This window comes from Amycolatopsis sp. NPDC021455 (assembly GCF_040640995.1).
Taxonomy (GTDB): domain Bacteria; phylum Actinomycetota; class Actinomycetes; order Mycobacteriales; family Pseudonocardiaceae; genus Amycolatopsis.
Genome location: NZ_JBFACT010000001.1, coordinates 108,561 through 554,933, shown reverse-complemented (window position 1 = coordinate 554,933; position 446,373 = coordinate 108,561). Strand labels below are relative to the sequence as shown.

At 70.9% G+C, this 446,373-nt stretch carries 461 protein-coding genes, 7 tRNA genes and 2 pseudogenes (2 of these 470 running past the window's edge); 157 read left to right on the top strand and 313 right to left on the bottom strand.

Annotated features, from left to right (window positions below; translation table 11 throughout):
* From AB0G28_RS02965 to AB0G28_RS02940, 6 genes are all read right to left on the bottom strand, one after another.
* A protein-coding gene (locus AB0G28_RS02965) for an acyl-CoA dehydrogenase family protein (RefSeq protein ID WP_361082305.1) crosses the window boundary here: on the bottom strand, positions 1 to 656 show its 5' portion. Its footprint begins 454 nt before the window's first position; the window shows 656 of its 1,110 coding nt (coding positions 1-656); its start codon is at positions 654 to 656; its stop codon lies off the left edge, out of view.
* A 31-nt stretch (positions 657 to 687) separates the two neighbouring features.
* Positions 688 to 1,698 (bottom strand): inner membrane protein YhjD, encoded by a 1,011-nt coding sequence (yhjD, locus tag AB0G28_RS02960; RefSeq protein WP_361082303.1) that lies wholly within the window; start codon positions 1,696 to 1,698, stop codon positions 688 to 690.
* Between the two features lie 45 nt (positions 1,699 to 1,743).
* Complete coding sequence (locus AB0G28_RS02955) at positions 1,744 to 2,253, bottom strand: ATP-binding protein (RefSeq protein WP_361082301.1); 510 nt, start codon at positions 2,251 to 2,253, stop codon at positions 1,744 to 1,746.
* On the bottom strand, positions 2,250 to 3,284 hold the full coding sequence (trpS, locus tag AB0G28_RS02950) for a tryptophan--tRNA ligase (RefSeq protein WP_361082299.1): 1,035 nt from the start codon (positions 3,282 to 3,284) through the stop codon (positions 2,250 to 2,252). The genes AB0G28_RS02955 and trpS overlap by 4 nt, the downstream gene beginning before the upstream one ends.
* A 46-nt stretch (positions 3,285 to 3,330) precedes the next feature.
* Positions 3,331 to 3,693 carry a hypothetical protein gene (locus tag AB0G28_RS02945; RefSeq protein ID WP_361082373.1) on the bottom strand — a complete coding sequence of 121 codons (363 nt, stop codon included), beginning with the start codon at positions 3,691 to 3,693 and terminating at the stop codon, positions 3,331 to 3,333.
* Between the two features lie 214 nt (positions 3,694 to 3,907).
* Complete coding sequence (locus AB0G28_RS02940) at positions 3,908 to 4,408, bottom strand: MarR family transcriptional regulator (protein WP_361082297.1); 501 nt, start codon at positions 4,406 to 4,408, stop codon at positions 3,908 to 3,910.
* 81 nt (positions 4,409 to 4,489) lie between these two features.
* Here AB0G28_RS02940 and AB0G28_RS02935 point away from each other — a divergent pair, with 81 nt between their 5' ends.
* Positions 4,490 to 4,975, top strand: a complete 486-nt coding sequence (locus AB0G28_RS02935) for a cupin domain-containing protein (RefSeq protein ID WP_361082295.1) — start codon at positions 4,490 to 4,492, stop codon at positions 4,973 to 4,975.
* On the opposite strand, the gene AB0G28_RS02930 is transcribed toward AB0G28_RS02935, so the two are convergent.
* Positions 4,972 to 5,790: an exodeoxyribonuclease III gene (locus tag AB0G28_RS02930; RefSeq protein ID WP_361082293.1), complete on the bottom strand. Its 819-nt coding sequence runs from the start codon at positions 5,788 to 5,790 to the stop codon at positions 4,972 to 4,974. The genes AB0G28_RS02935 and AB0G28_RS02930 overlap by 4 nt on opposite strands.
* 81 nt (positions 5,791 to 5,871) lie before the next feature.
* On the opposite strand from AB0G28_RS02930, the gene AB0G28_RS02925 reads away from it, so the two are divergent.
* The 3 genes from AB0G28_RS02925 (at position 5,872) to AB0G28_RS02915 (ending at position 8,385) form a co-directional block, all read left to right on the top strand.
* Positions 5,872 to 6,663, top strand: coding sequence for an MBL fold metallo-hydrolase (locus AB0G28_RS02925; protein ID WP_361082291.1), 792 nt, complete (start codon positions 5,872 to 5,874; stop codon positions 6,661 to 6,663).
* Between the two features lie 512 nt (positions 6,664 to 7,175).
* Positions 7,176 to 7,757: a WHG domain-containing protein gene (locus AB0G28_RS02920; protein ID WP_361082289.1), complete on the top strand. Its 582-nt coding sequence runs from the start codon at positions 7,176 to 7,178 to the stop codon at positions 7,755 to 7,757.
* Positions 7,758 to 7,836: 79 nt separating this feature from the next.
* Positions 7,837 to 8,385 (top strand): permease, encoded by a 549-nt coding sequence (locus AB0G28_RS02915; RefSeq protein WP_361082287.1) that lies wholly within the window; start codon positions 7,837 to 7,839, stop codon positions 8,383 to 8,385.
* Positions 8,386 to 8,406: 21 nt separating this feature from the next.
* Here the strand turns inward: AB0G28_RS02915 and AB0G28_RS02910 are convergent, their stop codons facing one another.
* Positions 8,407 to 8,706 (bottom strand): SH3 domain-containing protein, encoded by a 300-nt coding sequence (locus AB0G28_RS02910; RefSeq protein ID WP_361082285.1) that lies wholly within the window; start codon positions 8,704 to 8,706, stop codon positions 8,407 to 8,409.
* Positions 8,707 to 8,900: 194 nt separating this feature from the next.
* Complete coding sequence (locus tag AB0G28_RS02905; RefSeq protein WP_361082283.1) at positions 8,901 to 10,124, bottom strand: NADP-dependent isocitrate dehydrogenase; 1,224 nt, start codon at positions 10,122 to 10,124, stop codon at positions 8,901 to 8,903.
* A 253-nt stretch (positions 10,125 to 10,377) separates the two neighbouring features.
* On the opposite strand from AB0G28_RS02905, the gene AB0G28_RS02900 reads away from it, so the two are divergent.
* Genes AB0G28_RS02900 through AB0G28_RS02890 form a run of 3 tightly spaced genes read left to right on the top strand, consistent with a single transcriptional unit; the run spans position 10,378 to position 11,915 of the window.
* Positions 10,378 to 10,887: a hypothetical protein gene (locus AB0G28_RS02900; RefSeq protein WP_361082282.1), complete on the top strand. Its 510-nt coding sequence runs from the start codon at positions 10,378 to 10,380 to the stop codon at positions 10,885 to 10,887.
* 26 nt (positions 10,888 to 10,913) lie between these two features.
* A complete protein-coding gene (locus tag AB0G28_RS02895) occupies positions 10,914 to 11,294 on the top strand; it encodes a DUF2203 domain-containing protein (protein WP_361082280.1) in 381 nt (126 codons plus the stop codon).
* 9 nt (positions 11,295 to 11,303) lie between these two features.
* Positions 11,304 to 11,915, top strand: coding sequence for a class I SAM-dependent methyltransferase (locus tag AB0G28_RS02890; protein WP_361082279.1), 612 nt, complete (start codon positions 11,304 to 11,306; stop codon positions 11,913 to 11,915).
* Between the two features lie 3 nt (positions 11,916 to 11,918).
* Here the strand turns inward: AB0G28_RS02890 and AB0G28_RS02885 are convergent, their stop codons facing one another.
* Both AB0G28_RS02885 and AB0G28_RS02880 read right to left on the bottom strand, forming a co-directional pair.
* Positions 11,919 to 12,407 carry a hypothetical protein gene (locus AB0G28_RS02885; RefSeq protein ID WP_361082277.1) on the bottom strand — a complete coding sequence of 163 codons (489 nt, stop codon included), beginning with the start codon at positions 12,405 to 12,407 and terminating at the stop codon, positions 11,919 to 11,921.
* 84 nt (positions 12,408 to 12,491) lie between these two features.
* Complete coding sequence (locus tag AB0G28_RS02880; RefSeq protein ID WP_361082275.1) at positions 12,492 to 12,905, bottom strand: DUF2000 domain-containing protein; 414 nt, start codon at positions 12,903 to 12,905, stop codon at positions 12,492 to 12,494.
* A gap of 49 nt (positions 12,906 to 12,954) precedes the next feature.
* On the opposite strand from AB0G28_RS02880, the gene AB0G28_RS02875 reads away from it, so the two are divergent.
* Genes AB0G28_RS02875 through AB0G28_RS02865 form a run of 3 tightly spaced genes read left to right on the top strand, consistent with a single transcriptional unit; the run spans position 12,955 to position 14,842 of the window.
* Positions 12,955 to 13,731, top strand: coding sequence for an AraC family transcriptional regulator (locus tag AB0G28_RS02875; protein WP_361082273.1), 777 nt, complete (start codon positions 12,955 to 12,957; stop codon positions 13,729 to 13,731).
* Between the two features lie 21 nt (positions 13,732 to 13,752).
* Positions 13,753 to 14,256 carry a DUF2165 domain-containing protein gene (locus AB0G28_RS02870; protein WP_361082271.1) on the top strand — a complete coding sequence of 168 codons (504 nt, stop codon included), beginning with the start codon at positions 13,753 to 13,755 and terminating at the stop codon, positions 14,254 to 14,256.
* Between the two features lie 4 nt (positions 14,257 to 14,260).
* Complete coding sequence (locus AB0G28_RS02865; protein WP_361082269.1) at positions 14,261 to 14,842, top strand: HhH-GPD-type base excision DNA repair protein; 582 nt, start codon at positions 14,261 to 14,263, stop codon at positions 14,840 to 14,842.
* Here AB0G28_RS02865 and AB0G28_RS02860 read toward each other — a convergent pair.
* On the bottom strand, positions 14,839 to 15,417 hold the full coding sequence (locus AB0G28_RS02860) for a hypothetical protein (protein ID WP_361082267.1): 579 nt from the start codon (positions 15,415 to 15,417) through the stop codon (positions 14,839 to 14,841). The two genes, AB0G28_RS02865 and AB0G28_RS02860, sit on opposite strands and share 4 nt — an antisense overlap.
* A 95-nt stretch (positions 15,418 to 15,512) precedes the next feature.
* Here AB0G28_RS02860 and AB0G28_RS02855 point away from each other — a divergent pair, with 95 nt between their 5' ends.
* The gene (locus tag AB0G28_RS02855) at positions 15,513 to 15,701 is read left to right on the top strand and encodes a DUF1918 domain-containing protein (protein WP_033261422.1); all 189 of its coding nucleotides are present in this window, start codon (positions 15,513 to 15,515) and stop codon (positions 15,699 to 15,701) included.
* Here AB0G28_RS02855 and AB0G28_RS02850 read toward each other — a convergent pair.
* Positions 15,698 to 16,873 carry an MFS transporter gene (locus tag AB0G28_RS02850; protein WP_361082265.1) on the bottom strand — a complete coding sequence of 392 codons (1,176 nt, stop codon included), beginning with the start codon at positions 16,871 to 16,873 and terminating at the stop codon, positions 15,698 to 15,700. The two genes, AB0G28_RS02855 and AB0G28_RS02850, sit on opposite strands and share 4 nt — an antisense overlap.
* Before the next feature lie 110 nt (positions 16,874 to 16,983).
* Here AB0G28_RS02850 and AB0G28_RS02845 point away from each other — a divergent pair, with 110 nt between their 5' ends.
* Entirely contained in the window at positions 16,984 to 17,307 is a 324-nt protein-coding gene (locus AB0G28_RS02845; RefSeq protein WP_361082263.1) for a metalloregulator ArsR/SmtB family transcription factor, read from the top strand.
* 182 nt (positions 17,308 to 17,489) lie between these two features.
* A complete protein-coding gene (locus AB0G28_RS02840) occupies positions 17,490 to 18,671 on the top strand; it encodes an MFS transporter (protein ID WP_361082261.1) in 1,182 nt (393 codons plus the stop codon).
* On the opposite strand, the gene AB0G28_RS02835 is transcribed toward AB0G28_RS02840, so the two are convergent.
* Both AB0G28_RS02835 and AB0G28_RS02830 read right to left on the bottom strand, forming a co-directional pair.
* Entirely contained in the window at positions 18,668 to 18,985 is a 318-nt protein-coding gene (locus AB0G28_RS02835) for a DUF3017 domain-containing protein (protein WP_361082259.1), read from the bottom strand. The two genes, AB0G28_RS02840 and AB0G28_RS02835, sit on opposite strands and share 4 nt — an antisense overlap.
* A gap of 5 nt (positions 18,986 to 18,990) precedes the next feature.
* The gene (locus AB0G28_RS02830; protein ID WP_361082257.1) at positions 18,991 to 19,845 is read right to left on the bottom strand and encodes a bifunctional methylenetetrahydrofolate dehydrogenase/methenyltetrahydrofolate cyclohydrolase; all 855 of its coding nucleotides are present in this window, start codon (positions 19,843 to 19,845) and stop codon (positions 18,991 to 18,993) included.
* Between the two features lie 223 nt (positions 19,846 to 20,068).
* Between AB0G28_RS02830 and AB0G28_RS02825 the strand changes: the two genes are divergently transcribed.
* Positions 20,069 to 23,110 carry a glycohydrolase toxin TNT-related protein gene (locus AB0G28_RS02825; RefSeq protein WP_361082255.1) on the top strand — a complete coding sequence of 1,014 codons (3,042 nt, stop codon included), beginning with the start codon at positions 20,069 to 20,071 and terminating at the stop codon, positions 23,108 to 23,110.
* A 45-nt stretch (positions 23,111 to 23,155) separates the two neighbouring features.
* Here the strand turns inward: AB0G28_RS02825 and AB0G28_RS02820 are convergent, their stop codons facing one another.
* Together AB0G28_RS02820 and AB0G28_RS02815 are read right to left on the bottom strand one after the other, a co-directional pair.
* Positions 23,156 to 23,743, bottom strand: a complete 588-nt coding sequence (locus tag AB0G28_RS02820) for a pentapeptide repeat-containing protein (protein WP_361082253.1) — start codon at positions 23,741 to 23,743, stop codon at positions 23,156 to 23,158.
* Between the two features lie 24 nt (positions 23,744 to 23,767).
* Positions 23,768 to 24,235, bottom strand: coding sequence for a VOC family protein (locus tag AB0G28_RS02815; RefSeq protein WP_361082251.1), 468 nt, complete (start codon positions 24,233 to 24,235; stop codon positions 23,768 to 23,770).
* Positions 24,236 to 24,342: 107 nt separating this feature from the next.
* Here AB0G28_RS02815 and AB0G28_RS02810 point away from each other — a divergent pair, with 107 nt between their 5' ends.
* Positions 24,343 to 25,065, top strand: coding sequence for a class I SAM-dependent methyltransferase (locus tag AB0G28_RS02810; protein ID WP_361082249.1), 723 nt, complete (start codon positions 24,343 to 24,345; stop codon positions 25,063 to 25,065).
* A gap of 1 nt (position 25,066) precedes the next feature.
* Here AB0G28_RS02810 and AB0G28_RS02805 read toward each other — a convergent pair whose 3' ends face one another.
* The 4 genes from AB0G28_RS02805 to AB0G28_RS02790 all read right to left on the bottom strand — a co-directional run bounded on the left by AB0G28_RS02805 (position 25,067) and on the right by AB0G28_RS02790 (position 31,534).
* Complete coding sequence (locus AB0G28_RS02805; RefSeq protein WP_361082247.1) at positions 25,067 to 28,375, bottom strand: error-prone DNA polymerase; 3,309 nt, start codon at positions 28,373 to 28,375, stop codon at positions 25,067 to 25,069.
* A complete protein-coding gene (locus AB0G28_RS02800) occupies positions 28,376 to 28,876 on the bottom strand; it encodes a hypothetical protein (protein ID WP_361082245.1) in 501 nt (166 codons plus the stop codon). It lies immediately after the preceding gene.
* Between the two features lie 2 nt (positions 28,877 to 28,878).
* Positions 28,879 to 30,441 (bottom strand): DNA polymerase Y family protein, encoded by a 1,563-nt coding sequence (locus AB0G28_RS02795; protein ID WP_361082371.1) that lies wholly within the window; start codon positions 30,439 to 30,441, stop codon positions 28,879 to 28,881.
* Positions 30,442 to 30,691: 250 nt separating this feature from the next.
* Positions 30,692 to 31,534: a hypothetical protein gene (locus AB0G28_RS02790; protein ID WP_361082370.1), complete on the bottom strand. Its 843-nt coding sequence runs from the start codon at positions 31,532 to 31,534 to the stop codon at positions 30,692 to 30,694.
* Positions 31,535 to 31,874: 340 nt separating this feature from the next.
* Here AB0G28_RS02790 and AB0G28_RS02785 point away from each other — a divergent pair, with 340 nt between their 5' ends.
* Positions 31,875 to 32,363, top strand: a complete 489-nt coding sequence (locus AB0G28_RS02785) for a GNAT family N-acetyltransferase (RefSeq protein WP_361082243.1) — start codon at positions 31,875 to 31,877, stop codon at positions 32,361 to 32,363.
* A 44-nt stretch (positions 32,364 to 32,407) separates the two neighbouring features.
* Entirely contained in the window at positions 32,408 to 33,166 is a 759-nt protein-coding gene (locus AB0G28_RS02780; protein WP_361082241.1) for a hypothetical protein, read from the top strand.
* On the opposite strand, the gene AB0G28_RS02775 is transcribed toward AB0G28_RS02780, so the two are convergent.
* From AB0G28_RS02775 to AB0G28_RS02735, 9 genes are all read right to left on the bottom strand, one after another.
* Positions 33,163 to 33,924, bottom strand: a complete 762-nt coding sequence (locus tag AB0G28_RS02775) for a hypothetical protein (protein ID WP_361082239.1) — start codon at positions 33,922 to 33,924, stop codon at positions 33,163 to 33,165. The genes AB0G28_RS02780 and AB0G28_RS02775 overlap by 4 nt on opposite strands.
* Positions 33,925 to 33,950: 26 nt before the next feature.
* The gene (purH, locus tag AB0G28_RS02770) at positions 33,951 to 35,510 is read right to left on the bottom strand and encodes a bifunctional phosphoribosylaminoimidazolecarboxamide formyltransferase/IMP cyclohydrolase (RefSeq protein WP_361082237.1); all 1,560 of its coding nucleotides are present in this window, start codon (positions 35,508 to 35,510) and stop codon (positions 33,951 to 33,953) included.
* Positions 35,500 to 36,117 (bottom strand): phosphoribosylglycinamide formyltransferase, encoded by a 618-nt coding sequence (gene purN / locus AB0G28_RS02765; protein WP_361082235.1) that lies wholly within the window; start codon positions 36,115 to 36,117, stop codon positions 35,500 to 35,502. Before purN ends, purH begins: the two co-directional genes overlap by 11 nt.
* Before the next feature lie 77 nt (positions 36,118 to 36,194).
* A complete protein-coding gene (locus AB0G28_RS02760; RefSeq protein WP_361082233.1) occupies positions 36,195 to 37,652 on the bottom strand; it encodes a DUF6350 family protein in 1,458 nt (485 codons plus the stop codon).
* Positions 37,653 to 37,798: 146 nt separating this feature from the next.
* Positions 37,799 to 38,575 carry a DUF5336 domain-containing protein gene (locus AB0G28_RS02755; protein WP_361082231.1) on the bottom strand — a complete coding sequence of 259 codons (777 nt, stop codon included), beginning with the start codon at positions 38,573 to 38,575 and terminating at the stop codon, positions 37,799 to 37,801.
* Positions 38,576 to 38,780: 205 nt separating this feature from the next.
* Positions 38,781 to 39,671 (bottom strand): succinate--CoA ligase subunit alpha, encoded by an 891-nt coding sequence (sucD, locus tag AB0G28_RS02750; protein WP_361082230.1) that lies wholly within the window; start codon positions 39,669 to 39,671, stop codon positions 38,781 to 38,783.
* 1 nt (position 39,672) lies between these two features.
* Complete coding sequence (gene sucC, locus AB0G28_RS02745; RefSeq protein WP_361082228.1) at positions 39,673 to 40,842, bottom strand: ADP-forming succinate--CoA ligase subunit beta; 1,170 nt, start codon at positions 40,840 to 40,842, stop codon at positions 39,673 to 39,675.
* Between the two features lie 117 nt (positions 40,843 to 40,959).
* Positions 40,960 to 41,262, bottom strand: coding sequence for a hypothetical protein (locus AB0G28_RS02740; protein ID WP_361082227.1), 303 nt, complete (start codon positions 41,260 to 41,262; stop codon positions 40,960 to 40,962).
* Entirely contained in the window at positions 41,252 to 43,261 is a 2,010-nt protein-coding gene (locus AB0G28_RS02735; protein ID WP_361082225.1) for a hypothetical protein, read from the bottom strand. Before AB0G28_RS02735 ends, AB0G28_RS02740 begins: the two co-directional genes overlap by 11 nt.
* Positions 43,262 to 43,807: 546 nt before the next feature.
* Between AB0G28_RS02735 and AB0G28_RS02730 the strand changes: the two genes are divergently transcribed.
* Positions 43,808 to 44,488 (top strand): M23 family metallopeptidase, encoded by a 681-nt coding sequence (locus AB0G28_RS02730; RefSeq protein WP_361082224.1) that lies wholly within the window; start codon positions 43,808 to 43,810, stop codon positions 44,486 to 44,488.
* A gap of 863 nt (positions 44,489 to 45,351) precedes the next feature.
* Here AB0G28_RS02730 and pcrA read toward each other — a convergent pair.
* Positions 45,352 to 47,766, bottom strand: coding sequence for a DNA helicase PcrA (gene pcrA, locus AB0G28_RS02725; RefSeq protein WP_361082222.1), 2,415 nt, complete (start codon positions 47,764 to 47,766; stop codon positions 45,352 to 45,354).
* A 381-nt stretch (positions 47,767 to 48,147) separates the two neighbouring features.
* On the opposite strand from pcrA, the gene AB0G28_RS02720 reads away from it, so the two are divergent.
* The 7 genes from AB0G28_RS02720 to AB0G28_RS02690 all read left to right on the top strand — a co-directional run bounded on the left by AB0G28_RS02720 (position 48,148) and on the right by AB0G28_RS02690 (position 55,123).
* Complete coding sequence (locus AB0G28_RS02720) at positions 48,148 to 48,573, top strand: DUF1707 domain-containing protein (protein WP_361082220.1); 426 nt, start codon at positions 48,148 to 48,150, stop codon at positions 48,571 to 48,573.
* Between the two features lie 161 nt (positions 48,574 to 48,734).
* Positions 48,735 to 49,031 (top strand): chorismate mutase, encoded by a 297-nt coding sequence (locus tag AB0G28_RS02715; RefSeq protein WP_361082218.1) that lies wholly within the window; start codon positions 48,735 to 48,737, stop codon positions 49,029 to 49,031.
* Between the two features lie 64 nt (positions 49,032 to 49,095).
* A complete protein-coding gene (locus tag AB0G28_RS02710) occupies positions 49,096 to 49,410 on the top strand; it encodes a hypothetical protein (RefSeq protein WP_361082216.1) in 315 nt (104 codons plus the stop codon).
* A 338-nt stretch (positions 49,411 to 49,748) separates the two neighbouring features.
* Entirely contained in the window at positions 49,749 to 51,020 is a 1,272-nt protein-coding gene (locus AB0G28_RS02705; protein WP_361082215.1) for a hypothetical protein, read from the top strand.
* 260 nt (positions 51,021 to 51,280) lie between these two features.
* Positions 51,281 to 52,135 (top strand): hypothetical protein, encoded by an 855-nt coding sequence (locus AB0G28_RS02700; protein WP_361082214.1) that lies wholly within the window; start codon positions 51,281 to 51,283, stop codon positions 52,133 to 52,135.
* Between the two features lie 215 nt (positions 52,136 to 52,350).
* Positions 52,351 to 53,982 carry a serine/threonine-protein kinase gene (locus AB0G28_RS02695; RefSeq protein WP_361082213.1) on the top strand — a complete coding sequence of 544 codons (1,632 nt, stop codon included), beginning with the start codon at positions 52,351 to 52,353 and terminating at the stop codon, positions 53,980 to 53,982.
* Positions 53,983 to 53,998: 16 nt separating this feature from the next.
* Complete coding sequence (locus AB0G28_RS02690) at positions 53,999 to 55,123, top strand: serine/threonine-protein kinase (RefSeq protein ID WP_361082211.1); 1,125 nt, start codon at positions 53,999 to 54,001, stop codon at positions 55,121 to 55,123.
* 70 nt (positions 55,124 to 55,193) lie between these two features.
* Here AB0G28_RS02690 and AB0G28_RS02685 read toward each other — a convergent pair whose 3' ends face one another.
* The gene (locus AB0G28_RS02685; protein WP_361082209.1) at positions 55,194 to 56,792 is read right to left on the bottom strand and encodes a prealbumin-like fold domain-containing protein; all 1,599 of its coding nucleotides are present in this window, start codon (positions 56,790 to 56,792) and stop codon (positions 55,194 to 55,196) included.
* Between the two features lie 284 nt (positions 56,793 to 57,076).
* The gene (locus AB0G28_RS02680; RefSeq protein WP_361082207.1) at positions 57,077 to 57,979 is read right to left on the bottom strand and encodes a LysR family transcriptional regulator; all 903 of its coding nucleotides are present in this window, start codon (positions 57,977 to 57,979) and stop codon (positions 57,077 to 57,079) included.
* Positions 57,980 to 58,083: 104 nt separating this feature from the next.
* On the opposite strand from AB0G28_RS02680, the gene AB0G28_RS02675 reads away from it, so the two are divergent.
* Positions 58,084 to 58,995 (top strand): DMT family transporter, encoded by a 912-nt coding sequence (locus AB0G28_RS02675; RefSeq protein WP_361082205.1) that lies wholly within the window; start codon positions 58,084 to 58,086, stop codon positions 58,993 to 58,995.
* Here AB0G28_RS02675 and AB0G28_RS02670 read toward each other — a convergent pair.
* Together AB0G28_RS02670 and AB0G28_RS02665 are read right to left on the bottom strand one after the other, a co-directional pair.
* Positions 58,992 to 59,672, bottom strand: a complete 681-nt coding sequence (locus tag AB0G28_RS02670; RefSeq protein WP_103342484.1) for a response regulator transcription factor — start codon at positions 59,670 to 59,672, stop codon at positions 58,992 to 58,994. The two genes, AB0G28_RS02675 and AB0G28_RS02670, sit on opposite strands and share 4 nt — an antisense overlap.
* A 7-nt stretch (positions 59,673 to 59,679) precedes the next feature.
* A complete protein-coding gene (locus tag AB0G28_RS02665) occupies positions 59,680 to 60,981 on the bottom strand; it encodes a PspC domain-containing protein (protein WP_361082368.1) in 1,302 nt (433 codons plus the stop codon).
* Between the two features lie 125 nt (positions 60,982 to 61,106).
* Here AB0G28_RS02665 and AB0G28_RS02660 point away from each other — a divergent pair, with 125 nt between their 5' ends.
* Together AB0G28_RS02660 and AB0G28_RS02655 are read left to right on the top strand one after the other, a co-directional pair.
* Positions 61,107 to 62,387 carry a PspC domain-containing protein gene (locus tag AB0G28_RS02660; protein WP_361082203.1) on the top strand — a complete coding sequence of 427 codons (1,281 nt, stop codon included), beginning with the start codon at positions 61,107 to 61,109 and terminating at the stop codon, positions 62,385 to 62,387.
* Entirely contained in the window at positions 62,380 to 62,619 is a 240-nt protein-coding gene (locus AB0G28_RS02655) for a hypothetical protein (protein WP_361082201.1), read from the top strand. The genes AB0G28_RS02660 and AB0G28_RS02655 overlap by 8 nt, the downstream gene beginning before the upstream one ends.
* Before the next feature lie 61 nt (positions 62,620 to 62,680).
* Here the strand turns inward: AB0G28_RS02655 and guaA are convergent, their stop codons facing one another.
* On the bottom strand, positions 62,681 to 64,237 hold the full coding sequence (gene guaA / locus AB0G28_RS02650) for a glutamine-hydrolyzing GMP synthase (protein ID WP_361082200.1): 1,557 nt from the start codon (positions 64,235 to 64,237) through the stop codon (positions 62,681 to 62,683).
* Between the two features lie 107 nt (positions 64,238 to 64,344).
* Here guaA and AB0G28_RS02645 point away from each other — a divergent pair, with 107 nt between their 5' ends.
* The gene (locus tag AB0G28_RS02645) at positions 64,345 to 64,890 is read left to right on the top strand and encodes a DinB family protein (protein ID WP_361082198.1); all 546 of its coding nucleotides are present in this window, start codon (positions 64,345 to 64,347) and stop codon (positions 64,888 to 64,890) included.
* On the opposite strand, the gene AB0G28_RS02640 is transcribed toward AB0G28_RS02645, so the two are convergent.
* Complete coding sequence (locus AB0G28_RS02640; RefSeq protein WP_361082196.1) at positions 64,858 to 65,463, bottom strand: rhomboid family intramembrane serine protease; 606 nt, start codon at positions 65,461 to 65,463, stop codon at positions 64,858 to 64,860. The two genes, AB0G28_RS02645 and AB0G28_RS02640, sit on opposite strands and share 33 nt — an antisense overlap.
* Positions 65,464 to 65,537: 74 nt before the next feature.
* Between AB0G28_RS02640 and AB0G28_RS02635 the strand changes: the two genes are divergently transcribed.
* Positions 65,538 to 66,572, top strand: a complete 1,035-nt coding sequence (locus AB0G28_RS02635; RefSeq protein ID WP_361082194.1) for a zinc-dependent alcohol dehydrogenase family protein — start codon at positions 65,538 to 65,540, stop codon at positions 66,570 to 66,572.
* 55 nt (positions 66,573 to 66,627) lie between these two features.
* A complete protein-coding gene (locus AB0G28_RS02630) occupies positions 66,628 to 68,073 on the top strand; it encodes an aldehyde dehydrogenase family protein (protein ID WP_361082192.1) in 1,446 nt (481 codons plus the stop codon).
* On the opposite strand, the gene AB0G28_RS02625 is transcribed toward AB0G28_RS02630, so the two are convergent.
* The 3 genes from AB0G28_RS02625 to AB0G28_RS02615 form a co-directional block, all read right to left on the bottom strand.
* Complete coding sequence (locus AB0G28_RS02625) at positions 68,070 to 69,548, bottom strand: FAD-dependent oxidoreductase (protein ID WP_361082366.1); 1,479 nt, start codon at positions 69,546 to 69,548, stop codon at positions 68,070 to 68,072. The genes AB0G28_RS02630 and AB0G28_RS02625 overlap by 4 nt on opposite strands.
* 135 nt (positions 69,549 to 69,683) lie before the next feature.
* Entirely contained in the window at positions 69,684 to 70,391 is a 708-nt protein-coding gene (locus AB0G28_RS02620) for a maleylpyruvate isomerase family mycothiol-dependent enzyme (RefSeq protein ID WP_361082190.1), read from the bottom strand.
* 200 nt (positions 70,392 to 70,591) lie between these two features.
* The gene (locus AB0G28_RS02615) at positions 70,592 to 72,301 is read right to left on the bottom strand and encodes a GMC family oxidoreductase (RefSeq protein WP_361082188.1); all 1,710 of its coding nucleotides are present in this window, start codon (positions 72,299 to 72,301) and stop codon (positions 70,592 to 70,594) included.
* 165 nt (positions 72,302 to 72,466) lie between these two features.
* Here AB0G28_RS02615 and AB0G28_RS02610 point away from each other — a divergent pair, with 165 nt between their 5' ends.
* Complete coding sequence (locus tag AB0G28_RS02610; RefSeq protein WP_361082186.1) at positions 72,467 to 72,661, top strand: DUF397 domain-containing protein; 195 nt, start codon at positions 72,467 to 72,469, stop codon at positions 72,659 to 72,661.
* Here AB0G28_RS02610 and AB0G28_RS02605 read toward each other — a convergent pair.
* The 5 genes from AB0G28_RS02605 to guaB all read right to left on the bottom strand — a co-directional run bounded on the left by AB0G28_RS02605 (position 72,645) and on the right by guaB (position 76,971).
* Entirely contained in the window at positions 72,645 to 73,778 is a 1,134-nt protein-coding gene (locus tag AB0G28_RS02605) for a GuaB3 family IMP dehydrogenase-related protein (RefSeq protein WP_361082184.1), read from the bottom strand. The two genes, AB0G28_RS02610 and AB0G28_RS02605, sit on opposite strands and share 17 nt — an antisense overlap.
* A 76-nt stretch (positions 73,779 to 73,854) precedes the next feature.
* Positions 73,855 to 74,340 carry a hypothetical protein gene (locus tag AB0G28_RS02600; RefSeq protein WP_361082182.1) on the bottom strand — a complete coding sequence of 162 codons (486 nt, stop codon included), beginning with the start codon at positions 74,338 to 74,340 and terminating at the stop codon, positions 73,855 to 73,857.
* A 2-nt stretch (positions 74,341 to 74,342) separates the two neighbouring features.
* Entirely contained in the window at positions 74,343 to 74,870 is a 528-nt protein-coding gene (locus tag AB0G28_RS02595; protein WP_361082180.1) for a hypothetical protein, read from the bottom strand.
* A gap of 73 nt (positions 74,871 to 74,943) precedes the next feature.
* Positions 74,944 to 75,408 (bottom strand): DUF3574 domain-containing protein, encoded by a 465-nt coding sequence (locus AB0G28_RS02590; protein ID WP_361082178.1) that lies wholly within the window; start codon positions 75,406 to 75,408, stop codon positions 74,944 to 74,946.
* 51 nt (positions 75,409 to 75,459) lie between these two features.
* Positions 75,460 to 76,971 carry an IMP dehydrogenase gene (gene guaB / locus AB0G28_RS02585; protein WP_361082176.1) on the bottom strand — a complete coding sequence of 504 codons (1,512 nt, stop codon included), beginning with the start codon at positions 76,969 to 76,971 and terminating at the stop codon, positions 75,460 to 75,462.
* Between the two features lie 128 nt (positions 76,972 to 77,099).
* Here guaB and AB0G28_RS02580 point away from each other — a divergent pair, with 128 nt between their 5' ends.
* On the top strand, positions 77,100 to 77,495 hold the full coding sequence (locus AB0G28_RS02580; RefSeq protein WP_003073549.1) for a DUF5319 domain-containing protein: 396 nt from the start codon (positions 77,100 to 77,102) through the stop codon (positions 77,493 to 77,495).
* A 73-nt stretch (positions 77,496 to 77,568) separates the two neighbouring features.
* On the opposite strand, the gene AB0G28_RS02575 is transcribed toward AB0G28_RS02580, so the two are convergent.
* The 4 genes and pseudogenes from AB0G28_RS02575 to AB0G28_RS02560 form a co-directional block, all read right to left on the bottom strand.
* The gene (locus tag AB0G28_RS02575; protein WP_361082174.1) at positions 77,569 to 78,507 is read right to left on the bottom strand and encodes an anti-sigma-D factor RsdA; all 939 of its coding nucleotides are present in this window, start codon (positions 78,505 to 78,507) and stop codon (positions 77,569 to 77,571) included.
* A pseudogene (locus AB0G28_RS02570) lies at positions 78,507 to 78,818 on the bottom strand (sigma-70 family RNA polymerase sigma factor); the annotation flags it as partial. The pseudogene AB0G28_RS02570 and the gene AB0G28_RS02575, both read right to left, overlap by 1 nt.
* 98 nt (positions 78,819 to 78,916) lie before the next feature.
* Positions 78,917 to 79,771, bottom strand: a complete 855-nt coding sequence (locus tag AB0G28_RS02565; RefSeq protein WP_361082172.1) for a hypothetical protein — start codon at positions 79,769 to 79,771, stop codon at positions 78,917 to 78,919.
* 515 nt (positions 79,772 to 80,286) lie between these two features.
* On the bottom strand, positions 80,287 to 81,231 hold the full coding sequence (locus AB0G28_RS02560; protein WP_361082171.1) for a MerR family transcriptional regulator: 945 nt from the start codon (positions 81,229 to 81,231) through the stop codon (positions 80,287 to 80,289).
* A 209-nt stretch (positions 81,232 to 81,440) separates the two neighbouring features.
* Between AB0G28_RS02560 and AB0G28_RS02555 the strand changes: the two genes are divergently transcribed.
* A complete protein-coding gene (locus AB0G28_RS02555; protein ID WP_033261506.1) occupies positions 81,441 to 81,743 on the top strand; it encodes a WhiB family transcriptional regulator in 303 nt (100 codons plus the stop codon).
* A 113-nt stretch (positions 81,744 to 81,856) separates the two neighbouring features.
* Here the strand turns inward: AB0G28_RS02555 and groL are convergent, their stop codons facing one another.
* Positions 81,857 to 83,470 carry a chaperonin GroEL gene (groL, locus tag AB0G28_RS02550; RefSeq protein WP_361082168.1) on the bottom strand — a complete coding sequence of 538 codons (1,614 nt, stop codon included), beginning with the start codon at positions 83,468 to 83,470 and terminating at the stop codon, positions 81,857 to 81,859.
* A gap of 92 nt (positions 83,471 to 83,562) precedes the next feature.
* Positions 83,563 to 83,856 (bottom strand): co-chaperone GroES, encoded by a 294-nt coding sequence (groES, locus tag AB0G28_RS02545; RefSeq protein ID WP_004559922.1) that lies wholly within the window; start codon positions 83,854 to 83,856, stop codon positions 83,563 to 83,565.
* Positions 83,857 to 84,080: 224 nt separating this feature from the next.
* Between groES and AB0G28_RS02540 the strand changes: the two genes are divergently transcribed.
* Together AB0G28_RS02540 and AB0G28_RS02535 are read left to right on the top strand one after the other, a co-directional pair.
* A complete protein-coding gene (locus tag AB0G28_RS02540; RefSeq protein WP_361082166.1) occupies positions 84,081 to 84,494 on the top strand; it encodes a hypothetical protein in 414 nt (137 codons plus the stop codon).
* An 86-nt stretch (positions 84,495 to 84,580) separates the two neighbouring features.
* Positions 84,581 to 86,443, top strand: a complete 1,863-nt coding sequence (locus AB0G28_RS02535) for a peptidoglycan recognition family protein (RefSeq protein ID WP_361082164.1) — start codon at positions 84,581 to 84,583, stop codon at positions 86,441 to 86,443.
* Between the two features lie 63 nt (positions 86,444 to 86,506).
* Here the strand turns inward: AB0G28_RS02535 and AB0G28_RS02530 are convergent, their stop codons facing one another.
* A complete protein-coding gene (locus tag AB0G28_RS02530; protein ID WP_361082162.1) occupies positions 86,507 to 87,883 on the bottom strand; it encodes a glycosyltransferase family 2 protein in 1,377 nt (458 codons plus the stop codon).
* Complete coding sequence (gene xrtP, locus AB0G28_RS02525; RefSeq protein WP_361082364.1) at positions 87,880 to 88,389, bottom strand: exosortase P; 510 nt, start codon at positions 88,387 to 88,389, stop codon at positions 87,880 to 87,882. The genes AB0G28_RS02530 and xrtP overlap by 4 nt, the downstream gene beginning before the upstream one ends.
* A gap of 364 nt (positions 88,390 to 88,753) precedes the next feature.
* On the opposite strand from xrtP, the gene AB0G28_RS02520 reads away from it, so the two are divergent.
* The 4 genes from AB0G28_RS02520 to AB0G28_RS02505 all read left to right on the top strand — a co-directional run bounded on the left by AB0G28_RS02520 (position 88,754) and on the right by AB0G28_RS02505 (position 91,372).
* Entirely contained in the window at positions 88,754 to 89,521 is a 768-nt protein-coding gene (locus AB0G28_RS02520; RefSeq protein ID WP_361082160.1) for a choice-of-anchor P family protein, read from the top strand.
* Positions 89,522 to 89,532: 11 nt separating this feature from the next.
* Positions 89,533 to 89,712, top strand: coding sequence for an LPXTG cell wall anchor domain-containing protein (locus AB0G28_RS02515; RefSeq protein WP_093948949.1), 180 nt, complete (start codon positions 89,533 to 89,535; stop codon positions 89,710 to 89,712).
* A 95-nt stretch (positions 89,713 to 89,807) separates the two neighbouring features.
* Positions 89,808 to 90,959: a UDP-N-acetylglucosamine 2-epimerase (non-hydrolyzing) gene (gene wecB / locus AB0G28_RS02510; protein ID WP_361082362.1), complete on the top strand. Its 1,152-nt coding sequence runs from the start codon at positions 89,808 to 89,810 to the stop codon at positions 90,957 to 90,959.
* A 32-nt stretch (positions 90,960 to 90,991) separates the two neighbouring features.
* The gene (locus AB0G28_RS02505; protein WP_361082158.1) at positions 90,992 to 91,372 is read left to right on the top strand and encodes a pyridoxamine 5'-phosphate oxidase family protein; all 381 of its coding nucleotides are present in this window, start codon (positions 90,992 to 90,994) and stop codon (positions 91,370 to 91,372) included.
* Here AB0G28_RS02505 and tsaD read toward each other — a convergent pair whose 3' ends face one another.
* Genes tsaD through tsaB form a run of 3 tightly spaced genes read right to left on the bottom strand, consistent with a single transcriptional unit; the run spans position 91,373 to position 93,560 of the window.
* Positions 91,373 to 92,419 carry a tRNA (adenosine(37)-N6)-threonylcarbamoyltransferase complex transferase subunit TsaD gene (gene tsaD / locus AB0G28_RS02500; protein ID WP_361082156.1) on the bottom strand — a complete coding sequence of 349 codons (1,047 nt, stop codon included), beginning with the start codon at positions 92,417 to 92,419 and terminating at the stop codon, positions 91,373 to 91,375.
* Complete coding sequence (gene rimI / locus AB0G28_RS02495) at positions 92,419 to 92,898, bottom strand: ribosomal protein S18-alanine N-acetyltransferase (RefSeq protein ID WP_361082155.1); 480 nt, start codon at positions 92,896 to 92,898, stop codon at positions 92,419 to 92,421. The genes tsaD and rimI overlap by 1 nt, the downstream gene beginning before the upstream one ends.
* Positions 92,895 to 93,560, bottom strand: coding sequence for a tRNA (adenosine(37)-N6)-threonylcarbamoyltransferase complex dimerization subunit type 1 TsaB (tsaB, locus tag AB0G28_RS02490; protein ID WP_361082153.1), 666 nt, complete (start codon positions 93,558 to 93,560; stop codon positions 92,895 to 92,897). The genes rimI and tsaB overlap by 4 nt, the downstream gene beginning before the upstream one ends.
* A 99-nt stretch (positions 93,561 to 93,659) precedes the next feature.
* Here tsaB and AB0G28_RS02485 point away from each other — a divergent pair, with 99 nt between their 5' ends.
* Positions 93,660 to 95,084 carry an acyl-CoA synthetase gene (locus AB0G28_RS02485; RefSeq protein ID WP_361082151.1) on the top strand — a complete coding sequence of 475 codons (1,425 nt, stop codon included), beginning with the start codon at positions 93,660 to 93,662 and terminating at the stop codon, positions 95,082 to 95,084.
* Positions 95,077 to 96,402: a carboxyl transferase domain-containing protein gene (locus tag AB0G28_RS02480; RefSeq protein WP_361082150.1), complete on the top strand. Its 1,326-nt coding sequence runs from the start codon at positions 95,077 to 95,079 to the stop codon at positions 96,400 to 96,402. The genes AB0G28_RS02485 and AB0G28_RS02480 overlap by 8 nt, the downstream gene beginning before the upstream one ends.
* On the opposite strand, the gene tsaE is transcribed toward AB0G28_RS02480, so the two are convergent.
* The 8 genes from tsaE to glmS form a co-directional block, all read right to left on the bottom strand.
* Positions 96,389 to 96,850, bottom strand: a complete 462-nt coding sequence (tsaE, locus tag AB0G28_RS02475) for a tRNA (adenosine(37)-N6)-threonylcarbamoyltransferase complex ATPase subunit type 1 TsaE (protein ID WP_361082148.1) — start codon at positions 96,848 to 96,850, stop codon at positions 96,389 to 96,391. The two genes, AB0G28_RS02480 and tsaE, sit on opposite strands and share 14 nt — an antisense overlap.
* Positions 96,847 to 97,944, bottom strand: a complete 1,098-nt coding sequence (locus AB0G28_RS02470) for an alpha/beta hydrolase (RefSeq protein ID WP_361082146.1) — start codon at positions 97,942 to 97,944, stop codon at positions 96,847 to 96,849. Before AB0G28_RS02470 ends, tsaE begins: the two co-directional genes overlap by 4 nt.
* Positions 97,941 to 99,056, bottom strand: a complete 1,116-nt coding sequence (gene alr, locus AB0G28_RS02465) for an alanine racemase (protein ID WP_361082144.1) — start codon at positions 99,054 to 99,056, stop codon at positions 97,941 to 97,943. Before alr ends, AB0G28_RS02470 begins: the two co-directional genes overlap by 4 nt.
* A 241-nt stretch (positions 99,057 to 99,297) precedes the next feature.
* On the bottom strand, positions 99,298 to 100,389 hold the full coding sequence (gene ugpC, locus AB0G28_RS02460; RefSeq protein WP_361082142.1) for a sn-glycerol-3-phosphate ABC transporter ATP-binding protein UgpC: 1,092 nt from the start codon (positions 100,387 to 100,389) through the stop codon (positions 99,298 to 99,300).
* Positions 100,390 to 100,392: 3 nt separating this feature from the next.
* Entirely contained in the window at positions 100,393 to 101,838 is a 1,446-nt protein-coding gene (gene xylB, locus AB0G28_RS02455; RefSeq protein ID WP_361082140.1) for a xylulokinase, read from the bottom strand.
* Positions 101,828 to 102,661, bottom strand: coding sequence for a DeoR/GlpR family DNA-binding transcription regulator (locus AB0G28_RS02450; RefSeq protein WP_361082138.1), 834 nt, complete (start codon positions 102,659 to 102,661; stop codon positions 101,828 to 101,830). The genes xylB and AB0G28_RS02450 overlap by 11 nt, the downstream gene beginning before the upstream one ends.
* 56 nt (positions 102,662 to 102,717) lie before the next feature.
* Entirely contained in the window at positions 102,718 to 104,163 is a 1,446-nt protein-coding gene (locus AB0G28_RS02445; protein WP_361082136.1) for an NAD(P)H-hydrate dehydratase, read from the bottom strand.
* 18 nt (positions 104,164 to 104,181) lie between these two features.
* Positions 104,182 to 106,044 carry a glutamine--fructose-6-phosphate transaminase (isomerizing) gene (glmS, locus tag AB0G28_RS02440; RefSeq protein ID WP_361082134.1) on the bottom strand — a complete coding sequence of 621 codons (1,863 nt, stop codon included), beginning with the start codon at positions 106,042 to 106,044 and terminating at the stop codon, positions 104,182 to 104,184.
* A gap of 273 nt (positions 106,045 to 106,317) precedes the next feature.
* On the opposite strand from glmS, the gene AB0G28_RS02435 reads away from it, so the two are divergent.
* Positions 106,318 to 107,142 (top strand): alpha/beta hydrolase, encoded by an 825-nt coding sequence (locus tag AB0G28_RS02435; protein ID WP_361082132.1) that lies wholly within the window; start codon positions 106,318 to 106,320, stop codon positions 107,140 to 107,142.
* 13 nt (positions 107,143 to 107,155) lie between these two features.
* On the opposite strand, the gene AB0G28_RS02430 is transcribed toward AB0G28_RS02435, so the two are convergent.
* From AB0G28_RS02430 to AB0G28_RS02410, 5 genes are all read right to left on the bottom strand, one after another.
* Entirely contained in the window at positions 107,156 to 107,683 is a 528-nt protein-coding gene (locus AB0G28_RS02430) for a hypothetical protein (protein WP_361082130.1), read from the bottom strand.
* 14 nt (positions 107,684 to 107,697) lie between these two features.
* On the bottom strand, positions 107,698 to 110,139 hold the full coding sequence (locus tag AB0G28_RS02425; RefSeq protein WP_361082128.1) for a hypothetical protein: 2,442 nt from the start codon (positions 110,137 to 110,139) through the stop codon (positions 107,698 to 107,700).
* On the bottom strand, positions 110,139 to 110,495 hold the full coding sequence (locus AB0G28_RS02420) for a hypothetical protein (RefSeq protein WP_361082126.1): 357 nt from the start codon (positions 110,493 to 110,495) through the stop codon (positions 110,139 to 110,141). Before AB0G28_RS02420 ends, AB0G28_RS02425 begins: the two co-directional genes overlap by 1 nt.
* Before the next feature lie 90 nt (positions 110,496 to 110,585).
* Positions 110,586 to 110,864, bottom strand: a complete 279-nt coding sequence (locus tag AB0G28_RS02415) for an acyl carrier protein (RefSeq protein ID WP_361082124.1) — start codon at positions 110,862 to 110,864, stop codon at positions 110,586 to 110,588.
* Positions 110,865 to 110,890: 26 nt separating this feature from the next.
* Positions 110,891 to 112,528, bottom strand: coding sequence for a fatty acyl-AMP ligase (locus AB0G28_RS02410; RefSeq protein ID WP_361082122.1), 1,638 nt, complete (start codon positions 112,526 to 112,528; stop codon positions 110,891 to 110,893).
* A gap of 14 nt (positions 112,529 to 112,542) precedes the next feature.
* Between AB0G28_RS02410 and AB0G28_RS02405 the strand changes: the two genes are divergently transcribed.
* Entirely contained in the window at positions 112,543 to 113,466 is a 924-nt protein-coding gene (locus AB0G28_RS02405) for a cytochrome P450 (protein ID WP_361082120.1), read from the top strand.
* A gap of 3 nt (positions 113,467 to 113,469) precedes the next feature.
* On the opposite strand, the gene glmM is transcribed toward AB0G28_RS02405, so the two are convergent.
* From glmM to rplM, 3 genes are all read right to left on the bottom strand, one after another.
* The gene (glmM, locus tag AB0G28_RS02400) at positions 113,470 to 114,804 is read right to left on the bottom strand and encodes a phosphoglucosamine mutase (protein WP_361082118.1); all 1,335 of its coding nucleotides are present in this window, start codon (positions 114,802 to 114,804) and stop codon (positions 113,470 to 113,472) included.
* A gap of 172 nt (positions 114,805 to 114,976) precedes the next feature.
* The gene (gene rpsI / locus AB0G28_RS02395) at positions 114,977 to 115,477 is read right to left on the bottom strand and encodes a 30S ribosomal protein S9 (RefSeq protein WP_004560139.1); all 501 of its coding nucleotides are present in this window, start codon (positions 115,475 to 115,477) and stop codon (positions 114,977 to 114,979) included.
* A gap of 14 nt (positions 115,478 to 115,491) precedes the next feature.
* Entirely contained in the window at positions 115,492 to 115,944 is a 453-nt protein-coding gene (rplM, locus tag AB0G28_RS02390) for a 50S ribosomal protein L13 (RefSeq protein WP_004560141.1), read from the bottom strand.
* A 259-nt stretch (positions 115,945 to 116,203) separates the two neighbouring features.
* On the opposite strand from rplM, the gene AB0G28_RS02385 reads away from it, so the two are divergent.
* Together AB0G28_RS02385 and AB0G28_RS02380 are read left to right on the top strand one after the other, a co-directional pair.
* Positions 116,204 to 117,097: a hypothetical protein gene (locus tag AB0G28_RS02385; protein WP_361082116.1), complete on the top strand. Its 894-nt coding sequence runs from the start codon at positions 116,204 to 116,206 to the stop codon at positions 117,095 to 117,097.
* Positions 117,098 to 117,126: 29 nt separating this feature from the next.
* Positions 117,127 to 117,816 carry a DUF4333 domain-containing protein gene (locus AB0G28_RS02380; RefSeq protein WP_361082114.1) on the top strand — a complete coding sequence of 230 codons (690 nt, stop codon included), beginning with the start codon at positions 117,127 to 117,129 and terminating at the stop codon, positions 117,814 to 117,816.
* A 93-nt stretch (positions 117,817 to 117,909) separates the two neighbouring features.
* On the opposite strand, the gene AB0G28_RS02375 is transcribed toward AB0G28_RS02380, so the two are convergent.
* The 5 genes from AB0G28_RS02375 to eccCa form a co-directional block, all read right to left on the bottom strand.
* Positions 117,910 to 118,197, bottom strand: coding sequence for a WXG100 family type VII secretion target (locus AB0G28_RS02375; RefSeq protein WP_361082112.1), 288 nt, complete (start codon positions 118,195 to 118,197; stop codon positions 117,910 to 117,912).
* Between the two features lie 57 nt (positions 118,198 to 118,254).
* On the bottom strand, positions 118,255 to 118,575 hold the full coding sequence (locus AB0G28_RS02370) for a WXG100 family type VII secretion target (protein ID WP_361082110.1): 321 nt from the start codon (positions 118,573 to 118,575) through the stop codon (positions 118,255 to 118,257).
* Positions 118,576 to 118,827: 252 nt separating this feature from the next.
* Positions 118,828 to 119,175 carry a hypothetical protein gene (locus AB0G28_RS02365; protein WP_361082108.1) on the bottom strand — a complete coding sequence of 116 codons (348 nt, stop codon included), beginning with the start codon at positions 119,173 to 119,175 and terminating at the stop codon, positions 118,828 to 118,830.
* 14 nt (positions 119,176 to 119,189) lie between these two features.
* Positions 119,190 to 121,196: a type VII secretion-associated protein gene (locus tag AB0G28_RS02360; protein ID WP_361082106.1), complete on the bottom strand. Its 2,007-nt coding sequence runs from the start codon at positions 121,194 to 121,196 to the stop codon at positions 119,190 to 119,192.
* A gap of 125 nt (positions 121,197 to 121,321) precedes the next feature.
* Entirely contained in the window at positions 121,322 to 125,332 is a 4,011-nt protein-coding gene (eccCa, locus tag AB0G28_RS02355) for a type VII secretion protein EccCa (protein ID WP_361082104.1), read from the bottom strand.
* Between the two features lie 459 nt (positions 125,333 to 125,791).
* Here eccCa and eccD point away from each other — a divergent pair, with 459 nt between their 5' ends.
* Together eccD and mycP are read left to right on the top strand one after the other, a co-directional pair.
* Positions 125,792 to 127,156, top strand: coding sequence for a type VII secretion integral membrane protein EccD (eccD, locus tag AB0G28_RS02350; protein ID WP_361082102.1), 1,365 nt, complete (start codon positions 125,792 to 125,794; stop codon positions 127,154 to 127,156).
* 20 nt (positions 127,157 to 127,176) lie between these two features.
* A complete protein-coding gene (mycP, locus tag AB0G28_RS02345) occupies positions 127,177 to 128,787 on the top strand; it encodes a type VII secretion-associated serine protease mycosin (protein ID WP_361082100.1) in 1,611 nt (536 codons plus the stop codon).
* A 4-nt stretch (positions 128,788 to 128,791) separates the two neighbouring features.
* Here mycP and AB0G28_RS02340 read toward each other — a convergent pair whose 3' ends face one another.
* The 3 genes from AB0G28_RS02340 to eccB all read right to left on the bottom strand — a co-directional run bounded on the left by AB0G28_RS02340 (position 128,792) and on the right by eccB (position 131,880).
* The gene (locus tag AB0G28_RS02340) at positions 128,792 to 129,859 is read right to left on the bottom strand and encodes an endo-1,4-beta-glucanase (RefSeq protein ID WP_361082098.1); all 1,068 of its coding nucleotides are present in this window, start codon (positions 129,857 to 129,859) and stop codon (positions 128,792 to 128,794) included.
* Positions 129,856 to 130,176, bottom strand: a complete 321-nt coding sequence (locus AB0G28_RS02335) for a hypothetical protein (RefSeq protein WP_361082096.1) — start codon at positions 130,174 to 130,176, stop codon at positions 129,856 to 129,858. Before AB0G28_RS02335 ends, AB0G28_RS02340 begins: the two co-directional genes overlap by 4 nt.
* Positions 130,177 to 130,239: 63 nt before the next feature.
* Positions 130,240 to 131,880, bottom strand: coding sequence for a type VII secretion protein EccB (gene eccB, locus AB0G28_RS02330; RefSeq protein ID WP_361082095.1), 1,641 nt, complete (start codon positions 131,878 to 131,880; stop codon positions 130,240 to 130,242).
* A gap of 519 nt (positions 131,881 to 132,399) precedes the next feature.
* On the opposite strand from eccB, the gene eccE reads away from it, so the two are divergent.
* Together eccE and AB0G28_RS02320 are read left to right on the top strand one after the other, a co-directional pair.
* Complete coding sequence (gene eccE, locus AB0G28_RS02325; protein WP_361082360.1) at positions 132,400 to 133,635, top strand: type VII secretion protein EccE; 1,236 nt, start codon at positions 132,400 to 132,402, stop codon at positions 133,633 to 133,635.
* Positions 133,632 to 134,351 carry a hypothetical protein gene (locus AB0G28_RS02320; RefSeq protein ID WP_361082093.1) on the top strand — a complete coding sequence of 240 codons (720 nt, stop codon included), beginning with the start codon at positions 133,632 to 133,634 and terminating at the stop codon, positions 134,349 to 134,351. The genes eccE and AB0G28_RS02320 overlap by 4 nt, the downstream gene beginning before the upstream one ends.
* Before the next feature lie 74 nt (positions 134,352 to 134,425).
* Here AB0G28_RS02320 and truA read toward each other — a convergent pair whose 3' ends face one another.
* The 42 genes from truA to AB0G28_RS02110 all read right to left on the bottom strand — a co-directional run bounded on the left by truA (position 134,426) and on the right by AB0G28_RS02110 (position 161,166).
* Positions 134,426 to 135,253 (bottom strand): tRNA pseudouridine(38-40) synthase TruA, encoded by an 828-nt coding sequence (gene truA / locus AB0G28_RS02315; RefSeq protein WP_361082358.1) that lies wholly within the window; start codon positions 135,251 to 135,253, stop codon positions 134,426 to 134,428.
* A gap of 73 nt (positions 135,254 to 135,326) precedes the next feature.
* Positions 135,327 to 135,881, bottom strand: coding sequence for a 50S ribosomal protein L17 (gene rplQ, locus AB0G28_RS02310; RefSeq protein WP_361082091.1), 555 nt, complete (start codon positions 135,879 to 135,881; stop codon positions 135,327 to 135,329).
* 41 nt (positions 135,882 to 135,922) lie between these two features.
* A complete protein-coding gene (locus tag AB0G28_RS02305) occupies positions 135,923 to 137,014 on the bottom strand; it encodes a DNA-directed RNA polymerase subunit alpha (protein WP_361082356.1) in 1,092 nt (363 codons plus the stop codon).
* An 85-nt stretch (positions 137,015 to 137,099) separates the two neighbouring features.
* The gene (gene rpsD / locus AB0G28_RS02300; protein WP_361082089.1) at positions 137,100 to 137,705 is read right to left on the bottom strand and encodes a 30S ribosomal protein S4; all 606 of its coding nucleotides are present in this window, start codon (positions 137,703 to 137,705) and stop codon (positions 137,100 to 137,102) included.
* 23 nt (positions 137,706 to 137,728) lie between these two features.
* The gene (gene rpsK / locus AB0G28_RS02295; protein WP_004558885.1) at positions 137,729 to 138,136 is read right to left on the bottom strand and encodes a 30S ribosomal protein S11; all 408 of its coding nucleotides are present in this window, start codon (positions 138,134 to 138,136) and stop codon (positions 137,729 to 137,731) included.
* Positions 138,137 to 138,154: 18 nt separating this feature from the next.
* Complete coding sequence (locus AB0G28_RS02290) at positions 138,155 to 138,340, bottom strand: hypothetical protein (RefSeq protein ID WP_004558884.1); 186 nt, start codon at positions 138,338 to 138,340, stop codon at positions 138,155 to 138,157.
* Complete coding sequence (rpsM, locus tag AB0G28_RS02285) at positions 138,337 to 138,717, bottom strand: 30S ribosomal protein S13 (RefSeq protein WP_176173264.1); 381 nt, start codon at positions 138,715 to 138,717, stop codon at positions 138,337 to 138,339. Before rpsM ends, AB0G28_RS02290 begins: the two co-directional genes overlap by 4 nt.
* A 206-nt stretch (positions 138,718 to 138,923) precedes the next feature.
* Positions 138,924 to 139,037, bottom strand: coding sequence for a 50S ribosomal protein L36 (rpmJ, locus tag AB0G28_RS02280; protein ID WP_004558882.1), 114 nt, complete (start codon positions 139,035 to 139,037; stop codon positions 138,924 to 138,926).
* Positions 139,038 to 139,074: 37 nt separating this feature from the next.
* Positions 139,075 to 139,296 (bottom strand): translation initiation factor IF-1, encoded by a 222-nt coding sequence (gene infA, locus AB0G28_RS02275; protein WP_004558881.1) that lies wholly within the window; start codon positions 139,294 to 139,296, stop codon positions 139,075 to 139,077.
* A gap of 265 nt (positions 139,297 to 139,561) precedes the next feature.
* Positions 139,562 to 140,338, bottom strand: a complete 777-nt coding sequence (gene map, locus AB0G28_RS02270) for a type I methionyl aminopeptidase (RefSeq protein WP_361082087.1) — start codon at positions 140,336 to 140,338, stop codon at positions 139,562 to 139,564.
* Positions 140,339 to 140,382: 44 nt separating this feature from the next.
* Positions 140,383 to 140,937, bottom strand: coding sequence for an adenylate kinase (locus AB0G28_RS02265; RefSeq protein ID WP_093949023.1), 555 nt, complete (start codon positions 140,935 to 140,937; stop codon positions 140,383 to 140,385).
* Complete coding sequence (gene secY, locus AB0G28_RS02260; protein ID WP_361082085.1) at positions 140,934 to 142,241, bottom strand: preprotein translocase subunit SecY; 1,308 nt, start codon at positions 142,239 to 142,241, stop codon at positions 140,934 to 140,936. Before secY ends, AB0G28_RS02265 begins: the two co-directional genes overlap by 4 nt.
* A 335-nt stretch (positions 142,242 to 142,576) precedes the next feature.
* Positions 142,577 to 143,404 (bottom strand): hypothetical protein, encoded by an 828-nt coding sequence (locus AB0G28_RS02255; RefSeq protein ID WP_361082083.1) that lies wholly within the window; start codon positions 143,402 to 143,404, stop codon positions 142,577 to 142,579.
* A 487-nt stretch (positions 143,405 to 143,891) separates the two neighbouring features.
* A complete protein-coding gene (gene rplO, locus AB0G28_RS02250) occupies positions 143,892 to 144,338 on the bottom strand; it encodes a 50S ribosomal protein L15 (protein ID WP_361082081.1) in 447 nt (148 codons plus the stop codon).
* Entirely contained in the window at positions 144,335 to 144,520 is a 186-nt protein-coding gene (gene rpmD / locus AB0G28_RS02245; RefSeq protein WP_004558875.1) for a 50S ribosomal protein L30, read from the bottom strand. Before rpmD ends, rplO begins: the two co-directional genes overlap by 4 nt.
* A 4-nt stretch (positions 144,521 to 144,524) precedes the next feature.
* The gene (gene rpsE, locus AB0G28_RS02240; RefSeq protein ID WP_204091695.1) at positions 144,525 to 145,169 is read right to left on the bottom strand and encodes a 30S ribosomal protein S5; all 645 of its coding nucleotides are present in this window, start codon (positions 145,167 to 145,169) and stop codon (positions 144,525 to 144,527) included.
* Between the two features lie 34 nt (positions 145,170 to 145,203).
* On the bottom strand, positions 145,204 to 145,602 hold the full coding sequence (rplR, locus tag AB0G28_RS02235) for a 50S ribosomal protein L18 (protein WP_361082078.1): 399 nt from the start codon (positions 145,600 to 145,602) through the stop codon (positions 145,204 to 145,206).
* Positions 145,603 to 145,604: 2 nt separating this feature from the next.
* Positions 145,605 to 146,144 (bottom strand): 50S ribosomal protein L6, encoded by a 540-nt coding sequence (rplF, locus tag AB0G28_RS02230; protein ID WP_361082076.1) that lies wholly within the window; start codon positions 146,142 to 146,144, stop codon positions 145,605 to 145,607.
* 16 nt (positions 146,145 to 146,160) lie between these two features.
* Positions 146,161 to 146,559 carry a 30S ribosomal protein S8 gene (gene rpsH, locus AB0G28_RS02225; RefSeq protein WP_004558871.1) on the bottom strand — a complete coding sequence of 133 codons (399 nt, stop codon included), beginning with the start codon at positions 146,557 to 146,559 and terminating at the stop codon, positions 146,161 to 146,163.
* A gap of 84 nt (positions 146,560 to 146,643) precedes the next feature.
* Positions 146,644 to 146,829: a type Z 30S ribosomal protein S14 gene (locus AB0G28_RS02220; protein ID WP_004558870.1), complete on the bottom strand. Its 186-nt coding sequence runs from the start codon at positions 146,827 to 146,829 to the stop codon at positions 146,644 to 146,646.
* 4 nt (positions 146,830 to 146,833) lie between these two features.
* Positions 146,834 to 147,397: a 50S ribosomal protein L5 gene (rplE, locus tag AB0G28_RS02215; RefSeq protein WP_072474758.1), complete on the bottom strand. Its 564-nt coding sequence runs from the start codon at positions 147,395 to 147,397 to the stop codon at positions 146,834 to 146,836.
* Positions 147,397 to 147,711, bottom strand: coding sequence for a 50S ribosomal protein L24 (gene rplX / locus AB0G28_RS02210; protein WP_361082073.1), 315 nt, complete (start codon positions 147,709 to 147,711; stop codon positions 147,397 to 147,399). The genes rplE and rplX overlap by 1 nt, the downstream gene beginning before the upstream one ends.
* The gene (rplN, locus tag AB0G28_RS02205) at positions 147,711 to 148,079 is read right to left on the bottom strand and encodes a 50S ribosomal protein L14 (protein ID WP_004558867.1); all 369 of its coding nucleotides are present in this window, start codon (positions 148,077 to 148,079) and stop codon (positions 147,711 to 147,713) included. The genes rplX and rplN overlap by 1 nt, the downstream gene beginning before the upstream one ends.
* Positions 148,080 to 148,174: 95 nt before the next feature.
* Positions 148,175 to 148,453 (bottom strand): 30S ribosomal protein S17, encoded by a 279-nt coding sequence (gene rpsQ, locus AB0G28_RS02200; RefSeq protein WP_004558866.1) that lies wholly within the window; start codon positions 148,451 to 148,453, stop codon positions 148,175 to 148,177.
* Positions 148,450 to 148,698, bottom strand: coding sequence for a 50S ribosomal protein L29 (rpmC, locus tag AB0G28_RS02195; protein ID WP_013222608.1), 249 nt, complete (start codon positions 148,696 to 148,698; stop codon positions 148,450 to 148,452). Before rpmC ends, rpsQ begins: the two co-directional genes overlap by 4 nt.
* The gene (rplP, locus tag AB0G28_RS02190; RefSeq protein WP_004558864.1) at positions 148,698 to 149,117 is read right to left on the bottom strand and encodes a 50S ribosomal protein L16; all 420 of its coding nucleotides are present in this window, start codon (positions 149,115 to 149,117) and stop codon (positions 148,698 to 148,700) included. Before rplP ends, rpmC begins: the two co-directional genes overlap by 1 nt.
* A 3-nt stretch (positions 149,118 to 149,120) precedes the next feature.
* The gene (gene rpsC / locus AB0G28_RS02185; RefSeq protein WP_323329520.1) at positions 149,121 to 149,942 is read right to left on the bottom strand and encodes a 30S ribosomal protein S3; all 822 of its coding nucleotides are present in this window, start codon (positions 149,940 to 149,942) and stop codon (positions 149,121 to 149,123) included.
* Positions 149,942 to 150,358: a 50S ribosomal protein L22 gene (gene rplV / locus AB0G28_RS02180; RefSeq protein ID WP_003102079.1), complete on the bottom strand. Its 417-nt coding sequence runs from the start codon at positions 150,356 to 150,358 to the stop codon at positions 149,942 to 149,944. The genes rpsC and rplV overlap by 1 nt, the downstream gene beginning before the upstream one ends.
* Positions 150,359 to 150,389: 31 nt before the next feature.
* Positions 150,390 to 150,671, bottom strand: a complete 282-nt coding sequence (rpsS, locus tag AB0G28_RS02175; protein ID WP_003102083.1) for a 30S ribosomal protein S19 — start codon at positions 150,669 to 150,671, stop codon at positions 150,390 to 150,392.
* A gap of 18 nt (positions 150,672 to 150,689) precedes the next feature.
* Positions 150,690 to 151,523 (bottom strand): 50S ribosomal protein L2, encoded by an 834-nt coding sequence (gene rplB / locus AB0G28_RS02170; RefSeq protein WP_361082070.1) that lies wholly within the window; start codon positions 151,521 to 151,523, stop codon positions 150,690 to 150,692.
* 15 nt (positions 151,524 to 151,538) lie between these two features.
* Positions 151,539 to 151,850 carry a 50S ribosomal protein L23 gene (gene rplW, locus AB0G28_RS02165; protein ID WP_003102087.1) on the bottom strand — a complete coding sequence of 104 codons (312 nt, stop codon included), beginning with the start codon at positions 151,848 to 151,850 and terminating at the stop codon, positions 151,539 to 151,541.
* Complete coding sequence (gene rplD / locus AB0G28_RS02160; RefSeq protein ID WP_361082068.1) at positions 151,847 to 152,536, bottom strand: 50S ribosomal protein L4; 690 nt, start codon at positions 152,534 to 152,536, stop codon at positions 151,847 to 151,849. The genes rplW and rplD overlap by 4 nt, the downstream gene beginning before the upstream one ends.
* Positions 152,533 to 153,189: a 50S ribosomal protein L3 gene (rplC, locus tag AB0G28_RS02155; protein WP_361082066.1), complete on the bottom strand. Its 657-nt coding sequence runs from the start codon at positions 153,187 to 153,189 to the stop codon at positions 152,533 to 152,535. The genes rplD and rplC overlap by 4 nt, the downstream gene beginning before the upstream one ends.
* 33 nt (positions 153,190 to 153,222) lie before the next feature.
* Positions 153,223 to 153,528: a 30S ribosomal protein S10 gene (gene rpsJ, locus AB0G28_RS02150; RefSeq protein ID WP_003102098.1), complete on the bottom strand. Its 306-nt coding sequence runs from the start codon at positions 153,526 to 153,528 to the stop codon at positions 153,223 to 153,225.
* A gap of 410 nt (positions 153,529 to 153,938) precedes the next feature.
* Positions 153,939 to 155,132 (bottom strand): elongation factor Tu, encoded by a 1,194-nt coding sequence (tuf, locus tag AB0G28_RS02145; RefSeq protein ID WP_091304691.1) that lies wholly within the window; start codon positions 155,130 to 155,132, stop codon positions 153,939 to 153,941.
* 129 nt (positions 155,133 to 155,261) lie between these two features.
* On the bottom strand, positions 155,262 to 157,361 hold the full coding sequence (fusA, locus tag AB0G28_RS02140) for an elongation factor G (protein ID WP_361082063.1): 2,100 nt from the start codon (positions 157,359 to 157,361) through the stop codon (positions 155,262 to 155,264).
* 63 nt (positions 157,362 to 157,424) lie between these two features.
* On the bottom strand, positions 157,425 to 157,895 hold the full coding sequence (gene rpsG / locus AB0G28_RS02135; RefSeq protein ID WP_003102106.1) for a 30S ribosomal protein S7: 471 nt from the start codon (positions 157,893 to 157,895) through the stop codon (positions 157,425 to 157,427).
* Complete coding sequence (gene rpsL, locus AB0G28_RS02130) at positions 157,895 to 158,269, bottom strand: 30S ribosomal protein S12 (protein WP_003102113.1); 375 nt, start codon at positions 158,267 to 158,269, stop codon at positions 157,895 to 157,897. Before rpsL ends, rpsG begins: the two co-directional genes overlap by 1 nt.
* A gap of 427 nt (positions 158,270 to 158,696) precedes the next feature.
* Positions 158,697 to 158,852 carry a hypothetical protein gene (locus tag AB0G28_RS02125; protein WP_086857727.1) on the bottom strand — a complete coding sequence of 52 codons (156 nt, stop codon included), beginning with the start codon at positions 158,850 to 158,852 and terminating at the stop codon, positions 158,697 to 158,699.
* A gap of 136 nt (positions 158,853 to 158,988) precedes the next feature.
* On the bottom strand, positions 158,989 to 159,213 hold the full coding sequence (locus tag AB0G28_RS02120) for a hypothetical protein (RefSeq protein WP_361082061.1): 225 nt from the start codon (positions 159,211 to 159,213) through the stop codon (positions 158,989 to 158,991).
* Between the two features lie 37 nt (positions 159,214 to 159,250).
* A complete protein-coding gene (locus AB0G28_RS02115; protein WP_361082059.1) occupies positions 159,251 to 159,892 on the bottom strand; it encodes a zinc ribbon domain-containing protein in 642 nt (213 codons plus the stop codon).
* A 95-nt stretch (positions 159,893 to 159,987) separates the two neighbouring features.
* Positions 159,988 to 161,166 (bottom strand): MFS transporter, encoded by a 1,179-nt coding sequence (locus tag AB0G28_RS02110; protein WP_361082057.1) that lies wholly within the window; start codon positions 161,164 to 161,166, stop codon positions 159,988 to 159,990.
* Between the two features lie 95 nt (positions 161,167 to 161,261).
* Here AB0G28_RS02110 and AB0G28_RS02105 point away from each other — a divergent pair, with 95 nt between their 5' ends.
* On the top strand, positions 161,262 to 161,762 hold the full coding sequence (locus AB0G28_RS02105) for an Lrp/AsnC family transcriptional regulator (protein ID WP_361082055.1): 501 nt from the start codon (positions 161,262 to 161,264) through the stop codon (positions 161,760 to 161,762).
* A 58-nt stretch (positions 161,763 to 161,820) separates the two neighbouring features.
* Here AB0G28_RS02105 and AB0G28_RS02100 read toward each other — a convergent pair whose 3' ends face one another.
* Positions 161,821 to 165,732, bottom strand: coding sequence for a DNA-directed RNA polymerase subunit beta' (locus tag AB0G28_RS02100; RefSeq protein WP_361082053.1), 3,912 nt, complete (start codon positions 165,730 to 165,732; stop codon positions 161,821 to 161,823).
* A gap of 88 nt (positions 165,733 to 165,820) precedes the next feature.
* Positions 165,821 to 169,324, bottom strand: a complete 3,504-nt coding sequence (locus AB0G28_RS02095; RefSeq protein ID WP_361082051.1) for a DNA-directed RNA polymerase subunit beta — start codon at positions 169,322 to 169,324, stop codon at positions 165,821 to 165,823.
* Positions 169,325 to 169,936: 612 nt separating this feature from the next.
* Between AB0G28_RS02095 and AB0G28_RS02090 the strand changes: the two genes are divergently transcribed.
* Genes AB0G28_RS02090 through AB0G28_RS02070 form a run of 5 tightly spaced genes read left to right on the top strand, consistent with a single transcriptional unit; the run spans position 169,937 to position 174,067 of the window.
* On the top strand, positions 169,937 to 170,299 hold the full coding sequence (locus AB0G28_RS02090) for an SseB family protein (RefSeq protein ID WP_361082049.1): 363 nt from the start codon (positions 169,937 to 169,939) through the stop codon (positions 170,297 to 170,299).
* Entirely contained in the window at positions 170,299 to 170,892 is a 594-nt protein-coding gene (locus AB0G28_RS02085; RefSeq protein ID WP_361082047.1) for a hypothetical protein, read from the top strand. The genes AB0G28_RS02090 and AB0G28_RS02085 overlap by 1 nt, the downstream gene beginning before the upstream one ends.
* Positions 170,892 to 172,982 (top strand): putative T7SS-secreted protein, encoded by a 2,091-nt coding sequence (locus tag AB0G28_RS02080; protein ID WP_361082045.1) that lies wholly within the window; start codon positions 170,892 to 170,894, stop codon positions 172,980 to 172,982. Before AB0G28_RS02085 ends, AB0G28_RS02080 begins: the two co-directional genes overlap by 1 nt.
* A gap of 9 nt (positions 172,983 to 172,991) precedes the next feature.
* Entirely contained in the window at positions 172,992 to 173,336 is a 345-nt protein-coding gene (locus AB0G28_RS02075) for a hypothetical protein (RefSeq protein ID WP_361082043.1), read from the top strand.
* Positions 173,333 to 174,067: an ankyrin repeat domain-containing protein gene (locus tag AB0G28_RS02070; RefSeq protein ID WP_361082041.1), complete on the top strand. Its 735-nt coding sequence runs from the start codon at positions 173,333 to 173,335 to the stop codon at positions 174,065 to 174,067. The genes AB0G28_RS02075 and AB0G28_RS02070 overlap by 4 nt, the downstream gene beginning before the upstream one ends.
* On the opposite strand, the gene AB0G28_RS02065 is transcribed toward AB0G28_RS02070, so the two are convergent.
* From AB0G28_RS02065 to AB0G28_RS02030, 8 genes are all read right to left on the bottom strand, one after another.
* Positions 174,047 to 174,310 carry an ADP-ribosylglycohydrolase family protein gene (locus AB0G28_RS02065; RefSeq protein ID WP_361082039.1) on the bottom strand — a complete coding sequence of 88 codons (264 nt, stop codon included), beginning with the start codon at positions 174,308 to 174,310 and terminating at the stop codon, positions 174,047 to 174,049. The two genes, AB0G28_RS02070 and AB0G28_RS02065, sit on opposite strands and share 21 nt — an antisense overlap.
* A complete protein-coding gene (locus AB0G28_RS02060; protein WP_361082037.1) occupies positions 174,307 to 174,765 on the bottom strand; it encodes an ADP-ribosylglycohydrolase family protein in 459 nt (152 codons plus the stop codon). The genes AB0G28_RS02065 and AB0G28_RS02060 overlap by 4 nt, the downstream gene beginning before the upstream one ends.
* A gap of 3 nt (positions 174,766 to 174,768) precedes the next feature.
* Positions 174,769 to 175,158, bottom strand: a complete 390-nt coding sequence (locus tag AB0G28_RS02055; protein ID WP_361082035.1) for a PPOX class F420-dependent oxidoreductase — start codon at positions 175,156 to 175,158, stop codon at positions 174,769 to 174,771.
* A 41-nt stretch (positions 175,159 to 175,199) separates the two neighbouring features.
* Complete coding sequence (locus AB0G28_RS02050) at positions 175,200 to 175,910, bottom strand: ESX secretion-associated protein EspG (protein ID WP_361082033.1); 711 nt, start codon at positions 175,908 to 175,910, stop codon at positions 175,200 to 175,202.
* Entirely contained in the window at positions 175,910 to 177,133 is a 1,224-nt protein-coding gene (locus AB0G28_RS02045; RefSeq protein WP_361082031.1) for a hypothetical protein, read from the bottom strand. Before AB0G28_RS02045 ends, AB0G28_RS02050 begins: the two co-directional genes overlap by 1 nt.
* Positions 177,133 to 177,741: a DUF3558 domain-containing protein gene (locus AB0G28_RS02040; RefSeq protein ID WP_361082029.1), complete on the bottom strand. Its 609-nt coding sequence runs from the start codon at positions 177,739 to 177,741 to the stop codon at positions 177,133 to 177,135. The genes AB0G28_RS02045 and AB0G28_RS02040 overlap by 1 nt, the downstream gene beginning before the upstream one ends.
* Entirely contained in the window at positions 177,738 to 178,190 is a 453-nt protein-coding gene (locus tag AB0G28_RS02035; RefSeq protein WP_361082027.1) for a hypothetical protein, read from the bottom strand. The genes AB0G28_RS02040 and AB0G28_RS02035 overlap by 4 nt, the downstream gene beginning before the upstream one ends.
* A 99-nt stretch (positions 178,191 to 178,289) precedes the next feature.
* Positions 178,290 to 178,730: a hypothetical protein gene (locus AB0G28_RS02030; RefSeq protein WP_361082025.1), complete on the bottom strand. Its 441-nt coding sequence runs from the start codon at positions 178,728 to 178,730 to the stop codon at positions 178,290 to 178,292.
* Between the two features lie 173 nt (positions 178,731 to 178,903).
* Here AB0G28_RS02030 and AB0G28_RS02025 point away from each other — a divergent pair, with 173 nt between their 5' ends.
* Positions 178,904 to 179,164: a hypothetical protein gene (locus tag AB0G28_RS02025; RefSeq protein WP_361082023.1), complete on the top strand. Its 261-nt coding sequence runs from the start codon at positions 178,904 to 178,906 to the stop codon at positions 179,162 to 179,164.
* On the opposite strand, the gene AB0G28_RS02020 is transcribed toward AB0G28_RS02025, so the two are convergent.
* The 14 genes from AB0G28_RS02020 to rplJ all read right to left on the bottom strand — a co-directional run bounded on the left by AB0G28_RS02020 (position 179,125) and on the right by rplJ (position 191,973).
* Positions 179,125 to 180,006: a hypothetical protein gene (locus AB0G28_RS02020; protein WP_361082354.1), complete on the bottom strand. Its 882-nt coding sequence runs from the start codon at positions 180,004 to 180,006 to the stop codon at positions 179,125 to 179,127. The genes AB0G28_RS02025 and AB0G28_RS02020 overlap by 40 nt on opposite strands.
* Before the next feature lie 74 nt (positions 180,007 to 180,080).
* Positions 180,081 to 180,662: a hypothetical protein gene (locus tag AB0G28_RS02015; RefSeq protein ID WP_361082021.1), complete on the bottom strand. Its 582-nt coding sequence runs from the start codon at positions 180,660 to 180,662 to the stop codon at positions 180,081 to 180,083.
* 36 nt (positions 180,663 to 180,698) lie between these two features.
* A complete protein-coding gene (locus tag AB0G28_RS02010) occupies positions 180,699 to 181,964 on the bottom strand; it encodes an MlaD family protein (protein WP_361082019.1) in 1,266 nt (421 codons plus the stop codon).
* Complete coding sequence (locus AB0G28_RS02005) at positions 181,964 to 183,142, bottom strand: MCE family protein (RefSeq protein ID WP_361082018.1); 1,179 nt, start codon at positions 183,140 to 183,142, stop codon at positions 181,964 to 181,966. The genes AB0G28_RS02010 and AB0G28_RS02005 overlap by 1 nt, the downstream gene beginning before the upstream one ends.
* Positions 183,139 to 184,323, bottom strand: a complete 1,185-nt coding sequence (locus AB0G28_RS02000; protein ID WP_361082016.1) for an MCE family protein — start codon at positions 184,321 to 184,323, stop codon at positions 183,139 to 183,141. The genes AB0G28_RS02005 and AB0G28_RS02000 overlap by 4 nt, the downstream gene beginning before the upstream one ends.
* On the bottom strand, positions 184,320 to 185,306 hold the full coding sequence (locus AB0G28_RS01995) for an MCE family protein (protein ID WP_361082014.1): 987 nt from the start codon (positions 185,304 to 185,306) through the stop codon (positions 184,320 to 184,322). The genes AB0G28_RS02000 and AB0G28_RS01995 overlap by 4 nt, the downstream gene beginning before the upstream one ends.
* The gene (locus AB0G28_RS01990; protein ID WP_361082012.1) at positions 185,303 to 186,331 is read right to left on the bottom strand and encodes an MCE family protein; all 1,029 of its coding nucleotides are present in this window, start codon (positions 186,329 to 186,331) and stop codon (positions 185,303 to 185,305) included. The genes AB0G28_RS01995 and AB0G28_RS01990 overlap by 4 nt, the downstream gene beginning before the upstream one ends.
* Positions 186,328 to 187,653, bottom strand: a complete 1,326-nt coding sequence (locus AB0G28_RS01985; RefSeq protein WP_361082010.1) for an MCE family protein — start codon at positions 187,651 to 187,653, stop codon at positions 186,328 to 186,330. Before AB0G28_RS01985 ends, AB0G28_RS01990 begins: the two co-directional genes overlap by 4 nt.
* Positions 187,650 to 188,486 carry an ABC transporter permease gene (locus AB0G28_RS01980; protein WP_003060266.1) on the bottom strand — a complete coding sequence of 279 codons (837 nt, stop codon included), beginning with the start codon at positions 188,484 to 188,486 and terminating at the stop codon, positions 187,650 to 187,652. The genes AB0G28_RS01985 and AB0G28_RS01980 overlap by 4 nt, the downstream gene beginning before the upstream one ends.
* Positions 188,487 to 188,491: 5 nt before the next feature.
* Positions 188,492 to 189,244 carry an ABC transporter permease gene (locus AB0G28_RS01975; RefSeq protein ID WP_003060268.1) on the bottom strand — a complete coding sequence of 251 codons (753 nt, stop codon included), beginning with the start codon at positions 189,242 to 189,244 and terminating at the stop codon, positions 188,492 to 188,494.
* Between the two features lie 38 nt (positions 189,245 to 189,282).
* Positions 189,283 to 190,458 carry an ABC transporter ATP-binding protein gene (locus AB0G28_RS01970; RefSeq protein ID WP_361082008.1) on the bottom strand — a complete coding sequence of 392 codons (1,176 nt, stop codon included), beginning with the start codon at positions 190,456 to 190,458 and terminating at the stop codon, positions 189,283 to 189,285.
* 287 nt (positions 190,459 to 190,745) lie between these two features.
* Positions 190,746 to 190,889 carry a hypothetical protein gene (locus AB0G28_RS01965; RefSeq protein ID WP_361082006.1) on the bottom strand — a complete coding sequence of 48 codons (144 nt, stop codon included), beginning with the start codon at positions 190,887 to 190,889 and terminating at the stop codon, positions 190,746 to 190,748.
* 93 nt (positions 190,890 to 190,982) lie between these two features.
* Complete coding sequence (gene rplL / locus AB0G28_RS01960; RefSeq protein WP_361082004.1) at positions 190,983 to 191,369, bottom strand: 50S ribosomal protein L7/L12; 387 nt, start codon at positions 191,367 to 191,369, stop codon at positions 190,983 to 190,985.
* 49 nt (positions 191,370 to 191,418) lie between these two features.
* Positions 191,419 to 191,973, bottom strand: coding sequence for a 50S ribosomal protein L10 (gene rplJ, locus AB0G28_RS01955; RefSeq protein ID WP_361082002.1), 555 nt, complete (start codon positions 191,971 to 191,973; stop codon positions 191,419 to 191,421).
* A gap of 306 nt (positions 191,974 to 192,279) precedes the next feature.
* Between rplJ and AB0G28_RS01950 the strand changes: the two genes are divergently transcribed.
* Positions 192,280 to 193,143: a hypothetical protein gene (locus AB0G28_RS01950; protein WP_361082000.1), complete on the top strand. Its 864-nt coding sequence runs from the start codon at positions 192,280 to 192,282 to the stop codon at positions 193,141 to 193,143.
* Here AB0G28_RS01950 and AB0G28_RS01945 read toward each other — a convergent pair.
* The 6 genes from AB0G28_RS01945 to AB0G28_RS01920 form a co-directional block, all read right to left on the bottom strand.
* Positions 193,140 to 193,913 carry an alpha/beta hydrolase gene (locus tag AB0G28_RS01945; protein WP_361081998.1) on the bottom strand — a complete coding sequence of 258 codons (774 nt, stop codon included), beginning with the start codon at positions 193,911 to 193,913 and terminating at the stop codon, positions 193,140 to 193,142. The genes AB0G28_RS01950 and AB0G28_RS01945 overlap by 4 nt on opposite strands.
* A gap of 161 nt (positions 193,914 to 194,074) precedes the next feature.
* Entirely contained in the window at positions 194,075 to 194,794 is a 720-nt protein-coding gene (gene rplA, locus AB0G28_RS01940; RefSeq protein ID WP_361081996.1) for a 50S ribosomal protein L1, read from the bottom strand.
* Between the two features lie 76 nt (positions 194,795 to 194,870).
* On the bottom strand, positions 194,871 to 195,308 hold the full coding sequence (gene rplK, locus AB0G28_RS01935; RefSeq protein WP_043781763.1) for a 50S ribosomal protein L11: 438 nt from the start codon (positions 195,306 to 195,308) through the stop codon (positions 194,871 to 194,873).
* Positions 195,309 to 195,383: 75 nt separating this feature from the next.
* Complete coding sequence (gene nusG, locus AB0G28_RS01930) at positions 195,384 to 196,205, bottom strand: transcription termination/antitermination protein NusG (protein ID WP_361081993.1); 822 nt, start codon at positions 196,203 to 196,205, stop codon at positions 195,384 to 195,386.
* Between the two features lie 76 nt (positions 196,206 to 196,281).
* Positions 196,282 to 196,722: a preprotein translocase subunit SecE gene (secE, locus tag AB0G28_RS01925; protein ID WP_361081991.1), complete on the bottom strand. Its 441-nt coding sequence runs from the start codon at positions 196,720 to 196,722 to the stop codon at positions 196,282 to 196,284.
* Positions 196,723 to 196,748: 26 nt separating this feature from the next.
* Positions 196,749 to 196,821 (bottom strand) — tRNA-Trp (locus tag AB0G28_RS01920).
* A 206-nt stretch (positions 196,822 to 197,027) separates the two neighbouring features.
* On the opposite strand from AB0G28_RS01920, the gene AB0G28_RS01915 reads away from it, so the two are divergent.
* Both AB0G28_RS01915 and AB0G28_RS01910 read left to right on the top strand, forming a co-directional pair.
* Entirely contained in the window at positions 197,028 to 197,951 is a 924-nt protein-coding gene (locus AB0G28_RS01915) for a TIGR03619 family F420-dependent LLM class oxidoreductase (RefSeq protein WP_361081989.1), read from the top strand.
* An 82-nt stretch (positions 197,952 to 198,033) separates the two neighbouring features.
* Positions 198,034 to 198,936: an SGNH/GDSL hydrolase family protein gene (locus tag AB0G28_RS01910; protein ID WP_361081987.1), complete on the top strand. Its 903-nt coding sequence runs from the start codon at positions 198,034 to 198,036 to the stop codon at positions 198,934 to 198,936.
* Positions 198,937 to 198,988: 52 nt separating this feature from the next.
* Here AB0G28_RS01910 and AB0G28_RS01905 read toward each other — a convergent pair whose 3' ends face one another.
* The 6 genes from AB0G28_RS01905 to AB0G28_RS01880 all read right to left on the bottom strand — a co-directional run bounded on the left by AB0G28_RS01905 (position 198,989) and on the right by AB0G28_RS01880 (position 203,048).
* Positions 198,989 to 199,387, bottom strand: coding sequence for a MaoC family dehydratase (locus tag AB0G28_RS01905; RefSeq protein WP_361081985.1), 399 nt, complete (start codon positions 199,385 to 199,387; stop codon positions 198,989 to 198,991).
* Positions 199,384 to 199,833: a MaoC family dehydratase N-terminal domain-containing protein gene (locus AB0G28_RS01900; protein ID WP_361081983.1), complete on the bottom strand. Its 450-nt coding sequence runs from the start codon at positions 199,831 to 199,833 to the stop codon at positions 199,384 to 199,386. Before AB0G28_RS01900 ends, AB0G28_RS01905 begins: the two co-directional genes overlap by 4 nt.
* Positions 199,834 to 199,912: 79 nt before the next feature.
* Complete coding sequence (gene rpmG / locus AB0G28_RS01895) at positions 199,913 to 200,077, bottom strand: 50S ribosomal protein L33 (RefSeq protein ID WP_005152047.1); 165 nt, start codon at positions 200,075 to 200,077, stop codon at positions 199,913 to 199,915.
* Between the two features lie 50 nt (positions 200,078 to 200,127).
* A tRNA-Met gene (locus AB0G28_RS01890) sits at positions 200,128 to 200,200 on the bottom strand.
* A 50-nt stretch (positions 200,201 to 200,250) separates the two neighbouring features.
* Positions 200,251 to 200,323, bottom strand: a tRNA-Thr gene (locus AB0G28_RS01885).
* 79 nt (positions 200,324 to 200,402) lie between these two features.
* Complete coding sequence (locus tag AB0G28_RS01880; RefSeq protein WP_361081981.1) at positions 200,403 to 203,048, bottom strand: EAL domain-containing protein; 2,646 nt, start codon at positions 203,046 to 203,048, stop codon at positions 200,403 to 200,405.
* A gap of 226 nt (positions 203,049 to 203,274) precedes the next feature.
* On the opposite strand from AB0G28_RS01880, the gene AB0G28_RS01875 reads away from it, so the two are divergent.
* The 4 genes from AB0G28_RS01875 (at position 203,275) to lon (ending at position 208,484) form a co-directional block, all read left to right on the top strand.
* Complete coding sequence (locus AB0G28_RS01875; protein ID WP_361081979.1) at positions 203,275 to 204,213, top strand: GNAT family N-acetyltransferase; 939 nt, start codon at positions 203,275 to 203,277, stop codon at positions 204,211 to 204,213.
* Between the two features lie 74 nt (positions 204,214 to 204,287).
* Complete coding sequence (locus tag AB0G28_RS01870) at positions 204,288 to 205,136, top strand: SAM-dependent methyltransferase (protein WP_361081977.1); 849 nt, start codon at positions 204,288 to 204,290, stop codon at positions 205,134 to 205,136.
* Complete coding sequence (locus tag AB0G28_RS01865; RefSeq protein WP_361081975.1) at positions 205,133 to 205,981, top strand: SAM-dependent methyltransferase; 849 nt, start codon at positions 205,133 to 205,135, stop codon at positions 205,979 to 205,981. The genes AB0G28_RS01870 and AB0G28_RS01865 overlap by 4 nt, the downstream gene beginning before the upstream one ends.
* 100 nt (positions 205,982 to 206,081) lie before the next feature.
* On the top strand, positions 206,082 to 208,484 hold the full coding sequence (gene lon / locus AB0G28_RS01860) for an endopeptidase La (protein WP_361081973.1): 2,403 nt from the start codon (positions 206,082 to 206,084) through the stop codon (positions 208,482 to 208,484).
* Positions 208,485 to 208,555: 71 nt separating this feature from the next.
* Here the strand turns inward: lon and AB0G28_RS01855 are convergent, their stop codons facing one another.
* Entirely contained in the window at positions 208,556 to 209,380 is an 825-nt protein-coding gene (locus AB0G28_RS01855; RefSeq protein ID WP_361081971.1) for a class I SAM-dependent methyltransferase, read from the bottom strand.
* 722 nt (positions 209,381 to 210,102) lie between these two features.
* A tRNA-Tyr gene (locus AB0G28_RS01850) sits at positions 210,103 to 210,184 on the bottom strand.
* A gap of 129 nt (positions 210,185 to 210,313) precedes the next feature.
* Here AB0G28_RS01850 and AB0G28_RS01845 point away from each other — a divergent pair.
* On the top strand, positions 210,314 to 210,805 hold the full coding sequence (locus AB0G28_RS01845) for a YajQ family cyclic di-GMP-binding protein (protein WP_361081969.1): 492 nt from the start codon (positions 210,314 to 210,316) through the stop codon (positions 210,803 to 210,805).
* Here the strand turns inward: AB0G28_RS01845 and AB0G28_RS01840 are convergent.
* From AB0G28_RS01840 to AB0G28_RS01830, 3 genes are read right to left on the bottom strand one after another with little or no spacing between them, the layout of a single operon-like run.
* Positions 210,789 to 211,187 (bottom strand): toll/interleukin-1 receptor domain-containing protein, encoded by a 399-nt coding sequence (locus tag AB0G28_RS01840; RefSeq protein WP_361081967.1) that lies wholly within the window; start codon positions 211,185 to 211,187, stop codon positions 210,789 to 210,791. The two genes, AB0G28_RS01845 and AB0G28_RS01840, sit on opposite strands and share 17 nt — an antisense overlap.
* Entirely contained in the window at positions 211,184 to 211,756 is a 573-nt protein-coding gene (locus tag AB0G28_RS01835; protein WP_361081965.1) for a hypothetical protein, read from the bottom strand. The genes AB0G28_RS01840 and AB0G28_RS01835 overlap by 4 nt, the downstream gene beginning before the upstream one ends.
* A 59-nt stretch (positions 211,757 to 211,815) precedes the next feature.
* A complete protein-coding gene (locus tag AB0G28_RS01830) occupies positions 211,816 to 212,484 on the bottom strand; it encodes a hypothetical protein (protein WP_361081963.1) in 669 nt (222 codons plus the stop codon).
* A 155-nt stretch (positions 212,485 to 212,639) separates the two neighbouring features.
* On the opposite strand from AB0G28_RS01830, the gene AB0G28_RS01825 reads away from it, so the two are divergent.
* Both AB0G28_RS01825 and rfbA read left to right on the top strand, forming a co-directional pair.
* The gene (locus AB0G28_RS01825; RefSeq protein WP_361081962.1) at positions 212,640 to 213,776 is read left to right on the top strand and encodes a sialidase family protein; all 1,137 of its coding nucleotides are present in this window, start codon (positions 212,640 to 212,642) and stop codon (positions 213,774 to 213,776) included.
* Positions 213,777 to 213,851: 75 nt separating this feature from the next.
* A complete protein-coding gene (gene rfbA / locus AB0G28_RS01820) occupies positions 213,852 to 214,733 on the top strand; it encodes a glucose-1-phosphate thymidylyltransferase RfbA (protein WP_361081960.1) in 882 nt (293 codons plus the stop codon).
* Here rfbA and htpX read toward each other — a convergent pair.
* Positions 214,730 to 215,581, bottom strand: coding sequence for a zinc metalloprotease HtpX (gene htpX, locus AB0G28_RS01815; RefSeq protein WP_361081958.1), 852 nt, complete (start codon positions 215,579 to 215,581; stop codon positions 214,730 to 214,732). The two genes, rfbA and htpX, sit on opposite strands and share 4 nt — an antisense overlap.
* 155 nt (positions 215,582 to 215,736) lie before the next feature.
* On the opposite strand from htpX, the gene AB0G28_RS01810 reads away from it, so the two are divergent.
* A complete protein-coding gene (locus tag AB0G28_RS01810) occupies positions 215,737 to 216,705 on the top strand; it encodes a YncE family protein (RefSeq protein WP_361081956.1) in 969 nt (322 codons plus the stop codon).
* A gap of 33 nt (positions 216,706 to 216,738) precedes the next feature.
* Here the strand turns inward: AB0G28_RS01810 and AB0G28_RS01805 are convergent, their stop codons facing one another.
* Positions 216,739 to 217,107 (bottom strand): YrdB family protein, encoded by a 369-nt coding sequence (locus AB0G28_RS01805; RefSeq protein ID WP_361081954.1) that lies wholly within the window; start codon positions 217,105 to 217,107, stop codon positions 216,739 to 216,741.
* 197 nt (positions 217,108 to 217,304) lie between these two features.
* On the opposite strand from AB0G28_RS01805, the gene AB0G28_RS01800 reads away from it, so the two are divergent.
* The 12 genes from AB0G28_RS01800 to AB0G28_RS01745 all read left to right on the top strand — a co-directional run bounded on the left by AB0G28_RS01800 (position 217,305) and on the right by AB0G28_RS01745 (position 229,972).
* On the top strand, positions 217,305 to 218,537 hold the full coding sequence (locus tag AB0G28_RS01800) for a class I SAM-dependent methyltransferase (RefSeq protein ID WP_361081952.1): 1,233 nt from the start codon (positions 217,305 to 217,307) through the stop codon (positions 218,535 to 218,537).
* 1 nt (position 218,538) lies between these two features.
* On the top strand, positions 218,539 to 219,333 hold the full coding sequence (locus AB0G28_RS01795) for a sugar phosphate nucleotidyltransferase (protein ID WP_361081950.1): 795 nt from the start codon (positions 218,539 to 218,541) through the stop codon (positions 219,331 to 219,333).
* Positions 219,330 to 219,977: a PIG-L deacetylase family protein gene (locus tag AB0G28_RS01790; RefSeq protein WP_361081948.1), complete on the top strand. Its 648-nt coding sequence runs from the start codon at positions 219,330 to 219,332 to the stop codon at positions 219,975 to 219,977. The genes AB0G28_RS01795 and AB0G28_RS01790 overlap by 4 nt, the downstream gene beginning before the upstream one ends.
* Positions 219,978 to 219,982: 5 nt before the next feature.
* On the top strand, positions 219,983 to 221,002 hold the full coding sequence (locus tag AB0G28_RS01785) for an SDR family oxidoreductase (RefSeq protein ID WP_361081946.1): 1,020 nt from the start codon (positions 219,983 to 219,985) through the stop codon (positions 221,000 to 221,002).
* Complete coding sequence (locus tag AB0G28_RS01780) at positions 221,002 to 222,282, top strand: DUF4910 domain-containing protein (protein WP_361081944.1); 1,281 nt, start codon at positions 221,002 to 221,004, stop codon at positions 222,280 to 222,282. Before AB0G28_RS01785 ends, AB0G28_RS01780 begins: the two co-directional genes overlap by 1 nt.
* Before the next feature lie 5 nt (positions 222,283 to 222,287).
* On the top strand, positions 222,288 to 223,613 hold the full coding sequence (locus tag AB0G28_RS01775; RefSeq protein ID WP_361081942.1) for a hypothetical protein: 1,326 nt from the start codon (positions 222,288 to 222,290) through the stop codon (positions 223,611 to 223,613).
* A 7-nt stretch (positions 223,614 to 223,620) separates the two neighbouring features.
* Entirely contained in the window at positions 223,621 to 224,565 is a 945-nt protein-coding gene (locus AB0G28_RS01770; protein ID WP_361081940.1) for a glycosyltransferase family 2 protein, read from the top strand.
* Positions 224,562 to 225,746: a polysaccharide pyruvyl transferase family protein gene (locus tag AB0G28_RS01765; protein WP_361081938.1), complete on the top strand. Its 1,185-nt coding sequence runs from the start codon at positions 224,562 to 224,564 to the stop codon at positions 225,744 to 225,746. Before AB0G28_RS01770 ends, AB0G28_RS01765 begins: the two co-directional genes overlap by 4 nt.
* Positions 225,743 to 226,291 carry a dTDP-4-dehydrorhamnose 3,5-epimerase gene (rfbC, locus tag AB0G28_RS01760; RefSeq protein ID WP_361081936.1) on the top strand — a complete coding sequence of 183 codons (549 nt, stop codon included), beginning with the start codon at positions 225,743 to 225,745 and terminating at the stop codon, positions 226,289 to 226,291. Before AB0G28_RS01765 ends, rfbC begins: the two co-directional genes overlap by 4 nt.
* Before the next feature lie 8 nt (positions 226,292 to 226,299).
* Positions 226,300 to 227,616 (top strand): glutamate-1-semialdehyde 2,1-aminomutase, encoded by a 1,317-nt coding sequence (locus AB0G28_RS01755; RefSeq protein WP_361081934.1) that lies wholly within the window; start codon positions 226,300 to 226,302, stop codon positions 227,614 to 227,616.
* Between the two features lie 93 nt (positions 227,617 to 227,709).
* On the top strand, positions 227,710 to 229,191 hold the full coding sequence (locus AB0G28_RS01750; RefSeq protein WP_361081932.1) for a right-handed parallel beta-helix repeat-containing protein: 1,482 nt from the start codon (positions 227,710 to 227,712) through the stop codon (positions 229,189 to 229,191).
* A gap of 166 nt (positions 229,192 to 229,357) precedes the next feature.
* Complete coding sequence (locus tag AB0G28_RS01745; protein WP_361081930.1) at positions 229,358 to 229,972, top strand: HAD-IA family hydrolase; 615 nt, start codon at positions 229,358 to 229,360, stop codon at positions 229,970 to 229,972.
* Here the strand turns inward: AB0G28_RS01745 and AB0G28_RS01740 are convergent.
* The 15 genes from AB0G28_RS01740 to ddaH form a co-directional block, all read right to left on the bottom strand.
* Positions 229,959 to 230,573 carry a maleylpyruvate isomerase family mycothiol-dependent enzyme gene (locus AB0G28_RS01740; RefSeq protein WP_361081928.1) on the bottom strand — a complete coding sequence of 205 codons (615 nt, stop codon included), beginning with the start codon at positions 230,571 to 230,573 and terminating at the stop codon, positions 229,959 to 229,961. The genes AB0G28_RS01745 and AB0G28_RS01740 overlap by 14 nt on opposite strands.
* Before the next feature lie 103 nt (positions 230,574 to 230,676).
* Positions 230,677 to 231,324, bottom strand: a complete 648-nt coding sequence (locus AB0G28_RS01735) for a phosphatase PAP2 family protein (protein WP_361081926.1) — start codon at positions 231,322 to 231,324, stop codon at positions 230,677 to 230,679.
* A complete protein-coding gene (locus tag AB0G28_RS01730) occupies positions 231,321 to 232,496 on the bottom strand; it encodes a glycosyltransferase family 4 protein (RefSeq protein ID WP_361081924.1) in 1,176 nt (391 codons plus the stop codon). The genes AB0G28_RS01735 and AB0G28_RS01730 overlap by 4 nt, the downstream gene beginning before the upstream one ends.
* Positions 232,493 to 233,680 (bottom strand): O-antigen ligase domain-containing protein, encoded by a 1,188-nt coding sequence (locus tag AB0G28_RS01725; RefSeq protein WP_361082351.1) that lies wholly within the window; start codon positions 233,678 to 233,680, stop codon positions 232,493 to 232,495. Before AB0G28_RS01725 ends, AB0G28_RS01730 begins: the two co-directional genes overlap by 4 nt.
* A gap of 85 nt (positions 233,681 to 233,765) precedes the next feature.
* Complete coding sequence (locus tag AB0G28_RS01720) at positions 233,766 to 235,292, bottom strand: right-handed parallel beta-helix repeat-containing protein (RefSeq protein ID WP_361081922.1); 1,527 nt, start codon at positions 235,290 to 235,292, stop codon at positions 233,766 to 233,768.
* Positions 235,293 to 235,301: 9 nt separating this feature from the next.
* Positions 235,302 to 237,350 (bottom strand): alginate lyase family protein, encoded by a 2,049-nt coding sequence (locus AB0G28_RS01715; RefSeq protein WP_361081920.1) that lies wholly within the window; start codon positions 237,348 to 237,350, stop codon positions 235,302 to 235,304.
* A gap of 103 nt (positions 237,351 to 237,453) precedes the next feature.
* Positions 237,454 to 239,631 carry a bi-domain-containing oxidoreductase gene (locus tag AB0G28_RS01710; RefSeq protein WP_361081918.1) on the bottom strand — a complete coding sequence of 726 codons (2,178 nt, stop codon included), beginning with the start codon at positions 239,629 to 239,631 and terminating at the stop codon, positions 237,454 to 237,456.
* Positions 239,628 to 241,538 carry an asparagine synthase (glutamine-hydrolyzing) gene (asnB, locus tag AB0G28_RS01705; protein ID WP_361081916.1) on the bottom strand — a complete coding sequence of 637 codons (1,911 nt, stop codon included), beginning with the start codon at positions 241,536 to 241,538 and terminating at the stop codon, positions 239,628 to 239,630. Before asnB ends, AB0G28_RS01710 begins: the two co-directional genes overlap by 4 nt.
* 42 nt (positions 241,539 to 241,580) lie before the next feature.
* A complete protein-coding gene (locus tag AB0G28_RS01700) occupies positions 241,581 to 243,470 on the bottom strand; it encodes a Wzz/FepE/Etk N-terminal domain-containing protein (RefSeq protein ID WP_361081914.1) in 1,890 nt (629 codons plus the stop codon).
* Positions 243,467 to 244,822 (bottom strand): exopolysaccharide biosynthesis protein, encoded by a 1,356-nt coding sequence (locus AB0G28_RS01695; protein WP_361081912.1) that lies wholly within the window; start codon positions 244,820 to 244,822, stop codon positions 243,467 to 243,469. The genes AB0G28_RS01700 and AB0G28_RS01695 overlap by 4 nt, the downstream gene beginning before the upstream one ends.
* A gap of 109 nt (positions 244,823 to 244,931) precedes the next feature.
* A complete protein-coding gene (locus tag AB0G28_RS01690) occupies positions 244,932 to 246,092 on the bottom strand; it encodes a glycosyltransferase family 4 protein (protein ID WP_361081910.1) in 1,161 nt (386 codons plus the stop codon).
* Between the two features lie 25 nt (positions 246,093 to 246,117).
* Positions 246,118 to 247,428, bottom strand: coding sequence for a nucleotide sugar dehydrogenase (locus AB0G28_RS01685; RefSeq protein ID WP_361081908.1), 1,311 nt, complete (start codon positions 247,426 to 247,428; stop codon positions 246,118 to 246,120).
* Between the two features lie 210 nt (positions 247,429 to 247,638).
* Positions 247,639 to 248,322: a glycoside hydrolase family 75 protein gene (locus AB0G28_RS01680; RefSeq protein WP_361081906.1), complete on the bottom strand. Its 684-nt coding sequence runs from the start codon at positions 248,320 to 248,322 to the stop codon at positions 247,639 to 247,641.
* A 272-nt stretch (positions 248,323 to 248,594) separates the two neighbouring features.
* Positions 248,595 to 249,254 (bottom strand): polysaccharide deacetylase family protein, encoded by a 660-nt coding sequence (locus tag AB0G28_RS01675; RefSeq protein ID WP_361081904.1) that lies wholly within the window; start codon positions 249,252 to 249,254, stop codon positions 248,595 to 248,597.
* A gap of 81 nt (positions 249,255 to 249,335) precedes the next feature.
* Positions 249,336 to 250,181: a dimethylargininase gene (ddaH, locus tag AB0G28_RS01670; RefSeq protein WP_361081902.1), complete on the bottom strand. Its 846-nt coding sequence runs from the start codon at positions 250,179 to 250,181 to the stop codon at positions 249,336 to 249,338.
* A gap of 74 nt (positions 250,182 to 250,255) precedes the next feature.
* Between ddaH and AB0G28_RS01665 the strand changes: the two genes are divergently transcribed.
* The 5 genes from AB0G28_RS01665 to AB0G28_RS01645 all read left to right on the top strand — a co-directional run bounded on the left by AB0G28_RS01665 (position 250,256) and on the right by AB0G28_RS01645 (position 255,204).
* The gene (locus AB0G28_RS01665; RefSeq protein ID WP_026468878.1) at positions 250,256 to 250,702 is read left to right on the top strand and encodes an Lrp/AsnC family transcriptional regulator; all 447 of its coding nucleotides are present in this window, start codon (positions 250,256 to 250,258) and stop codon (positions 250,700 to 250,702) included.
* Positions 250,703 to 250,769: 67 nt separating this feature from the next.
* A complete protein-coding gene (locus AB0G28_RS01660; protein WP_361081900.1) occupies positions 250,770 to 251,525 on the top strand; it encodes an enoyl-CoA hydratase in 756 nt (251 codons plus the stop codon).
* 264 nt (positions 251,526 to 251,789) lie between these two features.
* Positions 251,790 to 253,715 (top strand): 2-oxoacid:acceptor oxidoreductase subunit alpha, encoded by a 1,926-nt coding sequence (locus tag AB0G28_RS01655; RefSeq protein ID WP_361081898.1) that lies wholly within the window; start codon positions 251,790 to 251,792, stop codon positions 253,713 to 253,715.
* Complete coding sequence (locus tag AB0G28_RS01650) at positions 253,712 to 254,776, top strand: 2-oxoacid:ferredoxin oxidoreductase subunit beta (protein ID WP_361081897.1); 1,065 nt, start codon at positions 253,712 to 253,714, stop codon at positions 254,774 to 254,776. The genes AB0G28_RS01655 and AB0G28_RS01650 overlap by 4 nt, the downstream gene beginning before the upstream one ends.
* Before the next feature lie 89 nt (positions 254,777 to 254,865).
* Positions 254,866 to 255,204 (top strand): VOC family protein, encoded by a 339-nt coding sequence (locus tag AB0G28_RS01645; protein ID WP_361081895.1) that lies wholly within the window; start codon positions 254,866 to 254,868, stop codon positions 255,202 to 255,204.
* A 63-nt stretch (positions 255,205 to 255,267) separates the two neighbouring features.
* On the opposite strand, the gene AB0G28_RS01640 is transcribed toward AB0G28_RS01645, so the two are convergent.
* Positions 255,268 to 256,464, bottom strand: coding sequence for a hypothetical protein (locus AB0G28_RS01640; RefSeq protein WP_361081893.1), 1,197 nt, complete (start codon positions 256,462 to 256,464; stop codon positions 255,268 to 255,270).
* 23 nt (positions 256,465 to 256,487) lie between these two features.
* Positions 256,488 to 257,540, bottom strand: a complete 1,053-nt coding sequence (locus tag AB0G28_RS01635; protein WP_361082349.1) for a polyprenyl synthetase family protein — start codon at positions 257,538 to 257,540, stop codon at positions 256,488 to 256,490.
* A 263-nt stretch (positions 257,541 to 257,803) separates the two neighbouring features.
* Here AB0G28_RS01635 and AB0G28_RS01630 point away from each other — a divergent pair, with 263 nt between their 5' ends.
* Positions 257,804 to 258,436 carry a hypothetical protein gene (locus AB0G28_RS01630; RefSeq protein WP_361081891.1) on the top strand — a complete coding sequence of 211 codons (633 nt, stop codon included), beginning with the start codon at positions 257,804 to 257,806 and terminating at the stop codon, positions 258,434 to 258,436.
* A gap of 55 nt (positions 258,437 to 258,491) precedes the next feature.
* Here AB0G28_RS01630 and AB0G28_RS01625 read toward each other — a convergent pair whose 3' ends face one another.
* Positions 258,492 to 259,634, bottom strand: a complete 1,143-nt coding sequence (locus AB0G28_RS01625) for a hypothetical protein (RefSeq protein ID WP_361081889.1) — start codon at positions 259,632 to 259,634, stop codon at positions 258,492 to 258,494.
* A 319-nt stretch (positions 259,635 to 259,953) separates the two neighbouring features.
* Here AB0G28_RS01625 and AB0G28_RS01620 point away from each other — a divergent pair, with 319 nt between their 5' ends.
* Genes AB0G28_RS01620 through AB0G28_RS01605 form a run of 4 tightly spaced genes read left to right on the top strand, consistent with a single transcriptional unit; the run spans position 259,954 to position 263,060 of the window.
* Positions 259,954 to 260,379, top strand: coding sequence for a hypothetical protein (locus tag AB0G28_RS01620; protein WP_361081887.1), 426 nt, complete (start codon positions 259,954 to 259,956; stop codon positions 260,377 to 260,379).
* Entirely contained in the window at positions 260,379 to 261,008 is a 630-nt protein-coding gene (locus tag AB0G28_RS01615) for a DUF3558 domain-containing protein (protein WP_361081885.1), read from the top strand. The genes AB0G28_RS01620 and AB0G28_RS01615 overlap by 1 nt, the downstream gene beginning before the upstream one ends.
* Complete coding sequence (locus AB0G28_RS01610) at positions 261,008 to 262,291, top strand: hypothetical protein (protein WP_361082347.1); 1,284 nt, start codon at positions 261,008 to 261,010, stop codon at positions 262,289 to 262,291. Before AB0G28_RS01615 ends, AB0G28_RS01610 begins: the two co-directional genes overlap by 1 nt.
* A 25-nt stretch (positions 262,292 to 262,316) precedes the next feature.
* Positions 262,317 to 263,060: an ESX secretion-associated protein EspG gene (locus AB0G28_RS01605; protein WP_361081884.1), complete on the top strand. Its 744-nt coding sequence runs from the start codon at positions 262,317 to 262,319 to the stop codon at positions 263,058 to 263,060.
* An 11-nt stretch (positions 263,061 to 263,071) separates the two neighbouring features.
* Here AB0G28_RS01605 and nuoN read toward each other — a convergent pair whose 3' ends face one another.
* The 17 genes from nuoN to AB0G28_RS01520 form a co-directional block, all read right to left on the bottom strand.
* On the bottom strand, positions 263,072 to 264,640 hold the full coding sequence (nuoN, locus tag AB0G28_RS01600; protein ID WP_361081882.1) for an NADH-quinone oxidoreductase subunit NuoN: 1,569 nt from the start codon (positions 264,638 to 264,640) through the stop codon (positions 263,072 to 263,074).
* A 2-nt stretch (positions 264,641 to 264,642) separates the two neighbouring features.
* Entirely contained in the window at positions 264,643 to 266,193 is a 1,551-nt protein-coding gene (locus tag AB0G28_RS01595; RefSeq protein ID WP_361081880.1) for an NADH-quinone oxidoreductase subunit M, read from the bottom strand.
* On the bottom strand, positions 266,193 to 268,091 hold the full coding sequence (gene nuoL / locus AB0G28_RS01590) for an NADH-quinone oxidoreductase subunit L (protein WP_361081878.1): 1,899 nt from the start codon (positions 268,089 to 268,091) through the stop codon (positions 266,193 to 266,195). Before nuoL ends, AB0G28_RS01595 begins: the two co-directional genes overlap by 1 nt.
* Positions 268,092 to 268,101: 10 nt before the next feature.
* On the bottom strand, positions 268,102 to 268,401 hold the full coding sequence (gene nuoK / locus AB0G28_RS01585) for an NADH-quinone oxidoreductase subunit NuoK (RefSeq protein ID WP_091303926.1): 300 nt from the start codon (positions 268,399 to 268,401) through the stop codon (positions 268,102 to 268,104).
* Entirely contained in the window at positions 268,398 to 269,258 is an 861-nt protein-coding gene (locus tag AB0G28_RS01580; protein WP_361081876.1) for an NADH-quinone oxidoreductase subunit J, read from the bottom strand. The genes nuoK and AB0G28_RS01580 overlap by 4 nt, the downstream gene beginning before the upstream one ends.
* Positions 269,255 to 269,779: an NADH-quinone oxidoreductase subunit NuoI gene (gene nuoI, locus AB0G28_RS01575; RefSeq protein ID WP_361081874.1), complete on the bottom strand. Its 525-nt coding sequence runs from the start codon at positions 269,777 to 269,779 to the stop codon at positions 269,255 to 269,257. Before nuoI ends, AB0G28_RS01580 begins: the two co-directional genes overlap by 4 nt.
* A complete protein-coding gene (gene nuoH, locus AB0G28_RS01570; RefSeq protein WP_361081872.1) occupies positions 269,766 to 271,115 on the bottom strand; it encodes an NADH-quinone oxidoreductase subunit NuoH in 1,350 nt (449 codons plus the stop codon). Before nuoH ends, nuoI begins: the two co-directional genes overlap by 14 nt.
* A complete protein-coding gene (locus AB0G28_RS01565; RefSeq protein WP_361081870.1) occupies positions 271,112 to 273,583 on the bottom strand; it encodes an NADH-quinone oxidoreductase subunit G in 2,472 nt (823 codons plus the stop codon). The genes nuoH and AB0G28_RS01565 overlap by 4 nt, the downstream gene beginning before the upstream one ends.
* The gene (nuoF, locus tag AB0G28_RS01560; RefSeq protein WP_091303921.1) at positions 273,580 to 274,860 is read right to left on the bottom strand and encodes an NADH-quinone oxidoreductase subunit NuoF; all 1,281 of its coding nucleotides are present in this window, start codon (positions 274,858 to 274,860) and stop codon (positions 273,580 to 273,582) included. Before nuoF ends, AB0G28_RS01565 begins: the two co-directional genes overlap by 4 nt.
* Complete coding sequence (gene nuoE, locus AB0G28_RS01555) at positions 274,860 to 275,717, bottom strand: NADH-quinone oxidoreductase subunit NuoE (RefSeq protein ID WP_361081868.1); 858 nt, start codon at positions 275,715 to 275,717, stop codon at positions 274,860 to 274,862. The genes nuoF and nuoE overlap by 1 nt, the downstream gene beginning before the upstream one ends.
* The gene (locus AB0G28_RS01550) at positions 275,714 to 277,093 is read right to left on the bottom strand and encodes an NADH-quinone oxidoreductase subunit D (RefSeq protein ID WP_361081866.1); all 1,380 of its coding nucleotides are present in this window, start codon (positions 277,091 to 277,093) and stop codon (positions 275,714 to 275,716) included. The genes nuoE and AB0G28_RS01550 overlap by 4 nt, the downstream gene beginning before the upstream one ends.
* Positions 277,094 to 277,237: 144 nt before the next feature.
* Complete coding sequence (locus tag AB0G28_RS01545; RefSeq protein ID WP_361081864.1) at positions 277,238 to 277,987, bottom strand: NADH-quinone oxidoreductase subunit C; 750 nt, start codon at positions 277,985 to 277,987, stop codon at positions 277,238 to 277,240.
* Positions 277,988 to 277,991: 4 nt separating this feature from the next.
* Complete coding sequence (locus AB0G28_RS01540; RefSeq protein WP_361081862.1) at positions 277,992 to 278,540, bottom strand: NADH-quinone oxidoreductase subunit B family protein; 549 nt, start codon at positions 278,538 to 278,540, stop codon at positions 277,992 to 277,994.
* Positions 278,541 to 278,544: 4 nt separating this feature from the next.
* A complete protein-coding gene (locus AB0G28_RS01535) occupies positions 278,545 to 278,964 on the bottom strand; it encodes an NADH-quinone oxidoreductase subunit A (RefSeq protein ID WP_176173391.1) in 420 nt (139 codons plus the stop codon).
* Positions 278,965 to 279,430: 466 nt separating this feature from the next.
* Positions 279,431 to 280,717 carry a geranylgeranyl reductase family protein gene (locus AB0G28_RS01530; RefSeq protein ID WP_361081860.1) on the bottom strand — a complete coding sequence of 429 codons (1,287 nt, stop codon included), beginning with the start codon at positions 280,715 to 280,717 and terminating at the stop codon, positions 279,431 to 279,433.
* A gap of 10 nt (positions 280,718 to 280,727) precedes the next feature.
* The gene (locus tag AB0G28_RS01525) at positions 280,728 to 281,417 is read right to left on the bottom strand and encodes a class I SAM-dependent methyltransferase (RefSeq protein ID WP_361081858.1); all 690 of its coding nucleotides are present in this window, start codon (positions 281,415 to 281,417) and stop codon (positions 280,728 to 280,730) included.
* A gap of 9 nt (positions 281,418 to 281,426) precedes the next feature.
* Complete coding sequence (locus tag AB0G28_RS01520) at positions 281,427 to 281,978, bottom strand: DUF4386 domain-containing protein (protein WP_361081856.1); 552 nt, start codon at positions 281,976 to 281,978, stop codon at positions 281,427 to 281,429.
* A 53-nt stretch (positions 281,979 to 282,031) separates the two neighbouring features.
* Between AB0G28_RS01520 and AB0G28_RS01515 the strand changes: the two genes are divergently transcribed.
* Positions 282,032 to 282,493 (top strand): MarR family transcriptional regulator, encoded by a 462-nt coding sequence (locus AB0G28_RS01515; protein WP_361081854.1) that lies wholly within the window; start codon positions 282,032 to 282,034, stop codon positions 282,491 to 282,493.
* 4 nt (positions 282,494 to 282,497) lie between these two features.
* On the opposite strand, the gene AB0G28_RS01510 is transcribed toward AB0G28_RS01515, so the two are convergent.
* Together AB0G28_RS01510 and AB0G28_RS01505 are read right to left on the bottom strand one after the other, a co-directional pair.
* Entirely contained in the window at positions 282,498 to 283,601 is a 1,104-nt protein-coding gene (locus AB0G28_RS01510; protein WP_361081852.1) for a glycosyltransferase family 1 protein, read from the bottom strand.
* A 3-nt stretch (positions 283,602 to 283,604) separates the two neighbouring features.
* The gene (locus AB0G28_RS01505) at positions 283,605 to 284,675 is read right to left on the bottom strand and encodes a glycosyltransferase family 1 protein (protein ID WP_361081850.1); all 1,071 of its coding nucleotides are present in this window, start codon (positions 284,673 to 284,675) and stop codon (positions 283,605 to 283,607) included.
* A gap of 177 nt (positions 284,676 to 284,852) precedes the next feature.
* Here AB0G28_RS01505 and AB0G28_RS01500 point away from each other — a divergent pair, with 177 nt between their 5' ends.
* Together AB0G28_RS01500 and AB0G28_RS01495 are read left to right on the top strand one after the other, a co-directional pair.
* Positions 284,853 to 285,683 (top strand): inositol monophosphatase, encoded by an 831-nt coding sequence (locus tag AB0G28_RS01500; protein WP_361081848.1) that lies wholly within the window; start codon positions 284,853 to 284,855, stop codon positions 285,681 to 285,683.
* A 30-nt stretch (positions 285,684 to 285,713) separates the two neighbouring features.
* A complete protein-coding gene (locus tag AB0G28_RS01495) occupies positions 285,714 to 286,271 on the top strand; it encodes a GNAT family N-acetyltransferase (RefSeq protein ID WP_361081846.1) in 558 nt (185 codons plus the stop codon).
* 258 nt (positions 286,272 to 286,529) lie between these two features.
* On the opposite strand, the gene AB0G28_RS01490 is transcribed toward AB0G28_RS01495, so the two are convergent.
* The 3 genes from AB0G28_RS01490 to menD form a co-directional block, all read right to left on the bottom strand.
* Positions 286,530 to 286,973 (bottom strand): DUF3592 domain-containing protein, encoded by a 444-nt coding sequence (locus AB0G28_RS01490; RefSeq protein WP_361081844.1) that lies wholly within the window; start codon positions 286,971 to 286,973, stop codon positions 286,530 to 286,532.
* Positions 286,974 to 286,995: 22 nt separating this feature from the next.
* Positions 286,996 to 288,519 (bottom strand): M1 family metallopeptidase, encoded by a 1,524-nt coding sequence (locus tag AB0G28_RS01485; protein ID WP_361081842.1) that lies wholly within the window; start codon positions 288,517 to 288,519, stop codon positions 286,996 to 286,998.
* Positions 288,520 to 288,640: 121 nt separating this feature from the next.
* On the bottom strand, positions 288,641 to 290,317 hold the full coding sequence (menD, locus tag AB0G28_RS01480) for a 2-succinyl-5-enolpyruvyl-6-hydroxy-3-cyclohexene-1-carboxylic-acid synthase (protein ID WP_361081840.1): 1,677 nt from the start codon (positions 290,315 to 290,317) through the stop codon (positions 288,641 to 288,643).
* Positions 290,318 to 290,371: 54 nt separating this feature from the next.
* Here menD and AB0G28_RS01475 point away from each other — a divergent pair, with 54 nt between their 5' ends.
* From AB0G28_RS01475 to AB0G28_RS01460, 4 genes are all read left to right on the top strand, one after another.
* Positions 290,372 to 291,295 carry a 1,4-dihydroxy-2-naphthoyl-CoA synthase gene (locus tag AB0G28_RS01475; protein WP_348954232.1) on the top strand — a complete coding sequence of 308 codons (924 nt, stop codon included), beginning with the start codon at positions 290,372 to 290,374 and terminating at the stop codon, positions 291,293 to 291,295.
* A 1-nt stretch (position 291,296) separates the two neighbouring features.
* Positions 291,297 to 292,421: an o-succinylbenzoate--CoA ligase gene (gene menE, locus AB0G28_RS01470; protein ID WP_361082346.1), complete on the top strand. Its 1,125-nt coding sequence runs from the start codon at positions 291,297 to 291,299 to the stop codon at positions 292,419 to 292,421.
* 51 nt (positions 292,422 to 292,472) lie between these two features.
* Positions 292,473 to 292,616, top strand: coding sequence for a hypothetical protein (locus AB0G28_RS01465; RefSeq protein ID WP_361081837.1), 144 nt, complete (start codon positions 292,473 to 292,475; stop codon positions 292,614 to 292,616).
* A 61-nt stretch (positions 292,617 to 292,677) separates the two neighbouring features.
* Positions 292,678 to 293,547 carry a 1,4-dihydroxy-2-naphthoate polyprenyltransferase gene (locus AB0G28_RS01460; protein WP_361081835.1) on the top strand — a complete coding sequence of 290 codons (870 nt, stop codon included), beginning with the start codon at positions 292,678 to 292,680 and terminating at the stop codon, positions 293,545 to 293,547.
* Here AB0G28_RS01460 and AB0G28_RS01455 read toward each other — a convergent pair.
* The 3 genes from AB0G28_RS01455 to AB0G28_RS01445 are packed head-to-tail and all read right to left on the bottom strand — an operon-like array spanning position 293,544 to position 295,395.
* Positions 293,544 to 294,626 carry a PLP-dependent cysteine synthase family protein gene (locus AB0G28_RS01455; RefSeq protein WP_361081833.1) on the bottom strand — a complete coding sequence of 361 codons (1,083 nt, stop codon included), beginning with the start codon at positions 294,624 to 294,626 and terminating at the stop codon, positions 293,544 to 293,546. The genes AB0G28_RS01460 and AB0G28_RS01455 overlap by 4 nt on opposite strands.
* Complete coding sequence (locus tag AB0G28_RS01450) at positions 294,623 to 294,910, bottom strand: DUF4229 domain-containing protein (RefSeq protein ID WP_361081831.1); 288 nt, start codon at positions 294,908 to 294,910, stop codon at positions 294,623 to 294,625. Before AB0G28_RS01450 ends, AB0G28_RS01455 begins: the two co-directional genes overlap by 4 nt.
* An 11-nt stretch (positions 294,911 to 294,921) precedes the next feature.
* The gene (locus tag AB0G28_RS01445; protein WP_361081829.1) at positions 294,922 to 295,395 is read right to left on the bottom strand and encodes an Lrp/AsnC family transcriptional regulator; all 474 of its coding nucleotides are present in this window, start codon (positions 295,393 to 295,395) and stop codon (positions 294,922 to 294,924) included.
* A gap of 278 nt (positions 295,396 to 295,673) precedes the next feature.
* On the opposite strand from AB0G28_RS01445, the gene AB0G28_RS01440 reads away from it, so the two are divergent.
* Positions 295,674 to 295,886, top strand: coding sequence for a BldC family transcriptional regulator (locus AB0G28_RS01440; RefSeq protein WP_003081896.1), 213 nt, complete (start codon positions 295,674 to 295,676; stop codon positions 295,884 to 295,886).
* A gap of 146 nt (positions 295,887 to 296,032) precedes the next feature.
* Positions 296,033 to 296,218 carry a hypothetical protein gene (locus AB0G28_RS01435; RefSeq protein WP_361081827.1) on the top strand — a complete coding sequence of 62 codons (186 nt, stop codon included), beginning with the start codon at positions 296,033 to 296,035 and terminating at the stop codon, positions 296,216 to 296,218.
* 75 nt (positions 296,219 to 296,293) lie between these two features.
* On the opposite strand, the gene AB0G28_RS01430 is transcribed toward AB0G28_RS01435, so the two are convergent.
* The 8 genes from AB0G28_RS01430 to hemL form a co-directional block, all read right to left on the bottom strand.
* A complete protein-coding gene (locus AB0G28_RS01430; protein ID WP_361081825.1) occupies positions 296,294 to 297,598 on the bottom strand; it encodes a MinD/ParA family protein in 1,305 nt (434 codons plus the stop codon).
* Positions 297,599 to 297,675: 77 nt separating this feature from the next.
* Positions 297,676 to 298,644: a c-type cytochrome biogenesis protein CcsB gene (gene ccsB, locus AB0G28_RS01425; RefSeq protein ID WP_361081824.1), complete on the bottom strand. Its 969-nt coding sequence runs from the start codon at positions 298,642 to 298,644 to the stop codon at positions 297,676 to 297,678.
* Positions 298,645 to 298,647: 3 nt separating this feature from the next.
* Complete coding sequence (locus AB0G28_RS01420; protein WP_361081822.1) at positions 298,648 to 300,249, bottom strand: cytochrome c biogenesis protein ResB; 1,602 nt, start codon at positions 300,247 to 300,249, stop codon at positions 298,648 to 298,650.
* Positions 300,246 to 301,019: a cytochrome c biogenesis CcdA family protein gene (locus tag AB0G28_RS01415; RefSeq protein WP_361081820.1), complete on the bottom strand. Its 774-nt coding sequence runs from the start codon at positions 301,017 to 301,019 to the stop codon at positions 300,246 to 300,248. The genes AB0G28_RS01420 and AB0G28_RS01415 overlap by 4 nt, the downstream gene beginning before the upstream one ends.
* 98 nt (positions 301,020 to 301,117) lie before the next feature.
* On the bottom strand, positions 301,118 to 301,483 hold the full coding sequence (locus AB0G28_RS01410; RefSeq protein ID WP_361081818.1) for a hypothetical protein: 366 nt from the start codon (positions 301,481 to 301,483) through the stop codon (positions 301,118 to 301,120).
* Between the two features lie 82 nt (positions 301,484 to 301,565).
* The gene (locus tag AB0G28_RS01405) at positions 301,566 to 302,129 is read right to left on the bottom strand and encodes a TlpA disulfide reductase family protein (RefSeq protein WP_361081816.1); all 564 of its coding nucleotides are present in this window, start codon (positions 302,127 to 302,129) and stop codon (positions 301,566 to 301,568) included.
* On the bottom strand, positions 302,126 to 302,752 hold the full coding sequence (locus tag AB0G28_RS01400; protein ID WP_361081814.1) for a histidine phosphatase family protein: 627 nt from the start codon (positions 302,750 to 302,752) through the stop codon (positions 302,126 to 302,128). The genes AB0G28_RS01405 and AB0G28_RS01400 overlap by 4 nt, the downstream gene beginning before the upstream one ends.
* Entirely contained in the window at positions 302,749 to 304,050 is a 1,302-nt protein-coding gene (gene hemL / locus AB0G28_RS01395; protein ID WP_361081812.1) for a glutamate-1-semialdehyde 2,1-aminomutase, read from the bottom strand. The genes AB0G28_RS01400 and hemL overlap by 4 nt, the downstream gene beginning before the upstream one ends.
* Before the next feature lie 60 nt (positions 304,051 to 304,110).
* Here hemL and AB0G28_RS01390 point away from each other — a divergent pair, with 60 nt between their 5' ends.
* A complete protein-coding gene (locus AB0G28_RS01390) occupies positions 304,111 to 304,587 on the top strand; it encodes a TspO/MBR family protein (protein ID WP_361081810.1) in 477 nt (158 codons plus the stop codon).
* On the opposite strand, the gene AB0G28_RS01385 is transcribed toward AB0G28_RS01390, so the two are convergent.
* The 16 genes from AB0G28_RS01385 to AB0G28_RS01310 all read right to left on the bottom strand — a co-directional run bounded on the left by AB0G28_RS01385 (position 304,584) and on the right by AB0G28_RS01310 (position 319,653).
* The gene (locus AB0G28_RS01385) at positions 304,584 to 305,162 is read right to left on the bottom strand and encodes a hypothetical protein (protein WP_361081808.1); all 579 of its coding nucleotides are present in this window, start codon (positions 305,160 to 305,162) and stop codon (positions 304,584 to 304,586) included. The two genes, AB0G28_RS01390 and AB0G28_RS01385, sit on opposite strands and share 4 nt — an antisense overlap.
* A gap of 11 nt (positions 305,163 to 305,173) precedes the next feature.
* Positions 305,174 to 306,376, bottom strand: a complete 1,203-nt coding sequence (locus tag AB0G28_RS01380) for an ABC transporter permease (RefSeq protein WP_361081806.1) — start codon at positions 306,374 to 306,376, stop codon at positions 305,174 to 305,176.
* Complete coding sequence (locus tag AB0G28_RS01375) at positions 306,373 to 307,077, bottom strand: ABC transporter ATP-binding protein (RefSeq protein ID WP_361081804.1); 705 nt, start codon at positions 307,075 to 307,077, stop codon at positions 306,373 to 306,375. The genes AB0G28_RS01380 and AB0G28_RS01375 overlap by 4 nt, the downstream gene beginning before the upstream one ends.
* Complete coding sequence (locus AB0G28_RS01370) at positions 307,074 to 308,372, bottom strand: HlyD family efflux transporter periplasmic adaptor subunit (protein ID WP_361081803.1); 1,299 nt, start codon at positions 308,370 to 308,372, stop codon at positions 307,074 to 307,076. Before AB0G28_RS01370 ends, AB0G28_RS01375 begins: the two co-directional genes overlap by 4 nt.
* A 62-nt stretch (positions 308,373 to 308,434) precedes the next feature.
* Positions 308,435 to 308,773 carry a hypothetical protein gene (locus AB0G28_RS01365; protein ID WP_361081801.1) on the bottom strand — a complete coding sequence of 113 codons (339 nt, stop codon included), beginning with the start codon at positions 308,771 to 308,773 and terminating at the stop codon, positions 308,435 to 308,437.
* Between the two features lie 13 nt (positions 308,774 to 308,786).
* Positions 308,787 to 309,233, bottom strand: a complete 447-nt coding sequence (locus tag AB0G28_RS01360; RefSeq protein ID WP_361081800.1) for a hypothetical protein — start codon at positions 309,231 to 309,233, stop codon at positions 308,787 to 308,789.
* Entirely contained in the window at positions 309,230 to 309,772 is a 543-nt protein-coding gene (locus AB0G28_RS01355) for a hypothetical protein (protein ID WP_361081798.1), read from the bottom strand. Before AB0G28_RS01355 ends, AB0G28_RS01360 begins: the two co-directional genes overlap by 4 nt.
* 17 nt (positions 309,773 to 309,789) lie before the next feature.
* Positions 309,790 to 310,761 carry a porphobilinogen synthase gene (hemB, locus tag AB0G28_RS01350; protein ID WP_361081796.1) on the bottom strand — a complete coding sequence of 324 codons (972 nt, stop codon included), beginning with the start codon at positions 310,759 to 310,761 and terminating at the stop codon, positions 309,790 to 309,792.
* Positions 310,762 to 310,958: 197 nt separating this feature from the next.
* Positions 310,959 to 312,491 (bottom strand): bifunctional uroporphyrinogen-III C-methyltransferase/uroporphyrinogen-III synthase, encoded by a 1,533-nt coding sequence (locus AB0G28_RS01345; RefSeq protein ID WP_361081794.1) that lies wholly within the window; start codon positions 312,489 to 312,491, stop codon positions 310,959 to 310,961.
* An 84-nt stretch (positions 312,492 to 312,575) separates the two neighbouring features.
* Positions 312,576 to 313,523, bottom strand: a complete 948-nt coding sequence (gene hemC, locus AB0G28_RS01340) for a hydroxymethylbilane synthase (protein WP_361081792.1) — start codon at positions 313,521 to 313,523, stop codon at positions 312,576 to 312,578.
* Between the two features lie 2 nt (positions 313,524 to 313,525).
* Positions 313,526 to 314,833, bottom strand: coding sequence for a glutamyl-tRNA reductase (locus tag AB0G28_RS01335; RefSeq protein WP_361081790.1), 1,308 nt, complete (start codon positions 314,831 to 314,833; stop codon positions 313,526 to 313,528).
* Complete coding sequence (locus tag AB0G28_RS01330; protein ID WP_361081788.1) at positions 314,830 to 315,744, bottom strand: redox-sensing transcriptional repressor Rex; 915 nt, start codon at positions 315,742 to 315,744, stop codon at positions 314,830 to 314,832. The genes AB0G28_RS01335 and AB0G28_RS01330 overlap by 4 nt, the downstream gene beginning before the upstream one ends.
* Before the next feature lie 334 nt (positions 315,745 to 316,078).
* The gene (locus AB0G28_RS01325; RefSeq protein ID WP_361081786.1) at positions 316,079 to 316,216 is read right to left on the bottom strand and encodes a hypothetical protein; all 138 of its coding nucleotides are present in this window, start codon (positions 316,214 to 316,216) and stop codon (positions 316,079 to 316,081) included.
* Positions 316,217 to 316,234: 18 nt separating this feature from the next.
* Positions 316,235 to 317,821, bottom strand: a complete 1,587-nt coding sequence (locus AB0G28_RS01320; RefSeq protein ID WP_361081785.1) for a molybdopterin-dependent oxidoreductase — start codon at positions 317,819 to 317,821, stop codon at positions 316,235 to 316,237.
* Positions 317,822 to 317,885: 64 nt separating this feature from the next.
* Complete coding sequence (locus AB0G28_RS01315; RefSeq protein ID WP_361081783.1) at positions 317,886 to 318,122, bottom strand: glutaredoxin family protein; 237 nt, start codon at positions 318,120 to 318,122, stop codon at positions 317,886 to 317,888.
* Between the two features lie 19 nt (positions 318,123 to 318,141).
* Positions 318,142 to 319,653, bottom strand: coding sequence for an AMP-binding protein (locus AB0G28_RS01310; protein ID WP_361081781.1), 1,512 nt, complete (start codon positions 319,651 to 319,653; stop codon positions 318,142 to 318,144).
* A gap of 313 nt (positions 319,654 to 319,966) precedes the next feature.
* On the opposite strand from AB0G28_RS01310, the gene AB0G28_RS01305 reads away from it, so the two are divergent.
* The 4 genes from AB0G28_RS01305 to AB0G28_RS01290 all read left to right on the top strand — a co-directional run bounded on the left by AB0G28_RS01305 (position 319,967) and on the right by AB0G28_RS01290 (position 324,065).
* Complete coding sequence (locus AB0G28_RS01305) at positions 319,967 to 320,659, top strand: sigma-70 family RNA polymerase sigma factor (RefSeq protein ID WP_361081779.1); 693 nt, start codon at positions 319,967 to 319,969, stop codon at positions 320,657 to 320,659.
* Positions 320,660 to 320,772: 113 nt separating this feature from the next.
* The gene (locus tag AB0G28_RS01300) at positions 320,773 to 321,843 is read left to right on the top strand and encodes a DUF5667 domain-containing protein (RefSeq protein ID WP_361081777.1); all 1,071 of its coding nucleotides are present in this window, start codon (positions 320,773 to 320,775) and stop codon (positions 321,841 to 321,843) included.
* 95 nt (positions 321,844 to 321,938) lie between these two features.
* Positions 321,939 to 322,856, top strand: coding sequence for an HAD-IB family hydrolase (locus AB0G28_RS01295; protein ID WP_361081776.1), 918 nt, complete (start codon positions 321,939 to 321,941; stop codon positions 322,854 to 322,856).
* A 303-nt stretch (positions 322,857 to 323,159) separates the two neighbouring features.
* Positions 323,160 to 324,065 (top strand): type II CAAX endopeptidase family protein, encoded by a 906-nt coding sequence (locus tag AB0G28_RS01290; RefSeq protein ID WP_361081774.1) that lies wholly within the window; start codon positions 323,160 to 323,162, stop codon positions 324,063 to 324,065.
* A gap of 16 nt (positions 324,066 to 324,081) precedes the next feature.
* Here the strand turns inward: AB0G28_RS01290 and AB0G28_RS01285 are convergent, their stop codons facing one another.
* From AB0G28_RS01285 to AB0G28_RS01230, 12 genes are all read right to left on the bottom strand, one after another.
* The gene (locus AB0G28_RS01285) at positions 324,082 to 325,125 is read right to left on the bottom strand and encodes a lysophospholipid acyltransferase family protein (RefSeq protein ID WP_361081772.1); all 1,044 of its coding nucleotides are present in this window, start codon (positions 325,123 to 325,125) and stop codon (positions 324,082 to 324,084) included.
* Positions 325,122 to 326,168: an NAD-dependent epimerase/dehydratase family protein gene (locus AB0G28_RS01280; RefSeq protein ID WP_361081770.1), complete on the bottom strand. Its 1,047-nt coding sequence runs from the start codon at positions 326,166 to 326,168 to the stop codon at positions 325,122 to 325,124. Before AB0G28_RS01280 ends, AB0G28_RS01285 begins: the two co-directional genes overlap by 4 nt.
* Before the next feature lie 256 nt (positions 326,169 to 326,424).
* On the bottom strand, positions 326,425 to 326,526 hold the full coding sequence (locus AB0G28_RS01275) for an AURKAIP1/COX24 domain-containing protein (RefSeq protein WP_007030867.1): 102 nt from the start codon (positions 326,524 to 326,526) through the stop codon (positions 326,425 to 326,427).
* Between the two features lie 155 nt (positions 326,527 to 326,681).
* Positions 326,682 to 326,897: a helix-turn-helix domain-containing protein gene (locus tag AB0G28_RS01270; protein ID WP_013222402.1), complete on the bottom strand. Its 216-nt coding sequence runs from the start codon at positions 326,895 to 326,897 to the stop codon at positions 326,682 to 326,684.
* Positions 326,898 to 327,090: 193 nt separating this feature from the next.
* Positions 327,091 to 327,903, bottom strand: coding sequence for a pyrroline-5-carboxylate reductase (proC, locus tag AB0G28_RS01265; RefSeq protein ID WP_361081768.1), 813 nt, complete (start codon positions 327,901 to 327,903; stop codon positions 327,091 to 327,093).
* 232 nt (positions 327,904 to 328,135) lie between these two features.
* Positions 328,136 to 328,954: a thioesterase family protein gene (locus AB0G28_RS01260; protein WP_361081766.1), complete on the bottom strand. Its 819-nt coding sequence runs from the start codon at positions 328,952 to 328,954 to the stop codon at positions 328,136 to 328,138.
* A gap of 144 nt (positions 328,955 to 329,098) precedes the next feature.
* A complete protein-coding gene (locus AB0G28_RS01255; protein ID WP_361081764.1) occupies positions 329,099 to 329,911 on the bottom strand; it encodes a sugar phosphate isomerase/epimerase family protein in 813 nt (270 codons plus the stop codon).
* Positions 329,912 to 330,041: 130 nt separating this feature from the next.
* Positions 330,042 to 331,757, bottom strand: coding sequence for a hypothetical protein (locus AB0G28_RS01250; protein ID WP_361081762.1), 1,716 nt, complete (start codon positions 331,755 to 331,757; stop codon positions 330,042 to 330,044).
* A gap of 157 nt (positions 331,758 to 331,914) precedes the next feature.
* Complete coding sequence (locus AB0G28_RS01245) at positions 331,915 to 332,898, bottom strand: Ppx/GppA phosphatase family protein (protein WP_361081760.1); 984 nt, start codon at positions 332,896 to 332,898, stop codon at positions 331,915 to 331,917.
* Positions 332,899 to 333,070: 172 nt separating this feature from the next.
* Positions 333,071 to 333,760, bottom strand: coding sequence for a response regulator transcription factor (locus AB0G28_RS01240; protein WP_091303839.1), 690 nt, complete (start codon positions 333,758 to 333,760; stop codon positions 333,071 to 333,073).
* Positions 333,757 to 334,998 carry an ATP-binding protein gene (locus AB0G28_RS01235; protein ID WP_361081758.1) on the bottom strand — a complete coding sequence of 414 codons (1,242 nt, stop codon included), beginning with the start codon at positions 334,996 to 334,998 and terminating at the stop codon, positions 333,757 to 333,759. Before AB0G28_RS01235 ends, AB0G28_RS01240 begins: the two co-directional genes overlap by 4 nt.
* 145 nt (positions 334,999 to 335,143) lie before the next feature.
* Complete coding sequence (locus tag AB0G28_RS01230) at positions 335,144 to 336,013, bottom strand: oxidoreductase (RefSeq protein ID WP_361081756.1); 870 nt, start codon at positions 336,011 to 336,013, stop codon at positions 335,144 to 335,146.
* A gap of 67 nt (positions 336,014 to 336,080) precedes the next feature.
* Between AB0G28_RS01230 and AB0G28_RS01225 the strand changes: the two genes are divergently transcribed.
* Positions 336,081 to 336,719 carry a DNA-binding response regulator gene (locus tag AB0G28_RS01225; protein ID WP_361081755.1) on the top strand — a complete coding sequence of 213 codons (639 nt, stop codon included), beginning with the start codon at positions 336,081 to 336,083 and terminating at the stop codon, positions 336,717 to 336,719.
* Positions 336,716 to 337,588: a hypothetical protein gene (locus tag AB0G28_RS01220; protein ID WP_361081753.1), complete on the top strand. Its 873-nt coding sequence runs from the start codon at positions 336,716 to 336,718 to the stop codon at positions 337,586 to 337,588. Before AB0G28_RS01225 ends, AB0G28_RS01220 begins: the two co-directional genes overlap by 4 nt.
* 64 nt (positions 337,589 to 337,652) lie before the next feature.
* On the opposite strand, the gene AB0G28_RS01215 is transcribed toward AB0G28_RS01220, so the two are convergent.
* The 7 genes from AB0G28_RS01215 to AB0G28_RS01185 all read right to left on the bottom strand — a co-directional run bounded on the left by AB0G28_RS01215 (position 337,653) and on the right by AB0G28_RS01185 (position 344,818).
* On the bottom strand, positions 337,653 to 338,402 hold the full coding sequence (locus AB0G28_RS01215; RefSeq protein WP_361081751.1) for a phosphoglyceromutase: 750 nt from the start codon (positions 338,400 to 338,402) through the stop codon (positions 337,653 to 337,655).
* 432 nt (positions 338,403 to 338,834) lie between these two features.
* A complete protein-coding gene (locus tag AB0G28_RS01210) occupies positions 338,835 to 339,704 on the bottom strand; it encodes a DUF4349 domain-containing protein (RefSeq protein WP_361081749.1) in 870 nt (289 codons plus the stop codon).
* A 70-nt stretch (positions 339,705 to 339,774) separates the two neighbouring features.
* Positions 339,775 to 340,287 carry a YbjN domain-containing protein gene (locus AB0G28_RS01205; RefSeq protein WP_361081747.1) on the bottom strand — a complete coding sequence of 171 codons (513 nt, stop codon included), beginning with the start codon at positions 340,285 to 340,287 and terminating at the stop codon, positions 339,775 to 339,777.
* Positions 340,284 to 341,588: a D-inositol-3-phosphate glycosyltransferase gene (gene mshA, locus AB0G28_RS01200; RefSeq protein WP_361081746.1), complete on the bottom strand. Its 1,305-nt coding sequence runs from the start codon at positions 341,586 to 341,588 to the stop codon at positions 340,284 to 340,286. Before mshA ends, AB0G28_RS01205 begins: the two co-directional genes overlap by 4 nt.
* A 22-nt stretch (positions 341,589 to 341,610) precedes the next feature.
* Positions 341,611 to 342,426, bottom strand: coding sequence for an alpha/beta hydrolase (locus AB0G28_RS01195; RefSeq protein ID WP_361081745.1), 816 nt, complete (start codon positions 342,424 to 342,426; stop codon positions 341,611 to 341,613).
* Positions 342,427 to 342,429: 3 nt separating this feature from the next.
* Complete coding sequence (locus AB0G28_RS01190) at positions 342,430 to 343,605, bottom strand: Ig-like domain-containing protein (RefSeq protein WP_361081743.1); 1,176 nt, start codon at positions 343,603 to 343,605, stop codon at positions 342,430 to 342,432.
* A 148-nt stretch (positions 343,606 to 343,753) separates the two neighbouring features.
* On the bottom strand, positions 343,754 to 344,818 hold the full coding sequence (locus AB0G28_RS01185; RefSeq protein ID WP_361081742.1) for a UDP-N-acetylmuramate dehydrogenase: 1,065 nt from the start codon (positions 344,816 to 344,818) through the stop codon (positions 343,754 to 343,756).
* A 24-nt stretch (positions 344,819 to 344,842) separates the two neighbouring features.
* Between AB0G28_RS01185 and AB0G28_RS01180 the strand changes: the two genes are divergently transcribed.
* The 5 genes from AB0G28_RS01180 to purU all read left to right on the top strand — a co-directional run bounded on the left by AB0G28_RS01180 (position 344,843) and on the right by purU (position 348,314).
* Entirely contained in the window at positions 344,843 to 345,349 is a 507-nt protein-coding gene (locus AB0G28_RS01180) for a DUF2505 domain-containing protein (protein ID WP_361081740.1), read from the top strand.
* Positions 345,328 to 346,128, top strand: a complete 801-nt coding sequence (locus tag AB0G28_RS01175) for a class I SAM-dependent methyltransferase (protein ID WP_361081738.1) — start codon at positions 345,328 to 345,330, stop codon at positions 346,126 to 346,128. The genes AB0G28_RS01180 and AB0G28_RS01175 overlap by 22 nt, the downstream gene beginning before the upstream one ends.
* A 128-nt stretch (positions 346,129 to 346,256) precedes the next feature.
* The gene (locus AB0G28_RS01170) at positions 346,257 to 346,958 is read left to right on the top strand and encodes a VTT domain-containing protein (RefSeq protein ID WP_361081736.1); all 702 of its coding nucleotides are present in this window, start codon (positions 346,257 to 346,259) and stop codon (positions 346,956 to 346,958) included.
* Positions 346,855 to 347,424 (top strand): maleylpyruvate isomerase family mycothiol-dependent enzyme, encoded by a 570-nt coding sequence (locus AB0G28_RS01165; protein ID WP_361081734.1) that lies wholly within the window; start codon positions 346,855 to 346,857, stop codon positions 347,422 to 347,424. Before AB0G28_RS01170 ends, AB0G28_RS01165 begins: the two co-directional genes overlap by 104 nt.
* A gap of 23 nt (positions 347,425 to 347,447) precedes the next feature.
* Positions 347,448 to 348,314, top strand: coding sequence for a formyltetrahydrofolate deformylase (purU, locus tag AB0G28_RS01160; protein WP_361081732.1), 867 nt, complete (start codon positions 347,448 to 347,450; stop codon positions 348,312 to 348,314).
* Positions 348,315 to 348,336: 22 nt separating this feature from the next.
* On the opposite strand, the gene AB0G28_RS01155 is transcribed toward purU, so the two are convergent.
* Positions 348,337 to 349,386: an NAD(P)-dependent alcohol dehydrogenase gene (locus tag AB0G28_RS01155; protein WP_361081728.1), complete on the bottom strand. Its 1,050-nt coding sequence runs from the start codon at positions 349,384 to 349,386 to the stop codon at positions 348,337 to 348,339.
* A gap of 101 nt (positions 349,387 to 349,487) precedes the next feature.
* On the opposite strand from AB0G28_RS01155, the gene AB0G28_RS01150 reads away from it, so the two are divergent.
* From AB0G28_RS01150 to AB0G28_RS01140, 3 genes are read left to right on the top strand one after another with little or no spacing between them, the layout of a single operon-like run.
* Positions 349,488 to 350,087: a TetR/AcrR family transcriptional regulator gene (locus AB0G28_RS01150; protein WP_361081726.1), complete on the top strand. Its 600-nt coding sequence runs from the start codon at positions 349,488 to 349,490 to the stop codon at positions 350,085 to 350,087.
* Between the two features lie 9 nt (positions 350,088 to 350,096).
* Positions 350,097 to 350,711 carry a pyridoxamine 5'-phosphate oxidase family protein gene (locus AB0G28_RS01145; RefSeq protein ID WP_361081724.1) on the top strand — a complete coding sequence of 205 codons (615 nt, stop codon included), beginning with the start codon at positions 350,097 to 350,099 and terminating at the stop codon, positions 350,709 to 350,711.
* Positions 350,712 to 350,715: 4 nt separating this feature from the next.
* The gene (locus AB0G28_RS01140; protein WP_361081722.1) at positions 350,716 to 351,339 is read left to right on the top strand and encodes an HAD family hydrolase; all 624 of its coding nucleotides are present in this window, start codon (positions 350,716 to 350,718) and stop codon (positions 351,337 to 351,339) included.
* Here AB0G28_RS01140 and AB0G28_RS01135 read toward each other — a convergent pair.
* Both AB0G28_RS01135 and AB0G28_RS01130 read right to left on the bottom strand, forming a co-directional pair.
* Positions 351,336 to 352,343, bottom strand: a complete 1,008-nt coding sequence (locus tag AB0G28_RS01135; RefSeq protein ID WP_361081721.1) for an NADP-dependent oxidoreductase — start codon at positions 352,341 to 352,343, stop codon at positions 351,336 to 351,338. The two genes, AB0G28_RS01140 and AB0G28_RS01135, sit on opposite strands and share 4 nt — an antisense overlap.
* Positions 352,344 to 352,494: 151 nt before the next feature.
* Positions 352,495 to 352,929 (bottom strand): SRPBCC family protein, encoded by a 435-nt coding sequence (locus tag AB0G28_RS01130; RefSeq protein WP_361081719.1) that lies wholly within the window; start codon positions 352,927 to 352,929, stop codon positions 352,495 to 352,497.
* Between the two features lie 198 nt (positions 352,930 to 353,127).
* Here AB0G28_RS01130 and AB0G28_RS01125 point away from each other — a divergent pair, with 198 nt between their 5' ends.
* From AB0G28_RS01125 to AB0G28_RS01080, 10 genes are all read left to right on the top strand, one after another.
* Positions 353,128 to 353,844 (top strand): GntR family transcriptional regulator, encoded by a 717-nt coding sequence (locus AB0G28_RS01125; RefSeq protein ID WP_361081717.1) that lies wholly within the window; start codon positions 353,128 to 353,130, stop codon positions 353,842 to 353,844.
* 11 nt (positions 353,845 to 353,855) lie between these two features.
* On the top strand, positions 353,856 to 354,083 hold the full coding sequence (locus AB0G28_RS01120; RefSeq protein WP_086842460.1) for a ferredoxin family protein: 228 nt from the start codon (positions 353,856 to 353,858) through the stop codon (positions 354,081 to 354,083).
* Complete coding sequence (locus AB0G28_RS01115) at positions 354,080 to 355,468, top strand: ABC transporter substrate-binding protein (RefSeq protein ID WP_361081715.1); 1,389 nt, start codon at positions 354,080 to 354,082, stop codon at positions 355,466 to 355,468. The genes AB0G28_RS01120 and AB0G28_RS01115 overlap by 4 nt, the downstream gene beginning before the upstream one ends.
* Complete coding sequence (locus AB0G28_RS01110) at positions 355,465 to 356,298, top strand: ABC transporter permease (RefSeq protein ID WP_361081713.1); 834 nt, start codon at positions 355,465 to 355,467, stop codon at positions 356,296 to 356,298. The genes AB0G28_RS01115 and AB0G28_RS01110 overlap by 4 nt, the downstream gene beginning before the upstream one ends.
* On the top strand, positions 356,295 to 357,014 hold the full coding sequence (locus AB0G28_RS01105; RefSeq protein ID WP_361081711.1) for an ABC transporter ATP-binding protein: 720 nt from the start codon (positions 356,295 to 356,297) through the stop codon (positions 357,012 to 357,014). The genes AB0G28_RS01110 and AB0G28_RS01105 overlap by 4 nt, the downstream gene beginning before the upstream one ends.
* Positions 357,011 to 359,683, top strand: a complete 2,673-nt coding sequence (locus AB0G28_RS01100) for a fumarate reductase/succinate dehydrogenase flavoprotein subunit (protein ID WP_361081709.1) — start codon at positions 357,011 to 357,013, stop codon at positions 359,681 to 359,683. The genes AB0G28_RS01105 and AB0G28_RS01100 overlap by 4 nt, the downstream gene beginning before the upstream one ends.
* Positions 359,684 to 359,692: 9 nt before the next feature.
* Positions 359,693 to 360,163, top strand: a complete 471-nt coding sequence (locus AB0G28_RS01095) for a MarR family transcriptional regulator (RefSeq protein WP_361081707.1) — start codon at positions 359,693 to 359,695, stop codon at positions 360,161 to 360,163.
* Positions 360,164 to 360,225: 62 nt separating this feature from the next.
* Positions 360,226 to 360,969 carry a class I SAM-dependent methyltransferase gene (locus tag AB0G28_RS01090; protein WP_361081705.1) on the top strand — a complete coding sequence of 248 codons (744 nt, stop codon included), beginning with the start codon at positions 360,226 to 360,228 and terminating at the stop codon, positions 360,967 to 360,969.
* Between the two features lie 77 nt (positions 360,970 to 361,046).
* A complete protein-coding gene (locus AB0G28_RS01085) occupies positions 361,047 to 361,610 on the top strand; it encodes a helix-turn-helix domain-containing protein (RefSeq protein ID WP_361081703.1) in 564 nt (187 codons plus the stop codon).
* The gene (locus tag AB0G28_RS01080; RefSeq protein WP_361081701.1) at positions 361,597 to 362,481 is read left to right on the top strand and encodes an SRPBCC domain-containing protein; all 885 of its coding nucleotides are present in this window, start codon (positions 361,597 to 361,599) and stop codon (positions 362,479 to 362,481) included. Before AB0G28_RS01085 ends, AB0G28_RS01080 begins: the two co-directional genes overlap by 14 nt.
* Before the next feature lie 43 nt (positions 362,482 to 362,524).
* On the opposite strand, the gene AB0G28_RS01075 is transcribed toward AB0G28_RS01080, so the two are convergent.
* Positions 362,525 to 363,424 (bottom strand): ABC transporter substrate-binding protein, encoded by a 900-nt coding sequence (locus AB0G28_RS01075; protein WP_361082344.1) that lies wholly within the window; start codon positions 363,422 to 363,424, stop codon positions 362,525 to 362,527.
* A gap of 162 nt (positions 363,425 to 363,586) precedes the next feature.
* Between AB0G28_RS01075 and AB0G28_RS01070 the strand changes: the two genes are divergently transcribed.
* On the top strand, positions 363,587 to 364,276 hold the full coding sequence (locus AB0G28_RS01070) for an ABC transporter permease (protein ID WP_361081699.1): 690 nt from the start codon (positions 363,587 to 363,589) through the stop codon (positions 364,274 to 364,276).
* Positions 364,273 to 364,983, top strand: coding sequence for an ABC transporter permease (locus AB0G28_RS01065; RefSeq protein ID WP_361081697.1), 711 nt, complete (start codon positions 364,273 to 364,275; stop codon positions 364,981 to 364,983). The genes AB0G28_RS01070 and AB0G28_RS01065 overlap by 4 nt, the downstream gene beginning before the upstream one ends.
* 269 nt (positions 364,984 to 365,252) lie before the next feature.
* On the opposite strand, the gene AB0G28_RS01060 is transcribed toward AB0G28_RS01065, so the two are convergent.
* Positions 365,253 to 365,816 carry a cadmium resistance transporter gene (locus AB0G28_RS01060; RefSeq protein ID WP_361081695.1) on the bottom strand — a complete coding sequence of 188 codons (564 nt, stop codon included), beginning with the start codon at positions 365,814 to 365,816 and terminating at the stop codon, positions 365,253 to 365,255.
* A 59-nt stretch (positions 365,817 to 365,875) separates the two neighbouring features.
* Between AB0G28_RS01060 and AB0G28_RS01055 the strand changes: the two genes are divergently transcribed.
* Positions 365,876 to 366,811 (top strand): GNAT family N-acetyltransferase, encoded by a 936-nt coding sequence (locus tag AB0G28_RS01055; protein WP_361081693.1) that lies wholly within the window; start codon positions 365,876 to 365,878, stop codon positions 366,809 to 366,811.
* Between the two features lie 406 nt (positions 366,812 to 367,217).
* Here AB0G28_RS01055 and AB0G28_RS01050 read toward each other — a convergent pair whose 3' ends face one another.
* The 6 genes from AB0G28_RS01050 to AB0G28_RS01025 all read right to left on the bottom strand — a co-directional run bounded on the left by AB0G28_RS01050 (position 367,218) and on the right by AB0G28_RS01025 (position 371,844).
* The gene (locus AB0G28_RS01050) at positions 367,218 to 368,663 is read right to left on the bottom strand and encodes an aromatic amino acid lyase (protein ID WP_361081691.1); all 1,446 of its coding nucleotides are present in this window, start codon (positions 368,661 to 368,663) and stop codon (positions 367,218 to 367,220) included.
* A complete protein-coding gene (locus tag AB0G28_RS01045; RefSeq protein WP_361081689.1) occupies positions 368,660 to 369,667 on the bottom strand; it encodes an ornithine cyclodeaminase family protein in 1,008 nt (335 codons plus the stop codon). Before AB0G28_RS01045 ends, AB0G28_RS01050 begins: the two co-directional genes overlap by 4 nt.
* Positions 369,664 to 370,206 carry a YbaK/EbsC family protein gene (locus AB0G28_RS01040; protein ID WP_361081687.1) on the bottom strand — a complete coding sequence of 181 codons (543 nt, stop codon included), beginning with the start codon at positions 370,204 to 370,206 and terminating at the stop codon, positions 369,664 to 369,666. Before AB0G28_RS01040 ends, AB0G28_RS01045 begins: the two co-directional genes overlap by 4 nt.
* A 169-nt stretch (positions 370,207 to 370,375) precedes the next feature.
* On the bottom strand, positions 370,376 to 370,669 hold the full coding sequence (locus tag AB0G28_RS01035; RefSeq protein WP_013222364.1) for a DUF2516 family protein: 294 nt from the start codon (positions 370,667 to 370,669) through the stop codon (positions 370,376 to 370,378).
* An 84-nt stretch (positions 370,670 to 370,753) separates the two neighbouring features.
* Complete coding sequence (locus tag AB0G28_RS01030; RefSeq protein ID WP_361081685.1) at positions 370,754 to 371,431, bottom strand: hypothetical protein; 678 nt, start codon at positions 371,429 to 371,431, stop codon at positions 370,754 to 370,756.
* Positions 371,428 to 371,844, bottom strand: coding sequence for a helix-turn-helix transcriptional regulator (locus AB0G28_RS01025; protein WP_361082343.1), 417 nt, complete (start codon positions 371,842 to 371,844; stop codon positions 371,428 to 371,430). The genes AB0G28_RS01030 and AB0G28_RS01025 overlap by 4 nt, the downstream gene beginning before the upstream one ends.
* A 148-nt stretch (positions 371,845 to 371,992) precedes the next feature.
* Here AB0G28_RS01025 and AB0G28_RS01020 point away from each other — a divergent pair, with 148 nt between their 5' ends.
* Positions 371,993 to 373,168, top strand: coding sequence for a methyltransferase domain-containing protein (locus tag AB0G28_RS01020; RefSeq protein ID WP_361081683.1), 1,176 nt, complete (start codon positions 371,993 to 371,995; stop codon positions 373,166 to 373,168).
* Here the strand turns inward: AB0G28_RS01020 and AB0G28_RS01015 are convergent.
* The 3 genes from AB0G28_RS01015 to AB0G28_RS01005 are packed head-to-tail and all read right to left on the bottom strand — an operon-like array spanning position 373,165 to position 374,518.
* Complete coding sequence (locus AB0G28_RS01015; protein ID WP_361081681.1) at positions 373,165 to 373,776, bottom strand: AAA family ATPase; 612 nt, start codon at positions 373,774 to 373,776, stop codon at positions 373,165 to 373,167. The two genes, AB0G28_RS01020 and AB0G28_RS01015, sit on opposite strands and share 4 nt — an antisense overlap.
* Position 373,777: 1 nt before the next feature.
* Positions 373,778 to 374,122: a zf-TFIIB domain-containing protein gene (locus tag AB0G28_RS01010; protein WP_361082341.1), complete on the bottom strand. Its 345-nt coding sequence runs from the start codon at positions 374,120 to 374,122 to the stop codon at positions 373,778 to 373,780.
* 27 nt (positions 374,123 to 374,149) lie between these two features.
* Positions 374,150 to 374,518 (bottom strand): VOC family protein, encoded by a 369-nt coding sequence (locus AB0G28_RS01005; protein WP_361081679.1) that lies wholly within the window; start codon positions 374,516 to 374,518, stop codon positions 374,150 to 374,152.
* Between the two features lie 84 nt (positions 374,519 to 374,602).
* Here AB0G28_RS01005 and AB0G28_RS01000 point away from each other — a divergent pair, with 84 nt between their 5' ends.
* A complete protein-coding gene (locus AB0G28_RS01000) occupies positions 374,603 to 375,067 on the top strand; it encodes a CGNR zinc finger domain-containing protein (protein ID WP_361081678.1) in 465 nt (154 codons plus the stop codon).
* Between the two features lie 211 nt (positions 375,068 to 375,278).
* Here AB0G28_RS01000 and AB0G28_RS00995 read toward each other — a convergent pair whose 3' ends face one another.
* Positions 375,279 to 376,577, bottom strand: coding sequence for a DUF445 family protein (locus AB0G28_RS00995; RefSeq protein WP_361081676.1), 1,299 nt, complete (start codon positions 376,575 to 376,577; stop codon positions 375,279 to 375,281).
* 29 nt (positions 376,578 to 376,606) lie between these two features.
* Between AB0G28_RS00995 and AB0G28_RS00990 the strand changes: the two genes are divergently transcribed.
* Both AB0G28_RS00990 and AB0G28_RS00985 read left to right on the top strand, forming a co-directional pair.
* Positions 376,607 to 377,773: a pyridoxal phosphate-dependent aminotransferase gene (locus tag AB0G28_RS00990; protein ID WP_361081674.1), complete on the top strand. Its 1,167-nt coding sequence runs from the start codon at positions 376,607 to 376,609 to the stop codon at positions 377,771 to 377,773.
* 617 nt (positions 377,774 to 378,390) lie between these two features.
* Positions 378,391 to 379,521, top strand: a complete 1,131-nt coding sequence (locus AB0G28_RS00985; protein WP_361081672.1) for a hypothetical protein — start codon at positions 378,391 to 378,393, stop codon at positions 379,519 to 379,521.
* A gap of 512 nt (positions 379,522 to 380,033) precedes the next feature.
* Here the strand turns inward: AB0G28_RS00985 and AB0G28_RS00980 are convergent.
* Positions 380,034 to 381,488, bottom strand: coding sequence for a PLP-dependent aminotransferase family protein (locus AB0G28_RS00980; protein WP_361081670.1), 1,455 nt, complete (start codon positions 381,486 to 381,488; stop codon positions 380,034 to 380,036).
* Between the two features lie 61 nt (positions 381,489 to 381,549).
* Between AB0G28_RS00980 and AB0G28_RS00975 the strand changes: the two genes are divergently transcribed.
* Positions 381,550 to 382,191: a hypothetical protein gene (locus AB0G28_RS00975; RefSeq protein WP_361081668.1), complete on the top strand. Its 642-nt coding sequence runs from the start codon at positions 381,550 to 381,552 to the stop codon at positions 382,189 to 382,191.
* On the opposite strand, the gene AB0G28_RS00970 is transcribed toward AB0G28_RS00975, so the two are convergent.
* On the bottom strand, positions 382,188 to 382,715 hold the full coding sequence (locus AB0G28_RS00970; protein WP_361081666.1) for a Clp protease N-terminal domain-containing protein: 528 nt from the start codon (positions 382,713 to 382,715) through the stop codon (positions 382,188 to 382,190). The genes AB0G28_RS00975 and AB0G28_RS00970 overlap by 4 nt on opposite strands.
* Positions 382,715 to 382,924, bottom strand: coding sequence for a sigma factor-like helix-turn-helix DNA-binding protein (locus AB0G28_RS00965; RefSeq protein WP_014154112.1), 210 nt, complete (start codon positions 382,922 to 382,924; stop codon positions 382,715 to 382,717). Before AB0G28_RS00965 ends, AB0G28_RS00970 begins: the two co-directional genes overlap by 1 nt.
* Before the next feature lie 92 nt (positions 382,925 to 383,016).
* Between AB0G28_RS00965 and AB0G28_RS00960 the strand changes: the two genes are divergently transcribed.
* Both AB0G28_RS00960 and AB0G28_RS00955 read left to right on the top strand, forming a co-directional pair.
* The gene (locus tag AB0G28_RS00960) at positions 383,017 to 383,802 is read left to right on the top strand and encodes a protein phosphatase 2C domain-containing protein (RefSeq protein WP_361081664.1); all 786 of its coding nucleotides are present in this window, start codon (positions 383,017 to 383,019) and stop codon (positions 383,800 to 383,802) included.
* Positions 383,803 to 383,838: 36 nt separating this feature from the next.
* Positions 383,839 to 384,405: pseudogene (locus AB0G28_RS00955) on the top strand (DUF998 domain-containing protein); the annotation flags it as partial.
* 78 nt (positions 384,406 to 384,483) lie between these two features.
* Here the strand turns inward: AB0G28_RS00955 and AB0G28_RS00950 are convergent.
* Positions 384,484 to 385,512, bottom strand: a complete 1,029-nt coding sequence (locus tag AB0G28_RS00950; protein WP_361081662.1) for a D-cysteine desulfhydrase family protein — start codon at positions 385,510 to 385,512, stop codon at positions 384,484 to 384,486.
* 28 nt (positions 385,513 to 385,540) lie between these two features.
* Positions 385,541 to 386,089 (bottom strand): dihydrofolate reductase family protein, encoded by a 549-nt coding sequence (locus tag AB0G28_RS00945; RefSeq protein ID WP_361081660.1) that lies wholly within the window; start codon positions 386,087 to 386,089, stop codon positions 385,541 to 385,543.
* Between the two features lie 130 nt (positions 386,090 to 386,219).
* On the opposite strand from AB0G28_RS00945, the gene AB0G28_RS00940 reads away from it, so the two are divergent.
* Genes AB0G28_RS00940 through AB0G28_RS00930 form a run of 3 tightly spaced genes read left to right on the top strand, consistent with a single transcriptional unit; the run spans position 386,220 to position 388,983 of the window.
* A complete protein-coding gene (locus tag AB0G28_RS00940; RefSeq protein ID WP_361081659.1) occupies positions 386,220 to 387,596 on the top strand; it encodes an amidase in 1,377 nt (458 codons plus the stop codon).
* Positions 387,563 to 388,138 (top strand): TetR family transcriptional regulator, encoded by a 576-nt coding sequence (locus AB0G28_RS00935; protein ID WP_361081657.1) that lies wholly within the window; start codon positions 387,563 to 387,565, stop codon positions 388,136 to 388,138. The genes AB0G28_RS00940 and AB0G28_RS00935 overlap by 34 nt, the downstream gene beginning before the upstream one ends.
* Positions 388,138 to 388,983, top strand: a complete 846-nt coding sequence (locus tag AB0G28_RS00930) for an oxygenase MpaB family protein (protein ID WP_361081655.1) — start codon at positions 388,138 to 388,140, stop codon at positions 388,981 to 388,983. Before AB0G28_RS00935 ends, AB0G28_RS00930 begins: the two co-directional genes overlap by 1 nt.
* A gap of 24 nt (positions 388,984 to 389,007) precedes the next feature.
* Here the strand turns inward: AB0G28_RS00930 and AB0G28_RS00925 are convergent, their stop codons facing one another.
* The gene (locus tag AB0G28_RS00925) at positions 389,008 to 389,559 is read right to left on the bottom strand and encodes a CGNR zinc finger domain-containing protein (RefSeq protein ID WP_361081653.1); all 552 of its coding nucleotides are present in this window, start codon (positions 389,557 to 389,559) and stop codon (positions 389,008 to 389,010) included.
* A gap of 53 nt (positions 389,560 to 389,612) precedes the next feature.
* On the opposite strand from AB0G28_RS00925, the gene AB0G28_RS00920 reads away from it, so the two are divergent.
* The 5 genes from AB0G28_RS00920 to AB0G28_RS00900 all read left to right on the top strand — a co-directional run bounded on the left by AB0G28_RS00920 (position 389,613) and on the right by AB0G28_RS00900 (position 394,105).
* Positions 389,613 to 390,467 (top strand): alpha/beta hydrolase, encoded by an 855-nt coding sequence (locus AB0G28_RS00920; protein WP_361081651.1) that lies wholly within the window; start codon positions 389,613 to 389,615, stop codon positions 390,465 to 390,467.
* A 96-nt stretch (positions 390,468 to 390,563) separates the two neighbouring features.
* A complete protein-coding gene (locus AB0G28_RS00915; RefSeq protein WP_361081650.1) occupies positions 390,564 to 391,961 on the top strand; it encodes a hypothetical protein in 1,398 nt (465 codons plus the stop codon).
* A complete protein-coding gene (locus AB0G28_RS00910) occupies positions 391,958 to 392,350 on the top strand; it encodes a FixH family protein (protein ID WP_361081648.1) in 393 nt (130 codons plus the stop codon). The genes AB0G28_RS00915 and AB0G28_RS00910 overlap by 4 nt, the downstream gene beginning before the upstream one ends.
* Before the next feature lie 11 nt (positions 392,351 to 392,361).
* Positions 392,362 to 393,504 carry a hypothetical protein gene (locus tag AB0G28_RS00905; RefSeq protein WP_361081646.1) on the top strand — a complete coding sequence of 381 codons (1,143 nt, stop codon included), beginning with the start codon at positions 392,362 to 392,364 and terminating at the stop codon, positions 393,502 to 393,504.
* Between the two features lie 55 nt (positions 393,505 to 393,559).
* Positions 393,560 to 394,105 (top strand): hypothetical protein, encoded by a 546-nt coding sequence (locus tag AB0G28_RS00900; protein ID WP_361082339.1) that lies wholly within the window; start codon positions 393,560 to 393,562, stop codon positions 394,103 to 394,105.
* Positions 394,106 to 394,222: 117 nt separating this feature from the next.
* Here AB0G28_RS00900 and AB0G28_RS00895 read toward each other — a convergent pair whose 3' ends face one another.
* Positions 394,223 to 394,477 carry a DUF397 domain-containing protein gene (locus AB0G28_RS00895; protein ID WP_361081644.1) on the bottom strand — a complete coding sequence of 85 codons (255 nt, stop codon included), beginning with the start codon at positions 394,475 to 394,477 and terminating at the stop codon, positions 394,223 to 394,225.
* Between the two features lie 407 nt (positions 394,478 to 394,884).
* On the opposite strand from AB0G28_RS00895, the gene AB0G28_RS00890 reads away from it, so the two are divergent.
* Positions 394,885 to 395,139, top strand: coding sequence for a hypothetical protein (locus tag AB0G28_RS00890; RefSeq protein WP_361081642.1), 255 nt, complete (start codon positions 394,885 to 394,887; stop codon positions 395,137 to 395,139).
* 71 nt (positions 395,140 to 395,210) lie between these two features.
* Here AB0G28_RS00890 and AB0G28_RS00885 read toward each other — a convergent pair whose 3' ends face one another.
* From AB0G28_RS00885 to AB0G28_RS00870, 4 genes are all read right to left on the bottom strand, one after another.
* A complete protein-coding gene (locus AB0G28_RS00885; RefSeq protein WP_361081640.1) occupies positions 395,211 to 395,816 on the bottom strand; it encodes a class I SAM-dependent methyltransferase in 606 nt (201 codons plus the stop codon).
* Positions 395,813 to 396,658 (bottom strand): SAM-dependent methyltransferase, encoded by an 846-nt coding sequence (locus AB0G28_RS00880; RefSeq protein ID WP_361081638.1) that lies wholly within the window; start codon positions 396,656 to 396,658, stop codon positions 395,813 to 395,815. The genes AB0G28_RS00885 and AB0G28_RS00880 overlap by 4 nt, the downstream gene beginning before the upstream one ends.
* Entirely contained in the window at positions 396,633 to 397,481 is an 849-nt protein-coding gene (locus AB0G28_RS00875) for an SAM-dependent methyltransferase (protein ID WP_361081636.1), read from the bottom strand. Before AB0G28_RS00875 ends, AB0G28_RS00880 begins: the two co-directional genes overlap by 26 nt.
* A 113-nt stretch (positions 397,482 to 397,594) precedes the next feature.
* Positions 397,595 to 398,458, bottom strand: coding sequence for a helix-turn-helix transcriptional regulator (locus tag AB0G28_RS00870; RefSeq protein ID WP_086860877.1), 864 nt, complete (start codon positions 398,456 to 398,458; stop codon positions 397,595 to 397,597).
* A 235-nt stretch (positions 398,459 to 398,693) separates the two neighbouring features.
* Between AB0G28_RS00870 and AB0G28_RS00865 the strand changes: the two genes are divergently transcribed.
* Positions 398,694 to 399,614, top strand: coding sequence for an MBL fold metallo-hydrolase (locus AB0G28_RS00865; RefSeq protein WP_361081635.1), 921 nt, complete (start codon positions 398,694 to 398,696; stop codon positions 399,612 to 399,614).
* Between the two features lie 85 nt (positions 399,615 to 399,699).
* Positions 399,700 to 401,139: an NADP-dependent phosphogluconate dehydrogenase gene (gndA, locus tag AB0G28_RS00860; RefSeq protein WP_361081633.1), complete on the top strand. Its 1,440-nt coding sequence runs from the start codon at positions 399,700 to 399,702 to the stop codon at positions 401,137 to 401,139.
* A gap of 159 nt (positions 401,140 to 401,298) precedes the next feature.
* On the opposite strand, the gene AB0G28_RS00855 is transcribed toward gndA, so the two are convergent.
* The 6 genes from AB0G28_RS00855 to AB0G28_RS00830 are packed head-to-tail and all read right to left on the bottom strand — an operon-like array spanning position 401,299 to position 406,753.
* Entirely contained in the window at positions 401,299 to 402,036 is a 738-nt protein-coding gene (locus AB0G28_RS00855) for a Clp protease N-terminal domain-containing protein (RefSeq protein ID WP_361081631.1), read from the bottom strand.
* Between the two features lie 52 nt (positions 402,037 to 402,088).
* Entirely contained in the window at positions 402,089 to 403,264 is a 1,176-nt protein-coding gene (locus tag AB0G28_RS00850) for a 4-hydroxybenzoate 3-monooxygenase (RefSeq protein WP_361081629.1), read from the bottom strand.
* On the bottom strand, positions 403,261 to 404,484 hold the full coding sequence (locus tag AB0G28_RS00845; RefSeq protein WP_361081627.1) for an FAD-dependent oxidoreductase: 1,224 nt from the start codon (positions 404,482 to 404,484) through the stop codon (positions 403,261 to 403,263). The genes AB0G28_RS00850 and AB0G28_RS00845 overlap by 4 nt, the downstream gene beginning before the upstream one ends.
* Positions 404,485 to 404,508: 24 nt before the next feature.
* Positions 404,509 to 405,300, bottom strand: coding sequence for an IclR family transcriptional regulator (locus AB0G28_RS00840; protein WP_361081625.1), 792 nt, complete (start codon positions 405,298 to 405,300; stop codon positions 404,509 to 404,511).
* Complete coding sequence (locus AB0G28_RS00835) at positions 405,297 to 405,617, bottom strand: NIPSNAP family protein (protein WP_361081623.1); 321 nt, start codon at positions 405,615 to 405,617, stop codon at positions 405,297 to 405,299. Before AB0G28_RS00835 ends, AB0G28_RS00840 begins: the two co-directional genes overlap by 4 nt.
* Positions 405,614 to 406,753: a 5-methyltetrahydropteroyltriglutamate--homocysteine S-methyltransferase gene (locus AB0G28_RS00830; protein ID WP_361081622.1), complete on the bottom strand. Its 1,140-nt coding sequence runs from the start codon at positions 406,751 to 406,753 to the stop codon at positions 405,614 to 405,616. Before AB0G28_RS00830 ends, AB0G28_RS00835 begins: the two co-directional genes overlap by 4 nt.
* An 82-nt stretch (positions 406,754 to 406,835) precedes the next feature.
* Here AB0G28_RS00830 and AB0G28_RS00825 point away from each other — a divergent pair, with 82 nt between their 5' ends.
* Positions 406,836 to 408,158, top strand: a complete 1,323-nt coding sequence (locus tag AB0G28_RS00825) for a nucleobase:cation symporter-2 family protein (RefSeq protein WP_361081620.1) — start codon at positions 406,836 to 406,838, stop codon at positions 408,156 to 408,158.
* Here the strand turns inward: AB0G28_RS00825 and AB0G28_RS00820 are convergent.
* Positions 408,145 to 408,687: a hypothetical protein gene (locus AB0G28_RS00820; protein ID WP_361081618.1), complete on the bottom strand. Its 543-nt coding sequence runs from the start codon at positions 408,685 to 408,687 to the stop codon at positions 408,145 to 408,147. The genes AB0G28_RS00825 and AB0G28_RS00820 overlap by 14 nt on opposite strands.
* A gap of 168 nt (positions 408,688 to 408,855) precedes the next feature.
* On the opposite strand from AB0G28_RS00820, the gene AB0G28_RS00815 reads away from it, so the two are divergent.
* Positions 408,856 to 409,596 carry a rhomboid-like protein gene (locus tag AB0G28_RS00815; RefSeq protein ID WP_361081617.1) on the top strand — a complete coding sequence of 247 codons (741 nt, stop codon included), beginning with the start codon at positions 408,856 to 408,858 and terminating at the stop codon, positions 409,594 to 409,596.
* A 41-nt stretch (positions 409,597 to 409,637) separates the two neighbouring features.
* Entirely contained in the window at positions 409,638 to 411,998 is a 2,361-nt protein-coding gene (locus AB0G28_RS00810; RefSeq protein WP_361081615.1) for an EAL domain-containing protein, read from the top strand.
* Here the strand turns inward: AB0G28_RS00810 and AB0G28_RS00805 are convergent.
* The 7 genes from AB0G28_RS00805 to AB0G28_RS00775 form a co-directional block, all read right to left on the bottom strand.
* A complete protein-coding gene (locus AB0G28_RS00805; RefSeq protein ID WP_361081613.1) occupies positions 411,992 to 412,783 on the bottom strand; it encodes an arylamine N-acetyltransferase in 792 nt (263 codons plus the stop codon). The two genes, AB0G28_RS00810 and AB0G28_RS00805, sit on opposite strands and share 7 nt — an antisense overlap.
* A 33-nt stretch (positions 412,784 to 412,816) precedes the next feature.
* On the bottom strand, positions 412,817 to 413,167 hold the full coding sequence (locus AB0G28_RS00800; protein WP_361081611.1) for a YciI family protein: 351 nt from the start codon (positions 413,165 to 413,167) through the stop codon (positions 412,817 to 412,819).
* A 107-nt stretch (positions 413,168 to 413,274) separates the two neighbouring features.
* Positions 413,275 to 413,736 carry a hypothetical protein gene (locus tag AB0G28_RS00795; protein ID WP_361081609.1) on the bottom strand — a complete coding sequence of 154 codons (462 nt, stop codon included), beginning with the start codon at positions 413,734 to 413,736 and terminating at the stop codon, positions 413,275 to 413,277.
* Between the two features lie 12 nt (positions 413,737 to 413,748).
* Positions 413,749 to 414,333, bottom strand: a complete 585-nt coding sequence (locus AB0G28_RS00790; RefSeq protein ID WP_361081607.1) for a class I SAM-dependent methyltransferase — start codon at positions 414,331 to 414,333, stop codon at positions 413,749 to 413,751.
* 330 nt (positions 414,334 to 414,663) lie between these two features.
* Complete coding sequence (locus tag AB0G28_RS00785) at positions 414,664 to 415,329, bottom strand: NAD(P)H-binding protein (protein WP_361081606.1); 666 nt, start codon at positions 415,327 to 415,329, stop codon at positions 414,664 to 414,666.
* Positions 415,330 to 415,440: 111 nt separating this feature from the next.
* Complete coding sequence (locus tag AB0G28_RS00780; RefSeq protein ID WP_361082337.1) at positions 415,441 to 415,899, bottom strand: DsbA family protein; 459 nt, start codon at positions 415,897 to 415,899, stop codon at positions 415,441 to 415,443.
* Entirely contained in the window at positions 415,899 to 416,168 is a 270-nt protein-coding gene (locus tag AB0G28_RS00775; protein ID WP_361081604.1) for a DsbA family protein, read from the bottom strand. The genes AB0G28_RS00780 and AB0G28_RS00775 overlap by 1 nt, the downstream gene beginning before the upstream one ends.
* 105 nt (positions 416,169 to 416,273) lie before the next feature.
* On the opposite strand from AB0G28_RS00775, the gene AB0G28_RS00770 reads away from it, so the two are divergent.
* A complete protein-coding gene (locus tag AB0G28_RS00770; protein ID WP_361081602.1) occupies positions 416,274 to 416,687 on the top strand; it encodes a helix-turn-helix domain-containing protein in 414 nt (137 codons plus the stop codon).
* A 217-nt stretch (positions 416,688 to 416,904) separates the two neighbouring features.
* Here the strand turns inward: AB0G28_RS00770 and AB0G28_RS00765 are convergent.
* The 5 genes from AB0G28_RS00765 to AB0G28_RS00745 form a co-directional block, all read right to left on the bottom strand.
* Positions 416,905 to 416,978: transfer RNA gene (locus AB0G28_RS00765), tRNA-Phe, on the bottom strand.
* 31 nt (positions 416,979 to 417,009) lie between these two features.
* A tRNA-Asp gene (locus AB0G28_RS00760) sits at positions 417,010 to 417,083 on the bottom strand.
* 38 nt (positions 417,084 to 417,121) lie between these two features.
* Positions 417,122 to 417,194: transfer RNA gene (locus AB0G28_RS00755), tRNA-Glu, on the bottom strand.
* Between the two features lie 108 nt (positions 417,195 to 417,302).
* On the bottom strand, positions 417,303 to 418,088 hold the full coding sequence (locus AB0G28_RS00750; protein ID WP_361081600.1) for a hypothetical protein: 786 nt from the start codon (positions 418,086 to 418,088) through the stop codon (positions 417,303 to 417,305).
* A 148-nt stretch (positions 418,089 to 418,236) separates the two neighbouring features.
* Positions 418,237 to 418,491, bottom strand: a complete 255-nt coding sequence (locus AB0G28_RS00745) for a hypothetical protein (RefSeq protein WP_003097372.1) — start codon at positions 418,489 to 418,491, stop codon at positions 418,237 to 418,239.
* Positions 418,492 to 419,207: 716 nt separating this feature from the next.
* Here AB0G28_RS00745 and AB0G28_RS00740 point away from each other — a divergent pair.
* Complete coding sequence (locus AB0G28_RS00740; RefSeq protein ID WP_361081597.1) at positions 419,208 to 419,672, top strand: hypothetical protein; 465 nt, start codon at positions 419,208 to 419,210, stop codon at positions 419,670 to 419,672.
* 105 nt (positions 419,673 to 419,777) lie between these two features.
* Here the strand turns inward: AB0G28_RS00740 and AB0G28_RS00735 are convergent, their stop codons facing one another.
* Complete coding sequence (locus AB0G28_RS00735; protein ID WP_003097368.1) at positions 419,778 to 419,981, bottom strand: cold-shock protein; 204 nt, start codon at positions 419,979 to 419,981, stop codon at positions 419,778 to 419,780.
* Positions 419,982 to 420,449: 468 nt separating this feature from the next.
* On the opposite strand from AB0G28_RS00735, the gene AB0G28_RS00730 reads away from it, so the two are divergent.
* From AB0G28_RS00730 to AB0G28_RS00715, 4 genes are all read left to right on the top strand, one after another.
* Entirely contained in the window at positions 420,450 to 421,649 is a 1,200-nt protein-coding gene (locus AB0G28_RS00730) for an Ig-like domain-containing protein (protein ID WP_361081595.1), read from the top strand.
* Positions 421,650 to 421,835: 186 nt separating this feature from the next.
* Entirely contained in the window at positions 421,836 to 422,141 is a 306-nt protein-coding gene (locus tag AB0G28_RS00725; RefSeq protein ID WP_361081592.1) for a hypothetical protein, read from the top strand.
* Positions 422,142 to 422,145: 4 nt separating this feature from the next.
* A complete protein-coding gene (locus AB0G28_RS00720; RefSeq protein WP_361081589.1) occupies positions 422,146 to 422,700 on the top strand; it encodes a SigE family RNA polymerase sigma factor in 555 nt (184 codons plus the stop codon).
* Positions 422,701 to 422,705: 5 nt separating this feature from the next.
* Entirely contained in the window at positions 422,706 to 423,185 is a 480-nt protein-coding gene (locus AB0G28_RS00715) for a hypothetical protein (RefSeq protein ID WP_361081586.1), read from the top strand.
* Between the two features lie 62 nt (positions 423,186 to 423,247).
* On the opposite strand, the gene AB0G28_RS00710 is transcribed toward AB0G28_RS00715, so the two are convergent.
* Positions 423,248 to 424,582, bottom strand: a complete 1,335-nt coding sequence (locus AB0G28_RS00710) for an MFS transporter (RefSeq protein ID WP_361082335.1) — start codon at positions 424,580 to 424,582, stop codon at positions 423,248 to 423,250.
* Positions 424,583 to 424,819: 237 nt separating this feature from the next.
* Here AB0G28_RS00710 and AB0G28_RS00705 point away from each other — a divergent pair, with 237 nt between their 5' ends.
* Entirely contained in the window at positions 424,820 to 425,404 is a 585-nt protein-coding gene (locus AB0G28_RS00705) for a PaaI family thioesterase (protein WP_361081584.1), read from the top strand.
* Here AB0G28_RS00705 and AB0G28_RS00700 read toward each other — a convergent pair whose 3' ends face one another.
* The 11 genes from AB0G28_RS00700 to AB0G28_RS00650 all read right to left on the bottom strand — a co-directional run bounded on the left by AB0G28_RS00700 (position 425,405) and on the right by AB0G28_RS00650 (position 438,982).
* On the bottom strand, positions 425,405 to 428,050 hold the full coding sequence (locus AB0G28_RS00700; RefSeq protein WP_361081582.1) for a tetratricopeptide repeat protein: 2,646 nt from the start codon (positions 428,048 to 428,050) through the stop codon (positions 425,405 to 425,407).
* A 55-nt stretch (positions 428,051 to 428,105) separates the two neighbouring features.
* A complete protein-coding gene (locus AB0G28_RS00695) occupies positions 428,106 to 429,080 on the bottom strand; it encodes a glutamate ABC transporter substrate-binding protein (RefSeq protein ID WP_361081579.1) in 975 nt (324 codons plus the stop codon).
* A complete protein-coding gene (locus AB0G28_RS00690) occupies positions 429,077 to 430,495 on the bottom strand; it encodes a hypothetical protein (protein ID WP_361081576.1) in 1,419 nt (472 codons plus the stop codon). Before AB0G28_RS00690 ends, AB0G28_RS00695 begins: the two co-directional genes overlap by 4 nt.
* A gap of 210 nt (positions 430,496 to 430,705) precedes the next feature.
* Positions 430,706 to 431,968, bottom strand: coding sequence for a GAF domain-containing protein (locus AB0G28_RS00685; protein ID WP_361081573.1), 1,263 nt, complete (start codon positions 431,966 to 431,968; stop codon positions 430,706 to 430,708).
* Between the two features lie 119 nt (positions 431,969 to 432,087).
* On the bottom strand, positions 432,088 to 433,185 hold the full coding sequence (locus AB0G28_RS00680) for an acetoin dehydrogenase dihydrolipoyllysine-residue acetyltransferase subunit (RefSeq protein ID WP_361081571.1): 1,098 nt from the start codon (positions 433,183 to 433,185) through the stop codon (positions 432,088 to 432,090).
* Positions 433,182 to 434,195, bottom strand: coding sequence for an alpha-ketoacid dehydrogenase subunit beta (locus tag AB0G28_RS00675; protein WP_361081568.1), 1,014 nt, complete (start codon positions 434,193 to 434,195; stop codon positions 433,182 to 433,184). Before AB0G28_RS00675 ends, AB0G28_RS00680 begins: the two co-directional genes overlap by 4 nt.
* Before the next feature lie 14 nt (positions 434,196 to 434,209).
* On the bottom strand, positions 434,210 to 435,166 hold the full coding sequence (locus AB0G28_RS00670) for a thiamine pyrophosphate-dependent dehydrogenase E1 component subunit alpha (protein WP_361081565.1): 957 nt from the start codon (positions 435,164 to 435,166) through the stop codon (positions 434,210 to 434,212).
* Positions 435,163 to 436,197: an NAD(+)/NADH kinase gene (locus AB0G28_RS00665; RefSeq protein WP_361081562.1), complete on the bottom strand. Its 1,035-nt coding sequence runs from the start codon at positions 436,195 to 436,197 to the stop codon at positions 435,163 to 435,165. Before AB0G28_RS00665 ends, AB0G28_RS00670 begins: the two co-directional genes overlap by 4 nt.
* Positions 436,198 to 436,525: 328 nt before the next feature.
* On the bottom strand, positions 436,526 to 436,729 hold the full coding sequence (locus AB0G28_RS00660; protein ID WP_004563013.1) for a cold-shock protein: 204 nt from the start codon (positions 436,727 to 436,729) through the stop codon (positions 436,526 to 436,528).
* A gap of 206 nt (positions 436,730 to 436,935) precedes the next feature.
* Positions 436,936 to 437,109 (bottom strand): hypothetical protein, encoded by a 174-nt coding sequence (locus AB0G28_RS00655; protein WP_361081557.1) that lies wholly within the window; start codon positions 437,107 to 437,109, stop codon positions 436,936 to 436,938.
* Between the two features lie 214 nt (positions 437,110 to 437,323).
* Complete coding sequence (locus AB0G28_RS00650) at positions 437,324 to 438,982, bottom strand: thiamine pyrophosphate-dependent enzyme (protein WP_361082333.1); 1,659 nt, start codon at positions 438,980 to 438,982, stop codon at positions 437,324 to 437,326.
* A gap of 135 nt (positions 438,983 to 439,117) precedes the next feature.
* Between AB0G28_RS00650 and AB0G28_RS00645 the strand changes: the two genes are divergently transcribed.
* Both AB0G28_RS00645 and AB0G28_RS00640 read left to right on the top strand, forming a co-directional pair.
* The gene (locus AB0G28_RS00645; RefSeq protein WP_361081554.1) at positions 439,118 to 440,398 is read left to right on the top strand and encodes a hydroxyacid-oxoacid transhydrogenase; all 1,281 of its coding nucleotides are present in this window, start codon (positions 439,118 to 439,120) and stop codon (positions 440,396 to 440,398) included.
* The gene (locus AB0G28_RS00640) at positions 440,392 to 440,805 is read left to right on the top strand and encodes a thioesterase family protein (protein WP_361081551.1); all 414 of its coding nucleotides are present in this window, start codon (positions 440,392 to 440,394) and stop codon (positions 440,803 to 440,805) included. The genes AB0G28_RS00645 and AB0G28_RS00640 overlap by 7 nt, the downstream gene beginning before the upstream one ends.
* 233 nt (positions 440,806 to 441,038) lie before the next feature.
* On the opposite strand, the gene AB0G28_RS00635 is transcribed toward AB0G28_RS00640, so the two are convergent.
* The 4 genes from AB0G28_RS00635 to lanKC all read right to left on the bottom strand — a co-directional run.
* The gene (locus AB0G28_RS00635) at positions 441,039 to 443,096 is read right to left on the bottom strand and encodes an ABC transporter ATP-binding protein (RefSeq protein ID WP_361081549.1); all 2,058 of its coding nucleotides are present in this window, start codon (positions 443,094 to 443,096) and stop codon (positions 441,039 to 441,041) included.
* Positions 443,093 to 444,760, bottom strand: coding sequence for an ABC transporter ATP-binding protein (locus tag AB0G28_RS00630; RefSeq protein WP_361081546.1), 1,668 nt, complete (start codon positions 444,758 to 444,760; stop codon positions 443,093 to 443,095). The genes AB0G28_RS00635 and AB0G28_RS00630 overlap by 4 nt, the downstream gene beginning before the upstream one ends.
* Before the next feature lie 127 nt (positions 444,761 to 444,887).
* Positions 444,888 to 445,031, bottom strand: coding sequence for a SapB/AmfS family lanthipeptide (locus AB0G28_RS00625; RefSeq protein ID WP_361081543.1), 144 nt, complete (start codon positions 445,029 to 445,031; stop codon positions 444,888 to 444,890).
* 36 nt (positions 445,032 to 445,067) lie between these two features.
* Positions 445,068 to 446,373 carry the 3' portion of a class III lanthionine synthetase LanKC gene (gene lanKC, locus AB0G28_RS00620; protein ID WP_361081540.1) on the bottom strand. 1,259 nt of this gene lie beyond the right edge of the window, so the window shows 1,306 of its 2,565 coding nt (coding positions 1,260-2,565); the start codon falls outside the window, past its right edge; its stop codon occupies positions 445,068 to 445,070.

Below are 446,373 nucleotides of genomic sequence, written 5' to 3'. Positions count from 1 at the left end.
GCGACCGACAGCGCGAAGAACCCGAAGAGCGGAAACCGGTGCAGGGCAACGGCTTCCGCGGGTGGCCCGCCCATCACCGAGAAGACGCGGTGGTCCGGGACGAACAGCTCGCCGGCGACGCAGTCGTGGCTGCCGGTGCCGCGCAGGCCATTGGTGTGCCAGGTGTCGAGCACGTCGATCTCGGCCTTCGGCAGCGCCGCGACGTAGTGCGTGGTTTCGTCCATGAACCCGGCGAAGAGCCAGTCCGCGTGCGGGATTCCGCTGCAGAACGCCCAGCGGCCGGTCACGACGTACCCGCCGGCCACCCGGTGGCCGGTGCCCCGCGGCGCCCAGACGCCGGCGGCGACCGTGCGCGGGTCGCCGAAGACCTCTTCGGCGCACTTCCGCGGGGCGTAGGCCGACAGCAGGCTGCTCGTCACGGCTATCGAGACGCACCAGCCGGCGGACGCGTCCCCGCGCGCGATCCTCTCGGCGGTTTCGAGGCTGACGGCGGGCGGCGCTTCGGGACCGCCGAGGTAGCCGGGGACGCCGGTGCGGAAGAGCTGCGCGTCGGTGATCTTCTCGACCAGCTCCGGCGGCAGAGCGCGGTTTTGCTCGGTGACCGGGGCGAGCGTCTTGGCGAGGTCGGCACACTCGCGGGCGGCGTCCAGCAGCACCAGTTCAGTTTCTTTACCGCCGATCCGGGTGTCAAGGCCGGCGGCGGCCACCCAGCCACGCCAGCAGGGCACCGGCGCTGAAGGCCCCCGCGACGGCGCCGAGGCCGGGCCCGCGCTGCAGGGTGACGTTCTGCTCGAGCCGGACCGGCGGTGGCGGCGCGACGACCTTGCGCTGGTTCTCCTTCGCCGTCGCGGTCCACGCCGTGACGAGCAGGAGGAAGCGGGAGACGAGGTTGGCGAACACGAGCAGGCCGATGACCGGCCCGAACAGCGCGAAAGCGGGTGACTTCGTGACGCTGGCCAGGTAGACGGTGGCGGCCTGCTGCAGGATGACGAACCCGACGGCAGCGAACACGGCCCCCTTGACAGCACTGCGCAGCGCGACGTGCTCGCGGGGCAGGCGGGCGATCACCCAGAGGAAGACGAGGGTGTTGGCGAGCAGGCCGAGGATGATGGTCGCGCCCCGCAGGAGGACGATCGCCCAGGTGGCGTGTTCGAGCCCGACGAGCTCGAGCAGGAACTGCCCGACCCCGCCGCCGACGGCGGTCAGCGCGAACGAGACGACGAGCGCGACGCCGAGCCCGATCAGCGCGACGAGGTCCTTGAGCGTCTGCTTGACGATCGGCTGCGACAGCTTTTCCTGGCCCCACTGCGCGGTCAGCGCGTCGCGGAGGTTCGACATCCAGCCGACGCCGGAGTACAGGGCGATGAGCAGACCGAAGATCCCGAGCCCGCTGCCGGACTTGAGCGCGGCGTCGACGATGCCGGTCACCAGCGGCTGCAGGCCGCCGGGCACCGACTGCTTGATGCTGTCGGAGATCTGCTTGATGATCGCCGGATCGTTGTTGACGACCAGCCCGACCACGGCGAAGGCGACCATCAGGATCGGGATGACGGACAGCACGCTGAAGTAGGTGATGGCGGCGGCGTAGTGGTTGCCGTACCGCTCGGTGAAGGCGTCGTTGGCCCGGATGAGGTGATCGAGCCACGGGTACTTCCGCCGCAGCCGCGGCAGGAGCTTTTCCTTCTCTTCTTTCGCCACCGTGAAACGCTAACCACGCGCAGTGAACACCGCAACGCGAGCACGTCACGTGAGGGAGGTCAACAAGGCGCGGTAGGTCTCTTCCGGTGAGCCCGCCGGGATGACCGAGGCAGACCGTTCCGCGGCGTAGGCCGCGACCCGCTCGTACGCCTGCCGGAGCTGGGTTTCGGTGAGCGGCCCGGCCGTCTCGATCTCCGACTCTCCCCGCGCGGCGAAACGGCGGAACGTCTCTTCAGGCCCCGGCAGGAGCACGACCTCGTGGAAGCTCGCGCCGCATTCGCGGGCCAGCGCCGCCAGCCGTTCGGGCAAGCCCGGCCGGGCCACCAGCTGGGGCACCACCACGTCGTGCCCCGCGGCCAGGTGCGTCCGGGCCGCCGCCAGCGCGATCTCTCGCGCCAGCGACCCCGCCTCACCCGGCGCCGCCCGCCAGCCGCCGAGCATCGCGCGGATGCGGTCCACGTCGAGCGCCAGCGCCGGTGGGTGGTCGTCGGCGTAGCGCCGGGCGAGCGTCGACTTGCCGCTGCCGGGCGGGCCGTTCAGGAAGATCAGCTTCACCGCACCGGCGGCAGGAACCCGATCCGCTGGTAGGTCTTCGCCAGCGTCTTCGAAGCCACTTCGCGGGCCCGCTCGGCTCCCGCGGCCAGGATCTTGTCCAGCTCCGCGACATCGTCCAAATAGGACTTCACGCGGTCCTGGATCGGGGTCACCCAGTCGACGAACACCTCGCCGAGGTCCTTCTTCAGGTCGCCGTAGCCCTTGCCTTCGTACGCCGCCTCGAGGTCGGGGATCGTCCGCTCGGTCAGGGCCGAGTAGATGGTCAGCAGGTTCGACACGCCCGCCTTGTGCTCGGCGTCGAACACCACCTCGCGGCCGGTGTCGGTGACCGCCGAGCGGATCTTCTTCGCCGACCGCTTCGGGTCTTCGAGCAGCTCGATCAGGCCGTTGCCGGTGGCCGCCGACTTGCTCATCTTGCTCGTCGGGTCCTGCAGGTCGTAGATCTTCGCCGTGTCCTTGATGATGTACGGCTCGGGCACGACGAACGTCTTGCCCAGCCGGTTGTTGAAGCGCTGCGCGAGGTCGCGCGTCAGCTCCAGGTGCTGGCGCTGGTCCTCGCCGACCGGGACCGCGTCGGCCTGGTAGAGCAGGATGTCCGCCGCCTGCAGGATCGGGTACGTGAAGAGGCCGACGCTCGAGCGGTCGGAGCCCTGCTTCGCGGACTTGTCCTTGAACTGCGTCATCCGGCCGGCCTCGCCGAAGCCGGTCTGGCACTCCAGCACCCAGCTCAGCTGGGCGTGCTCCGGCACGTGGCTCTGCACGAACAGGGCGCTGCGCTGCGGGTCGATGCCGATCGCGAGCAGCTGCGCGGCCGAGACGCGGGTGCGCTGCCGCAGCACCTTCGGGTCCTGCTCGACGGTGATCGCGTGCAGGTCGACGACGCTGTAGAACGGCTCGTGCGTGTCCTGCAGCCGCACCCACTGGCGCAGCGCGCCGAGGTAGTTGCCGAGGTGGAACGAGTCGGCGGTGGGCTGGATCCCGGACAGGACCCGCGGGCGGCGCTCTGCTGCGACGGTCTGCTCTTCGGACACGTCAGGATTCTTCCAGGCCGGGACGCGCGGCGGGCGCCGAGGGCCCTCAGGCGTGCGGACGCTGCGCGAGGAACGGGCGCGTCGGCGCGGTGTCGGGGTCGGCGAGGACGGCTTCGGCCATCGCGGTGACCGCGCCCGGAACCTCCACCGCGACGGTGGTGGCCGCGGCGAGCGCCGCGGCGGCGCGGGTCTTCCGGCGCTGGCGCAGCACACCCAGCGTCATGCCGACGATGCCGAGTGCGACCGCGACCAGCCCCACGGGGCCCAGCACGCCGAAGCTCTCCGCGTTGGTGTCGGCCCGCACGGTCGTGGCGTCGGCGAACGCGCTTCCGCCGCCGGCCAGGAGCAGCCCGGCCGGGACGAGCGCGACCACCGCCGCCGCGCGGAAGCCGCGCAGCGTGGACCGCAACAGGGTTTGACCTGGGTTGCGCACCGGAGTGCCTCCCGCGAGTGACGAGCGCTGTGTCTCACCCATCCGAGTGAGACGCTGCATGCTACCGGTCAAAAAACTACCGAGCGTGTCAAGACCTCTCGGCAGTGATCGATTCGGGAGCCGAGACTATCGCCCAACCGGGAATACGGTCCGGGCACCCCCCGGGGTTCACTTCGATCATCGCGCCGCACTACTCCTGGGGATCGAGCCCGCGGAGGAGCTTGCGCAGGACGTCGTCGAGCAGCCCGAGCTCCTGCCCGGAGAGGCCGGACAGCAGCTCCGACACGTTCGCGGTGTGCTCGGTCATCGCGGCGTCGACTATTTCGAAACCCTGGTCGGTCAGGCGGACGCGGAAGCTGCGCCGGTCGTTCGGGTCGAGCGCGCGCTCGACGAACCCGGCCTTCTCCAGGCGGTCGAGGCGGCTGGTCATGCCGGCCCGGGACAGCATCAGCGTCTTCGACAGCTCGGACGGGATGAGCGTGTAGGGCGGCCCGGACCGGCGGAGCGCGGCCAGGACGTCGAACTCGCCGCGCTGCAGGCCGAACTTGCCGAACACCCGCTCCTGGGCCGGGCCGAGGACGAGCGCCAGCCTGCCCATGCGGCCGGCGACGCCGATCGCCGTCAGGTCCAGGTCGGGGCGTTCGCGGTGCCACGCCGACACGACGGCGTCGACAGCGTCTTCGTCAGTCACCCGCGCAGCTTATTCGATGCCAGCACTATTCGACAGAAGATAGTTTGACAGCGAACTATCAGCCGTGGAATCATCTCCGGCATGACGACGACACTCGAAACCCTGCTGGTCCGCCACGACGAAGCCGAGCAGCTCGGCTCGACGCCGGACACGATGACGCTGCTCGCCGACGTCTCCCAGACCGGCGGCCACCTCAGCACGTCCCGCGCCACCCTGAGCCGGGGACGCGACGGCGCGACGCCGCACTTCCACACGTCGTCGGCGGAGATGTTCTTCATCGTCGACGGCGAGCTGCAGATCCTCAGCGACGAGAAGGTCGTGACGGTCGGCACGGGCGACATGCTCTTCGTGCCGCCGCACACGACGCACGCCTTCGGCGCGACCGAGCGTTCGGGCGCGGACGTGCTGATCGTGTTCACGCCCGGCGTCGAGCGTTTCGAGTACTTCCGGATGATCGACCGGATCCGGCGGGGCGAGGCCGCGCCGGAGGAGATCCTGGCTTCGCAGGACCGGTTCGACAACCACTTCGTGGACAGCGCGACCTGGCGCGCCGCCCGCGCGGCCTAGCCGGGGAAGTCGATGTCGTAGGTGGCGGTGACCGGCGCGTGGTCGGACCAGCGCTGGTCGTAGGCGGCCGCGCGCTCGACGACGACTTCGACGACCTTCTCGGCGAGACCGGGCGTCGCGAGCTGGCAGTCGATGCGCCAGCCGGAGTCGTTGTCGAACGCCTGGCCGCGGTAGGACCACCAGGTGTAGGGGCCGGGGCCCTCGGGGTCGAGCCGGCGCTGGACGTCGATGTAGCCGGCTTCGGTGTAGACCCGGCCGAGCCAGGCGCGTTCCTCCGGCAGGAAGCCGGAGTTCTTGCGGTTGCCGCGCCAGTTCTTGAGGTCGACGGTGTCGTAGGCGATGTTCCAGTCCCCGACGACCACGACCTCCCGCCCGGCCGCGGCGGCCTTCGCCCGCAGCTCGACGAGGTAGGGCAGGAACGCGGCCATGAAGCGTTCCTTCTCGTCCTGGCGTTCGGTACCGACGTCCCCACTGGGCAGGTAGAGGCTCGCGACGACGACGTTCGGCAGGTGGACCTCGAGGTAGCGCCCGCTGTCCTCGAATTCGGGCTCCCCGAAGCCGACGCGCACCTCTTCGGGCTCGACGCGGCTGTACACGGCGACGCCGTTGCGTCCCTTCACGGCCGACGGCGCGTGCACCGAGAACCACCCCGCGGGCTCGACGACCTCCGCGGGCAGCTGGCTCGCTTCGGCGCGCACCTCCTGGCAGGCGACCACGTCGGCCTTCGTGGCGGCGAGCCACTCGACGAAGCCCTTCTTGGCGGCGGCGCGGAGGCCGTTGACGTTCACGGTGGAGACGGTCAGCACGCCGTGCACGCTACCGGCCGGGCCGGCGCTCGCGGGGCATCGGGTGGCGGGGACCGAAACCCGCTTGCCCGCTCTGCCAGACTGCGGCTCATGAGCCGCCTGACCGTGCTGGGCAGTTGTGGCGCGTGGCCGGAGCCCGGCCGCGCGTGCGCCGGATTTCTGCTGGAGCACAACGGTTTCCGCGTCGTCCTCGACCTCGGGTACGGAGCCGCATCGCGGTTGTTCGCGCACTGCCCGGGCGGGCTGCCGGACGCGGTGGTCGTGACGCACGAGCATCCCGACCACTGCGCCGACGTGAGCGCGCTCGGGCGGGCGTGGCACTACACGGTCCAGTCCGCCACCCCCTCGGCGCGGCTGCCGCTGCACTGCACGCCCGGCACGATCCGCCGGCTGGAGGCGATGGAGCCGCGTCCGCACCCGACGGAGCTGTTCGAGGTACACGACCTCGCCGAACCGGCCGACTCCGACCCGACCGGCGTGGGGCCGACCGACTCCGACCCGGCCGGCGTGGGGCCGTTCGGGTTGACGTCGTACCCGCTGCCGCACCACCAGCCGAACTTCGGGGTGCGCCTCAGCGCGCCCGGGTTGACGGTGGCCTACACGGGCGACACCGGACCGTCGCCGGCACTGGCCGAGCTGGGCCGCGACGCGGACCTGTTCATCTGCGACGCCACCCTCCGCACCCCACCGCCGGAGGGAGAGCCCCGCTACCTGATGACGGCCGCGGAGGCGGGCCACTGGGCCGCCGAGGCCGGAGCCCGCAGGCTCATGCTGACCCACTTCTGGCCGGGAGCCGACCGCACCACGGCGGCCGAGGAGGCCCGCGCCCGGTTCGGCGGCGAGGTGCTGGTGGCGGAGGAGGACGTGACGGTCGCGCTCTGACCCCCGTCCGAACGCATCCCGGGAAGATTCCCGGCCCTGGCCCGCCTGGAACCCGGCTCCGACCCCCGTCAGACCCCGGCCTCCACCACGCCGATCCTCGGCTCCGGCCCCCGTCAGAGCCCCGCCTCCACCACGCCGACCCTGGGCCCCGACCCCCGTCAGAGCCCCGCACCGCCACGCCGTTCCCCGGCTCCGACCCCCGTCGGACCCCCGGCCCGCAGCGCCGATCCCCCGGCACCACCGCCCAGCCGACCGGCCCGCGGAACTCCCCCTGGAGACCCCGCGGACACCACCGCCGAACCCGTGCCGCATTCAGTTGTCGCCCGTCCCCGGACGTCTCCTCCTCTCCCGCAACCAAGCGACCAAGCGGCCAAGCGACCAAACGGCCAAGCCGCCGACCTGCGCTTTCGGACGTGATCAGTTCTAGCACCCACCACCGACAAAAAACGGCGCCTTGACTCCCGAAGCTACTGTCATTAGCTTTAAAGCTATGACCAGTAGCCACCAAGCCGATGTCCCCTAGAGCCGGCCTGACCACCGACGCCGTGGTCGATCTCGCCCTTGCTGTCGTCGATGAAGGCGGGCCCGACGCCCTGACCCTCTCCAAGGTCGCCGAACGCGCCGGGGTGGCCGCGCCCTCGCTCTACAAGCACGTCAAGAACCTCGCCGATCTCCGGCGGCTGATCGACCTCAAAGTCGTCAAGGAGATGGCCGAAACGCTCCGCACCTCGGCCACCGGGCGCGAGGGCGGGGACGCGGTCGCCGCCCTCGCCGACGCCTACCGCGACTACCTGCGACGGCACCCGAACCGCAGCCACGCACTCGTCACCGCGCCCGACGAAAGCGACGTCGAGCTCAGCCGGGCCGCCCACGCCGTCGCGGAAGTCGTCTTCGCCGTGCTGCGGCCGTTCGGCTTCGACCACGCCCAGGCCGTGCACGGCACCCGGTGCCTCCGCGCCGCCGTCCAGGGGTTCGCCGGGCTCGAAGCCTCCGGCGGGTTCGGCCGGCCCGAAGACGTCGACAAGAGCTTCGAAGTCCTCAAGACCATGCTCGTCCAGGGCCTCACGGCCTACTCAGGGAAAGCAGAAAGATGACCTTCATCCTCGCCGTACTCCTCTTCACCGTCGTGCTGGGCGTGCTCGACGCCCGCTTCCCCTGGACGGAGGCGAACCGATGATCGCCGGACACTTCGGACTCGCGGCCGCGGTCAAGGCGGGCCGGCCGGCGATTCCCGTGTGGACGCTCATGCTCGCCACGGCCTGGCTCGACGTCGTCTTCGTGCCGCTCTACCTGAGCGGTGTCGAAACCATCGACGGCGAAGGCTACGGCGGTGGCGTGATCCACGCCGACTACACGCACTCCCTGGTCGGCGCGCTCGTGCTCGCCGCGCTCTTCGGCGCCGTCGCGAGCCGGTGGCTCGGTCGCGAAGCCGGCCTGGTCCTCGGCGGCGTCGTGTTCTCGCACTGGGTGCTCGACCTCGTCGTGCACCGCGCCGACCTGCCGATCCTGCCCGGCAACGCGGGCGACCTGCCCACGTTCGGCTTCGGGCTCTGGCGGCTGCCGGCCGTGTCGGCCGTCGTCGAGCTGCTGATGCTGGCCGTCGGGATCGGCCTCTACTGGCGCGCGGCGGCGAAACGCGACCCGAAGAAGGCACGCACGCTCGGGCTGTCGGCCGCGACGTTCGGGGTGATCACCCTCGCGGCCGACCTGCTCGGCGTCTGACTCACCAGTCGAGACAGGGACTCAACAGGCGGAACCGGCGACCGGCTGGGTGAACTCGGCGGCCACCCACTTGGCGTCGGCCACCTTCCGGAAGCCGTTCTGCACGCCGGGCAGGGCGTCGAACTGGGCGTCACGCAGGTACTTGCCGACGACCTTGGCGTTGCCGTCCGCCGCTTCGCGGGCGTTCAGGACGTCCGCGGTCACCGTCACCTTGCAGCCGGTGGCCGAAGCCCCGGAGGCCTGCTGCTTCCCGTTGTTCAACGCGTAGATGACGACGATCGCGATGATGGCGCCGACGATGAGCGCCGTCTTCTTCGACATACCGAGGATCACGTCTGCCTCCAACCGCGCATCCCGTCCCCTTGTCAGGGTAGGCAATCCTTTACCCGGACGGACAGCGCCGAACGCCGCAACCACCCGGAGGCGCCAGCGAAGTCACCCGCCGGTGACGCGCTGTGCCCAGAAGGAAAGGGCCCCTTCCCGATGACCGGGAAGGGGCCTTTCACCACCGGGACTCAGCCCTGGGCGATCTTCTTCGCCAGGTTGTCGTCCAGCGTCGCGAGGAACTCCTCGGTCGTCTGCCACGGCTGGTCCTTGCTGATGAGCAGCGCGAGGTCCTTCGTCATCTGACCGCTCTCGACGGTCTCGACGACGACCTGCTCCAGCTTGTTCGCGAAGCCGATCAGCTCCTGGTTGCCGTCCAGCTTGCCGCGGTGCTCGAGGCCGCGCGTCCAGGCGTAGATCGACGCGATCGGGTTCGTCGAGGTCGGCTTGCCCTGCTGGTGCTGGCGGTAGTGCCGGGTGACCGTGCCGTGCGCGGCCTCGGCCTCGACGGTCCGGCCGTCCGGCGTGCGCAGCACCGACGTCATCAGGCCGAGCGAGCCGAAGCCCTGCGCGACCGTGTCGGACTGGACGTCACCGTCGTAGTTCTTGCACGCCCAGACGTAGCCGCCCTCCCACTTCATCGCCGCGGCGACCATGTCGTCGATCAGGCGGTGCTCGTAGGAGATGCCCTTGGCGTCGAAGTCGGCCTTGAACTCGGCGTCGAAGATCTCCTGGAACACGTCCTTGAACATGCCGTCGTAGGCCTTGAGGATCGTGTTCTTGGTCGACATGTAGACCGGCAGGCCGCGGTCGAGGCCGTACTGCAGCGACGCGCGCGCGAAGTCCTCGATCGACTTGCGGTAGTTGTACATCCCCATCGCGACGCCGCCGCCCTCGGGGAACTTCGCGACCTGGAACTCCATCGGCTCCGACCCGTCCTCCGGGGTGAAGCTGATGGTCAGCGTGCCGGGGCCGGGCACCTTGAAGTTGGTGGCCTTGTACTGGTCGCCGTGGGCGTGGCGGCCGATGATGATCGGCTTCGTCCACGTCGGCACCAGCCGCGGGATGTTCTGGATGACGATCGGCTCGCGGAAGATCACGCCGCCGAGGATGTTGCGGATGGTCCCGTTCGGGGACAGCCACATCTTCTTGAGGCCGAACTCTTCGACGCGCGCTTCGTCCGGGGTGATCGTGGCGCACTTGACCCCGACGCCGTGCTTCTTGATGGCGTTCGCGGAGTCGATGGTGACCTGGTCCTCGGTGCGGTCCCGCTCCTCGATGCCCAGGTCGTAGTAGTCCAGGTTCACGTCCAGGTACGGGTGGATCAGCTTGTCCTTGATGAACTGCCAGATGATGCGGGTCATCTCATCGCCGTCGAGTTCGACGACGGTGCCCTGGACCTTGATCTTGGCCATGAGCAGCGGTGCTCCTTCCGCGGATCTTCGCGTTGCTTCATACGTCTCGCCGGTAGCGGTACAAGCGTACTGCTTGACGGAGCTTGATGGTTCCAGTAGTGGTCGGCATCAAGTCTCCACCCGCACTTTGTGGCACGGCTCACCGGGCGCCGCCCGGTGAGCCGAGACGACCGCTCGCCGAACGGGCGTCGCACCGGGGAGTGAACCGAGGCACGATGCCTCCCGTGAATCCAGCATGCGGGAGGTGACGGCCATGTCGACCCATCGGTACGGCGAGTACGAAGACGACTACGAAGAGTACGAAGAGACGCCCGACGTGCTCGACGAGCGGCCGCGCCGCGGCGTCGCGCACTTCGTCAGCGCGCTGGGCGGGCTCCTGCTCACCCCGGTGGCGCTCGGCCTGCTGAGCTGGGGCGGGCTGCGCCAGCAGCAGCTGATCCAGGCGACGCTGAGCACCAACCGCGACCCGCTCGGCATCGCGCTGCTGGCCGGCGGGGCGATCCTGCTGCTGATCGTCGCCGCGCTCGGGGCGCTGTCGGCGGCCGGCCCGATCCTCGGCGGGCTCGTCTACGGCGTGCTGCCCGGCGTCGCCGCGATGGCCGTGCCGGAGTGGGGGTTCAAGCTGGTCAACCTGATGCCGAAGAGCGACATCGCGTACGGCGTCATGGACTTCCTCTTCATCGGCGGCCTGCTCGGCGTGGGCTTCCTCCTGGTCGGCAGCGGGCTGGCCAACGCGCTGGTCCGGCGGCGGCGCGAGGCCTGACTCCCCGCCGGTGGCATCATCGGCGGATGGGACTGTTCACCGTCGCGGAGGCAAAGGACGAACTGGCGCGGCTGCGGCCGGTCCTCGACGAACTGGTGCGCGTCCGCGCCGACGCGGCCGAGCTCGCGGCGTCGCTGCGGCCCGGCGGCCGCGGCACCGAGCTGGGCGGGCTGCCGGAGTGGAAGGCCGCCCAAGCCCGCCTCGACGACCTGATGACGACCGTCCAGCGCACCGGCGCCGAGCTCAAGGGGTTCGCGCCGCTGCTGGTCGACTTCCCGGCCGAGCTGGACGGCACCGACGTGCTGCTGTGCTGGCTCGAAGGCGACCACGAGCTGGGCTGGTACCACCGCGCGGACCTGGGCTTCGCGGGCCGCCGTCCGCTGAAAATCGCTGGTCGGCCCGGCTAGGTTGAGGTCGTGGACCACGACTCGAGAGCAGCGCTGTTCGACAGCACGGCCGAGCACTACGACGAAGACACCTTCCACGCGGCGGTAGCGGAAGCGCTGGTCGAGCCACTGCCCTCCGGCCCGGAACTCGTGGTGGACGTCGCCACGGGGACGGGCTTCGCGGCGTACGCGGCGTTGCGGCTGAAGCCGGCTCGCGTACTGGCCGTCGATCTGTCGCCGGCGATGGTCGCGCGGGCCGAAGCGAAGGCGCCGGCCCAGGACCCGGACGGGCGGATCGAGTGGCGCGTCGGGCCGGCGGTGCCGATGCCGGCCGAGGACCACTCGGCCGACATCGTGCTGTGCGCGTCTTCGCTGCACTTCCTGGGTGCCGTCGCGTTCACGGACTGGCTGCGCGTGCTGAAGCCGGGCGGGCGGCTGGCGTTCTCGGTGGTGTCCGGGACGCGGTTCCGGCCGTCCGGGCCGTTCGCCGAGTTCGTGCCGAAGGACCTCACGTTCCCGACCGACGAAGCCGAAGCGGCGGCGCTGGCGCACGGCTTCGTCGATGTGTCGGCACGGACGTTCACCGTCGACGGCGGGGACCGGATCCGGAGCGTTTTCCTGGTGCACGCGACGGCCCCGTGAGGGTCAGCGCGTGAAGTGGACCTCGCCGCGGGTCGCCGGCCCGTCCGGGGTGCCGCAGCGCTGGACGAACGTCAGGTCCACGCCCGAGGCGTCGAGCCGGTCGATCGTGAAGTCCGCGTACGCCTCACTGCAGACGTCGCCGTGGGTGTAGACGAAGACACCGGGCGTGGTCAGCGCCGGGTCGCTCTGGCCGCGGAACCGCGCGCCGGTGTACGTGCCGGTGTGCAGGGTCTCCCCGGCCGGCGCGCTCAGCTCGACGCGCAGGTCCTTCAGCCCCGACTGGACGTCGATCTTCAGCACGCCGTCGTACTCCCAGACGGCGATCTCGTCCGCCGGACCCGCGTAGTGGGCGCTGCCCCGCAGCGGCCAAGCGCCCTCTTCCGAGGTGTAATCGACCGTCTGCGGTGAGTCCGCCGAAGCGACCGGCGCGACCGCCAAGCCCAGCCCGGCCGCCATCGACAGGACCACGCACGCACGACGAAGTGAATTCACGAAACCTCCCCATTTCGGGCCGCTCTCCGCGGCACTGCCGATCACGCTGGCAGCCCACCCGGCCGGGGGACAGAGGGTTTCTACTCAGCGGTGCAGCGACGCGCCCTTGAGGATCTTGTCCACGGCGTTCTTCGGCCCGTGCACCGCCATTCCCGCGAGCGCCAGCTTCTCCCCCGGCACCGCGCGGACCGCCGCCCGGTTGTCGGCGTCGTTGCCGGTGTGGAACAGCTCGTCGGTGAAGATCGAAAACCGCAGGCCGCGGCCGAGGGCCCGCGCGTGGGCCGCGGTCAAGACGGCCGCGTCGCCGGAGAAGACCATGGTCGGCTGGCCGAACATCGGCAGGTACTCCGTGCCGTCGGCGTCGAGGTACGGCTCGCCCATCAGCTCGGGCGTCACGTGGGCGATCCCGCTCACCAGGAACGCGGTGACGTTCAGCCGCTGCCAGGACGCCAGGTCGTCGCGGAGCAGGACGGCGATCTTCGTGTCGAAGGAACTCATGCCGCAAGACTCGCCCGGCCCCGGCGCGCGCGTCTTGTACGTTCTTGACATGGCCCACGTGGAAGCTTGGCGGCCGGCGGTCCCGGGGATCGCCGAGGTCTTCCACGCGCGCTTCACCACGCACGCCTACCCGCTCCACACGCACGACACGTGGACGCTGCTGATCGTCGACGACGGCGTCATCCGCTACGACCTCGACCGCCACCACCACGGCGCGCTCGGCCCGGCCGTGACGCTGCTGCCGCCGAACGTCGCCCACGACGGGCGGGCCGCCACCAGCCACGGCTTCCGCAAGCGCGTGCTGTACCTGGACACGTCCGTGCTGGGCGAAGACCTCGTCGGCGCCGCGGTCGACCAGCCGAGCGTCGCCGACGGGCTGCTGCGCACCCGGATCCACCAGCTCCACGAGTCCCTGGTCCACCCCGGCGACGCGCTGGAGGCCGAGAGCCGCCTGGTCCTGGTCGCCGACCGGCTGCGCACCCACCTGGGAAAGCCGTCGTCGCACGAACCGAAGCGCGGCCTCGCCGACGACCTCCGGGATCTGCTGGACGAGCGCCTGCCGGTCGGGCTGACGCTGGCCGAAGCCGGTGAGAAGCTCGGCGCGCACCCCGCGTACCTCGTCCGCTGCTTCGGGGCGCGGTTCGGCCTGCCGCCGCACCGCTACCTGACCGGCCGCCGCGTCGATCGCGCCCGCCGCCTGCTGCTCGACGGCGCCCCGGCGGCCGAGGTCGCCGCCACGGCCGGGTTCACCGACCAAGCCCACCTGACCCGGCACTTCAAGCGGTACCTCGGCACGACGCCGTCCCGGTACGCGAAAACCCGGTGACGACGTCGTTACGATCCGGATATGGGGTTCCTCGCCAGGATCGGCGGCCCGCGGTTCGCGGTCGTCGTCCTCACCGCCATGACCGCACTCCAGATGACGCTCATCGCGTTCGGCAACATCACCGACTTCGGCACCAACCAGGCGTTCGTCCAGCACGTGCTCGCGATGGACACGACGTTCCGCTCGCCGGACATGATGTGGCGCGCGATCACCAGCCCGGGTCTGCAGGACACCGCGTACGTGGTGATCATCGCGTGGGAGACGCTGACCGCGCTGGTGCTGATCGCGGCGCTGGTCCAGTGGATCCGGGCGAAGGACGCGACGGCCCGGCGCCTCTCGACACTCGGCTGGGTGATGTGGGTCCTGCTGTTCGGCGTCGGCTTCCTCGCCATCGGCGGCGAGTGGTTCCAGATGTGGCAGTCGGAGAAGTGGAACGGCCTGCAGCCGGCGCTGCAGAACTTCCTCATCGCGACCGTCGCGCTGGTCGTCGCCCACCTGCCGGAACGGGAAGCTGTGTCAAGATGACGGCATGCTGCGCGAACTGCACCTGACCGGCGACCCGGCGGCCGACCGGCTGCTGAACGACGACCCGTTCGCCCTGCTCGTCGGGATGCTCCTGGACCAGCAGTTCCCCATGGAGCACGCGTTCGCCGGCCCGCGGAAGATCGCCGACCGGATGGACGGCTTCTCCCTCGCGAAGATCGCCGCGACCGACGTCGAGGCGTTCGTCGAGATGTGCGTGGTGCCGCCGGCGATCCACCGCTACGGCGGTTCGATGGCCCGCCGCGTCCACGCGCTCGCGCAGCACATCATCGAGAACTACGACGGCCGCACGGAAGGCATCTGGCTCGACGGGCGCCCGAAACCCGACGGCCCGGAAGTCCTGAAGCGGCTGCGGGCGCTGCCCGGGTTCGGCGAGCAGAAGGCCAAGATCTTCCTGGCCCTGCTGGGAAAGCAGCGCGGCATCCAGCCGAAGGGCTGGCGCGAGGCGGCCGGCGCGTACGGCGACCGCGGCTCGCGCCGGTCGATCGCCGACGTCACGAGCGCCGAAACCCTCGCCGAGGTGCGCGCCTTCAAGAAGGCCGCCAAGGCCGCGGCCAAGTCGGGCTAACGCACCCAGACGCGCAGCGGGCCCAGCGACCGCGCGCCGTGGTCCAGCGCGACCCGCAGCGCGTCGCCGTGTTCGTAGCCGACCACCGGGACGCCCGGGAACGCCGAGGCCACTGCCGCCACCGCGCCGGGCCAGGCCGCGTCCGGCCCCGAGAAGTTGGACAGCCCCACCACGCCGTCGCCGCGGTGGGCGACGACCGTCGCCGGGCCGCGGGACAGCACCGCTACCGAGTCGTCGGCCGGGAAGCCGTGGCCGGCCACCCGCCGCCAGCCCGGCTCGGGGACGCCCGGGCCGCACTCGATCCACGTCGCTTCGAACAGGACCGAGAACCCCGGCAGGTCCAGGGTCGCGAAGCTGTCCTTCACCGAGCACCCTGCGGCGTCATCGACGAACGGGAGGATGTCGGCGGCGGTGGCGTCCGGGGTCAGCGTCACCGCGTCCGGGTAGTACTCCGGGGTGCGGCGCGGGCTCGTCCACGCCCGCGGGCCGAACTCCCCGCCGCACACCAGATCGCACCATGACGCGTTCTCCGTGACGGCACGGCCGACCGTCCGCCCGGGCCTCGTTTCCCCCATGAAACGACCTTCTTACCGGAGACCGGAAGTCCAACCCGTTCGCGGGGTCCACGGACCCGGTTCCCGCTCCTACCCTGGACACGGAGGTGAAGCCCATGCACGCAGGAGTAGGAGACGAGATCCAGGTGCACGGCCGGACGGTCGGCTCGGCCGAGCAGCGCGGCGAGATCCTCGAGGTCCGCGGGCCCGACGGCGCGCCGCCCTACCTGGTGCGGTTCGCCGACGGGCACGAAGGACTCGTCTATCCCGGGCCCGACTGCGAGGTCCAGACCCACGCCGACTAGACCGCGACCTGTTCCCGGGGCTCGCGGACGCGCCCCCACGCCACGCCCACCAGCAGCAGGGCGACGAGGGTCAGCGCGGCCGCGACCTCGGGCAGCAGCAGCGGCCCGCCACCCGACAGCACCGCGCCGCCGACCACGCCGGACAGGCCGACGCCGAGGTAGATCGCGGACGCGTTGAGGGAGAGCACCAGGCCGGCGTGGCCCGGCGACAGCTCGATCAGGCGGTGCTGCACCGGCGGGTTGAACGACCACGTCGCCAGGCCCCACACGAACAGCGAGATCCCGGCCGCGACCGGCGTCACCGTCGTCAGCGGCAGCAACGCCATCACGGCGGTGATCGCCACGGTGACCACCAGCAGCGGCGCCCGCGAGCCCCAGCGGTCGGTCGCCCGGCCGCCCGCGAAGTTGCCGACCGCGCCGCCGACGCCGTAGCAGAAGAGCAGCACCGTCACGGTCGTTCCGTGCACGCCCGCGGTCGCGGCCAGCAGCGGTGAGACGAACGTGTAGACCATGAACGCGGCCAGGCAGGCGAGCACCGTCGTGGCCAGCATGACGAGCACCCGGGGGTCGCGGCCCGCGGCGAACCGCTCGGCCAGCCCCACCCGCGGCGGTGCGGCGACCGCGGGCAACGCGAGCCGCACGGCCAGCGCGCTCGCCAGCGAGAACGCGGCGACCAGCGCGAACGCCGTCCGGTAGCCGAGGTGCTGCGAGATGAGGCTGCCGAGCGGGACGCCGAAGATGAGCGCGACCGTCAGGCCGCCGAACACCAGCGCGACGGCGCGGCCCCGGCGTTCGGGGACGGTCAGCTCGGCCGCCACGGCGCTCGCCGCCGGGGTGAACACCGCGGCGCCGACCGCGGTCATCACCCGGGCCACCAGCAACGAGCCGTAGCCGGGCGCGAGCGCGGCGAACAGGTTGCCGGCGCCGGTGACGGCGAGCGCGGCGACCAGCAGCGTCCGGCGTTCCCAGGTGCCGGTGGCGGCGGCGAACACCGGCGAGCCGATGGCGTACGCGATGGCGAAGGCGGTCACGAGCTGGGCCGCGGCGGTGGCCGAGACGTGCAGCTCACCGGTCAGCGCGGGCAGCAGCCCGGCGACGATGTAACCGCTGGTCCCGACGCCGAAGGCGCCGAAGGCGAGGACCGAGATCCTCGACGGAGCAGGTGCGGACATGGGCTGGGCCCCCAAGCGAAGCAGGCGGTTGGTTCGATGAACGTCGTAGTTCGACAGCCACCGTACTACGGCCCGCCCCACAATTTCGACCGCCGTCGTACAATCACCATATGGCCAAGTCCGACACCGTGCCCCCGCTCGCCTACCCGGAGCGCGACGAGATCACCGTCGAAGGGGTGCTGCGCGCACTGGCCGACCCGGTGCGGCTGGCGATCGTCCGGCAGCTCGCGTCCTCGGACCTCGAAATCGCCTGCAGCGCACTGGCCGTGCCGGTGACGAAATCCACACTCACCCACCACCTCGCGATCCTGCGCCAGGCCGGGGTCGTCGCCGGCCGCCAGCAGGGCACGACCCGGTTCAACTCGTTGCGCCGCAAGGATCTCGACGCGCTCTTCCCGGGGCTGCTGGACGGCGTCCTGGCCGCTCCGCGCTGATCACCGCGTTACGGTGTGGATCGTCACCCGATATCGGGATGACAACGGGCCCCCTCGCTTGTTGGACTGTGCGTAGGCAGCTCACGGCGCTGGGGCCGATCGGCTGTCTTTATTTATGCCCTCCCACTGAACCGATCCAGAGATCGGCTCGGTAATCGTTTACCCACCCTGGAAGGAGTGCCGTGCCCGTCGCGCTGCTCGCGCTCGCCATCGGAGCTTTCGGCATCGGGACCACCGAGTTCGTCATGATGGGCGTGCTGCCCCAGGCGGCCGCCGACTTCGGCGTCGACATCCCGACCGCCGGCCACCTCATCTCCGCCTACGCCCTCGGCGTCGTCGTCGGCGCCCCCCTGCTCACCGCGGTCGCCGTCCGGCTGCCGCGCAAGACCATGCTGCTGGCCATGATGGGCCTGTTCACGCTGGGCAACGCCCTCTTCGCGCTCTCGCCGAACCAGGAGTTCGGCGTCGCGTTCCGCTTCCTGGCCGGCCTGCCCCACGGCGCGTTCTTCGGCGCCGGCGCGGTCGTCGCCTCCAGCCTCGTCGGCCAGGGCGAACGCGCCAAGGCCGTGTCGCTGATGTTCCTCGGCCTGACCCTGGCGAACGTCATCGGCGTGCCGCTGGGCACGCTGCTCGGCCAGCAGGTCGGCTGGCGCGCCACCTTCGGCGTCGTCGCCCTGATCGGCCTGGTGGCCATCGCGGCCATCGCGAAGCTCGTCCCGCACCAGGGCCGGCCCGCCGAAGCGTCGCTGCGCACCGAGCTCGGCGCGTTCAAGCGGCCGCAGGTGCACCTGGCGCTGGCGATCGTCACCTTCGGGCTCGGCGGCGTGTTCGCTTGCCTGTCCTACATCACGCCGATGCTGACGGACGTCGCCGGCTACTCGCCGTCGAACGTCACGCTGCTGCTGTCGCTGGCCGGCGTCGGCATGACGATCGGCAACCTGCTCGGCGGCCGGCTGGCCGACCGCGCGCTGATGCCGAGCCTCTACATCGCCCTGCTGGCGCTGGCGTCCGTGCTGGGCATCTTCACGATCACCGCGCAGGGCAAGATCGGTGCGGCGATCACGATCTTCTTCGTCGGCGTCGCCGGGTTCATGATCGGCCCGATGATGCAGGCGCGGATCATGGAGAAGGCGGGCGGCACTCCGTCCCTGGTGTCGGCCGCCGTCCAGTCCGCGTTCAACATCGCCAACTCGATCGGCGCGTACCTCGGCGGCCTGGTGATCGCCGGCGGCCTCGGCCTGCTCGCCCCCAACTGGGTCGGCGCCCTCCTCGCCGTCTTCGGCCTGACGCTGGCCGTCGTTTCGGGCACTTTGGACCGCCGCGAAGCCCGCGCCGAACGGCGTGAGCTGGCGATGGCGTCCTAAGAGGAGCTGAGCGGGCCGCCGATGATCGTCAGGGCCACGTAGAGCACCGCCGCCGCGAGGCCGGCGTACGTCACGATGTCCACGACCTTGCCGCGGATCGCGAGCAAGCCCGCCCTGGCCGTCGGCAGCACCGCCCGCAGCACCGCGGCGAGGAGGAGCGCGGCGCCGATCAGCGCCGCGCCCTCCCGCCAGTGGTACTGGAAGATCCGCAGCGCCGCGACGGCCACCACCAGCAGCACCACCGCGAACGGCAGCTGGGTGAACCGGCCCTGCCTGCTCCGGCGGTCGCCGATGTCCCGCCGGTCCTCGGTCATGGTCATCAGCCTTGAACCGAGCGTTCCGCCGCCTCGACGACGTTGCTGACGAGCATCGCCCGCGTCATCGGACCGACTCCGCCCGGGTTCGGCGAGATCCAGCCGGCCACGTCGGACACTCCCGGGTGGACGTCGCCGGTCAGCTTGCCGTCCACGTGGGACACGCCGACGTCGAGCACCGCCGCGCCCGGGGCGACCATGTCCGGCGTGATGATCCCGGGCACCCCGGCCGCGGCGACCACGATGTCGGCGCGGCGGACCTCGGCGGCGAGGTCGCGGGTGCCGGTGTGGCACAGCGTCACGGTGGCGTTCTCGCTGCGGCGGGTCAGCAGCAGGCCGAGCGTCCGGCCGACGGTGATGCCGCGGCCGACCACGGTGACGCGCGCGCCGTTCAGCTCCACGCCGTGGCGCTTGAGCAGCTCGATGATCCCGTACGGCGTGCAGGGCAGCGCGCCCTGCCTGCCGAGCACGAGCCGGCCGAGGCTGACCGGCGCGAGGCCGTCGGCGTCCTTCTCCGGGTCGATCCGCTCCAGCACGCGGTTCGCGTCCAGGTGCTTCGGCAGCGGCAGCTGCACGAGGTAGCCGTGGCACGCCGGGTCGGCGTTCAGCTCGTCGATGACGGCTTCGAGCTTCTCCTGGCTGATGTCGGCCGGCAGGTCGCGGCGGATCGAGTTGATCCCGATCTTCGCGCTGTCGGCGTGCTTCATCCGCACGTACGAGTGCGAGCCCGGGTCGTCGCCGACCAGGACCGTGCCCAGGCCCGGCGTCACCCCCTTCGCGGCCAGTGCCGCGACGCGGGGCTCGAGCTCCGCGAAAATGGCGTTCTTGGTGGCTTTGCCGTCGAGAATCTTCGCCGTCACGGGCCCCATTCTGGCAAAGCGACCCCCGCGCGTCGCTTCCAGGCGTGACCGGTCGCAGCGCGTAGAGTGCTCACTACCCCAGACGGTCCATTCGCGACACCGGCCGCGATCAAGCTGTGATCTATGACATGTCGCATCGCGCGAGGTCAGACCGTGTGCCGCCGGGTAACCGGGCGGCAAAACCCACATGCGGGGTGCACTCGCGCGCGCGAGCAGTCAAAATGTGCGGGTGGCACAACCGACGACGCAGCTGAACGCGACCGAGCAGGACACCCTGGTCAAGCAGATCGGACTTGCCCTGCTCCGTGCCGCCCCGCGCGACTGGCGCAAGGTCACCGCGGAGTACCGAGCCGTCGGCAGGTACCACGAGCTGACCGGCGAGATCGTCACCGAGGACGGCACGGTGCACGAGTGGCTCGCCACCCACGACATCGCCACCCTCTTCGGCAGGCTGCGCGGGGGCATGTACCGCGACGGCCGCGGCACCTGGTTCAACGCGCGGTACCAGCTGGACCACCCGTCCAGCTACAACCTCGAGTACAACCGGGACGAACCGGTGTGGAACCTCGCGCCGCCGCCGCAGGCCTACTCCGACGAGCTGCGGATGTTCCCGCGCACCGAGGAGAACGTCCCCGAATGGCTGATCCGCCGGATGTCCGGGCTCGGCCCGGAGCAGCCGGGCCCGCACTTCCGGATCGCCCGGATCTTCGACACCGTCGGCCCGGCCGGCCGTCCGGTGATCAACCGGCCCGACCTCGAGGTCGACGAGCAGGACCGCCTGCTGGAGTACCTGGAGCACGCGCCGCTGGTGGTGCCCGAGCGCGGCTACGACATCGACCGCCTCGCCGCGGCGCCGGAGGCCACCGTCCCGGTCGCCTTCCACAGCGACGGCCAGTGGATCTGGCCCGCCGCCGTCAACTTCTACCTGCACAAGTACGGCGTTTCGCCCGAACCGGACCTCGTCGAGCACGTCCGCGCGGTCGGCTTCAAGCTGCCGGCGGTCGACGAGCCGACGCTGCAGGCCGCCGCCGCGTACCTGACGCGGGGCAGCCAGCCGCCGCCTCAGCAGCGCCCGGCCGGGCCGCCGCCTCAGGGTCCCCCGCCGCAGGGCATGCCGCCCCAGGGGCCGCCGCCGGGCATGCCCCCGCAGCAGCAGGCCCCCGCGGGCCCGCCGCCCGTCATGGCCGCCCCGGTCCCGCCCGCCGCGCCGCCGCAGCAACCGCCGCAAGCGCCGCCGCCGCACCTGCCGCAGAAGGAGGAGCCACCCGCCCCGGCGGAGCCGCCGCACGCGGCGCACGCCCCCGAGCCGGAAGCCGCGGCCGAAGAGCACGAATACGCCGAAGAGCGCTACGACGACCAGGAGTTCGACGACCGCTTCGCCGAGGAGGACTCCTACGGCGAGCAGTACGAGCACCCCGAGCACGCCGCAGGCTCGAACGGCACGTCGCCGGAGCCGGGCCGGGTGCCCGACCTCGACGAGACCGCGGAGTACGTGCCCGACCAGCCGATCGGGCACGAGGAGGAGGCGCCGCGCGACGGCGAGTCCTTCGCGGCCCGGCCGGACGACGAGCACGCGGCGTTCCAGCCGCCCCGGGACGACACCCCGTCCCACGGCTTCCAGGCGGCCGAGCCGGCGCAGGCCGGGTTCGAGTCCCGGCACGAGGAAGAAGCGGACGAGCCGGCGGCGTTCGACGCCGATCCGCGCGACGAGGAGGCGGCGCACGCCGCGTTCGACTCCGGTCAGCCGCTCGAAGACGACCGAGCCTTCCAGCCACCCCGGCACGAAGAACAGCCCCCGTTCGACCCCGGCCAGCGACACGAAGACGACCACGCCTTCCAGCCACCCCGGCACGAAGAACAGCCCCCGTTCGACCCCGGCCAGCGACACGAAGACGACCACGCCTTCCAGCCACCCCGGCACGAGGAACAGCCGTCGTTCGACTCCGGCCAGCGACACGACGACCACGCCTTCCAACCCCCGCGGCGCGAAGAACAACCTCCGTTCGACCCGGGGCAGCGGCACGACGACGAGCACGCCTTCCAGCCGCCCCGGCGGGAGGAGCAGCCCGCGTTCGACCCGGGCCCGCCGACCATGATCACCCAGCCCGAGGTGCCCGGTGTGCTGCCGGTGCCCGAGCCGGTCGTCCCGCAGCCCGCCGCCCAGGCGGAGCCGCCCGCGCCGCCGCAGCAGGCTCCGCGGTCCGGCCGCCGGGCGCTGCGCCGCGAAACCCCGGACCACCCGGTGCTCGCCGGGCTCCAGGCCAAGCTGGACGAGCTCGACGTGCCCGAAAGCGGCTACAAGCTGGGCGAACCCGCCGAGCACGGGTGGAGCGTCGAGCAGGTCGAGGACGGCTGGCGCGTCGGCTGGTACGACGGCAAGCTCAGCAACCCCGCCGTGTTCGGCGACGCCGAAGACGCGGCCGCGTTCATGCTCGGCAAGCTGCTGCTGCACCCGGACGGCCACGTGCCCGCCGAGGAGCCGCCCGCGCCGGAGCCGGAACCCGAGCCCGAGCCCGAGCCGGAACCGGTGCCGCAGCGGGTCGTCGCGACGGTGTCGCCCGAGATCGCGACCGGGTCGTACCCGGTCCGCAAGCCCGACCCGGTGCCCGCCCAGGAGCAGACGGCGTTCACCAGCGCCGAGGAGCTGTTCGGCGACCTCGAGGACGACGAGCCGCCGGCCCCGCCGCGCCAGCCCGCCCCGGTCCCGGCCGGGCCGCTGCCGGTCGACCGGCAGCAGGCCGGACCGCCGCCCGCCCCGCCGGCCCCGCCACGGCGTGAGCCGCCGCAGGCCGCCCCGACCGTCCTGGCCCCGGTGCCGCCGCAGGCTCCTCCGCCGGCTCCGCCCGTGCCGCCGCGCCGGGAGGAACCGGTTCGCCCGGCCGTCAACGGCGGGGGTGGCGGTGGCCAGCAGCAGTGGCCGATCGCGCCGATGGCCGGAGAGCCGCCGCTGACGCTGTTCCGCGGCAAGGAGCTGCGCGAGCTGCCCGCGGGCAGCGAGCTGGACCGCTTCGGCGGTCCGAGCGGCAACCTGACGTACGCGGCGGGCACGCCGTTCGCCGAGCGGTCCCTGGTGCCCGAGTGGGTGAACCGCCCGTACCACGTCTACCGGGTGCAACGGCCCCTGGAGGCGCTGGCCGGGGTCGCGATCCCGTGGTTCAACCAGCCGGGCGGCGGGTCGGCGTACCTGCTGCCGGCGTCGATCGAGGAGCTGCTCGCCGAGGGCGACCTGATCGAACTCGACCCGGGCGAGCCCCCGGTCGACTGACGCGCTCGCGGAAAACCGGTGGCTGCGGCCGCCGGTTTTCCGTTTTCAGCGGACGACGAGGCCGTGGGCGGCGGCGAAGGCGATCGCCGTCTCGACGTCGACCTCGGCACCCCGCAGGTCGGCCTGGACCAGGGCGTTCGCGTCGAGGCGCGCGCCACGCAGGTCGGCGCCCTCGAACTTCGCGCCCTGCAGGCGGGCGCCGGTCAGGTCGCTGCCGCGCAGGTCGGCGCCGGTGAGGTCGGCTTCGGTCAGGTTGGCTTCCCGCAGCCGCAAGCCGGACAGCCCGAGCCGGCGCAGCCGCGCCTTCGCCAGCGACGCCAGGGAAAGATCGCACTCGGTGAGCGCGATCCCGCCGAACCCGCTGTCACCGAACGACGAGCCCAGCAGCGAACACGCCGTCCAGCGGCTTTCCACCAGCACCGTCCGGTCGAAGGTGCAGGAACGGAACGCCGACGCGTCGTGCCGCGAGCGCGACAGGTCGGCCCGGCTGAACACGCAGTCGTCGAAGGTGCAGCCGCGCGTCCGCAGCCCGCTCAGGTCCGCCCCGGTGAAGTCGCAGCCGGTGAACCGGCGTTTTTCCCACCACTGCCCGGACAACACCGCTTCGCGGTAGTCCTCCCCGGTCTCCAGCACGGCCCCAGGGTGCCACACCCGCGACTAGGGCTTCGCGCCCTGGACGTAGTTCATCGCCTGGACGTACTCGGGCAACTGCGCGCGACGCGTCATCTCGGCTTCGTCCAGGTCCTCCAGCCGCGTCTGGATCCACCAGAGGTTGCCGAAGGGATCGCGCACCCGGCCGACGCGGTCGCCGAAGAACAGCACCGTCTGCCGCGTCACCTCGGTGGCGCCCGCCTCGATCGCGCGGCGCTGGGTCTCCTCGCTGTCCGGCACGTAAAGCCGCAGGAAGGCCGGGGTTTCGGCCCAGCCGTCCGGAGAGTCGAACGCCATCACGACCGCGTCGCCGACGCGCACCTCCGCGTGACCGATCTTCCCGTCTTCCCCGACCACCCGGCCGAGTTCTTCGGCGTCGAAGGCGCGCTTCAGGAAGTCGATCAGGCCGGCGGTGTCGCGGCCGATGATCCACGGGGTGACCGTCGTGTAGCCGTCGGGAACGGGGTTGACCATGGTTCCTCCTGGGTTCGTCGCGCCCGACGCTATGGCCGAAATAGGCCAGTCCCTGACCGCTGCGAAAACCGGATGAGGCTTCGCGTGGAGATCATTACGGTGACGGGATGCCCGACCACGCCTATGCCGACCACGAACTCGCCTCGCTGTACGACGCCTTCAACCCGCGGGAGAGCAGCGGCGACTACGAGTTCTACTTCCCCATGATCATGGCGGCCGAGTCGGTGCTGGACGTCGGCTGCGGCACCGGGTCGCTGCTGCACTGGGCGCGGGAATCCGGCCACACCGGACGGCTCGTCGGCCTCGACCCGGCCGAAGGCATGCTCACCCAGGCACGCCGCCGCGACGACGTCGAGTGGGTCCTCGGGGATTTGTCGACCGCGGCCTGGGACAGCGAGTTCGACTTCGCCGTGATGACCGGGCACGCGTTCCAAACGTTGCTGACCGACGACGAGCTGCGGACGGCGTTCGCGGCGATCCGGCGCGCGTTGCGTCCCGGCGGCCGGTTCGGCTTCGACACGCGCAACCCCGCAGCGCGCGCCTGGGAGCGCTGGACACCTTCGAACGTCTGGGAAGCCGGAGAGGTCCGGTCGTGGAACGACGCGGGGCCGTTCGAGGACGGGTACGTCACCTTCAAGACGACGTTCGAAAGCCCGGGCTGGGACGCGCCGCGGTTCAGCGAAAGCACCTTGCGGTTCCTCGACGTCCCGTCGCTGAACGAGTTCGTCGCGGAAGCCGGGCTGGTGGTCGACGAGCAGTACGGCTACTGGGACCGCACCCCGGTGATGGAGACCAGCCCGGAGATCGTCACGATCGTCCGGCGGCCCTGAGTCACCGGAAGTCCCGCGACTTCGCCTTGATCCGCGTCGGCAGCGCCTCGACGCGGTCGGCGAGCACGCTGACCACGCCGTCGGCCTTCTCCACCACCCCGCGGACCAGCAACGCCGGGCTGGCGCGCGCGACGCGATGGTAGCGCTGCCACAGGCCGAGCGTGCAGATCACGTTCACCATCCCCGTCTCGTCCTCGATGTTGAGGAAGGTGACCCCGCCGGCGGTGGCGGGGCGCTGCCGGTGCGTGACGGCGCCGCCGATCAGCACGCGCGCGCCGTCGTCGAGGTCGCCCAGGCGGCTCGCCGGGACGACACCCAGCTCGTCGAGGCGGTCTCGGATGAACTCGGTCGGGTAGCTGCCCGGCGACACGCCCGTCGCCCAGACGTCCGCGGCCGCGACGTCGAGGCCGTCCATCCCGGGCAGCACCGGCGCCGGCCCGCCGACCAGGCCGGGCAGCTTCTCCGCGCGTTCCCCGGCGACCGCGCCGGCGGTCCACAGCGCCTGGCGGCGGTCGCCGCCGAAGCCGGCGAACGCACCGGCGGTGGCCAGCGCTTCGATCTGCGGGGTGGTCAGCCGCACGCGGCGGGCGACGTCGGCCATGTCGGTGTAGTCGCCGTGTTCGTCCCGCTCGGCCACGATCCGCTTCGCGACGTCTTCGCCGATTCTCCGCACGGTGCTCAGCCCGGTGCGCACGTCGTGGTACTTCCCGGTGCCCGGTTCCAGGGTGGCGTGCGGCAGGCTGTGGTTGATGTCCGGGCCGTGCACGGTGACGCCGTGGCGCCGCGCGTCGGCGACCAGCGACTGCGGTGAGTAGAACCCCATCGGCTGCGCGCGCAGCAGGCCCGCCAGGAACGCGTCCGGGTGGTAGAACTTGAAGTAGGCACTGGAAAAGACCAGGTGCGCGAAGCTCAGCGCGTGGCTCTCGGGGAAGCCGAAATTCGCGAAAGCCTTGAGTTTCAGGAAGATCTTCTGCGCGAGTTCCTCGCCGACGCCGTTCGCGACGGCGCCATCGAGGAACCGCTGCCGCAGCCGGTCCATCCTGCGGTCGGACCGCTTGGAGCCCATCGCGTGCCGCAGCTGGTCGGCTTCGGCGGCGGTGAAGTTCGCGACGTCCAAGGCGATCTGCATCATCTGCTCCTGGAACAGCGGCACGCCGAGGGTCTTTTCCAGGGCCGTCGCCAGCAGCGGGTGGTCGTAGTCCCACTCCTCGATCCCCTGCTTGCGGCGGATGTACGGGTGCACCGAGCCGCCCTGGATCGGCCCGGGCCGGATCAAGGCGACTTCGACGGCGAGGTCGTAGAACTTCTGGGGCTTGAGGCGCGGCAGGGTCGCCAGCTGCGCCCGGCTCTCCACTTGGAACACGCCGATCGCGTCGGCGCGGCACAGCATGTCGTAGATGTTCTCGTCGGCGAGGTCCAGCTCGGCCAAGTCGACGCTCTCGCCCTTGTGGTCCCGGACGAGGTCGAGCATGTAGTGCAGCGCCGAAAGCATGCCGAGGCCCAGCAGGTCGAACTTGACGAGCCCGGCGGCGGCGCAGTCCTCCTTCTCCCACTGGATCACACTGCGATCGGCCATGCGCGCCCACTCGACCGGCACGACCTGGCTCACCGGCTCGTGGCACATGACCATGCCGCCGGAATGGATGCCCAGGTGCCGCGGGAAGTCCTCCAGCGCGAACGCGAGGTGCACGACCTCGTCCGGGATGTCGTGGTCGTGGTCCTTTTCGGTGCTGCGCAACGAACCCCAGCGGTCGATCTGCTTGCTCCAGGCGTCCTGCTGGCCCGGTGAGTAGCCCAGTGCTCTCGCGGCGTCGCGGACGGCGGACCGGGCGCGGTAGGTGATCACGTTCGCCACCTGGGCGGTGCGCAGACGTCCGTGTTTCTCGAAGACGTACTGGATGGCCTCCTCGCGGCGATCGGATTCGATGTCGAGGTCGATGTCGGGATAGCCGTCGCGATCGGGGGCGAGGAAGCGTTCGAAGAGCAGCTTGTTGGCCACCGAGTCGACCTTCGTGATGCCGAGCGCGTAGCAGACGGCCGAGTTCGCGGCCGAGCCGCGGCCCTGGCAGAGGATGTTGTGCTCGTTGCAGAACCGCACGATGTCCCAGACGATCAGGAAGTACCCGGGGAAGCCGAGCTCCTCGATGATCGCCAGTTCGTGCTTGATCTGCGCCCTGGCTTTCTCCTCGTGGTCCTTGCCGCCGAAGCGTTCCTCTGCGCCCTCCCAGGTCAACTTTCGCAGGTAGGTCGTCTCGGTGTCGCCCGCGGGGACGTCGAACGGGGGCAGCTTCGGCGCGATCAGCTTGAGCGGGAACGCGCATTCCATGCCGAGGAGGGCGGCGCGGCGGACCGCGCCGGGATACCGCCGGAACAGGACGTCCATTTCGGCGCCGCTGCGCAGGAACGCCGTCCCGGCGGCGGGGAGCCAGCCTTCGAGCTCGTCGATCCCGCGGCGCGCGCGGATGGCGGCGAGCGCGTCGGCCAGCGGGGCACGTTCGGGCCGGGCGTAGTGCGCGGCGGTGGTGGCGACGGTCGGCAGGTTCAGGTCTTCGGCGACCCGCGTGAGGAGGTCGTTGTGGGTGCTGTCGAGCGGCTGCCGGTGGTCGGTGAGCTCGACGTAGACGTGGTCGTGGCCGAACAGGCCGACGAGTTCTGCCAGCTTTTCGGCGGCGGCCGCCGGGCCGTGCGTGACGAGCGCCGAGCGCACCGCGCCTTTGCGGCACCCGGTCAGCACCACGCACTGCCCGGCGACCTCCTCGGCGACCGCACCGAGGTCGTAGATCGGCTTGCCCTTCTCGGCCTGTTCGTGGATCTGGCCGGCGGTGATGGCGCGGCAGAGGGCCCGGTAGCCCTGGTCGCCGCGGGCCAGCAGGAGAAGGTGTTCGCCTTCGGGGTCGGCGACGCCGTTTTGCGGGTTCTTCAGGCCGAAGCTGAGTTCGGTGCCGAACACGGTGTTGACGCCGAGTTCCCGGGCGGCCTCGGCGAAGCGCACGACGCCGTACATGCCGTCGTGGTCGGTGAGAGCGATGGCGTCCAGCTTGAGGCGCGCGGCCTCTTCGACGAGTTCTTCGGGATGGCTGGCACCGTCGAGGAAGCTGAAGTTGGAGTGGCAGTGCAGCTCGGCGTAGGGCACGCGGACGGCTTCGCCGCCGTCGTCGGTGCCGCGCGCGGGGAGGTCTTCGGGCCGCCGGTAGCCCTCGCGGTGACGGCCCCAGGCGGGACTGTCACCGTGGTCGCCGGGCGGCAGGTCGCCGCCCGCGAGGGTGCGGGCGAGGTCCTTCCACCGGACAGGCGGGTTGTTCCAGCCCATTCACCGGCTCCCGGGCTGGTCTCGCCGCTGCCGGCCGGCTTCGGGTTGGCCGGCTTCGCGGCGGCGCCGGTGCCAGTTCGTCGGGTGGTTCCAGCGGCTGCGGGCCTCGGCTTCGCTCATGCTGTGCTCGCCCACCGGCTCGGCGCGGCGGTCCCGGTTGGACGGGTGGTTCCACCGGCTGCGGGCCTCGGCTTCGCTCATGCGGCAGCCGTTTTCCCGGGAGGGGCGTGGGACCGGGAGGGCGATCACCGGGCAGATCCACTCGTCGTCGGCGGTGGCGGGGTGTGCGGCAGGGAGTTGCCCGCGGACCGACCAGGTTTCCTCCGGGGCGGGCTCGGGTGCCGGGAGCCGCTCCCCCGGCGGCCGTCCCCGTTCATCCCCGGCGGAACCGGGCTGTGGAATCTCCCGCAGCCACTCGCGCTCCTCCGCGGCCTGGCGAGGGGTTGCCCCCGGTTCCGCGCGCAGCCATTCTCGCAGCCTTCGTGCGTAGTCCTCGTCCATGCTCAGTCGTACACTCCCTCGACCGTCCACAGTGGATTTTCCGTGCCCGCGCAGTACGCGAGGACCGCCTCGGGCGGCTCGTCTCCCTCGGCCGCCAGCACCAGCTGCAGCCGGGCCCGCCGGGGGCCCGGGTGCCGTCGGTCGGCTGCCGTCGGCCAGGGGCCCGCCCACGCGACGATGTCCCGGTGCGGCCCGCCGGCGATGCTCAGCCGGTGCGGGGCCGCCGTGACCTGGTCGCGGCCGGTGATGCCGACGGTCCGGCCCTCGGCGTCGAAGACCTGGGCGGGCACCGGCCGGTCGAGGACCGTCGCCGGGGAGGGGGCCGGCAGCCGTCCCGGCCAGGTCGCTTCCGGGGGCGTCGTCCGCTCGCGCGGGTCGCCCCAGGTCACCAGCCGGACGCGGCTCGCCGGGTCGCGGCCGCCGTCGAGCACCGGTGTCACCACTCCTTCGGGCCCGAGCAGGCCCTGGACCCGGGCGAACGCGCGCGCCGCGCGCTCGTCGGCTTCGTCGGAACCGCCGTTCCGCCACAGGTCGAGCTGCAGCGACCGGCCTTCGACCAGCTCCTCGGGCTCCAGCCGCAGCCGCGCCACGCCGGACGTCGGGCGCTGCCCCGGCGCGGCGCGCAGCCAGCCTTCGAACTGCCAGCGCACGCGGTCGGCGACGCCCGCCGGGGTCAGCGGTTCCGCGCACCGCCACACCCGGCCGAGGTGTTCTCCTTCTTCCGTGACCGCGTAGATGCCCAACCGGGTGCAGGCCAGGCCGTGCCCGGCGAGACCGGCGCAAAACCGCGTCGCGAGGCCCTTGGCGAGGAACGCCGCGACGTCGACCCGCTCCACGACCGGGTCGAACTCCTCGGCCAGGGCCAGCTCGGGCGGCGGGCGGCGACGCAGCGGCGGCCGTTCGGAGCGGCCACGTGCCAGCCGGTGGGCGAGCACCCCGGCCGCGCCGAACCGGTTGGCGACGTCGCGCTCCGAGAGGGCGGCGAACGCGCCGAGCGTCTTCAACCCGAGGCGGCGCAACAGGTCGACCAGCTCCGCGCGGTCGGCGCCGGGCTGGTCGAGCTCGGTGACGGGCAACGGCGCGAGGAACTCGGCAACGCACCCGGGTTCGACGAACGCACCCCGCCGGGCGGCGAGCGTCGCGGCGAACAGCCCCTCGGCGACGCCCGCCTGGCTCTCGACGCCGGCCGCGGCGGACACCTCGTCGACGAGCCGCTCGACGAGCGCGTGTTCACCACCGAAGTAACCCGCGGCGCCCGCGACCGGCACGGCCACCAGGCCCGGCCGGACGACCTCGACGCCGACGACGAGCGCCTCGACGGCCCGCGCGACGGTCTCGAACAGCCGCGCGTCCCGGCCGTCGTCCGCGCCGAAGACGGCCAGTTCCGGACAGTTCGACTGTGCCTCCCGCCGCCGCATCCCCCGCCGGACACCACTCCGCCGCGCGACGGCGTTCGAAGCGACAACGCGGTTGGCGCTGAAGACGGCAGCGGGCTGCGTGGCGGGAACCCCACCGACGGCCGCGGCGGCGACCACAGGCCAGTCCGGGCACCACAGGACCAGCATTCGGGTGGGGGTCTCGGAGGCGCCGCGTTGAGCCGGGACGGTCATGTGGCCTCCCCAAGCCGGCCACGAACACAGCCGGTGCTGTGGTGACGGAGCGGGCTGCGGCCGCGCACGAACGGTCGGCTCGCGTACCCGGAGGGTCGGCTCGCGTACCTGGACGGTCGACTCACGTACCTGGAGGGTCGGCTCACGTACCTGGACGGTCGGCTCGTCGTGAACCGGCCTCGGTGGAGAGCTGGGGAGGTGGGCGTCATGCCGTGGCCTCCACGCGGAGCTGGACGCTCGGGACCGCGAGGGTTACCTCGCCGCCCGCACCGGGCAGGCAGAGCTCCGCCGAGACCGGGCGGGCCGCCGCGCCGCGGCCGCGGGCCCGGACGAGTGCCCGGCGCTCGCGGAGGTGGCCATAGCCGCCCTGCTGACAGCCGCCCTGCTGACAGGCGCCTAGGGAACAGCGGTCTTGGGAACAGTCGCCTTGGGGAGGGCCATCTTCGGAACAGCCGCCTTCGGGACAGCTCCCGATACCCGACCAGGACTCGCGGCGGCAGGACAGCTCGACGTCCGCGCCCGGCCACGCCCCGAACGCCAGCAGCACCGCGCCGCGGTGACGGGCCCGTGCCGAAAGCCGCCGCGCCACCGTCGCCGAGACCGTCTCCGAGTGGACCGCCACCAGGTCCACGCCGTCGAGCAACGCCGCGACCACCGCCGGGAGCTCCGCCCCCGGCCGCGGCACCAGCGCCACCCTGGCGAGGTCCACGCCGTACTCGGCAGCCGCCGCCAGCCCCAGCGACGGCATGCCGACCACGGCCGCCCAGGATCCAGCACCCGCACCCGCACCCGCCGCCGACCCCGCACCCGTCCCCGCGGCGGTGGCTTGAGCGAGCAGCGCGAGCAGCAGTGACGTCCCCCCGTGCACCGCCACCGTGCTCCCGCGCCGGAGCCCGCCGTCGGGCAACAGCCCGGCCAGCGCCGGGGCGACCGGGAGCACCCGTCCCGTCGCCCGGGCCCGCTCGGCCTGGGCCGCCACCCGGCTCGCCGTGCTGACCCCGGGCAGGGCCGCCAGCCGGGCCACCGGCGGCTCTGCCACAGCGGCCATCACACCGGCCATCACAGCGGTCACCGCACGCACCTCCCCACCGCGGACTAGGCCGGCGGTCGAGCCTCTCCCAAAAACGCGACCGACGGCGCTGGTTCGCCGCGGGGAAGGCGGCGGTTCCTTGTCGAACACGTGTTCGACAAGGAACAGTCAACCGTGAACGGCCCGGAGTGTCAAGTCACCCGGTAGTGGGGCATGCGGCCCGGAACGCCGCCGCGATGCGCCCGCCTCGTGCCCCCGGGGCTGCTGGAATCGCCCCGGCTGGGCGTACCGCAGCAAGCCGGCCCCCGTCACCGTAATGAAGTTGCCGCCGGCCGGGCCGGTCGTTAGACACACCCGCGTGGAGCTCACCGAAGCCTGCCCCGGCGACTGCCCGGAACTGCTGGTCCTGCAACGCTGTTGCTGGGTCGAGGAGGCCGTCCTCAACGACACCCTCGACGTTCCCGCGCTGCACGAAACGCTCGAGGACGTGCGCGACTGGGTGAAGACGTGGTCGGTGTGGGTCCTGCGGGACGGCCACCGGCTCGTCGGCGCGGTGCGTGCCCGGCCGGCCGGTGACAGCTGGGAGCTCGGCAGGCTGATGGTCGCGCCCGATCTCGCCGGACGCGGGCTGGGGCGGCGGCTGCTCGCGCACGCCGAAGCGCAGGCACCGGCCGAAGCCCGCCGGTTCACCCTGTTCACCGGCTCCCGCAGCGCCCGCAACATCGCGCTGTACCAGCGGGCCGGCTACCGGCTCACGCCCGCTCCCGGAACCGGCGGCCACATCCGCGGCGCGGTGCACCTGGAGAAGGACGTCACGCTGCGCGAGAAATCCGGGCCGCCCGGCTGACGCTGCGGCGTCGGCTAGATTGCCCCGTGGACTTGGGGGTGACGATGACCGAACAGCGGAGCCGGCCGATCTTGTGGATCGCCGGCGCCCTCGTCGCGGCGGGCGCGGTGCTCACCGTCGTGCTGACCGCCGGCGGTGGCGTGCCCGGCGCCACGGCCGCCGCCCCGCCGCCGACGACCATGGGCGCCGAGTGGCGCTCGTTCCGCGCCGACGTCACCGGGATCCGTCCCGGCCCGGACCCGAACAGCCTCTTCGTGCAGATCGCCCTGCCCGGCAAGGACCCCGGCTGCGTCCGGGAGCCGCGCATCGAGCAGCTCGTGGAGGCGAAGACCGACATCCGCGCCGACGTCGTCTACTCGACCCGGCCCGCCGCGGGCGGCTGCCAGGACAAGGTGCCCGCGGAGCTGCGGCTGAGCACGTCGGACCCGGTCGCGGACCGGACCGTGATCCTCAACGCCGACGCCGCGAACGCCTGGCACAAGCTCGGCGCCGGCTGGGGCCACTGCACCCCCCAGGGCCCCTGCGCCCCGCCCGCCGACCACTGCGACCCCGCGTGGATCGGCGCCGCGGTGTCCGCCGTGGGCGCCGAAAGCACGGGCACCACCCGCGTCTGCGACCCCGGCTGGCTGGTCCTCGACCTGCTGATGCGCCAGACCGAACCGCCGTCCCGTTCCGTCTTCCGCTGGAGCGACGGCGGCTGGACGGCGTTCGCGCAGGTCAAGTCGGCCGGGTGCGCCGAGATCCAGGCGGCCGAACCGAAGTTCCCGGCCGTGCTCTGCAAAGCGCTGCCCGCGCCGGCTTAACGCGGCAGCTTCTTGACGACCTCGGCGGCGACCGCCTTCACGGCGTCGTCCGACTCCTGCTGCGGGATCGGCGAGTTCGAGAAGAACCCCTTGTCCCAGCCGTTCACTTCGACCGTGACGACGTTCGTCCCCTTGAGCACGTGCAGCTCGGCGCCGCTGAACGCGCTCTTCGTGACCAGGTGGACCAGCGCCGCCTTGTCGCCGAGGCCGCGCACCTCGGTCGGCGCCACCTCCGGCTTCGTCGGCATGAAGTTGTCCTTGGCCTGCCGCAGCGCGTCTTCTCCGGAGTACTCGACGATCCGGACGCTCAGAGTGGCGTCGCGGACGTTCTCGTCGGGCCCCGGCTTGAACCCGCAGCCGATCTGCTTCAGCCCCGGCAGGTCGCCGGACGTCGAGACCGGACTGCTGCCGGCGTAGCTCGGGAAGCCGGCCTTCTCCAGCACCTGCGCCGGAACCTGGCACTCGGCGGGCACCGGCGACGACGACGGCTGCGCGCCGGTGCTCGCGAAGTAGTCGCTCGCGAAAATCCCCAGCGGGATGCCCGCGCCGAGCAGCACGACGACGCCGCCGACGATGCCGAGGATCAGCCCGGTGCGCTTCTTCTTCGGCGGCTGCACAGGCGCGCCGTAGCCGGGTGGTGGGTAGCCCGGCGGCGGATACCCCGGCTGTTGCGGATAACCCTGCTGCGGTGGGTACCCGGGCTGCTGCGGATAGCCCGGGTACCCCTGCTGACCTTGGCCGTACGGCGGTTGCTGCATCGAGCCCTCCCTCTCGAAGCGCGGGGTCAGTGCGCGAAGTGGCGTGTCCCCGTCAGGTACATGCTGACGCCCGCCTTTTCCGCCGCCGCGATGACCTCGGGGTCGTGGACCGAGCCGCCGGGCTGCACGATCGCGCGCACGCCCGCCTCGGTCAGCACCTCCAGGCCGTCCGGGAACGGGAAGAACGCGTCCGACGCGCCGACCGAGCCCTTGGCCCGGTCACCCGCCCGGGAGACCGCCAGCCGCGACGAGTCGACGCGGTTGACCTGGCCCATGCCGACGCCGACCGTCGCGCCGCCGGTGGCCAGCAGGATCGCGTTCGACTTGACCGCGCGCAGGGAGCGCCACGCGAACTCGAGGTCGCGCAGGGTCTGCTCGTCGGCCGGGGCGCCGGTGGCCAGCGTCCAGTTCGCCGGGTCGTCACCGGAGGCGTCGATCGCGTCCGCAGTCTGCAGCAGGACGCCACCGGAGATCGGGCGGAACTCGATCGGCGACGCCGGGGCCGCGGGCAGCTTCAGCAGGCGGATGTTCTTCCTGCGCTGCAGGATTTCCAGCGCTTCGGCGTCGAAGTCCGGCGCCAGGACGACCTCGGTGAAGACCTCGGCGATCTGCTCGGCGGCCTCGCGGCTGACCGGCCGGTTCGTCGCGATGACGCCGCCGTAGGCCGAAACCGGGTCGCACGCGTGCGCCTTGCGGTGCGCTTCGGCGACGTCGACGCCGATCGCGAGACCGCACGGGTTGGCGTGCTTGATGATCGCGACAGCGGGCTCGTCGAAGTCGTACGCGGCGCGGCGCGCGGCGTCGGTGTCGACGTAGTTGTTGTAGGACATGGCCTTGCCGTGCAGCTGCTCGGCGTGCGCCAGGCCGGGCCGGTCGCTCTTGTAGAGCGCGGCCTTCTGGTGCGGGTTCTCGCCGTAGCGCAAGACGTCGGCGCGTTCCCAGGTGGCGCCGAGGAAGTCCGGGAAGCCGGCGTCATCCGCGGGCGCGTACGCGCTCGCGAACCACGACGCGACAGCCGTGTCATACGCCGCCGTGTGCGCGTACGCCTGCGCGGCGAGGCGCTTGCGGTCCTCGAAGTCGAAGCCGCCGTCCGCGACGCGCTCGAGCACCCAGCCGTAGCGGGCCGGGTCGACGACGACCGCGACGCTGCCGTGGTTCTTCGCCGCCGCGCGGACCATGGCCGGGCCGCCGATGTCGATGTTCTCGACGCAGTCCTCGGGGCTCGCGCCGGAGGCGACGGTCTGCGCGAACGGGTAGAGGTTGACCACGAGCAGGTCGAACGCCGCGATCTCCAGCTTGCGCAGCTGCTCGACGTGGTCGGGGTTGCCCTGGTCGGCCAGCAGCCCGGCGTGCACGCGCGGGTGGAGCGTCTTGACGCGGCCGTCCAGCGACTCCGGGAAGCCGGTGACCTGCTCGACCGGCGTGACCGGGACACCGGCGTCGGCGATGACCTTCGCCGTGCCGCCGGTGGAGACGATCTCGACGCCGGCCGCGTGCAGGCCGGTCGCGAGGTCCAGGAGGCCCGCCTTGTCCGAGACGCCGATCAGCGCCCGGCGGACCGGGCGCCGTCCCAGGTCAGTGCTCACGAAATGTCACCTTTCGTCCGTCCACGGTGCAGCCACCGCGGCCGAGTCGCTCGATCGTTTCCACCAGCAGCCTGCGTTCGACGGCCTTGATCCGTTCGTGCAGGACGTCTTCGTCGTCGTCGCTCTCCACGACGACCGCCTCCTGGGCGATGATCGGCCCGGTGTCGACCCCGGCGTCCGCGAAGTGCACGGTCGAGCCGGTGACCTTGACGCCGGCTTCGAGCGCGTCGCGGACCGCGTGCATCCCGGGGAAGGACGGGAGCAGCGCCGGGTGCGTGTTGATCACCGTGAACCGGCCGAGGAACTGCTCGCCGAGGATCTTCATGAACCCCGCGGAGACGACCAGGTCGGGCCGGTACGCCGCGACCGCCTCGGTCAGCGCCTTGTCCCAGGCCGCGCGGTCGGGGTGGTCGGCGACGCGGACGGTGAACGACGGGATGCTCAGGCGCTCGGCGCGGGTCAGGGCTTCGATGCCGGTGCGGTCGGCGCCGACGGCGACGACCTTGGCCGGGAAACCGGACCGCCCGGTGGCGTCCAGCACCGCCTGCAGGAGGGTGCCGGAGCCCGACGCGAGCACGACGAGCTTCACCGGGGTGGGCAGCTCCAACCGTTGAGACAGAGCGGGCTCCTTGCCGCGGGCGGTGCGCAGCCGGGCGCACGGCGCTTCACCAGGTCGCGTCAACCCTAACGGTCGGCCTCGTCCGGCTCGACGTCGCCGCAGGTCTCGGTGCCTCCGGTCACAGCCTCGCCGGGCTCGGGGGCGGAGCTTTCACGTGAAAGCTCCGGGTCTTCGAGGCCGAGTTCGGCGTCGGCCTCGGCTTCGAACTCGGCGTCTTCGTCGGAGGCTTCGGCTTCTTCGTCCTCTTCGGACGCTTCGAGTTCCTCGACCGCTTCGGACGCTTCTTCGGCGTCGACCTCTTCGGCGTCTTCGAAAGCCTGGTTGTCCTCGAGTGCTTCCGGTGGCGCGGGCGGCTCGTGCTCGCCGGCGAAGAACGCGACGAAGGAGCCCGGGATGACGATCCAGCAGAAGGCGACGACCGAAGCGACGCCGACCGGGACGCTCACCGGGTCGAACGGGCCGTCCCCGAGCCGTCCGCCGGACAGCGTGCCGAGCACGACGCAGCCGAGCGCGACGACCGCACCGGCCACCGCGACCGCGCGGATGCGCTGGGCCGGATCGGCGTCGGCCTTGCGCAGCGACCAGCCGACCAGCGCGCCGGCCGCCGCGGGCAGCACCAGCAGCGCGGGCCACCACGCGGCGTGGTGGTCGGGCAAGCCGCCGAGCACCGGGACGCCGGGCACGGGGCCGCCGCGGTAGCCGAACATGCCGACGTTCACCGAGCCGACCGAGAACCCGGGCCCGGTGACGAAGGACAGCGTGGCCGTCACGGCGTTCGGCAGGTACAGCACGGAGAGCAGGAAAAGCCCGAAGCTGGTGCCGAAGGCGGGCTCGTAGATGTCGGACACCGTCGCCCACGACACGGCGGTCGCGACGGTGAACACGGCGGCACCGCAGGCCAGCAGCACCGCGAGCCCCAGCGCACCGGCCCGCAGCCCGCGCACGGCGAGCGGGTCGAGACGTTCGGCGACGACGTCCGGCAGCCCGCACGACCAGGTGATCCCGGCGACCGAGGCGGCCACGGCGAGCAGCCCCGGCACGACGAACGCGGCCAGGGGGTTCGCCGTCACCGGCGAGCCTTGCGCCGCCACGGCGATGACCAGCCCGAACACCGCGTGCGCGGCGGAGACCGTGCCGAGGACGGGCAGCGCTTCGCGGAACGCCCGGCAGCCGAGCCGCTGGGTGGCGCCGGACACCGTCCGCGCGGCCAGGGCGAACGCGCCGAGCGTCGGCAGCAGCGGCAGCACGCCGAGCGGGTGGCCGCCGAGACCGAGGCGCACCTGGAGGGTGGCGAGCCAGCCGGGGCCGGCGGCCAGCAGCACCCCGGTCGCGGAGAAGACGGTGCGTTCGGCGGTCAGGGCGACCAGGGCCAGCACCGTCGCGACGGCGGCGTAGCCGGTGACCAGCGGGCCCAGGGCGGCGGCGAGCAGCACCCGCACCCGGGCCGCCCGGGAGAGCCCGGCGCCGCCCACGACGTCACCCGGTGGGCGGGGGTCGTCGGTGAGCACTTCCATGATCCGCACCCTGACATCCGGGCTGGTCCGTCCGGGTGAGGCTCGCCGCCGCGCGGGAACGTGGGAAAGCTAACCCACCCGGTCGGGTAACCCCCGGAGTGCGGAACACCCGCCGTGCCACGGAGGGTCACAGCGGGTGTTCCGGTGAGAAAGCGTCAGCCCTGCTGGTGGGTTCCGCCGGGCGGGGTGCCCGGGTTCTCCGGCGGCGGCTGCTGGAAGAACTGCCCCTGCTGCGGGGCGTACAACGTGGCCTGCGGCCCCGGCGGCGGCGTGGTCGACGGCGGGTTCGGCGAACCGTACTGGCCCTGCGAGAACGGCGCCGACGGCTCCCCGGCCGAGGCGACCGGCCCCGGGCCGTGACCCGGCTGGCCGAACTGCTGGCCGGGCTGGCCGTACTGCTGCTGACCGGGCTGGCCGTGCTGGCCGCCGTAGGACGGCGCGGCGGGCTTCGGCGCCGGCGGCTTGATGACGTCGTGCTCGATCAGCAGCGCGCCGACCGCGACGATCATCTGCAGGATCCCCAGGATCAGGATGACGGTGACGATGCCGGGCGAAGTCTGCATCCCGACCAGCGAGTCCAGGACCTCGAGCGCGCCGAGGACGCTGAACAGGGCCGCGAACGGCAGCGTCTTCGGGCCCTTCGGCAGCGCGTGCATCGCGGCGAGCAGGCCACCACCCAGCAGGAACGTCCCGCCGATGCCGACGTCGCCGTTGTCGGAGAAGCCGAGGAAGTACTGCACGACGGCGAAGACGGCGACGACCAGGGCGAGCAGCAGCGGCAGGTTCTGCGGCAAGCCCGCGGCACCGCCACCCGAGGGCGCCTGGTGCGAGTGCGGCGGCTGCTGGGCCGGGAAGCCACTGGACGGCGGTCCGGGGGGCTGCTGGCCGCCACCCTGCTGGGGGTAGCCAGGCCCGCCGCTGGGGAAGGTCATCGGATGCACTCCTGTCGGTTCGACCGGCACTTCGGACGCGCGGGCGCCCGAGGAAGACGAGGCGGCTTGTGTGCGCAGAACGCTAGCGCACTCGAACGCCACCAGCCCACCAGACGCGTGAATACCTCGGCTGGTTTCACCCCGAAACGCGGAAGAGCCGGGCACCTCGTCGGTGCCCGGCTCTACCTGCGGTTACGCGCTGTGGTCAGCCGAGGCTGTTGTACAGCTCACGCGCGAGCACGGCGGTCTCGCTCGGGGTCTTGCCGACCTTGACGCCGGCGGCCTCGAGGGCCTCCTTCTTCGCGGCGGCCGTGCCGGAGGAGCCCGACACGATGGCGCCCGCGTGGCCCATGGTCTTGCCCTCGGGCGCGGTGAAGCCCGCGACGTAGCCGACGACCGGCTTGGTCACGTTCTCCTTGATGTAGGCCGCGGCGCGCTCTTCGGCGTCGCCGCCGATCTCGCCGATCATCACGATGACCTTGGTCTCGGGGTCGGCCTCGAACGCCTCGAGGGCGTCGATGTGCGTGGTGCCGATGATGGGGTCACCGCCGATGCCGACCGCGGTCGAGAAGCCGATGTCCCGCAGCTCGTACATCATCTGGTAGGTCAGCGTGCCGGACTTCGACACGAGGCCGATGTTGCCGGGGCCGGTGATGTCGGCCGGGATGATGCCGGCGTTCGACTTGCCGGGGCTGATCACGCCGGGGCAGTTCGGGCCGATGATCCGGGTCTTGTTGCCCTTCGCGACGGCGTGGGCCCAGAAGTAGGCCGAGTCGTGCACCGGGATGCCCTCGGTGATCACCACGGCGAGCGGGATCTCGGCGTCGATGGCCTCGATGACCGCGTCCTTGGCGAACTTCGGCGGCACGAAGATGACCGAGACGTCGGCGCCGGTCTCCTTGATGGCCTCCTCGACCGTGCCGAACACGGTGAGGTCCTTGCCCTCGATGGTGACGGTCTGGCCGGCCTTGCGGGCGTTGACGCCGCCCACGATGTTCGTGCCGGACTTCAGCATCTTGGTGGCGTGCTTCATGCCCTCGGAGCCGGTGAGGCCCTGGACGATGACCTTGCTGTTCTCGTTGAGGAAGATCGACATCTCACGCACCTGCCGCGGCGAGCTCGGCAGCCTTGTCGGCCGCGTTGTCCATTGTGTCCACCACGGTGACCAGCGGGTGGTTCGCGTCGGCCAGGATCTTCCGGCCTTCGACGACGTTGTTGCCGTCCAGGCGGACGACCAGCGGCTTGCTGGCCTCGTCGCCCAGGATCTTCAGGGCCTCGACGATGCCGTTCGCCACCGCGTCGCAGGCGGTGATGCCGCCGAAGACGTTGACGAACACGCTCTTCACGTCGGTGTCGTTGAGGATGACGTCCAGCCCGGCCGCCATGACCTCGGCCGAGGCGCCGCCGCCGATGTCGAGGAAGTTGGCCGGCTTCACGCCGCCGTGCTTCTCGCCCGCGTACGCCACGACGTCCAAAGTGGACATGACCAGCCCGGCGCCGTTGCCGATGATGCCGACCTCGCCGTCGAGCTTGACGTAGTTGAGGTCCTTGGCCTTGGCCTTGGCTTCGAGGGGGTTCTCGGCTTCCTTGTCCACCAGGGCCTCGTGGCCCGGCTGGCGGAAGGAGGCGTTCTCGTCGAGGGTGACCTTGCCGTCGAGGGCGATGATCTTGTCCTGCGGGTCGCGGACCAGCGGGTTGACCTCGACCAGGGTGGCGTCCTCGGAGACGAAGGTCTCCCAGAGCTTCACGACGACGTCGGCGGCCTCGTCGATGATCTCGGCCGGGAAGTTGCCGGCCTTGAGGATCTCGAGCGCCTTCGCCTTGTCCACGCCGGCGATCGCGTCGACGGGGATCTTCGCGAGCGCTTCGGGGCGCTCGACGGCGAGCTGCTCGATCTCCATGCCGCCCTCGGAGGACGCCATCGCGAGGAACGTGCGGTTCGCGCGGTCCAGCAGGAAGGAGAAGTAGTACTCGGACGCGATGTCCGAGGCTTCCGCCACGAGCACGCGGCGCGTGATGTGGCCCTTGATGTCGAGGCCGAGGATGGCTTCCGCCTTCTCCTTCGCCTCGTCCGGCGTCTGGGCCAGCTTGACGCCGCCCGCCTTGCCACGCCCGCCGACCTTCACCTGCGCCTTGACGACGACCTGGGTGCCGATCTGCTCCGCGGCGGTCTTGGCTTCTTCGGGGTTGCTAGCCACCGAGCCCGGCAGAACCGGTACTCCGTGGGCGGCGAAGAGATCCCTCGCCTGGTACTCGTAGAGGTCCACTACTCCAGTCTCCTGACGACACGCCACTGTGGTGGTCCGTTGCCGGACCGCGCTGTCGGACCAGTCGAGGTTAGCGACCTGCGCAGACGCAGGGGACTCCGCACCTGGTGAAGTCGGTCACCGTACGCGGTCAGACGGTGCGCCGGCGGTGTGAGACCGCCCACCGCGCAGCCATTTCACGGCTTCTTCCGGGTCTGTCATGACCCGGAGACCGGGCAGGTCCGGCGGCTCGGCGCCGAGGACGACGACCGCGTCCGGGTCCTCTTGTTCGGCGGTGCGGAGGATCTGCTCGGCGGTGTCGAGGGGGCCGGCGTGGATGACCTCGACGCCGTCGTCGCGCAGGACGCGCCCCAGCGCGACGGCCGCCGGGTCGGGCCGGGTGAACTCGACGAGGAGCACCCGGGGGCGCTCACGGCTCACGACGTCCGCCGGCGGCCGACATACCCGCCGCGACGAGCAATGCGGCCACGGCCGCGAGGGCGACCCAGAACCCGGTCGACGGGCTCGCGTCGCCGAGCGCGCCGCCGACCAGCGGCAGCTCCGCGGCGTGCAGCGCGACGAGCAGGGCGCCGCCGGACAGCAGGGCCGCCGCCGGCTTCGGCCGGGACCGCAGCGCCAGCAGGGCGGCGCCGACGACGACCGCGGCAGCGGTCAGCAGGCCCCACGACGGGGTGTCGAAGTTCGACCAGAGGCCCGGCGCGACGTAGCCGGGAACGCTGAAGACGGGCAACCCGAACGCGGCGACCGCGAGCACCCCGCCGGCCACGACGGGGGTGAGCACGTTCTTGTCCGGCTCGGCGGCGTCGCCGGTGTCCTCGCGTTCGACGACGCCGGTCCCGGCGGCGGCGAGCGCGGTGAGAGCGGCGAGCACGAGCGCGGCGAACGTCCAGGCCGCGCCGGCGCCGAGGTCGTAGGTGAAGGCCGGGGCGGTGCCGGTTCCCCCGAAGCCGGCGAGGTTGCCGGCCTGGGTGGCGGTCAGCGCGGTGTTGAGGACGGCCGTCCCGGCCAGGACGATCCCGGCCCAGGCGAGCCCGAGCAGCGGCCGCGCGCCGGGTGCGGTCTTCGGGACCAGCGTGCCGGCGGCGAGCACGGCGAGCACGAGCGCGGCGGTGAGCAGGAACCAGCGCGCGGGGCTCGCGGCGGCGGCGCTGACCGGGGTGGTGGCGCCGGGGTTCAGCGCGGTGACGGCGACCTGCGGCGCGACACTGCCGACGACGGCGGCGATCGCGGTGACCAGGCCCAGCAGCCCGGTGGTGAGCCGCCACCAGAAGAGCCCGGGCAGCTTCGCGGCTCCGGCGATGTCGGTTTCGGCGTTCTTTTCGGTCTTTTCGGTGAGCGGGGCGAACGCGAGGCCGCCGATGACCGCGGTGGCTCCGAGCGCGAGGACGGGTCCCCAGGTGACGTGCAGGTCGGAGCGGTGGAGACCGGCCAGCACCGGGGGTGAGGCGACGGCGAAGGCACCGGCGGTCAGCCCGGCGAGCGCCCCGCGCGCGGTGCTTTCGGACGGGGCGGCGAGGGCGAGCGCGGAGGCGAGCGGCAACGCGGCGGCGAGCAGGAGGTAGCCGCCGAGAGCGGGCCAGGGTCCTTCGAAGGCCGCGCGGGCGAGGAGGAAGCCGTTGTCGGAGTGGACGGGAGCGGTCAGCAGCCCGACCCCGGCGACGACGGCGAGCAGCGGCGCGAGCAGGCGCCAGCGGCGGCGTTCGGGTTCCTCGTGGCTCCGGTGCGCCCGCCAGGCGAGCACCCCGGCGGCGCAGGTGAGGAGGTGCCCGGCGACGAGCAGCCAGAACCCGGCGCCGACGGCGGAGCCGCCGAGGAACCGGTCGGGCAGGTACAGCTCGGGCCGGATGGTGAGCGGCCCGTTGACGACGAACTGCAGGTCGAGCACCAGCCGACCGGGCGCCAGGGCGGCGAGGCCGAGGACGATCCCGCCGGCGAGCCGGGGGTGTTTGGTGACGGTGGCCCAGACGGCGGCGCCCGCGGGGACGAGCGCGAGCACGGCCAGCCACGGCCAGGCGGCGAACCCGGGAGCGGCCGAGGGCGAGACGGGGACCATCCCGGCGACGGCGAGCGCGACCGCACCGAGCGCGGTGAGCCCGAGAGCCGCGGTCAGGAGGGGCGAGGGGCTGGTGTTGTCGGTGTCCTCGGCGGTCCAGGCCGAGTTCGGCGCGGTTCGGCGGGTCGCGGCGGATCGCGGGGTGGGACCGGCAGGGTTGCCGGACCCCCGATCGGCGCCGGCTTCCGCGCTTCCGGCGCTGTCCGGCCGCGGTGGCTCGACCGAACCCCGCGTGTCCTCGGTCGCGTCGGCAAGCGCATTTCCCGCCGGCTTGGTCGCGTCCGGATCCGGCCGCTCGCCGGTGGGGTCTTCGGCCGCGGGGTCGTGCGGGGTGCTGCCGGTGGGGGGCTCTGCGCGTGGGGGCATATTGCCCGCGACGCTAGCAAGTCCGGGCGGGCGAGAGCCGTCGCCGGGGGTGCGAGTCGTCGAAAGGCGCTCAACGTCCTTTCGCAAACCGTTATTCCGGGCCGTGATGGCCTCGGAGGCCTTTCCGGCGGCTTCGCCACCCCCTTTCGCCTGTAAGCGACGTCACATCGAACGCAGTAAACCCCCTCTAACTTTGGGTGATTCCCACAGGTGAGCGTTTCGTGAACGCCACCCGAACGGCCGACGCGGGAGGCACGTCTTGCCGACAGCGGTACCCCTTCGTTACTGTCCCGGGGTCCCCATTACAGTCAGGTCACGAAGTAGGACGCCGAGCGAACCACCCCCGAGGTCCGCTCACCGGGTTCCCCCGCCCGCAGTCCTCGACCCGGCTCCCCGACGATGGAAGGCCCTGTCTTGGCTTCACACCGCTCCCCCGGCGGCCAAGCTCCTTCCCCGGCACTGAAGGACGCGCTCGAAGGCGCGGTCGTCCGTGTCCGGGGTGCGCACCGCATCGCCCCGCCCTCTTCGGCCCTTCGCGGCCGTGTCGTGGTTGCCGCTGTCGCGGCTGGTGCGTTCGCCGCCGCCGCTGCGGGCTCGACTCTCAAGACGGTCACCGATTCCGACACCGCCGTCACCCCCCTGGCCAACAGCCAGGACGCCAGCGCTTCGCTGACCGCGGGAGGTGCGGGCTCCGGGGGTGCCCCGGAGCTCCTGCCCACCGGCCACACCGTCGACGCCTCCGCCGAGGCCGCGAAGCTCGCCGACAGCGCCTCGATCACGCAGGCCCGCGAGCAGCGCGAAGCCGACGCCGCCAAGAAGGCCGCCGAAGAAGCCTCCCGCCCCAAGACCTGCCTGCCCGCGCACGGCACCTTCACCTCGGGCTTCGGTGCCCGGTGGGGCACGAGCCACCTCGGCATCGACATCGCCAACTCGATCGGCACCCCGATCTACGCCGCCTCCGACGGCACCGTGATCGAGGCCGGCCCGGCCAGCGGTTTCGGCCTGTGGGTCCGGATCCAGCTCGACGACGGCACCATCCAGGTCTACGGCCACATGAACAGCTTCTCCGTCAAGGAGGGGCAGAAGGTCAAGTGCGGCCAGCAGATCGCCGAGATCGGCAACCGTGGTCAGAGCACCGGCCCGCACCTGCACTTCGAGGTCTGGCAGAACGGCACCAAGAAGATCGACCCGCGGCCCTGGCTGGCCGCCCGCGGCATCGTCGTCTGAAAACCTGTCGCCTGAAAACCTGCCGTTCGTTCCCCACCCGGAAGCGTCAGACTTCCGCACCACCGCAGGAAACCCGGCCGTAGAGCCATGATTCGCCGCCGAGGACCGAAGCCGCTCCTCGGCCGCGCGAACACCCGCTCCGGCCGGCACCGCACCCCACGGTCGGCCGCCGGAGCGCCACCAAGACGTGGGCCAGGACAACACCTGGAAACGGCACGCGGCGAAAACGCCTCCGAGGCGAGCCAAGACTTCCCGGACGGCCAGGACCACTCCCAGGCCGGGAAAAACCGTCCACGGGCCCCTCAGCGCCCGCAATCGCCTACCGTTGCCCGCCCGGCAACCGGCGAATGAAGTAGGCCACCGCGATCTGCCACACCGGGCACAGCCCGGCGGGCCGCTGCACCGGCAACCGGGCCCAAGGCGCAGCTCCCCCTGCGCCCCCCGCGGAGCGGACACGCGCGGCACTCCGGACTCTGGTCGTCCAGCGGCGTCCCCGGCCGCAGGTGACACAGCGCCGACAGGTACAGCGCCAGCAGGTGACGCATTGCCCGTCCGCACCGAGCTCGTGCTGCCTGAGCAGCGCTCGCCAGGCGGCGGCCAGCCGGCACGCCTCCGCTCCCGCACGCGAAGCAGTTCCTGAAGCCCCCGAAGGCTCCCGACCCCGATCCGGAACCGTCGTCTCCAGGACTCCTCGCAGGTATTTCTGTACCCCTTCGGCCAGAAGCCCAAACAGCACCGCGTCCACACCGCACTACCCCCTCGTCGAACTCGTGTTCGATTACGGGATCAGTTGTAGCGGGTGGGTACGACGATTCCGGCGGCGATCGCGGGGATCGCCGCCGGATTCACCCGTCCGAGTGGGGCTAGAGCTTCACCATCGGCACACTGCCGATGAGCATCAGGCGGACCTTGCCGGCCGCGCCGAAGTCGATCGTCGCCGTCGCGCGCGGGCCGACGCCGTCGCAGGAGATCACCGTGCCCAGGCCGTACTTGTCGTGGCTGACGCGGTCGCCGACGTCCAGCTTCAGCGCCACCGTGTCCTTCCAGCCCTTGCCGAACGACGGCGTGCCCGAAGAAGACGGCGAAGACGACCGGCGGCCGCCCCAGGTGGTCGCCGCCCGCGGCGTCCCCCGCGAGCCGGAGCCGAAGGAGCCGAAGCCGCTGCTGGACGGCTCCAGCCGCCGCCAGTCGACGAGGTCCGCCGGCAGCTCGTCGAGGAACCGGGAAGCCGGGTTCATCGACGGCTGGCCCCACGCCGAGCGCGTGATCGCCCGCGAGACGTACAGGCGCTTCCTGGCCCGCGTGATCGCGACGTACGCCAGACGCCGTTCCTCGGCCAGCTCCGTCGGGTCGCCCAGCGCGCGCATGTGCGGGAAGACGCCGTCCTCCCAGCCGGTGCAGAACACCACCGGGTATTCCAGGCCCTTCGCGGTGTGCACGGTCATCAGCGTGACCACGCCCGCGCCGCCGTCGCCTTCCTCGCCGCCGTCGGGCGAGGGCACCGAGTCGGCGTCCGCCACCAGCGAGACGCGCTCGAGGAACGCCGGCAGCGAGCCCGGCGCCGGGACGCCCTCCTCCACGACCAGCTCGGCGTTCTCGTCCGCGACGACCTCGGCGGTGATCTCGGTGAACTCGCGCGCCACGGTGACGAGCTCGTCCAGGTTCTCCACGCGCGTGTGGTCCTGCGGGTCTTCGGATTCCTCGAGCTCGACGCGGTAGCCGGTCTTCTCCAGCACCGCTTCGAGGACGTCGTGCACCTCGGCGCCGCCGGACACCAGGTCACCCAGCTCGTCCAGCAGCGCCACGAACCCGCCGATCGCCTTGACCGAGCGCGGGTTCAGCAGCGGCACCTTGCCTTCGACGGCGTCCCGCAGCGCCTGCGCGAACGAAATCCGCTCGCGCTCGGCGTGCGTCGCGACGACGGCTTCCGCGCGGTCGCCGATGCCCCGCTTCGGCACGTTCAGCACGCGCCGCAGGCTGACCGTGTCCTCCGGGTTCGCCAGCACGCGCAGGTACGCGATCATGTCGCGGACCTCGCGGCGCTCGTAGAACCGCACACCGCCGACGACCTTGTACGGCAGGCCGAGCCGGATGAAGATCTCTTCGAAGACACGGGACTGGTTGTTGGTGCGGTAGAAGACGGCGACGTCGGAGTAGTCGGCTTCGCCCTTCTCCGCCAGCGCGTCGATCTCGCCCGCGACGAACGCGGCTTCGTCGTGGTCGTTGTCCGCGACGTAGCCGACGATCTTCTCGCCGTCGCCCGAGTCGGTCCACAGCCGCTTCGCCCGCCGGTTCGGGTTCCGCTCGATGACGGCGTTGGCCGCGGACAGGATCGTCTGCGTGGAGCGGTAGTTCTGCTCCAGCAGGATGGTGTGCGCGTTCGGGAAGTCCCGCTCGAACTCCTCGATGTTGCGGATCGTCGCGCCGCGGAAGGCGTAGATCGACTGGTCCGCGTCACCCACGACGACCAGCTCGGCCGGCTCGACGCCCGCCTCGTTCGGCGCGGTCCCGGCCAGCTCGCGGACCAGCGTGTACTGCGCGTGGTTCGTGTCCTGGTACTCGTCGACCAGCACGTGGCGGAAGCGCCGCCGGTAGTACTCGGCGACGTCCGGGAACGCCTGCAGCAGCGAGACCGTCCGCATGATCAGGTCGTCGAAGTCGAAGGCGTTGGCCTGGTTGAGCCGCCGCTGGTACTCGCCGTAGACCTCGGCGACGCGGCGCTCGAGGTCGTTGCCCGCGTTCGCCGCCGCGGTCTCCGGGTCGGTGAGCTCGTTCTTCAGGTTCGAGATGTGCACGGCGAGCGTGCGGGCGGCGTAGCGCTTCGGGTCGATGTCGAGGTCCCGCGCCACCAACGTGATCAGCCGCTTGGTGTCGTCGGAGTCGTAGATGGAGAAGCTCGACGACATGTCGAGTGTTTTGGCTTCGCGGCGCAGGATCCGGACGCACATCGAGTGGAACGTCGACACCCACATCGCGTTCGCCCGGCGGCCGACGAGCGCGGCGACGCGCTCGCGCATCTCGGCGGCGGCCTTGTTGGTGAACGTGATCGCCATGATTTCGCCGGGGTGCACCCGGCGTTGCCCGAGCAGGTAGGCGATCCGGCGGGTCAGCACCCGGGTCTTGCCCGATCCCGCGCCCGCCACCACCAGCAGCGGCCCACCGGCGTGGGTGACGGCTTCGCGCTGGGCGGGGTTGAGGTCGTCGAGCAGCTCGGCCTGCCCGCCGGCGGCGGGCTTGCGCACAGGGTTCGCGGCGGGGAGATCGAAGAGGGTGTCCATCGTGGCGTCCACGCTACCCCGGGCGGGCCGGGACCCGGCACAGTCATCGGTCCCGCGGCCCGGCCGGTCATGAGGGGCGCCCTCGTGGCCGGGAAGTCCATGGGGCGCCCTCATGGACTTCCGAAGGCCTGCGGCGCCCCGGGTACCGCACCAGGGTTCCGGCAAAGTCGCTTCAGCTGCCTCCCCCTCGTGAACGGCAACGCTGAGGCATGACTGGCACACCACCCAGACCTCCCCCACCGCCCCGCGCAGCTCAGGCGCGCTGCGCCTCGCAGCGTGACACGACTTGGCCGGAACCCTGGAATACCGCGCCGGGCGTAGCGGAAGGTGTCGCCTGGCACCCGACGCGCGGCGCGGCGAGCGCGCGGAGCATCGGCGGACATGGAAGACACCCACCCCGCCCGCGTCCGGGCCGCCGACGCCGACCGCGAACGCGTCGCCACCGTTGTCCAGACCGCCGGTTCCGAAGGCCGGCTCACCCTCGACGAGGTCGAAGAGCGCCTCACCCACGTCTACGCCGCCCGGTTCACCGACGAGCTGACGGCGCTCACCGCCGATCTGCCACGGCCCGCGCCGCCGCGGCCCGGTTTCCCGCTCACCCGCGAAGCCCTGCGGCGGCATCCCGCGCTACGCGTCCACCTCGCCGTGGCGGTCGCGATCGCCGTGCTGGTGATCGTCCGCTGGGCGGTGCTGGGCGCGGGGTTCTTCTGGCCGGCGTTCCCGCTGTTCTGGCTCGCCGTGAGCCTCGTGGTCCACGCCCGGGCGCGTTCGTTCCGGGAGGGCACCCGCGCCGCTGTGCCATACTGATCGTGTGCGGCACCACGCGGGACGATTTTTTTACGGGATCCGGACTCCGGCTCCCGTGATCGCGTAGTGCCCGAACCGCCATCACGTCAGCCCCGGAGTCCACGGACCCGGGGCTTTCGCCGTCCCTGGGGCCGGGTCCGCGATTCGAGGAGAAGATCCCGATGAACGCGCAAACGACCAACGCCGACGGCCAGCCCGCCGAGCACACCCCCGCCGGTGACGACATCGCGTCGCTCCGGCAGGAGATCGACTGGCTGGACAAGGAGATCCTCCGGCTGGTGAAACGCCGGGTCGAGGTGTCCAAGACGATCGGCGCCGCGCGGATGGCCGCCGGCGGCACGCGCATCGTCTACAACCGGGAGATGGACGTGCTCGCGCGCTACCGCGAGCTCGGCCCGGAAGGCCGTCAGCTGGCGATGGCGCTGCTGAACCTCGGCCGCGGGCGGCTCGGCCGGTAACGGTCGCGGGAATTCGGGGACTTCCCCGAGGCACCCGGGGCCCGGCTGCGGGCAGACTGGGGACATGGACTGGCTCGTGAACCTCATCGCCGTCATCGTCGCGCTCGCGAGCGTGCTGGCCGCGCTGGGCCATGTGGGGTATCTGGCGTTGCTGAACAACGCCGCGGGTAAGCGTGCCGGGGGCGCCCCGGTCGCGCAGTACGTCCGCAGCCGGTGGGCCATTGCCGGCGGTACCACCGCGGCCTCCCTGTTCGCCTGGTTGCTCACGGCCGGGGGAACCGGGCTCGACATCGTGGCGATCATCGTCGCGGCCGGTAGCGGTGCCGTGGCGACGAAGGCGCTGCAGTCCACACGCGACCGTTACCGTACGGGCGGTTGAGGGCGCTGAACTGCGCCGATGCCGCTGCGTGAAACCTCGCGGCGCCCGCGTTCGCCCGTTCGGTCGCGCCCGACCGAGTGAAACCGCTGCAACTTGCAGGTTTGGGGGCGACTTTCCCCGGCGGATGCTCTTACTGTTGACGCCGTGAGGACCCTTGCGTCTGGGTCGGGTGATGCCCGCCTGAGGACGCGCGGGGGCACCGGCCCCGCGCGTCCGCTGTCGCGTGCGCGTGCATTTGCGCAGGATTCCGAACAGTATTCCGCGCGTGAGGATGCTCCGATCGGGTCGTTCCCGGTCCGGACGGCGTCAGGACCCCGGGGCCGGATGGTCGAGCCGGCATGAGCAATGGCACGGAGTTCCCCGGACGCGCCGCGGCGCCCGCGCATCCCGGACGGCACCGGCGCGGCGGCGCGGAGAGCTGGACACCCCCGCTGCCGCAGCACCGTCCCGTGCGGCACCGCGCGGGCGGCCCCCCGCCGGCCGACCCGCCGGTGTCGGGCTCGCTCCCGCTCCCCCAGCCGTCGCTGCCGCAGCCCCGTGACCGGCGGCCCGCGCCGCCGCTGTTCCCGGCCGTGCGCGGCAGCCTCCCGCTCGGCGACTTCGAAACCGACTTCGACAACGGCTTCGAAAACGACCCCGAGACCGACGACCTCGAGGCCGACGGCTTCGAGGACGACGGCTTCGAGGACGACGGCCCCGAAGCGCCGCTCACCGAGTCCCACGCCGACCAGGCGGCCCGCCGCACCCGCGTCACGCTGGCCACGCCGCCCCCGCGCCGCACGGACCTCGACGACGAGGACGTCCGCATCTACCCGGCCCCGGCGATCGACGGGCTGGGCGGCTTCACCATCGGTTCGGTGCCCGCGTCGGTGACGCCGCCGAAGACGTGGCGGAAGGCGGCCTGGTTCGCCACCGGCGCGTCCGGCGCCGTGGTCGTCGGGCTGCTGTGCGCCGGGTCGTTCCTGGTCGGCAAGCCGCCGATGGACCAGGCCGTACAGGGCGCGTGGCCCGGCTACCAGGGCGCGCCGGCGATCGCCGACCCGACCGGCGAGCACCATTCCCCCACCGAAGGCGGGTCCGCGGCGGGGCCGGAAACCGCGGCCCGGCCGGCGAACGCCGCCGGGAAGACCAGCGGCGGCGGTGGGGCCGGGCCGGTCGACGGCGTGGTGCCCCCGCCCGACAGCGGCGACGACAGCGCGGCCGGGCCGGCGGCGACGACCGACGCGGCCGCGCCCAGCGCCCTCCCGCAGAAGCCGCCGGTCACGCCCGCCCAGCGGGAAACCCCGGTCAAGCCGCCGTGGTGGTACTCCTTCCCGCCGGACGCCCAGACCATGGGGGACAACTCGGAGAAGTTCTTCAACACCGTCACGACCGACCCGGGCGCGGCTTCGTCGGTGACCACCGGCGAGCTCCACGACCAGGGACCGCGGGCCCTCGCCCAGCGGTACGCCGGCATCGCGTACTTCGAGGTCAAGAAGATCAGCATCGACCAGCAGCGCGGGGTCACGGTGAACACCCTCGAGGTGACCCACACCGACGGGACCAAGACGACCGAAGTGCGCACGCTGACCTTCGGCGACGGCGACAAGATCACCGCTGACGGTCAGTAGCCGGTCCTGCACGTGCGGTTTGCCCGTTCTGATGCACGTGCGATGCGCCGAGCGGTTATGCCTGGTCCGGGTGGGTGACATAAGCTGCCGCTCGTCGTATCGCGACGGCATTCCGGCGACAGAGCCTGGTGGTCGCCGTCCGCACAGGGTTACCTGACGACAGCGGATCCGGAACCGGCCACGAACCGGCCAACCGGACCAACGGACATCCGGCCGAACGGCCGAGTGGCCGTCCCCGGAACCCCAGAGCGAGGACTTTCGTGCTTGATCGGCAGCGCACACGGCGGGAATCAGCCCACGCCGTCCGCGTCGAGGACGTCATCCCGGCCGAGATTCTCGACGGCGTCGGCGACGCCGACCGCGACTATCTCGAGCAGGTCTTCCGCGACCCGCAGAAGTTCCTGCCGCCGCGGCCCGAGCCGGTCCGCGAGCCGGAGCAGGCCGAGGACGACGGCGAGCCGGAGAGCAAGGGGTCCCGCCGCGCCAAGCTGGCCGGGCTCGTCACCGCCGGCGCGCTCGTCGCCGGTGCGGTGATCGCCGCGCCGATGCTGACCAGCTCGCACCGCGCCGCCGCTCCGAGCGGCCAGTCCACGCCCGCCGGCTTCACCGGAGCCGCGGAGCTCGGCGGCCTCGCCGTGCCGCAGCACCAGGCCGGCGGCGGCTCGCCGGAGCAGCACGAGCCCGTGACGCCGCACACCCAGAGCAGCACGCCGGCCACGACGCCGGCCCCGGACCGTCCGCAGGCGCACACGGCGCCGGACCCGGCCGAGGCCGTGCCGGACAAGGCGGCCGACGCGCGCAGCGCGAGCCGGAAGATCCAGGCGGTCAAGGACTTCTACGCCGCCGTCGCGCGGGATTCGGCGGGCGCGCTGGCGCTGCTGAGCCCGGCCTTGGCCGGCGGCGCGGCCGGTGAGCTGGTCCGCACCTGGAGCGCGATGGACGCCATCGACGTCCAAGAGGCCGACACGCAGATCAACCCGGACGGCTCGATCCTCGCGGTCGCCACGCTGCACCGGCCGGACGGCGCGCTGGTGCGCGTCACCCAGCTGTTCCGCGTCGCCGACACCGGCGGGTTGATCACCGAAGCCGAGCTCGTCTCGGCCCAGTACATGTAGCCCTCGGCGATCATCCCTTCACCCGTGGTTCAAGTGCCCGTACCGGATTCGTGTGCGCAGAGTGAGCGCCTAGCCTTGTCACGGGCCGGTCTCGGAAAAACCGGCACGCAGCCCACGACACGTGCATACGCTCCAGCGAAGCGGCGTACGCGTGGCCGCGTCACCAGGCACCTATCCTCACGCCCTGGTGAAGTCGGAGCCCAAAGGGAGGTCGCGTGAGCGACGAGGGTCGTCTGGTCGCCGGTCGATATCGCATCGTCGGCCGGATCGGCACGGGCGCGATGGGTGCCGTGTGGCAGGCGCACGACGAGGTCCTGGGCCGCACCGTCGCCATCAAGCAGCTCCTGCTCCAGCCGCACCTGGACGAGCACGACAAAGAGGACGCCCGGCAGCGGACGATGCGCGAGGGCCGGATCGCGGCCCGGCTGCACCACCCGAACGCGATCTCGGTCTTCGACGTCGTCACCGACGACAACGGCCAGCCCTGCCTGATCATGGAGTACCTGAACTCCACCAGCCTGGCCACCGTGCTGCAGGAACGCCGCACGCTGCCGCCGACCGAGGTGGCGCGCATCGGCGCCCAGGTCGCCGCGGCGCTGCGCGAGGCGCACGCGGTCGGCATCGTGCACCGCGACATCAAGCCGGGCAACATCCTGCTCGGCGGCAACGGTGTCGTGAAGATCACCGACTTCGGCATCTCGCGGGCCAAGGACGACGTCACGGTCACCAAGACCGGGATGATCGCCGGCACGCCCGCCTACCTGGCCCCCGAGGTCGCGATCGGCGGCGAGCCCGGGCCCGAGTCCGACGTCTTCTCCCTCGGCTCGACGCTGTACGCCGCGTGTGAGGGCCAGCCGCCGTTCGGGCTGTCCGAGAACACGCTCAGCCTGCTGCACGCGGTCGCGGCCGGGCAGATCAACCCGCCGCGCCAGTCCGGGCCGCTGGCCAGCGTGCTGGCCGTGCTGCTGCACCCGGACATCGAGCACCGGCCGACCGCCGAGGAGTGCGAAGAGCTCCTCGCCGCCGTCGCCCGTGGAGAGACGCCGCTCGGCGGCCCGGCGGAGGACACCATGCTGGCGCCGTCGGCCGGCGTCCTCGGTGCCGCGGCGGTCGCCGACCCGAACGCGACCCAGATGTTCGACGAGATCCCGGCCGGCCACTCGGGCACGCTGCTCGGCGACGCGGCCCCGACCCAGGCCGTGCCGTACTACGACGAGGACGACTACCCGGAAGCCACCGGCTACCCGGAGGACGACTACGACCGGTACGACCGCTACCCGGCGGACAACCAGCACGGGGGCGTGCCGCCCGGCCTGGCGGCGACCCGCGCCGTCCCGGTGCCGCCGCACGAGCAGGGCCCGTACGCGGACCAGTACGACGACTACGACGATTACGACGACGAGCCCGCCCCGCCGCCTCCGCCCCGGCAGCGCCCGCAGACCGGCCCGGCCGACGAGGACGACGAGAAGCCCGGCGCGTGGAAGCGCCCGGCAATCCTCGGCGGCATCGTCGTCGTGGGCCTGGTCGCGCTGGTCGTCTGGCTGCTGAGCCCGAACAACCCGGAGGCGCCGGCGGCGCCGGTGTCGAGCAGCAAGCCGTCGCCCGCCGCGACGTCGGAGACGCTCCCGACGACGACGGATCTGCCCACCAGCACGGTGGACCTGCCGACGACGACCGACCAGCCGACCACGACGCCGAAGAAGACGACCACACCGCGGAGCACGGAAAACACGACGACGCCCACCAAGCCCAGCACGAAGGCGACGACGTCGACTTCCGAAGCGCCCCCGCCGACCTCCGAGACTCCCACCACAACACCGACCACCACGGGTGGGACCAACCCCTGATGCCCCGAGGTACGTCTTGAGTTCTGAAGGCACCATCGTCGGCGGCCGGTTCCGGCTGGACCAGCCGATCGGCCGCGGCCGCGCGGGCATCGTCTGGCTGGCGTTCGACACGCGGCTGTTCCGCACGGTCGCGATGAAGCGGATGTACCTGCCGGTCGGGGCCGGGGAGCGCGCCGAGCAGGCACGCGCGGCCGCCATGCAGGAGGGCAAGGACGCGGCGCGGATCGAGCACCCGTGCGCGATCAAGGTCTTCGACGTGCTGCCGGACGGCCAGGACGTCTGGCTGGTGATGGAGTACATCCCGTCGCGCAGCATGGCGACGTTCCTCGCCGAGCACGGCAGGCTCACCCCCGACCAGGCGGCGCAGCTGGGCATCCAGCTCGGGAACGCCCTCGCCGCGATCCACGCGGCCGGCTTCGTGCACCGCACCCTCGAGCCGGGCACGGTGCTCCTGGCCGACGACGGCGGCGTGAAGCTCACCGACATCGGCATCAGCGGCGGCGGCCCGAGCCCGGCGTACGTGGCCCCTGAGGTCGCGCGCGGGCTGCCCGGCACGCCGGCCGCGGACGTCTTCTCCCTCGGCGCGACGCTCTACACCTCGGTGGAGGGCGTGCCGCCGTTCGGGGACGACGGCCAGTCGTCCGAGCGCCCGCCGCAGAACGCGGGTGTCCTCACCGAGGCGCTGCGCAAGATGCTGCGCGCGGACCCGACGACCCGGCCGACGATGGCGGACACCGTCCGTTCGCTGAAGGCGATCACCGAGGGCCGCGAAACGGCGTTCATCCCGCCGACCGCGCCCGGGCTGCCGCCACCCCCGCCCCCGCCGGCGCCGCCGTTCAACCCGGGGCTGGCCGCCGCGGGGCCGCCGGTTCCGCCGTCGGGCCCGCAGTTCCAGCAGCAGATCCCGGTCGCCCCACCCGGCTACTCCTCGGCCGAGGAGACCCAGCGGATGCAGCCGGTGGCGCCGCCGCAGGCGACTCCGCCGTACCAAGCAACGCAGTATGCGCCGCCGCCCGCGGCCCCGGCCCGGCCCGCCGAGTCGTGGAACCTGCCGGTGTCGAAGAAGGCGCTGGTCACCGTGGCCGCGATCCTCGCGGCGGTGCTGGTCGGGATCCTCGTCTCGGAGCTCTTCTTCGTCTGAGTCCGCACCGGACACGGGCGTGCCGGGTGCGGACGTCCGCACCCGGCACGCGTCTTCAGGGCCCGTCAGCTCACGGATCGACCACGATCACGCAGGTGTAGGTGCCCGGTTCCAGGTTCGACGCGGTGACGGAACCGTCGCCACCCGCTCCGGTCGAACCGCTCGCGACAGTGCAGTCGATCGTCGACGCCGTACCGCCGTCGACCTGGGAGTTGACGCCGACCGTGAGGTCGGTGAGCGGCGTGTTGTGGAACGACACGTTCTCACCGGCGTACGGAGTGGCACCGCAGGTGGCGGTGTTGTCGACCGTCACGGACTTGTCGTTGGCATCGACGTGGTAGCCCGCCGGCACCGCCTCGTGGACGGTGTAGCTGCCGAAGACCAGGCCGTCGAAGCAGGCGACGCCGGCGCTGTCGGTGGCCTTGGTGACGCCGTTGACGGTGAAGTTCACCCCGGCGTGCGGGTGGTCGCCCGCGCCGTCGGCGGCGTGCTTGCGCGTCTTCGTCACCTTGATCGCCCCGAGCTGCAGGGTGTTGGTGAAGGTGCAGGTGACCGTTTCGTCGGCGCTGACGTCGATGTTGGTCACCGGGCTGCCGTCGTCGCACGTGGCGCTCGTGAGCGACCAGTTCGCGGGCACCGTCTCGGCGGCGCTGTAGCCCGAGCCGGCCAGGACGTTGCTCGTCGTGTCGGATTCGCCGTTCTTGAGGGAGAACGACTTGTTCAACGTGGACGGTCCGCCGGTCAGGGTGAACGGGAACGCCGTGTTCGTCGGGTCCGGTGAAGGCACGGTCACCTTCCGGATGACGATCTTGCCGCAGTTGGAGACGTTCACCGGGATCGGCGCGATGAAGTCCTTCACCGCCGCGGTGAAGGAGTCCGACGCCCGGCTCTTGAGGTAGGCGGCACCGAAGCTCTTGCACGTGCCCGGGGGCAGGATGCCGGAGTCGGTCAGGTTGACCGCGGCTTCGCCGAAGGTGCGCGGGGACAGCGTCCGCGGCGCGTTCGGCGCGATCGGGTCGGTGACGGACGGCGTGTTGATCGAGCCTTCGAAGTTCCCGCTCAGGGACTGCACCTTGCCCCAGCACGGAACGCTGTTGCTGGCTTCGCAGACCGTCGCGGCGTTGCCCGAGGTGACCCACAGGTGGTAGCCGAGCACCGGGTTGACGCCACCCTGGGACAGGTCGTACTTGATCAGGACGTCACCGGCGGTGCGCACCGGGGTCACGCCGTTGGCGCTCGGCGTGGCCGACTGGTTGAACTCGAAGTCCATGTTGGTCGTGCCGGTCGGCTCCTGGACCCGCTCCCACGCCAGGTACAGGAACTCCTTCCCGCCGACCCGCTGGTTCGCGACGTACAGCCGGGTGAGGTCGCTCTTGTTGTTCGGGATCGAGCCGTCGACGACGGTCGGGACCGTGGTGTCCTCCTTGGTGCCCTGGCCGAAGGAGTCGTCGGTCTGGCCGGTCGGTTTGTCGAGGCCCTTCGCGAGGTTGGGCGCGTTGACCCAGTCCTGGGTCTCGTCGTTGAGGACGAGGTTGCCGTCGGCCGCGTCGAACGGGCTGCCGGCGAGGTTCGCTTCGGCGGAGGTCAGCGTGCCGAAGGTGAGACAGATGGCGCCCAGCAAGGTGATGCCGGCACGGCGCCGTACCCGTCTTGTCGCTCGATTGCTCATGGTGGTTGCTCTCTGCAGGGAGGGATGAGAGAAAGCGGCAGGTCCGCTCGTCGCATTTCTCCGCGGCGGCATCGGACGTCACGGAGATCACTGATCGCGCGACCACCGTAAGCGACGAACGAGCGGACACCCAGGGCCGGACGGCCCTATAAGCGCAGGTAAAAGCCCTCAACTGGAACCACTCTGAGTGACCAGGGAACGATCAAGCAGACCTGCCCGGCGGGAATTCACGCATTCTTTTATCGAACCGATAACATGCGGAAAAGGGACCGGGACTTTTTCAGTCAGGCCACTTTGGCGCTCGCCGTGCGCATGGCCGCCAGCAGCGTGCGGACGGCCGGATGGCTCGCGGCCCGCGAGGCGACCGCGGCGTGGATCACGCGGACCGGCTCCGGGTGGCGGATCCGGCGGACGACCACGCCGGGGTGCTGGGCGCCGAGCCCGAGTTCCGGGATGAGGCCGACACCGATGCCGGCGGCCACGAACCCCTGCGCCGTCTGGTAGTCCTCGGATTCGACGACGATGTTCGGCGCGAACCCGGCGGAGGCGCAGGCGCTGTCCAGGATTTCGCGGCAGATGCCGGGCAGGCCGTCGACGCCGACCCAGGGTTCCTCGGCGAAGTCCGTCAGGTCCAGCACGCGCTTGCGGGTCAGCGGGTGGGTCTTCGGCAGCACCGCCCGGTACGGGTCGTCGAGCAGGTGCACCAGCTCGACGCCCTTGGCGGGCGGGGTCTTGCGCGGGAAGACGGTGATCGCGACGTCGGCGACGCCCGCTTCGACGTCGACCATCGGGTCGTCGGGTTCGACGAGCTTGAGGTCGAGGTGCACGCCGGGGTGCTCGCGGCGGACCGCGGCGATGGCGGGCGGGACCAGCGACGCGCCGGCGGTCGCGAAGTAGCGGATGGAGACGCGGCCGATGCGACCCTCCTTGAGCTCGGTCAGCGCGGCTTCGGCCCGGGCGAGCTCGGCGCTCAGCGTCTCGGCGTGCTCGGACAGCAGCGCCCCCGCCGGGGTCGCCCGGACCCCGCGCCCGACGCGTTCGAGCAGCTCGGTGCCGGCCTCGCGTTCCAGCGCCGACAGCTGCTGGCTGATCGCGGACGGCGTGTAGCCCAGGTTGCGGGCCGCGGCGGTGATCGACCCGCTGGTGATCACCGCGCGGAGAACCTGCATGCGGCGGACGTCGAGCATGCTCGCGATCGTACAGCTGAGCTTAAAGGTTCGTGCAGTTAATTTCGCTTGTCCTTACTTCTGAACTGGGTGAAAGCTGGCTCTGATCGGCGAAGGAGGACTGGGTGGGCGAGACGAAGACCCTGCTGAGGATCGGTGCGCTGGCGCTGATGTGGGGCTCGAGTTTCTTCTGGATCAAGCTGGGACTGGGGATGTTCTCGCCGGTGCAGCTGGTGCTGGCGCGGCTCGTGCTCGGCGCGGCCATGCTGCTCGTGCTGTGCCGGCTGCGGCGGGCACGGCTGCCCCGCGGACGGCGGATGTGGGGACACCTGGCCGTCGCGGCGTTCTTCCACAACGCGCTGCCGTTCCTGCTGTTCGCGATCGGCGAGACGACCGTCGACTCCGGGATCACCGGGGTGCTCAACTCGACGACGCCGCTGTGGGTGCTCCTGGCCGCGCCGCTGATGGGGACGTCGTCGCGGATGACCGGCACCCGGCTGGCCGGACTGCTCGTCGGGCTCGGCGGAATCCTGCTGATCTTCGCGCCGTGGCAGGCGTCGGGCCTGCTGAGCTGGGGTGCGCTGGCCTGCCTGGCCGCGGCGGCGAGCTACGGCTTCGCGTTCGTCTACGAGGGCAAGTACCTGTCGGACCCGGCGTTGTCGCCGTACGGGACTTCGGCCGGGCAGATGCTGCTGGCCAGCGGGTTCCTCATGCTGGCGCTGCCCGTGGGCGGGCTCACGCCGGTGCACGTCTCCGCGGGGCCGCTGCTCGCGGTGCTGGTGCTCGGCGTCGGGTCGACGGGCATCGCGTTCGCGCTGAACTACCAGCTGCTGGCGAGCGAAGGCGCGGTCGCCGCGTCCGTCGTCGGCTACCTGCTGCCGGTGGTGTCGGTGCTGCTGGGCGCGGTGTTCCTGGGCGAGCAGCTCAACCTGCGGGTGATCGCGGGCATGGTGGTCGTCTTGGGCGGCGTCGCGCTGACGCGGATCCAGAAGCCCGTCGCGGCGCCGGTGCCGGTGCCGGCGGAAGAGCGCGTCTAGACGAGGCGGCGGTCGGAGGCCCAGCGGGAGAGCTCGTAGCGGTTCGACAGCTGGGTCTTCCGGAGCACGCTCGAGACGTGCGTCTCCACCGTCTTCACCGAGATGAACAGCTCCGACGCGATCTCCTTGTACGCGTAGCCGCGGGCCAGCAGCCGCAGGACGTCACGCTCGCGCGGGGTCAGCAGGTCCAGCTCGGGGTCGTTGATCGGCGCCGAGCCCGGCCGGTCGGCGAACGCGTCCAGGACGAACCCGGCCAGCCGTGGCGAGAACACCGCGTCGCCGTCCGCGACCCGGACCACCGCGCGGACCAGCTCCTTCGACGAGATCGTCTTCGTGACGTACCCGCGCGCGCCGGCGCGGATGACCGCGATGACGTCCTCGGCCGCGTCGGAGACCGAGAGGGCCAGGAAGACGACGTCCGGCAGCTCCGGGCGGACCCGGCGCAGCACCTCCGCGCCGCCACCGTCGGGCATGTGGACGTCGAGCAGCACGACCTGCGGCTTCGTCCGGGCGATCCCGGCGACGGCCTCGGCGACCGAACCGGCCTCGCCGACCACGCGGACCTCATCGGTGATCGAGTCGAGCTCGGTGCGCACCCCCGCGCGGAACAGCGCGTGGTCGTCGACGAGGAACACCTTGACCGGTTCACGCTGGTTGTCCGTCACGTCGTCGAGCATAGCCGCCTCACGCCGCTCCCTTGCCCGCTTTGACCGGCATGGCGAGCTGCACTTCGGTGCCCTCCCCCGGCGCGGTGCGGACCTTGCACGTGCCGCCGTGGCGGGTCATCCGGCCGCGGATCGAGTCGGCGAGCCCGTGGCGGTCGTCCGGGACGAGCTCGGGGTCGAAGCCCTTGCCGCGGTCGCGCACGAACACGGTGACCGACGTCGGCTCGACCTCGGCGTAGACGCTGACTTCGTCGACACCGGCGTGCTTGGCGGCGTTGACGATCGCCTCGCGGGCGGCCTGGACGAGCGCGACCAGCGACTCGTCCAGCTCGGCGTCGCCGACGACGACCTGGCCGACGGAGATCGCGAAGGTGTCCTCGACCTCGCCGCACGCCGTGGCGAGTGCTTCGGACAGCTGGCCGGTGGCTTCCTCGACGTTCTCGGCCGGCTTGCCGTAGCCGTTGGGGCCGTAGAGCCAGCCGCGCAGCTCGCGTTCCTGGCTGCGGGCCAGCCGGGCGACCTCGCGCGGCGACTCGCTCTGCTTCTGGATGAGCGCGAGGGTCTGCAGCACGGAGTCGTGCAGGTGGGCGGCGATCTCGGCGCGTTCGTCGGTGCGGATGCGCGCCTTGCGCTCGTCGGAAAGGTCCCGGACCAGCCGCAGCCAGAACGGCACGGTCAGCACGGCGACGCCGATCAGGGTGGCGATGACGGCGATGAGCGCGAACTGGACCTGGTCGAGGCTGCCGCTGCGGAGCACGACGACCCCGATGCCGGTGATCACCAGCGCGACGCCGGCGACGATCCGGATCACCGCCGACCAGCCGCCACCGCCGAGGAAGGCCCCGGCGAAGCCGTCCTTCGCGCCGACCTTCCAGCGGCGGCGCTGCGACTCGTCGGCCTCCCGCCAGACGACGGCGGCACCGATCATGGCGACGGCGAGCGGCACGGCGACCCAGCCGCTGATGAACCCGGTGAGCGTGCCACTGGCGACGGCGAGACCGACGCCGAGCGCGACCAGCCCGAAAGCCTGCTGCCGTTCCTTCGGCGTCGGGGCGTCGGCGGCTTCTTCGGACTGCTGCTGGACGAAGACCCAGAGGAGGCCGTAGGCGAGCAGCCCGGCGCCGTTGAGCGCGGCCAGCAGCGCGAAGGCCGTCCGCACCCAGACGACCGGCACCCCGAGGTGATCGGCGAGGCCACCGGCGACACCGGCGATCGCCCGCCCGGACCGCCGCCGGAACATCTTGGGCGGGGACGGGTCCGTGGTGACGACCTGCTCGGAGGTCACGTGGTCGAGGGACTCCTGCACGCCGTCCATGGTCACACGCGGCGGCACGGGGTTCCATCGGGGAAACCCCTGATCCGCAACCACCTCCGGGTCGAGCCCCGGGGAAACCTCAGGGACCATCCCGGATGTCGCGCCGCGGCTGGTGGCGCATGCTTTTCCCCATGAGTGGTGCGAGCGAGTCACGGGCTCCGAAGCCGAGTCCCCTGAACGGCTTCGAGGAGACCGTCAAGGACTTCTGGGTCAGCCGGCCCCGGCGGCCGCACGCCGGGCGGAAGGTGGCCGGTGTCGCCGCCGCGATCGGGTACCGGTACGGGATCGATCCCGTCGTCGTGCGGATCGCGCTGGTCGTCACGACGATCTTCGGCGGCTTCGGGGTGCCCTTCTACCTGCTGGGGTGGCTGTTCCTGCCCGGCGAGAGCGACGAGGTGTCCGGCTTCGAAGGCCTGATCGGGCGCGGCCGGTCGTCGGTTTCGCCCGCCTTCGCGGTCGTGCTGCTCGTGCTCACCGTCGTCAGCGTCGGGGGCTCGTTCACCGGCGCCTGGTTCGACGGGGGCGGGCTCATCAGCTTCGCGCTCATCGCCGCCGCGCTCTACCTGCTGCACCGCAACCGCGGCCACGAGAACCGCCCCGCGCCGGTCGTCGCGCGGACGTCGTACCCGGCCTTCACCGGAAACGGAGCCTTCACCATGACCGACACCGCCGAGGCGCCGTCGCCGGCGCGGGGCTGGGATCCCCTCGCCGCCGACCCGGCCGGCTGGGATCTGCCCGACGCGCCGCCCGTCCAGGAGCCGCGGCCCACGCCGCCGCCGTACCGGGCGCCGCAACGGCGGCACCGGTCGAAGGTGGGCTCGGCGATCTTCGCGATCGCCGTGGTGACCGCCGGCGCCGGCGTGCTGGCGAACCTCAACGGCGCCGGCTGGTTCTCCGCGCAGCACATCATCGGCCTGGTCCTCGGCGTGGTCGGGATCGGCCTGGTCACCGGCGCGTTCACCGGCGGCGGGCGCGGCCTGATCGGGCTGGCGGTGCCGCTGGCGATCGCCGGGATGGTGCTGACCACCGCGCCGTTCCAGGACCTCGACTTCCGCGGCGGCGTCGGCGACCTCACGCCCAACCCCCGGACAGTGGCCGACGTGCAGCCGCTCTACCAGCACGCGGCGGGCGACATCGACCTCGACCTGAGCAAGCTGCCCGCCGGGGCGCCGTACTCGACGACCGTGAACAACGGCGCGGGCAACACCACGGTCATCGTGCCGGAGACCGCGGACGTCACCTTCGACTGCCACACCGGCGCCGGCGACGTTTCGTGCTTCGACCGGTCCACGAACGGCGTCAGCCAGGACGCGCTGACCGGGACGGACAACGGCACCGACGGCGTCGGCGGCCAGAAGATCACCCTGCACGTGTCGAACAGTGTGGGCAACGTGGAGGTGCGACGTGCCTGACCAGAACCCCTACGCCTACGACAACCCGGCGGAAACCCAACCCGTCAAGCACGGCGTGGACGTCTTCACCCTGATCATGGGCGTGGCGACGCTGCTGGTGTCGGCCTACGTCCTTTCGGACGGCGCGAGCTGGCTCCCGCGGTTCGACTTCCGCTGGGTGGTCGCCGGCGGCGCGGTGTTCGTGGGGCTGATGCTCCTCGGCGCGTCGTTCGGCGGGAAACGCCGCCGCTGACAGGAAAGCCCTCGAGGCCCCGGATCCCACGCCGGGGCCTCGAGCCCTGTCTAACGCGGGTTCACTCCCATTCGATGGTGCCCGGCGGCTTGGACGTGACGTCCAGGACCACCCGGTTGACCTCCGGGACCTCGTTCGTGATGCGCGTGGAGATCCGCTCCAGGACGTCGTACGGCAGGCGCGTCCAGTCCGCGGTCATCGCGTCCTCCGACGACACCGGCCGCAGCACCACCGGGTGCCCGTACGTCCGGCCGTCGCCCTGGACACCGACGCTGCGGACGTCGGCCAGCAGCACCACCGGACACTGCCAGATGCTGCGGTCCAGCCCGGCCGCGGTCAGCTCCTCGCGGGCGATCAGGTCCGCCGCACGCAGGGTGTCGAGGCGCTCCTGGTCGACCGCGCCGATGATGCGGATGCCCAGGCCGGGGCCGGGGAACGGCTGGCGCTGCACGATCGTCTCGGGCAGCCCCAGCTCCAGGCCGACGCGGCGGACCTCGTCCTTGAACAGCAGCCGCAGCGGCTCGACCAGCTCGAACTGCAGGTCGTCCGGCAGGCCGCCGACGTTGTGGTGGCTCTTGATGTTGGCCGTGCCCTCGCCGCCGCCGGACTCGACGACGTCCGGGTACAGCGTGCCCTGGACGAGGAAGCGGTAGTCGCCCTCGGCCTTGAGGTCGCGCTCGGCCTGCTCGAAGACGCGGATGAACTCGCGGCCGATGATCTTGCGCTTCTGCTCCGGGTCGGTGACGCCGGCGAGCGCGTCGAGGAACCGCTCGCGCGCGTCGATGGTCACCAGGTTGACGCCGGTGGCGGCGACGAAGTCGCGCTCGACCTGGGTCCGCTCGCCCGCGCGCAGCAGGCCGTGGTCGACGAACACGCAGGTCAGCCGGTCGCCGATGGCGCGCTGGACCAACGCGGCCGCGACGGCGGAGTCGACGCCGCCGGAGAGGCCGCAGATCGCGCGGCCGTCGCCGATCTGCTCGCTGATCCGCTTGACCTGGTCTTCGACGATCGACGACGTCGTCCACTGCGGCTTGATGCCCGCGATGTCGTGCAGGAACCGGCGCAGCACCTCCTGGCCGTGCGGCGAGTGCGCGACCTCCGGGTGGTACTGGACGCCGGCGAACCGGCGCTCGACGTCTTCGAAGCCGGCCACCTCGGCGCCGTCCGAAGAGGCGGTGACGACCGAGCCCTCCGGCGCCTTGGTGACGCTGTCGTTGTGGCTCATCCAGGCGGGCTGGTGCGCGGGCAGGCCGGCGTGCAGGACGCCGCCGTCACCGGTGACGCGGACCTCGGTGCGGCCGAACTCGCGGACGCCGGTCGGCTCGACGACCCCGCCGAGCGCGCTGGCCAGGAGCTGGTGGCCGTAGCAGATGCCGAAGATCGGGACGCCGGCTTCGGTGAGCTTCGGGTCCATGCCCGGCGCGCCTTCGGCGTACACGCTCGAAGGGCCGCCGGAGAGGATGATCGCCGCGGGGTTCTTCGCGAGGATCTCTTCGGTGGACGCGCTGTGCGGGACGACCTCCGAGTAGATCTGTGCCTCGCGGACGCGCCGGGCGATCAGCTGCGCGTACTGCGCCCCGAAGTCCACGACGAGAACCGGACCGGTGGGACTGGGCACCTGGCGACCTCCTGCGACGGTGGGATAGGCCTCCATCGTCCCAGGTGGGCCGGGTCACCTGGGATTCAGGGCCGGTGCTGTCCTCGATCCGGCCTACGGTGCGCGGTATGGCTGTGAACTGGACGAAGGAACTGACCGACCAGCTCGACTTCCACTGGCGGGTGCACACGCGCCCGAAGCTCGAGGGGCTCACCGACGACGAGTACTTCTGGGAGCCGGTGGCGGGCTGCTGGACCGTACGCCCGCGGAAGTCGGACGACGAACCCGGCACGGGCCCGTTCACCATCGACTTCGCGTTCCCCGAGCCGACGCCACCGCCGGTGACGACGATCGCCTGGCGGCTCGGCCACATCCTGGTCGGCGTCCTGGGCATGCGCACGGCTTCGCACTTCGGCGGCCCGGCGATGACGTACGACGACTACCCGTACGCCGGGACGGCCGCCGAGGCGCTGTCCCGGCTCGACGAGTACTGCACACGGTGGATCGAGGGCGTCCGGTCACTCGACGACGAGGGTCTCGCGCGGCCGTGCGGCCCGGCCGAGGGGCCGTACGCGGAGTACCCGATGGCGACGCTGGTGCTGCACATCCACCGCGAGATGATCCACCACTGCGCCGAGGTCCTACTCCTGCGCGACCTTTACCGGAGCCGGTAGCAGCAGGAAGCCCAGGGCCAGGCCGAGCAGCGCGGGCAGGCCGTGGTTGTCGTGCGCCACCGTGTCGACGACGGCCAGCACCGGCACCGCGAACGCGATGACCCGGAACTGCACCGGCAGCACCACGCCGTAGCGCCGCGAAGCGACCATGACCACCGCCGCCAAGGCGCCGACCAGGCCGGCGACGCACATCGAGTTGCCCGCGCCGACCGGGTTGAGCCAGAGGTAGCTCATGACCTGGCCGAACAGGCCACAGCCGAAGTACAGGACGAGCCACCTCGCGCGGCCGAAGACGCGCTCGGCGAGCGTGCCGAACACCGCCAGCCAGACCAAGTTCGACGTGAGGCCGAACGCCCACCCGTCCTGGAAGAACATGCCCGTCACCAGGCGGTACCACTCCCCCGCGTCGATGCGCGCGGCGTCGCGGCGCATCGCGTCGTACAGCGGCGGGTGCGCCAGCTGCGCGATCCCGCACGCCAGCGTCACCGCGAAGACCGCGGCCGTGAGGTAAGGGCGGCGGGTCGCCCCGGCGAGGGCCCCGAACGGGTTGCGGACTGCGGACGGGCTGGTCATGACGGAGAATCTAGGCGCGCCAAGGCCGCCGCACCCCCGACGTTTGTCATGTTCAGCCCAGGGAAGGCCCCAGTATGCGAGCGACAGTCATCTACGGTGCCGGCGATGTCCGGGTCGAGACCGTTCCGGACCCGAAGCTGGCCGAGCCCACCGACGTCGTCCTGCGGGTCGTCCGATCCTGCATCTGCGGCAGCGACCTGTGGCCGTACGCCGACATGAAGCCGAGCGAGCGTGGCCGCCGGATCGGCCACGAATTCCTCGGGATCGTCGAGGAGACCGGCGCCGACGTCACCACCGTCAAGAAGGGCGACCTCGCCGTCGCGCCGTTCGTCTGGTCCGACAACACCTGCGAGTTCTGCCGCGAAGGGCTCCAGACCTCCTGCCTGCACGGCGGCGGCTGGGGTGCCAAGGGGGTCGACGGCGGCCAGGGCGAGGCGGTCCGCGTGCCGCAGGCCGACGGCACGCTGGTCAAGCTGCCGCACACCGAAGACGAAGACCTGCTCGCGTCGATGCTGACGCTGTCGGACGTCTTCTCCACCGGCCACCACGCCGCCGTGAAAGCTGGCGTGCGAGCGGGCCGGAACGTCACCGTGATCGGCGATGGCGCTGTCGGTCTCTGCGCCGTCCTGGCGGCGAAGCGCCTGGGTGCCGACCGGGTCGTCCTGATGGGACGTCATCAGGCGCGCACCGACCTCGGCCGCGAGTTCGGCGCGACCGACGTCGTCGCCGAGCGCGGCCAGGAAGGCATCGAGAAGGTGCTCGAGCTGACGGGCGGCCGGGGTACGCACGCGGTCCTCGAGTGCGTCGGCACGAAGGGCGCGTTCGAAATGGGCATCGGGGTCGTCCGCGCGGGCGGCGCGGTCAGCCGGGTCGGGCTGCCCCAGTACGAAGAGGGACCGATCGGGGTGGGCGTGTTCCGGCGCAACGTCACCGTCACCGGCGGCGTCGCCCCGGCCCGGCACTACATCCCGGAGCTGCTGCCGGACGTCCTCGACGGCGAGTACCGGCCCGGCAAGGTCTTCGACCGGACCATCGGCGTCGAAGAAGTCCCCGGCGGCTACCGCGCGATGGCGGACCGCGAAGCGCTGAAGGTGCTCATCAAGCCGTGACCCGTCCGGGTGGGGGTCCGCCGGTCGTGCCACCACCCGGATTACGTTGGTACGCATGGACATGATCACCCCCGAGCCGCGGCCCGCCTGGATCGCCGGCCGCCCCGAGCCGGGCGCCACCACCCTCGTCGTGCACCACCCGTACGACGGCAGCGAGGTCGCCACGGTCGCGGTGCCCGGGCCGGAGCAGGTCGAACGCGCGGTCGCCGCCGCCGCGGCCGTCGCCAAGGAGTTCCGGCGCACTCCCGCGCACGTCCGCGCGGGCGCGCTCGAGCAGGTCTCCCGCGGGCTCGCCGCGCGGGCCGAGGAGATCGCCGAGGTGATCACCGCCGAGAACGGCAAACCGCTCAAATGGGCCGAAGCCGAGGTGAAGCGCGCGGTTTCGGTGTTCCGGATCGCCGCCGAAGAGGCCCGCCGCTTCACCGGCGACGTCCAGCGCCTCGACACCGACCCCGCGGGCGAAGCGCGGCTGGCGCTGACCCGCCGCGTCCCGCGCGGACCGGTGCTCGGCATCGCGCCGTTCAACTTCCCGCTCAACCTGGTGGCGCACAAGGTCGCGCCGTCGCTGGCGATCGGCGCGCCGATCGTCGTCAAGCCCGCGCCGCGGACGCCGCTGTCGGCGCTGATCCTGGGTGAGCTCCTGGCCGGGACGGACTTGCCGGAGGGCGTGTTTTCCGTGCTGCCGCTGGGAAACGAGGAGACGCAGAAGCTCGTCGCCGACCCGCGGCTGCCCGTCGTGTCGTTCACCGGCTCCGGCCCGGTCGGCTGGTCGCTCAAGGACGCCGCCCCGCGCAAGCACGTCGTGCTCGAGCTCGGCGGCAACGCGGCGGCCGTCGTGCTGCGCGACTGGCCCGACCCCGAAGGCGCCGCGCACCGCATCGCCACTTTCGGCAACTACCAGGCCGGCCAGTCCTGCATCGCGGTGCAGCGGGTGATCGTGGACGCCGCCGTGGCCGAGGAGTTCGTGCCCGCGCTACTGGAGGCCGTCGAAGCGCAGCGCACCGGCGACCCGTACGACCGCAACACCGACGTCGGCCCGGTGGTCGACGAAGCCGCCGCCGAGCGGATCGTCGCGTGGATCGACGAGGCGGTCGAGGCGGGCGCGAAGGTGCTCACCGGCGGCACCCGCGAGGGCGCGACCGTCGCGCCGACGCTGCTCACCGACGTCCCGCCGGACACCAAGGCGTGGAACGAGGAGATCTTCGGCCCGGTGCTCGCGGTGTCCGTTGTGGACGGTGTCGACGAAGCGTTCCGCTCGGTCAACGAATCCGCCTACGGGTTGCAGGCCGGCGTCTTCACCACCGACGTCCAGCTGGCCTTCCACGCCTCGGCGGAACTGGAGGTCGGCGGCGTGATCATCGGCGACGTCCCGTCCTACCGCGCCGACCAGATGCCCTACGGCGGCGTCAAGGGCTCCGGCGTCGGCCGCGAAGGCGTCCTGGCCGCGATGCACGACCTGACGGAGGAGCGCGTCACCGTCTTCACCGGCATCGACCTCTAACTGACCACGCCCTGCCCGAACCGGAAGACGTTCTGCGGGTCGTACTTCTTCGCGACGTCCTGCAGCCGCTGCGCGTTGTCGCCGTAGTAGGCGGTCTTCCAGTCGGGCAGGGCCGGGTCGATGTAGTTGACGTACCCGCCGCCCGCGCCGGCCGCGGCGAGGCCCGCGACGACCTCGGAGACCGAATCCGCGGCCTTGTCCCGGGTCTTCGTCGTCGTCTGGGTGTAGACCTGCACGCTCGCCAGCGCGTCGCGGTGCCAGAACGCCGTCGCGTCCTTCGCCGGCTCGGCGACCTTGCCGCCGAGGCCGTCGATCAGCAGGTCGGTGCCGTCGCGGCCCTCGGCGAGGGCGACGACCTTCGCCGCGTCCACCGGCGTCGTGATGATCCGCGACGACCCCACGAACGTCTGCCGGTCCGAACCGCCCTCGAAGAACTTCATCGCGCCGAGGAAGTCCACGCTGCGCACGGTGCGCTGCGACGGCCGCGCGCCCGAGTTCGTGGTCAGGTTGTTGAGCAGCGTGTTCAGCCCGGCGGTCCCGCCGACGTAGCACCCGCTGACGCGGCACTGCACCGGCGACCCGCCCGAGAGCACCACGTTCGCCCACAGCTCCCGCGGCATCGCGGCGATCCACTGCTGCCACGTGCCGAGCACGTCGGCCGCGGACCCGGCCGGGAAGCGCAGCGTGAACACCGTCAGGTCCGGCGCCGGATCGGTGTCGAAGGTGAACTCGGTGACGATGCCGAAGTTGCCGCCGCCCCCACCGCGCAGGGCCCAGTACAGGTCCGGCTCGGAGTCCGCGGACGCGGTGAGCGTCCGGCCGTCGGCCGTGACGACCTGCGCGGAGCTGAGGTGGTCGCAGGTCAGGCCGTAGTTGCGGGCGAGCACGCCGATGCCGCCGCCGAGGGTCAGCCCGGCGATGCCGACCGTCGGGCACGACCCGGCGGGCAGCGCGCGCCCGGCCCGCCCGAGCGCGGCGTAGACGTCCTTCAGCTTCGCGCCGGCGCCGATCACGGCCTTGCCGCCCGAGACCTCGATCTTGTTCAGCGCGGCGACGTCGATCACCAGGCCGCTCTGCGGCACCGAGTAGCCGGCGTAGCTGTGACCGCCGCTGCGCGCGGCGAGGGTCACCCGCCCGGCGGCGGCCCGGACGCAGGCCTGGACGTCCTGGACCGTGGACGCCGTCGCGATGGCGACGGGGTTGTTGGTGTCGAAGAGCGGGTTGAACGCGAGCTTGGCGGTGTCGTAGCCGTCGGTGCCCGGGCGCAGCAGGCTACCGGCCAGCTGGCTGCGCAGGTCGTCCCAGTTCGGCGGCCCGGTGGGCAGGCGGCCGGCGGGCGGGGCGGACGTCGGCGGCGCGGCCGGGCCGCTCGACGCGGCCGGCGCCGGGGAGCCGCCCGGCGCGCACGCGGCGGCGACGGCACCGGCCGCCGAAACGCCGGCGAGCCGCAGGAACGTCCGCCTGTCCACATCCACATGGTGGTGGACGTGCGGCCGTTCGGCGGGTTGTGTGCGTTCCTCCACAGTTCAGTCCAGCCTGCTCATGCTGTCCAAATGGGACTCCTCGCGCCGGGGACGCCCAGTCTAGAGCGGACGCGGCACGCGTGCCCTTCACGACCAGGCGGGGATCCTCGGCACGTCGCCGTCGAGGGCCGAGCCGTCGGACCGCCCGCTGAGCCAGGCCAGCAGCTCACCGGGCGTGCCCGTCACCGTCACGCCCGGGGCGGCGCCCATCGTCCACTCGAACTCCCCGGCGACCAGGCGGAGGGCCGGGAGGTGCGCACTCCGGCTCGTGATGGCGTGCTGGACGACGTCCTCGGCGAGCGGGCCGAGCAGCCCGAGCACGCGGTCGAGGTCCTGGCCGCGGTCGAGGTCGGCGAGGTGGATGGCCAGCTCGGACAGCCGCATCCGCACCACGACGGCCCCGGTGACCGGCGCGCCCTGCCGGTTGCGGGCCTCCCGCGCCCAGGCGTCGTCCGGCATGGCTTCGGCGTACTCGGCGAAGCGCGCGGCCGACGCGACGACGTCGGCCAAGAGGTCGGCGGCCGGGTGCCGCGCGCCGGCTTCGATGTCGGCTTCGCGGGCCTCCGCGCTGGGGTACATCGGGGTCTCGACGCCGGTGTTCGCCCAGATCAGCAGGTTGCGCAGGCCGTCGGCGTTGCGGGCGACGTGCGCGAGGACGTGCGCACGCGACCAGCCGGGCAACGCGCTGGGGGCGCGCAGTTCCGGCTCGCCGAGGCCGCCGATGACCCGAGCCCATTCGTCGTCGAGCTTCCTGATCCCGCCGAGCCGCGCGTGTGCCTTCTCGGATGCCGTCACGGCCCCGAGTCTAGTGACGCGCGGCGCACGTCGTTTCAGGTTCGGGCCATGCGCCCCAATGTGGCGTTCGGTGCGTCCAGCGCACCCAATGTGGCGTTGGTTGCGTCCAACGCACCCAATGTGGCGTTCGGTGCATCCAGCGCACCCAATGTGGCGCGCTTTGAGCCGGGCCGCTGTCAACGAACCTCGGACGCGCGCCGCTAGGACCGCCGCAGCGCGGCGGGCGCGTCCGCGGGAACGGCCGGGTTCTTCGGCGCCACCGGCTCCACCCGGCTGTAGGGCGCGTCCTGCGGTGGCCGCGGGTCCGCCTCCCCCTTGTTGGGCCAGAAGGAGAACGCGCGTTCGGCCTGGGCGGTGATGGTCAGCGACGGGTTGACACCCAGGTTGGCGGTGATCGCCGCGCCGTCGACGACGGACAGTCCCGGGTAGCCGAACACGCGGTGGTACGGGTCGATGACGCCTTCACCGGCGGTGGCGCCGATCGGGACGCCGCCGATGAAGTGCGCGGTCAGCGGGATGTCGAAGATCTCGCCCCAGGTGCCGCCGGCGATGCCGCCGATGTGCTCGGCGGCGCGGACGTTGGCCTCGTGCCCGGCCGGGATGAAACTCGGGTTCGGCTCGCCGTGGCCCTGCTTCGACGTGTACTTGCGCCGGCCGAAGAGGCCGCGCCGCGTGAACGTGGTGATCGAGTTGTCGAGGCTCTGCATCACCAGCAGGATCACCGTGCGCTCGCTCCAGCGGTAGCCGTTGAGCATCCGCGCCGAGCGGATCGGGTGCTTCAGCAGGAACCGCACCAGCTGCTGCCAGCGCGGCACCGGCGACGAACCGTCGGTGGCGATGGTCTGCAGCAGGCTCATGGCGTTGCTGCCCTTGCCGTAGCGGACCGGCTCGATGTGGGTGTGCTCGTCCGGGTGGATCGACGAGGTGATCGCGACGCCGCGGCTGAAGTTGCGGCTCTCGTCGACGTCGGTGCGGGCGGCGCCGATGATGGCCTCGGAGTTGGTGCGCGTCAGCTCGCCGAGCCGGCGCGACAGCTTCGGCAGCCGTCCGGTGTCCTTCATCCGGTGCAGCAGGTTCTGGGTGCCCCAGGTCCCGGCGGCGAAGACGACCTTTTCGGCGGTGATGGTGGTCCGGAACTTCTTCGACGTCGTCCCGGTCTTCTTCAGGCTGACCTCGTAACCGCCGTCGACGGGCGTCACCGCGGTCACCGTGGTGAGCGGGATGACCTTCGCGCCGTCCTGCTCGGCGAGGTACAGATAGTTCTTGACCAGCGTGTTCTTTGCCCCGACGCGGCAGCCGGTCATGCAGGAGCCGCATTCGGTGCAGCCGGTGCGCTCGGGCCCGGCGCCGCCGAAGTACGGGTCCTTCGCGCGCTCGCCCGGCTTGCCGAAGTAGACGCCGACCGGCGTCGGGTGGAAGGAATCGGCGACACCCATGTCCTTCGCGACGTCGCGCATCACGACGTCCGACGGGGTCACGGTCGGGTTCGTGACGACGCCGAGCATGCGGCTCGCCTGGTCGTAGTGGGGGGCGAGCTCGGCCTCCCAGTCGGTGATGTGCGCCCATTGCCGGTCGGTGTAGAACGGCTTGAGCGGCCGGTAGAGCGTGTTCGCGTAGACGAGCGAACCGCCGCCGACACCGGCACCCGCCAGCACCATGACGTCGTTGAGCATGTGGATGCGCTGGATCCCGAAGCAGCCGACCTGCGGCGCCCAGAGGTAGCGCTTGACGTCCCACGACGTCTTCGCGAACTCGTCGTCGGCGAACCGGCGGCCCGCCTCGACGACGGCTACCCGGTAGCCCTTTTCGGTGAGCCGCAGCGCCGCGACGCTGCCACCGAACCCCGACCCCACCACGACGACGTCGTAGTCGGGGCCACCCGCACTGGTGGTGGTGTTACTGGCAGTCACACGTGGGAGCGTAACTCCGGCTCCGCGTTCTGACCAGAGGTAAGTTACCGGCCGGTCACCCTTACGGACGCTTCACCGGCCGTGATCGTGGGTAGCAAACTGAATGCTCGATGTTCACGTCGGCGAGACCCGTCGGGCGGGACACGATATCCGGGAGGGACCACGATGGGCCCCGAGCAGCTCACCGGTTGGCGCAAGTCGAGCCACAGCCACTTCGAGGAGAACGCCTGCGTCGAGATCGGCGCCGGCCCCGGCGTCGTCGGGGTGCGGGACACCAAGCAACAGGTGCCCCGCCCGGTCCTCGTCTACTCCGCCGGCGCGTTCGCGGCGTTCCTCGCCCACCTCACCGGCGAACGGTGAGCCCGACCCGCTGGAACTCCTTGAGGTCCGAGTAACCCGTCTTCGCCATCGCCCGGCGCAGCGCCCCGAAGAGGTTCACGACGCCTTCCGCGTCGGACGACGGCCCGAACAGCAGGGTCTTCAGGTCGACGGCGTAGTCCGGGCCGGCCGCCACGCGCGAGCGCGGCAGTGACGGGTGCGCGGCCGCCGCCGTCCAGTACAGGCCCTGCCCGGGCGCGTCGGACGCGGCGGCCAGCGGGGAACCGAGCATGACGGCGTCCGCGCCGCACGCGATGGCCTTCGCGATGTCGCCCGACGTCGTCATGCCGCCGTCGGCGAGGACGTGGACGTACCGGCCGCCGGTCTCGTCGAGGTAGTCGCGGCGGGCGGCCGCGGCGTCGATGATCGCCGTGGCCATCGGGACGCCGATGCCGAGGACGCGGTCGGTGCTCGTCACGCCCGGCGTGTAGCCGTGGCCGACGATGACCCCCGCGGCGCCGGTGCGCATCAGGTGCATCGCGGTGCGGTAGTCGCTGACGCCGCCGGCGATCACCGGCACGTCGAGGCGGCCGATGAACTCCTTGAGGTTCAGCGGCTCGGCGTCGCGCTGCACGTGCTCGGCGGAGATGATCGTGCCCTGCACGACGAGGATCTCGACGCCGGCCGCGATCAGGTCCGGGGTCAGCTCGGCGGCGTGCTGCGGGCTGACGCGCGCGGCCACCGTGACGCCGGACTCGCGGACGGTCTTGATGGCCTCGGTCAGCAGGTCGAGCCGGATCGGCGCGGCGTGCAGCTCCTGCAGCACCCGGCCGACCGCGGTCGGGTCCTCCAGGTCCTCGGCCGCGCGGACCAGCTGGAAGATGGCGTCTTCGACGTTCGCGTGGCGCGCCCAGAGCCCTTCGGCGTTGAGCACGCCCAGGCCGCCGAGCTCGCCGACGGCGACCGCGGTGCCGGGCGAGACGATCGCGTCGGTCGGGTGCGTGACGAGCGGCAGGTCGAAGCGGTAGGCGTCGATCTGCCATGAGGTGGACACCACCGAGGACGACCGGGTCCGCCGCGACGGCACGATCTCGACGTCGTCGAGGTCATACGCCCGCCGCGCGGTGCGGCCCATCCCGATCTCGACCAGGTCCCGCACGTGAAGCCTCCTCCGACGACGACAATCTGCCGTGCCCCATTGTCGCTAGTCCGCGTGGGTGACCCGCGCACGGGGGTTAGAACAGCAGCAACACGGGCAGTGCGCCCGCCGCGAATCCGGCCGTCATGCTCACCGCGGCCGCACCGAACCGTCTCGAGTCCACGGCGATGACCAGCGCCCACCCCAGCAAGAAGGCCGCGTACAGCCCCGTCATGACACCGACGGCGACCGCCGAGTTCCCGGTCGAGACCCGGTGGCCGCCGGCCTCGACGGCTTGTACCGACCGCCCGACCTCGGAGATCTCCAGGGTGACCGGCAATCCCGGCTCCAGGTCGAGACCGGCGTCGGACGAGTGAACTTCGAACCGCTCGCCGGACGCCGTGCGGACAGCCAGGTCGTACAGGTGGCCGGCCTGGCTGTCCATGTGCTGGCCCCGCGTCTCGACAGTGGCTTCTTCCCGCTTGGCCGGTCCACCGGCATCGAGGACCCCGTACGTCCCGAAGGCCAGAATGGCCCCGGCGAAGGCCGCCAGCACGGCGGGTGCGATCACTCCCCTGCGCACGGCTACACCCGCACGAACACGGCGACCGGCGCCAGGAGCGCACCCAGCGCCAGGGCCAGCCAGGTCGCCACCGGCGGGTAGACGTTGAGCCGGACGGCGCCGAAGTAGACCGCGCCCAGGGCGAGCAGCGCCGCGGTGATGAGCAGGACCGGCCGGACCACGCCCGGGCGCAGGTCGACGACGCCGCCGCCGGCCCGCAGGTAGGCGATGCTGCCGTCCGCCGTCGACACGTCGAGCGTCACCGGCTGGCCGGGCGGCAGGTCGAGGCCGGAGTCCACCGCGGTGACGCGGTAGTGCCGGTCGTCGGCGTCCACCTCGATGGTGTGGCTCACCGCCTGCTCGTCCCCGCCGACCGGCAGGGCCCCCTGTTCGTGGGAGGTCACGTGCCCGTCGACGCGGTAGGTCGGCGCGTCCCGGCCGGCCAGCACCTGGCACATCAGGCAGACCACGCCACCGAGGGCCAGCGAGAGCAGGGCGATGGCCGCGAAGAACACCGTGCGCAGCACCCGCGTGAACCGGCCGACCGTCATGCCGTTCAGTGCACACCACGACTGCCACGCAAGGCGATAGACCGATTACCGTAAGCACGCTAGGTCACGAAACTCAGAAGGAGACCTTCTCCACGGAGTCCGAACGCAGTACCGACTCCTGCTGGAACTGCTTTTCGTAGCCGGCGCGGAGCCCTTCGATCCGCCGTTCGGCGTCGTGGTCGGCGAACGGGTAGAGCAGCACGATCACGTGCGTGTGCTCCCGCACGATCGTCCCGGTGCCGCCGCGCCACTGGCCGCTGCCGTCGAGCCGGGTGAAGCCGTCGGGGAAGGCCGGGGTGATCTCCCGCTCGGAGAAGGCGGCGAACTCCTTGTCGGTCACCTCGGTGCCGTCGGGCTTGCCGGTGCCGAAGAAGAGTTCGGTGCGCTTCCAGATCTCGCCGGGCGACTGCGCCTGCGCCGGTGCCGCCGGGGTGCCGGCGGCCGACGCGGCGGCCCCGCCGCCGAGCCCGAGTACTGCTGCCACGGCCACCGCGGTGACCGTCCGCCGGGATACCGGCATGCGTCCCTCCCTGGTCATGGGCCGATCTTGGCGGCCCATGACCGAGGGCGGAACGATCGAAAGGGCGACCTAACGGGTCGTGTAGTTGGGGGCCTCGACCGTCATCGTGATGTCGTGCGGGTGGCTCTCCTTGAGGCCGGCCGCGGTGATCCGGACCAGCTGGGCCTCCTGCAGCTGCGCGATCGTCTCCGCGCCCGCGTAGCCCATGCCCGCGCGCAGGCCGCCGACCAGCTGGTGCACGACGTTGGCCAGCGGGCCGCGGAACGGGATGCGGCCCTCGATGCCCTCCGGGACCAGCTTGTCCTCGTTGAGCACGTCGTCCTGGGCGTAGCGGTCCTTCGAGTACGACTTGCCCTGGCCGCGGGACTGCATCGCGCCCAGCGAGCCCATGCCGCGGTAGACCTTGAACTGCTTGCCGTTGACCAGGATCAGGTCGCCCGGGGACTCGGCCGTGCCCGCCAGCAGGCTGCCCAGCATCACCGTCGACGCGCCGGCCGCGATGGCCTTCGCGATGTCGCCCGAGTACTGGATGCCGCCGTCGCCGATCACCGGGATGCCCGCCGGGCGCGCCGCCTGGTCGGCCTCGTAGATCGCCGAGATCTGCGGGACGCCGACGCCCGCCACGATCCGGGTGGTGCAGATCGAACCCGGGCCGACGCCGACCTTGATGCCGTCCGCGCCCGCGTCGACCAGCGCCTGCGCCCCGGCCCGCGTCGCGACGTTGCCGCCGACGATGTCGACCGAGTCGCCCAGCTCCTTCTTCAGCAGCGAGACCGTGTCGACCACCGCGCGCGAGTGGCCGTGCGCGGTGTCCACCATCAGGACGTCGACGCCCGCGTCGGCCAGGGCCATCGCGCGCTGGTGCCCGTCCGGGCCGACGCCGACCGCGGCGCCGACGATCAGCCGGCCGTCCGGGTCCTTCGTCGCCTTCGGGTACTGCTCGGTCTTCACGAAGTCCTTGACCGTGATCAGCCCGCGCAGCTTGCCCGCGCCGTCGACGATCGGCAGCTTCTCGATCTTGTGCCGGCGCAGCAGGCCGAGCGCCGCGTCCGCCGACACCCCGACCTGGGCGGTGACCAGCGGCGCCTTCGTCATGACCTCGGACACCGGGCGGCTGTGGTCCACCTCGAACCGCATGTCGCGGTTGGTGATGATGCCCACCAGCGTCCCGGCCGCGTCGGTCACCGGCACGCCGGAGATGCGGAACTTCGCGCACAGCGCGTCGACCTCGGCCAGCGTCGCGTCCGGCGAGCAGGTGACCGGGTCGGTGACCATGCCGGCCTCGGACCGCTTGACGACCTCGACCGCGGCGGCCTGCTCGTCGATCGGCAAGTTGCGCTGGAGCACGCCGATGCCGCCCTGGCGGGCCATGGCGATGGCCATCCGCGCCTCGGTGACGGTGTCCATCGCCGCGGACACCAGCGGGACGCCGAGGGTGATGTTCCGGGTCAGCCGGGAGCTCGTGTCGACGGCACTCGGCACGACGTCCGATTCGGCCGGCAGCAGCAGCACGTCGTCGAAGGTCAGGCCGAGCATCGCGAACTTGGCCGGAACGGGGGCGGTGGTGCCGTCGCTGGTCATGCGGGTGAAGGGCCTTCCTGGCGCGGGATGAGCGTGTCGCTGTGGCGACTCGGAGCCTTCCCCTCATGATATCCACCGCCCGCGGCCCGCCCCGGGCGGTGGGCGAGCCGCCGGGGCCGCCCGGTACCGTGCAGGCCGTGGCGCATGATGTCCTGCCCCCTGACCCGTTCGCGGACGACCCGGACGACCCGGCCCGCGCATTCGGAGACCCCGAGGACCGGCTGGACGAGCCGATCAGCGACTCCGAACGCACCGAACTGCTGGCCGACCTCTCGGATCTGGCCGTCTACCAGGCCCTGCTCGAGCCCCGCGGGGTTCGCGGGATCGTCGTCGACTGCGGTGAGTGCGACGAACCGCACTACCACGACTGGCACCTGCTGCGGGCCAGCCTCGAGCAGCTGCTGGCCGACGGCCGGATGCGGCCGCACGAGCCGGCCTACGACCCGAACCCCGGCGACTACGTGAGCTGGGACTACTGCCGAGGCTTCGCCGACGGCGTGACGGCCAACGAAAGCGCCTACTGAGCGCACCGACCCCCGTATTCGTGAAAAAGGCCTGGTGAGCAAGCTCACCAGGGCTTTTTCACGGGCTGATCGCTTACGGCGTCTCGGTGACGCCCTGCGGCTGACCGCCGGCGGACTCGCTGCGCGGCGTCCCCGGCTCGTTCCCGCTGGCGACCGTGGTGGTCGGCGGGGTGGGCGTCGGGGTCGGCGACTCGGTGGTCGGCGGGGGCGGCGGAGGCGTGGGGGTCGGCGTCCCGCTGCCCGGCAGGCTCGTGGTGCCGCTGCCGCTGCCGGGGATGGACGTCGCCGAGCCGGCCGGCGGCACCTGCGAGGTCGGCGCGCCGGGCGAGACCGGCGGCACGGAGGTCTGGATCGGGCCCTGGACCGGCGCGTCGGGGTTCTGCAGCTGCGCGGCGAGCTGCCGGTGCTGCTCCATCAGCTGGTCGCGGTTCTCCTCGTCGGTGACCTGCGACAGCGCGGCCTGGGCGTCCCGGAGGGCCTGGCGGGCGGCGTCGAGGTTGCCGCCGGCGATGGCCAGGTTGGCCTTCTCGAGGTCGAGCTTGGCCGTCGCGGCCGCCTCGACCGAGCGGGTGTGGTCGGAGTAGAGGACCTTGGCGAGGCCCCACAGGGTGTCGCCGGGTTCGGCGGAGCGCGCGGCCAGCCCCGTGCCGGTGAACGCGATCGCCAGCACGGCGGCGGCGACGGCGACCGGGACGAGCAGCCTGCGGCGGCGTCCGCCCGAGGCGTGCCGCTTCGCGAGGGCGGCGGTGCTGACGGTCCGCACGGCGGTGTCGACGTCGACCAGCTCGGCCAGCGGCTCGCTGTCGATGTCTCTTCGCCACGCCACCAGCAACGCGTTGAGCTCCTGGTCGCCGAGACCGTCGGCAAGCGCCGGGTCGGACCCGCCGAGCGCGTCGAGCAGCGCGTCGTCGGCTTGTACCGCCGACAGGTCGGCGGCGAACTCCGCCTCCGAGGCCGTCAGGCCACTGCCGAAGACGTCGTCCGGCTCGAAACCTCTCTCGTGACCGGTCACTAGATCACCTCCTCCGCGGCCAGGACCTTTCTCAGCCGCGCGAGGGCGCGGTGCTGGGCGACGCGGACGGCGCCGGGGGTGGAACCGACCGCGTCCGCGGTCTCCTCCGCCGACAGGCCGACGACCACGCGCAGCACCACGATCTCCCGCTGCTTGTCCGGCAGCACCTGCAACAACTGGGACATCCGCTCGTTCAGTTCGCCTTGCAGCGCCCGCTGCTCGGGGCCGACCCCGCCTTCGATCTCGTCGGGGATTTCGGCCACCGGCTCGGCCCGGTTGCGCGCCGCCGCGCGATGCGCGTCGGCCACCCTCTTCCCCTATCGGACGCTTTAGCCCGAACCTTGACACGATCCGGTGGCTTTTTTTGAAGTTTCTTAGCCCGGATGCCGGAACACCCCATTCCGACGGCTCAACCACCCGGGGCGGGCACCCATGGCGATTCCCCCGCGATCCTCCTCCCGCAAGGATCTGCGCTCCGTAACACTGCGTGCAACACCTCGGTCGTTCTGAATCGATACTCCTCGGCGTGTCCTGGGCGCAGGTCGGCCGCGACGAGGGTCGCCGGCCACAAAAGTGAAAGCAGTTCGCATTCCTCGGCGGTCGCCATTGCATTTCCGACAAGGTCGTCCGAAATCTCCCGGTGATCGGGACGGCCGGCCGCCCGCAGGGCCACGGCCAGCACAATCCCGGATTTCACGACGTGCCGCCGCGCACCGCGCTCTCGCGCGGTTTCGAATGCGCGCTCGGCGTACGGCACGGCAGCGGCACCCTGACCTGCGGCGAGCTCGATTTCGGCCCCGACCCAGCCGCCGCGGACCCGCGCCCGCCACCCGGCGTGCTGGTCCTCGGCCCGCTCGGCGAGCCTCCTCGCGGCGTTCAGGCGGCCCAGGGCGAGGTTGTCGGCGGCCAGGCCGAGGAGGGCGTCGGCCCGGGCACCCGCGGCGTCGAGGCCGTCCGGGTCGGAACCGGTTTCGAGGCCTGCGGCCTTGGCGAAGGCCTCGCCGTCGAGGGCGCGGGCCTGCCGGTGCCCGCCCAGCTGCCGCCGGTGGGCACCGAGCGTGCTGGCGGCCAGGGAAGCGTGGAGGAGGTCGTTCTCGCGCCGGAGCACGTCCAGGAGGCCGGCCGCGGCCGCGTACCGGCCCTGGGCGCCGAGCACGATGGCGGAGAGCAGCCGCTCCCGCGGACGGCCGGCACCGCGCACGACGGCGGGATCGGGCAGCGGGTCGCTCCCGAACGCGGCGGCCCTCAGGGCGGGTTCGTGCACCCGTCCTTTCTAGCGGCTTGGACCGACAAAAACATGATCGAGACCGGTGTGCTCCGCCACGCGCGCGCTACCGGATGGGCCGCGATGCGGCTGTCCTGCAGCTCAGTGCCCACCACCCCGAAGCCGGATTGTGACCACAGCGGGGAGGCCTGGGTGATCCCGGGGCAAGTCATGCCTCAGCGTGCGGTTCACGACGGTTCGGCACCTGAAAGGGGCGCTGCGACGCCGCCCCCGCCCCACAGAACAGGCCCCACCCGTCCCTGGGGGCTGACCCCGGTCCAGTTTATCGGCGAGGTCCGACGAAACCGGTGGATCGCGGCTCTCCTGCCGAAGTTGTCCACATCGGGAGCGAGGCTGTGGACAACTCGGACCATGCCGTCCTGGCCTGGGAAAACCCAGCGCGGCGATGGTCGCGAATGACTCATTCGGGACGCCGGAGGTCCGGAATGAGTCATTCGCGACCACCCGGGGGCGACCACCCGGAGGCAACCACCGCGTGCGCGAAAATCCGGCGGCTACCGGCGGGCGCCGACCAGGACGTGCTCGATGCGGTCCGCCGCGCTCGGCAGGTCCGTCAGCAGCTCCACCTTGTCCGGCAGCCCCGCCGGGTCCCAGCCCGGGCCGCACGCGAACAGCCGGCTGCGCTGCCGGCCCCGCGAGACCCGTGCGAACAGCCGCGTGTCCGCGACGCCACGCCGGTGCGCCCAGAGCACCACCGCGGCCGGCGCGCTCCGGCGGACCGCGACCGCCAGGACCTCCGCCGGCAGCGGCACGCCGAACAGCTGCGCGCCGATCCGCCGTCCGGCCAGGGACGCGGCCAGCGCGTACATCGGCATCGTGTCGCGCTCCTCCGGGACGCAGCCGAGCAGCACCGGGCGGGTGTTGCGGGGCTCGTCGAGCACCGGGGTCGCCCGGACCAGCGCCGCGAACACGCACTCCGCCAGCAGGTACTCGACCTCGGCGCCCGCGCTCGCCCCGCGCCAGCGGGCCCCGAGGGCCGACAGCACCGGCTCGATCACGCCCGTCCACGCGGGGAGCACGCCGAGTTCGGCGATCGTGTCCGCCAGCATGCGCTGGACCGCGCCGACGTCCATCGCGAGCGCGGCGGTGCTCAGCCGCCGGGCCAGGCGGGAGCGGACCTCGAGGCCGTCGTCGGCCACGGCCGTGCCGGCGGGCTCGGAAAGCTCCTCCGGCTGGGGCGGCCCGGAGCGCGGCATCTGCTCGAGGGCGTAGCGCGCGGCCTCCGCCGTCGACGCGCCGCTCAGCAACGCGCGCTGCATCAGTTCGAGCCTGCCGATGTCGGAGCTGCCGTAGCGGCGGTGACGGCCGTCGGTGTGGCGGCTGGGACCCAGCCCGTAGCGGCGGTCCCAGGTTCGGAGGGTGGACGGCGCGACCCCGAGCCGGCGGGCGACCGAGGCCACCGGCAGGGTGGGTTCTTCGGTGCCCGACCCAGCTCCCACGAGCCTCAATATCCAGGCACCCAGCGCAGTCGGCAACCGGAGGCGAAAGCCCTGCTCACACATCCGGGGGATGCCTAACGGCTGAATCGCGTCGGATCGCTTGAACAACTATTGGCGCGCTTCTAACGTTACCGCCGTTGCACCGAATGGAGTATCGGCACCACAGCAGAGCAGCTAGCGGCATCGACCGGATGACGGAGGCGGTCAGGATGGCAGACACGCGCAGGCTCCCAGGACCCAACGCCGACATGTGGGACTGGCAGCTCGAAGGGTCGTGCCGGGGGATGGACAGCGCGTCCTTCTTTCACCCGGACGGCGAGCGCGGCCCGGCGCGGGCACGGCGGGAGGCCAGGGCGAAGGCCGTCTGCCTGAGCTGCCCGGTCTTGGAGATGTGCCGCAGCCACGCGCTGGCGGTGCACGAGCCGTACGGCATCTGGGGCGGGCTCTCGGAGTCCGAACGGGAACACATCATCAAGTCCGACAAACGCGCGCTCAGCATGTCCGGCGGCTGAGCGCCCCACAGACATCGGAGGGCGGCACCGGGTGGGGTGCCGCCCTCCGTGCCATCCGGGCACGAGAACGGGGCGGCACCTCCGAGAGGTGCCGCCCCGTTTTCGGTGAAGCGTCAGTGCGAGTGGCCGTGGCCCGCCGCGGCGGGCTCTTCCTCGGCCGGCTTCTCGACGACCGACGACTCCGTCGTCAGCACGAGACGCGCGATCGAGGCGGCGTTCGCCACCGCGGACCGGGTCACCTTGACCGGGTCGACGATGCCGGCGGCCAGCAGGTCGGTCAGCTCGCCGGTGGCGGCGTTGAAGCCCTGGCCCCAGCCCTGCTCCTGCACCTTGTTGACGATGACCGCGCCCTCGTGGCCCGCGTTGGTCGCGATCCAGAACAGCGGGGCCGTCAGCGCGTCCTTGACGATCCGCACGCCGGTGGCCTCGTCGCCCTCCAGGCCCAGGCCGCCCTCGAGCTCCTTGACCGCGTGGACCAGCGCCGAACCACCGCCGGGCAGGATGCCCTCCTCGACGGCCGCCTTGGTCGACGCCACGGCGTCCTCGATGCGGTGCTTGCGCTCGTTCAGCTCGGTCTCGGTGGCCGCGCCGACCTTGATGACCGCCACGCCGCCGCCGAGCTTCGCGAGCCGCTCCTGCAGCTTCTCGCGGTCCCAGTCGGAGTCGGTCGTCTCGATCTCCTTGCGGATCTGCGCGACCCGCCCGGCGATGGCGTCCTTCGAGCCGGCACCGTCGACGATCGTGGTGTCGTCCTTGGTGACGACGATCCGGCGCGCCTTGCCCAGCGAGCCGAGGTCGACGTCGGACAGCTTGCGGCCGATCTCCGCGGAGATGACCTCGCCGCCGGTGACGACCGCGAGGTCGTCCAGGAACGCCTTGCGGCGGTCGCCGAAGAACGGCGCCTTGACCGCGACGGCGGTGATCGTCTTGCGCAGCGAGTTCACCACGAGGGTGGACAGCGCCTCGCCGTCGACGTCCTCGGCGATGATGAGCAGCGGCTTCTTGGCCTCGACGACCTTCTCCAGCACCGGCAGCAGGTCGGCCAGCGCCGAGATCTTCTCGCGGTGCAGCAGGACGTAGGCGTCCTCGAGGATCGCCTTCTGCTCCTCCGGGTTGGTCGCGAAGTGCGCCGAGAGGAAGCCCTTGTCGAACTGGACACCCTCGGTGATCACCAGCTCGGTCGCCAGGGTCGACGACTCCTCGATGGTGATGACGCCGTCCTCGCCGACCTTCTCGACGGCTTCGCCGAGCAGGGCGCCGATGTTGGCGTCGCGGGACGTCACGGTGCCGACCTGGGCGATGTTCTCGCGGCCCTTGACCGGGGTGGCCTTGGCCTTGAGGACCTCGATGACCTTCTCCGCGGCGGCCTCGATGCCGCGGCCGATCGAAGTCGGGTTGGCGCCGGCCGCGACGTTGCGCAGGCCGACCTTCACCAGCGACTGCGCGAGCACGGTCGCGGTGGTGGTGCCGTCGCCGGCGACGTCGTTGGTCTTGGTGGCGACGCTCTTGGCGAGCTGCGCGCCGAGGTTCTCGAACGGGTCGTCGAGCTCGACCTCACGGGCGACGGTCACGCCGTCGAGGGTGATGGTCGGGCCACCGAACTTCTTGTCGAGCACGACGTGGCGGCCGCGCGGGCCGAGGGTGACCTTGACCGCGTCGGCGAGCTTGTTCACCCCGCGCTCCAGCGCGCGACGAGCGTCCTCGTCGAAGTTGATCTGCTTGGGCATAGCGTGTTCCGCTTACCTTTCTCTGGACGCAAGAACGCCCCGCTCCCCGGCGTTCTGCAGGGGCCCGGGGCGTCATGCGCTGCGAGCGGACGTCAGTTGATGACGGCCAGCACGTCGCGGGCGGACAGGATCAGGTAGTCCTCACCGTTGTACTTGACCTCGGTGCCGCCGTACTTCGAGTAGATGACGACGTCGCCGACGTTCACGTCGAGCGGGACGCGGTTGCCCTTGTCGTCGATCCGGCCCGGGCCCACGGCCAGAACCTTGCCCTCCTGGGGCTTCTCCTTGGCGGTGTCGGGGATGACGAGGCCGGAAGCGGTCGTCTCCTCGGCCTCGCTCGTCTGGACAACGATCTTGTCCTCGAGCGGCTTGATGTTCACGCTCACCGGGTTGACCTCCACGGTCGTCGAAAGCGTTGGCAGGATGTGGTTACGGCTCTACCACCCCCGCCGTCGCGGGTGCCGGGGCTGTCGGGCCGTGCGATTAGCACTCTAGCCACGTGAGTGCCAGTCGTGCAAGGAGGGTGCACCCGGGCGTGTGAGGCGCCCTCGTGGACGGGCTGACCGGCCGTTTCCGTAACGGTGCCGGGCAGCTGGGCGACCTTCGCCACGTGGGTGCACCGACCGGCGGGAAGAGCACACCTCGACCCAAGCGGAAGACGAAGCGGGCCGAAGCGATCGCTGCCGGCCTCGATGCGGCCGTGGCGCGGCACGTGGCGTGCTACGGCACCGCGCGCCGCCGGAAGGCGGACGTCCCGCCCGAAGCTCGGCGGCGCGAGCGCGAACTCGAAGCATGCCTCCGCGCTGTCCTCCGGAGCTTCGAGAACCGGCCGGCACACTCGGGTCGGCAGAACGCCGCCCGCGAGCGGGCCTGGAAAGCACTCCACCACCTGCGCGGCACGAAGCCGAAACCGTTCACGCCCGACGGGGGCAAGTCGCGGAACCGCGTCGCAGGGCCGCTCTATCCGGTGCACGGCGGGCACGCCGTCAGCGGCGGTCTTCCGGGTTCCGGAAAACGCGCCTAGCCACGGTTCCGCGAGCCCCTTACCCCCGGGGTGAGTTTCTGGTTAGGTGCTCACGTCTGGCACCTGAACCCTGGGGGTTTATGCCCATGTCCCGTCCTGTCCCGAGAACGGCGGCCGTCGCCGCCGCTGTTGCTCTTCTCACCGGTCTTGCCGCTCCGGCGCATGCCGACACCACCGGTCAGCGGCAACGCGACTTCGCCGCCGCCGCCGCTGAGTTCGGCGTTCCGGAGAACGTGCTGCTCGGGGTCTCCTACCTCGAGTCCCGGTGGGACTCCAACGCCGGCACGCCCAGCACCGCCGCCGGCTACGGTCCCATGCACCTCACCGACCTGCGCGCGGCCGGGGTCGCGACCAGCCACCACGACGAAGGCAGCGAGGACCCGCGCGGCGACGATGCCCGCCCCGCGCTGCACCCGCAGGCCGCGCCCGCCGCGCCGCCTCAGCAGCTGCAGACCGTCGACGAGGCCGCCCAGCTGCTCCACACCGATGCCGCGACCCTGCGCTCCGACCCCACCCAGAACATCCGCGGCGGGGCCGCCCTCCTGGCGAAGTACCACACCGGCGACAACTGGTACGACGCCGTCGCGAAGTACAGCGGGTCCACCGGTGACGCCGCGCAGACCTTCGCCGACGAGGTCTTCGACACCATCAAGACCGGCACCGCCCGGACGACCGACGACGGCCAGCAGGTCACGCTGAGCCCGGCGCCGGACCTGGTCGTCCCGCAGCACGCCGACAAGACACCGGCCGGCGTCGAATGCCCCCGGCGCGTCGCCTGCGAGTCCGTTCCCGCGCCCTACCAGCAGCTGCCGAAGGACGACTACGGCAACCACGACCTCGCGAACCGGCCCGAGAGCCAGAAGATCGACCACATCGTCATCCACGACACCGAGGGCTACTGGGACAGCGTCCTCAAGCTCGCCCAGGACCCGACGTACGTGAGCTGGCACTACACCATCCGCTCGAACGACGGCCTGATCGCGCAGCACGTGCCGACCAAGGACGTCGCCTGGCACGCCGGCAACTGGTACGTCAACGCCAAGTCCATCGGCATCGAGCACGAGGGCTTCGCCGCCAAGGGCACCTGGTACACCGAGGCCATGTACCGCTCGAGCGCCAAGCTCGTCGGCTACCTCGCGCGCAAGTTCGGCATCCCGCTCGACCGCGCGCACATCATCGGCCACGACAACGTGCCCGGCACCACCCCGGCCACGATCAAGGGCATGCACTGGGATCCGGGCCCCTACTGGGACTGGTCGCACTACTTCGACCTGCTCGGCGCCCCGCTCGGCGGGTTCGGCCTGCCCGGCTCGTCGCTGGTCACCATCGACCCCGACTTCGCGAAGAACCAGCCCGCCTTCACCGGCTGCGACAGCCCGGGCACGACCTGCGCGCCACGCGGTTCCGAGGCCGTCGTGCTGCACTCGGAGCCCAGTGAGACCTCGCCGCTGCTGAAGGACGCCGGCCTCCACCCCGACGGCTCGGTGTCCACAATGGACGTCTCCGACGTCGGCAGCCGGGTCGCGACCGGGCAGCAGTACAGCGTCGCCGAGGTCCGTGGCGACTGGACGGCGATCTGGTACCTCGGGCAGAAGGGCTGGTTCCACAACCCGCGCCACGCCCGCGTCGCGAAGCCCGCGATCGGCTGGGTCGTGACGCCGAAACCCGGCCTCGCGTCGGTGCCGGTGTACGGGCGGGCCTACCCCGAACCCGAGGCCTACCCGGCGAACGTGCCGGTGCAGGCGATCACGCCGCTGCCGTACACCCTCTCCGCCGGCCAGAAGTACTCGTCGGCCGGCACCGTCGGGTCGGAGTACTACTACGCGACGACGTTCGACGTCGCCGACCACGTCGTCGTCAAGGGCAAGCTCAAGTACGTCCAGATCCAGTTCGGGCACCGGATCGCGTTCGTCAAGGCGGCTGACGTCCGGATCCTGCCCGCGTTCTGACCGAATGTCCGTGAAGGCCTCCTTCCCGGCTCTTATGGCCGGGAAGGAGGCCTTCACGGCTTTTCAGGCGTCCAGGGCGACCTTCGCCCCGGCCGCCTGTTCGGTGTTGCGGCGCGTCTTCGCCCAGCCGTTGCGGCCGCGCACCAGGCGGAACAGCGCGCGCCACGACGTCACGTAGAACGTGTAGATGTACGCCGCGTACGCCAGCCCCATGCCCAGCCCGCGCAGGATGTTCTTGCTGCGCAAGCACTTCAGCTGGTAGATCGGGCCCCAGACGAGGAACGGCAGGAGCCCGAACGAGCCGTAGATGGCGAACAGGATCCAGGCGCCGCCGGTGAACCACGTCCACATCCGCGCCGGGTCGCCCGCGGTGCCGATCACCAGCAGCACGAACGGGATCGGGTACAGCAGCGAGCCGAGCAGCTGCAGCCACGGCTGGGCCAGGTAGTACATCATCTCCGCCGCGCCGAGCGTGCTGACGTGCGGGGAATCCCAGATCCGCCGGAGGTACCGGGCGCACTGCATGGTGCCCTGGCCCCACCGCGTGCGCTGCACGAGGAACCGCCGCAGGCTGTACAGACCTTCCTGCGACACATGGGAATCCGGCGTGAACCCGGTGCGCCAGCCCGCCGTGAGCAGGTGGACGCCCAGTTCGAAGTCCTCCAGCAGCGAGCCGCGCCACGGCTGCTCGTCCTCGCCCGCGATGGAGTCCAGCGCGGTGAGGCGGGTGAACTGGCCGTTGCCGCCCATGGAGATCGTGCCGGTGAACCCGCGGGACGTCTGGATCGCCGCGATCGCCGTCCGGAACTCCAGGTCCTGCAGCTGGGCCAGCTTCAGGCCGAACCAGCGGCCGACCGGGTTGCGCGATGGCGGTGGTGTTCCGGCATTGCCCATCCAGACGTCGAGCTGCACCGCCCCGACCGCCGGGTCGCCGAAGAGGTGGTCCGCCGCGCAGACCTCCAGGCAGTTCGGCGCCGGACGGCCGTCGGCGTCGACGACCACCACCACGACGTCGTCGCGCGACGCGTCCGGGCCCATCCAGTCGTTCAGGGCCCGGTACGCCGCGTTGAGCGCGTCCCCCTTGCCGGTCCTGGCCTCGGGCCGCGTGCGCGGCACCAGGTGCAGGTACGGGTCGTAGCCGCCGTGGCGCCGCCACAGCATCCGGACGACGCGGGCGGTCCGGTCCTCCGAGTCGTCGTCGACGACCCAGACGTGCGCCCTGCGGAACGTCGTGCGCAGGTAGCGGATCGTCTCGCGGATGACCGTCTGCTCGTCACGGCACGGCACGAAGAAGTGCCAGGTGAAGTCCGCCGGGTCGCCGACCGGAGCGGGTTTGCGGCGCAGGTAGGGCACCACGATCACGACCACGTAGACGAGGAACGCCACGCTCATCGTGAGCGCGAACGCCTGCGTGATCGCCAGCAGGACCTTGACGCTCATGCGTTCTTCTTCCGGGTGGCGAGCCAGACGAACAGGACGATCGAGACGGCGCCGCCGAACACGCTCACCATCGAGCCGAGCAGCGTGTGACCCCAGTAGTAGCCCTCGTCGGTGCCGAACCCGTGCACGAGGCCGACGATCGTCAGAATGCGCAGCTGGTTCACCAGTACGACGACGACAGCGGAAATGCCGAGCGAAAAGAAGAGCCGCCGGGCATTCGAAGGCCGGAAGTACACCATGACCATCGTCACAACGAGCAAGGGAAGCAAAAGGAACGCCGAAGAACATTCCGGCGTCATTCTCAACCCGAATGGAGCAGCACCCGTCAACCCAAAGTAAACGGACTCCCGATCGGGGGCGACATAGACACCCGATGTAGTGAACAGATCGAGGATCGCCCCCGCCAGCCGTACTTCCAGTTCGCGGTAGAACCGCTCGGCCAGCACCACGACGACACCCGCGGCGGCCAGCGCGCTCAGCGCGATGACCAGCGGAAACTTTGCCATTCCTGAGTTCGGAGCGCTCGCTGCGGCCACGACGTTCCTCTCGGATTCGATTCTTCGACCAAGGTGCGGACCTCGGGCGAGCGTAGGACATGCGTGCCACGCGTTTCCACTCGGAGGGGTGGAAACGCCGCCCCAATCGGTTGGAGCTTCGGCGAACTTGTTACGCCGTTCGAGTGACATCGAAAGCGACCTGCGAAAACGCCGCCGGGCAATACCCGATCCGGTGATTCGGGAAATATCGAGTGCTATTCGCGCCGCTCTTCGCGATAGTCGATCCGCGTGCCGAGTCGAGGCAAAGCCGGTTCGATCGGCGCCGCCGTCACGCACCCCCGAGATCAATCCAGCGAATTCGGAGGATCAGTTGATGAAGAGCTCCCTCGTGCGCCGTGGCGGCCTGCTCGCCGCGGTCGTGGCGAGCGTCGTGCTCGCCGGCGCGGCCCCCGCTTCGGCGGCCCCCGGCGACGGGTCCGCGTACGGCGTCAAGGTCGACGTCAAGCTGCTCGGCCAGGAAGCGGTGAAGGCCGGCCCGTTCGCCGCCGCGAACACCGCGGGCCCGACCAGCAGCAGCCTGGCGAAGGTCGACTTGACCGGCATCCTCAAGACCGGCGTGATCAACGCCGAAGCCAAGCGCGACGAGAACTCCGGTGCGGTGACGGCGAAGGCGAGCACCGCCGACGTCGTGCTGCCGCTGCTCAAGCCGGCGCTCGGCGACGTCGGCATCAAGCTCGTCGAGGCCGTCTGCACCGCGACGCAGAAGGGCGTCGAGGGCAGCACGAAACTGGTCGGCGCGAACCTCGGCAGCGTCGGGGCCGTCGACGCCGCCCCGGCGCCGAACACGCTGGTCAAGGTGGGCCTCGGCCCGGTCAACGTCGCGACGATCATCCTGAACGAGCAGATCCCGAACAAGGACGGCAGCCTCACGGTCAACGCCGTCCACGTGAAGCTGCTCGGCGAAGGGCTCAAGGCGCTCGGCTCGGGTGACGTGATCGTGTCGTCGGCGACCTGCGGCCCGGCCGCGCCGCCGATGCCGCTGGCGTCCGGCGCGGGCCTGTGGATCGGGCTCGGCCTGCTCGGCGCCGTCGCGGTTCCGGCCGGCACCCGCATCCTCCGCCGCCGCGCGGCCCAGGCCTGAGCGAGGTCCGGATGTACAAGATGCCGGGCGCCGGAGTCGGCGTGGCCGGTGGCGGGGTGGGCACCCTCGCCGCCACCGGCGCCGACATCGGGTGGTGGCTGGCCGTCGGCGTGCTCCTGGTCCTGCTCGGGACCGGCGCGCTGATCGCCGTCCACCGCCGCAACCGCCGTCTCTCCCAGGCGCGGGATTGAGACACCGGCCGCCGGCGTGTGCCCCTCGCACGCCGGCGGCCCCCTGGGGGAAATTTTCCTGGAGACTGGATCACGTGGACAAGGAGCACCGCACGGTGGATGTGATGGTGCTGGCCGGGACCCGGCCGGAAGCGCTCAAGCTCGCGCCACTCGCGCTGGCGCTGGACAGGCACCCGGTGCTGCGGCCGGTCCTGGTGCACAGCGGCCAGCACGCGGGCATGGTCGAGCAGGCCCTGGAACCGTTCGGCCTGACGGTGCACGCATGGCTGGACGTGCCGCCGCGGGTCACCGGCAGTCAGGCGGAGCTCGTGGCCGGCCTGCTGCCCGCACTCGACGACGTGCTGCGCCGGCACACCCCGGCCGCGCTGGTCGTCCAGGGCGACACGACGACGACGCTCGCCGGTGCGCTGGCCGCGTTCTGGCTGGGCGTGCCGGTGGTGCACCTGGAAGCCGGGCTGCGCACGCACGACCTCGCGGCGCCGTTCCCGGAGGAGGGCGCGCGGCAGATGGTGTCGCGGATCGCCGCGCTGCACCTGGCGCCGACGCTCGGCGCGGCGGCGGCCCTGCGCACGGAAGGCGTTGCGCGGCAACGGATCGCCGTCACCGGCAACACGATCGTCGACGCGGTGCTGGACATCGCGGCCCGTGACCTCCCGGCGCGGGACACGGCGCTGGCGCTGCTGGAGATGGAGATCGCGGAGGCGGGTGAACGGCTGGTGCTCGTGACGTCGCACCGCCGCGAATCCTGGGGTGAGCCGCTCGAGCGGACCCTCGCCGCGGTGCAGCTGATCGTGGCCGAGCACCCGGACGTGCAGGTGCTGTTCCCGGCCCACCCGAACCCGCTCGTCCGCGGCCAGGTCGAGGCGGCGCTGAGCGGGCTGCCGCGCGTGACGGTCACGGATCCGCTGGAGTACCCCGACCTGGTCCGCGCGCTGCGGCTGGCGTCGCTGGTGCTGACGGACTCGGGCGGCATCCAGGAGGAGGCCCCGACGTTCGGCACCCCGGTGCTGGTGCTGCGGGACGTGACCGAGCGGGCGGAGGTCGTCGACGCGGGGTGTGCGTGGCTGGTGGGCACGGACACCGCCCGCATCGCCGACACGGCGGCGCGGATCCTGAGCGGCGAGCTGCGTCCCGCGCAGGTCGGAAACCCTTACGGCGAAGGCAATGCGGCCGTCCTGGCGGTCGCGGCGATCGAGGAGCTGCTCGGGGTGGCCTCCGCGGCCCGGCGCGAGGTCGCGGCCTCCTGACGCACGCGAAGCCGGCCGGGCAAACTGGCGACATGGAGATCGCCGACCGGCTCGGGCAGGACCGCAATGTCTGGCTGTGCACCCTGCGCGGGGACGGCTCGCCGCACGTCACCCCGGTCTGGTTCGCCTACCTCGGCGACGCGTTCTGGATCGGCAGCGGCGAGCGGAACGTCAAGGTGCGCAACGTCGTGAACGACCCGCGGGTCAGCCTCGCCCTCGAGGACGGGGACAAGCCGGTCGTCGCCGAGGGCCGCGCGCGGGTGCATCGCGGCGCGCTGCGGGAGGACGTGCTGGCCGCGCTCTCCGCGAAGTACGACGGCTGGGACGCCGGGGCGGAGATCGCCCCGTTCGGCCCCCGGGTCCTGCTCGAAGTGCCGGTCGGCCGGTGGCTGCTGAAGGGGACCGCCCAGTAGCTAGAGCGAGACCACCTCGACCGGCAACGCCGGGTTCGCGCTGAAGTCCAACGCCGCCGTCGGGCGCTTCGCCGCCACGACGTGCGCCCCCAGGGCCGCGATCATCGCGCCGTTGTCCGTGCACAGGCGCGGGCGCGGGACGCGCAGCTCGATCCCCGCCGCCGCGCAGCGCTCGGCCGCCAGCTCCTTCAGCCGCGAATTCGCCGCCACGCCACCGGAAACCACGATCGTGCCGATTCCCTGTTCCTTCGCCGCGCGGACCGCCTTCGCGGTCAGCACGTCCGCGACGGCTTCCTGGAAGGACGCCGCGACGTCGTCCACCGGGATCTCCTCGCCGCGCCGCGAAGCCCCCTCGACCCAGCGGGCCACCGCCGTCTTCAAGCCGGAGAAGGAAAAGTCGAACTTCGCGTCGCGCGGGCCCGTCATGCCGCGGGGGAACGCGATCGCCGCCGGGTCGCCGTTCTTGGCCGCCTTGTCGATCGGCGGGCCACCCGGGTAGGGCAGGCCGAGGACGCGCGCGACCTTGTCGTAAGCCTCGCCCGCCGCGTCGTCCACAGTGGACCCCAGCTCGACGATCGACGACGCGATGTCGTCGACGCGCAGCAGCTGCGTGTGCCCGCCCGAAACCAGCAGCGCGAGGCACGGCGTGGGCAACGGCCCGTGCTGCAGCGTGTCGACGGCGATGTGCCCGGCCAGGTGGTTGACGCCGTACAGCGGCACGTCCAGCGCCGTCGCGTACGCCTTCGCCGCCGAGACGCCGACGAGCAGCGCGCCCGCCAGGCCCGGCCCGGCGGTCACCGCGATGGCGTCCACATCGGACAGCGAAAGCCCCGCCTTCTCGAAGGCGCGTTCGGTGGTCGGGACCATCGCCTCCAGGTGCGCGCGGCTGGCGACCTCGGGCACCACGCCGCCGAAGCGGGCGTGCTGCTCCACGCTGGAGGCGACCTCGTCGGCCAGCAGCTCGACCGCACCGTCGTCGTGCAGGCGGACCAGGCCGACGCCGGTCTCGTCGCACGAGCTCTCGATGCCCATGATGATGCGTGACATCAGCCTGCTACCTCGTCTCGCGCCCGCGCCGGGCGGACCATCGTGTACGCGTCGGCGCCGGAAGGCTGGTAGTAGCGCTTCCGGATGCCGAGCCGTTCGAAGCCGTGGCTCTCGTACAGCGCGAGAGCCGTCGTGTTGTCCGTGCGGACCTCGAGGAACACCGGTGCCTCGAACTCGTCGGCCCGCTCCAGCAGCGCCCGCAGCAGCGCCTTGCCGATGCCCTGGCCCTGGTACTCGGGCGCGACACCGATGGTGTGCACGGTCGCCTCGTACTCGCCGCGGCGGCGCCCGACGACGGCCAGCCCGGCGTAGCCGAGCAGCTCGTCGCCCTCGTCCGGGCGCGCGGCGAGGTAGAAGTTGCCCGCGTCCAGTTCGGAGTGGAACGCGCGGGAGCTCCACGGGTCGTCGCCCGGGAAGAGGATCTGCTCGATCTCCACGCACCGGGCGATGTCCCTGCGGCGCAGCGGCTCGAGTCTCACGGGGCGGTCACCCGTTTCGGCGCCGCGGGCTCGGCGGCGTCGGGACGGCGCAGGTACAGCGGGGTCAACGGCCCCGGCGACTCCGAAGCGAGCAAAGCACTCCGAGCGGCCTTCACGAGCCCCGCGGGTGACGGGAAGCGCGGCTCGACCACCTCGACGTCGAGCACGTCGGCGTAGAGGAGAGCGCCGTCCCCGGCCGCCGCCTTGACGTCGGTCTCGACGTCGGCGGGGCGCTGGACGTGCGGCCCGTCGGTGCGCCGCCCGGCGGCGTCGTAGGCGGCCCAGTAGACCTCGCGGCGGCGCGCGTCGGTCATGACGAGGAAAGCGCCATCGCCAGAGGTGACGTCGGCGGCCAGTGCGTCGAGGCTGCAGACCGGGTACACCGGGATGCCGAGGGCGTGCCCGAGCGCGGCGGCGGTGGCCATCCCGGCACGCAGGCCGGTGAAGGGCCCGGGACCGACACCGGCGACGATCGCGTCGAGGTCCTTCAGGGACACCCCGGCGGCTTCGGCGGCGGCCAGCGCGTGCGGGGTGATCAGCTCGCCGTGGGCGCGGGGATCGACCGTGACGCGTTCACCCCGTGTCTCGACCCGGTCGCCGTCCAGCGCGACGACGCCCGCGGTCACCGCCGGGGTCGAGGTATCGATCGCCAGTACCAACACGGTGTCCCAGCCTACGACCAGCGCCTTCGGCCGCTTGCTGCAGGGGACGGATCAGCACGGTAACGTGCGGTTCGAGTCCGACACTGGGAGGTCCCCGCGGTGCCCGACCCCATGTTCCCCGAACTCGGCAACGGCGCCGCCAAGGAAGCTCTGCGGTTCGGCGAAGACACGCTGACCTATGCCGGCCTCGCCGCCGTCGCCGGAAGTCTCGCTCGCGAGCTGCCGCGCGGCCGCGTCGCGGTGTGGGCGACCCCGACCATCCGCACGAGCGTCGCGGTCGTCGCCGCGTTGCTCGCCGGGGTGCCGGCGGTGCCGCTCAACCCGAAGATCGGCGAACGCGAGCTGGCGCACATCCTGTCCGACTGCGAACCGGCCCTCGTGCTGGCCGAGCCGGGCGCCGAGCTGCCCGAAGGCCTCGCCGCGCTCCCCCGCCGCGACATCCCGCTGACCGGCGGCGACGCGCCGACGTGGGAAGAACCGGACCCCGAGACGCCCGCCCTGATCGTCTACACCTCGGGCACCACCGGCCCGCCGAAGGGCGTGGTCCTCCCCCGCCGCGCGCTCGCGACCACCTTGGACGCCCTCGAGGACGCCTGGGGCTGGACCGACGGCGACGTCCTGGTGCACGCGCTGCCGCTGTTCCACGTGCACGGGCTGATCCTCGGCATCCTGGGGCCGCTGCGCCGCGGTGGCTCGGTGCGTCACCTCGGCCGGTTCTCGACCGACGGCGTCGCCCGGGAACTGACGGCCGGCGCGACCATGCTCTTCGGCGTACCGACGATGTACCACCGCATCGCGGGCGAAGTCGGTGAAAACCCCGAGCTGGCCTCGGCGCTGAGGGGTGCGCGCCTGCTCGTCTCCGGGTCCGCGGCGCTGCCGGTGCACGACCACCAGCGCATCACCGCGGCGACCGGCCAGCAGGTCGTCGAGCGCTACGGCATGACCGAGACGCTGATGAACACGAGCGTCCGCGCGGACGGCGAGCGCAAACCCGGCACGGTCGGCGTGCCGCTGCGCGGAGTGGACCTCCGGCTCGTCGGCGAGGCCGGCGAGGTGATCGACGACGTCGACGCGGTCGGCGAGATCCAGGTGCGCGGCCCGAACCTGTTCACCGAGTACCTCAACCGTCCGGACGCGACCGCGGCCGCGTTCGACGGCGGCTGGTTCCGCACCGGCGACATGGCGACCCGCGACGCCGACGGATACGTCCGGATCGTCGGGCGCAAGGCCACCGACCTGATCAAGAGCGGCGGCTACAAGATCGGCGCGGGCGAGATCGAGAACGCGCTGCTCGAACACCCGCGCGTCGCCGAAGCAGCCGTCACCGGCGAGCCGGACGACGACCTCGGCGAGCGGATCGTGGCGTGGATCGTGCCGTCCGGGGAGCCGCCGAGTGCCGAAGAGCTCGCCGACCACGTCGCGAAGCTCCTCGCGCCGCACAAGCGCCCGCGGGTCGTCCGGTACCTGGACGCGTTGCCGCGCAACGACATGGGCAAGGTCATGAAGCGGGCGCTCGGTGTCTAGGCAGCCGGCGCGCGAGGTCCTCGGCGCGATTTCGACCGGCTTCGCGGAGTTCCCCACGCCGTTGCGCGACGAACCGGCCGACGGCCCGATCGGCTGGCCGGGCTACCGCTCCGCGCGTGCCGCGGCGGAAGAGCGCACCGGCGAGAAGGAATCGGCCGTCTGCGGGACGGCGAAGATCGGCGACGTCGAAGCCGTGCTGATCGCCTTCGAGTTCGGGTTCCTCGGCGGGTCGCTCGGGCAGCGCACCGGCGACCGGATCGAGGCGGCGTTCGCGCACGCCCGTGACGCGCGGCTGCCGGTGGTGTCACTGATCTCGACCGGCGGCAGCCGCATGCAGCAGGGCATGCGGGCGTTGATGCAGCTACAGCGGGTGGCGCGGGCGTCGGCGCTGACGCGGGCGTCGGGCATCCCGCGGATCTCGGTGCTGCGCGACCCGACGACCGGCGGCGGCTGGGCGACGCTCGGCGCGGGCGCCGATGTCATCCTCGCGCTGCCTGAGGCGCAGGTCGGGTTCGCCGGGTCGCGCGTGCGGCCGCCGGAGACGCCGGAGGCCTACACCGCCGAAGCGAAGCTCGAGTGGGGTCAGGTCGACGCCGTCGTCTCCCCCGGCGAGCTCGGGCCTGCCCTGGAACGGTGGCTCCGGCTGCTGACGGCGCATTCGTCGGCGGCCGCGCCGCCGCCTTCCGCGCTGCGTCCGGCTTCGCTGCCCTCGACCGGCTGGGAGGCGGTCCAGGCGGCGCGGTCGCCATCGCGAGCCCGGGCGGCGGAGTACCTCGACGCGTACTTCGACTGGCGGGAGGACATCAGCGGAGACCGCGTCGGCGGGGTCGATCCCGGGGTCGCGTGCGGCTTCGGCTGGCGTGACGGGCGGACGATCGCCTACGCGGCCCAGTGCGGCACGCCGACGCAGCCGTCGGGGTTCCGCACGGCCGCGCGGCTGGTCAAGCTGGCGTCCCGGCTGGGAATCCCGGTGCTGACGCTGGTCGACACCCCGGGCGCGGCGAACGACGCGGCCGCCGAGCAGGCGGGCGCGGGCGGGGCCATCGCGGAGATGTTCGAGGCGGTCGCGACGGCTTCGGTCCCGGTGACGACGCTGGTGATCGGCGAAGGCGGCTCGGGCGGGGCGCTGGCGTTCGCCGCGGCGGAGTCGACGTGGGTCGCGCCGGACGCGTACTTCTCGGTGACCTCCCCGGAAGCCGCGGCGGCGATCCTCAAGCGCCCGGCATCGGAGGTGCCGGACATCGCCAACCAGCTGCACCTGCGGCCCCAGGACCTGGTGGACCTGGGGGTCGCCCGGGCGGTGCTCAAGCCGTCGTGAGCTCCGGAACCCGGTCGGCCCAGGTGCCGTGCGGTTCGAGGGTGATCTCGCGGACGTCGTCCTCGCGGCGGTCCAGCCGGACCACGAGGTAGTCGTCCGACAGGCGCTCCGCCGAACCCTCGCCCCACTCGACCACGATCGCCGAGCGCTCCAGGTCCGTGTCGAGGTCGAGATCGTCCAATTGGGACAGATCGCCGCCGAGGCGGTACGCGTCCACGTGCACCAGCGGCACTCCGGCAGCGCCCGCCGGGTGGACCCGGGCCAGGACGAACGTCGGCGAGCTGACGCGGCCGCCGACGCCGAGACCGTCGGCGATGCCGCGCGTCAGCGTCGTCTTGCCCGCGCCGAGCGGTCCGGCCAGCAGGACCAGGTCACCCGCCCGCAGGACGCGGCCGAGGGCCCGCCCGAAGTCCATGGTCTCTTCGGGCGTGGGAAACACCATGCTCAACGTTGCCACCACCAGGTTCGCCGGGACGAGGATTCGCCGTCCACACCGGAACAGCGTTGCAGGAGATCGATCAGATGGCTGTTCACCAGCTCGGGCTGCTCGAGCTGAACCATGTGGCCGGCGCCGCGGACGCGCACCAGCTCCGCGTCGGGCAGCTCGGCCGCGATCCGCTCGGCGTGCGCGAACGGCGTGAACCGGTCCGAATCACCGCCGACGACGAGGACTTCCGCGTGCTTCAGCCCGGCCAGCGCGGCGTAGCGGTTGTGGCTGCCGAGCGTGTCGACGAAGTTGACGAGGCCGCGCACCGGCGTCACTTCCAGCATCTCGAGCATGAAGTCGACGAGCCGCGGCGCGACGTCCCGGCTGCCGAACGCGAGCCGCCGCACGGCCTGCCGCGTCAGCTGCCCGCCCGCCGCGCGCACGAACTCCACCAGCCCGGGCTGCCAGCCGGCGAGACCGCCGGCGGCGCGCGTCAGCGGGTTGTACTTCGAGAGCAGCGAACGCGGCAACCCGCGTGCGCCGACTTCGCCCGCGGCCGTCGCGATGAAGGCAACCCCGCGTACGCGGTCTTCGAAGATTTCCGGGAACTCGGCGGCCAGCTCCATGATCACCATGCCGCCCATCGAGTGCCCCACCAGCACGATGGGTCCGTCCGGCACCACGGACCGCAGCACGCAGTCGAGGTCCCGCGCCAGCTGTTCGATGGTCGACGTCTCGGCCGAAGCGGCGCCGGACAGGCCGTGGCCGCGGTGGTCGTAGTAGACCTGACGCACGCGCGGCAGCCTCAGGGAGGCCAGGTCGCGGCGCTGGAAATGCCAGCAGCGCCGCGAAAGCGCGAAGCCGTGTACCCCCACGACGGTCAGTTCCGGTTTCCCGCCGTCCTCCGGGTCGATTTCCTCGACCGAAAGCGGCGTGCCGTCCTCGGCCGCGACCGTCGAAGTGCGGTCCGGCTTCAGTTCCCCCAGCGGCTCGTCCACGTACGGATCCTCACTGTGCCGCCGCTGCTGCGCGGCGACGGCGATGGCGGCGGCGGTCCCGGTGGCCACGGCCCCGACCCCGCCGGCGATGGCCAGCAGTCGACGTGAAGGTGTCACGGGCGTTCCCCCAGATACCGGCGCCGGACGCGCGGGCGGTACATCGAGGTGACGATTTCGTAGTCGATCGTGCCCAGCTTGTCGGCCCATTCCCGGGCGGTCGGCTCGCCGTGTGTCCCCGCACCGAAGAGGACGACCTCGTCGCCGACGGCCGGTTCGTCGTCACCGCAGTCGACGACGAGCTGGTCCATGCAGACGCGCCCGGCGACCGGCCGCCGCTGCCCGCCGAGCCAGACGTCCATGCGCCCGGACAAGCCGCGGGGCACCCCGTCGGCGTACCCGGCCGGGACGAGCGCGAGGGTGGTGTCGCGCGGCGCGGTCCAGGTGTGCCCGTAGGACACCGATTCGCCCGCCCGGATCCGTTTGACCAGCGCGACGGCCGACCGGAACGTCATGGCCGGGCGGAGGTCTTCGGGCTGCGGCACGGGGTTGAGGCCGTACATCGCGATACCCGGCCGCACGATGTCGAAGTGCAGGTCCGGCCGGGTGAGTAGGGCCGCGGAGTTGGCCAGGTGCCGCATCGGGTCGAGCCCGGCTGCGCGGGCGGCGTCGTAAGCGTCGGCGAAGCGCTTGGCCTGCAGGTCGATCGAGGGGTGACCGGGTTCGTCGGCGCACGCGAGGTGGGACCAGATCGCGACGACCTCGACCCGCGGTTCGGCGGCCGCCGCTTCGACGAGTTCGGCCCACTCGGCGGGCGGGCAGCCGTTGCGCGAGAGCCCGGTGTCGATTTTGAGGTGCACACGGGCCCGAGTACCCGCTTTCACCGCGGCGGCGATGCGGCGAAGCTCACCCAGGGAGCTGACGCCGAGGTCGATGTCCTTTTCGACGCCCGGGGCGAAGTCGATGTCCGGGGTGTCCAGCCAGCTGAACAGCCGGGTCGTGATCCCGGCCTCGCGCAAGGCGAGGGCTTCGCCGAGTGAGCAGGTGCCCAGCCAGGACGCACCAGCCTCGACCGCGGCGCGCGCCACCGGCAGCGCGCCGTGACCGTAGGCGTCGGCCTTCACCACCGCCATCACCTCGGCGCCGGGCGCGCGGGCGCCCAGCAAGGCGAGGTTGTGGCGGGTCGCGTCGAGGTCGATGTCGACCTGCGCGCGCGGGAAACTGGAGGTCATGGCGCCCTCCAGTTTCCCATGACCCGAGGTCGTGCCCTGCGTGAGCATGCCCACCCGGGAGCGCGAACCGCACGCTGAGGCATGACTCGCACCCCACCCAGACCCCTCCCTGCACCCCGATACGAAGCCAGAACACGGCCGGTAGTGCCGGGTCAAGGCACGCTTTCCCGCCTTGACGCGGTGCTACCGGCCGTAGTCACAATCCGGCTTCGGGGTGGTGGGGGTTATCGACCGCTGCCGGTCAGGGCAGGCGCGCACCCGATGTGGCGGAGAACACGTGCAGCTCGTCCGGGCGGATGCGCAGGTGCAGCGTGTCGCCCATGGCGGGCGGCGTGCGGGGGTCCACGCGGGCGACGATGTTGGACTTCGTGCCCTCGGCGTCCGTCTCGGCCAGCTTGCCGTAGACGTACGCGTCCGAGCCGAGCTCCTCGACCAGGTCGACCTTGATCGGCACCGAGTCGGGGCCCTCGGTGGTCACTTCCAGGGACTCCGGCCGGAAGCCGAGGGTCACCGTGTCGCCGTCCGCGGCCGCGATGACCTCGCGGGTCAGGGCCACGCTGCCGCCGCCCAGCTCCGCGCCGTCCGCCGTCAGCTTCGCGGTCACCAGGTTCATCGCCGGGGAGCCGATGAAGCCCGCGACGAAAGCGTTTGCGGGCTTGTCGTACAGCGCGCGCGGGGTGTCGCACTGCTGCAGCAGGCCGTCCGACAGCACCGCGACGCGGTCACCCATCGTCATGGCCTCGACCTGGTCGTGCGTGACGTACACCGTCGTGACGCCTAGGCGGCGCTGCAGCGCGGCGATCTGCGTACGCGTCGACACACGCAGCTTGGCGTCGAGGTTCGACAGCGGCTCGTCCATGAGGAAGACCTGCGGCTCGCGGACGATCGCGCGGCCCATCGCGACGCGCTGGCGCTGACCACCGGAGAGCGCTTTCGGCTTGCGGTCGAGGTACTGCTCGATGTCCAGCAGCTTCGCCGCCTCGAGGACCTTCTGCTTGATCTCGGACGCGGGCCGCCCGGCGATCTTCAGCGCGAAGCCCATGTTCTGCGCGACCGTCATGTGCGGGTACAGCGCGTAGTTCTGGAACACCATCGCGATGTCGCGCGAACGCGGCGGCAGCTGGGTGACGTCGCGGTCGCCGATCCAGACGGCGCCCTCGTCGATGTCCTCGAGCCCGGCGAGCATGCGCAGGCTGGTCGACTTGCCGCAGCCGGACGGGCCGACCAGCACGAGGAACTCGCCGTCGGCGATCTCCAGGTCCAGCGCGTCGACCGCGGGCCGCTCGGCGCCGGGGTAGCGGCGGGTCGCCTTGTCGTAGGTGATGGAAGCCATCGGTCAGTCCTCTCCGAGATTCCGCCGGACCCCGTACGCCGCTTCGCGGGCTTCGAGGTGGCGCTGCTGGATCCGGTGGCCCTCGGCGCGCTGCGCCTCGGTCGGCTCGTCCAGCTCGAGCCGAAGTTTCCGGTTCTCCTGCCAGGACGGGGGTTCCGCGCTGGAAGACTGCGTCGACGAAGCCAGGGCCCACGCCGCCTGCCGCGCCGCGCCCAGCGCGACGTACTCGGCGACTTCGGGCAGCTGCACGGGTACGCCGAAGACGATCGGCGCGACCGCGCGGACGGCGGCCGACTGCGCGCCACCGCCGATCAGCAGCACTCGCTGGACGTCGAGGCCGTGCGCGCGCACCGCGTCGAGACCGGCGGCGAGGCCGCAGAGCATGCCTTCGACGGCGCTGCGCGCGAGGTTCTGCGGCGTCATGTTGTCCCTGGTCAAACCCCCCAGGGAGCCGGTGGCGCCCGGCAGATTCGGGGTGCGCTCGCCGTCCAGGTAGGGCAGGAAGGTCAGGCCCCCGGAGCCCGGTTCGGCGGTCAGGGCGAGCCGATCGAACTCGCCCAGGGTCGCGCCGAGCATCGACGCCGTCGCGGTGAGGACGCGGGCGGCGTTGAGCGTGCAGGCCAGCGGGAGGAAGCGGCCGGTGGCGTCGGCGAACCCGGCGACCTCGCCGGACGCGTCGGCCGCGCCGGTCTCGGCGACGCCGAACACGGTGCCGCTGGTGCCGAGCGACACGACGACGTCGCCGGGCCGCAGTTCCAGCCCGAGCGCGGCGGCCATGTTGTCGCCCGTGCCCGCCGAAACGAGCACGCCGTCCGAGGTGTGGCCGGCCGCGTCGGCCGGGCCGAGCACGGTCGGCAGCTCCGGCGTCCGGCCGCCGAAGGCGTGGCTCAGGACGTCGGGGCGGTAGGCGTTGTCGGACGGCGAGAAGTAGCCGGTGCCGGACGCGTCGCCGCGGTCGGTGACCGGGTCGCCGCCGGTGAGCTTCCAGGTCAGCCAGTCGTGCGGCAGCAGCACGCGGGCGACGCGGTCGGCGAGCTTCGGCTCGTTCTCGGCCAGCCAGCGCAGCTTCGTCACGGTGAAGCTGGCGACCGGCACCGAGCCGACGGACTTCGCCCAGACCGACGGGCCGCCCAGCTCGTCGACGAGGTCGAGGGCCGCCTGCGCCGAGCGCGTGTCGTTCCAGAGCAGCGCCGGCCGGACGACCTCTCCTTGGTCGTCGAGGGTGACCATGCCGTGCTGCTGACCGCCGACGCCGATGGCCTTGACGTCGTCGAGCAGGCCGTTGGACGCCTCGCCGAACGCCTCCCACCAGGCGTCGGGGTGCACCTCGGTGCCCTCGGGGTGCGGCGCGCGGCCGGTGCGGACGATCTCGCCGGTGGCGGCGTCGCACACGACGACCTTGGTCGACTGGGTGGACGAGTCGATGCCGGCGACCAGTTCAGCTGTCATAGGGCTGCCCCTCTGCGACGTGTTCGACGATCTCGATCGCGGTGCCCGCGTTGAGCGCGGCCTCGATCTCCTCGGTGGGCGTGGCCTGGCCCGTGATCAGCAGGTCGTAGTCGCCGACGTCGCCGTGCGCGTAGGTCGCGGTGCGGCCGAACTTCGAGTGGTCGACGACGAGGACGTTGTGGTTCGCGACCTTGAGGGCCGCCTTCTTCAGCTCGGCGTAGTCGCGGTCCGGGTGGAAGAGCCGTCCGACGGCGACGGCGGTGACCGAGACGAACGAGACGTCGGCGCGGATGGAGTCCAGCAGGCCGAGCACCTCGGGACCGGCGCAGGAGTCGTACTCGTGGCTGTAGCGGCCACCGGCGAGGACGACGTCGACCTTGGGCCCGAGCAGGCGGGCGGCGTGCAGCGAGTTGGTGACGACGGTGAGGGCGTCGATCTCGGCCAGGCGCTTGACCAGCGGCAGGAGGGTCGTTGAGTCGTCGACGAAGACGGTCTGGCCGGGCTGGACGTGCTTGGCCGCGGCTTCGCCGAGCGCGTCCTTCTCGCCGTGGTGGAGGGTGTCGCGGAAGCGGGCGGCGGTCTCGATGGTGAGCGCCGGGTAGGCCTCGACCTTGCCGCGGAGCTTGCGCAGGAGCCGGCGTTCGGCCAGGTCGTCGAGGTCGCGGTGCATGGTCATCAGGCTGACCTTGAACTTCGACGTCAGGTCGTCGATGCGGGCTTCACCCTGCTCGATGACGTGGTCGAGGATGTCCTGCCGCCGCTGTTCGACGACGGCATCGGACGGCCGGGTCTTCCGGTCTCCGGGTGCTGTGCCGCCGCTCACACAGACTTCTTACCAGATTTATCCCGCGAAGTTAACAGAGAACTCGATAACTCTTCTCAGGGTGTCAGCGAGCGGATCGAGCGGATGGCCTCCGGGATGGCGTGGACCAGGCCGGACGCCGAAGTCGGGGCGTTCTGGGCCGCGATCGCGCCCGCCAGCGAGTGCACGTGGGCGGCCATCGACGCCGCCAGCCACGGGTCGAGGCCGGCCGCCAGCAGCGCGCCGACCAGGCCCGACAGCACGTCGCCCGAGCCCGCCGTCGCCAGCCACGCGCCGCGCGGGGTGTTCACCGCGGTCCGGCCGTCCGGGGCCGCGATCACCGTGCAGTGGCCTTTCAGCAGCACCACCGCGTCGTACTTCTTCGCCGCTTCGCGCGCCGCCGTCACGCGGTCCGGGCCCGGTGCCCGGCCCATCAGGCGCTCGTACTCGCCCGCGTGCGGAGTCAGGACCAGCGGCGTGTCCGGGTCGCGCGCGTCGAGGACGTCCGGGGACTTCGCGATGATCGTCGTCGCGTCGGCGTCCGCGCACACCGGGACGCCCTGGCCGAGGACGTACCGAAGCACGTCACGGCCTTCGGAGCCGGTGCCGATGCCGGGGCCGACCGCCCACGCCTGGACGCGTCCGGCGTCCGCGACCGTGCCCGTCGCGATGATCTCCGGCCACTGCCCGCGGACGACGTCCGCCGCGTGGCCCGCATACCGCACGAGACCCGAAGTCGCGCGGACCGCCGAACCCGCGGCCAGCACCGCCGCGCCCGGGTAGGTCGCCGAGCCCGCCGCGACGCCGACGACGCCCTGGCTGTACTTGTCGTCCTCCGGGCCGGGTACCGGCCAGGCCGCGGCGACGTCCACTATGTCGAGCCGCTCGAGCGACGGCTCGCCCAGCTCCGGGCCCAGGCCGATGTCGACCAGCACCACTTCACCGCACCACGACGGCGCCAGCGCGTGCACCGGCTTGAGGCCGCCGAACGTCACCGTGCGGGTCGCCTTGACCGCCGGGCCGTCGACCGCGCCGGTGTCCGGGTCGACGCCGCTGGGCAGGTCGACCGCCACGATCGGCGCCTCGACCAGCTCGACGAGCCGTGCGGCGTCCGGCCGCAGCGAGCCGCTGGCGGAGATGCCGACGATCCCGTCGACCACGACGTCGGCCCGGGCGATCCACTGTGGACCGTCCTCGGCGGACACCGCCCGGCCGCCGGCGCGCTTCAGCGCTTTCAGCCCGGCGGCGTGCGCCTTCTCGGGCTTGAGCAGGATCGCCGTGACGGCGACTCCGCGGCGGCGCAGGAACGCCCCGGCCCACAGCGCGTCACCGCCGTTGTCGCCGGAGCCGACCAGCAGCACGACCCGGCGGCCGGAAACGCCGCCGGTGTGGTCTTCGAGCAGGTCCGCGATCTGCACCGAGAGCCCGAACGACGCCCGCCGCATCAGCTCGCCCTCGGGCGTGACGGCGAAGAGCCGCCCCTCCGCCTCGCGAATCCGTTCCGTGGTCCAGATTCCCTGCACGGCGGGGCCTCCCGCGGGTTACTCGACAGTGACCGACTTGGCCAGGTTACGCGGCTTGTCGACGTCGTACCCGCGGGCGCGGGCGATCTCCGCGGCCAGCACCTGCAGCGGCACGGTGGACACCAGCGGCTGCAGCAGCGTCGGCACCGCGGGGACCTCGATGAGCTCGTCGGCGAACGGCCGGACGGTCTCGTCGCCCTCTTCGGCGATGACGATCGTGCGGGCGCCGCGGGCCTGGATCTCGCTGATGTTCGACACGAGCTTCGAGTGCAGCACCGCGCGACCCTTGGGCGAGGGCATCACGACGACGACCGGCAGGCCCTCTTCGATCAGCGCGATCGGGCCGTGCTTCAGCTCGCCGGCCGCGAAACCCTCGGCGTGCATGTACGCGAGTTCCTTGAGCTTCAGCGCGCCTTCGAGGGCGACCGGGAAGCCGACGTGCCGGCCGAGGAACAGGATCGCCTTCGAGTCGGCGATCCGGCGGCCGAGGTCCCGCACCTGCTCCACAGTGGACAGTACCTTCTGGACGGCCGCGGGCATGGCCTCCAGCTCGGCGAACTCGCGCGCGACCTCGTCCGGGTACTTCGTGCCGCGGGCCTGCGCCAGCGCCAGGCCGACCAGGTAGTTGGCCGCGATCTGGGCGAGGAACGCCTTGGTCGAGGCGACGCCGATCTCGGGCCCGGCGTGGGTGTAGAGGACGGCGTCGGACTCGCGCGGGATCTGCGCGCCGTTGGTGTTGCAGACGGCCAGGACGCGCGCCTTCTGCTCGCGCGCGTGCCGGACGGCTTCGAGCGTGTCCGCCGTCTCGCCGGACTGAGAGACGGCGACGACGAGCGTGTCGCGGTCGAGGACCGGGTCGCGGTAGCGGAACTCGCTCGCCAGCTCGACCTCGACCGGCAGCCGCGTCCAGTGCTCGATCGCGTACTTGGCGACCAGGCCGGAGTGGTAGGCCGACCCGCAGGCGACGACGAAGACCTTGTCGACGTCGCGGAGGTCCTGGTCGGAGATGCGCTGCTCGTCGAGGATGATCCGGCCGGACTCGAAGTGCCCGCGCAGCGTGTTGGCCAGCGCCTCGGGCTGCTCTTCGATCTCCTTGAGCATGAAGTACTCGTGGCCGCCCTTCTCGGCGGCGCTCAGGTCCCAGTCGACGGTGAACGGCTTGGCCTGGGCGGCGTCGCCGTGGAAGTCCAGGACGTCGTAGCCCTCGCGCGTGATGACGACGAGCTGGTCCTGGCCCAGCTCGACGGCCTCGCGGGTGTGCTCGATGAAGGCGGCGACGTCGGAGGCGACGAAGTGCTCGCCGTCGCCGACCCCGACGACCAGCGGCGACGACCGCCGCGCGGCCACGATCGTGTCCGGGTGGTCGGCGTGCGTCACGACCAGGGTGAACGCGCCTTCGAGCCGGCGGCAGACGGCGGCGACGCTGGCCGTGAGGTCGCCCTTGGTGTCGCCTTCGGTGTACGCGCGGGCCACGAGGTGCGCGGCGGTCTCGGTGTCGGTGTCGCTGGCCATCTCGACGCCGTCGGCTTCCAGCTCGGCGCGGAGGGTGGCGAAGTTTTCGATGATGCCGTTGTGCACGACGGCGACGCGCTGCGAGGCGTCCCGGTGCGGGTGCGAGTTGCGGTCGATCGGCGCGCCGTGGGTGGCCCAGCGCGTGTGCCCCATGCCGGCGGTGCCGCCGAAGTGCTCGCGGCCGACCTCGTCGAGCCGGGCTTCGAGGTTGGCCAGCCGGCCGGCCTTGCGCTCGACGGTCAGCGCACCGGCGCCGTCGAGGACCGCGACACCGGCCGAGTCGTAACCGCGGTACTCCATGCGCCGGAGCCCGCCGAGGACGACGTCCAGAGCCGGGCGGTGCCCGACATATCCCACGATTCCACACACGCGCACCAGCCTAACGAGGGACATTCAGCGGGCCGATGGGGTCCGGAAACGCCCCTTGACCTGCACAGACGCGTGCCATGGTGGTCCGGACCAATGCCCGGTCACCCACACGAGTGCCACGCCCCGAGCGCCCCAATGTGGCGTTGGTTGCGTCCAACGCACCGAACGCCACATTGGGTGCGTCCAACGCACCCAACGCCACATTGGGGCGTTTGAGACCTGCGGCGGGGCGGCGGCGAGCCGGGGGTGGGCAGGCACAGTAGGGTTCCCGCCATGGCCAGCAAGCCCAAGCAGCTGCTCGCGGAGTTGACGCACCCGGGTCCGCACGAGGTCCTGCGGGGCAACCTCGCCCTGGTCGGACTGCCCGGCGTGGTGTTCACGCCGCGCGCCGGCCTCGGCCTGCCCGCCGTCGCCTTCGGGCACGGCTGGCTGCAGCCGCCCGATCGGTACCGGCAGCTGCTGCGCCACCTCGCCAGCTGGGGCATCGTCGCCGCCGCGCCGGCGACGCAGCGGGGGCCGCTGCCGTCGCACCGGCTGCTCGCCGCCGACCTGCTGACCACCCTCGACGTCGTCACGACCGTCCGGCTCGGGCCGGACGGCATCAGCGTCGACCCGGCCAAGCTCGGCCTCGCCGGGCACTCCTCCGGCGGCGGCTCCGCCGTGCTCGCCGCCGCGCAGGACGCTCAGAGCGAAAACCCGCGGATCAAGGCCGTCGCCACGATCACCGCGGCCCAGACGCTGCCGCCGGCCACCGAGTTCGCGAAGCACATCACCGTGCCCGGCCTGCACCTCGCCGCGGAAGGCGACCTGGTCGCGCCGCCCGTCGCGCACGCCGAAGCGATCGCCGGCGCCTGGGGCGGCGACGACGTCCAGCTGCGCTTCCTCGGCAAGGCCTCCCACCTGGGCGTCACCGAAGGCAGGCACTGGTCCCAGGTGATCATGCACGGCAAGCCACACCGCGGGACCCAGAAACTCACCCGCGCGCTGTTCACGGCGTTCTTCCTGACGCACCTGACCGGCACGGACAAGTACCGGCCCCTGCTCGAAGCGGACGTCAAGCACGCGGCCATCGAACGCGAAGAAGAGCCCGCTCACTGAGCGGGCTCTTCCCTCAGTCGACCAGCCAGGAGTTGTTCGAGAAGTCGTCGTCGTCGAAGGACTCGGTACGGGCGTGCCGGGGACGGCGAGCCGGTGCGGACTGCGCCGGTGGCGGCTCGGGTGTGGGCGCCGGTGCGGCGTGCGCCGCCGGCGCCGGGTCGGGCACGCCGGGCACGGACGGCGCGATCGGTGGAGGCGGAGGCGCGACGGCTTCGTGCCGCGGCTCCGGCCGCGCATAGCGCGCGAACTCGTCGTCCGGGGCCGCCGCTTCGTCGTCTTCGGGGCCGAACGACATCGTGTGGTCGCGGTCGGCCACAGCCTTCTCGGTCAGCCAGCCGCCGGACTGCTGCTGCCGCTTGTTCAGCTCCTGCATGCGCTCGATGTAGCGCGCGTGCACCGCCGCGTCGCGCTTCATCGTCTCCAGCGCCGCGGCCTTGCCCTCTTCGACGTGCCGTTCGCGCAGCCCCCGCTGCTCCTGCTGTTCCCGGGTGGCCGTGGCCAGCGCGTTCATCGCGGCCGCCAACCTGTCCGCAGCGCTCATCGGTGCCTACCCCCTCATCGCTCGTAGCTGATCGAACGGTCGCCTTCGTCGTCCAGCGACCCGCTGATCCGCCCGCCGGACCCGCTGGTCTCGAAGACCGCGCCTTCGACGCGGTACTGGCTCGGGCCGCGCTGCTGGTCGCCCCCGCCGCCACCACCGGGTGCCCCGCCCATCATGCCGCCCATTCCGCCCATCATGCCCATGCCGGGCATCGAGCCGGACGACGAGGCGCCGCCCATCGGCGCCGACGCCATCGCGTGGTCCATCCCGGTGGGGGCCACGCCGAGCCCGACGTCCGCCGAGGCCACCGGCGTGGTGGCGCCGGTGGTGGCGCCCGCTTCGAGCGCGGTGCCCTCGCCGGTGATCGCGTTCCCGAAGCCCGCCGTCGTGGTCGCGTCGGCCGCGGCGCCACCACCGACGTCCGCGGTGCCGCCGGCCGATCCGCCGCCGCCCACCGCGCCGCCGCCGTCGCCGCCCGCACTCGCGTCGGCGGTCACAGCACCGGCGTCGACGCCGCCGGGAGCGCTGAAGCCGCCGGCCACGGCCGGGGTCGTCGGAGCTCCGGACGGGACCGGCTGGCCGTCCGCGGTCGCCGGCATCGTGGTGACCTTCTCCGGCTTGCCGTCCGCGCCGACCGGACCGGTGGCCTTGTCGCCGCCGGCGCCCTTGTCCTGCCCGTCGGTCTTCCCGTCGGCCTTCCCATCGGCCTTGGCGTCGCCGCTCTTGTCGTCGTCCAGGGTGTAGGTGGTCGGCTCGCCCTTGCCGTCGTCGACCGTCACCACGGTCGGCCCGTTCGGGCCGTCCGGCTGCTCGGCGGTGATCTTGAGGTTGCCGTCCTGGATGTGGATCTTGCCGTCCGGGCCCGGGTGGTACGCGCCATCGGGCCCCGGTTTGCCGTCCTTCGTGCCCTGCGGCCCGAAGTCGCCGGGCTTGCCGTCCTTGCCGTCGGCCCCGGCGGCGCCGTCCTTGGCCTCGCCGTCCTTCGGGGTGTCGAAGTCGAGCTTGTAGTCCTTCGGGTGACCCTTGCCGTCGTCGACCTTGACGTCCATCTTGCCGTCCTGGTCGGGCTCGGTCATCGAGATCTTGTTGTCGCCCTTCTGGACCGTGACGCTGTCGTGGTCGACGTCCTTGATCGTCTCCCCGGTCTTGGGGTCGATCGGGTAGGGCTGCCCGGTGTCCGGGTTGATCTCCAGCGGCTTGCCGGTGACGGGGTTCGTGCCGTCGCCGGGCTTGTGCTCCGGTTCGGCCGTGGGCGGCGGGGACGCCGACGGCGTCGTCGAGCCGCCACCGCCGGTCCCGCTGCCGCCACCCGTGCCACCCCCGGTGCCCGTCCCGGTTCCAGTCCCAGTCCCGGTGCCGGTCCCCGTCCCGGTGCCGTTTCCGTTGCCCTCACTGGGCTTCGGCGCACTGGCCGGGTCGGGGAACGGGTTCGTGTAGTCGGCCATGAACCGCGTCAGGGTGTGGAAGTGCTGGTTGATCGTGTCGGTGGTGTTCTTGCACAACGCCTTGAAAGCGTCGTAGCGCTTCCCGAAATCGGCCGCGAAGCTGCCCTTGAGCCACTGCTTCGCCGCGCCGATCGCGTAATCCTTGTTCTCGTCGTTCAGGCCCTTGTCGTCGTCGCGCAGCCGCTGCTCGAGGTTGTTGCCCGGGCACTCCGAATCCAGCCAGTGCGCGATGTCGAGCAGCTTCTCCTTCGAGTCGACCTTGCCGTTCGCGACCTCGATGACCTGCTTCGCGATGTACAGCGGCGCGGTGGCGACTTTGTCCGAACGCAGCTTCAGCACCTCGTCGACCTTCGTCTTCAACGAGGTGTAGATGTGCGTCATGGTCTCGGGCACGAGCTTCCCGACACCCTCCATCTGCGTCAGCAGTTCCTGCGCGTCGGGCTGGATGCGCTGCTCGTACTTGACCTTGGCCGCCTTGGCGCCGTCGCCCTTCCAATCGTGGAACAGCGTGTTCAGCGAGTTCGTGGCGTCGGTGCGGGTCTGGTCGACGACCTGGTGTGCCTTGGTCATGTCCTCGACCTCGTCGAGGAACTTCTGGAAGTCGATCTCCCGGTTCTCGTGGAACTTGTCCCAGACGTCCTTCTTGGAGTCGATGGCGCCCGGGCAGTCCGGCATCTTGTTCCAGACCTCGCCCGACCACTGCGAGAAGAAGTCGAGCGCGGGGTTGCCGAGGTCGAGCACCTCGTCGGACTTCGTGACGCCGACGCCGCCCACCGCGGGCGGCGTCTGGGCCTGCAGGTCCTGCTCCGCGTTCTTGGCGGCGTCGTTCTGCGCCTTGTCGGCCTGGGCATTCGAGTCGTGCTCGGCCTTGGCCTTGGCGTAGGCCTGCTCCACGTCTCCGCCGCTGAAGCTGCCGAGGTAGAACGCGCTCTGGAGGGCGTCCTTGGTGCCCGCGGTGACGTACGGGTCGTCGAGCATGGCCTGGACCTCGGCCTGGGTGGGCTTGGCCATCAGTTCGCCCCCGCCTTCTTCGCGGCCGCCGCCTGCTGCTCCTCGTTCGCGGAGTACGAGGTCGCGGCCGTGCCGACGCCGCCGCCGAGCTGGGTCAGCTGGCCCGCGTACCCCTTCATGGCCGCGCCGATGCTGTCGATCCCGGCCTTGTAGTCGTTGAAGTACTGGCCGTGGACGCGGCCGAAGGACTGCTGGGCCAGCGGAGTCGGCGCCACCTTGCCCGCCTGGCTGGTGGTCTTCTCGGCGGCGCGTTCGAGCGCGGTCTGCGCCGTGAGCATCGCATCTGAACTCGCCTGGTAGCCGCCGTCCGGCATGACCAGCGCCCCCTCCTCGTAGGTGAAACCTTCGCCCCGCACTGTCCCGACTACGACGCACGCCGACGGCCTGCGGTTTCATCGCACAGGCACACAGAATGTACCGAGCGGCCGTCCGGGCCGCCCGGGCCTTCACCCGGTCCGTTGCGCCAAGTGGACCACGGGCCGGTCGCCTTCGATCGTGTCCGCGAGCACCTCGGCGGCGTTGCGGATGTCGACCAGCCGGTCGAGCTCGTCGAGGTCGATTTCGAGACCGAACTCGACCTCGACCTCCACGAGCAGCCTGACCCGCTGCCGCGAGTCGACACCCATTTCGGCGAACGGGGTGTCCACGTCGACCGTCGCGGGATCGACGTCGAACACCCGGCACACCAGGGCGGTGATCCGGTCGAAGTAGTCCGCGGCGGGCATGCACCGATTGTGACTCATGCCCGCACTCAGCGGGGCCGTTTGGCCCAAAAGCGGGTCCTGGCCGCCGACCGGGACACCTTCCCGCTCGAGGTCCGCGGCAACGAGCCGGGCTTGACCAGCAGGAACTCGTGCACCCGGAGGTCGTGGCCGGTGACGACGGCCCGCTTGGCCGCCCGCGCCACCTCGTCTTCGGACACGCCCGCGGCGCCGCGAGCGCGTTCGGCGACGACCACCAGCTTCTCCCCCGCCGGGTCGTCCACGCCGAACGCGGCGATCGGGCCCAGCGCGGGGTGGGCCGCGGCGACGGTCTCCTCGATGTCCTGGGGGTAGTGGTTGCGGCCGTCCACGATCACCAGGTCGCGGATCCGCCCGGTGACGTAGAGCCGCTCGCCGTCCCAGCGGCCGAGGTCGCCGGTGCACAGCCAGCCGTCCTCGCCGTCGAGCCGTCCGCCGAAGACCTCCGCGGTCAGCTCGGGACGGCGCCAGTAGCCGTCGGCGACGTTGGGCCCGTGCACCCAGATTTCGCCGGTCTCGCCGTCCGGCACGACGATGGCGCGGCCGGGGTCGACGATGCGCAGCCGCTGACCGCGCGGCCGTCCGGCGGAGACCAGCTCACGGCCGTCGACCTCCGTCACGAACGGGCCCTTGGCATCGCCGCCGGCGACGAAAACGGTCCCCTCGGCCAGCCCGTACGACGGCCGGTACGCCCCGCGCGGGAACCCGTGGGGCTCGTACGCGTCGAGGAACGCCTCGACGGTCTTCGCGCGCACGGGCTCGCTGCCGTTGAGGGCGACGTGCACCCCGGACAGGTCGAACTCGCGGCGCCGCGCCTCGGGCACGGCGTCCACCAGCAGGTCGTAGGCGAAGTTCGGCGCCGCGGTGAGCGTCTTCGGGTACGCCGACATCATCGTCAGCCAGCGCGCCGGGCGGCGGATGAACTCCAACGGCGCCAGGAACACCGACCGGCCCCCGCTGTGCACCGGCCCGCAGACCAGCTGGATCAGCCCCATGTCGTGGAAGAAGGGGATCCAGCCGACGCAGGTGACCGCGGAGTCGACGGCGTAGGCGGCGCACACCTGCCAGCAGGCGGCGGCGAGCGCGCGGTGGCTGATCACGACACCGGCCGGGGACCGGGTGGTGCCGGAGGTGTACTGCAGGTAGGCCGGGTCCTCCGGGCGAACCGGGGCCGGCGGGAACTCGCCCGCCCCGGCCAGGGCGTCGACCGCGACGATCGCACGCGGAGGCGGCACGTCGGGCAGCTCGCGAACCTTCTCCAGCAGCGGCTCGGAAGTCAGCCAGACAGCGGCGTCGCAGTCGTTCAGCGCGCCGACGAGCCGCTCACGCTGCGCTCGCAGGTCCGGCGCCGACAGCGGGACGGCCACGGCACCGGCGTAGAGCGCACCGAAGAACGCCACGACGTACGACAGGTCCTGCCGCGCGATGATCGCGACGCGCTCGCCGGGCTCCACCAGTCCGCGCAGCGCCGCGGCGACGGCGCGGACCCGCACCAGCAGCTCGGCCCAGGTCAGCGTGCGCTCGGCGAGTTCGGCGCCGCGGGAGCAGTCGAGGTGGGTGTAGGCCGGGCGCGGGTCGGCGGTGCGGCCGGCCAGCCGGAGCGTCAGCGGGGTCACCAGCACGTCTTCGGGAACCTCGTCCGGCACCACGGCATCATACGAAGGTGGACGACTTCCTCGTACTGGACGCGCGAGCGGACCGGGCCGCCGTGCTCCGCGACCCGCGGCTGAGTTCGAGCCCGGACACGTCGGTCCCGGCGAACCTGCTGTTCATGGACGGCGAGGAGCACCGGCGGCTGCGGGAGGTCGTCAAGGAGGTCATCGCGCTGACCGAGCCGCTGCCCGCCGAGGTCGGGGCCGGCATCGAAGAGATCGTGACGACGCTGGCGGACCAGACCGAGTTCGACCTGGTGGCCGACTTCGGCCGGCCGGTGGCCGCGCTGGTCGCCGCCGCGGTGCTGGGCGCGGGCCCGTTCGACGACCGGTTTCTGGCGGCGCTCTCGAAGACCACGGCGAACCTGAACGTGTGGTCGGGCGAAGCGTCGCCCGCCGGCGACGTCGCGGCGCTGCGCGTGGCGATGTTCTTCCTGAAGGCACCGGCGTCCGAAGGCGGCGGGCTGGCCCTGCTGCGCCGCGCGTGCGCGGAGGGGCGGATCAGCGAGGACGAGCTGATGGTGACGCCGGTGATGCTCGCGCACGCGGCGTACGAGAACTCGATGAACTTCCTCGCGGTGGCCGGACTGGGCCTGGTGACGAGCCCGGGAACGTGCCCGGCCGAGGTGCGCGGGCTGGTCCAGGAAATCGCCCCGACCCGGTACGCGGCCCGGCGGGCGACGGCCGGATGCGCGGTCGCGGGCCGGACGCTGGCCCCGGGCGACAAGGTGGCGATCCCGCTCGGCGACGGCCTGGCCTTCGGCCTGGGCCGCCACGCCTGCCCGGGAGCGCGGGTGGCCGTGGCCGAGGGCGAGATCGCGCTGCGAGCGTTGTCGAAGGTCCTCGACGGCGGCTGCCGGGTGGGCGAGGTGAGCTGGAAGGAACACCCGGTGTTCCACGGCCTGGCGAAGGCCGTGGTCACCCGGACGAGCTAGGGGTCAGGAGACCGCGGAGACCACGCCGGCCAGCCGATCGGCCGCGGCCTGGGCCGTCGCCTGGGCCGGGGCCTCCACCATCACGCGCACCAGCTGCTCGGTCCCGGACGGACGCAGCAGCACCCGGCCTTCCTCGCCCAGCTCGGCTTCGACCTCGCCGACGGCGTCGCGGACCTCGGACGAGCCGGCCACCGCCGCCTTGTCCGCGACCGGGACGTTCACCAGCACCTGCGGCAGCCGGTTCATCACCGCCGCCAGATCGGCCAGGGACTTGCCCGTGGCGGCCATGCGGCTCATCAGGCGCAGCGCCGTCAGCAGGCCGTCGCCGGTGGTCGCGAAGGCCGGCAGCACGACGTGGCCGGACTGCTCGCCGCCGAGGGCGTACCCGCCCGCGCGCAGCTCCTCGAGCACGTACCGGTCACCCACCGCCGTCGTGACGACGGTGACGCCGTGGGCCTTCATCGCCAGGTGCAGACCGAGGTTGCTCATCACGGTCGCGACCAGCGTGTCCTTCGTCAGCTCGCCGGTCTCGGCCAGCGCGAGCGCCAGCACCGCCATGATCTGGTCGCCGTCCACCAGCTCGCCGGCGGAGTCGACGGCCACGCAGCGGTCCGCGTCGCCGTCGTGGGCGATCCCGAGGTCCGCGCCGTGGGCGACGACCGCCTCGCGGAGCTTCTCCGGGTGGTTGGACCCGCAGTGCTGGTTGATGTTGATGCCGTCCGGCTCGGCGTGCAGGGCGACGACCTCGGCGCCGGCCCGGCGGTAGATCTCGGGCGCGGCCGCGGCGGAGGCGCCGTTGGCGCAGTCGACGACCACCTTGAGCCCGGCGAGCGGGTGCGGGGTGGCGTCGAGCAGATGGGCGGCGTAGCGGTCGAGAGCGTCTTCGACGTCCGTGACGCGCCCCACGCCCGCACCGGTCGGGCGCACGGCGTCGGCGGACAGGCCGGCTTCGATCTCGTCCTCGATGCCGTCGGGGAGCTTGTGCCCGCCCGCGGCGAAGAGCTTGATGCCGTTGTCGGGCATCGGGTTGTGCGACGCGGAGATCATCACGCCCAGGTCGGCGTCGAGCGCGCCGACCAGGTAGGCGACGGCCGGCGTCGGCAGGACACCGACGCGGCGCACGTCGGCCCCGGCGGACGTGAGGCCGGCCACGACGGCGGCTTCCAGCATCTCGCCGCTGGCGCGCGGGTCACGGCCGACGACCGCGACCGGCCGGTGCGAACGGTCGTGCGCGGCGAGCACGCGGGCGGCGCTGGCCGCCAGCGCCATCGCCAGCTCCGGCGTCAGCTCGGCGTTGGCCAGGCCACGCACCCCGTCGGTCCCGAACAGGCGAGCCATCTGTCGACCTCCTTGTGCAACCACCACGACAACCTAGCGATCCTGACGGACCGCGATCCCCCGCCCCCGGATATCGCTCCGGCCGGTGAAAACGACACGGAACCCCGGAAACACCGGAGCGCCCATCCGATGGACGGATGGGCGCTCCGGTGAAGTGCGCCGGAAGGCGCGATCAGCGCTTGCTGTACTGCGGGGCCTTGCGGGCCTTCTTGAGGCCGTACTTCTTCCGCTCCGTGGCGCGCGCGTCACGGGTCAGGAAGCCGGCCTTCTTGAGGGCCGGGCGGTCGTCGGCGTCGACCTCGACGAGCGCGCGGGCGATCGCCAGGCGCAGCGCGCCGGCCTGACCCGAGACGCCGCCGCCCTTGAGGTTGGCGAAGATGTCGAAGGAGTCCGGCTTCTCGACCGTGACCAGCGGCTCGCGGATGAGCTGCTGGTGCACCTTGTTCGGGAAGTACTCCTCGAGGGTGCGGCCGTTGAGCTTGAACTCACCGGTGCCCGGGACGACCCGCACGCGGACGACGGCTTCCTTGCGGCGGCCGACGGTCTGGGCGTTGCCGCCGGCGGCACGCGACGGACGCGGCGCGGCGGGGGTCTCACTGGTCGCGACGGCGCCGGTCTCGGTCGCCTCGGTGGCCTCGACGACCTCGGGGGTCTCGGTCTCGGTGCTGGTCACAGACTGTTCCTCACTCACTGCGCGACCTGCGCGATCTTGGTGATCTCGCGCGCCTGCGGCTGCTGCGCGGCGTGCGGGTGCTGCGGGCCGGCGTACACCTTCAGCTTCTTCGCCTGGGCGCGGCCGAGCTTGTTCTTCGGCAGCATGCCCTTGACGACCTTCTCGACAAGGTGCTCGGGCTTGGTGTCCAGCAGCTCGCCGAACGAGCGCTTCCGCAGACCGCCCGGGTAACCGCTGTGCCGGTAGGCGAACTTCTGCTCGCGCTTGTTACCGGTGAGCGCGACCTTCTCGGCGTTGACGATGATGACGAAGTCACCGGTGTCCACGTGCGGGGCGTAGGTCGGCTTGTGCTTGCCGCGCAGCAGCGTGGCGACCTCGGTCGCCAGCCTTCCGAGCACGACATCCTCGGCGTCGATCACGTGCCAGGCACGAGTGACGTCGCCGGGCTTGGGGCTGTACGTGGGCAAGGGTCTACCTCGTCGTCAACATTGCGTGTGGGTTCTGTGCGGGCCTAGCGCTTACGCGCCGCAGCGCACAACGACATATGAAGATACCCCCACGGTCACCGCACCCGCGCATCGGGGGTGGTGGAAGCGCCCATACTAGGCTCCGGGCGGCCCGGGCGCAGCGGGCACTCTACCCGGTTTTCCCCGCGAAGTGCCTGCACGCACCGGCGCGACACGCGAGGATGGGACGATCCGGGGCACAGTCGAGCAGGGGACGGCGATGCGGAAACGACCGAAGGCGATCTTCGTCCTGGCTGCCCTCCTGGTCCTGGCCAGTGCCTGCGGCCAGGCGAGAGCGGGCACCGCGCTGCCGAAGGGCGACGACGCGGCGGACTACGTCGGCGCCAAGTTCGAGCAGGTGATCGGCAAGCTCTCCGACGCCATCACCGACACGCGCGACGTCACCAACTCGCTGGACGCCTACTTCAAGTTCGACGACAAGTGGATCCACAGCGTCGTCACGTCGGCCCGCACCGGAAGCCCGGAGAGCCGGGCGGTGCGGCACCGCTCGCTGAAGAACCCCGACGAGATCATCGACACGTACACCCCGGCCGACGGCGCGGTCGAGTACACCTACCTCGGCCCGGTCTACGTGCAGAAGGGCGTCTCCCCGACGGCGTGGGTTTCGATGCCGAAGCCCGAAGCGGGCACGCTCCTGCCGTGCGCCTGGGGCGGCGTGCTGACCCCGTGCAAGATGGCGGCCTCGGCCCTCGACGCCTACAAGGCCGACAAGCGCGCCGTGCGCGGGGCGAAGAGCCTCGGCGACGGCAAGACCGCGCTGACGGTGAACGTGCCGTTCGGGACCTTCGTCCAGAACCGGGTCGAGATCCTGCCGCAGAGCCTCCTCGACCAGGTCGGGCCGGAGCTGAAGAAGGCCGCAGTCCCGGCCACGATCACGCTGAACCCGGACGGCAGCCTGGTCTCCTTCGTCATGGACGCCAAGTTCGAGGGCGACGGCCACCGGCTCGAGCTCAAGTACGACTTCAAGTTCACCGGCCCGGCGAGCCTGCAGGACATGCCGAAGCTGCCGGACGCCGCCCAGATCACGGTGCTGCCGGACCGGGCGGCGATGAACGACTTCTACCGGCGGCTCGGCGAAGCGCAGGGCAGCTGAGGCGTGACCACGACCCGAGGTGATCTCCGATGACACCACCGTCCCAGCCGCCCGGCCCGCAGCAGCCGCAGTGGTGGCAGCCCCCGGCCGACCCGCGGGGCGCGCCGCCGCAGCCGGGCGTGTGGCAGCCCGAGCAGCAGGCGACCGGCCCGCACTCCGGCCAGTGGCAGCCGAACCCGGATCCGGGGTCGGTCACCGGCTCCGCCGGCGGTCCATGGCCGCCGGGAACGGGCTCGTTTTCGGGGCCGTGGCAGCCGGGGCAGCCGCCGAGCGGTCCGTGGCAGCCACCGTCCCAGCCCGTCCCGCCGCAGCCGCCGGTTCCGCAACCCGGTCAGTACGGCGGCGGGTTCCAGCCGACGCAGTACGGCGGCCTCGGCGCGTTCGCCACCGAGCCGGCGAAGAAACCGAAGTCGAAGAAACCGTTGCTGCTCGGCGGAATCGCCGTCCTGGTACTCGTCGCGGGTGGCGGCGCGGCGTGGTTGCTCGGCGCGTTCCGCGGGGACGTCCTGGAGCAACAGTCCCTTCAGGACGGTGTGGTGAAGGTCCTGAACGAGAACTACGGCGAGCCCGACGTGAAGAACGCCCAGTGCCCCGCGGACGAAGCCGCCGTGAACGGGACGACCTTCGACTGCACGGTCGCCATCGGCGGGCAGCAGAAGAAGGTCACCGTGCGCGTGCTCAACGACCGGCCGGAGTACGAGGTCGGCGCACCGCACTGATTTCCCTTCCCCGCGAACGGCTCTGTGGCCGAAAGGAAAACGGCGGGCCCCGCACCGGAGTGCGGGCCCGCCGTGGTTTCCGGGGCTACCGGCTCAGAACAGGCCTTCGACGGCCTTGTCGGTGGCCTGGTAGCCGTCGGCGATCTGCGGCAGGGCGGCGGCGATCTGCGCCAGGACCTGCTTCAGGTCCTCGAACCGCTGGTCCCAGTTGCGCTGGGCCTGGTCGTACTGCTCCTTCGCGGCACCGGACCAGGTGGTGATCAGCGGCTTGAGGTCGTCCTTCAGCTGGTCGAAAGCCTGCTGCAGCTCGCCACCGGTCGACTTGCAGTCATCGGCGGCCGCGTGGATCGTGGCATAACTGACCTTGATGCCCTCGGGCATGGCTCACTCCTCTTAAGCGTGAAAGTTCGGTGTTGACAGGGAAGTCGTGGCGAAGGCTCAGCCGAGCCGGTCGAAGCCCGCGTTGACCGCGCGCAGGATCTCCTGCTGCTCCTGCTCCGACTTCTCGTACTTCGAGCCGGCTTCCTTGAGCAGTTCGGCGATCTTCTGCAGCGCCTGGTTGATGCCGCGGGCGTCCTCGTCGAAGCGGGTCATGACGTTGTCGAACGCCTTCTGCGCCGCGCCCTCCCAGCCGGCGCGGGTGGCCTCGATGCGGTCGCGCAGCGTCGCCAGGTTGGTGTCCATCCCGGCGCGAACCTCGGTCACGCGCTGCTCGGCGTGGGTGAACTGTTCGACTGTCCCTGTGAATCCGCCAGCCATGCTGAAACCCCCTTCATGAGAGTGGTCGTCCGTACCAAGCTTGTTCGTCGTACGGCCCTTACGACGCAGACACTGCCATGTCCGGTTCCCCCTTGTCGTGGTTTGCCCGCAAGTAGTTGCTTGCGTGAACGCACCTGCCGGGAACCGATCGCCGCGGGTATTCCGGGCAGTCCCCGATTCAGCGACGCGTCACCCGGAAAAACGTTCCCCACCAGCGGAATTAACACACGCACAGCGAGCGCCGAGACGACGTCAGCGATCTCGTTTCATGATTCGCATCTGGGAAAAGTCTTCGTCGTCGTCACCCGGTCGAGGGGCATTGCCGGGAAGTTGCGAACGCGAAGGAACCGGATCGGGAACAGTCGGGACCGTCAGCCCGCGGGCCCGGCGGAACCGTTCGGCGGCCGCGCGCAACGAGCCGGGCGTCGGATCGGCCGATTTCGCCCCGCGCCCGCCGCTCTTGAGGAGCTCCGCGTTCTCGCTGTGCCGGCGTTGGCTGCGTGCTTTCGCGTTTCCGGCGACGCGGCGCGCGTGCGTCACCGCGTCCTGCCCGATCCGCTGGAAGGACGCCGCGGCGCTTTCGAATTCCCGGGACGGCACCGCGGGCCCCTCTCTCAGCTGACGATCTCGACCGTGCGCACGGCCTGCGCGCAGGCGGCGGCGACGCGGTCCCGGAGCGGGGCCGTGGCGTACTGGCACCCGACGTGGACCCGGATGCGGCCCTTCGCGACGACGTACCAGTCGACCTGCAGATCGGGCCGGTCCGGCTTGCTCTCGTGGTAGGAGATCACGGTCTTGCCGGCGTAGGCCAGGTTCGGGTTGAACGCGCTCCAGCGCGTGGGGTCGGCGTCGGCGCTGCGCTTGAGCTCGTCGGCGAGCTTCCCCGGGTCGGCGGTCGCGTCGTAGTCCATGACGTACTCCTGCGCGACCACGAGGTCGTTGCCGTCGCGCGCCTCCTGCGGGTGGATCACGACCTGCTTCTTGGCGACCTGGTCGTCGGTCTGGACCCAGTCCTCCGGGGCGACGAACTTGAAGTCGTACTGCGAGAGCGTCCGGCCGCTCTCGGCCTGGCTGCCGGCGCCGGACTTGCCGTAGACGAGGATGCCGCCGACGACGAGCGCGGCCACGACGACCACCGCGGCGACGACGATCCACCACAGCCGGCCCCGCGGCTTCGCGGTCGCTTCGGTCGCCCCGACGGGCCGGACGCCCGGCGCGGGCTGCCCGGCCGGCGGTGCGGGCGGGGTCCAGGGGCGGGCCACCGGCTGCCCGTGCGGTGGTGACGGCGGCGGGGGCGCCGGCCGGTTCGCGTTCGGCGGGAACCCGCCCGGCGCGGGTGGGGTGCGCGGCGGGTTCGGGCGCGGGGCGACGTCGCCGGGCCGGACGACCTCCGTGCGCTGCGCCGCCGGGCCGAGGGCGCCGCCGGGCACCGCGGCGAGCCGCGCCATCGCTTCGCCCGGGAGCGCGCCGGTGCGGTCCGGGTCCACCAGCACCGCCCGCAGCGCGCCGCGCGCGACGACCGTCTCGGGCTGGTCGAGGCTCGTCGGCACGATGCCGGTGCGTTCGTGCACCAGCCGCGAGATCATCGGGATCCGGCTGGACCCACCCACCAGGAAGATGGCCGTGAGCTGTTTCGGCCGCAGGCCGGCGTCGCCGATCGCCGCGACCGTCAGCTCCACCGCGCGGCCCAGCGGCGCCGCGATCAGCCGTTCGAGGTCCTCGCGGGTGACGTGCGCGTCGGCGAACGGCGGCGGCATCGGCACGTCGGTGTAGGCGTGCCGCGACAACGTCTCCTTCGCGCCCCGCACGTCCTGCCGCAGCACCCGGCGGCGGCGCCGGTCGGTCAGCTCCCGCCCTTCGACGAGCTGGCGCCACGCGTCCGGATCGGCCGCGGACACCAGCGAACCGACGTGCTCCAGCAGCGCCTGGTCGATGTCCGCGCCGCCGAACCCGGGGTCGCCCCGGGTGGCGAGGACCTGGAACCCGCCGCGCTGCGGACGCCCGGCGCGGTCCCGCGCGGTGTCCGGCGGCAGCCGCCGCACCACGCTGACGTCGACGGTGCCGCCGCCGAGGTCCAGCACCGCCAGTGCGTCACCGGGACGGCCGCTGAACTCCACGGTGCGGTCGTTCGTCACGTCCTGCGGCGCGAACGTCGCCGCGTGGTAGACCGCCGCCGCGACCGGCTCCGGGACCAGCGCGACCTCGCGCGCCAGCCCGCCGGCGGCCTGCCGCAGCAGCCGGGTGCGGATCGCACCCCAGTCCGCGGGGTGGGTCAGCACCAGCAGGTCCGCCTCGGCGTCCCCGGCCAGGCGGCGTGCTTCGGAAACCGCGCGCCCCAGCACGGCGTGCACGACGTCGGTCACCCGCAGGACGCTGTCGCCCAGCAGCAGCTCGCCTTCGTCGATCCGCCGCTTCGGGTTCGGCTCGTACCGCGACGGGTCGACGGCCGCCTGCCGCTCGGCCTCCTGGCCGACGAACAGCGTGCCGTCCGCGGCCGCGTACACGGCCGAGGACATCAGCGGCTGGCCGTCGATCACCACGACCTGCGGCTCGCGCCCGTTCACCGAGGCGACGACACAGGTGCTCGATGTCCCGAAGTCCACCGCAACCCGGACCGTCACCAGCAGCTCCCGCAGTATTCATTTCCCGCGCCCGCCAGGCGGGGCGCGCCCTCGGGAAGGAACCTACCCCCTGCCCGCGGGCGCCCCGCCGTCGTACTCAGTCGGGACAACTCAGTCGGGACAACTCAGTCGGGCTGGATCCACGAGACCTGCATCAGCTGCTTGCCGTTCTTCCGGGTCAGCAGGTTGCCCCGGCCGGGCGGCATCGCGCTCGGCTTGATGTTGCCGATCAGCGCGCCTTCGTCGCGGGAACCGTTCATGACCATGCCCGGCGCCGCGATCTCCTTGAGCTTGCCGATGATCGGGTCGTACATCGCCTTGCTCGCGCCACCGGTGCGCCGCACGACCACCAGGTGCAGGCCGACGTCCTTGGCCTGGGCCAGGAAGTCGGAGAGCTTCCGCAGCGGGTTGTTCGACGACGTCGCCACCAGGTCGTAGTCGTCGACGAGGATGAACAGCTCCGGCCCCTTCCACCAGGACCGGGTCTTCAGCTGCTCCTGCGTGACGTCCGGGCCCGGCAGGCGCCGCGTCATCGAGTTGAAGACGTCGCCGACCATGCTCTCCAGCTGGTTCGCCGACACCGCGTACCCGAGCAGCGAGTCGCCCTGGACGAAGCCGAGCATCGTGCGCCGGTAGTCGACGAGCAGGATCAGCGCTTCCTGGGCGGTGTAGCGCTCCGAGATGCCCCGGGCGATCTGCCGCAGCAGGTTGGTCTTCCCCGACTCGCCGTCCGCGAACGCGTAGAAGTGCGGCTCGGCGTTGAAGTCGAGGTAGATCGGCTGCAGGTCCTCCTCGTTGACCCCGATCGGGATCAGCTTGGAGTCCCGGGCGCTGTCGATCTTGAGCACCTCTTCGTAGGTGATCAGCTCCGGCAGCAGGCGGACCTGCGGCGCGACGCGGCCACGCCACGCGCCCCGGATCTTCGCCACGGCGTCGGCCACGCCGGCGGCGATCGTCTCCGGGTCGCTCGACCCGTCGATCCGCGGCAGGCCGCCGAGCATGTGCAGCTTTTCGCGGGTCAGGCCCCGGCCCGGCCGCCCGGCCGGGATGTTGACCGCGACCCGGCGGTCGATGTCCGACTCGGTCGGGTCACCGAGGCGCAGCTCGAACCGGGTGCCCAGCATGTCCTTGATCGCCGGGCGGATGTCCGCCCACCGGTTGGCGGCGATGATCACGTGCACGCCGTAGGACAGACCCTGCGTGGCGAGCCGGGTGATCGTCGTCTCGAGCTCTTCGAAGTCGTCGCGCAGGGCCCGCCAGTTGTCGACGACGAGGAACGCGTCGCCGAACGGGTCCTGGTCCGGCCGGATCTCGCCGCGGCGCTTGCGGTTGCGGAACTCGGTCATCGAGTCGATCCCCATCGCCCCGAACCGGCCTTCCCGCTCGCTGAGCAGGGTGGTCAGCTCGGCCACGATCCGGCGGGCCTTGTCCGGCTCGCGCCGCGCGACCGCGACGCCGCCGACGTGCGGCAGGTCCGCGAGACCGGCCAGCGTGCCACCACCGAGGTCGAGGCAGTAGAACTGCGCCTCTTCCGGCGTGTGCGTCAGCGCCATCGACATGATCAGCGTCCGCAGCATCGTCGACTTGCCCGACTGCGGGCCGCCGACGATCACGCCGTGGCCGGCCGCGCCGGAGAAGTCGGCCCACAGCGGGTCGCGCCGCTGCTCGTACGGGCGGTCGATGATGCCCAGCGGCACCTGCAGCCGCCCGTTGCCGAAGAAGCCGACCGGGGACAGGCCGCGGTCGTCGGTCGGGTTCAGGTTCGGCAGCAGCGTGTCGAGCGAGTTCGGGTCCTTCAGCGGCGGCAGCCACACCTCGTGCGCCGGCGGGCCCTGCCCGATCAGCCGCGACACGATGACGTCGAGCTCGCTCGGTTCGACCGCCTCTTCGGACTGCGGCTGCTGCTGCACCGGGGCTTCGATCTGCTGCGGCTCGGGCTCCTTCGGCAGCTCGACGAAGTCCGGGACGAACAGCTGCGGCCGCTTGTCCGCGCGGACCACGGTCGCCGCCGGGCCCGCCGCCTTGATGCCGGCCGGCCGGTAGGGACCCGAGACGTAGGACGCCTTGAACCGCACCAGCGTCGACGTGTCGTACTTCAAGTAGCCACCACCGGGGACCGACGGCAGCTCGAACGCGTCCGGCACGCCGATCGCGGCGCGGGACTCCGCCGCCGAGAACGTCTTGAGGCCGATCCGGTACGACAGGTGCGAGTCGAGACCGCGCAGCTTGCCCTCTTCGAGGCGCTGCGAGGCGAGCAGCATGTGCATCTGCAGCGACCGGCCCAGCCGGCCGATGGCGACGAACAGGTCGATGAAGTCCGGCTTCGCGCTCAGCAGTTCGGAGAACTCGTCGCAGACGATGAACAGCGCGGGCAGCGGGTCGAGATCGGCGCCGTTTTCGCGCGCCTTCTCGTATTCCCAGACGTTCTTGAAGTTGCCGCCGTTCTTCAGCGCTTCCTGGCGCCGGTTCATCTCGCCGGCCAGCGCGTCCTTCATGCGGTCGACCAGCGTGACCTCGTCCGCGAGGTTGGTGATGACCGCGGATACGTGCGGGGCCTTGTCGAGGCCCAGGAACGTCGCGCCACCCTTGAAGTCGACGAGGACGAAGTTCAACGTCGAAGACGAGTGCGTCGCCAGCAGGCCCAGCACCAGGGTGCGGAGGAACTCGGACTTACCGGAACCGGTGGCGCCGATGCAGAGGCCGTGCGGGCCCATGCCTTCGGCGGCGGCTTCCTTGATGTCCAGCTCGACCGGCTGGCCGTACTCGCCGACGCCGAACGGGACGCGGTAGCGGTCGCGGATCGGGCGCGGCCGCCACGCCTGCTGGACGTCGAAGGTCATCGGGTCGCCGGGGATGCCCAGCAGCTCCAGCAGCGACGGGTTGGACAGCAGCGGCTCTTCGTCGCCGACGTCCTGGCCCGCGGCGCCGCCGACGCGGTACGGCGAGATCAGGCGGGCCAGCGACTCGGTCTCGACCAGGCTGAGGGTGTCCGGCCGGCCGAACCACTCGACGCCGCCGGCGCTGCGCGCACCCAGCCTGTCGGGCTCGACGACCAGGCGGAGGCCGCGGCGGGCGGCGAGGTTGCCCAGGGAGTCGGACAGGTCGATCAGCGTGACGCCGACCAGGCCCTCCTCGAGCACGATCTGCTCTTCCCGGGTGACTTCGGCGTCGTCGATGATGATCACGACGTGCGGCTGGTCCGGCGCCGGGGTGGCGTTGCGGGAGAAGCGCTGGCGGTCACGCAGCTCTTCGTCGAGCCAGTCTTCGATCTGGGCCAGCGAGCCGGCCATCATGCGGAGCTGGCCGATGCCGTCGGCCAGCGTGGGGTGCTGGACGTGCGGCAGCCACTTCGCCCACTCCCACTCCTCCTTCGCGCGGCCCGCGGTGGCGACCGCGATCAGCACGTCGTCGGGGCTGTGGAAGGAAACCAGCTGCGCGAGCATCGCGCGGGTGAGGCCGCGGGTCAGGGCGCGGTCGCCCTGCATGCTCACCGCGGCGAACCCGCGGAGGGTGATCTGGGTCGGCAGATCGGGGACGATCGAGTGCGCGCGCACGAACCGGCGCAGCGCGAGGGTGGCGATCGGCTCCAGCTCGTCGACCGGCCCGGTCTGCGGCGGGACCAGCCGCGTCGCGAGGCGGTGCGAGCTGCGCCCGACGCGCAGGTGCAGGAAGTCCTGGTCGTTCTGGCGGCGTTCCCACATCCGGCGGCTGGCGGCCAGCGACCAGAGGGACTGCGGGTCGGGGTGCACCCACTCCAGGGCGGCGCGCTGGTCGACCATCGCCTCGCGGGCGCGGTCGCGCATCTGGCCCAGGTAGCGCAGGTAGTCCTTGCGGTCCTCGTCCATCTCGGCGCGCTTGGCGCCGCCGCCCTTGCCACCGCCGCCGGCCATCATCCCGAGCGTCCCGACGACCATCATGCCGCCCATGGCCATCATCATCGGGTTCCGGTTGCTGGCCTGGAACATGAAGACCATCATCCCGAGCGACGCGACGATCATCACGACCGGAAGCGCCTTCATGACGATGTTGCCGGGGATGACCCGGGGCACCTCGGGCGGCGGCTCGAGGTGCACCTCGCCACCCGGCGGCCGCGGTGCCGCCAGCCGCGGCGACTTCTTGAACTGCAGCGTGCTCATCGAAGGACCCCTCATTCAAACTCGACGATGGCGGCCACCGCTTGGTGCGAACAACCTATCGAACGCTTCGTGGGAATTCCGCCGGATGCCCGATCCCCTCGTGAACGCTGCCCTGCCGTCGCCGCCCGAGTGTACGTCCCGCCACCGACAGTGATGCCGCGTTCGGCGGCGGCCTGCCTCGGAAGCGGGTCGGTGAGCTGCCGGCCAGTGTCGCGAATGACTCATTCGGGACGTGCGAGGCCGCCAATGACCCATTCGCGACCACCCCAGCCCCGGCGACCGGCAGGCCCACCACCCGCCACCGGCAGTGATGCCGCGTTCGTGGCCCTGACCTGGTATTGCCGGTGATTTTCAGACGTTCGATGATGCCGGAGCGGGGGTTCGGTATAAGTTCCCCGGGAGACGTCTCATCAGAGCGGGGGCAGTGCGGTGGCTACGGGCACGACAGTTTTCAGCAGGGTGACGGTCGTCGCGCCCTCCACCCGGATCGACGTGGCCCTGCCCGCCGACGTCGCGGTGGCCGACCTCCTGCCGATGCTCCTGGACATGGCCAAGGAGTCGTCGCCGGACGGCGGCGCCCGCCACGGTGGCTGGGCGCTGGCGAAGCTCGGCGACGCCCCGCTCGACCCGAGCCGCACGCTGGCCTCGCTCGGCGTCGTCGACGGTGAGCTGCTGCAGCTGCGCAAGCGCAACGAAAACCCGCCGCCGCCGCTGTACGACGACGTCGTCGACGCGATCGCGGAGTCGACCCCGGACAGCTTCCGCCCGTGGACCAAGGAGACGGCGAACCGCTTCGGGCACGTCGCGGGCGGGCTGGCGCTGGTCGCCGCCGCCATCGCCCTGTTCATGAGCGGGTCGTTCTACGGCGGCAGCGCGCTCGGCGCGGCCATCGCCGGCGGCATCGGCGCGATCGCGTGCGTCGCGGTCGGCGCCACGCTGGCCAAGGCGTACCAGGCGGAGGCGACCGGCGTGCTGATCGCCGCGGCCGGCGGCCTGCCGCTGGCGTTCGTCAGCGGCTTCTACATCGTGCCGGGGCTGTCCCTGCGGGCGAACCTGCTGCTCGGCGCGGTCCTGGTGATCATCGTCGCCTCGGTCTGCATCATGGTCATCGGCGCCGGCATCACGACGTTCATCGCGGCGGCCACCGCGGGCACCTTCGGCGGGCTGGCCTTCCTGTTCGGCACGCTCGTCGCGCACCCCGCGGCCGGCATCGCGGCCGGCACGGTCGCCGTCGCCCTCGCCTGCATCTCGATCCTGCCGCGCGCGACGATCTGGCTCGCGAAGCTGCCGCTGCCGCACGTGCCGAGCAACGCCGAAGAGCTGAAGGAAGACTCCGGCTTCCCCGACTACCGGGCGATCGAGCGCCGCACGGCGGTCGCGCACAACTACATGACCGGCCTGATGGTCGGCTGCGGGGCCACGGTCGCGGTCGCCGCGGTCATCGCCGCCACCGCGCCGGGCGCGTTCGGGATCATCCTCGGCGTCGTCGCGACGCTCGTCCTGCTCCTGCGCGCCCGCGCGTACGCCAACGGCAGCCAGGCGATCGCCCTGCTCACCACGGGCCTGGTCTCGGCTACCGGGATCGCCGCCGGCTGGCTGGTCTCGGCGAGCGCGCAGAACCGCCTGCTCTACGTCTTCGGCGCGCTGGTCCTGCTCGCGGCGGGCGCGCTCGTCGTCGGCGTGATCTTCCCGAACCAGCGGTTCTCGCCGCCGCTGCGGCGCACGGTGGAGATCGTCGAAGCGATCTGCATCGCCTCCGTGCTCCCGCTCGCCCTGGGTGTGATGGACCTCTACACCACCCTGCGGCACCTGAACTTCAAGTGACCGGATCGGGTGAATCTCGGATGGCAGTGGCACGGCGTTTCGGCACCACCCGGCGGACGACGACGGCTCTGCTGGCCGGCACGATCGGCCTGCTGTCCCCGCTGGCCCTGACCGTCCCGGCGGAGGCGCAGGAGGCGCCCGCCGACGGTTACTACGGGGCGCCGCCACCGGTCGACATGGACAAGCTGATCCCGGACTCGGGCCAGCCGGACAAGAAGTACAAGCTGTCGAAGGCGTGCGTGCAGCGCAGCACCCTCGGCCAGAACATCGTGCTCAAGAACCGGCCGTGGGGCCAGGAGTACCTGCAGATCTCGAAGGCGCAGGAGATCGTCAAGGCGGCCACCGGCAGCGTCGGCGGCGGGGTCCGGGTGGCCGTGATCGACACCGGCGTCACGCGGCACCCGTGGTTCCAGAACCGGCTCGAGTCCGGTGGCGAGTACGTCGCGACACCGTCCCAGGGACAGCGACCCGGGCTCGAGGACTGCGACGGCCACGGCACCGAGGTCGCCGGGATCATCGGGGCGAAGCCGGACGACCCCGAGGTCGGGTTCGTCGGCGTCGCGCCGGACGTGACGATCCGGTCCTACCGGCAGCTGAGCGAGAACTACGAGCCCGACACCTCGACTTCGACGCCGCCGCCGAACAGCTCCACCGGCGGCGCGCCACCGTCGTCGAGCGGGTCGAGCACGGCGCCGCCACCCGGCGGCGGCGGTGGCGGCAGTGAAGGCGACGGGACGTCGCCCGGGCAGTCCAACGGCGGCCGCCAGCTCGAGAAGGCGGGCACCGCGGGCACGCTGAAGACGCTCGCCGAGATCATCCGGGGCATCGCCGACCGCAACGAGGCCGACGTCATCAACATGTCGGTCGACAACTGCCGGCCCGCCAACGGCTCGATCACCACCGGCGAACAGCAGGTCCAGGCGGCGGTCCACTACGCGGCGTCGAAGAACATCGTGATCGTCGCGGCCGCCGGGAACGCCACCGACACGTGTCCCCAGAACGACCAGCCGGACGCCCGCAAGCCCAAGACGATCGTGACGCCGCCGTGGTTCGCGGACGACGTGCTGTCGGTGGGCGCGATCGACGAAACCGGCGGCGTGGCGCCGTTCAGCGTGCACGGCCCGTGGGTCGGCGTCGCGGCACCGGGGACGAAGATCATCTCGCTCGACCCGGCCGAGGGCTCGAACAGCCTCGCGAACCTGACGTTCGAAAACGGCGACAAGGCCAGCGAAATCCAGGGCACGAGCTTCGCGGCGCCGTACGTCGCGGGCCTGGCGGCGCTGGTCAAGGCGAAGTACGGGCAGCTCGACGCCAAGGGCATCATCAACCGCATCAAGGAAACGGCCCAGCACCCGGCCGCCCCGGGCGGCCGCGACAACTTCGTCGGCTACGGCGTCATCGACCCGGTGGCGGCGCTGACGCAGGTGCTGCCGTCGGAGGTGGGCAACCAGGCCCCGATGCCGGCCCCGCAGCTGGCCCAGCTCCCGCCGGCGAACGACCGCAGCTCCACCCCGGTGATCGTCGCGCTGGCCGGCACCGCGGGCGGCGTGCTCGCGCTGCTGATCACGTTGTTCGTGATGCACACGATCCGCCGCAACCGCCCGGCCGGAGACACCCCGCCCCGCCGCTGAGCCGTTACTTCGCCGGGGGCTTCTTCTGCTTCGGCGGGGTTTCGTCCTCGCCGATCACCGGGGGTGCCACCAGGCCGGGCTCGCCCAGCAGCTCCGACGGCTTCGTGACCGGCCTCGTCTTCGACTGGCGGCGGGCCTGGCCGCCGCCCATGCCGAACGCGCCGAAGCCCATCATCGGCATCATCGGGACGCCGCCCGACGTCGCCTGGTGGTCCGGGGCGGGCGGGGACGGCGGGGCGGGGGTCTGCTCGCTCTCGGGAGTGCCCGCGCCCGTGTGACGGCCCTCCGCCGGGTCGCTCGCCGCCGACGGCGTCATGACCTCGTCGGCCGGGGCGTCGGCCGGGCCGGACGCCGCAGCCGCGGCCGTGGCCTGCTCGCCCGCTTCGTTCAGGGCGTCGTCGTGCAGCTTGAACCGCTCCTGCGGGTACCGGTGCCGGATCTCGATGGTCCGGGACGCCGCGTCGGGGTCGTCGACGCCGTCGCACAGCCGGTCGAACGCCTCCATGACGTCGCGCGCGGTTTCGTGCAGCGCCTTCGCCGAGTCCTGCGTCTCCTGCAGCTGCGCCCGCGCCCGCTTGGTGCCGCCGCTCGGGAGCAGCATCGTCTCCGACGTCAGCTCCGCCGCGTCCACCAGCACCTCGACGAGGTCGACGACGACGTGGCGCAGTGTCGTCACCATCTCGTCCAGTGCGCCGGCGAGGGTGTCGAGTGCTTCACGGAGGTCGCCGCCCGCCGCGCCGACCTGGCGGATGTACGCGATGAACGAGTCCGCGTCACGCCCTTCCCAGCCCGCGTCGAGCCGGCCGAGCCCGCCGTCCAGGCGCGCCGAGACCCCGGCCGCGACCGACGCGGCCTGGCGGAGGCGGTCCGCCTCCGCGCCGAGATCGGCCCAGCGGCCGACCAGCGGGCGGAAGTACGTCTCGACGGGGTCGATCACGCCCAGCTGCCGCGAGAGGTCCGTGAGGTACGCCAGGTACGGCTCGGCCGCCGCCGTGATGTCCTCGCCCGCGGGCACGGGCACCGGGGTCGTCGGCGGGTGCGGGATGGACTCGGTGGAGCTCTCGGCGATCATCCGTCGAGCCTCCCGGCCCGCTCGATCAGCTCCGCGGCTTCGTCGTCCTGCGCGCCGTGCCGGACCGTCACCTGCCGGAGCGCCTCCGCGGCCGAGCGCAGCGCCTCCGCGCCGTCGGTCAGCTGACGCCGCAACGCGCCCGCCGCGCGGCCGTACGACTCACCGAGCCCCAGCCGGGCCCCCAGTTCGCCGTACGACTCCGCGGTGACGCCCTCACCCCCGACGTCGGCCGCCGCCGCGTCCAAGTCGTCAGCGGCCGCTTCGGCCGTCTTGGCGTACTCGCCGACGACGACGCCGTCCATCCTCAAGCCGGACACGGCACCTCCGCTCACCCGGAACCCCTCGAGCATGTGACGCTCGCGGAGGACCGGTGGTTCCCGTCAGTTACCCGGCTGGCGGGAAGGCGTCGCGTACGTGCCGGCGTTCGGGTCGATCGGCACCGAGTCGAACTGCCGCAGGACGTCCTGCGTGTTCAGCGACGCCCCGGTCGGCAGCAGCCCGATGATCGACTCCGGCGCGGGCTGCCGGTTGTTCATGCCGATCGCGTCCGCGGTCTGGGCGTCCGGGACGCTGTAGCGGATGCCCCGGTCGGAGATCAGCTGGATCTGGCCCTTGCCGAAGCTGGCCTTGCCGGTGGCGGACTGGACCACCGCGGCGAACCCGGGCTTGAGGTAGAAGCCGTTGATCGGCACCCGGTTCGGGCCGGGCGTGGTCATCGTCATCGTGGCGAACTTGTCCCCGGTGCTCTTCTGCCCGGGCAGCTGCGTGTCGACGTACACCGAGGTGTGGGCGTCCTGGTCGGGCCCCGAGCCGGTCAGCGACCAGCCCAGGCACGCGACCGACGAGTTCTTCGTGGCGTCGAGGACCGTCGGGACCGAGCGCGGGAAGTCGTCGACCTGGATGTAGTCGGGGTCGGTGGGCTGCAGGACGTGCGCGCCGGCGAGCCGGTCGAGGCCGAGCGTCTGGATGCTGCCGGAGCTGCCGTTCTTCGCGACGCGGATGATGTCGGCGACCGCGTTCGACACCTGCTGGATGCCGGACCGGGTGATCGCGTAGAAGTTCGCCGGCGCGCCGGCCGGCTGGGTGGCGAAGACGTCACCCGCGGTCAGGCCGTCGAAGTTGCCGGGGGCCGAGCCGCTCGCGATCTTCGGCGGGGTCAGCCTGGCGACCTCGGGGATCGCGTTCAGCAGCCCCTGGCTGATCTTCCGCTGTGTCGAGGGCAGCCGCAGCGCCGTCCGGACGGCGTCGTTGGGGTTGTCGACGTCGATCTCGGCCCGCACGGTGTTCGCGTTCGGCCGGTTGCGCGAGCTCGGCAGCCGGTAGATCAGGTACGTCTTGTTGTTGTCGGCCTTCGCCAGCAACGCGTCGTTCTCGCCCAGCTCGCCGCCGAGGCTGCTCGGCGCGACGCCGCCGAAAACGTAGGTGTTGGTCTTGCCGGTGTCGGGGTTGGGCAGCGAAGGATCGAGCTGAACCTGGTCGCAGACCGCCCAATTGGGGGAAATTCGCTGGGAATCCGACGGGATCAGCTGCGGACCGTCCGGAATTCCGGTCAGTTTGTCGCGCGGAATGGACTCCAGCTGCGCGTCGGAAACGACCGTGGGATTCTTCACACTCTGCGCGCTCGCCGCGGCGGGCGCGGCCGGTGCCGCGGTCGCGCCACCGGTGCCGCCGCTCGACTGCTTCTGCTGGGCCAGCAGGAGGAGCCGGGCCGACGCGAGGTTGAACGTCGGGATCAGCTTCTTCGGGTTCCCCGCCGCCACGACGTAGACCGTGCCGGACTGCTCGCCGATCACGATGTTCCCGGCGTCGGGCACCGACGGCGCCGGGCTGAGCAGCCCCCAGACGACGAAGACGATCATGCCGAGCGCCCCCAGCACGACCCCGACGATGGTGGCCCGCGTGTGGGTGCGCATCGGGTCGTGCAACATCACGGCGTCCCGCCGGACCAGCGCCGACTGCATCCGCCGGAGGACGAACTGATACGCCTGGACCTGAGACTTAGTCGTCGGTGTTGATGGCATTCTCGACCTACAGCTCTCCCCGTCGCGGTACGGTTCCGCAGGATAGCCGTACGGGGACCGTCTGGTGTGGGGTTTCTACCAACTCAAGCTAGTGTCGGACACCCCGGGACCCGGCTTCCGGGTACGCAGCAAGCACGAGGGGAAGAGAAAGCGCGGATGTCCGTCACCAACCCTCCACGTCCGCCCGGGCCCCCGCCGCCCGGCCGCCAGCCGGGCCCGCCGCCGCGGCCGATGAGACCCGGCGGACCCGGTGCGGTTCCCGGCGGACCCGGCCCCGGTGGCGGCCCCGGCGGTCCCGGACGGCCCGCTGTCCCCCCGCGCGGCCCCGGCGGCCCTGTCGGACGTCCCGGCGGCCCTGGAGGGCCTGGTGGCCCCGGGGGTCCGGGCGGTCCCGGTGGCCCGGGTGGTCCCGGCGGACCTGGCGGCCCGGGTGGTCCCGGCGGTGGCGGGCCTGGTGGCCCGAGCGGCCCCCAGGGACCCGACGACAGCGACACGCCCGCTTCCCCGCCCCCGGTGCGGATGGCCCCGCCGGCCCGGCGGCGCTCCTCCGGCGTGAACCTCGGCCCGCTGCCCGTGGCGAACCTCGTCGTGCTGGAGGTCGGCCTCGCGATCGGCCTGGTCCTCCTCGCGATCGACATGTCGCTGAAGTACGTCGGGATCGGCATCCTCGGCTTCGCCCTCATCGTCGCGCTGCTGCGCCGGCGCGGCCGCTGGTTCACCCAGTGGGTCGGGCTGACGCTGCGCTACTCCTTCCGCTCCCACGACCGGGTCGCGAACCCGCTGCCGCCGAGCACCGTCGAGGAGCTGGCCGCCGAGGAGACCACGGTCACCGGGCCCGAAGACGCCCGCGTGAACCTGCTCCGCATCGCCGTGCCGGACCTCGTCGTGGCGCACGGCGTCGACCACGAAGTCCAGCAGGTCGGGCTCGCGTGGAACGACGGCACCTGGACGGCGGTGCTGCTCGTCGAGCCGACGCCGGCGTTGATCACCCAGGCCGACGGTGCCCCGAGCCTGCCGCTGTCGGCGCTCGCGCCGTGCCTCGAAGACCGCGGTGTGGTCCTCGACTCGATCCAGACGATCTGGCACTGCTACCCCGGCAGCGCGGCCCTGCCGTCGGATTCGCCGGCGCTGAGCTCCTACATGGAGGTGCTCGGGCCGCTGCCCGCGGCGGCGCGGCGGACGACGTGGGTCGCCATCCGGCTGGACCCGAAGCGCTGCCCGGCGGCGATCCGCGAGCGCGGCGGCGGCGTCGTCGGCGCCCACCGCGCGCTGATCGGCGCGCTTTCGCGGGTCCGCAACGCGCTGGAGTCCCAGGGCGTGCCGACGCGGCCGCTGGACCCGGACGAGCTGCTGCGCGCGAGCATCTCCGCCGCGGAGCTGACCGCGGTCGCCGGCTCGCCGAACAAGGTGACGTTGCAGGAGCGCTGGTCCGGCGTGACCGCGGCCGGCATCGGGCACGCGAGCTACGCGATCACCGGCTGGCCGAAGGGCAAGATCACCGGCAGCCTGAACGCGCTGACGAGCGTCCGGGCACTGTCGGCGACGCTCGCGATGTCGATCTCCCCGGCGTCCGACGAAGGCAAGATCGGGCTGCGCGGCGTGGTCCGGCTGAGCGCGCGGAACCCGCGTGAGCTCGACGCCGCGGACCAGCGGCTGCAGGGGCTGGCCGAGCGGCTGGACGTCACCCTGACGCCGTTGCGCGGCCTGCAGGTCTCCGCGTTCGCCGCGACGTTGCCGATCGGAGGTACGGCATGACTTCCCGCGTCCGTGACGCCGGGCAGAACACCGGCGTGGCGCCGGAGTTCACCGTCGACCCCGCGATGCTCGACGCGGTCAGCCCGTCGGGCGACCGCGGCGGCATCGTGCTCGGCTCGGGGCTGAAGGGCGAGCCGCTGACGATCTCGGCGCTGCGCTCGACCCCGACCCGCATCGTGCTGGTGGGCGGGCTGTACCTGGCCCGCCAGGTGGCCATGCGCGCGATGGCGGTCGGCGCGTGGGTCGTCGTGGCGACCGGCCGTCCGACCGAGTGGCAGGTGCTCTCCCGGGCGGCGGGCAGCCGCGACGGGCGGCCGTCGCCGCTGGTGCAGATCCGCCGGCTGTCGCCGGTCGAGCTGCCGCGGCCGTCGGAGGACGCGCCGCTGCTGGTGGTCACCGACGGCGGCCCGACGCCACAGGACCTGTTCCCGCCCCGGTCGCCGTGGCAGACGACGATCTACGTGCTCCCGTACCTGCACCCGCAGGCGGGCGCGACGGCCAACGCGGCGGACCTGGTGCTGATGCAGCGTCTCCCGGCCGGCCAGGCCGAGCTGGCGGCCCGGATCTGGCGCCTGCCGCCGCAGATGATGCGCCAGCTGACGACGTTGAACGACGACCAGGTCGTGGCCCTGGGCCGCAACCTCTGGCGCCCGCTGCGCCTGGTGACGACGAGCAAGGAGCAGCAGCTCCTGGGCCCGGTCCGCCGCGGCGACTGAGCGGGGCCCCCTCGGCAAAGGCCGTGAAGGCCTCCTTACCGGCTCTTATAGCCGGGAAGGAGGCCTTCACGGCATCACGGCGAGGTGCGGACGTTGCGGGTCTGCTCCGCGCGGGCGGCGAGTTCGGCGTCGGGCGGGTAGTCCACGCCCAAGAGCGTCAAGCCGTGGGCCGGGGCCACCGCGCTGTCGCGGATTCCGCTCTCCAGGACCTTCGCGGGCCACGCGTCGGTGCGGCGGCCGTCGCCCACCAGCAGGAGCACTCCGACCAGGCTGCGGACCATCGAGTGGCAGAACGCGTCCGCCGAGACGCGGACCTCCAGCAGGTGCTCGTCCACCCGCTCCCACTCCAGGCGCTGCAGCTCGCGGATCGTCGTGCCCGTGTCGCGCTGCTTGCAGTACGCCGCGAAGTCGTGGAGCCCCAGCAGGTCCGCCGCCGCCGCGTTCATCGCGTCCGTCGACAGTGGACGGTTCCACGCCAGGGTGTCGTGGCGGCGCAATGGATCCGCGCCCCACGGCGCGTCCGAAACCCGGTAGCGGTAGTGACGGCGGATCGCCGAGAACCGCGCGTCGAACCCCTCGGGAGCGATCCGGGCTCCCAGCACCCGCACGTCGCCCGGCAGCAGGCGGTTCCAGCGGCCCGTCATGCGCGTCAGGTCCGGGATGCCTTCCGGGGAAACGGGAATCCGGCCTGAGGGCTCGGAAAGGGGCACCACGTCGACGTGCACCACCTGGCCGGTCGCGTGGACGCCGGCGTCCGTGCGGCCCGCCACGACCACGGACTTCGGCACCGCGGCTCCCGGTGGCTGCTTCTGCAGCGCCTCTTCCAGGAGCCCCTGGACCGTCCGGCGGCCCGGCTGACGAGCCCAGCCCGAGAAGTCCGTGCCGTCGTAGGAGACGTCCAGGCGCAGACGAACGAGCCCGCCCTCCCCAGCGGGAGTGGCGGGCTCGTCCGGTGTCGAATCGGCCGTCAGGACGTCAGTCCTTCTTGGCGTCCGCGTCTTCCGAAGCCGGGGCCTCGGTCTCGGCGGCGGTGTCCTCGGCCTTGGCCTCCTCGGCAGCCGGAGCCTCCTCGGCGGCGGGCGCCTCGGTGGTCTCCTCAGCCGGGGCGGCGGCCTTCGGCTCGTCCTTGGCGAACTTCGTCTTGCGAGCCCGCTCGGCCTCCGACGTCACCGTCTTCTCGGCCACCAGCTCGATGACGGCCATGGCGGCGTTGTCGCCCTTGCGCGGCATCGTCTTGGTGATCCGGGTGTAGCCACCCGGCCGCTCCGCGAAGTGCGGGCCGATCTCGGCGAACAGCTTGTGCAGGACGTCCTTGTCACGGACGACCTTCTGCACCTGACGGCGGTTGTGCAGGTCGCCCCGCTTCGCCTTGGTGATCAGCTTCTCGGCCAGCGGGCGGACCCGGCGGGCCTTCGCCTCGGTGGTCGTGATCTTGCCGTGCTCGAACAGCTGCGTGGCCAAGTTGGCCAGGATCAGCCGCTCGTGCGCGGACGACCCGCCGAGCCGGGCTCCCTTGGTAGGGGTGGGCATTGGTTCTCCTAGTTCAGCTCACAGCGTCCAGGCACACAGCCTCAGAGCTGCTCGGTCTCTGCGTAGTCCTGGCCATCGTCGTGGCCGTCCGAAATCCCGTCGGCGATGCTGCCGACACCCTCCGACCAGCCTTCACCGTCGTAGCTGGCGGCCGCCGCGGTCGGGTCGAACCCGGGCGGGCTGTCCTTCAGCGCGAGGCCGAGGCCGACGAGCTTGAGCTTGACCTCGTCGATCGACTTGGCGCCGAAGTTGCGGATGTCGAGCAGGTCCGCCTCGCTGCGCGAGACGAGCTCGCCCACCGTGTGGATGCCCTCGCGCTTGAGGCAGTTGTACGACCGGACGGTGAGGTCCAGGTCCTCGATCGGCATCGCGTAGGCGGCGATGGTGTCCGCCTCCTGCGGCGACGGGCCGATCTCGATGCCCTCGGCGTCGACGTTCAGCTCGCGGGCGAGACCGAACAGCTCCACCAGCGTCTTGCCGGCCGACGCGACCGCGTCGCGCGGCGTGATCGACGGCTTGGTCTCGACGTCCAGGATCAGCTTGTCGAAGTCGGTGCGCTGCTCGACACGGGTGGCCTCGACCTTGTAGGTCACCTTGAGCACCGGCGAGTAGATCGAGTCGACCGGGATCCGGCCGATCTCCGCGCCCGCCTGCTTGTTCTGCAGGGCCGGAACGTAACCGCGGCCGCGCTCGACGACGAGCTCGATCTCGAGCTTGCCCTTGCCGTTCAGCGACGCGATGTGCAGATCCGGGTTGTGCACGGTGACACCCGCCGGCGGCACGATGTCGGCCGCCGTGACCTCACCCGGGCCCTGCTTGCGCAGGTACATGGTGACCGGCTCGTCCTCTTCCGAGGACACCACGAGCTCCTTGAGGTTCAGGATGATGTCGGTGACGTCTTCCTTCACCCCGGGAACGGTGGTGAACTCGTGCAGCACGCCGTCGATGCGGATGCTCGTCACGGCCGCGCCCGGGATGGACGACAGCAGCGTACGACGCAGCGAGTTGCCGAGCGTGTAGCCGAAGCCGGGCTCCAGCGGTTCGATGGTGAACCGGGAGCGGGTCTCGTTGACCGTCTCTTCGCCGAGAGCCGGCCGCTGGGAAATCAGCATTTCTTCCTTGTTCCTTTCCAGACGACGCCCGCCATATGACGTCGAAGGGATGGCGCGGCGGCGGCGCACCTGTTGCGCCGCCGCCCGTACTCCAGCCGGGGCCGGACTACTTCGAGTAGAGCTCGACGATCAGCTGTTCCTGGACCGGAACGTCGATCTGCGCGCGCTCCGGGAGCTGGTGGACCAGCACGCGGAGGTTGGACGGGACGACCTGCAGCCACGCCGGGACCGGACGCTCGCCGAAGGACTCCTTCGCCACGACGAAGGGCAGCATCGCGAACGACTTCGGCCGCACGTCGATGATGTCCCACTTCGAGACCTGGAACGACGGGACGTTGACCTTCTGGCCGTTGACCAGGAAGTGGCCGTGGCTCACCAGCTGACGCGCCTGACGGCGGGTGCGGGCGATGCCGGCGCGGTAGATCACGTTGTCCAGGCGGGACTCGAGGATCTGCAGCAGGTTCTCACCGGTCTTGCCGGGACGCCGGACGGCTTCCTTGTAGTACCGGACGAACTGACGCTCGAGAACGCCGTAGGTGTAGCGAGCCTTCTGCTTCTCCTGCGACTGCAGGAGGTACTCGGACTCCTTGATGCGCCCGCGGCCGTGCTGGCCCGGCGGGTAGGGGCGACGCTCGAAAGCCTGGTCGCCGCCGATGAGGTCAACCTTGAGGCGACGCGAAATACGCGTCGCGGGGCCGGTGTAACGAGCCATTTCTTCTTACTCCTCCCCGTTCCTCAGACCCGGCGCCGCTTGGGCGGGCGGCAGCCGTTGTGAGGCTGCGGGGTCACGTCCTGGATGGTGCCGACCTCGAGGCCGGCCGCCTGCAGCGAGCGGATCGCCGTCTCGCGGCCCGAACCCGGGCCCTTCACGAAGACGTCGACCTTCTTCATGCCGTGCTCGGCGGCCTTGCGGGCAGCGTTTTCGGCGGCCATCTGCGCGGCGAACGGGGTGGACTTGCGGGAGCCCTTGAAGCCCACGTGCCCACTCGACGCCCACGCGATCACGGCACCGGTCGGGTCCGTGATCGAGACGATGGTGTTGTTGAAGGTGCTCTTGATGTGCGCGTGACCGTGCGCGACATTCTTCTTTTCCTTGCGGCGGACCTTCTTGGCCCCGGCCGCGGTACGAGACTTCGGTGGCATGTTCTGAGGGTTCTCCTGTTAGCGCGCGTTCTCTTGGTGAGCGGCGACCGCTTCGGCCTGGCCGCGCCGGATGATCGAACCGGCGTCGGTGTACAGGTTGCGGAGCGCCATCGGGCGGGCGTAGAGCGCCTTGGGCGAGACACAAGCCGAGCCGCGGCGGTGCACGCCACCCATCTGCACGACCTTCTTGCCCTGGACGCTCACTTCTTGCCAGCCTTCTTCTTGCCGGCGACCGTCTTCTTCGGACCCTTGCGGGTACGGGCGTTCGTCTTGGTGCGCTGACCACGGACGGGAAGTCCGCGGCGCCAGCGAAGACCCTCGTAGCACCCGATCTCGATCTTCCGACGGATGTCGGCGTTCACCTCGCGGCGAAGGTCACCCTCGACCTTGAAGTTCTCTTCGATGTACGTACGCAGCTTGGCGAGGTCGTCATCGCTGAGGTCTTTGACGCGGGTGTCCGCGTTGATCTCGGCAGCCGCGATGAGCTGCTTCGAGCGGGTACGGCCGATGCCGTAGATGTAGGTAAGCGCGATCTCCACCCGCTTCTCGCGGGGAAGGTCTACGCCAGCGAGTCGTGCCATTGGCGCTGATGCTCCTTCTTCGGTTTCGTCTTCAGGTCTGCTCCCCGTCCGGTTCCGGGACCGACTCGCCTGTCGTGCCCTCGGCTTGCGCTTCGGGTGTCCCGGCCCCGGCCTGAAGCCCGGGGGTGAACCGGACCACTCGCGTGATCCGGCAGGTGCGGGGAGGTTGTAAAGCCGTCAATCCACTCTGCTCGAGTGCTTGGCGATCAGCCCTGCCGCTGCTTGTGCCGCAGGTTCTCGCAGATCACCATGATCCGGCCGTGACGGCGGATCACCTTGCACTTGTCGCAGATCTTCTTGACGCTCGGCTGGACCTTCACGTCTTCTGCTCTCCTGCTTCTGAGCCGCTCTTCGTGATCACTTGTAGCGGTAGACGATGCGACCACGAGAGAGGTCGTAGGGCGAAAGCTCCACGACAACCCTGTCTTCCGGCAGGATGCGGATGTAGTGCTGCCGCATCTTGCCGCTGATGTGAGCCAGGACCTTGTGGCCGTTCTCCAACTCGACGCGGAACATCGCGTTGGGGAGCGGCTCGACTACGCGGCCTTCGACCTCGATGGCCCCGTCTTTCTTCGCCATGTCCTCCGCTTTTCCTTGTCAGCAGCGTCTGTCGCCACACCTTGATCAACTCGAGCACTAGTGCCGGGTTGGGGTGTTGCGTGGCACACTGGTGCCCGGCTCCCTAGACCGTGAGTTCACGAGCGCGCAGGATCCGGGCGCGATAAGTGCGCCGACTTGACAGTGTACGCATGTCGTGTCGCGACCCCCAAACCGGGGGTGACCATGCTAAAGGGCCGTGCAGGTGGACGTGATGGCGATCACCGCTTGTGGGTGAATGACCAGGTCAGGCGTCTTCGGGTGCAGTCAGCACCCAGGGGCCGTCTTCGGTGATCGCGACGGTGTGCTCCCAGTGGGCCGCGCGGGAGCCGTCGGCCGTGACGACCGTCCAGCCGTCGTCCAGCTCGCGGGTCTCGCCGCCGCCGCCGGTGAGCATCGGCTCGATCGCCAGGGCCATGCCCGGCTTCAGCCGCGGGCCCTTGCCGGGCTTGCCGACGTTCGGCAGGAACGGGTCCATGTGCATCTGGCGGCCGATGCCGTGGCCGCCGTACTCGACGATCATCCCGTACTCGACGCCGTCGTCGCGGCCCGCGCGTTCGGCGGCCGACTGGACGGCGTAGGAGATGTCGGTCAACCGGCCGCCGGCGCTGACCGCCTCGATGCCGGCCCACATCGCCGCCTCGGTCGCCGCGGACAGCGCGAGGTCGGCGTCGGAGACCTTGCCGATGGCCAGCGTGACGGCGGAGTCGCCGTGCCAGCCGTCGAGGATGGCGCCGCAGTCGACGGAGATGATGTCGCCGTCGGCCAGCACCTGGGTCTTCGCCGGGATGCCGTGGACGATCTGCTCGTTCACCGACGCGCAGATCGACGCCGGGAAGCCGTGGTAGCCCTTGAACGACGGCACCGCGCCGGCGTCCCGGATCGTCTGCTCGGCCAGCTCGTCGAGCTCGGCGGTGCTGACGCCGGGCTTCGCCGCGGCGCGGACCGCCGCGAGCGTGCGGGCGACGACGAGGCCGGCGGCCCGCATCGCCTGCAGCTCGTCCGGGGTCTTGACTTCGATCATGCGCCCACGGCGGAGCACTTGCAGAACACGCAATCCTCCGAGGTTCACGTGCGGTCGCGCAGTGCTTTCAGCACCCGGCCCGAGATCTCCTCGACGCTGCCGACACCGTCGACGGTCACCAGGATGTCGGCGTAGTACTCCAGCAGCGGCGCGGTGTCCGACACGTAGATCTGCTGACGGCGGCGGATGACCTCTTCGGTGTCGTCCGCGCGGCCGCGGGACATGAGCCGCGCGACGACGACGTCCTCGGGCACCTGCAGCTGGATCACCGCGTCGAGCGCGACGTCCGCGTCGCCCAGGATCTCGCCGAGGACCTCGGCCTGCTTGGTGTTGCGGGGGAAGCCGTCGAGCAGGAAGCCGACCTTGGCGTCCGGCTCGGCGAGCCGCTCGCGGACCATCTCGTTGGTCACCGAGTCGGGCACGAGCTCGCCCGAGTCCAGGTAGCGCTTCGCCTCCTGGCCGAGCGGGGTCTCCTGGCCGACGTGCGCGCGGAACAGGTCGCCGGTGGAGATGTGCGGGACGCGCAGCTGCTCGGACAGGGCCACCGCCTGCGTGCCCTTGCCCGCACCGGGCGGGCCGACGAGAACCAGGCGCGTCACTTCAAGAACCCTTCGTAGTTGCGCTGCATCAGCTGGCTTTCGATCTGCTTCACGGTGTCGAGGCCGACACCGACCATGATCAGCACAGCCGTGCCACCGAACGGGAAGTTCTGGTTGTTCCCGCTACCGGTCAGAGACAGGAAGAAGTTCGGGAGGATCGCGATGATGCCCAGGTACAGCGAGCCCGGCAGGGTGATCCGGCCGAGGACGAAGCTCAGGTACTCGGCGGTCGGGCGGCCGGGGCGGATGCCCGGGATGAAGCCACCGAACTTCTTCATCTCTTCCGCACGTTCGTCCACGTTGAACGTGATCGTGATGTAGAAGTACGTGAAGAAGATGATCAGGGCGAAGTACAGGACGATGTGCACCCAGCTGGACTGGTTCACGATGTAGTTCCGGATGAACACCTGCCAGCCGGAGTTGGCGTTCTGGTCGCCGACGAGGCGGCTGATCAGGTCCGGCAGGTACAGCAGGGACGACGCGAAGATGACCGGGATGACGCCGGCCTGGTTCACCTTGATCGGCAGGTAGGTCGACGTGCCGCCGTACATCCGGCGGCCGATCATGCGCTTGGCGTACTGCACCGGGATCCGGCGCTGCCCCTGCTCGACGAAGATGACGCTCGCGATGATCACGAGGCCGAAGGCGCAGACGACCGCCAGGCCGAGACCACCCGCGTTGCTGAGGATGTTGCCGCCCTCGACCGGGATGCGCGCCGCGATGTTCAGGAAGATCAGGACGGACATGCCGTTGCCGACGCCGCGCTCGGTGATCAGCTCGCCCAGCCACATCATGACGGCGGTGCCCGCGGTCATGGTGATGACGATGATCGCCAGCGAGTAGACGCTGTTGTCCGGGATGATCGGCGACTGGCAGTCGGGGAAGAGCTGCTTGCGGTCCGCGAGCGCGACCACGCCGGTGGCCTGCAGGATCGCCAGCGCGATCGTCAGGTACCGGGTGTACTGGGTCAGCTTGCCCTGGCCGGACTGGCCTTCCTTCTTCAGCTCCTCGAACCGCGGGATGACCACGGTGAGCAGCTGGATGATGATGCTCGCCGTGATGTACGGCATGATGCCGGTCGAGAAGAGCGACAGCTGCAGCAGCGCACCACCGCTGAACAGGTTCAGCAGCTGGTAGACGCCCTCCTGCTGCGCCTGGGAGCTGCAGGCCTGTACGGCACCGTACGAGATGCCGGGCGCCGGAATGGTCGCACCGATTCGGTAAACCGCGACGATGGCTAGCGTGAACAGGATCTTCTTGCGTAGATCCGGCGTCGCGAGAGCCGAGCGGAAGGCGCTGAGCACGCGGGGGACCTCCTCGGCGTCGTCGGCTGTCCTAACCGACGATCGGCTTGGCCGGTACGGGACCGGCGGGAACACACAGCACTACTGGCACGCAAGCCAGGAACGCTTCGGGGCACACTCGTCCCGAAGCGTGTCGCCGACTCTAACAGCTTCACAGGGCGTGTCCGCAGTCCGTGTGGGTTTTCCGTACCAAGGTTGCTCCGGCGGGTTGATCCACATCGCCGGGTTGGCGGATTCCCTTGACAGATGTGGATCAGACGTCCGGCGTCGTCCGCAGTTCGGCCGGGCGCGTCGACGCTCCGGTCAACACGCCTGTGACCTGCGCCGATGGGCGCTCAGGGACGGTCGTCGTCCGGCGGGAGCACGGTGATGGCGACGCCGGAGGGCGGCGTCGGGGTGTCGGCGTAGGCGACGGCGGGATCGGCCCAGCCGGCCGTCCCGCCGGCTTGCCGCACGGCGAGGTGGGCCACGACGGCCGCGACCACCGCCACCAGGGTGGCGCCGATGAGTAGCCACAGGCCTGGCGCGACGACGACGTCCAGCTCTATTTGGTCGCCCATGGCCGACCAGCCGACACCGTTCATGGAGACGGTGGCGACGGCACCGGCCGTGAAGGCCGCCCCGGCGACGATCAGCGCACGGGCGAGAGCGCGCACGGGCCGCGCCGCGGCGACGTAGGCCGCGGCGGTCAGCAGGACGACGGCGGCGAGGAGCGGAATGCCCACGGGCGAGCCCGCGGCGTCGGTCGCCTCCTGGCCGGGGAACTGGTAGCTGGTGCCCCAGGCCGACTGGACGACGGTCACGTCGGCGCCTTCGACCAGCCTGCCCGCCCCGATGTGCTGCTGGACCAGGAAGAGCGGCAGGAACGCCCCGAGGGCGGCCAGCACGGCGGCCACGGCGACGAGGGCGGCCGGGAGGAAGCGCAGGGCGCCCATGGGCGGGTCGGCCGGCTGCGGCGCTCCCGGGACGGGCTGAGACGGCCATACGGCCTGCTGAGGCGGTTCGGTGGGGGTTTGGGGCGGCCAAGCGGCCTGCTGCGGCGTTCCGGCCGGCTGCTGGGGCGCCCCCGGGATCTGCGCGACCGGGAACGGCAGCGAAGCCGGCGGCGGTTCCGCGGGCTGAGGCGGTTGCGCGGGCCGCGGAGCCTCCACCGGAAAACTCAACGGCGACTCCCCGGCAGCAGCCTCGGGCGCCGCGGCATCCGGAGGCCGGGGTGCCTCCACTGGGAAGCTCAGCGGCGACTCCGCCGAGCCACCCTCGGGCGCCGCCGCATCCGAAGGCCGCGGAGCCTCGACCGGAAAGCTCAACGGCGACTCCCCCGAGCCACCCTCGGGCGCCGCCGCATCCGAAAGCCGGGGTGCCTCCACCGGAAAACTCAGCGGCGACTCCCCCGAGCCACCATCTCCCGGTTTCGAAGCCCGGAAAGTCTCCACCGGCGCCTCCACGTCCGGAGGCGGCGAAGCCTCCACCGGGAAGCTCAGCGGCGAGTCCGCGGCCGCGGTCGGCGGGTCCGGTCGCTCCGGCGGCTCCTGCGCAGGTCTGTCCACCTCATGATCCTCCGCCCGGATTCCCGCCGCAGCAAGGAGCGGCCCGGAACGCCGAAAGGCCCGCCTGGCCGAAGCCAGACGGGCCTTTCGAAACCGGAACCGCTCAGTTGGTGGTGGCGGAGCCACCGGCCGCTTCGAGCTTCTCCTTGGCGGAGCCGGAGAACGCGTCGGCGGTGACGTCCAGCTTGACGCCGTTCACGTCGCCGTTGCCGAGGACCTTCACCAGCTTGCCCTTGCGGACCAGACCGCCCTTGACCAGCTCGTCGGCACCGATGGTGCCGCCGTCCGGGAAGACGCGGGCGATGTCGCCCACGTTCACCGGCTGGTACTCGGTGCGGAAGCGGTTCTTGAAGCCGCGCAGCTTCGGGAGCCGCATCTGGATGGGCATCTGCCCACCCTCGAACCGGGCCGGCACGTTCTTCCGGGCCTTGGTGCCCTTCGTACCGCGGCCGGCCGTCTTGCCCTTCGAACCCTCACCACGGCCCACGCGGATCTTGTCGCGCTTGGCGCCCGGAGCCGGACGCAGGTGGTGGATCTTGATGGCCGTCATGCCTGAACCTCCTCGACCTCCACCAGGTGGCGGACGGTGTGGATCAGGCCGCGCACCTGGGGGGTGTCTTCACGCACGACGCTCTGGCGGATCTTGCGCAGCCCGAGGGTGCGCAGCGACTCGCGGTGAGCGTGCTTCGTGCCGATCTTGCTCTTGACCTGGGTGACCTTGAGCTGAGCCATGAGATCAGACCCCCTGGCCGGCACGCTGGCGCAGCATCCGGGCCGGAGCGACGTCCTCGAGCGGCAGGCCACGGCGGGCCGCCACCTCCTCCGGACGCTGCAGACCCTTCAGGGCCGCCACGGTCGCGTGCACGATGTTGATCGCGTTGTCGGAGCCGAGCGACTTCGACAGCACGTCGTGGACACCCGCGCACTCCAGCACCGCGCGGACCGGGCCACCGGCGATGACACCGGTACCGGCCGACGCCGGGCGGAGCAGCACCACACCGGCGGCCTCCTCACCCTGGACCGGGTGGGGGATGGTGCCGGCGACGCGGGGAACGCGGAAGAAGTTCTTCTTCGCTTCCTCGACGCCCTTGGCGATGGCCGCGGGAACTTCCTTGGCCTTGCCGTAGCCGACGCCGACCTGACCGTCGCCGTCGCCGACGACCACCAGGGCGGTGAAGCTGAAGCGACGACCACCCTTGACGACCTTGGCGACGCGGTTGATCGTCACGACCTTCTCGAGGTGCGGGGTCTTGTCCTGGGCCGCCCCGCCACGGCCGCTGTCGCGCCGGTCCCGGCGGTCGCGACGGTCACCGCGGTCGTTGCCGCCCTGCCCGCCGGGTCCACCCTGGCCGCCGCCGAATTGCCGTGTACGTCCCGGCATCAGGCTTTCCTTCCGTTAACAAGCTTCTGCATCGTCAGAACTCCAACCCCGCCTCACGGGCGGCGTCGGCGAGCGCGGCGATGCGGCCGTGGTAGGCGTTGCCCCCACGGTCGAACACCACGGCCGAGATCCCGGCGTTCTTGGCACGCGCGGCGACGAGCTCCCCGACCTTGGCGGCCTTGGCCTTCTTGTCGCCGTCGACCGCCCGGACGTCCGCCTCGAGGGTGGACGCCGACACCAGCGTGTGGCCGGCGAGGTCGTCGATCACCTGCACGGCGATGTGCCGCGAGGACCGCTTGACGACCAGGCGCGGACGCTGCTCGGTGCCGGAGACCTTCTTGCGGAGCCGGAAGTGCCGACGGGCCTTCGCGACGCGGCGGCGGGTCGAGATGTCCTTGCCCACCGGCTTGCGCTTCGTAGTCGTGTCGCTCATGATCACTTACCCGTCTTTCCGACCTTGCGGCGGATCTTCTCACCCTCGTAGCGCAGGCCCTTGCCCTTGTACGGGTCCGGGCGACGCAGCTTGCGGATGACGGCCGAGATCTGGCCGACCTTCTGCTTGTCGATGCCCGAGACCGAGAACCGGGTCGGGGTCTCCACCTTGAAGGTGATGCCCTCCGGGGCCTCGATCTTGACCGGGTGCGAGTAGCCGAGGGCGAACTCGAGGTCCGAGCCCTTGGCCTGCACGCGGTAACCCACGCCGTGGATTTCCATCTTCTTCTCGTAGCCGGCGGTGACGCCGACGACGAGGTTGTTCACCAGCGTGCGGGTGAGCCCGTGCAGCGCCTTGGAGTTGCGCTCGTCGTCCGGGCGCTTCACCAGCAGCGTGCCGTCCTCGTCGCGCTCGACGGTGATCGGCTCGGCGATGGTGTGCTCGAGGGTGCCCTTGGGCCCCTTGACCTTGATGTGCTGACCGTCGATGGTCACCTCGACCCCGGAAGGGACGGCGACCGGCAGCTTTCCGATGCGTGACATGCCTGTACCCCTTCCCTTACCAGACGTAGGCGAGGACTTCGCCGCCCACGCTGTTGCGCTTGGCCTGCCGGTCCGTCTGCAGGCCACCGGACGTCGAGATGATCGCGATGCCCAGGCCGCCGAGCACGGACGGCAGTTCGGTCGATTTTGCGTAGACCCGCAGACCGGGCTTGGAGACGCGCCGCAGGCCGGCGATGCTCCGCTCACGGTTGGGGCCGTACTTGAGCTCGACGACGAGGTTCTTGTGCTTCTCGCCCGGCTCGTCGTGGTAACCCGCGATGTACCCCTCACGCTTGAGGATCTCGGCGATGTTCGCCTTGAGCTTCGAGTGCGGGAGCTTGACCTCGTCGTGGTACGCCGAGTTCGCGTTGCGCAGACGCGTCAAGAAGTCTGCGATGGGGTCGGTCATCGTCATGGTGACCTGTCAACCTTTCTCGCCTGGTTCCCCGCCCCTCGAAGGGGGCGGGGCCTGTGGCGAAGTGGAGTTAAATAGAAGCTCTTACCAGCTGGACTTGCGGACGCCGGGCAGCTCGCCCGCGTGCGCCATCTCGCGAAGGCAGATCCGGCAGAGCCCGAACTTGCGGAACACGGCGTGCGGGCGGCCGCACCGCTGGCAGCGGGTGTAGGCGCGCACGGCGAACTTCGGCTTCTTCGCGGCCTTGTGGACCAGTGCTTTCTTGGCCATCGGCTCAGTTCTCCTTGAACGGGAAGCCGAGCTTGCGCAGCAGCGCCCGGCCCTCGTCGTCGTTCGTGGCGGTCGTGACGACGGTGACGTCCATGCCGCGGGGGCGGTCGATGGAGTCGGGGTCGATCTCGTGGAACATCGACTGCTCGTTGAGACCGAAGGTGTAGTTGCCGTGGCCGTCGAACTGCTTCGGCGAAAGCCCGCGGAAGTCGCGGATACGCGGCAGCGCGATGGTCAGCAGCCGGTCGAGGAACTCCCACATCCGGTCGCCGCGCAGCGTGACGCGCGCGCCGATCGGCTGGCCCTCGCGCAGCTTGAACTGCGCGATGGACTTGCGGGCCTTGCGGACCTCGGGCTTCTGGCCGGTGATCGCGGCGAGGTCGCGGACCGCGCCCTCGATCAGCTTGCTGTCGCGGGCGGCGTCGCCGACGCCCATGTTCACGACGACCTTCACCACGCCCGGGATCTGGTGGACGTTGGCGAAGGAGAACTCCGCCTGCAGCTGGCCCTTGATCTCGTCGCGGTAGCGCACCTTGAGGCGCGGCGCGACCTTCTCTGCGGTGGTCATCAGATGTCCTTACCGTTCCGGCGCGAGATCCGGACCTTCTTGCCGTCCTCGCCGATGCGGTAACCCACCCGGGCCGGCTTGCCGTCCGAGTCGACGACCATCACGTTCGAGACGTGGATGGGCGCCTCCTGTGTGACGATGCCGCCGGACTGCGCGCCGCGCTGGGTCTGGCTGATCCGCGTGTGCTTCTTGATCCGGTTCACGCCCTCGACCAGCACGCGCTCGCGGTCGGGGTAGGCCTGGATGACCTTGCCCTTGGCGCCCTTGTCCTTGCCGGCGATGACGACGACCGTGTCGCCCTTCTTCACCTTCATCACAGCACCTCCGGCGCGAGCGAAATGATCTTCATGAACTTTCGGTCGCGCAGCTCGCGGCCCACCGGGCCGAAGATGCGGGTGCCGCGGGGCTCGTTGTCGTTCTTGATGAGCACAGCGGCGTTCTCGTCGAACCGGATGTAGGAACCGTCCGGACGACGGCGCTCCTTGACCGTGCGGACGATGACGGCCTTGACGACGTCGCCCTTCTTCACCCCGGCGGCCGGGATGGCGTCCTTCACGGTGGCGACGATGATGTCGCCGATGCCGGCGTAGCGCCGCCCGGAGCCACCGAGAACGCGGATGCAGAGGATTTCCTTCGCACCCGTGTTGTCGGCTACCCGAAGCCGCGACTCCTGCTGGATCACGTCTACTCCTGTATGTCGCGCCGGTTCTCGCTCTGCTTTGAGAAAGCACTGTGAGCGAGCCTTGCGGAACTAAGAACTCTCGAAAAGAGCCCTGCTTACTTGGCCTTCTCCACGATCTGCACCAGGCGCCAGCGCTTCGATGCCGACAGCGGGCGGGTCTCCATCAGGGTGACCCGGTCGCCCACGCCCGCCTCGTTGTTCTCGTCGTGCACCTTCACCTTGGAGGTGGTGCGGACGACCTTCGAGTAACGGGGGTGCTTCTTGCGGTCCTCGAGCTCGACCACGATCGTCTTGTTCATCTTGTCCGAGACGACGTAGCCCTCGCGGACCTTGCGGTCGTTCCGGGCCGGCGTCTCGGTGGTGGGCTCGCTCATGCGGCACCTTCACTCTCGGCGTCGGGGGCAACGGACAGGCCGAGTTCGCGCTCGCGCATGACCGTGTAGATCCGCGCGATGTCCGTGCGGACGGTGCGCAGACGGCGGTTGTTGTCGAGCTGCCCGGTCGCCATCTGGAAGCGGAGGTTGAACAGCTCCTCCTTGTATTCCTTCAGACGGAGGACGAGCTCTTCCGCGGTGAGCTCACGCAGCTCCGATGCCTGAGCGGCACCTGCGTTAGCCATCAGAACTCACCACCTTCACGGGTCACGATGCGGCACTTCATGGGCAGCTTGTGGATCGCGCGGCGCAGCGCCTCGCGAGCCGTCTCCTCGTTCGGGAACGAGATCTCGAACATCACGCGGCCCGGCTTCACGTTGGCGATCCACCACTCGGGCGAACCCTTACCGGAACCCATCCGGGTCTCGGCCGGCTTCTTGGTCAGCGGGCGGTCCGGGTAGATGGTCGTCCACACCTTGCCACCACGCTTGATGTGACGGGTCATGGCGATACGAGCGGACTCGATCTGCCGGTTCGTCACGTAGCTGTGCTCAAGCGCCTGGATGCCGTACTCGCCGAAGCTGACCTTCGTGCCACCCTTGGCGGCGCCGTGGCGCTTCGGGGAGTGCTGCTTCCGGTGCTTGACCCTGCGCGGGATGAGCACGTCTCAGCCCTCCGTCTTTTCTGCGGTCTCGGTGGCCGGGGCCGCCTCAGTGGTGGCGGCAGCGGCGGCGCGACCGGCTTCGGTCGAGGTGGCGGTCGTGCCCGACGCGCCGGAACGACGCGGGCGGGACGGCCGGTCGCTGCGCTCGCGACGCGGCGCGCGCTCGGCGGCGTCACGGGCTTCGCGGGCCTTCAGGCCACCGACGAGCTCACCCTTGTAGATCCACACCTTGACGCCGATGCGACCGAACGTCGTCTTGGCCTCGAAGAAGCCGTAGTCGATGTCGGCGCGCAGCGTGTGCAGCGGGACGCGGCCGTCGCGGTAGTGCTCGGAGCGGGACATCTCGGCACCGCCGAGACGACCGCCGCACTGCACGCGGATGCCCTTGACCTGCGGCGAGCGCATGGAGGTCTGGATCGCCTTCCGCATCGCGCGGCGGAACGCCACGCGGTTGGACAGCTGCTCCGCGACCGCCTGGGCGACCAGCTGGGCGTCGGCCTCGGGGTTCTTGACCTCGAGGATGTTCAGCTGGACCTGCTTCTTGGTCAGCTTCTCCAGCGCGCCGCGGATCCGGTCGGCCTCCGCGCCGCGGCGGCCGATGACGATGCCCGGCCGGGCGGTGTGGATGTCCACGCGGACGCGGTCACGGGTGCGCTCGATCTCGACCTTGGAGATGCCCGCGCGCTCCATGCCGGTGGCGAGGAGCTTGCGGATCTTGACGTCCTCGGCCACGTACTCGGCGTACTGCTTGTCGGCGTACCAGCGCGACTTCCAGTCCGTGGTGATACCCAGGCGGAAACCGTGCGGGTTGATCTTCTGGCCCACTACCGGCCACCTGCCTTCTTCTTGCTCTGAGCCTTCTGCGCGACGGCCGGACGCGACTCCACCTCGACGGTGATGTGGCTGGTCCGCTTGCGGATCCGGTACGCGCGGCCCTGGGCCCGCGGGCGGATCCGCTTGAGGGTGGGGCCCTCGTCGGCGTACGCGTTCTTGACCCAGAGCGTCTCCGGGTCCAGCTGAAGGTTGTTCTCGGCGTTGGCCACGGCGCTGGCGAGCACCTTCGCGACCGGCTCGCTGGCCGCCTGGGGGGCGAACCGGAGCACGGCCAAGGCGTCGGCGGCGCTACGTCCCTTGATGAGCTCGATCACCCGGCGCACCTTGGTCGGCGAGTCCCGGACGAAGCGAGCCCGCGCGTACGCCGTAGGCAGAGCCTCGGTCGTCGCGTCGTTCTGGGCGTTCATCGCTACTTCCCTTGTTCTCTCTCGTGCCCGCTCAGCGGCGGCGCGACTTGCGGTCGTCCTTGATGTGGCCCTTGAAGGTCCGCGTCGGGGCGAACTCGCCCAGCTTGTGACCCACCATCGCCTCGGTGACGAACACCGGGACGTGCTTGCGGCCGTCGTGCACCGCGATCGTGTGTCCCAGGAAGTCCGGGATGATCGTCGAGCGGCGCGACCAGGTCTTGATGACCGTCTTCTTGCCCGATTCGTTCAGCGCGTCCACCTTCTTGAGCAGGTGGTCGTCCACGAACGGGCCCTTCTTAAGGCTGCGTGGCATGTGCTTCTACCTCCCTGCTCAGCGCTTCTTGCCGGTACGCCGGCGGCGGACGATGAGGGCGTCGGACGCCTTGCGGCGACGCGTGCGGCCCTCGGGCTTACCGTTCGGGTTGACCGGGTGGCGACCACCGGAGGTCTTGCCCTCACCACCACCGTGCGGGTGGTCGACCGGGTTCATGACGACACCACGGACCGTGGGGCGCTTGCCGCGCCAGCGGTTGCGGCCCGCCTTGCCCCAGTTGATGTTGGCGTGCTCGGAGTTGCCGACCTCGCCGACCGTCGCGCGGTTGCGCACGTCCACGTTGCGGATCTCGCCCGAGGGGAGACGCAGCTGGGCGTACGGCCCGTCCTTGGCGACGAGCTGCACCTTCGCGCCGGCGGAGCGCGCCATCTTCGCGCCGCCACCCGGGCGGAGCTCGATCGCGTGCACCACGGTGCCGACCGGGATGTTGCGCAGCGGCAGGTTGTTGCCCGGCTTGATGTCGGCCCGCGGGCCGTTCTCGACGGTGTCGCCCTGCTTCAGCTTGTCCGGCGCGATGATGTAGCGCTTCTCGCCGTCGGCGTAGTGCAGCAGCGCGATGCGCGCGGTGCGGTTGGGGTCGTACTCGATGTGCGCGACCTTGGCCGGGATGCCGTCCTTGTCGTGGCGACGGAAGTCGATGACGCGGTAAGCACGCTTGTGGCCGCCACCCTTGTGCCGGGTGGTGATCTTGCCGGACGAGTTGCGACCGCCCGACCCGCTCAGCGGACGCAGCAGCGACTTCTCCGGAGTGGAGCGGGTGATCTCGGCGAAGTCCGAGACGCTCGAACCGCGACGACCCGGGGTCGTCGGCTTGTACTTGCGGATGCCCATTGTCAGCTCAGTCCTTTACGCGGTGGGTCCGCCGAAGATCTCGATCGCCTTGCTCTCGGGCGAAAGAGTCACGATGGCGCGCTTGGTGTCCTTGCGCTTGCCGAAGCCGGCGCGAGTCCGCTTCCGCTTGCCCTGGCGGTTGGCCGTGTTGACGCTGACCACCTTGACGCCGAACACCTTCTCGACCGCGATCTTGATCTGGGTCTTGTTGGCGTCCGGGCGGACGATGAACGTGTACTTGTGGTCCTCGAGCAGCCCGTAGGACTTCTCGGAGATGACCGGCGCGAGCAGGATGTCGCGGGGGTCCGGAATGGCGACCGAACTCACTTCTCGTCACTCCCTTCCGTGACCTCGCCCGACCGCGCGGAAGCCTTGACGGCCTTGCCGCGGACGGGGCCGGCGACGAACGCGTCGTACGCGGCCTTGGTGAACACGACGTCGTCGTTGACCAGCACGTCGTAGGTGTTGAGCTGGTCGGCCCAGAGCAGGTGCACCTCGGGCAGGTTGCGCAGCGAAACCCAGCTCAGCTCGTCCGCCCGGTCCAGCACCACGAGCACGCGCTTCGCCTGCGTCACGGCGGCGAGCACGGTCTTGGCGGCCTTGGTGGACGGCTTCTCGCCGGTCACCAGCTCGGTGACGACGTGCAGCTGGCCGGCGCGGGCCCGGTCGGAGAGGGCGCCACGCAGGGCGGCGGCCTTCATCTTCTTCGGGGTGCGCTGGGTGTAGTCACGCGGCGTGGGGCCGTGGACGACGCCACCGCCGGCGAACTGCGGCGCGCGGGTCGAACCCTGGCGGGCACGGCCGGTGCCCTTCTGGCGGTACGGCTTCTTGCCGCCACCGCGAACCTCACCACGGGTCTTCGTGTCGTGCGTGCCCTGGCGCGCGGCGGCCTGCTGGGCCACCACGACCTGGTGCATCAGCGCGACGTTGGCCTGCACGTCGAAGATCTCCGCGGGGAGATCGACCGTGCCGTCGGCTTTACCGGCCGGGGTCTTCAGCTCGACGCTTGTCATTCGGAGTTACCACCCTTCGCGGCGCTGCGAACGAACAGCACGCCGCCCTTGGGACCGGGCACGGCGCCCTTGATCAGCAGCAGGCCGTCCTCGGCACGCACCGCGTGCACGGTCAGGTTCTGCGTGGTGACCCGGTCGTTGCCCATCCGGCCCGCCATGCGCAGGCCCTTGAAGACGCGGCCGGGGGTGGCGCAGCCACCGATGGAACCCGGCTTGCGGTGCACGGCCTGGGCACCGTGGCTCGCGCCCTGGCCCTTGAAGCCGTGGCGCTTCATGACACCCGCGTAGCCCTTGCCCTTGCTGGTCCCGGTCACGTCGACCTCGGTGCCGGCGGCGAACACCTCGGCGGTGATCTCCTGGCCGACCTCGTAGGTCTCGGCGTCGGTGGTGCGCAGCTCGGCGAGGAACCGGCGCGGCGTCACGCCCGCCTTGTCGAAGTGGCCGGTGCGCGGCTTGTTCACCTTGCGCGGGTCGACCGCGCCGAACGCCAGCTGCACGGCCTTGTAGCCGTCCTTCTCCTGGGTCCGAACCTGGGTGACCACGTTCGGACCGGCCTTGACGACAGTGACCGGGACGACCCGGTTCTGCTCGTCGAAGACCTGGGTCATGCCGAGCTTGGTGCCCAGGATGCCCTTCATCTGCCTGTCAGACATGAGTCTCTTATCTCCGCCGCTCGCCCGCCGCTACTACTGGATGTTGACGTCGACGCTCGCCGGCAGGTCGATGCGCATGAGCGCGTCGACCGTCTTCGGCGTCGGGTCGAGGATGTCGATCAGACGCTTGTGCGTGCGCATCTCGAAGTGCTCGCGCGAGTCCTTGTACTTGTGCGGCGAGCGGATGACGCAGTAAACGTTCTTCTCGGTGGGCAGCGGCACCGGCCCGACAACCCGGGCGCCGGTGCGCGTGACCGTCTCCACGATCTTGCGCGCCGAGGTGTCGATCGCCTCGTGGTCGTAGGCCTTGAGCCGGATGCGGATCTTCTGTCCCGCCATGGTGGCTGCTCGTTCCTTGTCGTCTCGTGCCGCTATCTCACAAACCCGGCCCGGTATCTCTACCCTGGCGTGGGTTTCCGCAGTTCAACGGCCCTGTCCCCGGTCCACGCGGTCGGGCGTGTCGCGCCCGACGCACAGACGGATCCCGCGGGATCGTCGTCTTGCCTGGTCTTCCTCAACGTGAGGAGGCGATGAGCCGGCTGGGCCTTTACCAGCGTGACCGTCTCACTGCCCTTGCCCGCTCGCCTGCAACCCGAAGGAAGAGCTCGGCGGACCGTGGCCACTCGCACCAGGGCGGCCGGACCCCTGACAGGGATCGGCCGCCCCAGGACGAGCAACCTGAATAGTGTCGCACACGTGATTTGACGCCCCGAACCCGGGGGTGTATTGCCCCCGGGCGGGGCGCCGAATCACTTGATGATCTTGGTGACCTGGCCCGCGCCGACGGTCCGGCCACCCTCGCGGATGGCGAAGCGCAGACCCTCGTCCATCGCGACCGGCTGGATCAGCTGGACCGAGATGTCGGTGTTGTCGCCCGGCATGACCATCTCGGTGCCCTCGGGGAGGGTCACGACGCCGGTCACGTCGGTGGTGCGGAAGTAGAACTGCGGGCGGTAGTTGTTGAAGAACGGGGTGTGACGGCCACCCTCGTCCTTCGACAGGATGTAGACCCGGCCCTCGAAGTCGGTGTGCGGGGTGGTGGTGCCCGGCTTCACGACGACCTGGCCGCGCTCGACGTCCTCGCGCTTGATACCGCGGACCAGCAGGCCGACGTTGTCGCCCGCCTGGCCCGAGTCGAGCAGCTTGCGGAACATCTCGACACCGGTGACGGTGGTCTTGGTCGACTTCTCGCGGATACCCACGATCTCGACCTCTTCGTTGACGTTGATCTGGCCGCGCTCGACGCGACCGGTCACCACGGTGCCACGACCGGTGATGGTGAAGACGTCCTCGATCGGCATCAGGAACGGCTTGTCGAGCTCACGCACCGGGTCCGGCACGTTGTCGTCGACGGCGGTCATCAGCTCGAGAACGGCCTCGGACCACTTCTCGTCGCCCTCGAGGGCCTTGAGGCCGGAGACGCGCACGACCGGCGCGTCGTCGCCCGGGAACTCCTGCGAGGACAGCAGCTCGCGGACCTCCAGCTCGACGAGCTCGAGGATCTCCTCGTCGTCGACCATGTCGGCCTTGTTCAGCGCGACCACGATGTAGGGCACGCCGACCTGGCGGGCGAGCAGCACGTGCTCACGGGTCTGCGGCATCGGGCCGTCGGTGGCGGCCACGACCAGGATCGCGCCGTCCATCTGGGCGGCACCGGTGATCATGTTCTTGATGTAGTCCGCGTGACCGGGGGCGTCCACGTGCGCGTAGTGACGCTTCTCGGTCTGGTACTCGACGTGCGAGATGTTGATCGTGATGCCGCGCTGCTTCTCTTCCGGCGCGTTGTCGATCTGGTCGAACGCCCGCGACTCGTTCAGCTCCGGGTACTTGTCGTGCAGCACCTTGGTGATGGCCGCGGTCAGAGTCGTCTTGCCGTGGTCAACGTGACCGATGGTGCCGATGTTGACGTGCGGCTTGGTCCGCTCGAATTTCGCCTTCGCCACTGGAATGTCCTCCTGGACTGATTTCGCTTTGTGCTCGTGGGGCGGCGTGGCTGCCGCCCCACGATTGTTCCTTCGTCGGTGCTGCGGACGTTCAGGAGAGTCCCTTAATGCCCGCGAGCGCTGGGGGAACTATTCCCCCGTCGCCTTCGCGATGATTTCCTTCGCGACGTTCGCGGGAACCTCGGCGTAGGAGTCGAACACCATGGAGTAGTTCGCCCGGCCCTGGGTGCGGGACCGCAGGTCGCCGACGTAGCCGAACATCTCCGACAGCGGGACCAGCGCCTTCACGACACGGGTACCGGAGCGCTCCTCCATGGCCTGGATCTGACCACGGCGGGAGTTGAGGTCACCGATGACGTCGCCCATGTAGTCCTCGGGCGTGGTCACCTCGACCGCCATCATCGGCTCCAGGATCACCGGGCCGGCCTTCTTCGCGGCTTCCTTCATCGCCATGGAACCGGCGATCTTGAACGCCATCTCCGAAGAGTCGACCTCGTGGTACGCACCATCCAACAGGGTGAACTTCAACCCGACGAGCGGGTAGCCGGCCAGGACGCCGTACTGCATCGCGTCCTGCGCGCCCGCGTCCACCGACGGGATGTACTCCCGCGGCACGCGACCACCGGTCACCTTGTTGTCGAACTCGTAGAGCGCGCCGTCGGTGCGCTCGAGCGGCTCCAGCTTCACGATGACCTTCGCGAACTGGCCGGAACCACCGGTCTGCTTCTTGTGGACGTAGTCGAGCTTCTCGACCGTCTTCTTGATCGTCTCACGGTAGGCGACCTGCGGCTTGCCGATGTTCGCCTCGACCTTGTAGTCGGACTTCATCCGGTTCACCAGCACCTCGAGGTGCAGCTCGCCCATGCCCGCGATGATCGTCTGGCCGGTGTCCTCGTCCAGCTTGACCTGGAACGTCGGGTCCTCTTCGGCCAGCTTCTGGATCGCCAGGGACAGCTTCTCCTGGTCGGCCTTCGTCTTCGGCTCGATCGCGACCCGGATGACCGGCTCGGGGAACGTCATCGACTCCAGCACGATCGGGTTCTGCGGGTCCGCCAGGGTGTCACCCGTGGTGGTGTCCTTCAGCCCGATGACCGCGTAGATGTGGCCGACCTGGGCGTCGTCCACCGGGTTCTCCTTGTTGGAGTGCATCTGGAAGATCTTCCCGATGCGCTCCTTGCGCTCCTTGGTCGCGTTGATGACCTGCGCGCCGGAAGCGACCTTGCCCGAGTACACCCGGATGTAGGTCAGCTTGCCGAAGAACGGGTGCGCGGCGATCTTGAACGCGAGCGCGGCGAACGGCTCGTCGACCGACGCCTTGCGGGTCGCCACGGTCTCGCCGTCGGGCAGCAGGCCCTCGACGGCCGGGACGTCCAGCGGCGACGGCAGGTAGTCGATGACCGCGTCGAGCATGGGCTGCACGCCCTTGTTCTTGAACGCGGAACCGGCCAGGACCGGGAAGGCCGCCCGGGTGATGACGAGCTTGCGGATGCCGAACTTGATCTCGGCCTCGGACAGCTCTTCGCCCTCGAGGAACTTCTCCATCAGGGAGTCGTCGGTCTCGGCGACGGTCTCGACCAGCTTCTCGCGGTACTCCGCGGCCCGGTCGGCCAGGTCGGCCGGGATCTCCTCGACGGTGTAGTCCTCGCCCTTCTGCACCTCGCCGCGCCAGACCAGGGCCTTCATGCGGACCAGGTCGACGACGCCTTCGAAGTCGTTCTCGGCGCCGATGGGCAGCTGGATCGCCAGCGGCTTGACGCCGAGGCGCTCCTCGATGGTGCGCAGGGTGTAGTAGAAGTCCGCACCCAGCTTGTCCATCTTGTTGACGAAGCAGATGCGCGGGACGTCGTACTTGTCCGCCTGCCGCCAGACCTGCTCGGACTGCGGCTCGACACCTTCCTTGCCGTCGAAGACGGCGACCGCGCCGTCGAGCACCCGCAGGTTGCGCTCCACCTCGACGGTGAAGTCGACGTGCCCGGGGGTGTCGATCAGGTTGATCTGGTGGTCGTCCCAGAAGGTGGTGGTGGCAGCCGAGGTGATGGTGATACCCCGCTTCTGCTCCTCCTCCATCCAGTCCATGGTGGCGGCGCCGTCGTGGACTTCACCGATCTTGTAGTTGACCCCGGTGTAGAACAGGATCCGCTCGGTGGTGGTCGTCTTGCCGGCGTCGATGTGGGCCATGATGCCGATGTTGCGGACCTTGTTCAGGTCGGTCAGCACTTCACGTGCCACGAGAGTGTTCCCCTGTTCTCAAGCTTGGGGCCCGGCATGGCTTGGTCGACAGCCGGGCGGTGATCACCAGCGGTAGTGCGCGAAGGCCCGGTTGGACTCGGCCATCTTGTGCGTGTCCTCGCGACGCTTCACCGAGGCACCGAGGCCGTTGGACGCGTCCAGGAGCTCGTTCTGCAGGCGCTCGATCATCGTCTTCTCGCGGCGGGCCTGCGAGAAGGAGACCAGCCAGCGCAGCGCCAGGGTCGTGGAGCGACCCGGCTTGACCTCGATCGGCACCTGGTAGGTGGCGCCACCTACGCGGCGGCTCTTCACCTCGATGGTGGGCTTCACGTTGTCGAGAGCGCGCTTCAGCGTGACGACCGGGTCGGTGCCCGTCTTCTCGCGAGCGCCTTCGAGCGCGCCGTACACGATGCGCTCGGCCAGGGACCGCTTCCCGTCCTTCAGCACCTTGTTCACCAGCTGGGTGACCAGCGGGGAGGCGTAGACGGGGTCGGAGATCAGCGGCCGCTTGGGGGCCGGACCCTTGCGGGGCATTAGCTCTTCTCCTTCTTCGCGCCGTACCGGCTGCGCGCCTGCTTGCGGTTCTTGACACCCTGCGTGTCGAGCGAACCGCGGATGATCTTGTAACGGACACCCGGAAGGTCCTTCACACGACCACCACGCACGAGCACCATCGAGTGCTCCTGCAGGTTGTGGCCCTCACCGGGGATGTAGGCGGTGACCTCGATGCCGCTGGTCAGCTTCACACGCGCGACCTTGCGCAGCGCCGAGTTCGGCTTCTTCGGGGTGGTGGTGTACACGCGGGTGCACACGCCGCGCCGCTGCGGGCTCCCCTTGAGGGCCGCGGTCTTCTGCTTGGCAGCCTTGTCCTGGCGGCCCTTGCGGACCAGCTGCTGGATCGTGGGCAATGGACCAGCTTCCTGTCGTGATCTGCTTCTTCGTGTCTTCACCGGCCCCCGCGGTCGGGCGTGTCGGCCCGCGTCACGGTCTGACGACCGGTAACTTCCCGGAGGGATTTCCGTCGGAACCCCGACCTGCCGAAGCCGGTGACCGGGTGCTGATCGCACCCCGCCCATGCGCACGGCACGCGGAGCGGCCCGACGCATGCCGGGCACGGTCTCCAAAGATACCCGCCCGGGTCCGGAGGGGACGCGGCGGGGGGTCTGTAGGTCGGCGAACCTTCAGCCTACCTCTCAACACCGCCGGACCGCGGAATGTTCCGGCCCGTGGGCCGGTTACCCCGGTCCGCCGCCGCCCACACCCGGAAAGCGGCGACGCGGGGACGCCGACGGGGCCGCGCCTGGCGGCACGGCCCGTCAGGTCACGCCGGTGAGCTCAGTCTTCGTCCGGCTTCGCGTGGTCCGGCTTCCCGGGGTTCGGGTCCCGGGACAGGTCGATGAGCGGGTGCACGCCAGCTCCCTCGGGGGCCGCGTGGCTCCCCGTCGACTTCGGTTCTTCGTCGGGCCGTCCGGCCCCTTCGGTGCTGGTCATCACACACTCCTAGCGCTTCGTCCCTGCTTCCCCTTGCGCCGAAACCTACCCATTACCCGGTCGGGTGACGCAGTGGGACCGGATCGGCCGTTCCGTGCGTCACACTCTTCCGGGGGATCTCACGAGCGGTGGCGGATCAGCGACGGCGCGTCGTGAGGTGGGTCAAGGCCGCCGACAGCGCGAACACGAGACCGAGGCCGACGACGTACGGCCCGGCGATGAGGGCGAACCCGGCGCCGATGTTGGCGTCGGGCCGGTCGGACGTCGCCTGGAAGCCGATCGAGCCCACCGACAGCAGGACCGCGCCCGCCGTGATCAGCAGGACGGCCACCACCGTGAGGCGCTTCGTGACGGGCGTCATGCCCCCATGGTGCCCGGGGCGCGACGTCCTCGCTGGCTCAGAGCTTGGCGCCGCAGTCCGAGCAGAACATCGCCCCCGGCTTGTTGCTCTCGCTGCCGCAGCCGCCGCAGCTGACCTTCAGGGCCAGCGACGTGCCGCACGACGAGCAGAACTTGCCGCCGTCGGCCTTGAGGCCGCAGCCCGGGCAGGTGACCTTCGCGCGGGTGTCGATGTCGAGGTCGGACGTCCAGTCCTTCTCGCGGGCCTTGTCCCAGATCTGGTCGCGCTGCGCGGACGCCTGGGCGCGGGAGATCTCCTCCGCGACGCTCGGGGAGCACCGCAGGCACTGGCCGATCTCCTCGTTCCAGCACTGGTCGTGGCACATCCAGTCGCCGCAGCCGCGGCACTGGCGGAAGCTCGGGGTGATCTCTTTGACCGCCGCGGCCAGGGCGCGGTCCTTGGCCGGCGAGTTCGTCGCGCGGTCGTAGCGCCACTGGTCGGCCGAGTTGCTCAGGTCCCGCAGCGTCCCGCCGAAGAACGAGCCGACGGCGCGAAGCACGCTTCGCCCGGTCTCGACGTTGTCGCGCTGGAAGGCCGACCGATAGCCGTTGCCGCAGCGTTCGCACCGGAACTCGAACTGGTACCCCTGCAGGTTCGAGAGGTCCGAGAAGTTGTCCGTGAAGGGCACAGAGTCAGCCACGGCCCATCTTCGCCGGCCTTCGGCGACGCCGGCGAGGAGAGTTTTGCCGACAACGGCCCCGCTACTTTCCGTCGACCTGGGAAGATCACCGGCTGTCACGGCCGGCGGGGAGCGAGCAACACGAGCGGGAGCACGGCCAGGATCCCGCCGACGACGGCGACGAGCGCGTACCCGCCGCCGGCGAACAGCTGCCCCGAACCCAGGGCCGCGAGCGCGGAGGCGGACCACACGACCGCGTCGACCGTGCCCTGCACCCGGCTGCGCGTTTCGGGCGCGAGGTCGCGGCTCAGCTGCGAGCTCCCGCCGACGAACACGAGGTTCCAGCCGTACCCCAGCAGGAACAGGGCCACCGGCAGGCCCGAGGTGTGCGCCGCCGGCGCCGCGAGCGCGGTCGCCGCCGAGACCGCCAGGACGCCGAGTCCCGCGTTGACCGTGACGCGCGGCCCCCAGCGGTCGGCGATCCGCCCGGACAGCGGGGCCAGCGCGAACATGCCGAACACGTGCGCGCCCAGGACCCAGCCGACGACGTCGAGACCGTGCCCGTGGTCCCGCAGCTGCACCGGCGTCATCGTCATCACCGCGACCATCGTGAGCTGCGCGGCGACCATCGCGACCAGCGGCCGCACGACGGTGGCCGTCCACACCGGTCCCCCGGTCCCGGCGACGGCGGGTTCCCGCGGCGGCGGGACGTGCCGGGGCAGGAACACCGTGGCCAGCGCCGCTCCCGCCGTGGCCAGGACCGAAACCGCGACCGGGCCCGACAGCGAAGGCCACCCGAAGCCCGACACGACGTGCGCCGCCGGGGACATGAGCGCCGGGCCGGCGAGCGCGCCGGCCGTCCCGGCCCAGACGACGTTCGAGAGCGCGCGGCCGCGGTGTTCGTCCGGGTACAGGTCGGCGGCGAGGTAGCGGGACAGCTGCGCACCGCCGTTGCCGAGGCCCACGAGCAGGATGCCTGCGAGCAACGGCGGCATCGACGTCGTCAGCGCGCCCGCGAACGCGACCAGCGCGCCGGCCGCCGCGACGCCGTATCCCCCGGCCAGCACGCGACGGCGGCCGTGGCGGGACAGCAGCAGACCGGCGCCGAGCGCCCCGGCGGCCGTGCCGAGCACGTTCGCGACGCTCGGCAGGCCACTCCAGCCGGGGCCACGACCCGCGGCGACGATCAGGGTGCCCGCGGTGCCCAGGCCGACCGTGGCCGTGTTGAGCAACGCGACACCGACGAACAACGCCCCCATGGACCGGGTCCGGCCGGCCACCGTCGAAGTCCCCATGACCAGCAACTTTAGGAATTCCGGGCGGCCGTCCGAAGGGCCCGCGCACGGAATTTCGGTCGCCCGGGCACGGCTTCGGAAGGAAAATGGGCCCCATGACCTTCCGTTCGGAAAAGCCCCTGGACGAGGTCGACTGGCGGCTCCTCGACCTCCTTCAGGCCGACGGGAGGCTGTCGTTCAAGGAGCTCGGCCGGCGGATCAACCTGTCGGCCCCGGCGGTGGCCGACCGCGTGCGGCGGCTGGAGGAGACCGGGGTGATCACCGGCTACCGCGCCCAGGTCGACGCGCGGCGGGCGGGCCAGCCGCTGCAGGCGTTCGTCGAGATGCGGTGCGCGCTGAGCAGCTGCCTGCTGAAGACGTCGAAGGCCGAGGACTACCCGGAGGTCGTGGAGATCCACCGCCTCAGCGGCGACCACTGCACGATGCTGAAGATCCGGGCGGCTTCGCTGGAGCACTTCGAGGGCCTGCTGGAGCGGCTGGGCAAGCACGGCGAGCTGCGGTCCTCGGTGGTGCTGTCGACGCAGTACGAAGGACGCCCGGTGCAACCGCCGTCGGACGACTTCCTCCGGGCGACCAAGGCCGAAGGCTGGTCGTGACCGCAACGGGAAAGGCCCCCGCCGGAAACCCGGCAGGGGCCTTTCCCGTCGTTCAACCTCAGCGGAAGTCGCGGCCGAAGTCGTAGTCGTCCAGCGGGACCGCGGCACCGGTGCCCGTACCGAACACGTCCGGGGTGTAGTAGCCGTCGTCGTAGGACGGGATCGCGTACGCCGCGACCCGGGCCTCCTCGGTCGGCTGCACCTGGATGTTGCGGTACTTGTTGATGCCCGTACCGGCCGGGATCAGCTTACCGATGATCACGTTCTCCTTGAGGCCCACGAGCTTGTCCGAGCGGCCGTTGATCGCCGCGTCGGTCAGGACTCGCGTGGTCTCCTGGAACGACGCCGCCGACAGCCACGAGTCCGTGGTCAGCGACGCCTTCGTGATGCCCATCAGCACCGGGCGGCCCGAAGCCGGCTCGCCACCCTCGGCGACCGCGGCCCGGTTCGTCGCCTCGAACTTGGTCCGCTCGGGCAGCTCGCCCGGCAGGAAGTCCGTGGCCCCGGAGTCGATGATCGTCACCCGGCGCAGCATCTGCCGGACGATGACCTCGATGTGCTTGTCGTGGATCGACACACCCTGCGCCCGGTACACCTTCTGGACCTCGTCCACCAGGTGCATCTGCGCCTCGCGCGGCCCCATGACCCGCAGGACCTCGTGCGGGTCCGGCGTGCCCTCGAGCAGCTGCTGACCGACGTTGACGTGGTCGCCGTCGCCCAGCGGGCCGTTCGGGGTGTTCGCGAGCCGCTGCCGCTTGGACAGCTTGTCGAAGACGATCTCTTCGCCGCCGTCGTCCGGGATCAGCGTGATCTTCCAGAACCGCTCGCTCTCCTCGATGCGCACGCGGCCATCGACGTCGGCGATCGGCGCCTTGCCCTTCGGGACACGGGCCTCGAACAGCTCCTGGACACGCGGCAGACCGGTCGTGATGTCGTCACCGGCCACACCACCCTGGTGGAACGTACGCATCGTCAGCTGCGTACCCGGCTCACCGATCGACTGGGCGGCGACGATACCCACCGCCTCGCCGACGTCGACGAGCTGACCGGTCGCCATCGAGCGGCCGTAGCAGGTCGCGCAGATACCGACGGCCGACTCGCACGTCAGCACCGAGCGGACCTTGACCTTCGAGATGCCGCTGCCGAGCAGCTTCTCGATGGCCGGGTCGCCCAGGTCGTCGCCGGCGTTCAGCACGACGTTGCCCTTGGCGTCCACCGCGTCCGTCGCGAGGTTCCGCGCGTACACGCTGGTCTCGACGTGCTGGTCGCGCAGGACCTTGCCGTCGCCGATGTCCTCGCCGATCGGCATCATGATGCCGCGGGTGGTGCCGCAGTCGATCTCGCGGACGATGACGTCCTGCGAGACGTCCACCAGACGCCGGGTCAGGTAACCCGAGTCGGCGGTCCGGAGCGCCGTGTCCGCCAGGCCCTTCCGGGCACCGTGCGTCGCGATGAAGTACTCCGCCACCGACAGGCCCTCACGGAAGTTGGCCTTGATCGGACGCGGGATGTACTCACCCTTCGGGTTCGACACCAGGCCACGCATCCCGGCCAGCGACCGGACCTGCGTCATGTTGCCCGCCGCGCCCGACTTCACGATCATGGCGATCGGGTTGTCGTCCGGCAGCGCCGTCTCCATGATCTTGTGGACCTCTTCGGTGGCCTGCGTCCACACCTTGACGAGCTCGTTGTTGCGCTCGGTGTGCGACAGCTGACCGCGCTGGTAGCGCTTCTCCACCTGGGAGGCCTTGCCCTCGTACTCGTCGAGGATGGCGGCCTTGCCCACCGGGGTGAGCACGTCCGAGATGGCGACGGTGACGCCCGAGCGGGTCGCCCAGTAGAACCCGGCGTCCTTCAGGCGGTCCAGGGTCTGCGCGACCTGGGTCATCGAGTACCGCTCGGCGAGGTCGTTCACGATCGCGGCCTGCCGCTTCTTCGGCATCGGCTCGTTGATGAACGGGTAGTCCGCCGGCAGCAGCTCGTTGAACAGCACGCGGCCCAGGGTCGTCTCGGCCAGCCACGGCTTGCCCGGCTCCCAGCCCTTCTCCGCGAGCGCCGGCTCGTCGGCCTTCGCCGGCTGACGGTCGGTGATGCGGATCTTGATCGGGGCGTGCAGGCCCAGCGCCTTGCGGTCGAAGGCCATGATCGCCTCGGCGGGCGACGAGTACGCGTTGCCCGCGCCCTCGGCGTCCTCGTTGAGGCGGGTCAGGTGGAACAGGCCCGTGACCATGTCCAGCCGCGGCATGGCGAGCGGACGGCCCGACGCCGGCGACAGGATGTTGTTCGCCGACAGCATCAGGATCCGGGCCTCGGCCTGCGCCTCGGCCGACAGCGGCAGGTGCACCGCCATCTGGTCACCGTCGAAGTCCGCGTTGAACGCCTCGCAGACCAGCGGGTGCAGCTGGATGGCCTTGCCCTCGACCAGCTGCGGCTCGAAGGCCTGGATGCCGAGGCGGTGCAGCGTCGGCGCGCGGTTCAGCATCACCGGGTGGCCCGTGATGACCTCTTCCAGCACGTCCCACACCTGCGGCCGCGAGCGCTCCACCATCCGCTTGGCGGACTTGATGTTCTGCGCGTGGTTCAGGTCGACCAGCCGCTTCATGACGAACGGCTTGAACAGCTCGAGCGCCATGTCCTTCGGCAGGCCGCACTGGTGCAGCTTCAGCTGCGGACCCACGATGATGACCGAACGGCCCGAGTAGTCGACGCGCTTGCCGAGCAGGTTCTGGCGGAACCGGCCCTGCTTGCCCTTGAGCAGGTCGGACAGCGACTTCAGCGGCCGGTTGCCCGGGCCGGTGACCGGACGGCCGCGGCGGCCGTTGTCGAACAGCGCGTCGACGGCCTCCTGCAGCATCCGCTTCTCGTTGTTGACGATGATCTCGGGCGCGCCGAGGTCGATCAGCCGCTTGAGGCGGTTGTTCCGGTTGATGACCCGGCGGTACAGGTCGTTCAGGTCGGAGGTCGCGAAGCGGCCACCGTCCAGCTGCACCATCGGGCGCAGGTCCGGCGGGATGACCGGGACGGCGTCGAGCACCATGCCGCGCGGGTCGTTGCCGGTGGCCTGGAAGGCCGCGACGACCTTGAGCCGCTTCAGCGCGCGGAGCTTCTTCTGCCCCTTGCCGTTGCGGATGGTGTCGCGCAGGCTCTCGGCCTCGGCGTTGACGTCGAACTCGGTGGCCAGCTTCTGGATGGCCTCCGCGCCCATGCCGCCGGTGAAGTACTCGCCGTAGCGGTCGACCAGCTCGCGGTAGAGCAGCTCGTCGGCGATCAGCTGGCGGGTGTCGAGCTTGGTGAAGGTCGTCCAGACCTCCTCGAGACGGTCCAGTTCGCGACCGGCGCGGTCACGGATCTGGCGCATCTCGCGCTCGCCGCCCTCCTTGACCTTGCGGCGGACGTCGGACTTGGCGCCCTCCGCCTCCAGCTCGGCCAGGTCGGCTTCCAGCTTCTGCGCGCGCGCCTCGATGTCCGCGTCACGCTTGGTCTCGAGGTTCTTGCGCTCGACGCCGATCTCGTTCTCGAGGGTCGGCAGGTCGTTGTGGCGCAGCTCCGTGTTCACGCCGGTGATGACGTAAGCCGCGAAGTAGATGATCTTCTCGAGGTCCTTCGGCGCCAGGTCCAGCAGGTAGCCGAGGCGCGAGGGAACACCCTTGAAGTACCAGATGTGGGTGACCGGGGCGGCCAGCTCGATGTGGCCCATCCGCTCGCGGCGCACCTTCGCGCGGGTCACCTCGACGCCGCAGCGCTCACAGATGATGCCCTTGAAGCGGACGCGCTTGTACTTGCCGCAGTAGCACTCCCAGTCCCGGGTCGGGCCGAAGATCTTCTCGCAGAAGAGGCCGTCCTTCTCGGGCTTGAGCGTCCGGTAGTTGATGGTCTCCGGCTTCTTGACCTCGCCGTACGACCACTGACGGATGTCGTCGGCCGTGGCGAGACCAATGCGGAGCTCATCGAAGAAGTTGACGTCCAGCACGTCTAAGTCCCCTTGGGGTTGTATCGGCTAGAGAGGGGTCGGCGGGCGAGGCGGGGCCCACGGGAGGCAGGCCCCGCCTCAGCTCCGGTCAGTGCACGACGTCGTCCACCGAGGGCGACTCGTTGCGGGACAGGTTGATGCCGAGGTTCGCCGCGGCGCGCTCGAGGTCCTCGTCGTCGGAGTCGCGCATCTCGATCGCCGCGCCGTCGCTGGAGAGCACCTCGACGTTGAGGCACAGCGACTGGAGCTCCTTGAGGAGCACCTTGAACGACTCCGGGATGCCCGGCTCGGGGATGTTCTCCCCCTTGACGATCGCCTCGTACACCTTGACGCGGCCGACCACGTCGTCCGACTTGATCGTCAGCAGCTCCTGCAGCGTGTAGGCGGCGCCGTACGCCTGCATCGCCCAGCACTCCATCTCACCGAAGCGCTGGCCACCGAACTGCGCCTTACCACCCAGCGGCTGCTGCGTGATCATCGAGTACGGGCCGGTGGAGCGGGCGTGGATCTTGTCGTCGACCAGGTGGTGCAGCTTCAGGATGTACATGTAGCCGACCGACACCGGGTACGGGTACGGCTCGCCGGAGCGGCCGTCGAACAGCGTGGCCTTGCCGTTCTCCTTGACCATGCGCTCGCCGTCGCGGTTCGGCTTGGTCGCCCCGAGCAGCCCGGTGAGCTCCTCTTCCTTCGCGCCGTCGAACACCGGGGTCGCGGTGTTCGTGCCGGGCGCGACGTCGTAGAGCTCCGGCGACAGGTTCTTCGCCCAGTCCGGGTTGCCCTCGATCGTCCAGCCCTGCGACGCCAGCCAGCCCAGGTGCAGCTCGAGGATCTGGCCGATGTTCATCCGTCGCGGCACACCGTGGGTGTTCAGGATGATGTCGACCGGGGTGCCGTCCTCCATGAACGGCATGTCCTCGACCGGCAGGATCTTGCCGATGACACCCTTGTTCCCGTGCCGGCCGGCGAGCTTGTCGCCCGGCTGGATCTTGCGCTTCTGGGCCACGTAGACGCGGACCAGCTCGTTGACGCCCGGGGGCAGCTCGTCGTCGTCCTCGCGCGAGAACACGCGGATGCCGATGACCTTGCCGGTCTCGCCGTGCGGCACCTTCAGGGAGGTGTCGCGGACCTCGCGGGCCTTCTCGCCGAAGATCGCGCGGAGCAGGCGCTCCTCCGGGGTCAGCTCGGTCTCGCCCTTCGGCGTGACCTTGCCGACCAGGATGTCGCCGTCGCGGACCTCGGCACCGATCCGGATGATGCCGCGCTCGTCGAGGTCGGCCAGGACCTCCTCGGAGACGTTCGGGATGTCCCGGGTGATCTCCTCGGCGCCCAGCTTGGTGTCGCGGGCGTCGATCTCGTGCTCCTCGATGTGGATCGACGTCAGCACGTCGTCCTGCACCAGGCGCTCGGAGAGGATGATCGCGTCCTCGTAGTTGTGGCCCTCCCACGGCATGACCGCGACGAGCAGGTTCTTGCCGAGCGCCATCTCACCGTTCTCGGTGGACGGGCCGTCGGCGATGACCTGACCCTGCTCGACCCGGTCGCCCTCGTTCACGATCGGGCGGTGGTTGAAGCAGGTCCCGTGGTTGGAGCGGCGGAACTTGTACAGCCCGTAGCTCTTCCGGGTGCCGTCGTCGTGCATGATCGTGATCAGGTCGGCCGAGAGCTCCTCGACGACACCGGCCTGCTCGGCGACGAGCACGTCACCGGCGTCGACCGCGGCGCGCAGCTCCACACCCGTGCCCACGTACGGGGCCTGGTTGCGCAGCAGCGGCACGGCCTGGCGCTGCATGTTCGCGCCCATCAGCGCGCGGTTCGCGTCGTCGTGCTCGAGGAACGGGATCATCGCCGTCGCGACCGAGACCATCTGCCGCGGCGAGACGTCCATGTAGTCGATGTCGAGCGGGTCGATCAGCTCGACCTCGCCACCCTTGCGGCGGGCCATGACCCGGTCTTCGACGAAGGTGCCGTCGTCCGAGATCGGCGCGTTGGCCTGGGCCTTGACGTACCGGTCCTCTTCGTCCGCGGTCAGGTAGTCGACCTGGTCGGTGACCCGGCCCTCGACGACCTTGCGGTACGGCGTCTCGATGAAGCCGAACGGGTTGACCCGCGCGTAGGAGCAGAGCGAGCCGATCAGGCCGATGTTCGGGCCTTCCGGCGTCTCGATCGGGCACATCCGGCCGTAGTGCGACGGGTGGACGTCCCGGACCTCCATGCCGGCGCGCTCACGGGACAGACCACCCGGGCCGAGGGCCGACAGACGCCGCTTGTGCGTCAGGCCCGACAGCGGGTTGTTCTGGTCCATGAACTGCGACAGCTGCGAGGTGCCGAAGAACTCCTTGATCGCCGCGCCGATCGGGCGGATGTTGATCAGGGTCTGCGGGGTGATCGCCTCGACGTCCTGCGTCGTCATGCGCTCGCGCACGACGCGCTCGGTGCGGGAGAGGCCGACCCGGATCTGGTTCTGGATCAGCTCGCCGACCGTGCGCAGGCGCCGGTTGCCGAAGTGGTCGATGTCGTCGGTCTCGACCGGGATCTCGGTGCCGTTCGCCGCGGTCATCTTGTCCTCGCCGGCGTGCAGCCGGACCAGGTACTCGATGGTCGTGACGATGTCCTCTTCGGTCAGCGTCCCGGTGTCGTACGGCGTCTCGAGGCCCAGCTTCTTGTTGACCTTGTACCGGCCGACCTTGGCCAAGTCGTAGCGCTTCGCCTTGAAGAACAGGTTCTCCAGCAGGGTCTGCGCGCTCTCCTTCGTCGGCGGCTCGCCCGGGCGCAGCTTGCGGTAGATGTCGAGCAGCGCCTCGTCGGTGCCCGCGGTGTGGTCCTTCTCGAGGGTGGCCAGCAGCGTCTCCGAGAAGGAGAAGCGCTCGCGGATCGCCTCGGTGGTCCAGCCGAGCGCCTTCAGCAGCACGGTGACCGGCTGGCGGCGCTTGCGGTCGATGCGGACGCCGACGGTGTCGCGCTTGTCGACGTCGAACTCGAGCCAGGCGCCCCGGCTCGGGATGACGCGGACGCTGAAGACGTCCTTGTCCGTCGTCTTGTCGACGTCCTTGGAGTAGTAGACGCCCGGCGAGCGGACCAGCTGGGACACGACGACACGCTCGGTGCCGTTGATGATGAACGTGCCCTTGTCGGTCATGACCGGGAAGTCGCCCAGGAAGACCGTCTGGCTCTTGATCTCGCCCGTGTTGTTGTTGACGAACTCGGCCGTCACGAACAGCGGGGCGGCGTACGTCATGTCCTTGTCCTTGCACTCCTCGATCGAGGCCTTGACCTCGTCGAAGCGCGGGGCGGAGAAGGACAGGGACATCGAACCGGAGAAGTCCTCGATCGGGGAGATCTCGTTCAGGACCTCTTCGAGGCCGCCGACCGGGTTTTCTTCACCTTCTTCGACACGGCGTTCGAACCACGCTTCGTCCCCGGTGAACCACTGGAACGACTGGATCTGGACGTCGAGCAGGTTGGGGGTGTTCAGGGGTTCGCGAATCTTTGCGAAGGAAACCCGCTTGGGCGCGCCGGGGATTCCCGTGGACTCCGAGCGAGATTCAGCCGAGGTGGTCGCAGCAGTGGCCTGGTTCGCGGGAGAGACTGCCAAGATGCGTCCTTCCGGGGACAATGAGCGGTGGCAGCCGCCATAGCAACAGCTATGAGTGACTGTCAAGGGTGCCGTGTGCCCACTATCCTAACTACCGGCTCCGGGCAGCCTGAAAGAGGGCAGCGCAAAGAGGCAGTCTAGCCCGAACGGCGCGGTCTGTCCAGGGGGCGCTCCCGATGGGGCCCAGCCTGCCTCGCGACGTCTTCAGGTATGCCTCCAGGCTGACCGGTTGTCCCTCCCGCAAGGGCCGCCGGTTTCGCCGTCGGGAGTAAGCGTGAACCCACCGGGCGCCGGAGTCAAGATGCCACACGGGGGTCGGCCCGGTTGGCGCAGCGTCGGAGAGGTTCAGCGGAGCGTAAGCGGCCGAATATCATTCCGGTTACCGGCCAGTAGCGCCAGCAATGCGGCCCGACCTGCGGATTTGTCGCCCCTCCCGACCCCGTGACCACGATCTCCGCGGACCGGCGCGCGGAGATCCGCCTTCCCGTGCCGGGCCGGATCGGAACTTCCGTCATCACCCCGGGTGCCACACACGTCACACCAGTCCTGCCCGCGGCCGCGACTGGTTACTGTGCACGGAGGGAGATCATTCGTGATCGAGGGGTAACCGAAATGTCCGATCTGACCGACCTGATCGAGCGCGTCCGCGCCGGTGCGGGTGACGGCGAGGCCATGGTCGAGGCCTTCCGCACGACCGTCGTCCTCGTCCCGCTCGAGCCGGGCGGCCTGCTGACCGCGGCCGACGCGGGCGGGATCCGCTGGGTCTTCGCCTTCACTTCGCCCGCCGAGCTGGCCGCGTGGACGCTGGCCCGCGGCGGTGACGGCGACGCCGAGCAGCCCTACCTGACCACCCTGGGCCGGCGGCTGCTGAACGTGGCCCCGGTGGGCGTCGCCCTCGACGTCGCGGGCGACCGGCCGATGCTGCTGCCGCCGATGCGCGGCATCGTGCCCGACGAGTTCGCGCTGGACGCGTGATGGCCGGCGAAGGGTATGGCCTCGAACCGGCCGCGCTGCGGGAGACCGCCGACGGGATCACCGAGGCGATCACCGAGCTCAAGGCCCTCGGGTTCGCCGAAGGCGCCGAGGCCGGGCGCGGGTTCTCCGAACTGGAGCTGTCGGGCCTCGAAGCGGGGCACGCCGGGCTGCGGGACGCGTTCGAGCAGTTCTGCGAGCGCTGGGAGTGGGGCGTGCGGACGCTGGTCCAGGACGGGAACCAGATCGCCGAGCGCCTCGGCCTCGCCGCGGGCCGCTACCACGACATGGAGCAGTACGCGGTCGGCCTGCTCAAGGACCTGGCCGTCGACGCCGGCGGCAACCCGCACCTGAGCGACGAACAGGTGGAGCAGCAGTCCTGGCAGCAGCTGGCCGACGGGGAGCGCCCGGACTACAGCGCCGAGTCGTGGGACAAGGCCGGGGAGCAGATGGCGGCGCAGTGGAAGGCCGAGGGCCGTGACCTCGCCGAAGGGCCGCTGGGCCTGGGCAAGACGGCCGCCGGGCTGGCCGGCGCGGGTGACGAGTTCGCCCAGGCCGAGGATGACGTCTTCGGCCCGGCCCCCGAGGAGCGGTGATGGGGATCTGGGAGTTCCTCGACGAGATCGAAGAGGGCGCCGAGGAGGGGATCGAAGCCGTCGGCCGCGGCGTGGGCGCCGTCGCGGACAAGGCCGCGCACGTCGTCGGCGACGGCTTGGACGCGGTCGGCCTGCACTCCGCGGCCGAGGCCGTCGAAGGCTTCGGCGACGACGTCGCGGACACGCTGGGCGCCGAGGTCGGCGAGGCACGGCTCGGGCAGACGGACGACCCGGCGAAGCTCGTCCACGGCGACCCCGGAGCGTTGCGGGCGGCAGCCGGGCACCTGGCGAAGTTCGGCGCGGCGTTCGGCAAGACGGCCGACGGGCTCCGGCGGATCGACACCGCCCACTGGACCGGCGAAGCCGCGGACAAGTTCCGTGCCGGGTACCACCAGCACCCGACGCAGTGGTCCGACGCCGCGGAGGCGTGCACGCGGGCGTCGGCCGCGTTGACGGCCTTCGCCGACGTCGTGCAGTGGGCACAACAGCAGGCTGGAGAGGCCGCACGGCTCTTCGCCGCGGCTCAGCGGCAGTCCGCCGAGTACAACCAGCAGGTGATCCTGGGCGGGCAGCCCGCCGCGTCGACCGACCCGGGCGCGGCGGGACGCGGCCGGGCCCAGCAGCTGCTGAACGACGCCCGCACCCGCCGCAACGCCGAGGGCGACCGCGCGAAAGCGGCGTTGGAGCAGGCCACGGCGAAGGCGCCCGCGGAGCCGCGCTTCACCGACCGGCTGCTCGCCGAAGGCGCCGACCTCCTCCAGGAAGGAGAGGACGGCGTCGTCCACTTCTACGGCGGCATCATCAAGGGCGCCGGCGGCATCCTGAAGTTCGGCCGGTCCCTCAACCCCTTGGACCCGTACAACCTGACGCACCCGGCGGAGTACCTCGCGGGCCTGTCGGGCACGGCGGCCGGCCTGCTGCACACGGCGAACCACCCCCTGGACATGCTGAAGGGCATGCTCGGCGACGGCTGGGGCAGCGACCCGTTCGAGGCGATGGGCAAGCTGGTCCCGAACGTCGCCCTGGCGGTGGCCACGGACGGCGCGGGAGCGGCGGGCGAGCGCGTCGCCGCGGTCGGCGAGGAAGCGGCGGAGTCGGCAGCGGTGACGGCGGGCCGCGAGGCCGCTGTCGGTGCCGAGCGACCCGCGGGGTTCGCCGAGCGCCCAGCTCCCGTCGAGGACTTCGGCCCCCTCGGAGAAGACCTCGGTCCGACAGGTCACGACTTCGGCCCGGCGGGCCACGGTGACGACATCGCAGTTGCCGGGCAGCCTGCTGAACACCCGGGCATCCCCCGGCACCACCACGAGGACTGGGACTCGTTCGAGCACGAAGACCCACTCGCGAACCCGCCGGACCACGGCACCATCAGCAGCAAGCTCGACGGCGAACAGGTGGTCGCGCACGAGCCGGGCGACATCGGAAGCAAGCTGGACGGCCATCACTCCCCGCATCACGACAGCGGTGCACCGTCGCCCGCCGACCATCCACCTCCACCCGACTACGCGGATCCCCAGTTCCGAACGACCGATTCGGACCACGCGACGTATCGTGAGAACTACGAGTACTACGAGCGGGACGCCGAAGAGGTACGCAGGATACTCGAAGATCACCCCGAGTTCGGGCACATTCCCGAAGAGGATCTCGTCGGCATCCGAGGTTACACGACCGATCACTACTACCATGAAATGAACGAGGGACTACGAACCGGAGACCAAGGACTGATCGACAGGTATGACGCCCACGCGAAATCGGCGATGTCCGGCCTCAACCAGCTACCCGCCTACGAGGGATCGGTTTTCCGAGGCATCACGCGCTCAGGCGACGACTTGGCAAGCTTGCTCGACAAGTATTCACCAGGGAAAGTGATCGAAGAGCCGGCATTCTTCAGCACGGATACCGTGAAGCCATTTCCCGGCAACGTCCAGTTCGACATATATTCCACGAGCGGACGCCTCATCAAGGACTTGTCCGAGAAGGCGCTCAGCGAGTCCGAAGTACTCTTCCCGCCGGGAACCAAGTTCTTCGTCGAACGTGCCGCCTATGACGCGGCGGCGAAGCAATGGCGAATCAAACTCACCGACGTAAGCTAGGAGCCGAGGATGGAAAACGAGAACCCCAGGCGCCACCCAAGCCTCGAAGAGATAGAGGCCATCAAGGAAGCCGAGCATGCCCGCAGCATGGAACTGGCCAAGAAATATGCGGAGCGGGACAAGGACTATGTTCCGTCGGAACGAAGCCGCGAGATTCTGGAGATATTGGATGAAGCAGTAGAGGAGCAGAAGAAACTTCCTGTTGAAATGCCGGCACGGCCGGAGAGGTACGACTTCGCCCCTGGGATCGCTCCTGACGGGACTCCGTACCCCGTTCATGAGCGCAAGTCACGGCGGCAGTCATCGGGCGGAGATGCCGGAGAAACCGAAGGCAAAGAAGGCTCTGATTCTTGACCGCACGCGAGCACGAGGACCGCCGCCCGGCGCAGTGGTTCGACCGCAGCTGGGACGGACGGGTCTCACGGACCGGCGCCAGTGATTCCGAGGCCGAGGAGCGCGACAAGATCGCCGACGCGGCGCGGGATGGCCGGTGGACAGAACTGTTCGGGCTACTGGAGCCCCACGGCACGCTGGTCAACCGGACCAGGCTCGGCGGCACCCGAGGTTTCGCGCCACTGCATCAAGTCGCCTGGCATGGCGCGCCGGTCGACACGGCGCGGCGGTTGATCACACTCGGCGCTTGGCGAACGCTCCGGACGGCGGCAGGCAAAACTCCGCTGGACATCGCGCGGGATCGGGGCCACACGCATCTCCTCGACATCCTGCGGCCGGTCGTCCGGCATCCGCTCCCCGAAGACGTCCTCCGCGGCCTCGAAGAGCACCTCACCATGCTCATCCGCGGCGGCCGTTACGCCGATTTCGTGCTGCGGCAGCAACTCCGGCTCCCGCAGCTGGCGCCCATCACCGAGCTGGCCGTCCCGAAGCTGTGGTTCCCGGTGCCGGGTCAGTACGGCGGCATCGAGATCGAACTCCAGGGCACCGAGCTGATGGTGACGAACTTCAGCCGCGCCGGCGGCTGGTCACTGCGCTACCGGGTCACCAGCTCCAGCGTCCATTTCGTCGAGGAGCGGATCGATGCTCCCGGTGTTCCGCCGATCGTCCGGTCACCCGAGCCAGGACGGTAAGGGTTCGCAGGCAGCGAGCCAGTCCGGGGGCACCGGCGTCCCGCCCGCGGCGAGGATCCCGCCGACGATCGCGCCCACCGTGTCGACGTCCTCGGCGAGCTGGGCCACTGTCCAGAGGGCGTCGACGTAGCTCGCCGGGTGCCGGGCCGCGATCCACAGGGCGAGCGGCACCGTGTCGTGCGCGGCGATCTCCCGGCCCGTGCCCAGCGTGTCCGCGGCTTCGCCCGCGTCGGCGATCTTCACTGCCAGCGTGAGGCCGTCGCGGACCCGGCCGGGCGGGACGAGCGGAATGACCTGGTGCAGCAGCTCCGGACCGGCGAGTCCCGGGGACGCGGCGCCACGCGCATCGCGGCGCCGTTGCCCCAGGAGCCGCGGCCGTTGGGGACGTTGACCGTCTGCCACGGCTGCCCCGCGCGGATCTGGTTGAGCCGCCACTCGGCGCCCGAGCCGTAACCGCGGTCCGGGTCGAAGTGGGCGGCGAACGACCGGGCCAGCGCGTCCTGGTCGATGACACCGTGACGCTTCAAGACGGCGAAGATCGAGCAGGCCATCTCCGTGTCGTCGGTCCAGCCCCACGGCGTCGGCGGCAGCCGCCGCGCCCGCACGTCGGGGTGGTCGCCGGGCAGGAGAATCTGCGCGCCGAACGCGTCCCCGACCGCCAGGCCGACCAGGGTCGCGTAGGCCTGCTCGACTCCCACCGGCTACTGCTTGCTGACCGACGTCGGCTTCACGACGTAGACGACGCGGTGCTGGACGTCTCCGGGCGGGCCGTCCAGCTTCAGGCCGTAGCGGTCGGCCAGCTCGGCGAAGAACTCGCCCTTCGAGTCGTCGTCGATGCGCTCGACCGTGCCGCGGACCTCGAGGTACCGGTAGGGCTGCTCGGGGTCGTTGATCGACAACGCGACCTCGGGGTGGGCGGTCACGTTCTTGTACTTCTGCCGGACCGTGGTGTTCGTGAAGCGGACGTACTCGCCGTCCCAGGCGAACCACATGGGGTTGACCTGCGGTTTCCCGTCCGGCCGGACTGTGGCGAGGTGGGCGTACAGCGGCCGCTCCAGCAGGTCGCGGTGGCTGTCCGGGATGACGCTCATCGATGCCCCTTTCTTTACCGGCCGACCTTATCGGCGTGGCCTCAGGCCAGTTCGTGCCTCAGCTCGTCGAGCTTGGCGGTCAGAGCGGCGTCGGAGCCGCCGACGGTGATCACGAACCGGCCGTCCGCGGAGAGGTGGCTGAGCCAGCGCCCCTGGTCGGTGTCGACGAAGGTGACGGGTTCGCTGCGGCGATGCCCCCGGTGGTCCCGGACGGCGGCGAAGACCTGCCCGCCGGCGTACCGCGGCTGTGTGAAGATCGCCGCCACGCGGGCGGCGTCGCCGTGGGGTTCGGGGACGGTCAGCTCGGTGAGCGGCACCGAGTAGGAGACGGACCGCGCGGGCGGGTGATCGGGCAGCTCGCGGACGACCACCCTGGCCAGCGCCTCGAGCCGGGCGGGCCGAAGCAGGATCCGGCGTTCGTGGGGCAGGTAGCAGGCGAAGGCCCCGGACCGCCGCCCGGCGGCGGCGTGCAGCCGGTAGGTCAGCTCCTCGCTCTGCACGTAGGCCGACACCTCGGCCGGAGCGCGGCAGAGAAGCCGCAGGCTGTCCTCGAGGTCCTCACCGGGCTCGCCCTGATCGAGAAAACCTTCGGCGGCCAGCTCTTCCCGCGCGGCTTCGACCCGTTGTGCCTCCGCATCGGGACTCCGCCACACGGGCTCCGGAGCGAGCACGGCCGGGAGCGTGAGCCCCAGCCGTTCGGCCGCCCAGTGCACGCTCCCCGCGTCCAGGACGGTTTCCTGCCGAACGACCATCAGGTGCCGATGGTCGGCGGAACCGGCTTCATGCCGTCGGGGAAGCCGCCGAACAGCTCGTCGGGGTCGGGTTCCTGGAGGATGTCGAGCCGCTTGTGCTCTTTGTCCTCCTCTTTGTCGCCGCCGCGTGCGAGGGGGCCGCCCATGGCGCCGGCGCCGGGTTTCCCGGCCGCGCCGGCGGCGCCTGGCCGTGCGACAGCGGGTTCGCCGAACCGTCCGGTGCCGCTGCGGCCGCCGGGTTCGCTTCCGATGGCGCCGCGTCCACTGCGTCCTGGCTCGCTGCCGGTGCGGGCGCCGCCGGGTTCGTTGCCGGTGCCGGTGCCGGGTGTCCCGAAGCGGCCCGTCCCGCCTGGGCCGTCGATCACGGGCACGCCCGGACCGAGGCGGGCGTTGATGTCGCCGGATCCACCGTCGCGGCCGAAGCCGGGGTTGATCGGGTTGGGCCGGATCGCGGCATCGCCGGGGCCGGTGTGCGCGACCGGGGTGAGACCGGTGGTCCGGGTGGTGTCGTCCTGACCGGCGGCGGGGCGTTGCTGGCCAGGCACGGTGGTGTTCGTGTCCGTGTTCGGACGCTGCTGCCTTTCCTGCCCGTCCTGTTTGGACGGATCGGTGCCGCGATGCTCGACCTGAGTGGTGCGGCTGGTGGGCGTCTGACGGTCGTCACGCCCGGCGGGAGGGGTGACGGCAGTCGGCTTCTCGGCGTGTTCGATGTCGGCACCACCGGCGGGGAGAGTCAGTTCGCCATAGTCCTGAGGCAGACCGGCGGCATTCTCCCCGCTCTGCCCGGCATAGGTGCCGTAGTGCTGGACGACTTCCTGGGCTTTGGCATTCCACCCGGCGATCTGCTCGTCCTTGTCGGTGAGCATCGGGAAGGTCCGGCTGAGAAAGTCCTCCTGAGGCTGGGGCCCAGGCCCGTCACCGACCTTGTTCCGCAGGTCGGCGTAGTCGGCACCTTGGGTCATGAGCGAGTTTTGAGCAGCGGCGAGGTGAACGGCACTGACCTCGGAGGCGGCAAGCAGTGGCCCGGCTCCGGCCAGCGCCTGGGCGGCGGCATCGCCGGACCAGGCTTCGCTCATGGCGGATTGGAGACGGGTCATCATGTCCCGCGCTTCAACGTGCTTGGCGGCCAGCTGCTGCGCAAGCTGGCTCGATTCGAACAGGCTGTCCGGACCGTCGCCGGCTTTGAGGAAGTCGACGATCTGTTGCGCGGTGTACTCGGTCATCACGCACCGGCCTTCATGGTCGACACCGCCATCTCGGCAGCCTTCTGGACAATCGAGCATGGGTTGGCGTAGTCCGTTGAGTCGGGATCCAAGTCGCCCTGCACGCTGTAGACGAGATCGTCGCGCACGGCGACAACCAGCTGACACTTACCTTTGGGCTGCGCGTCCAGGGAGTCCAGCAGAACACCTGGATACCCCGAAACATCGGCAACGGGCTTGAAGAACGGCCACTGGCCTTGGTCGTGCTGCTTGTAGACCTTGGCGAGACTGCTGCCGACGGTCAAAAGTGTCGCACCGATCGTAAACCCGGCTTGATCGAAAGCATTCCATTCACAGCTCGGGCCCAACTTGTTCGCCAAGTCCGGCTTGGGCTGGGTTGTGATACCCAGCTGCGAAAGCTGCCCTGCGGTGAGCGCCGCGCATGGCTGCTTCTCGTAGCGAGCTGTGTCGATGGGTTGCGCAACCTTCGGCACACCCAAACCGTCTCCCCCAGGATTCGCTGAAGTCGCCGCATCTGTCGATGGTGTGGCATGACCGGTGACGTCGGTCGAGCATCCGGCCACCAGAATGGCCGCCGCCAACACCATTGCAAGCTTGCAGCGCTTCACAGCTCAGTCCCCATGACGTTGAACGAACGCGTCGCCGAATCATCGGCATGCTGATACTTTTCGATCATCTTCTCGATCGATTTCACATACTCGATCGCATAGTCTCGCTGCTGTTCAATACTGCGCTGATACAGCTCCGCATGGGTAAGCACAGCGTTGTTGTTCGCCATACTCGACTCGTCGGCTGCGGGCGAGGCCACCACCTTGAGGTTGTTCCCCAACCTCCGAAGGTCGACGAGCGTGTCGCGGAGGTCCTTCCACTGGGGCAGCAGCGTCTGCATCTGCTCCACGTCCAGCTTGAACCCACCCATACCACCACCGGCCGTCGCCCGGTTGAGGCGTTCCTGGAGAGCTTGGATCTCCGCTGCATAGACGCCCTTGAACGACGGGTCGTCGGCTGGTACCCGGTACCCCGCCGAACCCGTCAAGCTTCGCGCGAAATCAGGCATCGGAACTTCCTCCCCGAAGCTCTCGTGAGCGCCCGAACACACTCGGTCAGCAAATCACGCTATCAGACGACGGGGAGTGAGTCAGTCGTTCCACCCGGTTCAGCGCATCACCCGGACGGAGGTCAGGATCCGGGCGCGGATCTCCGCCCGGATCGTGCCCACCAGGAACACCACCGCGACGCCGGCGGGGTCGTGAGTCGGGTATCCGCGCAGGTCCAGGACCACCGGGGCGGCCATCGGGTCCACCGGGACGCACCCCTCCTCGATCACGATGGTCGTCGCGCCGCGGCCGGACGAGGTGCTGCCGACTGCCATCGAGCGCGGGCCGAACAGCCTCGGCAACAGCCCTTCGCGCAGGACCCTCGTCAACGCCGTGTCGACCTCCTGGACGCCCGGGACCCAGCCAGTTCCCAACAAGCCTTCGGGCCGCTCCGTGTTCACGCAGCGGCTCCGGCCGTAGCTCTCCACCTCGAAGACCGCCGGGCCGAGTCGCAGGGCGTCCGCGCTGCGGGTCCAGCCCGGGCCCGCGTCGTACGTCACCAGCGGACCGGTTCCGCACGCCGACGTCAGGAACGCGCTGACACAAAGCAGCTGGCAAAGGCGGCGGCGACACCTCGATGCGACATTCCGGGGGACCATCTCCCCTGGATCGGCTGTCACCTCGGCGGAACGGAGACCACCATCGTGCAGTTCTCCGTCGTGAAGTTCGGCCCATGACCTTCGACTGGCGGCCGAGCCGCCCGGATCCACCGGCCGACGGACGCGGCCGCTGCGGTGCGCCGATCGGGCCGGCCTTCACCCGGTGCGCCGGGTGCGTCCTGCCGGCGGAGGACGCCGCGGCGGTCCGGGTGAAGCACGAGCACGACGATCTCGTCCGCCGCCGGCTCCTGGAAGCGCTGCAGGCGAGCGCCGCCCAAGCCGGCGAAACGCTGACCTACTTGGACGGCGCCGGAGCCGACGAGGACGGTGCCTGAGCCGCCGGGACCTTCGGGGCGTTGTACGTGTCCATGTCCGTGATCTTCCACTTGTCGCCCTGCAACTGGGCGTTCAGGTGGAGCTGGGCCGTTCCCGCCGTCGTCTTCTTCGTGTCCGTGCGGGTCGATGTCTGGTCCACGAAGACCATCACCTTGGCCAGGTCGCCGTTCAGCATGATCACCGCCGCGCGGGTCACCTTGCACGTCACGATCATCTTCTGGGCCGGCGCCAGCCGCTTCACCTCGCCCATCAGCGAGTTGTACTTGTTCCGGACGTCGTCGTTGGCCAGCAGGTCGTTCGCCGCGTCCTCGGTCTTCTTGATGTTGTTGAAGTCGTACGAGAACAGTGCCTCGGCCGCCTTCGACACCGCGTCCTTGACCTGTGCCGTCTTCGCGACGTCCAGCAGTGCCGTGTTGCTCGTCGCCGACGAGACCTTGACCTCTTCGGACCGGAACCAGTACGCCAAGCCGCCCAGGATCAGCGCCACCAGCACCAATGCGCCCGCCACCACGTACGGCTTCTGCGCTCCCGCCGCGGGCCGCGACGGCTCGTCGGCCATCGGGACCTCGGAGACGTCCGTCGGCTTCGCGGTCCCCTCGTCCCGCTTCTTCCGCCGGGGCGCCGGTCGCTCCGGGGCCTCTTCAGCGGGTGCGTCGACCTGGTCGACGGCCGCGATCACCGCCGTGTCCTCAGTGGACTCGGACGACGAAACCGGACGCGGCGAAGGAGCCGGACGCGGCCGCGGCTTCCGCTCCGCAGGCGAGGCGGACGGCACCGCGGGCAGCTGCCCGGCCCGCTCGGCGGCGGTCTCGTCCACCGAGGGCTTGCGCAGACCGGCCACGCGGGGGCGGCGCGACGGCGAAGGGGGCGGCTGGCGGCGGGAGGGGGGCACTACGAGCTCCTTAAGAGGTGACGCTACTGGCCGGCCGCGACGAGCGGGACGCTGTCGATGCCGGACAGCTTCCACTCCCCGCCCACGCGGGTCATCGACACCTCGAGGCGCAGCGGCTTCGCGCTGCTCTTGTCGCCCTGGGTGACGGTCGTGGCGATGGCGGCGAGGAAGCTGGCCTTGCCTTCGTGGTCGTCGAGCTCCTCGACGGCGATGTCCTGGACGTCCGTGGTGACCTTCGTCTTGGCGTCGGTCAGCGCCTTGCGGAACGTCGGCGCCGACTGGTCGATCTGCTGGCTCATCTTGTCGTCCGACACGGCCTTCTGCCGGGCGAAGAAGCCGTCGAGATCGGTGTAGTCGACCTCGGTGTACGCCTTGAGCGCGTTGGTGCCCGCCTTGACCACGGCCTCGCGCGAAGCCGCCAGGTCGGCGTTGTCGTCGGATGCGGCCGCCCACCACATGATCCCGAAGATCGCCGCCGCGATCAGGGCGGCCAGGGCCAGCGCCGCGGCCCCGAGCACCAGGATCCGCGAGGGATCCTTCGCGGGTGCCGGGGCCGGGTCCTCGGCCTCCAGCACCGCCGTGGCGGCCGGCTCGTCCGAACTCATAGCTCTCCAGGGTAGGTAACGGTCATCAAATCCACGTCAGGTCAGGCCGAGCAGCGAGCCCAGGCTGTTCAGGCTCACGCCGGGACTGCCGACGATGCCCGGCACACCCCGGGTGTTCCGCTCCTCGGCCAGCTCCTCCGCCGGCCGGTTCGCGTTGGCCGCGACGTCCGCGTCGGACGGCGCGACGGGCACCCCGCCGTACGGCGCGTTCTGCGCCCCGCGGACGTTGATCGGGCTGCCCTTCGGTTCGGCACAGTACGCCTTGTCGTCCGCGGGCCGCGGCGTGAGGTTGTTGCCGGTGCGGTACTGCGAGTACGGCATGTACCCCTTCGTGCAGGACGGCGGGTTGAACAGGTTGAGCACCAGCCCGAGGTGCGCCGTGCCGTCGCCGGGGGCGACGCTGCTGGCGGCGCCGGCCAGCGCCGGGTACGTCACCAAGCCCTGCTCGATTCCGTCCAAGCGCGTCACGGTCAGGTTGGCCGTCGTGAGCAGGTTCGCCGTCAGCGCGCCCAGGCCCGGCCCCGACTCCTGCAGCACCTGGCTGATCTGCGTCGCCACCTGCGGCGTGATGCCGATCAGCTTGCGCAGGTCGCCGTCGGAGTTCTTCAGCGTGCCGGTGAGCTCGTTGAGGCTCTTGCTGAACGACGCGAAGTTCTTCGCCTCGTCGTTCTGCGTGTCGAGCACCTGGCCGCCGGCGTCGAGGAGCTGGATCGTCTGCGGCAGGTACTGCTGCGCGGTCGTGGTGAAGCTGCGCGCGGTGTCGAGCAGCTTCTGCAGGTCGCCGCCGGTGCCGCGGAACGCGTCGTAGGACTCGTCGACGACCGTGCGCAGCGAGTCGACCGGGACCGACGCCGCGAGCGAGTCGAGGTCGCCGATCAGCCGGTCGGTGCTGACCGGGGTGGTCGTCTTCGACGCCGGGATGACCGAGCCCGCCCGGAGATACGGGCCCTTGTCGGCCTTGGGCTTGAGGTCGACGTACTGCTCGCCGACCGCCGACCGGTTGGCGACGACGGCGTCGAGGTCCGCGGGCACCTGCGGCGCCGACGGGTCGATGTTCAGGTCGGCTTCGAGCCCGGTCTGGGTCAGGCGCATCTCCCCGACCCGGCCGATGTTGTAGCCGCGGTAGGTGACCTCGGCGTTGGTGAAGATCCCGCCCGACTCGTCGAGCTGGAGCTTCACCGTGTAACCGTCGTTGCCGAACACGCTGCCGAGCCCGGCGAACCGGACCAGCGCGTACACGATCGCGACGATCGAAATGACCGCGAAGGCGACCAGCTGGAGTTTTGTCCTGCGCAGCAACATCAGCTGCCACCTCCCAGGAGCCCGAAGAGGTTGCCGAGGCCCGGCTGCTGCGCCGTCCCGGACTGCTGGCCGGCACCCGGGATGGGCAGCGGTGGCGGCTGGTTGGCCGGCGTGCCTTCGACCCCGCCGGTCAGGCCCGCCAGCGGCAGCTGCCCGTTGAGCGCGTTCTGCCTGCTGTTGCCCAGGTTCTCGACGATCGTCTTCAGGTTCAGGTCCACCTTCGCGAACAGGTTGAAGTAGTCGCCCTTGACGTCGTTGACCGCCTGGTCGCTGAACGGGAACGTCAGCAGGATCTGCAGCGCCTTCGGCAGGTCGTTGCCCGCCTCGCCGAGCTTCTGCAACGTCGGCGTCAGCGCCTTCAGGTCGGCGACGAGGTCCTTCTGCGACTTGTTCACCGTGTCGGTCGCGACGCCGGAGAGGTTGTCGAGCGCCTGCAGCATCGTAACGAGCTGGCCGCGCTGCTGCTCCAGCACACCGAGCCCGGGACCGAGGTTGTCGACCGCGCCGACCAGCTTGTCCTTCTGGTCGTTCAGGGTCGAGGACAACCGGTTGAGCCCGTCGATGGCCCGGGTGATGTTCCGCGACTGCTTGTCGAGGTTCGTGACGAGCTGGTTCGCGTTGTCCAGCAAGGCCTTGATGTCCGGCTCGCGGCCGGACGTGGCCTTGTTGAGCTCCTTGGTGATCGTGTTCAGCTGGTCGATCCCGCCGCCGTTGAGCAGCAGCGACAGCGCGCCGAGCAGCTCTTCGACCTCGACGCTGCGGTTGGTGCGGGCCAGCGGGATGGTCGCGTTGTCGGCGAGCTTGCCCTGGGCCTGGTCGGCGCCGGGCGAAGCCAGCTCGACGTACTTCTCACCCAGCAGGCTCGACTGCTTGACGTTGGCGATCGCGTTGGCCGGCAGCTTGATGTCGCCGTTCACCTTCAGCGTCACCAGCGCGTGCCAGCCGTCCTTGGTGAGGCCGACGTTCTCGACCCGGCCGACCGGCACCTCGTCGACCTTCACCCCGGCTTGCGGGGTCAGGTCGAGCACGTCCCGGAACTCGACGTTCACCGTGTACGGGTGGTCGCCGAGGTCGGCCCCACCGGGCAGCGGCAGGTCGTAGATGCCGTTGAACGCGCAGCCGGACAGCACGAGCGCGGACACCGTGGTCAGTGCGCCCACGGTCAGGAGCTTCCTCACTGGCCACCTCCCGAGCCGTAGACCTGCCCGGCGATGGGCAGGGGCAGCGGCGGCAGCTTGCCCGACTGCAGCGCCTGGACGGTCTGCGCCACCGACGGCAGCGGGATCAGCCCGTCGACCACGCCGGCGATGCCCTGGCAGATGTTGCCGAGCGCGTCGAGCGCGTCCGGGGTCTGCTTGAGCAGCCGGCAGATCATCACCAGCGGCGGCTGGGTCAGCTCGTTGAGGTTCGGCCGGGCGTCGAGCGTGCCGGAGGAGCCGTTGTAGGTGTTGACCAGGTTGCTCAGGCCGACCGGGGCGACGTCGAGGATCTCGGCCAGCGAGCTGCGCTGGTCGACGAGCACCTTCGTGACGCCGGCCAACTTGTCCACATTGGACTTGAGCCGGTCGTGGTTCTGGTCGATGAACGCCTGCACCGCGGTCAGCGTCGTGCCCAGTTGCTGCACGGTCGCCGCCAGATTGTCCTTTTCGGACGCCAGGTAGCCGCTGACGTCGGCGAGCCGGCTCTCGAAAGTGCGGACCTGGTTGTCGGAGTCGGCCAGTGTCTGGGAGAACTTGCCGAGGTTCTCCACGGTGGAGAACAGGTCGTCCTTGTTGCCCGCGAGGGTTCCGGCCGCCTGGCCGAGCTTGGTGATCGTGTCGTGCAGGGCTTGGCCGTTGCCGTCCACGTTGGCCGCGGCGGTGTTCAGCAGGTTCGACAGCGAACCCTGCTTGTTGACGCCGTTGGGGCCGAGGGTCTCGCTGACCCGGGCCAGGCTCGACGCCAGCTGGTCGACCTCGAGGGGCACCTCGGTGCGGTCGAGGCCGATGACCGCACCGTCGGAGATCCGCGGGCCGCCGGTGTAGGCCGGGGCGAGCTGGACGTACCGGTCGGACACCAGCGACGGCGCCACGATGAGCGCCTTCGCGTCGGCCGGGACGGCGACCTTGCGGTCGTACTCGAAGTCGACCTTCACCTGGTTGCCCATCGGCGTGATCTTGGTGACCGTGCCCATGTCGACGCCGAGCATCCGGACGCTGTTGCCCTCGTACAGGCCGACTGCGCCGGCGAAGTACGCGGTCAGGTGGTTGCGGCCGGCGTCCTTGAGGGTCCACCAGATCCCGCCGGCGACGACGAGCGCCAGGACGATCGCGATGGTGAAGCCCCGGGTCAGGGCTTGCCCGAAGCGGGTGTCACTCATTTCGTGTAGCACCCCTCTTCGTTGATCGGGCCGAACGACGGCAGCAGCAGGCCGCAGATGTAGTTGTCGAACCAGCGGCCGTTGCCGATGGTGTTGGTGAAGACGCGGATGAACGGGGCGAACTTCTTGATGCCCTCGGCCAGGGAGTCCTGGTTGCGCTGCAGCATCGACGTCAGCTGGTCGAGCTGGGTCAGCACCGGGTCGAGCTGCTTCGAGTTGTCGTCGATCAGGCCCTGCAGCTGCGTCGCCAGCTCGCGGGAGCCGTTCAGCAGCGCCGTGATGGCGTCCTCGCGCTTGGCCAGCTCGGCGAGCAGGTCGTTGCCGTCGTTCAGCAGCTTCTGCACTTCCGCGTCGCGGTCGACCAGGGTCTGCGACACCTCGCGGGTGTTGGCCAGCAGGTTCGACAGCTGCTGGTCGCGCGAGGCGATCGTGTCCGACAGCTTCGACAGCCCCGACAGCGCGCCCTTCACGTCCTGCGGAGTGTTGGCGAAGGTCTGCGAGATGGTGTCGAAGCTCTGCGCCAGCTGCTTGGTGTCGATGTTGTCGACCGTCTGCGAGAGCCCGCGGAACGCGTCGAGCACGTCGTAGGGCGCCATCGTGCGGTCGCGCGGGATCCCGGTGCCCGGGTTCAGCGCGTTCTCGCCCTGTGGGTCCAGCGAGAGGTACTTCTGCCCGAGCAAAGTCTTGATCTTGATCGCGGCGCTCGTCCGGTCGCCCAGCCAGGCGTCCTTGACCTTGAACGACACCTTGACCGACGTGCCGTCGAGCTCGATGTCGCTGACCTTGCCGACCTTGACCCCGGCGATCCGGACGTCGTTGTCCTTCTGCAGCCCGGAAGCCTCGCTGAACTCGGCGCTGTAGGTGGTGCCGCCGCCGACCACCGGCAGGTCGTCGGAGTTGAGCGCGGCGATGAAACCGAGCGCCAGGACGACGATCCCGACCAGCGCGATCGGCACCGGGTTGCGGCTCTGGAACGACTTCATCCCTTGCACCTCTCCCGGTTCGCCGGCAGCAGGGGCAGCGGGACGTCGTTGATCAGTGGCGGCAAGCTCACGCTCCCGGAGAACTCACAGGCGTAGAAGTTGAACCAGGAGCCGTAGTCCGCGGTGCGGGTCAGCGTGCTCACCTTGGTCGGCAGGAACTGGATGAAGTGCTCCAGCTCCGGCTCGTTCTTGTTCAGCTGCTGGGTCAGGCCGCCGAGCGCGCTGATGTCGTTCTTCAGCGGCTCGCGGACCTCGCCGAGCAGCCCGGACGTCGTCTCGGCCAGATTTCCGAGGCTCTCGATCGCGTCGCCGATCGGCTTGCGGTCGGCGGCCAGGCCGGAAGTCAGCTGCTGCAGCTTGATGATCAGGTCGTTCAGCTGCGGCGTGTGCGCGTTGACCGTGTCGAGCACCGAGTTGAGGTTGTCGATGACCTCGCCGATCACCTGGTCCTTGTTCGCGATCGTGGTGGCCAGCGACGCCGTGTGCGACAGCAGGCTCTCCACGGTGCCGCCCTCGCCCTGCAGGACCTGGATGACCTCGTAGGACAGCTTGTTGACGTCGTCCGGGTTGAGCGCGGTGAATAACGGCTTGAAACCGTTGAACAGCTCGGTCAGGTCCAGCGCCGGCGTGGTCCGCTCCAGCGGGATCGTGCCGCCGGGCGCCAGCGTCTTGCCGGAGGTGTCGTCGCCTTCGCCGAGCGAGACGTACCGCTGGCCGACCAGGTTGCGGAACTTGATCTGGGCGGTCACCCCGGCCGGCAGCGTCCGCCCGGAGTCCACTTCGAACTCGACCTCGGCCTGGCGCTTGTCGACGATCTTGACGTCCTTGACCTGCCCGACCCGGACGCCCGCGATGCGGACGTCGTCGTTGGGCAGCAGCAGCGTCGCGTCGGTGAAGCGCGCCTTGTAGGCGTTGGTGCTGGTGGTGTTGATGTTGGCGATACTGATCCCGAGGATCGTCGTGAACAGCACGGTGACGACCACGAAGATGCCGAGCTTGATCAGCGGTGCGAGCAGGCCCCTCACTTGACCGTCACCTCCGCGCCCCGGTACAGCGGGCCGACGAGCAACGCGCTCCAGCCCGGGACGTCGGCGGCGTTCATGCCCAGCTGCGGGCCCAGCAGGTCGGCGAGGAAGCCCTGCTCCGCCGTCGAGTACGCCAGGTCGCCACCGCCGTCGTTACCACCGGCCGCGTCCGCCTTGAACTTCGCCGGGTTCAGGCCCTCGCCGACGGTCTTCGGCGCGGCCTGGTGCTTCGTGCCGTCCTTGAACGCGCCGTCCGGCGGCTCCGACGGGAACGGCTTCGGGATGTCCTTCATGTCGTAGCAGCGCGGGCCGCGCTTGTCCTCGAACCGCGGCTCTTCCTTGCCCGCCTCGTACGGCGCGCGCGGCACGATGATCTCGATCGTCGCGTGCAGGCCGGGCTGGTCGGTGCCCTTGCCCAGTGCCTGGTCGATCAGCGGCACGTTCTGGGCCATCTGGGAGATCACGCAGGGGTACTCCGGCGCGTACTTCGCCAGCAGCTCGGCCGTCGGCCGCGCGGTGTCGACGAGGGAGATGATGTTGTCCTTGTTGTTCTGCAGGAACGTCTGCAGGTCCACCGAAGCCTGGGTCAGGCTGCCGTAGAGGTTCGCCAGGTTCTGCCGCTCGTCGACCACGGTCCGGGTCGTCGTGCTCAGGTTGTCCAGGCTCTGCACCAGGTCCGGCGCCGCGTCCTTGAGGTGGTCGGAGAACTCCGCGAGCGCTTTCAGGTTGTGCTGCAGCTCGGGCTCGTGCGGGTTCAGCTCGCCGATGTAGGTGCCCAGCTGCGACAGCGTGTCGCCGAGCTGGTCGCCGCGGCCCGACAGCGCCGTCGAGATCGCCGTCAGGGTCGCCGACAGCTTCTGCGGCTGCACCGCCTGCAGCACCGGCATCAGGTGGGCGAACGCCTGCTCCAGCTCGACCGCGCTGGACGTGCGGTCCTGCGGGATGACGTCCCCGCTGGCCAGGGTCTTCGCCGACGGGTCCTTCGGGATCTCGAGCGAGACGAACCGCTCACCGAAGAGCGTCTTCGGCAGGAAGCGCGCCGAGACGTTCTCCGGGATCAGCTTCGCCGACTCCGGCTTCAGCGCGAGCGTCAGCTCCGCGCCGTGGTCGGTGGCGATGATGTCCTGCACCGAGCCGACGATCAGCCCGCGCACCTTGACGTCGGACTGCTTGATCAGCTGGTTGCCGATCTTGTCGGCCTCCAGCTTGACCGTGACGACCGGCGTGAACGCCTTGTCGTAGAGCGCGATGGACAGCGCCACCCCGCCGACCATCACGGCGATGAGCAGCAGGCCGAGCAGCCTGCGCCGGAGCACCCTCATCCCGCGATCCTTACCGTGACGTCGGTTCCCCAGATGGCGAACCCGATGAAGAAGTTCATGATCGACACCGTGACGATGGACAGCCGCACGGCCTTGCCGACCGCGACGCCGACGCCGGCCGGGCCACCGGTCGCCCGGTACCCGAAGTAGCAGTGCGACAGGATGATCAGGACGCTGAACAACAGCACCTTGATGAACGAATAGAGCACGTCCTGCGGTGGCAGGAACAGGTCGAAGTAGTGGTCGTAGGTGCCCGCCGACTGGTTGTAGATGTAGATGACGACCAGTCTCGACGCGAGGTACGAGCTGAGCAGGCCGATGATGTAGAGCGGGATGACCGCGACGAACCCGGCGATGATCCGCGTCGTGACCAGGTACGGCAGGCTCGGCACGCCCATGACCTCGAGCGCGTCGATCTCCTCGGAGATCCGCATCGCGCCCAGCTGGGCGGTGAACCCGGCGCCGACCGTGGCGCTCAGGGCCAGCCCGGCGACCAGCGGCGCGATCTCGCGGGTGTTGAAGAACGCCGTCAGGAAGCCGGTGAAGGCCGACGTCCCGATCGAGTTCAGCGCCGAGTAGCCCTGGAGGCCGACGAGGACACCGGTGAACAGCGTCAGGCCGACCATCACGCCGACCGTGCCGCCGATGACCGCGAGCGAGCCGGAGCCGAAGCTCACCTCGGCCAGCAGCCGGAGGACTTCCTTCGTGTACCGGCGCAGCGTCCGCGGTGTCCACAACAGAGCGCGGCCGTAGAACGACATCTGGTCACCGAGGGTGTCCAGCGTCTGCAAAGGACGGTTGGCGACGCGCTTGGCGCCCTGGAGGAACGTCATGGCCGCTAGTCCAGCTTTCCGGGCACGATCTGCAGGTAGATCAGGGTGATCACGAAGTTCACGACGAACAGCAGCAGGAACGTGATGACCACCGACTGGTTCACCGCGTCCCCGACGCCCTTCGGGCCGCCGGAGGGGTTGAGACCCCGGTAGGAGGCGACGACGGCGGCGATGAACCCGAAGATCAGCGCCTTGATCTCACCGACCCACAGGTCGGGAAGCTGCGCGAGGGCCGAGAAGCTCGCCAGGTACGCACCCGGCGTCCCGCCCTGGAGGACGACGTTGAAGAAGTAGCCGCCCAGGACGCCGATGACGCTGACCATGCCGTTGAGCAGGAGCGCGACCAGCATCATCGCGAGGGTGCGCGGCACGATCAGCCGCTGGACCGCGGAGACGCCGAGCACCTCCATCGCGGCGATCTCTTCGCGGATGGTCCGGGCGCCGATGTCGGCGCAGACGGCGGAGCCGCCCGCGCCCGCCACCAGCAGCGCGGTGACCAGCGGACTGGCCTGCTGCACGGTGGCGAGCACGGAGCCCGCGCCGGTGTAGGACTGCGCGCCCAGCTGGCGGGCGAGCGAACCGAACTGCAGCGAGATGACCGCGCCGAACGGGATGGCCACCAGGGCCGTCGGCAGGATGGTCACGCTCGCGATGAACCAGGACTGCTGGATGAACTCCCGCAGCTGGAACGGGCGCTGGAACAGGCCGCGGACGATGTCCAGGCCGAGAGCGAACAGGTTCCCGGTCTCGCGGAGCATGCCGATCCCGGGGATCTTCGCCTGTGTTGCGGGAGAGCTCACCTGCCACCTGGCCCGTTGTCTCGTGGTGGCATCCGGTGCGTGCCGGGTCTCGGCGGCTGGCCGCCGGGGATCCGCGCCACCTGGTCGGCGGGCAGCTGCCCGTGGTGCTGGTTCGGGACGCCGTCACCCTGCGGGCGGGCGCCGACCTGCTGCGGCTGCCCGCGGTGCGGCCGCACGCCGTAGTGGCGCTGCTCCTCCGGGCTCAGCGACTCGATGATGCTCTCCTGCGCGGCCGGCGGCAGCCGGTGCATGATCTCCATGACCCGGTCCTTGCGGCGGACGGCACCCATCCGGGTCGGCACGCCCGGCGTCGGCTGCATCTGCGGCGGCACGCCGGAGACGTCCTCGACCCCGCCCGCGTGGTGGCCGGCGTCGAACATCGCCTGCTCGGCGGCCATCTGGGCGCTGTCCTTCTCCTCGGACATGCCGATCGGGCCCTGCATCTTGCCGTTGAGGAACTGCTTGACGACCGGCTCTTCGCTGGTCAGCAGCACCTCGCGCGGGCCGAACATGACCAGTTCCTTGCGGAAGAGCATGCCCAGGTTGTCCGGCACCGTGCGGGCCAGGTTGATGTTGTGGGTGACGATCAGGAACGTCGCGTCGATCTGCGCGTTGACGTCGAGGAACAGCTGCGAGATGTAGGTCGTGCGGACCGGGTCGAGGCCCGAGTCCGGCTCGTCGACCAGGATGATCTCCGGGTCCAGCACCAGGGCGCGGGCCAGGCCGGCGCGCTTGCGCATACCGCCGGAGATCTCGCCGGGGAGCTTCTTGTCGGCGCCGTTCAGACCGGTCATGTCCAGCTTTTCGAGGACGATCCGGCGGATTTCCGTCTCGGACTTCTTCGTGTGCTCGCGCAGCGGGAAGGCGACGTTGTCGTAGAGGTTCATCGAGCCGAACAGCGCACCGTCCTGGAAGAGGACGCCGAAGAGCTTCCGGATCTCGTACAGCTTGTGCTCGGAGCAGGTGACGATGTCGACACCGTTGATCACGCAGCGGCCGCGGTCGGGCTTCAGCAGCCCGATCATCGACTTGAGGAAGACCGACTTGCCGGTCCCCGACGGGCCGAGCATCGCCGACACTTCGCCCGGGGGGAGCGTCAACGTGACGTCCCGCCAGATGGCCTGCTTACCGAAGGACTTCGTCAGACCTTCGATGACCACCTCGGCACCCATCGCACCTCCAGGAGCTGTTCCGCGTCATTGCGCCCGCTGCCACACCCTGCCACCCACGCCGGCGGCGGATGTGGGCCTGTGGCGCCCACGAACCCGCGTCAACCAGGTGCAACGAGCTGAGTGCGAACAGGTTACTCACCAGTTTTCTTTTCTGGCCAGCCCCGGGCTCATCGTCACCCCGCCGTGATCGCCATCTCGCAGCACGGTAGTCCAATCGGGGCAACGACGCAGAGCCGAAGAGCCCCGAAACCACGATTTAGGGACCCGGGGCTATTCGGACAGCGCTCCTAGGGGATCACGGTGAGCGCGGCGAAGAGCAGGAGGAAGAGGACGGGTACGACCACGGCCGCCGGCGAGAGCGTGAGCAGGGGTTTACGGTCGGTCAGCTGCTGGGCGAGGAGCTCGAGGTGCTCGGGGTCGGTCATGGTCATCGAGTCGCTGCCGGGCGCTCCGATGCAACAAACGGAACGGGCGGGCACCCGATGGGTGCCCGCCCGTTCGCGGTGGCGCTTGCGCGCCGGAAATCACTTGATGGAGATCTTGGCGCCCGCGGCCTCGAGCTTCTCCTTGGCGGCCTCGGCGGCCTCCTTGTCGACCTTCTCCAGGAGGGCCTTGGGAGCGGCCTCGACCAGCTCCTTGGCCTCCTTCAGGCCCAGGCCCGAGACGACCTCGCGGACGACCTTGATGACCTGGATCTTCTTGTCGCCGGCGCCCTCGAGGATGACGTCGAACTCGTCCTGCTCCTCGGCGGCGGCGGCCGGGGCGGCACCCGGAGCGGCAGCGGCGACGGCGACCGGCGCGGCGGCGGTCACGTCGAAGACCTCTTCGAACTCCTTCACGAACTCGGACAGCTCGAGGAGGGTCAGCTCCTTGAAGGCGTCGATCAGCTCGGCGGTGCTCAGCTTCGCCATGATGGCTTCCTCTCAGAAAAACGAACTAGACGTTCGGGGTGGGGGTGGTTCAGCTCTCGGCGGGTGCTTCGGCTGCTTCGGTACCGGCGGCGTTGCGCTGCTTCTCCTCCAGCGCGGCAGCCAGGCGGGCGACCTGGGACGCCGGCGCCTGGAACAGCGCGGCGGCCTGGGACAGCTTCGCCTTGAACGCGCCCGCCGCCTTGGCGAGCAGGACCTCACGGCTGTCGAGATCGGCGATCCGGTTGATCTCGTCCACGGACAGCGGCTTGCCGTCCATGTAGCCGCCCTTGATCACAAGCGCGTTGTTGTCCTTCGCGAAGTCGCGAAGCGCCTTGGCGGCGTCGACCGCTTCACCCTCGACGAAGGCGATGGCGGTCGCGCCGACGAACAGGTCCTCGAGCCCCTTGACGCCGGCGTCCTCGGCGGCACGCTTGACGAGGGTGTTCTTCGCGACCCGGTACTTGGCACTGGTGCCGAGAGCGCGGCGCAGCTGGGACAGCTGGGACACGGAGAGGCCGGTGTACTGGGTAACGACGGTGGCCGAGCTGGTGCGGAAGCTCTCCGCGATCTCGGCGACGGCCGCCACCTTGTCGGGCTTCGCCATGGTCGCCTCCTCTCTTGGCTAGTGTTTCCACTGGCTGTTCGAGGAGCCCCCAAACGACGAAACGCCCTCGCGCAGACAGGCGCGGGGCGTCATCGGGCACCTGGGTGCCCGGCCTCGTTCCTCCTGCGCGGGCCGCCCGGCGAGTGCGGGACCTTCGTTCCCCTTGCGGGGAAAACCAGCGGTCTTCGGTAGAACCGTCGTCAAGTGTACGCGACGAGTTTCGGCGGCCGTCGTCACCCCCCGCCCTGACCTGCGTTTAGGGCGGCTGGGGGTTCCGCGCGGAGGCGCGGAGGGCATCATGGTGACGTGGCGGAGCAGCGCGATGACGGAAAGCCGGGCTCGGAGATCGAACCGGCGGGCTCCGGCACGCCTGCGGCCGGGAACCCACCGCAGCCGCCGGTCGACCCGGCGGAGCTGGAGCAGTTCCGCCAGTTCCAGCAGTTCCAGGACTACCTGCGCTTCACCCAGGCCCAGCAGGGCAACCAACCCGCGCCGCCTCCGGATGCGGGACTCGTCCAGGCCCCGCCGTCGCAACCCACCCCCCAGCAGGGTGGCGCGCAGCCGCCGATGATCCCGCCGGGCTACCAGCTGGTACCGACCGAAGGCCGTCGCGCACCGAGGTGGCTGGCGTGGCTGGGCAAGAAGGTCATCGCCTGGGTTCTGGCGATCGTCATCCTCGGCGTGGCCGGCACTTGGCTGTACAACCACTTCTTCCCCAACGACTCCGGCAAGACCTCCGCCCAGCTCGCCCAGGAGGGCGGCGGGACGTACCACACGAACCACATCCTCTCGACCAGCCCGTACGAGGCGGTCCGGTCGGTCTACGACGCTGTCGCGCAGAACCTGGTCCCGCAGGCGTGCGGGCGGATGCGCGAAGACGTGCAGCAGAAGTTCGCCCAGGATCTCGGCTACGCGGACTGCCAGGTCGCGGTCCACGAGTTGAACCGGCAGGTCAAGAGCAAGAACGACTACGCGGAGTCGATGCCGTCGTACGTCTCCGAACCGATCCCGGGCGACAGCTTCATGATCAGCTCGTGCCAGTTCGGGATCCGCGGAGGTCCCGCGCTCGGCGCCTTCACCGTGCAGAAGGTCGAGAAGGGGCAGTGGCTCATCACGGGGCACACCAACGAGCCCACGCCCTGCCCGCTGCCGACACCGACCAGCCGTTAGCGGGGGTGCGGAGCCGACAGGAACGACACCAGGGCCTCCGCGAACGCCGGTGACATCACCGCCGTCATGTGGTCGCCCGGGATGCGGACCAGCCTTGCCCCCGCGATGGCCGCTGCCAGGCGCTCCGGCTCTGCCGCCAGCTGGTCCTGGTCGCCCGCCAGTACCAGCGTCGGGACGCCGATCGCCGACAGGTCCAGGTGGCCTTCCCGGGATGCCAGCGCCACCGCGGCCAACGCGCGGCGATCGCCGCCCACCGCGTCGGCCAGCAGGCGGAACGGGACTCCCGACGGCGGTACCAAGGCAGGATCCTCCGCCAGCAACGCCGCGGCGATGTCAGCCGGCTTCAAAACACGCAGGTCCACCCCTCCGAAGTCGACGATTCCCGAGCCCACGCCGCCCGTCGCCAGGCAGCGGATGCGCTTGTCCGTCGCCGTCACCGTCAGGGCGATGATCGCGCCCATCGAGTAGCCGACCATCGAGACCTCGTCGAGGCCCAGCTCGTCGAGCAGCGCCGAGACATCCTGCGCCATGTTGTCCGACGCGTAGCGGGACTCGTCGTGGGGCTTCTCCGAACGGCCGTGGCCGCGCGCGTCCAGGGAGATCACCGTGAAGCCCGCCGACCTCAGGGCCGCGACGACGCCCGTGGAGATCCAGTTCGCGTTCGTGTCCGCGGCGAAGCCGTGCTGCAGGAGTACCGGGCGGTGGGCGTCGTCGCCCTCCCACACCGTGTAGTTCAACCGGAGCCCGTCGAACGACGCGAAAGTCGGCATGACCTCCATGAGACACGAAGAAAGGGCGCCCCCGCAGCAAGCGGGGACGCCCTTTCTGGTGATCTCAGACTCAGAACCTTATTCAGCCGTCGGCCGGCGCGAAGCTCGCCTCATGCGGGCGGGTCGCGTTCCGTGGCGCCAGCCTAACCAGAATAAGGTTCTCAGACCGCGGCTTCCTCGGAGAGGAGGTTGCGGGTCCGCAGCGGGTCGACCGGGATGCCCGGGCCCATCGTCGTGGTGAAGGTGACCTTCTTCAGGTAGCGGCCCTTCGCCGACGACGGCTTGGCGCGGAGGATCTCGTCCAGCGCCGCCGCGTAGTTCTCGACCAGCTTCTCCGTGTCGAAGGAAGCCTTGCCGATCACCAGGTGCAGGTTGGCCTGCTTGTCGACGCGGAAGTTGATCTTACCGCCCTTGATGTCCTGCACGGCCTTCGCGACCGCGGGGGTCACCGTGCCGGTCTTCGGGTTCGGCATCAGGCCACGCGGGCCGAGGATGCGGGCGATGCGGCCCACCTTGGCCATCTGGTCCGGCGTCGCGATCGCGGCGTCGAAGTCGAGCCAGCCACCCTGGATGCGCTCGATCAGTTCGTCGGTGCCGACCGCGTCCGCGCCGGCGGCTTCGGCCTCGGCGGCCTTGTCGCCGACGGCGAAGACGATGACGCGGGCGGTCTTACCGGTGCCGTGCGGCAGGTTCACGGTGCCGCGGACCATCTGGTCGGCCTTGCGGGGGTCCACACCGAGACGCATCGCGACCTCGACGGTCGCGTCCATCTTGGTCTTGGAGGTCTCCTTCGCCAGCTTCGCGGCCTCGAGCGGCGCGTACAGGCGCGTCTTGTCGACCATCTCCGCAGCCTGGCGGTAAGCCTTGCTGTGCTTGGGCATTTCTTCTGTCCTTAACTACGAGTGGATCAGTGTGGTGACGAGCCAGCCCTGGCTCTCCCACGGGTACTTCAGAGACTCAGGCGTCGACGACCGTGATGCCCATCGAACGAGCAGTGCCGGCGATGATCTTCGCGGCCTGGTCGATGTCGTGCGCGTTGAGGTCGGTCTCCTTGGTCTTGGCGATCTCGCGGACCTGGTCCCAGGTGACCTTGGCGACCTTGGTCTTGTGCGGCTCGCCGGAGCCCTTCTCCACGCCCGCGGCCTTCAGCAGCAGCTTCGCGGCCGGCGGCGTCTTCAGCTTGAAGTCGAACGACCGGTCCTCGTACACGGAGATCTCGACCGGGACGACGTCCCCGCGCTGCGACTCGGTCGCGGCGTTGTAGGCCTTGCAGAACTCCATGATGTTGACGCCGTGCTGACCCAGCGCCGGGCCGACCGGCGGCGCGGGGTTGGCCGCACCCGCCTTGATCTGCAGCTTGATGATCGCCGCAAGCTTCTTCTTCTTGGGTGGCATTTCTTTTCCTGTCCTGTACTACGTTCCCCGCGTACCTGCCGTGGACGTGGGGACTGCGGCCGGGGAGGCCGGCCGTCAGATCTTGGAGACCTGGTTGAACGACAGCTCGACCGGGGTCTCCCGGCCGAAGATCGACACCAGGACCTTCAGCTTCTGCCCGTCGACGTTGACCTCGGAGATCGTCGCCGGCAGCGTCGCGAACGGGCCGTCCATGACCGTGACCGACTCGCCGACCTCGAAGTCGACCTCGACGGCCGGGCCGCCGAGCGGCGCGGCCGCGGCGGCCTCGCCCTTGCTGGCCTTGGCCGGGGCTTCCTTCTCGACCTGCGGCGCGAGGAACTTCAGCACCTCGTCCACGGTCAGCGGCGACGGCCGCGAGGTGGCGCCGACGAACCCGGTGACACCCGGCGTGTTGCGCACCGCGCTCCACGAGGCGTCGTTCAGGTCCATCCGGACCAGGATGTAGCCGGGCAGCACCTTGCGCTGCACCTGCTTGCGCTGGCCGTTCTTGATCTCGGTGACCTCTTCGGTCGGGACCTCGATCTGGAAGATGTAGTCCTCGACGTCCAGGGTCTGGGTCCGGGTCTCGAGGTTGGTCTTCACCTTGTTCTCGTACCCGGCGTACGAGTGCACGACGTACCACTCGCCGGGCGCGGCGAGCAGCTCGGCGCGCAGCTTGGCGACCGGGTCCTCGTCGTCCGCGGCCGGCTCGTCTTCCGCGGCGGTCTCGTCGTCGGCGGAAACAGCGTCGACGGAAGCGTCGTCGTCGACCTCGGAGTCCGACACCTCGACGGGCTCGAGGTGCGCGGACTCCTCGTCACCGAGTGCCACGTGCACCTGCTCGTCGGAAAGCTCGGTCAGGTCGTGACCGGCTGATGTGCCGTTGTCGGAGGTCACGTTCCGTCCTCTCAGTTGATCATTGCCGGGGCCAGGCCGGGACCTGAGCCCCATCGGCGCCGCGCCGCTAAGCGCGTCAGCCGAAGATCTTGCCGATGCCCCACTTGAACAGGAGGTCCAGGCCACTCACCAGAGCCACCATGAACACCACGAAGACCAGCACGACCGCGGTGTAGGTGACCATCTGCTTGCGGTTCGGCCAGATGACCTTCCGCAGCTCGGCCCAGACCTCACGGATGAAGCGCACCAGCCTCGCGAACACCGAAGCCTTCTTCGGCTTCTGGTCGCGCTTCGGAGTCGGAGCGCCCTTCGCGTCGGGGGCGGTCTTCTCCCCCGACTTCCCGGCCGGGCGGGTCTTGTCGTCCGCACGTGCCGCGGACTTCCCCGCCGGACGAGCGGTCGCACGGCGCTCACGCCGGGCAGCGGCTGTGACGGGACGGGACGGGCTCTCGGGCTTCTGCCCGGTGCCGTCCTGCTCCTGCTCGCCGCCGCTGGCGTCGCTGTCGCTCACGACCACTCCTCCGCTCCACCAGTTCCGTTACGCAGGGGTGACAGGACTTGAACCTGCAACCTGCGGTTTTGGAGACCGCTGCTCTGCCAATTGAGCTACACCCCTGTGGAGCCCCGATCGCTCGGAGCCCCGGAGGACGCATTCCATCATCCCCACCATCCAGGCGGGGATGACCGTAGTGCGTTCCAAGTCCCGAAGTCTACGGCAAGCCTCGCGAGAGCTCGCAACCGCGCCCCCCGATCGACCGCCGTACCCCGGCCGGCCTGCGGAAAACTCCCCGCCGGCCACCTGATCATGCCAGGATGTCCGCCATGACGACCACCCCCCGTCCGGCGGGGGCTCCGACCCGGCTCGGCCTCGCGCTCCCCCAGTACGGCGCCCTCGCCGATCCCGCCGCCGTGGCGCGCTTCGCGGCGGCCGCGGAGGACCTCGGCTACAGCTCGCTCTGGGTGGGCGACCGGATCCTCGCGCCGCACGAGCCGTCGGACCTCTACCCGGGCGGCGGGACGCCGGAGCACCCGTACCCGAAGGAGTTCGAGGCCTTCGCCGACCCGTTCACGACGCTGGCGGCCGCGGCCGCGGTGACCCGCACGGCCCGCCTGGGCATGAGCGCGCTGACCGGTCCGGTCTATTCCCCGGTGCTGCTCGCCAGGGCGCTGACCTCGCTCGATCTCGCCAGCGCGGGACGGCTGGACGTCGGGTTCGGCCTCGGCTGGCTGCGCGAGGAGTACTTCGCCACCGGCGTGCCGTGGGAGGGGCGGGGCAAGCGGCTCGAGGAGTTGCTCGACGCGCTCGACGCGCTGTGGACCGGCGACCCGGCCGAGCACGAGGGCCCGCAGTGGCGGATCGCGCCGTCGACGGTGGGCCTGCGCCCGGCGCAGGAGCCGCGGCCGCCGGTGCTGCTCGGCGGGTTCTCACCGCCGGCACTGGCCCGGGTGGGGCGCCGCGCGGACGGCTGGCTGGCGGGCTGGATGCCACGGCAGTACCTCGCCGCGCTCTGGTCGGTCGCGGTGGACGCGGCCGAGCAGGCCGGGCGCGACCCGGGTGCGCTGCGCCGGGTCCTGCGGATCAACCCACGTCAGGGCACGGGTGTCGAGACGGCCGCCGACGTCCTGCCGTGCCTCGACGTCGCCCGCGAAGAGGGCATCACCGAGGTGCTCGTCGACCTCCACTACGTCGCCAAGGACGTCGATCACGCCCTCGAACTCGCCGGCGAGCTGATCGCCGCAATGTGACGCAACTCTCGTTCGACCGGAGGCCGCGGATCACCCGGATTGACGAGACCACCGGGGCACGCGGTTCGGTAGAAACGAAGAAGTGGCGAAGAAGAGCGGTGGCGGCTGCCTGGTGGTCGTGCTCGTGGTGGGGGTACTGGCCTTCGGGTACTACAAGTGGCAGCACGGCTCGTCGTCGGCGCCACCGGGCGGCGAGGACACCGGCGGCGGCAGTGGCCGCTACGTCGCGCTCGGCGACTCGTACACGTCGTCGCCACGGACCGGGCGGCAGGCGGGCACGCCCGCGGGCTGCGAGCGCTCGGACGACAACTACCCGCACCTCGTCTCGGCGAAGCTGAAGCCGGCCCAGTTCGCCGACGTCAGCTGCAGTGGCGCGACCACCGCGCACCTGACCGCCGCGCAGCAGACCCCGAACGGCACGAACCCGCCGCAGCTGGACGCCGTCACGGCGGAGACGACGCTGGTGACGGTCGGCATCGGCGGCAACGACGTCGGCTTCTTCTCGTACGCGTCGGGCTGCGCGACGGCGCACCAGGAAGCGTCGCCGTGCAAGGACCGGCTCACCGCCGGCGGGCACGACCAGCTGGCCGAGCGGATCGACGCGACGGCCCCGAAGGTCGGCGCGGTCCTGGACCGCATCCACAAGAAGGCCCCGAAGGCGAAGGTGGTCGTGGTCGGCTACCCGACGGTGCTCCCCGACGGCGACGGCTGCTGGCCCTCGCTGCCGTTCGGTGCCGGCGACATCGCGTACTTCCGCGAGGCGCTCGGCAAGCTGAACAAGATGCTGGAGGACCAGGCGGACAGCCACCGCGCGGGCTACGCCGACACGGCGACACCCGGCAAGGGCCACGACGTGTGCTCGGCGTCCGACAAGCGCTGGGTGGAGGGCGTGCTCCCCGCCTCGCCGGCCGCCCCGCTGCACCCGAACGCCCGGGGTGAGCGGGGCATGGCCGACGCCGTACTGGCGATCCTGAAGCTGCCCTAGCCGCGGCCTCGACCGGAAAGCCGTGAATGGCAACGAGGCGTGGGCGGGCGGGTCAGCTGCGGACCAGGGCCTGCGGCTTGCCGAGGACCGTCTTGCCGTCGAACTTCACCACGAGGTCGATCCGGGCGATGCCGTCGTCCTTGACGTCGGCGACCTTGCCGGTGATCTCCACCAGGGCGCCCTCGGGCGTGTTCGGCACCACCACCGGGCGCGTGAAGCGGGCGCTGAAGTCGACCAGGCGTCCCGGGTCGCCGAGCCAGTCGGTGACCACGCGGCCGGCCACCGCCATCGTCAGCATGCCGTGCGCGATGACGTCCGGCAGGCCGACGTCCTTCGCGAACGCCTCGTTCCAGTGGATCGGGTTGAAGTCCAGCGCCGCCCCGGCGTAGCGGACCAGCTGCTCGCGCGTGATCCGGACCTCGAGGGCGGGCAGTTCGTCGCCGGGGTTCACGCGTTCTCCCCTCGGACCACCAGCTGCGCGCGGGTGGTGCACACCTTCTGGCCGGCGGCGTCGGTGATGTCCGCACGCAGGTTGATGAAGTCGTTGCCGGCGCGGGCCATGATGTTGTCGATGTGGGTGGTCACCTCGAGCACGTCGCCGGCGAACACCGGGCGCGTGTAGGTGAAGCCCTGGTCGCCGTGCACCATCCGCGAGTAGTCGAGGCCGAGCTCGGGGTCGGTGACGATCGCGTTGATCGACGCCAGGTTGATGATCGTGAGGAAGGTCGGCGGGGCGATCACGTCCGGGTGGCCGGCCTCGCGGGCCGCCTCCGGGTCGCGGTAGAGCGGGTTCGCGTCGCCGATCGCGTCGGCGAACTCCCGGATCTTCTCCCGGCTCACTTCGTAGCTGGTCTGCGGCGGATAGCTCCGCCCGGTGAACGACTGGTCCAAGGGCACGGCGACGAGGCTACCAACAGCAAAAAGCCGCCCTGGGTGATCCCTGGGCGGCTTCTCGAGCTGGTGTGAACGCGCTACGTCAGCGGGTTTCCTTGTGCGTCCGGTGCGTACCGCAGTTCGGGCAGAACTTCTTCATCTCCAGGCGATCCGGGTTGTTGCGCCGGTTCTTCTTGGTGATGTAGTTGCGGTGCTTGCACTCTTCGCACGCCAGCGTGATCTTGGGTCGCACGTCGGTGGCAGCCACAGCGTTTCCTTCTCTCTCAGGTCCCGGGGGCCAGCCCCGTCGTTACCGCGTAGCGGTGGCCGGACTTGAACCGGCGACACAGCGATTATGAGCCGCTTGCTCTGCCAACTGAGCTACACCGCCCTTACATGACCCAAGCCGCGACACGCAGGCGTGACGCGGCTGAGGTCGAGAGCCCCTTTACGGAATCGAACCGTAGACCTTCTCCTTACCATGGAGACGCTCTGCCGACTGAGCTAAAGGGGCCTGCCTCTCGCGAGGACTTGGAAAGATTAGCAACCCCCGTCACCCGCCCGTGCAACCGGGGTCCCCAAACCGCAAAACCTCAGGTCAGCAGGGTCAGCACGGTCTCCGAGTGCCGTCCCGGCGAGCGCGCGGTGCGGGCCTGCAGCCACGCCTCCAGGCGGTCCTCCGGCAGCGGCCGCGAGATCAGGTAGCCCTGGGCGACGTCACAGCCCATCGCCTCGAGCTGGTCGCGGGCCACGTCCTCCTCGACGCCCTCGGCGACCACCGTCAGGCCGAGCGAGTGCCCGAGCTCGACGATCGACCGGACCACCGCGAGGTCACCCAGGTCCGTGCCCATGCCGAGGACGAAGCTCTTGTCGATCTTGACCTGGTCGACCGGCAGCTGCCGCAGGTACGCGAGCGACGAATAGCCCGTCCCGAAGTCGTCCACCGCGAGGGTGATGCCCAGCGAGTGCAGCTCGCGCAGGATCGGCAGCGCCTTCTGCGGGTCGGACATCACGCCGGACTCGGTCAGCTCGAACGTCAGCAGCTCCGGCGGGATGCCGAAGTGCTCCAGCTCGCGGGCGACCTTGTTCGGGAAGTCCTCGTCGGCGAGGTTGCGCACCGAGAGGTTGACCGCCACCGAGATCCGCAGGCCCTCGTCGAGCCACTTGCGGCAGCGCTTCAACGCCTCGCCGAGCACGAACGACGTCAGGACGCCGATCAGGCCCGCCGCTTCGATGGCCGGGACGAACTCGTCCGGGCCGAGCCTGCCGAACTCCGGGTGCACCCAGCGGACCAGCGCCTCGACGCCCTGCACCTGCCGGTTCGGCAGGGTGATCTTCGGCTGGTAGTGCACGCTGACCTGGCCGTCCTCGAGGGACTGCCGGAACTGCGTCACCATCTGGAAGCGGCGCAGGAAGATCTGCCCCATGCTCGGGACGTAGCCGCGGACCTCTTCGCCGCCCTTCGTCGCGCGGACCGCGACGTCGGCGCGTTGCAGCAGGCCTTCGACGTCGACGACGTCGCCGGGTTCGTCCGTGGACGTCGTCGCGTAGCCGATCATCGCGTTCGCCTCGACCGAAAGCCGGTCGACCGGGTACGGCGCGGAGAGCTCCTGGCGCAGCCGTTCGGCCGCGTGGTGGGCGTCCTCCGGCGGGCAGCCGACGAGCAGTGCCGCGAAGGACGCGCCTTCGAGGCGGGCGAGCGGGACGTCGGGGCCGAGCGCGTCGCGGATGCGGCGGCCGGCGGCGACGACCATCCGGTCGGCCCAGGCGTAGCCCAGCGCGTCGCTGACCGTGGAGAAGACGTCGAGGTCGATCCTCAGCACCACGGCGTTGGCGAAGTCCCGCAGCGGCTCCTTCGCCACCTGGCGGAAGCCCTGCCGGTTGAGGTGGCCGGTGAGCGGGTCGTGGTAGGCGTCGTGGCGCAGTGTCGCCACCAGGCGCCGGTTGTCCAGCGACGTCGCGAGGTGGCTGGCCATCGTGCCGAGCAGCTGGACGTCGTACTTGCCGAAGCCACGCCAGCGGGACAGCCGGTCGTGCGCCTCGACGACGCCGAGCAGCCGGTTCGCGCTGCGCAGCGGGACGACGAGCGCCTCCTGCGCGCCGCGGTCGAGCAGCGCCGCGCGGACGTCCGGGTTGGCCTCGGTGATCCGGAAGTGCCGGACGTGCGCGCCGGGCAGCCGCAGCAGCGGGTCGTCGGCGGCGGGGTCGGCCGGTGGCAGGTCGTCGCCCGCGACGACGACCCGCATGGTGTCCTTCTGCTCCAGCCGCAGCCGCAGCACGACGCGGCCCGCGGCGAGCTGGTCCTTGATGCGCTCGGCGATCGTCGCCCACTCGCGGACGTCGACGCCGCCGACGAGCTCGTCGGCACCGCTGGCCGGGCGCGCCGCGGCCTGCTGGCCGGAGCGGGCCACCATCAGGCTGACGTCCGAGAGCGCCTCCATGTCCCGCTGCTCGCGCAGCAGGTCGGAGTACGCCCAGTACAGCGCGGTGAGACCGAGGAAGACGGCGAGCACCAGCGGCCACGCCTTGGGCGTGGTCGAGATGACGAGGTAGCCGGAGAGGCCGACGGACGCGTTGACGAAGCCGACGACGAGGATCCGCCCGGTCAGCCGGACGGCGGTGCTCACGCGCATCCGGCGCCGCAGCACGCGGACCGCGGCCAGCGCGAGCAGGGTGCTCACCAGCGGCGCGGTCAGGGTGCCCGCGAGCGCCGCGAGCCACGGGATCCGGTCACCGCTGCCGGCGAGGTACTTCACCAGCCCCGCGACCGCGAACGCGCCGGTGATCTCGAGCAGGAACGCGCCCGCGTTGTAGAGGACGCGGCCGGCGACCTTCCGCGCCAGCAGCGTGCCGATGCCGGCGATCAGGTGCGCGGCCAGCACGACCTCGAACGGCGCGATGAAGAACCCGATGACGAGCGGGATCTCGGTGAAGGAGATCGTCCAGGAGATGCCGCTGCGGACGTCGACGTTGATGCCGAGCTGCTCGGCGAGCAGGAAGGCGACCGCGAGCACCGGCCCGATCCACAGCAGCCGGTTGTCCCAGTGGAACGGCAGCCACGAGCCGACGGCGAACGCCGCGACGAGCCCGATGCTCAGGACGGTGAAGGTGTAGACGCGGAACCGGCGTTCGTCGGTGCGGGCTTCGGCGGAGGCGGGCTGCGGTGGTGTCCCGGAAGCGGCTCCCGGCCCGGGCTGCGCCTGCGCGACGGCGTCGCCGTGGGCGTTGGTGTCCGGCATCCGACCTTCCCTCCCGGCTTGTCCACCGGTGCTGATCCGTGACTTCGGGTGTGGACAAGGGCCATACCGTACCCCGGAGGGCGTACCCGTGTCCCTTTCGAGACAGTAAGAGATCACCCCAGGGTTAACAATGCCTCGAACGCGCTGACCTGCGTGGACCAGAGGGTGAAACGGAGCTTGAGCGGTCCTCTGTGCTCGCAGGACCCGGTAGCGCTTCAATGGCCCCATGCACAGCGATGTGATTGCCACCGAACACGCGGCGCGGCTCGCGGCGGTGGATCCCCTGCTCCCCGGTTCTTCCCCGTTCGAAGCGGCCGACAACGCCGTGGTGCTGGAGGTGGCGACCGGCGACTCGGCCGCGTCCGGCCTCGCCTCGCGCATCCAGGTCGACCAGGACGCCCCGAACGCGCCGTGGCGGGCGCTGACCGAGCACCGGCTCGACCTCCAGCTGGCCGGCCCGCACCCGGCGGGCGCCCTCGACGCGCTCCTCACACGATGGGATGAACATCTGCGCGCGGTCGCCGAACGCGGCGACACGGAGACCGCGGCGATCGTCCCGCGTGCCAGCCGGGACGCCGCCGGCGCGCGCGAAATGCTGCACCACGGCTTCGCGCCGCTGCGGGTGATCGCGGTGCGCCCGGCCGAGCGGATGATCCCGGCGGGCCCCCGCGGGACGCCGGGGGTCAAGATCCGCCGGGCCGAGCCCGGCGACCTCGAAACCGCCGTGGCGCTCGGCATGGAGCTGCACTCCTACGACGCCCAGTACGGCACGGTGAACTGGCGCACCGGCGTCGAGGACATCATGGCGAAGGACCTCGCCGAGCAGCTGAACCGGCCCGAGCCGCCGCTGTGGATCGCCGAGCTGTACGGCCGTCCGCTCGGCATGGTGAACGTCCAGCACCCCGGTGAGACCGGCTGGATCAGCGACCGCGTCGCCGCGACCCGCGTCGGCTACCTGTCGTCACTGGCCGTCGCCGAGGCCGCGCGGTCGTCCGGTGTCGGCACGGCGCTGGCCGCGCACGCGCACCACGTCCTGGACGAGGAAGGCGCCGACGTCGTCCTGCTGCACCACGCGGCGGCGAACCCGCTGTCGACGCCGTTCTGGTACGCGCAGGGCTACCGCCCGCTGTGGACGTACTGGCAGCGTCGACCAGCCGTTCGGTGAACCTCTGGAGGATTACCCTCGGTGCCCGGTCCTCATAGACTGGCTCCCGAACCGCGAGGGATGGGGAGCCAGCCGTGACCGAGCAGCGGGACGCCGCGCCGAGAGCGCCCGAAGGCGTCGACACCGAGAAGCCGTCCGCGGCCCGGATCTACGACTGGTACCTGGGCGGTACCCAGAACTGGGCCGTGGACCGCGAGTTCGGCCGGCGCATGGAGCAGCAGTGGCCGCTCGTGCGTCCCGGGTCGAAGCAGAACCGCGAGTTCATGAACCGCGCGGTGCGGGCGGCGCTGCGGGCCGGGATCCGGCAGTTCATCGACCTGGGCTCGGGGGTCCCGACGGCCGGGAACGTGCACGAGGTCGTCGAGGCCGAGCTCCCCGAAGACCACGACGCGAAGGTCGTCTACGTCGACTACGAGCCCGTCGCCGTCGCCCACGCGACGCTCATCCTCGAAGAAGGCATGGCGACCGACTGGGCCGGCATCGTCCAGGCCGACATGCGGGACGCGAAAGCCGTGCTGCGTGCCGAAGAGACTCGGCGGCTCATCGACTTCTCGAAGCCGGTCTGCCTGATCATGGCGGCGGTGCTGCACTTCGTCGGACCGGACGACGACCCCGAGGGGCTGCTCAAGGCGTACCGGGACAAGCTCGCGCCGGGCAGCTGGCTGGCGATCTCGCAGATGAGCGAGGGCGACGGCGCCGGCAAGCACCTGGACGGCCTGCGCTGGTTCGTCGAGCAGTACCGCAAGACGAGCAACCCGGTCTGGTTGCGCGACCGGGAGGAGATCGAGCCGCTGTTCGGCGACTGGACCATCCTCGAACCGGGCGTCGTGCACCTGCCGGACTGGCGGCCGGACCGGAAGATCAACGCCCTGGAGGCCGAGGCCCGCCCGTTCGCGTGGTGCGCCGTCGCGGAGAAACCGTGAGTGAAACCGCGCCGATCGCGCCCGCCGGGGTCGACACGGAGAAGCCGTCCGCGGCGCGCGTGTACGACTGGTACCTCGGCGGGAACCACCACTGGGCGGTCGACCGCGAGTTCGGCCGCCGCGTCGAGAAGCTGTGGCCGCTGATCCGGCCGATCTCGCGGCAGAACCGGGCGTTCATGAACCGGGTCGTCTCGGCGGCGGTGGACGCCGGCATCCGGCAGTTCGTCGACCTCGGCTCCGGCGTCCCGACGGCCGGGAACGTGCACGAAATCGTCCGTGACCGGCTGCCCGGCGGCGAACGGGCTTCGGTCGTCTACGTCGACTACGAGCCGGTGGCGGCGGCGCACTCGCGGCTGATCCTGGAACGCGAAGGCGCGTCGGACTGGGCCGGGCTCGTCGAGCGGGACATCCGCCGCCCGAAGGCGATCTTCGACGACGACGTCACGCGGGAGCTGATCGACTGGTCGCGGCCGGTGTGCCTGCTGATGATCACGGTCATGCACTTCATCGGGCCGTCCGACGAACCGGACGAGCTGATGGCGACGTACCGCTCCCGCCTGGCGCCGGGCAGCTGGCTCGCGCTGACGCACGGCACGTGCCGCGACGACGCCCCGCCGGCCCGCGCGGCGGAGGTCCGCCGGTTCATCGAGGCGTACCAGGACACGTCGAACCCGGCGTGGCTGCGCTCGGCCGAGGAGCTGCTCCCCTGGTTCGGCGGCTGGCCGCTGCTCCCGCCGGGGATGACGTCGCTGCCGGACTGGCGCCCCGAGACCCCGCCGACGCCGATCGACACCGAGACGCGTCCCTTCGCCTGGTGCGCCGTGGCGCGTCGACCAGGGCTCTGACCTGCACTTTTCTTGATCGCTGTGGGCGAACGCACTCTGGGAAACAAACATGCCCATCGGAGAGTTGAGCTAGGCAGACTCAACTACACGAGGAGTGCACATGTCCGACACCCGCCTCCTGCCCGTGCTCCCGCTCGATGACGACGTCGTGCTGCCGGGCATGGTCGTCCCGCTCGACCTCACCGACACCGAGACGCGGGCAGCGGTGGAGTCCGCCCAGGCCAAGACGCCGAACCAGGCGTCCTTCCCCGGCATCCGCTCTTCCGCGGCCAGCAAGGCCGAAGTCCTGATCGTCCCGCGCGTCCACGGCGAGTACGCCGAATTCGGCACCGTCGCGACGGTCGAGCGCATCGGCCGCGTCCCCGGTGGCAAGGCCGCCGTCCTGCTGCGCGGCACGGGCCGCGCGCTCGTCGGCCGGATCGCCGACGGCCCCGGCGCCGCCCGCTGGGTGCACGCCGAGGACGCCACCGAGACCACGGACGACCGGACCGCCAAGCTCGCGGCCGAATACAAGGCCGTCGTCATCTCGATCCTCCAGCAGCGCGGCGGCTGGCAGCTGATCGACGCCGTCCAGCAGGTCGAGGACGCTTCCGCGATCGCCGACCTGTCCGGCAACGCGCCGTACCTCGACACCGACCAGAAGCTCACCCTGCTGTCCACTTTGGACGTCAGCGCCCGGCTCGAGAAGGCCCTCGAGTGGAGCAAGGAGCACCTCGCGGAACTCGAGGTGACCGACACCATCCGCAAGGACGTCGCCGAGGGCATGGAGAAGCAGCAGAAGGAGTTCCTGCTGCGCCGCCAGCTCGAAGCCATCCGCAAGGAGCTCGGCGAGCTCGACGGCACCGCGCAGGACGACGACTACCGCGCCCGCGTCGAAGCCGCCGACCTGCCCGAGCACGTCAAGAAGGCCGCGTTGTCCGAAGTGGACAAGCTGGACCGCACGTCCGAGCAGTCCCCGGAAGGCGGCTGGATCCGCACCTGGCTGGACACCGTCCTGGAGCTGCCCTGGAACGAGCGCACCGAGGACGTCTACGACATCGCGGCGGCACGGGCCATTTTGGACGCCGACCACGCGGGTCTGGACGACGTCAAGGAACGCATCATCGAGTACCTGGCCGTGCGCAAGCGCCGTGCTGAATCGGGTCTCGGCCCGGTCGGCGGCCGTCGTTCCGGCGCTGTGCTCGCCCTCGCCGGTCCTCCCGGGGTCGGCAAGACGTCGCTGGGTGAGTCCGTCGCGAAGGCCATGGGCCGCAAGTTCGTCCGCGTCGCCCTCGGCGGCATCCGCGACGAGGCGGAGATCCGCGGTCACCGCCGCACCTACGTCGGCGCGCTGCCCGGCCGGATCGTCCGCGCCATCAAGGAAGCCGGCTCGATGAACCCGGTCGTGCTGCTCGACGAGATCGACAAGGTCGGCGCCGACTACCGCGGCGACCCGACCGCGGCGCTGCTCGAAGTGCTGGACCCGGAACAGAACCACACCTTCCGCGACCACTACCTCGAGGTCGAGCTGGACCTGTCCGACGTCGTGTTCCTGGCCACGGCCAACGCGTTGGAGACCATCCCCGGCCCACTGCTGGACCGCATGGAGCTCGTCACGCTGGACGGCTACACCGAACACGAGAAGGTCACCATCGCCCGCGACCACCTGCTCCCCCGCGAGCTGGAGCGAGCCGGGCTGGGCACGTCCGACGTCACACTGACCGACGCCGCGTTCAGCCGGATCGCCGCCGAGTACACCCGCGAGGCGGGCGTGCGCGACGCGAACCGGACGATCGCGAAGGTGCTGCGGAAGATCGCGACCAAGGTGGCACTGGACGAGGTTTCGCTGCCGCTTTCGGTCGATGCTTCGGACCTGGAGACGTACCTGGGCCGTCCGCGGCACATCCCGGAGTCGTCGCTGCCGGCGTCGACGCAGCGCACGGCGACCCCGGGCGTGGCGACGGGCCTCGCGGTGACCGGTGCCGGCGGTGACGTCCTCTACATCGAGGCGTCGCTGGCGGACCAGGAGTCCGGCGCGTCCGGGCTGCAGCTGACCGGCCAGCTCGGCGACGTGATGAAGGAGTCGGTGCAGATCGCGCTGTCCTACCTGCGGTCGCACGGCGCGGAGCTGGAGCTGCCGGTGGGCGACCTGCGCAACCGCGGCATCCACGTCCACGTCCCGGCGGGCGCGGTCCCGAAGGACGGGCCGTCGGCGGGTATCACGATGACGACGGCGCTGGCGTCGCTGCTCTCCGGCCGCGTGGTCCGCGCGGACGTCGCGATGACCGGCGAGGTGTCGCTGACCGGGCGTGTGCTGCCGATCGGCGGCGTCAAGCAGAAGCTGCTGGCCGCGCACCGGGCGGGGATGAAGACGGTGATCATCCCGCAGCGCAACGAGCCGGACCTCGACGACGTCCCGGCCGAGGTGCTGGCCGAGCTGGACGTCCACGCGGTGGCGAACGTCCGCGAGGTCCTCGACCTCGCCCTGACCCCGGCTTCGACGCCGGTTTCCCAGGCGGCGTAACCCCGAGCGCCGCCCCTCGAAGAACGGCCGGTTTCCCTCTCCCCCCAAGGGAAACCGGCCGTTCTCACGTTTCAGAGCCGCCGGGCGGCGATCAGGTACCCGGTGCCGAGCCAGCGCTTCGCGCCGCGGGCGATGGTCGTCTCGGGGTGGGCGCGCCAGGAACGGTCCCAACGGCGGGCCAGGCGGTCGAACGGCGGCACCGACGCGGTGACGTCGTAGGCGATGACGTCTTCCGGCTGCAGGCCCGCGCGCCACAGGAGTTCCCGCAGGCGCCGCGGGGTGAGGGCGACGATCCCGGTGCGGCGGGCCCCGTGCCGTCTCGACGGCGGGACACCGACGGCGCGTTCCAGGGCGCCGAGGGTGCGGCGGGCGGGCCAGAAGACGCCCCATTCGAAGAGCCGGTACGGGCTCTTGGGGTTCAGCATGGTCGCGACGACGAGCCCGCCGGGCCGGGTGACCCGCGCGACTTCGTGCAGGGCGAGTGCCGCGTCGGTGTACTCGAGGACGCCCATGGCGAGGACGACGTCGAAGGAGCGGTCGGCGAACGGCATCTCCTGGATGTCGCCGACGGACAGCCGCACCTCGGTACCGGTACGCGCGGCCACGGCGTCGATCATCGCGGGGGACTGGTCGCAGGCGGTGATGCGGAAGTCGCCGGGCCGGGTGTCGAGCAGGTGGCGCACCATCATCCCCGGCCCGCAGCCGACGTCGAGCAGGTCTCCGCCGGGGCAGTGGCCGAGGATCTGGTCGATCGCGTGGCGTCGCGAATGGTGGTAGCGAGCGGTGGGTCCCCATCCGGCGTGGTCGTTCGCGTAGCCGGCGACGAGCGCGGGCTCGGCGTACTGCACCCGGACGCGTTCTTCCCGGATGGGTCGCATGGTCGCGGTAGTGGACATGTGCTCCTCCAACGGCTCGGTGAAATCCCCGGAAGCCCTGCACCCCAGCCTGGGGTCGAGTCGCTCAAGAAGCCTGTTACGCCGGATCCGGTACGTTTCAGAAATCAGGTCGAAAGGCGGAACGAACCTTCCCCCGAATCGTCCATCGAAGTCATCCGAATCGTCGGCCCACCGGACACCCCCGGATCACCGGAAGATATTCCCCAAATAACGCATAGCCGACGAACAGCCCCGATGCGTCCGGCTTGCGCCAGGAAAGGCGCCACACAACGCGCCACGAACGAGCAATGAATCGAACCTCGCGACTCACTGGAAATACGGGATCGTCACCGTAGGAGCAAATAGCTGAGTTGACCGCACCCAACCGCGAAATACCTACGCCAATCGAGCGACAGCAGCGGACATCCGCCACACCGAGACAAGGAGTGTCAGGCCACCCGACGAAGAGAGCCCTGCCTGCGACTTCCGACGCGGGTAGCGATGTGGGCCGGACACAGCCTGTCCGTCCTGCTGCGGGTGTACGCGAAGTGTCTGGACGGCGGTGAACAGGCCACGCGAGACCGGGTCGAGTGAGCCCTCACCGGTCGGTAGTCCCTCCGGAAAGCGTGGGCACATGTGGGGCGAACAGCCGCCGAAGCCTGCATACGGTCGCACACAGCCACACAACGCAGTACGACCCCATGACCATGTTCATGCTGGTCATGGGGTCGTATCTGGTGGTGTGGCGGGTGAGGGATTCGAACCCCCGTAGGCAATGCCAACTGGTTTACAGCCAGTCCCCTTTGGCCACTCGGGTAACCCGCCCAGGCCGGTCGTACCGGCCGGGGAGAAGCTTACCCAAGGCCCCTGGGCGGGGGTCAACCGGGATACCCCTGCCCCGGTGGGGGCTAGGCTGGGTGGCCCCTGACTAGCGAGTACGAGGTGTGAGGACACGTGGCGGATCCCTCTTTCGACGTCGTGAGCAAGGTCGACCGCCAGGAGGTGGACAACGCGCTGAACCAGGCGAGCAAGGAGCTCGGGACGCGGTTCGACTTCCGCGGTACCGGCACGGCGATCAGCTGGGCCGGTGAGGAGGCGATCGCGATCGAGTCGGAGACCGAGGAGCGTGCGCTGGCCGCGGTGGAGGTGTTCAAGGAGAAGCTGATCAAGCGCAGCATCTCGCTGAAGGCCTTCGAAGCGGGCGAGCCGGCGCTGTCGGGCAAGATCTACAAGATCTCGGGCAAGATCCTGCAGGGCATCGCCTCGGACAAGGCGAAGCAGATCGCGAAGTTCATCCGCGACGAAGGCCCCAAGGGCGTGCAGGCCCAGATCCAGGGCGACCAGCTGCGCGTCTCGGGCAAGAAGAAGGACCAGCTGCAGGAGGTCATCGCCCTGCTGAAGGGCAAGGACTTCGAGATCGCGCTGCAGTTCACCAACTACCGGTGACGCCGCCGCGGGCACCCGGTTCCCGGGTGCCCGCACCCGCGTGACATGGGCCATAGGCCGGCCGATCGAACGGCCAGTCGGCCGAGTCTTCGGCGACGAGCCGCCCGGTGGGCAGGTACGCGAGCTTCGGTATCTCACGCAAGGTCGCCTGGCCGAATTCCCACGCTGTCCAGGGCGTCTTGCGGTAGTTCTCACTCACCACAGCCACGAACACCGAAGCGCCGAACAACCCTCGGCGAACCGATTCGAGCCTGCCGAGGCCGGACGCCGGCCAGTCCAGGTCGTCCACGTAGACCTCGCAGAACCCGGAAAGGTCCTTGCGCAGCCGAACGAGGTCATCCAGCGTGTTGTCCGCCCGCGCGTAGCTGACGAAGACGCTCACCCGGACCCCGCGCTCACGATCTGGAGCAAGTCGAGCGAGTAGGCCGCCGACGCCACGCCGACCACCAACGCAAGCAGGAGGTAATAGATCATCGAAGTGTTGAACGCCGCCCGGAACCACCCCACCGGAGCGACTTCTTGGATGTGGCGGTACCCCTCCGCGCACCGTGCCGCGCGCCGAATCCAGATGTCCTTCATCAGAACACGAAGACGACGCTGGTAGTAGAAGCTGAACGCGTCGGCGACCCAGAAGGCGAAGATGATCACGAAACCCGTCACGAAGACGGCCGGATTCAGCTTCTTGTCACTGAAGGTGGCCACCAGCACACCGGCTGGGACGAGGACGGTCGCACACAGCTTCTTCAACTCGAAGCACGAGTCGGCTGCCTTCAGCGTGGCAGCGTGCAGCTGGTCCAGTTGCTCTTTGTCCAACGCGTCGGGAGACGGTCCGTCCGGAACCTCGGCCAGCCGGGCCTTCGGGTGCGTCGGCTTCCGGAGTTCACGCACGACCCAGGCGGATACTCCGAGAACAGCGATCATCGTCGCGGCGCGCCTGCCCGAGCTGTCCACCGCGTCAGTCTGCCCGAATACCGCTTTGCAGTTCCACCGAGCGGGACCCGCCACTCCGCTCAGGACGGTGTCAGCGTCCAGCTCGCGTCGTAGCCTTCCACCATCAGGTACGCCGGGCCGCGGACGTCGCGTTCGGCCTGCAGGTCGCCGATCTGGTTGACCAGGAGGTCGCGTTTCCGCGGGGAGTTCACCCACAACGCCGTGGCGCCGTGGGTCTTCACCGTGAACCGGACGTGCGTCACGCCGTCCGGGAGTTTCAGGACCGCGTCGCCCTTGCCCTTCGCCGGTTTGCCCGGCTCCGCCGTCGGCAGGCTGCGGTAGTCCGTGATCGTCGCCGTCCACGCCGCGTTCGCGTGGACCGTCACCCTCGTCGTCGGCCGGCCCTCGTACGTGTTCAGCCACGTCGTGCCCTTGTACGCGCCGATCGCGTTGACCAGGCCGTGCTCGCCGCCGTCCGTGTCGACCATCACGTTGGCCGAGCACTTCGGGCACTCGAACGTGAAGAAGCCCAGCTGGTCCGCCGGCCAGCTGGTGGCGAACTCGCCGCTGCCCTTGCCCGTGTGCGTTTCGGTCGGCACTTCGTGCGGGACGGGCGGGGTCGGCAGCGTGGAGGTGGCCGTCGGCGGCGGGGCGCCGGTCGGGTCCTCCACGATCTCGCCCAAGCCGGTGCCGGGCGCGCACGCCGAGGCCAGCACCACCAGCGACAGGCAGGACAGCCTGAGTTTCATCGTTCCCCCTCGAGGCCGCCACCGGCCCCTCCCGTGATCTTTCGACGGCCCTCACCGCGGCGTTACCGTCACCCGAACGCGCGAATGCGCGGCGTGACCATCGCCCCACCCGGCGTGTTGTAATCGCGCCGTCACCGCGTGGAGAGGGGTCGAGGATGCGCCGCTTGCTCGTCTTCGTGCTGACGCTCACGTCCGTCGCGGCGATGCTGACGCCGGCGGGCGCCGCCGAGCGCAAGCAGCTCGTGCCCGGCTTCGGCGCCTACGCGCGGCTGATCCGGCTCGAGCACTCCGTCGTCGGCCGCGGGTCCATCGTCGCCACGCTGACCAGCGAAGACGGCGGTGGCAAGTTCACCCCCGTCCTGGAGAGCACCGACGAGGGCGAGTCGTTCCACGAGATCGGTGAGATCCACGACGGCGAGGGCCGGTCCGGCATGTGCTGCGGCACCGTCTACGAGCTGCCGCAGCGCGTCGGCAAGCTCCGGGCCGGGACGCTGCTGTGGGCCGCGTCCTACCGGCAGGACGCCGGGCCGCAGCGCCGTGTCGGGATCCGCGTCTGGGCCAGCCGGGACGGCGGTCGTTCGTGGACCTTCCTGTCCGAGGCCGCGCGGTCGCACAACATCGACGGCATCTGGGAGCCGGAGTTCACCGTCGACGCCGGCGGCACGCTGTGGCTCCACTTCGCCGACGAGACGCAGGCGCCGAGGTACGCGCAGGTGCTCAACCGGGTCGCCTCGACCGACGGCGTGACCTGGGGCACCAAGCAGCTCACCATGGCGATCCCGCCGGACCGCGTCCGCCCCGGCATGCCGATCATCCGGCGGCTGCCGGACGGCCGGTACTACTTCGCCTACGAGATCTGCAACTTCCGCGACCGCTACTGCGACCCGTACTTCAAGATCTCGCCCGACGGCGCCAACTGGGGCGATCCGGCCGACCCCGGCACCCGGGTCGAAACCGCCAACGGCAACTACTTCCAGCACGCGCAGACGATCACGCTGTTCCCCGGCGGCCCGAACGGTGTGCGGATCGTCATGGTCGGGCAGATCTACACCGATGCCAAGGGCGAGCCGCAGCCGCGGAACGGCCAGGTGCTGCTGGCGAACGACGACTTCGGCAGCGGCCACTGGTACGAGCTGCCCGCTCCCGTGCACATCACCCGCATCTGGAACAACTTCTGCCCCAACTACTCCTCGACGCTGCTGCCGGTCGACGACGGCAGGAACGTGCTGGAGATCGCCACCGAGGACAACGGCGGCTGCCGGGCCTACTTCGGCAAGGGACCGGCCTTCTAGGCTTTCTTCACTTGGACACGAACCCCGGCCCGTAGGGTGGGGCGGTCGGAGCCGCCGAGGAGAGGGAGACAGTCCATGAAGGGCATCGTGCTGGCCGGAGGCAGCGGGACCCGCCTGCACCCGATCACCCAGGCGGTGTCGAAGCAGCTGCTCCCGGTCTACGACAAGCCGATGGTGTACTACCCGATCTCGGTGCTGATGCTGGCCGGGATCCGCGAGATCCTCGTCATCTCCACCCCCACCGACCTGCCGATGTTCCGCAGGCTGCTGGGCAACGGCGACCAGTTCGGCGTCTCGTTCTCCTACGCCGAGCAGCCCATCCCGAACGGCCTGGCCGAGGCCTTCGTGATCGGCGCGGACTTCATCGGCGACGACGACGTGGCGCTCGTGCTCGGCGACAACATCTTCTACGGCCAGGGCTTCTCCAGCCGCCTGCAGCAGGCCGTGCGCGAGCTCGACGGCTGCGTCCTGTTCGGCTACCCGGTCAAGGACCCCGAGCGCTACGGCGTCGGCGAGGTCGGCCCGGACGGCAAGCTGCTCACGATCGAGGAAAAGCCGGCGAAGCCGCGGTCGAACAAGGCGATCACCGGGCTGTACTTCTACGACAACCAGGTCGTCGACATCGCCCGCTCGCTGACGCCGTCGGCGCGCGGTGAGCTCGAAATCACCGACGTCAACCTCACCTACGTGCGCCAGGACCGCGCCACGCTGGTCGAGCTCAGCCGCGGGTTCGCCTGGCTCGACACCGGCACGCACGACTCGCTGCTGGAGGCGGGCCAGTTCGTGCAGGTGCTGGAGCACCGCACCGGCGTGCGCATCGCGTGCCTCGAAGAGATCGCGCTGCGCATGGGCTTCATCGACGCCGACGAGTGCTACGCGCTGGGCGAGAAGCTGGCGAAGTCCGGCTACGGCGACTACGTGAAGGCCGTCGCCGTCGCGGCGGGGGCCTCCGCTTAGAACCCGCGGCGGGCCATCTCTTCGAGCCGGCGGATCCGGTCGGAGATCGGCGGGTGGGTCGAGAACAGCTTGCTGAGGCCTTCGCCGGGGCGGAACGGGTTCGCGATCATCAGGTGCGACTGCGAGACCAGCTGCGGCTCCGCCACCAGCGGACGCGCCCGCGTCCCGGCCTCCAGCTTCCGCAGCGCCGAGGCCAGGCCCAGCGGGTCGCCGGTCAGCTCCGCGCCGGACGCGTCGGCCTGGTACTCCCGCGACCGGCTGACGCCCATCCGGATGACCGCGGCCGCGATCGGCCCGACGAAGATCAGCAGCAGGCTGAGCAGGGGGTTCCCGTCGCGGTTGTTGCCGCCGAAGAACAGGGCGATGTTCGCGAGCACGCTGATCACGCTGGCCAGCGCGCCGGCCACGCACGAGATCAGGATGTCGCGGTTGTAGACGTGGGACAGCTCGTGGCCGAGCACCGCGCGCAGCTCACGCTCGTCCAGCAGCTCGAGGATGCCGGTCGTGCAGCACACCGCGGCGTGGCGCGGGCTGCGGCCGGTCGCGAACGCGTTGGGCGCGACGGTCGGGCTGATGTAGAGCTGCGGCATCGGCTGGCGGGCGACCTGCGCGAGCTCGCGCACGATCCGGTACATCGCGGGCTGCTCGACCTCGGACACCGGCCGCGCCCGCATCGCGCGCAACGCCAGCTTGTCCGAGTTGAAGTAGGCGAACGCGTTCATCCCCAGGGCGATGACCAGGCCGATGACCAGGGCACCCCGGCCGAAGAGCCCGCTGATCGCGACGATGATCGCCGACAGCAGGCCGAGCAGCAATGCCGTCTTGAGTCCGTTCTGGTGCCCGTGCACGCGCGCTCGCCTCCGTCCGCTCTTCAAGTGGGTTACCCAGTGGAAACAACGCGATCGGGGGACGCGAAGTTCCTTCACGTGATGATGGCGCGGGTTACGCTCCGGAGACCAGTTGATCACGAGCGGAGGCGGCTGGAGCACGAGAGGAAGCGGCGATGCCAGGTGGCCTGCTACGCCGGAGAACCCTGTTCACGCTGGTCACGGCGGGTGCCGGGGTCCTCGCGCTGCCCGGGGCCGCCCAGGCGGAGGACGTCCGGTCGATCGACGTCGGCGGGGCGCCGGACCGCGTCGCGGTGAACCCCGTCACCGGCTTCGGCTACGTCACCGATCCCCAGGCCGGGACGGTGTCGGTCGTGGATCCCCGCAGCGCGTCGGTCGACGAGGTGATCCACGTCGGCGGCGAACCCCGCGACGTCGCGGTCGACGCGGAGGCCGGCCGGATCTACGTCGCGAACCCGCCGGCGGGCACCGTGGTGGTGCTGGACGGCCGGACCCACGACCTGGTGAGCGTGGTCGGCGCGGGCGCCGGCGCGTCGGCGCTCGCCGTCGACGAGCGGGCCGACCGCGTCTACGCGGCCAGCGGCAGCACCGGCACGCTGGCCGTGCTCGACGGCGTCAGCTGCACGCTGGCGGCCCTCGTGCCGGGCCCGAAGCCGGGTCTCGCCGGGATCGGCGTCGACCCCGGCCGCAAGCTCGCCTACTGCGCCAGCACCACCACGGATTCGGTCGAGGTCTTCTCGATCGACACCGGGAAGTTCGTCGCTTCGGTGAAGGTGGGGCGGAATCCGACGGGTGTCGCGGTGCACCACGAGAGCGGCACGGTGTACGTCGCGAACTCCGGCATCCACCACATGTCCATTGTGGACGCCGGGACGCGGACCGAGCGCAAGACCGTGCTGCTGCGCAGTGAATCGTCCGCGCTGGCCGTGCACCAGGGCACGAACACGGTGTACACCAACGGCGGGCAGAACGGGCTGAGCCGGGTCGACGGCGCGGCCGGCACGTTGAGCGGCGAGCTGTCGCTGGGCATCAACCCCGGCGCCGTCGCCGTCGACCAGCGCACGCGCACGGTGTGGGTCACGGACCCGTTGCACGGCAGGGTCTTCCTCGTCAGCGACTTCTGAACGGCAGCTCTTCGCCGGAGCCGGTTCCGCCGTTCAGCCGTCCTTGGCGACCACGCGGGTCAGCGCCGCGATGCCGATGCCGGCGACCGCCACCACGATGCCGGTGACCAGCCAGCCCAGCAGCGCCAGCACCACGCCGGTGACCGCGAAGAGGGCGAATTCCAGCAGGAACCGGGCCGGTTCCGGGAGGCGTCGGCGCGCCCGCGGCGCGATGAACAGGCCCCAGAGCGCGGCGGCCGCCACCGGCAGCAGGACCGCGTCGACGATCGCCAGCGCCAGTCCGCTGCCGAGCTGGGTGCCTGCCAGGGCCAGACCGCCCAGGAGCGCCAGCTCGGTGAGGAAGCGGACCGTCAGCACCACGCCCCTGAACCCGCTGAGGCGGGGGCCCGTCTCCGATGTCATCCGGCCAGCCTAGGGGTGGTCCACTGTGGACGTTACGGGTCCGGACGGGTACCCTGGGTGATCTCTGCCACAGTTTGCCGTCCCAAGTTGCGGTTCCGAATCGGTCCACCACGGCGCCGCGCCTCGGTGTAACGGCGATCCGCTCCTGCTCGACGTGTCTAACGCACATCGCGACCGCGAGCCAAGGAGCCTGGTAGATGACCACATGTCGACTCTGCGGTTCGACAAACACGGCCAGTGTCGTCGACCTCGGCGCGACTCCCCCGTGTGAGCGATTTTTGACGGCGGAGCAGCTCGACGAGCCGGAAGCCACCTTCCCGCTCCACCTGAAGGTGTGCACCGACTGCTGGCTGGCCCAGATCCCGCCGCTGATCGACCCCGACGACACCTTCACCGAGTACGCGTACTTCTCGTCCTTCTCGACGTCGTGGGTCGAGCACGCGAAGCGCTTCGTCGACGGCGCGGCCGAGCGGCTCGGGCTCGGCGAGAAGTCCTTCGTCGTCGAGGTCGCCAGCAACGACGGATACCTGCTCAAGCACGTCGTCGAACGCGGGATCCGGTGTCTGGGCGTCGAACCTTCGGTGAACGTCGGGCAGGCGGCGCGCGACGCCGGCGTGCCCACCCTGACGGCCTTCCTCTCCGAGGAGACCGGCCTCAAGGTGCGCGAAGAGCACGGCCCGGCGGACCTCGTGGCCGCGAACAACGTCTACGCGCACATCCCCGACGTCCTCGGCTTCACCAAGGGCCTGCGCGCCCTGGTCGCCGACGACGGCTGGGTCTCCATCGAGGTCCAGCACCTGCTCACGCTGATCGAGAAGAACCAGTACGACACGATCTACCACGAGCACTTCCAGTACTACACGGTCGAATCCGCGCGCCGGGCACTGGCGACCGGCGGCCTGACCGTGGTCGACGTCGAGCTCCTGCCGACGCACGGCGGGTCGATCCGGCTCTGGGCGCGGCCTGCCGAGGTGGCCGGCGAGCCCAGCGAGCGGATGACCGACGTGCTGGAGCGGGAGAAGTCCGCCGGGCTGCACGAGCTGTCCGGGTACACCGAGTTCGCCGAGCGCGTCACCCGTGTGCGGCTGGACCTGCTGAAGTTCCTCATCGAGGCGCGCAACGACGGGAAGACCGTCGTCGGCTACGGCGCCCCGGGCAAGGGCAACACCCTGCTGAACCACTGCGGCATCCGGACGGACCTGCTGCAGTACACGGTCGACCGCAACCCGTACAAGCACGGCCGGTTCACCCCGGGCACCCGGATCCCGGTGCTGCCCCCGGAGCGCATCGAAGCCGACCGGCCCGACTACGTGCTCGTCCTCCCGTGGAACCTCCGGGAGGAACTGACCGAACAACTCTCCTACATCGGGGCTTGGGGCGGAAAGCTCGTGTTCCCGATCCCCCACCTGGAAATCGTCGAGGTGCAGTGACGTGAAGGTCGTTCTCTTCTGCGGTGGCTACGGGATGCGGATGCGCAACGGCGCGGCCGACGACGTCCCGAAGCCGATGGCGATGGTCGGTCCGAGACCGCTCATCTGGCACGTGATGCGCTACTACGCGCATTTCGGCCACACCGAATTCATCCTGTGCCTCGGCTACGGCGCGGCGCACATCAAGAACTTCTTCCTGTCGTACGAAGAGACGATTTCGAACGACTTCGTCCTCCGCAACGGCAAGGCCGAGCTGCTCTCGACCGACATCGCCGACTGGACGATCACCTTCGTGCAGACCGGGATCGAGTCGCCGATCGGCGAGCGCCTCCGGCGCGTCCGCGAGCACCTCGACGGCGACGAGATGTTCCTCGCGAACTACGCCGACGTCCTTTCCGACGTGCCGCTCCCGGAAATGATCGAGCGTTTCGAGAAGTCGGACGCCGGCGCGTCGATGATGGTCGTCCCGCCGCAGTCGTCGTTCCACTGCGTCGAAATGGACGAAGGCGGCATGGTCGGCTCGATCACCGCGGTGAGCGAAATGCCGCTGTGGGAGAACGGCGGCTACTTCGTGCTGCGGCAGGAAGTGTTCGACCACATTCCCGAGAACGGCGACCTGGTCGCCGACGGCTGCGCCGAGCTGGCCAAGCAGGGCCGGTTGCTCGCCTACCCGTACCGCGGGTTCTGGAAGCCGACCGACACGGTCAAGGAGCGGGCGGCGCTGGACTACGCCTACAGCCACGGCGACCGGCCGTGGGCGTTGTGGGAGCGGCAGCCCGCGGCGAGCACCGCGTGATCGGGCTGCGGCCGGGACGGCTCGGCGGCGTCGTCGCCCTCGGCGCGCACTGCGACGACATCGCGATCGGCGCCGGCGGCACGCTGCTGACGCTGTGCGGTTCGCGGCCGGGGCTGAAGGTCGACGCGCTGATCCTGTCCGGCGGCGGCACGCCGCGCGAGGACGAGGAGCGCGCGGCGCTGGCGGCGTTCTGCCCGGGCGCGGAGGTCGACGTCACGGTGCTCAAGCTGCCGGACGGGCGCTTCCCGGCGCACTGGGAAGAGGCCAAGAACGCGCTGGAGGAGCTGCGGCGGCGGACCGACCCCGACGTCATCCTGGCGCCGCGCACCGACGACGCGCACCAGGACCACCGCGGCCTCGCCAAGCTCGTCCCGACGGCGTTCCGCGACCACCTGGCGCTGGGCTACGAGATCGTCAAGTGGGACGGCGACCTCGGCAGCCCGTCGGTCTACCAGCCCCTGGAAGACGACGTCGCCGAAGAGAAGGTCCGGCTGCTGCAGACGCACTACGCGTCCCAGCGGCACCGGCCCTGGTACGACCGCGAGGCGTTCCTCGGGCTGGCCCGCATCCGCGGGATCGAAGCGGCCGCGAAGTACGCCGAAGCGTTTTTCGTCAAGAAACTCACTCTCGACCTGAAGGGTTGATTTCGATGCGGGTGTTGCTGACGGGGCACAAGGGCTACCTGGGGACGGTGATGGCCCCGGTGCTCGCCGCCGCCGGCCACGAGGTCGTCGGCCTCGACTCCGGGCTGTTCGAGGACTGCCTGCTCGGGCCCGCTCCCACCGACCCGGCCGGGCACGTCGTCGACCTGCGGGACGTCACGCTCGAGCACGTCACCGGGTTCGACGCGGTCATCCACCTGGCCGCGCTGTCGAACGACCCGCTGGGCTCGCTCGCGCCGGAGCTGACCTACGACATCAACCACCACGCGTCGGTGAAACTCGCGAAGCTGGCGAAGGACGCCGGCGTCAAGCGGTACATCTACGCGTCGACCTGCTCGGTGTACGGCGCGGGCGGCGACAACCTCGTCGACGAGGACGCGCCGCTGCGGCCGGTGACGCCGTACGCGGAGTCGAAGGTGCGCGTCGAAGCCGACGTCCACGAGCTCGCCGACGACGACTTCACGCCGGTGTACATGCGCAACGCGACCGCGTTCGGCTACTCGCCCCGCCTGCGCGGCGACATCGTGCTGAACAACCTGACCGCGCACGCGCACCTGTCCGGCGAGGTGCTGGTGCTCTCCGACGGCACGCCGTGGCGGCCGCTGGTGCACGCCCAGGACATCGCGCGCGCGTTCACGGCGGCGTTGACGGCGCCGAAGGAGGCCGTGCACAACAAGGCCTTCAACATCGGCACCGAGGAGAACAACGTCACGGTCGCCGAGATCGCCCAGGAGGTCGTCGAGGCCGTGCCGGGCTCGACGCTGAACATCACCGGCGAAGCGGGCGCCGACCCGCGCTCCTACCGGGTCGACTTCTCCCGCTTCCGCGCCGCCATCCCGGGCTTCGCCTGCGAGTGGTCGGTCAAGGACGGCGCGGTCGAGCTCATCGAGGCCTACCGCAAGTTCGGGCTGACGCGGGAGTCGTTCGAGCAGCTGTTCACGCGCCTGGCCTGGCTCAAGAGCGAGGGCGAAGCCGGCCGCGTCGACGACACCCTCCGGCGGCAGTAGTGGCGGCCCCGCAGCTGCGGACCGGGGCGGAGCTGCACGCCCTGGTCGAGCGGCTGTACCCGATCTGCCGCAGCATCACCGGCGACGGCGTGCGGCAGACCCTGGACATCATCGGCGAGCACGTCGCGCTGGAGCGGCACGAGGTTCCGACCGGCACGGCCGTGCTGGACTGGACGATCCCGCAGGAGTGGAACATCCGCGACGCGTACGTCGCCTCGCCTTCGGGTGAGCGGGTGATCGACTTCCAGGAGCTGAACCTGCACGTCGTCGGGTACAGCGTCCCGGTGTCGCGGCGGATGCCGCTGAGCGAGCTGCGGGAGCACCTGCACACGTTGCCGGACCAGCCGTCGTGGGTGCCCTACCGGACCAGCTACTACGCCCCGGCCTGGGGGTTCTGCCTCGCGCAGGAGAAGCTGGACGCGCTGCCCGACGGCGACTACGACGTCGTCATCGACTCGACCCTGTCCGACGGCTCACTGACCTACGGTGAGCACGTCGTGCCCGGCCGTGTCACCGACGAAGTCATCGTGTCGTGCCACGTGTGCCACCCGTCGCTGGCGAACGACAACCTCGCCGGCATCGCGGTGGCCGTTTCGCTGGCCCAGCAGCTGGCTTCGGCGCAGCCGCACTACACCTACCGGTTCCTGTTCATGCCGGGCACGATCGGCTCGATCACCTGGCTGGCGCGCAACGCTTCCCGGATCGACAAGGTGCGCCACGGGCTGGTGCTGGCGTGCGCGGGCGACCCGGGACCGTTGACGTACAAGAAGTCCCGCCGCGACGACGCCGAGATCGACCGCGTCATGCAGCACGTGCTGCGGTCGCGTGAGCATCGAGTTGTCGACTTCTCGCCGTATGGCTACGACGAGCGCCAGTTCTGCTCACCGGGCTTCAACCTCGGCGTCGGTTCGCTGACGCGCACGCCGTACGCGGGCTACCCCGAGTACCACACCTCCGCGGACAACCCGGGCTTCGTGTCGCCCGCGGCCATGGAGGACACGCTGGGCGCGCTTCTCGACGCGTTCGGCGTGCTCGACCGCAACCGCCGGTACGTCAACCTCAGCCCGTACGGCGAGCCCCAGCTCGGCAAGCGCGGGCTGTACGACTCGCTCGGCGGCCGCAGCGACGCCAAGCAGGCCCAGATGGCGATGCTGTGGGTGCTCAACCTCTCCGACGGTTCGCACAGCCTGCTCGACATCGCTGAGCGAGCAGGCCTGCCCTTCGACATCGTCGACGTCGCGGCCCGTGCCCTGCACGACGCCGGCCTGGTCAAGGAGTGAGCGACGTGGCCAACCACCGCCGTGCACCGCGCTCGATCTTCCGGTCGGGCGCGGTGCGCGCGATGGCGGGACGGCTGAGCTGGGGCCTCGGCGACCAGGCGGTCTCCAGCCTGACCAACTTCGCCGTCGGCCTGTACGTGGCCCGCTCGCTCGGCACGTTCGCGTTCGGCATCTTCAGCCTCGCCTGGGTCACCTACGGCGTGGTGCTCAACATCTCGCGCGGCCTGGCGACCGACCCCCTGATGGTGCGGTTCAGCGCGGTCTCGGAACAACGCTGGCGCCTGGGGGTCGCCAGTGCGTCCGGCACCGCCATCGGGGTCGGCTGCGCGACCGGGCTGGTCAGCCTGGTCGCCGGGCTGGCCGCGGGCGGGCCGCTCGGCAACGCGTTCGTCGCGCTCGCCGTCGTGCTGCCGGGCCTGCTCCTGCAGGACGCCTGGCGGTTCGCGTTCTTCGCGAAGGGCGAGGGCAAGAAAGCGTTCGTCAACGACTGCGTCTGGGGCGTGGCCCTGCTCCCGGCGCTGTACGTCGCCGCGCAGATCCACACCGTGGTCGCCTTCGTGCTCGCGTGGGGACTGTCGGGCGCGGCCGCGGCCCTCTACGGCTGGTTCCAGACCAGGATCCTCCCGCACCCGCGGGAGCTGCTGGGCTGGCTCCGGGCGCAGCGCGACCTCAGCGTGCGCTACCTGGTCGAAAACGTCAGCAACAGCGGCGCGTCCCAGCTGCGCGCGTACGGCCTCGGCGCCATCGCCGGGATCACCGCCGTCGGCGCGGTCCGCGGCGCCGAACAGCTCCTCGGCCCGTTCCTGGCGCTGCTCATGGGGCTGTCCCTGGTCACCGTCGCCGAGGGCGCGCGGGTGCTTCAGCGGGCGCCGCACCGGCTGAAGCACTTCTGCATGGTCCTCGGCGGCGGTCAGGCGGGTGCCGCGCTGTGCTGGGGCCTCGGCCTGCTCATCCTGGTGCCCGACCGCGCCGGCCGGTGGGTGATGGGCTCGGTGTGGGACTCGGCGTCCCCGCTGATCCTCCCGGTCACCCTCGCCGTGGTCGGCGCCAGCTTCGCGACCGGCGCCGCCGCCGGCCTGCGCGCACTGGGCGCGGCGCCCCGCAGTTTGCGGTCGCAGCTGATCGCGTCGCTGTTCTACGTCACGTTCGGCATCGCCGGCGCGTTCCTCGGCGGCGCGGCCGGGTCCGCGTGGGGCGTCGCGACGGCCACGCTCAGCGGGTCCGTCGTCTGGTGGCTGCAGCTGAGGCTCGGGCTGCGCGAGTACGTGCCGCCGGGCTCCGACGAGCCCACCGTGGTGTTCGAGCCGATCAAACAGCCGATCAAGGAATGAGGACTCCATGACCACCGTCCCGCGGCTGAGCCTCGGCCTCCCGGTGTACAACGGCGAGGAGTACCTCGCCGAGTCGCTGGACGCCCTGCTCGGCCAGACCTTCGAGGACTTCGAGCTGATCATCTCGGACAACGCTTCCACGGACGGCACCGACGAGATCTGCCGCCAGTACGCCGACAAGGACTCGCGGATCCGCTACGTCCGCCAGCCGAAGAACATCGGTGCGACGCCGAACCACAACTTCGTGTTCGACGTCTCCCGCACCGAGCTGTTCAAGTGGGTCTCCCACGACGACCTCTACGCCCGCGACCTGCTCAAGCGGTGTGTCGAAGCCCTCGACGAGCGCCCGGACGTCATCCTCGCCCACTGCGACCAGGCGATCATCGACGGCGACGGCCGCATCGTCCAGCCGCTCGAGTACACCTTGGACACCGGCTCCCGGCACGCGCCGGACCGCTTCCGCAGCATCCTGTTCGAGCCGGGCGGCGACGACTTCTACGGCGTCATCCGCGCCGACGTCCTCCGCCGCGTCAAGCCGCTCGACAGCTACCACCACGCCGACCGCACCTACTCGGCCGAGATGGCCCTGCACGGCCCGTTCTACCAGGTGCCCGAGCTGCTCTACTTCCGCCGCGACCACCCGGGCCGCGCGGAACGGGCCAACCCGACCATCCGGAGCCGGTGCGCGAACCTGGACCCGCGGCGCGCGAACCGGCTCCGGAACCCCACCGTCCGCCTGCTCGGCGAGTACGTCTACGGGTTCGCGGACCTGATCCGCCGCGCACCGATCTCGGCCGCCGACAAGCGCGAGTGCTTCGGCCACCTCGGCGCCTGGCTGACCAACCGGGCCCGCTCCGGCCACGGCGAACGCGTCGAAGACCGCGCGCCCACCGCCTCGGACGTCGCCACGGTCAACGAGATCGTGGCCGGCCGGGAAGGCAGGCTCGCGTGAAGCGTGCGCCACGCGTCGGCGTCTTCGGCCTCCTCGGCTCGGGGAACCTCGGCAACGACGGTTCCCTCGAAGCCGTGCTCGGCTACCTGCGTGCCGAGTACCCGGACGCGGTGCTGGGCGCCCTGGTCGGCGGCCCGGAGATCGTCCGCGAGCGGTACGGCCTCGACGCCACGCCCCTGCACTGGAACCAGTCCGAGTACGAGACGGCGTCCGGCCTCCGCTCGATCGCCCTCAAGGGCTTCGGCAAGCTGGTCGACATCGCGCGCACCGCGGCCTGGGTCCGCAAGCAGGACGTCGTCATCGTGCCCGGCATGGGCGTGCTCGAGGCGACGCTTCCGTTGCGTCCGTGGGGTTTCCCGTATTCGCTCTTCCTCCTTTCCGCCACCGGGCGCCTCTTCGGCACGAAGGTGGCGCTCGTGTGCGTCGGCGCGAACCACATCAGCGCCCGGGCGACGCGGACGCTGGTCCGCTGGTCCGGCCGGCTCGCCGCCTACCGCTCGTACCGCGACGACCTCTCGCGCGACGCCATGCGCGCCATGGGCGTCGACACCAGTGCCGACCAGGTCTATCCCGACCTCGCGTTCTCCCTCCCCACGCCGGCCGCCGAGGGCAAGCCCGGCACCGTCGGCGTCGGCGTGATGGCCTACTACGGCGGCAACGACGACCGAGCCGAGGCCGACCGCATCTACCGCCACTACGTCGACACCATGAACCGTTTCGTCGCGTGGCTCGTTGACCAGGGCAGAGGAGTCCGGCTGTTCATCGGCGACCGGATCGACCGGCAGGTCGTCGACGAGATCCTCGAGAAGACCGCTTCCCCGCTGGTGACGGCGGCTTCGGCGGAGACCCTGGACGAGCTGATGCACGAGATGGCGGCGGTGGAGAGCGTGGTGGCCACGCGCTACCACAACGTGCTCTGCGCCCTGAAGGTCGCGAAACCGACCGTGGCGATCGGGTACGCACCGAAGAACGACGTCCTCATGGCGGAGATGGGTCTCGAAGGCTTCACCCAGCGGGCGAAGACCGTCGACTTCGACAAGCTCGTCGAGCAGTTCACCGAACTGGAGAACCGCTCGGCGGAACTGCGCCAGACGCTCCTGGAACGGAACGAGATGAACGCGCAACGGCTCAAGGACCAGTTCGCCGCCCTTTCGGCGGCCCTCTTCGGGGGTGGGCGATGAAGGCCATTCCGGTGCCGGAGATCGACGGGGCGTACCTGTTCGAACCCACCCCGCACGCGGACGGGCGCGGCTTCTTCAGCCGGACGTTCGACCGCGACGTCGTCGCGTCGGTGGGCATCGACCCGGACGGCTTCGTCCAGGACAGCCTTTCCCGCTCCCGCAAGGGAGTCGTCCGCGGGATGCACCTGCGCGGCGGAGCCGGCGAAGCGAAGCTGGTGCGGTGTTCGCACGGCGCGATCTTCGACGTCGTGGTGGATCTCCGACCGGGTTCGCCGACATTCCGGAACATCAAAACGTTCGAACTTTCCGGTGAGACCCAGGTTTCCGTGTACATCCCGGCGGGGTGCGCCCACGGCTTCCAGTCACTCACCGATCCCTCCGACGTTTCGTACCGTATCGATCGGGCGCACGATCCTGAAGAAGACATTACGATTTCGTACAAAGACCCTGAATTGGACATTTCGTGGCCACTGTCGGTCACAATGGTCAGCGACCGGGACGAACGGGCGCCGTCTCTCCGAGAGGCGTTGAAACCAACGAGGTGAGCCACGACATGGGAACGAACCTGCCCCGCTCCACGCAGGCGGACGAGCGGCTGCACCGGGTCATCCCGGGCGGCGCGCACACCTACGCCAAGGGCTCGGACCAGTATCCCGAAGGGATGGCCCCGGTCATCTCCCGCGGCCTCGGGGGCCACGTGTGGGACGTCGACGGCAACGAATACATCGAGTACGGCGCGGGCCTGAGAGCGGTCAGCCTCGGCCACGCCCACCCGCGGGTGATCGAAGCGGTCCGGGGCGAGCTGGAAAAGGGCAGCAACTTCATCCGGCCGTCGATCATCGAGGCCGAAGCCGCCGAGCGGTTCCTCGAGAACATCCCGACGGCGGACATGGTGAAGTTCACCAAGAACGGCTCGGACGCGACCACGGCCGCGGTCCGGCTGGCCCGCGCCGCCACCGGCCGCAAGCTCGTCGCCAAGTGCGCCGACCACGCCTTCTTCTCCACCGACGACTGGTTCATCGGCACCACGCCGATGAACGCGGGCATCCCGGACGAGACGACCGAAGCGACGGTGTCCTTCCCGTACGGCGACCTGCAGGCCGCGGAGGAGCTGCTGCAGCGCCACGACGGCGAGATCGCGTGCATGATCCTCGAGGCGGCCGCGGCGGTGGAACCGCCGCCGGGGTACCTGCAGGGCCTGCGCGAGCTGACCACCCGGTACGGCGTCGTCCTGATCTTCGACGAGATGATCACCGGCTTCCGCTGGTCCGCCCACGGCGCACAGGGCCTCTACGGCGTCACGCCCGACCTCTCGACGTTCGGCAAGGCGCTCGGCAACGGCTTCGCCGTCTCCGCGCTGGCCGGCAAGCGGGAACTGATGGAGATCGGCGGCCTGCGCACCGATCGCGAACGGGTGTTCCTGCTCTCCACCACCCACGGCGCCGAGACCCACTCCCTGGCCGCCGCGATGGCGGTCATGGACGTCTACCGCGACGAGGACGTCATCGGCCGCATGCACAGCCTCGGCGACCGGCTCGCCGCCGGCGTCCGCGAGGTGGCGGCCGGGATCGGCGTCGAGGACCACGTGGTCGTCCGCGGCCGGGCCAGCAACCTCGTCTTCGGCACGCTCGACGAGCAGGGCAAGCCGTCGCAGCCGTACCGGACCCTCTTCCTGCGCGAGCTGATCAGCGGCGGGGTGCTCGGACCGTCCTTCGTGGTCAGTGCCGCCCTCACCGAGGCGGACATCGACAAGACCATCGACGTCGTCGCCCAGGCCTGCACGGTGTACCGGAAAGCGCTCGACGCCCAGGACCCGGCGCCGTGGATGGGCGGGCGCCCGGTGCAGCCCGTGTTCCGCAAGTACGCCTGATCCTCCCGCGGTCGGGCCGGATTCACCCCATGGGTCCGATGAGGACACTTGAGGGTGACTGTTTTCCGGCCCGATCGTGCGTAACTTCCTGCCATGGGCAGATCTCGTGCGGTTCTCGTCGCTGCTTGCTCGCTCCTGATCGCCGTGGTGTGCCCGGCGACCGCGCGCGCCGCCGACGGGCCCGCCCCGGTGTGCGGCCACCAACCCGCGGAGTACGAAGACCCGCCGTCCGGAGCCGTCGCCGTCGATCCGGGCGTCGACGGCGACCTCGCGGCCAAGACGGCGGCGCAGCCGGCCGGAACGACATTCTGGCTCCGGCCCGGCACCCACACGCTCGGGAACGACGAGTTCGGCCAGGTCAGCCCGAAGGACGGCGACGTGTACCTCGGCGCGCCGGGCGCGGTCGTCGACGGCCGCGGCGTCAACCGCGCGGCCTTCACGCAGCGGGCCCGCGACGTCCGGATCATCGGCCTCACCATCCGCGGGTTCGCCGCGCTGCAGAACCAGGGCGTGGTCAACCACGACTCCGGCGACGGCTGGCTCATCGAGAACACCACCATCGAGGACAACGCCGGCGCGGGGCTGATGGCCGGCGCGGGCCAGGTCGTGCGGCACAGCTGCCTGCGGAACAACGGCCAGTACGGCCTCAACGCCTACCAGGCGGGCGACGGCATCACCGGGCTCGTGCTGGAAGGCAACGAGATCACCGGCAACAACACCGGGGACTGGGAAGCCAAGGTGCCGGGCTGCGGGTGCAGCGGCGGCGCCAAGTTCTGGGCCGTGAACGGGGCCGACATCCGCGGCAACTGGGTCCACGGCAACCACGGCGCCGGCCTGTGGGCCGACACGAACAACAACGACTTCCTCGTCGAGGACAACCTGTTCGAGGCCAACGACTCCGAGGCGCTGTTCTACGAAACCAGCTACAACCTCGTGCTGCGCGGCAACACCTTCCGCGGCAACACGCTGGTGCAGGGCCGCGCGTTCGCCTCGCGCGGCGACAACTTCCCGGTGGCGACGGTGTACCTGTCGGAATCGGGCGGCGAACCGCGCGTGCCGGCGCGGACGTCGGCCGTCGACATCACCGGCAACACCTTCGAGGACAACTGGGCCGGGATCACCTTGTGGGAGAACGCCGACCGCTTCTGCAGCAGCCCGGCGAACACGTCTTCGGGCTACTGCACCAAGGTGGCCGCGAAGTCTTCGTGCGCGGCGGGCACCATCCAGCAGCACCCGGCGTACGACGACTGCCGCTGGAAGACGCAGCGGGTGGAGATTCACGGGAACACCTTCCGGTTCGACCCTGGTCGGGTGGGCTGCACGAGCCTGTGCGGGCGGATGGCGCTGCTGTCGAACTACGGGACCTTCCCGGACTGGTCCCCGTACAAGGGAACCGTGGTCGAGGAGGCGATCACCTTCCGCCAGGACAACCGGTGGCACGGCAACTCCTACACCGGGCCGTGGACCTTCGTCGTGCATGACACCTCCAGGACGGTCGACGCTGCGGGCTGGCAGGCGATGCCCTACTCGCAGGACGAGTGCTCTTCGTTCACCGGCGGGGTCGCCGGCTGCTGATCAAGAGCTTGCCGACGGGGTCCGACAGTTTTCACCGCGACCCGTCTCGGCGGCCGACTTTTCCCTTGCCGCACAAGGGAAAAGTCGCGAAAGGAGAATTCCGGACACTCCGGTTTCACCCTTTTCAGCGATGGCGTTCGCACGGGTGTTCGGTACCGTCGGAGACATGTCCCACGTTTCCACCGCCCTCCACCGCGACGCGATCGACGTCGTCGCGTTCGACGCCATGGGCGTCCTGTACTCGAGCGCCGACGACGTCGGCGAGCTGCTCGTCCCGTACCTCCGCAGCCACGGCTGCGCGTGGCCCCGCGGCGAGATAGCCCAGCTGTACGAGGAATGCAGCCTCGGCAAGATGACGTCCGCGGACTTCTGGACGACCGCGGGCGCTTCCGGGGCGTCGGACGAGGAGTACTGCCGCGCCCACCGCCTCACCGAGGGCGTGGTCGCCCTCCTCGCCGAACTCGACACGACCGGAGTGCGGCTCGCCTGCCTGAGCAACGACGTCAGCGAGTGGTCCAGGCTGCTGCGCGAGCGCTTCGGGCTCGGCGAGTACGTCACCGACTGGTTCATCAGCGGGGACACCGGGGTACGCAAGCCCGACCCCGAGGCCTTCACCACGCTGTGCCGGCGGCTCGACGTCGTCCCCGAACGGATCCTGCTCATCGACGACCGGGAGGAGAACGTCGCCGCGGCTCGCGGCGCCGGTCTTCAGGCGTTGCGGTTCGACGCTCCTCGCATGTCCACAATGGACGCGCTGCGGAAGGAGCTCAGACCGTGGTGAAGCGTGCGCTCAGCTCCCCTCGAAGACGGCCGGCGGGCAGCCGCCGTCCGCACAAGACGAGCAAGAGATCCTGGGCCGCGCCGGTGATCGGCGTGCCGGTGCCGTACGACCAGTCGAGGTCGTCGGCGCGCAGGGCGACGCCGGTCAGATCGGTGCCGAAGTACTTGATCTGCTTCGGCTTCATCGCCGAGAAGATCACCTCCAGGCGGTCCAAGGGCACCCGGCGGTCCAGTCCCAGGGCGGTCGTGATGTCCAGACCGTGGATCACGTCGTGGCTCAGGGCGCCCTCCGCGCCGCCGCCCGGCGGCCGCCACGGGTGGTTCGCGTTGTCGCGCAGTGACGCGACCAGCGCCTCGCGGGAAAGCTCGGCCGCTTCGCGACGGGCCACCCGGTCGGCCATGGCGTTGAAGCGGCCACCGGACTTCAGCAGTTCCCGCACGAACCGGCCGGTGGAGAACCGGAAGGGCATCGTCATGTGGGCGACCACCTCGGGCACGCGCCAGCCGGCGCACAAGGTCGGCGTCGCCCAGGCGGACGGCGGCAGTTCGTCGAGCAGCGCGGCCAGCTCCCGCCGTTCGGCGGCGATCAGATCCTGGATCATCGGGGTCTCCTTCGCACGTCGGTCACCCCACCGACGAACGCGGACCGCCGAGACCGACAGGCCTTCCGCGCGGACCCAGGACCGGGAACCCGGCCACCGGGGATCAGAGCCGGTCGGCGATCCGATCCACCAGCCAGGCCGTTGCCGGGACCGCCGCCAGGGCGGCACAGAAACCGCCGAGGGCATCCGTCGGGTAATGCGCGCCGAGGGCCACCTCGGCCCAGCCCATGGCCACCCCGGCGACCAGCGCCAGCCCGAGAACGAGCGCCATCGCGGCCGCGCGGCCGAGCCCCAGCCGGTCGGTCAGCAGCAGGGCGACGATCAGCGCGAGCGCCGTCGCCAAGGCCGTGTGCCCGCTCGGGTAGGACAGGAAGTGGCCGTGGATGGTGCGTCCGACGATCGGCTTCAGCGCCGTCGTCACCGCGACCGTGGCCAGGACACCGAGCACGGTCAGCACGACCGTCCGGACGCGGTGGACGAGATAGCAGACCGTCGCGATCAGACCGACCAGGATCACCGACCCCACCGGCTCACCACCGAAGTCGAAGACCAGGGCGACATATCGCCACGGCGGCTCGACGCCGTCGATCGACGGGAGGAGCGCCGCGTCGATGCCGGTGAGGCCGGAGTCGCGGAAGTGCAGGATGCCGAGGGCGACGAGCACCGCCGTCGCCAGTGCGCCCGACATCGCCAGGGGAGCACGCAACGCGACCGGCAGGGCCGCGGGTGCCGTCCGGACGAGCTGCCTCACCCGTGCGCCTCGATCGCCGCCTCGTACCCGGCGATCAGCCGGTCCAGCCCGACCGCGGGGGTGAAGTCCTTCTCGTACCGGACGCGGGCCGCGTCGCCCATCTCGCGATTGCGGTCGCCGGCCACCGCGCGGAGGCGGTCCGCGAGCGAGGCAGCGTCGTTCGGCACGTGGAGGAGGCCGGTGACGCCGTCGTCGACGAGCTCGGGGAAGGCGCCATGCGCCGCCGCGACCGTCGGGACGCCGGCGGCCATCGCCTCGACGACCACCAGGCCGAAGGCCTCCAGCCACGTCGACGGCGCGACCACCGCGACCGCGTCGGCGGTCAGGGCGCGGCATTCCGCCTTGTTCCGGAGGCCGGCATACGTGACGTCGGAGCGTCCGGCCGCCCAGGCCGCGACCTCGTCCTGCATCGGGCCGGTCCCGGCGATGACCAACGGCACGCCCAGGGCGCCGCCGAGGCGGTCCCAAGCCCGCATCAGCAGTCCGACGCCTTTCTCCTCGGTGATGCGGCCGAGGAACAGCACGTGGGACCCGTCGCCGGTGCGGCGGACACCGGGGTCGGTGACGAAGTTGTGCTTCACCGCCATCCGCTCGCCGGGCATCCCGGCCGACACCAGGAGGTCACGTTGGGCCGCCGAAATGCAGAAGAACCGCGAAACGCCCGTCCACCACCGGCGCCGGTTCGCGACCATGCTCGCCGCCATCGGCACCGTGGCCGCGCTCGAACCGCGGTAGCAGCCGTGCTTCACGGCGGGCAGCGGTGAGCCGCCGACGCACTCGGTGCAGATGCGACCGTCGCGGTGGAGCGTGCCGGGTGGGCAGACCATCGTGTAGTTGTGCAGGGTCGCGACCGCGGGGACCCCCGCGTCCGCGCAGGCGGCGACCACCGATGGCGACAGCAGCGGGAACGTGTTGTGGATGTGCACGACGTCCGGGCGCGACGCCCGCAGCCGGGCGGCGAGCTCCTTCCGCACCGCCGGGTTCCACGGCACCATCAGCGGCACCGCGGCCTTCCGGGGCAACGGCATCGCGGCGATGTCGTCGCTGCGGCGTTCGAACAGCGACACCTTGTGGCCGCCCTCGGCGAGCAACGTCACCTCGGCGTCGACGACGTTGTTCTCCCCGCTCGGTTGCTCGGACCGGTACCGGTTGTGGACCACGAGAACCTTCACGCGCCCGCACCTCGCACGCCTGCCCCCTTCGCCGGGATGAATGCTTGTTCGTCGGACTGCGGCACCCCGCGGACCAGCAGCGACGCGGCCACCGCCAGGTGCAGGAGGTACGGCGACGCGTCGCCGAGACCAGCTTCGGTGTAGGAGGCCGAAACGCAATAGGTGATCAGGAAGATCGCACACGCCCTCGCCAGCGAAGGAGGCCGCAGCATCGCGACGACGATCAGCGTCAGCAGGAACGCGGCGACCAGCCCGATGCCGACGAACCCCTGCTCGTGGTAGATCGCGAGCCAGCTGTTGTCGATCGGGAGGCCGTCGTAGGACTTGTCCGTCAGCCCGACGCCGAAGATGTACTCCGCTGTGGTCCGCGGGGCCTCGAGCAGCGCGTCCCACACCTTCGCGCGGCCGGTCAGGCTGGAGAAGTTGTCGGCGCTCTGCCCACGGAGGAACCACGTCTGCAGCGCACCCGCGAGCACCACGCCGGCGACCCCGCCGACGCCGACCGTCCACGCGAACACCTTCCGCGCGCGGGCGCTGGTCAGCAGCATCGACAGGAAGGCCACCGCGAGACCGACGATCAGGCCGAGCGTCGCCGTGCGGGTGTGCGTGAGCATCAGCAGCGCCAGCACCGGGACCACGATGGCCAATGCGCTGCGCCACGTCGTGCGGCGGCCGAACCAGAGGAGGAGGGTGAGCCCGGAGATGACGGCCGCGTACTGGCCGATCTGCGGCGGGGTGAGCGGCCAGATCGCGCCCGAGAGCCGGCCGCCGTAGATGTCCGGCATCGCGTTGCCCGGGGCGATCACCAGGCCGATCGCCACGGACGCGAGCACGATCGCGTACGTGCGGATGTGGTAGCGGACGAAGCTGAAGCCGCCGTCCCACCAGCGGGTCAGCAGCCAGAGCGTCGAGACGAACACGGTGAGCCGGAAGCACCGGAACAACGCGCCGGCGCCCTCCTGCAGGTCGGCGCTGGACAGGATGCTCGTGAACAACAGCAGCGTGAGCAGGAGGAGGTACGCGCTCGGCCGGATCCGCAGGTGCTTGTTCAGCACCAGCGCGATCACGAACGCGGTCATCAGCGAACCCATGGTGACGAGCTGGCTGACCGACCGCGGCAGCGGGATGACCGTCTTCGCGCCGGTCGACCCGAGGGTGTTGAGGATCAGCAGCGCCCAGGCCAGGCCCGCCCACTTCGGCGTGGCCGACACGGGCTCGGGCGCGCCGTCGCCGCGGATGCCCGCCGGCGTTCCGATGTGCGAGGTCATGTCAGCCCCCGCCCTGCGCGGTGTACGTGCTGCCGGTGTCCTGCGAGTACGGCGAGCCTTCCCACTCGCCGATCTCGAGGACGCGGTCGGCCGTGTAGGTGATGAACGTCCACGGGCCGGCGTAGCTGTTGTCGTGCCAGCGGTTGTCCTGCTTGAACGTGATCGCTTGCTGGACCGAGTCGCCCTTGTACGGCGACCAGTCCGGGTAGGTCCCGAAGTTCGACAGCAGGCCCATCCGGCCGCACGAGGCCTGGCAGCCGACGACCGCCGGGTCGAGGACGAACTTGTTGTCGTGGATGTCGACGTTCTGGGTCTTCCAACGGCAGTCCGACAGGAGCGGGCCGTTCGTGATCGCCGGGGCCGAGCACTCCTTCACGTTGCGGACCAACCGGGTGCAGTCGCCGGAAGAGGTGTTGGCCGGGCTGTTGCAGAACCGGTCGGCGTTCTCCCACAGCGTGATCCCGGACCAGTTGTTCTCCAGGTAGTTGCGGGAGATGTCGATCTTCGCGGTGCGGGCCTTGACGCGCGGCTCGCCGCCGGACTCGGAGATGTAGATCGCCGACGTCGGGAAGTTGTCGCCCTTGTCGGCGTACCTGCGGCCGTCGGCCCAGTTGTTCTTGCGGATGGTGTTGTCGCGGATGATCGCGTTGTAGCTGATTTCGTAGATCAGCGCGGCGCTGTCGTTGTTCTCGATGAGGTTGCCCTCGATGAGGAAGTCGTTGTTGTTCGTGTCGGCCCACAGCCCGGTGCCGTGGTTGTCGTGCACCCAGTTGCCGCGCACGTCGGCGCCGTCGACCTGCCAGAACTTGATGCCGCCGCTGCAGCCGCAGCCGTCGATCTTCGCTTCCCAGTCGCCGGTGTTGTTGCCGGCGATCTCGTTGCCCTCCACCACCAGCGCGGTGAGCGGGGTGCTGCCGGAGTAGGCGTTCATCCCGTACTGGCCGTTGCGGCGCAGGCAGTTGCCGCGGACCTGCTGGCGCGCGCCCGCCATCAGCCCGGCACCGTCGTTGTCCTGGATGGTCGCGTGCTCGATCACCCAGCCGTCGCCGGAGTCGTGGTTGACGACACCCTCGTCGTGGGGCGCGACGAAGCCCTGCACGGTCAGGTAGGTGATCTTGACGTTGGCCGCGTGTCCGGTGAAGGCGTACTGGTTGATCTTGCGGCCGTCGACGACCGCGCCCGGGGCGCCGATGTAGACGTCGCCGTCCTTCGGCGACACCTGGTCGTACTTGTCATTGCCGAGGATGTGCTTGCCCGGCTTGAGCCAGAAGGTCGTGCCCGGCCCGGCCGAACGCGTCTTCGCCGCCAGGTCGCCCGGGACGGCCGGGTCGACGACGACCGCTCCCGCCGGCGCGGCCGCCGGGCCGGCCGGTTCCTTGTCGCACACCGCCGCGACCGACCCGCTCGGGGCCGGGGTGGCCTGCGCGGGGCCGCTGTCGGTTTCCGGGCTGCCCGAGCACGCCGCGACCGTGAGCAGGACGCCGAGCAGCGGAGCGGCACGGCTGAGTCGGAAGCGGCGGGCTGTCACGGGCGGGTCCTAACTGAAGCGGAGCAAGGTGGTGAGGTGTCCGGGAGTCCCGGAGCCGACGAGGGTGGTCGAGGGTTCCTTCCTGCCGAAGCCGGCGGAGTACCAGCCGAGCGGCGGCTCAGTTTCGCCGCGGTGCGCGATCCACGACAACTCGGGCGGCAGTTCCATGACGGCGCTGCGCACCCCTCCCCCGCCGGCGGCGAGGGAACCGGACACGCGGCCGACGAGAGGATCGGACACACCGGCGGAGGCAGAACCGGACGCGGCAGCCCCGAACGCACCGGAGGCCGTGCCGGTCGCACCGAGCGGGGCCGGCCAGCTGAGCCGGGCCGTGGTGCCGTCGAGCGTGACCGTCACCGAAGGGCCGAAGTGGAACGCCAGGCGGCCCGCCGCCCCTCCCTCACCGAGGACCTCGTCGATGATCTTCAGCACGGTGCCGTCGAGTTCCACCGTGCGGCGGTGGGCGGCCGGGGCGTAGCCGTCGTGGGCTGCCGTCCAGCGGGATGCTCCCGTGGGCGGGGTCTCGACCGTCAGCACCTTGGTCACCGCGTGGCGGGTCCACAGGAACGGGCCGCCCGACACCGACTGGTCGCGGCCGCCCAGCTCGAGGGTGTTGTGGCCGAGCGTCGACCGGAAGTACGACCGCCACTGGGGCTCGCCGTGGTAGCAGAACGTGCCCGGGTCGGCCAGGATGTCCACGCCGTCGTGGCGGACCTCCACCGACAGCGCGTCCGCGTGGGCGTGCGCGGCGATCGACAGGAACCCGTGCGGGCCTCCGTCGCAGCGCGCCCAGATGCGACCCGACCGCAGGATCGTCATGCCCGCGTCGCGCAGGTGTGCCGGGCGCTGGGCAGGACGAGCGCCCGAGGCACGCGGAGTCCGGGACGCGAGCGAGGCCAGCAGCGCCGTGCGGACGTCGTCGCCCGGGACCGGCGGCCACCAGGCCGGCCGGCCGAACAGGACCTCGCCGGTGGCCAGCAACGAGGCCCAACGGTCGGTCTCGGTGCCGTCGACGATCAGGCCGAAGCCGTCGTCGGCGTCGCCCTGGCGGGGTGGCCGGAGCCGGTTGTCCACAATAGACGCGAGGGCGTCGGTCATCCGGAGCAGGACGTCCCAGGTGGTGTCCGGCACCGGCGTGCCCGCGGCGTCGGCCTCCACCGCCGCCGCCAGGCCCAGCTCCAGCACCAGGCCGTGGTACTCCGACGCCAGTTCCGCGTTCAGTCCCGACGGGAACGTGTTGCGGCCGAGCTGGAGGTCCAGCGAGCGCATCGCCGAAGCCCGCCAGCCCGCCGACTCCGGGAACCAGCCGAACGCGCACGCCGCGGCCAGCAGGCCGGCGTCCTCGGCGATGACGTGGTTGTTCGCCGACGAGCCGTGGCTGCGCAGCGTCGCGAGCCAGTTCTGGTGGTGCCACAGCTGGAGCTGGAAGTCCGGGTTGTCCTCGAACAGCTCTCCGGCGCCGTCCCAGCCGTCCAGCAGGCGACGCGTCCAGACCCACGACAGCAGCCGGATGCCCAGCTCGATGCCGCTCACCCAGTGCGGACCGCGCAACGGCGGGTTCTCCGCCCACCACGACCGCAGGTGCGAGGCCACCCGCGCGGCGTACGCCGGGGTACCGGTCAGGGCGTACGCCGCGGCCAGCACGGTCAGGTGCTGGTGCCGCGAGGGCTCCCAGATCTGCTTGATGTCGCCGACCGTGTCCTCCGACCGGTACGGCACGTCGAACGCGTACAGCTCGGAAGGCGCGCGACGGCCCGTCTTCGGGTCGAGGAACCAGTCCGGCGCCGCGAAATCCGACCGGACCACGCCGAAGAACTCGGCGCGGCCGGCCATCAGCTCGTCGGCCGTGGCCAGCAGCCGCGAAGCCGCCTCACCGGACACCTTGCCCACCACCCCGGCAGGCAGCACGGCCGTGAACCGCGGGTGCGCGGGCCAAAGAGGCGGCGTGGGCAGCTCCGAACGCCACTGCCGCTGGACAACGGCATGCCGAGCGCGGCCGACGACCTCCGCCGGCCCCATCCGGGACAGCCGGCGCAGGTACCAGCCGGGCCCCATCATGACCGGGCACCTTCCGGCAGCAGTGCCGGCCGGACCGGCGCAATGCTCGGCCTGCCCGAACCCGCCGTCCCCAGCAGCTCCGGCCCGACCGGCGCGACGCTCGTCATGCTGGCGCACCCGTCTTGCTCGGCAGCTCGATCCGGACCGGCGCCGCGTTCGCGACGCTCGTCTGCGCCGCCAGCGTCGCCAGGGTCGTCGCGGCCATCGACGCGATCGAAATCGGCATCGGGCCGCCCGTCCGCACCGCCGTCAGGAAGGCGTCGACCTCGGCGGCCTGGCCCTTGTCGCGGCCCTTCGGGATCCGGGAACTGGCCCACTTCTTGCGGGAGTACACCGACGCGCGGACGAAGTCGTCGAACTTCAGCACCTTGCCGTCGGCCGTGAGGTCGAGGGTTTCCTTCGGGAAGCCGGACGAGCCCGTCTCCGCGTACGTGATGACCGCCGTCGAGCCGTCCGCGTAGCCGAGGGTCACCTGGAGGTCGCCCGTGGCGTACACCGAAACCGGGTCCGCGTCGAGCAGCCAGCTCACCGTGTCGATGAAGTGGCCGCCCTCGCCCGCGAAGCGGGAGCCCTCGGTGTCGGTCTGGTTGTACCAGCTGCCGTGGTCGAGGCGGCCGGCGTTGACGAGGTACCGCACCGTCGCCGGGCCGACGCGCGGGCCGAACTGGTCGCGGGCCTCGTGCAGCAGCGGTGCGAACCGCCGGTTGAAGCCGACCTGGAGCCGGTCGTTGCCGGACTCCTCGATCGCGTCCAGGACCTTCTGCAGCTCTTCGGGTGAGAGTGCCAGCGGCTTCTCGACGAACACCGTCTTGCCCGCCAGCAGCGCTCGCCGGGTCAGCTCGGCGTGCGAGCTGTGGCGCGTCACGACGAACACCGCGTCGATCGAGTCGTCGCCGAGGACGTTGTCGATGTCGGTCGACGCCTCAGCGAAGCCGAACTTGCGCCGGGCGTTGGCGCCGGACAGCGCCGACGTCGTCGCGACGTGCTTGAGCTCCACGTCCGCGCGCTCGACGAGGTGCGGCAGCAGCATCGACGACGCGTAGTTGCCCGCCCCGATGAAGCCCAGGCGCACCGGCTGCCCGGCCGGCAGCGGCGCGGCCTTGTGCTCCACCAGCCCGACGCGCGCGGACGTCACGACCGGCTCCGTCCGGGCGACCGCGTCCGGGTAGCGGAACAGCACCGCGACGGCCTTCAAAGCACCCTCGTTCAGCGATTGATACGTCGAAACCGCGTCCGAGAAGTCCGAGACGTGCGTGATCAGCGGCTCGACGTCCAACCGATCACGCGCGATCAAGTCCAGCACGCACTCGAGGTTGCGGCGCTCGGTCCAGCGGACCTGGCCGATCGGGTAGTCACGCCCCTCCAGCTCGTACGACGGGTCGTAGCGGCCCGGCCCGTACGACCGCGAGAACCGGACGTCCAGTTCCTTCTCGTAGTAGGCGTTCCACGGCAGGTCGAGCTTGCACTTGCCGATGTCGATCACGCGGCCGCGGTCGCGCGACAGCTTCGCGGCCAGCTCCACCGGGTCGTTCGTGTTGCCGCCGGCCGCCAGGTAGGTCTGGTCGACGCCCGCGCCGTGCGTCAGCTCGGCCACGGCCGTGTCCACGATGCCGGACGCGGGGTGCGCGCAGGTCAGCGCGCCGAGGCTCTCGGCGAGCTTGCACCGCTCCGGGTCGGGGTCGACGCCGACGACGCGCACGCCGGACGACGCCAGCAGCTGCACGACGAGCTGGCCGATCAGGCCGAGGCCGATGACCAGGGCGACGTCGCCGATCTGCGGCTCGCCGCGGCGGACGCCCTGCATGGCGATCGACCCGACGGTGCCGAACGCCGCGTGCCGCGGGTCGACGCCGGCCGGGACGCGCGAGTAGAGGTTCTTCGGCACCCAGTTCAGCTCCGAGTGCAGGGCGTGCTCGTTGCCCGCGCAAGCCACCAGGTCGCCGACCGCGACGTCGGTGATGCCGTCGCCGACCTGCTCGACGATGCCGCACAGCGAGTAGCCGAGCGGGGTGTAGGAGTCCAGTTTGGACGTCACCTTGCGGTAGGTCGCCGAAAGGCCGTTGGTGGCGACGCTCTGCATCACCTTGGCGACCTGGTCCGGCCGGGCCTTGGCCTTGCCCACCAGGGACATGCTGGCCTCGGACACCTTCATCATCTCGGTGCCGGTGGAGATCAGCGAGTACACCGTCCGCACCAGCACGCCACCCGGCTTGCAGGCCGGCTCCGGGACGTCGAGGAGCGCCAGCTCACCGCTCTTGTAGTTCTGGACTACCTGCTTCACTTCGCTTCCGCTCCAGACATCGCGTTCCGGTACCAGTATTCGAGGGTCAGGACGTGCCAGAGGTGCTTGCCGCGGTCCTCCTGGCCGGCGGCGTCCTCGGCGACCATGCGCTGCAGCGCCTCACGCCGCAGGAAGCCGGACGAAACGAGCACGCCGTCGTTGACGACTTCGCGCACCAGCGGCGCCAGGTCGCGGCTCATCCAGGCCCGCAGCGGCGCGCTGAACAGGCCCTTCGGCCGGTGCACGATCTCGCTCGGCAGGATGTTCAGCGCCGCGTTCTTCAGCGCGACCTTGCCGGCGCGGCCGACGATCTTCTTGTTCCCCGGGATCTTGAACGCCGCACGCACGACTTCGACGTCGACGAACGGCGTCCGCACCTCGGTCGAGGCCGCCATGGTCGAACGGTCGGTGTAGGTCAGGTTCAGGCCGGGCAGGAACAGCCGCGAGTCGGCCAGGCACATCCGGTTGACGAAGTCGTCGAGCGCCTGGTCGTTGTACGTGTCCGCGTGCTCGGTCAGGACGGAGTCGACGTCCGCCGCGAGGTCCGGGTTGACCAGGTCGAGCAGCTCGGCGCGGTCGTACATCGTGTAGCTGCGCCGGAACGCCGTCTCCTCGGGCAGGCCCGCGAACGACAGGAACCGCTTGGCGAACCGCACGGACCGGTAGCCGCGCTTGGCCGACGCCACCGGCAGTCTGTCCACAACGGACTCGACCGGGCGCCGGACCGCGCTCGGCACCTTGTGGTAGCGCAGGGCGATCAGGTTCGCGAGGTGCTTGCGGTAGCCGGCGAACAGCTCGTCGGCGCCCATCCCGGACAGCATCACCTTGACGCCGGCCTCGCGCGCGGCCGAGCAGATCAGGAAGGAGTTGATCGCCGCCGGGTCGCCGATCGGCTCGTCGAGGTGGTAGGTCATCTTCGGCAGCAGGTCCAGGACCTGCGGCGCGATCTCGATCTCGTGCAGGTCGACGCCGAACTGCTGGGCGACGATCCGGGCGTACTTGAGGTCGTCCGGCATCGCCTCGAACTTGGCGTCTTCGGCGCGGAACCCGATGGTGTAGGCCGAAATCCCGGGCTGCGAACGCGCGGCCAGCGCCGTCAGGTAGCTGGAGTCGAGCCCACCGGAGAGGAACGTCGCGACCGGGACGTCCGAGAGCAGGTGCTTGGCCGTCGACTCCGCGATCACCTCGTGGAGGTCGACCTCGCCTTCGAACGCCGCACCCTCCTCGGCGACCTCCCGCAGCGACCAGAACCGGCCGCGGTCGACCCGCCCGTCGGGACGGCACCGCAGCCACGTGCCCGGCGGCAGCTTCTCCGCGCCCTGGTAGGCGCACCGGCTGTCCGGCACCCAGTAGTAGAGCAGCGACGCGATCAGCGCCGCGTTGTCGACCTGCAGCGACCCGCCGAGCTCACCCGCGAGGGCCTTCAGCTCGGACGCGAAGGCGACCCCGCCGTTGCGCTGGACGAAGAACAGCGGCTTGATGCCCAGCTGGTCGCGGACCAGGAACAGCTCGCCGGTGCCCTCCTCGAACAGCGCGAAGGCGAACATGCCGCGCAGCTTGGGCAGGCAGTCCGTGCCCCAGCGCCGCCACGCCTGCAGCAGCACCTCGGTGTCGGACGTCCCGCGGAAGCGGACGCCGGCCGCGGAAAGCTCGGCCCGCAGCTCCGGCGCGTTGTACAGCTCGCCGTTGTAGCTCAGCGCGAGGCCGTCGAGGGCCATCGGCTGGGCGCCGGTTTCCGACAGGTCGATGATCGACAGCCGCCGATGGCCCAGGTGGACTTCGCCGGGGCCGGCGCGGTGCTCGTAGCGGCCGGAGCCGTCGGGGCCGCGGTGGGCCAGCGTCTTGGTCAGCCGGTCGGTGAGCGGCCCGCCGTCCGGCCAGAGGTAGGTGCCTGCGATGCCGCACATCTCGGCGGTTCCCCTTCGGGTCGTGGCGCGGGTCCGGGAGACCTACGCGGTCTTTTCGGGGGCCTGGGTGGCGGAGCCCCCGGCCAGGGGCGAAGCCCCGCTTGTCACAGCGCTCTTTTCGGGGGCCTGGGTGGCGGAGCCCCCAGCCCGGGGCGAAGCCCCGCTTGTCACAGCGCTCTGTTCCGGCTCGGGATCGGCGTTCAGTTCGCCTTTGTGCGTCGGCTCGGCGTGGTCGCGCTTGAACGGCGCCGACCGCTTCGGCGGCTTCACCGGGGCGAATCTCTTCGTCGGCGCGTTCAGGTGGTCGGGGATGCCCACCGTGCCGGGCGGCGGCAGCGGCGCGGCGGGCGGTCTCGGGGTGGCGAGGGCGGGCGGGACCACCGGCCGGATCGGGGTGAACCGCCGGGTCGGCGGGTCCGTCGCGGCGACGCGCTCGGCGATCCGGGCCGCCAGCTCGTCCATCCGGCCCTCGAGCGGGTCCGGGGCGGGCTGCACGGCAGGTGCTTGCTCGGCCCGGCCGCGCAATGCCGTGTGCAGGGCGTCCCACAGCGTGCCGTCGGACTTGTCGCGCGGGTCCGGGTCGACGAGGACGATGCCGATGACCGGGATGCGCTGGTCGGCGAGCTGCCGGGCGACCGTGTGCAGCCACAGCGTGTTCGCGTGCCCGGCCTTGACGACCAGCACGGTTTCCGAGCCGAGGTGTTCCAGATCGGTCCACGCCGTGCCCGGGGAGACCGTGCCGACGCCGATGCGGTGTTCCCCGGGTTCGGCCCCGGGGTCGGCGGCGCCGACCACGACGACCTCGCTCTTCGTCGTGGCCGCCAGCTTGCGGACGTCTTCGCCGGGCAGGTCGTCGACGACGCTCGCGCGGCCGTCCGCGGCCAGCTCCCCGGCGATGTCGAGGGCCAGCGCGGCGGCGACCTTCGGCGCCCCGAGCTCGAGCAGCGACACCTCGCGCGAGTCCTTCTTGATCGCGCGGACCAGGGTCGTCGCGACGCGTTCGCGTTCGGACACCACTCGCTTGCGCCGCCACACCCTGGCCAGTCCCCGGCGCTTCGACGGCAGCTGCGCGATCACGGACGCGCCGAGGTGGGTGGAGATTTCGCGGCGCAGCACCGGCCGGTCGCGCGACACGGCACCGACGGCGACGAGCGCGATCCCGAGGGCCAGGCCCAGGGCGAACCCGACGCCGGCGTCGGTCGCGGTCGTCTTGAGGAACGCCTTCGGCAGGAGCCGGGCGGCGTCGACGACCTGCGTGCCCGCGGCGACCTGCGGGCTGCCGATGCCGGCCTGCTGGGCGCGGGCGTCGAAGTCGGAGATCTGCGAGGCGAGGGCGGCGCGGCGGCCGTAGAGGCCTTCGAGGGTGCTGGCGTTGGCGTTGCGGCCCTTGCCGGTCTCGTCGGCGATCTGCTGGTCGACCTTGGCCAGCTCGTCCTGGGCGTTCTTGCGCTGGTCGAGGATGGCCTTGGACTGCGCGGCCGCGGCGGCCTGGCTGCGCTGCACGTGGTCGGCGATGAACACCTCGGCGAGCGCCTTGGCCTGCGCCACGGCGTCGTCGCCGTTCTTGGCCTTGACGGTGATCTGCAGGACGTTGTTCGTCAGGCCGAGCCCCGCGTAGTTCTTCATGAACTCTTCGGGCGACTGGGTACTGCCCAGCTTCTTCAGCGCGCCTTCGGCGATCTGGGTCGTCTGCAGCACCGCGACGTCGGTGCGCATGAGCGTGCCGCTGTCGGTCGGCGAGTCGTCCTGGTGGACGACGATCACCTTGGTGACCGCGGTCGGCGGCGCGGGCAGCACGATCGCCACGGCCGCGCCCGCGATCAGCCCGAGCAGCGCGGTGGCCAGCCAGAAGCGCTTGCGGCGGCGGATCGCCACGAACAGGCGCTGGAGGTCGAAGAGGGGTGCCGCCGGGGTTTCCGAAGGAGTCGTCACGCCGAACCTGCCAGGGCTTTCTCGGGGGCTTCCGCCGCGGGTTCGGTGACCGGCTCGGCCGGCCGGACGGGGTGGGTGAGGACGGCGCCGACGATTTCCTGGCCCGCGTCGGTGCAGGCTTCGGCGAGCCGGACGAGCTGCCACGCGGTGCGGGTGCCGGTGCCGAGGACCACCAGGACCCCGGAGTCGCGTCCGGCGTCCGGCACGGTCGGCCGCTCGGGTGAGAACTCGAAGACCCGCAGCGGCAGGGACATCCGGTCGGCCAGCTCGGCGAGCTGGGCGGCGGCCAGGCGGCCCGTCTCGTCGTCGTCGGCCACGAGCAGCAGGACGTCGGCGGGGCCGGTGGCCAGCCGGGCCAGCACGCGGCGGTAGCGGATGTCGCGGTTGACCTCGTCGGCCGAGGTCTCGACCGGCGGGAGCAGCCACGGCCGGTCGCCGCCGAGCAGCCGCCGGACCTTGCCGAGCAGGCCGGTGGCCGGGAGGCGGTCGCCCTGCGGGGTCGTGACGTCGACACCGGCGAGGATCGGCGACCCGAGCGCGGACGCGATCTCGGGCTCGCCCCGCAGGCGCCGGTCGGCGCGGGCGGCGAACAGGTGGCCGAACACGCCGACGAGGAAGAACAGCACCGCGCCGCCGGCGACCAGCTGGACCATCGTCGGGGCGGCCGGCCCGGTCGGGCGCTCGGAGCTGCCCAGCACGACGGTGTTGCCGATGCCGGTCGCGAGGTCGGCCTGGTTGAGGTCGTTGATGGCCTGCTCCAGCGACGTCCGCAGGCCCTCGAGCTGGGTGCGAACCTGGACGCTCTCCACGGTCAGGTCCCCGCCCACGTTCTTGGCGAGCTCGCTGATCTTGTCCGTGGTCAGCTTGACCTGGTTGCGCAGCGACTCGCGCTGCTCCTGGGCCAGCTGCACCGACGCGTCGGCGGAGTTGCTGGCCAGCTGCCCGGAGTACTTGACGAACTGCTGCGCGACCTGGTCGGCGAGCTGCTGGGCGTGCTCGGCGGTGTCGGCGGAGACGGTCAGCGTCACGACGTTGCCGTTCGACACCGACGCGGTGACCTTCTTCTGCAGGTCGGCGCCGCTCGGGTGCCACGGCAGGACGGCGGCCGCGCGGTCGAGGACGACCGAGCTGGTCGCGACCTGGGCCTGGGTGAGCAGTTCGTCGGCCTGGCGCGGTCCTTGGAGGAGCACGCTCGAGGTCGTCTTGTAGCCGGGCGAAAGCAGGATCGACGCCACGGCGCCGACGGCCGCGCCCAGGACGGCGAGGGCGGCCAGCAGCCGCCATCGTCGTCGCAGGACCTGCCCGACCATGGCCAGGCGCACCGTGTCGTCAGTCAACGGCGGGGTCTCCATTCCTGAGCCGGGTACGCCGAACGGGGTGTGTTGATCGGCCGGTTACCGGAACCGTCGCCGGACCGGGAGCATTGGTTACACGTCCGGAAATTTCTTGACCGAACGGCGATCAGGACTTCACAGCGTGCTCATACGCGGCGAGCAGGGCCTTCGCCGAGTTCTCCCAGGAGAGCGGACCCGCCACCCTGGCCTGACCGAGCTTACCCATCCGGACCCGCTCCTCGGGGTCGTCGAGCAGCTGGGCGACGAGCTTCGCGAACGCCGACTCGTCGTTCGCCGGGGCGTAGACGGCCGCTTCACCGGCGGACACCCGGGCTTCCCGCAGCTCGAACGAGACGATCGGCTTGCTCATCGCCATGTACTCCATGACCTTGTTCATCGTGGAGACGTCGTTGAGCGGGTTCAGCGGGTCCGGCGACAGGCAGACGTCGGCGGTGGAGAGGTAGCGGACGAGGTCCTCGTCCGGGATCCGGCCGGTGAACTCGACCTGGTTGCCCAGCCCGAGCTTCGCCGAGAGCGCCACCATGTCGTCGAAGGCGTCGCCGGAGCCGACGAACACCGCGTGCCAGTCGGTGCGGCCGACCTCGTCCCGCAGCTTCGCGAGCGCGCGCAGGGCGTAGTCGACGCCGTCCTGCGGGCCCATCACGCCGAGGTAGGCCAGCATGAAGGGCTTGCCCTTCTTCAGCTCGGGCTCGGCCGGCACCTCCTTGAACCGCTCGACGACCGGGGCGCTGCGCACCACGAAGACGTCCTCGGGCCGCTTGCCGCCGCGGATCCGGGCGACCTGCTTGTAGCTCTCGTTCGTCGAGATCACGACGTCGGCGGCGCGGTAGGTGGCGCGCTCGAGGGCGCAGACCCCGCGGTAGAGGAGGTCCTGCCCGCGGTCGAACCGCGAGAGGTACAGCTCGGGGCACAGGTCGTGCTGGTCGAAGATGAACTTCGCGCCCTGGCGCTTCAGGTACTTCGCGACCAGGTAGAGCAGGTCCGGCGGGTTGCAGGCGTGGACGACGTCGACCGGCCCGACCTTCCGGGCCAGCCGCAGCGTGTGCCACAGCGCGCTGCCGTACTCCTGCAGGTAGCCGGCGGGCCCGCCGGTCGCCGCCGTGAGCGGGTAGCGGTGGATGTGGACGCCGTCGACGACGGCTTCGGCCTCGGTGTCGCGTTTCGTGCCCTGCGGGCAGATCACGTGGACTTCCCACCCGGCGTCGCGCAGGGTCGTGGACTCCTGCCAAACCCGCCGGTCGAAGGGAACGGACAGGTTTTCGACCAAGATGAGCGCTTTACCAGGCTGTGTTTTACCAAGCAAGGCCGGCGTATCCCTCTTCAAGGCGACGCTCCGCGGCGTCGGGCAGGCGGACGAGGTCGACGATCTCCCGGCCGTGCGGCAGCGCCGCCAGCACGTCCGGGTCTTTGGTGCCCACGAGCAGGACGTCGGCGTGGTTCACGACTTCTTCGACGGTCCCGGCGAGTAGCTGGCCGAGGTGCGGCAGCCGGCTCTCGATGTACTCGCGGTTGGCGCCCATCAGCCGCGAGAGGCTGACGTTGGCGTCGTAGATCTTCAGGTCGTAGCCCTTGCCGAGCAGCTTTTCGGCCAGCTCGACCAGCGGCGACTCGCGCAGGTCGTCGGTGCCCGGCTTGAACGACAGCCCGAACAGCCCGACCTTGCGCTTGCCGGTGCGCGCGACCAGGTCGAACGCCCGCTGCAGGTGTTCGTCGTTCGACGCGAGCACGTGCGACAGGATCGGCACGCTGACGTCGGCCCGGTGCGCGGCGTAGACGAGCCCGCGCAGGTCCTTCGGCAGGCACGAGCCGCCGAAGGCGAACCCGGGCTTGAGGTAGGCGGGGCTGATGTTGAGCTTGGTGTCGGCGAGGAAGACGTCGATCACCTGGTGCGAGTCGAGGCCGAGCGCCCGGCAGATCGCGCCGAGCTCGTTGGCGAACCCGATCTTCAGGCCGTGGAAGGAGTTGTCGGCGTACTTCGTCATTTCCGCGACGGGGATCGGCACCCGGAAAACCGGGCCGGGCAGGCCCTCGTACAACGCCGCGACGGCGTCGCCGCTGGCTTCGTCGATCTCACCGATGACCGTCTTCGGCGGGTCGAAGAAGTCGCGGACGCTGGTGCCCTCGCGCAGGAACTCGGGGTTCACCGCGACACCGAAGTCGACCCCGGCGGTGCGGCCCGAGGCCTTCTCCAGGATCGGGACCAGCAGGTCGAGGCAGGTGCCCGGCAGCATGGTGCTGCGGAAGACGACGGTGTGCCGCTCGCTCTTCTTCGCGAGGGCTTCGCCGATTTCCTCGGCGACGCGCTCGAGGTAGACCGTGGAGAGGCTGCCGTTCGGCGCCGACGGCGTCCCGACGCAGACCAGCGAGATCTCGCTGTCGGCGACGGCTTCGGCGACGTCGGTCGTGGCTCTCAGCGCCCCGCTCGCGACGACCTCGGCGGTCAGCTCGCCGATCCGTTCCTCGACCACCGGGGCGTTGCCCTGGGTGATGAGGTCGATCTTCACCGGGTTGACGTCCACGCCGACCACCCGGTGTCCCTGCCCCGCCAGGCACGCGGCGGAGACACAGCCGACGTAACCGAGCCCGAAGACACTGATCTTCACGCCAAAACCTCCGCTATTCCGCGCGACCCTCAAGTTGGTCGCCGCGCTCCCCTGGATCGTTACCGCCGGGGCGGCGAACGGGGGAATGCGTGAAACGGCGGTGAGGCGCAAGGGTTTCAGGTGAGAATCGCGTCTCGATTCACCCGCGATCCGGCGGCGAACCGTGGAAAAGAACCACGGTTCGCCGCCGGATCGTCAACAGGTCGCGCGTCAGTTGTTGTTCACGAAGGTGGTGGCGAGGCTCTGCCCCTTGCTCACCGCGTTGGAGTGGTTCTCGATCGGCGAGACCGTCGAGTTCTTGAAGCAGATGTACGTGACGCCCGAGTCGGTGCCGCCGTTGGACGGGTCGGGGTTGATGCCGAGGTCCTTCGCCGTCGCGTAGGAGGCTTCGCCGATGATCTGCGTCGGGCCGGTGTCGCCGATGACCGCGTACTCGACCTTGCCGTTGTAGATCACCGCGCACGAGCCGCCGCCCTTGAGGCCGGACGAGGAGTACTTCCAGATGCTGCTCGAGCTCGGCACGACGATGTAGGGCAGCTTCGCGGCGTTGAGCGGCTTGCCGTCGGACTGGTGGAACGCCGTGTCGTCCTGGTAGCAGCAGTCGGTGTTCTCGTTGCACTGCGAGGTGCGCTGGCCGTCGCAGTCGATGTCCATGTCGGCTTTCCAGAAGACCGCGCCATTCGCGTCGCAGACGGCGACCGTCTTGCCCGAGGCGTCTTCGTCGGTCTTGTACTTGCCGTTCGAGATCTGCTTGCAGCTGGTGGTTTTCGCGAGCAGCTGGGCGGCGGTCGGGGCGGCCGCCACGGTGGCCGGGGCCGGTGACGCCGAGGCGAGGGCCGACGGCATCACGGCGGCGGTCAGCGCCAGCGTCGCGAGCAGGATCAGTTTCCGCATTTCCTGGTTGCTCCCTTAGTTAGGAAACTTTCCTTACAGCGGCGGGGCACCAGGATGCACTCCGGCGAGACCGGGTTCAAGACCCGAAGGTCGGGGAATTTCCCATCGTGCGGCCGGACTTGACGAAAACGCTGCTCATGAGACCGGGCGTGCGGGCCACCGGTTCGGCCGGTGTCCCGTTCCCCGGGACATGCCGCCAACGGGCGGCGCGGCGGCTCGTCGAGGTTCGGCCGGTCCATCGGCCACGGCGAGGTCCCGTCGGGGCGACCGCCCTACCGGGCAGCGCGCCGGAACAGGCGGCTCACCCAGCGCCCGGCCCGCCGGGGCCCCGGGGCGAGCACGCCGTCGAGCCAGTCGCCGTCGAGGTCGTGCCGCAGTTCGGTGCGCGCCTGCAGCCAGCCGTCGCGGCGCGCGGCCCCGCCGTCGCTCGTGTAGACGCGGGTGGCGCCGGCCTGCCGCAGCCGCGCCAGCACGCGCCGGTCGTAGGCGCCGAACGGCAGCGAATACCGCCGGACCGGCTGTCCGCACAGGTCGCCGAGCAGCTTCGGCGCGTCGGTCAGCTCGCGGCGGGCGTGGCGGTCGTCGAGCCGCCGCCAGTCGCGCGGCTCCCAGCCGTGCGAGCCGACCTCCATCCCGGCGCGCACGAGTTCGCGCAGGCCGTCGCGGTCGAGGTAGCCGCGCTGCCCGAGCCGGCCCGCCAGGGGGAAGAACTCCGCCGCCAGCCCGCGCTCGGCGAGCCGCGGCAGCGCGATCTCGACGTCGGAGTCGTTGCCGTCGTCGAAGGTGAGGCGGACGTCTTCGCGGTCCGCGGCGAAGTCGAGCACGCGCTCGAACTGCGCGACGGTCAGCCAGCGCTCGTCCTCGCCCGGGTCCAGCTGACGAGCCGGCCGGCCGATCCCGTGCACGGCGAGGATCACTGCCACCACTTCCACCGCCTGCCACCGCGAGTAGCCGATTCGTTACTTCGATTAATCGCCGTGGCAAACGGGTGAGTTACACGTTTTTGCCAGTAATTAGCCTTTGCGGATTTCGAGCGTGCAGCACTTCGGGCCGCCGCCGGCTTTCCGCAGCTCAGAGATGTCGACGTAGACCGGCTCGTACCCACGGGCAGCCAGAATTTCACCCAGACGGGTGGCCTCGACGGGCAGGACGACGTTGCGTCCGTCGGACACGCCGTTGAGGCCGAAGCACTCGGCGTCTTCCTTCGTCGCGAGGACGGCGTCCGGGAACAGCCGCTCCAGCACGCGGCGCGAGCCCGCGGAGAACGCCTCGGGGTAGTAGACGATCTGCGCCCGCGTGGTGTCCGTCGCCTCGGCGAGCACGAACAACGCCGTGTCGAGGTGGTAGTAGCGCGGGTCGACCAGGTGCAGCGAGACGACCGGGACGCCGAGGACCTCCTGCGCCTCGGCGTGCGCGGCCGGGTCGGTGCGGAAGCCGGTGCCGGCGAGCAGCAGGGTGCCGGTCCAGGCGAAGTCGCCCTCGGCCTCGTTGACCTTCTCGGGCATGGTGACGTCGCGGTAGCCGTGCTCGACGAACCAGCGGCGGAAGTGCTCGGCCTCGGCGGCGCGCTGCGGCGCGCGGAACCGCGAGCCGAGGACGCGGCCGTCGACGACGGTGCCGGAGTTGGCGGCGAAGACCATGTCGGGCAGGCCGGGCTGCGGGTCGATCTCTTCGACGGTGTGGCCGAGGCGGCGGTAGGTGTCGCGCAGCTGCGCCCACTGCGCCATGGCGACGTCGGCGCTGACCGGCTGGGTGGGGTCCATCCAGGGGTTGATCACGTAGTCCACCGCGAAGAAGCGCGGCGGGCACATGAGGTATCGACGGGTGGTCGGTACGCGGGTGGCCAGTGATCCCTGCATGAGTGCAGGGTAAGGGCTGCCTAATATCGCAATCAATCGCTGTTCGCTGCGCGTATCTGTGCTAAATGTTGCGTGTGAACACCATCGACCAGCGAATCGTTTCGTGTCTCGTGGCGAACGCGCGCAGCAGCTACGCGGAGATCGGCAAGGTCGTCGGCCTGTCCGCCCCGGCGGTGAAGCGGCGGGTCGACCGGCTCCTCGAAACGGGCATCCTCCGCGGCTTCACGGCGGTGGTCGACCCGGAGGCACTGGGCTGGGGCACGGAGGCGTTCGTCGAGGTCACGTGCCAGGGCAACATCACACCGGCCCGGATCCGCGCACGGCTGGAACCGCTACCGGAGGTGGTGGCGGCGTACACGGTCTCGGGCGCGGCGGACGCGATCGTCCACTTGCGGGCCGCGGATATCCACCACCTGGAGACGGCCCTGGAGCGGCTGCGCGGGCTGGAGATCGTGGACCGCACGGTGTCGACGGTGGTGCTCTCCCGCCTGCTCGAAAGGCCGCCGACGCCGGAGGAGTGAGCGGACGCGCCGCCGGCTTTCAGCCATACCGCAGCCGCGTGCGAGCGGCGCGTGCCACCCTGGCCGCATGACCGACAGCATCGTCAGCGAGCACGCCGACGGCGTCGCCGTGCTGACCGTCGACGCGCCGGGCAGCCGCAACGCGCTGACTCTCGACCTCTCCGCGCAGCTCGCGGCCGCCGTCGAAGCGGCGGAACGGGACGAGTCCGTGCACGCCGTCGTCGTCACCGGCACGCCGCCGGCCTTCTGCGCCGGCGCCGACCTGTCCGCCCTGACCCACGCCGACGAGCAGGGCCTGCGCGCCATCTACGAAGGCTTCCTCGCCGTGGCCCGGTGCTCGCTGCCGACGATCGCGGCGGTCGGCGGCGCGGCCGTCGGCGCCGGGCTGAACCTCGCGCTCGCCGCGGACGTCCGGCTGGCCGGGCCGCGGGCGAAGTTCGTCGCCCGGTTCCTCGAGCTCGGGCTGCACCCCGGCGGCGGCATGACGTGGATGACGCAGCGGCTCGCCGGTCCGCAGGTGGCCGCCGCGATGACCTTGTTCGGGCAGCCGCTCGACGCCGAAGCCGCCGTGCGCGCCGGGCTGGCCCTGCGCGTGGTGGACGGAGACCTCGTCGCCGCCGCGCGGGAGCTCGCCGCACCCGCGGTCGCCGCGCCGCGCGAGGCCCTCCTGGCCACCAAGCGCAGCCTCCGGACGACCGCCTCGCTGGCCGCGCACGCCGACGCCGTCGACGTCGAAATCGAGCCGCAACTGACGTCGCTGGCCTCGCCGGAGTTCGCCGAACGAGTGGCGGTGATGCGGGCACGGATCCGGTCCCACCGCTGAATCCCAGCAGTTGGACACCCCGCCGGGAGACACGCGTCACAGCGTGGACACGTCGGTAACCGTTACCATCGGTTACAGGTATTTCCCGGACCAGCACAGAGGACTTGCACAGCAGGACAGAGGTCGCCCGCCAGGCGGGACGCGCGGAAACATGGACACCGAGCGCGAGCTAACCTCGTGGTAGGGCCTGGTGATCCGCCTGTCACGCGCACCGGGCAGGCGAACCGAAGGCCGCAACGTCGGGAGAGAGGGAATCCCTGACCCATGAGCACGAGTGCGAACGGCAACGGCGCTGGTCACGGCTCGCTCGCCGCAACCAGGCCGACCGAGGTCAGCAAGCTGGACCGGGTGGTCATCCGGTTCGCGGGCGACTCGGGTGACGGCATGCAGCTGACCGGCGACCGGTTCACCTCCGAAGCCGCCGCGTTCGGCAACGACCTGTCGACGATGCCGAACTTCCCCGCCGAGATCCGCGCGCCACAGGGCACCATCCCCGGCGTCTCGAGCTTCCAGGTCCACTTCGCCGACTACGACATCCTCACCCCCGGCGACCGCCCCGACGTGCTCGTGGCGATGAACCCGGCCGCCCTCAAGGCGAACCTCGGCGATGTCCCGCAGGGTGGGACGATCATCCTCAACACCGACGAGTTCATCAAGCGGAACCTGACCAAGGTCGGCTACGCCACCGACCCGCTCGACGACGACACCCTCGCCGCCTACCAGGTGCACCGGGTCGCCATGTCGACCCTGACCCAGGGCGCGCTCGCCGAGACCGGCCTCGGCAAGAAGGACGCCGAGCGCTGCAAGAACATGTTCGCCCTCGGCCTGCTGTCCTGGATGTACCACCGGCCCACCGAAGGCACCGAGCGGTTCCTGCGCGAGAAGTTCGCCAAGAAACCGGACATCGCCGAGGCCAACATCCTCGCCTTCCGCGCGGGCTGGAACTACGGCGAGACCACCGAGTCGTTCGCCACGACGTTCCAGGTCGCCCCGGCGAAGCTGGCTCAGGGCACCTACCGGCAGATCACCGGCAACACCGCGCTCGCCTACGGGATCGTGGCCGCCGGCCAGCGCTCCGGCCTGCAGATCCTGCTCGGGACGTACCCGATCACCCCGGCGTCGGACATCCTCCACGAGCTGTCGAAGCACAAGAACTTCGGCATCATCACCTTCCAGGCCGAGGACGAGATCGCCGGCATCGGCGCCGCCTTGGGCGCCTCCTACGGCGGCGCGCTCGGCGTCACCTCGACGTCCGGCCCGGGTGTCGCGCTGAAGTCCGAGACCATCGGCCTCGGCGTGATGGTCGAGCTGCCGCTGGTCGTCATCGACGTCCAGCGCGGCGGCCCGTCCACCGGCCTGCCGACCAAGACCGAGCAGGCCGACCTGCTGCAGGCGATGTTCGGGCGCAACGGCGAGTCCCCGGTCCCGATCGTCGCGCCGCTCTCGCCCGCCGACTGCTTCGACGCGGCCATCGAGGCCACCCGGATCGCGCTGAAGTACCGCACCCCGGTGCTGCTGCTGTCCGACGGCGCGATCGCCAACGGTTCCGAGCCGTGGCTGATCCCGGATGTCGGGACGCTGCCGGACCTGAGCGTCGAGTTCGCGACCGAACCCAACGCCGACAACGGCTCCGGCGAGTTCTGGCCGTACGTCCGCGACCCCGAGACCCTCGCCCGCGCCTGGGCCGTCCCCGGCACGCCCGGCCTGCAGCACCGCATCGGCGGGCTGGAGAAGGCCGATCGGACCGGCCACATCTCCTACGACCCGGCCAACCACGACAAGATGGTCCGGCTGCGGCAGGCGAAGATCGACGGCATCGACGTCCCCGACCTGGTCGTCGACGACCCGAGCGGCGGCAAGGCCCGCGTGCTCGCGCTCGGCTGGGGCAGCTCGTTCGGCCCGATCGGCGCGGCCTGCCGCCGCGTGCGCAAGCTCGGCCTGCCGATCGCGCAGGCGCACCTGCGCCACCTCAACCCGTTCCCGGCCAACCTCGGCGACATCCTGCGCAGCTACGACAAGGTCGTGGTGCCGGAGATGAACCTCGGCCAGCTCGCGCTGCTGCTGCGGGCCAAGTACCTGGTGGACGTCCACTCGCACACCAAGGTCGCCGGGATGGCGTTCAAGGCCGAAGAGCTGCAGGACCTGTTCTCGGAGATCATCACCGGCGTTACTACGGAGGCGGCGAAGTGACCGCGATCGATCTGGGGATACCCAACCTCGGCGGCCTGGACCTTGTGCCCACCACCGACGAGCCGCAGAAGGCCAAGGACTACAAGTCGGACCAGGAGGTCCGCTGGTGCCCCGGCTGCGGCGACTACGTCGTGCTGAACGCCGTCCAGTCGTTCCTGCCGACGCTCGGCCTCAAGCGCGAGAACATCGTGTTCGTCTCGGGCATCGGCTGCTCGTCGCGCTTCCCGTACTACCTCAACACCTACGGCATGCACTCGATCCACGGCCGCGCGCCGTCGATCGCGACCGGCCTGGCCACGACGCGGCCGGACCTGTCGGTGTGGGTCGTCACCGGCGACGGCGACGCGCTGTCCATCGGCGGCAACCACCTGATCCACGCGCTGCGCCGCAACGTGAACATCAAGATCCTGCTGTTCAACAACCGGATCTACGGGCTCACCAAGGGCCAGTACTCCCCGACGTCCGGGCAGGGCATGGTCACGAAGTCGACGCCGATGGGTTCGGTGGACACCCCGTTCAACCCGCTGTCGCTGGCGATCGGCGCGGAGGCGTCGTTCGTGGGCCGCGCGCTGGACTCCGACCGCAAGGGCCTCACCGAGGTCCTGCAGGCGGCGGCGCAGCACCGCGGCTCGGCGCTGGTCGAGATCTACCAGAACTGCCCGATCTTCAACGACGGCGCGTTCGACGTCCTCAAGGACGCCGACGAGGCCGCCACCCGCCTGATCCCGCTGCGCGCCGGCGAGCCGATCCGCTTCGGCCCGAACCAGGAGTTCGGGGTCAAGCGCGGCGACTGGGGCGGCCTGGATGTCGCCAAGGTCGCGGACATCGGCGAGGACAACGTGGTGGTGCACGACCCGTCGATCACCGACACGTCGTACGCGTTCGCGTTGTCGCGCCTCGGCGACCAGAACCTCAACCACGTCCCGACCGGGATCCTGCGAAGCGTCGAGCGCCCGACGTACGACGACGACGCCCGCGCCCAGGTCGAGCAGGCCCGCACGGCCCGCACGCCGGACCTGCAGGCCCTGCTGCGTGGCAAGGACACCTGGACGGTCGCGTAACCCGCTCTCTTCGAAGGCCGCCATGCCCCGGGGTGTGGCGGCCTTTTTGGGCTTGCCTGTAGTGGGACAAGTGTCCTAAGTTTCAGGTCATGCGACCTGAACGTCCTTTTGTCTTCTTCGACGTCCGCACTTCCGACGCGGACGGCAGCAAGCGGTTCTTCTCGGAACTGCTGGGCTGGCAAGCGAACGACACCCTGCTGACGGCCGACGGCGTGCCGTGGGGCGGGTTGACCCCGCTGGCTCCCGACGACGACCGGGCACCCCAATGGCTGCCCTACGCCCCGGTGTCCGATGTGGACGCTGCCGCGGCGAAGGCGGTCGAGCTGGGCGGGACGCTCGTGCGTGAGCGCACCGACCTGCCGTTCGGCTCCCTGGTGGTGGTCACCGACCCCGGCGGCGCCGCGCTGGTCCTGTTCCAGGCCGCCTGAAAAGCCGTGAAGGCCTCCTTACCGGCCATAAGAGCCGGTAAGGAGGCCTTCACGGACCAAACCTCAGCTGAGCGGGCGGAACCCGACGCGTTCGGCGTCCTCGGCGGTGCGGAACCAGACCTCGGCGACCATCTTCGGGAACTGCGCCGATTCCTCCGTGCAGTACCGCAACGCCGTGACACTCGCCTTCACCGCGAAGCTGTCGCTGGGCGCCCCGCCACCCGGGCGCGGCATCGCCGAGCCGGGGCCGAACGGGCCGTGCGGGACGGCGTCGCCCGCCGCCTGGCGTGCGGGCGGCGGCTCGGGCGCCGACGCCCCGGCGGCGGCCACCTGGTTGGGCTGCACCGACGGCTCGAACAGCGAGCCGCTGTGCGCGCCGGCCACGTCGGGCTCGCGCCGCTCCACCGTGCGCATCGACGGCTGGATCGGCTGCGGCGCGTCGAACCCGCCGCGCACCGTCGTCTCGCGCGGCTGGCGCTTCGGCAGCACCTGCGTCGCCTCGGCCGGGGTCTCCTCGGGCACGTCCAGCTCCCCCGCGACGTCGTCGCCGCCGAAGGCGTACTGCGGCACTTCCTCGTCTTCGGGCTCGACCTTCCGCACGGAACCGGGGTGCTGGCCGATGATCCGGGTGCGCTCGACCGGCTCCTCGAACGCCGACCGCTCGCTCGGTGGCTCGTGGTCGAACCAGTCCGGCGCGGCCGCGTCGGCCGGGGTCTGGAACAGCGAGCCGGCGGAGTCCGGTTCAAGCCGCGAAAGCGCCGGCGAAACGGGCTCGTCTTCGACCGAATCCCCGGCCGGGGCCAGGTATTCCGTCGCGGTGGCGCGGTAGGGGTCCTCCGGCTCCTCGTCGGGGACCGGGGTGAGGAACTGGGTGGCCGCGGTCCGGTACGGGTCGTCTTCCTCGGGCTCCGGCGGCACCCGCGACGGCACCTGGGCGTCCAGCTCGGCGAAGTCCTCGTCGATGTCGTCGTGGACGTCGTCGCGGTGGATCGGCGGCGCCGCGACCAGCGTGCCGGGGTAGGACGTCTCCTGGCGGGACGGCTCCGGCTCGGGGCGCGGTTCCGGCCGCGAGAACGCTTCGTGGCCGACCGCCGCCGCGTTCGCGGGAGTGCGCGCGGCGTCGGCGTGGGACTGCGCCAGCGCGCTCTCCAGCTTGCGGACGCTCTTGCGGAGCGGCAGCACCAGCACCAGCCAGGTGAGGAGAACCCCGACGAAGAACGCGGCGAGGCTCCACAGCCAGACCTGTCCGAATATGGACATCTTTTCCTGCCCCTGTTTAGTGCTTAATGCGTGCGCGCGACCAGGTAGTCGGCGACCGACTCGCACGCGTCCCTGGCGGGTGACGCCGGCAGCGCGCTGAGCTCGGCTCGCGCGCGCTGAGCGTAGTCGGAAAGAGTGACGCGTGCTCGATCGAGTCCGCTACTGACCCGCAGCAGCTCCAGCGCCTCCCGGACGAGGGCGTCGTCGGCGATCGGGCCGGACAGCAGCTCGATGAGCCGCGGGTCGGTGTCCGGGTCGGCAAGCGCGTACAGCATGGGCAGCGTCCGGACGCCTTCGCGCAGGTCGGTGCCCTGCGCCTTGCCGAGCTCGTCGGACGGCGAGGCGATGTCGATGATGTCGTCGGAGATCTGGAACGCGGTGCCGATGATGTCGCCGAAGCGGCGAAGCGCCTCGATGTGCTCGTCGGCGGCGCCGGACATCATCCCGCCGAACCGGCCGGACGTGGCGATCAGCGAGCCGGTCTTCTGCGCGATCACGGTGAGGTAGTGCGCGACGGCGTCGTCACCCGGTCCGGGGCCGACGGTCTCGCGCATCTGCCCGGTGACCAGCTCGCCGAAGGTCTCGGCGATGATCCGCGCGGCGTCCGTGCCGAGGTCGGCGACCAGGCGCGACGCGTGCGCGAAGAGGAAGTCGCCGGTGAGGATGGCGATGGTGTTGTCCCAGCGGGCGTTGACGCTCTCGGCGCCGCGCCGCATGTCGGCCTCGTCCATGACGTCGTCGTGGTAGAGCGTGGCGAGGTGCACGAGCTCGACCGCGGCGGCGGCGATGATGACGTGGTCGTCCTGCTTCGGCCCGAACTGCGCGGACAGCAGGGTGAACAGCGGACGGAAGCGTTTGCCCCCGGCCTCGACCAGGTGCAACGCGGCGTCGTTGACGGCCTGGACGTCGCTGCGGACGACGTCGCGCAGCAGCTTCTCGACCTCGGCCAGCCCGTCGGCGATGGCGCGCAGCAGGGTTTCGTCGGCGATCTGCAGGCCGACCGACGCCCGCAGGTCGTCGAGGGCGCCACCCGGCGCAGCGGGGAGGGATCCCGCCCCGGGGGCTGGGGAAGGCACAGACACGTCGGCTCCGCTCTACTCGTGCACCGGTCGGGTTGCCCCTTGAGCGTAGTGGCTACCGCGCGCGGTCGTTTACCCGCTGTCCAGCGGAAACGGTGACGAACATGACACCCCGGCGACGCCCCGGCGCCGTCACCCACCCGGTGCTTCGTGATCCACGAAAGGGTGGTCGGAGATTCCGGACGCAACGGACGCCGGGGACGGGCGGATATTCAGGGGGTGAAGACCGGCGGTCGCCCGGTCGGCGAGGAGGAACGCAAATGCGCGGCACCGTCGTGACGCTGGCGGCCGGGCTGGCCTTGATCGCCACGCCGGCACAGGCGGCCCCGCAGCCGGGCGTGGCGGACATCGGCTCGGCGGAGTTCACGAAGGCGGGCTCGACGATCAAGGTCCCGGCGCAGGGCCACTGTTCGATCGACGGCCCGACGAGCGCAACGGCCCAGACGGTGTCGAAACCGGGCATCACGCTCGGCGGCGGCACGTCGTCCTGCACGACAACGGTGACGGACCCGAACACGAGCACCAAGACGACGACGTCCACGGCGACGGGCAAGAACTTCGAGCTGTCGGCACTGCTGAGCGCGGGCGGGCCGCGCATCAAGCTGTCGACGTTCACGGTGACCTGCGCGGCAACCCGGACGCAGACGAACGCGAACTGGACATTCGGCGGCATGTCAGGCCTGACGAACCCCCCGAACCCGGTCCCGCCGAGCTACGTGTCACCGATCCGGAAGGCGGACGGAACAGCGCTGGCGAACGCGGTGTTCAACATCCAGAACCTCCCGGGCGACGGCAGCATCGGCCTGACGATGCTGCGCATCGACTTCCTCCCGGCGTCGGGCATCAGCGGCCAGGTGACCCTGGGCCGCACAAGCTGTTCCCCGACCCCGTAGCGGCCCGGGTGCCGCGGCCTGGGACCAGCCGAGAGGATGGCCGCGGCACCCCGGCTCAGCGACCTGGCCCGAAGTAGTGCTCCAGCACCGACGCGACAACGGCCTCGGCCTTCAGCGCTGCCTCCGCCGGCAAAGCCGGAAGGCCGCTCACGTCAAGGCCACGCTCTCGCTGGGCGCTGATCCGCAGGCGCACCTGCCCTCGGACGTCGAGGTTCGCGTACGGCGACGCGTAGACGGAATTTTCGTCGCCGCTCAGACTGCGAAAGACGACCGGCGGTTTCTTGCCGAGCGTGATGATCTGCCGGTCGGTCCACAGATCCGGATCAGAACCGAAAATCCCGGGAGGATCGCCCGATGCGGTGGCACCCACCTCGATCTGCAGACGATGCCGCGGTTCGACGAACCAGCAAGCCCCTGGTGTCGCCACTGGTTCGAACTCGCTCCCGAAGGCCGTCGCCACAGCTGGCCGGAACACCGCACATTCGATGTTCGGATCGCGTGCTCCGGCGGCCAGCAGCAGATCGGCACCGCCGGCCGGCACCTTGACGTCGCCCGCGGGATCACAGTCGCTTCCGTCGGTGTTGACGACCATGTTCGCGCATGCGCCGACCCTGCCGGAGTCCTGACCGCCGACCGGGTACGCGAGCCCCTTCGGAAGCGAGCCGGCTCCGGCAGCGGCGAAGTCGCGCACGATTTCACAGTGGGCGTCGTCCTCGCGGGTGCCATAGGCCAGCTCGAAGCGCACAGCCCGGACGAAACTGAGTGGGACGAGCACGCTGCAGCCCACGATCCGCTCCTGCTTGTGGCGCTCCACCTGGTAACCCTTCACGCCCGACAGATCGACGATGGCCCCGTCGTTCCGCAGCGGAGCACTCTCCGGCGGCTCGTCACGGACGGTGATCAACGGGATCGGGTTGCCGTCTCGCACGAGATCGCATTCGCGCCGGCCATCGAAGACCCTCGCCTGCCGGGTGACGGACGCGGCACCTGGCACCTTGCGGCGGTCGTAGACGCCGAGATCGATCAGCGTGCACAAGTCGAGTGCGGCGAGTGCGGCGTCGACCGCGTTCTCGTCCCGATCTGCCGGACGAGGTTGTTTCGGGTGCCACGGAAGTGGCAACAACGACGTTGCGGAACGCTGTCCCACGGCGGTCTCGGCGGCACAACCTGAGGCGGTCAGGAAACACGCCAGCAGCACACAAGCGAGCCTCATTACGGAGAGTTTGCACGGTGATTACCGCCTTGAACAGGGGAATCTGGCTCTCCGAACAAGATTCAGCCGAATTGGTTATCACCCATCGTCACCGAGTTCCCGCCCGTCATTCCGGGCGGAACGGATCTTACTGCAAGGGGAACGGGCGGTCGGGAACCCTGGTAACCTCCGACTCGTCGAACTACGCAGGGTGCCGAGCTAGGAGCACCCTGCAGCTAAGGGGAGAGCACAGTGACGACGACGGCTTCGGGGCGCCTCAGTCCTGTCAAGCCCTGCCGGCCCAGGACAGCAGGGGCGCAACGCGATGCCTGACGGACAGCCTCCGGTCTACGACCCGAACACGCGCCGGGCTCCGCTGACGCCCATCACCCCGCAGGCGGGCACCTACGGCGCCCCCGCGGGCACCGGCGCGAGCGGCCCAGGCTTCAAGTACGACAGGGCGACACTGCAGGAGCTCGCGGACGACTGGAAGAGCCTTGCCGACGAATTCCGCAGCGATCTGGCCAAGGCGAACGTCATAGCGGGTGCCCGCGGCCCCGGCAAGGAATACGCCAGCGGCGGCAACGCCGAGATGGTACGCACATCGGGCTCCGCCCTGGTCACGACCTTGTTCGAGCGCCAGCAATATTGCCGGGAAATGGCGAACAGGTTCGTCACGGCCTTGGGCAAGTACGCCAGAGCCGAAGACACTCACAGCACCGAAATCAAGCAGACCGGAGGAAGTCTCTGATGCGCCGCGCCATCGTCCTCCTGAGCATGTCGTTGCTGACACTGACTGCCTGCACGCCCAAGAACGACGGGTCCCCGTCCGCCTCCTCCAGCACACCCATCCAGTCCCCCTCATCCGGTTCTTCGGACGAAGTGCCCGGGCCAGGAGTTCCCAAGGTCGAGCACCCGATCGATATCGCACACTTCAAGCAGGCGCCGTGTGACGCGCTTACAGCGACTCAAGTCACGCAGCTTCTCGGCTCCGGAGTTACACCCAAGCCCGAGGTCAAGGGCGAAGCCGGACCTCAGTGCAGGTGGGATTCGCCCCATGTTTCGCAAGCCGGCGTGGGCGTGATCTTCACCGGTGTCGACAATCGCGGCATAACCCGCGTCTATAACGGCCAAGGCAAGGAATACCCATTCTTCAAGGCTCTGGAGCCGATCGACGGCTATCCCGTCGCAGCATATGATGCGTCAGGGGATCAGTCGAGCCACGGCAATTGCACGGTAGCTCTCGGAACCAGCGATCAGCAGACCGTCGATATCGACGTAACATTGTCAGAAGAGAACGTTACGAAAAAGAAGGATCCTTGCGTCGCCGCGCGCGATGTGGCCGGGAAGGTCCTGGCAAACTTGAAGGCGGGAAAGTGATGGTCACCGAAGGGCCATTGACCGCGACTCAGATTTACGAGCAAATCACTGGCGGCGAAGGCACCCAGTCGTTGGCCGACGCTCAGGACAGCGCGAGTCAGCTGACCCAGCGGATGATCGACCGGGCCTCGCGGATCAACGCCCTCCGGGCCAAGACCATGAGCGGCTGGCAGGGCGGCGCCGGGGATACCGCCGCGGACGCGACCGCACCACTGATCCAAGCCGCCATGGACGATGCGATCCATCTCCAGAACGCGCAAAGCGCCGTCGGCGCGCAGATGGGGGCCTTCGGGACCGCGAAGAACTCTGTGAAGCCCGTCGCGGCGCAGCCTCCCCAGATCACTGCCGATGACCTGTACAACGCCCTCACCGGCGACGGCAAGTCGTACCAGACCAAAGTCGCCGGCTGGCAGGCCGACAGTCAGGCCAACATCGATGCCTTTCGTGCCTACCACTCCGCCAGCACCACCAATGGTGGGCAGATGCCCGCGCAGTACGCGCAGCTGACCGATTCCGGGGCGCCCATCTCGCTCGACACCGGGACGCCGCCTCCGGCCAAGACGACCGGCACGACCACCGGCACCGATACCGGACGCCGCGGACAAGATCGGCAGCGGACCCAACAACCCGGCCAGACTCAGTACCGGCCCAGCACCCAAGCCGGGCAAAACCAGACCGGCCGGAATCAGACCGGGCAGAACCAGGTCGGGCAGGACCAGGTCGGGCAGGACCAGGTCGGGCAGGACCAGGTCGGGCAGGACCAGGTCGGCAGCCGTCGGCCCGGAGGTGTTGCGCCGGATGGGACGCACGCCGACAGCTTTGTACCCAAGCCCGTCATGCCGCCCGCGGCGAGCAGCGGGTATCAGTTCGGGCCGACCGGGCAGCCGATCAGCTCCCTCGGGCCTGGCGGGTTCGGGCCGTACGGCGGCAGCGGCGAGTTCGGGCCCGGGACCGGATACCCGACCGCCGGTTACGGGCCGGGTTCAGGCACCGGTGGCTACCGCGGAACGGGTAGTGGCGCTGTGAACGGGCCCGGCTCCGGCGCCGGGCGGGGGATGCTCGGTGAGAACGTCGCAGGAGGACGGCCCGGGGCGGCCGGTGCCGCCGGTGGGCGTGGTGCCAACGGGATGCCGATGGGGCACGGGCCCGGTGGCGGCAAAAAAGAAGAGGACAAAGAAAAGAAGGCCGCCGCCTACCTTCGGAATCCCGACCCCGATGGCACCTTCGGTGGCGACATCGAGAAACCGGTGCCACCGGTGATCGGCGAGAAACCGCAGCACTAGCACCACGCGAAAGGGGAGGAAACACGTGGTGCTCAAACAGGTCGAACTTTCGCTGGACACCCTGCTCACCGCGATGCGCCAAGTCGGCTGCGGCGAACCGCACCAAATCTTCGCCGGTGGACTGCGGTACATTCCGCCGTCCTCCATCAACCATGTGAACCGTGAGGCGTTCGAGGAACTGAGCCAATACAGCCTCACCCAGGGAAACCGGTTCACGCCCGAATTCGAGGAAGTCCTGCACCTGCTCGACCGTCCGGCGACCGAGTACTTCGCCTACGCCCGCGACATGGACGAACAGATCGGCGTGCTCGTCGCCGTCCGGGGGCGGTTCGCTGTCACCGCCCTGTGCCAGGGTGAACGCGTCTGGCTTAAGACCGTCTCACCGGACAACGACCCGGTCGACGCGCTGGTCGCCAACCTGCCGGAGTACGCCGCGGCGCAGTTCACGCCCTTCTCGATACCCCAGAACGAATTCCGGCGCGAAGAAGAAGCCCACGATCTTTACGACACGGGCCCCACCCGAAGCCGGGAAGCTCAGCAGCTCGACGAAATCTTCGGCCAGCCCTACTTCGGCGTCGGCCAGTTCTACGCGGCGAAACGGTCGAACGGCGGGCCGCGGACGCTCACCCGGGATTCGCTCAGCTACCTCGACGTCGAGGCCGGGCGGGTCGCCGTTCTGCTCTCCGGCGCGCCGGGCAACCGGTATATCACCGTGCTGCCCGGCGAGCCGGGGTTACTCGGCCAGAAGGTCGCGTCGCTGCGGCCCTGACCCCACCGACCTCAGAAAGCGAAACCACCCGCGCCGGCCCAGCCGAGGGCGAAGGCCGGAACCAGGCCCAGCACCAGCGTCACGGCCGTGCCGAGGAAGATCGCCGTTCCCGTGCCGAAGCCCGGGACCGAGACCGAAGGGCCGTCCGCCGCCGGCTCCGAGAAGTACATCAACACGATCACCCGCAGGTAGAAGAACGCCGCCACCGCGCTGAAGACCAGCGCGACCACGACCAAGGGCGCCATTCCGTCCGACAACGCCGCCGAGAAGACCACGAACTTCCCGACGAAGCCCGAAGTCAGCGGAATCCCCGCGAGGGCCAGCAGCAGGAACGTGAACACGCCCGCCACCAGCGGTGACCGCTTCGCCAGCCCCGCCCACGCCGAGAGGTGCGTCGCCTCGCCCGACGAGTCGCGGACCAGGCTGATCACGCCGAACGCCGCCAGCGTCGTGAAGCCGTACGCCAGCAGGTAGAACAGCGTGCTCGAGAGCCCGTCGCGCGTCATCGCGATCGCGCCGACCAGCAGGAAGCCCGCGTGCGCGATCGACGAATACGCCACCATGCGCTTGACGTCCGTCTGCGTCAGGCCCAGCACCGCGCCGATCACCATCGAGATGATCGCCACCGCCCACAGGACCCCGCGCCACTCCCACGAAGTCGACGAGAACGCCACCGACAGCACCCGCAGGATCCCGCCGAACGCCGCCACCTTCGTGCACGCCGCCATGAACGCCGTCACCGGCGTCGGCGCTCCCTGGTACACGTCCGGGGTCCACGTGTGGAACGGGCCGACCGAGCCCTTGAACAGCAGGCCGACCACCAGCAGACCCAGGCCGGCGAACAACAGCGTGTCCGACCGGTCCGACCCGGCCGCCGCGTTCGCGATGTCGCCCAGCTTCACCGAGTTCGCGTAGCCGTACAGCAGCGCCAGCCCGTACAGGAAGAACGCCGACGAGAACGCTCCGAGCAGGAAGTACTTGACCGCCGCTTCCTGCGACAGCAGCCGGCGACGACGCGCGAGGCCGCACATCAGGTACAGCGGCAGCGACAGGACCTCCAGCGCGATGAACATCGTCAGCAGGTCGTTCGCCGCACAGAACGCCATCATGCCGCCGAGCGCGAACAGCGTCAGCGGGAACACCTCGGTCTGCATGACCGTCGCCGTCTGCGCGCGGTCCTGGACCGTGCCCGGGCGGATGCCGGCCTGCGCCACCAACGCGCCGCCCGGCTCGACCACCCGGTCCGAGATGAGCAGCACCGCGCCGAGCGCCAGCGCCAGCAGCGTGCCCCAGAGGAACAGCGCCGGCCGGTCGATCGAGATCGACTTGCTGAACGTCGTGACGCCGCCCGCGGGCGCGTCACCGGTCGCGTACACGATCAGGGCGACGCCCGCGGCGACGATCGCGAGCAGGCTGAGCCCGACCTGGATACCGAACCGCGACCGCTTCGCGGCGAACGCCTCGACCAGCACGCTCACGCACGCCGCGCCGAAGACGATCAGCACCGGCAGCACCGCCGGGTAGTCGACCGACGGCGTCGCGATCGGCGGTTGTGCCTGGGTCAGGAGGATGTCGAGCACTTTTACTTGCCTCCCTGAACCGCGGTCAGCGTCTGCTGCACCGTCGGGGTGACTGTGTCGAGCACCGGCTTCGGGTAGAAGCCGAGGACGAGGATCAGCACGACCAGCGGCGCCAGGATCGCGATCTCACGGCCGTTCAGGTCCGTGATGGCCTTCTTGGCGCCCAGTTCCGGCGCGATCGCCGTGCCCGGGCCCCCGCCGACACCCACGAGCGCGTCCCCGCGGACCGGGCCCTGGAAGACCCGCTGGTAGAGCCACAGGACGTACGCCGCGGCCAGGACCATGCCCACCGTGGCGAGGATCGTGTACACCGGCTGGTCCACAAAGGACCCGATGAGCACCAGGAACTCGGAGACGAACGAGTTCGTACCCGGCAGGGACAAAGTGGACAGACCGGCGAGCAGGAACAGACCGGCCAGCAGCGGGGTCACCTTGGCCATGCCGCCGTAGTCCGAAATGCGAGACGACCCGCCGCGCGCGATCACCAGGCCGATCACCACGATCAGCATGCCGGTGGCGAGGCTGTGGTTGAGCATGTACGTCGCCGAGCCGACCATCGCCTGCTCGTTGAACGCGAAGATGCCCAGCGAGATGAAGCCGAAGTGCGCGATCGAGACGTAGGCGATGAACCGCTTCATGTCTCGCTGGCCCGCGGCGAGGATCGATCCATAAAGGACGCCGATCACCGAGAGCACCAGCACCAGCGGCGCCAGGGTCTTGCTCGCGTCCGGGAACATCGGCAGGCAGTAGCGCAGGAACCCGAACGTGCCGACCTTGTCCAGCACGCCGACCAGCAGGACGGCGACGCCGATCGGCGCCTCCCCCGCCGCGTCCGGCAGCCACGTGTGGAACGGCACCAGCGGCGCCTTGATCGCGAAGGCCAGGAAGAACCCGAGGAACAGCCAGATCTGCGTCGACAGCGGCGCGTCGCGCACGACCGTGACCAGCGTGGCCCAGTCGAACGTGCCCTTGCCGAGCTTGTCCGACGCCAGCGAGTACGCCCCGATCGCCGAGGCCAGCATGATCAGGCCGCCGAGGAACGAGTACAGGAAGAACTTGACCGCCGCGTACTGCCGGTTCGCGCCGCCGTAGCCGCCGATGAGGAAGTACATCGGGATCAGCATGATCTCGAACAGCACGTAGAACAGGAAGACGTCGGTCGCGGCGAACACGCCGATCGTGAGCGCTTCCTGCAGCAGGATGAGCGACAGGAAGCCGCCCGCGCTGCGGCCCGGCGGCAGCTTGTCCAGGGTGCCGAGCCCGCCGACGACGATCGGCACCAGCAGCGCGATCACCGCGATCATGATCAGCGCGATGCCGTCGGTGCCGAACGCGATGTGCACGCCGAAGCTGGGAATCCAGTCGAAGCTCGACGTCATCTGCAGCCGGGGACCGGACGCGGAGTAGCTGAGCCAGAACGGGATCACCAGCAGGAACTCGAGGATCGAGAACCCGAGCGCGGCCAGCACCGCGGCGCGGTCGTTCCCCTTGAGGAACGCCAGCACCAGGGAGCCGGCCAGCGGCACCAGGATGAGGATGAGCAACCAGGTCATCAGGAGAACCTCACCAGCAGGAGAGCCGCCAGAAGCAGGAACGTGCCGCCCAGCATCGACAGCGCGTACGACCGGACGAACCCGGTCTGCAGCCGCCGCAGCCGGCCGGACCCGCCGCCGAGGCCGGCGGCCAGGCCGTTGACCGCGCCGTCGACGCCGCGGTTGTCGACGAACACCAGCGCCCGCGAGAGCCAGGTGCCCGGGCGGGCGACCAGCGTCTCGTTGAGGGCGTTGCCGTACAGGTCCTTGCGCGCGGCCCGGGTGACGAACGAGACCCGCTGGGGCTGCTCGACCGGGACGTCACGACGGAAGATCAGCCACGCGATCAGCACGCCCAGCAGCGAAACCGCGACCACGATGCCGGACATCAGCCACTTGTTGATGCCGAAGTGCTCTTCCGGCGCTTCGCCGACCGCCGGGGCCAACCAGGTCACGAAGGACTTGTTGAGCGTGAAGAGACCACCGGCGAACACCGAGCCGACCGCCAGGACCGCCATCGGCACCCACATCACCGGCTTCGACTCGTGCGGGTGGAACTCGTGGCCGTCCGCGGACTTGAGTTCGCGCCAGCGTTCCTTGCCGTGGAAGGTCATGATCATCAGGCGGGTCATGTAGAACGCCGTCAGCCCGGCACCCAGCAGCGCCGCACCGCCCATGACCCAGCCGCGCCAGCCTTCCTGGCCGAATGCCGCCTCGATGATCGAGTCCTTGGTCCAGAAGCCCGACAGCGGCGGGAAACCGATCAGCGCGAGGTAGCCGAGGCCGAAGGTGACGTAGGTGATCTTCATGTGCTTGGCGAGGCCGCCGAACTTGCGCATGTCGACTTCGTCGTTCATGGCGTGCATGACCGACCCGGCCCCGAGGAACAGCCCGGCCTTGAAGAAGCCGTGCGCGACCAGGTGCATGATGCCCAGCGCGTACGCGACGGGCCCGAGGCCGACCGCCAGCATCATGTAGCCGATCTGGCTGACCGTCGAGTACGCGAGGACCTTCTTGATGTCGTCGTACGCGCAGCCGATGATGCATCCGATCAGCAGCGTCACCGTGCCGACCAGGGTGACGATCAGGCGGCCGTCCTCGGTGGCGTTGAAGATGTCCTTGGACCGCGCCACCAGGTAGACACCGGCCGTGACCATCGTCGCCGCGTGGATCAGGGCCGACACCGGGGTCGGGCCCTCCATCGCGTCCGGGAGCCACGCCTGCAGCGGGAACTGGCCGGACTTACCGCAGGCGCCCAGCAGGAGCAGGACCGCCATCGCGGTGATCGCGCCCGTCGAGAACTTGCCGTCGCCGACCGCCTTGAAGACCTCGGCGTAGCCGGTCGAGCCCGCGTACTTGAACATGATGAAGATGGCCAGCGCGAGCCCGACGTCACCGACGCGGTTCATCAGGAACGCCTTCTTCGCCGCGGTCGCGGCGGACGGGCGGCCCTGGTACCAGCCGATGAGCAGGTAGGACGCGAGACCCACGCCCTCCCAGCCGAGGTAGAGCGTCACGAAGCTGTTGCCCAGCACCAGGATCAGCATCGACGCGACGAAGAGGTTGAGGTACGCGAAGAAGCGGTACCGGCCCTCGTCGTCGGCCATGTAGCCGATCGAGTAGTAGTGGATCAGCATGCCGACGCCGGTGATGAGCAGCACGAACGTCAGCGACAGCGCGTCGATCCGCAGCCCGAAGTCGATCTGCAGCGCGCCGACCGGGATCCACGAGTAGACCTTCGTGTCCACAGTGGCCTTGCCGTCGGCCGTGAAGAAGAGGATCAGCCCGTAGACGAAGGCGAGCGTGACGGTGGCACAGCCGAGCAGATGCCCCCACGCCTTGGCGCGCTTCCCCGCCAGCAGCAGGATCAGGGCGCCGAGAGCCGGAAGGGCCACCAGCAGCCACGATGATGCGGTCACTCGGTGTCTCCTAGTACTTCAGCAGGTTGGTGTCGTCGACCGAGGCCGAGCGCCGGGTGCGGAAGATGGCCATGATGATCGCCAGGCCGACCACGACCTCGGCGGCCGCGACGACCATGACGAAGAACGCCATGACCTGGCCGTCGAGCCCGCCGTTGATCCGGGCGAAGGTGACCAGCGACAGGTTCACGGCGTTGAGCATCAGCTCGATGCACATGAACACGACGATCGCGTTGCGCCGCACCAGCACGCCGACCGCGCCGAGCGCGAACAGCAGCGCCGACAGCAGCAGGTAGTACGTCGGGGTCACTTCTTCTCCCCCTCGGATTCGGAACTTTCGGAACCGACCAGCGCGTGCGCGTCCGGCTTCGGGCCCTCGTCCGCGATGAGCTTGCGTTCCTTCGCCAGCTCGATCGCCGAGGTGGACTCGATGATCGCCGACAGGGACTCCGGCGCGACCGAGCCGTCCGGCAGCAGGGCCGGGGTGGCCACGGAGTTGGCCGTGGCGAAGACACCCGGACCGGGCAGCGGCGACGGCCGGTCGTGCTCGCCGCGGAAGCGCAGCAGCACGAGCTCCTTCTGCGAGAGCTTGCCGCCCTTGGCGTGCCGGTCGGTGAAGGCCAGCACCATCGCGCCGATGGCGGCGGTGATGAGCAGCGCCGACGTCAGCTCGAACGGGAACAGGTAGTCGGTGAAGATCAGCTTGCCGAGCCCCTTCGGCCCGCCACCCGCCGGCGTCGCCGAGTCCAGCGGGATCGCCGGGGTGACGTTCTCCAGCGCCCGGTAGATGCCGGTGGCCAGCAGCGCGGCGAGCCCGATGCCGAGCACCGTCGCGGCCAGCCGCTGTCCACGGAGGACTTCGACGACCGAGTCCGAGCTTTCGCGGCCGACCAGCATCAGCACGAACAGGAACAGCATCATGATCGCGCCGGTGTAGACGATGATCTGCGTGAAGCCGAGGAACGGCGCCGACTGGATCATGTACAGCGCGCCCAGGCTCAGCATGGTCAGCACCAGCCACAACGCCGAGTGGACGGCGTTGCGGGAGAAGATCATGCCGAGCGCGCCGAGCAGCGAGACCGGGCCGAGCACCCAGAACGCGATGGCCTCGCCGGTGGAAACCCCGGCCGACGCGTTCGGCGCCGCCGCCAAAACCGCGGAGATCACTTCGAGACCTCCCCGCGTGCCAGCTCGGGGCCGTTCACGTAGTAGTCCTGCTCGTTTTCGCCGAGCCGCATCGGGTGCGGCGGCTGCTCCATGCCGGGCAGCAGCGGGGCGAGCAGGTCCTCCTTCGTGTAGATCAGCCGCTGGCGGTCGTCGTCGGCCAGCTCGTAGAAGTTGATCATCGTCAGCGACCGCGTCGGGCACGCCTCGATGCAGAGACCGCAGCCGATGCAGCGCAGGTAGTTGATCTGGTAGTCCTTGCCGTACCGCTCACCCGGCGAGTACCGCGCCTCTTCGGTGTTGTCACCGCCCTCGACGAAGATCGCGTCCGCCGGGCACGCCCACGCGCACAGTTCGCAGCCGACGCACTTCTCGAGGCCGTCCGGGTGGCGGTTCAGCTGGTGCCGACCGTGGTACCGCGGCGCGGCCGGCGCGCCGGCCTCCGGGTACTCCTCGGTGGCGACCTTCTTGAACATCATCCCGAAGGTGACGCCGAAGCCCTTGACGGGATCAAGAAACCCCATCTTGCGCTCCTTCCTTTGCGGTACCGACGGCCGCCGGCTTGCGGCGGGCCGCCTTCGCCTCGGCCTTGGCCAAAGCCTTCTGACGCGGGGTGGTCTGCGGGACCTTGAGGTCCAGCGGCGGGACCGGGAAACCGCCGCCGGTCACCGGAATGGACTCGCTCTCTTCTTCGCGACCCGCGGCGCGGACGTAGAAGAACAGCGCGACGACGATGAAGATCGCGACCGCGGCGATGATGATGGTCGCGGTGTTCCAGGTGATGACCTTCGCGAAGGTCACCATGACGATCCACACCAGGTTCAGCGGGACCAGGACCTTCCAGCCCAGCCGCATGAACTGGTCGTAGCGCAGGCGGGGCAGCGTGCCGCGCAGCCAGATGAACCCGAACAGCAGGATGAACATCTTCGCGAAGAACCACAGCACCGGCCACCAGCCGGTGTTGAGGACGTTGTTCCCGATCAGCGACAGCGGCCACGGGGCCATCCAGCCGCCGAGGAACAACGTCGTCGCGAACGCCGAGACGATCACCATGTTGACGTACTCGGCGAGGAAGAACATCGCGAACTTCATCGAGCTGTACTCGGTGTGGAAGCCGCCGACCAGCTCCGACTCGGCCTCCGGGAGGTCGAACGGGGCGCGGTTGGTCTCGCCGACCATCGAGATCAGGTAGATCACGAAGCTCGGGACCAGGTAGAGGAACCACACCTTGTGCTGCGCGCCGACGATGTCGGCCAGGTTCAGCGACCCGGCCTGCAGGATCACCGCGACGATGGACAAGCCCATCGCGATCTCGTAGGAGATCACCTGCGCCGCGCTGCGCATGCCGCCGAGCAGCGGGTACGGCGAGCCGGACGACCAGCCGGCGAGCACGATGCCGTAGACGCCGATGGAGGAGCAGGCCAGGATCACCAGCGCGCTGACCGGGAGGTCGAGCAGCTGCAGCACGGTCCGCTCGCCGAAGATCGACACGACCGGCCCGAACGGGATGGCCGACAGCGCGATCAGGGCGGGCACCGCCGAGAGCACCGGCGCGAGGAAGTACACCTTGCGGTCGGCGGTGTCCGGGATGATCTGTTCCTTGAACGGCAGCTTGATCGCGTCCGCCAGGGACTGCAGGTAGCCGCCCGGGCCGACCCGGTTGGGGCCGGGCCGGTTCTGCATCCGGCCGACCGCCTTGCGCTCCCAGACGATCAGGAAGATCGTCAGGATCGGCCCGATCAGCAGGATGACCACGGACTTCAGCAGGATCAGCCACAACGGGTCGTCCGCCAGCAGCGCCGCCCGCGTCGCCGCGTCGGGGACGCTGCCGACGGCGGCTTCGGTCAGCAGCGGGGTCATTGCCCACCTCCAGCGAGGTTCACGACGGCGCCGTGCCCGGCGCCGAGCGTCTTGGCCACGGCGGAGCCGTCGGAGTTGCCCGGCAGCCACACGACGCCGTCGGGCAGGTCGGCGATCTCCACCGGCAGCGTGATCGCGCCGCGTTCGGTGCTCACCTTCACGGTGGTGCCCAGCCCTTCGGCGGTCTTCGCGGACAGCCGCGCGACCGGCGTGCGCTGGGTGCCCTTGAGGTGCGGCTCACCGTCCTGCAGGGATCCGTTGTCGATGAGCTGGCGCCAGGTCGACAGGATCGCCTGGCCGGCACCCGGGGTCGCGGGCGACGCGACTTCGGCCGCGACGTGCGTCCAGCGCAGCGCCGAAGCCGGGCCGAGCTTCTCGAAGTCGCCCCGCGCGGCGGCCGGCGTCTGCGTGAACAGGTCCGCGTCCATCTCGACGGCGAGGGTGTCGAGCACCCGGCAGTCCGGCAGGGCGCCGGTGCCTTCGAGGGTGACGTCGAACGGGCGGGTGCGGCCCTCCCAGTTGAGGTAGCTGCCCGCCTTCTCGTCCGACGCGGCCACCGGGAGCACGACGTCCGCGCGTTCGGTCACCGCGCTGTGGCGCAGTTCGAGGCTGACGACGAACCCGGCGGCGTCCAGCGCGCGCAGCGCGAGGTCCGGGTCCGGCAGGTCGTACGGGTCGACACCGCCGACGACCAGGCCACCCAGCTCGCGGGCCGAGGCGGCCAGCAGGATGTCGGTCGTGTCGCGGCCCGGGGTCGCCGGGATCGGGACGCCCCAAGCGTTTTCGACGGCGACGCGCGCCGCGTCGTCACCCACGCGCCGCCCACCGGGCAGCAGCGACGGCACGCAGCCGACTTCCAGGGCACCCCGGTCGCCGGCGCGGCGGGGGATCCACGCGAGCCGGACGCCGGTGCGCTCCACCAGGTCGTGCAGGGCCGAGAAGAGGCCGGGGATCGCGGCGGCGCGCTCGCCGACCAGGACGACGGCGCCTTCGCCGCGCAGGGCCTCGTCGAGGTCCGGCGCGTGCTTGGCGATGCCCTCGACGGCGGCGGCTTCCTGGCCGGGGACGCAGGCGAGGAGCTCGCCGAACGTCTTGCGCACCGACGACGTCGTCCACTGTCCCAAGTGGACGACGCGGGTCTTGTTCCGGCGGGCCGCCTTGCGCAGCCGCAGGAACACGATCGGCGCCTCGTCCTCGGGCTCGACGGCGACGCACAGGACCGTGCGGGCCCGCTCGATCTCGCCGAAGGTGACACCGGAGTCCGGCGTGACACCCACGACGTGCGAGGTGAGGAACGCGAGTTCCTCGGCCGAGTGCGGGCGGGCGCGGAAGTCGACGTCGTTGGTCTGCAGGGCGACGCGGGCGAACTTCGAGTACGCGTAGGCGTCCTCGACGGTCAGCCGGCCGCCGGGCAGGACGCCGACACCGCCGTTCGACCGGGCCTCGGTGAGACCCGCCGCGGCGATGCGCAGCGCGTCGGTCCAGGAGGCTTCTTCCAGCTCACCGGTCTCGGCGTTGCGGACCAGCGGACGCCGGATGCGGTCCTCGGCCGTCGTGTAGCGGAAGGCGAACCGGCCCTTGTCGCAGATCCACTCCTCGTTGACCTCCGGGTCGTCGCCGGCCAGCTTGCGCTGGACCTTGCCACGCCGGAAGTCGGTGCGCTCGGCGCAGCCGGACGAGCAGTGCTCGCACACGCTCGGCGAGGACACCAGGTCGAACGGCCGCGACCGGAAGCGGTAGGCCGCGCTGGTGAGCGCCCCGACCGGGCAGATCTGGATGACGTTGCCGGAGAAGTAGCTCTGGAACGGCTGGCCGGACGTCGTCCGCGACGCCATGTCCAGGACGTCCGCCGTCTCCGCGGTGCCGATCTGCTGGTGGGCACCGCGTTCGAGGAGCTCGATGAACGGGTCGCCGGCGATCTCGCGGGAGAACCGGGTGCAGCGCTGGCAGAGCACGCAACGTTCGCGGTCCAGCAGCACCTGCGTCGAGATCGGCAGCGGCTTCGGGAACGTCCGCTTGGTGTCGACGAACCGGGAGTCCGTGCGGCCGTGCGCCAGCGCCTGGTTCTGCAGCGGGCACTCGCCGCCCTTGTCGCAGATCGGGCAGTCCAGGGGGTGGTTGATGAGCAGCAGCTCCATCACACCCTGCTGGGCCTTGTCCGCGACCGGCGACGTCAGCTGCGTCTTGACGACCATGCCGTCGGCGACGGTCATCGTGCAGGACGCCTGCGGCTTCGGCATCGGCCGGCCGCCCATCTCGACCTCGACCAGGCACTGGCGGCAGGCGCCCGCCGGGTCGAGGAGCGGGTGGTCGCAGAACCGCGGGATGACCGTGCCGAGGCGTTCGGCCGTGCGGATGAGGAGCTCGCCCTTGGGGGCGATGACCTCTTCGCCGTCGATGACCAGCTTGACGTGGCCCTCGGGGACCGGCGTCTCGGTGGTCTCGGGCTTGTCGGGCGCGATCGTCATGCCTGCGCTCCCACCAGTTCGCGCTTGTTCGACTCACACAGAGCCAGGAATTCTTCGCGGAAGTACTTGATGCCGCTCTGGATCGGCGACACCGCGCCGTCGCCGAGGGCGCAGAACGACCGGCCGAGGATGTTGTCGCAGACGTCGAGGAGGGTGTCGATGTCCTCCTCGGTGCCGTGGCCCTCGACCATCCGCTCGAGGATCTGCGCCAGCCAGTACGTGCCTTCGCGGCACGGCGTGCACTTGCCGCAGGACTCGTGCTCGTAGAACTGGGTCCACTTCATCACGGCCCACGGCACCGACACGGTCTCGTTGAAGACCTGGACGGCGGTGGTGCCCAGCATCGACCCGGCTTCCGCCGCGCCTTCGAAGTCCAGGGGAACGTCGAGGTGCTCGGCGGTGAACATCGGGGTGGACGAGCCGCCCGGGGTCCAGAACTTGAGCGGGATGCCGTCCTTCATGCCGCCCGCCATGTCGAGCAGCTCGCGCAGCGTGGTGCCGAGCGGGCACTCGTACTGGCCGGGCTTCTCGACGTGGCCGGAGATCGAGTAGATCTTCGGGCCGGGCGACTTCTCGCGGCCCATCTCGCGGAACCAGCTGGAGCCGGCGTTGACGATGTAGGGCGCGCTGGCGATGGTCTCGACGTTGTTCACCGTGGTCGGCGCGGCGTAGAGACCGGCGGCCGCGGGGAACGGCGGCTTGAGCCGGGGCTGGCCACGACGTCCCTCGAGCGAGTCGAGCAGCGCCGTCTCCTCGCCGCAGATGTACGCGCCCGCTCCCGCGTGGACGGTGATCTTGAGGTCGAAGCCGGAGCCGAGGATGTTCTCGCCGAGGTAGCCCGCCGCTTCGGCTTCGCGCACGGCCGCGTTGAGGCGGCGGATGCAGTGGAGCGCTTCCCCGCGGACGTAGATGAAGCAGTGGTTGGACCGCATGGCGTACGAGGCGATGATGCAGCCCTCGATGAGCGAGTGCGGGTCCGCCATCATCAGCGGGATGTCCTTGCAGGTACCGGGTTCGCCTTCGTCGGCGTTGATCACCAGGTAGTGCGGCTTGTCGAAGTTCGGCGGCATGAACGACCACTTGATGCCGGCCGGGAAGCCCGCACCGCCGCGGCCGCGCAGGCCGGAGTCCTTGATCAGCTGGACGAGCTGCTCCGGCGTCCCCGCGAGGGCCTTGCGGATCGCGGTGTAGCCCTCGAGGGCCTCGTACTGGCCGATCGTCCAGGAGTTCGGCGACAGCCAGCGCTTCGTCAGAACCGGAGTGATGGGGTCAGCCATTACTTCTTCTCCACTTCTGGCAGCGGGACGTCCTGCGCGGCGGGCGCGACCCAGCCGCGGTCCTGCGCGAGCTTCGCGCCCCGCAGCGTCTCGATGGCCTGCGACGGGCCGTCGACGTCCCGGCGGTAGGTGCGCTCGTCCTCCGGGAAGAACCCGGCGAGCTGCAGCTCGGCGCCCTTGAAGTTCGTCAGCGGGGCACCGCGCGTCGGGGCCGGCTTCTTGCCCGCCTGCAGCGCGTCGACCAGCGCGACGGCCTTCTCCTCGGTCTGGTTGTCGAAGTACTCGTAGTTGACCTGGATGACCGGCGCGAGGTCGCAGGCCGCGAGGCATTCGGCGTGCTCGAGGGTGATCGAGCCCGGCTCGTTCGGCGTGCCCGCGGTCTCGTTGTGCCCCAGCGGCTTCTCCTCGGACCCGAGGTGCGTCTGGAGCTTCTTGTAGATCGCGTCGCCGCCCATGGCCGCGCACAGCGTGTTGGTGCAGACGCTCACGAGGTGCTCGCCGCAGGGGCGGCGCTTGTACATCGTGTAGAACGTCGCGACCGCGCTGACCTCGGCGTCGGACAGGTCGAGCTGCTTCGCGCAGAACGCGATGCCCTCCTGGCTGACGTAGCCCTGCACCGACTGCACGAGGTGCAGCATCGGCAGCAGCGCCGAGCGGGACATCGGGTAGCGCGCGATCAGGTCCTGCGCCTTGGCGTGGATGTCCGCGTCGAAGATGTCTTCCAGCGGCGTCTCGGTGATGATGCCGGCGGCCACTTCCGGGTCCGGCGCGATGGCGACGACGTCGGTGTCGGCCGAAGCCGCCGCGTGCGTCGTCGCGGCGTAGTCCGGGCCGGGCTCGGGAACTGCTGTGGTCATCGGTCCACTCCCCCCATGACGGGGTCGATCGAGGCGATGGCGGCGATCACGTCGGCGACCAGGCCGCCTTCGGCCATGGCGGGCATCGACTGCAGGTTCACGAAGCTCGGTTCGCGCACGTGGACCCGCAGCGGCCGGGTGCCGCCGTCGGAGACCAGGTGCGCGCCCAGCTCGCCGCGGGGCGACTCGACCGCCGCGTAGACCTGGCCCGGCGGGACCTTGAAGCCCTCGGTGACCAGCTTGAAGTGGTGGATCAGGGACTCCATGGACTGGCCCATGATCTTCTTGACGTGTTCCAGGGAGTTGCCCATGCCGTCGCTGCCGATGGACAGCTGAGCCGGCCACGCGATCTTCTTGTCCTCGACCATGACCGGGCCCGGCTCGAGCTTCTCGAGGCACTGCTCGATGATCTTGAGGCTCTCGTGCATCTCGTGCACCCGGATCAGGTAGCGCGACCAGCAGTCGGCGCCGTTGTCGACCGGGACGTCGAACTCGAACTCGTCGTAGCAGGAGTACGGCTCGGTCTTGCGCAGGTCCCACGGCAGGCCGGCCGACCGCAGCACCGGGCCGGTGACGCCGAGCGCGAGGCACGCGTCGACCGGCAGGTACCCGACGCCCTTGAGCCGGTTGCGCCAGATCGGCTGGCCGGTGAAGAGCTTGTCGTACAGCGGAAGGCGCTTCTTCATCGTCTTGATGAACTCGCTGACCTTCTCGTGGTAGTCGGCCGGCATGTCCTGCGCGAGGCCGCCGGGGCGGATGAACGCGTGGTTCATCCGCAAGCCGGTCAGGTGCTCCAGCAGGTGCAGCACCTCTTCGCGCTCGCGGAAGCCGAGCGTCATCGCGGTGGTGGCGCCGAGCTCCATGCCGCCGGTGGCGATGTAGACCAGGTGCGAGCCGATCCGGTTGATCTCCAGCAGCATCACGCGCAGCAGCTGCGCGCGGCGCGGGGCCTCGATCTGCAGCAGCTTCTCGACGCCGAGGCAGTACGCCATCTCCGTCGACAGCGGGGCCAGGTAGTCCATGCGCGTCACGAAGGTGACGCCCTGGGTCCAGGTCCGGTACTCGCAGTTCTTCTCGATGCCGGTGTGCAGGTAGCCGATGACCGACCGCAGCTGCGTGACGGTCTCGCCCTCCATCTCCAGCACGAGCCGGAGCACGCCGTGCGTCGACGGGTGCTGCGGGCCCATGTTGATGACCATGCGCTCGTCGTGCGCCGCGTCGGAGATGACGTCGTCCCAGTCGCCGCCGGAGACCGTGTAGACGCGGCCTTCGGTGGTGTCGCGGGAATCGGCGTAGCTGACGTCGTCGGTGCTGTCGCTGCCAGTCTCGGTGGTCGAAGTACCGGTCGTGACGTCGGAAAGGTTCTCGGTGCTCACGAGTACGACCTCCGCTGGTGCTGACACTGTCGGGATCTCCGCGCCCTTCGAGCCAAGGCGTTCTCGGTGCTCACGAGTACGACCTCCGCTGGTGCTGACACTGTCGGGATCTCCGCGCCCTTCGAGCTAAGGCGTTCTCGGTGCTCACGAGTACGACCTCCGCTGGTCCGGCGGCGGGATCTCCGCGCCCTTGTATTCGACCGGGATCCCGCCGAGCGGGTAGTCCTTGCGCTGGGGGTGGCCGTCCCAGTCGTCCGGCATGAGGATCCGGGTCAGCGCCGGGTGGCCGTCGAAGACGATGCCGAACATGTCCCAGGCCTCCCGCTCCTGCCAGTCGGCGGTCGGGTAGATCTCCACCAGCGACGGCACGTGCGCGTCCTCGACGTCGAGGGTGACCTCGAGGCGGATCCGGCGCCGGTAGGTCAGCGACGTGAAGTGGTAGACCGCGTGCAGCCGCTGCGGGACGTCGACGCCGTAGTCCACACCGGACACCGACGACAGCAGCTCGAAGCGGAGGCCACCGTCGTCGCGGAGCGTCTTCGCGATGGCGGGCAGGTGCTCGCGGGCGACGTAGAAGGTGATCTCGCCGCGGTCGACCGTCGTCTGCAGGATCGCCTCGGCGGGGATCTTGCGCTCGGCCAGCGCGGCGTAGAACTCGTCGGCGAACTGGTCGAACCAGCCGCCGTACGGGCGCTCGGCCGGCGCCGGGCTGTACGCCGGGAGCCGGACGCCGCCGTAGCCGGAGGTGTCACCAGTGCCGTGGACACCGAACATGCCCTGGCGTTCGCGGCCGGTGACGACGGCTTCCGCCGAGCCCGGTCCCTTCGCCGTCAGGCCGGTTTCGGCTCGCTCGGCGCTGGACTGCTCTTCGCCGGGTTGGGGGTTCTCAGTCATCGCTCTACTTCTTCGCGTACTTGATCGACGACGCGACGAGCTCGGTGCGCGCCCCGCTGGCCGCGCGGAGGGCGGCGCGGCGGGCGTTGATCGGCTCGTCCTGGATCTTGGCGTGCAGCTTGAGGATCGCGTCCAGCAGCATCTCCGGCCGCGGCGGGCAGCCGGGCAGGTACATGTCGACCGGCACGATGTGGTCGACGCCCTGGACCACGGCGTAGTTGTTGAACATGCCGCCGGAGGAGGCGCAGACGCCCATCGCGAGGACCCAGCGCGGCTCGGCCATCTGGTCGTAGATCTGGCGCAGGACCGGGGCCATCTTCTGGGTGACGCGGCCGGCGACGATCATCAGGTCGGCCTGCCGCGGCGTCGCGCTGAAGCGCTCCATGCCGAAGCGGGCGATGTCGTAGCGGGAACCGCCGACCGTCATCATCTCGATCGCGCAGCAGGCGAGACCGAAGGTGGCGGGCCACAGCGAGTTCTTGCGCGCCCAGTTGACGAGGCCTTCGAGGCTGGCCAGCAGGATGCCGTTGGGGAGTTTCTCTTCGAGGCCCATGGGTCTAGTTCCAATCCAGGCCGCCGCGCCGCCACACGTAGGCGTACGCGAAGCCGACCGTCGCGATGAACAGCAGGATCTCCACCAGGCCGAACGTGCCCAGCGCGTCCGCCTGCACGGCGAACGGGTAGAGGAAGACCATCTCGATGTCGAACAGGATGAACAGCATCGCGGTGATGTAGTAGGCCACCGGCATCCGCCCGGCGCCGACGAGCGGCTGCGGGGACGGCTCGATGCCGCACTCGTAGGCGGCCAGCTTGGCCTTGTTGTACCGGCTGGGGCCGACGAGCGGCCCGAGCAGGACCGACAGCACGGCGAAACCGAGAGCCAGGACGAACAAGATCACGATGGGCAGGTAGGGCTTAAGGCTCGGGGCCTCTTGCGCCAGCTGCACCGTGTCGGTCCGGGTCAGCAACGTCAGCACGGGGTCTTCGCCATCCTTTCCGCGCCGCTGCGGTTGTGCTTGTGGTGGGAACCGCTTGGCCTCGTCGGCACCCTAAGGGAGCTGGGTCACACCGCCGAGGGTCAGGGTCTCCTTACGGCCCGTGGCTGGACCGAACTCTGCTTGTGAAATAGTTCACAAGCCACTCGTCGCGGATGTGAAGCGATTCACAAAGCATGGGGGGAGTCTAGGACGCGACTCACACTCTTGTCCCTAGGCCCCCGTGTTATAAGGGTCGCCTAACTTCGGCCGCCATCGTTGTCACGGGTCGGCAACGCCGCGCGCGCGACCTGCGCGAAGGCACTTCAAGATCGTTCCTCGCCGGGACAATCCGGACTTCGGCGTGTGAGCTATCCCACTGACCGCACGGCCAACTTGTTAGGCCACTCGTGTGTCCGCGCGCGAGAAGAGCGGCACTTTCACGGGAAAGTGCCGTCCTCGGGAAGCGTCAGCGCGGGCTGGGGGTCACCTTGGCCAGCGCGGCGATGAGGCGGTCGACGCCGTCGCCGCCCTTGGCGTCGTAGCAGCCCGACAAGCCCTTGTAGACCAACGGAAGGATCTTGTTGATGCGCAGCCCGTACTTGGTGCAAGCGTGCATGATCTTCGGCTTGCCGATGATCTTCGCGAAGACGTTGCCGAGCGCGTAGTAGCCGCCCATCAGCTCGCCCACGGCCCGCGGGTACGCCTCCAGCGCCCGTTCCCGCGAAGGCCCTTCCCGCCGCGCGAGCGCTTGCACGACGACCTCCGCGGCGATCTGCGCGGACTCCATCGCGGCCGAGATGCCTTCGCCGTTGAACGGGCTGACCATGCCGCCGGCGTCGCCGAGCAGCAGGAGGCCGTCGCGGTAGTGCGGGGTGCGGTTGAAGCCCATCGGGAGGCCGGCGCCGCCGACCTTGCCGATCGCGTTCTCCTCGCGGTAGCCCCACTCCTCCGGCGTCCCGTCGAGCCACTGGCGCAGCAGCGCGCGGTAGTCGGTGTTCCGGAACGACGCCGACGTCGAGAGCATGCCGAGGCCGACGTTGACCGTGCCGTCGCCGAGCGGAAACGCCCAGCCGTAGCCCGGGAGCAGCTTGGGGTTCCGCGGGTCGGAGCGGTCCCACAGCTCGAGGTGACCCTCGATGAACGGGTCGTCGTGGCGCGGGCTCTTGTAGTACTGGCGCACGGCCACGCCCATCGGGCGCTTCTCGTTCTTCTGGATGCCGACGCTCAGCGCGAGCCGCGCGGAGACGCCGTCGCAGGCCAGGACGAGCGGCGCGCGGTAGTGCACCGGCGTCTTCTCCGGCCCGACCTTCGCCTCGACGCCGACCACGCGCCCGCTCGCGTCGGTGATCGCGCTGGTGACGGTGGTGCGCTCGTACAGCCGCGCGCCGGCCTTCACCGCGAGCTTCGCGAGCAGGTCGTCGAAGTCGTGGCGGGTGCGGGAAACGCCGTACGGCGGGTAGCTCGTCAGGTCGGGCCAGTCGAGTTCCAGCGTCAGGTCGCCGGTGAGGATCCGCAGGCCGCGGCTGTGCACCCAGCCCGCGTCTTCGCTGGTGTCGATGCCCAGGTCGATCAGCTGCTTGACGCCACGCGGGGTCAGGCCGTCGCCGCAGACCTTCTCGCGGGGGAACTCGGTCTTCTCCAGGAGCAGCACGTCGACGCCCGCGCGGGCCAGGTAGGTGGCCACGGTGGCCCCAGCGGGTCCGGCGCCGACGACGATGACCTCGGCGTCTTGATCTGCGGTGCGTCGCGTCATACGCGCGAGTTTAGGCAGGCTTTCGCGCGCGGTGGATCGCCACGACCCCGAATGTGAGGTTCAACCACTCGACGTCGGTCCAGCCCGCGCTCGCGATGATCTCGCCGAGCGCGCGCTGGTCGGGCCAGGTGAGCATCGATTCGGCCAGGTACTTGTACGCCTCGGGGTTCGACGACGTCCGGCTGCCGACCCAGGTCAGCAGCTTGAGGACGAACCGCCGGTGGACGAACCGGATGGGCGCGAACGGCGGCGTCGAGACCTCGCAGATCACCAGCCGGCCGCCCGGCTTGACCACGCGGGCGATCTCGGTGAGCGCGGCCTTCGGGTCGACGAAGTTGCGCAGCGCCAGCGAGATCGTCACGGCGTCGAAGCTCTCGTCGGCGAACGGGAGGTTCAGCGCGTCCGCGGCGACCATCGGCACCTTGCGGTGCAGCCCGGCGCGGAGCATGCCGAAGGAGAAGTCCGCGGCCAGGCACCAGGCGCCACCGCGGGCGTACTCGACGGTGGACACCCCGGTGCCGGCGGCGAGGTCCAGGACCTTTTCGCCGCGGCGGGCGTCGAGCACGCGGGCGGTGGTGGTGCGCCAGCGCCGGTCGAAGCCGAAGGTCATGAACGAGTTCGCCCGGTCGTACCCGGACGCGACGCCGTCGAACATCGCGGCGACTTCGTGCGGGTCCTTGTCCAGGCTTGCGCGTGACATGGCTTGAGGTTAGTCCCGGGGTTTTGTGAAGGTTGCCAGCACCAGCCAGATGAGGCCGCCGAAGCGTCCCACCGGGATCAACAGGTACAGCACGTCGGTCAGCATGCCGAACGCCGAGAGAGCGGCCAGCGCGGCGATCACGTAACCGGTGATGGCCAGCCACCTGACCTGGAGCCGGGCGACGGCCGCGATCAGCAGCGCCAGCGGCACCGCGAACCCGAAGGCTCCCGCAGCGAACGACAACGAAGTGAAGGCGCGGGCGACGGCAGGGTCGGCGTTCTGCGCGGCCGTCCACATGGCCAGGCCGCTCAGGAGCAGCGAGCCCGAGGCGAGCAGGCCGCCCGCGAAGCCGAGCGCCGGTGGTCTCTCGGCCGCCGTCCAGGCCGCGAGGGACAGCCCGGCGCCGAAGACCACCAGGGCCAGCAGCTGGACCAGGAACTGGTGGCTCTGGTTGTAGGCCGCGACTTCGGCGGCGGACGAGCCGGGACGCATCCCGGCGGCACCGAGGACTCCCCCGGCGACGGTGAACAGGCCGTAGGCGACGACTGCGATTCGTTTCATACCATAAACGATTACACTGGTGTAATCGATTGTCAACGACTACGGTTTCGCTCATGCACGGTTTCGGCAGCGCGTTCCTGCTCGCCCAGGTCGGCGCCCACGCGGCGCAGCGGTACGCCGAGCGGATCGCGGAGCTGGACCTGACCCCGGCGCAGGTCGGGCTCCTGCGGCTGGTGGCGACGCGGCCGGGCCAGAGCCAGCAGGCGATCGCGGCCCAGCTCGGCACCCAGCCGACGCGCCTGGTGGCGCTGGTCGACGGCCTGGAGAAGCGCGGCCTGATCGAGCGACGTCGCAACCCCGGGGACCGGCGGCTCTACGCCCTCGAACTGAGCGAAGACGGCCGGGCCTTGATGAGCCGCATCGCCCTGACGTCGATGGCCCACGAGCGCGCGCTGACCGCCGCGCTCACCGAAGACGAACGCGCGAACCTGCACGCGCTGCTGACCAAGATCGCCGACGAGCAGGAGCTCACCCCGGGCGTCCACCCGGGCTATCTCCGCCTCAAGAGCCCCTGACGGCTCAGCGGAAGGTGGCCAGCATCCCGGCCACTGCGGCGGGCCAGGTGAACTCCTCGGCGCGGGCCCGCGCCGCCGCCCGGCGCACGTCTTCCGGGCGCTCCAGGAGGTTCGTCACCGCCGAGGCGAACGCCGGCGCGTGGTCGTCGACCGCTTCGCCGCACCCCGGCCGCACGATCTCCCGCAGCGCCGACGACGCCGACACCACCACCGGCGTCCCGGACGCCAGTGCTTCCAAGGCGGCGAGCCCGAAGGTCTCGTGCGGGCCCGGCGCGAGCGACACGTCGGCGCTGGCCAGCAGCCGCGCGACGTCGTCGCGGCCCGACAGGAACCCCAGGAACGTCACCGGCAGGCCGCGTGCCCGCCGTTCCAGAGCACGCCGTCGCGGCCCGTCGCCCGCCACGACCAGCCGCACCTTCGCGCCGGCCTCGGTCAGCGAAGCGATGGTGTCCACACTGCGTTCGACGTGCTTCTCCGGCGACAACCGTCCACAGTGGACGAGCAGCGTGTCCGCGCCGTCGGCGAGGTCGGCGCGCCAGCCGTCGTCGCGCCGGGCGGGCCGGAACGTCGCGAGGTCGACGCCGAGCGGCACGCGGCGGACGTTCGGCGCGGCGATCCGGTCGAACTCCGCGCGGGCGAACGCCGTCGTGCAGACGACCGTGTCGTAGCTCGCGGCCATCCGCCGGTTCGCGACGTCGGCGACGCGGCGCGCCACCGGCTCGGGCAGCAGGAACTGCTCCAGCAGGCGGTCGAGGCGCTCGTGGGAGATGACCGTGCTGGGGACGCCGTGGCGGCGCGCCCAGCCACCCATCCCCCGCAGGGTCAGCCGGTCCGACACCTCCAGGCGGTCCGGTTCGAGTCTTCGCAGCACCGCGCGGACGCGCTGCGGGTCGACGGCGCGGTAGCCACCGGTGCCGGGAATCTTGGGCGCGGGCAAGGAGAACCGGCGGACACCGGTCGGCAGGACTTCGTCGGCGTAGCGGGTGCCCGGCACCACGAGCGTCACCTGGTGGCCGCTCGCGACGTACCCGGCGCCGAGGTGGTGCAACGCCGTGCGCAGGCCGCCCGAACGCGGCCCGTAGAAGTTCGCGAGCTGGACGATGTGCACGTCTCAGGCCGCGCGGGCGGCCCGGACCCGCACGGCTTCGTAGTGCCCCATCAGTTCCCGGCAGACGGCGGGCCAGGTGCGGCCCAGCACGACCTTGCGTGCCTTCTCGCCGAGCCGGGCCCGCAGCGCCGCGTCCCGCAGATCGTCGACCTTCGCGACCAGCGCCGGGCCGAACTGCTCGCGGTCCGCGGGCAGCAGGTAGCCGGTGCGGCCCGGCAGGACGAGGTCCTTCGGGCCACCCGCGTCCGGCGCGAGCACGGGCAAGCCGGAGGCCATCGCTTCCTGCACCGCCTGGCAGAACGTCTCGTGCGGGCCGGTGTGGACGAAGACGTCGAGGCTCGCGTACGCCGTGGAGAGCTCTTCGCCGTACTTCGCGCCGAGGAAAGCGGCGTCCGGCAGCTGCTCCTTGAGCGCGGGCAACTCGGGCCCGTCGCCGACGACGACCACGCGGATGCCGGGCACCCCGGCCAGCGCGGCGAGCCGGTCGACCTCCTTCTCGGGCGCCAGCCTGCCGACGAACCCGACGAGCAGCTCGCCGTCCGGCGCCAGCTCGGCCCGCAGTGCCGGGTCGGCGTGCGCCGGGGAGAACCGCTCGATGTCGACGCCGCGGGCCCACCGGTGCACCCGCGGCACGCCGTGCAGCTTCAGCTGCTCGACCGAGTCGCTGGACGGGGCGAGGGTCCGGTCGGCGCGCGAGTGCAGCCGCCGCACCCACCGCCACGCGGCGCGCGCGGCGATGCCGAAGCCGTATGCGGCGGCGAACCCGGCGATGTCGGTCTGGTAGACGGCGATCGACGGCACTCTCAGCCGCCGGGCGGCGGCGAGCCCGCGCGCACCGACGACGAACGGCGACGCCAGGTGCACGACGTCCGGGCCGAACGCGGTGAGCGCGTTGAGCACCGTGCGCGTCGGCAGGCCGATCGGCAGGGAGCTGACCCCGGGGACGTCGAGCGCGGGGATCCGGACGACCGGCGCGCCGCGGTAGGAGTCCGGGCCGGGACCAGGGGCGATGATCAGCACGTCGTGCGCGCGTTCGCGCAGGTGCTCGACGACCCGCAGGACGGAGTTGGTCACGCCGTTCACCTGGGGCAGGAAACTTTCGGTGACTATGGCGACTCGCACACCTTGGACGATCGCACCCGATCCTGGCGCACGTGTGACATGAGAGCCAACGCTGCCGGAACAGATCGGCTACGACATGTCATCTCAAGGTCGTGTCCCGGAAACCAGCGGGGCCCAGACTAAGCAGGCATGACCCTCTTGTCCTCCCGGCCGCCGCGGCCCGTCGAGCCCGGCCTGCTGTCGAGGGCGCTCGAAGTGGCCGGGCGGCTGGCCAACGACGCCACCGACGTGATCACCGCGACCGCCGGCCGCGGCGCCCACCCTTCGACACTGGACTCGCCGTTCGACTGGGTCACCGACACCGACCGGATCCTGGAGCGGCACACCCGGCGCGTGCTGACCGCGGAGTTCCCGGGCATCCCGGTGGTGGGCCACGAGTTCGGCGCCGACCACGGCGCGGACGTCGCCGAGTACCGCTGGGTGGTCGACTCGGTGGACGGCACGGCGAACTACGTCGCGGGGGTGCCGTGGTGCGCCTACAGCCTGGCGCTGGTCGACGCGGCGGGCCCGGTGGTCGGGGTGGTCGCGGACCCGTACCGCGCCCAGATCTACGCCGCGGCGCGCGGCCGGGGGGCCCGCGCGAACGGCAAGCCGATCAAGCTGGCGGACCGCTGCGTGACGGCGGGGGCGCTGGTCTGCACGGAACTGGCCCGCACCGGGCCGTGGCCGGGTATGGGCGGGTTCATCGAGCGGGCGGCGGCGGCGCACGCGGGGGTCCGGGTGCTGGGGTCGGCGGCGTTGTCGATCGCCCAGGTGGCGCTGGGCCACGCGGCGGCGGCGGTGCTGCACAGCTACCACGAGTGGGACGTGGCCGGATCGGTCGCGATGGCCATCGAGGCGGGGGCGGTGGTGCTGGACAAGCACGGGGAGGACGCGGCGTTGCCGACGGACGGGTTGCTGGTCGCGGCACCGGGCGTGGCGGACGAGGTGCTGGGCTGGTGGCAGGAGACGGCGGGCTAATCGAGTTGCGCGCGCTGTGAAGATCGGGACATGCCGACGCTTCGCACCCCGCGGCTCACGCTCGTGCCGCTGGCCGACGAGCACCTCGAGCTGGAGTACGAGCTGGACTCCGACCCGGCGGTGATGCGCTACCTGACCGGCCGGGCCGCGACCCGGGAGGAGGTCACGCGGGCGCATGCCCGCCGGATGGCGACCACGCAGGGGTTCGGCTTCTGGGTGGGTTTCGCGGGCGAGGACTTCGTCGGCTGGTGGCTCCTGCGCCCACCGAACGGCCCGGACCAGCCTTACGCCGAAGGCGAAGCGGAGCTGGGGTACCGCCTGCTGCGTCGCCACTGGCGTCAGGGGTACGCCCGGGAAGGCTCACTGGAGATCATCCGGTACGGCTTCGAGGAACTGGGGCTGGATCGCATCTTCGCCCAGACGATGGCGGTGAACACCCCATCCCGCGCGACGATGGCCTCGGCCGGGCTGACGTTCGCCCGGGCGTTCGTTTCGGCCGCAGAGTACGACGACCCGGTAGAAGGCGCGGACCAGGGCGAGGTTGAGTACGAGATCACGCGACACCGGTGGCTGGCGGGTCGCGAATGACTCATTCGAGACGCGGGAGGTCCCCAATGACTCATTCGCGACCTCAGGACCCGGCCGCACCCAGCAACCGGCGCAGCCGAACCACCGCGAACCGCACGCTGAAGCACAACTTGCGCTCCACCCAGTCCCCTCCCGCAACCCCGATACGAAGCCAGAACACGGACGGCGGTGCCGGGTCAAGGCACGCTTTCCCGCCTTGACGCGGTACCGCCGTCCGTAGTCACAATTGCGGCTTCGGGGTGGTGGGCGCTCAGCTGGTCAGGCCGCTACTTCAGCCCGCGCACGCTTGTTCTGCCGCCGAATCCACCACAACGCGGGCCCAGCCACCAGCCAGGTGAAGAACACGAAACTCCCCAGCGGCAACAACGTATTCGTCGCCGACCGCCCGGCCACCCGAGCCAGCTCCGGATCCGAAGCGTCGTACTCGATGCGAACCAGCTGACCAGCCGCCAACCCATCCGGGTACAGCACACCGTTGGCCGGGCTGTGGACGATCCCGTCCGGGGTCTCGAAGTGGATGATCGTGCGGTCGAACGCCACCGAGTCCACCGTCGCCGTCGCCGTGCCGAGCTGGGCCGAGATCGCTCCGTCGTTGCGGATCGCCGCGAAGAGCAGGCATACGCACATCACGGTGAGAAGCGAGGCGACACCGAGGGTGATCCACCACCCGGCGCGCCTCGCCCGCTCACCTTTCGTGCTCACGCCGCGAGCGTAGCGGTCCCGCTCAGCCCGCGTGTGCCGCGGCGAGGAACCGGTGGTTCGCCTGGATCTGGTCGTACGACTTCGGCTTCACCGAAGCCGAGGCCGAGGCCGCACGGGCCGCAAGAGCAGCGGCGCCGTTCGGGCCCACCGCGGGCTTGCCCGCCGTGTACAGCCACGTCTGGAACAGGTCGTGCAGCGGCTTGCCCGAGATCTTCTCCGCCAGCGCGATGAACTCCAGGATCCGCCCGTCCTTCCCGGCCTTCGTAGCCTGCCACGTCTTCAAGATGGCGAAGAACGCCTGGTCACCGACAGCGGTCCGCAGCGCCTGGAGCGTCAGCGCGCCCCGGTCGTACACCGCGTTGTCGAACTGGTTGTCCGCGCCCGGGTCGGCCGGGACGAGCTTCCACAGCGGCGCGTCCGCCGCGTTCGAGTCGTACGTGTACTGCGCCAGCTCCGCGACCGTGCCTTCGCCTTCGTGCTCCGACCACAGCCACTCCGCGTAGGACGCGAAGCCCTCGTTCAGCCAGATGTCGCTCCAGCGACCCAGCGAGACGTTGTCGCCGAACCACTGGTGGGCGTTCTCGTGCGCGATCAACGTCGTGTTCGAACCCGCGCGAAAGTTGCGCGCGCCGTACGTCGGGCGCGTCTGGTTCTCCAGGGAGAAGCCGATGCCGCTGGTCACGACGCCGCCCTCGGCCTCGAACGGGTACGGCCCGAACTGCGTCGCCAGGAACTCGTCGATCTCCGGCGTGCGCTCGACGCTGGCCTTCGCCGCGCCAAGCGAGTCGCCGAGGTCGGCGCCGTACGCCGTGATGAACGGCTTGCCGTCGGGGGTCGTCGACTCGATGACCTCGTACTTGCCGACGATGAACGACGTCAGGTACGTGGCCTGCGGTTTCGTGCTGCGCCACTGCCAGCGCGTCCAGCCCGCGCGCTGCTTCGTCTTGCGGACCAGCGTCCCATTGGAAATCGCCGCGTTGTCGTCCGGCGCCTCGATGGAGACGTCGTAGGTGGCCTTGTCGGTCGGGTGGTCGTTGGCCGGGAACCACCACGCCGAGCTCTGCGGCTCGTCGATGCCGAGCGCGCCGAAGGAGCCCTTCTTCCACGCGTTGAGGCCGTCCACCGTCTCGGTCGACGGCGTGTCCGAGTAGGCGACGACGACCGTCGCGGTCTGGCCCTTGAGCAGCGGCTGCGCCGGCGTGATGACGAGCTCGCCGTTGCCGGTCTGGTTCGTGAACTGAGCCGGCCGGTTGTTCACGCGCACGCTCGACGCCTTCAGCGCGAAGTCGAGGTCGAACCGCGAGAGGTCCTGCGTGGCGGTGAGCAGCAGCGTCGTCGTGCCCGACAGGAGGTCGGTCGCGGGCTGGTAGGTCAGCCGGATGTCGTAGTGCAGCACGTCCGTGCCGCCGTTGCCGGCGTTCGGGTAGTACGGGTCGCCGACGCCGGGGGCGCCGGGCGAGGGCGCCGCGCTCGCGGTGCCGGCGAGCAGCACCGAGACGACGCCGGCCGCGAGCGCACCGAGGCCGGTGCGCGTTCTTGCACGCATTCGAATTCCTCCTGAAGGAGTGAGAAGCAGCGCGCTCGAACGTAGCCAGGGCAGGCGGAGGCAGGAACAGCCGAAGGGAGGTTTCTTGCCTACTGGGATACCACTCGGAAAGCGGTTGACGTCAGGCCGCGGAGACGGCGGCGGACACCGCCGCACGCAGCCGGGCGTGCAGGTCGCGGTGCCGCGACCGGTCCACTCGCACCTCGACGACCCGCAGTCCCGGCGCGGGCGCCAGGGCCGCCCTGAACTCCGTCAGCGTCTCCGCGACGACGTGCGGGACGCGGTAGCCGGCGCACAACGCGCCCAGGTCGGCGCCGTGCGGGGTGCCGAAGACGCGTTCGAAGCTCGCCGCGTGCTCCGGCGCACCCTGCTCGAGCAGCGAAAAAATGCCCCCGCCGTCGTCGTTGAGCACCACGATCGTCAGGTCGGGACGCTGCTCGGCGGGCCCGGTGAGCAGGCCCGACGCGTCGTGCAGGAACGTCAGGTCGCCCAGCAGCGCGTAGGACGGGCCCCGGTGCACGTACGCGGCGCCGATGGCGGTCGAGACCGTGCCGTCGATGCCCGCGACGCCGCGGTTGCGGTGCACGAGCACGTCCGGGCGCAGCCGTCCGGCCAGCGCGACGTCCCGGGTCGGGTTGGACGAGCCGACCACCAGCAGCGAGTCCGGCGGCAGGGCGTCCACCAGCTCGGTCGCCACCCGCAGCCCGCTCGGCCACGACTCCCCGGCCAGCAGCTCCGAGACCGCCGACGACGCCGCCGCGTCGGCCCGGCGCCAGCTGGCCAGCCACTCCGGGTCGGCGGGCTTGGTCGGCTCGTCGAACCACTGCCCGACCTGCCGGACGTTGTGCGCGGGCGCCGGCCAGTCCGAGTCCGGGCGCACCAGCAGCACCTCGACCGAGGCGTCCGAAAGCACCTTCTGGATCTGCCGGAACACCGTCGGGCGGCCGAGGCAGAGCACCTGCTCGGGCATGTGCTTCCCGATGAACTCCTCGACGCCGAGCAGCCACGCCCCGGACGAGATCGCCGTGCCGCCGGACAGCCCGAGACCGCCGGTCTCCGACACCACCGGCCAGCCGTGCTGCTCGGCCCACTCACTGGCCGCCTGGACGCCGGTGTCGCACGCGATGACCAGGCCGTGACGCGCCGAAGGCACCACGAACGACGGCAGCGCGCCGAAGTCGGGCAGCTCGGTCCAGCGGGAGCCGTCGGCGCGGCCGTCGAGCGATTCGTACCACTCGCCGTCGTCGTCGAGATCCGGGACGAGCGGCTCGCGGAACGGGATGTTCAGGTGCACCGGCCCGCAGCGCCACTCGCCGTAGGCGGCGTTCCAGGCCCGGCAGATCTGGCTGCGCCAGTACGAGTTCTGCCCGGCCCGCCGCTCGGCGACGGCCAGCTCGTCGAAGTAGCGGACGGCGTCGCCGTAGAGCTGGTGCTGGTCGATGACCTGCGACGCGCCGGCCGCGCGCAGCTCGGGCGGCCGGTCGGCGGTCATCACGATCAGCGGGACGCCGGCCCGGTCGGCCTCGAGCACCGCCGGGTGGAAGTTCGCGGCCGCGGTGCCGGACGTGCAGAGCACGGCCACCGGACGGCCGGTGCGCGCGGCGATGCCGAGCGCGAGGAAGGCGGCGCCGCGCTCGTCGATCCGGACGTGGAGCTGCAGCTTCCCCGCGGCCGCGGCGTCGTACAGCGCGATCGACAGCGGCGCGTTGCGGGAGCCCGGGCAGAGGACGACGTGGGAAACGGTGTTGCGGACGAGTTCGTCGACGATCACCCTGGCCTGCGCGGTGGAAGGGTTCACCGGCACGCCCCGGGGTAGCGATCGTTCATGTCCACACGTCCTATCCTCGCAAACGTGGATGACGCCCGAGTTTCCGAGCTGTTCGATCCGGCCGCGTGGACCGAGGTCGAAGGTTTCGCCTTCACCGACATCACATACCACCGCTCCGCCGAGAGCCGCGGCGGCAAACGCGTCGTGCGGATCGCGTTCGACCGTCCCGAGGTCCGCAACGCCTTCCGGCCGCACACCGTCGACGAGCTCTACCGGGCGCTGGACCACGCCCGGATGAGCGCCGACGTCGGCTGTGTCCTGCTCACCGGGAACGGCCCGTCGCCCAAGGACGGCGGGTGGGCGTTCTGCTCCGGTGGTGACCAGCGTATTCGCGGACGGTCCGGGTATCAGTACGCGAGCGGGGAGACCTCCGACACGGTGGACCCCGCGCGGGCGGGCCGGCTGCACATCCTGGAGTGCCAGCGGCTCATCCGCTTCATGCCGAAACCGGTGATCGCGGTGGTGCCGGGCTGGGCCGCGGGCGGCGGCCACTCCCTGCACGTGGTGTGCGATCTCACGCTCGCCTCCGCCGAGCACGCGAAGTTCAAGCAGACCGACGCCGACGTCGGCTCGTTCGACGGCGGCTACGGCTCGGCCTACCTGGCGAAGATGGTCGGCCAGAAGTTCGCCCGCGAGATCTTCTTCCTCGGCCGCGAGTACTCCGCCGAACAAATGCACCACATGGGCGCGGTGAACGCCGTCGTCCCGCACGCCGAGCTGGAAAAAGAGGCGCTGACCTGGGCGTGGGAGATCACGCGCAAGTCGCCGACGGCGCAGCGGATGCTCAAGTACGCGTTCAACCTCACCGACGACGGCCTGGTCGGCCAGCAGCTGTTCGCCGGCGAGACCACCCGGCTGGCGTACATGCAGGACGAAGCCGTCGAAGGCCGTGACGCGTTCCTCCAGAAGCGCGACCCCGACTTCAAGGACGTCCCCTATTACTACTGAGCTGCGCCCTCTCCACCTCGACGGCTCGCCCGAGGCGCTCGCCGCCCTGACCAGAGCCGTCGCGGACGCGCTGGGCGGCGGGCCGGCGGTGCTGCCGTTCGCCGACCCCGTGCTGCGCGACGCGATGGCCCCGGACGAGCCCGCCGAGCCGGGCACCGCCGTGGTCATCGCCACGTCGGGCTCGACCGGCGCGCCCAAGGGCGTGCTGCTGTCGGCCCGCGCGCTGACCGCGTCCGCCGAGGCCACGCACGCCCGGCTCGGCGGTCCCGGGCACTGGCTGCTGGCCACCCCGGCGCACTACATCGGCGGGCTGCAGGTGCTGGTCCGGTCGTTGCTGGCCGGGACCACCCCGGCGCTGCTGACCGGCAGCGGCTTCCGGCCGGACGACTTCGCCGCCGCGGCCGCGACGCTGACGGGCAGCCCCCGCTACACCGCGCTGGTGCCGACGCAGCTGGTCAGGCTGCTCGACGACGGCGGCGCGGGCCTGGCCGCGGCGAAGACGTTCGACGCGATCGTGGTCGGCGCGGCGGCGACGTCGCCGTCCCTGCGGGAGCGCGCCGCGGACGCCGGCGTGCGGATCGTGCCCGCGTACGGGATGAGCGAGACGGCGAGCGGCTGCGTCTACGACGGCTTCCCCCTCGACGGCGTCCGCGTCGACGTCTCCGGCGACCGGATCCGCATCGCGGGCGACGTCCTCGCGCACGGCTACCGGCGGCGGCCGGACCTGACGGCGGAGGCGTTCTCGGACGGCTGGTTCACCACGTCCGACCGGGGCATCCGCCGCGATGACGGCCGGGTCGAGGTGCTCGGCCGGGCCGACGACATGATCAACACCGGCGGCGTGAAGGTCTCGGCGGCCGCGGTCGAGCGGTGCCTCTGCGCGCAGCCGGGCGTGCGCGACGCGTGCGTCGTCGGCCTGCCGGACCCGGAGTGGGGCGAGGCCGTCGTGGCGCTCGTCGTGTCCTCCGGTGACCCGGGTGACCTGCGGGCGGCGGTCCGGGCGGAGCTCGGGCCCGCGTCGACGCCGAAGCGCGTCGAGTTCACCGGGGCGCTGCCCCTGCGCGGACCTGGGAAGATCGACCGAGCCGCGGTGAAAGCCCGGCTGCTGCCGGGTCACCACGGCTGAATGGCGGCATTTCCTTGACATTTACGGCGTGCGCCCGCTTCGCTACTCACCATGACGCGCCTGATTCGCACAGCCTTGATCAGCACCGCCGTCGCCCTGGGGGTCCTTCTTCCCGCGGGTGCGGCCCTGGCCGACACTCCCGCCGCGGACCCGAACAGCGGCTCGCTCGTCCTGCAGGTGCCGTCCACGGACTGACCCGGCCGAGGGCGTTCGGGCTCCCTTCTCCGCTTTGATCGACATGGCGTTGAATGGCGCCATGGCGAGCTTGAGCGAGTGGATCGAAGGGGCCCGGCCGCGGACGTTGCCCAACGCGGTGGCGCCGGTGGTGGCGGGCGTCGGTGCGGCGATCGCGCTGGACGCGTTCTCCTGGTGGCGTTCGGCGCTGGCGCTGCTGGTCTCGCTCTCGCTGATCGTCGGCGTCAACTACGCCAACGACTACTCCGACGGCATCCGCGGCACCGACGAAAACCGCGTCGGCCCGCTCCGGCTCGTCGGTTCGAAGGTCGCCGCCCCCAAGGCCGTGCTGACGGCGGCGCTGGCCGCGCTGGGTCTCGCCGGGGTGCTGGGGCTGGTCCTCGTCGTGTCCAGCGGGCACTGGTGGCTGCTCGGGATGGGCGCGCTGTGCATCCTCGGCGCGTGGTTCTACACCGGCGGCAAGAAGCCCTACGGCTACTACGGCTTCGGCGAGATCGCCGTCTTCGTGTTCTTCGGCCTGGCCGGCGTGCTCGGCACGGTGTACGTCCAGGCGGGCCGGGTCAGCTGGGCGGCGCTGGCGTGCGCGGTCGCGGTCGGCTGCTTCTCGACGGCGGTCCTGACGGCCAACAACCTGCGTGACATCCCGACGGACATCGAGGCCGGCAAGCGCACCCTGGCCACCCGCCTGGGCGACAAGGGCACCCGGCGGCTCTACCTGGCGCTGATCGCCGTGCCGTACGTGCTCGCCGTGGCCGTCGGGATCTTCCACCCGCTGCTGCTGATCACGCTGCTGACGGCGCCGCTGCTGCTCAAGTCGGTCCGCGCGGTCGGCGGCGGGCAGCAGGGCCGGGCGCTGATCCCGGCGTTGCGGGACACCGGCCTGGCGATGCTCGCCTGGGCGGTGCTCGCCGCCCTCGCACTGGGTCTCTAGCTCTCCGGGACGAACTTCCCGGTCGTCAGGAACTCCTCGAACAACGCCGTGTGCGGCGCGAGGTCCAGGCCCTGCTGGGCCACCCACTCGTCGTTGTAGTAGGTGTGCGCGTACCGCTCGCCGCCGTCGCACAGCAGGGTGACGACGCTGCCCGCCTGGCCGTCCTCGACCATCCGGGAGATGAGCCGGAACGCGCCGTAGAGGTTGGTGCCCGTCGAGCCGCCCGCCCAGTGGCCGGTCCGCTCGCGCAGCAGCCGGATCGCCGCGAGCGAGCCCGCGTCGGGGATCTGGAACATCTCGTCGATGACACCCGGCACGAACGACGGCTCGCAGCGCGGCCGTCCGATGCCCTCGATCCGCGACGGCATGCCGGTGCCGTAGTCCAGGGCCCCGGTCTCCCAGGCGCCGTAGAACGACGAGTTCTCCGGGTCGACCACGCAGATCTTCGTGGTGTGGCGCTTGTAGCGGACGTACCGGCCGAAGGTCGCGCTCGTGCCGCCCGTGCCCGCGCCGACGACGATCCAGGCAGGGATCGGGTGGCGTTCCGAGCGCATCTGCGCGAACACCGACTCGGCGATGTTGTTGTTGCCCCGCCAGTCCGTCGCGCGCTCGGCGTAGGTGAACTGGTCGAGGTAGTGCCCGCCGCACTCGGCCGCGAGCCGCTCCGCCTCGGGGTACATCGCCGGCGCCTCGTCGACGAAGTGGCATTCGCCACCGTAGAACTCGATGAGCGCGACCTTCTCCTTCGACGTGCGCCGCGGCACCACGGTGATGAACCGCAGCCCCAGCATCCGGGCGAAATAGGCCTCGGACACCGCGGTCGACCCGCTGGAGGCCTCGACGAGCACGGTGTCCGGCCCGATCTGGCCGTTGACCAGCCCGTAGAGGAACAGCGACCGGGCCAGCCGGTGCTTCAGCGAGCCGGTCGGGTGGACGGACTCGTCTTTGAGGTACAGGTCGATGCCCCACTCCGGGGGCAGCGGGAAGACGTGCAGGTGCGTGTCGGCGCTGCGGTTGGCGTCGGCCTCGATGATCCGGACGGCCTCGCGGACCCAGCTGCGGCTGTGCGGGCGGCTCACTCCGGCTGCCCGGCGGCGTCGCCACGCAGCTGCGCGCGCAGCTCGGCACGGGCGCGCGCCCGCTTCTCGTTGCGCTTCGCCAGCCCGGCGGTCACGCGGGCGTTGAGGCCGCGGAAGAGCAGCAGCCCCAGCGGCAACCCGACGACCAGGCCGATCACCAGGGCGACCAGCAGCGGCACGCCCGCCAGGGACAGCGCACCCGCGATCACCCCGACCAGCACGAACCGCGCCAGCAGGTACAGCGTCAGGTCACGGGCCAGCTGCGGGGCCTTCTCGTCGCTCACATCAACGCAGGCTACGCCCCGCCTTGGCGGTCCTTCTGCAGCCCCGCGTTGTTCGGCCGGCCCTCGAAGCGCGTCGAGAGCACGACGGTGGTGTTCGTCCGCCCGACGCCGGGGATGCGGCGGAGCCTGCCGAGGGTCCGCTCCAGCTCGTCGACGGTCGGCACGCGCACCTTGACGACGAACGCCTCGTCCCCGGCCACCGCGTAGCAGCTCTCGACCTCGTCGAGCTCGGCGAGCGCGTCGGCGACGTCGTCCTCCGTGGCGGTGTCGGTCGGGTGGATGCTGACGAGGGCGGTGACGCCGAGACCGACCGAGCTCGGGTCGACGACCGCGTGGTAGCCGGTGATCACGCCGGCGGCTTCCAGCTTGCCCACCCGCTCGTGCACCGACGACGCGGAGAGCCCGACGGCCCGTCCGAGATCGGCGTAAGTGGCCCGTCCGTTGATGCGCAACGCTGCGATGATCTTCCGGTCCAACTGATCCACGGGATCACTCTATGCGGTTGGACAATCCCCCATTGGCACCACGCCTCGCGCCCGATACCGCGATGGGGCGGAGTCCTGGCACGTCAGGTCACCGGATATCGATTGCAGACGGCAAGCAAAGTGTCCGTTTTGACCTTTAAGGGCTCTTTACTCGCGGACAACCGTTCGAGTACCCGACGGGTGAAGTGCAACGATTGCCTTGTTGGCTACCCCGGCGCGACGGGCAGAAGGGCCCGGACGCCTCCGGTATAGCAGTGAGTTCGTTAAGGAGGCGGAAAATGACCGCGACGATGGGCGGACGCCTGCTCACCCCTGGCGAGGTGGCAGCGCTGTTCCGAGTGGACCCCAAGACGGTGACCCGGTGGGCGACGGCGGGCCGGATCGGCTCGATCCGCACCCCCGGCGGGCACCGGCGGTTCCGGGAGTCCGAGGTGAACGAGCTCCTCGCCGAGCTGACCACCGACGCCAGCGAACCGGCGCGCAACGCCTGAACCATCTCCGGCGCGGGGCCGTGTCGGGTACGGGGAACCACCCCGTCCCGCACGGCCCCTCGTGGACAACCGCCCCGGCTTGAGGCCCATCACACGGCCGGAGAGGTTAACCTCGGGGGACTGGCAGCCATACGGAAGGATCCGGCATGCTCGCTCTGCTCGCGGCGGTCGGCGCGCTGGTCGTCGCCCTGCTCCTGTGGCGCTCGTTCGCCGGCCAGCGGATCGGGGTCCCCTCGACCGCCCGCCGCGCGCCCCTCGCCCCGGACGACGACCCCGACTTCCTGCGTCAGCTGGCCGAACAGCAGCGCAAGCGCCGGGACGAAGACCACTAGGCAGTCTTTACCTTCACCACGGCCCGTCGTGAGTGAAAGGCGGGTCGGAACCCGCTTTACCACTCACGACGCCGGTCAGCGGTAGCCCTGGGAGAGTGGGGTGGCGAAGCCGTCGGCGACGGTCGCCGCCAGCTCCAGCAGGGCCAGGCGGGTTTCGCCGGTCAGGCGGTCCAGCTCGATCTCCGCGCCTTCCTCCAGGTGCGGGTCGAACGGCACCTTGCAGACCGCCCGGACCTTCGCGCCGAAGTGCGCCGACAGCTTGTCGAGGTCGACCGAGCCGCCCTTGGGGCGGACCGAGTTGATCACCGCCACCGAGCGTTTCACCAGCTCGCCGTAGCCGTGGGCTTCGAGCCAGTCCAGCGTCGCCGAGGCGCTGCGGGCGCCGTCGACCGAGCCGGACGACACCACGACCAGCGCGTCCGCGACGTCCAGGACGCCCTTCATCGCCGAGTGCATCAGCCCGGTCCCGCAGTCGGTGAGCACGATGTTGTAGAAGTGCTCCAGCAAGTTGATCGTGCGCCGGTAGTCGCCCTCGGAGAAGGCCTCCGACACGGCCGGGTCCTGCTCGCTGGCCAGGATCTCCAGCCGGCTCGAGCCCTGGGACGTGTACGACCGGACGTCGCTGTAGCGCGTGATGCGGGCTGCATCACGCAGCAGGTGACGGACCGTCGCGGTCGTCTCCAGCGGGATCTTCTGCGACAGCGTGCCGCGGTCCGGGTTGGCGTCCACGGCGACGACGCGGTCACCGCGCAGGGACGCGAACGTCGAGCCCAGCGTCGTCGTCACGGTGGTCTTGCCGACGCCGCCCTTCAGCGACAGCATCGCGATCTTGTAGCACCCGCGCAGCGGCTGGTTGACGCGCGCGATGAGCTCGCGCCGCCGGGTGTCCGCCGGGCTCTCCCCCGGGTTGACCAGCTTCCCGGTGCCGACGTAGAGCGCCTTGCGCCAGCCGGACTGCGGGGGCCGCCTGGTCTGCTTGACCAGGTGCGCGGTCGACAGGTCATGGCCGTGGCCGGGCTGCTGCGGCGCCGCGTGGCGGCCGCCCTGGGGCTGCGGCAAACCCGGAGGCTGCTGGGGGTACTGCTGCGCCTGCGCGTACTGCTGGGCGGGGTCGTACTGGGGCTGCAGCGGCGGCAGGTTCTGGTCGTAGCCGTAGGGCATCTGGTGCGGACCGGACACGGCGGGGTTGGGCACCTGGTGCGGGCCCGACACCGCCGGGTTCGGCGGCGCCACCGCCTGCGTGGGCTGCACGTCGTAGGCGCCCGACGTCTCGGGGTGCGGGTGCGAGTCCGTCCGATCGTCGGCGAAAAAGCCCGGCTGCGGCGTCGCAGCGGCCTGTTCGGGGTGGCCAGGAGCCGATTCTTCGCTGGGTCCGGTCACCGGTGAAAACCTCCGCGCGCTCCGCCTGACACATCAGTCCCCCGATGTCGACGGTAGTCGGCGTACCCGCGGGATGCTCAGCCCACCCCGGCGTAGGAGTGCAAGCCCGCGGTGACGAGGTTCACGAAGAACAGGTTGAAGATGACCGCGGCGAACCCGACGATGTTGATGGCCGCGGCCCGGGCGCCGCGCCAGCCCGCGGTCGCCCGCGAGTGCAGGTAGGCGGCGTAGACGACCCAGGCGATGAACGCCACGGTCTCCTTCGGGTCCCAGCCCCAGAACCGGCCCCACGCCGACTCGGCCCAGACCGCGCCGCAGAGCACCCCGAAGGTGAACACCGGGAAGGCGAAGATGGTGGTCCGGTAGGCGATCCGGTCGAGGACGTCGGCCGCGGGCAGCTTCGGGGCGAACCGCGCGAACTTCGTGTTGTCCTTGTCGTACGCGGCCCGGAACAGGTAAAGGACGCTCGCCACACCGGGCACGAGGAAGACGCCGGAGCCGATGATGGCCGCCGAGACGTGGATGACCAGCCAGTACGACTGCAGCGCGGGCTGCACCGGCGCGGCGGTCGTGTACAGCAGCGTGCCGTTGATGAACATCAGGATCACGACGGGCAGCAGCAGGAAGCCGGTGAGGTGCCGGACCGGGAACTTCCACATCACGATCAGCCAGGTCAGCACCGTGATGAAGGTGACGGCCATGCCGTACTCGTACATGTTGCCCCACGGCGCGCGGTGCACGGCGAGCCCGCGCAGCACGATCGCCGACAGCTGCAGCAGCGCGCCGAGCACGAGCAGCGACGCGCCCATCCGGCCGATCCGCTCGGGGCGGCCGACCTCGCGCTGCGCGGCCGGGACGTCCTCGACCGGCGGCCCGCCGGCGCCGACGAGCTCCCGCGCCCGCAGCTTGGCGCGCTCGGTGGCGAGCCGGCCCTTGGCGCCGAAGCCCTGCTCGATCAGCGTCATCATCAGCGCGACGACGTAGATCGCCGCGGCGGTGGTGTACAGCCAGTCGCTGTAGGTCGACAACGTCTCGTTGATCGGCATGCCTCAGCCCTTCTGCCCGCTGATCAGGCGTTCACTGACGCGGTGGAACTCTTCGCCGTACCCGGCCTGGTCGGTGCGGGCCAGCCCGGCGACCTCGATCACGGTACCCGGCTCGTCTTCGGTCCCCGGCTTCACCCGCACCCACAGCCGTCGCCGCTTGACCAGCAGGGACGCACCGAGGCCGACGAACATCGCGACGGCGAAGCCGAGCACGAACCCCTGCGTCGGGTCGTGGGAGACCTGCAGCGACACCCACTGGCCGACGCCGTCGAAGCGGACCTTCGTGCCGTCGTCGAGCTTGATCTCCTGGCCGACCTTGAGGTTCTCGCGGGCGACCTTCTTCAGCCTGCCGTCGTCGATGAGCGACTGGTCGACCTCGAACACGGACTGGCCGCGCCCGGCGTCGAGGCCGAGGTCACCCCGCAGGATGTCGACGGCGACGGCCGGGTCCTTCGCCTCGGGCGCCGACGAGGTCAGGACGTTCCCGTGCAGGAACGCCGTCGGCGCGAAGAGGCCGGTGACGGCCAGCTGGCGGGTCCGCCGCTGCACCTCGTCGGTGATGCCGGGCTGGTCGAACTTCGTCGCGCCTTCGGCGAGCATCGTGGCCGGGTCGACCGTGCGCCACTGGGTGTTCTGGGTGCGCTGCGAGCCGTCCGGGAAGGTGACCGTGAACTTCGGCGAGTAGCCGTGGCCGAGCAGGTAGACGCGGTCGCCGACGGTGCGCAGCGGCGAGTTGACCTCGAGGCCGTACGGGTGCCAGGTGTTCGTCTCCAGGTCCGGGCCGGACTGGTACTCGATGTTCGAGTGGTAGTAGTCGGGCTGGCCGGACTCGGTGTAGCGCGCGGTGAAGTCGTTGACCTTCACGCAGAAGGGGTCGAGGTCGGTGCCGTCGACGCGCAGGCCGGGGTTGAAGGAGTCGTAGTTGTAGATGCCGGCGTTGCAGAAGGAGCTGCCGTCGGCCTGGACGATGACCTGGCCCTCGTAGCCGTAGAGCTTGCCGAGGGCGAAGAACACGATCAGGCCGAGCATGCTGAAGTGGAAGATCAGGTTGCCGGTCTCGCGCAGGAAGCCGCGTTCGGCGGAGATCGTGCGGACGCCGCCGGCCTCTTCGCGCTCGATCCGCCGCCAGCCGGAGAGCTGCTTGTGGACGGCGGCGATCTCGGCGGCGACGTCGGCCTTGCCGCGGCCGAGCCGGTAATGCGGCATCCGGGCCAGGTTGCGCGGGGTCAGCACCGGCTTGGCGCGCATCGCGCGGACGTACTCGAAGCTGCGCGGGGTCAGGCAGCCGACGAGCGAGACCATCAGCAGCAGGTAGATCGCCGAGAACCAGATGCTCGAGTAGACGTCGTAGAACTCGAGCTTGTCGAGCAGCGTCCCCCACCAGCCGTGGGCGGTGATGTACTCGTCGACCTTGGGGGCGTTGAGCTTCCGCTGCGGCAGGAGCGCGCCGGGCAGGGCGGCCAGGGCGAGCAGGAACAGCAGGACGAGCGCGGTGCGCATCGACGTCAGGCCGCGCCAGGTGTTGCGGAGGAAGGCGAAGGTGCGCTTCGCGGGCGTGTTGTGCGGCGGCTTCGGTGCGGCCGGCGGCGCTTCCGTGGTCGTCACAGCGGCAGCCTCAGATCACCGGTGAGCTCGTTGCGGAGCCAGCCCATCAGATCGCCCCAGACGCCGGTGACCAGCAGGATGCCGACCGCCATGAGCAGCACGCCGCCGAAGATCTGCACCTGGCGGCCGTGCCGGCGCACCCAGTCGGTGGCGCGCACGGCCCAGCGGGCGCCGAGCGCGATCAGCAGGAACGGCACCCCGAGGCCGAGGCAGTAGACGGCGATCAGCAGGTACCCGCGGACCTCGGCGCCGCCGGTGGCACTGGCCAGCGTCATGACGGCCGACAGGGTCGGGCCGATGCACGGCGTCCAGCCGAGCCCGAAGATCGCGCCCAGCAGCGGCGCGCTCCAGACCCCGCCGCGCGGGACGTGGTGCGAGCGGACCTCGCGCTGCAGGCCGGGGATCCAGCCGAGGAAGACCAGGGCCATGCCGATGGTCAGGACGCCGCCGACGCGCTGCAGGAGGTCCTGGTTGAGGACGAGCGTGCCGGCGAGCCAGACGAGGGTCCCGAGCGTGCCGACGAACACGATGGTGAACCCGAGCACGAACAGCAGGGCGGCCCCGACAACGGCCCACCGGCCTTTCTTGCGCTCTTCGTCGGCGCTGACGGCCGGAGCATCGGCACCGACGAGCGCGGCGAGGTACGCGAGGTACCCCGGCACGAGCGGCACGACGCACGGCGAAGCGAAGGAGACGGCGCCGGCCAGCAGCGCGACGCCCGCGGCGAGCAGCAGCGGTCCGGAGATCGCCAGCTCGGTCACGGAGTTCACCCCGTTGAGGGTAGGCAGTGAGGTCCCGGTGAGAACGCCGGGGCCGCTTCACAGGACCTCGGTCACGGCGGATCAGGACCTTCGTCCCGCCCCGAGGATCAGAAGTGGAGTTCCCCGCCGTCGGCGAAGACTCCGTTCACGCTCGGGCCGTAGTTGCGGTATTCCTGCGTGTTGAGCTCGGCCTGGCCGGTGCTGGTGACCGTTTCGTACGTGGTGTACGGGTAGCAGCAGCTGCCGATGGACAGCTTGTCGCCGCCGCGGGCGCCGGACAGGTTGGCGTGAACCAGGCCGTTGGCGGAGTTCTGCCAGAGACGGAGCGCGCGGCCGTAGCCGGTCCTCTCCGTGAGCAGCGTGAACCCCTGGACAGCGACCGGCGCCGTCCCCGTCCCGGCCGACGCCGGTACCGAAACGGCCACCGTCGCGGCGCAGGCCACCATCGCGGCGACCGCGGTCTTCTTGAACATCGGAACCCCCTCGGTCCGGGAAATGATCATGACGAACATATCCGGACTGTCCGGTCCTGGGGGATTTTTCCCCCGATCGCGGTCAGGCTTCCGAGTTCAGCCGCTGGACCACCGGACGCAGGTCCTGGGCCAGCACCTGGCGCAGGAACACCGCCGCGACCCGGTGCTGTTTGTCCAGCACGATGGTCGACGGGATGATGTTCCGCGGGTAGCCGGTCAGCTTGAGCAGGACCCGGCCGTCCGGGTCGTAGATCGACGGGTACGTCAGCCCGCGGTCGCGGACGAAGTCCTGGGCCACGTCCCGCGCCGGGTCGCGGACGTCGATGCCGACCACCTGGACGCCCTCCTTCGCCAGCGTCTCCATCTCCGGGGCTTCCGTGCGGCACGGGCCGCACCACTGGCCCCACAGGTTCAGCACCAGGACCTTGCCGGGGAAGTCCGCCAGCGAGAGCTGCTTGCCCTCGTTCATCAGGTCGTCGCCGGCCAGGACCGGGGCCGTCTGGCGCTGGGCGAGGTCGTAGGTGATGTCGACCTTGCCGCCCGGGGAGACGAAGCTGAAGCTGCTCCCCTGCACCACCGCGTCCTTGCCCGCGCTGCACCCGGCCAGCGCCAGCACCGCGACCATCCCCACGATCAGCCGTTTCATGCCCCGGTCACCTTCGGGTCGGTGGCGCCCGCGGGCTCGCTGTAGACGATCTCCCGCAGCTCGTCGCCGTCGAAGACCAGCGACGTCAGCGACGCCAGCGAGCACTGGCGGCGGCGCGGGTCGTGCCACAGGCGCTTGCCCTCGAGGAACCGCCGCAGCGTCCAGATCGGCAGCTGGTGCGAGACGCACAGCGCCTCGTGCCCGGAGGCCGCTTCGCGCGCCCGGTGGACCGCGCCGAGCATCCGGTGCGCGATCTCGATGTACGGCTCGCCCCACGACGGCTTGAACGGGTTCACCAGCTTCGGCCAGTGCCGCGGCTCCCGCAGCGCGCCGTCGCCGACCGCCACGTGCAGGCCCTCGAACTGGTTGCCCGCCTCGATCAGGCCCTCGTCGGTCGCGATGTCGAGCCGGTGCGCCGCGGCGATCGGCGCCGCCGTCTCCTGCGCCCGCTGCAGCGGCGACGCCACGACGTGCACCAGGTCGTGGCCCGCGACGGCCTCCGCGACCGTCAGCGCCTGCCGCTGCCCGCGTTCCGACAGCCGGTAGCCCGGCAGGCGTCCGTAGAGGATCTTCGAGGGGTTGTGCACTTCGCCGTGACGCAGCATGTGGACGACAGTGGTCACTGGACGGCTCCAGCCGCCGCGCGCGCCGCCGCGGGCAGAGCCGCTTCGATCACCGAGAACGCTTCGTCGTCCATGGCCGCGTTGACGAACCATGCCTCGTACGCGCTCGGGGGCGCGTACACGCCTCCGTCGAGCAACGCGTGGAAGAACGGCGGGAACCGCCACGTCTCGGACGCCTGCGCGCCGGCGTAGTCGTGTACCGGCTTCTCGCCGAAGAAGACGCTTACCAAGTTGCCCGCGTACTGGACGTTGTGCGCAACCCCGGCTTCGTTCAGCGCCGCGTGGAAGAGGTCCCCGAGGCGCTTCGCGTTGGCGTCGAGAGCCGCGTACACGGCGTTGTCGGCCGCGCGCAGCGTCGCCAGGCCCGCGGCCACCGCGACGGGGTTCCCGGACAGCGTCCCGGCCTGGTAGACCGGCCCGCCGGGGGCCAGCTTGGCCATCACGTCGGCGCGACCGCCGAAGGCCGCCGCCGGCAGGCCGCCGGACATCACCTTGCCGAACGTGTAGAGGTCGCCGGCCACGCCTTCGAGGCCGAACCAGCCCGCGGCCGAGACGCGGAACCCGGTCATCACCTCGTCCATGATCAGCAGCGCGCCGTGCTCGTGGGCGATCTCCCGCAGGCCCGCGTTGAAGCCCCCGGAGGGCGCGACCGCGCCCATGTTCCCGGCCGCCGCCTCGGTGATCACCGCGGCGATCTCCCCCGGGTTGTCCACAAAGGACTTCCGGACGGCGTCGAGGTCGTTGTAGGGCAGCACCAGCGTGTCCGCGGCCTGTGCCCCGGTGACACCGGGGGACGTCGGCAGCCCGAGCGTGGCGACGCCGGAGCCGGCCTGGGCGAGCAGCGCGTCGACGTGACCGTGGTAACACCCGGCGAACTTCACGATCTTCGACCGGCCGGTGAACCCCCTGGCCAGCCGGATCGCGCTCATCGTGGCCTCGGTGCCGGAGTTGACCAGGCGCACCTGTTCGACGGGTTCGACGCGGCCGATGATCTCCTCGGCCAGCTCGACCTCGCCGATCGTCGGCGTGCCGAACGACAGCCCGGACGTCGCCGCCGCGCGCGCCGCCTCGACGACCGCCGGGTGCGCGTGGCCCAGGATCATCGGGCCCCACGAGGACACCAGGTCGACGTAGCGGTTGCCGTCGGCGTCCCACAGGTGGGGGCCCTCGCCGCGGACCATGAACCGCGGGGTGCCGCCGACCGAGTTGAACGCCCGGACCGGCGAGTTCACCCCGCCCGGGACGGCCGCCTTCGCGCGTTCGAACCATGCCTTGGACTGCTCGGTTCCAGTGCTCACCAGTCCATACTCCCAAACCCGCCTAAGATGGCGGGACGCCGCCCGGGAGGGGAACAGCCGGTGACCGAACGCGTGCCGCACCGCAACCCGTGGCTGGTGCTGGCCGGGTTCTTCGGTCTCGTCGCCGTGGTCGCGGTGGTCGGCGCCCTGGCCGCGACGTCGGCGAAGGACGTCTACGCCCGGCTCGAGCAGCCTCCGTGGGCGCCGCCCGCGTCCGTGTTCGGTCCGGTGTGGACCGTGTTGTACGTCATGCTCGCGCTGTCCGGCTGGCTGTACTGGCGCACCGACGGCGAGACGCGCGGGTTCGCCGCGTACGGCATCGGCCTGCTGTTCAACCTGCTCTGGACGCCGTTGTTCTTCGAAAGCGGCGCCGCGCGGGTGGCGCTGGCCGACATCGTGCTGCTGGACGTCGTCGTGGTCGTGACGATCGTCCTGTTCGCCCGCCGGTCGAAGCTCGCCGCCGCGGTGCAGGTGCCCTACCTGGGCTGGATCCTCTACGCGACGGCGCTCAACGCCGCGGTCGTCGTGCTGAACTAGCGCCCGGCCTGCTGGGTGATGGCCTGCGCGGCCACCGTGCCGTCGTCGCCCGCCTGGCCCTGGACGACGACCGTCGCGCCCGGCTTGAGGTCCGCCAGCTTGCCCGGCTGGGTCACCCCGACCGTCGTGGAGTCCGATGTGGACACCTTGACGTCGGTGCCCTGCGCGGTCTTCACGTACACCGTGGTGCCGTCGACGTGGTCGACCGTGCCGGTGGTGCCGCGGCCGCCGCGGAACCCGCCGCCGCCCTGCTGGCCGGTGCCGCCGGTCTGCCCGGTCCCGGCCTGGGCGCCGCGGGCTTGGGCGCCGCCGGTGCCGCCTTGCCGGGCGGGCGTCGAAGACGACGAGCCGAACGCCGCGTGGGTCCAGGCGCCGCCGCCGAACGCGATCGCGAGCACGACGAGCCCGGCGAGGACCAGGGTGGTGCGGGAGAACGGCTTGGCGGCGCGGCGCATCTCCGCGTTGAGGTCGCCGTCGACGGCCGGGCTGGCGACGATCTGTTCCGCGGTCGGCTCGACGGCGGGCAGGATCGCCGTCGGCTCGTCACCCGGCGGGGTCGTCGTGTGGGTGGACATGCCAGGACTCCTTATTCGTGCCGCAGGGCGTCGATGGGCCGCAGCTTGGCGGCGCGGTTGGCCGGGAAGCTGCCGAAGAACAGCCCGATCAGGGCGGATACCGCGAAGGCGAGCAGGATCGACGAGGGCACCACGACGGGTTTGATCCCGGAGATGGTGAACCGGCTGCCGATGAGCCCGATCGCGACGCCGAGCAGCCCGCCGAACAGGCTGAGCATGGTCGCTTCGGCGAGGAACTGGCCGAGGATGGCCGAGCGCGGGGCGCCGATGGCCTTGCGGATGCCGATTTCGCGGATCCGCTCGGTCACGGTGACGAGCATGATGTTGGTGACGCCGATGCCGCCGACGAGCAGGGAGATCGCCGCGACCGCCGCGAGGAGCACGGTGAACGTCTCGGTCGCCGACGTCCGCGTCGCGAGGAGCTGCTCGGAGTTCTGGATCTGGTAGTCGGGGGTGCCGCCGAGCCGGATGCCGTGGCGGGCGTTGAGGATCGCGGTGATCTCGGACTGGGCCAGCGAGACGGAGTCCGCGGTGGTGGCCTGGACGGCGATCTGGTTGAGGTTGCCGTAGCCGGCCAGGGAGTTCTGGACGGCCGAGATCGGCGCGATGGCGACGTCGTCGGCGTTCTGCAGCCCGGTGCTGCCCTTGGCCTGCAGCACCCCGATGACGGTGAACTGGATGCTGTTGAGCAGCACGTTCTTGCCGACGGGCTCGGTGGCGCCGAAGATCGACTGCGCGGTCGTCGGGCCGAGGACGACGACCTTCCGCGCGGTGGTGACGTCCTCGCTGGTGAACAGCTGGCCGTCGGCGATCTCGCGGTTGGTGGTGGTGAAGTAGGCCGGCTCGGTGCCCGCGACGGTCGGGATGTCGTAGGACGTCTGCCCGTAGGTCGCGGTCGCCGTCGTGTTGACCACCGGTGAGGCGGCCTTGACGTCGGGGGCGCCGACGGGGTCGACGAGCGCGTGGGCGTCCTGCACGGTCAGCGGCCGCGCCGACGCGCCCTGCCCGCCGCCGCGGGCCGGGGAGACGTTGACGACGTTGGTGCCGAGGCCCTGGATGCTGGCCGCGATGGCCGCGGACGCACCGTTGCCGACCGCGACGAGCAGGATCACCGCGGCGACGCCGATGGTGATGCCGAGCGTGGTGAGGGCCGAGCGCAGCTTGTTCGCGGTCAGACCGCGGACGGCGAAGCGCAGGATTTCCAGCAGGTTCACGAGACCGCCCCCACCGCGCGTGTCACTTCGTCCGAGACGATCAGGCCGTCGTCCACCCGCACCACCCGGTGCGCGTGCTCGGCGACCTCGTCCTCGTGCGTGATGACGACGATGGTGCGGCCGAGGGAGTTGAGCCGGTCGAACACGCCGAGGACGTCCTCGGTGCTGCGCCGGTCGAGGTTGCCGGTCGGCTCGTCGGCCAGCAGCATCGCCGGACCGGTGACCAGGGCCCGCGCCACGGCGACACGCTGGATCTGGCCGCCCGAAAGCTCGCTCGGCAGGTGCTTGGCCCGGTCGGACAGCCCGACCATCTCCAGTGCCGCGAGCGCGCGCCGCCGTCGTTCCGATCGCCTCAGTCCACTGTAGACCAAAGGAAGCTCCACGTTGGACAAAGCGGACGTCCGGGGCACCAGGTTGAACGACTGGAAGATGAAGCCGATCTTCCGGTTGCGCAGCAACGCCAATTGCCGTTCGTTCAGCTTCCCGACACCGAACCCGTCCAGGAGGTACCGGCCGGAGGTCGGGACGTCGAGGCAGCCCAGCATGTTCAGCAGCGTCGACTTGCCCGAGCCGGACGCGCCCATGATGGCGACGTACTCGCCGGGCCACACGGTGAGGTCGACGCCGCGCAGCGCGTGCACCGCCGTCTCACCGGACCCGTAGGTCTTGCGCAGTCCGGAGACCGCGATCACCGGGTTCATCCGCGCCCGCCGAAGCCGCCACCGCCGGTGCCCGTGCCGCGCTGGCCGCCACCCGGGAACCCGCCGGTCCCACCGCCGGGGAATCCGCCGGTGCCGCCGGTCCCACCGGTGCGGTTGTTGCCGCCACCCGTTCCAGTCGCGGCCGTAGCGGTGAGCACGACGTTCTCGCCCTCGCTCAGTCCGGAGGTGATCTGGACCGTCGACTCGCCGCGGAGGCCGACCTGCACCTGGCGCGTGACGTTCTGGCCGTTCTCCTGCACGGTGACGAGGTTGGTGCTGCCGACGGTCTGCACCGCCGCGGCCGGCACGCTCAGCGCGTCCTGTGCCTCGGCGACGGTGATCACGACGCTCGCCGATTGACCGGGCCGCAGCCCGTCCGGCGGGGAGGTCAGCGCCAGCTGCGCGCCGTAGGAGACGACGCTGCCGCTCGTCGTCGGGGTCAGGTTGATGCTCGACACGGTCGCCTGGATCGGCTTGTCCGGCAGCGCGTTGAGCGTCACGGTCGCCTTCTGGCCGGTCTTGACCTTGCTGACGTCGATCTCCGCGACCGAGGTGTTCACGACGAGGCCGGTCATGTTGGTGATGGTGATGAACCCGCTGCCGGAGCTGCTGCTCGACGACGCGGCGCTGGAGTTCGAGTTCGAGGACGAGCCCTGGCCGCTGCCGCTGGACGACGACTGGGAGCCGCTGCTCGACGAGCCGCTGGAGGACTGCTGCCCGACGGCGCCGTTGATCGCGGTGACCGTGCCGGCGCCGGGCGCGTAGAGCGTCGTGTTGTCGAGCGCCTGCTGCGCGGTCTGGACGTCGAGCTGGGCCTGGTCGAGCTTCGCCTGCGCCGAGGTGACGTTGTTCGCCGCGGTCTGCGCGCTGTTCTGGCTGTTCTGGTTGTTCTGCCCGGTGGCCGGAGTGGCTTCGGCCGTCTCGGCGGCGTCCAGGGCGTCCTGCGCGACCGCCAGGTTCGCCTTCGCGACCTGAAGCTGCTTCGCCGCCTGTGTGCTGTCGACGGTGGCGAGCTTCTGCCCGGCGCTGACGACGTCGCCGACCTTGACGTCGATCGACGTGACCTTGCCGGCCGTCGCGAAGTTCGCCGCGCCGGTGTAGCTGCTGGCGAGGGTGCCGGCGGCGGAGACGGTCTCGGTGACCGTCGCCCGGCGGACCGGGGTGCTGCGCGACTGCGCCTGCGCCGAGCTCGGCGCGGGGCTGAACGCCTGGTATATCCCGAAGCCCGCCCCGGCCAGCAGTACGACCAGAGCACCGTTGATCACCCATGCCTTCGAGGCACGCACGCGCGTCATGCGGCAACCTTGGTGCCGCTGTTTAGCAATTGACTGTTCGTTGCCTGTGCGGCAGCTGTGTATCAGTCCTTGGCTCGGGGAGCCCGCGCACGGACCGCGAGCAGCAGCTGACGCACCGCGTCGACCAGCAGCAACGCGGCCACCGTGCCGATCCCGATGGCGGCCGCGAGCAGCCCGCCGAAGTACCGGTGCGACTCGAGGAACGCGCCGTCCTGGGCCTGGGTGACCACGGGGGCCGAGGCGTTGTGCCAGCAGGCGTAGGCCGCCCAGCCGGCGAGGACGGCGAGCACGACCTCCACGACGGCGACCAGCGTCCGCCACGGCTTGTGCAGCCGCGCGCGCGGGCCGGGTTCGTCCGGCGGCCAGAGCTCGGCGCCGGTGGGCTGCGGAAGGTCGATCACGGCGACGATTTTCTCATGCTTCCCGCGGTGTCGCCCGGACGAGCTCGTCCAGCGCGTCCCGCAGGGCTTCGACGTCCTTCGCCCACGCGAGCACCACCGTGCCATCGGCCAGCTTCACCGGCAGCGAGTCGTACTTGCGCGGCACCGACCAGCCGCCGCCGAGCACCCGCGCGCCGACCGGCGTGCCGACGTCGGTCACCTCCGCGATCTGCTCGGCGGGCACCTTCTCCCGGCCCTGCCGCAGCTGGTTCTTGGTGACTTCCAGCGACAGGAACCGGCGCCGCGCGTACACCCACGGCACGGTGATGACGCACAGCCCGAACCCGACCATCAGCCAGCCCACGACGTGCACCGGGCCACCCGTGACGAGCTCCGCGAGCGCGCCCGCGAGGGCGAACACCGGGCCCCACAGGATGGCCACCCAGCTCACGCCGGACTCGGCGTAGAGCCGGTCGCTCACGGCTTCTTGACCGCCTTCGGGAAGTAGTCCGCCACCGCCGGCAGGTACATCAGGACCAGCGCGATGAGCAGCAGCAACGTCGCGATGATCGAAGGCACGCTGTAGAAGATGCCCAGCTGGAACAGCACGCTGGCGACGGCGAAGCCGGTCAGCACCGTGCGGGCCGAGCGGGTGCCTTCGCGGGCCTTGTAGGCGAACAGCGCGATGAGCAGCGCGAACACGACCGAACCGCCGAGCAGCAGCCAGAACGCCGTCGTGGCGCCGCTGGCCATCGCGGCTTCGTCGATCTTCTGGCCGCGTTCCCGGCTCTGCTTGATCAGCGCGTCGATCAGCTGCTGCTTGATGGCCAGGGTGAACACCTGGCCGCCGATCAGCACCACGCCGCCCGCCAGCCACAGCCAGAACGAAGCCCGCACCGGTCCCGGTGGGTCGACCTTCGGCGCCGGCTGCCCCGGCAGCACCGGATCCGGCGAACGTCCCAGTTTGCGCCGTTCGTCGTCGGTGAGCCCGTTGAGGTCCTCGGTGTCCTTGTCCGCCACGCGGTGACTCTAGCCGGTCAGTCCAGCCAGGCAGCGGCTTCGGCGGCCCAGTACGTGAGGATCATGTCCGCACCGGCCCGGCGGATCGAGGTGAGCACCTCGAGGACCGTCCGCTCGCGGTCCAGCCAGCCGTTCGCCGCGGCCGCCTCGACCATCGCGTACTCGCCCGAGATGTTGTACGCCGCCACCGGCACCGGGGAGATGTCCGCGGCCGCCTTGATGACGTCCAGGTAGGCCAGCGCGGGCTTGACCATGATCATGTCGGCGCCCTCGGCGAGGTCCAGCTCGATCTCGCGCAGCGCCTCGCGGCCGTTGCCCGGGTCCTGCTGGTAGGTCTTGCGGTCGCCCTTGAGCTGGGAGTTGACGGCCTCGCGGAAGGGGCCGAAGAACGCGCTGGCGTACTTCGCGGAGTACGCGAGGATCGCCGTCTCCTTGTGCCCGACCTCGTCGAGCGCCCGGCGGATGACGCCGACCTGGCCGTCCATCATCCCGCTCGGCCCGAGCACGTGTGCCCCGGCTTCGGCCTGGGCGACGGCCATCTGGGCGTAGACGCGCAGGGTGGCGTCGTTGTCGACCGCGCCGTCGGCGTCCAGGACGCCGCAATGGCCGTGGTCGGTGAACTCGTCGAGGCAGGTGTCGGCCATCAGCACGGTGGCGTCACCCAGCTCGTGCCGCAGGTCGCGCAGGGCGACGTTGAGGATGCCGTTCTCGTCGACGGCTCCGGAGCCCTCGGCGTCGTGCGTGGCCGGGATGCCGAACAGCATGAGCCCGCCGACCCCGGCGTTGACCGCGTCGACGGCGGCCTTCCGCAGCGTGTCGCGGGTGTGCTGGACGACGCCGGGCATGCTCGCGATCGGCCGCGGCGCGTCGATCCCTTCGGCGACGAACATCGGGAGGATCAGCTGGCGTGGCCGCAGCGTCGTTTCGCCCACCAGCCTGCGCATGGCCGGGGTGGTGCGAAGCCTGCGGGGACGATGCTCGGGGAACACCCTTACCAAGTTACTCCCGCGGCTTTTGCCGGAGTTCCGCAAGGGTGCTCAGCGGCCGCTTCCGTCCGGTGAACGCACCTGCCGCGACCAGCGGGGCCGAAAAGCCGTGAAGGCCCCCTTCCCGGCCTTAAAAGCCGTGAAGGCCTCCTTCCCGGCCATAAGAGCCGGTAAGGAGGCCTTCACGGACCAACGGGAACTCAGGAGCGGCGGGCCCGCTTCGCCTTGCGCGGCGGCGGCAGGGCGCCCTCCGCGCGGAGGCGGGCGGCGTGCTCGGCCAGCGCGTCCACCAGGTGCGGGACGTCCGCCTTCTCCGGCTGGACGTCGACCCGCAGCCCGAACTCCACCGCGGTCTCGGCGGTCTTCGGGCCGATGCACGCGACCAGCGTGCGGGTGTGCGGCTTGCCGGCGATGCCGACCAGGTTCCGCACGGTCGAGGACGAGGTGAAGCAGACCGCGTCGAAGCCGCCGGTCTTGATCATCTCGCGGGTCTCGGCGGGCGGCGGGGCGGCCCGGACGGTCCGGTACGCCGTCACGTCGTCGATCTCCCAGCCGCGCTCGCGCAGGCCGGCCGACAGCGTCTCGGTGGCGATGTCCGCCCGCGGCAGCAGTACGCGGTCGACCGGGTCGAGGACGTCGTCGTACGGCGGGAACTCGGCCAGCAGGCCCTCGGACGACTGCTCACCCGACGGGACCAGCTCCGGGATGATGCCGAAGGAGCGCACCTTCGCCGCGGTCGACTCGCCCACGCAGGCGATCTTCACGCCGGAGAACGCCCGGGCGTCGAGCCCGAACTCCTCGAACTTCTCCCACACCGCGCGGACCGCGTTGGTGGAGGTGAAGACGATCCACTGGTAGCGGCCGTCGACCAGGCCCTTGACCGAACGCTCCATCTGCGCCGGGCTGCGGGGCGGCTCGACCGAGATGGTCGGGACCTCGTGCGACGTCGCGCCGTGGCCGCGCAGGCGCTCGGCCATCTCGCCGGCCTGCTCCTTGGTGCGCGGCACCAGGACCTTCCAGCCGTACAGCGCGCGCGACTCCCACCACGACAGCTTCGAGCGCTGCCCGGCGGCCTGGCCGATCGTGACGATCAGCGGCCCGACGAGCTCGCCGGCGTCGTTCGCGACCTTCTCGAGCGTGGTGTCGAGGGTGCGCTGGGTGTTGATGGTGCCGTTCGCGGTGACCGCGACCGGGGTCGACGCGGGGACGCCGTTGCCGGTGAGCGCCGACGCGGCCTCGGCCAGGTGCGCCGACGTCGCGTGCAGCACCAGCGGGCCGGGCGCGGCGGCCAGGGCCGCCCAGTCGACGTCGCCGCGGACGTCGACCTCGGTGTGCGTGCCGCCCAGCGCGACGCCCGCGTACGCCGGGACCGCCGCGGCCGGGGAGACGCCCGGGATGACGTCGAACACGGCGCTCGTGCGCGCGACCGCCTGGACCTCGGCCACCACGGCCGGGGTGGTCAGCGGGTCGCCCGCGATCAGCCGCAGCACCAGCCGGCCGGCCTTGGCCTCGGTGGTGAGGTCCTTGGCCACCTCGGCGGCCTCGCCGACGGCGGGCCGGACCTCGGCGCCCTCGGCGGCCATGGCCAGCACGGCCTGCGGCACGTCGGGGTCGGTCACCACGACCTCGGCCTTGGCGAGCAGTTCCTGGGCACGGACCGTGAGCAGGCCGGCGTCGCCGGGGCCGGAGCCCACGAACGCTACGCGCCCGGTGGTCTTTCGCGCGGGGGTCATCTGTGCGTTTCTCCTCTTGCGGCGGCCGTGCGCGGTCGCACGGACGCAGGTTCTCCTACGTTCTTCGAAGCGCTCGCGAGAGCGCTACTGAGCCGGGCCGGAGAAGGCTCCGGCTCCGAGGTCCAGCAGCTCGGCGGCCAGGTCCTTGCCCAGCTGGGCGGCCTGGTCCTTGTCGGCCAGCGCGGAGGCCCGGACCATGTCCACCGCGCCGTTCTCGCCGTCGACCGCGGCGGTGCCGCGCAGCGAAATCCGTTCCACGACCTTGCCCTCGGCGTCGAGATCTTCGACGATCTCGGCGAGCGCGCCCACCGGCGCGCTGCACCCCGCCTCCAGCGCGGCCAGCAGGGCCCGCTCGGCCGTCACCGCGGCCCGCGTGCCCTCGTCGTCCAATGTGGATGCGAGCAGCTGCTCGAGGTCCACGTCGGCGGACCGGCACTCCACCGCCAGCGCGCCCTGGGCGGGCGCGGGCAGCATCTGGATCGGGTCGAGGGTCTCGGTGATCGCCTCGACCAGTCCGACCCTGGCCAGTCCGGCACGCGCCAGCACCACGGCATCGAGCTCGCCGTCGGTGACCTTGCGCATGCGGGTGTCGATATTGCCGCGAATCGGCACGATTTCCAAACCGAGACCCAGCGCGCGCAGCTGCGCGGTGCGCCGCGCCGCGCCCGTGCCGACCGTCGAACCCGGCGGCAGCTCGCCCAGGGTGAGGCCGTCGCGCGCGATCAGCGCGTCCCGCGGGTCCTCGCGCGGCGGCACCGCGGCCAGCGTGATGCCCGGCTCCGGCGCGGTCGGCAGGTCCTTGTACGAGTGGACGATGACGTCGACCTCGTCGCGCAGCAAGGCTTCCCGCAGCGCGGAGGTGAACACGCCGACGCCGATCGTCGCGATCGGCGCCAGCGACTTGTCGCCGGGCGTGGTCACCGTGACGATCTCGACCTCGACGCCGGTGGCGCGCAGGGCGTCGGCCACGGTCCCGGTCTGGGTGAGCGCGAGCTTCGACCCGCGCGTGCCCATACGAATGACTCTGGTCACTACTACTTCTTCTCCGGTGGGGGCTTGGGGCTCGCCACCGCGGCGGGGGCCTGCGGGTCGAGGCAGAACAGTTCTCGCAACGCGTTCGCGTAGTCGGTGTCGGCCGTCTCGGCGGCCAGCTGCTTGACCCGCACCGTCGGCGCGTGCAGCAGCTTGTCGACCACCCGGCGGACCGTGCGGCCGACCTCTTCGCGCACGCCCGCGTCGAGCTCGGGCAGGCGGTTGTCCAGTCGCAGCAGCTCGGCGTCGACGACCTCGGCCGCGCGGCGGCGCAGCGCGGTCACCGTCGGCGTCACCTCGGCGCTGCGCTGCCCGGCGAGGTAGTCGCGCACCTCGTCGAGGACGATCCCGGTCGCCTTGGCGGTCTGGCGCTCGGTGGTCGGCGTGCCCGCCTCCCGCATCCGGCGCTGGATGGTGGCCAGGTCGACCACCCGGACGCCGGCCAGCTCGCCGACCGCCGGGTCGACGTCACGCGGCAGGCCGAGGTCGCAGACGACCAGTTCGCGGCCGCGGCGCGGCAGCACCTGGTCCGCGCCGAAGACGGCGTCCTGGGCGCCCGTGCAGCAGATCACGACGTCGGCGTCGCGGACCGCCTCGGCGACCCCGGACAGCGGGATCGCGCGGGCCGGCACGCCCTGCTCGGTGACGTTCGCGGCGAGCCGCCGGGCGCGGGCGTCGGTGCGGTTGGCCACGGTGATCTCGCCGATGCCGGCCTTGCGCAGCTGCGACGCGCTCAGCGCGCCCATCGAGCCGGCGCCGACGATGACGGCGTGCTTGCCGGTGACGTCCCCCGCGGCGGCGAGCGCCTCGGACACGACCGACGCGCCGAGGGCGTCGAGACCGGTCTCGGTGTGGACGCGCTTGCCGACGCGCAGCGTGGTCTGGATCAGCTCGTGCAGCGTGCGGCCGACGGTGCCGGCCTCGCGCGCGGTGGCGTACGCGGACCGCACCTGGCCGAGGATCTGCGTCTCGCCGACGACCATCGAGTCCAGGCCCGAGGCGACCGAGAAGAGGTGCTCGACGGCCGCACCGGCGTAGTGCACGTACATGCTGTCGTAGAGCTCGGCGGGTTCCATGCCGGCCTGGCGGGCCAGCACCTCGGAGACGTCGCCCAGGCCGCCGTGGAAGGTCTCGACGACCGCGTAGACCTCGATCCGGTTGCACGTCGAGACGAGCATGACCTCACTGACGTGCGGAGCCTGTTGCAGCTCGTCCAGGACTTTGCCCACCTCGGGCGCGGGTACGGCGACGCGCTCCAGCGTGCTCAGCTCAGCGCTTCTGTGCGAGAGCCCGACCGCCAAAACGCTCATGAGCGCACCACCATTTCCCGTCCACCGTCCGGACCCGTGCCGTTCCGCCCGCGCTTGCCATTCTGGGCGGGCGAACCACCGGCCGGTAATCCGGAATTGCCCTGATTCCCGGCGGCCGGGGCTTCACTGTCCGCCCGGCGGGCCACATGGAACGAGAGTATCTGCAGCTCCACGGCCAAATCCACTTTGCGGACCTCGATGTGAGCAGGAACTTGCAGCACGACGGGAGCAAAGTTGAGGATGCACTGGACACCGCCCGCGACCAGCCGGTCACACACCGACTGCGCCGCGGTGGGCGGGGTGGCGATCACGCCGATGGAGATGCCGCGCTCGGCGCAGATCCGCGGGATGTCGTCCATGTGCGAGACGGGGAGGCCGCCGACCGGCACGCCGATCAGGTCCGGGTCCAGGTCGAACAGCGCTTCGACCGGGAAGCCGCGCCCCGGGAAGCCGCCGTAGTTGGCCAGCGCGTGGCCCAGGTTGCCGATCCCGACGACGGCCACCTTGTGCTGGCGGGTCAGGCCGAGGATGCGCTCGATCTGGCTGACCAGGACGCCGACCTCGTAGCCGACGCCGCGGGTGCCGTACGAGCCGAGGTAGGAGAGGTCTTTGCGCAATTTCGCGGAATTGACGCCGGCGGCCTGCGACAGCTCTTCGCTCGAAACGGTCGTCGCGCCCTGTTCGGACATTCCGGACAGCACGCGGAGGTAGACGGCGAGCCGGGCGACCGCCGCCTCGGGGATCGACTTCGCCCGGACGGCCTCGGGGGCGTCCCCGTTGGTCCCGGCGGGCACGGCGGGCATTTCCGCGGTCGGCGCGTTGTCGGCGTCCGGGGTGTCCGAGCGGCGGGACCGTCGTGGCGGCCGGCCGGCGGAGTCCGCTCCGTCGCGCCTCCCCCGCTGTGTCACCACGCCGTTGTCTCCTGCCCGCTGTGCGTCTGGCGGCCGTCGCCACGACCGTTCGGAACTGTGTCTTGACCCAGGACCCGGAGTCCGGTTCGATACCGGCCGCCCCGGAGGCGATGGCCCTACGGTAGACCACTTGTGAACGCACGCACAAAGTCACTGGTCGGAGGCGGTTCGGAGGACCAAGCGATCATGACGCGGCGTCAGAATCCTTGCCAGCCAGGCATTTCCGGCGATCGGCGCGCGTGACGGGCGACCGGGAGCACCGGCGGCCGACGCGGCGAGCGGCCTGCCGCACGCGGTGAACGGCGCAGGAGCACTGGTCGGCGGGCGCGGCGTGTCAGCCGGCGTCGGTGCCCGGCGTGAGCACCTTCTCGAGCACGAACAGGGTCGCGTTCTCGCCGTCGCTCTTCGGCCCGGGCTGTGACGGCCTTCGCGGCAGGCCGGCGGCCGTGGCGGGCCTGCCCGTCGTCCGCACTCACCGCATCGGGCGACGTCAGCGGGCGTCGAGGGTGACCGAGTGCCAGCCGGTGGCGCCGTCGGGCACCGGGTCCGCGCGGTTCTCCGTCTGCGTGTAACCGTCGTGGTCGGTGGCCCGGACGAACGCCTGGTGCGTCCCCTTCGGCACGTCCAGCTCGATCCACCACATCCGCCAGGTGTCCTTGCTCACCTCGGCCGAGAGCGTCGCCGGCCGCCACTCCCCCTGGTCCAGCCGGACCTCGACCTTCGCGATGCCGGTGTGCTGGGCCCACGCGGTGCCGGCCAGCCGGACCTTGCCCGCGGTGATGCCGGCGAACCCCTTCGGCGTGTCGATCCGCGACTCGGTCTTGATCGGCGCCTGCTCGGCCCAGCCGCGGCTGAGCCAGTACGCCTGCCGCGCGTCCCACTTGGTGAATTCGAGCGACTCGACCCACTTCGTCGCCGACACGTAGCCGTACAGGCCGGGGATGACGATCCGCGCCGGGAAGCCGTGCTCGACCGGCAGCGGCTCGCCGTTCATCCCGATCGCCAGCATCGCGCCGCGGGCCGGGTCGAGCGCGACGTTCGCCGGCGTGCCGCACGTCCAGCCGTCGGTGCTGGTGGCGAACATCTGCTCGGCGCCGGCCTGCACGCCGGCCTCGTCGAGGAGGTCGACCAGGTCGACGCCCAGCCAGGTCGCGTTCGAGATCAGCGGGCCGCCGACCTCGTTGGAGACGCAGGTCAGCGTCACGCGGCGTTCGACCAGCGGCCGGTTGCGGATGTCGGCGTAGGAGAACGTCACCTCGCGGTCGACCATGCCGTGGATCTTCAGGCTCCAGTCCTCGGCGCGGAGCTGCGGCACGACCAGTGCGGTGTCGATGCGGTAGAAGTCCGGGTTCGGCGTGATGAACGGCGGCGAGCCGAGCTTGGCGAAGTCGGCGTCCGCGGGCACCGGCGATGCGGTCCGCGCGGGGACGAGCCGCCCGACGGCGGCCCGGGAGTCCTCGGCGTTCGTGCTGGTCCCGGCCACCTGCCCGACCACGGCCGCAACCCCCGAACCCGCGGCGACCCCGACCCCGGCCCGCAGGAACTTCCGCCGGGAAGCCCCCACCGCCGAGCTTTCACGTGAAAGCTCGGCCCCCTGGTGGGAGCTTTCACGTGAAAGCGCGATCCGGTGCAGGGAGGTGAAGACGGCTAGGCCCGCGAGCAGGGCGGCGACCGGCGCGAGCAGGGCGACCTGCCCCAGGTCGGTGCGCACGTACACGGCGGCGATCCCGGCGGCGCCCAGCAGGAAGACGAGCACCTGCCCGGCCCGGGGCGTCCGGCGCGACAGCTGCCCGGCCAGCAGCGCGAAGAGGACCAGCACCACGGCCAGGCCGAGCTTCAGCACCGGCTTGTCCCAGGTCCCCAGCGTCCGCTCGGCCCACTTCACGACGCCGGTCGGGCTGTGGTCGATGACGTAGTTGGCCACCGCGATGAACGGCGACGCGGTGTAGCCGACGAAACCGGCGACCAGGTGCCCGACGCCGAGGGCCGCGGCCAGCGCCAGCAGGCCGATCAGCGTCGCGATCGGAAGCGAAAGCCGTTTCGGCGCCTCGGGCGGCGCGTCCGTCAAGGTGCTCACACCTCCATCTTCGGAGCGCACGCCCGTCCAGGTGGCCCGCCGCGGCTTACGAGCCGGTTACGGCTCAGGCGAGCGCCCGCCGCAGCCGGTCCTCTTCGACGCGCCAGTAGCCGTGCTCGGCGCCGTCGACCAGGATCACCGGGACGCGGTCGCCGTACTCGGCACGCCACTCCGGGTCCGTGTCGACGTCCTCGGCCTTCCAGGGGACGCCGAGCTCGCCGCAGATCCGCGCGACCTCGGCCTCCGCCACCTCGCAGAGGTGGCAGCCGTCCCGGCCCATCACCGTCACTTCGTGCGCCATGCCGTCCTTACTACCGCAACTAACGCAGCCGCACCCGGCGCAGCTTCCCGGTGGCCGAGTGCGGCAGCGACTCGGCGAACTCGACCAGGTGCGGCACCTTGTACCCGGCCAGGTGCGCGGCACAGTGGTCGACGACCTGCTGTTCGGACAGCGACGCCCCGGCCGCGGGCACGACGAACGCCTTCACCGCTTCGCCGCTGCGCTCGTCGACCACGCCGACGACGGCGGCTTCGGCCACTTCGGGCAGCTGCCCGATGACCTCTTCCACCTCGGTCGGGAAGACGTTGAAGCCGTTGACGATGATCAGGTCGTTGGCCTGGTCGACCAGGTGCAGGTCGCCGTCGGTGTCGAGGTAGCCGACATCGCCGGTGCGGAACCAGCCTTCGGCGTCCGGCCCGTGGCCGCCGTCCGGCCAGTACCCGGAGAACAGGTTCGCACCGCGGATCGACACCAGCCCGGTCTCGCCGCCGGCCTCGAAGACGTCGGCGACGTCGTCGGGGTCGAGCGGCACGGCCTGGTCGGTGCCGTCGCTGTCCACCAGCCGGAGCTCGATCCCGGGCAGCGGACGGCCGACCGAGCCCGGCTTCGGGTAGCCGGTGACCAGCGTCGACGTCACCACCGGCGCGCACTCGGTGAGGCCGTAGCCCTCGTAGACGTCGAGGCCGGTGGCCTCGCGGATCGCCGTCAGCGTCTTCGGGTGCAGCGGCGCGGCGCCGGACGTCATGTGCCGCACGGTGGCCAGGCCACGGCGCAGCTCGTCGGGACCGAGCGCGGCGAACTCGGCGTACATCGTCGGGACGCCGGTGATCGCGGTGACGCGCTGTTCGGCGCAGTCGTCCAGGGTGCGCTGGGCCTCGAAACGCTCGGACAGCACCGCGGTCGCGCCGACGGCGGTCGCCTGCAGCAGCCCGGGCCCGAGCCCGTAGACGTGGAAGAGCGGAATGGTGATCAGCACGCGGTCGTCGTGCTCCAGGACGCCCTCGACCCCGCTGATCTGCTCCAGGTTGGCCAGCAGCGCGCGGTGGGACAGCATCACGCCGCGCGGCGGCCCGGTGGTGCCCGACGTGTACGAAACGACCGCGATGTCCTCGCCCGCCCGGCCGGCGTCCGGGAACTCGACGGCGTCGCCGGAGTCCGTCGAGGGCGTGAGACCGCTCACGCCGTCCGGCAGCTCCGCGTCGGCGTCCCGCTGGACGACGACCTTGGCCCCGCTGTGCGCGAGCAGCTTCTCCAGCTCCGGACCGGGCACCGTGGGCGACAGCGGCACGACGATCGCCCCGGCGCGCAGCGCGCCGAAGAAGGCGACCACGAAGTCGACCGACGTCGGCAGCCGCAGCGCGACCCGGTCGCCGGGCTCGACGCCGGCGTCCGCGAGTCTCCTGGCCTGAGCCTGGGCGGCGGCCTCGGCCTGGCGGTAGGTCAGGCCGCGCGCGGTGCCGGTCTCGCACACGGCCGGGTGGTCCGGCCACGTCGCCGCGGCCCGCGTGAGCAGCCCGCCGACCCCCGGCTGCGTCCCCTCTGGCGCACTCACCCGCGACCCGCCTCTCCTCGTCCGATGCGAACCGTTGCAAGTCTGTCATCTGAAGCGACGTCATGGGTGCTGACCGCGAGCGTCGCGTCTGCGCAACCCCCGAACCACTACCTACTTAGCGGTAACTACACGTATGCTGCACTGCGTCGCGGGCTGGTGTTGATCACCACCGCGACCGGAGAGAGGGAGTCGCCGTGACGAACTTGCCTGCCCACGAGGTCGTGGGGCACGCGAGCCGGCAGGCCCCTGCTCATCCGAGTTCCGGGGGTACCGTGGCCCGCTGGGCCGAAGCCGCCGCCGGAGGTGCCGCCCGATGACCGTGCCGATCGCCGTGAGCCGCGGGCCCGTCGCCATGTTCGCCGAGCGTGTCTTCGGGCGCTCGTCGGCCGTGCCGATGAGCAGGCAGGCGGCCGACGACGAGCGTGCCGAGGCGGCGAAGGCCGAGGCCTGGGAGCTGGTGCGCGCCGCGCAGGACGGTGACTCGTCCGCCTTCGGCCGGCTCTACGACCGCTACGTCGACGTCGTCTACCGCTACGTGCTGTTCCGCCTCGGCGACCGCGACCTCGCCGAGGACGTCACCAGCGAGACGTTCCTGCGCGCGCTGCGCCGGATCACGTCGGTGAGCTACCAGGGGCGTGACGTCGGCGCCTGGTTTGTCACCATCGCCCGCAACCTCGTGCTCGACCACGTGAAGTCGAGCCGGTTCAAGCTCGAGGTCGTCACCGACGAGGTGACCGAGCCGGGTTCCGCGCCGTTCAGCGTCGGCGCGGCCGCCCAGGCGGGTCCCGAACAGGAGGCGATCAGCCGCGCCACCCGCGCCGAGCTGCTGCGCTGCGTCGCGGAACTGGGCGACGACCAGCGGGAATGCATTGTCCTGCGGTTCCTGCAGGGCCTGTCCGTGGCGGAGACGGCCGAGATCATGAACCGCAACGAGGGCGCGGTGAAGGCGCTGCAGCACCGCGCGGTGCGCCGATTGGCACAACTTCTGCCCACGGGATTGCGCTGAACCCGCGAACTTTTCTGCTCATCGACCGAAACCGGTAACCCCAGCGGCTTCCGGATCGTTACTCCACGCAGACCGGTGTCAGGACCGGCCAAGGCCCGAGATGGAGCAGCGCAGTGAGGTTTGCGCGTGAGCGAGCCGAGATCGAGCGGTTCGCACGTGCCTGCGAGCCGTCCCCGGTACCCCGGGACGGCGAGTTCGCCGACGAACTGGCCGTCGTCGGCGCCCTGCGCGAACTCGGCACGGCGGGCGCCCCGGACCTGGAGACCCGGCAGCGGATCCGCGCGGAGATCGCGGGCCGCCTGGAAACGGCGGCGGCCACCACCACGCTGCGTCGGAGGTGGCGGCCGCGGACCGCCGACCTGGTGGCCGCCGCGCTGTTCCTCTTCCTCGTCCTCTCCGGCCTGGCGCTGGTGCTGTCCCGCAACGCGCTGCCGGGCGACCCGCTGTACGGCGTGAAGCGCGCCGGGGAGTCGACGGCGCTGGGCCTGACGTTCGGCGACCAGGCGAAGGCGAAGAAGCACCTCGAGTTCGCCACCAACCGGATCACCGAGCTGCGCGAGCTGGCCGAGGAAGGCGCGAGCGGGAACGACTACCGGACCGCGTACGACGACTTCGCCGCCGACCTGCGGGCCGGCGTGGCCCAGATGTCCACCGTGGCCACCAGCGACGGCGGCGGCGCGCAGGCGCTGGCCGACGTCCGGCTGTGGGCGCGCAACCAGGAGGCGCGGCTGGGTTCGCTGCCGCTCCCGGCGGACGCGGCACCGGTGTTCGACGACGTCCGGGACCTGCTCGGCAAGGTCCAGGCGCGCACGAGCGGGCTGGTGGCGCGGATGAACTGCTACCAGATCACCACGGGTTCCTCCGACGAGCTGGGCCCGCTCCCGGCGACCGGCGAGTGCACGGCCCGCCCCGCCCCGGCCGCCGGCACCCAGCCGTCGGAGCCGGCTTCGTCGGCGCCCTCCGGCGCGAGCACGGCGCCCACGCCGACCGGTACGCAGCTGCCCCCGTCGGACGCGGCCGCGACCCCGGGCATCCCGGCGCCGACCGGCGGGGTGACGCCGCCGCCGGTGTACGGCGGCCCGACGACGACCCACCCGCCGTCGCCCACGACGACCACGTCGCCCCCGCCGCTGATTTCGCTTCCGCCGTTGCTGCCCGGGTTGCCGCCGATCGTGATCGGCTGAGGTCAGGGCCACACCTGCGCCGACGGGGTGGGCGGCTCGCTACGCTGTGCGAAGGGCCCGGACCTTCGCCGGGACGTGGCCGGACGTGGGCAGACGTGGAGGCGGTGTGCGTGTCAGCTTGGCGTGGCAGGGATAAGAGTCAGGAGCTGGAACGGCTCGCCGCGCTCGCGGGCGAGGCGTCGGCCGAGGCCGCCCACGCCCGAGTGGTTTCCGAAGCCGCCGAACCCCCCGCCCCGCCCGCGCCGCCGGACCTCACCGCGGCCGCCTTCTTCGACGTCGACAACACGATGATGATGGGCGCGTCGATCTTCTACTTCGCCCGCGGGCTCGCGGCGCGGAAGTTCTTCACCTCGGCGGACCTGGCCGGGTTCGTCTGGGGCCAGATCAAGTTCCGGCTCGGCGGCCGGGAGAACAAAGAGGACATCAAGACCCACCGCGAACGCGCACTGTCCTTTGTGGCCGGTCGCACGGTGGCCGAGCTGACGTCGATCAGCGAAGAGATCTACGACGAGCTGATGGCCGACAAGATCTGGTCCGGCACGCGCGCGCTGGCCCAGATGCACCTCGACGCGGGCCAGCGCGTCTGGCTGGTGACGGCGACCCCGATCGAGCTGGCCGCGATCATCTCCCGGCGGCTCGGGCTCACCGGCGCGCTGGGCACGGTGGCCGAGACGAAGGACGGCGTCTACACGGGCCGCCTGGTCGGCGACCTCCTGCACGGCCGCGCGAAGGCCCACGCGGTACGCGCGCTGGCGTCCCGCGAAGGGCTGAACCTCAAGCGCTGCACGGCGTATTCGGACTCGGCCAACGACATCCCGATGCTCTCGGCGGTGGGCACGGCGGTGGCGGTGAACCCCGACGGCGGGCTGCGTGACGTGGCCCGGGCGCGCGGCTGGGAGATCCGCGACTTCCGGACCGGCCGCAAGGCCGCGAAGATCGGCGTGCCGTCGGTGCTGGGCGCCGGGGCGCTGGCGGGCGCGGTGGCGGCCGGGATGGCTTACCGCCGCCGCTGACAGCCGGGCCGCAAGCACCCAATGTGGCGTTGGGTGCGTTGAATCAGCACCGCGGCGCGCAGCGCCTCCGTTGAGGGCGGCGGTGGGGGCATGGATGGAGCACCCAATGTGGCGTTCGGTGCATCCAACGCACCCAATGTGGCGTTCGGTGCGTTGGACGCAACCAACGCCACATTGGGGCGTTCGGGGCCGCCGGTAGCGCCTGCGCTACCCCCACTTCGGGTGCGCGCGGGAATGACCCGCCCGCCGTGGGCTGGTGTGCTTTTCCCATCGAAAAGCAGCCTCCGGCGAAGGGACAGCGTGGTGACGACCCGTGTGGACATCGAAGATCGGACCGGCAGGGGCGGGCTGCGGGACAGCATCCGCCGACGCCCGCTGACCTGGTTCTTCGTCCTGGCCAACCTGCTCAGCTGGGTCGCGTGGACACCCTACGTCCTGTCGGAGAACGGACTGGGCGTCCTGCACTTCCGGTTCCCCGAGGTGCTCGGCACCTCGCAGTTCGCCGGCGTCCTGCCGGGCGCCTACCTCGGTCCGATCGGCGCCGCGTTCCTGGTCACCGCGATCGCCGACGGGCGGACCGGCCTGCGCCGCTGGGCCGGGCGGCTGTTCAAGTGGCGGGTCCACTGGTTCTGGTACGTGGCCGTCGTGCTCAGCGTGCCCGCCCTGCTCACGATCACCACGGTCGCGCTGTCCGAGCAGAACCCCGTCGTCCCGGCCGTGGCGACGCTGGTGGCCTACCTGCCGGGCCTGGTGCTGCAGATGGTCACGACCGGGCTCGCGGAAGAACCCGGCTGGCGGGACTTCGCCCTGCCCCGCCTCCAGCAGCGCTACGGGCCGCTCGGCGGCACGCTGATCCTCGGCCCGCTCTGGGGCCTGTGGCACCTGCCGCTGTTCTTCAGCGAATGGGGCGGCTGGCCGGACGTCACCTGGGTGACGCCGATCGAGTTCGTCGCCACCTGCGTCACCTTCAGCATCATCATGACCTGGGTGTTCAACCGCACCGGCCAGAGCCTGCCGCTGGCCATGCTGCTGCACACCAGCGTGAACAACTTCTTCTCGCTCGCCTGGTCGGAGATGTTCCCGTCGCTGACGGTCCGCGACACGACCCACGCGTTCCTGCTCGCCTCGACCGCGGTGTCGCTGGTCCTGCTCGTCGCGACGCGAGGACGGCTGGGCTACCGGCCGAAGGCACGCGGAATCGCGGACTGACCCGGTGCCACGCCGCTCAGCCGCGGAAGACCGACTTCCGCTGCGACAACCGCCGGTACAGCGTCTGCTGGATCGACTCCCGGACCTGGTCGGTCAGCTGGAACACCAGCATCGGGTCCTCGACCGCCTCCGGCTCGAACTCGTCGGTCCGGATCGGCTCGCCGAACTCGATGCTCCACTTCGTCGGGAGCGGGATCGCGCCCAGCAGCCCGAAATGCGGGAAGAACGGCGTCACCGGGAAGTACGGCAGGCCCAGCATCCGGGCCAGCACCTTGATGTCGCCGACCTTGGGGTAGATCTCCTCGGCGCCGATGACCGACACCGGGATGATCGGCACGCCGGCGCGCAGCGCGGCCGACACGAACCCGCCGCGGCCGAAGCGCTGCAGCTTGTAGCGCGACGAGAACGGCTTCCCGACGCCCTTGAAGCCCTCGGGCCACACCCCGACCAGCTCGCCCTTGCGCAGCAGGCGCTCCGCGTCCGCGTGGCAGGCCAGCGTCTGGCCCGACTTGCGGGCGAACGAACCCACCAGGGGCACCTGGAACACCAGGTCCGCGCCGAGGCCGCGCAGATGACGGCCGCCCGTCTCGTCGTGGACCGCCACCGCCGTCATCAGCGAGTCGAGCGGCACCGTGCCGGAGTGGTTGGACACCAGCAGCGCGCCACCCGACGCCGGGAGGTTCTCGACGCCGTACGTGTCGACGCGGAACCACTTCTTGTACAGCGCACGCAGCGGCGGCAGGAAGACCGCGTCGGTCAGCTCGGCGTCGAAGCCGAACTCGTCGACGGTGTAGTCCCCGGTCAGCCGGTCGCGGATGAAGCCGAGCGCGGACCGGGCCACGTCGGAAAGGACTTCGGGGGCCGACGCCTCCTGGCCGGCGCGCGGGAAGGCGACGACCGGCGCGTCCACCCGCGCGGCTTCCTGCTCGCGGAGGTCACGCTCGGCCTCCACGGCTTCCGGCTTCTCCCGGCCCGGTCCGTGCAGGGGGATGACCTGCGCCTCGGCACCCACCGTTTCCGCCTCGCTTTCGAAGTCGTCCAAGTCGTGCGGTCTGCTCACCGGTTGGCCTGCCCGGTCGCCGCCGCGACGAGCACCTTGCCGGCCAGTCCGGCCAGCTTGCCGCCGTCGAGCACCGGCCGGAGCCCGCGTCCCACGATGTAGTCGTCGAACGCCTCACGTGTGGTCCACCGCGGGGTGTACCCGAACTCCTGCTTCAGCTTGGTGATGTCGACGACCCGGCCGAAGTTCAGCAGCCGGACCTGGTCGGCGGAGAAGTCCACGACACGGGCGCCGCGCAGGACCTTGCCGACCGACGGCACCACGCTCCGCGGCATCGGCAGCTCGACCCGGCCGGCGCGCCGGATCGCCTGCGAGAGGGTGAGTACCCCCTCCGAACCGACGTTGAACACGCCGGGTTTGTCGGTCAAGGTCGCCCGTTCCAGTACCGCGAGCGCGTCCGAGGAGTGCAGCAGCTGGATGCGTGCGTCGTAACCGAACACCGTCGGCACCACCGGGAGCGCGAAGTAGCGCGCGAGGACCGTGTCGGTCTCCGGACCGATGATGTTGGCGAAGCGGAACAGCGTGGTGGTGATGTCCGGGCGGCGCCGCACCAGCCCGCGGACGTACCCCTCCATCTCGACGGCGTCCTTCGCGTACCCGCTGGTCGACGTCGGGATGAGTTCGGAGTCCTCGGTGAACACCGCCTGCGAACGCGCGCTCGCGCCGTAGACCGCCGCCGTCGACTTGACCACCAGCTTGCGCACCAGCGGGGAACGCTGGCACGCGGCGAGCAGCCGCATGGTGCCGATGACGTTGACTTCCTTGATCGCCGTGCGGCGGCCCGGCCCGGCGGGGTGCGCGGTGCACGACGCGTGCACCACGGTGTCCACCTTGGCCGTGCTGATCACCTTGGCTATCAACGGGTTCCTGATGTCCGCGCGGACGAACTCCGCATGCCCCATGCGCTGCAGGACCGCCTTGTCCGGCGGGACCGTGTCGACACCGATGACCCGTTCGAAGTCGGGGTTGTTGCCCAGCCTGGCCAGCAGTTTCCCGCCGAGTTCCCCGGCGACCCCGGTGACGAGCACGATGTTCGACGGCATGCGACTCCCTGCGGCGTAGGGCGTGTGGGGGGTGGACGGTCACCCGAGGTGCGCGTACCTGCACTCGTTGGAAGCATCGCGCGGACGCCCTTGAGATGTTACCGCTCTTCAGGGGTAGCTCAGCGGTGTCTTACGTGCTATTAACCGCGGTTCCCCCGGAAAGCGACGAACGCCTCACTCGAACGGGCGGAACCGGCCCACCACATGGACGTGGCCCGTCCAGAGACTGGACGGGCCACGGTCACACTCAGCAGGCTTACTTGCCGGCCTTACGACGCTGGACGCGCGTGCGGCGCAGCAGCTTGCGGTGCTTCTTCTTCGACATGCGCTTGCGGCGCTTCTTGATCACAGAGCCCATGGGCGCTCCTTAGGTCGTCGTCGGTCACGCTGCCCGGCGCAGCGTCCAACGGGTGGAGCGCACAGGCACGAGCGGTTTTCCAGGTTACCCGTCACCCTCCGCGGGCCGGTCGGCGGGCACGTCGAAGGACGGCGTGCCCGCTGACCGGGGGTGGATCAGCCCACGTCGTAATACGCGCCCTGGAGGTACTCGTGCACTGCTTTCTCCGGCACCCGGAAGGACTTCCCGACCCTGACGGCGGGCAGCTCACCCGAGTGCACGAGACGGTAGACGGTCATCTTGGAGACCCGCATCAGCGTGGCCACTTCGGCGACCGTCAGGAACTGGACCTGCCCGACTGCGGGCAAATCCTCCTTCTTGTTCGGCGACATGTTTACCGCGTCCTTCGACACGTGTCGCGCCACGAGGCTTCCCCACCTGTGGTATCGACACGCACGTGCTCTATCGAGAGTAGCGGGACTGGTGGGACTAATGCGACGCCTGTCACCGAGATGGGCCCCTACCTGCGCTAACGCACGAGCACCGGCGTGTGCAAGACCCCGGCAATCGCCCTTTCCGGCGAAATCAGGCTTCGTCGTGCGCCTTGCCGAGCTCGACCGACCGGTCCCGGGCGGCTTCGATGGCGGCCAGCAGCGCCGCGCGGACGCCGTGTTTCTCCAGCTCGCGGATGGCGTTGATGGTCGTCCCGGCCGGCGACGTCACGGCCTCGCGCAGCAGCACCGGGTGCTCCTCCGACTCGGCCAGCATCTTGGCCGCCCCGACGGCCGACTGGATGATCAGCTGGCCGGCCAGCGTGCGCGGCAGGCCGAGCAGGATCCCGGCGTCGATCATGGCCTCGACCAGGTAGAAGAAGTAGGCGGGCCCGGACCCGGACAGCGCCGTGACGGCGTCCTGCTGCCCCTCCGGCACCTCGACGACCTGGCCGACGTGGGACAGCAGGTCCCGCACGACCGCGAGGTGCTCGCGCGTCGCGTAGCGGCCCGCGGAGATGGCGCTCATGGCCTCGTTGACCAGCATCGGGGTGTTCGGCATCACCCGCACCACGGGAACGCCCTCGGCGAGCCGGCGCTCGTACAGCGAGGTGGGCAGGCCCGCGCACAGCGACACGACGAGCGACGACGGCCCGAGCAGCGGCGCCAGCTCGTCGAGCACCGGATCGATGTCCTGCGGCTTCACGGCGACGACCAGGACGTCGGCGCGCTTCGCGGCTTCTTCGACCTCGACGGCACGGACGCCGTACCGCGTGGTCAGCTCGTCGGCGCGCGCCGGGTACCGCTCGGTGAAGAGCAGGTCGCCCGGTTCGTGGCCGCCGTGCAGCAGCCCCGAGAGCAACGCCTCGCCGATCTTGCCCGCACCCAGCACCGCGATGACCGTCATGGCGTCAAGCGTGCCAAACGCGGCTCGGCCACCCCGTGCCGGGGCGAGCGAGCCCGGCCGCCCGGCAGCCGGCCCCACCGCGCTTAGCACCGGGCGCCGGCTACTGGCTCCCGCGAGCCCGCACCGCGACTTCGCAGCCGAACCACCAGCGTGGCTCAACCACCCCGGGCGCGAGCCCCCGGCCGCCGCCAACCGATCCACCGCAGCCCGGCAGCCGAACCACCCACCGCGCTCAGCCGCCCGGCGCCGGCGCCAGACCCAGCTGCCGGGACTGGCACACCAGCCGCCCCTGGGAGTCGACCACCGTGGCGTCCGAGTCGAACCACGACTCGTGCACCGACCTCGACTCCACGACCACCCGCAGCCAGCCCGGGGCCGGGCGGGTGCGCAGCAGGGCCGTCAGCTGCACCGTCGGGGCCCAGCCGATGCGGCCGAGGTTCATCACCACCGGCGGGTTGACGTCGGAGGCCAGCAACGTGAAATACGGGTCCACCAGGCCGTGCCGTGGCCGGACCCACAGCCGCATCCGCGGCGGCTCCCCCGTCCGCCCGGCCAGGTAGCCCGCCGTCGCCGGGTCGAGGCGGACCTCGCAGCCCTTCGCCAGGTTGAACGGGCCCTCCGTGCTCTCGGCCATGGCCAGCGCGCCCGGCGACGGCTCGGCCGGCATCGACGGCACGTCCGTCCACTCCGGCCGGCGCATCGGCAGGCGGCCGGTCGTCACCCTCGCCTCGACGCAGCTGCGGCCGCGCTGCTCCAGCCGGACCTCGACGACCGTCGCGCGCCGGCCGACCTTGCGGACGTCGGTGCGCAGGAGCACCGGGCCGAGGGCGGGCGCGTGCAGGAACTCCGCGCTGACGACGAGCGGCTCGGCGTGCGGCTCCCCGCGTTCGTGCAGGGCGGCGATCGCCGCCTTGGCCAGCAGGGCCAGGAGGAAGCCCCCGTGCGGGTGCGAGCCGATGGCCCACTCCGCACGCAGCACCGCGGTGAAGGTGCCGTCCCCCAGCGACCGCGCCGCACTCGCCGTGTCGAAGGACGCGGCGGTGCCGTCCATTCCGCTCACGAACGGCCCGCGCCGATTCGGGAATTCCGGGAGGTGACGATCAACGAGTGCGACGGGTTCACGGTCCGAACTTTAACGGTTCGACCGGCGGAAATGTACTCGGGAGTAGTCGTGTCCCCCGCGGAATGTGCGTGATTATTGCCCGAGGTGGAACCGGGCGAACAACAGGGCCTCCGCCAGGTCCCGGACGCGCTGCGCCGCGGTGACGGCGTGGCGCGTGTTGATCTCCAGCACGATCTGCCCGGCGAAACCGCTGCTGACCAGCTTTTCCAGCAGTTCCGCGCAGGGCTGGCCACCCCGTCCCGGCACCAGATGTTCGTCCTTGGGGACGCCGGTGCCATCGGCCAGATGGACGTGCGTGAGGCCCTCCCCCATCCGCTGCGCCAGCGCCAGCGCGTCCATCTCGGCTGCCGCTGTGTGGGACAGGTCGAGCGTGTAGTGGCGGAACCCGACGTCCGTCGGATCGATCGACGGCCGGAACGCGGACACCCGCGAATTCTTCGAACCACCCGGTGGCCGGACCTTGAACATGTTTTCGACCGCTATTTCGATCCCGCTCGACTCCTCCAGTTCGGCGACGAGATCACCGAAGGAGTCGCCGTACCGGCGTTGCCAGCGGAACGGCGGGTGCACCACGACCGTGCGCGCGCCGAGTTCGAGCGCGGCGTCGACGGACATCCGCAGCCGCACCGCCGGATCGGGCGACCAGATCCGCTGGGTGATGAGCAGCGACGGCGAGTGCACCGACAGCACGGGCACGCCGGTGCGGCGCGACAACCGCCGCAACGCCGTGACGTCCTGGCTGACCGGATCGGCCCAGACCATCACCTCGACGCCGTCGTAGCCGAGCTGAGCGGCCAGCTCGAAAGCCGTCCCCGCCTTCAGGGGCCACACCGACGCCGTGCTGAGGCCCACCGGGACCGGCTGCTCGTCTGTCACGCGCGCCATCCTGCCTCGCCCGCGGTGGGTGGGCGGCGCGGCTCCCCGGCAAGTGTCGCGAATGACTCATTCGCGACCTCCGGCGTCCCGAATGAGTCATTCGCGACGCCACAGCCGTCGGATGAAGCCGGCCCAGGCGTCAGCGGCCGACGAGCAGCAACGCCGCCGGTGACACCGTCACCACCAGGCCGACCAGCACCGCCAGGACCGTGGTCTGCAGGTCTTCGGCGCGGCGGATCTTCCGCACGATCCAGACCAGTGCGACGACCACCAGCAGCGCCGCGACCAGCGCGGCGGCCGGGATGTTCACCCACAGCCAGTTGAAGCCGAGCCAGACGGCGGCGCCGCCGACGACACCCATGGCGAGCTGGCCGGCCAGCGCCAGCCACTGCTTGCCGGGCGACGCCGCGGGCGCCGGCTCCGCGGCCGGCTCGGGTGCGTCGTCGTACTCGTCGTCTTCGTAGCCTTCGCCCTGCTCGTAGGCGTAGTCGTCCTGCTCGAAGTCCGGGCCGTCCGGCGGGTAGCCGTCGGCGAACTCGCGCTCGTAGGGCTCGAGGTCGTCCGGGATCGGCGCGCGCGAGGCGCGGTCGCCCGGCGCGAACGGCATCGGCGGCGGGTACGCGCCGGTCGGCGGGCCCGCGTCGTAGGCCGCCTGGTAGCCGCTGCTCTCCGGGGCGAAGCCGTCGGGCTCGAAGTCGTCCTCGGGGTAGCCGTCGTCCGGGGCGTCGGCGGGCACCGCCGGCATGACGCCGATCTCGGTGTCCTCCATCTGCTCCTTCTGGCGCCGCTTGCGCCAGTTCGCCAGGCCCGCGGGCGACGACGGCTCCGGCGGCTCGGCGGGCTTCTTGCCCTTCTTCGGCGGCATCGGCGGAGCGGGCGGCTCGTCGTCGGGGACCGCCGAGAACTGCTCGGTGTGGTCCTCGCGCTTCGGCTCCGGACGGCGCGACGGGGCCCGGCGCGGGCGGCCGGGCGCGGCGGGCGGCGTCGCGAACGACCCGCTGGCCATCGGGCCCGGCGGCACGTCGATGTCCGCGTCCGGGGTGCCGTTGAGGCCGTCGAGCCGGGCCGACAGGGGGCCGGACGGCGGACCCGGCGGCGGCACCGGAAGCTGCTGGGACGGCTGCGGCGGCGTCGGGAGCTGCTGCGACGGCTGCGGCGGGCCGGGGCGGCGCCGGACCGGCGGCACCGCGCGGGTGTCCTCCGCCGACGGCGGAGGCGGCGTCGGCAGCTGCTGCGACGGCTGCGGCGGCGGGGTGGGCAGCTGCTGGGACGGCTGCGGCGGCTGGCGGCGCGGCGCGGCGCGCGGCGGCACGGGCAGCTGGGCCGATTCCTGCGGGCGCGGCGGCACCGGCAGCTGGGCCGACTCCTGCGGGCGCGGCGGCACGGGCAGCGGCGCGGACTCCTGCGGGCGCGCGAACTGCCCGGACTCCTGCGGCGGCCGGGGCCGCTGGCCCGGCTCCGGGCGCGCGTACTGGCCGGACTCGGCACCGCCGGGAGCGGGCCGCGCCGGAGGCGGCGGCACCGGCCGCGGCAGCGGCTGGGAGTCCTGCGGGACCACGCGGGGCGCGGGCGGCGGGGGCGTCGGCTCCGCGCGGCGGCGCCCGGCCGGCCGCGCGGGCGGTGCCGACGGCGGCTGGGTGCCCTCGGCGGCCACCCGGTCGATGATCGCCTGGGGGCCGGTGTCGGTCACGCCCGGACGCCGGTGCGTGCCGGTGGCTTCCGGGGTGGCGGGTTCGTCGTCGTCATCGGCCGCGCGCCGGCGGCGACGGCGTCCGCCGTCGACCTGGGCGCCGTGCTGGGCGAGCAGCTCAGCCACGGTCTTCTGCGGCTGATCGCCTCCGGTCTGGTCCGTCATACCTGGTAGTCCCCTGCGCGCTCCGGGTTCTCGGCACCTCGCGAGGAGGCACCCGACGGCAGCTCGGTGGCGCAGCGCGCGCTGTACGCCGTCCTCTGCATGTCCGTCACCTCTCCACCGTGCCCGTGCTGCGTGTGCGAAGTCCAGCCGCGTGCTTTCACCGGTCCTCCTGTGCGCCGAAGCGCCCCACGAGGGCGGCTCCAGTCTCATCCGCGCCATTCGAATGGTCCAGCCGCCGCAGGATGACACCCTCTCGCAGAGCCCACGGGCAGATCTCGAGTTCCGGCACACCGAGTGCCCGCATCGTGGCCTGTGCGACGAGCGCACCCGCCACCAGCTGGTGCGATCGGCTCGAGCTGACGCCCTCGAGGTGCGCGAGGTCGGCCGACGACATCCGCGAAATGAAAGCCAGGAGCTGGCGCAATGCGGTGTCCGTGAGCGTACGTCGGACGCGCGGGCCCGCCGCCGAGGGGGCGGCGCCGGTCAGCCGGGCGAGCGAGCGGAACGTCTTCGACGTCGCCACGACCCGATCGGGTTCACCCCATTTGGTGACCTTGCGCGCGAGGTCGGTGAGCTGGTCGTCCAGCCACGCCGACGTCGCGACGAGCTCGGAGCGCGTCGGCGGGTCGTGCTTGAAGCGGGTCCGAGTGGTGCGACCGGCACCCAGGGGCAGCGATTCGGCCAGCACCGGCTCCTCGTCGCGGCCCATCGCGATCTCCAGCGAGCCACCGCCGATGTCGAGCACCAGCAGCTGGCCCGCCGACCAGCCGTACCACCGGCGGACGGCGAGGAACGTGAGCCGGGCTTCGTCGGTGCCCGAGAGAACCTGCAGGTCGACGCCGGTCTTGTCGGCCACGCGGGCGAGGACCTTGGCGGAGTTCTTCGCTTCGCGAACCGCGGACGTGGCGAAGGCCATGACCTCTTCGCAGCCGAGCCGGGCGGCGGCTTCCTTCGCGGACTGGACCGCGGTCACCAGCTCGTCGGCGCCGGCCTTGGAGAGCTCGCCACCGGGAGTGATCTGCTCGGCCAGCCGCAGCACGGACTTTTCGGAATGCATCGGCGTCGGGTGGGCGCCACGGTGGGCGTCGACCACGAGCAGGTGGACGGTGTTGGAACCGACGTCGAGTACCCCTAGGCGCACGGGGGTCCAGGGTACCGGCCCCAGCCTCAGGTCTCGAACATGTAACCAACAACACTCGGTGCGGTACCGCCCCGGCGCGCCTCCGCGGCTCCTGGAAACCCGCCAAAAGCCGTGAAGGCCTCCTTCCCGGCGCATAAAGCCGGGAAGGAGGCCTTCACGGCCAATCCGGGGTTTACGTCTCGAACTTGTAGCCCAGGCCGCGGACGGTCACCAGGTGCCGCGGCGAGCCCGGGTCCGGCTCGATCTTCGAGCGGAGCCGCTTCACGTGGACGTCGAGCGTCTTGGTGTCGCCGACGTAGTCCGCGCCCCACACCCGGTCGATCAGCTGTCCGCGCGTCAGCACCCGGCCGACGTTGCGGAGCAGGTACTCGAGCAGGTCGAACTCCTTGAGCGGGAGCGACACCTCGGCGCCGTCGACGGTCACGACGTGCCGCTCGACGTCCATCCGGACCGGGCCGGCCGAGAGGACCAGCGGGGCCAGCTCGCCGTCCGAGCCCGGCTCACCGCCGCGGCGCAGGACCGCGCGGACCCGGGCGATCAGCTCACGAGCCGAGTACGGCTTGGTGACGTAGTCGTCCGCGCCCAGCTCCAGGCCGACGACCTTGTCGATCTCGCTGTCCCGCGCGGTCACCATGATCACCGGCACGGCCGAGCGCTGGCGCAGCTGCTTGCAGACGTCGGTGCCGCTCATCCCGGGCAGCATCAGGTCGAGCAGCACGATGTCGGCGCCGTTGCGGTCGAACTCCTCCAGCGCGGCCTGGCCGGTGCCGGCCACGGCCGCGGTGAACCCTTCCTTGCGCAGCAGGAAGGCGAGGGGGTCGGCGAACGACTCCTCGTCCTCGACGATGAGAACCCTGGTCACAGGTTTCCTCCATGATCTGGGCTGTCCTGCCCGGTAACCACGAGCCTGGGGGTGCGCTCGGGGGTCTTCTCCTGCCGAGGTGCCGGCGAGGTCTTGGCCGCGCGAGCCGGCTCGAGCGCCGGGTCGGGGCGGACGTGCGCGGGGATCCGCAGCGTGAACGTCGAGCCGGTGCCGGGACGGCTCCACAGCCCGACCGAGCCGCCGTGGTTGGCCGCGACGTGCTTGACGATCGCCAGGCCGAGGCCGGTGCCGCCGGTGGCGCGCGAGCGGGCCTTGTCGGCGCGGTAGAAGCGCTCGAACACGCGCTGCTGCTCGTCCTCGGCGATGCCGATGCCCCGGTCGGTGACGGCGATCTCGACCACGCCGTCGTTGAGCCGGCGCGAGATCGACACCGGGCTGCCGGCCGGCGAGTACGCGACGGCGTTCTCCAGCAGGTTCGACAGCGCCGTGACCAGCAGCGTGCGGTCGCCCTCGATGAGCAGGCCGCTCGGGTTGTCGGTGGTGATGCGGATGTCGGCGGACTCGGCCGACAGTGTGGTGCGGCCGAGCGCCTCGCGGACGACCGCGTCGACCTCGACGACGTTGAGGTCGGGCAGCCGCTCGGCGCCCTGCAGCCGGGACAGCGCGATCAGCTCGGTGACGAGCTGGCCGAGCCGGGTGGACTCGCGCAGGATCTTGCCGCCGAAGCGGCGGACCTCCTCGACGTCCTCGGCCGCGTCGAGCACGGCCTCGGTGAGCAGCGCGATCGCGCCCACCGGGGTCTTGAGCTCGTGGCTGACGTTGGCGACGAAGTCGCGGCGCACGGCCTCCAGCCGGATGGCCTCGGAGTGGTCGACGGCCTCGACGACGGTGAAGCCGTCGCCGAGGGGCCGGACCTCGCCCAGCACCGCCTCCGGCTGGCGGCCGCGCGCTTCGAGCGGCGAAAGGTCGATTTCCATCGGTTCGTCGGTTTCGACGACCTGCTCGGCCGCCTTGCGGGCCCGCGGGTCGGCCTGGTTGACCTTCACCAGGCCCAGCTCGTAGGCGCGCGGGTTGTGCAGCACCATGTCGCCGAACCGGTTGAGCACGACGACGCCGTTGTTGGAGGACCGGACCAGTCGTTCGAGGAGCTCCGCGACGGTCGGGCCGGCCGGGCGGGCGACCTCGCGACGGGTCCGCGCCCGCGCGGCGAGATAACCGATCACCGCACCGGCCACCAGTGCTCCGATGGCCAGTGCGAGTGAAACAGGCGTGGTCACAGCCCGATCGTAAGCGGTGATGTGGCCTTTCGGCCTAGCGTTGTCCGCCTTGTCGTGAGCACCGCGACACCTGGGGAGGACATGTTCGCCGGGGTGTCAGCCCACGTTCACCCGGCCGATTCCCGAGCGAGACCTTCCGGGTGAATCAGGCATCCCCGTCGAGGGTGGTCAAGTCGTCTTCGGTCAGCTCCAGCGCCGCCGCGGCGACGTTCTGCTCGAGGTGCGTGAGGTCGCCGGTGCCGGGGATGGCGAGCACGTTCGGTCCCTGGTGGAGGGTCCAGGCGAGCCGCACCTGGGCCGGGGTGACGTCGTGGCGGCGCGCGACCTCGGCGACCCGCGCGTCTTCGCCCGTGCCGCTCGCCATGGCGAAGAACGGCACGAAGGCGATCCCGCGCTCGGCGCACATCCGGACGAGCTCGTCGTCCTCGCGGCGCGCGGTGAGGCCGTACTGGTTCTGGACGCAGACGACCGGCGCGATCGCGAGGGCCTCGGTGAGGTGCTCCGGGCCGACGTTGGAGATGCCCAGCTCACGGATCAGGCCCTGTTCCCGCAGCTCCGCGAGCGCGCCGAAGCCCTCGGCGAGCGAGCCCTCCCCGCGGTCGAGGGCCTGGCCGATCCGGTAGTTGACGACGTCGAGGTGGTCGAGGCCCAGCTCGCGCAGGTTCTCCTCGACCTGGGCGCGCAGCTGCTCCGGGCGTGCCGTGAAGAAGGTGCCCTCGAAATCGCGGCCCGGGCCGACCTTGGTGGTGATGACCAGGTCTTCGTAGGGCGAGAGAGCGCTGTTGATCAGTTCGTTCGCCGACCGCGGGCCGGCGAAGTAGAACGAGGCGGTGTCGATGTGGTTCACGCCGAGCTCGACGGCCCGGCGGAGCACGGCCAGCGACGTCTCGCGGTCGCGGATGCCACCGTCCGAAGTGGACATCAGGCGCATCGCGCCGTAGCCGAGCCGGTTGACTTCGAAGGAGCCGAGCTTCCAGGTGCCCGCCGCGGCGGCGGGAAGGGTGTTCGTGGTCATGGCTCCAGCCTTCCGGCGGAGCGCGCTTGACCTCCGCGTTTGGCAACTTGCTGCCACACTGGAATGCGTGGAGAAGGTGACTGACGTCGTCATGGTGCGCGGCGAGGCCGAGCTGTTCGAGCGGACAGCGCACCTCTTCGAGTTCGCGACGGAGATTTCGTGCGCGGCTCGCGACCTGCACACGTGGTCGGTCGCGCACCCGAGCGAGCCCGAGCGCGAGCAGTCGGTGCGCGGGATGACCGTGCGCAAGATCTACCTGCCCGGTGTGCTGTTCGACCCCGCGCTGGCGGAGCACCTGCGGCGGATTTCCGCCCACGGCGCCCGGATCCGGATCACCGAGCGCGAGATCAACGAGACGATCCTGCTCGACCGCCGGATCGCGATCGTGGCCGGAGACCGGGTCGGCGGCGTCCGCGGCTACACCGTGGTGAGCAGCCCGGCGCTGGTCCAGGGCATCCAGTCGCTGTTCGAGGCGGCCTGGCACGACGCCACCGACCTGGCCTCCTACCAGGCCCGGTTCACCGAGCTGGGCGCGCGGGAGATCCTCGAGCAGCTCGCGTCCGGCTGCAAGGACGAGACGGCGGCCCGCACGCTCGGCGTCAGCCTGCGGACCTACCGGCGCCGGGTGGCGGAGCTGATGGAGCTGCTCGGCGCGTCTTCGCGGTTCCAGGCCGGGGCGCGGGCCCGCGAAGCCGGGCTCCTGTGAGGCGAGCCCTCCTGGCTTTGGTCCTGGTGACGTCCGCGTGCACGGTCCCCGGCACGGCCGTGCCGGTCGGCGGCAACCTCGCGCTGGTCGACGCCTCCCGGACCGGCGCGGCCCTCGACGCGGTGAGGGTGGCCGCCGAGGCGGTGTTCAGCTACGACTCCGGGAACGCTGGTGCCTTCGACCAGGCCGTCGCGGCCAACGTCACCGCAGCCGCGAAAGACCAGCTCACCACGTTGTTCGAGCAGGTGCGGAAGAGCGCGCAGCCGGTGCGCCTGGTCACGCGGGTGCGGCAGGCGGCCGCGCTCGAGTTCACCGGCGACCGGGTCCGGGACCTGGCCGTGCTCGAGCAGGTGAACGGCACATCGAAGGGCCTGGCCGCGGTCGCGTTGACCGCGGTCCGGGAGAGCGGGCGCTGGCGGCTCTCCGACGTCGCGGTGAACCCGGCCCAGCCGGGACCGGCGCCGCAACCGGACGACGGCAGCCCGGGCGGGGTGCGCGACTCGGCGCTGGCGGGCGCCCGCGCGGCGGCCGCCGGGCTGTTCACGACCGACAGCGGCGATCCCGAGGGCAGCTACGCGCGAGCCGAAGCGGTCGCGGCCGGGCCGCTGCTGGACGACTACCGCACGAAGAAGGCGACCTACGTCGAGGCGATCCGCAAGAGCGGGACGAAGGTCGCGCTCGGCCCGGACCCGATGGCCGGGGTGATCGCGCTCACCGGCGGCCGGGCGAGCGTGCTGTTCTTCACGAACCTGCAGGTCACCGACGCGGCGGGCGAGGTGACCAGCCGTCCCTTCACGACCGAGCTCGACGTCGTCCGCGAAGGCGCCGGTTGGAAGGCGACCGCCGTCCGCCCGGTCACCGTGTCGTGAAAAGCCGTGAAGGCCTCCTTACCAGCCATAAGAGCCGGTAAGGAGGCCTTCACGGACTTGGGGGTCAGCGGCCCTGGTTGGCGACCGCGGCGGCGGCTTCCTTGGCGGCTTCCGGGTCGAGGTACTCGCCGCCCGGCTTCAGCGGCTTCAGGTCCTCGGTGAGGTCGTAGCGCAGCGGGATGCCGGTCGGGATGTTGAGGCCCGCGATGTCGGCGTCGGAGATCCCGTCGAGGTGCTTGACGAGCGCGCGTAGCGAGTTGCCGTGCGCGGCGACCAGGACCGTCTTGCCCGCGCGCAGGTCCGGCACGATCTCGGATTCCCAGTACGGCAGGAGCCGCTCGACGACGTCCTTGAGGCACTCGGTCAGCGGCGCGCTGTCGCCGAGGTTCGCGTAGCGGGCGTCGCCCGCCTGGCTCCACTCGTCCTTCGGGTCGATCGCCGGCGGAGGCGTGTCGTACGAGCGGCGCCAGAGCATGAACTGCTCCTCGCCGAACTCGTCGAGGGTCTGCTTCTTGTTCTTGCCCTGCAGCGCGCCGTAGTGGCGCTCGTTGAGGCGCCAGTCGCGCTTCACCGGGATCCAGTGCCGGTCGGCGGCGTCCAGCGCGATGTTCGCGGTGGAGATCGCGCGGCGCAGCAGCGATGTGTGCACCACGTCCGGCAGCAGGCCGGCTTCGGCCAGCAGCTGACCGCCCTGGCGGGCTTCGCCCTCGCCCTGCTCCGAAAGCGGTACGTCCACCCAGCCGGTGAACAGGTTTTCCGCGTTCCACGTGCTCTGCCCGTGCCGCAGCAGCACCAACGTCCCAATCTCGGCCATAGCCACAGCCTGCCAGAACGGACCACAGCGCCCGCCGGTGACCTCCGTCGCACCCGCTGTTTTACCCAGAGTGTGTTACTGAGAAGTAACACCTCACCCGTCGACAAGTTCGGCCGCCAACCACGCGCAAAAACTCCGCCGCGGGCTGCACACCGTTATCGATCTTTCCGAAATTCACTCGAACGGGTTAGCCGGTAGCCTTGTGATTACCCGCCGGTATCTGACAGGTTGGCTACGTCCCGAGCGGCCGGATTCCACGCACTCCCCGGCCGGGTTCGGGCTTTGACCGCGGCTCGTCTCCCCCCTGCCGAGCCGCGGCCCGCCGGCCCCGTTGGCACCCCCCTCGTCACCGGGTCCTGATCGGCGGGAACTTCAGCGGGGCGGCTCGAGATCGCGACTCCCCCCTCCCTCGAGCCGTCCCGCCTGTTCCGCTCAGCCCTCGCTCGCCCCCGGCATCGGCTCCGGCGCCACCGTCCGCCGGCGGCGGTGCAGCCACCAGCCGAGCCAGCCCAGCGGCACGACGAACAGCAGGAACGGCGCGATCGCCCCCAGCACCGTCAGCAGGCCTTCGCCGAAGACGAGGAACGCCTGCCAGCCGCCGGCCAGCCCGCCGAGGAACCCGCTGTGGTCTTCGCCTGGCGGTGGGGGCGCCGCGACGCCGTGGATGGTCATCGCCACGGTCGACATCGCCACGCTGCCCGCGAGGGAGTTCCGCTGCTGCTCAAGGGATTCGAGCGTCGCCTCGCGGCTGGTCAGCTCACTCTCGACCGACGCGATCTCCGACACCGAAGTCGCCCTCGCCAGCAACGCGCGGATCCGCTCCACCGACGCCCGCTGCGTCGCCAGGCGCGCTTCGACGTCGACGACCTGCTCGGTCACGTCCTGGGTGTTCAGCTCCCGCTTCACCAGGCTGCTGCCGAGGTGCGAAAGCTGGTCGAGCACGCCGTCGAGCTTGTCGGCGGGCACGGCGAGGCTGAGCGACGCCGTCTCGTCGCCGGTGCTCTCCTGCCCGGTGTAGCCGCCGGCACCCTGCGCGATCCCGCGCGCCTGCGCGACGACGTCGACGACCTTGGTGGCGGTCAGCTCGAGCCGGGCGCTGCGCGAAAGCTTGCGGTCGGTGGCCCCGGGCTGCGGCGGCGTCACCTTGTTCTGCCCGGGTTTGCCGGCGCCCTGCTGCGGCACCGCGGGCGCGATGCCCGCACTGTCCGCCGTGGACGATGCCCCGTTTTCGCCCGCCGAACAGCCGGCCAGCGCGAACGCCACGGCCGCGGCCGCGAGCCCGGCTCTCCATCGAGTCCGCATCCTGCGTCTCCCTCCAGTTTCGACTGACGGGGAGACGGATGTCCGGTTCAGGGCCGTTGCACGGCTTGGGTCACGACTCGGTCAAGCCCGGTTCGTGCGGCTTCGCGGGCGCGACGAGGTGCTTGAACGCCTGGAGGTTGGCCAGGGATTCACCGCGGGAGACGCGCCAGTCCCACTCGCGCTTGATCGACGTCGCGAAGCCGATCTCCAGCAGGGCGTTGAAGTCGCCGTCGGCCGCTTCGAGCACCTGGCCGAGCACCTTGTCGAGCTCGTCGGCGGTCATCGTGTCCTTGCCGAACCGGCCGACCAGGTAGATGTCACCCAGACTGTCCACTGTGTAGTGGACGCCGTAGAGCTTCGCATTGCGCTGCAACAGGAATCGGTAAACGTCCTCATGGGACTCGTCGGGGCGGCGGCAGACGAAGGCTTCCACCGAAAAGGCGTGGTCGCCGTCGACGAGCCACGCGTTCGTCTGCAGCTTCTTCGTCCCCGGCAGCGTGACGAAGTACTTGCCCGGCCCGCGCTTGTCGTACTTCAGCTCCGCGGAGTCCAAAGTAGACTGGATCAGCTCGTCCAGGCTCACACCGCCACCTCCGCGCGCAGGTCCAGCGCGTTCCGGAAGGCGCTGGTGGCCTGAGCATAGATGTCGAGCAGCGCGTCGGTGGTGCGGCGCCAGGAGAACCGCCGCGCGTGCACGACGGCGTTCGCGCCCAGCTCGGCCCGCCGGTCCGGGCGCAGCGCGACCGCGGCGAGCGCGTCCGCCCACTCCTCGGCGCCGTGGCCGGGGACCAGGAGGCCGGAGACGCCGTGCGGCACCGCCACCGGCAGCCCGCCGACCTCGGCCGCGACCACCGGCGTCCCGCAGGCCTGGGCCTCCAGCGCGACCAGGCCGAACGACTCGTTGTAGCTCGGCACGGCGACGACGTCGGCCGCGCGGAAGACGCGGGCGAGCGCCTCACCCGGCTGGGGCGGCAGGAACTCCACCTGCGGCTCGATGCCGAGGGACACGGCCAGCTCGCGCAGGGCCTGCGGCTGTTCCAGCCCCGTGCCGGACGGCCCGCCGACGATCAGCACGACCAGCTTCGGCGCCAGCTCGGGACGGCGTCGCAGCAGCGCCGCGGCGGCGTGCAGCAGCACGTCCGGCGCCTTCAGCGGCTGGATGCGGCCGGCGAAGGCCAGCACGACGGCGTCGTCGGCCAGGTCGAGGGCCGCGCGGGCGGCCGCCTTGGACCCCGGCGTGAAGCGTTCGAGGTCGACGCCCGGCGGGACGGCGTGCACCGCGTGCGGCTCGGCGTCGTAGAGCTCGATGAGCTGGCGGGCCTCGACCGCGGTGTTGGCGACCAGCTTGTCGGCCTCCGCGACCACCTGCTCCTCGCCGATCACGCGGGTGCGCGGCTCGGGCTTGTCGCCCTCGGCGAGCGCGGCGTTCTTCACCTTGGCCAGGGTGTGCGCGGTGTGCACCAGCGGCACGGACCACCGGTCGCGGGCGAGCCAGCCGACCTGGCCCGACAGCCAGTAGTGCGAGTGGATGAGGTCGTAGTGGCCGGGCTCGTGGAAGGCCTCGGTCCGCAGCACGCCGGAGGTGAACGCGCACAGCTGGGCGGGCAGCTCGTCGCGGCTCAGCGGCTCGAAGGGGCCGGCCTGGACGTGCCGCACGGTCACCCCGGGCGCCAGTTCGGCCACCGGCGGCTGGTCGGACGCCGTCGCTCGGGTGAACACTTCGACCTCGACGCCGCGGCGGGCCATTTCGGTCGCCGTCTGGCTGACGTAGACGTTCAGCCCGCCGGCGTCGCCGGTGCCGGGCTGTTCGAGTGGCGAGGTGTGCACGGACAGCACCGCGATCCGGCGCGGCACAACCCGGAACCCCCGGTGAGAGCTGGTCACCTGGTCACGTCTCCTGCGTACGTCAGCATTCCTCGGCGAACTGCCGCAGCACCGCGTCGAACTCGGCCGCGGACTCGGCGAAGGGCGCGTGCCCCCCATCAACGACCCAACGCGCGCGGGCACCCGGAATCTTCCCGAGGGCGTGCTCGGCCGCCGAGGGCTCGATCACACGGTCGGCCGTGCCGTGCACGACCAGGGCCGGTTTGTCGATCCTGACCAGCACGTCTTCGCTGCCGATGTCCCGGCGGAACAGCGCCGCGCGGACCGCGGGCGGCACGCTGAGAGAAGCGCCGAGCATGGCTTGCGCCTGCGCTCCGGGCACCGGGCCGGCGGCCATCCCGCGGGTGAACGCGGTGAACGCCGGGACCGCGATGTCCGGATCGTCCGAAAGCATCGCCCGCATGTGCTCCCGCATCAACGGGCCGACCCGGCCGCCCGACCGTTCGCGGCCGATCTCGGTGATGGCGCCGACGAGCACCAGACCGCTCAGCCGTGCGGTGCCGTGCACGCGGATGTGGTCGACGAGCACCAGGCCGCCGTAGGACCACGCGACGACGACGGCGTCGGGGCCGGCGAAGTCGAGCACCGCGGCGAGGTCGTCGGCCCAGACGTGAGGATCGTCATACCCGGAGGCCGGGACGTCGGAGGCGCCGTGGCCCCGCAGGTCCATCGCGACCAGGCGGAACCGCTCGGTGAGGGCGGGGTCGGCCAGCTGCGCGGCCCAGCAGCCGGACGACTGCGCCCAGCCGTGCACGAACACGATCGGCCTGGTGTTCGCGGCACCCTCGACTCGCAGGCCGAGCCGGACCCCGCCGTGCCCGGCGACTTCCGTGCGCACGGGTTACTTGGCGCCCAGCGACTGCCAGGTCTTCCAGTCGTAGTTCCAGTCCTTGACGTCCGAGGCCATCGGCGGGCTCAGCTTGGAGCCGGTGATCTCGACCGGGTCGCCGATCAGCGCGGAGTCGAAGTAGTCCTTGGCGTCGGCCTCGAGGAGGTTGACGCAGCCGTGGGAGTTGTTGTCCCGCCCGATGTGGGCCGCGTTGTCCTGGTTCTCGTGGATGTACTCGCCGTGGTTGGAGAACCGGCAGGCCCACTTCTTGTTGATGTTCGTGTAGCCGTAGCGGGCGTTGTCGAACACCGCCGTCGGCTCCTTGGTCATGATCATGTAGGTGCCGTTCGGGGTGTTGCGGTCGACTTCGGCGTCCAGCCCGTTCGCGCACGGGTAGCTCTTGACCTGGGCACCGTTGCGGTAGACGCGCATCTGGTGGTCCGGGGTGTTGACCTTGACCACCTGGTTGCGGCCGATCTTGAACTTCGTCGTGACGTCGGCCTTGCCGTACGCGCCACCGCCCAGCTCGACGCCGTACAGCTTCGCCTCGACGTTCACGGTGATGTTCTCCGGCCAGTACTCCTTCGGCCGGTAGTCGACCTGCTTGTCGGAGAGCCAGCCCCACGCGCCCTCGATCTTCTTGTCCGTCTTCACGGACAGGGCCTTCTCGACCGCCTTGCGGTCCTTGACCGGCGCCGCGAACTTGACGCTGATCGGCATGGCCACGCCGACCGTCTGGTTGTCGGACGGGTTGAGCGTGGCGCGAACCTGCGTGGCCGGGTTGATCGTGGTGAAGCTGCCCTTGAACTCGACCGGCTTGCCGTCGTTGCCGGTGGCCTTGGCCGCGTAGGTGTAGGTCTTGCCGTAGCCGAGCGGTTCGGAGCTGGTCCAGGTGAGGCCGTCCGGCGCGGTGTCGCCCTTGAGCTCCTTGCCGCCGGCGGTGACCTTGCACTCGGTGAGCTTGCCGTCGGCGACCTTGAGCACGACGGGCTTGAGGACGGAGACGTCCTTGGCCTCGGCGGCGGGCTCGGCTGTGATCTTCGCCACGGGCTGGGCGCCACCCTCGCCATCGGCGTTCGCCGCGCCGGTCGGCAGCGCCGTGCCGCCGTTCTCGCTCGAACACGCCGCGGCGACCAGTGCGGCCCCGGCCGCGAGCGCAGCCTTGAAGACCGTCCGCCGTTCGATCACCGATACCTCCCGAAATCCCCCCGCGACCAGCGGGCACACGCCTTTAGCGCCGGCGACGCAGCGAGCGTTACCGCCCGGTCATCCGATCAGGTGGCGACGCCTTATGTCGACAAGACGTCCTTTACACGTCCGGGTTGCCCGGTTCGGCTCAAATCACGCAGTTGATCAGCAGCGGTTCGGGGTGCAGCCGGACGCCGAAGCGCTCCTCCACGCCGTCGCGGACCTCGCGCGCGAGAGCGAGGAGATCCTCCGTCGTCGCGTCGCCGCGGTTGGTCAGCGCGAGGGTGTGCTTGGTCGACAGCGAGACGCGGCCCCCCGGCCCGGGGTGGCCCTTGGCGAAGCCGGCGCGCTCGATCAGCCAGGCCGCGGACAGCTTGATGCCGCCGTCGGCCGGGTACTGCGGTACCTCCGCGGCGACGGCCGCCGTGATCCGCTCGAGGACCGCTTCGGCCTCGGCGCTCGGCACGATCGGGTTGGTGAAGAACGAGCCCGCGCTCCACGTGTCGTGGTCGTCCGGGTCGAGCACCATGCCCTTGCCGCGACGCAGCTTGAGCACCGCTTCGCGCGCTTCGGCGGCCGGGACGCGCGCGCCGATCTCGACGCCGAGCGTGCGCGCCAGCTCGGCGTAGCGGATCGGTGCGGAGAGGCCGTCTTCGCGGACCTCGAAGCGGACCGAAAGGACGACGCCGGTGTCGGTGCCCTTGAGGATGCTGGTGCGGTAGGCGAAGCCGAGTTCGCCGGCCTTGAGCGTGCGCACTTCGCGCGTCACGCGGTCGTACAGCTCGAGCGAGACGATCGACTCGGCGACCTCGCAGCCGTACGCGCCGACGTTCTGGATCGGCGTCGCCCCGACGCTGCCCGGGATGCCGGAGAGGCATTCGAGCCCGCCCAGCCCGGCGTCGACCAGGCCGGCGACGAACGCGTCCCAGTTCTGGCCGGCTTCGACCTCGACGACGGCACCGCCGACGTCACAGCGGCGCCAGCCGGTGTTCGCCACCTCGACGAGCGTGCCGTCGAATCCCGCGTCGCCGACCACCAGGTTGGAGCCGCCGCCGAGCAGCAGCACCGGCTCGCCCGCGGCGTCCGCCTCACGGACCGCCGCGACGAGGTCTTCGCTGGTCACGGCGCTGACGAAGTGGCGGGCGGGGCCGCCGAGACGCAGCGTCGTGTACGCGGAGAGCTTCGGGAGGGCGGGAGTTCGGGCGGAGTTCACGCGTCTGACGGTACTGTCCGGCTCATGGGATCCCGGATCGAGCACCGCGCCGAGTTCGCCGCCGACGTCGCCGCGACGTACGCGGCGGTCGCCGGCGAAGAGGCGCTGCGGGCGCGCCTGGAGCAGCTCGGCGGCCACGGCGCGGCCCTGCTGGCGTACGAGGTGTCCGGCACGGACCTGCGGTACGAGCTGCGGCAGGGGATCAGCGCCGACAAGCTGCCGCAGGCGGTCCGGACGCTGCACAAGGGTGACCTGCTGGTGACGCGGACGCAGACGTGGCGCGTGAGCAAGGACGGCACCGGACGGCAGGGCAACGCGACCGTCGAGGTCGGCGGCGTCCCGGGCGAGATCGCCGCGCGGACGGCGTTGCTGGCCAACGACGGCAAGACCGTGCTGCGGATCAGCGGCGAGGTGACGGTCCGGATCCCGCTGTTCGGCGGGAAGCTGGAGAGCGTGATCGCCGAGCAGGTCACCAAGCTGCTGGAGCACGAAGCCGAATTCACCGCGAAGTGGCTGGCCGGAGCCGCCTGAGCCCGGTCGGCGCGCCGACGCGCGGCACGACCAACCCGAACCGCCTGCGCCGGGTCGACCGGTGGATCGCCGCGGCACCGGCCACTTCCCGGCTGCTGCGCGCGGCCGACTCGCCGCTGGTCGTCGACCTCGGCTACGGCGCTTCCCCGGTGACGACCGTCGAGCTGGCGCGGTGGTTGCGCCGGGTCCGGCCGGACGTCCGCGTGCTGGGCCTGGAGCTGGATCCCGAGCGGGTCGCCGCTGCTTTGCCGGCCGCGTCGCCGCCGTGGCTGGACTTCCGCCGCGGCGGGTTCGAGCTGGCCGGGACGCGGCCGGTGCTGGTGCGGGCGTTCAACGTGCTGCGCCAGTACGCGGAGGACGAGGTCGCGGGCGCGTGGGGCCTGATGCTGGATTCGATGCCTGCTCACGGGCTCCTGGTGGAAGGCACGTGCGACGAGATCGGCCGGCTGTCGACGTGGGTCCTGGTCTCACGAGCCGGGCCGGTCTCGCTGACGTTGTCGATGCGGCTGGCGGGGCTGGACCGGCCGTCGACGGTGGCCGAGCGGCTGCCGAAGGCGCTGATCCACCGGAACGTGCCGGGTGAGCGCGTCCACACGCTGTTGTCGGCCCTCGATGCCTGCTGGGCGACGGCGGCGCCGCACCAGGCGTTCGGCGTGCGTTCCCGCTGGCTGGAAGCGGTGCGGCTGCTGGGTTCCCGGGGCTGGCCGGTGCTGGGACCGCCGTCCCGGATCCGCCTCGGTGAGCTGACGGTCCCCTGGTCCGCGGTCGCCCCGGCCTGAACGCCGCGCCGGACGTCTTGAACGACTCGTTCAGGACGTCCGGCGACATGAACGACTCGTTCAGGACGTTCACCGCCCCACCCCCGCTGTGTCACCCGAAGGTGACCTTCGGTGATCACCATTGAGCCGTGGAACTCCTGGGGCAGGTGACCGAGCTGCTGCGCGGCGCGCTGGGCTCGCCGTGGCTGTGGCTGGCCGTCTTCGCCGTGGCCGGGCTGGACGCGCTCCTGCCGTTCATGCCCAGCGAGACCACCGTCGTCACCGTCGCCGTCCTGCTCGGACCCGATCTCGCGCAGCTCACCCTGCTCGCCGCCGTCGCCGCGGCGGGCGCGTGGGCGGGCGACTGCCTCGGATACGCCGTCGGCCGGTACGCGGGGCCGCGGGCGATCGCGCGGCTGCAGCGCGGGCCCGACGGACGCCGTCGCTACGAATGGGCGCGTGACCAGGTGCGCCGCAACGGCGGGCTGCTGATCGTCGCCGCCCGCTACCTGCCGGGCGGCCGGGTCGCCAGTGCCCTCGCCAACGGCAGCCTCGGCTACCCGCCGGCCCGGTTCGTGCTGCTCGACGCCGCCGGCGCGGCGATCTGGGCCGTGTACAGCGTCCTGATCGGCCTCGCCGGCGGGGCCGCCTTCGCGGATGAGCCGGTCAAGGGCCTGCTGCTGTCCTTCAGCCTGGGCTTGGGATTGGTGTTCGCCATCGAGGCCGGGCGGCGGCTACGGTCGGCCCATGCTCGAAGCGATCGACGTCCACGCGGACGGGCTCAAGCGAGCGGCGCTGACGGCCGGGCCCCAGGCTCCGGTGCCGAACTGTCCGAAATGGACTGTCCATGACCTGGTGACGCACATCGCGCTCGTGCACGACACCATCACCAGCCTGGCGATGGACCGGCCGCCGCGCCCCGAGCCGCCGCCGGACTGGGAAGACGTCCTCGGGTGGTGGGACGGCCGGCGCTTGGCTCTGCGCGAAGCACTGGCGCGCAACCCGGACACGCCCTGGACCCGCCGGATGGCGCACGAAACCGCGATCCACCGCCTCGATGCCGAATCCGCCCTCCCGGACCCGGCGCGGACCCGCTTCTCCTCCGAGTTCGCCAACGACGGCATCGACGAGTTCCTGACCTTCGTCGTCCCGCGCCGCGGCTTCGCCATCGGCGTGCGGGTCACGACGCCGGAGCGGACGTGGACGATCGGCACCCCGGGGACCGAGGTGACCGGCGACGCCGACGACGTCTACCGGGCGCTGTGGGGCCGCCCGCACCGGGCGTCGATCAGCGGGGACCGGCTCCCGGCCGTCTGACCAGCGCAAGGGACAATGCCGGGGTGACCGCTCCCGAACGCCGCTACGTCATCACCTTCGGCTGCCCCGACCGCACCGGCATCATCGCCCGGATCTCCGGGTTCCTCGCCGAGCACGGCGGTTGGATCGTCGAAGCGGCATACCACACCGACCCGGACACGGGGTGGTTCTTCACCCGCCAGGTCGTCCGGGCCGACTCGCTGCCCTTCGACGCCGCCGAGCTGCGCGTCCGCTTCGGCGAGGTGGCCGCGGACCTGTCCGCCGAGTCGAGCTGGCAGGTCAGCGACACCGGCGAGCGGCGCCGCGCGGTGATCCTCGTCTCGAAGGCCGGGCACTGCCTCTACGACCTGCTCGGCCGCGTCGCCTCCGGCGAGCTGGACGTCGACATCGCCGCGGTGATCGGCAACCACGACTCGCTGGCCGACATCACCCGCGCGCACGGCATCCCGTTCCACCACGTGCCGTTCCCGGCCGGGGACAAGGCAGCGGCGTTCGAGCAGGTGCGCAAGCTGGTCGACGAGCACGACCCGCACGCGGTGGTGCTGGCCCGGTTCATGCAGATCCTGCCCGCGGACCTGTGCCGCGAGTGGGCGGGCCGGGCGATCAACATCCACCACAGCTTCCTGCCGTCGTTCATCGGCGCGAAGCCGTACCACCAGGCCCACACGCGCGGGGTGAAGCTGGTCGGCGCGACCTGCCACTACGTGACGGCGGACCTCGACGCGGGCCCGATCATCGAGCAGGACGTCATCCGCGTCGACCACGGCGACTCGGTCGAGGACATGGTCCGCAAGGGCCGGGACATCGAGAAGGTGACGCTGGCGCGGGGTCTCCGGTGGCACCTGGAGAACCGCGTGCTGGTGCACGGCAACCGGACCGTGGTGTTCTGATCCGGTTGCCGTGCCCGGGGAATCACGCGCCGATCGTCGACGCGTCGATGACGAACCGGTAGCGCACGTCGGAGTTCTCGACGCGCTCGTAGGCCTCGTTGACCTTGTCCGCCGAGATGGTCTCGATCTCCGCGCCGATGCCGTGCTTCGCACAGAAGTCCAGCATCTCCTGGGTCTCGGCGATGCCGCCGATCATCGAGCCGGCGAGCACCTTGTTGCCGCCGATCAGCGAGAACGCGTTGTAGGCCAGCGGCTCGCCGGGCGCGCCGACGTTCACCATCGCGCCGCCGACCTTGAGCAGGCTCAGGTAGGCGTCGATCGGCAGCTTGGCCGACACGGTGTTGAGGATGATGTCGAACTTGCCGCGCAGGACGTCGAACGTCGCCTCGTCGCTGGTGGCGTAGTAGTCCGTCGCGCCGAGCTTGAGCCCGTCCTCCTGCTTCTTGAGGCTCTGGCTCAGCACGGTCACCTCGGCGCCCATCGCGGCGGCGATCTTGACGCCCATGTGGCCGAGCCCGCCGAGGCCGATCACGGCGACCTTCTTGCCGGGGCCGGCGCCCCAGTGGTGCAGCGGCGAGTAGGTGGTGATGCCCGCGCACAGCAGCGGCGCGGCGACGTCGAGGTCGATGCCCTCGGGGATGCGGCAGACGAAGGCGTCCTTCACGACGATCTGGTTGCTGTAGCCGCCGTAGGTGTTCTCGCCGTCGTAGCCAACGCCGTTGTACGTCTGGACGCCGCCCTTGGCACAGAACTGCTCGGTACCGGCGAGGCAGTATTCGCACTCGCCGCAGGAGTCGACCAGGCAGCCGACGCCGACGCGGTCGCCGACCTGGTACTTCGTGACGTCGGAGCCGACCGCGGCGACGACGCCGGCGATCTCGTGGCCCGGGACCATCGGGAAGATCGCCTGGCCCCAGTCCTCCTTGGCCTGGTGGATGTCGCTGTGGCAGATGCCGGCGTAGGCGATGTCGATCAGCACGTCGTCGGGACGCAGGTCACGGCGCTCGATCGTGGTCGGCGCCAGCGGCGCGCCCGGCGCCGGAGCGGCGATGGCGTGCGTGGTCGTGCTCATGGAACCCTCCAAGTTCAAGTACCGTTGCCTCGTAAGAGGCCTCTTACATCTCTACGTAAGAGGGGTCTTACATATTTCGAGCGAGAGATGTGATCCAGGTCATGGGCGGCAAGTACCACCACGGCGACCTCCGCGGCGAACTCGTGCGCGTGTCCCTCGACCTGATCGCGGAGCAGGGCCTCGGCGGCTTCTCGGTCGCGGAGGTCGCCCGGCGGGCGAAGGTCAGCCCCGGCGCGCCGTACCGGCACTTCGCTTCCCGCGAGAGCCTGCTGGCCGAGGTGGCCGGCAACATCGCCTGCCAGCTCGCCGACCGCGTCACCGCGGCGGCCGGCGAACACGACGACCCGGTGGACGCCCTGGCCGCGGCGGCGGGCGCGTACACGCGCTACGTCATCGAGCGCCGGGCCGGGATGAACGCGATCTACGCCGAGGGTCTCCACGGCCCGGAGCACACCGCGCTGCACGAGCAGACCCGGCGGCTGACCGACCAGTTCGTCCTCCGCTGCCTGGCGGTCGCCCCGGACCCGATGACGGCGCTGGAACTGATGGAGCAGCTGTTCACCCAGGCCCACGGCTACGGCACGTTCCAGCTCGACGGCGTCTTCGTGAAGCACGGGTATTCGACGGACCTGGTGGTGCGCAAGTCCGAGGAGGCCGCGCGCGCCGCCATCGTCGGCCGGATTGTCGGTGGTGCCCGCTAGCTTGGGGACATGGGGATCATCGACTCACACGAAGCACTGCGCGAAGTGATCGGCGAGGCCGCCGAGCTGACGCAGCAGAAGGTCATCGACCGGATCGACGAGCACGCGCGCACGTTGATCGCGCACTCGCCGTTCGTGCTGCTGGCGACTTCGGCGCCGGACGGCAGCTGTGACGTCTCGCCGCGAGGCGACCCGGCGGGCTCGGTGCTGGTGCTCGACGAGAAGACGCTGGTGCTCGCGGACCGGCCGGGCAACAAGCTGGCCGACAGCTTCCGCAACATCGTCGACAACCCGCACGCGGGGCTGCTGTTCCTGGTGCCGGGCATGAACGAGACGCTGCGGGTCAACGGCCGGGCGACGCTGGTGTCGGAGGCGCCGTTCTTCGACTCGCTGGTGGTGCAGGGGAAGCGGCCGAAACTCGCGGTGGTCGTCGAGGTCGAAGAGCTGTACATGCACTGCGCGAAGGCGTTCCTGCGGTCGTCGCTGTGGGACCCGTCGACCTGGCCGGACCGCTCGTCCCTGCCTTCGCTGGGCACGATCATGCGCGACCAGATGGCGCTGCCGGTCTCCGCGGAAGAGCTGGACGCGCGGCTCAACGAACGGGCGCTGAACCAGCAATACTGACCGCATGCTGTGCGTCTTCGACGTCAACGAGACCCTGCTCGACCTGGCCGCGCTGGACGCCACCATCGGCGGCCCCGAGCTGCGGCGCGAGTGGTTCGGCCTGGCCATCCACACGGTCCTGACCGTCACGGCGACCGGCGGCTACCGCGACTTCGCCGGCATCGCCGGCGACGCCGCGATCGAGGTCGCGGCCCGGCACGGGCGGGAGGCCGACCTCGGGGCGATCGCCGCGGGCCTGCGCAGCCTCCCGGCCCATCCGGACGTCGAACCGGGCCTGGTGAAGCTCCGGGAGGCCGGCCACATCGTCGTCGCGCTGACGAACTCGCCGCTCGCCACCGCCGAAGCCCAGCTGCTGAACGCCGGGCTGGCCCCGCTGCTCGACCGGATCTTCTCGGCCGAGCAGGTCGGCAGGCTCAAGCCCGCGCCGGAGCCCTACCGGCAGGTCACGGCCGCCTACCCCGGCGAGCGGGCGGTCATGATCGCGGCGCACGACTGGGACATCGCGGGCGCCCAGGCGGCGGGTCTCGAGACGGCCTTGCTCACCCGTCCCGGCGTTCACCCGCTGCCCGGTTCGCCCGCGCCCACCTACACCGCGTCGACCCTGCCGGAGCTGGCCGAACTGCTCTAGTCCGCGATGCGGACCAGCATCTTGCCGGTGTTGGCGCCCGACAGCAGGCCGAGGAACGCCTCGGGCGCGTTGCGGATGCCGTCGACGAAGGTCTCGGAGTACTTGATCTGGCCGGAGCTCACCAGCGGCGCGACCTCGGTGACGAACTGCTGCTGCAGGTGCCAGTGGTCGATCACCAGCAGGCCGCGGATGGTGAGCCGCTTGGCGATGACCTGCGCGAGGTTGCGCGGCGCCGGCGTCGGCTCGGTGGCGTTGTACGTGGAGATCATCCCGCAGATGGCGATCCGGCCGTGCACGGTGATGGCGTCGATGGCCGCTTCCAGGTGCTCGCCGCCGACGTTGTCGAAGTAGACGTCGATGCCTTCCGGCGCCGCCTTGTGCAGCTGCTCGGCGACCGAGCCGTCCTTGTAGTTGAAGGCGGCGTCGAAGCCGAGGTCGTCGATCAGGTGGCGGACCTTCTCCGCCGAGCCGGCCGAGCCGATGACGCGCTTGGCGCCCTTCAGCTTCGCGAGCTGCCCGACCAGCGAGCCGACGGCACCGGCCGCACCCGAGACGAACACCGTGTCGCCCGGCTTGAACTCGGCCGACTCCAGCAGGCCCGAGTACGCGGTCAGGCCCGGCATGCCGAGCACGCCGAGGTACGTCGACAGCGGCGCCGCGGCCCCGTCGACCTTGACGTACCGGCCCGCGTCGAGCACGGCGTGGGTGCGCCAGCCGGCCTGGTGCAGGACGTGGTCACCCACCTTGACGTCGTCGACGTTCGACTCGACGACCTCGCCGACCGCCCCGCCGGACATGACCTCGCCGACCTGGAACGGCGGCGCGTAGGACTTGACGTCCTTCATGCGGCCGCGCATCGCGGGGTCGACGCTCATGATCAGGTTGCGCACCAGGATCTGGTTCTCGCCCGGCGACGGCACCTCGGTGTCGACGATCTCGAAGTTGTCGTGCGTGGGGACACCTTCCGGACGCGAAGCCAGCCGGATTTCGGTCGCCGTGCTCATCGTCGAATCTCCTCCAAGTCTCGAAGCGGGGCAGGCGCCCCGGATTCCACCCGATGTAACCAGCTAACCGGGGCGCAGATTCCGATTGTGACGCGCTACACCCCCAACCGTCCTCCCCTCCACCACCCTCAACGGAGACGCTTCGCGTCGCTCACACAATTTCGGCGAGCTTCGCGAGCACGCCGTCGTAGATCTTCTTGAGCCCGCCGGGCGCGAAGGTCTTCTCGAAGAAGCCGCCGATGCCACCGGCACCGTCCCACGAGGTCTCGATCTTCACCACGCTGCGTTCACCCGCTTCGGTGACCGTCCACGTGGTGACCATGCTGGAGTTCGCGTCGGTCTCGACCAGCGTTCCCGGGCGCGGCTCGGTGATGGTCGCCGCCACGTCGCGGACGCGCTTGGACGTCGCCTGCAGCTTCCAGCTCGCCTTGGTCCCGGCCCCGACGCCGCCCTCGGTCACCTGGTAGTCGCGGTAGTGCTCGGTGAGCAGCTTCGGGCGCGTTTCGGCGTAGTCGGCGACGAGCGCGCGGACCTTGTCGGCCGGGGCGTCGATCGTGCGCTCCGCGGTGGCCGTGACCTTTCCCATTTCACTCCTTCTCCCGGGGTACGGATCAGGGTCCACGATTTCACCGCGCGGCGCACCCGCGGCGGGCGCCCTCGGACGTCCCAGATAGTGAGCGGCGGAAGTCCGCCCTGGACAGCTGTTTTCGCAGGTCAGAGGCCCGCCATGGGCACCGGAAGTGGCGTAACACGGCGTTAACGTCCGCTGGCCATTCTCGCCGCCATGCCCACCACACCCCGCCGGACGCGGTCCGACAGCGCCAGACAGGTCGCCGACCTGCTGCGCCGTCAGGTGCTGGCCGAGGAGACGCTGCCGTGTGAGGAGGACCTCACCGTGGAGTTCTCGGCGACCCGCAACACCGTGCGGGAAGCCCTCGCGCTGCTGCGCGACGACGGCCTGATCACGCGCCAGCCCGGCGTCGGGACGGTCGTGGTCGGGCACAAGTACCCGCACGGGCTCAACCGGCTCGCCGGGCTGGCCGAGGTCCTGCGCGAGCACGGCGAGGTCACCAACGACGTCCGGACCGCCGACGTGGTGCCCGCGCCCGCCGTGGTGGCGCACCGGCTCGGCGTGCCCGAACGCTCCGAGGTCGTCTACCTCGAGCGACTCAGGAAACTCGACGGCGTCCCGCTGTCGCTCGACCTCACCTACCTGCTGCCGGAGATCGGGAAACCGCTGCTGGAGCACGACCTCGCCGGGCGGGACGTGTTCGCGCTCATCGAGGAGACGTCCGGGCAGCGGCTGGGCTACGCCGACATCGACATCGAAGCCCTCAACGCCGACGCGGAAACCGCCGCGGTGCTGGAGGTGCCGCCCGGTTCGGCGCTGCTGCGCTGGGAACGCCTGACCCACTTCGCCTCCGGCCACCCGGTCGACCTCGAGTACATCCGCCTGCGCGGCGACCGCCTCACCATGCGCGCCCGCCTCGACCGTTCCTGAAGGAGACCGCCATGCCCCTCGTGCCCAGCCGGGTCGACGTCCCGGTCACGATCGACGAGTCGAAGTGCCTCGACGGCTGCCGGCTGTGCGTCGACATGTGCCCGCTCGACTCCCTGGCCATCGACCCGGACACCGACAAGGCGTACATGCACGTCGACGAGTGCTGGTACTGCGGGCCGTGCGCGGCGCGCTGCCCGACCGGTGCGGTGACCATCACCATGCCGTACCTGCTGCGATGAAGGCCGTCCGGATCCTGCTCGCCGCCGCGTTGCTGGTCGCGGGCTGCACCGCGAACGCGGCCACGTCGAACGACGTCGACGTCGTCATCGGCTACCAGTCGAAGACGATCAACACCGTCACCGCGGGCACGTTGCTGCGTTCGCTGGGGTACTTCGAGAAGCGCCTCACCGACCTGGGCAAACGGGACGGGAAGCGCTATCACGTCACGTGGCAGGACTATTCGACCGGCGCGCCGATCACCGCGCAGATGGTGGCGGGCAAGATCGACATCGGCTCGATGGGCGACTACCCGTTGCTCATCAACGGGTCCCGCACGCAGGAGTTCGGCGACGGCCACACCTTGCTGGTCGCCGCCACCGGCTACAACCTGCTGGGCGCGCTCAACATGGTCGTCGTGCCGCCGGGCTCGCCCGCGCACACCCTCGCCGACCTGCGCGGCAAGAAGATCTCGTCGAGCATCGGCTCGGCCGGGCACGGCACCACCGTGCACGCGCTGCAGAACATCGGCATCGGCCCCGACGACGTCCACATCCAGAACCAGGCGCCCGCGGTCGGCGCGTCCGGGCTGCAGTCCGGCGCGGTCGACGCGCTCGGCCAGTTCGTCGCGTGGCCGGGGCAGCTGGTGTTCGCGAACCAGGCGCGGCTGCTCTACGACGGCTCGGCGCTGAAGCTGCCGACGTGGCACGGCGTCGTCGTCCGGGAGTCCTATGCGGACAGTCACCACGACGTCGTCACGGAGTTCCTGCGCGCGCAGCGCGACGCGACCGACTACTTGCACGAGCATCCGATGGACGCGGCGTTGAAGGTGGCGTCCGCGACGAAACTCCCGCCCGAGGTCGTCTACCTCTACAACGGCGCGGGCGGCATGGTCACCTTCGACCTGCCACTGAAGCGCCCGCTGATCAGCGCGCTGGAAACCGACGCGCCGTTCCTGCGCTCGATCGGCAACATCAAGCAGCTCGACCTCGGCGCGTTCGTCGACGACCGCTACCTGCGGGAGATCTACGGCCCGGCGTACGACACCGCCGCGTCCTCTTTGGACAATCCGGCGCCGGTGACCGGCTTCGACACGACGTGCTCGCAGCCCGTCACCGACCCGCGCACCGCGGGCGAGCTGTGGCTGGCCGGCGAGACCGCGACGCACCCCGCGGCCACCCCGTCATGCCTGCTCAAGGCGGTGGCGCACGCGGGAAAGCCGGTGCGCGCGGCCTACGTCCCGGACGCGGCCACGGGCACCCGCTGGTTCGCGGACAAGGCCGTCTGGGTGCGCGACGCGGGCGGCGCACTGCTGCCCTTCACCACCGAAGACGGCGCCCGCGCCCACCTCGCCGGGCACCCCGGCTCGATCGTCAGCTACGCGCAAGCCGTGGAGGAGTCCCGATGACCCAGACCCTCGAACACGAACCCGCCGTCACCGAAGCCCCGCCCGTACCACCGAGAAGGCGGTTCAGCCGGCTCGCCGTCCGCGCGGGCAGCATCGTCGCCGCGCTGGTCGTGTGGGAGCTGCTGACCGCGTTCGACATCGACCTGTGGCTGCACTTCGACCGCCTGCCCACCCCGGTCGAAGTCGCCCGCGACCTCGGCTACCAGCTCGGCACCGCCGTCTACTACCAGGACCTGCTCGATTCCCTGCGCCGGATCGTCACCGGCTTCGCGCTGGCCGCGGTGTTCGGCATCGGCCTCGGGACGGCGATCGCGCGCTCCCGCGGCACGTCCGACGTCGTCCAGCCGCTGCTGGAAGTCGTGCGGCCCATCCCGGCGATCGCGGTGGTGCCGATCGCGATCCTGCTCTTCCCCACCAACGAGCAGGGCATCGTGTTCATCACGTTCCTCGCGGCGTTCTTCCCGGTCGTGGTCAGCACGCGGCACGCCGTGCGCGCGCTGCCGGTGGTCTGGGAGGACGCGATCCGCACCATGGGCGGCTCGCGGCGGCGCGTGCTGTGGAACGTCGTGCTACCGGGCGCGCTGCCCGGCGTGTTCGGCGGATTGTCCGTCGGCATGGGCGTTTCGTGGATCTGCGTGATCTCGGCGGAGATGATCTCCGGCGAGTTCGGCGTCGGCTACCGGACCTGGCAGGCCTACACCGTCGTCGACTACCCCGGCGTGATCGTCGGGATGCTCACCATCGGCCTGCTCGGCTGGGTCACCTCGGCCGCCGTCGAACTGCTCGGCCGCCGCGCCACCCGCTGGCTGCCCCGAGGGGAGAACGCATGAGCCTCCGCATCGAGAACCTTACCGTCCATTACGGACAACGGGCGGTGCTGTCCGGCATCGACCTGGACGTCGCCGACGCCGAAATCCTGGCCGTCACCGGGCCTTCGGGGTGCGGCAAGTCGACGCTGCTGCGCACGTTGGCCGGGCTGCTGCCCGTGTCGTCGGGCCGCGTCCTGTCCGCCGGCGTGAAGGTGACCGGCACGTCCGCCGAACGCGCGCTGGTGTTCCAGGACGACGGGCTGCTCCCCTGGCGTTCGGTCCGCCGCAACGTCGAACTGCCCCTGGCCATCCGGCGCGTCCCGCGGGCGCGGCGGCGCGTCGAAGCGGAGGCGTGGCTGACGCAGGTCGGCCTGGCCGGCTACGAAGACCACCTGCCGCGGGAGCTGTCCGGCGGCATGCGGCAGCGCGTCCAGCTCGCCCGCACCCTGGCCGGGGAGCCGCGGGTGATCCTCGCCGACGAGCCGTTCGGCGCGCTCGACGCCCAAACCCGGACGGCCATGCAGCGCCTGCTCGTCGACGTGTGGCACCAGCGGCCGACGACCGTGGTGTTCGTGACCCACGACGTCGACGAGGCCCTGTTCCTGGCCGACCGAGTAGCGGTGCTGACCCGCGACGGGCGGCTGGCGAAGGTCGTCGAGTCGTCGCGGCCGCGGACGGCCGAACCGGCGGTGGCGGCCGAGCGCGCCGAGGTCCTGGACGGGCTGGTGGCGGCATGACGTTCGAAGCACCACCGGCGTCGACGCGGACGCACTTCGAGACCGACGTGCTGGTCATCGGCGGCGGCACGGCCGGGACCATGGCCGCGCTGACCGCCGCCGAGAACGGTGCGAACGTGCTGCTGCTGGAGAAGGCGCACGTCCGGCACTCGGGCGCGCTGGCGATGGGCATGGACGGCGTCAACAACGCGGTCATCCCGGGCAAGGCGACGCCGGAGGACTACGTCGCCGAGATCACCCGCGCCAACGACGGCGTCGTCAACCAGTCCACTGTGTACCAGACCGCGCGGCGCGGCTTCGCCATGGTGCAGCGCCTGGAGAAGTACGGCGTCAAGTTCGAGAAGGACGAGTACGGCGAGTACGCCGTGCGGCGCGTGCACCGGTCCGGCAGCTACGTGTTGCCGATGCCGGAGGGCAAGGACATCAAGAAGGTGCTCTACCGCGTGCTGCGGCAGAAGCACATGCGCGAGCACATCACGATCGAGAACCGCGTCATGCCGGTGCGAGTGCTGACGTCCGGTGGGCGCGCGGTCGGCGCCGTCGGGTTCAACACGCGGACCGGCGAGTTCGTCACGGTTTCGGCGTCCGCGGTGATCCTCGCGACCGGCCCTTGTGGACGGCTGGGCCTGCCGTCGAGCGGATACCTCTACGGCACGTACGAGAACCCGACGAACGCCGGTGACGGCTACGCGATGGCCTACCACGCGGGCGCCGAGCTGTCCGGGATCGAGTGCTTCCAGATCAACCCGCTGATCAAGGACTACAACGGCCCGGCCTGCGCCTATGTCGCGAACCCGTTCGGCGGCTACCAGGTCAACGCGGCGGGCGATCGCTTTGTCGACTGCGACTACTGGTCTGGGCAGATGATGGCCGAGGTCGCGCGCGAGATCTCGTCGGCGCGCGGGCCGATCTACCTCAAGCTGACGCACCTGCCGGAGGAGACGCTGGGCGCGCTGGAGAACATCCTGCACACGACCGAACGGCCGACGCGCGGGACGTTCCACGCCACCCGCGGTCACGACTACCGCACGCACGACGTCGAGATGCACATCTCGGAGATCGGCCTGTGCGGCGGGCATTCGGCGTCCGGTGTGTGGGTGGACGAGAACGGCGCGACGACGGTCCCCGGCCTGTACGCGGCGGGCGACCTCGCCTGCGTGCCGCACAACTACATGATCGGCGCGTTCGTCTACGGCGATCTCGCGGGTGCCCACGCTTCGGGTTCGCTGCGTCCTCGTGTTCCGTTGCCCGAAGACCAGATCGTTGCGGCACATTCGCTGATCTACCGGCCTCTGTCCACTCCGGACGGTCCACCGCAGCAGCAGGTGGAGTACAAGCTGCGGCGGTTCGTCAACGACTACGTCGCGCCGCCGAAGACGACGGCGAAGCTGGAGATCGCCCTCGAGACGTTCGCGCGGATGACCGGCGAGATCGCTTCGATGGGGGCGCGGACGCCGCACGAGCTGATGCGCTGCGCCGAGGTGACGTTCATCCGCGACTGCGCCGAGATGGCCGCGCGCGCGTCACTGGTGCGGACCGAGAGCCGGTGGGGGCTCTACCACGACCGGACCGACCACCCGGGCCGCGACGACGTCTCCTGGCTCGCGCACCTGAACCTGCGCAAGACGGCAGCCGGCGAAATGGAGTTCGTCAAGCGGCCGGTGCCGCCCTACGTCGTGCCGGTGCCGGAGTTCTCGGTGCCGGACTTCGACGTCGAGGTCCTCGGCACCCACACGGCCTTCAGCGGGCACACGCCGCCGGACGTGGCCACCGTCTCTCCGGCCCGGACGCATTCGTCGCCGCGGGTCCTCGAAGTCGTCGCGCTGGCGGAGGACCAGCCTTCGCTCGAGGCACTGTCGTCGTACCTGGCCGATCCGGACGCCGAGGTCCGCACCACGGCGATCGCGGCGCTCACCGAGTCGGCACCGGACGGCTTCGGGCCGGCGCTGGTCACGGCGTTGCACGACATCGACGCGCGCGTGCGGGCCGCGGCGGCGGCCGGGCTGCGCGAGCTGGTGGAGGTGCTGACGCCGTCGTCTTCCCTGGGCGACGGACTGCGGTCGGCGCTGACGGTGTCCGACGGGGACGTGCGGTCGGTGGCCCTCGACGTCCTGCGGGCGCTGCGGCTCGGCGACGCGCCGTTGTTCGCGGCCTCGCTGGCCGACCCGGCGGTCGTGGTCCGGCTGGAGGCGATCCGCGGCCTGGTGTCGCTGGACGCGGCTTCGACACTGGCGGAGGCGGCCTCGGACGCGTCACGCGAAGTCCGGGTCGCGGTGGCGGCCGGGTTGGGGACGATCGGCGACCCACGGTCCACCGGGACGGTCTCCGCGCTGGCCGTCGACCCGGACCTGCTCGTGCGCGCGGCCGCGCTGACGGCCGCCGCCGACCTCGGCTGCGGCGGTGACCTGGCGGACCTCGCGGTGGCCGCGGCCGCCGACCCGGCCTGGCAGGTCCGCCGCGGGGCGGCGACGGCACTGGGTGCGCTGGCCACGCCGTCGGAACCGCTGCTCGACGCCCTGGAGGACGAGCACCCGAACGTCCGGCGGGCCGCCGTCCAGGCGCTCGGCAAGTGGGCGGACTCGGCTGAAGTCGCTTCGCGGCTGCGGGCGCGGCGCGGCGACTCGGACGCCGACGTCCGCGCGTACACGAGGATGGCGCTCGGCGGTTAGGCTCCCGGCATGGGTTCGGGAGCGCACCGCCGGTCGACGGTGGCGGTGAAGGACGCGCTGCGGGAGCTGCGCAACCAGCTCGCGCTGCTGAACCACCAGGTCAGCGGCCGGCTGGCGCTCAAGGACGTCGACCTGGACTGCCTCGAGCTGATCGCCCGGCACGGCCCGCTCGGCCCGAGCGCGCTGGCCCGCCGGGCCGGGCTGCACCCGGCGACGATGACCGGCATCCTCGACCGGCTGCAGAAGGGCGGCTGGATCGTCCGCGAACGCGACCCCGGGGCGGCCGACCGGCGCGCGGTCGCCGTGCGCGCGGTCCGCGGCCGCAACTCGGAGCTCTTCCGGCTGTATTCGGGGATGAACACCGCGATGGACGACCTGTGCGCGGACTACAGCGAAGCCGAGCTCGACCTGATCGCCGGGTTCCTGCGCCGCGCGACGTCGGCGGGCCACACCGCGACCGGTGACCTGGCGAACGGCTGACCAGCGATTTTTGTGCTGTACTCCCCAGCATGTGGCAATCGGGTGACGCTTACGAGGCCTTCATGGGGCGCTGGAGCCGCCGGCTCGCGGAGACGTTCGTGCGGGGTCTCGACGTCCCGGCGAGCCGCCGCTGGCTCGACGTCGGCTGCGGGACCGGCGCGCTGACGGCCGCGGTGCTGACCGCGGCCGACCCGGCGGAGGTCACCGGCGTCGACCCGTCCGAGGGATTCCTGGCGACGGCCCGGGAGCGCGTGACCGATCCGCGGGCGTCGTTCACCCTCGCCGACGCCCGGGAGCTGCCGTTCCCGGACGACCGCTTCGACGTCGTCGTGTCCGGGCTCGTGCTGAACTTCGTCCCCGACCCGGCCGCGGCCGCCGCGGAGATCAAGCGGGTGACCGTTCCGGGCGGCCTGGCCATGGCCTACCTGTGGGACCTCGCGCAGGGCATGGAGCTGCTCCGGTACTTCTGGGACGCCGCGGCCGAGCTGGACCCGGCGGCCGCCGACCTGCACGAAGGCCGCCGGTTCCCGCTCTGCCGGCCGGAGCCGCTCGGCCGGTTGTGGACGGACGCGGGCCTGGCCGGGGTGGCGGTCGGCGAGATCAGGATCCCGACCGTGTTCACCGGCTTCGACGACTACTGGCAGCCGTTCCTCGGCCAGCAGGGCCCGGGGCCGGCGTACCTCGCGACCCTTCCCGGAGCCCGCCGGGACCAGATCCGTGAGCTCCTGCGCAGCCGCCTGCCGACCGCGCCGGACGGCTCGATCCCGCTGTCGGCCCGCGCCTGGGTCGTGCGCGGGACCGCTTAGCCGCCGAAACCTCCTCGTCCCTGGCCTCTGCGGGCCCATTGACAAAAAGTTTTTTTACGTACAAGCTGATTTTCGCCATGAGAGACGTCGTCTACCTCGATCAGATCGAGCAGGCCGAGGCCCTGCTCAAGCCGCAGCGGATCGAAGTGCTGCGGCAGCTCGCCGAGCCCCGGTCGTGCACCGAGGTCGCGGTCGAGCTCGACCAGACCCCGCAGCGGGTCTACTACCACGTGAAACGCCTGCTGGAGGCCGGTCTGGTCGGCCAGGTGGCCGAGCGCCGGGTGCGCGGGATCCACGAGGGGATCTACCAGGCCACCGCCCGGTCCTACTGGCTGTCCCCGGGCCTGGTGGGGCGGATCGGGCTGCGCCAGACCCGCGACCGGCTCAGCCTCGGCTACCTGGTCGACCTGATGGAGGACGTCCAGGCCGACGTCGCCGCCCTCGACCGCACCCGGCCGGACCTGCCGTCGATCGGCGTGTCCGGGGAGATCCGGGTGCGCCCGGAGCAGCGCAAGGCGTTCCTCGACGACCTGCAGCAGACGCTGCAGGACCTGTTCACCCGCTACGGCGGCGCCGAAGGCGACGCGTTCCGCCTGGCCGTCGCCTGCTACCCGAAGGGAAATCCCGATGACCGAACCTGACATGGTCCTCCGCGCGGTCGTGCCGGCCCCGCCGAAGGTCACGTACGAGGCGCTGACCGATCCGGCCGCGCTGCGCGTCTGGCTGACCGAGCACGCCGAGGTCGACCTGCCCGGCCGGTACGAGTTCTGGGGCCCGTCCACCCCGGACGGCGCCGAGCCGCACCAGCGCGTGCTGCACGTGGACGAGCGCACCGTCCGGTTCGGCTGGACCGTGGAGGGCGTGGAGGCCACGGTCCAGTTCGAGGTGGCCGAGGACGAGGCCGGCACGCTGGTGACGCTCAGCCACAGCGACCTGCCCAGCTTCGAGGACATCATCAACGACCGGGCCGGTGCCCGGGGCGCGGTGCAGACGTTCTGGGCGCTGGCGATCGCCAACCTGGCCGACTACCTGGCCGGCCGCGAGCTGACCCCGAAGATCGACTTCACCTCGGACGAGCTGCGCGCGTCGGTCGTCATCGACGCGGCGCCGGAGGCGGTGTTCGACTCCCTGGTCCAGCCGGAGCACTTCCGCGAGTGGTTCCGCACCCACGTGGACATCGAGCCCCGGCTGGGCGGCCGGTTCGCGATGGGCGGGTTCGACGTGGACCCGGGCGGCGCCAAGTTCGTCGAGTTCGAACCGGGCCGCAAGGCGGCCCTGCGCTTCGCCGACAACGAGACCACGACCTGGGAGCTGGACGGCTCGGACGGCCGGACCCGGCTCACCATCGTGCACAGCGGGTTCGACCCCGAGAACCCGCCGTACTCGGCCTGGGGCGGCTGGCTCAGCGGCGTCGCCGAGCTGCGGCGCTACCACGAGCTGCCGGACTGGCGCTCGATCTGGCGCGGGATCGAGGTGGCCGGCGTCCCCGAGGGCATCCTGCTGAACGACTAGGGGGGACGAGGGCCCTCGGAACGGGTTCCGAGGGCCCTCGTGCTCAGAGACCGGCCTGGGAGAGCCAGTCCTTCGCGACGTCGGCGGCCTTCTCGCCGTCGGAGTCGACGCGCTTGTTCAAGTCGCGCATGACGTCCGTGGTCAGCTTGGCGCTCACCGCGTTGACGGCGTTCGCGAAGTCGGCGCCGCGCTCGTCGAGGACCTTCTTGTTCACCGCGGGCACGACGTTCTCGGTCGGCACGATGTTCAGGTCGTCCTTGAGCACCGTGTAGTTCGAGTCGCCGGTCAGCGGGCTGACCGAGTCGACCGGGATGACCGTGACCGCACCCGACTTGAGCTGCTCGACCCGCGGCCCGGCTTCCTGGATGGTCTGGAAGGTCGCGTTCGTCAGCTTGTAGACGTCGGTGAAGCCCTTGAAGCAGGGCAGGCGCTTCTCGCACTCCGGCGGGCCCGCCATGACGACCTTGTCCAGCTTCTTCAGGTCGCTGATCGACGCGATGCCCTTGGACTTCGCCAGGTCGGACTTGACGATGTAGGTGTTCTTGTCCTCGGCGGCCGCGAAGTTGAGCAGCGAGATGCCGCTCGGCTCGAACAGCTTGGCCAGCTGCTCGTGCTCCTCCTGCGCGGTCTTGCCCGCCTCCTTGCCGAAGCCGGTGGTGATCGCCGCACCCTGGTACTCCGGGATGAACTGCAGCTCACCGGACTTCAGCGACGGGTAGATCAGCTCCCGCGAGCCCAGGTTCAGCTTGCGCGTCACCGGGTAGCCCTTGGCTTCCAGCGCCTGCGCGTAGATCTCCGCGAGGATCTGGCTGTCGGTGAAGTTGAAGGACGCGACGACGATCGGCGCGCCACCCTTGCTCTGCGCGGCGGGCTTGTCACCGCTGTCGCTGCCACCACCACAGGCGGCCAAGCCGAGCGTCGCCGCGACGGCCACCGCCACCATCGACGCGTTCCGGAACCAGCGCACGAATCCCCACTCCTTCGTCACTCGAACAGACGAAAGGACCCTAGCCCGGAGCACCGACAAGTGTCCGCATATTGGGAGAACGGCGGCCGGATTCCCAGTCTGCGGAATTTTCCCGCCCGATCGGGGTAGGGTCGGCCGGTGCACGTGACCCCGCTGGCCGCCGACAGCGGACCCCCGCTCTTCCAGTGGAAGTGGGTGGACCGCAACGCGGACGACATCGTCCAGCGCCTCGGCGAACACATCTCCCTGACCGCCGCGGCACTCGGCGCCGGTCTGGTCGTGTCGATCGGGCTCGCTGTGCTTTCGCTGCGTTTCCGCTGGTCGTACGGGTTCATCCTGAGCGCGGCCGGCGCGCTCTACGTGATCCCGAGCCTCGGCGCGTTCGCGGTGCTGGTGCCGTTCTTCGGGCTGACGTTCCTCACCGCGATGATCCCCCTGGCCACGTACACGCTGCTCATCCTGGTCCGCAACATCGTCACGGGCGTCGACCAGGTGCCGAACGAGGTCCGCGAGGCCGCGGTCGGCATGGGGTACACGCGGGGCAGGCTGCTCTGGCAGATCGAGCTGCCCCTGGCGCTGCCGGTGGTGATCGCCGGCCTGCGCGTCGCGGCGGTGACGACGATCGGCCTGGTCACGGTGACATCGATGCTCGGCCTCGGCGGCCTGGGTTACTTCATCCGCGCGGGCATCCAGACAGCGACGCCCAACTCGACGGAGATCATCGTCGGAGTGGTGCTGTCGGTGGCGCTGGCGGTGATCGTCGACCTCGTGCTCTGGCTGAGCGAGCGCCTCCTGGCCCCCTGGTCGCGGAAGGTGCGGGCGCGATGAGCTTCCTCGACCAGCTGAACGCGTGGCTCGCCGACCCGAACCGCTGGAGCTGGACGGACAAGGCGGGCATCCCGTACCGGACGCTCGAGCACCTCAGGTTTTCGCTGCTGGCCCTGGTGATCGCGGCGGTCCTGACGATCCCGGCGGCGTTGTGGCTGGCCCATTACCGCCGCGGCGCGTTCCTGGCGAACAGCGCGGTGAACATCGGCCGGGCGATCCCGAGTTTCGGCCTGATCATCCTGTTCTGGTTCCTGGCCAGCCGCTGGGAGCTGGACACGACGTTCTGGCCGTTGCTGCTGGCGCTGGTCGCCTTGGCGATGCCGCCGCTGTTCACCAACACGTATGCGGGCGTGGTGTCCTTGGAGCAGGACACAGTGGACGCCGCCCGCGGAACGGGCTACCGCGAGTGGCAGATCATGCTGCGCCTCGAGCTGCCGTTGGCGTCCCCGGTGATCCTGGCGGGCGCCCGGGTGTCGTTCCTCCAGCTGATCGCAACGGTAGCAATCGGAGCAATCGTCAACGACGGCGGCGGCCTCGGCCGCTACATCGTCGACGGCTTCGCCCTGGGCGCCCAGGGCTACGGCGAGATCTTCGCGGGCGGCCTGGCGGCCGTGGTGCTGGCTCTGCTGTGCGACGGGATCTTCGCGCTGATCGTCCGCGTGGCGACACCCCGGGGCCTCGCCCTGCAGAACGCCCGGCGCGGGTAAGCCCGGCGGGCCCACCGGCCGGGGCCACGGGGCCCGCTCTGCGGGGCGGTGCGCGCCCCTTCGGGGCCCCACCCCCACCCCTCCCCGCCCGGTTTTCCGGCGAAGCCAATCCTCGCTGCGGTGCTCCACAGCCGAAACGGGACCGAAGCTGCCCGCAGGTGTCGCGAATGACTCATTCGGGACGTGCGAGGTCCCCAATGACTCATTCGCGACGCTCGAACCACGGCCGCCGCGCATTCCGGCGAGCCGGCAGGCACCTCCCGACCGCGCTAGAACGCGCCGAGCAGGATCAGCACGCCGAGCGCGATCAGCACCACCGGCAGCGCCACGTGGTCCCACCTCGCCAGCACCCGGGCGACGCCCGGGCGGGTCGCGAGGAACCGTCCGGCGACGCACCACACCGCGACGCCCGCCAGGAACACCACCACGTAACCGGCCAGACCCGCCGGTCCGGTCGCGGCGAACGCGGGGACGTACACGCCGACGTTGTCGCCGCCGTTGGCGAAGCACACCGTCGCGATGCCGAGCAGTCCGGTCGCCGGCGTGGGTTCGTCGTCGTCCTGGTGCCACGCCTGCCACGCCGCCCGGATTCCGAGCAGCACCGGCAGCACGCCCAGCCAGCGGACGGCGCCGTCCGGCAGCAGCCCTGCGCCCAGCGCTCCCGCGACCGACGCGGCGAGGATCGCCGCGAAGCCGAGGAACTGGCCGGCCACGACCTTGAGCTCGCCACGCCGTCCGGCCGCCTGGCCGAAGAACACCGCGAGCAGCACGAGGTCGTCGACGTTCGTCACCGCGAACATCGCGGCCGCGCGCCCGAGCAGTCCGCCGTCCACACCCACCCTTCCGGTAAACCGCTTGGCGAACGCCGGCGCGGCACAGGACGATTCTGCCCATGCCCGCCGTCACGCGCCGCGGTTACGCCGGTCCGGAGGACCTGCGGGCCATGCAGAGCCTGGCCCGGCGGATCTGGTCGAAGGCGAGTCCGGTGCACGTCGGGGATCTCGCGTGGCAGCGGTTCCAGCACGCCGGCCGCGAAGCCGAATGGCCGACCGTGCTGTGGGAAGCGGATGGCGAAGTCGTCGCGTGGGGCTGGATTTCGCTACCCGGTGAACTGGCGCTGCTCGTCGATCCGGCGCGCCCCGGACTCGCGTCCGAGGTGCTCGGCTGGTTCGAAGACACCGCCTCCGCCGACGAGCTCACTGTCACCGTGCTCGACGCCGAAAAGCATGTCCTCGCCGCGCTGGAGCGAAGCGGTTACGCACTTCAGGAGAGTGCCGCTTTCCAGTCGTATATGTCTCGCCTCCTCGTGGATCTGCCCGAGCCCGTGGTGCCCGGTGGGTTCACCGTCCGGCCGGTCGGCCCGGACGATCTCGAACGGCGCGTGGCCGTGCACCGCACGGTCTGGCACCCCTCACGGGTGACCGGACCGAGCTACCGGAACGTCATGGCCGCCTGGCCGTACCGCGCCGAACTGGATTGGGTCGTCGAGGCACCCGACGGCCGGTTCGCCGCCCAGTGCCTGATCTGGCTCGACGAGCACAACGCCGTCGGCGAGCTCGAGCCCGTCGGAACCTTGCCGGAGTTCCATCGCATGGGGCTCGCCCGCGCGGTGTGCCTCGCCGCGCTGCGCGCGGCCCACCACGCCGGCGCTCGCGAAGCCGTCGTGTACCCGGTGATCGGTCATCCGAAATCCGTCGCTGCCCTCCCGTTGTATCGAAACCTGGGCTTCCGCCCCTATGCCCGCACCCTCACCTTCACGCGGACCCGCCGTCGTATCCCTCCTTCCCCGGGGCCCGCGTCCCCGGAGGGCGCTCACCGACGAACGTAGCGCGGCCATCGCCCCGCCTGTCCGTTTCGGCGGTCTCCGGCGGCAGGTTGTCCACATCTGGGCAACCCTGTGGACAACTCGGTGGATTTCGTTGCCACGGCCCGAAAACGTCGGTGCCGCGCGATAGTGTCGAGACGGGGGGCGCCCCCGCGGGCCCGGCAGGTTCCGGCAGGTCGTAGCGCCCTTTTCCGGTGCCGAACCGTCGTGAACGGCAACGCTGAGGCATGACCGGCGCACCACCCAGACCTCCCCCGCAGCCCCGATACGAAGCCAGAACACGGACGGTAGTGCCGGGGCAAGGCACGCTTTCCCGCCTTGACCCGGATCCCTGAGCTGCCCGGCAGGCCCGGTCATGCTGCTATTCGCGGCAAAGGAAATCTCGGGCCGGACCGCGGCCCCCAAGACTTCAGGTGAGCGTGGACAGATCGTTGAAGCGAGCAACCCGGCAAGCAGCGATCAACCGCGAGACTTCGGGGCCGAGCGAACGGTCTTCATCCACCGGCGGCACCACCGACCGCACCCACTCGTACGCCGCGCGAAGACCCGGAACGCCGTCTCCGCCGGCCAAGTACCGAGCCTGCGAGCCCGTGATCAGCTCGCACGCCGTGATCGCGAAAAGGTGCGACGCGGCAGAACGCATTTGCTCCCCCGCCGCTGCCGCAAACGCTTGCACGTCCTCCTGACCGGCCGACGTGTCGATCGAACCGAGCGTCGCCGGGGTCGCGAGGCGGCGCAGCGCGTGGAGCTCGCCGACCGCCCGCTTGTGCAGCGGAACCAATCCCGCGCGCGGGCCCGGCTCCGCCGTGAGCTGTGCCGGGAGTCCGCTGAAGCGCTCGTCGAGCAGCCGGTGCGTCCGCTGCACCGAAATCTCGCCGAGGTGCACCAGCGCGGCCGTCACCGCGTCCATCCGCAGCCCCAGGTCCACCGCGTGGTACCCCGTGCCCGGCAGGAACGCGCCGTCGACGAAAGACGGCGAATCGCCGGGCATCGTCTCCCAGCGCCGCCACGTCTCGTACAGATCCGTGTTGACGCGGGAAGCGTGGGCGAGCGCCCGCGGCGCGACCCGCACCGAAAGCGGGGCCTGCACGACGCCGGGTCGCACCGGGCCGGGACCGACCAGGTCCATCACGGAACTCAGCATCGAACACAGGTGGTCGTCGCCGCCCGCCATGACCGGTGCGAAGACCTCGCGCGGCGCGCCCAGCACGTCGATCGCCATCGCTTCGGTGAGCGTCTGCAGGTCGATGAGCTGCCGGGTTTCCGTCCAGCCGCGCTGCGCGTGCACCATCGCCAGCGGCGAACCCTGCAACAGCGAAGCGCCTTCTTTCGGCCCGAGGACGTACGGCTCGGCGCCGCGCGCGGCGAGCGCCGCAGCGGCTGGGACCTCGGCACCGTCCTCCAGGACCGTCCCGATGCCGAGGAACGTCTGGAACGCGTGTGCCAGCGGGATGATCTCGCCCGAACTGCCGAGGCCGGAGCGCGGGACCGCCGGCGTGAAGCCGTCGTTCAAGCGGTCCACGAGGAACTGCACCAGCTCCGGGCTCACCCCCGACCACGGCCGCAGGAAGTCGCGCAGCCGGGCGACGAGCAGTGCGCGGACGTCCTCGGGCGGCAGCCACGGCGGTCCGCCGACGGCACGGCCGACCAGCAGGTTGCGCTGGTGCTCGGCCTGTTGCTCCGCGTCGAGGGTGACGCTCGCGAGGCGGCCCATCCCGGTGGTGACGCCGTAGACCGGTGCGTCGCCTCGCAACGCCGTCAAGAGCGCCGCGCGACGCCTCGAAAGCGTCTCTACCAGCGGTTTGTCCAGAACCAACCGTTCACTGTCGGCGAACTCGCTGTCGGAGACGATCATCGGTAGGGCAGCATGGTGCCGACGCCGGAAGCCTCGGCACGGGCGAGGATCATGTTCGCCACCGCAACGTCCGTTGTGGACAGTCCGCGGTGCCAGAACAGGATCCGTTCGGCGTCGTGCTCGCGGCCTGGCTTCTTCCCGGCCACGATGTCGCCGATCTCGGCGTGGACCCCGTCCGCGGTGAGGAGGCCGGCGTTGAGCTGCGGGCGCAGGGCGCCGAACCGCGGGTTGCCGGACCGTGATTCGCGCCAGTCGTCGACGACGACCTTGTCGATGTCGTCGAGCAGCGTGAGCTCGAGCGCGCTGATCGTGCCGTAGGGCACCAGGAAGGTGCCCGGCCGGAGGAACTCGCGGCGCACCAGCGCCTCGGGTTCGACGAGCCGGGACGCCTCGACCTGGATGTCCGCGCCGTCCAGGGTCTCCTCGGCCGTGGCACAGACGCGGACATCCTTGCCGAGCCGCTCGGACAGCCGGCGGCCGAAGTCCTCCCGGGACTCCGGGCGCTTGCTGGTCACGCGGATCTCGGCGAAGTCGAACAAGGAGTCGAGCAGCACGACGTTCCACCAGGCGGTACCGCGGGCACCGATGTGCCCGAGCACCCGGGCGTCCGGGCGGGCCAGGTACTTCGCGCCGACGGCGGTCATCGCGCCGGTGCGGGCCTCGGTGATCATCGTGCCGTCGACGATCGCCCGCGGCATGCCCGTGTCCGGGTCGAGCAGCAGGATCAACGCCATTTCCGAAGGGAGGCCCCGCTCGAAGTTCCCCACGAAGTCACCGACGACCTTCACGCCACTGACCTGCTTCGCGGACAGGTGACCGCGGAGGATGTTGAAGTGGCCCTTGCCCCCGTTGTCCGGCACGAGGTGCGTACGCGGCTCGAAGACGACCTGACCGCGGCCGTGGTCCGCGAGCACGTCTTCGACGGCGCCGACGATGTCCTCGTCCGTGACGCCGAGCGCGTCGATGTCGGCACCGGTCAGGTACCGGAGCCAGACGGACGTCACCGGGCGAGGTCCTCGACGACCTCCGCCCCGGGCAACGCGGCCAGCGCGGCCCCGGAGATCAGCAGCTTGCTGCCCCGGATCCCGCTGCCGATGACGAGCTCGGGTGCGTCGGCAACGCGCTTGTCGATCAGGATGGGCCATTCGGCGGGCAGGCCGACCGGCGTGATGCCGCCGTACTCCATCCCGGTCAGCGCGACGGCTTCGTCCATCGGCGCGAACGACGCCTTGCGGACGTCGAGGCGGCGCTTGATCACGCCGTTGACGTCGGCGCGGGTGGTCGCGAGCACGAGCGCGGCCGCGAACCGGACTTCGCCCGATCGCTTGCCGGCGACGACGACGCAGTTCGCGGACGCCTCGAGCGGCGAACCGTACGCCTCGCAGAAGGCGGCGGTGTCGGCGAGCGACGGGTCGATCTCGGTGACACCGACGGCGTCCGGGTCGGCGAGCGCGGCCAAGGTCTTGGCGACGGGCTCGGCGAGCAGGTCAGTGCGCGTGGGGGCGGGAACGACAGTGAGGCTTCCGGCGATCGTCCAGGTCATGACCCCATTAAAGCGCCCCCGCCGCGACGGGCGAGGCCGGGAAGGAGGCACACCGGGCGCGGGGCGAGTTCAGCGCGCCGGGCGCGGGGCGAGTTCAGCAGCACCGGGCGCGGGGCGAGTTCAGCAGCACCGGGCGCGGGGCAGGTTCAGCGGCGCGCCGGAACGCGGCTCACCAGCTTGAGCCGCCGCGCTGGACCTCGATCAGCTTCGGGCGGACGTCCACGATGTAGACCAGGGCCGCGGCCATGGCGGGCACGTAGAAGATCATCCCGGGGCCCATCACGGGGAACAGCACCATGGCGAGCGTCGCGCCACCGGTGATCAGCATCCAGATGGGCTTGGTCTTGCGGTCGGCCGCCGAGTAGGCGTCCGCGCGCTGGAGCAGCGCGTGCACGAAGGCGAAGAGCCCGACCAGCGCGCTGCCCCAGTGGATGACATTGAGGATCCAGATGGCGACTAGCACAGCGACAGCTTACGGCAAACCACCCGAACGACCCCGGCCCCGCCACCGGGGGTGCGGTGGCGGGGCCGGGTGTTCACGGCGTTTTTACTTGTCGGCCTTCGGCGCGGCCGGCTTCTTCGCGGCGGCGCTGGTGGTCGTCCGGCGGGCCGGGGCGGCCGTCTTCGGGGCCGTCTTGTTCGCGACCTTGCGGCTGGCGGAACGGGTCTCGTGGGCGACGTCGTCACCCAGCTCCTCGATGGCGTCGGCGGCTTCGCCGGCGACCTCGGTCACCTTGCGGGCGGTCTTCTCGCCGGCCGAGCGGGTGCGCTTGGTCACCTTCGCCAGCACGCCGTCGACGCGCTCGCGGACCTCGCCCGCGACGTCCTCGACCTGGCCCTGCGCGGTGGTCAGGGCCTCTTCGAGCTGCTCGATGGCCTTCTTGACCTGCGGCTGCGCGGCGATCTTGTCCCACGCCTGCTCGCCCGACTCGGCCAGCTTGTTGTACAGCTTGAGCGCGGCCTCGGTGTACTCGTCGATGACCTTGCGCAGCTCGGCCGGGTCCAGCTTCTCGCGGAGGCTCTCGACGTCGGTCGGCAGCTCTTGCAGGTTCTTGCGGGCGACCTCGCCGCTCTTGGTCACGTTCTCCTTGGCCTTCGCCACGGCGTCGGTGACGGCGTGGGTGGCCAGGTTGCCGGCGCCGAGCGCGGCGAGCAGCGGCGTGCGGACCTGGTCGAGGGCGGTGGTGACGGCCTTCTTGACGTCTTCGGTCTTCGGGGTGGTCATGCTGACTCCTTGGGTTCTGCGGCTGAAGTGGTGTCTGGGGTGGGAGAGGACTCGGCGGCCGGCCGTGCCGCGGCGTTCTCCCGGCGGAAGGACTCGTAGACGTCGAGCAGGACCTGCTTCTGCCGTTCGGTCAGCTCGGCGTCGGCGCGAATCGCGTCGCCCACCGGACCACCCGTCGGCAGATCGAGGATCCCGGCCTGCACGTACAGCGCTTCCGCCGAAATGCGCAGGCCCTTGGCGATCTGCTGCAGGATCTCCGCGCTGGGCTTGCGCACCCCGCGCTCGATCTGGCTCAGGTACGGGTTGGACACGCCGGCGAGCTTCGACAGCTGGCGCAACGAGATCTTCGCGGTGTTGCGCTGCTGGCGGATGTACTCGCCGATGTCGGAAGCGATGTCCGCGACCTTCTCCATGGGACTGCCGGATCCTGACGTCCCACCGGTTTCTGTCATCCGGTCACCTCCTCGCGACACCTTCGACGGTACGCGCGAGTGCTAGCTATTGCAAGCACTCTGCTTGCAACTATCGGGTGTGGTGGTGCTCACCGGCTAACGTGGTCCCATGACGCGCTCGGCCCGGCTGCGGCGGCGGCTCGTCGAGCAGCTGCTCGACGAGGACGTCCTGCACGCCCCGGAGTGGATCGCCGCCTTCCGCGCGGTGCCCCGCCACGTGTTCCTGCCGCGGTTCTTCGCGCCGGCGGGCGGGCTCTGGGCCGCGGTCGACCGCGGCGACCCGGGCTGGCTGGAGACCGTCTACTCCCGCGACGTGCTGGTGACCCAGCTGGACGACGACCCGGACCGCTGGGAGCTCGCCCGGCGTACCGGGCCGGTGGCGGGCACGCCGACGAGCTCGTCGAGCATGCCGTCGATCATGGCGATCATGCTGGAGGAGCTGCGGGTCCGCGACGGGCACCGCGTGCTCGAGATCGGCACCGGCACCGGCTACAACGCGGCTCTCCTGAGCCACCGCTGCGGCGCCGGCCGAGTGTCCACAGTGGACATCGATGCGGGGATCGTCGAGGCGGCGCGCGAGCGGCTGGCCGCGGCGGGCTACCGGCCGGCGTGCGCGGTGGGCGACGGCGCGCTCGGCTTCCCGGCCGGCACGATGTTCGACCGGGTCCTGTGCACTGCTTCGGTGTCGTCGATCCCGCCCGCGTGGCTGGCGCAGACCGCGCCGGGCGGGCTGATCGTGACGACGCTGAACCGGCCGATCGGCGCCGGGCTCGTCCGGCTGGTCGCGGGTGAGGACGGGACCGCGCAGGGCCGCGTCCTCGCGCGCGACGGCCGCTTCATGCCGCTTCGCGCGCACCGGCTGCCGGAGTACGACCCGTTGCCGACGCCGTCGCGGGACGACTGGGGCCAGACGCGGCTGCCGATGTCGATGGTGCTCCAGCCGCGCAGGCAGTTCGAGTTCTTCGCCGGGCTGGCGCTGCCGGGCGTGCGGGCGATTCGCCTGGACAACGACGCCGAAGCCGCCAGCTTCGCGTTGGTGCACCCGGACGGTTCGTGGGTCCGCCACCGCAAGCGCGCCGGCGCGAACGAGGTGGCCCAGGGCGGGCCGCGGGCGCTGTGGGAACTCGCCGAGGCGGCTTACGTCGAGTGGTGCGAACTCGGCAAGCCGGAGCGCGACCGGTTCGGCCTGACCGTGACCGCGGACCGCCAGGAGTTCTGGCTCGACGACCCCGGCGGCCGCACCTGGCCGCTCGACCCGCGCGACAACGACCCGCGCGACAACTAGGGCAACCGGGCGCGGATCCACTTCTCCACGTGGTCGGCCGTGACCTCCAGCGACACCTCGGTCGTGTCGAAGAGGTCGACGCCCAGTTCCGGCGCCGACTTCCGGAGCCAGTCGTTGAACTCCAGCATCTCCTCGATCCGCGGCTCGTCCCATTCCCGCCACGCCGGGCGCGCCCGGAGGCGGGCTCGCAGCGACGAAGGCGAGCCGACCAGCGCCAGGTAGTGGATGTCGCTGAAGAACGCGCGCTCCGGCAACGCCTCGAACTCCGGGGGCGCCACCGTCCCGCACAGCACCACCGGACGGCCGCTCTGGTGCAGGATCGCCGCCATCCGCAGCCAGACCGCGCGGAACGCCGTGACGTCGTCGCGCAGCGCGTTGATCCAGAGGATGTCCTGCTCCAGCACGACGACGTCACCGGCGAACCGCGCCGCCAGCAGCGGGCCCATCGTCGACTTCCCCGCGCCGCTGGGGCCGGTCAGCGCGAACAGCGGCAGCTTCCGGAACGGCCATTCGTGCCCGCACCGCGCGCACCGCAGCACGGCGCCGGAGACGACCGGGCGGTCCGCCAGGTCGCCGCACGCCGGGCAGATCCGCAGGTCGAGGCCCACCTCAGTCGAAGAGGTTCTCGAGGAAGCTGCGCTTGCGGTGACCGTGGCCGCCGTAGGGGCGCGGTGAGTCCGAGTACCCGCGGTGCGGCCGCGGCGAGTCCGGGTAGCCCCCGCGGTACGCCTTCGGCGAGTCCGGGTAGCCGCCGCGGTAGGGGCGCGGCGAGTCGGGGCGGCCGTGCCCACCCTGGTACGGCGGCGGCTGGTGGCCGTAGAACGAGCTCTCCGCACCGACGATCGCCTCGAGCTCGCCGCGGTCCAGGAAGATGCCGCGGCAGCCGTCGCACTGGTCGATGTGGACGCCGTTCTTGGCCACGGTCCGCATCTGGTTCTGACACTTCGGACAAATCACCCCGCCGAGCCTACCCAGAAAACGTCAGCAGGCGCACAGGCAGAACGGGTGCCCCACCGGGTCGGCGTAGACGCGGAACGTCTTGGGCTGGTCGTCCAGCAGTTTCGCCCCCAGGCCGAGCACGCGCTCGTGCGCCGCCTCCAGGTCCGTGACGTTCAGGTCCAGGTGCAGCTGCTGCGGGTTCTCCGCGGACGGCCACGCCGGCGGCCGGTAGTCGGGCACTCGCTGGAACGCCAGGCCCGCGCCGCCCGCGGGGTTGGCCAGCGTCACCCAGTGCCCGTCTTCGGTGGCTTCGGGCGCCTCCCACTCGAGCACCGACCGGTAGAACTCGGCCAGCGCCGCCGGGTCGGGGCAGTCGAGGGCCACCACACCCAGCGTCGGTACCGCACTCATTTCTCGCTCCCTTCGATCATGAGTAACCAGTAAAGCGATTATGTGGGTTAGCACACCCGGAGGCAAGCGCCGTACACTCGGTAAGTGCACACCGACGCCTCCCTCGTGGTGGAGTTCCTCAACACGGTCAACGTCGAAGAGGGCACTGACCTGCTCGAAGATCCCGCGGAGTGGCACGAGTGGGCGGCGAAGCACGCGTTGACCGCCAATCCGGCCGCCGAGGCGCGCGCGGCCCGGGACGCTCTGCGCGCCGCGATCGGCGACCCGCGGCTGCCCGGCGGCAGCGTCGACGTCGGCACCCGGATCTCCCTCACCGACGCCGGGCCGGCGCTGGTCGCGGACGACGTCGTCGGCGCGGTGTTCGCCGCCTGCGCGCGGCTGGTCGTGCGCGGGGACTGGATCCGGCTCAAGATCTGCCCCGCCGACACCTGTCTCTGGGCGTTCTACGACGAGTCCCGCAACCGCTCGCGCACGTGGTGCTCGATGCGCGTTTGCGGCAACCGGGAGAAGGCGCGAGGCTGGCGGGCCCGCGCCGCCGCCGCGGGCTGACGTCTCATCCGAGCGGCGGACCCTCGAACGGCTGTGGACAACTCGGGGACAAGGCACCACATATCCATGCCCGGGACTGCCTCGCCCCCACACGTTGTGGACAGCCGTTAGGCCATCACCGTGAAAACCTGTGGATAACCCGGGGGATAACTCAGCTTCCTGTGGACAACTGGGTTGAAGCTCCCCCAAGTGTGGTATAGCGCCGGGTTGATCAGAACAGCAGCTCGGCGACGGCGTAGATGACCAGCCCGGCGAGCGCGCCGACCACGGTGCCGTTGATCCGGATGAACTGCAGGTCACGGCCCACCTGGAGCTCGATCTTGCGGGACGTCTCCTCGGCGTCCCAGCGCTCGACCGTGTCGGTGATGATCGTGGTGATCTCGCGCGAGTAGTTCCTCACCAGGTACGCCGCGGCGCCCTCGACCCAGCCGTCGGCCTTCGAGCGCAGCTGGTCGTCGGTCACCAGCCGCTCCCCGAGCGAGGTGAGCCCGAGCCGGACGCGCCGGCGCAGCTCGCTCGACGGGTCCTCGGCCGCGGTCAGCAGCATCTCCTTCGCCGTGCTCCACGCCGAGCCGATCAGCCGCTGCACCTCCTCGTGGTGCACGATCTGGCCCTTGACCTGCTCCGCGCGGGCCATCACGTCCGGGTCGGTCTGCAGGTCCTGGGCGAACTCGCCGAGGAACTTGTCCAGCGCCAGCCGCATCGGGTGGTTGACGTCGGTCTTGACCGCCCACGCGAACGACAGCACCTCGCCGTAGACCTTGTCCGCGAGCATCTCGTCGACGAACTTCGGCGACCAGCTCGGCGCCCGGTCCGACACCACGCGCAACATCGTCGTGTGGTTGTCGCGCACCCACTCGTAGGCGCGGTCGCACATCAGGTCCACGAGCTTGTGGTGCGCGCCGTCGGCGAACACGCCCTGGAGGATCTTGCCCAGCGGCGGGCCCCACGGCTTGTCGATGATCCGCCGCGCGACGGCCTGCTCCATGATCGCCTGGACGTCTTCGTCGCGAAGCACCTTCACGGCCGCCCGGACCACCGTCGCCAGCTCGGACGTCACGCGCTCGGCGTTGTCCGGCTGCGCCAGCCACGCACCCAGCCGCCGCGCGATCTCGACGCGCTTGAGCTTGTCGCGCACGACCTCCTCGGACAGGAAGTTCGAGCCGACGAAGTCGCCGAGGCTGTTGCCCAGCGCGTCCTTCTTGTTCGGGATGATCGCCGTGTGCGGGATCTTCAGCCCGAGCGGGTGCCGGAACAGCGCCGTGACGGCGAACCAGTCGGCCAGCGCGCCGACCATGCCCGCCTCGGCCGCCGCGCGGACGTAGCCGACCCAGCCCGGCCAGCCGCTCGCCTGCGCCCAGCTCGTGAGCAGGAACACGAGCGTGGCACCGAGCAGGAACGAGAGCGCGACGAGTTTCATCTTGCGCAGCGCGCGCCGCTTTTCCGCTTCACCGGCCAGGCCGCCCGGCGGGTCGGCGGGCGTCACCTTCGCGGGGGTCAGTTGCTCCACATCACCATTGTCCGTGAGGATGCTTGATCGTGCGCGAACCTGCTCTCGTCCCCCGCCTCCGGCCGTTCACCTCGACCATCTTCGCCGAGATGACCGCGCTGGCCGTCAAGCACGACGCCGTCAACCTCGGCCAGGGCTTCCCGGACACCGACGGCCCGGCCGGGATGCTCGAGGCGGCGAAGAACGCGCTGTTCGGCGGGGCCAACCAGTACCCGCCGGGGCCCGGGCGGCCCGAGCTGCGGGCCGCCATCGCGCGGCACCGGCTGCGCTACGGCACCGAGTACGACCCGGACACGGAGATCCTCGTCACCGCGGGCGCGACCGAGGCCATCACGGCGGCGCTGCTGGCGCTGACCGAGCCCGGCGACGAGGTGATCGTCATCGAGCCGTACTACGACTCCTACGCCGCCGCGGTCGCCATGGCGGGGGCCGAGCGCCGGGTCGTCGGGCTCGTCGAAGGCCCGGACGGCCGGTTCGGCCTCGACGTCGCCGGGCTGCGTGCCGCCGTCACGCCGCGGACCAGGGCGATCCTCGTCAACTCGCCGCACAACCCGACCGGGACCGTGTTCACCCGCGCGGAGCTGGAGGCGCTGGCAGCGCTGTGCGTCGAACACGACCTGATCGCCATCTGCGACGAGGTCTACGAGCACCTCGTGTTCGACGACGCCGAACACGTCCCGCTGGTGACGTTGCCCGGCATGCGGCCGCGGACGGTGAGCATCTCCAGCGCCGGTAAGACGTTCAACTGCACTGGCTGGAAGATCGGCTGGGTGTGCTCGACGCCGGAGCTGGTCGCCGCGGTGAAAGCGGCGAAGCAGTTCATCACTTTCGTCTCCGGCGGCCCGCTGCAGCCGGCCGTCGCGCACGCGCTCGACCACGAACTGCCGTGGGTCGACGGCCTCCGCGATTCGCTGCAGGAAAAGCGCGACCGGCTTTCGGCCGGGCTCGCCGACGCCGGGTTCACCGTGCGGCCGACGGCGGGCACCTACTTCGTCTGCGTCGACGTGCGGCCGCTGGGCTTCACCGACGCCGCCGACCTGGCCTGGGAACTGCCCGGCAGGGCCGGTGTCGCCGCGGTGCCCGTGAAGGTGTTCACCGATCACCCGGACGAGTGGAACCACCTGCTGCGTTTCGCGTTCTGCAAGCGCAACGAAGTCATCGACGAGGCCATCACCCGATTGCGCAAACTGGTCTGACGACCGGGCTCCCGCGCCGCGGTCTCCGCCGACAGCCGATCGGGGTGCGGGGCAGTGTCCACGACGGTCAAGGCGGTCACGCTCCGCAACCATCGGAGTGCGCTCCTGCGACGCCGTGACGCCTGCGTGATCACGGAAAGAAACGGGATTCGGACGGCCGGCGCCCGGTCGCGAACCGCCCGCGGAAATCGTGATACGAACACCTAAAGCGACCGGTTCGGCACGTACCGCGATGTGCCGGCGGGAAACATCGGGTCAACCACCGGAGAGGCAATTCGCGGCACTCCTCCGAATGGCCGCAGGCAAGCACCCGAACGGCACTGAGAGTGATCAACTCCTCGGCGGCAGATACCTTGCCCGGTAGGGCCGTTCCGCTGTACGGGCTGGATCGAAGCCGGGAGAGATGAAAGACTCCCGAGCGGTGCTAGAAAGAGTGCAGCCCCGGGGGAACTGCGACCTGGCCGGAGAAAGACCCCAGCAACAACAGACTCGAGCGTGCGACGCGAGAGCTACAGGCGCGGACGGTGGTGGTGGCGGTGAGCAGCACGGTGGCGAACGTGCGCCGCGGCACCCCCTTTCAGCCTGCGCTCACAACGGGTGAAGCTCCGCACGCGCGCGTGCGCGCGCCCCGCCCGTGGACGGCGTCGCTGCAGCGGCCCGCCGCCAAGATCCTGGTCGCGGGCGGCCTGACGCTCGCCGGATGGCTGCTCGGCGCGGCACTTTCCGGCAACACCGCGTCGGCGGCCGAACAGCCGGCCTGCCCCGAGGCACCCGCGGTTTCCACTGTGGACCATGCCGCGAAGCCGTTCGCGCACGGCAGGCACCGCAAGAGCCACCGCGAAACCGGCATCGACGCGTGCGCCGCTCAGCCGAAGACGGATGCCGGCAGCGGCACCGATCCGGGCGAAACGCCGTCCACGGGCGAAACGCCGCCGAGCGAAACCCCGCCGACGGCGGAAACCCAGCCCGTCGGCGACGCGCCGAAGCAGGCCGACGAGACGACGGCCGAGCCCACCAAGGACACAAAGGACACTGCGGCCACCTCGGCGGCGGAAGAGCCGGCGGTCGCCACGAAGGCCACGTCGTCCGGTGGCGACCTGCTCGGCGGGCTCGTCGGCGGCGTCCTCAACGTGGTCGGCGGGACGCTCACCACGGTCACGAGCACGGTCGGCACGGTCACGGACACGCTGTCCCACACCGTTCTCGCGCCGCTCACCCAGCCGATCGGGGGCAACCCGGACGCGCCCGTGCTGCTGCCCCTCGACGACGTGCTGGCCCCGGTGTTCGGCGGCAGCTCGAACTCGGGCGGCGTCACGGCGATCGTGCCGGGCCTGGTGACCGGCACCGCCACCCAGGCCGCCGGCGCGGTCCTGACCGAAGCCCCGCCCGTCGCGGCGCCGGTGACGGCGGCCGTCCCGCAGCAGTCCCCGAGCCGGGTCGCGGTCGCGCACGTCATCGTCCGGCACCAGGAGCTCCCGGTGGTCCAGGACCGGCCGCGCGACTCCGGCGTCCACGCCTCGGGTGGCGGCGGCGACTCCACTCCCGGCCTGCCCGGCGGCACCACCGCCCCGAGCGCACCGGCCCCGACGGCCGCGCCCGGCCACGACGGCCCCGGCGGCGCCCGGCACGCGTTCGCCGTCCACACCGACGTCACCACCACGCAGCTCAAGCTGATCGGCGCCAGCCGCGACCACGACGTCGACGGCGCGGGCAGAGAAGCCGCTCTGCCCACCACCTCCCCCGACTGACCCCGCACCGGGCAGCCGGGGACAAGTGCGTCCAAAACAAGATCGACTCGACGCACGTCCACGCCGTTGAGGCGTGACGATTCCCCTGCTCCAGTACGCAATCCGTGGCTCTTTCACGTCTCGTGACGCCGTGGCGCGTCCGACGTACCCCCAGGGGCGAAAACCATGCCGAACCCCAGTCTTTCCGACCGGCCGACCGCGCCCGGCCGGGTCGGATCCCGGTCCCGGCGCCGCGCTGCCCCCGCGGCGCCGGGACCCACACCGGGCGCGCTCCGGGAGCCCTTGCTCACCGCGCCGAGCGAGGACTCGCAGTACCGAGAGCGCACCTGAGCCGCCGGCTTCCCGGCACGTCGAGGGGCTGTGCCGGGAAGCCGCGGCACCCGCGAACGGGGTCACGTCCGTGAGCGGGTGTGTGGAACGACGAACCGGTGCGCTGGATGCACATGAACGCCGCCCATCCCTGGGAGCAGGCTCGCATCCAGCGCACCGGTTCGTTTCGTTTCAGGCGAGCTTCAGGCGAGCGGGGCGTCCAGCGACGCCGGCGTCCCCCGGACCGACGCCGCCGCGGCGCTCAGCCGGCGGACCGCCTCGTCGAGCTTCGCCGGTGGCAGCGAAAACGGCAGCCGGATCCAGCGCTCCATGCCACCGTGGACGCCGAAGCGGGACCCCGGCGTCACCTGGAGACCGTGGCTCGCCGACGCCACCGCGAGCCGCGAGCTGACCGGCTCCGGGATGCGGCACCACAGCGACAGGCCGCCCTTCGGCGGCGTGAACGTCCAGTCCGGCAGGTGCCGGCTCACCGCGGCCGCCAGCGCGTCGCGGTTGCCGCGCAGTTCCTCGCGACGCCGTGCCAGCGCCGCCCAGCCGTCGGCCTCCAGCAGTTCCGAGAACACCACTTGCTCGAAGACCGGCGAGCCGAGGTCCACGGCGTAGCGTGCCGAGATCAGGCGGCCGAGCAGGTCCTCCGACGCGCGGATCCAGCCCAGGCGCAGCCCGCCCCAGTGCGACTTCGACGCCGAGCCGACGCTGATCGCCAGGTCCCCCGCGAAGGCGGCCAGCGGCGGCGGCCCGGTCAGGGGATCGCCTTCGAGGTCCAGCTCGACCAGGGTTTCGTCCACCACCACCGGCGTCCGCGCCCGGGCGAGCACCGCGCCGAGCCGTTCGCGGCCTTCGGCGTCCAGGCGCAGGCCGGTCGGGTTCTGGAAGTCGACCACGAGGTACGCCAGGCGCGGGGACGCCTGGCGCAGCGCCGCGTCGATGCCGGCGATGTCCCAGCCGCGGGTGCCGGCCGGGTCGAGCGCCACCGGCACCGGGATGGCGTGCGCGGCCCGGACCGCCTCGAGGGCGTTCGGGTACGTCGGCTGCTCCACCAGCACGCGGTCGCCCGGCCCGGTCAGCATCCGCAGGACCAGCACGAACGCGTGGTGCGCGCCGTTGGTGACCATGATCTGCGCGGCCGTCGTCGGCAGCCCGCGCTCGGTGTAGCGCCGGGCGATCTTCTCGCGCAGGACCGGCAGGCCCCGGTCCTGGTAGCCGTGCTGCCCGAGGTGGTCGACGAGCGTGGCGCGCGCGGCGTCGACCGCCGCGATCATGCCCGGCGGGGCCGGCGGGGACGCGTGGGCGAAGTCGATCAGGTCAGCGCCGTCCGGGACGGCCGTGTCCCGGCGGCGCCGGCCGGGTGCGGTGATCCACGAGCCGGCGCCGCGGCGGCTCGCGACGAACCCGTTCTCCCGCAGCCGGTCCAGTGCCGCGCCGATCAGCGTCCGGCTGGCGCCGAGCGCGTCGGCCAGCTCGCGTTCGGCGGGCAGCCGGGTGCCGAGCGGGAGCTGGCCGTCCAGCACCTGCAGCTCGATGGCCGCGGCCAGGTCCGCGGCACCCTGCCGGGAACCGCCTTGGCGCCACGAGCCCAGCAAGACGGCCAATCGTGGGCCGGAGACGCGCCCACCCAGCGGGATCACGGGTTCCATAAGGCCAATATCCGGTAATTGGCTATGGTTTACAAGGCCAGTCGCGGCAGATAGTGGGCACGTGGCTCAGATCGATCTCCGGCCCGTCCGGATCTCCCGCGACCCCGCCCGGCGCAGCACCCAGCTCCTGTCCGGCCTCGCCCTCTACGGCGTCAGCGTCGCCATGCTCACCCGTGCCCACCTCGGCCTCGAACCCTGGGGTGTGCTGGCCGAAGGCGTCACGAAACACACCGGGCTGACCTTCGGCACGGCGACCGGCCTGATCTCGGTGGCCGTGCTCCTGCTGTGGATCCCGCTGCGCCAGCGCCCCGGCATCGGCACCGTCGCGAACGTCGTGGTCATCGCGGTGGTCGTCGACCTGGCCCGCGCGGTCATCCCGGACCAGCACGCTCTGACCTGGCGGATCGTCCTGCTGGTCGGCGGCGTGGCGCTGAACGGTGTCGCGACCGCGACCTACGTCGGCGCGCGGCTCGGTCCCGGTGCCCGCGACGGCCTGATGACCGGGCTCGCGGCGCGCACCGGCCGGTCGGTCCGGCTGGTGCGCACCTGCCTCGAGATCTCCGTGGTCGTCGCCGGGTTCGCCCTCGGCGGCACTGTCGGGTTCGGCACCGTGCTCTACGCCCTCGCGATCGGCCCGCTCACCCAGGCGGTGCTGCCGCTGACCACCTGGCGCGAAAAGCGCGAGCGACAGCAGCGTCACTAGCCCGCCTTGCGCTGCCGCACGGCCCGGGACAGTGACTGATAGTCGACGCCGCGCCGGGCGAGCACGTCGTCGGTGCCGTGCTGCTGGGCCAGCGCCAGCAGGATGTGCTCCTGGCCCAGGTGCTTGTCCCCCAGCCGGACGGCTTCCTTGAGGCTCAGCTCCAGGGTCTTCTTCGACTGGGCGGTGAAGGGGATGTGCCCCCGCTTGGCCGGGCCGAGGCGGCCGGCGAGGGCCCCTTCGCCGTGGGTCTGCTCGACGGCCTCCACGATCTGCTCGACGTCGATGCCGAATTCGGTGAGCGCTTCGGCGTCGGCGTCGCTCACGCCGCCGCGGCGCCGGATCCGCGCCAGCTCCGCGGCGATGTCGTCGGCGGACACCCCCAGCTCGGCCAGCAGCGGGACGCCGGTCTTGACCAGCCCGGCGAGCAGGTGGGCGGGCCCGACCTCCACCGAACCGGACTGCCGCGCCACGATCTGCGCCTCGACCACCGCCATCCGCGCGTCGGCCGTGAACCGTTCGAACATCAGTGCCTCCCGTACTTCTTGTGCACGGCCTGCCGGCTGACCCCCAGCTCGGCGGCGATCTCCTGCCACGACCAGCCCTGCACCCGCGCACTGCGGACCTGCACGGCCTCCAGTTGTTCCAGCAGCCGCCGGAGCGCGGCGACCGCGCGCAGCCCCACCCGGGGATCGCGGTCACCCGCCCGGGCGGCCAAATCCGTCGCTTCCGTCATGCCTGTCAACCTACGTTGACATCTCCCGGCTTGTCAACCGAAGTTGACATGCTCATCGCGAAGCCGTCGGACGGGCGTCGTACAGTCGGGTGATGCCCGAGATCGCGATCGCCGAACGGGCCGGGGTGGGCGCGGACGGCCACCCACGCCCCACCGAGGACCACGTCGTCGTGCTGGACAACGCGGTCCTGGTCCTCGACGGCGCCACCTCGTCGGACCCCTCGCAACCCCCTGGCGGCTGGTACGCGGAACGGCTGGCCCGGCGCCTCGCCGACGACCTCCGCGCGCACCCCGAAGCCGACCTGACCGAGCTGCTGACGTCGTCGATCGCCGAGGTGACGGCGGCGAACCGGCTGCGGCCGCAGCAGTCGCCGTCGAGCACGGTCGCGGCCGTGCGCTGGCTCGACGACCGCGTCGACGCGCTGGTGCTGGCCGACAGCCCGGTGATCGGCTTCGGCGGTTTCGGCGTCGACGTCGTCTCGGACGACCGGCTGGCCCGGCTGCGGCGGCGCGGGATGCTCCAGACCGGCGCCGACGTCCGCCGCCGGCGCAACGCCCACGACGGCTTCTGGGTCGCCGAAGCCGTCCCGGGTGCCGCCGCGCACGCGGTCCGGCGCAGCTGGCGACGGCCCGACGTCGACGCGGTCCTGCTCGCCAGCGACGGCGTGTCCATCGGCGTCGACCAGTACGCGCTCTTCGACTGGCGGGAGGTCCTGGCGATCGCCCGGGCCGACGGGCCGGACGTGGTCCTGGACGCCGTCCGCACCGCGGAGAAGCAGGATCCGGACCGCGAACGCTGGCCCCGCCCGAAGCGCCACGACGACCAGGCGCTCGTCCTGGTCGACTTCACCTCCGGGGGAAATCAGGGTCTTCCCTGATCACCCACCGTGCCGTTCGGCGGGAACCTGGACGGCATGGGGACGGAAGCGGGGAAGCGCACGAGACCGTGGCGGCTGGTCGCGGTGGCGGCGATCGGGTGGGGCCTGTTCACCGCGGTGGTGCTGCACGTGATCAGCTCACGCAACCCGGTGTACGACACCTTGTCGAGCTACACGGTGACCGACCGCGGCGAAGGCATGCTCGGCGCGAGCGTGCTCTCGCTGGCCATCGGGTCGCTGGCGGTGCTCGGCGCGCTGCAGGTCGCCGGGGTGCCGCTGTCGCGGACGACCCGGCTGCTGCTCGCGCTGTGGGCGCTCGGGCTGGCCGCGGCCGCGATCTTCCCGGCGAGCTACCCGGAAGCGCCGGACCCGGTGAGCGGCGAAATCCACCTCTACGCGTGCCTGGTCGCGTTCTGCAGCCTGCCCGGCGCGGCGATTTCGCTGCTGGAACCGCTGAAGGGCCGCCCGGAACGCGGGGCGCTGGTCCGGGCGATCCGGCTGACCGCGGCCGCGTTCGCGCTCTTCGCCACGAGCTTCGTCTTCGTGCGGCTCAGCGAGGCCGGGATCGCGCCGTTCCCGGCGATCTCCGAGGTCTTCCCGATCGGTGTCACGCAGCGGCTGCTGCTGCTCGCCGACGTCGGGCTGCTGGGCACGCTGCTGTGGCTGGCGGCCCGGCTGGAATCAGCCTTCGACGGCCGCCGCCAGTTCGGGCGCGTAGCCGTACAGGCCGGGCATGCCGCCGGTGTGCAGGAACACCACGTGGTCGTCCGGGGCGAAGTGACCCGCCCATTCGATCAGCGCCGCGGCCACCTTGCCGGTGTAGACCGGGTCGAGCACGACGCCCTCGGTGCGGCCGAAGAGGCGTAGCGCGTTCCAGACCGCGTCGGTCGGGATGCCGTAGCCGGGGCCGAGCGTGGAGTCGCCCAGCCGGACGTGGTTCAGCGCGGGCGGTTCGACGCCGAGCAGCTTCGCCGCGCCGCCGACGAGGTCGCGCAGGTTTTCCGTGGCCTCGTCGAGCGGGTGGCTGACACAGGCGACGCCGACGCCGAGGCCGCCGAGCAGCCCGGTGGCCAGGGCCACTCCGGCCGCGGTGCCGCCGCTGGCGTGCGGGACGACGAGGTGGGCGCGCTCGATGCCGTGTTCCGCCAGCTGCTTCGCGAGTTCGTGTGTGGCGCGGACGTACCCGAGGGCACCGAGGTCGTTGGAGCCGCCGACGGGGATCGTGGCGACCTTCCGGCCCTCCTGCGCGGCTTCGGCGACCAGGCGGTCGTAGGTGCGGCCGGTCTCCTCGCCGTCGGCGCAGACGTGGACGGTCGCGCCGAAGAGCTTGTCCAGCGGGATGTTGCCGGAACGTTCGTACGCGTCGCCGTCGCGCGGGACCTTCGCGGTGAGGACGAGTTCGCAGCGCAGGCCGAGCTTCGCGCACGCGGCGGCGGTCTGGCGGCCGTGGTTGGTCTGGAGCGCGCCGAACGTGAGCACGGTGTCCGCGCCGGCCGCCCGTGCGGCGCCGAGGTGGTACTCCAGCTTGCGGAGCTTGTTGCCCCCGGCGCCGAGCGGGTGGACGTCGTCGCGCTTGAGCCAAAGGTTCCGGAGGCCGAGGGCCTCGCCGAGCCGCGGGGCCGCCTGCAGCGGCGTCGGCCAGCCGCCCAGGTCGACGCGGGGGACCGCGGCCAGCGCGGCATCCGGGAATCCGGCGAAGTCGAACGTCATCGGCCCTCCAGGCTCGGCTTTCCACCCACTAAAGCACTCGGAAGCGAAGTTCGGTGACCGGCCCGACCTCCCGCACGCCGATCCGCCGGAGCGTGACGCCGTCGAGCTCGGGGTCGCCGAACAACGGCAGCCCGGCGCCCAGCAGCACCGGAGCGATCAGGACGTGCAGCTCGTCGGCCAGCCGGGCCCGCACGGCCTGCTGGACCACGCTCGCGCCGATCACCTTGACCGCCCGTTCCCCGGCGGCGGCCCTCGCCTGCGTGATCGCCGAAGCGATCCCGTCGGTCACGAAGGTGAAGGTGAGGTTCTCGTTCCGGGCGGGCAGCACGGCCGGCGGCCTGTGGGTGACGACGAAGATCGGGACCTGGAACTCGTAGTTGCCGGCGTACCAGTCCGGGTCCTCGGCCATCGCGTACGACCGGCGGCCGAGGACGACCGCGCCCGTCTCCCGGATCAGGTCGGTCATCCACTCGCTGCCGGTCGACGCGGCGGGATCGGACAGCCGGGCCGTGCCACCTTCGCGATCGGCGACGAAGCCGTCCAGCGACATGCTCATCCCCGCGTGCACCGTGGCCATGGTTTCTCCTCACGTAGTCGTCGAAGGGACAGACGGCCGGGACGCCGAAAACTCATCGGGAGTAGCCGAAGACCGCCGGCATCCGGTAACGTTCGTTCGTTCGAACGAACGAGAACCTTCGGGGGCCGCCATGACCGCTACGAGCCTCGATTTCACGGGCCTCGCCGCCCAGGCCGCGCAGCTCACCGCGGGCGAGGTCACCTCGGCCGAGCTCACCGCGGCGGCGCTCGGGCGCGCGCACGCGAGCCAGCCCACGCTCAACGCCTTCCGTCACCTGCGTGACGACGAAGCCCGGGCCGAAGCCGCCGAGGCGGACCGGCGGCTGAGCGCCGGCGAGCGCGCGCCGCTGCTGGGCGTGCCGGTCGCGATCAAGGACGACGTCGACCTCACCGGCCTGCCCACTTCGTTCGGCTGCGTCGGCGAGTTCCCGTGCGCGACGTCCGACGCGCCCGCCGTCGCGCTGCTGCGCGAGGCCGGAGCTGTGATCATCGGCAAGACGAACACCCCCGAGCTGGGCCAGTGGCCGTTCACCGAAGGCCCCGCCTTCGGCGTGACGCGCAACCCGTGGCACCCCGGCCACACCCCAGGGGGTTCTTCGGGCGGGAGCGCGGCCGCGGTGGCGTCGGGGGTCATCGCGGCCGCGCTCGGGTCCGACGGCGCCGGTTCGGTGCGCATCCCCGCCGCGTGGACGGGGCTGGTCGGCATCAAGACCCAGCGCGGGCGGATCCCGACCGGCGGCGAGCTGTTCCACGGCCTGACCGTGCTCGGCCCGCTCGCCCGGACGGTCGAGGACGCCGCCCTGCTGCTCGACGTCACGGCCGCCACCGGCCGCGCCTTCCGGACCGCCGCCGGCCGCGAGCCCGGCAGGCTGCGGATCGGGCTGTCGACGCGGATCCCGTTCACCGCCACCAAGACCCGGCTCGACCCGGTCGTCGAAGCGAGCGTGCGGCGGCTGGCCGAGTCCCTCGCCGGGCTGGGCCACGAGATCGTCGAGGTCGAACCCGACTACGGGCTGATCGGCCTGACGTTCCTGCCGCGCTCGCTGACCGGCGTCCGGGACTGGACGCTGCGGGTGCCCGACCGGGCCGGGCTCGACCCGCGCACGCGCAGCAACGCCGGCCACGGCCGCCTGCTGGCCGGGCCCGCGCTGCGGCTGGCGCGCGCCCTCGAGCCGGGCCTGCACCGGCGGATCGGCTCGGTGTTCGGCCGCGTCGACGTGCTGCTCACCCCGACCACCGCGACCCCGCCGCCGCCGATCGGCACCTTCGACGGGCTGTCCGGCTGGGAGACCGACCAGGCCATGATCGCCGCCTGCCCGTACGCTTGGCCGTGGAACGTGCTGGGCTGGCCGGGGGTCAACGTCCCGGCCGGGCTGACGGCCGAGGGTCTCCCGCTCGGCGCGCAGCTGCTCGGCCCGTCGCACGCCGAGGAGCGGCTGATCTCCCTCGCCGCGCAACTGGAAGAGGTCGAACGGTGGCCGGAGCGGCATCCCGCGACAAGGTGGTGAGCACGCGGGAAGCCATCCTGCGCGGCGCGCTGACGGTCGTCGGCGAACACGGCGTCGGCGGGCTGACGAACCGCCGGATCGTCGCCGCCGCCGGCGTCTCGCTCGGCACGCTGACCTACCACTTCTCCAGCCAGACGGCGTTGCTGCGCGAAGCGATGCTGCTGTTCGTCGAGGAGGAGACGGCGAAGCTGGGCGCGATCGTCGACGGCTACCGCGCGGACGGGTTGAGCGTGGAGCAGGCGGCCACGGTCGTCGAGCACGTGATCGCGCAGCTGCCGTTCGGCGCCGACGAGCTCGGCGCGCACGAGCTGTACCTCCAGTCCGCGCGGGATCCCGAGCTGCACGAAGCTTCGTCGCGCTGCTTCGCGGCGTACGACGAACTGGCCGTGACGATCCTCGAAGCCTTGGGGGTGCCCCAGCCGCGGCGGCTGGCCGGCCCGGTGGTCGCGCTGATCGCCGGGCTGCAGCTGCGGCGGCTGGCCACCGGCGAGACCGACACCCCGGTGGCCGAACCGCTGATGATGCTGCTGCGCGGGGCGTAGTGGCGCCACCGGTCGTCCGGGGCACGGCGGCGTGGAAGTACTTCGGCGACTTCCGCGACGCGCTCCTGGCCGAGCAGGTGCTGGTGCTGCAGGTGGCACACCCGGTCGTCGCGGCGGGCGTGCGGGATCATTCCGACTACGCTTCGGATCCCTGGACGCGCCTGATGCGGACGGTCGCCTCGCTGTCGATCTACGTTTACGGCGGCGTGGCCGGGGCGCGGGTGGAAGCGGCGCGGTTGCGGTCCTTGCACCGGACGTTCACCGGCACGGCGGACGGACGGCGGTACAGCGCGCTGGACCCGGCGGCGTATGCGTGGGTGCACGCGACGCTGGTGAAGGCTCCGGTGGACGCGCAACGCTTTTTCGGTGTGCCGCTGTCCGCTTCGGAGCTCGAGGAGTACTACGCGCAGATGTGCGGCATCGGGCGGCTGCTCGGGGTCCGGGAGCGGGATCTGCCGCGGGACTGGGCGGCCTTCGAGCGGTACTACGACGCGATGGTGGCGGGTTTCCGGCCGAACCCGACGATCGACACGCTGTTCGAGACGATCCGGACCGCGGGGAAACCGGTGCGGTGGCTCCCGGATTCGTGGTGGCGGCGGTTGCGGATCGGGCAGCTGTTCCTGGTCCGCGCCACCTTGCCGCCTTCGTTGCGGAAGACGCTGGGTCTGAAGTGGACGGAGGCGGACCAGCGGCGGTTCGAGCGGTTCGCGGCTTGCGTGCGGTTCGTCGCCACGCCGGTCCCGGCGGGGCTGCGGACAGCGCCCATGCGGTGGGTCGGGAAGCTCAACGTGTGGCTCCGGGCGCACCCATGGGCCCACCGGCTGCTGGTAGGCGGTCGTGACTGAATAACAGTGTCTTGACCCGCTTTTTCACTCACGACCACTGACTCGCGCGTAGTGCGCCCGGGCCTTCGCGCGGTTGCCGCAGCGTGCCATCGAGCACCACTGGCGGTTCCGGCGTGGGGAGGCGTCGCAGAAGCGGAGCCCGCAGTCGTCCGCCGCGCAGATCCGGACCTCCGCGTCGCTCGTCGCCAGGTCGATCGCGTCCGCCGCCAGGACCGCGAAGGCCGCCGCCACCGGGTCCTTCGGGGCCGGGATCTCGCGCCTGAGCACGCCGCCCGCCAGGGTCAGGCGGGGCGGGGGTGCCGGCGCCGCGGCCGCCGCGTTGTTGACCAGCTCGATGTCCATCTTCTCCGGCACCTCGGGCGGCAGGAGCACGCGGTCGATCGCCTCCCGCAGCGCTTTCGCCGCCAGCACGTTCCCCGCCGTCACCGGCACCGGGCCCGCCGTGAACCCGGCGAGCGAAAGCCACTCGGCCAGCGCGTCCGGCCCGGTCAGCAGTTCCACGCTCTCGGCGTGCCGGGAGCGCAGCGTGTTGACCAGGTCGAGGCACGGCCGTCCGCCGTCGAAGACCCACTCCATGCCGCCATTCTAACCCTTGAAGACAGTTAGAAGCCGGGCTATCGTCTAACCCCATGAACCGGTTAGAACGCATGGCCACGGTCAACGGGATCCGGATGCACTACCGCACGGCCGGGGACGGGCCGCCGCTGTTCCTGCTGCACGGCTGGCCGCAGACGTCGCACTGCTGGCGCAAGGTCATCGAGCCCCTCGCCGAGACGCACACCGTCATCGCCCCCGACCTGCGCGGCTACGGCCGCACCGACAAACCGCGCACCGGCTACGACAAGCGCACGATGGCCGCCGACGTCGCCGCGCTGGCCGAACACCTCGGGTTCGCCAGGACGGCCGTCGCCGGGCACGACCGCGGCGGCCGCGTCGCCCACCGCTGGGCCCTCGACCGCCCCGACCAGGTCGAACGCCTCGCCGTGCTCGACATCGCCCCCACCCGCGCGATGTGGCAACGGCTCGACGCCGGCGTCGCGAAGGCGTACTGGCACTGGCTCTTCCACCTCCAGCCCGACCTCCCGGAACTGCTCGCCGGCCAGAACATCGCCGCCTACCTCGGCTACTTCTTCGAGCGCTGGACCCACCAGCGCCACGCCCTCGACGCGGACGCCGTCGCCGAGTACGTCCGCGCGTTCTCCCAGCCCGGAGCGCTGAGGGCCGGCTTCGACGACTACCGCGCCTCCTTCCCGGACGACGCCGGACTCGACGACGCCGACTACGCGGCCGGCAAGCGCGTCACCCAGCCGCTCCTCGCGCTGTGGGGCGCGAACGGCCTGCTCGGCACGCTCCCGACGCTCGAAATCTGGCGGGAGTACGCGGACGACGTCATCGGCGAAGCCCTCGCCGAATGCGGCCACTTCCTCCCCGAGGAACAGCCGGACGAAGTCGTCGCGCACCTGCGGAACTTCCTGCGCCCCTGAGTTCCCCGGGTGCGCCGGTCCCCCGGACTGGGGATCGGGGTTCCCTCGTCGCCGTGACGCACGCCACCCCCTCCTCCGGTTAGGTTCACCAGCACGATGGGGAGCAAACCGAAACTCGCACTGGCGCTGCTGCTGGCCATCCTGGGGATCGCGGCCGGCGGCGGGACTGCGCACGCCGACGGCGCGCCGTCCGGCGCCGACATCCAGGTAGCGCAGACGCTCGGCGCGCGCGAACTGACCGTGATCATCCGCCGGGTCGACGTGACGCCGTCGCCGCTGCGGGTCGACGTCGTGACGCACCGGGGCACCGCACCCGGCACGCTGCACCTGAGCGTCGCGGCCGACGGGGTCGTCACCGCGAAAGCCGACGTCGTCCTCGGCGCCGAACCTGGTGTCTACGCGGGGAATCTGCGTGTCGGGAAGCCGGGACCGTGGGAACTCTCGCTGTCCGACGGCACGAGCCCGGCCGCCACGATCCCGTTCATCGTGCCGGCTCGCGTGGTTCCGCCGTGGGAAAAGGCGGCCTACGGCGGGTTCGTCGCCGCGGGCGCGTTCCTGCTGCTCGCCCTGATCGTCGGACTCAGGGCGAGACGCACCGCCTTCGCCCTGGTCCCGGCGGGCGGCGCGGTCGCCGCGATCGCCGTCGCCGTCACGGGCGCCCTGCTGTCGGCGAGCACTCCCCCGCCACCCGCGCCGGGCAGCCAGCTCGACCCGACGTTCGACAACGTCACCGACCCGTACGCCAACGCCCGTCTGTCGACAGTGGACTACTCGCGGCCACCGGTGAACCTGGCCGTCCGCGCCGAACGCGGTGAGCTGCGACTGGGCCTCACCGACGGCGCCACCGGACGTCCGGCCGACGACCTGCTCGTCCACGACAACGCCCTCGTGCACCTCGTCGTGGTCTCGCCGTCGGGCCGGATGAGCCACCTGCACCCGGTGCGCGTCGGCCCGGGCGACTACCGCGTCGGCCTCGCCGATCCGGAGGCGGGCACGTACGCCGTCGCCGCGGAACTCGTCCGGCGCGGTGGTGGAGTCCAGCTTGTACGGTCCACAGTGGACATGACTGGTGCCGCGGCACCCGCTCCCGAACCGGCGGGCGCCGGACCGCGAACCGTCGACGGCACCCCGGTGGACCTCACGATCAGCCCGGGCCCGCCGGCGACGATCACCGCGCACTTCCGGACCCACGACCTCCAGCCGTGGCTGGGCATGCTCGGCCACCTGATCATCGCGGGGCCGATCACCGGGCCGGTCGGGGAAAGCGCCGCGAAGGCACCCACGTGGGCGCACGTCCACGCGATGATCCCGCCGGTCGCCGGGCAGCTCGACCGCCCGGACGAGACCGTGGCCGCGTACGGCCCGGACGTCGGTTTCACCTACACCTTCTCCGCGCCCGGCCGGTACCGGATCTGGCTGCAGGCCGAACGCGACTACCGCGTGCTCACCATCCCGGCCGTCGTGGACGTCCCCGCGAACGGAGCCGGCCGATGAAGCGCCCGACCGTCCTGATCGCCGTGGTCGCGCTCGTGGCCGCGGCCGGGATCGCGTGGCTGCTCTGGGGTGGCGGTGACGCGAAATCCACTGCCCAGCAAGCGGTTTCCGGGCCGTACACCGTCCAGTTCTCCGCGGACGAGCCGCGCGTCGGCGGCAACACGTTCACGCTCGGCGTCACCGGGCCCGCGCCCGACGCCGTCACGGTCGCGCCGGTGATGGCGCAGATGGGGCACGCGTTCCCGCCGGTGCCCGCCGGCCCGGACGGGCCCGGCCGCTTCCGCGCCGTGGGCGTCGGGCTGCCGATGGCCGGGCAGTGGGAGATCACCGTGTCCCTGCGCGGCCCGGGCGGGCCCGCGCAAGTCGTCTTTCCCGTGTTGGTCAAGTAAAAGGAGGGGGAATGGATCTCACCGCATCCGGCGTGCGCACCACGTCGGTGACGAAACAGGCACGGACGGGGTTGCTGCCCGCGAACGTCGTGCTCGGGGGTTCGCTGCTGTCGCTGGTCGGGCTCACCTGGGACATCCAGTGGCACAGCGACGTCGGGCCGGACACGTTCTTCACACTGCCGCACTTGTTCCTGTACGCGGGCAGCGCGGTCGTCGGCCTGGCGAGCCTCGCCGTCGTGCTGCTGACGACGGCGGCGCGGCGCGCGGGACGGCCGGTCGACCCACGGGTCGGCGGGCGCGTGGTCAACGTCTTCGGCCGGACGTTCGCGGCACCGCTGGGCTACCTGGTCTCCGGCGTCGGCGCGGCGACGTTCCTGCTGTACGGCCTCTGGGACCAGTGGTGGCACGGGCTCTACGGCTTCGACGCGGTCATCGACTCGCCGCCGCACATCGGGCTGCTGCTGTCGATCTCGGTGTCGCTGATCGGCACGACCGCGGTGTTCGCCGCGGCGCGCGAGCACCGCTGGGGCCGGCTCGGCACCCTCGCCTCGCTGACCGTGCTGCTGACGTTCGCGCCCGTGACGGCGCTGGGGCTGCAGCAGGTGCCGGACGACTACGCCGACGCCGTGGCGATCGGCACGTCGATGATGGCGGTGCTGCTGGTCGCGGTCGCGGCCGGGTTCCTCCGCCGTCCGGGTGGCGCGCTCGGCACGGCGGCGATGGTCGCGGCCGTGCAGGGCGTCTTCTGGTGGTTCTCGCCGTGGGCGGCGAGGGCGTACGCCGACCTGGTCGATTTGCCGTTGCGGGACACGATCTCGGGCGTGCCCGAGATGCCGTCGCTGGCACCGCTCGCGCTGCTGCCGGTGGCCGGGCTGATGGAACTGGTGTACCTCGCCGGCCGGCGCCGGGGGTGGCGCGCGGGCCGGGTGTCCGTGGTCGCCGGCGGGATCGCCGGGCTGCTGCTCGGGCTCAGCCTGCCGCTGCAGCAGGCGATGCTCTACCCCGGCGCGCACGTGCCGCCGGCCTGGTACCTGACGACGACCGCCGTGCTCAGCGCGGCTTTCGGGCTGCTCGGCGGGTTCGCCGGGTGGCGGTTCGGCGGGATGCTCTGCCTGCTGGCGCCCGCGAAGAAGGGGGAAACCGCTGATGCGTAAGACAATGTCACTCGGGGCTCCGCCCCGGCCGGGGGCTCCGCCACCCGGAACCCCCATAAGGCGGGCATTGCTCGCCTTGGCCGCCGTCGCCGGCCTGCTGTTCGCGACCGCGGCGCCGGCGAACGCCTACGAACCGGTCAACATCGTGCACACCGAGCGGGTGCAGGCCGGGCCGTACGGGCTGACAGTCGGGTTCAGCACCTGGCCGGTGAAGGCCATGCAGTCACTGGACTTCACGTTCATCCCCGACGGCGGGATCGAAGGGAAGTCCGGCACGCTCAGGATGCTCGGCCCGGACAGCATGCAGCGGCGCGCCCAGCCGCTCGTGCGGCACCCGCGCAAGCGCGACGTCTGGGGTCTCGACGTCCGCTCGCTGCCGCAGCCAGGCGACTGGACGTTGCAGTTCACCGTCAACGGGCCCGCCGGGACCGGCACCGGCGAGTTGCGCGCGTTGCCGGTGCAGGAACAGCCGGGGCCGCCGATGGGGCTGAGCTGGGCGATCAGCACGCTGCCGCTGATCGGGCTGGTAGTGCTCGTCGTGGTGGCCTGGCGCCGGACCCGCGGCCGGCTGCGCGGTGGGGAGCTTCCGGCAACCGGGTGAGATTTCCCTCACATCCGGCGCTCAGGCGTATTCACGGCGTCGCGAAGGCCTCCTTCACCGCAGAGGACGGGGAAGGGGGCCTTCACCATGCTGTTCGAGGACACAGCTGTCGCGAACTCAGGCGGGCAGGTCGAACTGCCCCGCCTTGACGGCGATCAGGAACGCTTCCCACTCGGCGGTGTCGAACACGAAGACCGGGCTGCCGGCGAGCTTGGTGTCCCGGACGCCGATCATCCCTTCGCGACCCAGGTTGACCTCGACGCAGCTGCCGCCGTTGGGCTCGCTGGCGAACGACTTCTCCCAGGCGGCCTCTTGGAACAGGGACACGGCCGTGTTCGGATCGTAATCCGCGAACGACGGATAATCCGCCATGGGTCGTACCTCCGAGGATCGTTGGGGGGCGCGGCCGTGACCTGGTCGAAGGTCCCCGCTCCCGGCTACTCAGTGTCTCAATGGAGTACGCCAAGGGGCCAAGCGGGTGATCAACTGGCTCCGGCCTCGACATGAAGATTATTCCAGGAGTAGGATTAATCGCATCGGCCGGGGCGCCGGCGTCGGCGAACGACAGCCTGCCCGCGACGGGCGGTCGTCCACGCAGGACGAGTGCCGGAACCGACCCGATCCCAGCCACGGTTATGACCTCATGGGGGAGGATCAGCGTGATTGTCGAGGAGAGTGCGCCACCAGGCCTGGTCCGGACCAAGCATGGGGAAGCGTTTGCGCGCTCCGCTGCCGAATGGCGTGCCCGGTCACCGCGACGAGAGCTGGGGGTGTAGAAGATGGCCGTCCGGCTGAACTCGCTGTTGCGCCGCGAGGACGAACAGCACCGTGGCCGCCGCGGAATCGGGAACGAACTGAGGAACCGCTTCGGCTTCAGCCTGATCCAGGCGCCGCTGCGCAAGACCACGACGTGGGCGACGGACCAGGACCTCCCGCTGCGGCACTACTCCGACGGGGTCCGGACCACCCGGCCGCTCGAGACCTCGATCGACCTGACGCCCCTGCTGCGCGGCCGCATCGGCTCGCGCGCCTGAAGCCCTGAACTGCCGTACCACCACAAAGAGCCCCGGTTCCCTTCGGAACCGGGGCTCTCGCCTTCGGACGGCTAAGGCTTTCGCAGGAAGAGGCGGCCCTGGCGGAAGGGACGCTCGCCTTCCCCGTGCGCGCGGTACAGCCGGCCCACCTCGACGAGCCCGGCCGCGGCCGCCAGGCCCGCCAGCTCGTCCAGCGGCCAGCGGTAGGCCGTCGTGACCTTGTGGTCGAACTCCGTCACCGGCCCGCCGTCGGATTCGAAGCACCCCAACAGAACGTGACCGCCCGGGGCCAACGTCCGGGTGAACTCGGCCAGGATGCCCGGCACCTCCGCCGGCGGCGTGTGGATCACCGAGTACCACGACAGGATCCCGGCCAGCGACGCGCCGGGCAGGTCCAGCGCCGCCATGGAACCGACTTCGAACCGCAGCGACGGCTCGGCGGCGCGGGCCAGCTCGATCATCGCCGGGGACACGTCGACGCCGAACACGTCGAGCCCCAGCGACCGCAGGTGCGCCGTGAGGTGGCCGGGGCCGCAGCCGAGGTCGGCGACCGGGCCGCGGCCGCGCACGGAGTCCGCGAACGCCGTCCACGCGGCGCGGTCCAGCGGGTGGTCGTCCCAGATGTCGCGGACGAACTCGGCGTACTGGACGGCGACCGGATCGTAGGCGGCCGTCACGGTTTGCGGCCGAGGCCGCACAGGTGCCCGACGAACGCCGGGTCGTTCGCGAGCTTCTTCGTGGCCCGCGACTCGATCTCCTCGGGGTGCCACTCCGGGAGGAACACGATGCCCGGCTCGACCAGCTCCAGCCCCTCGAAGAACGACGTGAACTCCGCGCGCGTGCGCAGGTGCAGCGGCGTGCTGGACCGGTCGTACTGCTTCATGATCGACTCGCGGCTTTCCGCGTCGGCCATCGCCTCCATGCCGTCGCTCGTCAGGTGCGAGGACAGGAAGTACGAGCCCGAGGGCAGCAGCGACAGGTACTTCTGGATGATCTCGCCCACCGGCTCGTCCTCGCCGAGGAAGTAGAGGACGCCGACCATGATCAGGCCGATCGGGCGGTTCTGGTCGAGCACGCCGGTTTCGAGCGCGCGCTTCCAGATGTCGGCCGGGTCGCGCAGGTCACCGTGCAGCACCGCGTGCCGGCCTGCGACGCCTTCGCGCTCCAGCAGGATCTGGGAGTGCGCCACCGCGACCGGCTCGTTGTCGACGTACACGCACCGCGCGTCCGGGTTCACCGCCGCCGCGACCTCGTGGACGTTCCCGACCGTCGGGACACCCGACCCCAGGTCGAGGAACTGGTCGACGCCGTTGCGCGCCAGGTACCGGACACCGCGGCCGAGGAAGTCGCGGCCGACCCGGGCGACCGTCTTGATCATCGGGAACGTCTTGACGGCCTGCTCGCCGAACTGCCGGTCGATGGCCCAGTTGGCGGTGCCGCCGAGGAACCAGTCGTAGATGCGGGCCGCGTTCGGCCGCTCGAGGTCGACGCCTTCAGGCGCTTCGGGATCCGTCGTCATCTTGTCCTCCAGGCTTGCGGCCGACACCGCCGACCACGCTCGCGAGGGGGACCGTGGCGGCGCCGGGCTCAGGGCGCCACTCTCCCACAGGCACGATTCCCGGCTCGACCACCTCGAAGTTACCGAAGAACGCGGCGATCTCGTCGAGCGACCGGGAGATCGCGGGCGAGCTCGACCGCTCCGACAGCTTGACCAGCCGCCGGATCTGCGCCAGCTCTTCGCCTTCGACGCCGGATTCGGTCGCGTGCGAAAGGACGTACGCCGATCCGGGTGCGAGCAGCCTCCGGTAGTCGCGGACGGCTTCCCGCACGCCCGTGACGTCCGGCAGGAAGTGCAGCACCGCCACGGTCAGCAGGCAGATCGGCCGCTCGGGGTCGAGGACGCCGGTGGCCAGCGCGCCTTCCCAGACGTCTTCGACGTCACGCAGGTCGGCGTGCAGCACGGCGTGCCGCTCGGGATCCCCGGCTTCCTCCAGCAGCATCCGCCCGTGCGCGACGGCCACCGGCTCGTGGTCGACGTAGACGCACCGGCTGTCGTCGGCGTAGTCGTCGGCCACTTCGTGCACGTTGCCCGCGGTGGGAATGCCGCTGCCGAGGTCGAGGAACTGCGTGATGCCCTCCGCGAGGCAGTAGCGCACGGCCCGGCCGAGGAAGTCCCGGTTGCTGCGCGCGAGGGTTTTCGCCAGCGGGAAGATCTGGACCGCCTGCTCGCCGTACTGCCGGTCGATGGCCCAGTTCGCGGTGCCGCCGAGGGCCCAGTCGTAGATGCGCGCGATGTTCGGCCGGTCGAGGTCGATGGCATCGGGAAGGAAGTCGGGGTCCACGACGTCCCCTTCAAGCGGGCATTTTCAAGCGGCGTTTCTGTGAATTCGAGCGCAACAGACCCACTCTACCGACAGTTGTTCACTGCCTGGGACAGCTCCCGCGGCCATTCGCCCTATTGGATCTGCTGCATCTGGGCGCGGTAACCCTCCGCGAGCTCCTTGAGGAACTGGCGGGTCTCCTGGCGCTCCAGCGCGGCGCCGCGCAACCGGTCCCACGAGTCGACGAAGATGTTGAAGTCCTTGACGTCGTCGAGGTAGAGCCCGCCGGCGGAGTGCTCGATGTAGACGAAGTCCCGCGTGCGGTCCGGGAAGCGCATGATCGTGAAGTCGTTGGGCACCGCGGCCAGCCGTGCCCCGAACGGCAGTACGTGCACGTACACCCGCGGGTGCTTCTCGAGCGAGAGCAGGTGCTCGACCTGGTCGAGCATCACCGCGGGCGCGTAGCCGCCGGGAGCCCGGCGCAACGCGCCTTCGCTGATGATGAACCGGTAGTACGGCGGCTGCTGCTGCTCGAACACGGCCTTGCGGTCGAGGCGGTTGCGCACCAGCGACGTCACGTCCGTCGCGCCGGCCTCGGTGAACTGCTTGAGCATGTAGTGCTCGGACTGCAGCGGGCCGGGGATGCGCTCACCGTGCCAGGTGAGGATCTCCGCGGCCGCGGGCTCCAGGTCCGTGAAGGTGCGGAACCAGTGCGGGACCACCGAGCGGTAGCCCGACCAGTGGCCGCGCTGCCCGGCGGCGGCCCGCGCCAGGTTCATCAGCGTGTCGGCCTCTTCGCCGTTGATCCCGAACGCGTTCAGCATCGATCGCACATCCCCGAGCTTCACCCCGACGGCACCGGACTCGATCTTGTTGACCTTGCCCTGGGTGCAGCCGAGGACCTCGGCGACCTGCTGCTGTGTCATCCGCGCCGCGGTGCGGGCATGCCGGAGCTCGTTGCCGAGCTGCTTCCGGCGCGAGGTGACGGTGCTGGCCATCGCCCTGCTCTCCCGGACCACTACCAAGCAACGGCGGCCACCGGCCGCCGTCGCACGCGAACTATCGAACCCACCCAGGCTAGTGCTTCACCTTGCGGATCTCGATGATGACACCGCGCAGCGTTCCAGGAAACGCCGCGGAACGCCAGTCACCTGCGCTATCACTCGCCTGGACCAGCGAAATTCCGAATTATTCCGCCAACCGGCGGAGCCCCGGCTGGGGCATAGTGGCCCCGTGACCGATCGTTCGCCCTCCGCCGCCACCGTCACCCCGCTCGCCGACCAGGTGCACGGTTACGTGCAGCCCGACGGCTCCTGGTACATCAACAACTGCGGGTTCGTCGACGCCGGCGACCACACCGTGCTGATCGACACGTGCTCGACCGAGCGCCGCACGCGCGCGCTGCTCGAGACGGTCGAACACACGACCGGCAGCCCGGTGACGACGCTGGTGAACACCCACCACCACGGTGACCACACCAACGGCAACTACCTCGTCGAGGGCGCGGCGGTGATCGGCCACCGCAAGACGCGCGAGCTGCTGGCCGCCGAGGGCATCCAGAAGTTCGAGGGGATCTTCGTCGGCAGCGACTGGGGCGAGCTGCGGTCCCGGCCGCCGGAGATCGTGTTCGACGACCGGCTCACGCTGTACGCCGGGGACGTCGAGATCCAGCTGATCCACCCCGGGCACGCGGCGCACACGACCAACGACGTCCTGGCCTGGCTGCCCGGGCCGCGCGTGCTCTACGCCGGTGACCTGGTGTTCCACGGCGGGAGCCCGTTCGCGCTGATGGGCTCGGTGGCCGGCTGGCTGGCCGCGCTCGACGTGATCCGCGAGCTGGACCCGGCCGTGATCCTGCCCGGCCACGGCGGCCCGTGCGACCTCTCCGCGGTGGAGACGGTCGGCCGGTACCTGGCCTTCGTCCAGAAGACGGCCGAGCGCGGGAAGGCCGCCGGGCTGTCGCCGCTGGAGCTGGCCAAGGAGACCGACCTGGGTGAGTTCGCGTCGCTGACCGAGCAGGAGCGGCTGCCGGGGAACCTCCACCGGGCGTACGCCGAGCTGGACGGCGCCGAGTGGGGGGCCGACATCGACCTGGTGGCGGCCATCACCGACATGCTCGCCTTCAACAAGGGCCCGATCCGCTGCTTCTCCTGAACTGAGTGAGCCATCGCTCCGTGCCCTTCCTTGAGGCGTCGATCGGACTAGGGTCTGAATCGAGAGAGTCGTTGGAAGGATTCGGATGAGCAAGAAGGCGAGCATCGGGGTCACCGGCCTGGCGGTCATGGGCCGCAACCTGGCCCGCAACCTGGCCCGGCACGGACACACGGTGGCCCTGCACAACCGGTCCGAGGAGCGGACCCGCGCGCTGGTGGAGCAGTTCGGCGACGAGGGTGACTTCATCCCGGCGTACTCCGCGCAGGACTTCGTCGACGCGCTGGAGCGGCCGCGGCAGGTCGTGATCATGGTCAAGGCGGGCGCCCCGACGGACGCCGTCATCGAGGAGTTCGCGCCGCTGCTCGAAGAGGGCGACGTCATCATCGACGCCGGCAACGCGCACTTCGCCGACACGCGCCGCCGCGAGAAGGCGCTGCGCGAGCGGGGGCTGCACTTCGTCGGCAGCGGCGTCTCGGGCGGTGAGGAAGGCGCGCTGCACGGGCCGAGCATCATGCCCGGCGGCTCGAAGGAGTCGTACGAGTCGCTCGGCCCGCTGTTCGAGGACATCTCGGCGAAGGTCGACGGCGAGCCGTGCTGCACGCACATCGGCGCGGACGGTGCCGGTCACTTCGTGAAGATGGTGCACAACGGCATCGAGTACGCGGACATGCAGCTGATCGCGGAGTCGTTCGACCTGCTGCGGCACGCTGGCGGCTACTCCCCCGCCGAGATCGCCGACGTCTTCCGCACGTGGAACACCGGGCGGCTGGACTCCTACCTGATCGAGATCACCGCCGAGGTGCTCGCGCACGTCGATGCTTCTTCGGGCAAGCCGTTCGTCGACGTCGTCGAGGACGCCGCCGAGCAGAAGGGCACCGGCCGCTGGACCGTGCAGATCGGCCTCGACCTGGGTGTCCCGATCTCGGGCATCGCCGAAGCCGTCTTCGCGCGCTCGCTGTCCGGGTCCAAGTCGCTGCGTGCGGCGGCTCGCGGCCTCGGCGGTCCTTCGGCGGCGCCGCTGTCGGGTTCCTCGCTGGAGCGCTTCGCCGACGACGTCGAACAGGCGCTGTACGCGTCGAAGGTCGTCGCGTACGCGCAGGGCTTCAACCAGATCCAGGCCGGCGCGACGGAGTACGGCTGGGACATCGACCTCGGCAAGGTCGCGTCGATCTGGCGCGGCGGCTGCATCATCCGCGCGAAGTTCCTGAACGACATCACCTCGGCCTACGCCGAGGAGCCCGCGCTGCCGACGCTGCTGACCTCGGGCGGCTTCCGCAAGGCGGTCGAGGACGCGCAGGACTCGTGGCGCTCGGTGATCTCGACGGCGGTCAAGCTCGGCATCCCGACGCCGGGCTTCTCGACGGCGCTGGCGTACTACGACGGCCTCCGCGCCGACCGCCTCCCGGCGGCCCTGGTCCAGGGCCAGCGGGACTTCTTCGGCGCCCACACCTACCGCCGGGTGGACCGCGAAGGTTCGTTCCACACGGCCTGGGCCGCCGACGGCCGCCCGGAAGCCTCCGCCTGACAAAGTCCGTGAAGGCCTCCTTACCGGCTGTAAGAGCCGGTAAGGAGGCCTTCACGGCTTTTCGCCGTCGCGGGCGGGAAGACCCCCTGGTCCTTCCCGATCACGCGCAGGCGAGCAGGGTCACCAAGGCCACGGCGAGGATGGCGGCCAGCAGGAGTCTCACTGCCCCCGGGCGGCGAGGATCTCCGCCAGCACCTCCAGGATCTTCGCCTCGGCCTTGTCCTTCTTGACGCCCAAGCCGTCGAGCACCTCGAAACCGGCGCCTTCGCCCTGTTCCAGCAGGGCCAGCAGCATGTGCTCGGTGCCGATGTAGTTGTGCCCCAGCCGCAGGCCCTCGCGCATGGTCAGCTCGAGGGTCTTCTTGGCGGCCCCGGAGAACGGCACCGGGTTCGGCGCGGGGTCGGCCCGCTCGGGCAGCCGCGCCTCGGCGGCTTCGCGGACGGCGTCCAAGTGCACGCCTTGCGCGAGGATCGCCCCCGCCGCCAGCGCCGCCGGCTCGGTCAGCAGCCCCAGCACGATGTGCACGGTGTCGATCTCCGGACTGCCGTGGTCGACGGCGGCCTTCTGGGCCTCGACGATCACGTGCCGGGCCCGGTCGGTGTAGCGGCCGTAGACGCGTTCGATCGCCCCGCTGGGGTCGCCACCGGGGTCGACCTTCGGCACGAACCGCTTCTGCGCGGCCTGTTTCGTGACGCCCATGCTGGCGCCGATCTCGGTCCAGGACGCCCCGGACCGCCGGGCCTGGTCCACGAAGTGGCCGATCAGGTGGTCGGCCACTTCGCCGAGGTGCTGGCCGACGTAGACGGCGTCGGTCAGCTGGGCGAGGGCGTCCTTGTCGTGGTTGCTCTTGATGGCGCTGATGAGGTCGTCGAGCTTGATGTTCATCGGGAGGTCCATGCCGTCAACTGTAGGTTGACGCTGCCCGAGCGTCAACCTTGAGTTGACGATCTCAGGCGAACGGCAGCCCCACGTAGTTCTCGGCCAGGCTGGTCGCCGCCGCCCGCGACGACGTCGTGTAGCGAAGCTGCGACAGCTGCAACTGCCGGGCGAAGCCGTCCGCGTGCGGGTCGGTGTGCAGCATCGTCGTCATGAACCACGAGAAGTGCTCGGCCCGCCACACCCGGCGCAGGCAGGTGTCCGAATAGGACTGGGCGAGCGACTCGTCCCCGCGCAGCAACGCTTGCAGCGCTCGCGACAGCACGCGGACGTCGGCGATCGCCAGGTTCATGCCCTTGGCGCCGGTCGGCGGCACGATGTGGGCGGCGTCGCCGGCCAAGAACAGCCGTCCGTGGCGGAGTGGTTCCGCGACGAAGCTGCGCATCGGCGTGATCCCCTTGTCGAGGATCGGGCCCTCTCGCAACGTGAAGTCGCCTTCGACCTCGAGCCGTGCGGTCAGCTCGGCCCAGATCCGGTCGTCGGACCAGGCGTCCAGCGACTCGGCCGGGTCGACCTGGAGGTAGAGCCGCGTGATCTCCGGTGTCCGCATGCTGTGCAGCGCGAACCCGCGTTCGTGGTGGGTGTAGATCAGCTCGTGGTGCGACGGCGGCGTCCGCGCGAGGACCCCCAGCCACGCGAACGGGTATTCGCGCTCGTACACCGTGAGCGCACTGTCCGGAATGGACGGACGGCAGATGCCGTGGAACCCGTCGCAGCCCGCGACGGCGTCGCATTCGATGGTCTGGGCGACCCCTTCGGCATCGCGGTAACCCACCCGAGGCCGATCCGTGTCCACATCGGACAGAGAGACGTCCGAAACCTCGAACGAGATCGGGTAGCCGCGGGCTTCGTGCGCGTCGATCAGGTCCTTGACGATCTCCTGCTGCCCGTAGACCGTGATCGTCTTGCCGGTCAGCTCGGTCAGCGCGATCCGGTGGTCGGCGCGGTCGAACCGCAGCGACAGGCCTTCGTGCGGCATGCCTTCGGCGGCCAGCCGCTCGCCGAGCCCCAGCGACGTCAGCAGCTCGACGGTCGGCTGCTCGCACACACCGGCCCGGACGCGCTGCCGGACGTACTCGCGGTCGCGTGCTTCCAGGACCACGCAGTCGATCCCGGCCTCGTGGAGCAGGAAGGACAACAGCAGCCCGGCCGGGCCGGCGCCGATCACCGCGACCTGGGTGCGCATCACGCCGCCCTCGCCTTCAGATGGGCCTTGAGGTCGAAGGCGCTCGCTTCGAGGTCGGCGTAGGCGGGCCGCGGGTCCGCGGTGAACAGGCGGCGCGCGGCGATGTGGTCGGCCGGCCGGTTGACCGACTCGACGGCGACGAGGACGTCGCCGCGGAAGGACAGCACGGAGAACCTGCCTTCGGCCGGGTCACCGGCGACCACGGTCCGGTCGGCTCCGGCGAGGATCCCGGCGATCTGCAGCTTCGCGCCCGCCTGGTCGGTCCAGAACCACGGCAGGCTCGCGTACGGCTCGGGCGTGCCGGTCAGCACGGCGGCCACGCACCGGGCGTGGTCGACGGCGTTCTGCACGGACTCCAGCCGCGTCGCGGTCCCCGCCTGCACGCACGGGAAGTTCGCGCAGTCGCCGATGGCGAAGATCCGCGGGTCCACCGTGCGCAGGTGTTCGTCGACGACGACGCCGTTGTCCACCGGGAGACCGGCGGCCGCGGCGAGCGTCGTCTCGGGCACGACGCCGACGGCGACCACGACCAGGTCGGCGGGCAGCCGGGTGCCGTCGGACAGCTCGACCTCGCGGACGCGCTCGTCGCCGTGCAGGGCCGTGACACCTTGCCCCAGCACCACCGTGTGCCCGGCGTCGCGGTGCAGCGAGGCGAAGTAGGCGGAGATCTCCGGCGTCGCGACCCGGTTGAGCAGCCGGTCCTGCGCCTCGACGATCGTCACCGGGCGGCCCGCGTGCGAGGCGAACTCCAGCCCGATGAACCCGCCGCCGACCACGACGACGTTCCCGGCCCGCTCGAGGGAGGCGCGCAGCCGGTCGGCGTCGTCGCGGGTGCGCAGGGTCAGCACGCCCGGCAGGTCCGCGCCGGGCACGGGCAGCCGCCGGTTGCGCGCGCCGGTGGCGAGGACCAGGTGGTCGTAGCCGAGCTTCCGGCCGTCGTCGAGCTCGATTTCGCGCGCGTCGCGGTCGATGGCCTCGACCCGGGCGGCGACCAGCTCGATGTCCTTCTCGGCGAAGAAGTCCTCACCACGCAGGTGCAGCTGTTCCTGCCCGGCGGTCCCGGCCAGGTAGGCCTTCGACAGCGGCGGCCGCTGGTACGGCACGCCCGGCTCGTCCCCGGCCAGCACGACCCGGCCGTCGAAGCCGCGATCCCGCAGCGAAGCCACGGCCTGGAACCCGCTCTGCCCCGCCCCGACGACGAGAACCGTGTCCTGTGCACCCATGCCTGTCATCCGATCACAAGAGGCTCATGCCGTCGAGGAATCGCCGGACGAGCGCAGCGCGCGCGGCGCACCGAGCACCCGCGAGATGCCGCGTGCCGCGGCCCGGACCGCCGGGATCAGCGTCCGCGGGTCCGTCCCCTCGGCGGGAACGACGACGGAGATCGCCGCCACGACCTCGTCCGTCGAGTCGTAGACCGGGGCCGCCACCGACAGGGCGACCAGTTCGATCTGGCCGTCGCTGATCGCGTACCCGTCGCGGCGGACGTCCGCGAGCACCCGCCGCAGCTGCGTGGCCGAGCCGATCGTCTTCGGCGTGAACGTCTTCAGCGGGCCGGCCAGGACCTCTTCCTGCGCCTCGGCCGGCGCGTGCGCCAGGAGCACCTGGCCGACGCCGGTCGCGTGCGCGGGCAACCGTCCGCCGACCCGCGTCACGACGTTGACCGCGCCGCGGCCGGAGATGCGCTCGACGAACACCACCTCCGGCCCGTCGAGCACCGCGAGCTGCACGTTCTGGTGCGTGGCCTCGTAGAGGTCCTCCAGGAACGGCATCGCGCTCTCCCGCAGCTCCGCGCCGTGCGGCGCGAGCGACGCGACCTCCCACAGCCACAGCCCGACGCGGTAGGCGCCCGTTTCGTCGCGCATGAGCGCGCCGCGGCGGGTCAGCTCGCCGGCCAGCCGGTGCGTGGTCGACAGCGGCAGCCCGACCCGGCGGCTGAGCTCCGACAGCGTCAGCCGCGGCCGCTCGGCCGTGAACGCGCCCAGCAGATCCAGGACCCGGTCCACGACCGACGGCGGCCGCGACGCGCTGTGTCTCACCCCTCTTCGTCGTCCGGGAGCAGCGGGCGCATGAACGTCCGCCGGTACCGCACCACGCAGCCGCTCTCGTCGCGGATCTTGTCGGCCTCGATGAAGTCCGGGTCGACGCCGAACAGCGTCCGGTAACGCTCGTACGCGGCCAGGCTCTCGAAGCTGAACAGCGCCCGTGCTTCGTCGCTCGCCCCCTCCGCCGGCAGGAAGTAGCCGTGGTGGATGCCGCCTTCGCGCTGCACCAGCCGCATCCACGCGGTGGCGAAGCGTTCGAAGTCGGGCAGCTTCGCGGGGTCGATGACGTAGTCGACGACGCAGGTGATCACCGGCCGCCCCAGACGCGGTCGGCCGTCGCGACGATCAGCTCGAGCTTCCGCAGCTGGTCGTCCGCGGTCAGGTCGTTGCCTTCCTCGGTCGAGGAGAACCCGCACTGCGGCGACAGGCAGAGCCGGTCGATGTCGACATAGCGCGATGCCTCTTCGATCCGCCGCACCAGGACGTCCGGGTCTTCCAGCTCCGGCCGCTTGGTCGTGACCAGGCCCAGGACGACCTTCTTGTCCTTGGGCACGAACCGCAGCGGCTCGAAGCCACCGGAGCGTTCGTCGTCGTACTCGAGGAAGAACCCGTCGACGGCCAGTTCGCCGAAGAGCGCCTCCGCGACGAACTCGTAGCTGCCCTCGGCGGCCCACGACGACCGGAAGTTGCCCCGGCACAGGTGGGTCGTCACGGTCAGGTCCTCGGGACGGCCTTCCAGCGCGGCGTTCATCGTCGCGATGTTGCGCAGGTGCTGGGTGTCGGGGTCGCCGCCCATCCGCGCGACGAGCTCCCGCTGCGCCGGGTCGTTCAGGTAGGCGAGGCTGGTGTCGTCCAGCTGCAGGTACCGGCAGCCGAGGCCGTGCACCGCGCTGACCTGCTCCCGGTAGGCGGCGCTGAGGTCGGCGAAGAACTCTTCGAGGTCCGGGTAGACGCTCTCGCTGACCGCGGCCCGGCCGCCGCGGTAGTAGACCATGCTCGGCGACGGGATGGTCAGCTTCGGCGTCACGCCGGGGTCCACATGGGACCGCAGGAACCGGAAGTGGTCGGCGAAGATCGGCTCGTCGAGCCGCACCTTGCCGTCGACCTGCAGGCCCGGCGGGCTGAACTCGAGGTCGCCCGCCAGGTTGTGGAACTTCACGTGCAGCCGCTGGTCGCTCTTCGAGATGCCGCCGAGCGAGTAGATGAAGTCCATGTGCCACGAGGCACGCCGGAACTCGCCGTCGGTCGCCGAGCTCAACCCGGCCGCCTTCTGCATCTTGATCACGTCGCGGATCGCGTCGTCCTCGACCGCGCGGAGCTGCTCCGCGCCGATCTCGCCGCTTTCGTGCCGCCGCCGCGCGTCACGCAGCACCGGGGGCCGCAGGAGGCTCCCGACGTGATCGGCGCGAAACGGCGGACCCACCTGGGAAATACCGCCCGAAGTCATGCACCGATGGTCACACATTCGCGGCCTTCGCGCCGCCCCTCGAAACAAGATCATGACGCGCGGGGCTTGCTACCGTCCGCTCATGACGAAACACCCGGTCGACGAAGGTCTTCCCGCCGGACGGCTGGCACTGCTCGGCCTGCAGCACATGTCGATCATGTACGCCGGTTCGGTCGCGGTGCCGCTGATCGTCGGCAGCGCGCTCAAGCTGGACCCGGCGACGATCGGGCTGCTGGTCAACGCCGATCTCCTGGTCGCGGGCATCGCGACGCTGATCCAGGCGGTCGGGATCGGGAAGATCCTCGGCATCCGGCTGCCGGTGGTGGCGGGCGCGACGTTCAGCGTCGTCAACCCGATGATCCTCATCGCGTCGCAGTACGGCCTGCCCGCGGTGTACGGCGCGATGCTGGCGTCCGGTGTCTTCGGGCTGCTGATCGCGAAGCCGTTCGCCAAGATGATCCGCTTCTTCCCGCCGCTGGTCTCCGGGACGCTGCTGCTGGTCATCGGCGTTTCGCTGGTCGGCCCGGGCGCGGCGATGATCGCCGGGCACGACCCGAGCGCGCCGGACTACGCGGCGCCGTCGCACATCGCGCTGGCGTTCGGCGTGATCGCGCTGGTCGTGCTCTTCACGCGGGTGCTGCGCGGGTTCGCCAACCAGGTCGGGCCGCTGCTGGCGCTCGTCATCGGCCTGGTGGTGGCGGTGCCGATGGGCCTGGTGCACGGGGACGCCATCCGCGACGCGGGCTGGTTCGGCCTCGCCTCGCCGTTCCACTTCGGCGCGCCGACGTTCCCGGTCGCGGCGGTGCTGTCGATGTGCGTGGTCATGCTGGTGACGTTCACCGAATCGACGGCCGACCTGATCGCCGTCGGCGAGATCACCGGACGGCCGCCGACCGACGCGGACCTCGCGCGCGGCCTGGCCACCGACGGCGTCTCGGCGGTCCTCGGCGGCGTGATGAACTCCTTCCCCGACACGGCGTTCGCGCAGAACGTCGGCCTGGTGCAGATGACCGGCGTGCGCAGCCGCTGGGTCGTCGCGGTGACCGGCGGGGTGCTCGCCCTGATGGGCCTGGTGCCGAAGATCGGCGCGTTCATCGCGGCGATCCCGGAGCCGGTGGTCGGTGGCGTGGCGGTGGTGATGTTCGCGATGGTGGCCGCGGTCGGCGTGCAGAACCTGCGCAAGGTGGAGTTCTCGGGCAACCACAACACGTTCGTCGTCGCGGTGGCCCTCGGCATCGGGCTGCTGCCGGCGTTCGTGCCGGACTTCTTCAAGCACTTCCCGGCGTGGCTGCAGACGATCGGCGGCAGCCCGATCACGGTGACCGCGTTCCTGGCCTTCTCGCTGAACCTGCTGTTCAACCACCTCGGCCGGCGCCGCGAGCCGGACCTGCTCACCAGCAGATGATCAGGAAGCAGGTCGTCGGCTTGGGCGGCTGCTGCTGCGGCGGCGTGGGCGTGGGCGAATGACCGCCGGCCGGGGGCGTGGTGGTGGCCGCCGAGGAGCCCGGAGGCTGGGGGCCGGCCGTCGTAGTCGGCGTCGTCGGCGTTTCGGTGCTGCTTCCGCCGCTGCTCTGCGTCGCCGGCGCCGTGCTGCCCGGGACCTCGGTGACGGTGCCGCGGTGCTCGCCCGCGGCCGTCACGACGTCGCCGCCGGTGCCGCCGCCGATCCCGCCGTCGGACGGCGAGTCGGTGGCCTGGTCCGCTCCGCCGAGGCCGGTGGTGCGCTGGGGGAAGGGGATGACCTGGATCTGGTCGACCGGGGAGGCGTCCTGGCGTGTCTTGCCGCCGAAGGCGACCAGTACCGCGGCGGCCCCGCAGCCGATGACGACGGCCATCATCACCGCCACCACCCGCCAGCGCGAGCTGGCCGGCGGCGGGTTGTCGCCCCAGCCTTCGCGCACGAGCAGCTCGGCGACCGATATCTCGTCGTTCACCCCGACAGACCTTCCCGAGAGGCCTCTCGGCCGAATCGTGACCGTATTCTTACCGCACAAGTGCCCCGAACGGGTGAAGTAGCGGCAAAAATCTGTAACGTATCGCCGACTTCGACCGACAGTGACGTCCACAGCGTTTTCTAAGCCGGCGCTCGGAATACTCCCAGCATGACCGGCGAAGCTCAGTCCATGCTGCTGAAGGCGAGACAGCCGGTCCCCCGGGCGCCCCTCAGCGGTCGCGCTTTGCTCCGGTTCGTCCCGAATCCGAAGACGACGCCGTTCACCCTCGGCTACCTGGTCGTCCTGCTCGGCACGACCCTGCTGCTCGAGTTCGCCGACCCGGCGGTGACCGAGCGGCTGCTCCGGCTGTCCAGCACCGACGCCCACAACCTGTGGCGCCGCCCGCTGACCTCGCTGCTGACCAGCGCGTTCTGGCTGCCGGACCAGGGCTGGCTCGCCTACGCCGTGATCTTCGCGGTCGCCGTCGCCCCGCTGGAACGCCGCTTCCGCACCCGCCGCGTGGCCACCGTGTTCTTCTCCGGGCACGTCCTCGCCACGCTCGTCACCGAGCTGCCGGTGATGGCCCTGATCAGCGCCCACGTCCTGCCCGGCTCGGCCGGGCACTGGCTCGACATCGGCGTCAGCTACGGCTTCTTCACCACGGCCGGCGCGCTGGTGTTCCTGCTGCGCGGCCGCGCGCGGCTGGGGGCGCTGGCCGCGATGGAGGCGTTCATCGCGGTGATCTACCTCAGCGACGACCCGGTGAGCCTCGACTCGATCGTCACGCTGCTCGGCCACGCCTTCGCCGCGCACTTCGGGCTGCTGTTCTGGGGACCGCGGCTGCGGCGCGCATCCGCAGGCCGGGGCCCGATTCCGACGGATATACAGGAGCCGGAGTCGGTGGTGTAATCGACGGGCCGATACGCCGACTTCACGGGGGACGGACGCACATGGAGGCAGACGCCGTCGCCGCGAGCGGGCCGGCCGAGCCTTCCGCCGATCCCGCCGAGCTGGTCGAACTGAGCCCGGACGCGATCTGCGTCCACCGCGACGGCGTCCTGACCTACGCCAACCGCGCCGCCCTCGACACCTTCGCCGCGCGGTCGGCGGACGAGGTCGTCGGACGCCGGTTCACCGACTTCGTCGCCGAAGAGTCCCAGGCCGCGGTGGTGGAGAAGCTCGCAGGGCTGACCGGTCCGGGTGCGGCGACCAAGCCGGTCGAAGCCCTGATGTGCCGGCTGGACGGGAGCAAGTTCGCCGTCGAAACGGTGTCGGTGCGCCTCCGCGACCGGCTGGCCTACCAGGTCGTCATGCGCGACATCACGGCGAAGAAGGCCGCCGCCGACGCCCTGCACTACCAGGCCGCGCTGGTGTCGCACGTCAGCGACGCCCTGATCGCGACCACCGGCGAAGGCGTCGTGACCAGCTGGAACCCGGCCGCCGAGGCGGTGTACGGCTGGACCTCGGCCGAAGCCGTCGGGCGGTGCGCGAGCGAGCTCGTCGGCGCCCCGCTCGACCTGGCCGCCATCCGGCGCGGCGGCGGCGTCGCGGAAGCGGTGCACCGGCGGCGGGACGGCGCACCGCTGGCGGTCCGCGTCTCGGCGGCCGAGATGAACGACGGGTACGTGCTGGTCTGCGCCGACGAAACCGCGCGGCGGCGGGCCGAGCAGAACTACCGCACGGTCGTCGCGTCGCTCGATGAAGGCGTGCTGGTGACGGGCGCGTCCGGGCTCATCGAAGCGGCCAACCCGGCGGCCTGCCGGATCCTCGGCGTCGCCGAAGCCGACCTGATCGGCGTCCCGTGCCACACGCTGGTGCTGTTCACCGAGTCCGGGCGGTGGATCCCGCCGGACGAGATGCCTTCGGTACAGACCCGGCGGACCGGAGTCACCCACAACGGCCTGGTCGTACGCCTGCGCCGGCCCGACGGCCGCGACGTCTGGGTGTCGCTGACGTCCCGGCTGCTCAACCCCGACGACCCGGCGGCGATGGCCGTCGTCACGTCGTTCACCGACATCACCGAGACCCGCGCGATCAGCGCGCGGCTGGCCCACGACGCGACCCACGACCCGCTCACCCGGCTGGGCAACCGGACGCTGGTGCTCGGCAGGCTCGACGCCCGTGACCGGGGCGCGGTCACGGTGCTGTTCCTCGACCTCGACAAGTTCAAGGTCATCAACGACTCGCTCGGGCACTCGGTCGGCGACCAGGTGCTGCGGATCGTCGGCGAGCGCCTGCGCCGCAGCTCCGGCCGCGACGACCTGGTCGGCAGGCTCGGCGGCGACGAGTTCGTGGTCGTCACCGGCGAAGTCACCGACCCCTGCGAAGTCCGCGCGCTGGCCGAGCACCTGCGGGCGGCGCTGGCCGAGCCGATCGGCGTGCTCGGCAGGCAGCTGCACCTCGACGCGAGCATCGGTGTCGTGCTCGTCGGCCGGGACGACCGGCGCAGCGCCGAGGACCTGCTGCGCGACGCGGACGTCGCGATGTACCAGGCGAAGACGCTCGGCCGCGGCCGTCACCACTTCTTCGACGTCGGCCTGCGCGAACGGGTGCAGCGGCGGCTGCGGATGGAGCAGGACCTGCGTGACGCGGTCGGCTCCGGCCAGCTCTGGCCCGCGTACCAGCCGGTCGTCGACCTGCGGACGGGCGGGATGGTCGCGGTCGAGGCGCTGCTGCGCTGGACGCACCCCCGGCACGGCGCGATCCCGCCCGCGGAGTTCATCCCGCTCGCCGAGGAGAGCGACCTGATCAACGTGATCGGCAAGGAGATGCTCCGCGCGACCACCCGCGAGCTCGCCGCGCGGCGCACCGGGCAGGAGCTGGACCTGACGTTGAAGGTCAACCTGTCCGCCCGCCAGCTCGACGACCCGCACCTGGTGCCCGCGGTCGAGGACGCGCTCGCGAACACCGGGCTGCCCGCCGCCGCGCTGTGCCTGGAGGTCACCGAAAGCGCGTTGATGCGCGACCAGGCGGCGGCCGCGGAAGTGCTGGCGTCCCTGCGGTCGCTGGGGGTGCTGCTGGCGATCGACGACTTCGGCACCGGCTATTCGTCGCTCGCGCAGCTGCGCAGCCTGACCCTGGACACGCTCAAGATCGACCGTTCGTTCATCACGGGGATCGCCGAGTCCCGGGACGCGGCGGCCATCGTGACGAGCATCATCGCGATGGCCCACGCGGTGGACCTGACGGTGATCGCCGAAGGGGTCGAGTCGGCGGAGCAGCTGGAGCTGCTCCGCACGCTCGGCTGCGACCAGGCGCAGGGTTACCACCTCGGCCGCCCGGCGCCGGCGGCCGAGGTGTTCGGTCAGTAGACGGTCTTCAGCCGGTCGAGCTCGTCAGGCGTCAGCTCGATGCCGAGGTCCTTGAGGGTGGCGTCCAGCTCGTCCGGCGCGACGGTGCTGGTTTCGCTGGTGCCGTCCGCCTTTTCCACGGTGAGTTCGCGCCCGAGCAGCCGGCGGCTGACCCCGGGTTCGAGCGTCATGATCACGAGCCGTCCGGTGAAGGGCGACTTCGGGTGCGTCGAGGTGTAGTGGTGGTAGACCTCGTAGTCGATGCGGTGCATCTCGTCCAGCCGGAACTCGAGGATGTCCTCGTCGCCTTTCCGGAGCGTCCACCAGGGACCGTTGCGGACGATCCGGTGTGGCCAGCCGGCCTGGTCGACTTCGTGGCCGTCGACGAGCGGCATGGGGTCGAGGATCCCGGCCCCGTACCCGACGTCGGCGAGGAACTGCCGGCCGTCGACGTCGACGACCAGCGTCATGTGCGTGTAGGGCCCGGGCCGCCGCGGCTGAACACGCGCGGCGAGCCGGTGCACGGTGTAGCCGAGCCGTTCGAGGACGGCGGCGAAGAGGCCATTGTGTTCGTAGCAGTAGCCGCCCCGCTGCCGTCCGACGAGCTTCGCGCCGACGACGTCGAGCGAAATCCCTTGGTGCTGCTCGAGAACGACGTCGACGTTCTCGAACGGGATGGTCCGGACGTGCGCGCGCATGAGGTCTCTCAGCGCTTCGGCCGACGGCGGGCGTCGCTGTTGCCCGATCCGCGCGAGGTAGCCGTCGAGATCGACGGCGTCGATCTCCCATTCCCCAGGTGTGGTCATGAGATCATGATGCAACCTCGACCTTGATCGAGGTCAACCTTCGTGCACGACCTTCCGCACCTCGACGGCGGTGTACTGCGCGTCGGGGATCTCGGCGGCCAGTTCGACGGCGCGTTCCTCGCTGCCGACGTCGACGACGTAGTAGCCGCAGAGGAAGGCCTCGGACTCGACGAAGCCGCCGCTTTTCGTCTGCGCCACACCGTTCCTGACCTGGACGGTCTTGGTCTCGGCGGGTTCGGCGAGCGCCTTGGTCTCGACCATCTCGCCGGACTCGGTGATGAGCTTGATGAAGGCCATGTGTCCTTCGTAGACGGCGTTCTTCCGGTCGTCGGCCAGGGTGGCCCAGAGGGTGGGGTTCATGTGGAGGGTCAGGAGGTATCGCATTTCGGCTCCCCGGTGTGGGTGGCGGCCCGGGTTCGGGCTGCCTTCACCGGGTGGTCGTCGCGACTCGACACGTCCGGACACGGCTTTCCGAGGTTCACTCGTTCGGCCTAACGCAGCCATTCTTCGGTGCGCCGGTACCGGCCGAGCCGGACGGCGTCGAACTCGTCGAGGTGACGGCCACGGCGCACGCCGAGTGCGCGCAGTGCCTGCGAGATCGGGCTGCCGCCGGACGGCGGCCGCTCGCCCACGGCGATCCGCAGCGGACCGAGGATCACGGTGCCGCGGTGCCAGACCTGCGCGGACTGGCTGCCGACACCGCCGGAGTAATCGGCTTCGACGTACGCCACCGGTCCCAGTTCCGAGCACGCGGCGAGCGAGTCGCCGAAGCCCACCGGTGCCTTCCAGACCCCTTCGAGTTCGGCGGCGCCCGGGGCGGACACCGCGTCGAAGTACTCGTCGGTCATCGGCAGCATCGACAACGGACCGTGCAGAGGAACGATGGGGATGTTCCCGGCCAGCCGGCGAAGCACGGCTTCGCCGGCGATGACAGCTTCCAGGCAGAACCCCACTTCGTCCGGCCTTCAGCTTCGGCTGACGAGCACGTACCGCTCGTCCTCGATCGGCGAGCCCCACAAGGCCGGGTCGTCGAGCAGCGTCACCGTCGCCTCGTCTCGCCGGGCGAGGACAAGGCGTTCGCACTCGCCGGCGGAGATCCCGGCGCCGGTGAACCACCGGCCTTCCACGAGGACAAGGCGACCACCGGGTTTCAGCAGCCGAACCCAGGTATCCACCGCGGCGGCCGGATCGGGCAAGGCCCACAGCACGTGCCGGACGAGGACGACGTCGTAGGTGCTTGGCGCACAAGGAGGATCGGCCGCATCCCCGCGACGCAGTTCGACGCCGACCCCGGCGGCTTCGGCTTTCTTCCCGGCCACGTCGAGCATCCGCGGCGAGAGATCAACCCCAAACACGGCATACCCGGCCTCGGCGAGCAGAACGGCAAGACTGCCGGTCCCACACCCGAGATCGGCGACGGCCGCCGGAGCCGGCGGCAGCAACGGCAGAAGCAGCTCCGCCCAGGCGGCGCGCACCCGGGGATCACGGAGACCGTGGTCGGGCTGGTCGTCGAAGGTCGCGGCCTGATCGTCCCAGTCGGCTTGCGTCACCGGGACATCGTGCCGGACGTCACCGACATTTTCGCTCGACCCCGGCCCTGGCCACATCTGAAGAAGCCGTCCGGATGCCCGGACCGTCGGAGACCGAGGCCCTGAAGCTCCGCGAGGGCACGCCGGTCGTGATCATCGTGTGGACCACGTACTCGAACGAGTACGCCCGCGGAAACCGCAGGCATATTGTCGGAAGAAGCGATAGCCGACGGGCTCCCAGCCAGCGGATGCTGCCGATCGGTCCAGTGGGGCGGCGGTGAGCAGTGGCCAGGAGGTGAGGCGGAGGGCTTCCCGCTGATGCGGGGACCTTCCGTGGCCTGGCGGGACGGATCAGCCGCGGGTGTTCCAGACCAGGGGCGCTTTGCGGATCCATGTGTCGTCTTCGATCGTCTGGACGAGGAACTGGGCGAGGTCGGCGCGGTTGATCCGTGCGCCGGGCTTTTCGGTGCCGGCCTCGGCGGCCCGCACGGGGCCACCGGCGGGCTTGTCGGTCAGGGTGACGGCACGGGCCAGGGTCCAGTCGATGCCGGACGAGGCGCGGATGACCTGGTCGACGCCGGTGTGGTCCTCGAAGCCCGCCTTGATGTTCGACAGCTTGATGAACGCCTTCGCCAGCGGGTTGAGCCGGGCCCAGTCGTCGCCCGCGCCCTGTGTGGACGCCAGCACGATGCGGCGGATGCCCTGCTCGCCCATGATGGTGAGCGTGTGGCGGGCGGCGTCGGTCATGAACATCGGCGGGCTGACCGGCTTGGCCCACGGGTTGTCGGAGGCGCGGCCGTTGTTCAGCACGCTGATCACCCCCTCGGCGCCTTCGGCGGCCCGGCGGATGTCGTCGATGTTCGCAGGGGTGCCCTGGATCAGCTCGACGCCGGCCGGCGCCTGCACCTTGTCGGGGTTGCGGACAAGGGCGCGGACGCGGTGGCCGCGTTGGACCGCGTATTCCAGCACGTGAGCGCCGGTGCGGCCGCTGCCGCCGAAGACCAGGAGGTTACTCATGGTGATCAAAAAGCCTTTCGGGGAGTTCAGGGGTGGATCAGGCGGCCGGCCGGTCAGGACAGGGCCCGGGCGGCGGCCTCGTCTGTCCGCGGCTGCTGGGGGCAGCTGGAATCAGGCGTGCTCGGGGACGGCGCAGCCGTCCGGTCCGCAGACCGGGGCATCGCCGGCGTCGTCGGCGAGGGTGAGGGGGTGGCTGTCGTCCCAGGCCTTGCGCAGCAGTTCAAGGAGGCTGTCGCTGTCCTGGGCACCGGGCACGCCGTAGCGGTCGTCGACGACGATGAACGGCGCGCCGGTCGCCCCCAGGCGCTGGGCGCGGGCCGCGTCGTCGCGGACCTGCCGGCGGTAGCGACGGTCGGTGAGGGCCTTGCGGCTCTGCTCGCGGTCCAGGCCGAGTTCGCCGGAGAGCCCCAGGAGGTCGTCCAGCGAGAAGACCGGCGCGGCCTTGCCGAAGTAGGTGGCGAAGATCGCATCCCAGGCCTCGCGGTTCTTGCCCTGGGCGCTGGCGTGCGCGAGGAACTCGTGCGCCAGGTCGGTGTTGCCGACCTGGTTGTCCAGCACCCGGTAGGGGATCAGGCCCTCGCTCGCGGCGAGCTTCTCGATCCGCCGGGTCGAGATCTCGGCCTGGCTGCCGCCTGGCTGCCGCCCACACCGTGCCGGCGGAGCAAGGCCTCGCGGACGGAGAAGGTGTCGCCCTCGGGGAAGCTGCTGCTGAGCGGGAACGAGTGGTGGACCAGTTCCACCTCGTCCGCGTGCTCGAACCGCTCGATGGCCTTGGCCACCCGGCGGTTCCCCAGGCCGCACCAGGGGCAGGTCACCTCGGACCAAATGTCCACCTTCATCACGCACCTCCATTTCTTACAACTTGTGCGTAACGCCATGATGGATCAGCATGGAAGGCGATACAAAAGGAACACTGGTGTGCGTGTCGGAGAGGAATGTGCGTAATGGAATCGGCCAACGAAGCAGAGGTGACGGCACGGGCGGCGGCGATCGGCCCGTGCGCGGCCATCCCCGCCGAGCACATGGACTTCATCCGCCAGACCCTCGACCGCGTCGGCGACAAGTGGAGCCTGCTGCTCATCGCGGTCCTGGAGTCCGGACCGCTGCGCTACACCGACCTGCAACGGCAGGTTCCCGGCATTTCCCAGCGGATGCTCAGCCTCACCCTTCGCCAGCTCCAGCAGGACGGCCTGATCACCCGCACCGCCTACGCCGAGGTCCCTCCGCGCGTGGAGTACACCCTCGCCCCGCTGGGCCGCGGCTTACACGAGATCGTCACCTCGCTGATCGGCTGGGCCGCCGACCACCACGACGAGATCCGCGCCAATCGCGAGCGCGCCGCAACGGCCGGATCATGACCGCAGCGCAAGCGGTCGCGGACGCGTTTCACAGGTGACCGCTCATGAAACAGGCGAGTGGACTGCGAACTCGCGGAGCACCAGACCCGCCGTGCAACCGACGTGCAACCAGCGACGGCCAACGGCGGTCAACCAAGGTCGACAACGGCCACGGCCACGATCGGCCCCAGACGCAAGAAAACCGCCTTGACCTGAGTCAAGACGGCTTCTTCGTGGGTGGCCAGGGCCGGGGTCGAACCGGCGACCTTCCGCTTTTCAGGCGGACGCTCGTACCAACTGAGCTACCTGGCCGGGAACGCCGGCGAGGAGCCGAACGATCTTGCGACCCTGACGGGACTCGAACCCGCGACCTTCGCCGTGACAGGGCGACGCGCTAACCAACTGCGCCACAGGGCCTTGCTGTTTACGTAAGTACTGCTTACTACGATACTGCGTACTCCCAACGGGATTCGAACCCGCGTTGCCGCCTTGAAAGGGCGGAGTCCTAGGCCGCTGAACGATGGGAGCCCGGCCGGTTTCGGGTGACCGACCGACCGCGCTCTCAGGTTCCCCTGGGAGCGATTACAAGCATAGGGCACGCCGCCACCGCTTTACACCGGGGGTTCCTTAAGCCCGCTACGAAGCCGCTACCTGGGCAAACGTCGCCAAGTCCGCCAGGCGGCGGTCGAGCTCCACCCGTTCGGGTTCGGTCAGCGCCGACGCCAGCAGTTCGCCGATGCGGTCGTCGGTCAGCGCCTCCGCGTGACGGCGGCGGTCGCGCAGGTCCGGTTTGCGCTCCGCCGACGCGACGAGCTCGTCCGCCGCCTCCTCCGGCCACGCCGTGCGCAGCAGGCGCGCGCGGCCGCCCTCCGGGTCCGCCACCACCGCCTCCGGCACCGACAGGCCCACCGCCCGCAGCGCCGCGAAGTGCAGGCCGCCGCGCAGCTCGCGGAAGACCATCAGCGCGAAACCGAGGCGTTCGGCGTCACCCGAGGGGCGCTCGGCGTTCTTCCAGCCCGCGAAGAGCGCCAGCCCGCTGGCGTCCGCGGCGTCGACGACGCGGAACAGCAGCTCCGCCAACCGGCCGGGCTCCGATACAGCCGAAAGGTTGATGCGCGACCACCGGGCCGATGACTCCGCGTAGGCACGGACCGCGGAGGGAGCGTCGAGGGCCGCCGTCGCCGGCGGCAGGACGAAGTCGAACAGCCAGTGCGGGAAGATGCCGAACAGCTCCGCGGCCACCTTCGGCGGGACGTCGCCGAGCACCGCCGACCGGCCTCGCAGGTACAGCGAACGCGGCGGCAGCCCCACCTCCGCCTCGACCTCGGCCAGCTCCGGCGACGTCATGAACTTGCCGCCCAGCACCTGCACCACCGGCCGGATCCGGTTCGCCAGCTCCGCCACACCCTCGATCGCCGTCATGTCCACCCCTTTCGACACGACAACCGTAACAGTGTTACAAAACTGGCGTCAAGCACCTTCGCAAAGCCCGGTAATTGCTCTCCGAAAAGACCCGCAACCTGCGGAAATATCACCGGAAGGGTCCGGCGCAACCGCCGGACCCACCCGCTCAACGCTGAACCGGCGCCTGACCGTCCTCGTCCAAGTTCAACCCCAGCATCTCCAGCAACTGAACACAGTCCTCGACCCCCAGCGCACCATGCGCCACCGCCAGCCGAGCCCGCCGAACCTGATCATCCGACACCCGCTGCGCATCAGCAGCCCCACTTCGCTGCGCCGGCAACGCCCCGGCAAACGGAGCACTCCCCCCATCGGCACCTTCGTACCGAAGGAGGAACTGCCGCACTTCAACAGACCCGCTCATAGCCCCTCCATACGGCTCACAACAGCTTGGCCGCGAGGCTAACCAGCACCAGCCGCCACACACAGCCCCCCGCAGAGTGAACCTCGCGCCACGCTCCGCACAACGCAGCGCAATCGGCAACCACGAAGAAGACAGCCACCCGAACGAACGTCACCCCGCCCGAAAGTGACACTCCACCGGGAAATTTCCCGCTCTCCACTCGCCCAACCCACCAACTCGTGCAACAATCGAAGTGCTGACACACCCCCGGTCAGCGCCTGTGGAGATCCCCTCCGACCCCCGCGTTCCTCCCCCTGGCGCGGGGGTCCTCCATTTCTGGGCCTGCTCGGGCTTCGCCCTTCGCTACGGCCCATTCATTCCGGCGTATCGCCCGGGGGGCCGAGCCCCCCGGACCCCCCACGGTGCGGTCTGCGTCTCTTCCAGCGTGGCTGGGTTCTCGCTTCGGGCGCGGAGCGCCCTGGCGATCGTGGTCGCGGTTCGGGCGCTTCGCGCCCTTCCCTCGGTGGCGTGGGTAGGTGCCCGTGATGGGGTAGGTGCCTGTGATGGGGTAGGTGCCCGTGATGGGGTGATCGACTCGTTGGGTTAGAGGGGGGTTGCTTTGTGTTTGGGGAGTGTTAGGCCATGTGGGGGGTTGTTGGGCTGAATGGGTTTGGGGTTTGGCGTGTTGTGGCTCACAGTGGTTTGTGTGGCGAGATGCAAACGTTATCGTTGCGTTCGTGCCTCTTCCCTCCCTTGGCCGCCTCAGCAGCCGCACGAACCTGAAAGCCGCCGCGTCGTCTGGGCGTCATCGTGGTGCCGCGAAGCCTGCGGACGACGGTGTTGTCGAGGACACCGAGCTGACCTCCTACCTTGCCGCCCTGGCTCCCGAGAACGACTTGGAGAGCACCGGGTCCGGCAAGCGGTTCGGGGAGGCTCAGGTCTACCAGCTTCGGATGAGCCTCATCGCCAGCCAGCAGCTCAAGGACATCGCCGGTGAGCGGGGCATCTCGCCCCAGGCCCTTGCCCAGGAGTGGATCCTCGAGCGGCTCAACTGGGAAGGGCAGGCCTCTTCGCTGCAGGACCAGCGGCAGCAGGCCGGCCACGCCGGTGAGCTCGGTGAGGTCGGCGATCTCAGTGACCTCACCGATGAGTTCCACTTCCCCGCCGACGCCTTCGACGCGCCGGTCGGCGGGCGGCACTAGCCGCTCTTCCCGCCCCGGACATGCGAAAGGGCCCCCGGCTTTGCCGGGGGCCCCGCTCAGGCCTTTGGACTTACGCAGGGCCTGTGAGGCTTGTGAGCCTCAGTCTCAGATCGCGCGGACCTTCTGGGCCTGCGGGCCCTTCTGCCCCTGGCCGACCTCGAACTCCACTCGCTGGTTCTCCTCGAGGGTGCGGAAACCGCGGCCCTCGATCTCCGAGTAGTGCACGAACACGTCGCCTTCGCCGCCGTCCTGCGCGATGAAGCCGAAGCCCTTCTCCGCGTTGAACCACTTCACAGTGCCTTGCGCCACCGCTGTACTCCTCGTTACACAGATCCGCTTCGAATGCCACCGAAGCGGCACCCCGACCGTCCCGGGCGGTTCCAACGAGACGAGTCAAGAGCGGGTCGGCTCCATGGCTCGCGTCAGAAGTTCCGCGAGTGTGAAGCCACGAACACGCAAAACGACGGCCTGAGAGCAGACTACCGGGATCTGGCCAAAGTTGAACCCCGTGATCGGGGCGAAAACCGGCTCTGCGCACCAAGGTCACCGGAACGTCGTAGGGCTCCGGCCCGGTTCTGTCGGACCCACCGGCTAGTCTTGCGCAGCACAGCGGCGCCGTGATCACCGGATACGGCACGGAGTCGGCCGTGCCCCCTCAGTGAAACAACCCGGAGAGTCGGTGTGAGCTTCGTCACGCCGATCTTGCTCAACGTCACGAGCACACGGGACGTCTCGTGAAGGGGTAGCACCAAAGGGGCAAAGGGGAATGGGTTGACGGTGAGGACTTCCACGCGGCGCCGGGGCGCCGCCGCGGCACTGGGCTTGGTCGCCGCGCTCACGCTGGGGGCGTGCAGCAGTGAACCGACGGTCTCGGCGAGCGGCACCTCGGGCGGGGGCCCGACCAGCTCGCCGGCACCCACCGCGCAGCCCGCGAAGCTGACGGTGACGCCGGCGGGCGGCGCTCAGGACGTCGCGCCCGGTGAACCGGTCGGCGTCAAGATCTCCGACGGCACGATCATGTCGGTCACGCTGACGAACCCGGACGGCAAGCAGGTCCAGGGCCAGACGTCGGCGGACAAGAAGAGCTGGAGCACCACCGAGCAGCTCGGCTACGGCAAGACGTACACGTGGGCCGGCCAGGTGCAGGGCGCCGACGGCAAGAACGTGCCCATCTCCGGCGCGTTCACCACGGTCAAGCCGAAGCGCCAGACGTCGGCCAGCCTGAACGTCGGGGACGGCCAGACGTACGGCATCGCGATGCCGATCGCGCTGACCTTCCCGAGCCGCGTCACCGACAAGGCTTCCGTCGAGAAGGCGCTGTCGGTCGAGACCACGCCGAAGACCGAGGGATCCTGGGCCTGGATGCCCGGCGATGCCTCGGTGCACTGGCGGCCGAAGGAGTACTTCAAGCCCGGCACGCAGGTGAAGGTCAACGCCAAGATCTACGGCGTGAAGGTCGGCGACGGCGTGTACGGCAAGCAGGACGTGTCGGCCAGCTTCACCATCGGCCGGTCCCAGATCGTCAAGGGCAACACCCAGCAGCACACGATGCAGGTGATCCGCGACGGCCAGCAGATCGCCGACTACCCGGTGAGCTACGGCCTCGACTCCGACCCGGGCCGCGTCACCCACAGCGGCGTGCACGTCGTCATGGGCAAGCAGGCCACGTACGCGATGAGCAACCCGAAGTACCACTACGAGAACGTCGTGGTGCCGTGGGCGGTCCGGATCTCCAACAACGGCGAGTTCATCCACGGCCTGGCCGCGTCGGTGTGGGCGCAGGGCAAGAAGAACGTCTCGCACGGCTGCCTGAACCTGTCGCCCGCGCGCGCCAAGGAGTACTACGACGGCGTGCTCACCGGCGACCCGGTCGAGATCACCGGCAGCACGCAGACGCTGACCGCGAAGGACGGCGACTACAGCGACTGGACCTACGACTGGGCGAGCTGGCAGAAGCTGTCGGCGCTCGCCGGCTGAGACCACCGAGGGCCGGGACACCGAGAAACAGCCGGGCGGCCGGGAAGTCCAGTGCGGGCTTCCCGGCCGTTCGTGTTTCTCCCTTCGAACCCGCGAAATCCGATGCAACCCCGGTGATCACCGGCCGCATGACTAAGGGCAGAGGCGCAGCGATCCCAGCCGCGCCCGCGAGAATGAGGAGCTGTCTTGCGTATCCGCATCGCCCTGACCCTCGGCGCGCTGGTGCTCGCCGGTGGTGCCCTGACCGGTGGCATCGCGCTGGCCGACCAGGCGCCGGCGGCCCCGACCCAGACGACCGTCCGGCCGACCGACCCGCCGACCGTGGTGCCGGCCCCGGCCACCAGCCGTACCCGCCCGCAGGTGCCGACCAACGTTCCCGTCCCGCGCGAGACGCAGAAGCCCCGCACGGGCCAGGCTCCGCGCGTCCCCCGGGCCGTCCCGGCCGGGCCGACCGGCGACCTGAACCTGCCGGCCGTGTGGGAGACCCGGTAGCCAGGTGATCTCCCGCTCCCGTCCGTCGACCGGGCCGGGCTCGCCGTGGGACGGCGAGTTCGCCCGGTACTTCGGCGAGCGCGCGCACAGCCTGCGGTCCACGGCCTTCCTGCTCTGCGGAGACTGGCACCAGGCCGAGGACCTCACGCAGGCCGCGCTGCTCAAGCTCTACCTCGCCTGGCCGAGGCTGTGGCGGCACGACGCGCTGGACGCCTACGCGCGCAAGGTCGTCCTGCGCACGTTCCTCGCCGAGCACCGGCGCAGCAGGTGGAAACGGGAGCGGCTCACCGACGCTCCACCGGAGCTCCCGGTGGAGCCCGCCACGAACGACCAGGAGATGCTGGTCCGGCAGGCACTGGCCGTACTGGCCCCCAAGCAGCGCGCCGTGCTGGTGCTGCGGTACTTCGAGGACCTGAGCGTCGAGGAGACGGCGCAGGCGCTCGGCTGCAGCACCGGCACGGTGAAGAGCCAGGCCTCCCGGGGCCTGGCCACGCTGCGCAAGCGGCTCGGCCCGCACTACGGTGCGCTGACCTTCAGCGCGACCACGGAGGGGAGGTGACGAACATGGACCCCGAAGACGACGTCCGCGCGTTCCTGACCGGCGCGGCCGGCGGCCCGCAGCCGCCGATGCGCCTCGAAGCCGCCGACGTGATCGAGCGCGGCGGCCGGGTTCGGCGACGACGCAAGCGCTTGGCGGTCGCGGGCACTTCGACCGCGACGGCGGTCGTCCTGGCGGTGGCCGGTTTCCTGGCCGGTCACCGCGCCGGGCCGCCGGAGCCGGTGGAGCCGGCCGGCCCCGGGCTGTCCACGATCGGCACCACGTCCCCGGATCCGCGGCCCACCAACCTCGAAGTCCCGGCGACGTCGATCGCGCCGCCGACGGCCGAGCCGGGAGAGACCCGGTCCCGCAACCAGCGGACGTTGACCCCGCAGGCGCCGTCCGCGGGCCCGCGGACGACCTCTCACCCGAGGTCGATGACCGTGCCCACCTCGCCCGTCGATACCCGGCCGGAAGCCCCGTCCGTGGTGACGACCACACGCTAGCCGTGGCGCACGTGTGCCCCGCCCGGTGATCCGGGCGGGGCACACGGCTTTCCGGCGGCCGCTCAGCGCTGAACGGCCGCGGAGGTCAGCTTGCCGCTGTTGTCCTCGGTGTCGATCTGCTCCATCGGCACCTGCGACGTCTCCGGGATCTTGATGATCGGGATGATCGCGATCAGCGCCGCCGCCATCAGGTAGTACGCCGGCCAGTCCTCGTTTCCGGTGCTCTTGATCAGCGCCGTCACGATGACACCGGCGGTCCCGCCGAACAGGGACGTCGAGATGTTGTAACCGATCGCGAACGAGCCGTAGCGCACCCGGGTGGGGAACATCGCCGGGAACGTCGAGCCGATCACCGCGAGGATGAAGACCAGCAGGATCGCCACGATCAGGAACCCGACGAACAGCCACAGGATGCTGCCGGACTGCATGAGCTTGAGGCTGGGCCAGCTCAGCACCACGAACCCGATGGCCGCGGTGAGCAGCAGCGGTTTCCGGCCGATCCGGTCGGACAGCGCCCCGAGCGGCAGGATGATCGCCATCTGGATGACCTCGACCGCGATGATGATCAGGGTCGACGTGTTGTCGTTGATCTTCAACGTGTCCGTGAAGTACGTCGGCATCGTCGTCAGCAGCAGGTAGTCGGCGACGTTCAGCAGGAGCACGATGCCGATCAGGTTGAGGATCATCCGCCAGTTGCGGACGAAGATCTCCTTGAGCGGCGCCTTCTTCGGCGCCTCGCCCTTTGCTTCCAGCCGGCGGAACTCGGGGGTGTCCTCGAGCTTGTTCCGCAGGTAGAGCCCGATCAGGCCGAGCGGCAACGCGACGAAGAACGGGATCCGCCAGCCCCAGGCGTCGACCTGCTCGGGCGACATCGAGAGCGTCACCGACAGCACCACGAGGTTGCCGAGCACGTAGCCGGCCAGCGTGCCGAGCTCGAGGAAGCTGCCGAAGAAGCCACGGCGTTTCGTCGGCGAGTACTCGGCGATGAACGTCGCCGCTCCGCCGTATTCGCCGCCGGTGGAGAAGCCCTGGATGATCCGCAGCAGCAGGATCGCGATCGGCGCCGCGATGCCCATGCTGTAGCCGCCGGAGTACGTCGGCAGGACGCCGACCAGGAACGTGCAGCCGGACATCAGCAGGATCGTGATGGCGAGGACGCGCTTGCGGCCGATCTTGTCGCCGAGCGGCCCGAAGAACGCCCCGCCGAACGGCCGCACGATGAACCCGACCGCGAGCAGGGCGAGCGACTTCAGGACGGCGTTGCCTTCGCCCGGGAAGAACAGCGTGCCGATGCTGGCGGCGATCGCGCCCGAGGTGAAGACGCCGTAGTCGTACCACTCGGTGGCGTTGCCCATGGCCGAGGCCCACACGGCACGCTTGACGGTTCTCTCGTCCACTGACGGTTTGCCCGTCGTTGCTGCTGGTTCGCTCATGCCGGCGACGACTCCTCCCGTGCAGTGCCCATCGGGCCGTTCGAGCTCATCGGCCCAGTCTTAACCGGCTTTCGCAGGTCGGCAGTCTGAGCCGCGAATTCGCTACGGTGGGGAACTTTCCGGCTACCGAGAGGTTCCGGTTGCGGACATACCGCACGGGCCGGGCGCGGGCCGTGGCTACCGGCCGGTTAACGTCAGCGCATGAGTCGTGTTTCTCAACCGTGGCCGCCGGTGCCGGTGGAGCCGGCCGTCCCGCACCCGAAGGCGCCGGCGCCGGGTACCGAGCTCGGGGTGCACTTCACCGAGTGCTTCGGCTGTGGTGACGAGGCCGACGCCGGGCTGCACCTGCGCTCGACCGTCGGCGAGGGCCAGGTCGTGTACTCGCGGTTCACCGTCACCGCGGCCCACCAGGGCGCACCCGGGCTCGCCCACGGCGGCCTGCTGGCCTGCGCGTTCGACGAGGCGCTCGGTTCGACCGTGGGCAACCTCCTGCACCGGCCGGCGGTGACCGGCAAGCTCGAGACCGACTTCCGGCGTCCGGTCCCGGTGGGTTCGACGCTGTTCATCGAGGCCCGCCTGGACGGCATCGCGGGCCGCAAGATCTACGTCAGCGCGGACGGCCACCTCGACGCCGAGGACGGCCCGGTCGCGGTGAGCGCCCGCGCGCTGTTCGTCATCGTCGGCTTCGAGCACTTCAGCACCCACGGCGACCCCAAGGCGCTGGAGAAGCTGGCCGAGCAGCACGCGAAGAACCAGCGCGAGCGCGACTGGGACATCAACCCCTGATCACGTGAGCGTCCGGGGGCGGATGGCGTTCGCCCGATCGACCAGCTCGATGCGCTGCTCGATCGTGCCCGCCAGCCGGGCGAGCGCCCGGTAGCACCGCTCCAGGCCGAACCGCAGCTCACGCTCCTCGAGCGCGCACCCCAGCACATGCCCTCCCGGCGTCTGCCCACCCTGCTTGGGCGTTCGAAGCCACTCGTACGCGGCTTCGAGCACGTTCGCGCTGAGCCGCGTCCGGCGCTCGGCGTCCAGGCGGAGCCGCTCGAGGCGGGCCGACGCGTCGAGCAGGTCGTGCACGGTGACCGGGGTCTCGCGGCCGTTGGCCTTGGTCGCCGTCGTCTTGATCTTGATCGCCGCGACCTGCGCGTCGATGTAGTGGGTCGACGACGGCGGCACGGTCTCGAGCACCTCGACCGCGCTGTTCCGCGCGCCCTGCGCCAGGTAGACGCGGGCGAGGCCGAAGGCGGCGCTGACGTAGGAGCGGTCGGTGCGCCAGACGAGCTCGTAGAACCGCGCGGCGGCGAAGTAGTCGCCGACGCCTTCGGCGCTGACGCCCAGCGCGAGCTTCGGGGCGATCTCGCCCGGCAGGTCGTCGTACACCGCTTCGAACGCCACGTGCGCGACCCGGGACCGGCCGCCCGCCAGCTCGATCAAGCCCCGGTACCAGTCGATCCGCCAGTCGTGCGGGAAGCCGTTCTTGATGGCCAGGTACTGCGCCGCCTGCAGCTGCCGCTGCGCCTCCGCCAGCTCGCCCAGCTCGATCCGGGCACGCACGATCCGCAACCGGACCTCGATCGACTCCCGCGGCGCGCCGGCCAGTGCCTCGATGGCGCCGCGCGGGTCGAGCGCGGTCGTCGTCGCGAGCACGCCCGCGGCGGGGTCGTCGGTGTCCACCTGCGGGATCGGCAGGCCGGCGACGACTTCGTCCGCGCTGGGCAGCGGCACGCTGGCACCGGCCTCCGGCACCACGAGCTGCACGCCGAAGGTGCGGCTCTCCGGGCCGAACACCGTGGACGCGCCGGGCCGCGGCTTGCCGGTGCCGAGCGCCATGATCTCGCGCAGCACCCCGGTGAGCTGGTCGGCCATCTCCTCGGCGGAGAGGAACCGCCGGTCCGGGTCGGCGTGCGTCGCGCGCCGCAGGAACCGGTAGTAGGAACCGAAAAGCGCGAAGAGCGGGACGGTGTCCGGGCCGGGCAGCGTCGTCTTGAACTTGGTGGTGTAGCCGGTGAACTCGAAGCTCAGCACGGCGAGCGTGCGCCCGACGGTGAACAGGTCCGACGCGATCGACGCGCCCTGCGTCGGCAGTTCCGGCGCGCTGTAGCCGGTGGTGAAGAACAGCGGGCTCTCGTAGTCGTCGGTGCGGCGGACCGCGCCCAGGTCGATCAGCTTCAGCTGCTCGTTGGTCTGGATGACGTTGTCCGGCTTGAGGTCGCAGTAGAGCAGGCCCTGGCTGTGCAAGTAGCCCAGCGCGGGCAGGATTTCCAGCCCGTACGCGATGACCTGGCCGATCGGCAGCGGCTCCGGACGGCGGCTCTCCCGGTGGTGCGCCAGGGCGAGCTGCCGCAGCGACTGGCCGCCGACGTACTCCATGACGATGTAGCCGACGGTCGTGCCACTGTGCGCGTCCGGGTGCTGGACGAAGTTGTGGATCTTGACGATGTTCGGGTGCTCGACCTCGGCCAGGAACCGCTGTTCGTTGGCCGCGGCCGCCATCGCCGTCGCGTCCCCGGTGTCGATCAGTCCTTTGAGGACGACCCAGCGGTCGCTGACGTTGTGGTCCTGCGCCAGGTAGATCCAGCCGAGACCGCCGTAGGCGAGCGCGCCGAGCACCTCGTACTGGCCGCCGACGAGCTCGTTCGGCTGCAGCTTCGGGACGAACGAGAACGGCGCGCCGCAGTTTTCGCACTTCCCTTCGGCCGCGCCGGGTTTCCCGTCCTTGCCGCGGCCGACCTTCGCGCCGCAGCTGCCGCAGTACCGCTTTTCCTCCGACACCACGGGGTTCGTCAGCACCGCGGACGCGGGGTCGCGCGCGGGCACCGGGGGGACCTCGACGAGCCCGGCGCCGAGCCGGCCGCGCCGCGACCGGGACGTCCGCGACGACGTCCGGCGCGAAGTGCCGGGGAACGAGCCGGGACCCGAGCCCGAGCCGCTTCCGGATCCCGTGCCCGTCCCGGTTCCGGTGTGCCGTCCTTCGCTGGTGCGCTCGGGCAGGACGCTCTCGGTGCCCGGGTCCGGCAGGGGCGTCCCGGGGCCGGTGTCGGGCCGCGGCACCGGCGGCATGATGCTCTGGGTCTCCGGCGTCGGCGCCGCGAGCACGCTGGTCAGCTGCGGCGCGTCGGGTTCCGGCGGGCGGACCGCCTGCGTCGGCACGGGCTCGACCGGGTTCATGCTGCCCGGGGGGCGGGTCGGGTCCTCCGCGCCGGGGATCGGCGCGCGTGCGGCGGACGGCTGCCCCTGCGGCGGCGTCGGCGGACGGCGCACGGGAGCGTGGAAGACGGTCTGCTCCCCGCCGCCCTCGTCGAGGCGGCCGGAGATCGACGGCTCCGGCGTCTCCCACCGCACCGGGGGCGGCGGCTGCCAGCTCGGCTTCGCCGGCTGCGGCTCGTCGTCCGGCGCGGCGTGCCGAGGACGGCGCGGCTCCTCCGACACTGCTACCTCCCAGATCCCCGACGACGTGCGGGAACCGATCCTAGTCGCGACGCGCTCACTGGTACTGCGCCTGCGGCGGCGAAGCCGGCCCCAGCGAAGGCTCGACCCACTGGCGGTAGCTCTTCTGCCACGCGCCGCTGTTGCGGATGTTCTCGAGCACGGCGTTGACGAACTTGACCATGTCCTCGTTGTCCTTCGGCACGCCGATGCCGTAGTTCTCCTGCGAGAACTGGTCGCCGACGACCTGCAGCGTCGGGTCCTGCGCGGCCATCCCGGCGAGGATGGTGTCGTCGGTCGAAACCGCGTCGACCTGGCCCTGCTGGAGCATCACCAGGCAGTCCGACCAGTTGTCCACCGAGATCGCCACCGGCTTCGCCGGGTCCGTCGCGATCTTCGCCAGCGACGTCGACTTCTTCGCCGCGCACACCTTCTTGCCGCTCAGGTCGGCCAGCTTGGTCGCCTTCGACTCCTTCGTGACCAGCAGCCGCTGGCCGGCGACGTAGTACACGGAGGAGAACTGGACTTCCTTCCTGCGCGAGCAGGTGATGCTGTAGGTCCGGACCACGATGTCGACCTGGTGCTTCTTCAGGACGTCCTCGCGCTGTCCCGACGTGATCGCGCGGAACTGGACGCGGCCCTCGGGTGCCCCGAAGATCTGGCGGGCGATCTCGTTGACCATGTCGATGTCGAAGCCCTCGAGGTTGCCCGAGGTGGGGTTGCGGAAGCCGAACAGGTAGGTCGTCTGGTCGACGCCGGCGATCAGCTTGCCGCGTTCCTTGATCTTCGCCATGGTCGAGCCGTCGGGGATCGACGTGCCGCTCGTCGGCGAGAGGCTGGCCAGCGGGTTGCAGCTGGTGTCGCTCCCGCCGCCGGCCGTCGCGTCCGGGCCGCCGACGTGCGCGGGCTGCGGCCAGCCCGCGTCGCCGACCGGGGCCGGATCGACCGGTTTCCCGGGACTGCCGCAGGACGCCGCCAGCAGCGCGACGACCGCCAGCACGCCCGCCCGGATCGTCTTCCCCCGCCTGTTCACCGGTACTCCCTCAGTCGCTCCCGGATCCCCATGGTCACACCCGCCGCCGCGACGATCGCGAGGACGGCCAGCCCGGGCGCGAGGAGCGTCAGCGCGCGGTCGCCGTTGTGGGTGTCGTCGAGGAACTCCTGCCTGCCGACGTCGATCGCCGCCTGCAGGCTGTCGTCGAGCCGCCGGAACGCCGGCGCCGAGCCGTCGGTCTTGTCCTCCAGCACGGCGAAGTCGACGGCTTCCTGGTACTGACCGGCGTCGTCCTGGGCACGCACCTGCCTGTGCGCCTTCAGCCAGTCGTTCGCGGCCTTCGTCGCGTCGGCGACCTTCGCGGCGCCGGCGCCGTCCTGGATCAGGCCGCGCGCTTCGCCGAGCAGGCCGCCCTTGCCGTCCGGGCCGACCAGCTGGACGGCGTTGGTGCCGAAGTCCTTCTCGTAGGCCGCGCCGTCGCCGCGGGCGACCAGTGTCAGCGTCTCGTCGGCGCGGGCCTGCAGCGCGGCGATCCGCGCGCGGACCAGCACGTCGACGCGGTGCGAGCCGTCGTCCTGGCCGCTGCCGACCAGGCTGCCCTGCACGACGAGCGCGACCGCGCCCCACAGCAGCGACACCACGACGGCGGCCGTCGCGACGACGAGCCCGACGTTGAGCAGCCGGTTCGTGCGCCGGGTCAGGTAGACCTGGGCGACGACCAGCGCGGCCAGCAGCGCGACCATCAGGATGGTGGCGAGCCACGGGAACCCGGTGGCGCTGTCCTGTTCCTCGATCAGCCGCTCGGTGTCGACGCGGTAGAGGTCCTGCGCGGCGGGAAGGATCTTCGCCCGCATCAGCTCGGACGCCTCGCGCAGGTAGGACGCGCCGACCGGGTAGCCGAGCCGGTTGTTCGCGCGGGCGGTTTCGACGAGCCCGGTGTAGACCGGCAGCTGCTGGTTCAGGGTGTCGACCGGGGCGGCCGCGTCGGCGACGTCCGAGGCGTCGGAAGCGGCCTTCGCGAGCGCGGCGCCGGCTTCGGCGATGTCACGCTCGTAGCGCTGGCGGAGTTCGGGCGGCTCGGTGCCGATGGAGAGGAACGCGCTCGCGGCGGTCGCGTCTGCGTCCGAGAGCGAGCGGTAGACCTGCTGCGAAGCGGCGGCGAGGGGCTCGCGGTGGTCGATGACGCCGGTGATCGTGTCGTCGCGGTCCTGCACCGACAGCGTCGCGACCAGCCCGGCCACGAGCGCGAGCAGCACCAGCCCGACGGCGATCACGGTGAGCCGGCCAGGCGTGGTCGCGGCTGAGCGGATGATCGCGCGGACCCCCTGGCCCGGCAGGTCGAGCAGCCCCAGCAGGCCGCTGCGGCCCGCGGCGCGGTCGCGGCCCTCCGGTGGCGACGGTGGGGGTCCCGGCGCGGGCGCCGTGGGACCCGGGGCCGTCGCAGTGCTGGTCATCCCCGATTCCTCCCCGAAAGCCGTACCCGCAGAAGGTAGCCGAGTGGCGACGCGCGCAGCCACCGGCACCGCCCGCTGTCATCAGCACGTGATCTCAGCGTGGGTGTTTCCGCGCACACCCGGCGACCGGGTCCGGGCCTCGGCCGGGTCCGTCTTCACCTGTCCGGGTGAAGGCGCCGCACATCGTCCATAGTGGACCGCTCGGCGGGATCAGCCGCGGATGGCCGGGGCGAGCGAGTGCGGGAGCACGCCTTCGGGAGTCGGCGGCCGCCGGACCACCACGTCGACGTCGTCGGCGAAGCGGTACGGCTTCGCACCGAGGATGCCGCCGAAGTGACGCCGCAAGCGGGACATCTCCGCGCGGACGGTGACCGTGCGGCCGGCGTCGCCGAACAGGTCGGCCGACAGCTCGGACGCCGACCGGCCGTCACGGTGGCTGGCCAGGACGTACAGCACCTCGGCGTGGCGCGGGCTGAGCCGGTGCGTCCAGGTCCCGGCCGCGCTGGAGACGGTCAGCTCGGGCTCGCGCGGCGACCGGACGTCGAGGACGACGCGGGTGGGTGGGGCGGCCTCGTTCCCGGTGGGCCGGATCAGCCAGCCGCCGGGCACGGGCTCGACCGCGCAGCTGCCGTACGCCGGCAGCCAGACGCGGCCCGGCGCGAGGCCGGTGGGCAGCGCGATCCGGTCGACCGGCGCGAGCCCGGCCGCCGCGGCGACCCAGCCGTGTTCGTCGGCCACCACGGCGGGCTCGCCGACTTTGGCGAGCACCGGGACGGCGAAGCCCCTCAGCCGCTCGAGTTCGGTGAGGTGGGTCGTGCGCAGCTGGGACTCCGCGAGCCGCGTCACGGCGTCGACCAGCGCCAACGTCGTCGCGTGGACGGTCGAGGCCGGCCCGGAGAGGTCGACGACGCCGAGCAGCCTGCCGTCCCGCGGGTCGTGCAGCGGCGCGGCCGCGCAGGTCCAGGAGTGCTGCGCCCGGACGTAGTGCTCGGCCGAGTAGATCTGCACCGGGGCGCGCGCGACCAGCGCCGTGCCGATCGCGTTGGTGCCGACGGACTCTTCCTGCCAGTCGACGCCTTCGACGAACCCGAGCCCGTCGGCGCGGCGGCGGACCGCGGCGCTGCCGTCACGCCAGAGGACCGCGCCGGCCGCGTCGGCGATCACCATGATGTGGGCGGCCTGCTCGGCGAGGCTGATCAGGCCGTCGCGCAGGATCGGCAGCGCCTGGGCGAGCCCGCTCGTGCGACGGCGTGTTTCCAGCTCTCCGAAGGTGAGGACGGGCGCGGCGGCCCGGCTGTCGGGGTCCATGCCGAGGCGGCGCATCCGTTGCCAGGACGCGCCGATGACGGCCCGCGGGCGGCTGGGCAGCGCTTTGCCGCTCAGCGCGGCCTCGTGCACCTGCGCGAGGACGCGGGCGTACCGCCGGGGGTCCGCTCCGGCCGGCAACGCCGCCTCGAGGTCTCGCTGCCCCAACCGCCGCTCCTTGCCCTTTCGACCTCCTCAGTCTGCCTTTTCGCTTCGGTGATCGGAAGGTGGTGGCCATCTCGCCGAAGGACTCTTCGCCGGCCGGGGAGGTGCCGGCGAAGAGCCCTTCAGCGGCCCCCGGCGGTGATCGCGGCGACCACGGCGCCGGGGGCTTCCAGGTGGACCATGTGCCCGGCGTCGTCGACGTACCGGACCTCGAGCGACACGTTCTCGGGCGGCAGCACGGCGTCCGCCCGGCCCCACACCACGTGCACCGGAACGCCTGCTTCGTCCACTTCGGACAGCAGCGGAGCTGCGTCGATGCGTTGCTTCTCGCCGTCGAGGAGGGTGTCCAGGAGCGTGGTGAGGACCTTGCCGACGCCGTCGAGGCGCTTGTACTTCAGCAGGTCGTCGGTCAGTTGGCGGGTGACCGGCTCCGGCGACGCGAACAGCGCTCCCAGGTGCGGCTTCAGCTCGCGCCGGGACGTCGCCGCCGCGAATCCGCGCAGGTAGGCGGCGTTGACCGCGGTGCCGAACCCGGCCGGGGCGACCAGCGTCAGCGCGGTGACCTTGTGCGGGGCTTTCGCGGCCGCCGCGGTGACGACCGCGCCGCCCAGCGAGTGCCCGACCAGGTGTGCCCGCTCGATGCCGCGGGCGGCGAGGAAGCCGAGGACCGCGTCGGCGAGGGTGCCGAGCGAGCCGTCGCCGACGTCCTTGGTCGATTCGCCGTGGCCGGGCAGGTCGAGCGCGTGCACGACGTTCGTCCGGGCGAGGGCTTCCTGCACGAAGAGCCAGGAGTTCTTGTCGCCGCCGTAGCCGTGGACCAGCACGACGACTTCGCCCTCGGTGCCCAGCGTGGCGTAGGCGAGCGACCTTCCGTCGACTTCGACCGTGCCGGTGACGGGTCCCTCCGGCGTCTCGACCGCGCCCGCGTCGATCTCCGCACGGGCCTGACGTGCGGCTTCGTCGAGTTCCGCGTCCTGCGTGCCTGCCGGGGCCAGCAGGGCGATCGTGCCGCCGACCGGCACCTCTTCCCCAGCCGTGGCGATGACCCGTCGCAGCACGCCGGCGGCCGGGGATTCGAGCGTGCCGTTGATCTTGTCCGTGTCGATGTCGGCGAGGTCGTCGCCGGCCTCGACCTCGTCGCCCTCGGCCACGAACCAGCCGGTGACGCGGCCGCGTTCCATCGACAGGCCCCACTTGGGCATCGTGACGCGGTGGATCATCGCCGGTACTCCACGACCGCCTTCGCCGCGTTGAGCACCTTCTGCGCGTCCGGGATGTAGAGGTCTTCGAGCGCGTCGGAGAACGGCACCGGCGTGTGCGGCGGCGTCACCATCTCGATCGGCGCCCGCAGCGAGCCGAACGCCTCCTTCGCGACGAGCGCCGAGATGTCCGTGGCGAGGTTGCACCGCGGCGACGCTTCGTCGACGACGACGAGCCGTCCGGTGTTCCCGACGCTCTCCAGGATGGTTTCGGTGTCGAGCGGGCTGGTGGTGCGCGGATCGATGATCTCGGCCTCGACACCGTTGGCGGCCAGCTCTTTCGCCGCTTCTTCGGCCATCGCGACCATGCGGCCGATGGCGACGATCGTCACGTCACCGCCGTCGCGGACGACGTTCGCCTCGCCGAACGGGATCGTGTAGCTGTCCTCCGGGACCTCGCCGCGGGTGTCGTACAACGCCTTGTGCTCGCAGAAGATCACCGGGTCGTCGTCCCGGATCGCCTCGATGAGCAGGCCTTTCGCCTCGTACGGGCTCGACGGCACGACGACCTTCAGGCCGGGGATGTGCGTGAAGACGGGGTACAGGCACTGCGAATGCTGCGCCGCGGCCCGCAGGCCGGCGCCGTACATCGTGCGGATCACCACCGGCGTCCGGGCGTTGCCGCCGAACATGTACCGGAACTTGGCCGCCTGGTTGAAGATCTGGTCGAAGCAGACACCCATGAAGTCGATGAACATCAGTTCCGCGACCGGCCGCTGCCCGCGCGTCGCGGCGCCGATCGCCGCGCCGACGAAGGCCGACTCGGAGATCGGCGTGTCCAGCACCCGGCCGGGGAACCGGTGGAAGAGGCCTTTGGTGACACCGAGGACGCCGCCCCAGGCGTCGTCCTCCCCCGGGCTGCCGGCACCGCCCGCGTTGTCCTCGCCCATGACGATGACCGACTCGTCGCGTTCCATCTCCTGCGCGAGCGCCTCGTTGATCGCCTCGCGGTAGCTGATCGTGCGTGCCATGGCATGCGCTCCTCTCAGTACGAGACGTAGACGTCGGTTTCGAGGTCTTCCCGGGTGGGTTTCGGTGCGGCTTTCGCCTCGGAGACGGCGTCCTCGATGAGCTTCGCGACTTCGGCGTCGATGTCGTCGAGGACGTGTTCGGCCAGCTCACCGCTGTCGGTGACGCGGGCGCGGAACCGCTTGAGGCAGTCGAGGTTCTCGCGGGCGTGGGCGACCTCACCGGCGCGGTAGGTCTGCTGGTCGCCTTCGAAGTGCCCGAAGTAGCGGGTGAACTTGACTTCGATGAGCGTCGGCCCGCCGCCTTCGCGGGCCCGGTCGATCGCCTCGCCCGCCGCTTCGTGCACGGCGAAGAAGTCGAACCCGTCGACGATCACGCCGGGCATGCCGAACCCGGCGGCCCGGTCGGCGATGTTGTCCGAGGCGACCGACCACGCACTCGAGGTCGCTTCGGCGTAGCCGTTGTTCTCCGCGACGAAGATCGCGGGGAGGTTCCAGACGGACGCGAGGTTCAGCGCCTCCAGCGTCGTCCCCTGGTTGCTGGCGCCGTCGCCGAAGAACGCGACGCCGACACCGCCGGTGTCCTGCCGTTTCGCGGCGAGCGCGGTGCCGCAGATGAGTGGTGGGCCGCCGCCGACGATCCCGTTCGCGCCGAGCATGCCCTTCGAGAGGTCGGCGATGTGCATCGAGCCGCCCTTGCCGTGACAGGATCCTGTCTTGCGGCCGTAGATCTCGGCCATCATGGCCTTGACGTCGACGCCCTTGGCGATGCAGTGCCCGTGGCCGCGGTGGGTGCTGGCGATGGTGTCGCGGTCGTCGAGGTGCAGGCAGACGCCGGCGGCCGAAGCCTCCTCACCGGCGTAGAGGTGCACGAAGCCCGGGATTTCGCCGGTCGCGAACTCGTCGTGCACCCGCTCTTCGAAGGCCCGGATGGTGCGCATCAGGCGATACGCCTCCCGCAGGGTGTCCGTCATCTTCGACGCTCCTTCCCTTGCTCGGTTTCCGTGCGCAACAGCCCTTTCCGCGCCGCCTCCGCCATCGCCGCGCGGACGTCGACGACCCACGGCCCGTCCGGCTTGAGCTCGACGAACGCGCTTTCGCCGGTCTTCAGTTCGAGTTCGCGCTCGCCGTCGAGCGCGATGACGCCCCCCGCCGCGGCCAGCTCGACGCGCACGCCGGGCCGGAGCACGCCCCAGCCTTTGACGCCGACGGGCCGGACGAGACCGGGCGCGATCGGCGCGTGCACGACAAACGGCGTCTCCCCGACCGGCCCGAGCTGCAGCGCGACGCCGTCCGGACTGGACCGCGGGCTGGGGCAGAGCTGGCCGGGCACGCTCGACAGGCCGATGCCGTCCGGTTCGGCGAAGGTGCAGTACAGCTCGGTGAGCGAGGACGGGTCCCACAGCGCCCGCGCCCCGATGTGCCTGCTCAGCGACACGCAGACGTCGACGAGTGCGATCTCGCGGCGTGCTTTCGTGACGACTTCGAGCACGCTGACGCGGTGTGTGACGAGGTCGGGATCGATCTGCCCGGTGGCGATCAGCCCGGCGGCGAGGCCGGCGACGGTCGCCTCCCGCATCTGCGGGAAGACGTTGTTGGTCCCGGTGGACAGGGCGAGGATCGGCACGTCTTCGCAGGCCGCGGCCGCGACGCGGGCGGTGCCGTCGCCACCGAGGACGACGATGACCCCGGCGCCCGCCTCGACCATCCGCCGGACGGCGTTGGTGGTGTCGGCGGCGGTGCCGGTGAGCGGGTCGTCCTCGCAGAAGTCGACTTCGGGCCAGGTACCGCCCCGGCCGAGGGCGCGCAGAACGGCGGCGGAGATGCCACCGAGGTCGGTGGAGACGAGGGCCCGGTCGAGCCCGGCCACGGCGAACGCGGCCAGCAGCCGCTGGACCATGTTCGCCTTTTCGGCGGTGGGGAACACCGACGCCTGCGCGACCAGCCGGCGGATGTCCCGCCCCGAAGCCGGGTTCGCGACGATCCCCGCCACTGTTTCGCCCACCTGACCTCCTTGCCCGGAGGACCAGGAGACTCCGCGGTCCGGCGCGGGCGGAAGGGTTGCAGGGCGTTGCAGTGAACGGTACCGAGGCGTCGAAGATCACACCGGCGGCGTGTCAGCCGGCAGACTGTCCAACCTGGAGGCGTCGGCGGAGAAGAACCAACCGGAGGCGAATCGCGGCAGCGGGGTACGACACGTGCTCCGCGGTGCCCGGCCGACCGGGAGGTCGACGTCCACTTCGGTCACTCCGGACAGCGCCGTGATTCCTGGCGCGGAGCTACGAAAAGGGCCGCCACCCCGAACGAGTGACGGCCCTTTCCCAAGATCAAAGTCAGATCACGGTGACCGACGTGGCCTGCGGGCCCTTCTGGCCCTGGCCGATCTCGAACTCGACGCGAGCGTTCTCCTCGAGGGTACGGAAGCCGTTACCCTGGATCTCGCTGTAGTGAACGAAGACGTCGCCGCCACCGTTGTCGGGGGTGATGAAGCCGAACCCCTTCTCGGAGTTGAACCACTTCACAGTGCCCTGAGTCATCAAAAATCTCCATGTGTAACACCAAAACAGGAAGCCACTTCGGCGACCCGGGTCAGCACCCGGACGGTTTGCTTCCTCGACGAGGAGACACTACGCCCGCTGAATTCTGCGAGCGTGACTCAACACGAACACAAAAATCGAGACCTAGAGCAGTAAAGCACACCGTGACCAGGGCGGACAAGCGGTCTTCACCCGTGAGAGGTGAGCTATTCGCCACTCGCCGGACGCAACCCGTCGGTAGCGAACGGCGAACGCCAGGCCGTGTCGCGATCCGCGGCCACGACCGCGTCGTCGTGGGCCTCCGCGCTCGCGCTGAACAGCACCGGTACGACGCCGGAGGACTTCCGCGCTGGTTCGGATGCGTGCTGGTGATCGGTCACGTCGAAACTCCCCTCGTTCCCTGCCCGCTTCGGCGCGGGTCATGACCGTGATGGTGCCATGCGGCACCGACAGAAACCGGTTGTCTCCCGCCGGGACCCGGCCGGGAAGGTTCAGCGGCGAACCACCACCGGAACACCGCCAGATTACCCGAGCCAACGCCCTGCTACCACACGACATTCCCAGCGTTTTCCGGAATGAAACCGAGCAAAACCCTTACTGGGCGGGAGGTTGCGGACGAGCCTGCCCGAGCAGGGCCGAAATCCGCACGTCCGGGGTCACGACGTCGGGGTCGGTGCGCACGTCGATGACGCACGGCCGTTGCCGCACGAGCGCACTGGCGATGATCGGCTCGAGCTCTTCGCGATCGTCCACCGTGTACCCTGCCGCGCCCAGTCCACGCGCCCACGAAGCGAAGTCGGTCAGTGGGATGGACACCCCGGACAGCCGGCCGTACGTGCGGGCCTGGTGCATGGCGAGCGCCCCGTGCACGCCGTTCTGGAACACGACCACCATCACCGGCGCCCGGTACCGGACGGCCGTTTCGATCTCCTGGCCGGTCATGAGCGTCCCGGCGTCCCCGACCATGGCGACGACGGTCCGCCGCGGCTCGGCCAGCTTCGCCGCCACGGCGGCCGGCACGGCATAGCCCATCGCGGCGTTGCTCGGGCCGAGCTGGCTGCGTGGCGCGGTGAAGCACCAGTAGCGGTGCATGAACTGCGCGAAGTTCCCGGCGTCGCTGGTCACGATGGTGTCCTCGGGCGCCAGCTTCCGCAGTGCCCGGACGACGTCGACCGGGTGCACCCGGGTGTTGCCGCTGGTGTCGGGAGGGGTCATGAAGGTGTGGACGGCCGCGTTCGCTGCCGAAGCCCGCCTCGTCCGCGGAGACGCCACCGCCCGCAGCTCCCGCAGGAACGGCTCGACCTCGGAGTCGACGCGGAAGGTCAGCCCCCGCCGTTTCGGGCTGACATCGATGCCAGTGCCGACCATGACCAGCGTCTGCTGGGCCGTCGGGTAGCGGTAGGCCTGGGTCGTCACCTCGTCGAGCTGGGTGCCGAGCGCGAGGACCAGGTCGGCGCGCTCCAGCGCGTCCAGCTGCCGCGCCGGGATGCCGAGCCCGAGGTGACCGGCGTAGCGGGCGTGGTTCTCGGGGAAGGCGTCCTGCCGCCGGAAGGCGTTGTAGACGGGCAGCGCGAGCTCGTCGGCCACCGCGATCAGCTCGTCCCGCGCGGACCGCGCCCGCCCGCCGACGATGACCACGGGGTATTTGGCCTCGTCCACCAGCTGGGCGACGGCGTCCGCCGAACGGCCCAGCGTCCCGGACGCCGGCGGCCGCACCCGCGCCATCGGCTTGGCCGCGTCGTAGGGCATGCCCCAGACGTCGCAGGGCACGCCGAGCACAACGGGTCCCGGTCGTCCTTCCTGCGACGTCGTCAGCGCGTGCGCGAGCAGCCCGGGCAGGCCGTCCGGGTCGGTCACCCGCAGTGTCGACTTGGCGATCGACTCGAACATGGCCGTGAGGTCCGACGTCGGGAGTTCCCCGGACGACGACGGCACCGGAGCGATCGCCGGCGTCTCCAGGATGACGACCATCGGCGTCTCGTCCTGGTACGCCGTCTGGACGCCGATCGCCAGGCTCGCCGCACTCGGCCCGCGGCTGGCGAGCAGCACGGCGGGACGTTCGGTGAGCTTGCCCTCCGCCTCCGCCATGAACGCCGCGCCCGCGTCGTGGCGCGCCGAGACCAGCGTGATCTCCCGCTCGCGCTGCAGGGCGTCGAGCAGTTCCAGGAAGGACTCACCGACCACCGCGTACACGCGGCGGACACGAGCCTCGGTCAGGATCCGCACGGCCGTCTGGGCGACGGTCGCTCCCAGTTGGTATCTAATGAGGAGAGCTTAGGCGGGCACCGTTCAGTGCAGTCAAGTGATCTTCACCGAAACCGGACAAGGATGGGCCGAATGCCCGTTTTGACCGACTGGTAGCCGATCAAGGGAGCGAGGACCGCAGACTTGACCGCGACCGAACATGAAACTGTTTTTACTTATGGCGCACCGGCCTTGAAGTACGGCACCGGCGCCAGCGACGAGATCGGCTACGACCTCACGCAGTACGGCGCCCACCGCGTGCTCGTCGTGACGGACCCGCAGGTGGCCGCGACCGGCTGGCCGCGCCGCATCGCCGACGGCATAGCCGGCTACGGCATCGAGACCGAGATCTTCGACGGCGTACACGTCGAGCCCACCGATGTCAGCATGCAGAAGGCGGTTGACTTCGCCCGCGGAACGGGCCCGTACGACGCCTTCGTCGCCGTCGGCGGCGGGTCGGCCATCGACACCGCCAAGGCGGCGAACCTGCTGATCAGCAACGACGGCGAGCTGATGGACTACGTCAACGCCCCCGTCGGCGGCGGCCGCGCACCGGACCGCCCGCTGAAGCCGCTGGTCGCGGTACCCACCACGACCGGCACCGGCTCCGAGAGCACCACGGTCTGCGTCCTGGACGTGCTGTCCCTGCGCGTCAAGAGCGGGATCAGCCACCTGCGGCTGCGCCCGACCCTGGCCGTCGTCGACCCGCGGCTCACCGTCAGCCAGCCGGCCGGCGTGACGGCCGCCAGTGGCATGGACATCCTGTGCCACGCCGCCGAGAGCTACACGGCCAAGCCGTACACCGAGTTCGAGCGCAAGCGCCCGGAGCAGCGCGTGCCGTACTGCGGCTCGAACCCGCTGGCCGACATGTTCGCGGAGCAGTCACTGCGGTTGCTGTCGTGGGCCCTCCCCGCCGCGGTGCGCGACGGTTCCGACCTCAAGGCCCGTGAAGCGATGGCCTTGGCCGCGACGTTCGCCGGCCTCGGGTTCGGCAACGCCGGCGTCCACATTCCGCACGCGAACGCGTACCCGATCGCCGGGCAGGTCAGGGATTTCCACCCGGACGGCTACCCGGGCGAAGAACCCATGGTGCCGCACGGCATGGCCGTTTCGCTGACCGCACCCGCGGCGTTCCGTTTCACCTTCGCCGCGGCACCGGACCGCCACCTTCGTGTCGCACGCCTGCTGGCGCCCGACTTCGAGTGGCCCGGCGACTTCGCCGACCACCTGCCCGCGGTGCTGATCGACCTGATGAGGCAGATCGGCATCCCGGACGGCATCGGCGCCGTCGGCTACACGGAGTCCGATGTGGACTCCCTTGTGGAGGGAACCCTCAAGCAGCAACGCCTGCTGGCCACCGCACCGCGCGAGGCGTCCGCGGAAGACCTGTCGGGCATCCTGCGCGAGTCGGTGTCGCTGTGGTGAACGGGTACCCGCACTGGCAGACGGTTCCGTTGCGCTGGAAGGACAACGACGTCTACGGACACGTCAACAACGTCGTCCACTACTCGCTGATGGACACCGTGATCAACACGTGGCTGATCGAGCAGGGTGGCCTCGACATCGAAGCCGGGGAGGTGATCGGGCTGTGCGTCGAATCGCATTGCGCGTATCACTCATCGGTTTCCTTTCCTGGTTCGCTCCGGGTCGGGTTGCGGGTGGCGCACCTCGGGAAGTCCAGCGTCCGCTACGAAATCGGGATGTACGCCGCCGACGAGTCCCTGGTCGCGGAAGGGCACTTCGTGCACGTCTTCGTGGACCGCGAGTCCCGCCGCCCGACACCGGTTTCCGGCAAGCTGCGCGAGGCACTGGAAGCGCTGCGGCCCGGCTGATGTGCACCACCGGCGGGTCACCTCCTTCCTGACGGTGCCGGTTCCGGGCTGCGTTCTTCCCACGCTTCCGATGATGCCCCACGGCACCGACAGAACCGGCTGATCGGTTTGAGTTGTCCACAGGCTCAGTGAAGATCGGCGAGTTATCCACAGATTTGCCACGGGGTCTTCCGCGCCCCCTCGACGGCGATAAGCTGGCAGCACATTGAAACCAGTCCACACTGGACGAGCAGTCAGCTCACCCGAGCGGCTCGCGGCACGGATGGCGACCTAGGCGTCGATCCGGTCGCGGCGGAATCCGGGCGAGCGGACGGCCCGGGCGCGGTACCGGACCCGCCGGCGGCAGGCGCCCCGGCGGCGGTCACCGAACCCGTCCCCGCAGGTGGACTCAAAGTGGTTGCGAACCCGTCTCCGGAAGGCGTCCCGCAGGCGGCAGCACCACGACCCTCGGCAGAAATCGCGGGGCCATTGCCGGAAGGCGCCCCGGCAATGGTCCCGCGACTGCCAGCAAGCGGCCGGCCCCCGGTACCGGGGGCCGGTTCGCTGCCCACACCCGAAGTCGTCGTGGCACCGGCAGCTGGTTCCCCAGCAGCCGGCGTCGCCCAGGCTTGCATGAGTTCCGCGTACCGCGCCGAGCCGGTCAGGAGGTCGGCGTGGGTGCCCACCACGGTCTCGCGGCCGTCCATGACGAGCACCCGATCCGCGCGCAGGGCCGAAGACAACCGGTGCGCGATCACCACGAGAACACCACCCCGCGCGGCGAAGGCCCGCTCCGCACGGGCTTCCGACACCGGGTCGAGATGGGAGGTCGCTTCATCGAGAACCACCAATTGCGCCGAACCGGCGTACACCCTGGCCAACGCGAGCAGCTGCGCTTCGCCCGCGGAGAGACCTCCGCCACCATGACCGACCTCGGCGTCGAGACCGCCCAGGCGCTGCAGCAACGCGCCCGCGCCCACCGCATCGACGGCGGCCGTCAGTGTGCCGTCCGAAGCGGACGGGGCGAACAGGCTCACGTTGTCCCGTACCGTTCCCGCGAAGACATACGCCTCTTGCGGGATCAACGCCACGAGCTCGTGCCGGAGCGCCGCGGGCACGTCCCGGACCGGGACGCCGCCCAGCAGTACCTGGCCCGCCTGCGGCGTGAGCATCCCAGTGAGCAAACCGGCCAAGGTCGACTTGCCGATGCCACTCGGCCCGACGACGGCGAGGTGCTCACCTGGCCGCAGCGCCAGATCCAGCCCGCGGACCACAGGTTCGGCCGACGCGCCCCAGCCGAAGGTCAGCTCGCGAACCCGGACGTCGGTGCCGAACGGAATCGCCGTTCCGTCCGCGATGTCGGGCAGCTCGGCCGTTTCCGCTAGTCGGCGGAGCGCGACCAGCAGGCGAAGAACGACGGTGCCGGCCGTGGCCGCCAGGCCACGGAGGGCCGGTTGCATGGTCGTGGCCAGGTAGACCAGCGCGCCGAGGGCCGCCCCCGCGGTCAGCTCGCCGCGGCCCACGAGCGCTGGCGCCAACGCCAGTGCGAGGAGCAACGGGACGAATCCGCCGAGCGACACGACCAGCGCACGGAGGGCACTCGAACGCGCCACGCGGATCGCGGCGTTCGCCTGGGCGTCGACCGCGTCGTCCATCGCCAGTGTGGCGATCGGCTCGGCACCACAGGCCACGATGTCGCGCATCCCGGCCAGTGAAGCACCGGCTGTCGCGGCCGTTTGCTCGTCGGCCAGCGTCAGCGCGCGCTGCCGACGGGCCAACGACGGCAGGAGGCAGGCAAAGGCGATCAGCGCGGAAATCACCGGCACGGCAACCGGCACCACGAGAGCGCCGGCGACGGTCAACAGGCCGGCAAGTGCGGAGGCCGTCGTCACCAGCATGGCGCGGGCCTGCACCAGCAAGCCGGCGGTCGCGTCGCGGACCACCTCGACGTGCTGGGTGATCCGGGCGACGCCGCTGGAATCCGGCTGGTTGCGCGGCGGGCACTCGTTGTGCAGCACACCACGGACGACCGCCGTAACCAGGGCGTCGCGCAGGGGTTCGACGACCTTGCCGAGCTGGTGCCACACCATCCGGGCACCGAACGCGCCGAGCACTGCGGCCAGGCCGAACAACGCCAGCCAGCCGAGCCCGGCTGCAGGGTCTCCCACGGCAAAACCTCGGTCCACGGACAACTCGACCAGCCGCCCGGAGAAGAAGGCGGGTACGCCTTCGAGCAGTGAACACAGGAGCAGCACGGCACCGCCACGCCATTGCCCGGCGAGCGCGGACCAGTACAAGCGGCGCAGGCTCACTCGTCGTCCTCCGTGAAGACTCCCCGGTAGTCCGGTTCTTGCCAGAGGGCCGTGTGCGGGGCGACCGCGCGGATCCGGCCGTCCTCGAGCCAGACCACCAGGTCCGCACGGGCCGCGGTGCTCACTCGGTGGGTCACGACGACGCGCGTGCGACCCGGCATGGCGTCGACCAAGGCGTGCTCGACCGCCGCCTCGGTGACCGTGTCCAGGCTGGCCGTGGCGTCGTCGAAGATCAGGACGCGCGGGTTGCGCGCGATCGCCCGGGCGAGGCCGAGCCGCTGGGCTTCTCCGCCTGAAAGCGGCGTCTCGGTCAACGCCGTGCGGTAGCCCTCGGGCAGCCGGACGATGACTTCGTCGACCTGAGCGGTCTGGCATGCCCTCCGGACAGCGGATTCGCCGGCCCATGAGCCGTAGCCGACTGCTTCGGCTACCGTCGCACCGAGCAGGGCGGGGCGTTCGAAGGCGTAGCCGAAGACCGTGCGCAGTTCTTCAGGACGGATCTGGTCGAGCGGACGCCCGTCGAGGAGAACCTGGCCCTCGTCGGGCGCGATCAGGCCGCCCAGTACGCCGGCCAGTGCGGACTTTCCGGCGCCGGACCGACCGATGACCGCGACGAACGCACCGCTGTCGATGCGCAGGTCGATCTCCGCCAGCGCGCCGGTGATGCCGACGTTGCGGAGCTCGACTGTGCCGTCGCCCGGCAGGAGCGGGAGCTTGCCGGGCACGGGTTCGGGCGTGTTGAGCACCTCGGCGAGCCGTTCGGCGCAGCCACGCGCCCGGGACAACATCGTGAGCAGCGGAATCTGGGTGACCAGGCCGAGGCCGAGCGCGACGTAGCCGAGGGTGGCGACGACATCGCCGACGCTCAGCCGTCCCTCGAGGACGCCGAAGCCGGCCGCGGCCAGCACCGACAGCTCGACCGCCGGCGTCAGCAGGCCCGCGCGCCAGACCATCCGGGCTTGGGTGCGCCACAAGCCGTGGCCGGCGAGCGTCAGCTTTGGCAGCGGGCGCAGGACTCGCTCGGCTTCGCGTTCGGCCGTGCCGGATGCGGCGATCGTGCGGAGGCCGGCGACCGCGTCGACCATCCTGGCCGCGATTTCGCCCGAAACCCGCTGGTAGGTGAGGACGTCGTCGGCGGTGCGGCGGAGGTGGCTGCGGGCCAGCAGCAAGGCGAACGGGATGCTGCCCAGGAACACCAGCGCCAGCCGCCAGTCCAGCAGAGCGAGCAGGGCGACGGCCCCGGATGAGATCACCAGCGTCGAGCCGCACTGGATGATGATCGTGACGATGCCGCCGGCTCCGGTGCAGTCGCCGGTGAGGCGGCTGATCGCGTCGCCTTCGGCGAAACGCGAGTGAGTACCCAGCGCCAGGAGCTTGCCGAAAACCGTGCGACGTAACCAGGCGGATGCCTTCGCGGTCACGCGGGTGGTCAGGATCCCGCCCACGACGTCGGCGGCGATCTCGGCGCCGCCGACGAGCAGCAGCCAGGAGACTTCGCGTCCGCTCGGTCGGCTCGCGACCACGGCGTCCACCGCGGCCGCGAGCGCGCCGGGAAGGAGCAGGCCGGCCGCGGTGGCGACCAGTGCGGCCGTCACGACGGCGGCCAGCCGGAGGCGATCCAAGCCGGCCACCCTGCCCAGCAGCCGATCGGCGGGCCCGCGCATCTCACTCCTTCGGACGAGGTACCGCCGAGGCGGTGCCGGAGCCAAAATGAAGGTGCGGGAGCGGCGCACTTGGCCTGTGCCGCTCCCGCACCACTCCCCTCGGACTACTTGCCGACGATCCGGGAGATCAGAAGCAGGTCAACAGGCTGAGGGTGCTGTGGGCGCAGCCGGCGAGCAGGCTCAGGTTCGACGCGCCGCAGCCGCCACCGCCGTGGCCGCCGTCGAGCACCTCGGGGGTCTCCATCGCCTGCAGCTCCAGAACGAGTTCCATCGGTGTCCCTTCGTTCGATTTCTTCGGATCCGCCGGTCAGCGACCGGTGGTCTGGAGGGACGGCGTGCCACCCAGGAAGGGCAGCACCTCCTTGCCGTCCAGGAGGGCGGCGAGGGCGAGGAGGATCCCCGCGCTGCCGGTCTTGACGTCCATCGACAGTCTCAGCAGCTGGTTGCCCGGGAAGGCGAGGCCGCCCTTGTACGGCACCGCGTACCAGGCGAGCCGGGCCAGGTGGCGGTCGATCGCCGTGCGGATCGGGCGCTCGGGGGCGGGGTTCGTGCCGAGGGCGACCGCCAGGCCGCACCGGCCGTAGAGCAGGCCGGGGTGGATGACGAACTCGCCGCGGCATGACTCGCGGAGACCGGGGAGGCTCTCGCAGGCTTCGGCGTCCGGGCGGTGGCGCGCCAGCTGCTCGGCGACGAGGAGGATCCCGGCGCTGCCGATGCCGGCGTAGGGCAACGTGCGGGTCGCGCCGTCGCGGACCTGTAGTGAGCCGTCGTCGGCCTGGACGCATTCTTCGAGGTCGCGGCAGAGCGCTTGGTCGGCGAACGAGAGCCAGGCCGGCTCGCCGGTTCGCTCGAAGAGCCGGATGAACAGCAGCGCGGGCCCGGACCAGCCGGACAGCAGGCCTGCGCGAGCGAAGTTCCCGGGCGGTGCCGCGGTGTCCATCGCTTCGGCCAGCCGGACCGCGGTGGTCAGGGCCTGGCGGCCGAACTCGTTGTCCTGGCGGACCGTCGCGAAGTGCAGCATCGTCAGCCCGATGCCGGCGAGTCCGCTCTCCAGGGCGTGGTCGGTCGTCTGCTCGACGAGCTGCGCGGACGATGCCAGCAGCTTGCTCGCTTCGTCGTGGTGCCCGAGGTTCTCCAGGACGTAGGCGATGCCGTAGCTACCGTCGTAGAAACCGGGCCGGGTTGGCGGGTCACGACGGACGGACTCGATCAGCCAGCGCTCGTGCTGGGGGAACCGGCCGACGCCGATGACGTCGAGGGCGTGCAGCACGCCCGCGGCGCCGACGCCGAAGCAGGCGCCCCCGACCCGGAACTGCTCGATGTCTCCGGGGAACAGCCGGTCCCGGCGTTCGGGCGTCGCGCTGGCCAGGATTGCCTCGGCGATCTGCTTGCGGACCAGCTGCCAGTCCGGTTCTTCCTCGTCGAGCTCGGTGTGGGCCGGGGCCGGCTCCGCGGGGGCTTCACGCGAGGTCAGCACCGCGACTGCGGCGTCGGCGTACCCCTCGGGCAGCGCGAACCGGCGCTCGACGAAGTCGGCGATGCCGCGCAGCTTCGCCGGGGCGAGCTCCATCAGCGGGGAGAGCGGCAGGAACAGCCACAGCCGCAGTGCCGCG

Excerpts from the sequence above, each read along its gene's own strand:
- AB0G28_RS02415 (WP_361082124.1), bottom strand. The coding sequence starts at position 110,864 with ATGCCCGCCGCGGACTACTTCGACCGGATCACCGCCCTGGTGTGCCGG.
- AB0G28_RS02015 (WP_361082021.1), bottom strand. The coding sequence starts at position 180,662 with ATGAGTTCGGACGAGCCGGCCGCCACGGCGGTGCTGGAGGCCGAGGAC.
- AB0G28_RS01385 (WP_361081808.1), bottom strand. The coding sequence starts at position 305,162 with ATGTCCACCCACACGACGACCCCGCCGGGTGACGAGCCGACGGCGATC.
- AB0G28_RS02220 (WP_004558870.1), bottom strand. The coding sequence starts at position 146,829 with ATGGCCAAGAAAGCACTGGTCCACAAGGCCGCGAAGAAGCCGAAGTTC.
- rfbC (WP_361081936.1), top strand. The coding sequence starts at position 225,743 with ATGAAGGCCATTCCGGTGCCGGAGATCGACGGGGCGTACCTGTTCGAA.
- AB0G28_RS02755 (WP_361082231.1), bottom strand. The coding sequence starts at position 38,575 with ATGACCTTCCCCAGCGGCGGGCCTGGCTACCCCCAGCAGGGTGGCGGC.
- rpsD (WP_361082089.1), bottom strand. The coding sequence starts at position 137,705 with ATGGCTCGTTACACCGGCCCCGCGACGCGTATTTCGCGTCGCCTCAAG.
- AB0G28_RS01830 (WP_361081963.1), bottom strand. The coding sequence starts at position 212,484 with ATGAAACTCAGGCTGTCCTGCCTGTCGCTGGTGGTGCTGGCCTCGGCG.
- sucD (WP_361082230.1), bottom strand. The coding sequence starts at position 39,671 with ATGTCGATCTTCCTCAACGAGAACAGCAAGGTCATCGTCCAGGGCCTC.
- AB0G28_RS01275 (WP_007030867.1), bottom strand. The coding sequence starts at position 326,526 with ATGGGCTCTGTGATCAAGAAGCGCCGCAAGCGCATGTCGAAGAAGAAG.
- rpsH (WP_004558871.1), bottom strand. The coding sequence starts at position 146,559 with ATGACGATGACCGACCCCATCGCAGACTTCTTGACGCGTCTGCGCAAC.
- AB0G28_RS02520 (WP_361082160.1), top strand. The coding sequence starts at position 88,754 with ATGAAGAGCTCCCTCGTGCGCCGTGGCGGCCTGCTCGCCGCGGTCGTG.
- AB0G28_RS02800 (WP_361082245.1), bottom strand. The coding sequence starts at position 28,876 with ATGGACGAGGACTACGCACGAAGGCTGCGAGAATGGCTGCGCGCGGAA.
- AB0G28_RS02715 (WP_361082218.1), top strand. The coding sequence starts at position 48,735 with ATGAACGCGCAAACGACCAACGCCGACGGCCAGCCCGCCGAGCACACC.
- AB0G28_RS01530 (WP_361081860.1), bottom strand. The coding sequence starts at position 280,717 with ATGACGCGACGCACCGCAGATCAAGACGCCGAGGTCATCGTCGTCGGC.
- AB0G28_RS01915 (WP_361081989.1), top strand. The coding sequence starts at position 197,028 with ATGACGACCACCCCCCGTCCGGCGGGGGCTCCGACCCGGCTCGGCCTC.
- AB0G28_RS01215 (WP_361081751.1), bottom strand. The coding sequence starts at position 338,402 with ATGGCCGAGATTGGGACGTTGGTGCTGCTGCGGCACGGGCAGAGCACG.
- AB0G28_RS02735 (WP_361082225.1), bottom strand. The coding sequence starts at position 43,261 with ATGCCCCCACGCGCAGAGCCCCCCACCGGCAGCACCCCGCACGACCCC.
- AB0G28_RS02720 (WP_361082220.1), top strand. The coding sequence starts at position 48,148 with ATGGAAGACACCCACCCCGCCCGCGTCCGGGCCGCCGACGCCGACCGC.
- AB0G28_RS00920 (WP_361081651.1), top strand. The coding sequence starts at position 389,613 with ATGAACCGGTTAGAACGCATGGCCACGGTCAACGGGATCCGGATGCAC.
- AB0G28_RS01230 (WP_361081756.1), bottom strand. The coding sequence starts at position 336,013 with ATGACCACGAACACCCTTCCCGCCGCCGCGGCGGGCACCTGGAAGCTC.
- AB0G28_RS01785 (WP_361081946.1), top strand. The coding sequence starts at position 219,983 with ATGCGGGTGTTGCTGACGGGGCACAAGGGCTACCTGGGGACGGTGATG.
- rplL (WP_361082004.1), bottom strand. The coding sequence starts at position 191,369 with ATGGCGAAGCTGAGCACCGCCGAGCTGATCGACGCCTTCAAGGAGCTG.
- AB0G28_RS00925 (WP_361081653.1), bottom strand. The coding sequence starts at position 389,559 with ATGGAGTGGGTCTTCGACGGCGGACGGCCGTGCCTCGACCTGGTCAAC.
- AB0G28_RS02370 (WP_361082110.1), bottom strand. The coding sequence starts at position 118,575 with ATGGCTGGCGGATTCACAGGGACAGTCGAACAGTTCACCCACGCCGAG.
- AB0G28_RS01440 (WP_003081896.1), top strand. The coding sequence starts at position 295,674 with ATGACCGCGACGATGGGCGGACGCCTGCTCACCCCTGGCGAGGTGGCA.
- AB0G28_RS02705 (WP_361082215.1), top strand. The coding sequence starts at position 49,749 with ATGAGCAATGGCACGGAGTTCCCCGGACGCGCCGCGGCGCCCGCGCAT.
- AB0G28_RS01120 (WP_086842460.1), top strand. The coding sequence starts at position 353,856 with ATGCCCCTCGTGCCCAGCCGGGTCGACGTCCCGGTCACGATCGACGAG.
- AB0G28_RS01110 (WP_361081713.1), top strand. The coding sequence starts at position 355,465 with ATGACCCAGACCCTCGAACACGAACCCGCCGTCACCGAAGCCCCGCCC.
- AB0G28_RS01740 (WP_361081928.1), bottom strand. The coding sequence starts at position 230,573 with ATGATCCAGGATCTGATCGCCGCCGAACGGCGGGAGCTGGCCGCGCTG.
- AB0G28_RS02105 (WP_361082055.1), top strand. The coding sequence starts at position 161,262 with ATGACCTTCCGTTCGGAAAAGCCCCTGGACGAGGTCGACTGGCGGCTC.
- AB0G28_RS00905 (WP_361081646.1), top strand. The coding sequence starts at position 392,362 with ATGGATCTCACCGCATCCGGCGTGCGCACCACGTCGGTGACGAAACAG.
- AB0G28_RS01995 (WP_361082014.1), bottom strand. The coding sequence starts at position 185,306 with ATGAAGTCGTTCCAGAGCCGCAACCCGGTGCCGATCGCGCTGGTCGGG.
- AB0G28_RS01210 (WP_361081749.1), bottom strand. The coding sequence starts at position 339,704 with ATGCGGACTCGATGGAGAGCCGGGCTCGCGGCCGCGGCCGTGGCGTTC.
- AB0G28_RS01770 (WP_361081940.1), top strand. The coding sequence starts at position 223,621 with ATGACCACCGTCCCGCGGCTGAGCCTCGGCCTCCCGGTGTACAACGGC.
- AB0G28_RS01025 (WP_361082343.1), bottom strand. The coding sequence starts at position 371,844 with ATGGAGAAGGTCGCGGACATCGCTTCCGACATCGGCGAGTACATCCGC.
- AB0G28_RS02340 (WP_361082098.1), bottom strand. The coding sequence starts at position 129,859 with ATGATCGCCGAGAGCTCCACCGAGTCCATCCCGCACCCGCCGACGACC.
- AB0G28_RS02870 (WP_361082271.1), top strand. The coding sequence starts at position 13,753 with ATGGGGTTCCTCGCCAGGATCGGCGGCCCGCGGTTCGCGGTCGTCGTC.
- AB0G28_RS02905 (WP_361082283.1), bottom strand. The coding sequence starts at position 10,124 with ATGGCCAAGATCAAGGTCCAGGGCACCGTCGTCGAACTCGACGGCGAT.
- AB0G28_RS02430 (WP_361082130.1), bottom strand. The coding sequence starts at position 107,683 with ATGAGCGCTGCGGACAGGTTGGCGGCCGCGATGAACGCGCTGGCCACG.
- AB0G28_RS02635 (WP_361082194.1), top strand. The coding sequence starts at position 65,538 with ATGCGAGCGACAGTCATCTACGGTGCCGGCGATGTCCGGGTCGAGACC.
- AB0G28_RS01970 (WP_361082008.1), bottom strand. The coding sequence starts at position 190,458 with ATGGGTGCCGAGGTGGTCATCGAAGGTCTGACGAAGTCCTTCGGTAAG.
- AB0G28_RS02385 (WP_361082116.1), top strand. The coding sequence starts at position 116,204 with ATGCGGAAACGACCGAAGGCGATCTTCGTCCTGGCTGCCCTCCTGGTC.
- AB0G28_RS02660 (WP_361082203.1), top strand. The coding sequence starts at position 61,107 with ATGAGTGGTGCGAGCGAGTCACGGGCTCCGAAGCCGAGTCCCCTGAAC.
- AB0G28_RS02375 (WP_361082112.1), bottom strand. The coding sequence starts at position 118,197 with ATGCCCGAGGGCATCAAGGTCAGTTATGCCACGATCCACGCGGCCGCC.
- AB0G28_RS00915 (WP_361081650.1), top strand. The coding sequence starts at position 390,564 with ATGGGGAGCAAACCGAAACTCGCACTGGCGCTGCTGCTGGCCATCCTG.
- AB0G28_RS01250 (WP_361081762.1), bottom strand. The coding sequence starts at position 331,757 with ATGACGGACCAGACCGGAGGCGATCAGCCGCAGAAGACCGTGGCTGAG.
- AB0G28_RS02815 (WP_361082251.1), bottom strand. The coding sequence starts at position 24,235 with ATGGTCAACCCCGTTCCCGACGGCTACACGACGGTCACCCCGTGGATC.
- AB0G28_RS01655 (WP_361081898.1), top strand. The coding sequence starts at position 251,790 with ATGAGCACGAGTGCGAACGGCAACGGCGCTGGTCACGGCTCGCTCGCC.
- AB0G28_RS01595 (WP_361081880.1), bottom strand. The coding sequence starts at position 266,193 with ATGACCTGGTTGCTCATCCTCATCCTGGTGCCGCTGGCCGGCTCCCTG.
- proC (WP_361081768.1), bottom strand. The coding sequence starts at position 327,903 with ATGACGGTCATCGCGGTGCTGGGTGCGGGCAAGATCGGCGAGGCGTTG.
- AB0G28_RS02860 (WP_361082267.1), bottom strand. The coding sequence starts at position 15,417 with ATGGGGGAAACGAGGCCCGGGCGGACGGTCGGCCGTGCCGTCACGGAG.
- AB0G28_RS00690 (WP_361081576.1), bottom strand. The coding sequence starts at position 430,495 with ATGACCAGCACTGCGACGGCCCCGGGTCCCACGGCGCCCGCGCCGGGA.
- AB0G28_RS01260 (WP_361081766.1), bottom strand. The coding sequence starts at position 328,954 with ATGGACGGCACCGCCGCGTCCTTCGACACGGCGAGTGCGGCGCGGTCG.
- AB0G28_RS02595 (WP_361082180.1), bottom strand. The coding sequence starts at position 74,870 with ATGACGGTCGGCCGGTTCACGCGGGTGCTGCGCACGGTGTTCTTCGCG.
- AB0G28_RS01975 (WP_003060268.1), bottom strand. The coding sequence starts at position 189,244 with ATGCTCCGCGAGACCGGGAACCTGTTCGCTCTCGGCCTGGACATCGTC.
- AB0G28_RS02010 (WP_361082019.1), bottom strand. The coding sequence starts at position 181,964 with ATGTTGCTGCGCAGGACAAAACTCCAGCTGGTCGCCTTCGCGGTCATT.
- rpsM (WP_176173264.1), bottom strand. The coding sequence starts at position 138,717 with ATGGCACGACTCGCTGGCGTAGACCTTCCCCGCGAGAAGCGGGTGGAG.
- AB0G28_RS02075 (WP_361082043.1), top strand. The coding sequence starts at position 172,992 with ATGGAAAACGAGAACCCCAGGCGCCACCCAAGCCTCGAAGAGATAGAG.
- AB0G28_RS02050 (WP_361082033.1), bottom strand. The coding sequence starts at position 175,910 with ATGGTCGTTCGGCAGGAAACCGTCCTGGACGCGGGGAGCGTGCACTGG.
- AB0G28_RS01715 (WP_361081920.1), bottom strand. The coding sequence starts at position 237,350 with ATGATGGGGCCCGGCTGGTACCTGCGCCGGCTGTCCCGGATGGGGCCG.
- AB0G28_RS02920 (WP_361082289.1), top strand. The coding sequence starts at position 7,176 with ATGTCCCCTAGAGCCGGCCTGACCACCGACGCCGTGGTCGATCTCGCC.
- AB0G28_RS02045 (WP_361082031.1), bottom strand. The coding sequence starts at position 177,133 with ATGACCGAGTACACCGCGCAACAGATCGTCGACTTCCTCAAAGCCGGC.
- AB0G28_RS01315 (WP_361081783.1), bottom strand. The coding sequence starts at position 318,122 with ATGGCGCACGAAGTGACGGTGATGGGCCGGGACGGCTGCCACCTCTGC.
- AB0G28_RS01375 (WP_361081804.1), bottom strand. The coding sequence starts at position 307,077 with ATGAACCCGGTGATCGCGGTCTCCGGACTGCGCAAGACCTACGGGTCC.
- AB0G28_RS02640 (WP_361082196.1), bottom strand. The coding sequence starts at position 65,463 with ATGACCAGCCCGTCCGCAGTCCGCAACCCGTTCGGGGCCCTCGCCGGG.
- AB0G28_RS02610 (WP_361082186.1), top strand. The coding sequence starts at position 72,467 with ATGGGCCCCGAGCAGCTCACCGGTTGGCGCAAGTCGAGCCACAGCCAC.
- AB0G28_RS02590 (WP_361082178.1), bottom strand. The coding sequence starts at position 75,408 with ATGACCAGGGAGGGACGCATGCCGGTATCCCGGCGGACGGTCACCGCG.
- AB0G28_RS01620 (WP_361081887.1), top strand. The coding sequence starts at position 259,954 with ATGCCTGACGGACAGCCTCCGGTCTACGACCCGAACACGCGCCGGGCT.
- rpsQ (WP_004558866.1), bottom strand. The coding sequence starts at position 148,453 with ATGAGCGAGCCCACCACCGAGACGCCGGCCCGGAACGACCGCAAGGTC.
- AB0G28_RS01495 (WP_361081846.1), top strand. The coding sequence starts at position 285,714 with ATGCCGACGCTTCGCACCCCGCGGCTCACGCTCGTGCCGCTGGCCGAC.
- AB0G28_RS02865 (WP_361082269.1), top strand. The coding sequence starts at position 14,261 with ATGCTGCGCGAACTGCACCTGACCGGCGACCCGGCGGCCGACCGGCTG.
- AB0G28_RS01050 (WP_361081691.1), bottom strand. The coding sequence starts at position 368,663 with ATGATCGTCTCCGACAGCGAGTTCGCCGACAGTGAACGGTTGGTTCTG.
- AB0G28_RS01125 (WP_361081717.1), top strand. The coding sequence starts at position 353,128 with ATGCCCACCACACCCCGCCGGACGCGGTCCGACAGCGCCAGACAGGTC.
- AB0G28_RS01090 (WP_361081705.1), top strand. The coding sequence starts at position 360,226 with ATGGGGCGCTGGAGCCGCCGGCTCGCGGAGACGTTCGTGCGGGGTCTC.
- AB0G28_RS00770 (WP_361081602.1), top strand. The coding sequence starts at position 416,274 with ATGGAATCGGCCAACGAAGCAGAGGTGACGGCACGGGCGGCGGCGATC.
- map (WP_361082087.1), bottom strand. The coding sequence starts at position 140,338 with ATGATCGAAGTCAAGACCCCGGACGAGCTGCAGGCGATGCGGGCCGCC.
- AB0G28_RS01615 (WP_361081885.1), top strand. The coding sequence starts at position 260,379 with ATGCGCCGCGCCATCGTCCTCCTGAGCATGTCGTTGCTGACACTGACT.
- AB0G28_RS01755 (WP_361081934.1), top strand. The coding sequence starts at position 226,300 with ATGGGAACGAACCTGCCCCGCTCCACGCAGGCGGACGAGCGGCTGCAC.
- AB0G28_RS00745 (WP_003097372.1), bottom strand. The coding sequence starts at position 418,491 with ATGAGCGGGTCTGTTGAAGTGCGGCAGTTCCTCCTTCGGTACGAAGGT.
- guaB (WP_361082176.1), bottom strand. The coding sequence starts at position 76,971 with ATGACCAGCGACGGCACCACCGCCCCCGTTCCGGCCAAGTTCGCGATG.
- glmM (WP_361082118.1), bottom strand. The coding sequence starts at position 114,804 with ATGGCTCGCCTGTTCGGGACCGACGGGGTGCGTGGCCTGGCCAACGCC.
- AB0G28_RS02125 (WP_086857727.1), bottom strand. The coding sequence starts at position 158,852 with ATGACCAGCACCGAAGGGGCCGGACGGCCCGACGAAGAACCGAAGTCG.
- AB0G28_RS00715 (WP_361081586.1), top strand. The coding sequence starts at position 422,706 with ATGGACCCCGAAGACGACGTCCGCGCGTTCCTGACCGGCGCGGCCGGC.
- AB0G28_RS02535 (WP_361082164.1), top strand. The coding sequence starts at position 84,581 with ATGTCCCGTCCTGTCCCGAGAACGGCGGCCGTCGCCGCCGCTGTTGCT.
- AB0G28_RS01140 (WP_361081722.1), top strand. The coding sequence starts at position 350,716 with ATGCTGTGCGTCTTCGACGTCAACGAGACCCTGCTCGACCTGGCCGCG.
- rplJ (WP_361082002.1), bottom strand. The coding sequence starts at position 191,973 with ATGGCGAAGCCCGACAAGGTGGCGGCCGTCGCCGAGATCGCGGAGAGC.
- AB0G28_RS02935 (WP_361082295.1), top strand. The coding sequence starts at position 4,490 with ATGACGACGACACTCGAAACCCTGCTGGTCCGCCACGACGAAGCCGAG.
- AB0G28_RS01105 (WP_361081711.1), top strand. The coding sequence starts at position 356,295 with ATGAGCCTCCGCATCGAGAACCTTACCGTCCATTACGGACAACGGGCG.
- AB0G28_RS01525 (WP_361081858.1), bottom strand. The coding sequence starts at position 281,417 with ATGTCACGCGCAAGCCTGGACAAGGACCCGCACGAAGTCGCCGCGATG.
- AB0G28_RS01005 (WP_361081679.1), bottom strand. The coding sequence starts at position 374,518 with ATGAGTGCGGTACCGACGCTGGGTGTGGTGGCCCTCGACTGCCCCGAC.
- AB0G28_RS02795 (WP_361082371.1), bottom strand. The coding sequence starts at position 30,441 with ATGCTGGTCCTGTGGTGCCCGGACTGGCCTGTGGTCGCCGCCGCGGCC.
- AB0G28_RS01465 (WP_361081837.1), top strand. The coding sequence starts at position 292,473 with ATGACGCGCCTGATTCGCACAGCCTTGATCAGCACCGCCGTCGCCCTG.
- rplQ (WP_361082091.1), bottom strand. The coding sequence starts at position 135,881 with ATGCCCACCCCTACCAAGGGAGCCCGGCTCGGCGGGTCGTCCGCGCAC.
- AB0G28_RS02850 (WP_361082265.1), bottom strand. The coding sequence starts at position 16,873 with ATGTCCGCACCTGCTCCGTCGAGGATCTCGGTCCTCGCCTTCGGCGCC.
- tsaD (WP_361082156.1), bottom strand. The coding sequence starts at position 92,419 with ATGTCACGCATCATCATGGGCATCGAGAGCTCGTGCGACGAGACCGGC.
- AB0G28_RS01130 (WP_361081719.1), bottom strand. The coding sequence starts at position 352,929 with ATGGGAAAGGTCACGGCCACCGCGGAGCGCACGATCGACGCCCCGGCC.
- xylB (WP_361082140.1), bottom strand. The coding sequence starts at position 101,838 with ATGACAGCTGAACTGGTCGCCGGCATCGACTCGTCCACCCAGTCGACC.
- rpsJ (WP_003102098.1), bottom strand. The coding sequence starts at position 153,528 with ATGGCGGGACAGAAGATCCGCATCCGGCTCAAGGCCTACGACCACGAG.
- AB0G28_RS01155 (WP_361081728.1), bottom strand. The coding sequence starts at position 349,386 with ATGAGCACGACCACGCACGCCATCGCCGCTCCGGCGCCGGGCGCGCCG.
- AB0G28_RS01150 (WP_361081726.1), top strand. The coding sequence starts at position 349,488 with ATGGGCGGCAAGTACCACCACGGCGACCTCCGCGGCGAACTCGTGCGC.
- rplE (WP_072474758.1), bottom strand. The coding sequence starts at position 147,397 with ATGACCACCGCAGAGAAGGTCGCGCCGCGCCTCAAGGTGCGCTACCGC.
- AB0G28_RS00870 (WP_086860877.1), bottom strand. The coding sequence starts at position 398,458 with ATGGCCAGCACCGTCACCTCGCGCCGGAAGCAGCTCGGCAACGAGCTC.
- AB0G28_RS01030 (WP_361081685.1), bottom strand. The coding sequence starts at position 371,431 with ATGACCACCCCGAAGACCGAAGACGTCAAGAAGGCCGTCACCACCGCC.
- xrtP (WP_361082364.1), bottom strand. The coding sequence starts at position 88,389 with ATGGCAAAGTTTCCGCTGGTCATCGCGCTGAGCGCGCTGGCCGCCGCG.
- AB0G28_RS02120 (WP_361082061.1), bottom strand. The coding sequence starts at position 159,213 with ATGACGCCCGTCACGAAGCGCCTCACGGTGGTGGCCGTCCTGCTGATC.
- ccsB (WP_361081824.1), bottom strand. The coding sequence starts at position 298,644 with ATGCCGATCAACGAGACGTTGTCGACCTACAGCGACTGGCTGTACACC.
- AB0G28_RS02680 (WP_361082207.1), bottom strand. The coding sequence starts at position 57,979 with ATGCTCGACGTCCGCCGCATGCAGGTTCTCCGCGCGGTGATCACCAGC.
- nuoI (WP_361081874.1), bottom strand. The coding sequence starts at position 269,779 with ATGGGGTTTCTTGATCCCGTCAAGGGCTTCGGCGTCACCTTCGGGATG.
- AB0G28_RS01410 (WP_361081818.1), bottom strand. The coding sequence starts at position 301,483 with ATGTTCAAGAAGACCGCGGTCGCCGCGATGGTGGCCTGCGCCGCGACG.
- AB0G28_RS01405 (WP_361081816.1), bottom strand. The coding sequence starts at position 302,129 with ATGAAACGGCTGATCGTGGGGATGGTCGCGGTGCTGGCGCTGGCCGGG.
- AB0G28_RS02910 (WP_361082285.1), bottom strand. The coding sequence starts at position 8,706 with ATGTCGAAGAAGACGGCGCTCATCGTCGGCGCCATCATCGCGATCGTC.
- AB0G28_RS00890 (WP_361081642.1), top strand. The coding sequence starts at position 394,885 with ATGGCCGTCCGGCTGAACTCGCTGTTGCGCCGCGAGGACGAACAGCAC.
- lon (WP_361081973.1), top strand. The coding sequence starts at position 206,082 with ATGTCCGACACCCGCCTCCTGCCCGTGCTCCCGCTCGATGACGACGTC.
- AB0G28_RS01565 (WP_361081870.1), bottom strand. The coding sequence starts at position 273,583 with ATGACGATCGCGCCCGACAAGCCCGAGACCACCGAGACGCCGGTCCCC.
- AB0G28_RS01855 (WP_361081971.1), bottom strand. The coding sequence starts at position 209,380 with ATGTCCACTACCGCGACCATGCGACCCATCCGGGAAGAACGCGTCCGG.
- AB0G28_RS00980 (WP_361081670.1), bottom strand. The coding sequence starts at position 381,488 with ATGGAACCCGTGATCCCGCTGGGTGGGCGCGTCTCCGGCCCACGATTG.
- AB0G28_RS01460 (WP_361081835.1), top strand. The coding sequence starts at position 292,678 with ATGGCGAGCTTGAGCGAGTGGATCGAAGGGGCCCGGCCGCGGACGTTG.
- AB0G28_RS02505 (WP_361082158.1), top strand. The coding sequence starts at position 90,992 with ATGGAGATCGCCGACCGGCTCGGGCAGGACCGCAATGTCTGGCTGTGC.
- nuoH (WP_361081872.1), bottom strand. The coding sequence starts at position 271,115 with ATGACCCCGCTGCTGACCGAAGCCGCCGTCGGCAGCGTCCCCGACGCG.
- AB0G28_RS01660 (WP_361081900.1), top strand. The coding sequence starts at position 250,770 with ATGACCGACAGCATCGTCAGCGAGCACGCCGACGGCGTCGCCGTGCTG.
- AB0G28_RS02035 (WP_361082027.1), bottom strand. The coding sequence starts at position 178,190 with ATGCCTGATTTCGCGCGAAGCTTGACGGGTTCGGCGGGGTACCGGGTA.
- AB0G28_RS02425 (WP_361082128.1), bottom strand. The coding sequence starts at position 110,139 with ATGGCCAAGCCCACCCAGGCCGAGGTCCAGGCCATGCTCGACGACCCG.
- AB0G28_RS01115 (WP_361081715.1), top strand. The coding sequence starts at position 354,080 with ATGAAGGCCGTCCGGATCCTGCTCGCCGCCGCGTTGCTGGTCGCGGGC.
- AB0G28_RS02710 (WP_361082216.1), top strand. The coding sequence starts at position 49,096 with ATGGACTGGCTCGTGAACCTCATCGCCGTCATCGTCGCGCTCGCGAGC.
- AB0G28_RS00825 (WP_361081620.1), top strand. The coding sequence starts at position 406,836 with ATGACGAAACACCCGGTCGACGAAGGTCTTCCCGCCGGACGGCTGGCA.
- AB0G28_RS02055 (WP_361082035.1), bottom strand. The coding sequence starts at position 175,158 with ATGAGCGTCATCCCGGACAGCCACCGCGACCTGCTGGAGCGGCCGCTG.
- AB0G28_RS00965 (WP_014154112.1), bottom strand. The coding sequence starts at position 382,924 with ATGACGGAAGCGACGGATTTGGCCGCCCGGGCGGGTGACCGCGATCCC.
- AB0G28_RS01100 (WP_361081709.1), top strand. The coding sequence starts at position 357,011 with ATGACGTTCGAAGCACCACCGGCGTCGACGCGGACGCACTTCGAGACC.
- mycP (WP_361082100.1), top strand. The coding sequence starts at position 127,177 with ATGGCAGTGGCACGGCGTTTCGGCACCACCCGGCGGACGACGACGGCT.
- pcrA (WP_361082222.1), bottom strand. The coding sequence starts at position 47,766 with ATGGACACCCTCTTCGATCTCCCCGCCGCGAACCCTGTGCGCAAGCCC.
- AB0G28_RS02900 (WP_361082282.1), top strand. The coding sequence starts at position 10,378 with ATGTCGACCCATCGGTACGGCGAGTACGAAGACGACTACGAAGAGTAC.
- AB0G28_RS02085 (WP_361082047.1), top strand. The coding sequence starts at position 170,299 with ATGGCCGGCGAAGGGTATGGCCTCGAACCGGCCGCGCTGCGGGAGACC.
- AB0G28_RS00680 (WP_361081571.1), bottom strand. The coding sequence starts at position 433,185 with ATGATCCACCGCGTCACGATGCCCAAGTGGGGCCTGTCGATGGAACGC.
- AB0G28_RS01805 (WP_361081954.1), bottom strand. The coding sequence starts at position 217,107 with ATGACATCGGAGACGGGCCCCCGCCTCAGCGGGTTCAGGGGCGTGGTG.
- AB0G28_RS01145 (WP_361081724.1), top strand. The coding sequence starts at position 350,097 with ATGGGGATCATCGACTCACACGAAGCACTGCGCGAAGTGATCGGCGAG.
- AB0G28_RS01335 (WP_361081790.1), bottom strand. The coding sequence starts at position 314,833 with ATGAGCGTTTTGGCGGTCGGGCTCTCGCACAGAAGCGCTGAGCTGAGC.
- AB0G28_RS00830 (WP_361081622.1), bottom strand. The coding sequence starts at position 406,753 with ATGACTTCGGGCGGTATTTCCCAGGTGGGTCCGCCGTTTCGCGCCGAT.
- AB0G28_RS02775 (WP_361082239.1), bottom strand. The coding sequence starts at position 33,924 with ATGCAGCAACCGCCGTACGGCCAAGGTCAGCAGGGGTACCCGGGCTAT.
- AB0G28_RS01065 (WP_361081697.1), top strand. The coding sequence starts at position 364,273 with ATGAGCTTCCTCGACCAGCTGAACGCGTGGCTCGCCGACCCGAACCGC.
- AB0G28_RS01095 (WP_361081707.1), top strand. The coding sequence starts at position 359,693 with ATGGGTTCGGGAGCGCACCGCCGGTCGACGGTGGCGGTGAAGGACGCG.
- AB0G28_RS01965 (WP_361082006.1), bottom strand. The coding sequence starts at position 190,889 with ATGACCATGACCGACCCCGAGCACCTCGAGCTCCTCGCCCAGCAGCTG.
- AB0G28_RS01055 (WP_361081693.1), top strand. The coding sequence starts at position 365,876 with ATGCCCGCCGTCACGCGCCGCGGTTACGCCGGTCCGGAGGACCTGCGG.
- rplO (WP_361082081.1), bottom strand. The coding sequence starts at position 144,338 with ATGACGGCCATCAAGATCCACCACCTGCGTCCGGCTCCGGGCGCCAAG.
- AB0G28_RS00775 (WP_361081604.1), bottom strand. The coding sequence starts at position 416,168 with ATGAAGGTGGACATTTGGTCCGAGGTGACCTGCCCCTGGTGCGGCCTG.
- AB0G28_RS01435 (WP_361081827.1), top strand. The coding sequence starts at position 296,033 with ATGCTCGCTCTGCTCGCGGCGGTCGGCGCGCTGGTCGTCGCCCTGCTC.
- AB0G28_RS02435 (WP_361082132.1), top strand. The coding sequence starts at position 106,318 with ATGGCCAGCAAGCCCAAGCAGCTGCTCGCGGAGTTGACGCACCCGGGT.
- AB0G28_RS01515 (WP_361081854.1), top strand. The coding sequence starts at position 282,032 with ATGCACGGTTTCGGCAGCGCGTTCCTGCTCGCCCAGGTCGGCGCCCAC.
- AB0G28_RS01695 (WP_361081912.1), bottom strand. The coding sequence starts at position 244,822 with ATGGAGACCCCGCCGTTGACTGACGACACGGTGCGCCTGGCCATGGTC.
- groL (WP_361082168.1), bottom strand. The coding sequence starts at position 83,470 with ATGCCCAAGCAGATCAACTTCGACGAGGACGCTCGTCGCGCGCTGGAG.
- AB0G28_RS00810 (WP_361081615.1), top strand. The coding sequence starts at position 409,638 with ATGGAGGCAGACGCCGTCGCCGCGAGCGGGCCGGCCGAGCCTTCCGCC.
- eccCa (WP_361082104.1), bottom strand. The coding sequence starts at position 125,332 with ATGAGCACGCTGCAGTTCAAGAAGTCGCCGCGGCTGGCGGCACCGCGG.
- AB0G28_RS01485 (WP_361081842.1), bottom strand. The coding sequence starts at position 288,519 with ATGCGTGCAAGAACGCGCACCGGCCTCGGTGCGCTCGCGGCCGGCGTC.
- AB0G28_RS01520 (WP_361081856.1), bottom strand. The coding sequence starts at position 281,978 with ATGAAACGAATCGCAGTCGTCGCCTACGGCCTGTTCACCGTCGCCGGG.
- AB0G28_RS02080 (WP_361082045.1), top strand. The coding sequence starts at position 170,892 with ATGGGGATCTGGGAGTTCCTCGACGAGATCGAAGAGGGCGCCGAGGAG.
- AB0G28_RS01345 (WP_361081794.1), bottom strand. The coding sequence starts at position 312,491 with ATGACCCCCGCGCGAAAGACCACCGGGCGCGTAGCGTTCGTGGGCTCC.
- AB0G28_RS02025 (WP_361082023.1), top strand. The coding sequence starts at position 178,904 with ATGACCTTCGACTGGCGGCCGAGCCGCCCGGATCCACCGGCCGACGGA.
- AB0G28_RS02810 (WP_361082249.1), top strand. The coding sequence starts at position 24,343 with ATGCCCGACCACGCCTATGCCGACCACGAACTCGCCTCGCTGTACGAC.
- AB0G28_RS01680 (WP_361081906.1), bottom strand. The coding sequence starts at position 248,322 with ATGCGGAAACTGATCCTGCTCGCGACGCTGGCGCTGACCGCCGCCGTG.
- AB0G28_RS02110 (WP_361082057.1), bottom strand. The coding sequence starts at position 161,166 with ATGGGGACTTCGACGGTGGCCGGCCGGACCCGGTCCATGGGGGCGTTG.
- infA (WP_004558881.1), bottom strand. The coding sequence starts at position 139,296 with ATGGCGAAGAAAGACGGGGCCATCGAGGTCGAAGGCCGCGTAGTCGAG.
- AB0G28_RS01640 (WP_361081893.1), bottom strand. The coding sequence starts at position 256,464 with ATGTCCATATTCGGACAGGTCTGGCTGTGGAGCCTCGCCGCGTTCTTC.
- AB0G28_RS01825 (WP_361081962.1), top strand. The coding sequence starts at position 212,640 with ATGCGCCGCTTGCTCGTCTTCGTGCTGACGCTCACGTCCGTCGCGGCG.
- AB0G28_RS01645 (WP_361081895.1), top strand. The coding sequence starts at position 254,866 with ATGCGACCTGAACGTCCTTTTGTCTTCTTCGACGTCCGCACTTCCGAC.
- ugpC (WP_361082142.1), bottom strand. The coding sequence starts at position 100,389 with ATGGCTTCCATCACCTACGACAAGGCGACCCGCCGCTACCCCGGCGCC.
- rpmC (WP_013222608.1), bottom strand. The coding sequence starts at position 148,698 with ATGGCTAACGCAGGTGCCGCTCAGGCATCGGAGCTGCGTGAGCTCACC.
- AB0G28_RS00895 (WP_361081644.1), bottom strand. The coding sequence starts at position 394,477 with ATGGCGGATTATCCGTCGTTCGCGGATTACGATCCGAACACGGCCGTG.
- AB0G28_RS01370 (WP_361081803.1), bottom strand. The coding sequence starts at position 308,372 with ATGACGCGCGTGCGTGCCTCGAAGGCATGGGTGATCAACGGTGCTCTG.
- AB0G28_RS01500 (WP_361081848.1), top strand. The coding sequence starts at position 284,853 with ATGACCCTCTTGTCCTCCCGGCCGCCGCGGCCCGTCGAGCCCGGCCTG.
- AB0G28_RS01040 (WP_361081687.1), bottom strand. The coding sequence starts at position 370,206 with ATGACCTGGACGATCGCCGGAAGCCTCACTGTCGTTCCCGCCCCCACG.
- AB0G28_RS01540 (WP_361081862.1), bottom strand. The coding sequence starts at position 278,540 with ATGGGCCTCGAAGAGAAACTCCCCAACGGCATCCTGCTGGCCAGCCTC.
- rplK (WP_043781763.1), bottom strand. The coding sequence starts at position 195,308 with ATGCCACCCAAGAAGAAGAAGCTTGCGGCGATCATCAAGCTGCAGATC.
- AB0G28_RS00815 (WP_361081617.1), top strand. The coding sequence starts at position 408,856 with ATGACCGGCGAAGCTCAGTCCATGCTGCTGAAGGCGAGACAGCCGGTC.
- AB0G28_RS02685 (WP_361082209.1), bottom strand. The coding sequence starts at position 56,792 with ATGAGCAATCGAGCGACAAGACGGGTACGGCGCCGTGCCGGCATCACC.
- nuoE (WP_361081868.1), bottom strand. The coding sequence starts at position 275,717 with ATGACCACAGCAGTTCCCGAGCCCGGCCCGGACTACGCCGCGACGACG.
- AB0G28_RS00845 (WP_361081627.1), bottom strand. The coding sequence starts at position 404,484 with ATGGGTGCACAGGACACGGTTCTCGTCGTCGGGGCGGGGCAGAGCGGG.
- AB0G28_RS02380 (WP_361082114.1), top strand. The coding sequence starts at position 117,127 with ATGACACCACCGTCCCAGCCGCCCGGCCCGCAGCAGCCGCAGTGGTGG.
- AB0G28_RS00945 (WP_361081660.1), bottom strand. The coding sequence starts at position 386,089 with ATGGCCACGGTGCACGCGGGGATGAGCATGTCGCTGGACGGCTTCGTC.
- AB0G28_RS01085 (WP_361081703.1), top strand. The coding sequence starts at position 361,047 with ATGAGAGACGTCGTCTACCTCGATCAGATCGAGCAGGCCGAGGCCCTG.
- AB0G28_RS02320 (WP_361082093.1), top strand. The coding sequence starts at position 133,632 with ATGACTTCCCGCGTCCGTGACGCCGGGCAGAACACCGGCGTGGCGCCG.
- AB0G28_RS00625 (WP_361081543.1), bottom strand. The coding sequence starts at position 445,031 with ATGGAACTCGTTCTGGAGCTGCAGGCGATGGAGACCCCCGAGGTGCTC.
- rplR (WP_361082078.1), bottom strand. The coding sequence starts at position 145,602 with ATGAGCGACACGACTACGAAGCGCAAGCCGGTGGGCAAGGACATCTCG.
- rplD (WP_361082068.1), bottom strand. The coding sequence starts at position 152,536 with ATGACAAGCGTCGAGCTGAAGACCCCGGCCGGTAAAGCCGACGGCACG.
- AB0G28_RS02845 (WP_361082263.1), top strand. The coding sequence starts at position 16,984 with ATGGCCAAGTCCGACACCGTGCCCCCGCTCGCCTACCCGGAGCGCGAC.
- AB0G28_RS00950 (WP_361081662.1), bottom strand. The coding sequence starts at position 385,512 with ATGACGTTCGACTTCGCCGGATTCCCGGATGCCGCGCTGGCCGCGGTC.
- rplX (WP_361082073.1), bottom strand. The coding sequence starts at position 147,711 with ATGAAGGTGAAGAAGGGCGACACGGTCGTCGTCATCGCCGGCAAGGAC.
- AB0G28_RS00630 (WP_361081546.1), bottom strand. The coding sequence starts at position 444,760 with ATGCGCGGGCCCGCCGATCGGCTGCTGGGCAGGGTGGCCGGCTTGGAT.
- AB0G28_RS02090 (WP_361082049.1), top strand. The coding sequence starts at position 169,937 with ATGTCCGATCTGACCGACCTGATCGAGCGCGTCCGCGCCGGTGCGGGT.
- AB0G28_RS01165 (WP_361081734.1), top strand. The coding sequence starts at position 346,855 with ATGCTCGAAGCGATCGACGTCCACGCGGACGGGCTCAAGCGAGCGGCG.
- AB0G28_RS02515 (WP_093948949.1), top strand. The coding sequence starts at position 89,533 with ATGTACAAGATGCCGGGCGCCGGAGTCGGCGTGGCCGGTGGCGGGGTG.
- AB0G28_RS02895 (WP_361082280.1), top strand. The coding sequence starts at position 10,914 with ATGGGACTGTTCACCGTCGCGGAGGCAAAGGACGAACTGGCGCGGCTG.
- AB0G28_RS00805 (WP_361081613.1), bottom strand. The coding sequence starts at position 412,783 with ATGACCACACCTGGGGAATGGGAGATCGACGCCGTCGATCTCGACGGC.
- AB0G28_RS01255 (WP_361081764.1), bottom strand. The coding sequence starts at position 329,911 with ATGGCGCGCGTGACAGACGAGCAGCCGGTCCCGGTGGGCCTCAGCACG.
- rpsE (WP_204091695.1), bottom strand. The coding sequence starts at position 145,169 with ATGCCGGGACGTACACGGCAATTCGGCGGCGGCCAGGGTGGACCCGGC.
- AB0G28_RS02000 (WP_361082016.1), bottom strand. The coding sequence starts at position 184,323 with ATGAGTGACACCCGCTTCGGGCAAGCCCTGACCCGGGGCTTCACCATC.
- eccE (WP_361082360.1), top strand. The coding sequence starts at position 132,400 with ATGGCCCCGCCGGCCCGGCGGCGCTCCTCCGGCGTGAACCTCGGCCCG.
- AB0G28_RS02555 (WP_033261506.1), top strand. The coding sequence starts at position 81,441 with ATGGCAGACACGCGCAGGCTCCCAGGACCCAACGCCGACATGTGGGAC.
- AB0G28_RS02530 (WP_361082162.1), bottom strand. The coding sequence starts at position 87,883 with ATGAGCGTCAAGGTCCTGCTGGCGATCACGCAGGCGTTCGCGCTCACG.
- rpsS (WP_003102083.1), bottom strand. The coding sequence starts at position 150,671 with ATGCCACGCAGCCTTAAGAAGGGCCCGTTCGTGGACGACCACCTGCTC.
- AB0G28_RS01610 (WP_361082347.1), top strand. The coding sequence starts at position 261,008 with ATGGTCACCGAAGGGCCATTGACCGCGACTCAGATTTACGAGCAAATC.
- AB0G28_RS01020 (WP_361081683.1), top strand. The coding sequence starts at position 371,993 with ATGACGCGCTCGGCCCGGCTGCGGCGGCGGCTCGTCGAGCAGCTGCTC.
- rfbA (WP_361081960.1), top strand. The coding sequence starts at position 213,852 with ATGAAGGGCATCGTGCTGGCCGGAGGCAGCGGGACCCGCCTGCACCCG.
- asnB (WP_361081916.1), bottom strand. The coding sequence starts at position 241,538 with ATGTGCGGCATCGCAGGCACCTACCTCTGGCCGGACGGCGGGCCGCTC.
- AB0G28_RS02805 (WP_361082247.1), bottom strand. The coding sequence starts at position 28,375 with ATGGGCTGGAACAACCCGCCTGTCCGGTGGAAGGACCTCGCCCGCACC.
- rpsG (WP_003102106.1), bottom strand. The coding sequence starts at position 157,895 with ATGCCCCGCAAGGGTCCGGCCCCCAAGCGGCCGCTGATCTCCGACCCC.
- gndA (WP_361081633.1), top strand. The coding sequence starts at position 399,700 with ATGAGCAAGAAGGCGAGCATCGGGGTCACCGGCCTGGCGGTCATGGGC.
- rpsK (WP_004558885.1), bottom strand. The coding sequence starts at position 138,136 with ATGCCACCGAAGTCTCGTACCGCGGCCGGGGCCAAGAAGGTCCGCCGC.
- AB0G28_RS00750 (WP_361081600.1), bottom strand. The coding sequence starts at position 418,088 with ATGACGGCGATCGAGGGTGTGGCGGAGCTGGCGAACCGGATCCGGCCG.
- AB0G28_RS00940 (WP_361081659.1), top strand. The coding sequence starts at position 386,220 with ATGACCGCTACGAGCCTCGATTTCACGGGCCTCGCCGCCCAGGCCGCG.
- AB0G28_RS01075 (WP_361082344.1), bottom strand. The coding sequence starts at position 363,424 with ATGGTGGCGGTGGCCGTCGCGGCGACGCTCGGCTTGGCCGCCTGTGGT.
- AB0G28_RS00675 (WP_361081568.1), bottom strand. The coding sequence starts at position 434,195 with ATGGCACGCACGATCAGCTACCGCGAGGCGATCAACGAGGCGCTCGCG.
- rplA (WP_361081996.1), bottom strand. The coding sequence starts at position 194,794 with ATGCCCAAGCACAGCAAGGCTTACCGCCAGGCTGCGGAGATGGTCGAC.
- AB0G28_RS02780 (WP_361082241.1), top strand. The coding sequence starts at position 32,408 with ATGACCGAACAGCGGAGCCGGCCGATCTTGTGGATCGCCGGCGCCCTC.
- nuoF (WP_091303921.1), bottom strand. The coding sequence starts at position 274,860 with ATGGCTGACCCCATCACTCCGGTTCTGACGAAGCGCTGGCTGTCGCCG.
- AB0G28_RS01545 (WP_361081864.1), bottom strand. The coding sequence starts at position 277,987 with ATGACTGAGAACCCCCAACCCGGCGAAGAGCAGTCCAGCGCCGAGCGA.
- AB0G28_RS02670 (WP_103342484.1), bottom strand. The coding sequence starts at position 59,672 with ATGCTCGACGACGTGACGGACAACCAGCGTGAACCGGTCAAGGTGTTC.
- AB0G28_RS02915 (WP_361082287.1), top strand. The coding sequence starts at position 7,837 with ATGATCGCCGGACACTTCGGACTCGCGGCCGCGGTCAAGGCGGGCCGG.
- AB0G28_RS02835 (WP_361082259.1), bottom strand. The coding sequence starts at position 18,985 with ATGACCGAGGACCGGCGGGACATCGGCGACCGCCGGAGCAGGCAGGGC.
- AB0G28_RS01880 (WP_361081981.1), bottom strand. The coding sequence starts at position 203,048 with ATGCCGGACACCAACGCCCACGGCGACGCCGTCGCGCAGGCGCAGCCC.
- AB0G28_RS02875 (WP_361082273.1), top strand. The coding sequence starts at position 12,955 with ATGGCCCACGTGGAAGCTTGGCGGCCGGCGGTCCCGGGGATCGCCGAG.
- AB0G28_RS01270 (WP_013222402.1), bottom strand. The coding sequence starts at position 326,897 with ATGTCGCCGAACAAGAAGGAGGATTTGCCCGCAGTCGGGCAGGTCCAG.
- AB0G28_RS01745 (WP_361081930.1), top strand. The coding sequence starts at position 229,358 with ATGTCCCACGTTTCCACCGCCCTCCACCGCGACGCGATCGACGTCGTC.
- rplB (WP_361082070.1), bottom strand. The coding sequence starts at position 151,523 with ATGGGCATCCGCAAGTACAAGCCGACGACCCCGGGTCGTCGCGGTTCG.
- AB0G28_RS02855 (WP_033261422.1), top strand. The coding sequence starts at position 15,513 with ATGCACGCAGGAGTAGGAGACGAGATCCAGGTGCACGGCCGGACGGTC.
- alr (WP_361082144.1), bottom strand. The coding sequence starts at position 99,056 with ATGACCTCCAGTTTCCCGCGCGCGCAGGTCGACATCGACCTCGACGCG.
- AB0G28_RS00910 (WP_361081648.1), top strand. The coding sequence starts at position 391,958 with ATGAAGCGCCCGACCGTCCTGATCGCCGTGGTCGCGCTCGTGGCCGCG.
- eccB (WP_361082095.1), bottom strand. The coding sequence starts at position 131,880 with ATGCCATCAACACCGACGACTAAGTCTCAGGTCCAGGCGTATCAGTTC.
- AB0G28_RS00960 (WP_361081664.1), top strand. The coding sequence starts at position 383,017 with ATGCCCGAGATCGCGATCGCCGAACGGGCCGGGGTGGGCGCGGACGGC.
- rpmD (WP_004558875.1), bottom strand. The coding sequence starts at position 144,520 with ATGGCTCAGCTCAAGGTCACCCAGGTCAAGAGCAAGATCGGCACGAAG.
- AB0G28_RS02630 (WP_361082192.1), top strand. The coding sequence starts at position 66,628 with ATGGACATGATCACCCCCGAGCCGCGGCCCGCCTGGATCGCCGGCCGC.
- AB0G28_RS00670 (WP_361081565.1), bottom strand. The coding sequence starts at position 435,166 with ATGACGGACACCCTGCGGGAGGCGTATCGCCTGATGCGCACCATCCGG.
- AB0G28_RS01080 (WP_361081701.1), top strand. The coding sequence starts at position 361,597 with ATGACCGAACCTGACATGGTCCTCCGCGCGGTCGTGCCGGCCCCGCCG.
- AB0G28_RS00855 (WP_361081631.1), bottom strand. The coding sequence starts at position 402,036 with ATGGACCTCCCGATGAACATCAAGCTCGACGACCTCATCAGCGCCATC.
- rplC (WP_361082066.1), bottom strand. The coding sequence starts at position 153,189 with ATGTCTGACAGGCAGATGAAGGGCATCCTGGGCACCAAGCTCGGCATG.
- AB0G28_RS01135 (WP_361081721.1), bottom strand. The coding sequence starts at position 352,343 with ATGAGCACGGCGACCGAAATCCGGCTGGCTTCGCGTCCGGAAGGTGTC.
- AB0G28_RS01750 (WP_361081932.1), top strand. The coding sequence starts at position 227,710 with ATGGGCAGATCTCGTGCGGTTCTCGTCGCTGCTTGCTCGCTCCTGATC.
- AB0G28_RS01180 (WP_361081740.1), top strand. The coding sequence starts at position 344,843 with ATGGGATCCCGGATCGAGCACCGCGCCGAGTTCGCCGCCGACGTCGCC.
- AB0G28_RS00970 (WP_361081666.1), bottom strand. The coding sequence starts at position 382,715 with ATGTTCGAACGGTTCACGGCCGACGCGCGGATGGCGGTGGTCGAGGCG.
- AB0G28_RS02880 (WP_361082275.1), bottom strand. The coding sequence starts at position 12,905 with ATGAGTTCCTTCGACACGAAGATCGCCGTCCTGCTCCGCGACGACCTG.
- rplF (WP_361082076.1), bottom strand. The coding sequence starts at position 146,144 with ATGTCACGCATCGGAAAGCTGCCGGTCGCCGTCCCTTCCGGGGTCGAG.
- AB0G28_RS01985 (WP_361082010.1), bottom strand. The coding sequence starts at position 187,653 with ATGAGGGTGCTCCGGCGCAGGCTGCTCGGCCTGCTGCTCATCGCCGTG.
- AB0G28_RS01875 (WP_361081979.1), top strand. The coding sequence starts at position 203,275 with ATGCACAGCGATGTGATTGCCACCGAACACGCGGCGCGGCTCGCGGCG.
- AB0G28_RS01800 (WP_361081952.1), top strand. The coding sequence starts at position 217,305 with ATGACCACATGTCGACTCTGCGGTTCGACAAACACGGCCAGTGTCGTC.
- AB0G28_RS01945 (WP_361081998.1), bottom strand. The coding sequence starts at position 193,913 with ATGCCGACTTTCGCGTCGTTCGACGGGCTCCGGTTGAACTACACGGTG.
- AB0G28_RS00785 (WP_361081606.1), bottom strand. The coding sequence starts at position 415,329 with ATGAGTAACCTCCTGGTCTTCGGCGGCAGCGGCCGCACCGGCGCTCAC.
- AB0G28_RS00705 (WP_361081584.1), top strand. The coding sequence starts at position 424,820 with ATGAGTCGTGTTTCTCAACCGTGGCCGCCGGTGCCGGTGGAGCCGGCC.
- AB0G28_RS01810 (WP_361081956.1), top strand. The coding sequence starts at position 215,737 with ATGCCAGGTGGCCTGCTACGCCGGAGAACCCTGTTCACGCTGGTCACG.
- AB0G28_RS02790 (WP_361082370.1), bottom strand. The coding sequence starts at position 31,534 with ATGGCCGCTGTGGCAGAGCCGCCGGTGGCCCGGCTGGCGGCCCTGCCC.
- AB0G28_RS02925 (WP_361082291.1), top strand. The coding sequence starts at position 5,872 with ATGAGCCGCCTGACCGTGCTGGGCAGTTGTGGCGCGTGGCCGGAGCCC.
- AB0G28_RS01630 (WP_361081891.1), top strand. The coding sequence starts at position 257,804 with ATGCGCGGCACCGTCGTGACGCTGGCGGCCGGGCTGGCCTTGATCGCC.
- ddaH (WP_361081902.1), bottom strand. The coding sequence starts at position 250,181 with ATGCAGGGATCACTGGCCACCCGCGTACCGACCACCCGTCGATACCTC.
- AB0G28_RS01305 (WP_361081779.1), top strand. The coding sequence starts at position 319,967 with ATGACCGTGCCGATCGCCGTGAGCCGCGGGCCCGTCGCCATGTTCGCC.
- rplV (WP_003102079.1), bottom strand. The coding sequence starts at position 150,358 with ATGAACGCCCAGAACGACGCGACGACCGAGGCTCTGCCTACGGCGTAC.
- AB0G28_RS02645 (WP_361082198.1), top strand. The coding sequence starts at position 64,345 with ATGGCTGTGAACTGGACGAAGGAACTGACCGACCAGCTCGACTTCCAC.
- AB0G28_RS01280 (WP_361081770.1), bottom strand. The coding sequence starts at position 326,168 with ATGCCGTCGAACATCGTGCTCGTCACCGGGGTCGCCGGGGAACTCGGC.
- AB0G28_RS00660 (WP_004563013.1), bottom strand. The coding sequence starts at position 436,729 with ATGACTCAGGGCACTGTGAAGTGGTTCAACTCCGAGAAGGGGTTCGGC.
- AB0G28_RS00800 (WP_361081611.1), bottom strand. The coding sequence starts at position 413,167 with ATGCGATACCTCCTGACCCTCCACATGAACCCCACCCTCTGGGCCACC.
- AB0G28_RS01980 (WP_003060266.1), bottom strand. The coding sequence starts at position 188,486 with ATGACGTTCCTCCAGGGCGCCAAGCGCGTCGCCAACCGTCCTTTGCAG.
- AB0G28_RS00880 (WP_361081638.1), bottom strand. The coding sequence starts at position 396,658 with ATGACGACGGATCCCGAAGCGCCTGAAGGCGTCGACCTCGAGCGGCCG.